Here is a 461,373-nt window from a genome sequence, read left to right as displayed (position 1 = left end):
GGGCCGAGGCGTTCGAGGCGCCCGAGCCCGGCACCCCGCACAACGAGGCGCGCGACGACGTCTGGGACGCGCTCCTCGGCATCCTCGTCGACCAGGTCGTCGAAGGGGTCGTCGAGGAGGCCGCAGACGGGCTCGGCGACGAGCTGGGAGACGATCTCGGCGACGAGGCGGCCGACGGCGGTGGTGTCGCCGCGGAGCAGGTCCGTCGTGCGCTCGCGCAGGACCGGGAGCTGGGCGCGGCCTTCAACCGGGCGTGGCCGCTGATCGAGGCGACCGACCTCGTGGCCGACCTGTGGTCGGTCCCCGCCTACCTGCGTCTGTCCGCCCCGTGGCTCACGTCCGACGAGGTGCGGGCGCTCCAGCGGGACGTGCCCCAAGCGTGGACCGTCTCCGACCTGCCCCTGCTCGACGCCGCCCGGCGGCGGCTCGGCGACCCGGAGGCGTCGAGACGTCGGCGCCGGCGGGAGGCGGCCGCCGCGGAGGAGCGCCGCCGCATGGCCGACGTCGTCGACGACCTCGTCGCCGCCGACGACTCGGAGCTGCTGGTCATGTCGATGCTGCGCGGCCAGGACCTCCAGGACGCGCTGGTCGACGGGTCGGCCCCGCCGCCGGAGCCCGGCCTGCTCGCCGGACCGTACGCGCACGTCGTCGTGGACGAGGCCCAGGAGCTCACCGACGCCGAGTGGCGGATGCTGCTGGACCGCTGCCCGTCGCGGAGCCTGACGGTCGTGGGCGACCGGGCCCAGGCCCGGCACGGGTTCACGGAGTCGTGGGAGGAGCGTCTCGGGCGCGTCGGGCTCGACCGGGTGGAGCTCGCGTCGCTCAGCATCAACTACCGGACGCCGGAGGAGGTCATGGCCGAGGCCGCGCCGGTCATCCGCGCCGCGCTCCCGGACGCCAACGTGCCGACGTCGGTCAGGAGCACCGGGGTGCCGGTGCTGCGCGCCACGGCGACCGAGCGCGACGCGATCCTCGACGGCTGGCTCGCCGAGCACGCGGAGGGCACCGCGTGCGTCATCGGCGACCCGACCTTCGTCGCGACGCCGCGCGTGCGCTCGCTCACGCCCGAGCTCGCGAAGGGGCTCGAGTTCGACCTCGTCGTCCTCGTCGACCCGGAGTCGTTCGGCGACGGGATCGAGGGCGCCGTCGACCGCTACGTCGCGATGACGCGCGCGACGCAGCGGCTCGTGGTGCTCACGAGCTGACACGACGTGACGGCATGACACGGGCACGACCTCGGCCGGCGTCCGCGCGAGACGCCGGCCGAGGTGCCCGTCAGACCGTGCGCCGCGTGCGCCGGATCCCGACCCACAGCCCGACCGCGCACGTCACCGCCGCGGCGACGAAGCCCCACAGCACGTCCGTGTCCGCGAACCGGCCGGCGAGCAGCGCGCGCTCGGCGTCCACGATGTACGTGAGCGGGTTGAACAGCGCGGCCGTGCGCATCCACGCCGGGCCGGCCTCGAGCGGCAGCATCATCCCGGAGAGGATGAGCAGCGGGAAGAGCAGCGACTGCTGCACGCCCCAGAACAGCCACTCGCGGTTCTTCGCCGCGAGCGCCAGCGCGATGGACAGCGCGCCGACGCCGATCCCGAAGAGCCCCAGCAGCGCGAGCCCGACGAGCAGGTGCAGCGGGTAGAGCGTGAAGCCGAACGGCACGCACACGAGCGCGATGAGCAGGCCCTGCACGACGAGCGGCGCGAACTCCTTGAGCGCCCGGCCCACGAGGATCGCGGACCGGTCGAGCGGCGTCGCGAGGACCCGTTCGTACGAGCCGGTCATCATCTCGTACAGAAGGTTCGACCCGCTCATGGACGTGCCGAACAGCGAGATCATGACGATCACGCCGGGCACGAACCACTGGAGCGTGTCGGCGGTGCTCGCGCCCTCCGCTCCCCCGAACGACCCGCCCACCGCGCCCGTGAGCAGCGGCCCGAACAGCCCGAGGAAGATCAGCGGTTGCAGGAGCGAGAAGATCAGCGTGAACGGGTCGCGCAGCACGAGCAGGATCTCGCGCGTGAACACCGCCCACGTGTCGGCGAAGAACTTCGCGGCCCCCGTCCGCAGGGCGGCGTCGGTGCCCGAGGTCACCCCGGTGGTCCGTGCTCCTGACACGTCGGTCCTGGTCGACATCACGCCGCCTCCTCTCGCAGGCTGCGTCCGGTGAGGTTGAGGAACACGTCGTCGAGGCTCGCCTGCCGCAGCTCGGCCGAGCGGACGGCGAACCCGGCGACACGCAGCGCCTCGATCGCCTCGGGCAGCCGGTCGGCGCCGTGCGTCGTGGAGATCCGGACGGCGAGCCCCCCGTCCGCGCCGGGCGTCACCTCTGCCTCGCCCGCGTCCTCGGCGAGGGCCGCGCGGACCCGGGCGGCGTCGTCGGCCAGCCCGCCGGTGCCCGACGGCGCGGTGGCCGCCTGCGCGGGCCCGTCGCCCGGGAACGGGGCGACGGCGAGCGTGATGACGTCGTCCGCGTGGTCGCGCTTGAGGTCGTCCGGGGTGGCGTCGGCGATGATGTCGCCGTGGTCGATGACGACGACGCGCTCGGCCATGTCGTCCGCCTCGTCGAGGTAGTGCGTCGTGAGGACGATCGTCATGCCGTACCGCTCCCGCATCGCCCGGATGTGCTCCCAGAGGTTGGCGCGCGCGTGCGGGTCGAGGCCCGTCGTCGGCTCGTCGAGGAACAGCAGCGGCGGGTGGTTCATGAGCCCGAGCGCGACGTCGAGACGCCGCCGCTGACCACCGGACAGCGACTGCACGGTCCGCTTCTCGAGCCCGCCGAGGTCGAGCGCCTCGAGGAGGTCGGTGGCCCGCCGCGAGTACTCGGCGGGAGGCAGGCCGTAGAAGCGGCCCTGGTTGTGGAGCTCGTCGAGCACGCGGTAGGAGTAGCCACCCCCGTTGCCCTGGCCGATGAAGCCGATGCGCGAGCGCACGTGCGCGGGGTGGCGCACGACGTCGAACCCGGCGACCTCGGCTGATCCCGCCGTCGGTTCGAGGAGGCTCGTGAGCATCCTCAGGGTCGTGGACTTGCCGGCCCCGTTGGGACCGAGGAAGGCGACGAGCTCGCCCTCGCGGACGTCGACGTCGATCCCCTTGACGGCTTCGACGACCTCTTTCTTGCGGTGGAAGGTCTTGGTCAGGCCACGGGCTCGGATCACCGGAGCCACCCTTTCGTACGCCGTACCGAAATTGACCCGACCACGCTAGCATACGGTGTACGGGAATAGGCAAGCCTTTCTGCCGCGACCGCGACGGGTGGTCCTTTCGAGCAGGGCCGGACAGCCCGATGAGGCACCGCGAGGGAAGTCCGGGAGGATACGCACGTGACGACCGACGACCGCACCGACGAGCACGCGGCCGAGCGCGCGCCGGCGGGCGCGCCCGAGCCCTCCAGCCCTGCCGCGCCCGAGGCGACGTCACGGGACCCCGAGGGCGACCGTCCGCGCGGGGTCGTCGCCGCCGCCGACGCCGGGGTCGCCTCGGCGGTGCAGGCGGCCGAGCACGTGCGGGCCCAGTTCACCGAGGTCGTCCGCACCCCGGAGATCACGCGCCGGCTCGCGCTCCTGTGGGACCCGCCGACCCCCGGCACACGCGGGCGCAAGCCGCGACTCACGCTCGACGACGTGGTGCGGGCGGGCATCGGCGTCGCCCAGGAAGGCGGGCTCGACGCGCTGTCGATGCGGCGCGTCGCGACGGAGCTGGGCGTCGGAGCGATGTCGCTGTACACCTACGTACCCGGCCGCACCGAGCTCGTCGACCTCATGATCGACCGCGCCTACGGCGAGCTCGACCTGCCCGTCGCGGGCGCCCCCTGGCGGTCCGCGCTGGCGCAGTACGCACACGAGACGTGGAGCCTCTACCTGCGCCATCCCTGGATCCTGCAGACCAACATGTACCGCGCACCCCTGGCACCGCACGTGCTCGACGCGCAGGAGGCCGGGCTCCGCACGATCGTCGACACGGGGCTGTCGGAGCTCCAGGTGGTCGACACGCTGGCGCTCGTCGACAACTACGTCCAGGGACTCGCGCGCTCGACCATCGCCGAGACCACGGAGCGCGACGCGACGGGCGTCGGCAACGACGAGTACTGGACGACCCTCGGCAGCTTCTGGGAGGACTGGTTCGACGTCGAGCGCTACCCCGTCATGACGCGCATCTACGTCGCGGGCGGCTTCGACGCCCCGCAGGGCCCGTTCGAGGCGAGCCTGGACCGGCTCCTCGACGCCGTCGAGATGGCGATCGACCGGGCGGCCGCCACGCGCTGAGACCGGTGGGCCGTCCCGGCTGACGTGCACGCGCCACCCCTGGCAGGATCGTCCCCATGGACCCCCGCGCCGGCACGCCCGCCCAGCCCAGCGACCTCATCGACGTCGACGCCGTGGTCGGCGCCTACTACGACCTGTCCCCCGACGTCGACGACCCGGCGCAGAAGGTCGTGTTCGGCACGTCGGGCCACCGCGGGTCCAGCCTCGACCACGCGTTCAACGAGGCGCACATCGTCGCGATCACGGCGGCGATCGTGGAGTACCGCCGGTCGCAGGGGACCGACGGTCCGCTGTACATCGGCCGCGACACGCACGCGCTCTCGCTCCCCGCCTGGCAGACCGCGCTCGAGGTGCTCGTCGCCGCGGAGGTGCAGACGTACGTCGACGCGCGGGACTCGTTCACGCCGACGCCCGCCGTCTCGCAGTCGATCCTCCTGCACAACGGCGCCGCGACCTCCGAGGGCGTGCGGTCCACCGGGCCCGGCGTCGCGGACGGCATCGTCGTCACGCCGTCGCACAACCCGCCGCGCGACGGCGGCTTCAAGTACAACCCGCCGCACGGCGGGCCGGCCGGCTCCGAGGCGACCGGCTGGATCGCGGACCGCGCGAACGAGATCCTGCGCACCGGCGTGGGCGCCGTCCCGCGCGTCGCGCTGACGCAGGCGCTGGAGTCGGAGCACGTCCACAAGCACGACTACCTCACGACGTACGTCGACGACCTCGCGAACGTCCTCGACCTCGACGCGATCCGCGCGGCGGGCGTGCGCATCGGCGCGGACCCGCTGGGCGGCGCGTCGGTCGAGTACTGGGGCGAGATCGGCGAGCGGTACGGGCTCGACCTCACGGTCGTGAACCCGCAGGTCGACCCGCGGTGGTCGTTCATGACGCTCGACTGGGACGGCAAGATCCGCATGGACTGCTCGTCGCCGTACGCGATGGCGTCGCTCGTCGCGGGCATGACCGGGGCGGGCGAGGAGGCGCCCTTCGACGTCGCGACGGGGAACGACGCCGACTCCGACCGCCACGGCATCGTCACGCCCGACGCCGGCCTCATGAACCCGAACCACTATCTCGCCGTCGCGATCGAGTACCTGTACGGCGGCGCTCGGGGCGGGTGGCGCGACGACGCGGCGATCGGCAAGACGCTCGTGTCGTCGGCGCTCATCGACCGCGTGGCGGGCGGGCTGGGACGCCGGCTCATCGAGGTGCCGGTCGGCTTCAAGTGGTTCGTGCCCGGGCTGCTCGACGGCTCGGTCGGGTTCGGCGGCGAGGAGTCGGCCGGGGCGTCGTTCCTGCGCAAGGACGGCCGCGTCTGGTCGACCGACAAGGACGGGCTCCTGCTCGCACTGCTCGCGTCGGAGATCATCGCGACGACGGGGAGGTCTCCGTCGGAGCATCACCGCGACCTCGTCGGTCGGTACGGCGAGTCCTGGTACGCGCGCGTCGACGCCCCCGCGACGCTCGAGGAGAAGGCGACGCTCGGCAAGCTCTCGCCCGAGCAGGTCACCGCGACCGAGCTCGCGGGCGAGGAGATCACCGCCAGGCTCACCAGCGCGCCGGGCAACGACGCCGCGATCGGAGGGCTCAAGGTGACGACCGAGAACGCCTGGTTCGCCGCGCGGCCGTCGGGCACGGAGAACGTGTACAAGATCTACGCCGAGTCGTTCGTGTCCTCCGAGCACCTGGCGCAGGTCCAGGCGGAGGCGAAGGACGTCGTCTCCGCGGCCCTCGGCAGCTGACCCCGGTCGCGAGGCAGAGGCTCCGGTCGCGAGGTAGAACCCCCGGTCGCGAGGTTGAAGCCCCGGCGTTCTACCTCGCGACCGCGGGCACTATCTCGGGGGGTCGGCGTCGAGAACCGGGTCCGTGCGCCACCACCCGCCGTCGACATCGCCCGACTGCGGCCAGTACTCGAGCAGGTCGCCCGGCGCCAGGCCGAGGGCGTGCTCGATCTCTGCCGGCGTGAGGTCGCGCAGCGACTCGGAGAGTGACGTCGTGATGTCGAGCCAGTAGCCGCGCAGCGTCGTCTCGCCGACGTACAGGCGACGCGCGATCTGGGCATAGCTCAGACCACGCGCGCGCCCGTTGAGCACCTGGCGCTGCCGCTCGCTCAGCACAGTCAGGCAGTTCCGCCGGACGAGGAGCTCGAACAGGCCGACGACCTGCTGCGGCACAACCATCCCCCCTGCCCCGACCTCGAGGAAGGACGCCTCGGCGCGCGCGGTCGAGAGCGCCTTCGAGACGACGCCGCTCGCCCCGGCGGCGAGGCACGCCGCGAGGACGAACCGCCGCTCCTCCTGGCTGTACACGCACACGCGGTAGCCGCGCGCGGTCAGCGCCCGGATCGCCGCGACACCCTGCCGCACGTCGGGCTGCGACTCGTTCGCGAGGTGCAGGTCGAGGACGACGACGTCGCACTCCGGCCGGCTCCGCAGAAGCTCCTCCACGGTGGGCACCGCGAGCACGACCTCAAGGCCCGGCATGAGAAGGCCGATGGAGTCGCGGATGACGGACGCGTCGTCGACCACCGCGGCGCGGCACGTCACGGCGACCCCCTCCGCCCGCGTGCGACCGCGGGCGCGGACGCGGACGCGGACGCGGACGCAGTGACCGTCACCGTCGTGCCCTCGGCGGGTGCGGACAGGACCTCGACCCCCAGACCGAGCCGCTCGAGCTCCCCCAGCACCACCTCGCGGAGCCCGACGCCGCGCGGCGTCGCACCCGGGTCGAACCCGATGCCGTCGTCGCTCACCGTGAGCGCCCACCGGCCGTCGTCGTCCGCGTCGAGGTGGACGACGACCAGGTCGGCCCGAGCGTGCTCGCGGACGTTGAGCAGCAGGCTGTCGAGCCCGCGACCCACGGCCTCGGCGACAGCCGTCGGCACCTCGACGCCGGCCCCCAGGTCAAGAGCCGGCTCGACGGGAAGGTCGGCGAAACGCTCGCACGTGCGGCGGACGGTGTCGACGAGCCGGACGCGCTCCGCGCCCTCGGCACCCGGCTCGTCGTGAGCGAGCGGTGCCCGCGCCTCCGGCGGCGAGGCCAGGTAGGCGCGCATGCCACGCAGCTCGACCTCCGCCTGGTCGATGAGGCGGGACCGCGCGGCGTCGTCGAGACCGGGCTCGGTGAGCAGGCGCATGACGGCGACACCGTTGTGCATGAGCACCTGTGCGCGGCGCTCCTCCTCGCGGCGGGCGAGCTCGGCCGCTCGGGCACGCGACGCGTCGGCGTCGCGGGCGATTCGGCGCGTGTAGCGGAAGAACGTGCGGGAGACGATCGCGTAGACGACGAAGGTGAGCACGTTGCCCAGCGCGTCCGGCTCGAGCACGCGCTGACCGGGACCGCCGAGGTACACGACGTAGGCGGCGACGACGGCACCCAGTCCACCGAGCCAGACGGCGACGCTGCGGACCCCGCTGGCGGTGATGATCACGGACAGCGCGTACCCGGGCTGGAAGGCGCTCCACGCGCCGAAGCGCACGTCGGGCGGCAGGACGAAGGGCCCGAGCGCGAGCAGGAGGCACGCGAGCGCGAAGTCGGCCACGGCCACCGCCGTGCCGAGCGGACGTCGTAGCACCAGCGAACCCACCGTGACGGCGACGGCCGCGACCGCCGCCGCCGCCCAGCAGGCGAGATAGAGGGCCGGTCGCTGCGACTCGAGCACCCCGGCGTGGAGCGCCGGCGCCATCTGCGCGACCGTCCCCAGCCGCACCCCGGCGACGAACAGCGAGAAGACGCGCTCGAGTCCCGCCTCGGTCGTCGGCAAGGGCGCCAACCAACGCACCCGTTCGTGGACGACCATGCTCCGCTTCCCTGTCGTTCCGGCTGTGCCGTGCGCGGAGCTCTCCGCGGATCCGTTGGGTCACAAGATATCCGTCGTCCGGAAGCATGACGCCGGCAGGTCGCGCGCCCGCGGCCGGCTCGACCCGTTCCCGGAGGCCTTCCCGCCATGCCCCGCCCCGCACTCACCTCCCCTCTCCGTGCCGTCCGTCCCCTTCTCGTCGTCGCCGCCGTGACTGCCGTCGCCGTGACCTCGGCGTGCTCGGGCAGTGACGCGCCGGACGGCGGCTCGACGCCGACCGAGTCGGCCTCGCAGACCTTCGTGCCGCAGTTCTCGAACGTCGACGAGGACCTCGGCCGCTCGTTCGAGGTGCTCGAGACCGCCCGCGACATCCCGCTCCCGGCAGACGCGGACAACGCCGGGAACGTCGGTGAGCTCGTCGCCGTCAAGCTCGACGTCGAGGCCGGCACGGTCTACGACAACGAGGTCTTCGACCCGTGGGTCACCTTCGGGCTCCTCGCCCCGGACGCCGAGTACCCGGACGTCGCGTACGACGGGTACGACGACATCGTCGAGGCCGCGGGGTACACCCCGATCCTCCCGGACGAGGTCGAGCCCGGGACGACCGCATCGGGATGGATCGTCATCCCCGTCCAGGAGCGAGCCGACACGTACGAGCTGCAGTACCAGCGCAGCGAGCAGGTCGAGCTCGGCACGGACACGACGCTGCCGGCGGTCGACCTGCGGGTCCCGCTGCCCTGAGGCCTCGCCCGTCGCCGTCTGCCGTCATCCCTGGGTCGTGCGACGGCGCTCCCGCTCGTCCCACGTCTCCGCCGCGACGCGCTGCGCGTCCCGCAGCGCGCGCGCCGGGTCCACGCCCTTCGGGCACACCTGCGTGCACGCTCCCACCTGGATGCAGGGCCACGCCCCGTTCTCGGTGTCGAGGACGTCGGCACGCGCGAGCTCGCCGCCGTCGCGCGAGTCCTCGTCCCAGCGGCGGGCGGTCGCGACGACCGCCGGGCCGAGGAAGTCCGGCGCGGGCTCGAGCTGCGGGCACGCCGCGTAGCAGAGCATGCAGTCGATGCACTGCGCGAAGTCCCGGAACGCGGCGAGCTCGCCCGGCGTCTGCACGCTGCCCGACGCCGGCCCGTGCGCCTGCGACGCGGCCTCGCCCGCGCCTGTGCTCGGGTCCGGCGCGCCCGGTTCCGCACCGAGGGCGACGGCCGCCCCGGCCGGGCCGGCGAGCGGGAGGCGGGTGGCGCCGTCGGGCACGAGCCACGGCTTCACCGCGGCGAGCTTGCCGAGGAACGTGTCGGTGTCCACGACGAGGTCGCGCAGCACCGCGGCGTGCGCGAGCGGCTCGACGACCAGGCCCGACGTGCGGTAGCCGCGCACGAACGTCTCGCACCCCAGCACCGGGCGGCCGTTGACCATGACCCCGCACGACCCGCAGACCGCCATCTTGCAGGACCACCGGAACGTCAGCGTCGGGTCGGCGTGGTCCTTGACCCACTGCAGCGCGTCGAGCACGGACGTGCGGTCGTCGAACGGGACGTCGAACACGTCGCGCCGAGAGCCTTCCGCGGCCACGTCGCCCGGTTCGGACCGCAGCACCTCGAGCCGCACCGTGCTTCCCGCCTCGGTCACGCGCCCTCCCCCGTCGTCGCCGAGAACGACCTGGCGGTCGTTCTCGAGCCCATTCCGTCCACCAGGTCGTGTTCGGCGCCGGACGGTGGCCGACCACCGACCGGAGCGTGCGTGATGCGCAGCCCGTCGGGGTCGAGCGTCGCGAGCGAGTGCTGCGCGACGTCACCGGTGTCCGGGAAGTCCAGCCGCTGGTGGGCCCCGCGCGACTCCTCCCGCGCGAGCGCCGCCGCGACCGCCGCGTGCGCGACGAGCAGCGTCGCGCCGAGCTCGACCGTCGTGGCCCAGTCCGTGTTCAGCACCGCGCCCGTGTCGGCGACGCGCACGTCGTCGTACCGCGCGCGCAGGTCCTCGACCGCCGCGAGCGCCCGGCGCAGACCGTCGGCGTCGCGGTAGATCCCGACGTCCGCGTCGAGGACGCGGCCCAGCTCCGCACGGATCGCCGCGGGTGGCTCGCTGCCACGGCCTCGCATCGCCAGGTAGCGGTCGGCGACCTCCGCGGCGCGGTCCACGACGTCGGCCTCGACGCTCTCGCGGTCGGCCCCCGCGCCCGCAGCACCATCGGCCATGCCCCGCCCCCCGGTCGAGCGCTCGCGCGACCACGCGAGCGCCTGCTCTCCCGCCGCGCGCCCGACGACGAGCGTCTCCACGAGCGAGTTCGACCCGAGCCGGTTGGCGCCGTGCAGCCCGGTCGATGCGCACTCGCCCGCGGCGAACAGCCCGCCGATCTCCGTGGCACCCCGCGCGTCGGTGCGGATGCCGCCCATCGTGTAGTGCGCCGTCGGGCGGACGGGGACCGGCTCGAGCGCCGGGTCCACGCCCGCGAACTGCTTCGCGAGGCTCGCCACGAGCGGCAGCCGCTCGGCGATGCGCTCGCGGCCGAGGTGGCGGAGGTCCAGCAGGACCACGCCGCCGTCGGGCGACGGGATCGTGCGCCCGTCCCGGTCGGCGTGCCAGAACGCCTGCGACAGCCGGTCGCGCGGTCCGAGCTCCATCGTGCGCGGCACGGGCGACCCGACGGGCGTCTCGGGGCCGAGCCCGTAGTCGGCGAGGTACCGCTCGCCGTCGGCGTCGAGCAGCACGCCGCCCTCGCCGCGCACGGCCTCGGTGAGCAGGATGCCGCTGCCCGGCAGGCCGGTGGGGTGGAACTGGAGGAGCTCGAGGTCGCGCAGCGGCACGCCCGCGCGCAGCGCCATCGCCATGCCGTCGCCCGTGACGATGCCGGCGTTGGTGCTCGTCCCCCACGCGCGCGCCGCGCCGCCGGTCGCGAGGACCACCGCGGGCGCGGCGAGGAGCAGCGGCTCGCCGCGGTGCTGGTCGTGCACGACGACGCCCCGCACGTGCCCGCCCGACCCGTCCCCGTCCCCGGGTCCGGGTCCGGGTCCGGGGGAGCCGTCCACGACGAGGTCGAGGACGTGGTGCTCGTCGTACCGGCGGATCGGTCCGGCGTCGGCCGAGTACCGCAGCGACGTCTGGAACAGCGTGTGCAGGAGGTGGAAGCCCGTGCGGTCGGCCGCGAACCAGGTGCGCGCGCGGCTCATCCCGCCGAACCGACGGATCGCGACGTGCCCGTCGTCGCTGCGGCTCCACGGCATGCCCCAGCGCTCGAGCCGCCACAGCTCACCGGCCGCGCGCTCGACGACGAACCGGACCGCGTCCTCCTCGCACAGCCCCGCGCCGCCGGCGAGGGTGTCGGCGACGTGCTGCTCCAACGAGTCGTCGTCCCCGACGACGCCCGCGGCGCCGCCCTCGGCCGCGACGGTGTGGGAGCGCATCGGGTACACCTTCGACACGAGCGCGACGACAGGTCGGGCGCTGCTGTCGGCGTCGGCCGCGCGGGCGGCCGCCTCCGCGACGGCGATCGCCGCGCTCAGCCCGGCGGCACCGCCGCCGACCACGACGACGTCGGCGTGCTCGACCCGCAGCGCGCTCACGGGCGGTCCTGCGGGGCCGCCGTCGTGCGGGGGCCGGGAGGGAGAGGACTCGGCGAGGGCGCGGGGCAGGGCATAGAGGAAGGTTCCTCGCGCCCGCGCAGGTGTGCAACAGGCGAAGGTCCCGCCCGTCCGCGCCCGAACGGGAGCCGCCGACGGGCAGTGGTCCCCATCGATCCCGGTACCGCCCTCCGGGTAGGGTCCCTGCGGCCCCACCCCCGAGCTCCCGGAGATCCCATGCGCCCCGTCCGTACCGTCACCCGTCTCACCGTCGGGGCAGCGCTCGCCGTCGGCCTGACGGCCTGCACCATCAACGTCGGCGGCGCGACACCGGAGTCATCGGCTCCCGAGGAGACGACGGCGGCGGAGCAGCCGGCCGAGGAGGACGCGGAGGAGATCGACACGGGGGCGGAGGAGACCGGCGCGAGCGACGGCGCGCTGCCCGACTGGGCCAACCCCGTGACGACGCCGGGCGAGCAGATCTCGACGTACACGATCGGTGACGTGCGGGTCGACGTGTACCAGGTGGGTGTCACCCAGGCGACCAGGGACGGCCTGTTCGCCGACCCCGACACGCACGAGCCGATCATCGCCGAGGGCGACGACATCGTCTTCATCAACTACGTCATCACCAACGAGGGCGAGCCGATCGACCTCGGCTCGAGCCTCGTGAGCATCGACGAGCGCTACGTCGACTGGGCGTACCTGGGCGGGATGGACACCATCGTCGACGACGACCTGTTCGCCGCGCAGGACGTGAACGACGGCGGGCTCGCACCGGACGCCTACCGGGAGCCGACGGTCTTCCCGTTCGGCACCGGGCAGTCGTACTCGTACGGCACCAACTTCCTGTACCAGCCCGGGACGGACATCACGTTCAGGACCGTGATCACCCCGGTCGACGCGCAGGGCAACCTCCTGCACGACGAGCGGCTCGACGCCGAGGGCACCGGCACGATCTCCTGACCTCCGCGCGCCGAGGAGGCCGGCGGCCTCGCGCCCCCTCGGCGGTCAGCGGGTCGTGAGCTCCTGGTCGTCGGGGTGGCGCGCGATGTACGCCTTGATGAACGGGCACAGCGGCACGACGCGCTCGCCCGACGCGCGGACCTGGTCGAGCGCACCGGCGGCGAGCGCCGACCCGACGCCCCGGCCCTCGAACGCCGGGTCGACCTCGGTGTGCGTGAAGACCACTCTTCCCGGCTCCCGCACGTACTCGGCGAACCCGGCGACGACGCCGTCGGGGGTGCGGGCCTCGAAGCGGTCGCCGACGTCGACGACCTCGATCGTCTGCGGATCTGTGTCCTGGCTCATGGCGCCCATCGTCCAGGATGCGGGCGCCCGGTGCGACACTGGGACGGTGGTGCAGGATTCCCCGCTCTCCCCGGCCGGGCCGGAGGACGACGACCCCAGTGACGAGCGCGGCGTCGCGGCCCCCGAGGCCCCGGCGTCGCGCAACCCGTACCGGGCCGTCCTGACGATCCCCGGGGCGTGGCAGTTCTCCGCCGCGGCCCTCGTCGCCCGGCTCCCCATGTCCATGGTCGGCATCGGCACGATCCTCATGATCCAGGGGATCTACGGCGAGTACGCCCTCGCCGGCCGGGTCGCGGCGGTGCTCATCGTGGTTCAGGCGATCTTCTCGCCGCAGATCGCGCGGCTCGTCGACCGCGTGGGCCAGCGCCGGATCATGCTGCCCCTCCTCGCGGCGACGACCCTCGGGCTCGGCGGGCTCATCCTGTGCGCGGTCCTCGGGACGCCCGAGTGGACGTTGTACGTCTTCGCCGCGATCGCCGGCGGGACGCAGGGCTCGTACGGGTCGATGGTCCGCGCGCGGTGGACCCACGTGCTCGACGACCCCCGGCGCCTGCACACCGCCTACTCCCTGGAGTCCGCGCTCGACGAGCTCGTGTTCGTCGTGGGGCCCGTGCTCGCCACGATCCTCGCCACGGCCGTGTTCCCGTCGGCCGGGCTGCTCGTGCCGCTCGTCGCCGCCGTCGTCGGGGGGCTGTGGTTCCTGTCGCAGCGCGGGACGGAGCCGGCCGTCGTCGTGCCGGAGCCGGGCGTCAAGCAGCGGTCGGCGATGCGGTCGACGGGCATGATCGTGCTGGCCGTCATCTTCGTCGCGATGGGCATCGTGTTCGGCGCGACCGACGTGTCCACCATCGCGTTCGCCGAGGAGCACGGTCAGCAGGGCGCCGCCGGGCTGATCCTCGCGGTGTTCGCGTCCGGCTCGCTGCTGTCCGGGCTCTTCTACGGCGCACGACACTGGGTGTCGCCGCTGTGGCGGCGCTTCGTGCTCGGGATCGTCGGGCTCGCCGTCGGCGTGAGCCTGTTCTTCTTCGTCACGTCGCTGCCCGTGCTCGCGGCGGTGATGTTCGTGACCGGCTTCGCCATCGCGCCGACGCTCATCAACGGCAACGGGCTCGTCCAGAACCTCGTCGCGCCGAACCAGCTCACCGAGGGTCTCGCGTGGGTCGGGACGTCGCTCGGCGTGGGCGTGTCCATCGGGTCGTCCGTCGCCGGGACGCGCATCGACGCGGCGGGCGCGCACGCCGGGTTCGAGGTCGTCGTCGCGGCGGCGCTGCTCGCGGTCGTGCTGGCGCTCGCGGCGCTGCGGTCGCTGCGGCGCAGCGCCGCGCGGGAGGTCGTCGCACCGGCACCCTGAGGCGCCTCGCGCCGTGGGCGACCGGTGCGCCGTCGGGCCACCGGTGCGCCGTCGGGCCACCGTTCCTGCCGAACCCCGGCTTGTGCGGCCATGAACGGCCCGAACGACACACAACCCGGGGTTCGGCACGCGACGGTGCCGCGCAACTCCGGGTTCGGCGGGTGCCCGACGGCGGCCCGTCAGCCCGCGGGCGGCGTCTCGCCGGGCCGGGCGTCCCGGAGGTGGGCGCGCTCACCGTCGTGGTCGAAGATCGTGAGGATCTCGACCGGGCCCTCGTGCGCGCCGAACGAGTGCGGGACCATCGTCGAGAACTCGGCCGCCTGCCCCGACTGGACGATGACGCGTCGCTCGGCGAGATAGAGGATCGCGGTGCCGGAGAGCACGGTGAACCACTCGTGGCCAGGGTGCACGCGCTGGTGCTCCGGGCCCACCAGCCGCTCCGGGGTGATGCGCATCTTCGCCACGGTGGCCCCGGCGCGCTCGCGCGACAGGAGCCACGTCGTGACGCCCTCCTGTCGGTCGGGCTCCGGTCGGATCACGACGTCCTCGTCGTCGACCGGCTCGACGAGCTGGTCGAGGGTCGTCCCGAGCGCCCGCGCGATGGGCACGAGCTGGTCGAGCGCGATGCGGCGGCCCCCGGTCTCGATGCGGCTCAGCGTCGACGGGCTGAGGTAGCACCGCGCCGCGAGCGCGTCGAGCGTCCAGCCGCGCGCGAGGCGCAGGCCGCGGATGCGCTGCCGGACGACGGCGTCGAGATCGACTTCTTGCGTCATGCGCAAGAGTCTATGCCTGCTACGCACTGCTGGCCTACCGTGGAGGCATGACGACGCACGCCCACCACGACCACCAGTCGCACCCCGGGCACGCCGGGGCCCACGCCGACGCGCACGGAGGCGCGCACGCGGGCGCCCACCCCGACGACGACGCGTGCGCCGAGATCCTCGAGCTCGACGCCCTGGTCTTCGCCGACCTCCTCACCGACGTCGTGGCACACGTCGCAGCCCTCGCACCGTCGCCCACCCGGACCGTCGTCGACCTCGGCGCGGGCACCGGGACGGGGACGCTCGCGCTGGCCAGAGCCTTCCCCGGCGCGCAGGTCGTCGCCGTCGACTCGTCGCCCGTGATGCTCGGCCGGCTGCGCGCCGCGGCCGACGCCGCGGGCGTCGGCGACCGCGTGCGCACCGTCGAGGCCGATCTCGACGCCGGGTGGCCGGCCACCGGCGAGGCCGACCTGGTGTGGGCGTCCGCGTCGATGCACCACGTCGCGGACCCCGACCGCGTCCTGCGCGACGCCTGCGCCGCGCTCGCCCCCGGCGGCGTCGTCGCGGTCGTCGAGATGACCGGGACGACGCCGGCCCTGCCGCCCTCCGTCGGGAGGCCCGGCCTGGAAGACCGCCTCGCCGCGGCGATGACGCACGCCGGCTGGAACCAGTACCCCGACTGGACGCCTCACCTCGAGCGTGCCGGGTTCGAGCGTGTCGACCGTGTCGAGATCGAGTCGTCGCCCGCGACCGGACCGGACGCGGACCGGTGGGTGCGCACGACCCTCACCCGCGTGCACGACCACCTCGTCGAGCACCTGGCACCCGAGGACGTCGCGGCCGTCGCCACCTTCCTCGACCGGCCCGGGCGCGCGACGTCGGGCACGGACACCACGCGCGATCAGAACCCCGACCACCGGAGCCCCGACCACGAGCCGTCCGCCCGCAGCGGCCGCATCCTGTGGACCGCCCGACGACCGCTCGACCCCACCCGCTGAGTGCTGGGTATTCGTCGTCCGCACCCCCTCGCGACGACATATAGCCAGCACTCACGGCCCCACAGCACCAGGAGGTACACCCATGACCACCACCACCCATGACGTCGTGATCGTCGGCGGCGGCCCCGCCGGTCTGTCCGCGGCGGTGACGCTCGGGCGCTCGCTGCGCTCCGTCGTCGTGATCGACGCCGGCGAACCGCGCAACGCGCCCGCCGAGGGAGCGCACAACCTGCTCGGGCGCGAGGGGATCGCGCCGCGCGAGCTGCTCGCCGCCGGGCGGCGCGAGGCGGCGTCGTACGGCGCGCAGGTCCGGCCGGGCCGGGCCGTCGCGGTCCGGCGCGAGGACGACGGCTTCGTCGTCGACGTCGAGCCCGTCCAGGGCTCGTCCGGCGAGCCGGGCCCGACGACGGTCCGCGCCCGCCGCATCCTCCTCGCGGCGGGCCTCGTCGACGAGCTGCCCGACGTCCCGGGCGTGCGCGAGCTCTGGGGCCGGGACGTCATCCACTGCCCGTACTGCCACGGCTACGAGGTGCGCGGTCGCCGCATCGGCGTGCTGGGCACCGGGCCGAACGCGGTGCACCAGGTGCTCCTGCTGCGCCAGCTGAGCGACTCCGTCACGCTGTTCCTCCACACCGCGCCGGTGCCCGACGACGCGGCGCGGGAGAAGCTCGCGGCGCTCGGCGTGCCCGTGGTCGAGGGGCGCGTCGCGCGCCTCGACGTCGGCGACGGCCCGGACGGCGGCTCGCTGCGCGGCGTGGTGCTCGGCGACGGCACGACGTTCCCCGTGGACGCGGTCGCCGTAGCGCCCCGGTTCGTCGCGCGCGGCGAGCTGTTCGAGCAGCTCGGCGGCGAGCTCGAGGACCACCCGATGGGCGGGAGGTTCGTCCCCGTCGACGCGCGTGGTGCGACGACGCTGCCCGGCGTGTGGGCCGCGGGCAACACGAGCGACCTCTCGGCGATGGTCGGGGCCTCGGCCGCGGCCGGCGTGATGGCCGGCGCGCAGCTCAACGCCGAGCTCGTGACCGAGGACGTCGAGCGGGCCGTCGAGGCGGAGCACGCGCGCCGGCGCGCCTGAACCTGCCACCACTCGGGTCACCCGGCGCGCTCGCCGAACCCCGGGTTGTGTGTCACCGGTCTCGCCGAACCCCGGGTTGTGCGTCCTTCAGGGCGTCCACCGCCGCACAACCCGGGGTTCGGCAGTCGAGGCGATGCACGACCCGGGGTTCGGCCGTCGACGTGACGCACGAGACGCCTTCCCCTGCGGGCTCGCGCTGCGTCCGAGCGCGGCCCGACGCACGATGGATGACGACCCGTCCCCACCCGTGGAGGTACGTCATGCCGTTCGGAATCGGCCGCTCCCCCCAGGACAAGCGCGACCGTACGGTCGCGGACCTGCTCGTCGCACAGCTGATCGAGGCGGGGGTGCGCCGGATCTACGGCATCGTCGGCGACAGCCTCAACCCCGTCGTGGACGCCGTGCACCGGTCCAACACCGGGGACAACGCGGGCAAGGGCATCGAGTGGGTGCACGTGCGCCACGAGGAGGCCGCGGCGTTCGCCGCGGCCGCCGAGGCGGAGGTCACCGGCGACCTCGCGGTGTGCGCGGGCTCGTGCGGCCCCGGCAACCTGCACCTCATCAACGGCCTCTACGACGCCAACCGGTCGCGCGTGCCCGTCCTCGCCATCGCGAGCCACATCCCGAGCAAGCAGATCGGCACCGGCTTCTTCCAGGAGACGCACCCGGACCGGCTCTTCACCGAGTGCTCCGTGTACTCGGAGATGATCTCGAGCGCCGAACAGGCGCCGCGCGTCATCAACTCCGCGATCCACCACGCGTTCGGCGCGCCGGGCGTCGCGGTCCTCACGCTCCCGGGCGACGTCGCCGACCTCGACGCACCGGCAGCGGTGCCCGACGTCGCCTGCCGGCCGCCGCGCCCCCGCATCGTCCCGGACGTGCGCTCGGTCCAGCAGCTCGCCGACGCCATCGACGCCGCCAAGAAGGTGACGATCTTCGCCGGCGCAGGCGTGCGGGACGCGCGCGAGGACGTCATCGCGCTCGCCGACAAGATCGCCGCGCCCGTCGGCCACTCGCTGCGCGGCAAGGAGTTCATCCAGTACGACAACCCGTTCGACGTGGGCATGTCGGGCCTGCTCGGCTACGGCGCAGCGTTCGACGCCATGCACGACTGCGACCTCCTGCTCCTGCTCGGCACGGACTTCCCGTACGACCAGTTCCTGCCGGCCGAGGTCCGCACCGCACAGATCGACGTCGAGCCGACGCGGCTCGGACGACGCACCCGGCTCGACCTCGCGGTCGTCGGCGACGTCGGCGAGACCGTGCGGCTGCTGCTCCCGCTCGTGAAGAAGGCGCGGTCGCGCACGTTCCTCGACCGGATGGTGGCCAAGCACGAGAAGGCGATGAACGGCGTCGTCGGCGCGTACACGAAGAAGGTCGAGCGCACGACGCCCATCCACCCGGAGTACGTCGCCGACGTCCTCGACCAGGTCGCGGCGGACGACGCGGTCTTCACCGTCGACACCGGCATGTGCAACGTGTGGGCCGCCCGGTACATCACGCCGAACGGCCGACGCCGCATCGTCGGCTCGTTCCTGCACGGCTCGATGGCCAACGCGCTCCCCCACGCGATCGGCGCCGCGGCCGCCACGCGCGAGGCCGGCCACGACCGCCAGGTCGTCGCGATGGCGGGGGACGGTGGTCTCTCGATGCTCCTCGGCGAGCTCGTCACGCTCCGCCAGTACGACCTGCCCGTCAAGGTCGTGCTCTTCGACAACGCGAGCCTCGGCATGGTGCGGCTCGAGATGCTCGTCGACGGCCTGCCGATGTTCGGCACCGAGTCGCCGCAGGTCGACTACGCGGCCGTGGCGAACGCGATCGGGATCCCCGCGGTCCGCGTGGAGAAGCCCCGGGACCTGCGGCGCGCCCTGGAGGACGCGCTGCACCGCCCCGGCCCGGCGCTCGTCGACGTCGTGACCGATCCTCGTGCGCTCTCGATCCCGCCGAACATCACGGCCGGCCAGGTGCGCGGGTTCGCCGTCGCGATGAGCAAGGAGGTCCTCGGCGGGGGCATGGGCGAGGTCGTCTCGATGGCGCGGGCCAACCTGCGGAACGTACCCCGCCCGTGACGGACGGCACCACGACGCCGGGCCCGCCGACCCTCGCCGAGGTACGGACCACGGCACGGGAGGTGTTCGGCTGGGAGCGGCTGCGGCCCGGACAGGCCGAGGCGATCTCCGCGCTCCTCGACGGCCACGACGTCCTCCTCGTGCTGCCCACGGGCGCCGGGAAGTCCGCGGTCTACCAGCTGCCAGGACTCGAGCTGCCCGGACCCACGCTCGTCGTCTCGCCGCTCATCGCGCTGCAGCAGGACCAGGTGCGCTCGCTGCTCGAGATCGGCGAGGGCGACGCCGCCGCGGCCGCGGTGAGCTCGGCGGTGCCCGCGGCGGAGCGGCGAGCCGCGCTGGAGGCCGCCGCGGCCGGGGAGCTCGAGTTCCTCTTCCTCTCCCCGGAGCAGCTCGCGAACGAGGAGGTCCTCGACGCCGTCCGCGCCGCCCGGCCGAGCCTCGTGGCCGTGGACGAGGCGCACTGCGTCTCCGTGTGGGGCCACGACTTCCGGCCGGAGTACCTGCGGCTCGGCGAGCGCATCGACACGCTCGACCCGCGCCCGCGCGTCCTCGCGCTCACGGCGACCGCGGCGCCTCCCGTCCGCGAGGACGTCGCCGCCCGCCTGCACCTGCGCGACGCCGCGGTGATCGTCCGCGGGTTCGCCCGCCCGGGCATCGCGCTCGAGGTCGTGCGGGCGGTCGAGGACGCCGACAAGCGGCGCGCCGTCGTGGAGCGCGTACGGGCGGAGGCGGAGAACGGCGTCGGCATCGTGTACGTCGCGACGCGGCGGCACACCACCGAGCTCGCCGACGCGCTGGCCGACCCGAGCACCGGGACGGCGCTGCGGACCGCCACCTACCACGGCGGCATGCGGCGGGCCGAGCGCGAGGAGGCCCAGCGCCGGTTCACCGAGGACGAGGTCGACGTCGTCGTCGCGACGTCGGCGTTCGGCATGGGCATCGACAAGCCGGACGTGCGGTTCGTCGTCCACGCCGACGTGCCCGGCTCGCCGGACGGCTACTACCAGGAGGTGGGTCGCGCGGGCCGCGACGGCGAACCGGCCGTCGCCGTCCTGTTCTACCGGCCGGAGGACCTCGGCCTCCAGCGCTACTTCCGGGTCGGGGTGCCCGACCGCGAGGACGTGCTGGAGGTGGCGCGCGCGCTGGACCGGGCGCAGGCGGGACCTGGACGCGGCACGATCAGCGCGCCGGAGCGGGACGGCGCTCGTGGTCACGACGTCGCCGCCTCCTCCCGCGGGCGGCTGCCCCGCCGCCTCGCGCGCCTGCGCACGCTCGTGACCGACGCCCGCACGCTGCGAGGACCGGACGCCGGGCCGGCCGCCGTCGCCGACGCGGCCGTCGAGCTGGCCGAGGACCGGCGCCGCACGGACGACTCGCGCCTGGAGATGATGCGCGCGTACGCCGAGACGGCGCAGTGCCGCCGCCAGTTCCTCCTCGCCTACCTCGGCGAGGAGCTCGCCGAGCCGTGCGGTCGCTGCGACACGTGCTGGGCCGGGACGGCGACCGAACGGGTCGTCGACGACGCGGTGCCGTTCGCGACCGGATCCTCGGTGCGGCACGCGGAGTTCGGCGAGGGCACCGTCATGGGGTACGAGTCCGGCGAGGAGAACGGCGAGGGCGACCGTGTGACCGTGCTCTTCACCTCGCACGGCTACCGCACCCTCAGCCTCGACGCGGTCCTCGAGCACGACCTGCTGGCGCCCGCCTGACCGGCGCGCCTCGGTAGCATCGCCGCGTGCTCACCAAGACGTCGGTCACCGACGACCAGGTCGCCGCCGTGGTCCGGCCGCTCGGCACGGCGGTGCGCGTCGAACCGCTGAGCGGCGGCATGTTCGCGAGCGTCGTCGCTGTGGACCTCGCGCGCGCCGACGGCGTGACGGACGCGGGCCCGCGCCGCGTCGTCGTCAAGGTGACCGGTGCCGACACCTCGCGCCTCCTCGGCTACGAGCACGGGATCCTCGCGACCGAGGCGACGGTGTACCGCGCAGCGCACGCCGCCGGGTTGCCCGTGCCGCGCGTGCTGCACGCGGACTTCTCACGCGAGCACCTCGACGGCGACGCGCTCGTCGTGACGTTCGTCGACGGCACGGCGTGGAGCACGCTCGACCTCGCGCCCGACGCGGCCGCCGGCGTGCGGCACGAGCTCGGCGCGTTCATGGCCCGGCTCCACCGGCTCGCTGGCGACCGGTTCGGCTACCCGGCACCGGAGTCCGGGCTCGCCGCCGCCACGTGGCCCGAGGCATACGACCGCATGCTCGGCGCGGTCCTCGCCGACGCCGCGCGCTGGGGCGTCGAGCTCCCGGTCGACCGGGTGCACGACGCCGTCGCGCGCCGCCGCGGCTCTCTCGCCCTGGTCACCGTGCCCCACCTCGTCCACGGCGATCTGTGGCCCGGCAACGTGCTCCTCGACGCCGACCACCGCATCGTCGGCGTCCTCGACGCCGAGCGCGCGCTCTGGGGCGACCCGCTCTTCGAGCTCGTGGGCGCCGACCAGCTCGGCGTGGGCGCCGTCGACCCCGACCTCCTCGCCGGCTACCGCGCGGCGGGCGGGGAGCCGGGCATCGGCGACGGCACGCCCGACGACGGCGACCCGGCCGCGTGGGCGCGGCTGCGGCTCTACCGCCTGTACCTCGCGTGCGTCCTGGCGGTCGAGGTCGTGCCGCGCGCGTACGAGGGCGACTGGGTCGCGGGCTACCAGGCGACCGCCCGGGCGAACCTCGACCACCTGCTCGACGAGCTCGGCGCGTAGCCGGCCGACCTCTGGCCTGGTTCCCGGACAGACGTCCGGTCAGACGTCCCGGCGGCGCACGACGACGCACGCGGCCGCGACCACGACCGCCGTCCAGACCACGATCGCGACGACGCTCCAGGTGAGCGTCGCGCCGTCGGCTCCGCTCGGGAGCTCCAGGACCGTGCCCTCCGGCCCCGGGAGCGAGCGGGCGAAGCGTCCGACGGCCTCGACCGGGACCGCCTGCAGCAGCGCCGGCACGACGTAGAGGAAGCCGAGGGTCGCGGCGATGCCGCCGGCACTGGACCGGACGACGAGCCCGAACGCGAGCGCGATCACCGCCGCGGCGGCCTGGTAGAACGCCGTGCCCGCGAGCACGCGCAGCACGACCGGGTCGGCGATCCCCCCGGGCGCCCCGTGACCGAGCACGAGCGCCGCGACGAAGAACGACACCACGCCGGAGGCCACCGAGACCACGAGAGCGACCACGGCGACGACCACGACCTTGGCGAGGACGACGGGCACGCGGCGCGGCACGACGGCGAACGTGGTGAGGACGGCACCGCGCTCGTACTCCGTGGTGCCCACGATCGTCCCGAGGACGACGAGGAGCAGGAGCCCGAGGTAGTTCGTGTCCGTGAACGCGCCGACCGCCCCGGCGAGCGCGGTGTCGGCGTCGGTGACGTCCGACCGCTCGGTGAGCGCCGTGATCACCGCGACGAGGACCGGCACGAGCAGGGCGAGGGACAGGAGCCACCACGTCGAGCGCAGGCCCCGCGCCTTGAGCGACTCGGACGCGACGAGGCCCCCGAACCCCAGTCGCGGCGTGTCCGCCGGTGATCGGGTGGACGACGTGGCCGGCGACGTCGTCGGGGGCGCGGGCCGTGCGGGCTGTGCGGTCATCGGGGTCCTCCGTCGGTCGTGTACTCGACGGCGTCCTTCGTCAGCTCGAAGAAGGCGTCCTCCAACGAGACGTGCTGCGGGACGAGCTCCGCGAGCACCGTCCCGGTGCGCATCGCGAGGGCGCCGACCTGGTCGCTCGACAGCCCGGCCACCGTCAGCACCCGCTCCTCGGTCGACGTGACCGTGCCGCCGGACGCACGGACCTCGGCGGCCAGCGCGTCGGCGGTCTCCGCGGTCCGGACCCGGACGCTGCCCCCGGACGCGGCGCCGACGATCTCCTCGACCGTCCCGCTGGCGACGAGCCGTCCGCGGCCCAGGACGACGACGTCGTCCGCGGTGAGCGCCATCTCGCTCATGAGATGGCTCGAGACGAGGACGGTCGTGCCCTGCGCCGCGAGCGCGCGCACCAGCTCGCGGACCCAGTGCACGCCGTCGGGGTCGAGGCCGTTCACGGGCTCGTCGAGGATCAGCGTGCGCGGGCGCCCCAGGAGGGCGGCGGCGATCCCCAGGCGCTGCCCCATCCCGAGCGAGAACGTGCCGATGCGGCGACCGGCCACCGCGGCCAGTCCCGTCGTCTCCAGCACCTCGTCCACGCGGGAGGCGGGCAGCCGGTGCGTCAGCGCGATGGACCGCAGGTGGGTGCGCGCGGTCCGGCCGGGATGCACCGCGTGGGCGTCGAGCATGGCGCCGACGGCCGTCAGCGGCGCCGGGTCGTCGACGAACGGCTTCCCGTCGATCCGGACGACCCCGCTCGTCGGCCGGTGCAGGCCGAGGATCATGCGCATCGTCGTCGACTTGCCGGCACCGTTCGGCCCGAGCAGCCCGGTCACCCGGCCGGTGCGCACCACGAAGCTCAGGTCGTCGACGGCGACCGTCGCGCCGTAGGTCTTGGTGAGGTGCTCGACCTCGATCACAGGAGCATCTCGGGTCGCGCAGGGTTCGTCCGCATGGGTGGAACCCAAACACCCCTGGTCGCCGCACGCGAGGCGAACCGGCGCGGGGAGAGGTCCCCATGCCTGGGTGACTGTGGACGGCCGATCTCGCGCGCGCGTCACGGTATGGTGTGCGCACGTTCACGACAACTCCACGCGTCGCTCAAGGGACCACGAATGATCGTCTTCCTCGTCATCGGCATCGCCGCGCTCGCGCTGCTCCTCCTCTCGCTGCTCGTCGGCGAGATCGTGGACCTGGGTGACGGGTCGCTCTCGGGCACCTCGCTGGGCGTCGGCGGCGTGGTCTTCGGGTCCGTGGGCGTCATCGTGACGGCGAACGACCTGCCCACGTGGGTCGCGTACGTCGGCTCGCTCGTCGTGGCCGTCGTCGTCGTCCTCGTCGTCCAGCGCCTCGTCACGCACCTGCGCGACTCGGAGGACGGGACCCCGGTGTCGCTCGTCGGCGTCCAGGGCACCGCGACGACGGCGATCGACCCGTCTCGTGGCGAGGTGTCGCTCGACGCGGCCCACGAGCTCGAGCGCCGGCTCGCCTGGTCGGAGGAGCCCATCCCCGAGGGCGCGCGCGTCGTCGTCCTGGAGCAGTCCGGGAGCAAGGTGCGCGTGCGCCGGCACTTCGCGAACGACTGACGTCGTCCCGCACCCGCTGCACCGCCGCCCGGCCCGCCCGCACTGCCGCACGGGCCACCCAAACCTTTGCACGCACCGCACGCCCACCGCCCGAACGGAAGGAGACGCGCCCCGGCGCTGACCATGCTGGACGACACGAACAACCTCATCACGACCCTGGCGATCGTCGCCCTGGTCATCGCCTTCTTCGCGGTGATCATCTTCATCAGCAAGCGCATCCGTCGCGTCCCGCCGAACGAGGCGCTCGTCATCGTCGGCCGCGGCGCCGGACGCAAGGAGGCCACCGGCAGCGGCCAGAAGGTCATCGTCGGCGGCCGCACGTTCGTCTGGCCGATCCTCCAGCAGGGCTTCCCCATCTCGCTCGAGCAGCGTCAGATCGGGATCACCGTCGAGGGCGTGGACAAGCACCGCATCAAGATCGCCATCAAGGCGTCGATCAACTTCAAGGTCCGCGGCGACGAGGAGGGCGTGCGGCGTGCCGCCCAGCGCTTCCTGTCCCAGCAGGGCACGCTCACCGAGATCATCAAGGAGTCCCTCGAGGGCTCGCTGCGCTCCATCGTCGGCGACATGACGATCGAGCAGATCATCTCGGACCGCAAGGGCCTGTCCGACCGCGTGGTCGAGTCGACGAAGGCCGACCTGTCGGAGCAGGGTCTGCAGGTCGACCTGCTCAACATCTCCGACATCTCGACGCCGGGGTCGGACTACCTCGCCAACCTCGGTCGCGCCGAGAACGCGCGCGCCCGCCAGGTCGCCGAGGTCTCCGAGGCCGAGGCGCAGCGCGCGTCCGAGTTCGCGGTCATCGAGGCCGCCGAGCAGATCGCGGAGCGCCAGAAGGCGCTCGACCTCAAGCGTGCCGTCATCAAGGCCGACACGGACCGCGCGAACGCCGAGGCCGACGCGGCCGGTCAGCTGGCCCGCGCCGAGCAGGATCGCCTCGTCGCGCAGCAGGAGCGCGAGGCGCTCGCCGAGCAGGCCCGCGTGACGCAGGAGCGGCTCGACATCGAGATCCGCAAGCCGGCCGAGGCCAAGGCGTACGCCGAGGTCCAGGAGGCGAACGCGCGTCGTGACGCCGCGAACGCTTCCACGGAGGCCGAGGCCTACAAGCGCACCGTCATCGCCGAGGCGAACAAGACGGCGGCGATCCAGGACGCCGAGGCGTCCGCCGCCGCGGTGCGCCGCGCCGGTGAGGCCGAGCGCGACCGTCAGGTCGCCCTGGCGGCCGGCATCAAGGCCGAGGGTGAGGCGCGCGCGTCGGCGATCGAGGCCGAGGGTCGCGCCGAGGCGGTCGCGACCGACGCCAAGGCCGAGGCGCTCAAGAAGTACGGCGAGGCGGCTCTCGTCCAGGAGCTCATCGAGCGCCTGCCCGAGATCGTGCGCGCGGCCGCCGAGCCGATCGGCAAGATCCAGGGCATGACGGTCATCTCGACCGACGGTGCCTCGGCGATCACGAAGAACGTCGCCTCCGTCCTGGGCGAGGGTCAGGGCGTCATCAAGCAGCTCACGGGCGTCGACATCAACCAGCTCATCGCCGGCCTCGCGGGCAGCACGCTGTCCGGCCCCGACCGGGCGTCGGAGTCGAACGGCACGCGCGTCTGAACTGCGCCCCGCACAGCGTCGTGGCCCGTCCGGTCCTCCGGGCGGGCCACGTTCGTGTCCGGCGTCGCGTCTGTCGGTCAGCATGTCAGGGTCACAGGTCACTCCGGTGACCCGTCGCCCTGACATGCGAGTCGCAACCCGTCAGCCCGTCCAGCCGAGGCGACCCATCGCGTTCAGCGCGAGCAGCACGCCGAGGATCCCGAGGACCCAGCCGGTCATCTCGGCGGCGTTCTTGGTGAGCCAACGGTCGAGCCGGTGCAGGAGCGGGTCCACCGCCCGCGCGGCGACGAGCCGGCCCAGGAGGAGCAGGAGCGCGGGAGCGATCATCACGACGCAGTACGCGGCGAGCACGCCCGCGGACGTCGGCCACCCGACGTCGGACGTGGTGATGATCCCGATCGCGGCGAGGTACGGCAGCATCGTGCCGACCTCGATCGCGACGGCGCCGAGCGCGAGGCCGACGAGCGGCAGGACGGAGGGCCGCGCCCGGACGGTCACCGCACCCTGCACCCCGCCGTCGACGGCCGACTCGATCCCGAGCGCACGCTCGCGCCACCGCGACAGCCGGCCCGGTGCCGGGGGACGGCCCTCAGCCGCCGCGCGCTCGGCGCGCCGCGCGGCGCGCTTGCCGTCGAACCGGAAGCTCAGCGCCAGGAGCCCGATGCCGAGCAGGAGCTGCACGATGGCCGCGGCGCGCGTGTCGAGCGCGTCGCCGAACCGGTCGAGGAACGCACCCGCGCCGAGCATCACGACGATGCCGACGGCGAGGTAGAACCCCGCCACCGTCGCCAGGTACGTGATCACGCGGCCGGCGCGGAGGCGCCCGGGCGCGAGCAGGAGCCACACCGGGATGAGCAGCGTGCCGAAGCTCGTCGAGTCGACGAGCGCGAGGACGACGAGGATGCCGGCCATCGCGGCGAGGCCGAGCCCGGTGCCGTCGGCACCGGCGAGGTCGAGGGGGAGGTCCATGACCCGACCTTCCCCCGCGGCAGGGGTCTCGGTCGTCGGCCGGACGGACGATCCTCGCCCCCGCCGCGGGGGTCTCGCCGCGAGCCGTCTACACCGTTCGACCGATCCCCGACGACGGCGCGTGTGCTGGGATGGGCACGTGAGCTCAGTCCGCTGGTGGTCCCGCGACGGCGCGCTGCGCCAGGTGTGGCGCCTCGAGGACGCGCGCAACGACGTGGTCACGGCCGTCATGACGTTCGTCCTCGGGTGGGTGCTCATCGAGGTGGGCCTCGTCGACCTGGTCCACGTCGACGGCGCGATCGGGATCGTGACCCCGGAACCGTGGTGGCGGTACGCGCTGCTCGCGGTCGGGTGCGCGCTCATCCTCGTCAAACGACGGCACCCGATGCTCGCGCTGGCGGGCGGCGTCGCCGTCATGCTCGTGGACCTCGCATGGGGTGGCTCCCTCGCCATCACCATCGTCCTGTGGGACCTGCTGTACGCGGCCGCGACGTGGGGCAGCCCGCGGGCGCGCGCCTGGCTGTGGGGCGTCACGGTCACCGTCTCGGTGCTCGGCGCGGTCGCCGCCGGCGAGGCCGCGCGCGACGTGCGGGTCTTCGTCTACACGGGTCTCCAGCTCGGCGCGGTGCTGCTCATGCCGCTGTGGTGGGCCACGAACGTGCGCCAGAAGACCGAGCTCGCGGAGCTCGAACGGGCGCGTGCGGACCTCGCCGCCCGCGACGCCGCGAGCGCCGCCCGCGCGGCGCAGCTCGAGCGCGAGCGTGCGAGCGACCTCGAGCGCATCTCCGAGCTCGACCGGCACGAGGCGGTCCGGGCCGAGCGCGCCGCGATGGCACGCGACCTGCACGACGTCATCGCGTCCCATCTCTCGGCGATCGCCATCCACTCGGGTGCCGCGCTCCAGCTTCCTCCGGACGCAGGGCGCGACCGGGCCGCCCTGGAGCAGGTGCGCACGAGCGCGGTCACGTCGTTGGAGGAGATGCGGTCGATGATCCTGCTCCTGCGCAGCGAGCGGCGCGGGTCCGAACCGGTGGTCGCGCCCGGCCGGCTCGCCGAGATCGGCACGCTGCTCGACGCGGCGCGCGCGACCGGGACGGAGGTGACCTTCACGGACGACCCGGGTGCCGCCGAGCTGCCCGCCGCCGTGGACCAGGCGCTCTACCGGGTCGCGCAGGAGGCCCTGACGAACGCGCTCAAGCACGCGCCCGGCGCGCCGGTCGCGGTGCGGCTCGAGCGCTCGGGCGACGACGTCGTGCTCACGGTTCACGACGACGGCACAACTATGCGCTCGCCGCTCGGGGACCCGGCGCTCAGCGCGGGAACGGGTCTGCTGACGATGCGCGAGCGCGCCGAGGGGGTCGGCGGCACGCTCGACGCCGGGCCTGCGGACGGGTCGGCGGGCGGTGGCGGGTGGACCGTCCGCGCGACGGTCCCGACGGCCGTTCCCCACGACGACCCGGCTCCCGCCCGCGAGGCCGCCGGATGACGCGCCCGACGGTCCGCGTGCTCCTCGCTGACGACCACGCCGCGATCCGCGCCGGGCTGCGGCTCCTGCTCGAGGCGGCGGACGACGTCGAGGTGGTCGGCGAGGCCGCCGACGGCACGGCTGCGATCGCCAACGCGCGGGCGCTGCGCCCGGACGTCGTGCTCATGGACCTGCGCATGCCCGGTGTCGACGGGATCGAGGCGACGCGCGCCATCACGACGGAGGGCCTCGCGGACGTCCTCGTCCTCACGACCTTCGACCTCGACGAGTACGTCGACGGTGCGCTGCGGGCCGGTGCGGCGGGCTTCCTCCTCAAGACCGCGGAGCCCGCAGCGCTGCTCGACGCGGTCCGGCGCGTCGCCGACGGCGACGGCGTGCTCGCCCCGGAGGTCACCCGGCGCCTGCTCGCCGCGTTCGCGCGCGGGCCCAGGCCCGGGTCCGACGGCGGCCGCGGGACCGGGCCCGACGGCGGACGTGACGCCGGCGACCCGGCCCGCCCGGGCGCTGCCGAGGCGGGCGGCCGGACGACCGGCGGGGACGGCGCGGCGTCGGGCACCGACCGGACCGCCGCCCGGCCCGACGCGCGGCTCGACGACCTCACGCCGCGCGAGCTGGACGTGCTCGTGGCGCTGGGCCGCGGGCTGTCGAACCAGGGCATCGCGACGGAGCTGTTCATCTCGGAGGCGACAGCCAAGACCCACGTCTCGCGCGTGCTCACCAAGCTCGGGGTCGCGTCGCGCATGCAGGCGGCGATCGTCGCGCGGGACGCGGGCCTGGCGTAGCCACCCTGGTCGGGCACCGCCGGTCCCCCTCGGCGGGTGAGCGTGCCCGGGCCGTGATGAGGTGTCACGGGTGACGAACGATCTCAGCGCCTGGTCCGTCCGGGAGTCCGACCTCGACCTCGACGGCGCGCGCACCGCGGCCTCCGTCCTGTCCCTGGCCAACGGGCACGTCGGTGTGCGCGGTGTCCTCGACGAGACTCCCGCGGACGCGGACCCGGCGACGCTCGTCGCCGGCGTCGTCGAGGAGTACGACCAGACGTACGCCGAGCGCGGCTACGCCTACCCCGAGATCGAGGAACGCCTCGTCCCGGTGGTCGACGCGTGGCGCGTCGGCTGGTCCGTGGACGGGGCTCCGGTCGACGTCGCGTCCGGCACCGTCGAGGCGCACGACCGCGTCCTCGACCTGCGCCGCGGGGTCCTGGACCGGGAGCTGCGCTGGACCGCGCCGTCGGGCGGGACGGTGAGCCTCGCCAACCGGCGCCTGGTGTCCCTCGCGCGGCCCGAGATCGTCGCGTCGCGGTGGCGCGTGCGCGCGCACGACGACGTCACGGTGACCGCGCGTCCCGCCCCCGACTGCCCCCACGGCGACGCCGGGCAGAACCCGGAGCGCGCGGAGCCCGGGCTCGTCACGGCGTCGTGCCGGCACGACGCCGAGGGCTCGTCCGTGCACCAGCGCACCGTCCGCTCGGGCCGGGGTGTCGCCGTCGAGACCGCGCACGTCGTGGAGGCGGCCGACGGCGTGACGCCGGTGTCGGCACCACCGCGCGGGCGCCGCCACCCTCACCGTGGACCTGCGTGCCGGCCAGTGGGTCACCGTGCTCGTGGTCTCGGCGCACGTGGGCGGGCCGGACGCCGACGCCCTGCCCGCGCACGCGCACGACGTGCTCACCGACGCCCTCGGCGCCGGGTGGGACGCGCTGCAGCGCGAGCAGGCCGAGCTCCTCGCCGAGGTCTGGGAGCGCGGCGACGTCGAGGTCGAGGGCGACGACGAGATGCAGCAGGCCGCGCGGTTCGCCCTGTTCCAGACGGTGCAGGCGTCGGCGTGCGTCGAGGGGGTGGGCGTCCGCGCCAAGGGACTCACGGGCACCGGGTACGGGGGGCACGCCTTCTGGGACTCGGAGACGTTCGTGCTCCCGGTCCTGGACCACGTGCTGCCGGGCGCGGCGGCCGCGCACCTGCGCTGGCGGCACGCCAGCCTGCCGCACGCGCTCGAGCGTGCGGCCGAGCTGGGTCTTCCGGGCGCCGCGTTCCCGTGGAGGACGGTCAGCGGGCGGGAGTCGTCGGGCTACTGGCCCGCCGGGACGGCCGCGTTCCACGTCAGCGCCGCCGTCGCGCTCGCCGCGATGCGGCACGTTGCCGCCACGGGGGACGAGGCGTTCGCGCGCGACGTCGCCGTCGACCTGGTCGTCGAGACGGCGCGCCTGTGGGCGGGACGCGGCCACCACACCGACGCGGGCTTTCGCATCGACGGCGTGACCGGCCCGGACGAGTACACCGCGATCGTGGACAACAACACCTACACCAACCTCGTGGCGCGCCAGAACCTCCGGGCCGCCGCGGACCTGTGCGACCGGTACCCGGAGCGGGCGGGCGGGCTGGGCGTCACCGCGGACGAGAGCGCGGCGTGGCTGCTCGCCGCCGACCGGATGATCGTGCCCTACAGCGACGAGCTGCAGGTCACCGAGCAGTCGCAGGACTTCACGCGGCACGCGCACTGGGACTTCGAGGGGCGCGGCACCGCCCGGTTCCCGCTCGACGACCACGTCCACTACTCCGAGCTCTACCGTCGGCAGGTGGTCAAGCAGTCCGATCTCGTGCTTGCGCTGCACGTCGCGCGGGAGGAGTTCACGCCCGAGCAGAGGCGCCGCGACTTCGACTACTACGAGCCCCTGACGGTGCGCGACTCGTCGCTGTCCGCTCCCGTGCAGGCCGTGGTCGCCGCGGAGATCGGCTACCTGGACCTCGCCTACGCGTACGCGCGCGAGTGCGCGCTCCTCGACCTGTGCGACCTGCGCGGGTCGACCGACGGCGGGCTGCACGTCGCGTCGCTCGCCGGGACGTGGACCGCTCTGGTCGCCGGGCTCGGCGGTCTGCGCCACGAGGACGGCGTCCCGCACCTCGCGCCGTCCCTGCCGTCCCGGCTCACCGGGCTCGCCTTCCCGGTGCACGCGGACGGTGCGAGCGCTCGCGTCGAGGTGCGGCGCGACGGCGTGACGTACCGGCTGGTGTCCGGCGAGAAGCTGCGGCTCGTGCACGACGGCGACGAGCTCCACCTCACGCAGGGGGAGCCGACGCAGGTACGGCCGGTCCGCCCGGGAGAGCAGGGTCCGCCGCCCGCCCAGCCGCCCGGTCGCGCGCCGCTCTTCGCCGCGCCGTAGCCCGTCAGCGCGGGAGGTACCGGTCGAGCTGGTCGAGATAGCCGTCGCGGTCGAAGTCCTCGAACAGCCCCGACTGGATGATGCAGCCCTGGCACGCGCTGACGAACAGCGGCGCCTGCTCGACGGCGAGCGCGGCGGCCGCGTCCTCGTCCAGCCCGTTGGTGCGGCGGTGCCACTCCGCGAGGTAGTGCTCGAACGTCCCGCGGATGCGAGCGACGACGCCCGCCGCGAGGCCGAGCAGCGCCGGGTCGGTCATGGCCTCGCCCCAGAGCTGGACGAGGATGCGGGGGTCCCCGAGCTCGCGCTGGACCCCCGTCATGAGGACGCGCACGACCTGGGCCGGTGCGGGCAGCGGCTCCTGCGTGGCGAGCCGCTCGACGTCGAGGACCCGCGCCCCCACGATCCGGGTCGCCGTCGCCCGGACGATCTCCGACTTGCTGGGGAAGTAGCCGTAGATCGCCCCCGCGGACAGCCCCGACTCGGCGATGATGTCGGCCATCGAGGCCGCCTGGAAACCCTTGCGCCGGAACACGCGCAACGCCGCCTCGGCGATCTCGTCGCGGCGCGCGGTGCGGTACTCCTCGGTCACCCTGGGCATCGCCCCAGCCTAAACCGAACGATCGTTCTTGACAGACTCGCCGGACGCGTGGAGTCTTTAAAGAACGAACATTCGTTTTGAGGAGTGGTCATGAGCACCCGGTCACCGCAGACGTCCCATCCCTCCGGCACCGTCCCCGGCCGAACGGCCGGCGTCACCGCCGGGCAGACCCCCGACGGCACCCCCGGCGTCACCCCCTGGCACCGTGTCCTCGGGCTCGCCGTCGGTCTCGTCACCGTGGTGAGCGTCGTCGTCCTGGCGTTCCTGTGGCCGTCCGTCACGGCCGAGCCGCGAGACCTCCCGGTCGCCGTCGCGGGCTCCGCCGAGCAAGTGGCGCAGGTCGAGGCCGGCCTCGCGCAGGGCGCTCCGGGCGTGCTCGACGTCACCGCGGTCGACGACCGCGACGCCGCCGTCGCGCTCGTGGAGTCCCGCGACGTCTACGGGGCGATCGTGCTGGGCGCCGAGCCCGAGGTCCTCACGGCCTCGGCGGCGAGCCCGGTCGTCGCGCAGCTCCTCGGCCAGCAGGCGACCGCGCTCCAGGCCCAGGTCGACGCCGCTGCCGCGGCCCAGGGTGTGCCCGCCGCCAGCGTGCCGACCGTCGTCGTGACCGACGTCGTGCCGCTCTCCCCCGACGACGCGCGCGGCACGACGCTCGGCGCCGCCACGTTCCCGCTCGTCCTGGGGGGGATCGCCGGAGGGGTCGCGATAGCGCTCGTCGTGCTCGGCACCGGACGGCGGCTCGCGGCGCTCGGCACGTACGCGATCGTCGGCGGCCTCGCGATCGCGGGGATCCTCCACGGCCTCGGCGGGCTGCACGGCGCGTTCCTCGCCGACTCCGCCGCCGTCGGGCTCACCCTGCTCGGGATCTCGGGCACGATCGTCGGCGCTGCCGCGGTGCTCGGGCGCCCTGGGATCGCCGTCGGGCCGGTCCTCTTCCTCCTCGTCGCGAACCCGCTCTCGGCCGCCGCGATGCCGGTCGAGATGCTGCTCGCGCCGTGGGGCGCCGTCGGGCAGTGGTTCCCGCCGGGGGCGTCCGCGACGCTCCTGCGCGACCTCTCGTACTTCCCCGCCGCGGACACGACCCTGCCGTGGCTCGTCCTGGCGGGCTGGGCGGTGCTGGGGGTCGTGCTCGTGCTCGTCGGGCACCGGCGCACGTGGTCGGCCCCGGTGCCGTCCGCCGACGACCCGCTGGCCGCGTCCGGACGCGCCTGACCGGGGTCCGTCCGTCGCCCGGGCAGAGGCGGCGTCAGTCCCGGGCCGCGGCGTCGAGCGGGGCGAGGCCCGGGCTGCGCACGACGCGGGCGGCGTGCACGGCCCCCGCCCGCATCGCCGCCTCGACGGGCTCGCCCCGCAGGTGCGCGTCGAGGAAGCCCGCGACGAAGGCGTCCCCGGCGCCGTTCGTGTCGACGACGTCCTCGACCGCCTGCGCGGGCACGTCGACGAACCCGTCGGCCGTGAGCGCCGTCGCCCCGCGAGTGCCGTGCGTGCACACGACGAGCCGCGCGCCCGCGTCGAGACGTGCACCCATGAACGCGCGGTGGTCCGGCAGGCGGTCCGAGCTGAGGAACACGTGCGTGCCCGCCTCGACCCACGGGCGGTGGAAGTCCGCGGCGCCGTCGTAGTCGTGCAGGTCGACCCAGACGTCGCGACCGCGCCTGACGGCGAGGTCCAGCACGGGCAGGGCCGCGACGGCGAGGTCGACGACGACCGCCGCGGCGGCGTCGAGCGCGGCGACGGCCGCGTCCCAGCCCGCGCCCGCCGCCGGGACCTCGCCCGGCGCCCGCAGGTACACCGACACGCGACCACCGTCGTGGTCCATGAGGTTGAGGTGGCTCTCCGTGCGCCCGTCGGGCGACGCCTCGGCGAGCACCCGCACGCCCCCGGACTCGAGCACCGAGCGCACGCGCGTGCCGTCGTCGTCCGTGCCGAGCACCGTGCGCAGCGTGACCGACCGGCCGAGCGCCGCGAGGTTGAGCGCCTTGCCGGCGGACGTGCCGCCCACGGTGTCGTAGGAGTCACGCGCGAATACCGTGTGCGGGCTCGGCTCGGGGAGCGCGTCGAGCCGGACGATCCGGTTCCACGACGCGGGACCGGCGACGAAGACCTCGTCCCGGTCCCGCGGCGGGGTCTCGGCAAGGGCTTCGCGGGGTGCGGCGGCGGTCACGCGCGCCACCCTACCGACGCATCTGTCGAGCCGGCGCGCGACCCTGGGAGCGCTCGTCGGCGTCCGCCTTGATCACCTCGAAGATCGCCGTCCAGTTGTCCCGACCGTGCCCCGCGGCGAGCGCGCGCTCGTAGTGCGACAGGACCGCACCCGGCAGCGCGGTGTCGACGCCCAGCTCCTCGCTCGCCCCGAGGACGTGCGCGGCGGTCGCGCCCATCATGGTCGCGGTGCTCAGGTGGCCCGGGTGGACGCCGGTCTCGAACTCGACGCCCGCCGCGCCGTCGCCCCCGATCATCGCCGGCGTGGTGACGAGCGTCTGCAGCGCCTCCGGGACGAACTGCGTGGGCGGGACGCCGGCGGCCTGTGCGAGCGCCGCCGCGTGCGCGACGCCGGACAGCGCCGTGAGGAAGACGTCGAGCTGCGCCTGGTACATGAGCTGCGCGAGCCCCGGGTCCTCGCCGATGTAGCGGGGCGCGCCGAGCAGGGCGAGGATCGGCTCGAGCGCCCGGAACGCGGCCTCCGGTCCGGAGTAGTAGACGTAGGCCTCCGCGGTCCCGACCATCGGCGCCGGTGCCATGACGCCGCCGGTCACGAGCGTCGCGCCGTGGTCGCGGGCCCACCGGGCGGCGTCGCGCGTCGCGCCGGGGGTGTCGGAGCTGAGGTTGACGACCGTCCGTCCGCGCAGCGCGTCCGACGCCGCGCCGAGGACGTCGTACATCGCCGCGTAGTCCGTCAGGCTCAGCACGACGACGTCGCTCGCCGCCACGGCCTCGGCAGGCGACCCGGCGAGGGTCGCACCCTCGGCCACGAGCGCGTCCGCGCGCGACGGCGTGCGGTTCCACACGGTGACGGGGTGGCCTGCGGCGAGCAGCGTGCGGACCATGGCCTGGCCCATCGGGCCGAGACCGATCAGGGTGACGGGGGCGGGCGTGCTCATCGGGTTCCTCCTGCGGTGACGGTGGGGGTGGTGACGGTGGGCGTGCTGTCGGTGGGGGTGGTGCCGCCGCGGATGCTCTCGACGGTGCGTGCGAAGCCGTCGGCACCGTGCCCGGCGTCGACCTGGCGCCGGATCAGCCCCTGCACGGCCGCGACGACGTCGGTCGCGAGCCCGGCCTCCTCGCTCGCGCCGATGATGTCCGAGAGGTCCGAGAACTCGAGGCTCTGCTGCCCGGGGCCCGCGTAGTCGCGGCGGTCGATCACGTCCGCGTACTCCGCGAGCCCCGACGTCATCGCGACGAGCCAGGGCGCCGCGCGGCGCGCGAAGTCGGCTGCGCTCACGCCCGCCGTCCCGACCATCGCGGCACCGTGGAAGAAGCCCGCGAACATCGCGTACATCCCCGCGAGGAGCGCGAGGTCGTAGAGCGGCGCGAGGCCGGGGTCCTCGCCGAACCACGTGCTCTCGCCCCACGTGTCCAGCACGGGACGGGCGGCGTCGAACGCGGCGCGCGACCCGCTGTAAAGGACCTCGGAGCCCGGCCCGCCGATCATCGCGGGGACGGCCATGATGCCGCCGTCGAGGTAGTCGATGCCGTGGGACGTCGCCCACGCGGCGAGCTCCCGCGACTCCTCGGGCGTCGTCGTGACGAGGTTGACGAGCGTCCGGCCCGCGAGCGCGTCCACGACGGGATCGAGGGTCTCGTGCACCGACGCGCGGTCGAGCAGGACCGCCACGACGAGCGGCGACGCGGCGACGGCGTCGCGCACCGACGGCGCCTCGCTCGCCCCGGCGGCGACGAGCGCGTCGGCGCGTCCCGGTGTGCGGTTCCAGACGGTGGTGGCGTGCCCGGCGGCGACGGTCGCGGCGGCGAGCGCGCCGCCCATCGCGCCGAGCCCGAGCACGGTGACGGGTGGGGACTGGTGGTCGGGCATCGTTCCTCCGGTTCGGGTGGTGGAGCCGGGCGGCGCCGACGGTGCGGCGTGCCCTCGCCGTCCACCCTCGCCGTCGTACGGTCGGCCGGGAAGAACGCACTTCGAGGTGGGGTTCTCACCCACAGGTGAGCGTGCAGGTCAGCGCTCCGCCCAGGTCGAGGCGCGCGCAGGACAGCGACGAAGGAGCGAGCGATGACGACGACGACGATCCGCCCCGGTCTCGACGACCGGCCGGGCGAGGCCCGGCACGACGGAACCCGGCCGGGCGAGACCCGGCAGAGCGCGACCCGGCCGGACGGATCCCGGGCGGCGACGGGTGCGCCGTCGGGCTCACCGCGCCGCGGTCCCTACGTGTGCGGCCTCGACGCGGCGATGGACGTCGTGAGCGGCAAGTGGAAGTCGTTGATCCTCTGGGAGCTGGAGGACCACGGCGTGCGCCGGTACGCCGAGCTCAAGCGCGGCCTGCCGGGCGTGAGCGACAAGGTGCTCGCGCAGCAGCTGCGGGAGATGGAGGCCGACGGCCTGCTCGTGCGCGAGGTGTTCCCCGAGGTGCCGCCGCGCGTCGAGTACTCGCTCACCGAGCACGGCAGCACGCTCAACGCGGCGCTCGAGTCGCTCGGCGACTGGGGGCGCGGTCGGATCGAACGGCTCGGCGCGCCGGTCCTGGTCACCGTCGCCGCCGAGACGTGAGCTCCCGCCCCCGAATCGGCTGACTCCAGGCGGAAGCCCACGTCTCGGCGACAGCGGTCCGTCAGGGCTCGGGGTGCAGGGCGTCGTAGCGCCAGAACCGGCGCTGCGCGCGCACGACGAGCCACAGCGCGACGACGCACGCGATCCCGCCGACGACGGCGGCCCACGCCTCACCGGTCCACGTCGACTGCGCGCCGAGCACCAGCTCGCCGAGCCGCGGACCGCCCGCGACGACCACGATGAACACTCCCTGCAGGCGACCGCGCATCTCGTCGGGCGCCGCCGTCTGGAGGATGGTCTGGCGGAACACCGAGCTCACGGCGTCCGACGCCCCGGCGAGCGCGAGCGCGACGCACGCGGCGACGACCCACCCGACGAGGACGGTCGTCGGGGACGTCGCGCCGACGCCGAGCAGCACGAGCCCGAACAGCACGATCGACGCGCCGTACGCGGTGATCGCCCAGACGATCACGCGGCCCTGCCACCGCACGCGCGACAGCCCGCCGGAGAACGCGCTCGCGAGCACCGCCCCGACCGCGAACGCCGCGGTGAGGACCCCGGTCGTGGCCTCTCCCCCGCCGAGCCAGACGACGCCCGCCGCGGGCAGCAGGACGCGCGGCGACGCGAGCACCATCGCCGCGAGGTCCACGAGGAACGTCGTGCGGATGTTGGGCTGCGTCCCGAGGTAGCGCAGCCCGTCCACCACGGACCGCCACCCGACCACCCGGCCGCGGGGACGCCGTCGGGCACGCGCGGCCTCCACCGCCGCGTCAGGGCGAGGCACCGGAGCGACCTGTGCCCCGGACACGTCGTCACCGCCGAGCGACGTCTCCGGGCCAGGGGTCACCTCGCCGGCCTGCGGCCCGGACACGGGCGGGATGTCCGGCAGCCGCCACACCGCCCACAGCGCCGCGGAGAACAGCACCGCATCGATCGTGTACGCAACCTGGTAGCCCCACAGCGCCACGAGGAACGCGCCCCCGAGCGGCCCCACGGTCAGCGCGACGTTCCACGCGAGCGTCTGGAGGGCGTTCGCCGCGGGCAGGAGCCGTGGCTCGACGAGGCGCGGGATGATCGCCGACCGCGCGGGGTTGTTGATCGCGAACGCGGCCGACTGCGCCGCGACCAGCGCGTAGAGCACCCCGACCGAGTCCAGGTGGAGCCACGCCTGGAGCGCGACGAGACTCGTGATCACCCACAGCGCCGCCGACGCCGCGAGCGCGACCTTGCGGCGGTCGTAGGCGTCGACGAGCGCGCCGCCGTACAGCCCGAGCACGACGAGCGGCACGAGCGCGCAGACGCCGAGCACGCCGACGGCGAGCGACGACCCCGTGAGCGCGTACACCTGCAGGCCCACGGCGACGACCGTGAGCTGCGACCCGAGGTTGGAGATCCCGAGCCCCCACCACAGGCGTCGGAACGGCGCGGAGGCACGCAGGGGCGTCGTGTCGGCGAGAAGACCGTTGACCCGGGCCACGATCGACGAGCCTACGCGGCCCGGCCGCGGCGACCGACCAGGACACCCGCCCGTCTCACCCGCCCCGCCCGAGCGGTGCCGGGCGAGGATGGGGGCATGGACGACGTCGACGACTGGTCATCCGTCGCCGGCGACTGGGCGCGGTACTGGGCCCCGGTCGCCGAGCCGGCGCAGCGGGCGATGCTCGCGGCCGCGGGTCTGGCCCCGGGGTGGCGGGTGCTCGATGTCGGCTGCGGCTCGGGCGAGCTCCTCGCGCTGCTCGACGACGCGGGCGCGGTCACGGCGGGTTGCGACCCGTCCGCGGCGATGGTCGCGCTCGCCCTGGCCCGCAGCCCGCACAGCGACGTGCGGGTCGCGAGCGGCGAGGCGCTGCCGTGGGCCGACGACGCGTTCGACCTCGTCACCGCGATCAACGTGCTGGCGTTCACGGACGTCGGGCAGACCGTGCGCGAGTGCGCGCGGGTCGGGCGCCGGGTCGCCGTCGCGACGTGGGCCGAGGACGACCGCAACGACCTCACGGTGCTCGAGCGGGCGCTCGCTGGCGACGACCACGAGCCGAGCGACGAGACCCGCGAGCCGGGCTACCTGGGCGACCTGCTCGCCTCGCACGGCCTCAGGGTGGACGCCGAACAGCTCACCGCCACACCGATGGTCCTGCGTGACGCGACCTCGCTCGTCCACGCCCTCACCGCCGGGGCGGACGCGCAGGACCGGGCCGAGGTCGCGCCCGTGCTGCTCACCGCCGCGGCCCCGTTCCGCCAGGACGACGGGCGCTACGTGCTGCGCAACGCGTTCCGCTGGGCGGTCGCCTCGCGCTGACGACGACCACGCGATCCGCCACCGCCGAGCACGGGGTTGTCCACCGGATCCGCCGGAGAACGGTGGACAACCCCGTGCTCGGCAGCGAGAGCGGCCTCGATCGGCGCCGCGGCTCCTCGGCACATCTCGCGCAGAAGTGCTGCTCAGTTTCCTTGACTTTTGAATGTCTGTCGCTAAAAGTAGGCGGGTACCGACACCGCACCGCCGCGGCGCGGCAGCACGGCTCTCACTGCTCACCGGCGAGACGAGGAGAAGCACGCATGCATTTGTTCAACGGAAAGACCATCCATCGGGCGGCGGCGGGACTCGTCGCCGTGCCCCTGGCCGTGACGGGGGTCGCGCTCGCTGCGCCGGCGTCGTCGAGCACCCCGGCCGCGTCCGTCGCACCCGCGGTCGCCGCCGCCGACGACCCGTACAAGATCCTCGTGGTCGGCGAGACGCTCGGGTTCCGGCACTCCCACATCGACGACACGACGCGCACCCTCATCGAGCTGGGTGCGGAGAACGGCTTCACGGTCGACGTGTGGGACCCGCCGAACACCTCGGGCGGCTGGTGGGGCACCGGCTCGCCGGGCCAGCCCGACCTGACGATGGACAGCACGCCCTTCACGAGCACCGAGGACCTCCAGCAGTACGCGACGATCGTGTTCGCCTCGCCGGTCGACAACACCAACTCGCTCAACCCGGCGACGCCGCGCCTCCTCGACGACGCCGAGCTCGCTGCGTTCCAGGGCTACATCCGGTCTGGCGGCGGGTTCGTCGGCCTCCACGCCGCGACCGACACGATGCACACCGTGCCCTGGTACAGCGAGCTCACCGGTGGCGGCGCGCGCTTCGCGAGCCACCCGGCACAGCAGACCGCGACCATGCGCGTCGAGAGCCCGGCGCACCCGTCGACGGCGCACCTGCCCGCCGTCTGGGAGCGGTTCGACGAGTGGTACAACTACACGACCAACCCCCGCGAGGACGTGCACGTCCTCATCACGCTCGACGAGTCGACGTACTCGCCGGGCAACAACGCGATGGGCGAGGACCACCCGCTCGCGTGGTGCCACAACTTCGAGGGCGGCCGCTCCTGGTACGAGGGCGCGGGCCACACCGACCAGTCGTGGACCGACCCGCTGTTCCGCGAGCACGTCCTCAAGGGCGTCGAGTGGACCGCGGGCGTCGTCGAGGGCGGCGGCAACTGCGTGACGTTCGGCGAGGTCGACGGCATCGTCGAGGAGCTCGACACCACGAGCCACGGTGACGCCGAGGCCGTCGCGGGGATCACCGCCCACCTCGACGACGCGGAGGCTGCGGCCGACGCCGGCGACCACGCGGCGGCGCTGACGGCGATCGCGGCGGCCCAGGAGCTCGTCGACAGCCTCTCCGACGAGGCCGGCGACACGGCGCTGCTCGCTACGAAGCTCGCGGACCTCACGGACTGGCAGTCCGCGCTGGTCGGCGGCGACGTCGACCTCGCCTTCTCGGCGGAGGCGGAGCTGCGCACTCTCGGCAGCAGGGACTTCGTCGCGGTGCGGGTCGTCAACGACGAGCAGACGGCGGTCGACGTCACCGTCAGCACGCCGTACGGCACGAGGACGTTCGAGGACGTCGCACCCGGGAAGTCCGCCTACCAGTCGTTCGCGACGCGCGTCGCCGACGCTCCCGCCGGCGAGGCGACCGTGACGGTCACCGCGGAGCGCGACGGTGAGCAGGTCTCCGAGGAGGCCGTGGTCGCCTACGGCTCGGACTGACCCGGACGCTCAGGGCCGGGCTCGCCTCGTCCGACGGGCGAGCCCGGCAGCACCGGGCAGGGTCACCAGGCGTCGAGGTGGCGGTGCGCGTGGCCCGGCGGGGGCTCGTAGGCCGGGTGCGGGTCAGGCGTGAGGTAGGTCCGCGCGAAGAAGAGCGACGCCGCGAGGTCCTCCCTCCGCTCGGCCGCCGTCCGCGCGCGGCGCGTCGCGATCTCCACGACGACGTCGCCCGACCACCCGCGCCGCACGAGCTCGGCGAGCACCTTGTCGCACGGCTGGTCGCCACGCCCCGGGACGAGGTGCTCGTCCTTGATCGACGACGAGCCGTCGGCCAGGTGGACGTGCGCGAGCCGGCCGTCGAACACGTCGAGGAGCATCAGGGCGTCCTGCTGGGCGACGGCCGCGTGCGACAGGTCGAGCGTGACGTGGTCGTAGCCGTGCTCGGACGGGTCCCAACCCGGCAGGTACGCCTGCATCTCGCGCTTGCGCCCGCGCCAGGGGTACATGTTCTCGACGGCGATCGTCACGCCCGCGGTCTCGTCCAGCTCGCGGACCAGCTCCTCGAACTCGCGCGCGTACTTGTACTGCCAGCGGAACGGCGGGTGCACGACGACGGTGCTCGCCCCGACCTCCTGGGCCAGCTCGACGCTGCGCCGCAGCTTGGGCCCCGGCGGGCGCCCCCACACGCGCTGGCTCACGAGGAGCGTCGGCGCGTGGATGCTGCGGATCGGCATGCCGTGCTCGGCGGAGAGCCGGTTGAGCGCCGCGGCGTCCTGGGTGGTCTCGTCGGACCACACCATGACCTCCATGCCGTCGTAGCCCAGGTCGGCGGCGGCCTCGAAGGCGTAGGCCGCCCGACGCGGGTAGACGCTGGCGGTGGAGAGCGTGACGTGGATACGCGGCTCTCCCGGCTCGGCGGGAGGCCGCGGCGTCGTCGCGTCTGACATGCGGGCCACCCTAGACCCGACCTCGGCGACCCACACCAGCGAGCCGTCCTCGTGCGGGCCGGGGTGCGTTCCGTACGATGGCGAGGTCCAGCCACCCGACGAGGAGGTCCCGTGGAGCGCACCGCCGTCGTGGCGTTCGCGGAAGGGCTGCACGCCCGTCCCGCGGCGCTCTTCGTCAAGGAGGCCGCGGCACGGCCGGTCACCGTCGGGATCGCGCGACCCGGGGGCGAGCCTGTCGCTGCGGCGAGCATCCTGGCGGTCCTGACGCTCGGCGTCGGTCCGGGCGAGGAGGTCGTCCTGAGCACGGCCGAGGACGGTGCGGACGCTGCGGCGTCCCTCGACGCGCTGGTCTCGTTCCTGGGGCAGGGGGCGGTCGCGTGACGGCGACAGCGAGCCTGCTGACCGTCCTCGCGCCCGTGACCGGCACCGTCGTCGACGTGAGCGAGGTCGACGACCCCGTGTTCTCCGCCGGTCTCGTCGGGCCGGGACTCGCCGTCGAGCCGGACGACGCCCAGGGGAGCGTCGCCGTCGCCCCGATCACCGGGACGGTCGTCAAGCTGCACCCCCACGCGTTCGTCGTCCAGCACGACGACGGCCGTGCCGTCCTCGTGCACCTCGGCATCGACACGGTGCAGCTCGGCGGCGAGGGCTTCACGACGCACGTCGCGCAGGGCGACCACGTCGAGCGCGGGACCGTGCTCGTCTCGTGGGACCCCGCCGCCGTCCGGGCTGGCGGCCGGTCCGCGGTGTGCCCCGTCGTCGCGCTGGAGGCGGCGCCCGACGACGTGACGCCCCTCGCCGCGACCGGCGCGTGGGCCTCCCACGGCGAGGAGCTGCTCACCTGGGGGTGACGGGCTCACGAACCCCGGGTCGCCCAGCGTGCCGAACCCCGGGTTGTGCGTCGCTCAGGCCGATCTCTGGCGCACAACCCGGGGTTCGGCAGCGAGGGGTGCCGCGTAGACCGGGGTTCGTCGTCAGCCGCGCAGCGGGAGCGTGAGCTCCGGGACGGTTCCCGGCGCGTCGTCCCCGGCGACGACGCGCACCGGGACGCCCCAGTCCTGCTGCGCGAGGTGGCACGCGGGGAAGACGTCCGGGTCCGGCTGGCCGTCGGGTCCGAGCGGCACGACGTCGCACGACGCCGCCCGTGCGGTCACGTGCAGGACGCCCTCGGCCACGGCGGGGTTGACCGCGAGGTCGCGGTGGAGGTCGGTGCCCGTGCCCCCGCCGGAGAGCAGCAGCTCGGGCGGCGTCGCGCTCACGCGGAGCTCGGTCGACGGCCCGAACCGGTCGTCGAGCTTCTGGCCGGGCGCAGGCACGAACGGCACGTCGAGCCGCAGGGCCCCGGCCGCGATCTCGGTGACGGGCCGCTGGGTCCGGTGCGCACCGCCGTCGAGCACCTCGCCCGCCAGACCCGCAGGCAGCGCCACGCGCGTGATCCGGTGCGCCGCCGACTCGACGACGAGCAGGTGCACCTGCGCCGGCCCGTCGACGTCCTCGACCACCTGCACGACGACGTCGCTCGGCTCGGCGAGTCCCGTCGCCAGCGTCGTGACCTCGCCCGCGAGCCGCGTGCCCGCGGCGTCGTCCCCGACGTCGGCGCCCGGCCCCGAGTCGTCGAGCACGACCCGGCGGATCGCGCCGTCGTACGTGTCGGCGACGACCACGCTCCCGTCGGGCAGCACCGCGACCCCCAGCGGGTGCTGGAACAGCGCCTGATCGGTCGGCCCGTCCCGGTGCCCGAAGTCGAACAGCCCCTGCCCGACGGCGGTCCGTACCGTCACGCCGTCCGGCACGACGGCGGCCCCGCCACGCAGCCCGTCGACACGGCGCAGCGCCGACGTCTCGGCGTCGGCGACCCAGACGGCCCCGTCAGCAGCAACGGCCAACCCGGACGGCTGCGCGAACCACGCAATCTCACCGGGCCCGTCCTCGAGCCCCTCGTTCATCGTCCCGGCGAGCAGCCCGATCTTCCCCAACCCGTCGAAGGCCCACAGGGTGTGGTTCCCGGCCATCGCGACGACGAAACCGCCCAGCTCGCCGGACCACGCCACGTCCCACGGCGACGACAGCTTCACGTCGAGCGGCTCGTACGTGACACCTGCGTCGAAGGGACCGAGGCGACGGTCCGGCGAGAGGTGGGAGTCGGGGGCGGCCACATCCCCACGAGCCAGCACGACGTTCTCGACCCCACCGACCATGAACTGCTCACCGGTCCCCGCGACGGTCGTCACGACGCCGTCCGACAACCGCACGCCCCGCAGCGCGTGGTTCACCGTGTCGGCGACGAGCACGTCGTACTCGAGCGACGATCGCAGCTCCTCCGGAACGAGGCACAGCCCGTTCGGCTCGCTGAACCGCGCGACGTCGGGCGCGTCGTCGACGAGCCCGCGCTCGCCGGTCCCGATGCGCCGGACGAGCGTCTCGGCGTCGGGCGCGAGCTCGACGAGCGAGTGGTGGCCGGCGTCGGCGACGAGCAGGTTCCCGCCCGGGAGCGTGATCGCCTTGGCAGGGAACCGCAGCGTTCCCGAGGTCGGGGCGGGAGGGACGTAGGGGCCTGAGCCACGATGGAGGGTGCCGCGGGAGTCGTGCTCCGCGACGAGCTCGTCGACGAGCGCCGCGATCGCCGAGGCGTGGCCCTCCCCTGCCATCTGCGCGACGACGTACCCCTCGGGGTCGATGACGACGAGCGTCGGCCAGGCGCGCGCGGTGTACGCGGACCAGGTGACGAGCTCGGGGTCGTCGAGCACGGGGTGGTGCACCTCGTACCGCTCGACGGCAGCAGCCAGCGCCTCGGGGTCGGCCTCGTGCTCGAACTTCGGCGAGTGCACGCCGATGATCACGAGCTCGTCGCGGTGCGCCTCCTCGAGCTCGCGCAGCTCGTCGAGCACGTGGAGGCAGTTGATGCAGCAGAACGTCCAGAAGTCGAGGATCACGACCTTGCCGCGCAGGTCGGCGAGGGCCACGTCCTTGCCGCCGGTGTTGAGCCAGCCGCGACCGCGCAGCTCGGAGGCCCGGACACGGGGCAGACGGGTGGTGGTCGACCGGGGAGCGCGAGATGTCACGCCTCATTGTCCCCGCTGGTCGGATCTCCCGGGGAGGAGCACCCTGGGAGACGTCCGACCCGTCGGCGAGGGGGCATCATGTCCGGTCACGACCCGTTCACGGCCGGGTTCTCCGGCAGCCACGACCTCGACTACGAGATCCGCACGGTCCTGGGCCATGCGTTCTCCGGTGCGTCCGACGTCGGAGAGGTGCTCGCCGCCGTTGGGGGCGTCAAGGAGAAGGACCACGACGCGTGGTTTGCCGCGTGGTCCGACCTGGGCGACCGCGTCGCGGGCCAGGCCGACGACGCAGCACAGGCCGGCCACCGCACGAGCGCCGCCGCGACGTCGCTGCGCGCGGCCACGTACTACGCCGTCGCCGTGAACGCGGTGGCGGCGCTGGAGTCCGAGGACGCGCTGCTCACAACGTTCCGCAAGCACCGCGCACAGTGGGATCGGTGGGTCGACACGTCCGGCCTCGACGTCGAGCGCGTCGCGATCCCCTACGAGGGCAGGACCCTGCCGGGCTACCTGTTCCGCGCGGCAGCGAGGTCCGAGGCCGACGGCCCGAGGCCGGTGGTCGTCGCCGTCAACGGCTCGGACGGTTCGCTGCCGTCGCTGTGGAGCGCGTGCGTGCACGGCGCGCTGGCCCGCGGCTACCACGCGCTGGTGTTCGACGGCCCCGGGCAGCAGTCGATGCTGTTCGAGCACGGCGTCTCGTTCCGCCCCGACTTCGAGGCCGTCCTCACGCCGGTGGTCGACGCGCTCGCCGCCCACCCCGACGTCGACGCGGACCGGATCGCGGTCTACGGCATCAGCCAGGCGGGCTACTGGGTGGCGCGCGCCCTCGCGTTCGAGCACCGACCCGTGGCGGCGGTCCTCGACCCGGGCGTCGTCGACGTCGCCGCCTCGTGGGAGAAGCAGGTGCCCAAGAGCCTGCTCAAGCTCCTCGACAAGGGTGACGACCACGCGTTCGACCGCGACATGGAGCTCGGCATGCGGCTGTCGAAGGCGACGGCCCGGACGTGGCGGTTCCGTGCACGCCCGTACGGCGTCGAGGGCTACGCCGCGACGATGCGCGAGGTGCGGCGGTACGACGCGCGGGACGTCGCCGCGCGCATCACGACGCCACTGCTCCTCACCGACCCCGAGGACGAGCAGTTCTGGCCGGGGCAGTCGGAGGAGCTCGCGCGGCTCGCACCCGACGTCGCGACGGTCGTGCGGTTCACGGCGGCGGAAGGGGCGAACTACCACTGCCAGCCCCTCGCCCGCGCGCTCACGGAGCAGCGGGTCTTCGACTGGCTCGACGACCGCCTCGGCGGCTGAGGCTCGGCCTCCCCGTACGCTCAGCTCCCCGACGTGCTCGGCGTCACGGCACCGACGACGCGGACCTCGACGTCCACGCCGTCCACGGACTGCGGGACGACGACGTCGTGCGACGTCACGTTGACCCGTAGCGCCCAGTCGTCGCCGACCTGCTGCACGCGGCCGTCGGGTCGCGGAGCCTCCGCTCTCCCGACGCGGGTCAGGCCCACGCCGGTCACACCGTCCGTGCCGGCGATCTCGTCGCGGAGCATCGTCTTGGCGTCGCGGGCTCGTTCGAGGGTCGCCACGAGGCACCACCTCCTCGACCCATTGTGGACCCTGCGGCCCGCGAGGTCACGGGACGGAGGTCGCTGCGGCCCGGGCCGTCACCCCAGCAGCGTCACGCCCAGCCGCTCGAGCACCGTGTCGATCGCGTTGCAGTACGTGAGGCCGGACCCGTTCGTCCCGCCGGTCTCGGACCCGGCGAACAGCAGCCCGAGCGCCACGCCGTCCTCCCGGTACACGAGCGATCCCGAGTCGCCGCCGCGCGAGAACGGGCCGGTGCCCGTGGACTCGACCTCGATCTGGTCGTCGAAGCGCAGCGCGCCGAGCTCGTCGCCGTAGCCGACCACCACGTCGTCGAGCTCGATCGCCGTGACCCGCCCCGCCGTGACCGACGTGGTGCGGCCGATCTTGCCGACCGCCTCCCCGCCCTCGGCCCGCGCCGTCGTCGTGATGCGTCCCACGGGGTACTCGGGGTCCACCTCGGCGTCGTCGAGCAGCGCGATCGCCGCGTCGACCGTCTGCGTCTCGCCCGCCGTGAGCGGCACGAGGCGCGCGAGCGTGCCGACCCGGTCCCGCGGGCCGCCGCCGTCGGCGGGCCCCGGCTGCACGACGACGTCCCCGACCTCCGCGGCCGTCGAGCCCGCCAGCACGTGCCAGTTCGACAGCGCGTAGACGGCGTCCGCAGCAGCGCCCTCGACGGGCGTCGTCGCCCGGACGAACGCACCCAGCGTCCCGGCGGTCACGTCGACGTTCGCGATCGACACGCCGGGTCGCAGCGGCCGCGCACGACCGGTCTCGCCCGAGGCCTGCGCCGTCACGACGGGCGGGCGCAGGCCCGGTGCCGACGGGTCCGCCGCGTCCGGCGCCGCGAGCGGACGGATGCGCCCCGTGCGACGCACGTCGACCGTGTCCCCGGCCTCCGACGCGACCTTGCGCGCGATGCTGCGTGCCGCCGACACGCCGAGCCGGTACCGGACCGCGATCGCGTACCCGCCGCCGTCGCGCGGGGCGAGCCCGAGCGCGAGCGTCGGGGCGCGGACCGCGTCCACCGCGCCGTCGGGCGCCCCGCTCGCCTCGATGACCGCGCCGCTGCGCTCCGCGAGCTCGCGCGCGTAGTCCACGAGCTGCGTCTTGATCTCCCGTGCCTTCTGCTGGTCCATGTCGCACCGTCCCCTCTCGCCGCCTGCCCGAGAGAGTCTCGCGTCCGCCGCCCACACGGGCGCCGCGACGCGCCGGTGTCAGGCGCGCAGGAGCTGCTCCACGCGCACGGTCCGGCGCCGGGCGACCACGAGGGTCGTCACCGCGACCGACACGAGCCCCCAGATCACCAGCGACACCACGTCACCCGCTCCTCCGGTCGCGCCGGGTTCGACGACCGCGGTGAACGCGCCGAGCGCGGACCCGACGGGCAGCAGGTCGCGCAGGCCGGTGAGCGCCGCAGGGACCGTCGCGACGATCCCCGTCGCGACGAGCAGCACCGCGACGAGCAGGCTCAGCGCGCGCCCGACGTTGCCCAGCAGCGCCGCGAGCGCCTGGTTGAGCGCGACGAAGACGACCGACGAGAGCGCCCCGAGGGCGAGCAGCCCGAGCCACCCGCCGAGGCTCGCGTCCTCGACGGCGGCCAGCACGCCGCCCACGACGAGACCCGTGGCGACACCGATGCCGGCGGGCAGGGCGAGGGCCCGGAGCGCGAGGCGACCGGCGCCGCGCGTCGACCCGAGGAGCTGCGCCGGCACGGGCGGGAAGGCGACGAACACGGCGAGCGCCCCGAGCCACAGCGCGAGCACCGCGAACAGCGGACCCGTGGAGCCGGTGCCGAGACCTTCCGTCCCGGGCGCCTCGACCGGGTTCGCCACGACCGACGCGAGGTGCGTGGCCTCGTCGTCGGTGTACGAGGGCACCTGGTCGACCGCCTCGCCCAAGCCGTCCGCGAGGTCGGAGGACCCGTCGGCGAGCTGCCCGACGCCGCCGGCCAGGTCGGTCGCGCCTGTCGCGAGCCCCTGGGTACCGGTGGCGAGCTGGTCCGCCCCCGTCGAGAGCTCGCCGACGCCCGCCGCGAGCCCGGACGCGCCCGCGTCGAGCTGGTCGAGCCCGGCGGCGAGGTCGTCGGCGCCGGTCGCGAGACCGGACGCCCCGGCCGCAGCCTGGGCCGCGCCGTCGGCGAGCTGCTGGGACGCACCCGTGAGCTGCTGGACGCCCGCCGCGAGGCCGTACAGACCGGTCGACGACGCCGGGTCGCCCGCGAGCGCGGCGTTCCCGTCGGCGACCTGCTGCGCCGCGCCGGCGAGCTGCCGGAGCTCGGCGATCTGGGCGTCGAGCCGCTGGCACACGTCGGAGGTCGGGTCGTCGGCGCAGCCCGCCGCCCGCTTCGCCGCCTCGAGGCCCGTGACGTTCTCCTGCACGAGCCGCCCGACGCCGTCGGACACCTGCTGCGCGCCGTCGGCGAGCTCCGTCGCCTGCGCGGGCAGCGGCGCGACCCCCGTCCCGAGCGCGGCCACGCCCGAGGAGAGCTGCGCGGCGCCGTCGGCCACGCCCTGGACCCCGCCGGACAGCGCGCCGGCGCCCTCGGCGAGCGCCGCCGCGCCGCCGGCGCCCTGCGACGTCCCGGCCGCGAGCTCGTCCGCCCCGGCGGCGAGCTCGCCGACCCCCGAGGCGAGCTGGTCCGCCCCCGTCGCGACCTGGCCGGCGCCGTCGGCGAGCTGGACAGCGCCGTCGTTCGCGTCGGACGCGCCGTCGGCGAGCTGGGTCGCGCCGTCGGCGGCCTCGCCGAGCTGCTCGTTCAGGGTCGTGAAGCCGACGAGGACGCCGTCGACGTAGTTCTCCGTGAGGGTCTGGCCGAGGACCGTCGTCGCCGTCGTCGTGACGATGCGCGCGAGCGCCTCGTCGACGGCGCGTCCGCCGGGCGCGGTCTCGACCGAGAGCGTGGCCTGCGTCGCCGCCGACGGGTCGTCGCCGCCGAACGACGTGGCCGCCGCGGAGAAGTTCTCGGGGATCGTCACGACGGCGGCGTACGTGCCGTCGGCGAGGCCCGTCGACGCGTCCGCCGAGTCGGTGACGACCCAGTCGTAGTTGGTCGTGCCGGCCGCCGGCTGGACCGCGACCGGTCCCGTGTCGGACGACGCGGCCCCGCCGCTCACGAGTCCGGCCGTGAGCTGTCGCCCGAGCGGCACGGTCTGCCCGTCGATCTCGACGGGCTCGTCGTGGTTGACGATCGCCGCCTGGACGGTGTCGAGCCGCTCCTGCGGGTCCCACAGCGCCCACAGGAGCAGGCCGAGGACGACGAGGGGCAGCGCGACGGCGGCGGCGACGGTCCAGGCCCTGCGGCCGCGGGCGGCGCGCGGGCCGGGGCCCGGGACGGCGGCGCTCATGCGCGGACCTCCTCGAGGTCGGTCGGTGCCTCCGCGGCGAGGGCGGGCGCAGGCGGTTGCAGGTCGAGCACCTGCGACCCCGGTGGGGCCAGGTCGGACGGGAAGGCGCCGACCGACCCGAGGACGACCGCGGACCCCGCGGCGCTCCCCCGCTCGAGCGCCGCCGCGAGCTTTGCGCGCTCCTCGGGCGCGGACACCGCGTCCGTCCCGAGCACCACGACGACGCGCGGGCGCTCGGCGAGCACGGCGCCGACGGCGGCAGCGGCGTGCGTGCGGTGCGCCGCAGGTGCCGGGGCGTCGCCGGGCAGCGCCGCGGCGTCCGCGGCGAGGTCGACGACGGCGACCCGACGCCGCACGGCCGACGCGCGCTCGGGGAGCACGAGGCCCGTGACCTTGAGCGCTCCGGCCGACGGCCTGAGGCGCCCGGCGAGCGCGAGCGCCACGCCGGTCACCGCGGCGGGCGACGCCCCGTGCACGACCAGCGTGCCGCCGTCGGGCACGCGGACCGTGACGGGCGCGGCGAGCGGCCCCCGCGGACCCGCGACCTCGAGCGCGTGCGCGACGACGGGGTCCGTCGCGCCGGGCTCGGGCCAGTCGCGCAGCTCGAGCTCGCGCGCGAGCCCCTCGCCCTCGACGTCGAACGACGGCAGGACGCGGTCGAGCCGGCGCGGCATCCACCACGCGCGGTCGCCGAGCAGGGCGAGCACCGCCGGCACGAGGGTCATGCGCACGAGGAACGCGTCGACCAGAACGCCGACCGCGAGCCCGAGCGCGATGGGCTTGAGGCTCATGTCCCCCTCGGGCACGAACGCCACGAAGACGGCGAACATGATGATCGCCGCCGCGGTGACGACCTTGGCGGACGCCTGGAAGCCCGTCGAGATCGACCGTCGCGCCTGGCCGGAGTGGACGTAGTCCTCCCGGATGCGCGAGACGAGGAACACCTCGTAGTCCATGGCGAGGCCGAACAGGACGCCCATGAGGACGATCGGCATGAAGCTGATCACCGGGCCCAGCCGCGTGACGTTCAGCGCGTCCGCCAGCACCCCGTGCTCGAACACGAGCGTCACGACGCCGAACGCCGCGCCGACCGAGAACAGGTAGCCGACCGTCGCCTTGATCGGGACCGCGATCGAGCGGAACACCATCGTCAGCAGCACGAGCGACAGCCCCACGACGACGAGCGCGAACGGCAGGAGCGCCGCACCCAGCTTGTCCGACACGTCGATCCCGACGGCCGTGAACCCCGTGACCGACAGGTCGACGCCGTACTCGTCCAGGAAGTGGTCGTGCTGCGAGCGGATCTGCGTGACGAGGTCCTTCGTCTCCTCGGAGTCCGGCGCTCCCGTGGGGATCACCTGGACGATCCCCGTGTCCGCGCTCGGGTTCGGCGTGGCGAGCGGGACGTCGGCGACGCCGGGCAGGTCGCCGATCTCGTCGGCCAGGTCGTCCATCAGGCCCACCGGGTCCGTCGACGTGACGATCGTGCCCGTCACGATGAGCGGGCCGTTGAAGCCCGGCCCGAAGTGCTCCGAGACGAGGTCGTACGTGACGCGCGCCTGGTTGTCCTCGGGAAGCGTCCCCGCGTCGGGCAGCGCGAGCCGCAGGTCCTTCGCGGGGAGCGTCAGCAGCACGAGGCCTGCCAGCACGATCAGGACCGTCAGCAGCGGCACCCGCGTCACGGTCCGCACCCAGCCCGCGAAGAACCGGTTGTGGTGCTGGACCCCGGTCGTCGCGGTCGGCTTCGTGCCGGTGGTCGTGTCTGACGCAGACGATCCCTCGGGAGGCGACCCGGCCCTCCGCGCGGCCGCCGCGCTACGACGGCCCCGTCGACGCGCTCGGGGCGCCTTCGGCCGGAGGCGCTCGCCCGCGAAGCCGAGCATCGCGGGCAGGAGCGTGACCGAGACGAGGACGGCGAGGCCGACGCCGACGGCAGCGGCGACACCCATGACGGTGAGGAACGGGATGCCCGCGACGCCGAGGCCGACGAGCGCGATCATCACGGTGAGGCCGGCGAAGATGACGGCGGAGCCGCCCGTCGCGACGGACCGTGCGGCCGCCTCGTCGACCGGGAGGCCGGTGGCCAGCTCGTCGCGGTGGCGCGAGACGATGAACAGCGCGTAGTCGATGCCGACGGCGAGCCCGAGCATCACGGCGAGCATCGGGGTGGTCGAGTTGATCTGGGCGACCGCGGTCGCGGCGAACAGCAGGCCCATGGTCACGCCGACGCCCATCGCGGCGTTGAGCAGCGGCAGGCCGGCGGCGACGAACGAGCCGAACGTGATGACGAGCACCACGAGCGCGACGAGCAGCCCGAGCGCCTCGGTGACGGTGAGCGTCGGGAACTCGGTGCTGAAGAGCTGACCGCCGAGGGACGCATGCGCGCCGTCGGGGAGCGCAGTCCCGAGGTCGTCGACCGCGCTGCCGAGCGCGTCCTTCGTCGCGTCCGCGACCTCGCTCTCGCCCTGGTCGAGCTGGACCGTCAGGAGCGCGGCGGTCCCGTCGTCGCTGACGGACGCGGGCACCGTGTCGTCATAGGGCGACGTGACCCCGGCGACGTGGTCGACGGCACCCAGCGCGTCGACGGCGTCCTCGACGGGTCCGCGCACGGCGTCGTCCTCGATGGTCGAGCCGTCGGGCGCGACCACGATGACCTGGGCGCTCGCGCCGCTGACCTGGGGGAAGGTCGCGGCGAGCCGGTCGAGCGCCGCCTGCGACTCGGTGCCGGGGATGGTGACCGCGTCGTCGAGGCCCTGCTGGACGAGACCGGCGAGGCCACCGACGACCACGAGGATCCCGACCCACGCCAGCAGCACGAGACGGCGTGCGTGGACGGCCCAGCGGCCGAGGGAGTAGAGCGCTGAGGACACCGCGGCCTCCGGACCGTGTCGACGGGAGTGCTCTGACGATACGCCGCTGCACTCGGGACAGGCCTGGCGTCGTCGAGCCCGTTCCGCTGCCTCGCCCGGCACCGGGTGCCGCTGCGAGCCGTCCTGGACGTCGACATGTCCACCATGCGAACAGATGTGGCAGCGCTCCCACCACCACCCCTAGCGTGACGAACCTCTGGGGGAGGACAGATGAAGGCGTCTGCCACGATGCGGGCCGCGGGCATGTCGCGGCGACTGACCGAAGCACGCGACGTGACGATCGACCCGGGCACGTTCCTGCAACCGCTCGACGTGGACCTGCGGCTCGACGCGCGGTCCGCGCTGCCCAGTCGGAGCATCCCCGGCTACGAGCGGCTCGGCACGGCGGCCGCCGCGGCGCGCCTCGCGGAGGTCGCCACGCTCGGGCTGCGAGGGGTCGTGGTCCGTCTCCTCGACGACACCGTCCCGGACCTCGGTGCCTGGGCGAGGCGGCGCGAGTCGTGGGTGGGAGCGGTGGCAGGCCTCGCCGTCGCGGCCCGGGACAGAGGGCTCGAGCTCGTCGTCGACCCGTTCAGCATCGCGCTCGACCGCACGGGCCAGTGGGGTCTGAGCGTCGACGGACAGCCCGACGGCGTCGCGACGCTGGACCTGCTGCACGACCTCGCGGCCGTCGTGCACCGCTCGGGCGGGACCGGCATCGTCACGCTCGGCAGGGTCGCGCGCGAGGTCGAGGTGACGCGCGCCGTCGCGCAGGACGGGCTGCGCGTGTACTCGTTCTCCACCAACAGCGAGACGAGCGCCGCCTACGCCGGGTCCGGCACGCACCCGACGACAAACCAGAAGATCTGGCCCGGCAACCTGCGTGACATGCTCCTGTGGACCGTCCTCGACATCGACGCGGGCACCGACGTCCCCGTGACCAAGCCTGTGGAGAACTTCCACGTCGTCGTGGAGTCGCGCCGCCTGCTGGACTCGACAGACGCGCTCGCGCGCTTCCTCGACGACCCCGCGACCCTCGGCCTCGTCGAGCAGCACCCCGACCTCCTCGCAGCGGTCCGCCGCGTCCGCGCCGACGTGCCCGGCTTCCTCGCGCGGGCCGCGCGCGTCGAGCTCGGCGCCTACACCGTCTCCGGCACCACGAAGCTCCTCGCGCTCCTCGCCCGCGACGAGGGCGTCGCCGCGGCCCGCGCGCGGCTCGAAGAGCTGTGGGTCAACGCGATCACCGCCGCCGGGCCCCGCGGGACGGTCCTCATCGACCGGGGCGCGACCGCCTGGTTCCGGGGCGGCGTGCTCGCCTGACCGTCCGTCCACCGCACCCGGCCGAGCGGAGCCACCGCCGGCCGGACCGAGCCGCGAAGGAGCGTCCGTGCGCGTCGTGATCCTGCCCTTCTACCACGGCCTCGGGCACGTGGTGCGCTCCACGCGCCTCGCGACCGAGCTCATGGCCCGCGGTGCCGAGGTCGTCGTCGGGGTGGCCGCCGACGCGCGGCGCTGGCCCGAGGCGCGCGGCGTCCCGACCGCGACGCTCACCGAGCTGCCGCCGCTGCCCCCCGTGCCCGACGGCGCAGCGTCGCCCGGGAGCGGGGCGTCGCCCGGGAGCGGGGCGTCGCCCGACGGAGCCGGATCGGGCGGCGCGGCGTCGGGGGGCGCGGGGCCGGCCCCCCGCCTGCGGCTCGCGGACGAGGACTACCTGCGCGTGGCGCTCGCCGAGGAACGGGCGCTGGTCCGCGAGGTCGGGGCCGACGTGGTGCTCGCCGACTTCCGCGTGACGGGGCCTGTCTCGGCGCGGCTCGAGGGGGTGCGGTCGGCCACGATCGTCAACACGGGCTTCTTCTCCTTCCCGTTCCCGGACGTGGTGCGGGACGTGACGCCGGCGCTGCACCGCCTCGGCGTCCCGCACGAGGTCGCGGGCCGGCTGCTCGGCGACGTCGTCTACGTGCCGGACCGGTCGGTGTTCGAGCCGCTCGCCGACGTCCGGGACCCGCTGTCGGTCGCGGCGCTGCGGACGGTCGACGAGATCCGGCACGTCGGGCCGGTGCTGGCGTCGGACCCGCTCACGGTCCCCGACCGCGCACGGGCCCGCACGCTCCTGGGCCTGGACCCGCACGCTCCTGTCGTCCTCGTGTCGCTCGGCGGCACCGCGCAGGGCTACGCGACGCTGCGCACCGTGGCCGGGCTGCTCGGCGACGTGGCCGCGCACACGGTCCTGGTCACCGGCCCGAACGTCGACCCGGCGCTGCTCGCCGACCACCGGGCGGACCGCCTCCTGCGGGTCACCGACGAGTCGATGCTGTGGACGAGCGCCGCCGACCTCGTCGTCACCCACGGCGGGCACACGAGCGTCATGGAGACGCTCGCGCTCGGCCGCCCGCTGCTCGCGCTGCCGGGTCAGGACGAGCAACGGTGGAACGCCGGGCGCGCCGTCGGGCTCGGTGCGGGCGAGATCCTGGACCCGGCGGACGTCGCCTGGCGCTTCGTCCCGACGGCCAATCGCCTCCTCGCCGACGACGCGCTGCGGCGTCGGGCCGAGGCGGTCGGCGCGGTCCTCGCCGCGCACGACGGCGCGCGCGACCTCGCCGAGCACGTCCTCTCCTCGGCCCGGCTCGCGGCGCTCGGGGCCCGCGCATGAGCCCGGCGTCGGTGTCGGTCGTGACGATCTGCCGCGACGGGATCCGCGACGCGCGGCGGCTCGTGCGCTCCGTCCAGGAGCAGGTCGTCGACGTGCCGGTCGAGATCGTCGTCGTCGACGACGGCTCGGAGGAGCCCGTCGCCGACGTGCTGCGCGACCTCGGCGGCCCCGCGGAGGTCCAGGTCGTGCGCCGGGAGGGCGGCGGGAACCGGGCGGCTGCGCGCAACGCCGGGGCCGCCGTCGCGGGCGGTGACCTCCTCGTCCTCGTCGACGCCGACCAGGAGGCACCGCCCGGCTGGCTCCAGGACCACGTGCGCTGGCACCGGGCCGTCCCCGGGATCCTGCTCAACGGGCACCGGCGCCACCGCTCGCCGGCGGACGGCACCGCGTGGCGCCCCGAGGTCCGCGAACGGGTCACGGCCGTCTACTCGCACAACTACGCCCGCATCGCCGCCGCGTGGTACCTGCAGTTCAGCTGCAACCTCTCGCTGTCGGCAGACGCGTACCGGGCGCTCGGAGGCTTCGACGACGACTACCGCGGGTGGGGGCTGGAGGACACCGACCTCGGCTACCGCGCCCACCGAGCGGGCCTCGCGATCGCGCACAGCACGCGCGCCTGGACGTGGGACCACCACCACGTGGTCCGCTTCGACCCCGACCGGGTGCGCGAGTGGCAGCGCAACCGTGCCGTCTTCCTCGTCAAGCACCCGGAGCCGGAGGCGCAGGCGGTCCGGCTCGTCGAGAACTACCCGCAGCGCACCGACGTCCCGCGCGGCCACGCCTGGCTCGACTCGTTCCTCGCGATGGACCGGCACGTCCGTGCGCTCCGCGACACCGCACCGCTCGCCTCCCCCCGGACCACGCTCACGGTGCTCGACGCCGCCGACGCCGCGCACGCGCGCGCCGAGATCGCGCGAGGGGCCGAGGTGCGGGTCGTGGACGCGGTCGCCGGCTCGGGGCTCGACGTCGACGCGTTCCGCGCGGGGCCGTCGGTCGAGTACGTGCCGCTCGGACCTCAGGGCGACGCATGGCGCTCCTGATCCGGTCCCGCCTGGGCCTGGCGTGGCTGCTCGTCGCGGTGATGACCGGCGTCATCACCCCCGGGTACCCGCTCGCGCTGCACGCCGCCGGACTGTCCAAGGCGCAGATCGCGCTCTTCTTCGCGGTGAACTCGCTCGCGGCGTTCGCCTTCTCCGTCCTGGCGGTCCGGCACCTCCGGCGGACCGGTCGTCGCGGCGTCCTCCCGGCGCTCCTCCTCGGGTCGGCCGGCGGGCTCGTGCTCGCGGCGACCGGTTCGTCCCTCGTGGCGATCCACGCCGGGGGCGTCCTGTCCATGCTCTTCGTCGCGGCCATGCCGGTGACGGTCCGCGCGATCCAGGCGGACGGTCTCGCGGCGTCGACCGACGACGCCGCGCTCTCCGCCCAGGTCCGCTCGCTCTCCGTCCTGGGGTACGTGCTCGGGGTCGCGCTCTACGGCGTCGCGGTCGCGCTGCCCGGACCGCTCGACCCGGTGCTCCTCGGTGCAGCGGCCACGGTGACCGCCGCGGTCCTCACCTGGTCGGTCCGCGTGCCGTCCGGTGCCACCGCACCCGGCACCGCTCCCGGCACCGCACCCGGCACCGCACCCGCGGACGGCGCCCGGGACGTCACCGCGGACCGCCCCGACCTGAGCGGTCGCCACGGGACCGGGCCGGCCGGTCACGGCGGGGCCGGAGGGGCCGGTCGCGGCGGGACCGGGCACCGCGTCGTCGTGCTCGGGCTGGCCGCGGCGACGCTGGCGCTGGTGCTGCTCAAGAGCGCCGACAGCCTGCGGCTCGTCTACCTCCCGCTGCACGTCGTGGCCGGAGGCCACCCGGAGTCCTGGGTCAGCGCGCTCTTCGTCGTCACGGCGGTGACCGAGCTCCTCGTCCTGCGGCGCGTCGCGACCTCGGTGCCGGGTGGCCGCGCACGGCACGTGCTGGTCGTCGCCGCACTCCTCGGAGCCGTCTCGTTCGCGGCGTCCGCCACCTGGGGCGGGGTCGCCACGCTCGTCCTGTCCCAGGTGGTGTACGCCGGGTTCGCGGCGCTCTTCCAGGCGCTCGGCCCGGTGCTGCTCGGGCGCTGGTTGCCGAGCGGGCTCGCCGGCGGCGTCGGCGTGTTCAGCGCCGTCCTCCAGGTCGGTGCCCTCGTGGGCGTGCTCGCCCCGCTCCTCGTCCCCGGCTACGGCGCCGCGGTGTTCTGGCTCGCGACCGTCCCGTGCGTCGCAGCCGCCGTCCTGCTCGTCGCGCTGCGTCAGCTCGACGACCCCGCGCGGGAGACCGCGACGGCGTCGGCGGGCGGCTCACCGACCTCCGCGACCGGTCGCGGCACGTAGGTCTCGGCGGTCACGTCGGCGCGCACGACGCGCGACAGGCGGAACCAGCGGATCCCCTCGCGCAGACGGCACCACGCCACGAGGTACCACCGGTCGTCGGTGTGGGCGAGGATCACCGGCTCGACCCGGCGCGACGTCTCCGCCCCGTGCCCGTCGCGGTAGCGGATCGCGAGGACGCGCGACGAGCCGAGCGACTGCTCGACGGCACGCAGCACCCCGAGGTGCGTCCGCGCCCGCCCGACGACCCCCCCGCCCGCCCGTGGGTCGGGTGCCGAGGGCACGGCCGGTGCGACGTCAGGTGCGGCCGCGGCGTCGGCAGGCGGCCGACGCACCCAGACGCGCGCCGCGAGCGCCTCTGCCCGCTCGCGGTCGCCCGACCCGAGGGCGTCCCACACCTTGCCGCGCGCGGAGGCGGCGTCGACGGCGAACGGGCTGGCCGGCGGGAGCGTCGCGAGCGCGACGGCGACGGCGACCGCCTGCCCGGGCGTGAAGTTCACCGGCGGCAGCGTCGCGCTCGGGTCGAGCACGTAGCCCCCGCCCGGACCGGCCTGAGCCCAGATGGTCAGTCCCGCCTGCTGCAGCGCCGCGACGTCGCGCTTGATCGTCCGCTCGCTGACCTCGAGCGCCGCGGCGAGACGCCGCCCGGTGGTACCCGTCGGCCCGGCGCGCCGCAGCTCCTCGGCGATCGCGTAGAGCCGCTCGGTCTTGTTCACCGCACCTCCTGCCGTCCCGTCGGAACCCTGGACATCAGACCTCCCAACAATGGTGACAGACAGGTGTCACCGTGGCGGTGCGAGAGTCGTGGCATGACCGAGACACAGCACGACACGACATCGACCGAGACGACCGGCGAGCAGGCCCACGTCGTCCTCGTGCCCGGGTTCTGGCTGGGCGCCTGGGCGTGGGACGACGTCGTCCCCCACCTCGAGGCCGCCGGCCTCGTCCCGCACGCCGTGACGCTGCCGGGACTGGACCCGGCGTCGACCTCGCAGGACCGCGCCGAGATCACGCGCGACGACCACGTCGACGCGGTCGCGGCCCTCGTCGCCGAGCTCGACGGGCCGGTGGTCCTCGTCGGGCACAGCGGGGGCGGTCCGGTGGTCCAGCAGGTGGCTGACCGCGGCCCGGACCGGATCCGGCGCGTCGTGTACGTGGACACGGGGCCGCTCGTCGACGGCGCCGCGCTGAACCAGGAGCTGCCGGACGACGCCGCGGAGGTTCCGCTGCCGTCCTGGGACGAGCTCGCGGAGCAGGGGTCGAGCGTCGACGGCCTCGACGACGCCGCACTGTCCCGGTTCCGCGAGCGCGCGGTGCCGACGCCGGGTCCGGTCGCCCGGGGTCCGGTCCGGGTGTCGAACCCCGACCGGCTCGACGTGCCCGCGACCGTGATCTGCTCGTCCATCCCGTCGGAGGTGCTCGCCCAGCTCGCGAACCCCGGCCCGCCCCTGCACACCGAGCTCGGCGAGATCCACGACCTCACCTACGTCGACGTGCCCACGGGCCACTGGCCGATGTTCTCGCGCCCGCGCGAGCTCGCCGAGGCCGTCGTCGCCGCCGTCGGACAGAGCTCCTGAAGAAAAGTCGCAGAACTCACGTCACGGACGGCGCACTTGTCCGTCTTGTTCGGTGGAAGCGGTCGCCAGACCGCGCGACGAACCACCGACGACGAGAAGGACCATGCACGACACCCTGCCTTCCGCCCCCGCCCGCCGCGACGTCCGGGCCGCCCTCCTGTGGGCGCTCGAGAACGACCGCGTCGCGCTGCTCGAGCACCGTGAGTCCACCCAGCACTGCGCCTGGGAGGCGGCCCGCGGCGCCGCCGACCGGCGACTCGTCCGACGGTGGCGCGTCGCGACGGACCACGCGCCGGTGCCCGTCGCCTGACGACTTCCACCCCGGACGCCGAGCACGGGGTCAGCCACCGTTTCCCGAGGAATCCGGTGGCTGACCCCGTGCTCGACGGCGGCTGACCCCGTGCTCGACGGTGGCTGACCCCGTGCTCGACGGCGGCCGCGTCAGCCGAGCGTCGTCGGCAGGACGGCGCCCCTTTCGCCCGACGTCTCACCGAGCACGTGCTCGGCGAGGAACGCGAGGACCACCTGGTACCAGACCTTCGCGTGCTGCGGCGAGAGGATCCAGTGGTTCTCGTCCGGGAAGTAGAGGAACCGGTGGACCGTGTCGCCGTCCGGGCTCGCCGGCAACCCCGATGCCGAGAGCAGCTCGTACCAGAGGCGCAGGCCCTCGCCGATCGGCACGCGGTAGTCCTTGTCGCCGTGGATGACGAGCATCGGCGTGACGATGTCGCCGACGAACCGGTGCGGGCTGTTCTCGAGCGCCATCTCCGGCGTCATCTCGCGCTGCCAGTAGTAGGAGTGGTCGGTCGTCGGGCCGAACTGGTCGAGCGCCCACAGGCTCGCGTGCGTGACGACGGCCCGGAACCGGTCGGTGTGCCCCGCGACCCAGTTCGCCATGTACCCGCCGAACGACCCGCCCATCGCGGCGGTCCGGGTCGCGTCGACCTCGGGCAGAGTCTCGACGTGGTCGGTGACCGCCATGAGGTCCGTGTACGGCGCCTGACCCCAGCGACCCCAGCCGCGCTGGACGAAGTCCTGGCCGTACCCCGTCGACAGCGCCGGGTCCGGGAGCAGCACCGCGTAGCCCTGCGCGACCATCAGCCACGGGTTCCAGCGCCAGCTCCACGCGTTCCAGGACCCGAGCGGCCCGCCGTGGATCCACAGCAGGAGCGGCGCCGGGTTCTCGGCGCTCGCGCCGTGCGGCAGGGCGAGCCAGGCGCGCACGCGCACGTCGTCCGACGCCGCGGTCTCGACCTCCACGAGCGTCCCCGGCAGGTCCGGGGTCGCGACGGGTCCCCGGAGCGGTGTGGCCGGGACCGGCGTCCGGGCGCCCGGCGCACCGCTGTCGAGGAACGCGCCGAGGTCCAGGCGCACCGGGTGCGAGGGCTCGAGGTAGCTGGTCCGCAGCGCGTACGCGGAACGGCCGTCGGGCGCGACCTGCACGTCCGTGAAGACGGCGTCGTCGCTCGTGATGCGCTCCGCGGTGCCGTGCTCGCCCGCGCCGTCCGGGGAGAAGTCGACGAGGAAGACCGGCCCGCGGCCGTCGTCGTCGGCCGTGACCAGCAGGCCGGAGCCGTCGGGGAGCCAGCGCGCCGACGTCGGCCAGCGGTCCCAGTGCGGCGCGAGGGTCCGCGGCGTCGCGTGGTTCTCGGCGCGCGTCGTGGGCGCGTCGTCGCGGTCCGCCGAGCCGGCGCGGCCGTCGGGCGCGTGCAGCGGCACGACGGCGAGCGTCTCCTCCGGGGCCTGCTGCGGCGTCGTGAGGGTCTCGCGGACGAACGCGACGTACGCGCCGTCGGGCGAGATGCGCGGACCGTGCACCTGCGCACCGGGCTCGTCGACGAGCGTGCGGCGCTCCCCCGTGGCCGTGTCGATCGCGACGAGCGTGCTGCGCGTCGACGCGCCCGGTCCCGGGACCTGCCACGTCGTGACGAGCGTCGTGCCGTCGGCGGATAGGTCGGCCGAGTGCTCCCACAGCGCGCGCCCGGGCGCGGTGCTGCCGTGCCCGACGCCGCGGCTCACGTCGCGCAGGTCGAGGAGCCGCGGGTCGTGGGGCACGTCGGCGGCCGACGCGGCGTCGTTCGAGGCGTCGCCGGTCGAGGCATCGTTGGCCGAGGCGCCGGGGGCGTCCGGTGCCGGGAGCGGGCGGGCGGGCTCGTCCGCGAGCGTGGTGAGGTCGGCGACGAACCGGTGCGACTGGCTCGGGCCGAGGTCGTGGTCCCAGTGCCGGACGGGGTACCCGGTGTGCAGGATCGCCGCGACCTTGGTCTCCTTGCGCGCCGTCCGGAGCTCGGCGTCGTGCGCGAGGTCGCGCGCGCTCGGCAGGACGTCGGCCGCGACCGAGACCACGGGCGCGTCGGCCGCGGCGAGCGGGCCGCCCACGCCTGCTGGCGCCGTCGCGACCACGCGGGCCTCGCCACCGCCGGCCGGGAGCAGCCAGAGGGCGGCCTTCGGGTCGTCCTCCGACGTCGCGTCGGGGTCCGGGCGGGCCGACGTGAACAGCACGTCGCCCGCGGCGGTGAACGTCGCGCTCGACTCGCCCTTGGTGGAGCGCGTGAGCCGGCGGGCGGGGTTCTGGCCGGTCGGGTCGACCTCCCACAGCGCCGTGCGGTAGGCGGTGCGCTTCGCGTCGAGCGTCTGGACGGTCGTGACGAGACGGCGACCGTCGCGCGAGAGCGCGAGCCCGCTCGTGCGCGGTATGGCGATGTACTGGTCGAGATCGTGGAACGGTGTCGACGCGGTGGCGTCGGCGGTCGTGGGACGGTCGGGCTCGGGCGCGGCGGCGTCGTTACTCACGAGTACGTCCTATCACGCCCCCACCCCGGCCCGTCGACCACCCCGACCTCCCGCCGAACACGACCTGAGGGTCGCGATAGGACTCTTCTCGACCTTCAGGTCGTGCTCGACGGCGAGTAGTGGCGTTCTCGACGAAGCGGGCTTTCGACCGGTGGTGTTTCCTCGGCGACGGGGCCCCTTCGAGTGGTGTCGAGTCGGCTCAGCTCAGTCTGATCCGGCCGATTCCGTCGGCACTCCGTCCGAGAAGGCAGTGCCGGACGCGCCCCTGAGCGTCCACAGGCCCTCGATGGGAGGGCCTGTCCACATGTGGACGCCGAGCCTTGGCGGCGGCGCCACGTCGTCTGCTCCGATCTGTCCGTGCGCACACTGACCGCTGTTCCCGCGCAGCTGCTCGCCGTCGCCCGAGCGCAGGAAGGACTCCTCTCTGCGAGCCAGTGCGACGAGCACGGAGTGGGCTCGCACCGTCGCGCCCGTCTCGTCGAGCAGAGACGATGGCGCAGGGCTACCCACGCGGTGTACGACACCGTGGCGGCACCCGTCCGGCAGAGAACCGGCACAGGTTCGCACGACCACCGACGCCGCCGCGCTGCATGGCTCGGCCTGCTTGCCTACGGTCCCGAGGCGATCGCCGTCGGGGCGTGCGCTCTGGTGCTGCTCGGGGTCGAGGGCGTGCGCGTGGATCCGGTACCCGAGGTGACGCTCCCCGGTGCACGCGCGGCGCGGTCGCGCGACGGGATGCACCTTCGTCAGTTCGACGACGGCATGACCGTCACGAACGTCGAGGGCCGGTGGGTCGCGACGCCGGACTGGGCGCTGGCCCAGGCCGTGCCGCAGATGGGGAGGTGGCGCGCCGTCGCGGCGATGGACAGCTCGCACCGGCTCGGACTGGTGTCGGCGACAGGTCTCGAACGGGCCCACGACCTGGCGCGAGGACGGCGCGGTGTGGCCCGCACCCACTCGTGGTGGGCGCAGTCGGACCCGCGTGCCGAGTCCCCGCTCGAGACGTTCGCCCGGCTCGACTGCGCGGATGCGGGAATCGCCCCGGACGATCTCCAGGTCGAGGTATTCGAGGACGGCCGGCTGCTGGGGCGGGGAGACCTCGGGTGGCGGCTCCCGAACGGCCGATGGCTGATCGCGGAGCTCGACGGGCGAGACGTGCACTCGGAGCCGGCGGCGCTGCTCCGTGACCGCGCACGGCAGAACGACCTCGTCGGGAGCGGCGCCGTCGACCTGCTGCGGTTCACCGGAAGGGACGTGACGCCGCCGGGCGCGTCGCGGCCGGGTCGGCTCGTCGTCGACGTCCACCGCCACCTGCGCCGAACACGCCGCCACTCGCCGTCGAGCACGACTTGGAGGACGGAATGAGCCCCAGAACGACCTTCAGGTCGTGTTCGTCAGGGATCGGCGGGTCAACGCGGGGTGCGCTCGTCCCGCTCCGCCATCTTCGCGAGCCTCGCGTTGTACTCGGCGAGCTCGGCGTCGCCGTCGCGGTCGGCCTGGCGGTCGCGACGCCTCGCCTCGCGCTCGTCGGACTTCGTCCACATGACGGCGACGACGATCGCGAGGATCAGCGTCGGCAGCTCGCCGATCCCCCACGCCACGCCGCCGCCACGCTGCTGGTCCTCGATGGCGCTCGGCCCCCACTCGCGGCCGAGCAGCCCGAACCACTCCGGCACGAAGAGGATCTCGCCCGACGTCAGCGCGACGCCGAAGAACGCGTGGAACGCCATCGTCGCGAAGAGCAGGAGCAGCCGCTGCGGGTAGGGCGGCCGGTGCGGACCCGGGTCGATGCCGACGAGCGCGTTGGCGAACAGGTACCCCGCGAGCGTGAAGTGCAGCAGCATCGCGAGGTGCCCGGCGTACGTCGTGAGCGCGTACTCGAAGGCGGGCGTGTAGTAGAAGACGATCATCGAGCCGGCGAAGTTCACCGCGGCGACGATCGGGTTCGCGAAGAACTGCCCGACCCGCGACGTCACGATCGCGAGCACCCACTCGCGCGGGCCGCGCGACCCGTCCTTGCGCGGCGGCACCGCGCGGAGGAGCAGCGTCACGGGGGCCGCGAGCACGAGGAAGATCGGCACGACCATCGCGAGGATCATGTGCTGGACCATGTGGGCGCTGAACAGCACGTGCCCGTACATGGCCGGCCCGCCCGACGTCACCCAGAACAGGATGACGATGCCGGTGCACCACGAGACCGTGCGCCCCACGGACCAGCGGTCGCCGCGCCGCGCGAGCCGGCGCACCCAGCCGAGGTAGACGACGAGCGCCGCGCCGCACGCGAACGCGGGCAGCAGGTCCCAGCGCCACTGGGTGAACCACAGCGCGAGCGTCGGCTCCGGGGGGAGCGGGTGGCCGGTGACGATCTCGGCGGCCGTCGGGTCGGCGAACTCCGTCTGCGGCACGGGTGGCGCCGTCGAGCCGAGCGCCACCGCGACGCCGGAGACCGCGCCCATGATCGCGAGCTCGACCGCGACGAGCCGCCAGAAGAGCCACCGCGTCGCGTCCGCGCCCGTGGCCTTCACGCCGTTGCTCGCCGCGCCCGCGGCCTTCGTGCCGTCGGTCGCCGCGCCCGCCACGCCGCGACCGGCCTGGCGACCGGGCGTCGTCGGGCCGGCGAGGCGGCGCACGACGAGCTCGCGGTGCGCGAACCCGACGACGCCGAGCACGACGATGAGCGCGACCTTGGTGAGCAGGAGGATGCCGTAGTCGGTGGTCAGCCCGGCGAGCGTGTCGACGCGGATGGTCGCGTTCGCGACGCCCGAGACGGCGACGGCGACGTAGCACCACAGGGCGATCGCGGAGTACCGCGAGACCGCGGCGGCGAAGTCCTCGCGGCCGAGCCCGCCACGCACGCGCACGACGGCGAGCGTGCCCAGCCCGCCCACCCACAGCGCGGCGCCCGCGAGGTGCAGGAACATCGACGACACCGCGAGCTCGTGCGACGCGGCGCCCGCGGCGTGCCCGGTGTTGGCCTGCAGCGCGATGGCCAGCAGCGCGACGAGCGCCGTCCAGAGCGCGCCCGTGGCGCTGCGCACGGCGAGCGCGAGCGCCGACGTGACCGCCGCGACGACGACCACCGCGAGGTAGTTGCGGCCCAGGCTCACCTGCGAGACGAACAGGCCGAGCTGGTCACCGAAGGTCTCGGCCGTGATGGGGGTGCCGGAGATCGACGAGTACCGCAGGACCACCTGCAGAACGGCGAGCACGGCCCAGGTCGCCGCGGCGGCGCCGGAGAGGCCGAGCGCGCGCCGCACGGACTCGCCCGCGGGCAGCGCGACCGCCGCGAGGACGAGCGAGCCGAGCGTCAGGGCGACGGACAGCTCGGTGAGCACGGTGACGACGGGCGTCCCGTAGCGCACGAGCGCGCCCGGGTCGCTGAACCCGGGGATCGCGGCGAACGCGCCCGAGAACGCACCGGCGGCGAGCACCGCGAGGACCGCGACGATGACGGCGAACGGCCCCGCGAGGACGAGCCACCACGGGTTCGCGGGGCGCGCGTCGGTCGGCGCACGGCGCACGGCGGTCGAGGTCACGCGACCAGGGTAGGCGCGCCACGGCGTCGGGAGGGAACCGCGGCGCCTCGCGCGACCGACGTCACTCCGCGGGAACGACGTCGCGCCGTCTCACGGGCGGGGCAGTCGCGCCATCCCGTAGACGCGCGACGCGCGCACGCGCAGGACCTGGCGCCGGTCGGCGACCATTGCGCGCCGGAACGCGTCCCAGTCGTCGTGCTCGCCTCCCGCGCCGCGGAAGGTGTCGACGAGCTCGTCGACCGCGGCGTCGTGGGGGTCGGAGGCGACCGGGCTCAGCTCCACGTCGCCCTCCACGACGGCGTAGCTCCAGAAGTCCTCGGCGCTCACGTGGAGCGAGACGCGCGGGTCCCGGGCCGCGTTGCGGGTCTTCGCCCGGTCAGCGGTCACGGACACGCGCGCGACGCGCTCGTCCGGGTCCCACGCGTACAGCACGTTGGACAGCTGCGGGCGTCCGTCGCGCTTGATCGTCGTGAGGACGCCCTGGTGGCGCGCGGCGAGCAGGGCGAGGAGGGCGGGGTCGGCGTCGAGGGCCGCCCGGGTTCCGGTGCTCATGCCCGTCCAACCGCTCGGCTCCGTGCGCGCATTCCCGGGCGCGGACCGGTGAGGCAGCGCCACGGGCGCGACGACGCGCTCGTCCCGACGGGGAGTCCTCCCCACCCGCGCCTGTGGACGGAGCCGGTCGCTCGTCAGGTCCCGCTGGCATACTGGGCCGGGTTCGCCGGGGGTCGCGACGCCCCGGACGGACGTACCCGTGCGGCCCCCGTGCCGCGCCGACGCACCGATCCTCACCCCGAAGGGCGACCCATGGCCGCAGGGCACGGCAGCATCTCGACGGCGGACCTCGACCGCGCGAGCCACCTCCTCAAGCGCATGGGCCAGGTGTTCGACCAGCGCGTCGTCGGGCAGGATGCGCTGCGCACCGCGCTCGTGAGCTCGCTCCTCGCGGGCGGCCACATCCTCCTGGAGTCGGTGCCGGGTCTCGCCAAGACGACCGCCGCGCAGACGCTGGCCGCGTCGATCGACGGCCGCTTCCACCGGATCCAGTGCACGCCGGACCTCATGCCGAACGACATCGTCGGCACGCAGATCTACAACTACGCGACCGGCGAGTTCACGACCCAGCTCGGCCCGGTGCACGCGAACGTCGTGCTGCTCGACGAGATCAACCGCTCGTCCGCGAAGACGCAGTCGGCGATGCTCGAGGCGATGCAGGAGAAGCAGACGTCGATCGGCGGCGAGAACTACCCGCTCCCCGACCCGTTCATGGTCCTCGCGACGCAGAACCCCATCGAGGAGGAGGGCACGTACGTGCTGCCCGAGGCCCAGATGGACCGCTTCCTCATGAAGGAGGTGCTGACGTACCCGACGCCGCAGCAGGAGCTCGAGATCCTGCAGCGCGTCGCGACGGGCCAGATGAGCGAGCCGATCACCGCCCCGTCGGTCTCGCTCGACGACGTCCGCTTCCTGCGCGGGCTCGTCGACGACGTCTACGTGGACGACTCGGTGAAGCGCTACGTCGTGGACCTCATCAACACGACGCGCTTCTCGGGCCCGCGCCCGATACCCGGCTTCGACCGGCACGTTCGCGTCGGCGCCTCGCCGCGTGGCGGGATCGCGCTCATGCGCGTGGGTCAGGCCCTGGCCATCCTCGCGGGGCGCGCGTTCGTCGTGCCCGACGACATCAAGGCCGTGCGGTACTCGGTGCTGCGCCACCGCCTCGTGCGCACGTTCGACGCGCTCGCGAACAACGTGCCGCCGGAGCAGCTCGTGGACGCCGTGTTCGACGCCGTCCCCACCCCCTGACCGTCCCCGCACCACCCGAGAGATCCCCCGTGCCCGACGTCTCCCGCCTCGCCCAGGTGCGTGCCCGGCTCGACCTTCCGGTCGCCCGCCGGGCCTCCGGCCTGCTCGAAGGACGGCACCGGTCGGTCTTCAAGGGGCACGGGCAGGACTTCGACGACCTGCACCTGTACGCGCCGGGCGAGGACGTCGGCGACATCGACTGGAAGTCGTCGGCGCGCGCGGGGATCCCGGTCGTCCGCCGGTTCGTGCGCGAGTCGAACCTCAACCTCGTGCTCGTGGTCGACACCGGGCGCCCCATGGGCGCGACCGCGCCGAGCGGGGAGACGAAGGCCGAGGTCGCGAGCTTCTGCTGCGCGCTCGTCGCGTACCTGGCGCGGGACCGCGGCGACCGGGTCGCGCTCGTGGCGGGCGACGCCGAGCGGCTCGTCCAGCTCCCGCCGCGCGCGAGCACGCAGGACCTCGAGGTGCTGCTCAGCACGGTCGAGGGCCTCTGGCGACCCGACGCCCCGCCGAGCGACCTCGCCCGCCCGCTCGATCGCGTGCTCTCGGCGTTCCGGCGCCGATCGCTCGTGGTCGTCGTGACGGACGAGGCGCGTCCCGCCGCGGAGCACGACCAGCTCCTGCGGTCGCTGCGCGTGCGCCACGAGGTCATGGTCGTGCAGGTCGCCGACCTGTCCCCCGTCGCGGTCGGCGGCCCGGCCGCGAGCCACCGCGAGGTCGAGGACGTCGACGGCGCGCTCCGGCTGCCCGCGTTCCTGCGCGGCCGGGCGGGGCTCGCCGAGGCCGCGGCCGGGGAACGGGCGCGGCGTCGCGCGGAGGTGGCCGACCGGCTGCGCCAGGTCCAGGTCGAGGGCGTGCTCGTGGACGGCACGGGCGACGTCGTGCAGCGTTTCGTCGAGCTGTTGGGGAGGCAGAAGCGTGCCCGCCGATGAGCTCGTGGACCCTGTGGGCTACCCGGGGTGGTGGACGGCCGTGGGGATCGCCGTGCTGCTCGTCGCGGCCGCGATCGTGTTCCTCGTCTTCTGGCTCACGCGTGCGCGCGCCGCGGAGAAGGCCGCGTCGGTGCCACCGCCGCCGTCGCCCGCCGGACCGCTCGACCCGTACGGTGCCCTGCGCACCGAGTACGAGCGCCGGCTCGACGCCGTCGCGCAGCGGTTCCACGCGGGCGAGCTCGACGAACGGTCGCTGCACCTCGCGCTCTCGGCCGAGGTGCGAGGCTTCGCGACGGGCCGGCTCGGTCAGGACGCGTCCTCCATGACGCTGTCGGAGATCCAGCAGCTCTCGGGCGCGGACGAGCTCACGCGGCTCATCACGCGCTACTACCGGCCGTCGTTCGCGGACCACGAGAACGACCCGAAGGCCCGCACGACCGACGCCGAGGACTCGATCGCGCGCGCCCGCACCGTGGTGAGGTCCTGGTGACGCCGGGTCCGCAGGGGACGTCGATCCTCTGGCCGTGGCTGTGGGCGCTCGCGGTCGTCCTCGTCGTGGCCGTCGGCGCGGCGGCGTGGTGGCTCGCGCGGCGTCGCCGCGCGCGCGACCGCGACCGGGACGTGCTGTGGGTCGCGAACACCGAGTACCTGGCCCGCGTCCCGCAGTTCGCCTCCTGGGTGCGCCGGTACCGGCTGCTCCAGGGCGCGACGGCGCTCGGGCTCCTCGTCGCGGTCGTCGGCGCGGGCGCGGTCGCGGCCCGCCCGGTCGAGACCGACGTCGTCGTCGACCGCCTCGGGACGCGCGACATCGTGCTGTGCCTCGACGTGTCCGGCTCGATGATCGAGTACGACGGCGCGGTGCTCAAGGTCTTCCAGGAGCTCGTCGACAGCTTCGAGGGCGAGCGCATCGCGCTGTCGATCTTCAACTCGTCGTCGCGCACGGTCTTCCCCCTGACGAACGACTACACGCTCGTCCAGGAGGAGCTCCAGCGCGGCATCGACGCGCTCGACAAGGACCCCGCCGACTTCGACTACACGGGCGGCTCCGACGACGCCGAGATCCTCGAGTTCGCGGAGTTCACCGCCGGCACGACGGCGAACCTCGCGGGCGCGAGCCTCATCGGCGACGGGCTCGCGACGTGCGCCCTGCAGTTCGACGCCGAGGACACGGAGCGCTCCCGCTCGATCATCCTCGCGACGGACAACTACGTGTCGGGAGAACCCATCTACACGCTGCCGCAGGCCGCCGACCTCGTCGCGTCGCGCGACATCACGCTGCACGGCATCTTCGGCGGGTCCGAGCGCTACGAGGGCACGCCGGAGGAGACGGAGTACCGGGAGACGGTCGAGGCCGACGGCGGGCTGTACTTCCTCGCCGACGACCCCGCCGCGGTGCAGGGCATGGTCGACGACGTCGTCGCGCAGCAGGCGGTCGAGCTCGACGCGTCGCCCGAGGTCGTCGTCACGGACCGCCCGACGGGCTGGTTCCTCGTGGCCGTCGCAGGGGTCGGACTCCTGCTCGTCGTGGCCTGGCGGGTGCGCCAGTGAGCGCGCGGCCGAGGGAGGTGAGGGACCGGTGAGCCTCCAGCCGCTCGTCCCCGTGTGGGCGCTCGCGCTCGTGGTCGTGCCGCTGCTCGCGCTCACGGTGTGGCAGGCCGTGGTCGCCGGCCGGCGCGGGCCCGACGGCGCCGCCCGCCCGGGTGCGCCGCGCGCAGCCTGGGTACGCCGCACCGGCGCGGTCGTGCTGCTCGCGCTCATCGGGCTCGGCCCGTCCGTCGCGTCGACGGACCGCGACACGTCGGTGACGAACGTCGACATGTTCTTCGTCGTCGACCGCACGGGCTCGATGGCCGCCGAGGACTACGGGCCGACGCAGGACCAGGAGCGGCTCGACGGCGTGCGGCACGACGTCGTGAGCCTCACCGAGGCGATCCCCGGCGCGCGCTACTCCGTCATCTCGTTCGACTCCCAGGCCTCGCGCCAGCTCCCGCTCACCACGGACGCACGGGCCATCACGTCGTGGGCCGAGACGTTCCGCCGCGAGATCACGCGGTACTCGCAGGGGTCCCTCACCGACCGACCGCTCGACGAGCTGAGGACCGCGCTCGAAGGGTCCGCGGAGCTGCACCCGGCGAACACGCGGCTCGTGTTCTTCCTGTCCGACGGCGAGCAGACCGCCGACGGCGAGCCGCGGTCGTTCGCGGACCTCGCGCCGTTGATCGACGGCGGTGCCGTGCTCGGCTACGGCACCGCGGAAGGGGGCCGCATGAAGGAGTACGACCCGGACGTCGACCCCGCCGACGCGGAGTACATCGTCGACTGGTCGCAGCCCAGCGAGGACGGCGAACCCGTGGCGGCGCTCTCGACGATCGACGAGGAGACGCTCGGCACGCTCGCCGAGCAGCTCGGCGTCCCGTACGTCCACCGCACCGAGCCGACGGAGACGGCGTCGCTCGTCGCGGGGATCGACCCCGAGCAGGTCGCCGCGGACGGCCGTCGGGACGTCACGTCGTACCGCCCCGTCGTCTGGCCGCTCGCGCTCGCTCTCGTCGTGCTGCTCGGCGTCGAGGCCTGGTTCTGGGCGCGGTCGGCGTCCCGGTCGCTCGTGCGACCGGGTGAGCGCGCGCCGTCGGGCACGGGGGTGCGCCGATGAGCTGGACCCCGCCCCCGGCACCGCCCCGGCAGCCCGGCCGCGGTCGACCCGCCGGGCACCCGGCCGCGGCGATGCGGCGTGCGCGGCTGCGGCGTCGTACGTGGTGGCTGCTGGGCACGCTGCCCGTCGTGGTCGCGCTGCTCGTGCTCGGGTTCAAGCTGACGTTCCTCGCGCCGATCGCGTCGTTCGCGAAGGGCGACTACGACGACGGCGCGCACCTCGACGCGGCCGGGACCTACGGGTCGCAGCGGACCATGAACCTCGTCGAGCCGTGGAAGGCGCACTTCAACACGGGCACGGCGAACGCCCGCGCCGGCGACGCGTGGGCGACGTACGACGCGATCACGTCGCTGCAGGAGGCCTACGACCTCGCCGAGGGCGAGACGCCCGAGGAACGCTGCATGATCCAGACCAACCTCTCGCTCGCGTACGAGATCTCGGGCGACGAGGACATGGCGTACGGCGACGGCAAGGCGGCCGAGCTCGCCGCGGTCGAGGAGGCGATCGCCGCACGCGACGCCGGCCTCCCGTACGAGGAAGCCGTCCTCGACCCGTACGGCGACGGCACCGAGCCGGACCCGGACGTGCTGCGGCAGGACGTCCAGGACTGGTACGAGTACGCCGAGCAGTCCTACGCGACGGCCGAGCAGGTCCGCGGCTGGCCCGACTGCGGGGAGTCCGAGCAGACGCCCGAGCAGCAGGAGCAGGCCGAGGCGGCGCAGCAGCGGCTCCAGGACAAGCAGCAGCAGGCCCAGGACTCGCAGCCCGAGAACCAGGACGGCGGCGACCCGCAGGAGGGCGAGGGCTCCGAGGGTGACGAGCAGAGCGAGGCGTCCGGGGGCGAGGGGTCGGAGGGCGAGGGCTCCGGGGACCAGCAGAGCGAGGCCGAGCGCGAGGAGCAGCAGCGGCAGGAGCGCCTCGAGGAGCAGAACTCCGAGGCGCGAGACGAGGCGGACCGCGAGGAGCAGGAGTACCGCGACCTGTACGGCGACGAGCCGGGCGGGTCCGACGGCGGCGACGACGGGAGCGGCAGCACCAAGAACTGGTGAGCCGTCGGTCCGGGCCCACCCTGGTGCCGTCACAGGGTCCGTGCCGAGCGTCGCCGTGGACCCTGCCCTCGGCCGCGAGCGCCGACGACCCTGCGGCGCCGCTACCGAGTGTTGACCGGGAACATCACGTCCTGCACAGTGAATCGGTGTACCGGGCGCTGGCCGTTCTCACCGTCGTCGCGTACCTGACGCTGCCTCTGGAGGCTGCGAGCGCGGAACAGCTCGTGCCGACGCTGCTGACAGGGCTCGCCTACTCCGCGCTCGCCATCCTCGGGTTCCGCTTCGTCGAAGGACGTTCCCTCGGGTGGGCGGTGGCGTACGTCGGCGTGCAGCTCGCGCTCGGGTTCGCGGTGTTCTCGCTGTCGGACGCCGCGGTGGGGGCCGTCCTGCTCCTGGTCGTCCTGGTCTCGCAGTCCGTCCTGCTCCTGCCGCTGCCGATCGCCGCGTGCGTGGCCGCCGTCGTCCCGCTCGTCCACCTCGGCATGCGCTGGCCGCACGTGCTCGGCCAGGGCTTGGCCACGCTCGCGGTCACGACGTTCACGGTCGTCGTGACCGAGCTGCTGGTGCGTGAACGGAAGGCGAGGGCCGAGCTCGCCGCCGCGCACGAGCGGTTGCGCGGATACGCCGCGCAGGCCGAGCAGCTCGCCACCACCCAGGAGCGCAACCGCCTCGCGCGGGACATCCACGACGGCGTCGGGCACCACCTCACCGTCGTGCAGATGATGCTCGAGGCTGCTCGCGCCGTCGTCCGCACGGCCGACCCGGAGCGTCTCGACACCATGCTGGCCGCAGCGCAGGACCAGTCGGGCCAGGCCCTCGCGGAGGTGCGTCGATCGGTGGCCGCGCTGCACGAGCACCGTCCGGCGCTGGCGGACGCGTTGGGGACGCTCGCCGCCGAGGCGACGGAGGCAGGCGTCCCGACCGCCGTGGAGATCCGGGGCCAGGCCCGGCCGCTCCGCGGCGAGGTGGACGAGTCGCTGTTTCGCGCGGCTCAGGAAGGCCTGACGAACGTCAGGAAGCACGCCGCGGCGACCCGCACCGCCGTCGTGCTCGACTACCGCGACGGCGAACGCGTCAGGCTCGAGATACGTGACGACGGCAGGGGCGTTCCGGAGCGACGAGGGGACGGCTTCGGGCTCGCCGGCCTGCGTGAGCGTATGGCCATCGTCGGTGGTCGGATGTCCCTGGAGTCCGCGGAGGGCGCCGGAGCCACCACCCTCGTCGTCGAGGTGCCGGGATGACGATCCGCGTTCTCGTGGCCGACGACCAGGCGCTCTTCCGTGAGGCCCTCACGACCTTGCTCGAGGTGCAGCCGGGCATCGAGGTGGTCGGCGACGCGGCCGACGGCGCGGAGGCCGTGCGGGCGAGCGCCACGCTGCACCCCGATGTGGTCCTCATGGACCTGCGGATGCCGGTGCTCGACGGCATCGCGGCGACGGCTCGCCTCCGCGCCGAGCAGCCTGCCGTCCGCGTGATCGCGCTGACGACGTTCGACGACGACGAGGACGTCTTCGCCGCGCTGCGGGCCGGGGCCGTCGGCTACCTCCTCAAGGACGTGACCTCGTCGAGGCTCCTCGAGGCGCTCGTCGCAGCCGCTCGCGGGGAGACCGTGCTGCAGCCGTCGGTGGTCGCGAAGGTCGTGGCACGGGTGGCGGAACTGCCCCAGGACGCGCCGCCGCCGGGGCACCCGCTCACCGAGCGGGAGGTCGAGCTGGTGCGCCTGCTGGCCGAGGGGCGGAGCAACCGCGAGATCGCCGGCGTGCTGTACCTCGCCGAAGGGACGGTGAAGAACCTCGTCAGCAGCGTGCTGTCGAAGCTCGGGGTGCGCGATCGCACGCAAGCGGCCCTGCGCGCTCGTGATCTCGGCATCGTCTGACGGCGAGGTCGCGGCGAGTCACTCCCGGGACGTGACTCGCGGCATGACGTTCGGCACCTGACGGCGCCGCCACGCTCCCCGAGGCTTTCGTGTGTCCCAACGTCGGAGCACGAGGAGTCGAGATGAGCCACCACGAGCAGAGCGTCCGCCGCCACCCGTCTCGACGGTTCGCGCGGCACGCCGTGGAGATGGTGATCGCCATGGTTGCGGGCATGGTCCTGCTGGAGCCGGTCTGGTCGTTCGCCTGGCCCGGGCTCACGGAGAACACCACCGCGCACGTCCTGGTGATGGCGACGAACATGTCGCTCGGCATGGCGGTGTGGATGCGGATCCGCGGGCACGGGCCAGGTCCCGTCGCCGAGATGGTCCTGGCGATGTACGTGCCGTTCCTGGCGCTGCTCCCCCTCCACTGGGTCGGGGCTCTCTCCGCCACGCAGCTCATGACGGCCGCGCACGTCCTCATGGTGCCGGCGATGCTGGCCGCGATGCTGCGCCGGCGCGGCGAGTACGGGTGGTGAGCCGCATGCGCACCGTCGCCAGGCTCGTCGTGCTCCTGCTCGCCGCGGTGGCGCTCCCGGCGGCCCTCGGCGCCCCGACGGCCCTCGGCACGCTCTCCGCGCTCAACGCCCCGCGGACCGACGGCGCCTCCCCGAGCCCGCGACCGGTGCGGTACGACCCGGCCAGGCCGACCGCGGTCGTCGTGGTCGGCGACCAGGGGGCCGTCGTGTCCGACACCCTCGCGCCCTTCGAGATCCTCGCCAGCACCGGAGCGTTCAACGTCTTCACCGTCGCGCCCGAGGGGCACCCGGTGCCGCTCACCGGCGGGCTCGATCTCGTCCCTGAGCTCACCTTCGCCGGCCTCGAGAACCTCCTGGACGGGCCTGCGGACGTCGTCGTGGTGCCCGCGATGCCGGACGTCGGCCGACCGACGACGAAGCCGGTCACCGAGTGGCTCACCACCCAGGTGAACGGTGGCGCGCTGCTCCTCAGCGTCTGCAACGGGGCCGCCGTGGTCGCCTCGGCCGGGCTCCTCGACGGCCACGAGGCCACCGCCCACTGGTTACGGATCGACGCGTGGGCGAAGACCTACCCCGCCGTCGACTGGGTCAGCGGGACGCGGTTCGTCGACGACGGGCAGGTGATCAGCACCGCCGGCGTCCTGTCCGGCATCGACGGCACCCTGCACGTCGTCCGACGACTGGTCGGAGCGAAGGCCGCGGCGGACGCCGCACGGGCGATCGGGTGGTCGTACGACGGCTCCGGCAGCCCGGCGCGGACGGAGCAGAAGCGGCTCGTGCCGTCCGATGCCGTCGTGGCGTTCAACACGGCCTTCCGCTGGGACCGTCCGCGGATCGGTGTCCGGCTCGACGACGGGGTCGGAGAGATCGAGCTCGCCTCCGTGTTCGACACGTACGGCCAGTCGCTGGCCGTGAGCACGATCGCCGTCGGTCACGGGCCGGTGCGGTCCCGACATGGACTCACCTTCGTGCCGCGCAGCGAGACGGGTGCCGGGCTCGACCGGCTCGTCGTCCCCGGCACGACCGGGCCCGACGTCGTCCCCGGGGCGGAGGTGGTGCACCTCCACCGACAGCCGGGATTCCCGTACGACGCCGTGCTCCGCGACCTCGCGCGGACGACGGACGTGGCGACCGCTCGCTGGACGGCACGGGTCCTCGAGCATCCCGTCGACGGCCTGACGCTCGACGGCCCGGCGTGGCCCTGGGCGGAGACGATCCGGCCGCTCGCCCTGGCTGCCCTCGGCGTGCTCGTGACGCTCGGCGTGCGTGCGCTCTGGCGTCGCAGGAGGTCTGTCGGCGCCGAGGCCGCGCCCACGACCGGCATCCGGTCGGCGCGCTGACGACCGAGCGGGACCGTGCCACGCGGTCCCGTCGACGTCGATCCGCCTGGCGGGCTCGGCCTGAGGCGGGCGAGCAGCCGCCGCCGCCGACGGTGGCCGACCGCGGGACGGCGGACCGACGAGCCGAAGAATCCGCACGAAGCAGAGGAGCGCATCATGGACACGAGGCAGAAGGTCGGGCTGATCCGGTTCGACCGGGCCGAACGGCCCTCCGCGACACCGAGCGGGCGTCTCGACGCCGACCGCGCGACGGACGAGGGCCTGGTGGTGCACGCGACGCGTCGCACCGAGCCGGCCGGTCCGGGGGCACGACGACGCCCGAGACCGGCAGCAGATCGAGGTGCGCGGCGATCCGCTGGACGCCGCGCACGGTCTCGCGGACCGGCTCATGAGCATCGACCTCGGGCACGGGACCCCCATCGCGTCCGCCGGCTCGGCGACCCACCGGGCGCCGCACCAGGACGACACGGTCGGGGACGTGCGGGGCGAGCCGCAGCACCTCCGGTCCTCGAAGGTCCCGCCCTGCGTCGCCCTGAACCGGGCGATCCGCCCCGCAGGCCCGCTCGACGCCGTCGTCCCGGCGTCCGCACGGAGGACGACGAGGCAGCCGACCCGGCGCACCGTGGATCTCAGTCGTCCAGACCCTCGACGAGCAGGGTCCGGGGGCCCGGTCCCTCCTCGCCCAGCTCGTCGTGCGGGTTCACGAGCACGCAGCGACGCAGCGACAGGCACCCGCAGCCGATGCAGTCGGTGAGGTGGTCGCGCAGCCTCGTGAGCTGCTCGATCCGGGCGTCCAGGTCGGCGTGCCACCCGACGGAGAGCCGGTGCCAGTCCTTCGCGGTCGGTGTGCGGTCGTCGGGGAGGGTCGCGAGCGCGTCGCGGATGCGCGCGAGCGGGATCCCCACGCGCTGGGACGCGCGGACGAACGCCACCCGGCGCAGCGTCTCTCGCGGGTAGCGCCTCTGGTTGCCGGGCGTCCGTCGGCTCGTGAGCAGGCCTTCGCGCTCGTAGAAGTGCAGCGCCGAGACGGCGACCCCGCTGCGCGCGGCGAGCTGACCGACGGTGAGCTCGTCTCCCGGCGACGGCGTGTCGTCGGCGGGCGCGGCGGCGCGGGGTGCGTCGTTGCGCGGCAGGTCGGTGCCGGGCAGATCGGTGCCGGGTAGATCAGTGCCGGGCGCGCCAGCTTCGGGCGGGCTGACAGCGACGGACGAGACGACGGCATCGGGCACGGTCGTCCCTCCTCTCGAGCCGCTCACGAAGAGCGTCACCTCGGCGCTTGACCTCAACAAATGTTGAGGTTCGAGACTAGCAGGGCGCGACCGGCCCAGGCCGCGCGGTCCGGCGCCGCCCGCCGACCAGCACCCGATCGACCACACCCAGGGAGCATCCGTGGACGCCATCCGCCTGCACGCGTTCGGTCCGCCCGAGAACCTCGTCCTCGACCAGGTGCCCGATCCGGTCCCCGGACCCGGAGAGGTCCGCGTCGCCGTGCGCGCGCACGGCGTCCACCTGCTCGACACGACACTTCGTCGGGGCGAGAGCGGCGGCCCGCTCCCGCTTCCCGAGCTGCCGACGGTCCCGGGCCGCGAGGTCGCGGGGGTCGTGGACGCCGTCGGACCGGGGGTCGACGCCGCGTGGCGCGGTCGGCGCGTCGCCGCCCACCTCGGCGCGCGGCCAGACGGCGGCGGGTATGCGCGGCTCGCCGTCGTGCCCGTCGAGGCGCTGCACCGCATCCCCGACCACGTCACCGCGCCGGACGCGCTCGCGATGATCGGGACAGGCCGCACGGCCGTCGGGATCCTCGACCTCGCGGAGCTCACGGAGCAGGACGTCGTCGTCGTCACCGCCGCAGCGGGCGGCCTGGGCACGCTGCTCGTGCAGGCCGCGCTCGCTGCCGGCGCGCGCGTCGTCGGGCTCGCCGGGGGACCTGCGAAGGTCGCGCTCGTCCGCTCCCTCGCCACGGTGCCAGGGCGAGAGGCCACCCCGGTGATCTCTCGCCCGGACACCAGCCCGGGTGGACAGCGCGTGTCAGGACCGCACGACACCCCGATGACCCCTCACCCTGACACCCGGCGCGGGACGCTCACCGCGATCGACTACCGCGCGGACGGGTGGCTCGACGAGGCGCGCACCGCCGTCGGGCCGGACGGCGCCACGGTGCTGCTCGACGGCGTCGGCGGCGATGCCGGGACGGACGCGGCGTCGCTCGTGCGCGACGGTGGTCGTCTGGTCCTCTTCGGCTGGTCCTCCGGCGCGGCGAACCGCGCGGCCGACGGGTCGGAGCGCTCGGACAGCTCTGGGGAGGGCGGTGACGTCGGCCACGACGACCGGAATTCCGGCGGACCGGCGCCGTCCCGCGACGTACGGTGGGCCGTGGGACCCCAGGCCCGACCCTGGGGAGACCTGTTCGCGCTGCAGGAGCGCGCCCTCGCGCTCGCGGCGGACGGGACGTGGCGCGTCGTCACCCACCAGGTACCCCTCGCGGAGGCGGCGCGCGCCCACCGCGAGCTCGAGGAGCGCGCCACGACCGGAAAGGTAGTTCTCGTATGACCGCGGAACCGCGCACGCGACCCGACGCACAGCCCGGCACGACCGCGAGCGAGACGGCTCGCCCGGCCGTTCCGGCGACCGGGTCGCTGACGCCCGCGACCCAGCGCACCGTCCTGTTCGGGATGGTCGCGTTCGTGTTCCTCGGGGCGTTCGAGGCGCTCGCCGTCGCGACCGCGATGCCGACCGTCGCCGTCGAGCTGGACGGCCTCACGCTCTACACGCTCGCCTTCGCGGCGTCCCTCGCGTCGAGCGTCGTCGGCATGGTCGCGTCGGGTCGCTGGAGCGACCGCGCCGGCCCGGTGACCCCCCTGTGGACGGGCATCGGCCTGTTCCTCGCCGGCCTGCTCGTCGCCGGGTTCGCGCAGGACATGCTCGTGCTCGTCGCGGGCCGCGTGCTGCAGGGCGTGGGCACGGGGCTGTACATCGTCGCGCTCTACGTGCTCGTGGCACGGGTGTTCCCCGCCGAGAGCCGCCCCAAGGTCTTCGCGGCGTTCGCCGCGGCGTGGGTGATCCCGTCGATCGTCGGGCCGGCCATCGCGGGGCTGGTCGTCGAGCACGTCGGGTGGCGCTGGGTGTTCCTCGCCGTCCCCGTGCTCGCGGTCCCGGCGCTGTTCCTCATGCGGCCCGGGATGCGGGTCGCGCGGGGCTCGTCGCCTGCGGGCACCGCACCGGACGGCCTGCCCGACGGCGCGACCGCGCCCTCGGAGGACGGCTCGCCCTCGGGCGCGGTCGTCGACGCCGAGTCGCCGCTGGACCGCACCGCCCGCCAGGCGTCGCTCGCGTGGGCGGTCGTCGCGGCCGTCGGGATCGGGGCGCTCAACTACGCGGGCCAGCTCCGCGGCGTCGGGCTCGTCCTGCTGCTCGTCCTGTCGCTCGCGGCCGTCGCCGTGGCCGTGCCGCGCCTCCTGCCCCCGGGGACGACGCGCGCCGCACGCGGGCTGCCGAGCGTCGTCGCGATCCGCGGTCTCGTCGCGGCGGCCTTCACGGGCGCCGAGGTGCTCCTGCCGCTCCTGCTGTCGCACGAGCGCGGGCTGTCGCCGTCGCTCGCGGGCGCGGTCCTGACGTTCGGCGCGGTCGGCTGGTCGACGGGGTCGTGGCTGCGCGGCCGTGCGACGTGGGGGCTCGCCCACGCGGGGTACGTGCGGCTCGGGGGGACGCTCGTCGCGCTCGGCGTCGCGGGTGCGGCGCTGCTCGCCTGGACGGCCGTGCCGCCCGTCGTCGGGATGGTCGCGTGGACCTTCGCCGGCCTGGGGATGGGCATGACGCACCCGACGCTCTCGGTGCTCACGCTCGAGCTGTCGCCCGTCGCGGAGCAGGGCGCGAACAGCTCGGCGCTGCAGGTGTCCGACGCCGTCGCCGCCGCCACCGCGCTCGCCGTCACCGGGTCGTTGCTGTGGGCGCTCCACCCGACGCTCGGTCTCGCGGCGTACGTCGTGTGCTTCGGCGTGACGGTGCTGCTCGCGGTCGGCGTCGCGCTGCTCGCCCCGCGGACCCGCCCGCTCGTCACCGCGAGATAGAACCCCCGGTCGCGAGGTAGAGCTCCGCGCGTTCTACCTCGCGACCGCGGGTTCTATCTCGCGGCGGGGGTGAGGGTCGCGGCGGCCTCGGCGTAGCGGTCGAGGACGATCGCGGTCAGCCGGGCGTCCGGGGCCAGCGGCGCCGTCACGACGTCCGCGCCCGCCTCGAGCACGCGGTCGTAGAAGAAGCCCGGCGCGAGCAGGTACGCCGCGACCACCACGCGCGGCACCGTGCCCGACGACGGCGCCTCGCCGCGCGTCGTCGGCGCACCTGGCCCCGGGGCCGGGGCGAAGGACGCGCGCGCGGCGGCGACGGCGTCGGGCACGGACGGCTTCGCCATCGCCCCGTAGCCGACGGTCACCGGCCCCGCGTGCCGTGCGCGGAGCCCCGCGGCGAGCCGTTCGACGTCGCGCGCGGCGCCCGGCCGGCTCGACCCCGCCGCGGCGATCACCACGGCGTCGTGCGGTCGCACCCCCGCCTCGGCGAGGCGGTCCGCCAGGAGGTCGACCAGGCGCTCGTCCGGGCCGAGCGGCGTCGCCGCCGCGGCCCGACCGGTCCCGGGGCCGCGGTCCGCGACCGACTCGGCGACGTCCACACCCACGTGGAACCCGCCCGAGAGGAGCAGCGGCACCACGACGGCGTCGCCCGGCAGGTCGTGCTCCGGCGCGACGACCGACGTCACGACGTCCGCGACCTCCGGCTGCTGCACGTCGACGAACGCCTCGCGCACGTCGAGGTCGGGCCGGGCGGCGCGGACGTCGTCGAGCAGCGCCCGGATCACGTCGCGCCCGGTGAGGTCGTTCGTCCCGTGCGAGCACCCGACGAGCACAGGCCCACCACCCGGCCTCGGGCCCGCTCCTCCCGCGCCCGCGGGCGCGGACCGCTGCGACGACGCACCGGACGGGAAGGCCAGGATCTCCGTGCTCATGCGAGCTCCAATCGGTATCCGCGCTTGACGACGGTCTTCACGAGGTCGCGGCGGCCCGTGGCCTCGCGCAGCCGCGCGACGGCGACCTCGGCGGCGTGGGGGTCGCGCGAGTCGCCCGGCAGCACGTCGAGCACGTCGTCGCGCGTCACGACCTCGCCGCGGCGCGAGGCGAGGAGCCGCAGCACCTCGAGGGAGCTGGGCGACAGCGGCAGCACCTCGCCGTCGAGGACCGCGACGCGCGACCGGATCTGCAGGACGCCGGCGACGGTCGCGAGGGCGACCGTCTCGGCGTGCTCGTAGTGCGCGACGAGCGTGCGCACGAGCGCGCCCAGACGACCCCGCTCGGGCTGGAGCGGCGTGACGCCGCGGTGCTCGAGCGGCTTGGCCGTGACGGGCCCGACGGCGGCCGCGACCATCGACCCGTCGCGGAACCGGGACACGACGAGCCGGCCGACCCCGTGCTCCTCGGCCGCGCTGAGCCAGGCCTCGGCGCCCGGCGCCGACGTGAAGACGACGGCGTCGATCTCGCCGACGGCCGCCGCCTCGACGGACGCGCGCACGGCCTCCGGGTCGGGCGACGGTCCCCACCGGTAGACGACGAGGCTCGCGACGTCGGCGCCCGCCTCGGCGAACACGACGTCCAGGCCGTCGGCGCCCGCCCCGTGGTGCTGGACGGCGATGCGGAGCCCGGCGACGCCCTCGCCGAGGAGCACGTCGGCGATCTCCGCGGACGTCTCGGACTCCGCGACCCAGTCGGCGGTCAGCCCGGCGGCCTGGATGGCGCCCCGGGCCTTGGGGCCGCGCGCGACGAGCCGCGCGTCGGCGAGCACCTCGAGCAGACGGTCGGCAAGACCGTGCGCGTCGGCGGCCTCGACCCACGAGCGGAAGCCGATGCCCGTGGTCACGACGACGACGTCCGGCGGCTGCTCGATGAGCGACCTCGTCCCGGCGAGGAGCTGCTCGTCGTCGACGTGCGGGATCATGCTCAGCGCGGGTGCGTGCCGCACCTCGGCGCCGCGGCGCTGGAGCGCGGCCGCGAGCTCGCTCTTGCGGCGGTCGGCCGTGACCAGCACGGTGCAACCCGCCATGACCTGCCCGAGGGCACGCTCGGCCGGGACGACCTCGCCGCTCACGCGACCGTCGCCGGGTCGAGCCGTCCCTCCGCGGCGACGTCTCCGACCACGATGATCGCCGGGGCCCGGACCCCGACCTGGGCGGCGCGCTCCACGACCTCGCCCAGCGCCGCGCGCGTGACGCGCTGGCGCGGCGTCGAGCCGTTCTCGACGATCGCGACGGGCAGGCTCGGGTCGGCCCCGGCGTCGAGCGCCTGGGCCGTGATGCGGGAGAGCTGCGAGACACCCATGAGGACCACCAGCGTAGCCGCGCGATCGCGCACGCAGGCGAGCGAGGCGTCGTCGAGCCCGTCGTGACCGCTGACCACGTGGAACGCGGCGACGGTCCCGCGGTGCGTCACGGGGATGCCGGCGAGCGCCGGGACGCTCAGCGCGCTCGAGATCCCCGGCACGACGTCGACGGGCACGCCGGCCTCCCGGCACGCCACGACCTCCTCGCCGCCCCGCCCGTACACGAACGGGTCACCGCCCTTGAGGCGGACGACGACGCGCCCGCGCTGCGCCTGCTCGACGAGGATCGCGTTGATCTCGTGCTGCGGGACGGGGTGGTTCCCGGGGGTCTTGCCCACGTCGATCACCTCGACGCCGGGCGCGAGCTCCTCGAGCACGTCGACCGGGCCGAGCCGGTCCGCGACCACCACGTCCGCCTCGGCGAGCGCGCGGCGCCCGCGCACGGTCAGCAGGTCGACGGCGCCCGGCCCGCCGCCCACGAGCGTCACCCGGCCGAGCCCGCCCGGGGCAGGCCGGCGCCGGCGCTGGTCCGCGCCGCCGGCGCGCAGGTGCTCGGCGATCGCGTCGCGGACGGCGCGGACACGCCGCGGGTCGGCACCCACCATCGCGGCGAGGGCTGCGGCGGTGTTCATACCGGTGGTCGAGACGGCAGCCCGTGCCGGTTGCGGCGTGGTCACGTCGCTCACGACCCCGACGAGCACGTCCCCGCTGCGGGTCGTCGCGGGCGTCCGCGCGCTCCCCTCGTGCGCCGCGCCCGCGTTGACGCACCACGTGCGACGCCGCGACGCCCACTCCGCGACCGTGCGGTTGACCGCGGAGTCGTCCGTGGCCGTGAGCACGAGCCACGCGTCGTCGAGGTCGCTCTCGCGCACCTCGCGTGGCACCCAGGTGACCCCCCCTCCGCTGAGTGCGGGATATCTGTCGTCCGGAGGACGGATGGAGGACAAATAGCCCGCACTCACGGAGGCGGCGACGAGGTCGCGCAGGTCCTCGCAGAGCTGCGGGGCGACGACGCGGACGTGCGCGCCGTCGTCGGCCAGGGCGCGGGCACGCCGGGCGGCGACCGGGCCGCCACCGGCCACGAGCACGGTGCGCCCCGTGACGTCGAGCCCGAGAAGCGTGGTCACGGCCGGCTCCCCACGTGCACGACGCCGTCGCGCACCTCGACCGGCCAGGTCGCCAGGTCTGCGGCCAGGCCGTCCACGGGCTCGAAGCCGACCTTGTCGAGGCAGCGGCCGGTCGCGAGGTCGAACACCTGCTTGTACATCGGTCCGGCCACCGTCGGTACGCCGCCGCGTGTTCCGACGATCCCGCGCGACATCACGTTGGCGCCGGAGAACGGGTCCCGCTGCTGGACCGCGCGGACCGTGTCGTCGGGGAGCCGGAACAGGGCGACCTGCACCCCGCCGACCAGCGCGGCCGCACCGCGCTCGACGAGCAGGTCGCGCACCAGGCACACGCGCTCCCAGGTCACGGGCTCCGAGCTGTCAGCGGCTGCCCGGTCCAGGGGCAGGCCCTGTGCTGACAACGGCTCGGGGACGACGGTCGGCGTGCTCATCGACGCACCTCCAGGGTTGAGCCCGCGATGACGACGGGGCCGGTGAGGACTGCGGGGTCGGTGTCGCCCGCGGTGCGGGCGGCGTCGAGGGCGGCGGCACGCTCGGCGGCCGTCGCGGGGCGGATCTGGCCGCGCTCGGTGACGTAGGCGAGGTCCGGGTCGGGCTCGGCCGGTGCGTTGACGAACGAGCCGAAGCGGCGCAGCTTCTCCGGGTCCTCGAGGACCGCGCGCCACTCGTCCTCGTAGTCGCCGACGTGCCGGACCATCGCCGCGTCGAGGTCTGCCCCGATGCCCAGCGAGTCCTCGATGATCACCTCGCGGATCGCCTCGAGACCGCCCTCGTAGTCCTCGACCCACGCGGCCGTGCGCTGCAGCCGGTCGGCCGTGCGGATGTAGTACATGAGGAACCGGTCGATCGTGCGGATGAGCTCGTCCGAGGTCAGGTCCTCGGCGAGGAGCTGCGCGTGCCGCGGCGTGAAGCCGCCGTTGCCGCCCACGTACACGTTCCAGCCCTTGTCCGTCGCGATGACGCCGACGTCCTTGCCCCGCGCCTCGGCGCACTCCCGCGCGCAGCCCGAGACGCCGAGCTTGATCTTGTGCGGCGAGCGCAGGCCGCGGTACCGCAGCTCGAGCTCGACGGCCATGCCCACGGAGTCCTGGACGCCGAACCGGCACCACGTCGACCCGACGCACGACTTCACGGTGCGCAGCGACTTGCCGTACGCGTGGCCCGACTCGAAGCCGTGCTCGACGAGGCGGCGCCAGATGTGCGGGAGCTGCTCGATGCGTGCGCCGAACATGTCGATGCGCTGGCCGCCCGTGATCTTCGTGTAGAGGCCGAAGTCCTTCGCGACCTGGCCGATGACGAGCAGCCCGTCGGGCGTGATCTCCCCGCCGGGGATGCGCGGGACGACCGAGTACGTGCCGTCCTTCTGCATGTTGGCCATGACGTGGTCGTTCGTGTCCTGGAGCGTCGCCTGCTCGCCCTCGAGGATGTGCCCGTTGCCGAGCGACGCGAGGATCGACGCGATCGTGGGCTTGCAGATGTCGCAACCCCGGCCGGCACCCACGTGCTCGTCGCCCGACGCCGCGTGCTCGCCCGTCAGGGTCCCGTCACCGTCGGCGCCGGCGGCCTCCGGCACGCGGCCGAACCGCCCGATGATCTCGCTGAACGTGTGCAGGTCCGCGACACGCACCGCGTCGAAGAGCTGCGCCCGCGAGAGCTCGAAGTGCTCGCACAGGGCGTTGGAGACCTCGACGCCGGCGCGGGTGAGCTCGGTCGTCGTGATCTTCTTGACGAGCGGGAGGCACGAGCCGCACGACGTCCCGGCCTTCGTGCACGCCTTGACGCTCGCGAGGTCGGTGCACTCGTGCTCCGTGACCGCGCTGCGGATGGTCCCGGCCGAGACGTTGTTGCACGAGCAGACCGTCGCGTCGTCGGGCAGCTCCAGCGCCGGGGCGCCACCGCCCGATCCCTCCGGTAGCAGGAACGCACCCGGGTCGCCCGGCAGCTCGGCCCCGACCATGGGCCGCAGCGACGCGTACGGCGTCGCGTCGCCGACGAACACGCCGCCGAGGAGCGTGCGCGCGTCGTCGGACAGGACGAGCTTCTTGTACACCCCCGCGACCGGGTCCGCGTAGACGAGCTCCATCGCGCCCTCGGTGCGGCCGAACGCGTCGCCGAAGCTCGCGACGTCGACGCCCTGGAGCTTGAGCTTGGTCGCGGTGTCCGCGCCCGGGAAGGTCGCCTCGCCGCCGAGCAGGCGGTCCGCGACGACCTCCGCCATCGCGTAGCCCGGCGCGACGAGCCCGATGCACCGGCCCTCGATGCACGCGACCTCGCCGACGGCCCACACGTGCTCGTCCTCGGTGCGGCACGCGAGGTCGACGACGGCGCCTCCCCGCTCCCCGATCTCGAGCCCTGCCGCCCGCGCGAGCTCGTCGCGCGGCCGCACACCGGTCGCGACGACGACGACGTCGACGTCGAGCCGCCCGCCGTCGGCGAAGTCGAGCCGACCCACGTGGCCGGTCTTGCGCGAGACCTTCATCTCCTTGGTCCCGGTGTTGCAGCGGACCGCGATGCCCATGCCGTTGATGAGGCGCTTGAGGGCCTCGCCGCCACCGAGGTCGATCTGCGCGTCCATCATGTGCGTGCCGAACTGGATGACCGTGGCCTGCGCGCCGAGCGCCTTGAGCGCGCCCGCGGCCTCGAGGCCCAGGAGGCCACCGCCGATGACGGCGCCGCGCACCGGGCGCTCCCAGCCCCCCTCGGTCGTCGTGCTGCGCCGCTTCTCCTCGACCCAGCCGCGCAGCGCCGCGACGTCGTCGATCGTGCGGTAGACGAACACGCCGGGCAGGTCGTTGCCCGGGATGGGCGGCATCGCGGCGTTGGAGCCGGTCGCGAGGACGAGCTCGTCGTAGGCGTGGACACGGCCGAGCCGGTCGGTCACGGTCCGCGCCTCGCGGTCGATCGCGGTGACGGCGCAGTCGCGGTGCAGCGTGACGAGCTCGTCGTCCCACAGCGCCGGGTCGCCGAGCGTCAGCTCCTCGGCGTCGCGCGCCGAGAAGTAGCTCGTCAGGGCGACGCGGTCGTAGGGCTTGCGCGGCTCCTCGGCGAACACCGAGATGCGCCAGGCGCCCGCGCCGTCACGGGCGCGCAGCGCCTCGACGAGCCGCTGGGCGACCATGCCGCCACCGACGACGACGAGGTGTCGCGGCGCGGTCGACGCAGCGCCCGGGGCGGGGGCGGGATCGGTCTGAGGTCCGGTCACGGCGGGCTCCTGAGGGTGAGCGGGGGCGGGCGAGCCACCTCCCCGGCCGCCGCAGGCCTCGCGCGCCGGCCGGGAAGGTACGGACGACGCTACGGAGCAGCGGTTTCACGACCGTGCCCCGGTCGTTGCCCGGCCGTAACGGTCTTCTCACACGGTGCGGGGGGCACGGGTGAGAAGACGGTGCCCTCAGTGCGCGACCGTCACCCGGGCCTGCCCGGCGTCCGCCGGCTGGTCCGGGTCCGCCTTCGCGAGCCAGTCGACGAGACCGCACACGACGTCCTTGCAGCCGCCGCAGCCGGTCGTCGCCCGCGTGGCGCGCGCGACGTCGTCGACACTGCGGGCGCCGTCGTGCCAGCACCCGACGATGTCGCCCTTCGTCACGCCGTTGCACGTGCACACGGTCGTGCGGTCGGGCATGTGCGTCGGGGTCGACGCCGGCGCCGCCACCTGCGCGACCGGCCGCAGCAGGAGGTGCGCCGGGTCGGCTGGGACGGGCACGCGCCGGGTGTACGTGGCGGTGAGGTCCGCACCGACGTCGGGTGCACCGACGCACGTCGCGCCGACGAGCAGGCCGTCCGCGACGACCACCTCGACGTGACGACCGGACGCCGGGTCGCTCAGCGTGACGGAGCGGTGGCCCGGTTCGGCCGGCCGGCGCACCCCGCACACGCCCATCGTGACGATCTCGAGCCCCGCCGCCTTGACCCGGACGACGTCGGTCCCGACGGCCGCGACCCGTGCGACGTCGAGGCGGGGGGAGACGGCGGGGACCGGGAGCGATGAGACGGCAGGCCGGACCACGACGCTCATGGCGAGGCGGAGCGCCATGCTGGGGCGGTCCTGGTCGCCCCCGAGCCGCACGTGCGGCGACACCGGGACGGGCGGACCGGCGTCGACGCCGGAGGCGGTGGTCGTCACGGTAGCGCTCGCCGTCGCCATGATGGCGAGCGCCTCGGCGAGGCGACGTGACTGGTCCCACCCCTGGGCGATGAGCCCCGACCCGCCCTCGGGCGGCTGCGCGCAGTCGCCGATCGCGAACACCGCGGGGTCGTCGGGGCTCGCGAGGTCGTCGCCGACGACGACGCCCCGGTCGACCGTGAGCCCGGCAGCGCGCGCGAGGCCGGTCTCCGGCACGGTGCCGCACGCGAGCACGACGAGGTCGGCCTCGATCTCGACGACGCGCGTCGCGCCGGGCGCCCCGGCCGGTCCCGTCGACGAGTCGAGGCCGGTCGACGAGGCCGCGCGGCCGTCGTCGGGCACGCGCAGGGCGACCCCGCGCACGTGCCCGGAGTCGACGCGCACACGCTCGGTGCTCGCGTGCGTCCACGTGCGGACCCCGAGCGCCGCGAGGCTGCGCGCGACGACGCCCCCGGCGGCGGCGTCGAGCTGGCGGTCCATGAGGCTGTCGCCGCCGTGCACGAGGCTCACGGCGACGCCCCGCCGGGCGAGGCCGCACGCGACCTCGAGGCCGAGCACCCCGGCCCCCACGACGACGGCGTGCCGCGCGTTGACCGACGCGGCGACGATCTCCCGCGCGTCGTCGAGCGTGCGCAGCGCATGCGCGCCGCGGGGCAGGTCGGGGCCGCTCAGCCCGGCGACGTCGGGCACGCGGGCGGCCGCTCCGGTCGCGAGGACGACCGCGTCGTACGGGTAGGCGCCGTCCGCCGTCACGACCCGCCGCGCCGCGCGGTCGATCGCGATCGCCTCCGTGCCGCGGCGCACCGTCACGCGGGCGTCGTCCGTCGCGGGCAGGCCGATCGCGGCGAGGTCGACCTTCCCGGCGACGACCTCGCTGAGCAGCACCCGGTTGTACGGCGCGTACTCCTCGGCGCCGAGCACCGTCACCGCGACCGGCGCGACGTCCGCGCCGGTGCCGACGCGCGCCACGAGGTCCTGCGCGAACCGCGCGCCGACCATGCCGTTGCCGACGACCACGACGCGTGTCGCCCGCCCGCTCGTCCCGCTCATGCGAGCACCTCCTGCCGGTCGCGGACGGACGTCGTGCGGCCGCCCGCCGGGTCGTCGGGGTCGGGTGCGCGGCGCACGTCCACCGCGCACACCTTGAACTCCGGCATCCCGGAGATCGGGTCGGTCGCGTCCGTCGTCACGCGGTTGACGCTCCCGGCGCCGCTCCAGTGGAACGGCATGAAGACCGTGTCGGGCCGGATGCGATCGGTCCAGCGCGCCGCCGCCTCGACGTGGCCACGGCTCGACGTGAGACGCACGCGGTCGCCGTCGCCGACGCCGAGCCGGACGCCCAGGAGCGGGTGCATCTCGACGAACGGGTCGGGGACGACGCGGTCGAGCTCGGGCACGCGGTGCGTCTGCGCGCCCGACTGGTAGTGCTGCAGCACCCGGCCCGTGACGAGGTAGACGGGCGCGTCGGGGCGGACGTCGTCGCTCGGCCCGACGTGGTCGACGGGCACCGCGCGGGCGCGGCCGTCGGGGGTGGCGAAGCGGTCGAGGAAGGGGCGCGGCGTCCCGGGGTGGGGCTCGGCCGACGCCGCGGGGACCGGCCAGAACAGGCCGGGCCCGACGTCGGCCTCGTCCGCGTCGAGCCGCGCGTGGCTCAGCCCCGAGTAGTCCGCGACCCCGCCCGCCGACGCGCGCGCGAGCTCGTCGAACACCACGGCCGGGTCGGTCGGGAACGCGACGGAGGACCCGAGGCGCCGCGCGAGCTCCGCGAGGATCCACAGCTCCGACCGCGCCTCGCCCGGGGCGTCAACCGCCCGACGGCGCCGGATCACCCGGCCCTCGAGCGACGTCATCGTGCCCTCCTCCTCCGCCCACTGCGTCACGGGCAGCACGACGTCGGCGAGCAGCGCGGTCTCGGAGGGCACGACGTCGCACACCACGAGCAGGTCGAGCGCGCGCAGGCCGTCGACCACCCTGTCGGCGTTCGGAGCGCTCACGACGACGTTCGACCCGTGCACGAGCAGGGCCCGCGGCCGCTCCTCCTCGCCGGAGCCCAGCGAGCGCAGGAGCCGGACCGCGGGCATGCCGGGCCCGGGGATCGTCGCGGGGTCCACGCCCCACACCGCCGCGACGTGCGCGCGCGCCGCGGGGTCGTCGATCTTGCGGTAGCCGGGGAGCTGGTCGGCCTTCTGCCCGTGCTCGCGCCCGCCCTGCCCGTTGCCCTGGCCCGTGATCGCGCCGTACCCGGACCCGACGCGTCCTGGCAGGCCGAGCGCGAGCGCGAGGTTGATGGTCGCCGTCACGGTCGCCGTCCCCTGGGAGGACTGCTCGACGCCGCGCCCCGTGAGCAGGTACGCACCGGCCCCGCCACGCGACGGCGACGCCGCGGCGAGCAGCCGTGCGACCTGCCGCAGCCGCTCGGCCGGGACGCCGCACACCGTCTCGGCCCGCTCGGGCCACCACGCCATGACGGAGCGCCGCACGTCGTCGAACCCCGTGGTGCGCGCCGCGACGTACTCCTCGTCGACGAGACCCTCCACGACCACGACGTGCAGCAGCGCGAGGAGCACGACGAGGTCGGTGCCCGGCACGGGCTGCAGGTGCAGGCCCTGGTCCCCCACCGGCCCGACGCCCGACGCCACCCCCGCCCGCGGCTCCGGCTCGCCGGTCAGCGCCACCGTCGCACTGCGCCGCGGGTCCACGACGACGAGACCGCCGCGCGACCGCACGCCCGCGAGATGCTGCACCGACGGCGGCATGGTCTCGGCGAGGTTCGAGCCCAGGAGCAGCACGGCGTCGGCGCCCGCGAGGTCGGCGAGCGGGAACGGCAGCCCACGGTCCATGCCGAACGCGCGGTTCGAGCCGGCCGCTGCCGACGCCATGCAGAACCGGCCGTTGTAGTCGATGTTGGCCGTCCGCAGCACGGTGCGCGCGAACTTGCCGAGCGCGTAGGCCTTCTCGTTCGTCAGCCCGCCGCCGCCGAAGATCGCGACCGCGTCCCGCCCGTGCGCCGCCTGGATCCGCGTGATCCCGTCGGTGACGACGTCCAGCGCGTCGTCCCACGTCGCGGGGTGCAGCTCGCCGTCCGCCCCACGCAGGAACGGCGTCGTGAGCCGGTCGGTCGCGCGCAGCACCGTCGCGCTCGTCCACCCCTTCTGGCACAGGCCGCCCTTGTTCGTGGGGAAGTCGCGAGGCGCGACCGTCACGGGCAGAAGCCTCGCCGGGGTGCCCGACGCCGCGGCGTCGCCTCCCGCGCCCGGCGCGCCCCCGGCGTCGGGCACGGGGTGGGGCGTGGGGGCGAGCGTCATGGCGCACTGGAGCGCGCAGTAGGGGCAGTGCGTGCGGGCCGGCGCCGCGCCGGGGGCCTCAGCTCTCCCCGGCGCGGCGGTCGTGGGGGCGGTCGTCATGCGCGTGCCTCGGCCGTCCGTCAGATCCGGGCCGCGGCGAGCGCCGCGCCCTTGCGCAGGTACACGGCCCACGCGACGACCGCCATGACGGCGTACACCCCGATGAATGTCCACAGGGCGGGCACGAGCGACCCGGCGAGGCTCGTGGACGCCGCGAACCCGCGCGGGATGAGGAACCCGCCGAACGCGCCGATCGCGCCGGCGATGCCGATGCAGCCGGCGGCGGCCTTGCGGGCCCGTGCCCGGGCGGCGTCGACGTCGACGAGCGCGGCGTCGTCCGCGTCGCCCGGCACGGCGCTCGCCTGGAACACCGCGGGGATCATGCGGTACGTCGAGCCGTTGCCGATGCCGGTCGCGACGAACAGGAGCAGGAACGAGCCGAAGAACAGGCCGAAGCTGTGCGACTGGAGGGCCTGGATCGCACCGAACGCGCCGAGCGCCATGACCCCGTAGGAGGCGATGGTGACGCGCGTGCCGCCGACGCGGTCGGCGATGATGCCGCCGAGCGGTCGCGTGACCGAGCCGACGAGCGCGCCGAGGAACGCGATGGACAGCGTGACCTCGGGGAACTGGCCCTTGAGCAGCATCGGGAACGCCCCGGCGTAGCCGATGAACGACCCGAAGGTGCCGATGTAGAGGAACGAGATGATCCACGTGTGCCTGTTCTTCGTCGCCGCGGCGAACGAGCGCGGGTCGGCCTTCGCGGTGGACAGGTTGTCCATGAAGCGCCACGCGAGGAACGCCGCCAGCACGATGAACGGGATCATCATGAGCCCGGCGCGCTCGAGCGCGATGCCCGCACCGGCCACGATGACCAGCGGGACGGCGAGCTGGACCGCGGCGGTGCCGAGGTTGCCGCCCGCGGCGTTGAGGCCGAGCGCCTTGCCCTTCTCCCGCTCGGGGTAGAAGAAGGAGATGTTCGCCATCGACGACGCGAAGTTGCCGCCGCCGAAGCCCGCGAGCGCCGCGGCACCGAGCATCAGGCCGAACGACGTCTCGGGGTTCTGCACGACGACGGCCAGGGCGACGGTCGGCAGGAGCAGCAGGAGCGCGGACACGACCGTCCAGTTCCGGCCGCCGAAGATCGGCACCGCGAACGTGTACGGGATGCGCAGCGTGGCGCCGACGAGGCTCGGCACGGCGATGAGCCAGAACTGCTGGTCGACCGTCAGGGCGAATCCCGCGGCCGGCAGCTGCGGCACGACGATCGACCACAGCGCCCACACGGCGAACCCGAGGAACTCGGCGAACACCGAGATCCAGAGGTTCCGCGAGGCGACCTTGCGGCCGCCGTCGCGCCAGAACGTCGGGTCCTCCGGGTCCCAGCGGTCGATCCACCGCCCGGAGCGGTGTCGTGCGGCGGCCTGCCCGACGGCGGCCGTCGCCTCGGGCGCGAGCGTCGCGGTGGTGCTCTCGGCCGGCTCGGCGCCGGCGGGTCGGTCTGCGGACTGCTCACCCTCGTGGGTGGTGGGGCTCGTGGGCGCGGACATGGCGGCTCCTTCAGCAGGTCCCGGTCAGTACCCAGGACGCTAGGAACCCCGTGTTTCGCCGGTCGGCGCGGGTCGTTAAGCGTGTGTGAGGTCTTCCGCACACCGCGTCGGACGGTCGTGAGAGGTGGCGCGAGCCGCCGTCAGCCCTCGACGCCGGTCGCCTCGTGCGAGGACCCCACGGGCTTGGACTCGGGGGACCCGCGCTCGCGGAGGTAGATCGAGAGGACGACCATGCTGAGGACCGCGAGCATCTCGGACTGCCAGTTCTGCAGCGTCCGACTCCAGAAGTCGGGGAGCGTGAGGTACTCCGTCCACGGCGCGGGGTCCTGGAGCTCGCGCATCTGCTCCTCGCTGAAGGCGACGGCTCCGGCGGCGGACTGCGCGAGCCACGATCCCAGGAAGATCAGTCCCATGACGAGCGAGAGCGACCGCGAGTAGACGGCGAGGCGCCAGCCGCGCACCTTCGCCCAGGCGGGCGAGCCCTCGTCCGCGTGCTCGCCGACCTTCTGGTCCTCGTCCGACTCGCGCCCCGCCTCGTCGACCTTCTTCGACTCGGGTGACCCGCGCTGGACGAACCAGACCGTCGCGGTGATGAAGAGCAGGAACTGGAGGAACTCCGACTGCCAGTTCTCGGTGACGTCGACCCAGAACGCCGACGACGCGACGTACTGCCCGAGCGTCACCGGCTCGAGGCCGGCGGCCTTCTGGTCGAGGTTGAACACCGCGACGCCGCTCACGGCCTGGCCCACGAGCGTCGCGAGGAACACGACCCCGAAGAAGATGCTCAGCGAGCTCGCGCGCAGGCCCCCGAGGAGACCGCCGGAGGAACCGGTCGACCCGCCGCTCACTGGTGCACCGCCGCGAGCACGACGGCCGTCACGAGCCCCGCGGCCACGAGGACGAGCGTGGTCCAGAACATGAACCGGGGAACCCTCATGCCTCCACCTCGCAGTCGTAGGGCCGGTCGGGGCGCGCCGTGCACCCGGCCGCGGTCACGACCCAGCCGTCGCCCGAGTGGGCGAGGAACAGGGTGTCGGAGGCGGTCACGACCTGCGCCTGCCGGCCGGCGACGTGGACGTCCTCGACGACGAGGTCTCCGGCGGCGGCGACCACGTCGGCGAGCGGTCCGGACGGATCGACGACCGCGTCCTCGCACGGCTGGCCCGTGTCCTCGGCGAGCGCCTCGGCGGCGTCGGGCAGGAGCAGGCCGCACGCCGCGTCACCGTCACCCGCGGCGATCGCGGCGGAGAAGCTCTCGACGACGTCCTGCGCGTCGGACGCGTCCGGTCCCGCGCAGGCAGAGAGTCCCAGGACGGTCACGGCGAGGACGGGGACCGCGAGGCGCCCCGCCGAGCCTCGCCCCGGACGAGCACTCCGTCGCACGTGCCGCCTCCTCGAATGTCAGAGATGTGGTTTTCGGTGCTCGCCCCATCGTCGCCGTTCTCCGGTCGCCTGCAAGCGGAGGATCGGCCGTGAGGATCAGACGACCAGCACGACGACGAGCAGGAGCATGACCGCAGCGGACACCAGGCCGGTCGCCAGACGGCCGCGCGGCCCGGACAGCCGACGGCCCAGCACCGTGCCCCCGCCGGCGAGCAGGAGCTGCCAGCTCGCGGACGCCGCGAACGCGCCGACCACGAACAGCGCGCCCGACACGACAGCCGCGTCCCCTGCCGCGGCGCGCGCGCCCACGACGACCGTCGCGAAGTACGCGACGGTGGCCGGGTTCACGACGGTGAGGGCGAGGAGCTGGACGTACGCGCGGCCAGGGCCGGGCGACGGCCCGGCGAGGCGGGTGCGGCGACGGCCGGAGACCACTGCGGGTACGTCGACGGGCGAGCCGACGGGCGGGCGGACGGGCAGGTCGACGGGCAGGTCGACAGGCACGGCGTGCGCGCGGTACTCGTGCACCGCGACCCACGCCGTCCGCAGCGCCAGGGCGACGAGCACGACACCGGACGCGACCCGCAGCCAGGGCGCGACCGGCGCGATGACGCCGGCGAGCGCCACGCCGCCGAGCGTGGCCACGAGCGCGTACAGACCGTCCGCCGTCGCGATGCCCAGCCCCGCCGCCGCGCCGACGCGCCACGACGTGCGCGCGGTGAGCGCGACGAGGTACGTGGCGATCGCGCCCACGGGCACGGCGATCGCGTACCCCGCGAGCACGCCGGCCCACAACGAGGGCAGGGCGTCGGTCATGGGCGCGATGGTCGCACGCGTCCGGCAGCCCGGTCAGCCGGTTTCCCGCTCGTCGCGTCACGACGGCAGGTGCGCCCGCGCCCCCTCCGCCCAGTCGGCGAGCTCGTCGAGCCGCCGCTGCGAGGCGGACCCGTGGGCCGCGGCGTGGATCACGACGTGCTGCCCCGGCGCGTCCGGGACGGTGAGCGAGTGCACCTCGAGCGTGAGGTGGCCGACGACCGGGTGACGGATCTCGCGGGTCCCGGACGCGTCGCCGGCGACCTCGTGGGCTGCCCACCGGGTGCGGAACTCGGCGCTGCGCGCACCGAGCTCGCGCACGAGCGCCGCGAGGTCGGCGTCGAGCGGGTCGCGGCCCGAGCCGGTGCGCAGGAGCGACGCCACGAGGTCGGCGACGACGGACCAGTCGGTCCAGAAGTCGCGCGCGGCGCGGTCGAGGAAGACGAACCGCGCGAGGTTCGCCGGCGCCCCGGGGCCGGCGTAGAGCGGGAGGTACAGCGCCCGCGCGAGGTCGTTGGCGGCGAGCAGGTCGAGCCGGTCGTCGAGCACGCAGCAGGGCAGCGCCGTCGCGTCGAGGAGCCTGCGCACGAACGGCCGCACCGCCGTCGGCGCGTGTCCCGGGTGCTCGGCGACCGCTCGGCTCCGCGGCCACCGGAGCAGGTCCGCGAGATGGTCCCGCTCCGCGCCGTCGAGCTGCAGGGCCCGGCCGACGCCCGCCATGACCGACGTGGACACGGACGCGACGGCGCCCCGCTCCAGGCGCCGGTAGTACCCGGCGCTGATCCCGGCGAGGTCCGCGACCTCGGCGCGGCGCAGACCGGCCACCCGGCGCGCGCCGCCCGTGTCGGGCAGCCCTGCGCGAGCCGGGGTGATGCGGGCCCGACGGGTGGTCAGGAACTCGCGCAGCTCCTCGTTGCGCACCTTCCCGATGCTAACGGCGCGTCGCGTGCTCGCCCCCGCCCAGGGGTCGGGGGGCCCAACTTGGTCCCCCGTGGGGGGCTTGTCGCCCGGACCGCGGGCGAGTGTCGTGGGCGTGTCCGGACCGTGGAGGACCTGCGGAGGTCATCGACGACCCTCGCGGCCACGGATCGGTCCTCGAAGGGGAGGGCTCGTCATGGGAGTGGTCGAGAAGCATCGTGCGCGCAGGAGCGGGGTGGGCGCCGTCGCGGCGTTCGCCGCCGCCGCGCTGGTCGTGACGCTCGCGCCGTCGGCGCACGCGGCGACGGCGGACCCGCCGTGGATGAACACCGCGCTGTCACCGGACCAACGGGCGGTCCTGCTGCTGCAGGCGATGACGCTCGAGGAGAAGGTCGAGCTGATGTCCGGCGACCAGGGCGCGGCGCCCGCAGCGTTCTACAACGCCCCGATCGAACGGCTCGGCATCCCCGAGCTGAGCATGGCGGACGCCACCGCCGGCATCGCCTCGCGCGGCTGGGTGCTCCCCGAGACGGGCGACCGCGCGACGGCCATGCCGGCCACCCTGGCGCTCGCCGCGACGTGGGACCCGGAGCGGGTCCGGGACTACGCGGGCGTCGTCGGCGACGAGTCGCGGCAGACGGGTCACGAGGTGCTGCTCGGCCCCAACGCCGACCCGACCCGCAACCCCTTCTGGGGCCGCCAGGCCGAGTCGACCGGCGAGGACCCCGAGCTGAGCTCGTCGATCGTCGTGCCGTTCGTCCAGGAGGTGCAGGAGCGCGGCGTCATCGCGAACCTCAAGCACTACACCGCCTACACGCAGGAGACGTACCGCGGTGGGCTGCAGAACGTGATCGTCGACGAGCGCACGCTGCGCGAGGTCCACACGGCCCCCTACGAGGCCGCGATCCGCGACGCCGACCTGGGCTCCGTCATGTGCTCGTTCAACAAGATCAACGGGGTCTACGCGTGCGAGAGCGAGCTGGCCCTGAACGAGATCCTGCGCGAGCAGCTCGACTTCACCGGGTTCGTCCTCACCGACTTCGGGGCGATCCACTCGACGCTGCCCTCGATCGTCGCGGGCACCGACATGGAGACCGGGACGCGGTCCTTCTACGGAGACACGCTCCTCGCCGCCGTCAACGACGGCACGGTCCCCGAGGTGCTCGTCGACCGGGCCGTGCTGCGGATCCTGCGCACGATGTTCGCGATCGGCATCTTCGACGGCGACTACACGCCGACGGCGATCCCCGTCGAGGAGCACGGCGCCGTCGCGCGCGAGGTGCAGGAGGACGCGATCACGCTGCTGAAGAACGACGACGCGCTCCCGCTCGACGCCGCGACGTCCGTCGCCGTCGTCGGGGCGGACGCCACCATCCCGTCGGCCCTCGGCGGCTCCGCGTTCGTCCAGCCCACCTACGAGGTCTCGCTGCTCGACGCGATGCGGGACCGGGCGGAGGAGAGCGGCGCCCAGGTCCGCTACGCGCAGGGCAACGACCCCGTGAGCGCGGCGAACATGATCGAGACCCGCGACATGACCGCCGTGCCGTCCTCGGTGCTGCGGCCCGAGCGCGGGATCGGCGACGGGCTCACCGCCCGCTACTTCGCGAACGCGACGTGGACGGGGGCCGTGGGCCTGACGCGCACCGAGGCGCAGGCGTCCTACGACGTCGGGTTCACCGGCGGCGGACCGGCGTTCGCGAGCCTCTACGGCTCCCAGGTCCCGCCGACGCCGACCCTCGCGGGGCTCGAGCCGGCGCAGAACGGCGAGCAGTCGGTCCGCTGGACGGGCGAGCTCGTCGCACCCTCCACCGGGGAGTACGTGCTCGGCGCCACCGGCTGGGGCGACGCGCGCGTCTGGCTGGACGGTGACCTGGTCGTCGACATGACGGGCCAGGACGGCCGGCGGGACGTCCGCTCCGCCGGGCTGGCGCTCGAGGCGGGGCGGGCCTACGACCTGCGCGTCGAGTACTCCCAGACCCGTCCCCTGGTCGGGCTGCAGCCGGGCACGTTCCTGCTGCAGTGGTCCACGCCGGACGACGCCCTGCCGCCGTCCGTCGTCGAGGCGGCGGAGGCGGCCGCGGCGTCCGACGTCGCCGTCGTCTACGTGCGTACCTACGAGACCGAGGAGCGGGACATGGTCTCGCTCAAGCTCCCGCAGAACGCCGAGCAGCTCATCCGCCAGGTCGCGGCCGCGAACCCGCGGACCGTCGTCGTCGTGGCGACCGGCTCCGGCGTCGTCATGCCGTGGGCGGACGCCGTCCCGGCGGTGCTGCAGAACTTCTACGGCGGCCAGGAGGAGGGCAACGCGCTCGCGTCGGTCCTGTTCGGCGACGAGGACCCCTCCGGTCACCTCCCGGTGTCGTACCCGCGCAGCGAGGAGGCGCTGCCGCTCGGCGTCCAGAACCCCTGGCTCGACGACCCGGACGTGGAGTTCTCCGAAGGGCTGAACATCGGCTACCGCGGCTACCTCGCGGCGAACGTCGAGCCCATGTGGGCCTTCGGCCACGGGCTGTCCTACACGGAGTTCAGCCTCGACCGGCTGCGGGCCGGCAACACCATCCGGGCGACCGGCGGGAACGACACCGTCGACGTGCGGGCTCGCCTGCGCAACGTCGGTGACCGGACCGGCACCGAGGTCGTCCAGGTGTACCTCGGCCCGCTGCCCGGGGTCCCGTCCCCGGAGCTCAAGCTGGCGGGCTACGCCAAGGTCGAGCTGGAGGCGGGCCGCCGCCAGCAGGTCCGGATCGAGCTGGACCGGCGCGACTTCTCGTATTGGGACGCCGAGGCGGACGAGTGGGTCACCCCCACCGGCCAGGTGGCCGTGTACGTCGGTCGCTCGGCCGTGGACGTCGACCTCGCCGGAGCGGTGCGCGTACGCCGCTGACACCACCCCGCCCGTGCTGCCCCGCCCCCGAGCGCGGGGCAGCACGGGCGGCGGTCCGTCCGAAGGAGGGCTCGTGGACCGGGTCGACGCCGCGCGCCGCCGGTTCCTCGTCGGCGCCGCGGTCGGGGCGGCCGCCGGTCTCGTCGTCGGCGTCGTGGGCACGGCGCTGGTCGTGGACCGGGCACCGGACGGGCGGCCCGCCGCCGACGACGCCACCGCGCCGCTCGGCGTGGTGAGCGCCACCGCCCCGGACCTGGGACCCGGCGTGGTCGTGCTCTCGCCCTCCATGTCCGTGGCGGAGATCCACGCCCTGGTCGACGGCATCACCGCCCGGCAGACCGACGACGAGATGGGCACCGGGCGGTACGCCGTGCTCCTCGAGCCGGGCACGTACGGCACCGAGGCCGAGCCGCTGCAGCTCACCGTCGGCTACTACACCGAGGTCGCCGGGCTCGGGGCGTCCCCGGGCGACGTCGTGGTGGACGGGAAGATCGAGGTGTACAACCGCTGTCTCGCGGACGACGGCACGTCGAACTGCCTCGCGCTCGTGAACTTCTGGCGCACGCTCGGCAACCTCACGATCGACGCCGACGCCGACGGCCAGGACGAGTGCCGGCGGTCGGCCACCACCTGGGCCGTCTCCCAGGCGGTGTCCGTGCGTCGGGTCGACGTCCTCGGCGGCGACGGCCGGCCACCGCTCTCCCTGACCGACACGTGCTCGGCGGGGCCGCAGTACGGGAGCGGCGGGTTCATCGCCGACTCGCGGGCGGGGGACGTCGTGAACGGCTCTCAGCAGCAGTGGTTCACGCGGAACAGCGTGATCGGGAGCTGGAGCAACGCCGTCTGGAACCAGGTGTTCGCGGGCGTCGAGGGAGCTCCTGACGACTCCTCCTACCCCGACCCCGCCTACACGACGCTCGAGCGGACCCCGCTCAGCCGCGAGAAGCCGTTCCTGTTCGTCGACGACGACGGCGCGTACCAGGTGCGCGTCCCGGCCGCGCAGCGCGACTCGTCCGGCGTCTCCTGGGCCGACGGCCCCACGCCCGGCCGCACCGTCCCGCTCACCGACTTCTTCGTCGCGCGCCCGACGGACCCGGTCGCGGCGATCAACGACGCGCTCGACCGGGGCCGGCACCTCCTGCTCACGCCCGGCGTGTACGACGTCGCGGAGAGCATCGCGGTCGAGCGGCCCGACACGGTCGTCCTCGGGATCGGGCACCCCACGCTCACGGCGGTCGACGGCGCCACGCCCCTCACCGTGGCGGACGTCCCGGGCGTCGTCGTGGCCGGCGTCACGGTCGACGCGGGCGAGGTCCGGTCCCCCGTCCTGGTCCGGGTCGGCTCCGGCTCCGAGGACGCCGAGCGGGCCGGCGACCCGGCGAACCCGACGACGCTGAGCGACGTCTACCTGCGCGTCGGGGGCCCGCACCCCGGCAGCGCCGACGTCGCGCTGGAGATCAACGGTGACCACGTCCTCGTCGACCACGCCTGGGTGTGGCGCGCGGACCACGGCGCGGAGGGCTTCGACGACGGCGAGCGGTGGGTCACCAACACGGGTCGCCGGGGCGTCGTGGTCCACGGCGACCACGTCACGGCGACCGGCCTGTTCGTCGAGCACTTCCAGGAGCACAACACGTCCTGGGACGGCGAGGACGGCACGACGGTCTTCTACCAGAGCGAGCTCGCGTACGACCCGCCGGACCAGGCGGCCTGGATGAAGGGCGACGTCGAGGGCTGGGCGGGCTACGCCGTCGGCGAGGACGTCCGCCGCCACGTCCTCCACGGGGGCGGCGTCTACGCCGCGAACCTCGAGGACCCCTCGATCCGCACGGCGGACGGGTTCGAGGTGCCGCAGACCCCGGACGTCCGGCTCCACCACGTCGCGACCGTGAGCCTCGGCGCGGGCACGATCGAGCACGTGGTGAACGGCGTCGGCGAGGCGGTGGACCCGTCGAGGACCGGCCAGCCGTCCTTCGTCGAGAGCTACCCCGACCCCGGCTAGGCCCCGTGACGCCGGCGGACGGACCGGGCGCGCGGCCCGGTCGGGGCGCGCGGCGTCAGCCCCAGACCAGGCCTCGCGCCGGGTCCTCGAGCACGCGTGCGACGTCGGACAGGAACCGCGCGCCGAGCGCCCCGTCGACCAGCCGGTGGTCGAAGCTCAGCGCGAGCTGCGTGACCCAGCGCTTGCGGATCTTGCCCTTGTGCACCCACGGCTGCTCGCGGATCGCCCCGAACGCGAGGATCGCGGCCTCGCCCGGGTTGAGGATCGGCGTCCCCGTGTCGATGCCGAACACGCCGACGTTCGTGATGGTGATCGTGCCGTCGGACATGTCGGTCGGGCTCGTGCGTCCCGCGCGGGCGGTCGCCGTGAGGTCCGCGATCTCCGTCGCGAGCCCGTGCAGGTCGAGCCGGTGCGCGTCCTTGATGTTCGGCACGACGAGCCCGCGCGGCGTCGAGGCCGCGATGCCCAGGTTCACGTAGTGCTTGTAGACGATCTCCTGCGCGGCGTCGTCCCAGCTCGCGTTGATCTCGGGGTGGCGGCGCACCGCGAGGAGCATCGCCTTCGCCGTCACGAGGAGCGGCGTGACGCGCACGTCCGCGAACTCGCGGTCCTCGCGGAGCGTGCTCACGAGCCGCATCGTGCGCGTCACGTCGACGGTCTGGAACACCGTCACGTGCGGCGCGGTGAACGCGCTCGCGACCATCGCCTCGGCCGTACGCTTGCGCACCGACTTCACGGGCACGCGCGTCTGGCGGCCGTCGGACGTGACGGCGCCGGTGGCGAGCCACGGCTGGTCGTCGTCCGCGTACGTCGCGAGCGGCTGCGCCTTCGCCTGCTCGTGATGGGCGACGACGTCCTCGCGCGTGACGATCCCGCCCGGGCCGGTGCCGGCGACGCTCGCGAGGTCCAGCCCCAGGTCCTTGGCGAGCTTGCGCACGGGCGGCTTGGCGAGCACGGGCAGGTGCACGTGCCCGACGGCGGGGCTCGCCGGCGCGGGGACGCTCGCCGGTGCCGGTGCCGGTGCCGGTGCCGGTGCCGGTGAAGGTGCGGGCGCAGGTGCCGCGGGCGCGGGGGGCGCGGCCGGGGCGGCCGCCGCCGGCGCGGCGCGCCGCGGTCGGCGCGCGCTGCCGGGTTCGACCGTGCCGTACCCCACGAGCACCGAGCCGGAGCCGCCGGCCGTCGACCCGGGCGCGTCCGCGCCGTCGGGCACGGTGGCTGCCGGGGCCGTGGGCTCCGGCGACGCGCCGTCCGGGTCGGTGTCGACGACGACGATCGGCACGCCGACCTCGACCGTCACGCCCTCGGGCACCAGGATCTCGCTCACCACGCCCGTGAAGGGCGACGGCAGCTCGACGAGGGACTTCGCGGTCTCGATCTCGACGATCGTCTGGTTGACCGTGACCCGGTCGCCCGCGGCCACGTGCCAGTGCACGATCTCGGCCTCGGTGAGCCCTTCGCCCGCGTCGGGGAGCTTGAACTGCTCGTACGTCGGCACTGCTGGTCCTCCTGGGTCTCGGTCCTGAGCGGCGCGCGTCAGTACGCGAACGCGCGGTCGACGGCGTCGAGCACGCGGTCGAGGCTCGGCAGGTAGTCGTGCTCGATCTTCGCGACCGGGTACGGCGTGTGGAACCCGCCGACGCGCAGCACGGGCGCCTCGAGCGAGTAGAAGCACTCCTCGGTCACGCGGGCCGCGATCTCGGCGCCGGAGCCGAGGTACGTCGGCGCCTCGTGCACGACGACGCAGCGTCCCGTGCGCCGGACCGACTCGACGACCGTCGCGGTGTCGAGCGGGGAGATCGAGCGCAGGTCGACGACCTCGACGCTGCGGCCCTCCTGCTCGGCCGCGGCGGCGACTCGCAGCGCCGTGGCGACCGTCGGGCCGTAGGCGACCAGCGTGAGATCCGTCCCGGCGCGCAGGACGCGCGCCCGGTCGAGCACGCGCGAGCCCTCGCCCGCGCCGCCGAGGTCGACCTCGCCCTTCTCCCAGTAGCGGCCCTTCGGCTCGAAGAACAGCACGGGGTCCGGGGAGGCGACGGCCTCCTGGATCATCGTGAACGCGTCCTGGGGCGTGGAGGGCGAGACGACGCGGAGCCCGGCCGTGTGCGCGAACAGCGCCTCGGGGCTCTCGCTGTGGTGCTCGACCGCGCCGATCCCGCCGCCGTAGGGCACGCGCACGACGACCGGGACCTGGAGCTTCCCGCCCGAGCGGTAGCGCATCTTGGCGAGCTGCGTCGTGATCTGGTCGTACGCGGGGAAGATGAACCCGTCGAACTGGATCTCGCACACCGGGCGGTAGCCGCGCAGCGCGAGGCCGATCGCGGTGCCGAGGATGCCGGACTCCGCGAGCGGCGTGTCGACCACGCGGTCCTCGCCGAAGTCCTTCTGCAGCCCGTCGGTCACGCGGAACACGCCGCCGAGCGGACCGATGTCCTCGCCCATGAGCAGGACCTTCGGGTCCGTCTCGAGCGAGCGGCGCAGGCCCTCGTTGATCGCCTTCGCGAGGGTGAGCGTCTTCGTGGTGCCCGTGCTCATCGTGCGACCTCCTGCCCGGCGGCGGGCGTGCCGTCCGCCGCGAACGACTCCTCGTAGTCGGCGAACCACGCCTTCTCGGCCTCGACGACCGCGTGCGGCGTGCCGTAGACGTTCTCGAACATGCTCGACGACGCGGGCGCGGCGAGCGCCCGGGTCTCGGTGCGCAGGCGCTCGCCGAGCGCGTCCGCCTCGGCGGCGAGGTCGGCGGCGAACGCCTCGTCCCACGCGTCCTCGGCGCGCAGCAGCGCCTCGAGCCGGTCGATCGGGTCGCGCCGGCGCCAGTACTCCTCCTGCGCGCGCGAGCGGTACTTCGTCGGGTCGTCCGACGTCGTGTGCGCGCCCATGCGGTAGGTGAACGCCTCGACGAACGTCGGGCCGCCGCCGGACCGCGCGCGCTCGAGCGCCTCGGCCGTCACGGCGTAGCACGCGAGCACGTCGTTGCCGTCGACGCGCACGCTCGGCACGCCGAACCCGCCGCCGCGACGGTAGAGCGGGACGCGTGTCTGCTTCGTCGTGGGCTCCGAGATCGCCCACTGGTTGTTCTGGCAGAACAGGACTATCGGCGCGTTGTTCACGGCCGCGAAGACGAGCGCCTCGCTGACGTCGCCCTGCGACGTCGCGCCGTCGCCGAAGTACGCGACGACCGCCGTGTCGCGCTCCGGGTCACCCGTGCCGACGAGGCCGTCGCGCTGGACGCCCATCGCGTAGCCCGTCGCGTGCAGCGCGTGGGAGCCGATGACGAGCGTGTACAGGTGCACGTTGTGCACGGCCGGGTCCCAGCCGCCGTGGTCGACGCCGCGGAACAGCCGCAGGCGGTCGACCGTGTCGATGCCCCGCACGTGCGAGACGCCGTGCTCGCGGTACGACGGGAAGACGTAGTCCTGCGGCGCGAGCGCACGACCGGAGCCGATCTGCGCGGCCTCCTGGCCCTTCGACTGCGCGAAGAGGCCGAGCTCGCCCTGCCGCTGGAGCGCGGTCGCCTCGTCGTCGAAGCGGCGCGTGAGGACCATGTCGCGGTACAGACCGCGCAGCGCGGCGGCGTCGAGGTGCGCGACGCGCTCGCGGTACGGGTCGGTCTCGGGGGTCGTCACCCGGGTGCCGGCGGGCGTGACGAGCTGGATCAGCGGCGCGTCGTCGGGGCCGCCCGCCAGGTCGGGAAGGTCGGGGACCGTGCTCGCCGCGTCCCGGGCAGGTTCTCTCGCCTCGTGGTCCGTCACGCGCTTCTCCTTCGGTGCGGGCCGCCGGACGGCCGCCCGCTCGGGGGCAGGTGACGCCCGCGAGGGGCGTCGTCGTAACCTACGTCTCCGTAGCCTACGCAAGCGTAGGCTACGACCGCGTAGGTTCCGCTGCCGACGTGTCGCCCAACGTCCGCGGCAGCCTCTTGGAGGGAACCTCCAAACCGCACCGGCGCTCCCCCGCGCGGCGTCGGGACATCCCTACCGGGGGTAGACGCCGCCCGCGCGCAGGGCGTCGCGCTCGCGCAGGACCGGCCAGCGCGAGAACGCGAACACCAGGAACATCACGACGTTGAGGATCGGCACCAGGCCGACGAGGACCCACCAGCCCGAGTAGCCGGCCTTCTGGATGATCCGGACGTAGGCGATGAGGAAGATCACGGCCACGGCGACGTAGATCACGACCGCGGCCCCGCCGAACAGCCAGCCGTAGTCGTCGACGAGCTGGTCGTAGTCCACGTTGTCCATGGTCGCGAGTGTTCTCGCGGCGCCGGAGGTCGGCAACCGGAGCGGCGCGACTGTAGACCAACGTCAACACGAGGGGCTAGCCTGCGAGCATGGAGACCGTCGGGACGCGCGAGCTCAAGCAGAACCCTCAGGCCGTGATCCGCCGCGTGCTCACGTCCGGTCAGGAGGTCGAGGTCACCGCCTACGGGAAGCCGACCGGCGTCCGTCTGGTCCCCGACCACGGCTCTCGTCGTTCTCGGTGGATCCGAGGGGACGACCTCCACGGGATGGAGACCATGAGTCGCGAGAACGCTGCGGACCTGAAGACGGAGATCGAGCGGGAGCGCGACGGCGACGTCGTCGAGGACCCGTGGGGCGACCCGGCGTGATCGTCCTGCTGGACACGGACGTCCTGGTGGATCTCGGTACCTACCGGCTCGACCCGCAGGCGTCCTACGGGGCGAGCATCCTGTCCCGCGCCGAGCTCGAGCTCGGCATCCGCGCCGCGAGGTCTTCCGTCCAGGCCGCCGAGCGCCGTCGGCACCTCAACGCGCTCGACGACCGGTTCGACTGGATCGAGTTCGACCTCGACTGCACCCGCTCCTACGGGTTGCTCGCCGCTCAGGCGAAGGGTCGCGTCGCGGGCTCTCGCGTTCGCGGCAAGGACGCTCTTATCGCGGCGCAGGCGCATCGGCACGGCGCCGCGGTGATGACGGAGAACGTCGACGACTTCCGCCCGTTCAGCGAGCTCGTGCCGGTCCTCTCGCCGCGGCCGACCACGACCTGACGCGCTACCGCCAGGTCGCGCTCACACGCAGGAACAGATCGGTCGCCTCCGGCTCCCCGACGCTCACGCGCAGCCCCTCGCCCGCGAACGGGCGGACGATCGCACCGGCGGCGCGCGCCTCCTCGGCCCGCTGGACCGTGCGGTCGCCGAGGTCGAACCACACGAAGTTCGCCTGGGTCTCCGGCAGCTCCCACCCCTGGCCGCGCAGCCCCTCGACCAGGCGTGTGCGGTCCTCGACGAGGTGCTCGACGCGTGCGAGGAGCTCGTCCTGGGCCGAGAGCGACCTCAGTGCCGCGCGCTGCGCGACGTGGGAGACGCCGAACGGGGTCGACACGGACCGGATCCCCACCGCGAGCCGCGGGCGGGCGACCGCGTACCCGACGCGCAGCCCCGCGAGCCCGTACGCCTTGGAGAACGTGCGGAGCAGCACGACGTTCGGGTGCTTCGCGTAGAGGGCGAGGCCGTCGGGAGCCTGGGGGTCGCGCACGAACTCGAGGTAGGCCTCGTCCAGCACGACGAGCACGTCCGACGGCACCGCCGCGAGGAAGGCGTCGAGCTCGTCGCGGTGCACGACGGGCCCGGTCGGGTTGTTGGGCGTGCACACCAGGACGACCCGCGTGCGCTCGGTGACCGCCGCGGCCATCGCCCGCAGGTCGAGCCGCCCGCGGTCCTCCCCCGTCAGCAGCGGCACCTGGACGGACGTGCCGCCCGCGACCGCGACCGCGATCGGGTACGCCTCGAACGAGCGCCACGGGTAGACGACCTCGTCGCCCGGCTCCACGACCGTCTGCAGCACGTGCGCGAGGACGGCGACCGACCCGTTGCCCACGACGACCTCCGCCGCCGTCACGCCCAGGCGGTCCGCGAGCGCCTCGACGAGCTCGGTCGCGTACATGTCGGGGTACCGGTTGACGTCGGCCGCCGCGTCGACGATCGCGGCGACCACCGACGGCAGGGGCGGGTACGGGTTCTCGTTCGACGAGAGCTTGAACGCGGCGGCACCCGGGGCGACGCGGCCCCCGGGGACGTAGGCCGGCAGCGCGGCGACGGCGGGACGCAGGGGGACGCGGGGTTCGTGGGCCACGGTCATCGATCATGCCACCCGCGCACCCGGCGAGGGTGATATCTGCCGATCGCCCTGCGGACCCTGCGCGGCTCTCCCTATGATCGACTCCCGGCGACCGTCCGAGGACGAGGGGGCACACGACTCGATGAGCGCCGCCCGCGGAGAGGATCACGGAGCGCACCAGGTCCCGGTGCCCGGTGTCGTGGGTCTTCTGCGCCCGCGCCTCCTCGACCAGCTCGACGGAGCACGCCTCGCGCTCGTGGTCGCGCCCCAGGGTTCCGGCAAGACGACGCTGCTCGCCCAGGCCGCCCGGCGCGCCGCGACGGACGTGGTCTGGGTCCGTTGCGAGGCCGGGGAGACGGGTGGCACGGACGCGCCGCGCGTGACGGTGCGCACGCCTGCGCACCTCGCCGGACGGCTCGCGGAGGGCGACGCGCCGGGGCGGCTGGCGCACCTCGGCCGCGCGGCGCAGGACCCGTTGCTCGTGGTGGTCGACGACGCGCACCACCTCCTCGGCAGCCCGCTCGAGGACGAGCTCACGGCAATGCTCGCGCACGCGCCGCCGCACGTCTCGGTCCTGCTCGGCTCGCTGCGCGCACCGCCCCTCAACCTGGCGAGGGTCGAGCTCTCGGCGCCCGTCACCCTGACCGACGTCGCGCTGCGGTTCAGGTCGTGGGAGGTCGAGCGGCTGTACCGCGAGCTGTACGACGTCCCCCTCGACCCCGAGGACGTCGCCGCGCTCACGTGGCACACGGACGGCTGGGCCGCCGCCCTCCACCTGTTCCACCTCTCGGTCGCCGACGACCTGCCCGGGGAGCAGCGGCGGGCGATCCGCCGCCTCGACCACCGGCAGCGCTTCGCGTGGGACTACCTGCAGACGCAGGTGCTCCGCCCGCTGCCCGTGGACCTGCAGCGGTTCCTGCACAGCACGGCGACGCTCGACCTGCTCACGCCGCGCCGGTGCGACACCCTGCTCGGCGTCGCGACGTCCCGCGACACGCTGCGGCGGCTCGACCGGTCGACGACGCTGGTGCGGCCGGTCGGCGAGGACGGGTACCGCGTGCACCGCGTGCTGCGGCGCCACCTGGTCGCCGCGGTCGCGGACGAGGTGTCGGTCGCGCAGGCGCGATCGATCCACGCCCGCGCCGCCGAGGTCCTCGAGGCCGAGGGCGCGCTGCACGAGGCGCTGCGGTCCCGCGGTCGCGCCCACGACCTCGACGGCGTCAAGCGCCTGCTGACCCGGGTCGACCCCGGTACGCACGACCGGGGCGAGCGCGAGTGGGGCTCGGCGTTCCCGCCCGACCTCGTCGAGGCCGACCCGGGCGTCCTGCTCGGCCGGGCACGCGAGCTCGTCGCCGACGGACGGGTCGTGGAGGCCGGTGTCGTCGTCGGTCGCGCCACGACGCGCGACGGTGCGGACCCGGAGCACCTGGCCGCCACCCGTCGGGTCGTCGACGCGCTGAACGGGACGGCCGACCGCGTGCACACGCTCATGGACCCGCAGGGCCCGCGTCGTCCCGACTGGGTCCACCTCGTCATCGCCGCGACGGTGCGCGACCCGGGCGCGGTCGTGGCGCTCGCCCCCGCGTCGGTGCGGGGACGAGCGCTCGTCGAGGGGGTCGCGCGGCTCCTCGCGGGCGACCAGGCGCGTGCGCGCGACGCGCTGCGGAGCGCCGCGAACGACGTCGAGGCCGACGCCAACATGATGCTCCTGGCCCAGCTCTTCCGGGTCGTGTTCACGCGCGACCAGGACGACGGCGCGATCGCCGCGGCGCTGGACAGGATCCACTCCGAGGCCGAGCGTCGTGGACTCGTCTGGCTCGCGCGCATCACGCACGGGGTGGTCCTCGCGTACGACGACGATCCCGCCGCGCGGCACCAGGTGGCCCGGTGCGTCGCGTGGTGCGAGAGCGACGGCGACCGGTGGAGCGCGCTGCTGGTGGCCGGCGCCGAGGTCGTCGCGCGGTCGCAGCGCGGGTCGTGGGAGCCGGAGCACTGGGAGAGGCTCGCGCTCCGGTGCCAGGCGCTCGGCGCGGGGACGCTCGTGGCGTGGGCGCGGGGGGCGCTCGCCGTCGCGGCGGTGGACGCCGGGCTGCCCGACGCCGCGGACCTGGCCGCGCAGGCGGAGAGCCTGGCCCGGTCGGCGGACGTGCCGGGCGCGCTCGCGCTCGCCTACCTCGCGCTCGCCGGGTGCAAGCCGGCGCAGCGCGACGACCTGCTCCGCCTCGCGTCGTCGACGGCGCGGTCGATCGGTCTGGACGACCCGACCCGTCACGCCGGGCAGGCCCAGCCGGCCCAGCCGGCCCAGCCGGCCCAGCCGGCCGTGCCGATCGTGCCCACCGCGAGCACCGGTCCAGCCAGCTCGGCCCGGCCGGTCGCGACCGCCCTCGCGGCGCAGGACGACGCGGAGGAGACCAGGCCCACGGTGCTGCAGGTCGGCGACCGGGACCGCGTGGTCGTCGTGCGGTGCTTCGGGGCCTTCGACATCTCCGTGGACGGGCACCCGGTCGACCTCTCCGGTCTGCGGCCGCGGGCACGGCGGACGCTGCGCTACCTGTCGATGCGTGCCGGGCGCCCGGTCCACCGGGAACAGCTCGCCCAGGCCCTGTGGGGCGAGCTGGACCTCGGGTCCGCGATGCACAACCTGCACGTCAACATCTCCGCCGTGCGTCGCGCGCTCGAGCCCCGCGGCGCCCGGCGCGAGGAGGGTCTGGTCCGCCGCGACGGGGAGACGTACATGCTGCCGCTGCCGCCCGGGTCGGACTGCGACGTCGCGCGGTTCGAGCAGCGGCTGGCGCGAGCACGACGGCTCGAGCACGAGAGCCCGTCCGCGGCCGTGCGGGGGTGGCGGGCCGCCGTCGACGCGTACGGCGGGGAGCTCCTCCCGGAGGAGGGCGCCGCCGAGTGGGTGCAGCCGGAGCGGGAACGGTACGTCCTGCTCGCGGCCGGCGCCGCCGAGTCCCTCGCGGGCGCGTACCTGCGGAGGGACGAGCCGGACCGGGCCGTCTCCGCGGCACGGCACAGCATCGAGCTCAACCGGTGGGTCGACGCCCCGTGGCGGCTGCTCGTCGAGGCGCTCACCGTGCTCGGCGACCACGCGGCCGCGCTCCACGCGCGACGCGAGTACGACGCCGTGCTCCAGGAGCTCGGCGTGCGCCGCCCCGTCAGCCACGCCCCCGGAACTCGACCTCGGCGATCGCCACCGACGTCTCTGGGGTCGCGCGGAACGACGACACGATCGTGAGCCGGACCGCCGCGACGTCGTCCTCGACGACCTCGACGCTCTGCGGCCCGGGGACGTCGTCGAGCTCGACGCGCTGCTGCGCCGTGGAACCGTCCGCGCGGGTGACGGTGACGTCGAGCGTGCGCGGGCTCGAGCCCTGGAGGAACTCCTCCTGCACCGTCGAGGACCCTCCGGTGACGACCAGGTGGACGAGCCGGAAGGGCTGGTCGAACGTCAGGTCGACGGTCTGCCCGGCCCCGTCGCCCGGCTGCGCGGGAGACCACGCGAGGTCGTTCGTCCCGTCGACGAGGTGCGACGCCGGTCGGTCCGGGGCCTCGCTCGACGCGACGACCGTGACGGGGTTGTAGACCTCGTCGCCCTGGAGCCGGTCCTGCACGGTGGTGGCACCGCCCCCGATGGTGTCGCGCAGCTGGTAGCCCGCGAACCCGAGCCCGGCCAGGACGAGGAGCGCGACGACCGTCTTCGTGGGGAAGCGGCGCCGTCGCCGCGGGCGGGTGCCCGCCGTCGGCGCCGGGCGGGGGTCGGGGCGCCACAGCCGGCTCCACCACGACCGCCTGCCCTGGGTACGGGCGTCGGCGAGGCTCGCGCCGCACCGACGGCAGAAGTGCCGCGTCGCGACGTTCCCCGCGCCGCACGCGCCGCAGACGAGGTCGCCCGCCTCGGGCGGCGGCTCGGCCGGCTCGGCCGCGCGCGGCGCGGGCCGCGCGAGGGGCACGCCGGGGAGCACCGCGGCGGGCTCGCGGACGGGCGGTGGCTCGTGGGGCGCGGACGGCGCGGGGACCGCGGGCGGGGGCGGTCCGGCAGGGGCAGGTGCTCCCGCGAGGGCCGGCACGCCCTCGGAGGCCGGCACGCCCTCGGAGGCGGGCACGCCGTCCGGGACGGGTGCACCGTCGGGAGCCTGCCCGCCGCCCGCCCCGGCCGTCGTCGGAACCGACGCCGCCGTCGGCACCGACGCCGTCGGCACCGACACCGTCGACGGCGCGGCGACCGGGGGCGCCGTCTCCTCCCACTCCAGGTAGCCGCCGCAGGACCCGCAGAACGAGACACCCTGCTCGTTGGCCTGACCACAGGCCGGGCACGTCATCATCGGTTCTCCACCACCTCGAGCGTGTAGGGGACATGGACCGGACGGCACTGCGCGATCACGTCGTGCACGTGCCGCTCGTCGACCTCCGCGGGATCGTCGACCACGACGCGCACGTGGAACGACGGCCCGGCGGTACCGGGAAGGTCTCCGCCGGGGACGAGGGACGACGCGACGCCGCCCGTGTCGCCGACCTGGACCTCGCCGCCGGTCACGGTCCGCACCGCGTCGGCGACGCCGCGGGCCGTGCCGCGCAGCCGCTGGGTCCGCGCCGCGTCCGCGACGGCCGCACGGAGCCGGTCGGTGGCCCATCCCGGGTCGGCCTCCACGCCGACCCACCGCCCCACCCACTCGAGGTGGTCGCGCGGCGCGAGCCACGGGTCCACGTAGCACTCGAGGGTGTCGAGCGTGAGGAAGACGGGCGCGAGGGCGTCGTCGAACGCGCTGACGAACCGCCCGAGGAGGTCGTCGTCGAGGTAGACGCCCGGGAGCATCGACGTCACCGGGGCCGGGCTCGCGAGCCCGGCCACCGCGCCCCGCCGCGCCGGCCCGCCGGTCACGACGCCTCCACGACGCGGACCTGGTGCTGGTAGGAGAACGCCAGGGCGTCCCCCGCCACGTCGACGCGCTGCACGGGTTCGCCCCGGTCGCCGGTGATCGGGTCGGCCGCGAACAGCTTGACGTCCTCGACCGTCTCGACGCCCGGCACCCCCTGGAGCACCGCGAAGACCTCGCCCGCCCGGACGGCCCGGCCGAACGGCCAGCCCCGCCCGTCGCGACCGCCCCCGAGCGGGTCGACGTACGCGTTGAGCGCGCGCAGGGCGTCGCTCTCGAGCCGGGCCTGCCGGGTCCGCCGTCGTGCCGCGATCCGCGCGACCACGGTCACGCCCTGGTAGAACGGCGGCTCGACGAGCACCTGCGTGCCGAGCATCCGGCGCGGCTCGAGGTGCTCGACGATGCGGTCGAGGACGTCCGGGTCGGGGACGAGGTCCTCGAAGCGGCGCGTGCCGTCGTCGGCGGCGGGGACGGCGGGGACGACGAGGACCCGCACCGCCTGCGGCGCACCCTCCACGGGGACGCACCGCACCCGGGCCAGGTGGGGAGCGGCGTCGCGCGTCAGGTGCTCGTAGTCCTCGGCGGTGACCGCGCGGTCCCGCGTCCGCAGCGCGAGCGGCCCGCGCTCGCGCGCCTCGTCGACCGACTCGGCGTCCACGCCGCCGAGGGCCGGCCGGCGGTTCTCCACGCGGTCGACGAACCCGATGGTGCCGCGCAGGACGCGGACGGCCCCGGTCGCGACGTTGCCCGCAGGCCCGCCGCCGACCTGGTACTCCGGCACCCGCAGGAGCGCGCCCGACGGCGGCACCCGCCCGTGCAGCGTCAGCGTCCCGTCCACGTCGCGGACGGCGGGCGGGAGGTGGACCTCCCCCGCCGCCCGGTCGAGCGTGAAGACCGTGTCGTCGGGACCGGCCGCGGCGAACGAGCCGGTCTCGGTCCACGTCTCCCACCCCTCCCCGGTCGCCACCTCGAGCGTCGCCGGCACGGCACCCGCCACGACCGGGCGGCGCTCGAGCGCGAACGTCTGCCCGGGGATGCCCTCGGAGGTCCCCAGGACCTCGCCCGTGACCGTCTCGGCGTGCACCGCGCCGACCGTGCCGCCGATCGTGAACGCCTCGACGTCCTTCACGACCGGGGGCGAGCTGTACGCGCGGGCGCCCTCCTCGGGCTCGACGACGCGGCACCGGACCCAGCCTGCGCGCAACCCGTCCTGGACCGACGCGGAGTGGGCTGCGGGCACGTGCAGCACGACGTCGCCCGCGCGGTTGAGGCCGCCGGTGCCGTCGGAGTCGACGTCGCAGCGCACCCAGCGCTCGCCGGCCCACGCCTCCCAGACGATCGGGGGTCGGCGCGGGTCGACCCCCACGCCCTGGACGTCGCAGTCGAACCGCAGCACGACGGCGCACCCGGGCGCCGCGTCGTCGAGCCCGACGAGCAGCACGTCGCCCGGCGTGGGCGGCTCCCCGAAGCACGGGAACCGCTCGCCGGTCGTCACCGTCTCGGTGCGCCGGACGGGCGGCGCGAGGTCCGCCCGCTGCGTGAGGAGGTGCACCCGGCGGCGCGGCGGCACGACGAGCGGGCCGGTGGTGCGGAACACGACAGCGTCGTCCTGCTCGGTTCTGGGCGTCGACACCTCGGTGCCCGCCGGGACGACGACGGGCTCCTCCTGCGGCGCCGACAGCCAGAAGGAGACGTCGACCGTGGCGGCCGTCGCCGGGTGCAGGGACACGCCGAGGAGCTCGAGGAACGCGACGTACAGGCGGTCGGGCACCCGGTTCAGCCGGTACAGCATCTGGTCCGTCATGAACGCGAACGTCTCGATGAGGGTCACGCCCGGGTCGGACACGTTGTGGTCCGTCCACTCGGGGCAGCGCGCCTGCACCATCCGCTTCGCGTCGTCCACGAGGTCCTGGAAGCGGCGGTCGTCGAGGTTCGGGGAGGGCAGCACGTCACTCGCCCCCCTCGACCGCGGGCACGGTGTCCCGGGGGATCACGTAGAACGGGAAGACGAGGTTGCGCGGGTCGTTCGTGCCGCGAATCGCGTACCGGACGTCGATGTACAGCACGCCCTGGTCGACGTGGTCGAACCGCACGAGCACGTCGTGCAGCTCGATGCGCGGCTCCCAGCGGTCGAGCGCGACGCGCACGGCGTACGCGATGTCGCCGGCGGTCCCGGCGTCGGCAGGGGCGAACACGTAGTCGTGGACGGCGCAGCCGAACTCCGGGCGCATGGGCCGTTCGCCGGGCGCGGTGGCGAGGATCAGCCGGATGCTCTCCTCGATCTCCTGTGTCCGGCGCACGAGCGCGATGCGGCCCGTGCGGTCGGTCCGCAGCGGGAACGCCAGCCCGGCCCCGATGAACTCCTGCCCCACGGCTCCTCCTCGACCTCAGTTGATCTTCACGAGCGAGCCCTTGACGGTCGTCACGCCCGCGGACGTGACCTCCGCGGTCGCGGTGCCGTCGAGCGTCGCGGCCGAGCCCTTGAGCACGAGCTGCAGGTCCGCGCTGATCGAGATCTTGGGCGCCTTGAGCTCGATCGCGCTCGTGCCCTCGAGCGCGACCTGCACGCCTTTCACGGTGACCTTCCCGGTCTGCGACGTGCACGTCACGTCCTGCTGGGCGGTCACCTCCACCGCCTTCTGCGCGGTGACCGAGACCGGGCCGGACGACGTGATCTCGATCGCGGCCTGGGGCTTCTGCACGAGCACGACCTTCTCCTTGCCGTCCTTGTCGGAGACGACGAGACGCTCCTCTCCCGGCTTCTCGACGAACTCGACGTGCATCCCGGTGCGCGACGTGATGGTCCGGCGCGTCACGGCTCCGCTGTTCTTGTCGACGTAGGGGGCCTCGGACGGCGCCGGCGGGGTGTCCTTCGTGCTGAACAGGCCGCCGAGGACGTACGGCTGGTCGAGCTCGCCCTCGGCGAGCGCGACGAGGACCTCGTCGCCCACCTCGGGCAGCACGAACGTGCCGCGCTGCGGCCCCGCGCCCGGCTGGACGACGCGCGCCCACCAGCTCTCCAGCGAGTCGTGCAGCACGGGCAGCTTGACCTTGACCCGGCCGACCTTCAGAGGGTCGTCGACCGAGGTGACGACCGCGGGCAGGACCGCCGCGCCCCGTGCGCCCGCGCCGGAGCGCGCCCCGGCGACGGTGCCGTGCGTCGAGCGGTCGGACGCGTCCGCGACGACGAGGTGCGTCAGGTACCCGCGCTCGCCCGACAGCTCGTGGCGGACCCCGCTCACGACGTACTTGCCGTCGAACGGGTCCCCGCACCCGACGAGCGCGACCGGGCGCCCGACGGCGATCGCCGGGTTGCCGAGCACGGTCGCCTCGACCTCGGCGAACCCGCCGCCGACCCGGTCGGCCACGGACCGGGCGCTCACCGTCGCCTGGGCCTGCGAGGTGAGGGCCGTGCTCGGCACGACGAGAGGCGGCGGCGCGAAGGCCGCGCCGAGCGTCGCCGGGTCCGTGGTGGCGAGCTGCGCGCCCGGGGTCGCGGCCTTCGCCGTGCCGACGAACGTCCGCTTGCCGAGCTGGTCCCAGCCGCGCGCCTCGACCTCCCGCACCTGCGACGCGCTCGTCACGGTCGCGCGCAGCGAGACGAGGTTCACGCCGTGCTCGACGACGGCCGGGTCCTGGCGCGCACCGGACGTGCCGGAGGGCGCTCCCCGGGCCTCCACGGGCCGGCGGAGGTCGAGGCGGCCGTCCGTGACGCCGACCACCCGCCCGCTCCGTGCCGCGAGGCGCTGGAGCAGCTCCCAGTCGCTGATGTTCGGCTGCCACACGTGCTCGAAGACCTCGCTCGTCGCGTCGATCGTGCCGACGGGCAGGCCGTTGGCCCCGGCGACCTTGCGGACGACGTCGGACGCGGTCACGTTGACGTACGTCGCGACGCGGCGCGCGCCGACGAGCCGGTGCGCCATGTCGTACCCCCGGACCGTCGTCTGCCGGCCACCCGGCCCGATCTCGGTCTCGAGCGACGTCACCTCGCCGGTGACCAGCGGCGTCGGACCGCCCGACCCGCTGAGTTGGACGGCGAGCCCGACCCTCGCGCCCACCCGGATCCCCGCCTTCTCCAGCGCGGCGCCGTGCTCGTCGGAGAGCCGCAGCACGAACAGCGCCGGCTGGTCGCGCCGGGCGTCGACGAGCACGGACGTGAGCGAGGGCTCGACGTCGGCCGCGAGCTCCCGGCCGTCGACCCGCACGACGACGCGGGCGCTGTGCTCCTCACCGTGCACCGGAGACCACCCCCTGACGCCGCCCGACCGCCGGGTCCCGCAGGTCCTCCACGGCGGGAAGCAGCACGCGGTCGCCCGCGCGCAGCCGGAACGGGTCGTCGAGCCGGTTGGCCTCCGCGACGTCCCGCCACAGCCCCGGGTCGCCGTACTCGCGGTACGCGATCCCGGCGAGCGTCTCCCCGTGCACGACGACGTGCTCGCGGTGGGGCACGAGGCCGCCCGAGGTCGGGTTCTGGCGCGGCGACTCGCCGGCGATCTCCTCGAGCGTCACGGAGCACACCGCCCGGATCGGCAGGCCGCCGGAGGTGAACAGCGTGTACCGGACCTGGACGCTGCTGACGTAGGCGAGGAAGCCCGTCAGGCTGCCCCACCGGAACAGGACCCAGGGCGGGGAGTCCTTGCGCTGGTCGTGCGACGCCGCCGTCGGGACACAGCTCGTGAAGAGCTTCTCCACGGCCTTGACCACCGCGTCGTCGTGCGCCTGCGACGCGTCGAAGAACATCTCGAGAGACAGCCTCGACGGCTCCGGACCCTGGAACTGCGGCGGGCTCGAGCGGCGGTTGCCCGGGTTGGTCGGGCGCGTCCAGGTCGCGGCCTTCTGGAGGGCCAGCTCGGTGGGGTTGAACTGGAACGCGATCCGCCCGATCTCCGGGCCCGCCTTCGCGAGCGACCCGTCCTTCGACGGCTCGAACAGCAGGAGGTAGGCGTGCTCGAGCTTGGAGCCCGACCCGCTCCCGGCCGCGGCGGCGTCGAGGCCGACTGGAGAGGCCATGTCAGCTCACCCCGCAGCCTTCGGGGGGACGAACCCGTGGTGCGCGATCTCCACCGACTCGACCACGACGGACGAGTCCGCCGTCGACAGCGTCGGGCCCGACCAGCGCACCGGGACGATCCCCATCAGCCCGAACCGGGCCACCTCCGTGCCCTGGGCGGTCATCGCGTCGATCGTCGCCGTCCCGAACTTGTAGCCGCTCGTCACCATCGAGGTGAACCACTCGCCGATCTTGGCGCTGTCCCGGTTCAGGGGGCGCGTGAGCGTCACGTTGGGGAACCGCAGCCGGGTGGGGAACTGCCACACGGACCCGTTGTTCCCGCCCTCCTCGCGCGTCTCCACGGTCACCTCCGCCCCGAGCCCGGAGCACGAGCTGAAGAGCCCGAGGTTCCAGTCGTCGAGGAAGATGCGGTACCGGATCCCGACGGCGAGCGTCGTCTCCTCGTAGATCGTCATCCCTGCCACCCCCGGTCGACGCGCAGCCCCAGCCGTTCACGGTCGACGAGGACCTCCTGCCGCAGCCGGCGGAGCAACGGGTCGGTCAGCCGCCGCGCCAGGTCGTCGAGCTCCGCCTCGGTCACGGGGAACCGGCCTGGCGACGACGCCCGCGCGTGAGGGTCGGAGGGGTCGGCCGCGGTGGTCGACGACGTCCGCGCCGCCGTCGACGACGCGGCGGCGGGCAGGGAGGCCGGGTGCGCGACGGGGGGCAGAGGGGCCGACGGCGCGGCGGCGGTCGGGTGGATGGCCGACGCCACGGTCGGCAGCACGGCCGAGGAGGCGGCCGGCGCGAGTGCCGACGGCGCGAGCGGTGCCGGCGCGGGTGGTGCGAGCGTCGGGGCGACCCTTGGCGCGAGCGCCTTCTGCGGGGGTGAGACCGCGGCCGAGGCGGACCCCGGCAGCAGCGCACCCGCCGGTCCCGCTCCGCCGGGCGCGCGATGACCGCCGATCGTCCCACGCGTCCGGCGCGGCGCCGCTCCCCGCGTCCCCGTCTCGTCGAGGAGCCGCGACACCACCGGTCCGGGCGCCGGACCGCCGAGAAGCGGCCGCGGTGCGGCGACGAGCGGGCGCGTTCGCGCGCCGTCGGCGATCGCTCCGCCGACGAGCCGCGCGACGACGGGGGTCGTGGCGACCCCGGTCCGGTCGGCGACCTGACGCGACGTGACGGGCCCGGAGGACACGGCACGGGCGGCGTCGCGTGGCGCCGCAGGAGGGGATGCGACGGTGGGTGCGGTCGCGGCCTGCGCTGTCGGGGTCGGCCTTGTGGTGGCGGTCGGCGTCGTGGTGGCGGTCGGCCTCGTGATGGGGTTCAGCGTCGTGGCGGTCGGCGTCGCGGTGGCGTCCAGCGTCGTGGCGGTCGGCGTCGCGGTGGCGTCCCGCGTCGTGGCGGTCGGCGTCGTGGCGGTCGGCGTGGTCGCGGTCCGCTGGACAGCGGAGCGTCGTACGGGGGGCGTCGCGACGGCCGGTGCGCCCGCCGACGGGGACGACACGGTCACCGACGTGTGCGCGAGCGCCGTGCGGTCGACCTGCGACGCCGCGGTCGCGAGCGGTGCCGCGGTCGCGAGCGACGCCGCGGTCGCGAGCGACGCCGCGGTCGCGAGCGGTTCCGCGGTCGCGAGCGGTGCCGCGGTGACGACGGGTGCGACCGTGGTGAACGGTGCGGTGGTGGTGACGGGCGCGGCGGTGCTGAACGGCGCAGCCGGTGACGGTGCGGGCGACGACGTCGCCGCGGGCCGCAGCCGGGACGTGACGACCGGCGGCGACGCGCTCGGAGCGGGTGCGCTCGACGCCGCCTGCACGACCGCCGGCGGCGGGGGCGGCGGGGGCGGCGGGGGCGGCGACGCGACCGACGGGCCGTCGGGCCACGACTCGTCCCTCGCACGCTGAACGCTCGGCGTGCCGGGCGCCACCCCGTCGGTACGCCACGGCGGGGTGGTCGATGCGTGACTGGCTGCGGACGGCGACGCGTCTTCATCCACCGGATGCCGTGGGTCCGTGCTGCGGGAGCCCGGCGCCGACGCCGTGTGCGCAGCCTCAGCACCCCGCAGGAGCTCAGGACTGGGCGCGACGCCGAGCGTCGGCGCACCGGTGACGTGGCGGGACACGACCGGTCCCGGCACACGGGCCCCGCGCGACGGCGCCGGGTCTGCGAGCTGTCCGGTCACCGCCGCGGGTCCCGGTGCGGCCGAAGGTCCCGGTGCGGCCGAAGGTACGACCGAGGATACGGAGGCGGCCGAGGGCCCGGTCACGGCCGAGGGTGCCTGCGCGAGCGCGGCCGAGGGTGCCGGTCCGGGTGTGCGTCCAGGTGCGGTCACGACCGCGGGTGCGGGTGCGCTCACCACCTCGGGCGCGCTCACGACGGCAGGTGCCGGTCCGGGGCGACCAGACGCGCGTCGTTCGGTGTGCCCCGTCGCGGACCGCTGGACCAGGGCTGGTCCGCGGGCGACGCGGTCGACCTGCGATGTCCCGGCAAGGACCTCCGGAGACGCAGCAGGTCCCCGCGACGCGGACGGCGCCTGAGGCACGGACGGAGGCCGCGGCGCGGGCAGCACCGACAGCGATGGCGACGACGACAGCGATGACTGCGACGGCGACGACGACGGCGACGACGGCGGCGACGACGGCGACGGGGGTGCGTCCGGGCCCGCCTCGGCGGACCGCTGCACCGGCAGGAGGGACGTCGCCCCGGTCGGCGCACCCTGTGGGCCGAGCACGAGTGGCGCCTCCGACGCGGTGCGGGCCGCGGTGACGGAGGGCCGTACCAGCGCGCTTCCCGCCGGGGGCACGGCATCGTCCAGAGACGTGGCGGACCGTCGGGCCGGGACGTCCGGCCCCGCCGCAGGTCCTCCGCTCGACGTGGCCCGGGCGCCGCGCTCCGGGAGCGTCAGAGCGGACGGTTCCGGCCTCGGACCGTGAACGACCGTCGGCGAGAGGTCCGCAGCAGGCACGGAGACCCGGCTCGCCGTCACCGGGAGGGCCGGTTCCTCACGGACGGCGGGTACCTCCGGGACGACCGCGCCGTCGCGGGCCCGCTGGGCCACCTGTGGCGGGGGCGAGCTCGCCCCTCCCTCGGACGGCACCGCAGCGCCAGACGCGAGACCACCCTCGCCCACCGCGGCGGCGCTCGGTCCCACCGTACGTACCGGCATCGAGGCGGCGCCCAGCCGCGTGGCGTCGGCACGCGGTGTGACGTCGGCACGCGGTGTGACGTCGGCACGCGGTGTGACGTCGGCGTCGGCCCGCGGTGTGGCGTCGGTCCGCGGCGCGACGGCGGCCTGCACCGCGAGCGCCGCGTCTGCGCCCGACGGCGGCGTGGGCAGAGGCGCACCGAGACCGAGCCGCTGTGCGGGTCGGGCACCTCCCCCGGCACGCGATCCGGGCGGCGTCGGCGGCCCTGCCGTCCCGGGCGCCGTCGCAGGCGTCGTCGCAGGCCTCGTCGCAGGCGTCGTCGCAGGCCTCGTCGCAGGCGTCGTCGGCAGTGCGTCGGTGAGAGCAGCGACCGGCGCCGTGCCGGCGGTGAGGGGCACGACGGTGCCGGTGCCGTCGGAGAACCCGGCCGTCGCCGCGCGCCCGCTCCCGTCCCAGGGCGTGGCCGACGGCGGGAGGCGAGGGACGTCGTCGGGCACGGCCGCGGCCCGCTGGAGCGTCCCCGGTCCCGCGACCGCGGGGCCGAGCTCCTGCGCCGGCGGCGCCGGGGTGGCCGCGGTGCGCGAGACGACGACCACGGGTCGGCTGACCGGCAGACGGCTGGACGCTGCCGCGGCGCTCGTGAACCGGCCGGTCGGCGCGGCCGGCGACCAGGCGGTCGCCGGCACGACAGGGGGAGGGGCGTCGTCGGGCGCGAGGAGGGTGAGGTCGACGTCGGACGACACCGTGCGCTGCAACCGGCGCGCCCCGTCGCCGTCGACGACGCCCGACGGCGCCCGGGGGTCGACGGCGTGGCCCATGGTCCCGAGGAACCGCGGGCTCGACCACGCGGCGAGCCCGGCGGGGAACTGTGCCGGCGACGTCGTCAGCCGGAGGTCGCCCAGGATGCGCTGCACGGGCGGGAGGAACGCCCAGCCCACGGGCGGCGTCGAACCCGCGTCACCGGAGCCCGGGGCCGAGCCCGGGGCGGGGGCGGCGACCGCGGGCCGAGGACCGGCCGCGGTCGCCGCCCGCTCGCGACGCTGCCACGGCCACCTCATGGTCAGCGCCCCTCGGACAGGCGCGTGTTGATCTTCGAGATCTCGCGAGCGAACCGCTGCCGCACGCCGTGCTCGAGGTCGAGGATGTCGTCCGGCGACCAGTGGAAGTGGTAGGCCACGTACGCGATCTCCTCGTACAGCCGGTCGGTCGCGTACGTCACGATTCCCCCAGGCGGCCGCCCGCGAGGTCGATCGTGAAACGGTGCGAGCACTCGGGGCACGTGACGGCGGCCTGGGTGTGGCCCTCCGCGTTGACCCGGCGGTAGAAGTCCTGGAGGAACGCGACGTCGGACGCGAACATGTTCTCCACGACGTTCGTCGAGATGCTCGACATCGAGCCCAGCGACGTGATGACGCGGCTCAGCAGGACGACCGTCGTGAACGCGGCGTTCTCCTGGACGCGCGAGTCGTAGAGCGGCAGCAGCTCGTCGCGGGCCGTCGCCAGTCGCATGGTCCCGCGCGTGTGCCGCACGCCGTCGGCGTCGACGTACCCGCGCGGGAGCTCGAAGTCGAACTCCGTGCGCAACGGTGCCGGTGTGCCCGACGGCCGCCCGGCGCCGGGCGTCTCCTGCTCGCCCGGCGCGTCGCGGTCCAGGGCCTCCAGGGCTGGACCGCGCTGCATCAGCCGACCGTCATCTCGTCGTAGGCGACCGTGAACTTCTCGGTCGCGGGCTCCGTCGCGCCGGCCTTCATCGCGGAGACCTCGACGCTCGACACCCAGCAGTTCGTGAAGTTGTACGACTGGAGGGTCGCGCCGGTGTAGTCGAGGAAGGCCACCGCCGCGGTCTTGCGCGACCCCTTGACGTCGCCCTGCGCGACGATCTTGAGCCAGTCGGAGATCGTCTTGCTGTCGGTGAGCCCGCGGGTCACGGTGAACTCGCCGGGCTTGGCCCGGCCCATGAGCTGACGGACCACGTACTTGCCGTCCTTGGTCTGCTGCTTGTGCTCGATCTTCTCGACCTCGGACTTGATGCCGCTGACCTCGATGACCTTGGGGACCTGGATCCCGTCGATCGTCACGATGAACCCGTTCGCGGCGGACGAGTCGAGGGGGTCGGCGAGAGGCATGGTGCGCTCCTTCGTGTGCGTGCGGTGTCAGGGGGTCAGGGGTTGTCAGGTGTGCCGGTCGCGCTACTCGGCGACGAGGCTCGTCCCGCCCGAGAACTGGGACAGCTGGAAGATCACGAACTCGGCCGGCTTCACCGGGGCGATCCCGACCTGGCACACCACCTGGCCCGCGTCGATCCCCTCGGCCGGGTTGGTCTCGGCGTCGCACTTGACGAAGAACGCCTCCTCGGGCGTCAGCCCGAACAGCGCGCCCTTGCGCCACTCGTTGACGAGGAAGCTCGCGATCGTCCGGCGGATCCGCGCCCACAGGGCGGGGTCGTTGGGCTCGAACACGACCCACTGCGTGCCGACGAGGATCGACTCCTCGAGGTAGTTGAACAGGCGTCGCACGTTGACGTACCGCCACGCCGGGTCGGACGACAGGGTGCGCGCACCCCACACGCGGACGCCGCGCCCCGGGAAGGCCCGGATGCAGTTGACCCCGACCGGGTTGAGCAGGTCGTTCTCGGCGCGCGTGATGTTGGTCTGGAGCGTGATCGCGCCCCGGACGACCTCGTTGGCGGGGGCCTTGTGGACGCCGCGCTCGCCGTCGTTGCGGGCCCACAGCCCGGCCAGGTGGCCCGACGGCGGGACGAACACGTTCGTCCCCGACAGGGGGTCGAAGATCTTCACGTACGGCCAGTACAGCGTCGCGTACTTCGAGTCGTAGCCCGCGCCGGAGACCCGCCACTCCTTGACCTGCTGCGCGTTGAGCCCGGGCGGCGGGTCGAGGATCGCCATGCGGTCGCCCATGAGCTCGCAGTGCGCGATCATCGCGAGCTGGACCGCCTGGAACGTCTCGAGGTCGATCGCGCCCTGCTCGAGCGCGGCCACGAGGTCGGGGACGGCGACGATCGTGACGTCGTCGACCGCCTCGAGCCCGCTGAACCCGGTACGGTCGGCCGCGTCGCCGATGTAGTCCTCGGCGCCCAGGTCCTCGGTGGACGGCGGTTCCGGCTCCGGCTCGGGGGCCACGAGCTCGACGGCGCCCTTGTCCGGCTTCATGAGCGCGCTGCCCTGCGCGACCTCCTCGATCGTGATGATCTTCGAGTCGGCCTTCACCTTGGTCGCGACGTTGTCCGCGCCGCGCTTGGTGGTGACGTTGTCGAACGACTCGGCCTCCTTGCCGTCGACCTTGATCACGAGCTTGAACTGGTCGTCCGGTGCGGACTCGCCGCCGGCGTCGGCCACCTCGACGGTGATCTTCTTCGGCTTGCCCGTCGTCTGGCCGTCGAGCGCGGAGACCCGGTAGCCACCGAGAGCCGCCACGGGCGGTCCGGCGATCGCCTTCGGGGCGCTCTTCCCGCGGCCCGACGACGCGGGCGCGGCCCCGCCGATGCGCACCACGTAGCAGTTGCCGCCGCCGTTGAGGAAGTAGCCGTACACCGCGTGCGCGAGGTACGAGCCGGGTACGAAGTCACCGAACGTCTGCGAGAACTGGGACCAGTTGGACACGAGCGTCGGCTCGTCCACCGGACCCTTGGCCGCGAGACCGACGAACGCCGCGACCGACGTGCCGACCCCCTCGATGGGCCGTGAGCCGGCCTCGACCTCTTCCACGTACACGCCGGGCGAGAGATACGTCGTCATGTCGTCGTCGCCTCCTTGGGAACACGCTGGTGAGGACCAGAGTGATCCAGCGGCGGCCGCTATCTCAGGTCCGCTCGGCTACCTGACGGGGCAGACGTCGCTGCCCGATCGGGCGATCCGGGCGCCCGGAGGCGGAGCGAGACCGAGAAGCGGCAACCGTCGTCTCCCGCCGACCGCAGGTTGGCCGGACAACCCCCGGGGGTCGTCGTCCGCATTCCCCCGTCCGTTCACCTCGCGATCGGCTGCCGGACATCCGGAGCCGGTCGGATCAGGGCCGTGCGTCCTCACGCACACCCGCCCCCGGATTCGGAGAAGAACCCCGTGAAGAAGCGCACGCCCGAGCAGGGCAGCCCGACAACCTCCGGCACGAGCCGACGAGTGTTCCTCGGCGGGGCCGCCACGGCCGCCGCCACCGCGTGGCTGGCGTCGAACAGCACCGCTGCCGTCGCGGCGGACGACGCGCCGCTGCGCGCGGCCGTCCTGGAGCTCCGCGACCCGTGGACCAGCGCGACCGGACTCGAGAAGCTGCTGACCAAGGCCGGCTTCACGGTCGTCCCGCTCGACCCCGCGAAGCCCGCCACCGAGCAGGACGTCGACGTCATCGCGTTCGGCACGTTCACGAACAACGCCGCGACGTACGGCCGGTACATCGAGGCCGAGGCGCAGTCGTTGCAGGCCTTCGTCGCCGAGGGCGGCGTCGTCCTCGACATGGCCCAATCGGACCAGTTCCACTCGACGGCGTCCTACCTGCCGGCGCCGATGTCGGCGAGCCGCAACGACGCCGACTACGACTCGATCTTCCCGGTCGTCACCGACCATCCGCTCGTCTCGCACCTGCGGGTGGTCGACGGTCGCGTGTTCACGGGGCGGTCGACGCAGATCCGCGTGAGCTGGGAGTCGCTGCTCGACTGGCGTCAGATGCGCGTCCTGCTCGCGTGCAGCGCCGGCGGTCGCCCGCCGGCCCTGCTCGAGGGGGCGCACGGTCGCGGCCGCTTCGTGCTGTCGAGCCTCACGATCGACAAGATCTACAACGCCGCCGGCCAGACGGTCCAGCCGGCCGAGGCCGTCGCCGACAGCGAGATGTTCTTCACGGCCTTCGCCGCCTACGTCCGGATGGTCGTCGCCGGGACGGCGCCGGTCGTGACACCGACGATGCAGGCCATCGCGGGTCCCCTCGTCGGTGACACGGGGACCGACCGCTCCCGGGTCCTCGTCCGCCCCGGCAGCGACCTGCACGACCGCGCGTCGTGGACGCTCGAGTACTGGTCCGAGGGCGGACCCCGCCAGAGCGTCGGCGCCGTCCTCTCCCCGGACAACGACTCGACGGTGCTGTTCGACATCGCCGGCCTCACCGCCGCGACGGCCTACTCCTACGCCATCGCGCCGGAGGGCGATCCGATCCCCGGGCTCGACATCTCGGGGTCGTTCACGACCGCGCCGCCCGACGACGCCCCGACGAAGCTGGTCGTGGGCCTCGGCTCGTGCGTGTGGACCGAGCAGAACCACATCTGGGACACGATCCGCGCGGAGGGGTGCGAGGCCTTCGTCTTCATGGGCGACACCCCGTACATCGACAGCACGAACCTGCAGACCGCCCGGGACAAGCACCGGGCCTTCCTCCAGGTCCCGCAGGTGCGCGAGGTCACGCGGACGATGCCGGTCTGGGGGACGTGGGACGACCACGACTTCGGCGGCAACGACGTGCACGGCGACCTGCCGGGCAAGCGCAACAACCGCACCGCGTTCGTCGACTACCGCGCGAACGCCACGTTCGGGCACACGGCGGCGGGCGAGCCGCTGCGCGAGCGCACGGTCGACGGCGAGGGCATCTACACGTCGTTCCGTCGCGGCCCGCTCGAGGTGTTCCTGCTCGACCCGCGGTGGTTCAGCCGCACGGAGCAGAGCTGGGCGGACGCGACGAGGACCACGGGCATCGGCCAGGTGCAGTGGGAGTGGCTGCGGGAGAGGCTGCTCGCGAGCACGGCACCGTTCAAGCTCCTCGCGAGCGGGATGATCTGGGACGACAAGCAGAACGGCGAGGCGGACGACTGGGGCACCTACTCGTACGAGCGCGACGCGATCTTCGACCTCGTGCAGGAGCACCGCATCCCCGGCGTCTTCCTGCTCGGCGGCGACATCCACGTCTCGCGCGCGCTGAACTACGGCCCGCGGGTGGGCTACGACCTGTGGCAGTTCATCGTGAGCCCGATGCACAGCTCCGTCATCCCGAGCCTCAACGTCCCGAACCCCGCCCTGGTCCACAGCGCGGTCGAGCCGCACGTCTTCCTCAAGCTCGCGCTCGACTCGACGGTGGAGCCCGCGACGATGACCGCGACGTGGATCAACCGCGACGGCGAGCGCATCTTCGAGGTCGCGACCGACGCCGCGCAGCTCACGCCGCTGCCGGTCCTCGTGGGCTTCCCGTCGGCCGCGACCGAGCTGCTCGCCGGGCGGTCGTCGACGATCACGACGAGCGTCACCAACCAGTCGGGCGACCCGCTCGACGAGGTGACGGCGGTGCTGGAGGCGCCCCTCGGCTGGCAGGTCACCGCGGCGACCGAGACGACGTTCCGTGACCTCGCCGACGGCGAGACGCGCACGACGAACTGGACGGTCGAGCCGCCCGTCGGTACCGAGCCGGGCGATGTCGTGCTCGTCGCCCGGTCGACGTACTCCCCGGCCGGTGCCCACGGCACGGCGACACGACAGGCGACGGTCTCGGTCGTCGCGGACGGGACGGTGCCGCGCTCGCGCCTGTCGATCGCGGGGTTCAGCAGCGAGGAGCCCACGAGCGACCTCGCGGTGAACGTCATCGACGGTGCGCCCTCGTCGATCTGGCACTCGCGGTGGGCCGCGGCCCCCGTGCCGGGCTACCCGCACTGGATCGCCCTGGACCTCGGGTCCGAGCACCTCCTCGACGGGCTCGGCTACCTGCCCCGGCAGTCCGGGACGAACGGGCTGATCAAGGACTACGAGGTCTACCTCTCGCACGACAGCACCACGTGGGGCAGCGCCGTGGCGACGGGCTCGTTCCCGGCCGGCACCGCGCTCGCCCGCGTCGACTTCGCCGAGACGGCGGCGCGCTACGTCAAGCTCGTCGCCCTGAGCTCCCAGAACGGCCTCCAGTTCGCCGCGGCCGCCGAGCTCACGCCCTACGGCCGGGCCGTGGAGCGTGAGCGTCCCGAGGCCGTCGTCACGGCGGAGTCCCGCACGATCGCGGACAAGGTCGTGGTCGCCGTCCGGGTCGAGAACACCGAGCCGGTCCCGGTCGACGTCAAGATCACGACCGACTACGGCACGAAGTCGTTCCTCGGCGTCCAGCCGGGCAAGACCGCCTACCAGTCGTTCGCCACGCGCAGGTCCGCGGTCCCGGCGGGAGCGGTGACCGTCGAGCTCAGCGGCCGGATCGACCAGCTCGCGGTGCGCAACACCGTCACCGCGCTGTACGACGCCCGCGGCTGAGCGGGGGCGGCGGACCACGGCGCCGCCGTCGAGGAACCGGCCAGGTCGGCCGGGCCTCGACGGCGCCGCCCGTGCGAGAAGCGCGCGCGTGACGGCGCGAGGCGCCGCGAGTCGTCAACCGCAGGCGATCGCGTCGTACGCGACGTCGGCACCGAACGACCGCCCGTCGCCCGACGCCGAGACCCGCGCGTCGCCCGGCGCCACCGACGTCGACCGCACCGGGAAGGCCTGGTACGCGGACCGGCCCGGCTCGACGCCCGTCACGGTCCTGGTCCCGAACGGCGTGGACAGCGTGACGTCGACCGGCACGGACTCGTCGTTCGTCGCCCGGACCGCGACGTACGCCCTGCCCGCGAGGCAGCGCGCCTGGGCCTGCGTCGAGACGGCGAGGTCGTCGTGCGCCGCGGTGAGGCCGATGACGCCCCGCACGGCCAGCGTGGCGCGCACGATGCTCGCCGACGCCCCGGCGTCGGCCACCTGTGTCTCCGCGAGCTCCTGAGCTCGCCCGACGAGGGTGTCGGCCGCGCCCCAGTCGCCCGCGTCCGCGGCGTCGAGCGCCTGGCGCACGAGGTCCTGGACCTGCCCGCCGACCGCCGCGTCGACCGTCCCGGCGTCGACGCGGTCGCCCACGAGCTCGACGACGTCGGTGTACCAGGCGGGGTCCGCCGCGACCTCCGTGGGCACGTAGCCGGCCTCGACCGCGGCGCGCGTCGACGCGACGACGGCGTCCGCGTACTCCTGCGGGTCCGGGTACCAGTCGGCGAGCGTGGCGTCGTCGACGGGGGTGGACCCGCCGTCGAGGAAGCAGAAGCCCGGGCCGGCGTTGGAGCCCGAGTTGATCCTCGTCGGCACGTCCTGCTGGGCGAGGCGGATGCCGCCGAGGCCCAGGCCGAGCTCGTCGCGCACGACCGTCCGCGGGTCGTCGGTCAGCTCGATCGGCGTCCCGGTCGGCGGCGCCGTGCCGTCGGCCACCCACGCGGCGACGTGGTCGTACACCGTGCCCTGGACCATGTGCTGCGGCACGCGCGACCCCGACGGCTGCTCGCACGTCTGCGGCGTGCCGGGGTAGCCGCCCGGCGCGGAGCCGACGTCGCGGAGGCGCAGGCGCCCGTAGTCCGTGATGAGCTTCCAGTCGCCGTGCGACGCCCCCGCGACCTCCCACGTGCGCAGCGCGTCGCTGTCGGGCTGGCGCTGTGCGGCGCCGAGGAGGTCGATCGCGACGTCGGTCTCGCTGTTGATCTTGAACACGGGCGTCTCGAGGTCGTCCCGCACCACGCCACCGCCGCCGTGGAGGACGACCGCGTCCACCACGCCGGCGAGCGGGTCGACCGAGTTGACGTAGGACCACAGGCGGCCCGCCGACTGCGAGTGGCCGGTCGCGACGACGCGTTCGGCGTCGAGGGGGCCGAGCGGCGCGGTGCCGGCGGGGTCGCGCACCGCCTGGACGGCCTGGCTGAAGACGTCCCACGAGAGGGTGTCGTCCGTGACCGCGCCGCCGTCGGTGAGGTCGAGCGTGCCGTACCGCTCGGGGCTCCAGGTCCGGAGGCCGGTCGCGGAGTGGACGCCGGCCCGCTGTGCCGAGACGCCGACCCACGCGTAGCCCTCGCGGACGAGGTGCTCGTGCGTCTGGAACCAGTCGACCTCCTGGTCCCACTGGTTCGAGACGTTGTACCACTCGGCGATCACCGTGCCGTTGAACGCGTCCGGGTCGACGGGGCGGCGGACCACGATGCGGGTCCGGTAGTCGTGGCCCGTGCTGAGCACCGTCGCGTCGGTGAGGCCGTCGGCCTGGTACCGCGTCGCCTCCCCCTGGACGAAGAACTCCTCCTCGACGTAGCCGTGCCCGGCGAGGTCGTCGTCGGTGGCGAGGAACGGGTAGCCGTGGGCCGGGTCGCCGGGAGCCGACGTCGCGGGGATCGGGCCGACCACTCCGGGATCGGGCACGGCGTCCGCGGCACCGGCGGGCAGCGCCAGACCGGTCAGCAGGAGCGCTCCGGTGGCGGCGACGGCGAACGGACGTCGGACGAGGCGTGCAGGCATGGACGACTCCTTCGTCGGGGACCCGACCGCGCCGTCGGGTGGTCAGCAGGGTAGACAGATGCGAAACCTCTGTCGACCGGTCGGCAGGTTTTGGCCGATCTCCACCAGAAGTGACCGTAGAGCACCCGACAGACTCCGGCGACCTGGTGAGGGACCCTGCAACCACCGTCGACCCATGTCGTCTCGATGCTCGAACCAGTGCACGCCACCTACTTCCCCTGCTCGATGTACGTGAACTCGATGATCCGCTCCTTCAGGCGCAGCGTCACAGTCGCCAGACCGTTGATCTTCAGATCATTCCTGTGGTCGAGAAGAAGACCCATCGCCGCAATCCCGTTCTCAGTCCCCAGCAGCGCGAAGAACAAGTCCGCAGGAGGCTTCCCCGCACCCTCTCCCGGCTCGATGCCCTCTGGGCTCGCCGTGATCACCGCACTGTCGAGCACACCGCACGACCACATGAGGTGGTTGAACACCTCGAGCCCGGACGCTGATGCAACATTCACTCGGAGGAGCTTTTTCAATGCAGCCGTCGGAAAATTCCTGCGATACTGGAGGAAGAGGATCTCAGAGTTCCCCAAGGCGGACATGAGCGCCGGGTCGTTCCCCTTGGCGTGCGAGTTCGACATCGCGAAGATCTGCCCCTCGGAGAACTCGTTCTCGTAGACCCCCCCTGCGGTGCCGCCAAGATTCGTCTTCATCGACTTCCGGCCGATCAACTCCTCGTGCGTCGATGCGGCATCCAGCATGTTCGCCGCGCCATGAGCCACCTCGGCATCTGCATGGCCTGAGACGCGCAGCGACGTCTGGATCCTGCCGTAGCGCTCCCTCCCCTTGTCGGCCGCCTTCTTGAACTGCGCCTCCGCCTTCATGCGTTCGCCCTCCGACACGGAGGCAAGACCGGGGGTCGGCGCTGGAGCTGGCGTCGGCGGTGGAGGTGGCGGAGGTCCCGCCGGCGGCCCTGCCGCGGCGTGGGGAGGTGGGGTTGACGCTGACGCGATCCTCCGCCCCGCTTCCAGTGTTGCCTCCTTGACCAGCGCCTCCTTCCCGACGAAGACGAACACCCCCGTCGAGTTGACCCAGCCTTCGATCACCTCCTTCACCGTCGGCGCGAGGCCGTCAGGCACCTCCTTGAGGACCGTGAACTCACCGCGAGCCTCGGACCGCAGGTAGACGCTGCGTTGGACCGTGGCGGTCGCGACGTCCATCGAGGACCATGACGGGCGGTGAAGCGGCAACCGCCGCGCGCTCCCGAGATCGGCTCCAGGCGTCCGCATGACGCGGACCGCTGTGGCCGCTGCTTCGCGCTCGAACCGGTCGTCCGGGTCGGAGATGCTGACGCCGTCGCCCGTCGGCGTGCCCGACACGGGGCCGCTGCGCTGCTGCACGACGTGCGTGAGCTCGTGCGCGAGCATCGTCCTGCCCGCCGTCGAGGCCGTGTCGAACTTCCCCGCACCGAACACGACGTCTCGCCCCACGGTGTAGGCGTGCGCCCCGACCGCCGCGGCGGACGATGACGCCGTCCCTCCGGTGTGGACCCGCACGTCCGAGAAGTCGGCACCGAGGCGTGCTTCCATGTCCGCGCGCACGTCGGGCACGAGCGGTGACCCGCCGCCGCGCCCGACGACGTCGAGCACGGGTGACCGACCGTCCTCGAGCGCTCGTTGCAGCACGGCGTTCCCGACGTGACGCTGCAGCGCTACGAGATCGTCGGCACCGAGCGCGGCGACGTCTCCCCCGGCGACCGCGGCAGCGCCGACCGCAGGCCCGACAGACCGGGTCGCCGAGGGCCTGTCCGCCCCCGACGCACCGGCCCGGTCTGCGGGACGCTCATGCGGACGTGCCCGCACGTCGTGGTGGCCGGTCGGCTCGTTGTCCCGTGTCATTGCGTCGTCTCCTTCGGGCTGGCGCCCACCTTCTTCTTCCGGCTCCCGCCGGTGTAGCCGAGGACGGCGGTGGAGATGAAGCCGCCGCCCTCCAGCACGTCCTCCTTGATCTTCAGCACACCGCGGAAGACGGACGCGTCCTGGAAGTAGTAGTCGACGAGCTCCAGCCCCGAGACTCCGGCCTGCCGGATCAACGCGAGGGTCTCCTGCTTGTTCGCCGTGTAGTAGTCGCCCTCGCTGGGCTTCTGCAGCGCCTTGAGCACGAGCAGGGTCGTGATCTCCGTGGCCCCCTCGACGAGCGCGGGCCAGCCCGTCGCGTCACCGTCCCCCACGTGCTTGTCCCACCCGGCGCCGGACAGGATGTGCAGCGCCTCGTGGATCGCGTGGTGCGGCTTGACGACGTGCTGCCGCAGGTTGAGGTGTCGTGGGTTGCGGTTCCGCTCGGCGAAGCCGAGCGCGCGCCAGCTCCCCATGACCGTGCGCAGGACGGCGTCCATGCTTTGCGGGCCACCCGGTCCGGACCCCCACTCCAGCACGCGTCTGCGGGCGAAGTCGACCTCGTCGAGCACGCGCACCCGCCCGGCGAGGTCGGTGGCGATACGGTCCTGCGCGCTCTGCGGGAGCCACGGGACCGCCCGGAGGTCGCGGAGGAGGTCGTCCTCGACGGCCTGACGGATCGCGTCGGGTTCCGTCGCCTGCTGCATCCCCGCGAGCGCAGCCTCGACCTGCCGGTGGTGCTGGAGGTAGAACCGTGCGTCGGTGTCCAGGGTCGCGAGGTCCTTCGCCGCGTCGAGCACGTCCTTCAGCGAGATCGTGCGGGAGAGCACCGCGGACAGCACCCGCGGGAAGTCGACGACCACCGCGCGCTTGACCTCCTCCGGCAGCGTCTTCACCTCCGCGGCCGTGACGGCGCGCTGGACGACGACGCCCGCCGCAGGTGCGAGCATCCGGGACACCTGCGCGTTGCCGACGTCGCGCTGGAGCCCTGACAGCACCAGCGGCCGTTCGCCACGGAGCGGCGCGGCTGCTGCGGTGCTCGTCCGCCCCGGACGGCCGGCGGTGTGGCGCGGCACGACCGGGCGCGGGTGTTCCTCGTGCTCCGACATCACTCCACCAGCTCCCAGTACGGTCCGAACTCGCTCGGCTGCGTGAGCCGGCCGAGCTTGCGGTGCTCCCGGTGCACCGCGGTGACGAGGTGCCGCATCTCGACCACGCCGTCGTCGGCCGCGGCGAGGTACGCGGCGGTGACGGCCGCGGAACGGATGCCGCCGCCCGCGAGCTCGAACGCCTTGGCGCAGAAGTCGAGGTCGAGGTCGTCCGCGCGGGGGACCACGCGCCCGAGGCACCGGTCCCACAGGAGGCGGCGCGCGGCGTCGTCGGGCACGGGGAAGTCCACGACGACGTCGAGCCGGCGCGTGAACGCCTCGTCGATGTTGGCGCGCAGGTTGGTGGACAGCACGACGAGCCCGTCGAAGGTCTCCATGCGCTGCAGCAGGTACGCGCTCTCGATGTTGGCGTAGCGGTCGTGGGCGTCCTTGACCTCCGAGCGGCGGCCGAACACGGCGTCGGCCTCGTCGAACAGCAGCACGGCGTTCACCCCGGCCGCGCCGGTGAAGATCCGCTCGAGGTTCTTCTCCGTCTCGCCCACGTACTTGTCCACGACGGCGGCGAGGTCGACGACGTAGAGCTCCAGCCCGAGGTCGTGCGCGACGACCTCGGCGGACATCGTCTTGCCCGTCCCGGAGCCGCCCGCGAACAGCGCCGCCACGCCGCGTCCGCGACCGCCGCCGGGGCGCATCCCCCAGTCGCCCAGCACCCGGTCGCGGTGGCGCGCGCGCTGCGACACCTCGCGCAGCGCGCGCAGCGCGGGGCCTGCGAGCACGAGGTCGTCCCAGCCCACGGCGGGCGTGACGCGCCGCGCGAGGCGGTCCAGCGCCGTGCCGTTCTCGGCGCGCGCCCCGCGGCGCACGTCCTCGGCGGACACCCGACCGCCGGGCCGCAGCACGGCCTGCGCCCCGGCCGAGCCGGCCGCCCGGACCACCTGCTCCGGCCGCAGCCGGAAGGGCGCGATCACGTCCGCGACGTCGAGGTCGCCCGCCACGTCCCCCAGCGCCACCGCCCACAGCGCGGCACGCTGCGCCGTCGTCACCTCGTCCGCGTCGAGGAGCAGCGGCGTGGCGCGCGACCACTCCGGGTCCCACGCGGCCTCCCCGACGAGCACCGTCAGCCCGGCCCCCTCCGTCAGCGCCGCGATCACCTCCGGGGACCCGCGGACCGCGTCCACGGGATCGGCGACCAGCCCCGCGTCGCGCAGCGACGCCTCCCGCACGGCGGCCCGCGCCACGCCCACCGGGTCTGCCCCGAGGCGGCGCAGGTCGAGCCCGACGACGGCGCGCCCGGTCCCCGTGAGCGCCGCGGCGGCCGCGGACGCGGCCGACCCCGTCACCGGCTGCCGCACGTACAGCAGGCCCACGCCTGCGGCGAGCGCGAGGCGGACGCGGTCGGCGTCGCCGGAGCCGATCGGGACGAGGTCGACGAGGGCGTCGGCGAGCGCCGGGTCGGGCGCGTCGTCGCCCAGCAGGTGCCCGACAACGCGGTCCGGGACCCGCAGGGCCCGTCCCGGCAGCGGCCGGTCGAGATCCTCGACGACGACGAGCCCGCCGCGCACGAGCGGCCCGTGCGTGAGGCGGTGGCGGGCGGGCGCCGACGCGAGCGGGACCGCGCACAGCGCGAACGCCGTCGCGAGGGACGGGCGGTGGCGCGACACGTCGTCGTTGAGATAGCCGAAGAGCTGCTCGAACCGGAGGTCGACCTCTCCCGCGAGCGCCACGATTAGCAGCTCGACGTCGAGGTCCGTGAGGTCGGACGCGCGGGCGAGCGCGCGCAGCCGCACCCGCTCCCCGGAACGCTCGGCGGCGTCCGCGGCCTGCTCCACCACCGCGAGGCGGTCCGCCGCGACCCGCAGGTCCGCGCCGGGCGCGGGTCCGGTGAGGAGGTGGTCGACCGCGTCGTCCGTGAGGTAGAGGCCCCGGAACGGGTCGTCCGCGGTGGGGTCGCCCACGCGCCGTCGGGCCACGACGTCGCGCACGCGCTCCTCCAGGACACCGAGGCGCCCGACGAGGTGGACGAGGCTCGCGTCGGTCATGACCGCCTCCGTGCGCGCGGCGCGCGCGTGCCCGGGGCGGAGACCGGATCGGGCGCACGGTGGCGGCGCCGCTGCGGGTCCGCGCCGTCGCCGGTCGTGTCGCGCGCGGCGAGCAGGAGCTCCTCGCGCACGGGCGGGCCGACCTCGCCGCGCTCCGGACGCAGGAGAGGTGCGGTCACGGCGACCTCGACCGAGGGCTTGAGCTCGCCTCCCAGCGAGGACCACACGTCGGTGACGCTGCGGTCCTCGGCCGGCGGCATCCCCACCGTCACCGGCACCGGTCCGCCGGCCTCCGCGAGCGACCCCACGACGTGCTCGGGCGGCAACGCGTCGAGGCCGATGAGCGCCGCGAGGACACGGTCGAGCAGCCGGTGCTCGTCCTCGGGACGCTGCGTCCAGGCCGTCACGAGGTAGGACAACCGGAAGTGGCGCGGCGGGTCCGCGCGTCCGGTCACCGTGCCGTCGGGACCGCGGCGGTCGATCAGCCCGTGCGACCGGCGCTTGACGTCCTCGCGGACGTCGTACAGGTACACGTCGACCGTGGGCGCGTTGCGACGCGCGGCCCAGTCCGTCGTCGGGGCGTCGAACGCGACCTCGACGTCCCCGACCGCCTCGCGCACGAGCGCGCGGAGCGCATCGTCGACCTCGGTGATCATCGGGTCATCTCCGTTCCTGGGTGTCCGGCACGGCGACGGTCGGGGTGACGACGAGCACGGTGCCGTCGACCTCGCACCACGCCGGGCCCCCCGTGGACGTCTCGGGCACGGGCACGGGCTCGGACGAGGGCGAGGCGTCCGGCGGCCCGGGGCACGGCGGCACGGGCTCGGCGGCCGGGTCGGACGCGGACGGGTCGGACGCGGACGGGTCGGACGCGGACGGGTCGGACGCGGACGGGTCGGACGCGGACGCGTCCACGACCCGGGGCGTCGTCAGGGGCAGCGGGTCCCCGCTCGTGACGCGCAGCCACCGCTCGCCCCGCACGTCGTTGCGCACGACGAGGACGGGGACGCTCAGCCGACCGTCCGGACCGACGCGGTACGGGCCCGACGCGGACGTGATGCCCGTGGACCACGTGAGCACCGCGTCCTCGCCGGGCGGGAAGTCCTCGCCGTAGGCGAGCACGACGTCACCCGGTGCGGCCACGGCGGGCAGGACCCGCAGCCACGGCTGGACCACCTCGAGACCCGCGGACGTCGTCGCCGACGTCGGCGCCGGTGACGGCACGGGCGACGTCAGCGGCGCGAACGGGTCCGGTGTGCCGGTACGGCCCGTGACCGTCACGGCCACCGTGCCCTGCTCGGCCGGGCCGACGGGCTCGAGGGCGGACACGACCGTGACCTCCGCCCCCGGTGCCAGGTCGGCGACCGGACAGGTCCCCCACGCGCCCAGGCACTCCGCGCCGCCCGGCAGGCCGGTCGGCCCGGTGTCCGCCGGCGCCTCCGACGGCGCGTCCGTCCGCCCCGTGCCCGACGGCGACATCCCCACGGGGTGCTCCGCCACGAGCACGACGTCCGTCGCCGTCGCCGTGCCCGTGTTGCGCACCGTGACGGTGACGTCCACGGCGTGACCGCCCACCCACGCGCGCGGTGCCGAGACGGCGAGCTCGACGGAGAGGTCGACGTCGCCGCCGGGCACCGGATCGGGGTCGGTGACGGAGAGCAAGACGGTCCGGACGTTGTCCTCGACGTCGATCTCGGGGCCCGGGTTCACCACCGCGCCCACGACGTCGAGCACGCCCGACCTCTCGGCGACCACCGGGACCACGACCCGGGTCTCGGCGCCGGGCCCGAGGCTCCGTGCCGTGCACGTCACGACCGTCGAGCCGGCCCCGGTCCCGGGCTCCGCCACGCAGCCGGGCGGCAGGTCCCCGGGCCGGAGCCCGGGAGGCAGCACCAGCACGACCGTCGGCGCCGCTGCCGTCCCACCGGTGTTCGTGACCGTCGCGGTCACCGTCGTCGCCGTGCCGAGGTCCAGCCGGACCGGGTCGGCCGTCAACCGCAGAGACAGGTCCCCGACGGGCTGCACGTCCGGCTCCGTGAGGGTGGCCGGCAGGTCGAGGACGGCGCGCAGCCCGGACCCGTCCGGCGCGACCGCGTACAGGTCGCGGTCGTCGGGCCGCCCGGCCGGCTGACCGCTGAACACGACCTCCGTGCCGTCGGTCGACCACGCGGGCCCGTCGGACAGGGCGACGCGGGCGCGGCTGGCCGTCGGGGCGAGCGTCGGCCCGGGCTCGGGCTCGGCGGAGCCCTCCCGGACGGGCGGCTGCGTCGTGCGGACCAGCGCCGAGTGGTCGAAGCCGGTCAGCGCGCTCAGACCCACGACCACGGGGACGTCGTCCGCGGGGTCCCCGTCGGTCAGGTCGGCGGGCTCGACGTCCAGCACGGAGATGCCGCCCGGCGCGACCTCGACCCCACCGATCCGCAGGTCGACCACCGCCAGGCGTGTCCCGTCCGGCGACCACGCCGGCTCGCGGCCCTGCACCTGCTCCGCGGCGACCTCGCACACGTCGTCCTCGCTGTAGCGCCAGCAGTCGTCGACCACGTCGACGGTCAACGGGGTCCACGTGCGCGACGCGGTCCGGAGCACGCCGAGGTACGGCGTGACGTCGTCCTCGTCGTCGACCCGTCCGGCCTCGGCGACGAGCCACTCGCCGTCCGGCGACCACGAGGGGTGCAGCGGGGCCCACCTTCCGCTCCCGTCGTCGCGGGTCCAGTCCTCGGTGCCGGTCCCGACGTCCACCCACCCGACGCCGACGCTCTCCTCCGACCCGCTGATGCCCGAGTACGCCACCCGGGACCCGTCGGGCGACCAGTCCGGGTTCGCGAGCCCGTACAGGCCCCGCGGCACGAGGGTGGAGACGACGCGCGTCGCGGGGTCGACCACCGCGATCTCGCGGGGCGCGGTCTCCCAGCCGTCCGGCGGCGTCCCGGGAAGGAGGGCGCCGAACGCCAGCCGCGACCCGTCGGGCGCGTACGCCGGCCCGGCGTCGTCGAGCCGCGCTGCGGACCCAGGACCTCCGGTCAGCTGCCGCACCCGGGCGTCACCGGTCCCGGAGGACGCGACCGCGGGCGCGTCCGCGACGACCCGCGACGCGGACCGCTCCGTGAACCGGAGCCGCGCGCTGCCGAGCACCATCTCCTCCTCGGAGAAGAACCCGCCCTGCAGGGGCCGGACCGACACCCAGTCGGGGTGCGACGCACCCGCCCCGGGGTCCGGGACGGGCCACGCCCCGTCGACCGCCGGCGCGCCGCCCAGCCCCCGCAGGAGCGCGACCCAGACCGACGTCCGTCCCGAGCCCTCGTCGGTCGCGGTGTAGGCGAGGAGCACCGCGGGACCCGTGTCGTCCAGCCGCACGATCCGCGCCCTGGGCTCGCGCCCGACGGCCGGACCGTCGGCGACCCCGTCGGCGTCGGCCCAGGGGTCGGACACGGCACCCGGCCCCACGGAGCCTCCCGGGCTCCAGAAGTACGGCAGCGAGAACGACGCGACGGATCCGCCGGGACGGAACCGGGTGGTCGTGAACAGGACGAGCGTGCTGCCCTGCGCGTCCACGACGACGTCCGGCATGGTGTCCGCACCGGGGTCGTCCGTGAGCCGGACCGGTGGTCCCGTCGCCCGGGCGAGGGTCGTCACGGCGTCGGCCGAGCGTGCGGAGGTCCCGCCCTGCTCGACACCGACCGCGTACAGGTCGCCCAGCGGGTCGTCGCGCGTGCTCGAGAAGAACAGGCTCGCGTCGCCCGGGCCCCAGGCCGGCCACAGGTCCTCCGCGTCGGCGTCCGGCACCAGGGCGGTCGCGGCGTCGCCGGCGCACTCCGAGTCGGCGTCCGCGACGACGATCTCGGCGTCGCCGGACGCGTCGGTCGAGTAGGCGACGCGGGTCAGGTCCGACGACAGCACGGGGTGGGTCTCCTGCGCGGCGTCGCACGTCACCCGGATGATGTCCCACCCGGCCTCGGGGAGGTCCTCGGGAGCACCGGCCGGCGGGACGCGGACGTAGACGTCGGGGTCCTGCGTCTCGGCCCGTGTGCTGACGAACGCGTACGCCCGCGGGGCTGCCCCTCCCCCGTCGCCCTGGCCGGAGGACGACGACTCACCCTCGTGGCGGTGACCCGCCTCGACCTCCACCGAGTCGTCCAGCTCGGCCGCGTCGACGACGTACCCGGCGCTGCCGTTGAGCTCCAGCCCGAACGTCATGTCGGCCGTGGCGAGGCCGTCCGAGCCGAGGGAGAAGGCGACCCGCGGCTCCGCGGCGAGCGCGTCGGGGAGGTCCTCGGCCGCTGCGCGAAGGGCCGTGGGGTCCGCGGCGGCGGCACGCGGCGAGGAGCCGGCCGCGTCGTCGGGCACGAGCACGCCGGCACCGACGACGACTCCCACGACGGCGAGCAGCGCGACGCCCGTGGCGATCTTCCCCACCGCTCACCTCCCCGGCCCGGCGACGTCGACCGTGCGGTCCCGCCCACCGTGGACCGCGACCGGGCGTCGAGGGCACCCGCGCACGTCCCGCGGAACGTGCAGCGCGGTGTGCCCGATCGGGCACCGGGTGCGTCAGATCAGTCCCTCGCGCAGCGCGTACGCGACGGCGTGCACCCGGTTGCGGAGCTGGAGCCGGGAGGTGATGTCGTGCAGCACGTTCTTCACCGTCCGCTCCGAGTAGGCGAGGTGCCGCGCGACCTCGGCCGTGTCGAACCCGTCGGCGATGAGCCGCAGCACCTCGACCTCCCGGGTCGCGAGGCCCGCGAACGTGATGCCCCGCGGTTGCAGCACCTGGCGCTGGAGCGAGCCGACCTGGCCGAGCAGCTTGCCCAGCAGGTCCGGCGGCATGCTGCCCTCACCGCTCGCCGCGCCACGGATCACGGTGACCAGCCGCTCCGGGGTCGCCTCGCCGCGTCGCACCATGCCGACGACACCGGCCTCGACCGCCGCGACGACGTCCTTCTCGTCCAGGCGGCCCGCGACGAGCACCGCCCGTCCGCTCCCGCCGCGCTGGACGGTCCGCACGAGGCGCACGGCCTCGTCGTCGAGCTGGTCCGCGACGACCAGCGCGACCTCCGCGTCCAGCGGGTCCTCGTCGTGGCCCAGGACCCGCACCTCGGGTCGCGGGCGCAACGCGCTCACCACGCCCCCCTCGGAGATCGGGTCCTGCGCGCTCACCGACACCGTGATCCGTCCCATCGTCCCGCTCCCTGCCCGTCGTCACGCCGCCCTCCGGGCCGGCCCCGGCCCGGACGACCCAGTGTCCTCAGGTCGCTCTCCGGGCACTCATCAAGGACTCAACGGGCAGCCCGGGTGCCTCATCGGCCGCCCCTGCGGCGCTGCGTACCAGCTCTCCCGCGTCCTACGGTCGGGAGCATGGCAACGCTGGCCACCCTCGACGCGACGAGGATCGCGCTGACCCCCGGCGAGGAGGTCACGGTCCCCGTGACGGTGCGCAACACCGGCGCGATCGTCGAGGCGTACCAGATCGAGGTGCTCGGGGTCCCGGGAGACTGGACCGTCGTCGAGCCCGCGGTCATCGAGGGCCTCTACCCGGACACGGCCACGACGGCGACACTGACGTTCCGCGCACCGCGCAGCGCCGAGGTGCCCGCCGGAGACCTCCAGTTCGGGGTGCGCGTCATCCCGCTCGAGCACCCCGACGACGCGGTCGTGCCCGAGGGCGTCGTCGAGGTGCTGCCCTTCCTCGACACGACGGCCGAGCTCGTCCCCCGCACGACGCACGGCCGACGTGGAGCAAAGCACCAGGTGGCGGTGGACAACCGGGGGAACGCGCCGGTCTCGGTGCTCCTGGCCTGCGCCGACGGCACCGACGAGCTCACGTTCCGGGTCAAGGACCCTCTGCTCGTGGTGGCCGCGGGCACCGCCGCGTTCACCGACGTCCGGGTCCGGCCGCGCTCGACGAGCTGGCGCGGTCCCGACACGACGCTGCCGTTCGTCGTCCAGGTCGAGGCGGACAGCACCGTACCCGTCACGCTCGACGGATCCCACGTCCGGACCGCGATCCTCCCGAAGTGGTTCCTCAAGGCGCTGCTCGCGCTCCTCGCCCTCCTCGCGCTCCTCGTCGTGCTGTGGTTCACCCTGCTCAAGCCCGCGATCACGTCCGCCGCGCAGGCCGCGGTCGGCGACGACCTCACGCAGGCGCAGGAGGCGGCCGCCGCGGCGCAGGAGGCAGCGCAGGAGGCCGCCGGCGCGGCGCAGCAGGCGACGGGCGCGGCGTCGCAGGCCCAGGTGGCCGCGACCGAGGCCGGGACGACGCTCGCCGACACCGAGGAGGCCGTCGCCGAGTTCGTGCCCCCGTCCGGCACGTCGGTCCCCGTCCGGCAGCGTCTCGAGGTCGAGCCGGCCGGCGGGCAGACGGACGCCGTCCCCTTCGAGGTGCCCGAGGGCTCGACGCTCACGATCGACGACATCATCCTCTCGAACCCGCAGGGCGACTTCGGGCGGCTCACCGTCTCCCAGGACGACGAGGTGTTCCTCGACTTCGCCCTCGAGAACTTCCGCGACCTGGACTACCACTTCCAGTCGCCCCTCACCTTCGAGGCCGGTTCCGTCCTGACGATGGAGGTGACGTGCCGCCAGCCGGGCGCGCCGCTCGGGATGGACCCTCCGCCCACCGCGTGCGACACCTCGATGTACGTCGGCGGGACGATGTTCACCCCGGACGCAGCGGCCACCGAGAGCCCCGCCGGCGAGAGCCCGGCCACCGGCACGCAGCCCTGAGATGCCGACCGGACCCGCGGCGTGCGCCGGCGACCAGGTCGTGTGCCCGCTGTCCGACGGCCCCAAGCCGCACGTCGGCGGTCCCGTCACGCCGGCCGCGTGCGTGCCGACGGTGCTCGTCGGCGGGCGACCCGCCGCCGTCGCGAACGGCGCCGGCGTCGTGTGCGTGTCGCCCGCCCCGAACGGGATCGCGGTCGGCAGCCTGACGGTGCTGGTCGGCAACCTCCCCGCGGCGCGCGTGGGCGACACGACCGTCCACGGAGGGAAGGTCGTCGGTCCGGGTTGTCCCACGGTGATCGTCGGCGGCTGAGCCGGACGCCGCAGCGCGAGACGACGGCGGCAAGCCGCCGTGTGGCCGGGACGACCGGGTGGCAGGATGCCGGGTATGAGCTTCGTCGTCCGCGTCCTCGTCACCGCTCTCGCCATCTGGCTCACGAGCCTGTTCATCGACGACCACTTCCAGATCGTCGGCTCCGACACCGCCGGCGGGAAGCTCGTCATCATCCTCGTCGTCGCGCTGCTGTACTCCCTCGTCAACGCGGTCATCAAGCCGATCGTGCAGATCCTGTCGATCCCGCTGTACATCCTCACGCTCGGCCTGTTCTCGCTCGTCGTCAACGCGCTCATGCTCATGCTCACCGCGTGGATCACCGAGCAGACCGACTGGGGCATCCGCATCATCGGCGGGTTCTGGTGGGCGCTGCTCGCAGCCCTGATCATCGGCCTCATCAACTTCGCGGTCTCGGCCGTCGTGCCGAAGTCGAAGGACCGCTGACCGTCGCTGCTCACCGCACCTCCGACGACGGCTCCGCCGGCCCCGGCGCGACGACCGTGGCAGCACCAGACCCGCCGAGACCCAGAACGTCCGACGGGTCCGGCAGGAGGGGCCCGAACGGCGTCATCCGGTCCAGCACGGCCTCGGGATCGAGCTCCAGCGTGCCGCGGTAGTACACGACCTCCTCCCGCTGCCCGTCCAACGACGCCTCGAGCGCATCGAGGTGAGCCGTGAGCCCGGGGTGCCCGATGCCCTCCGCGTCGGTCAGCGTGTCCACGTGGTGCTCGACGCCGTGCGGGATCTCCTGCGTCTCGTTCCCCCTCAGCCAGTCGAGGTCGCGCGACACGGTCACCTGGTTCGCTGTCGCCGGGTTCGGCGTCCCGTCGAGGCCCGACACGCCCTCCTGACGGTTCTCGACGTGCGTCCCCAGCACGCCGGGCGGCAGCGGCGGCCCGCCGATCGGCGACCCTGCCGTCACCACGTGTGTCACGCGGTACCGCGGCGAGGCACCGGCAGAGCCCGCGGTCAGCGCGGCCACCGACGCGGCCACCATGCCACCCTGGCTGTGCCCCACGAGCACCACCTCGTCGTCGGCACCGACCTCGGCGCCCTCCAGCGCCGCGAGGACGAGGGCTGTGCTGTCGGCAACGCCGGTGCCGACCGTGCCGTCCGAGAGCTCGTCACCCTCCATGAGGTCGTAGTTGGACGTCATCGAGAACGCCGTGCCGATGCTGGACAACCCGAGCTGCGTGCCGGGGATCGTCACGACCCAGGTCGCGCGGCCGTCGTCGTGGACGATCTTCTCCAGCGCGATCGCCGAGTGGGGCAGCGGGTTGTCCTCGCCCACGCCGTAGACGGTGTCGACGCGGCGCAGCAGGTCCTGCGCCGTCCGCGGTGGCGGCATGAGCCCGGGCCCCGGGGACTGCTCCGGCCCGAGCCGCTCCACCCGGACGCGGTCGTGGAACAGTCCGCGCCAGCCCTCGGAGAGCAGCCGCAGCACGGAGGCGCCGTTCGCCACCGTCGGACGTTCGAAGAGGCCCCGGTCAGGGTCCAGCAGGCCGAGGAGCGCACCCGTCGAGGCGATGGCTCGCTCGTGCAGCGGCCCGCCCCCGGTGACGAGACGACCCCACGGCAGACCGTCCCCTGTGAGGACGCCCTCGAGGAACGCGACGTGGCCCGCCACGAGTGCGGCCTCCAGACCCACGAGCGGAATGTCTGCCACCCACCCGAGCGCCCGCCAGGCCTCGGCCTCCGCCCTGACGTAGGTCCCCGACGCCTTGAGCATGCGCACCTCGATGCTGTCCAGCAGTCGCTCCAGCTCGCCCAGCGCCACGTCCAGCACCTCGACGGCCCCGAGCGCCGCGTCGCGCTCGTGGGCGCTCGTGCTGCCGGGCGCCGCGACCGGGTGCGCGCTGAGCACCGGCCCCGTCCCGAACTCGCCGACGGTCGCGGCCCACCGCCACGGTGCCGACCGCAGGCTCTCGCACGCGTCGCGGCACCGTGCCCGCGCCGAGCGGACCAGGTCCGCCGCCGACCGGACGACTGCCGCCTGGCCGAGGATCTGCTCCGTGTCGACGGCGGTCACCGGCCCGCCCGTCACGACGATCGTCGCCGTGGGGTCGCCGGAGCCGCTCATCCGAGGCTCCGTGCGGCGGCGAGGGCCTGCTCGTGCTCCAGGTCGAGCGCGCGGACGTACCGGTCGGCAGCAGCGACCGCGTCGTCGACCAGCGGCCCCGCAGCGACGGCGAGCGCGACCGCGTCCTCGAGGGCCTGCCGGTAGCCGTCGGCGGCAGGCCCCGCCCAGTCCGAGGCCGGCGCGGCTCCCACGCGCCAGCGGGTGAACCCGACGTCCTCCCCGGCGGCGCGCAGCGCCGGGGTCGGGTCGACGAGCGGCCCGTACGGGGACACCTGGCAGGTCGGGGGCGCGTGGTCCGTGCTTCGCATGCACCGGAGACTAGGAAGGTCCCGGGCGCCGCTCCCGGAGTCCTGCCGAGGCTGTGGACGGGACCGTCGTTCCCGAGGCCTGTGCACGGCCAGGCGTCGCCCGTGGGGTCGATCGCCCGCTCCTGGCCATGTCCCGGCTCACGTCGCGGGCGACCGCCCCTCGGGAGGCGCGGACCGCCGTCGGGCACGCGTGGGAGAATCAGGGGCGTGCCCGAGAACCCTGCCGCAGCTGCCCCTGCCCGCACGTCCCTCGCCGACGTCACGCCGCCGATCGCGCTGGGACCGCTCGACGGCCGCTACCGCCGCACCGTCGCCCCGCTCGTGGACCACCTCAGCGAGGCCGCGCTCAACCGCGAGCGGGTCCACGTCGAGGTCGAGTGGCTGATCACTCTGTGCAACGGCGTCCCGGGCGTGACCGACGGTCCCGTGGTGCCGGGTGCCCCGCGTCTCTCGGACGCCGAGGTCGCGTACCTGCGCCAGGTCCCCGCGACGTTCGGTGCGGACGAGATCGCCGAGCTCGGCGCGATCGAGCGCGAGACGGTGCACGACGTCAAGGCCGTCGAGTATTTCGTCAAGCGCCGTCTCGCCGCCGCACCGGAGGCGCTCGGCGCGGACACCGTGCTCCCGGGCGCCGGTGAGCTCGTCCACTTCGCGTGCACGAGCGAGGACGTCAACAACCTGTCGTACGCGCTCATGGTGCGCGGCGCGGTCACGGACGTGTGGCTGCCCGCCGCGACCGCGCTCGTCGACCAGCTCGCGGACATGGCGCGCGAGCTCGCGGCCGTGCCCCTGCTCTCTCGCACCCACGGCCAGCCCGCCACGCCGACGACGCTCGGCAAGGAGGTCGCCGTCCTCGCGCACCGGCTGCGCCGTCAGCTCCGGCGGATCGAGAGCGCCGAGTACCTCGGCAAGCTCAACGGCGCGACGGGCACGTACGGCGCGCACACGGTCGCCGTCCCCGGCGTCGACTGGCCCGCGGTCTCGCGCGCGTTCGTCGAGGGTCTTGGCCTGACCTGGAACCCGCTCACCACGCAGATCGAGTCGCACGACTGGCAGGCCGAGCTGTACGCCGACGTCGCGCGCTTCAACCGCGTCCTCCACAACCTGTCGACGGACGTGTGGACGTACATCTCGCTCGGGTTCTTCACGCAGATCCCCGTGCCCGGCGCGACCGGCTCGTCGACCATGCCGCACAAGGTGAACCCCATCCGGTTCGAGAACGCCGAGGCGAACCTCGAGATCTCGTGCGCGCTGCTCGACACGCTCGGCGCGACGCTCGTCACCTCGCGCCTCCAGCGCGACCTCACGGACTCGACCACGCAGCGCAACATCGGCCCCGCGTTCGGCCACTCGCTCCTCGCGATCGACAACGTGCGCCGCGGCCTCACGGCCCTCGCCGCGAACGCCGACCTCATGGCGGCCGACCTCGACGAGAACTGGGAGGTGCTCGGCGAGCCGATCCAGTCCGCGATGCGCGCCGCGTCGGTCGCGGGCGTGCCCGGCATGGAGAACCCCTACGAGCGCCTCAAGGACCTCACGCGCGGCCAGCGGGTCGACGCGGCCCGTCTCCGCGAGTTCGTCGCCGGCCTCGGCCTGCCCGACGACGTCGCGCACCGCCTCTCCGACCTCACCCCCGCGACGTACACAGGCCTGGCGGAGCGCCTCGTGGCCGACTACCTGGCCTGACCGCCGCGCGCCGAACACGGGATCAGCCACCGGATCGTCCTGGATCCGGTGGCTGATCCCGTTCTCGACGGTGGCCGACCGCGTGCTCGTCGGTGGGCGGCCCGGCTGGGCCGCGGGTGCCCGACGGCGCGGCGTCAGACGGCGGTCGGCTCGCCGGGGCGTCGCTTGCGCGGGTCCGCGACCCCGCCCGTCGCGGCGAGCAGGGCGCGGTGCGAGGCCCGGGCGTCCTGCAGCTCGTCGAGCCGGTTGACGACCCACCGGGTGGCCGCCGTCGCGCCGAGCGAGACCCCGAGCAGCGCAAGGACGTTCCCGAGGTCGACGCTCTCTATCTGGAAGCTCCCCGACCAGAAGAACGGCTCGCGGCCGAGGAGCAGAGCGGTGGCGACTCCGGTGAGCACGGGGACCGACTGGCGTGTGCGATCCCACAGGAGCAAGGCACCGAGCACGACGAACGTTGGGCGGAGCAGGTCCTGGAGCATCCAGGAGACGTTCCCCACGGTGATCCAGTTCGCCCAGAGACTCGCACCGGTCGGCGCGGTGAGAGCGTGGAGGCTGACCGCGACGGCGGCCGAACACATCGTCACGGCGACGGTGCGAAGCGTCATCACGCGCACATCCAGGCGCGCGCGGTCAGCGACGACGAGCGCGAAGGCGGCGAGAGCGACGACCCAGCCTGCGCTCACGTACGCCAGGTACACCCGCTCGGCAGAGACGAGGCCCCCGACCGCGACGGCTCCGGCGATCGTCGCGGCGACGGCGAGCGCCGCCCCCGTCCTCGAGAGTCCGACGGCGAGCGCGCCGACGCAGAGCCCCCACGCAAGCCACGCGGGGGCGAGCGGGACCGAGATCAGGGCGTTCACCCCGACCCAGAACGGTTCGTCCGCGATCCGCAGGGCCTCGTGACGACTCTCGCTGCCGAGGAACAGCATCGCGGCGGACAGCTCACGCGCGGCCTGGACCGCGAGCAGAAGCATGAGCACGACGAGCAGCAGCGCGCTCCCGTCGCGGCGCTGCCGCGCCGTCGAGCCGAGCGGGGCGAACAGCCATTCGCGGACCGCGGCACGGAGCAGGTCCCACCGCTCGGCCCGTGACGGGCGTGTCTGGCCGGGCGCCGCGCCGTCGAGCAGGTGACCGAGCATCTCCGCCTCGTGCGCGCGGCGGTACGTGTACGGGAAGAGCCGCACCAGGCGCCGGTAGTCCCGGACGAGGACCGGGGCGGCGGGCAGTGGCTCGGCGTGCGACGCCGTCGGACCCGGACTGCCCGGGCCCGGAGCGGCCGACACCTGAGCGGCCGGGCCCGGAGCGGTGCCTCGGGGATCGACGCCGCTCATGCCGGCACCACCCCGCCGTCGGCGCGCCCGGAGACGCCACCGGCCCCGGGACGCGCCGAGGCGCGGGGACCGGCGGGGCCGGCCGCGCGCCGTCGGGCACCGAGACGTTCGAGCGCCCGGCGCGCCTGCGCCTCGGCGCGCCTGGCCTCGGCGTCGAGGCGTTCGCCACCCTCGGTGGTGAGGCGGTAGTACCGGCGCAGCCGCGAGTCGACGACCTCCTCGTGGTCGACCTCGACGAGACCGGCGGCGACGAGCCGGTCGATCGCGCCGTAGAGCGTCCCGGCGCGCAGCGTGATGCGACCGTCTGAGCTGGACGCGACGTCCTGCGCGATGCCGTAGCCGTGCAGGGGCTCGCGCGCGAGCGCGGACAGGATGAGGAACGCGGGTTCCTGGAGGGGCTTCGATGCCATGTCGGCAAACATACCTTCGTGACAAGACTATGGATCCTCGACACACCGCAGCGGCCCGCGGCCGAGAACGGGGTTGTCCACCGGATCCCGCCGCATTCGGTGGCCGACCCCGTGGTCGGCGGTGGCTTACCCCGTGCTCGGCGACGCGACACGACGGGGCACGACGGGGCACGCCGATCCGAAACGTTTCGGCTCTAGGGGGTCGCTCCGCGCCCGCCTACGGTGGCGACGTCCTGACCCCGAGGCGACGGAGCCTTGATCATGAGACCCACCCTTCACGCGACCCGGCGCGGCTCGCGGACGACGACGCTCGCGACCGTGGCCGCGACCGTCACCGCGCTCGCTGCCACGGCGGTGATCGGCACGACCCTCGCGAGCAGCGCCGCTGCCGCGCCCGGCGCGTGCGCCGTGGACTACCGCGTCACGAGCTCGTGGAACGGCGGCTTCCAGGCCGACGTGACGGTCACCAACCTCGGTTCCGCGCGCTCCGGCTGGGATCTCGCGTGGGACGTCCCCGCCGGCGAGGGGATCAGTCAGCTCTGGAACGGCGCTCTCACCCGCGACGGCGGCCACGTCACGGTCGGCGACGTGGGCTGGAACGGGCAGCTCGCCACCGGCGGCAGCGCGTCCTTCGGCTTCGTGGGCACGGCCGTGTCGGCCCCGGTCGTGCCCACGAACTTCACGCTCGACGGCGTCGCGTGCGGCGACGACGGCCCGCCCGACCCCACCGACGAGCCCACGGAGGAACCGACCGAGGAGCCCACGGAGCAGCCGGGCGACGTCACGTTCCACGTCGACGAGACGTCCCAGGCCTGGGAGGCGTGGCAGTCCGCGTCGGGCGCCGACAAGGACCTGCTCGCAAAGATCGCGCTCACGCCGCAGTCGACGTGGGTCACGGACCCGGACGCCCAGGTGTCGCGCGCCAAGGTCGCGGCGTACACCGGCGCGGCCGCCGCCGAGGGCGCGACGCCGCTGCTGACGATCTACGCGATCCCGGGCCGCGACTGCGGCTCGCACTCGGGCGGCGGCACCGCCGAGGCGGCGTACCGGAGCTGGGTGCAGACCGTGGCGTCGGGGATCGTCGGCGAGCCGTGGGTGGTCCTCGAGCCGGACGCTCTCGCCCAGCTCGGCGACTGCTCCGGACAGGGCGACCGCGTCGGGATGCTGCGCGACGCGGCCCGCATCCTCACGGACGCCGGCGCCCGGGTCTACCTCGACGCCGGCCACTCGGCCTGGCTCAGCCCGTCCGTGGCCGCGGCGCGGATCCAGCAGATCGGCCTCGACGACGCGGTCGGGTTCGCGCTCAACACGTCGAACTACCGCACGACGGCCGAGTCCCGCGCCTACGGCGAGCAGGTCTCGGCGATCCTCGGGGGTGCACCGTTCGTCGTGGACACGTCGCGCAACGGCAACGGCTCCAACGGCGAGTGGTGCAACCCGCGCGGCCGGGCGCTCGGCGAGCGGCCGACCTCGGTCGACGACTCGACGCACCTCGACGCCCTCCTGTGGGTCAAGCTCCCCGGCGAGAGCGACGGGTCGTGCAACGGCGGCCCGCCGGCCGGGCAGTGGTGGCAGGACGTCGCGCTCGAGCTGGCGCGCAACGCGGCCTGGTAGCGCGCACCGGTCGGCTGTCTGGCGACTCACAGGTCCCTGCGCGACGCTCGGAGGATGCACCGCCGGAACCGCCACCTCGTCACCCTGACCGCCACCGCCGCCGCGACGGCGCTCGTCGCGAGCGCCTGCACCGGCCCTGAGGAGGGCCGCGACCCGTCTCCTTCGCCGTCCGCCCCGACGGCGGAGGAGACGGCCGGCCAGGACGCGCCGCCCGCGGTGCACCGGTTCCGATCGACGGATCTCGTCGCGCCCGTCCTGCCCGTGACGCGCGGCCCGGCGGCGCCGGCCGAGGACGACGACGCGCTGTACGTCCTCGCCCCGAAGCGGACCGAGGCGCCGAAGAAGGGGCCGCTGTTCGTCGACGCCGACGGCGAGCCGGTGTGGATCGCCCCCGAGGACACCGCGGCGTACGACGTCCGGGTCCAGGAGCTCGACGGCGAGCCGGTCATCACGTACTACGTCGGACAGTCGGACTTCGTCGGGCACGGGTTCGGCGACATCGTGGTGCTGGACGCGTCGTACACGGAGATCGCGCGCGTGACGACGGGCGGCGACGTCGGTCCGGGCAACGCCGACATGCACGACGCGACGATCACCCCCGAGGGGACGATGCTCCTGCTCGCCTACGTCGCGGAGCCCACGGACCTCACGGACGTGGGGGGCGACGAGGACGGCTGGGCGTGGGAGAACGTGGTGCAGGAGGTCGACGTCGAGACGGGCGAGGTCCTGTTCGAGTGGCGCGCGTCGGACCACGTCGAGCTGACCGACACGAAGGCCGCCCCCGACGCCGACCCGGACGCCCCGAAGGGCTCCGAGGACGACCCGTTCGACTGGTTCCACGTCAACAGCGCCACCCTCACGCCGGACGGCGACCTCCTCCTGTCGGCGCGCAACACGCACGCCGTCTACCGGGTCGACCGCGAGACGGGCGAGGTCGAGTGGGTGCTCGGCGGCACGTCGAGCGACTTCGCCATGGACGGCGACGACGACGGCACGGGCGCGCAGTTCGCGTGGCAGCACGACGCGCAGCTGCACGACGACGGCACGCTCACGCTGTTCGACAACCAGGCGGACCCGCCCGTGGGCGAGCGCTCGCGCGGCCTGCGGCTCGACCTCGACACGGACGCGATGACCGCGACCGTCGCGCAGGAGTGGCTGCCCTCCGACCCCACGCTGCTCGCCGGGAGCCAGGGCAACCTCCAGGTGCTCGAGGACGGGAACGTGGTGATCGGCTGGGGCGATGCCCGGCTCACGAGCGAGTACACCGCGGACGGGACGCTCGTCCGGGAGATGCCGATCGAGGCGGGCGAGTCGTACCGCGCCTACCGGTTCGACGGCTGGGTGGGCGCGCCCGCGGACCCGCCGGCCGTGGTCGTCGACGGCGGGACGGCGTACGCGAGCTGGAACGGCGCGACGGAGGTCGCGTCGTGGCGCCTCGTCGCCGGGCCGTCCGCGCAGGACGTCGAGACGGTCGCCGAGGCGCCGCGCGACGGCTTCGAGACGGCGCTGGCCCCCGTGCCCGACGGCGCGGCGTACGTGGCGGTGGAGGCGCTCGGCGCGGACGGGGCGGTGCTGGGCACGGGGGTGGCGTCGACCGGCGAGGCCGGTTGACAGAAACCTTCACAGAGTGTCGTCACTGTGAAAGTATCTTCCACACAGGCTCGTCCGACCGGAGGATCACAGCAATGACGCTCAACGCCCCCACTCCTGCACCGCCGACCTCGGAACGCGCCGGCGTCGGCCGTCGCCAGTTCCTCACGCTCGCGACCGCCGGCGTCGCGGCGAGCACCCTCACCGTGACGGTCGGCTCCCTCGCGCCGGCCGCCGCGCTCACCGCACCCGCCGGCACCACCCGCGCCGCGACGTCGGGCACGACGCTCCGCAAGCGCGAGCTGCGCGCCATGTGGATCTCGAGCGTCGTCAACATCGACTGGCCCTCCGCCGCGGGCCTCCCCGCCGACCAGCAGCAGGCCGAGCTCCTGCACTGGCTCGACGTCGCGCGGGACTTCCGCCTCAACGCCGTGTTCGTCCAGGTGCGCCCCACCGCGGACGCGTTCTGGCCGAGCCCCCACGAGCCGTGGTCGCAGTACCTCACCGGCACGCAGGGCCAGGACCCCGGCTACGACCCGCTCGCGTTCGTCGTCGAGAAGGCGCACGAGCGCAACCTCGAGATCCATGCCTGGTACAACCCGTACCGCGTCTCCATGCAGGCCGACCTGTCCCGGCTCGTGCCCGAGCACCCGGCGCGGCAGCACCCGGAATGGGTCTGGGCGTACGGCGGCAAACTGTACTTCGACCCGGGCGTCCCCGCGGCGCAGGAGCACATCCAGACCGCGATCCTGCACAGCGTCGAGCACTACGACCTCGACGGCGTGCACTTCGACGACTACTTCTACCCGTACGCCGTCGCGGGCCAGACGATCCCCGACGCGCACACGTTCGCGACGTACGGCGAGGGGTTCACGACGGTCGAGGACTGGCGCCGGCACAACGTCGACGAGTTCGTGCGCAGCATCTCCGAGCGCATCAAGGCGACGAAGCCGTGGGTCAAGTTCGGCATCAGCCCCTTCGGCATCTGGCGCAACAGGGCCACGGACCCGCGGGGCTCCGAGACGGGCGGCTCGCAGTCCTACGACATGCAGTTCGCCGACACGCGCCGGTGGGTCCTCGAGGGCTGGCTCGACTACGTCAACCCGCAGATCTACTGGCAGTTCGGGCTCACCGTCGCCGACTACGCGAAGCTCGTCCCATGGTGGGCCGACGTCGCGGCGCAGTCCGGCACGCACCTGTACATCGGCGAGGCGCTGTACAAGGTGACGTCGGGCGTCTTCACGGACCCGGCGGAGCTCTCGAACCACGTCACGTTCTGCCACGAGCAGGACGACCCGGTCCACGGGAACGTCTACTTCTCGGCGAAGCACGTCCCCGCGGACCCGCAGGGATCCATGTCGCGCGTGCGCGCCGACCACTACCGCCACCCCGCGATCGTCCCCGCGATGCCCCACCTGCCCGCGACCCGCGTCCGCGTCCCGGTGCTGGCGAGCGCCCGGCGGACCGACGGCGGCGTCGCGCTGCACTGGAACGACACGGGCTCGCGCCGGACGGCGGCGACGTCGTTCGCCGTCTATCGTGTCGACGGCGACGCGCGGACGATCGACGTGGAGGACCCCACGCACCTCCTCGCGACCGTCCGCAGCAGCGGGCACGTGGTCCAGCACTGGACCGACGCGACCGCCGTCGCGGGCACGACGTACACGTACGCGGTCACCGCCCTCGATCGCGTGTGGAACGAGTCCCGGCCGAGCCACGTCCGCTCGGTCTGACGATCTCCGCCCCCGGCCTCGTCGGCGGGGGCGGCTCCTCCTCGCCGGAACTGGGGCCGCGCGAGGAGGGCCTCCGACGGCGCGTGGTCGCGCTGGGTGCACCACGCGCCGTCGGGCAGGGTCCCGCGGACCCGACGCCGAACCCCGTCCGCGGGGATGGCACGATCGCCCGTGACGCTCGACGACCTCGCCCCGGCCCCCGACTCCCCGAGACCCGCACCTCTGCGCACCGTGGGGTGGGTGCACGTCCGCGACGGCCGGCTGCTCGCGGTGCGGACGACGGGCAAGGACCGGTTCTTCATGCCGGGCGGCAAGGTCGAGCCCGGCGAGCTCGCCTGGATCACCCCCGCCGACGCGCACCGCGTCCCGCCCGCGGGCCGCATCGTCCTCGACCGCCTCGCCGACCTCCTCGCCGGCTGAACGCTGGCCGGCTCGCACCGCTCGTCGTACCGTCGCGCTGTGGACGCCGCGACAGCTCCCGACGGGTACCTCGCCGCGACGCTGCCCGTGCTGGACCTCGCCCTCGCGTCCGTGCGCGCGGTGCAGGAGGTGGCAGCGCGGGCGGGCGGGCGCGAGCCGGGACCTGCGCCCGATCCCGAGCGCGTCGCCGCGGCGTTCACGAGCGACCGGCTGCTGCGGCTCGACGGCGCGCCGGTGGACGGGTTCGCCCCGCTGTCCGGCTTCTTCCGCACCGCCGACGGCTGGGTGCGCACGCACGCCAACTACCCGCACCACCGCGCGCGCCTGCTCCACCTCCTGGCACTGCCCGACGACACCACGCGGGACGCCCTCGTCGGACGCCTCGCCGACCGGTCGGCCCAGGACGTCGAGGACGGCGCGGCAGACGTCGGCGCGATCGCGGTGCGCGTACGCACGGAGGCCGAGTGGCGGACGTCGGACGGCCGCGGGGCGGGCTCCGCGGACCCGGTCCGCTCGCGCGTGCGCGACGACGCCAGGCCTGGCCGGCCGCTCGCGCCCGGTCCCCGGCCGCTCGCCGACGTCCGGGTGCTCGACCTCACGCGCGTCATCGCCGGTCCGGTCGCGACGCGCACGCTCGCGCTGCTCGGGGCGGACGTGCTGCGCGTCGACCCGCCGCGCCCGCCGGAGATCGGCTGGCAGCACCTGGACACGGGGCAGGGCAAGCGGTCGGCGCTGCTCGACCTGCGCGAGCGCGTCGACCTGGCGCGCGCGCAGGACCTGCTCGACCGCGCGGACGTGCTCGTCACCGGGTACCGGCCCGGCGCCGTCGAGCGGCTGGGCCTGCGTCCGCCGGCGGGCGCGGTCGTCGCGCGCGTCGCCGCGTGGGACGACGGACCGTGGGCACGGCGGCGAGGGTTCGACTCGATCGTCCAGGCCGCGAGCGGGATCGCGCTCGTCGAGGGCTCGCGCGACGGCACGACGGGTCCGCCGGGCGAGGCGACGCCGGGCGCTCTCCCGGCCCAGGCCCTCGACCACGCGACCGGGTACCTCGTCGCGGCGGCCGTCGTGGCGGCGCTCGCCGACCGCGCGGCGGACGGGCGCGGCCGCGACGTCGACGGCGCGCTGGCCCGCACCGCGACCGCGCTGCTCGGCGCGCCCGGGCGCGACCCCGCGCACGACGTGCCGCGCGCGCCCGGGGCGCGGTGCGTCGTCGGGCACGAGGTACGGGTGGACGGGCGACCGACGGCCCTCGAGACCACCCGCCCGGCGCTCGACCACCTCGGGCCCGACGCCGTGGACGACTACCCGGCCCCGGCGCGCGCCTGGGGGACGGACGAGGCGAGGTGGCGGTCGTGAGCACCCCCGTCCCGGCCGAGGTCGCGGTGCACCTGCGCCGGGCGCGCGACCACATGGACGCCCGCTTCACCGAGCGGCTGACGCTCGCCGACGTCGCGGCCGTCGCGGGGTACTCGTCGTACCACTTCGCGCGGGAGTTCTCGCGCGCCTTCGGCGCCAGCCCGATCGCCTACCTCGCGGCGCGGCGCGTCGAGCGCGCCAAGGACCTGCTGCGCTCCGCGAACCTCACGGTGACGGAGGTGTGCCACGCCGTCGGCTTCACGAGCCTCGGGACGTTCTCGGCACGGTTCACGGAGATCGTCGGGGCGTCCCCCACCGCGTACCGCGCAGAGCACGTGCGGCGTGGCGGGCCGCCACCGGTCCCGGGGTGCTTCGCCCTCGCGTGGGGTCTGCCGCGGTCGGGCGGGACCGGGACCGGGGCCGGGACCGCACGATCGGAGAAGCCTCGGGACGTGGTCGCGCCGTAGCGTCGAGGGACAGGCGGCCGCCCGGCCGCGACCGACGTGCGGCGGACCGCCGCGAGAGGAGCGACCCGTGCTCACGCTGTCCCACACGACCGTCTACGTGCTCGACCAGGACTCGGCGAAGGAGTTCTACACGAACGTGCTCGGGCTCGAGCTCCGCGACGACATCTCCATGGGCGCCGAGTTCGAAGGTGCGGGTGCCGGTTTCCGGTGGCTCACCGTCGGGCCCACGGGCGACCCGACGCGCACGATCATCCTCTCCGACTGCGCGATGGGTCGGGACCCGGCGTCCGCCGAGCAGCTCCGCTCCCTCGTGGCCCAGGGCACGATGGGCGTCGGAGTCCTGGAGACCGACGACTGCGAGAGGGCCTACCGGGAGCTGAGCGCACGCGGGGTGACCTTCCGCCAGCCGCCCGCCCGCCGCCCGTACGGCGTCGAGGCGGTGCTCGTCGACGACTCGGGCAACTGGTTCAGCCTGACCGAACGGGTCGCCGTCGACGCCTGAGGTGGTCGCGACGACTCACGGGTACATCTCCCCTGCTCTGTGCCTCCCGGGCCGGACCGTCGGGCGGTAGTCTCCCGGAGCGCTCGACCTGACACGCGGGTCGGGCCCGGGGTCCAGGGGGATGTCCATGGGGATGTACGGTGCCGACGTCGCAGGGCTGCGGTCGCTCGCCGAGAGCTTCGAGCGCGGCTACACGGATCTCGAGACGACCCGTGGGCTCCTGTCCGAGGCGATCGAGGGCTCGCGGTGGCAGGGCGCCGACGCCGCGGAGATGCGCGGCGGATGGACGTCGATGGCGGACCGCGCGCTCGCGCAGGCGTGCCGCGTCCTCGCCGACTACGCGACCGTGCTCCGACGCAACGCCGACGAGCAGGAGAGCGCGAGCGGCGGCGCGGCCGGTGCGACCGGTGGCGGGGCGACCGGGGGGACGACCGCCCCCTCGACCGCGGACGGCGGACCGGACGGGCGGGGGCCGGACGCCGGTGCGCAGGCCGCCGCGCGCGCCGTCGACCACCTGATCCCCGGGGAGGGCGACGCGCTCGACGCGGTCGGCGACACCACGCACGCGTTCGAGAACGGTGGCGGCAGCGTGACGATCGACGAGGGCGGCATCGAGGGGGAGATCAAGCTCCCCGGCGACGCCCACGTCGGACTGAGCCAGGACGGGGTGGAGGTCGGCGGGAAGATCTCCGGCCCCGGCGTGGAGTCGCCCGTGGAGGGCGTCCTCGCCCTGGAGTCCGGGGTCGAGGTGGTGGGCTCGGTGAAGAACGACGACGGGTTCGACGTGTACAAGCTGTCGGCGGACGCGTCGTCGACCCTGAAGACCGACGTGTCGCTCTGGCGCGTCGACGCCGAGGCGTCCGCGACGGGCGGAGGGCGTTTCGACTTCGAGGTCCGGGTGCCGGAAGGCACCGCGTTCGACCCGAGCACGATCGACCCGTTCGCGCCGGAGACGTACCCGCCGGGCACCCGGATCACGCTGAACGGCGAGGCGTACCGGTCCGACGAGCTCTCGTTCGGCTACGACCTGCTGCGGTCGGAGTCGTCCGGCGAGGAGGCGACCGGCGTCACGACGACCGTCGAGTGGCTCGAGGGCGACACGGTGCGGATCACCACCGGCGACACGGAGAGCATGTCGCTCACCGAGAAGTTCGGCATCGGCACGGGTGACGACTGGTCGGCGATGGTCGGGCGGTCGAACGAGCTGAGCAGCGCGGAGCTCGGCGAGGCCACGCTGGACCTGTCGAGCGACGCGGGACGCGCGGCCTACGACCGCTTCCTCGTCACCGGCGAGCTGCCCGCCGACCCGGCCGACGGCGTCTCCGGCACCACGACGTACAGCACGTACGACTTCTCGTCCGGGAGCTCGGTCGAGCTGAAGACGCCGCTCCTCGAGTACGTCCACGACAAGGTCAGCTCGAGCGGCTCGGGGGTGACGATCCTCAACCCCGACGGGACGAGCGACCACCACGGGCAGGTCGCCCTCTCCGGCGGCGTCGAGCGCAGCTACTCGCACCATCTCGGCACCGACGGCGAGATCGTCCCGTCCCGCAGCACGGACGCGTACGTGTTCCGCGCGACCGAGTCGACGGACTCGTGGGTCAACAACCCGAACCTGGCCCTCGGCGACGGTACGAGCGCTTCACCCGGCAGCACCGTGCGGATCACGTTCACGCCGACGCAGATGGCCGAGCTCCGGGACCTCGCCGCGAGCCAGGCGACTCCGGGCAGCGGGCCGATCTCACAGCTCGTCTACGAGGGCGACGCGTTCACACCCGGCGGGCCCACCGTGCGCACCCCGACCGAGTTCGCGGACGCGCTCTACGGCACGACCGGTGGCGGCACCGGCACGGGCGCTGGAGGCGACGTGATGCTCGAACGCGTCTCGACGATCATGAGCCGCGCGGGGACGGACGAGTTCCCCGGCACCGTCGAGATCGTGAAGAAGTAGCCGCAGCGGCCGGCGTCAGCTGTGGTCGAGGCGCCGCAGGATCGCGCCCTCGCGCAGCGCCCACGGGCACACCTCGACCTCGTCGACGCCGAGGGCGCGCATCGTCTCGACCGCGACGACGCCGCCCGCGACGATCTGGAACGTCCGCTCGGGCGTCACGCCCGGCAGCGCGGTCCGGCCCTCCGCCGTGAGGCGCGCGAGCCGCGGCACCCAGTCGGCGAGCTGCGAGCGCCGCATGCGCCAGCGCTCGTCGGGCCCGACGACGTCGACCTGCATGCCCGCGAGCCGCGCGAGGGACCGGAACGTCTTCGACGTCGCGACGACGTGGTCGGGAGCGGGCAGCGCCTTGAACGCGGCGGCCGTGGGGGCGAGCGTCGCGCGCACGTGCTGACGCAGCGCGTCGACGTCGTCCGGGGCCGGCGGGTCGCCCGGCAGGAACGCCATGGTCATGCGACCGGCGCCGAGCGGGAGCGAGGCCGCGAGATCCGGCTCCTCGTCCACTCCCGACGCGATCTCGAGCGAGCCGCCGCCGATGTCGAGGACCAGGAGCCGCCCTGCGCCCCAGCCCGCCCAGCGACGCGCGGCGAGGAACGTGAGGCGGGACTCGTCCTCGCCCGACAGGACGCGCACGGGCTGCCCGACACGCTCGCCGATCGCGGCGAGGATCTCCCCGCCGTTCGTCGCGTCGCGCAGCGCGGAGGTCGCCATGGGCAGCATCTCGTCGACCGCGGACTCGCGGGCGAGCACCATCGCGTCGTCGACCGCGGCGAGCATCGCGGCGACGCCCTCGTCCGAGAGCGACCCGTCCGGCTGGAGGTACCGCATGATCCGCACGACCGTCCGCGCTCCCGCGGCCTGGACGGGACGCGCGGCGTAGGCCGCGTCGACCACGGCGAGGTGCACGGTGTTGGAGCCGATGTCGAGGACGCCGAGGCGCGTCGCCGGGCGGCCGGTCGAGCCTGTGGTCGTCACGAGCACCGAGGCTACTCGCGCCGGACCGCCCGTGGGGGGAGGGCTCGGCGCGCGAGGTCCGCCGCCCTGCGGGACGGTGGGGGGACGAGGATCCCTGCTCACCGAGGGAAGACGACCATGGACCACCGCCGCTCCGTCCGTCCCGGCTCCCCTAGCTCCGGCCACCGCAGTACCGGTCGGGCTCGTCCCGGCGCCCGAGCCCTCGCCGCGGTCGCCGCCGCGACGCTCGCCGCGACGACCGCCGTCGCCGGGAGCGCCTCCGCGACCACCGACGACGCCGGCCCCGGCACCGACAGCCGATCGCACGGGGGGTGGCACGGGGGGTGGCATGACCGGTGGGAGAAGGTCCCGACCGCCGTCGGGTACGGGGGTGCCGTCAGCACCGTCGACCCGGAGGCCAGCCGGGTGGGTCTCGAGGTGCTGCGTCGCGGCGGAAACGCCGTCGACGCCGCCGTGGCGACCGCGGCCGCCCTCGGCGTCACCGAGCCGTACAGCGCCGGGATCGGGGGCGGCGGCTTCTTCCTGCACTACGACGCGGGGACGGGCGCGGTGTCCACGATCGACGGGCGTGAGACTGCGCCGGCGGACATGCCGCGCGACGCGTTCATCGACCCGGAGACGAACGCGCCCTACCCGTTCACCCCGGAGCTCGTCACCAGCGGCGTCTCCGTCGGCACGCCCGGCACGCCGGCCACCTGGGAGACCGCGCTCGACGAGTGGGGGACCTACTCGCTGGGCAAGGCGCTGCAGCCCGCCACCGCGCTCGCCCTGCGCGGCTTCATCGTCGACGAGACGTTCCGTCAGCAGACGCTCGACAACGCCGAGCGCTTCGCCGCCTTCCCCGCGTCGGCCGAGCTGTTCCTGCCGCGCGGCGACGCCCCGCGCGTCGGGACCCGGTTCCGCAACGTCGACCTCGCGAAGACGTACACCCTGCTCGCGCTGCGCGGCACCGACGCCTTCTACGAGGGACGCCTCGCCCGCGAGATGGTCCGCGCCGTGCAGACCCCGCAGACCAGCCCGGACACCGACCTGCCCGTGCCGCCCGGCTACCTCGACCTCGACGACCTCGACGACTACGAGGCCCTGGTGCAGGACCCGACCGTCTCCGACTACCGCGGGTACGACGTCTACGGGATGGCGCCACCGTCGAGCGGCGGCTCCACCGTGGGCGAGGCGCTGAACATCCTGGAGACGTTCGACCTCGCCGGCATGTCGGACAGCGCGTACCTGCACCACTACCTCGAGGCCAGCGCCCTCGCGTTCGCCGACCGCGGCGCGTACCTGGGCGACGCGGCGTTCGTCGACGTCCCGCTCGACACCCTGCTCTCCGACGAGTTCGCGGCCTCTCGCGCGTGCCTCGTCGACCCGGAGGCCGCCGCGCCCAAGCCCGTCGCGGCCGGCGACGTCGACGCGTTCGACGCCGCGTGCGGCGAGGCGGCCGCTCCGCAGCGCGACGACACGGAGAACGTCTCGACGACGAACCTCACCGTCGTGGACCGGTGGGGAGACGTCGTCGAGTACACGCTGACGATCGAGCAGACCGGCGGGTCCGGGATGGTCGTGCCCGGCCGCGGGTTCCTGCTCAACAACGAGCTCACCGACTTCTCGACCGTGTGGGACGCCGACGACCCGAACCGCATCGAGCCGGGCAAGCGACCGCGCTCGTCGATGGCACCGACGCTCGTCCTGCGCGACGGCGAGCCCGTGCTGGCGCTCGGCTCCCCCGGCGGGTCGACCATCATCACCACGGTGCTGCAGACGCTGACCAACCACCTCGACCGGGGCATGCCGATCGACGAGGCGCTCGCCGCGCCGCGCGCCACCCAGCGCAACACCGCGGGCGTCATCGCCGAGCCGGAGTTCATCCAGGCATACGGCCCGGGGCTCGAGGCGTACGGCCACACGCTCGTGCCGTCCGGCGACTCGTTCACGTCCGCCGCGGAGATCGGTGCGGCGACGGCGGTGCAGATCGGCCCGGACGGGCTGCTGACCGCCGTCGCCGAGCCGCAGCGCCGCGGTGGAGGCTCGGCGCTGGTGCTGAAGCCGGTGAGGAACTGACTCGGGTCGCACGACGGCTGTCAGCCGACCTCGGCGTCGGCCTCCGCGATGAGGGCCTCGGCGTCGGCGACGACCCCGCGGACGGCGGCGCGCGACGCCTCGACCGCCTCCGCGCGCACGGCGACGATCTTGCGGTGCAGGTCCGCGTGCACGCGCCGGCGCACGCCGCGCGCGATCTCCTCGACCTCGTCCTCGCCCGGCCCGTCGCCCTCGGCACGGCGCAGCGCGACGACGTCGTCGACCTCCGCGCGGATGCGGCGCTCGGCGTCCTGGAGGAGCGCGACGACCGCGGTGTCGGCCGCGCGGCCGAGGCGCGTCTCCTCGAACGTGCGCGCGGCGTCGTCGACGATCGACCGCGCGTGCGCGACGAGGTCGGACGCGACGGCGGGCGACCGCGCGGCGAGCGTCGCGAGGTCGTACAGCAGGACGCCCTCGACGTCGGCGACGTGCGGGTCGACGTCGCGGTGCAGGGCGAGGTCGAGCACGACCGTGGGCCGCGCGCCGGGCTCGTCGCCCGCCGCGACCGCCGCGCGCTCGCGCGCCCGGACCACGGACGCGGCGTCGAGCACGTGCTCGATGGCCTGCTCGCGGCGGGAGCCGTCGGCCAGGGCGCGGCCGCGCGCGCCGCTGCACGAGACCACGAGGTCGGCGTCCTCGAGGGCGGTGACGAGGTCGTGCACGGGCTCGACGCCGCGCGCCGCGGCGAACTCCTCGGCACGACCGGACTGGGAGTAGACGCGCACGTCGTCGCACCCGAGGGCGCGCAGCGCGGCGAGGCTCGCCCCGGCGTAGGAGCCGGTGCCGATGAGGACGGCGCGGACCTGGTGCCAGGGCGGGAGGTCGGAACCTGCGAGCTCCAGCCCGAGCGCCACGACGGAGCGACCGGCGCCGCCGAGCGCCGTCTCGGTGCTCACGCGCTTCGAGGTGCGCGACGCGGTCTGGAACAGCAGCTCGAGGGTGGACGACGTCACGCCGTCGGCGTGCGCGGCCTCGAGCGCGCGCTTGACCTGCCCGGCGATCTCGCGCTCCCCGACGACCATCGAGTCGAGGCCGGCGGCGACGGCGAACAGGTGCTCGACCACCTCGTTGCCGGCGCGGGCACGGAACGACGTCGCGGCCTCGACGGCGTCCACGCCGGAGGCCTCGGCGACGAGCCGGGCGACGTGCTCGGTGGCGTGCCGCACGCCGGGGCCGTCGAGCGGGGCGTCGACGTCGAGGTACAGCTCGAACCGGTTGCACGTCGCGAGCACGACCGCACCGGTGATGACGTCGCAGGCCGAGACCGCGGAGCCGCCGATCGACTGGGCCCCGGTGGACAGGCGTTCCAGGGCGTCGAGGTCGAGCTCGTGGTGGCTGGCCGTGAGGGAGAGAAGAGCCACAGTGCCTCCGATTTAATCATTTCCCCAGGAGAGAGGCAGAATCGGTAGCTGTGATTCCTGTCGCGCTTTCTCCCGCCCACCCGCTCCACGACGGCCGCACGGCGCAATCCCCGCTCGTGCGGGCGCTGCGCGCGGGCACCACCGGGGAAAGGCCGGAAATCACACCTGTGTGGTTCATGCGCCAGGCCGGACGGTCGCTCCCCGAGTACCGCGCGGCCCGCGAGGGCGTGAGCATGCTCGACTCGTGCCTGCGGCCCGACCTGGCGTCGGAGATCACGCTCCAGCCGGTCCGCCGCCACGGGGTCGACGCCGCGATCTTCTTCTCCGACATCGTCGTGCCGCTGCGCCTCGCGGGCGTGGAGGTGGACATCGCCCCGGGCGTCGGCCCGGTCATGGGGCAGGCGTACCGCACGCCCGACGACGTCGCGCGCCTCGTCGAGGCCGAGCTCACGACCGAGGCCCTCGCGCCGATCACGGAGGCGGTCGGGCTCACGGTCGACGCGCTCGGCTGCACTCCCCTCATCGGCTTCGCCGGCGCGCCGTTCACGCTCGCGGCCTACCTCGTCGAGGGTCGCCCCTCGCGCGACCACCTCGCCGCACGCGCCCTGCTGCGGTCCGACCCGGAGACGTGGCAGCGCCTCGTCGACTGGGCGGCCGACCTCGCGGGCACCTTCCTGCGCGCCCAGGTCCTCGCGGGAGCGAGCGCCGCCCAGCTCTTCGACTCGTGGGCCGGCTCGCTCTCCCACGCGGACTACGCCGACGGCGCCGCCGGGGCCTCGACCCGGGCGCTGACCCACGTCGCCGACCTCGACGTGCCCGTCGTCCACTTCGGCACCGGGACCGAGCACCTGCTCCCCGCGATGCGCGACGCCGTCGTCGCGGCCGGGGTGCGCGACGTCGTCGTGGGCGTCGACTACCGCACGCCGCTCGACGAGGCCGTGCAACTGCTCGGTGGCACCGTCCCCGTCCAGGGCAACATCGATCCCGCGCTGCTCGCCGCGCCGTGGGACGTGCTCGAAGCGCACGTGCGCGACGTCCTGCGGCGGGGCGGGGTGGCTCCCGGCCACGTCGCCAACCTCGGTCACGGCGTCCCGCCGGACACCGACCCGGCGGTCCTGACGCGCGTCGTGGAGCTCGTCCACTCCGTGAGCGCCGAGTCCGCCGCCGCCTCAGGGGTCGAGGTCCGGTGAGCGCCGCGCCGACGACGCCCGGCGGCGCCTCCCCGGCCGGTCCCTCCCGGCCGGAGGAGACGGACGCGATCGTCGTCGGCGCCGGGGTCGCCGGCCTCACGGCGGCCCGCACGCTGCGCGAGCGCGGGCTGCGGGTCGTGGTGCTCGAGGCCGCCGCGACCGCGGGCGGCCCCGTGAGGGGCGAGTCCCTGCCGGGCCTCGACGGGCTGCGCGTCGACGTCGGCGCGGAGTCGTTCGCGGCTCGCGGCACGGCCGTCGGCGACCTGGCCCGCGCGCTCGGGCTGAGCGTCGTCGAGCCTTCTGGTGCGTCCGCGTGGGGCTATGCCGCGGGCCGCACCTTCCCGCTCCCGCGTGCCGGGGTCCTCGGCATCCCGGCGCACCCGTGGGCCGCCGACGTGCGGCGCGCCGTGGGCGTCGCGGGGTCGCTGCGCGCGAGCCTCGACCGCGTGCTGCCGCGCCGGTTCACCGAGACCGCGACGCTCGAGTCGTTCGCGCGCTCGCGCATGGGGACGCGCGTCACGGAGCGGCTCGTCGCGCCCGTCGCGGGCGGCGTCCACTCCGCGCCGCTCGACCGGCTCGACGTCGACGCCGTCGCGCCCGGGCTGCTCGCCGCGTTCGAGCGCGAGGGGTCGCTCGCGCGCGCGGTCGCGTCCCTGCGGGCGCTCGCGCCGGCCGGCTCGGCGGTGCGCGGGATCGACGGCGGGATGCACCGGCTCGCGGAGGCGCTCGCGACGGACGTCGACGTGCGCGTGCGCCACGAGGTCGTGGACCTCGCCCGCCGCGGCGACTGGGTCGTGCGCGCGGTGAGCCCCGACGGGCCGGTGGAGCTCGTCGCGCCGCGGCTCGTGGTCACCACGCCTGCCGTCGTCGACGCGCTGGGCCCCCTGGTCGGCGGAGCGGCGGACCTCCTGCCCGACCCCGAACCCGGCGCCGACATCCGTCTCGTCACGCTCCTCCTCCGGGCACCGGAGCTCGACGACGCCCCGCGGGGCACCGGGATGCTCGTCGCCCCGCCGCACCGCGACGCGGGCCGCGCGACCCGACGACCCGACGTCGAGGCCAAGGCCATGACGCACTCCACCGCGAAGTGGCCGTGGCTGCGCGCCCGGGTGCGGGACGCCGTCGGGCCCGGTCACCACGTGGTGCGGCTCAGCTACGGACGGATGGGAGCGACGACGGAGCCCGACCTGGGCCAGGTCGTCGCCGACGCGTCGCGGCTGTTCGGCGTCGACCTGCACGGGCGCGTGCTCGGCCACGTCGTGACACGGTGGAACGGTGCGCTCCCGCCGCCGACACCCGCCTACCGGCGCGAGGTCGCGGCATTCACCGCGCGCGTCGCCGACGTGCCGGGGCTGGGGGTCACCGGAGGGTGGATCGCCGGGACGGGGCTCGCGGCGGTCGTGGCGCACGCCCAGGAATGCGCCGGAAAAGTGTGAAGCATTCCGGACCGGCCATTTCGCGCGGATTCCGAGGTGACACATTGTCTGCAACGTCGTGACTGGCCGTCAGGACCATCTCACACCGTCGGCGCGACCTGCCGAGAATTGCCGTCGCGGGCCGGTGCGCATTTCGAGATCGTCACCGTACGGAGGAGACTGGACGCGTGAGCAGCACCTCGACGAACCCTGAGACGGCCCCCGCCGTGATCCGCGTCGGCACCCGCGGGAGCGCCCTCGCCACCACCCAGACCGGCCACGTCGCACGACGCCTCGAGGAGCTGACCGGACGGACGGTCGAGACCGTCCGGATCCGCACCGACGGCGACGTGCTCACCGGCTCCCTCGCCCAGATGGGCGGCACGGGCGTCTTCGTCACCGCGCTCCGCGAGGCGCTCCTCGACGGCCGCTGCGACGTCGCGGTGCACTCGCTCAAGGACCTCCCCACGGCCCCGGCCCCCGGCCTGACCGTCGTCACGCCCGAGCGCGAGGACCCGCGAGACGCGCTGTGCGCGCGCGACGGCCTGACGATCGCGACCCTCCCGCGCGGCGCGCACGTGGGCACCGGCTCGCCGCGCCGCGCCGCGCAGCTGCGGTCTGTCCGGCCCGACCTCGACGTCGTCGACATCCGCGGCAACGTGGACACGCGGCTGCGCCGTGTCCACGGGGAGGACGCCGACCTCGACGCCGTGGTGCTCGCCTACGCCGGGCTGTCCCGCCTCGGCCGGCTCGACGCCGTGACGGAGGTGATCGACACGACCGTCATGGCGCCCGCTGCCGGGCAGGGCGCGCTCGCCGTCGAGGTGCGCACGTCCGAGCTCGACGACCCGGTCGTCGCCGCGGCGCTCGACGCCCTCGACCACGAGCCGACGCGTCTCGCCGTCCTCGCCGAGCGCGCTCTGCTCGCGCGGCTCGAGGCGGGCTGCGCCGCGCCCGTCGGCGCGCACGCGCTCGTCGACGGGGGCGAGGTCGCGCTCACGGCGGTCGTCGCGCGGGTCGACGGCGTCGAGCAGCTCACGCACTCCGCGCGGGCCCTCCTCCCGGCGACCGGCGACGACCTGCGCACGGCGCGGGACGACGTCGCGCTGCGGCTCGGCGAGCGCGTCGCCGACGCGCTCCTCGCCGACGGTGCCGCTCGCCTCGCACCGCTCGGGCCGCCCGCGGGCAGGGACGACGTCGCGGCGGCGGCCCTCCCCGACGCCGGCGGCTCCGACCGCGGCACGGCGACGGGCACCTCAGACCCGGCGGTCGAGACGGCGCGCGAGCAGCTGCGCGACGGCGGCTACCGCGGGGAGCCCGCGTGAGCCCCGGTCGCCTGCGCGACCCGTCGCGCGGCCCGGCACCCGTCGTCCCGGCCCCTCCCGGTGCCGAACCCGGGGTTGCGCGCCTCTCAGCCTCCGGATCGCCGCACAACCCGGGGTTCGGCGATGCGGTGCACCCCCTCGAGAACCGGACCGTCCTCGTGCCGCGCAGCCCCGAGCGCGCCGCCGGCCTCGCGACGACCCTGCGCGCCGCCGGTGCCCGGGTGCTCGTGAGCCCGGCGATCGAGCGCGCCCGCGTCGAGGACACCGCACCCGTGGACGACGCCGTCGCCCGCCTCGCCGCCGGCGGCTACGGCTGGGTCGTGGTCACGAGCGTCAACGCGATCGACGAGCTCGTCTCCGCCGCCGCCCGGCGGGGCACCGCCCTCGGCGACGTCGCGCGCACGGCCCGCTGGGCCGCCGTCGGGCCGGCCACGCGCCGCGCGCTCGAGGCCGTCGGCATCACGGTCGACCTCGAACCGACCGAGAACTCCGCCCGCGGCCTCGTCGCCGCCTTCATCGAACTGTCTACCCAGGGCGAGACGGCAGCGGAGGCGGGGACGGGGGCGGCGTCGGAGGCGAAGGGCGTGGCGGGTCTGGCGGGAGGAGCCCGAGGAACGAGGGCTCCGGATGGTAGCCCGAGCCCCGACGCCGCCCCCGTCGCCGCCGCCCCGTCCACCCGGACCCAGACCCAGACGGTCCTCCTCCCCCAGGGGGACCTCGCCGCCCCGACGATGGCGGACGGCCTGCGAGACCTGGGCCTCACGCCGCACGTCGTCACCGTCTACCGCACGGTCGCGCACGACCTCGACCCCGACGTCGTCGCCGCCTGGCACGCGGGCGAGGTCGACGCCGTCGTGCTGACGTCGGGGAGCGTCGCGCGCGAGGTCGCGCGGCAGCTCGGACCGCGCGACGACGTCGCGGCCGTCGCGATCGGTGAGCCGACGGCCCGGGCGGCGCGCGCCGTCGGGCTGCGGCTCGACGCGGTGGCCGACCGCCCGACCGACGACGCGCTCGCCACCGCGCTGACCACCGTCCTGGCGGGGTCGCACGCCGCCGCGGCCCCCGCACCCGGTACGACCGGACGCCCCCTCGACACAGGAGACCCCTCGTGACCCTCTCCCCCGGACACCACCGGCCGCGCCGCCTGCGCACGACGCCGCGACTGCGCCGGCTCGTCGGCGAGACGCGCCTGCACCCGGCCGACCTCGTCCTGCCGCTCTTCGTCAAGGAGGGCCTCGACGCACCGCGTCCGATCTCGTCCATGCCGGGCGTCGTGCAGCACACCGAGGCGACGCTCGCCGACGCCGTGCGCGACGCCGCCCGCGCGGGGATCGGCGGCGTGATGCTGTTCGGCATCCCGGCACACCGCGACGCGACCGGGAGCCAGGCGGACGCCGAGGACGGGATCCTGCAGCGCGCGATCCGCCTCGCCCGCGACGTCGTGCGCGAGGTGGAGACCGCCGGCACCCGGGGTGGCGCGGCTCCCGTCGTCATGGCCGACACGTGCCTCGACGAGTTCACGGACCACGGCCACTGCGGCGTCCTCGTGCCCGGGCGCGACCAGGACGGCACGGTGGTGGTCGACAACGACGCGACGCTCGAGCGGTACGCGTCGATGGCCGTCGCGCAGGCGCGCGCGGGCGCGGACGTCGTGGCGCCGTCGGGCATGATGGACGGCCAGGTCGGCGTGATCCGCGAGGCGCTCGACGCCGCGGGGTACTCCGACGTCGGGATCCTCGCCTACTCGGCGAAGTACGCGAGCGCGTTCTACGGCCCGTTCCGTGAGGCCGTCGACTCGGCGCTCCAGGGCGACCGCCGGACGTACCAGATGGACGCGGGCAACGCGCGCGAGGGTCTGCGCGAGGCCGACCTCGACCTCGCCGAGGGTGCGGACCTGGTCATGGTCAAGCCCGCGGGGTCGTACCTCGACGTGCTGGCCGCGGTCGCGGAGATGTCTCCGGTGCCGGTCGCGGCGTACCAGGTGTCGGGCGAGTACGCGATGATCGAGGCCGCCGCGGCGAACGGCTGGATCGACCGCCGCGGCGCGGTCACGGAGTCGGTGCTCGGCATCAAGCGGGCCGGCGCGGACGTGATCCTCACCTACTGGGCCACCGAGATCGCCGGGTGGCTGCGCGACGAGACGTTCGGAGGGACGCGCTGATGACGGAGTCGACCGGGTTCGGGGTGGCCGCGGCCGCTCAGGCGGAGACGGTGTCACCGTCCACCACCGCGACGGACAACCACGCGGCGTTCGTCCGCGCGCAGGCCGTGCTGCCGGGCGGCGTGAGCTCGCCCGTGCGGGCGTACGGGTCGGTGGGCGGCGACCCGCGGTTCCTCGCGTCGGCGCGCGGCCCGTACGTGACCGACGTCGCGGGGCGCGAGTACGTGGACCTCGTGTGCTCGTGGGGTCCGGCGCTGCTGGGCCACGCGCACCCCGACGTCGTCGCGGCCGTGCAGGACGCCGCGGCCCGCGGCCTGTCGTTCGGCGCACCGACGCTCGGCGAGGTCGAGCTCGGCGAGGAGATCCGCCGCCGCGTGCCCGCCGCGGAGCGCGTGCGCCTCGTGTCGACGGGCACCGAGGCGACGATGACCGCGATCCGGCTCGCACGCGGTGTGACCGGGCGCGACGTGATCGTGAAGTTCGCGGGCTGCTACCACGGGCACGTCGACGCGCTGCTCGCGGAGGCGGGCTCCGGCGTCGCGACGCTCGCGCTCCCCGGCTCCGCGGGCGTGACCGAGGCGAGCGCGGCCGAGACGCTCGTCCTCCCGTACAACGACCTCGCGGCGGTCGAGGCGGCGTTCGCCGAGCGCGGCTCGGAGATCGCGGCCGTCATCACGGAGGCCGCGCCCGCGAACATGGGCGTCGTGCCGCCCGCCGAGGGGTTCAACGAAGGCCTGCGGCGCATCACGGCCGCGCACGGCGCGCTCCTCGTCCTCGACGAGGTGCTCACGGGGTTCCGCGTCGGGCCGAGCGGCTGGTGGGGTCTCGAGAACGCCGTGCTGCGCGGCCAGGGCGCGGAGGGGTACACGCCCGACCTGTTCACGTTCGGCAAGGTCGTCGGGGGCGGGATGCCCGTCGCCGCGGTCGGCGGACCGGCCGCGGTCATGGACCAGCTGGCGCCGCTCGGGCCCGTGTACCAGGCGGGCACGCTGTCCGGGAACCCGGTCGCCGTCGCGGCGGGCCTCGCGACGCTGCGCCTGGCCGACGACGCGGTGTACGCGCACGTGGACGGCGTCGCCTCGGTCCTGTCGAAGGCCGTCGGCGACGCGCTCGCCGCCGCGGGCGTCGCGCACCGCGTCCAGCACGCCGGCTCGCTGTTCTCGGTGTTCTTCGGCGACCTCGCCGCGAGCGCCGGCGTGCACGACTACGCGCAGGCCCAGGCGCAGGAGTCGTTCCGCTACCGCGCGTTCTTCCACGCGATGCTCGAGCAGGGCGTGAACCTGCCGCCGTCGGTGTTCGAGGCGTGGTTCGTCTCGGCCGCGCACGACGACGCGGCGGTCCAGCGGATCGTCGACGCCTTCCCGGCGGCGGCGCGCGCGGCCGCCGAGGCCTCACCGGCCTGACGAGCACGGGGATGTCCACCGCCGAACACGAGGTTGCCCACCAGAATCCGCAGGATTCGGTGGGCAACCCCGTGTTCGGCTGCGTGCCAGGGCGTGCCCGACGGCGCGTGCGTCAGTAGCCGCGCTGCGCTGCGGTGCCCGCCTGCTTGCCGAGCGAGCGGATCTGGAAGCCGAACGCGATGAGCATGATGCCCCAGAGGATCGCGAAGATCGCGAGGATCCACACGATCGAGACGAGCCCGGCGGTCACGTTGAACAGCACCAGGAGGCCGAAGACGATGCCGAGGAGGCCGGCGACGACGCCCCACACCCAGCCGCTGCCGACCACCTTGCGCAGGTCGATGCTCGCGACGACCTGGAACAGCCCGTAGACCACGGCCCAGAAGCCGATGATCCAGACGAGCACCTCGGCGGTCTTGCCCGGCCAGACGAGCAGCACGATGCCGACCGCCAGGCTCAGGACGCCCATCGTCACGAGGAACGCGGTGCCGTTCCCGGTTCCGCGGCGACGGATGCCCTCGACGATCTCGACGATGCCGTCGACGACCGCGAAGATGCCGATCACCCAGATGATCGCGGCCGCGGTGATCTCCGGCCACGCGATGGCGACGATGCCCAGCACGATGGCGAGCACGCCGCGCAGCACCGGCCAGTACCAGACCTGCTTGGCCGTCGAGGAGAACGCGGTGAGGATGGGGTCCTGCGTCGTCATGGTGCACCTCTCACGTGGGTGGCAGCGCGGATGCGTTCGCGTCCCGCCTCGACCTCATGAAACACCCGGGATTCGCCCGTGTCGCGCCGAACCGCGCGTTTCGCCCACAGCCCTCGGACCGGTCAGGGAGGCGGTCTCCTCCGGAGTGCCCAGCTCCGGTGACCAGGCACGGCCGACGGGAGCACCGACCTCAGGCGCGCACGGGTCGCGGCGCGGCCACCCGGGCCGGCGCGTGCCGGCGTCGGGCCGCCCAGACGACGAGGACGGACAGCGCGAGGACGCCGCCGAACGCGAGCACCGGACCGGCGAAGAAGGGGCCGATCCGCTTGTCCGCGACGACCGTGTACGTGGGCGAGTAGGCGACGTCGGACGCCGCCGGGACGAACGCGAAGTCGGAGACGATCTCCTCGGACGGCTCGGTGAACGTCTGCTCGTGCGCCGTCACGTAACCGCCCGCCCCGAGGAGCGCGGCCAGCTCGTCGCTCGCCACGGTCGCCGGGTCGACGCGGCCGGCGAAGCGGACCTGCGGCGCGGCGAGATCGGCCGTCGCGTCGGCGCGGTCGACGCGCCCGTCGGCGAGGACGTACGTGCGGGTGCGCTGGGTGTCCTGCGCGGCGGCCGACATCCGCATCGGGTAGACGAGCGCGTCGCTCGGGAACGTCACACGCAGCGGCTGGAGCGTGCCGTCGAACGTGGCGGCCGCCTCCGGGGCGAGGCGCGCGGCGACGAACGTCCAGCCCTCGGCGACGTACGGGGCGACCGCCCCGCGGATCGACGGCGTGAGCTGGAAACCGCGCTCGGTGAGCCAGGCGTCGAGCGCGGCGCCGTCGGTCGCCGCGAGCGTCGTGACGTCGAGCGGTCCGAGCCGCACCTCGTCGAGCACGTCGACGCCCGACGTCGCACCCGCACCGTCGGCGGGGGACCCGAACCCGAGCTCGGGCCACCAGCGGTGGTCGGCGACGACCGGTCGGGGCGCGGTGATCGTGTCGAGCTCGCGGAACACCGCCGGGTCGGCGAGCGCGACCTCGGCGGGGGCCGGCGTCGGGAGGATGAGGCCGACCTCCGGGGCCTGGGACAGCGTCTCGAGCTCGAGGAGGAGGGTCTCGGTGGTCCCGTCCCACTGGAGGACCGCCGACTCGGAGCTCACCGCCGTGTCGTACGCGGGGGTGTCGACGAGGCCGCCGCACGCGCACGCGGACGCGGGCGGCGCCGCCGCGAGGAGCCCACCGGCGAGCGCGACCGAGGCGAGGGCGGCACGTGCCCCCCGCCGCGTCGTCGCGGATCGCGTCCCCATGCTGGGAGGCTAGGCCGCGTCGCGGGGGCGCGCCCGGCGGGGCGACGGATCGTGATCCGGCCGTGACCCGACGGGCCGGGCGGGTCAGGCGGGTCAGGCGGCCGCCTGGACTCCGAGGTAGACGACCGCCCCGAGCGCCACCGCCCAGAGCGCGACGGCGACGACACCCCACACGAAGACCCGCACGCGCGGCGCGCCGAACCCGACCATCGCCGCGGCGGTGACGTGGCTGGGCAGCAGGAGGGGCCCGAGCAGGCTGACGCCCGGGACGCCGTAGCGGTCGAAGACGCGACGCATGCGCTGCCGCTTGGGGCTCGTCTCGGCCGTCCGGCCACGGGTCAGACCGGAGCGCGCCGTGCCGATCACCCACACGACGACAGCGAGCGCGATCGCGTTGCCGAGCACCGCGGCCGGGATCGCGACGAGAGGGCTGACGCCCGCCACGACGCCCAGGACCGCGGCGCCCTCCGCCTCGACGAACGGCACCATCGCGGCGACGAGTACGCCGACCCAGCGGAGCAGGGGCGGCAGCCCGAGCGTGAAGTCCTGCAGGGCGGTGACGATGTCGGTCATGTCGAGCCTCTCGTGTCGTGGTCCCACCACCGTCGCGCGAGGACGGGCCCCGCGGCAGTGCGCCCTGTCACCGGCCCGGGTGCGGTCCTCACGGGCTCGGGGTGACACGTGTCATGCCGTACGTTGCGCAGATACCCTCAGGGGGTATGATGGGGTGAGCCCGGCGACGAGGAGAGACCATGACCGACACCGCGACGGACCACGACGTCCAGCACCACGAGCACGTGAGCCACGACGGCCCGCACGGCTACGCCTCCGACAAGGAGGCGTACCTCCGGCGCATGCGCCGCATCGAGGGCCAGGTCCGCGGGATCGCCCGGATGATCGACGAGGACGTCTACTGCATCGACATCCTCACGCAGGTCTCCGCCGTGACCAAGGCCCTGCAGGCGGTGAGCATCGGGCTCGTCGAGGACCACCTCGGCCACTGCGTCGTGGACGCAGCACGGCAGTCCGAGGAGGAGGGCGCCGCGAAGGTCAAGGAGGCCGCCGACGCGATCGCCCGCCTCGTCCGCAGCTGATCCCTCCACCGAGCGCACCACCCGCGAACCAGCACCGCACCACCAGCACGCACGAGCACCGAGGAGCACCATGAGCACCGTCACCACCCTGGGCGTCACCGGCATGACCTGCGCCAACTGCGTCTCGCACGTCACGAAGGACCTCGAGGCCGTGGACGGCGTCGAGAACGTCAGCGTCGAGCTGCGCGTCGGCGAGGCGTCCGAGGTCACCGTCTTCTCCGACGACCCGCTCGACGAGGCGGCCCTCCGTGACGCCGTCGACGAGGCCGGCTACGCGGTCGAGTCCGTCGCCGTCCAGCAGGACGCGCTCGCCGCGCAGTACGCCGAGCAGGCTTCCGAGAAGCAGGCCGCGCACGACTGCGCGTGCGGCTGCGGCTCGGCCGACGCGGCGCCGGCGACGAAGACCTACGACCTCCAGGTCCCGCCGACCGCCTGACCGCCGACCGCCCCGCCCGCCGACACCCGGCGGGCGGGCCACCGGTACCGGAGCCGCGCACTCACCGCGCGGCCGGCACGCCGGGCACACAGGTTCCGAGGTACAGGGTTTCCGAGGTACAGAAGTACCGAGGGACCGACGAGCCCGGCACCACGACCGACCCGCGGACCGCCTGCCGACACGTCGCCCGTGCGCGACCCAGGCCCTCCGCGCCGCGCCACCACCCCACCCCGGGGGCGGCGCCCGCCGCGGAGTCCGCCACCCCGGACCCCGCCGGTGACACCGCAACGATCCTGTCGAGGAGTCACCCTCATGTCCCCGCAGTCCCCGGCCGCACCGGCCGCGACGGTCGGAGCCTCCGCCGTCCCACCCGTACCCCTCGCCGAGGTCGACCTCGCGATCGAGGGCATGACGTGCGCGTCGTGCGTCGCCCGGGTCGAGAAGCGCCTCAACCGCGTCGACGGCGTCACCGCCACGGTCAACCTGCCCCTCGAGAGCGCCCACGTCACCCTCGCGGCCGACGTCCCCGACGCCGACCTCGTCGCCGCCGTCGAGAAGGCCGGCTACACCGCCCGCGTCACGACCCGCCGCCCCCTCACGCTCCAGGACCGTGGCACCACCTCGGCGGCAGAGCCGGGCGAGCCGACGGCGGGAGCCGGGCCCGCGCCGTCGGGCACGACGGCCCAGGCCACCACCCGCGGCGAGACGGCCACCGAAGCCACCACCCCGCCGTCTGGCCCGAAGGCCCCGACCACCACCCGCGGCGAGACGGCCACCGAAGCCACCACCCCGCCGTCGGGCCCGAAGGCCCCCACCACGGCTCGCGGTGAGACGGCAGCGGAGGCGGGGACGGGGGCGGCGTCGGAGGCGAAGGGCGTGGTGGGCCTGGCGGGAGCGACGCGAGGGACGAGCGGCGCGGAGGGTAGCCCGAGCCCCGACGCCGCCCCCGTCCCCGCCGACCCGACCACGACCACGACCTCCGCACCGGCGACCGACCGCGGCACCGACCTCCTGCGCCGGCTGCGCGTCGCGACGGTCCTCACCGTCCCGGTGCTGGCCCTGTCGATGATCCCCGCGCTGCAGTTCCCGGCGTGGCAGTGGGTCGTCGCGGTGCTCGCGCTCCCGGTCGTCACGTGGGCGGCGTGGCCGTTCCACCGGGCGGCGTTCCGGGCGGCGCGCCACGGCGCGTCGACGATGGACACGCTCGTGTCGCTGGGCGTCATCGCGGCGACGCTGTGGTCCCTGTGGGCGCTGCTGCTGGGTGGTGCGGGCGAGATCGGGATGCGCATGCAGCCGTCGCTGATCCCGTCGCGCGACGAGATGGGCCCGCCCGAGCTGTACCTCGAGGTCGCGGCGGTCGTCACGACGTTCCTCCTCGCCGGGCGGTACGCCGAGCACCGGTCGCGCCGCCGCGCGGGCGACGCGCTGCGGTCGCTGCTCGAGCTGGGCGCCAAGGACGCCGAGCGGGTCCTCCTCGACGCGGACGGCACTCCCCGCACGGGCGCCGACGGCGCACGCCTCACCGAGCGGGTGCCCGTCGCGGCGCTCGGGGTCGGGGACGTGTTCGTCGTGCGGCCGGGCGACAAGGTCGCGACGGACGGCGTGGTGCTCGAGGGGTCGAGCGCGGTCGACACGTCGCTCCTCACGGGCGAGCCGGTGCCGGTCGACGTGACGCCGGGCGACGACGTGACGGGTGCGACGGTGAACACGTCGGGCAGCCTGCTCGTGCGCGCGACGCGCGTGGGCGAGGAGACGACGCTCGCGCAGATCGGTCGGCTCGTGTCGCAGGCGCAGACGGGCAAGGCCCCGGTGCAGCGCCTCGCGGACCGCATCTCGGCGGTGTTCGTGCCGATCGTGCTGGTGCTCGCCGTGGCGACGCTCGTCGGGTGGCTGCTCGCGGGCGCCGGGACGCAGTTCGCGTTCACGGCGGCCGTCGCGGTGCTCATCATCGCGTGCCCGTGCGCGCTGGGCCTCGCGACCCCGACGGCGCTGCTCGTCGGGACGGGCCGCGGTGCGCAGCTCGGCGTGCTCATCAAGGGCCCGGAGATCCTCGAGTCGACGCGGCGCGTGGACACGGTCGTGCTCGACAAGACGGGCACCGTCACCCAGGGCGCGATGGCGCTGGAGGCCGTGGTCGCGCCGTCGGGCACGCTGACGCTGCGCGACGTGTCAGCAGGGGGCCGGTCCACGGACCGGCCGGGCGCTGACAGGTCGCACGACACCGGGCTTTTCGACGCCGAGGCGCTCGATGCCCTGCGTCACGCCGGCGCGGTCGAGGCGCTGAGCGAGCACCCGATCGCGCGGGCGATCGCCGCTGCCGCCCACGACGTGTCAGCGCTCGGCGGGGCCGGGGGGCGGCCGGATGCTGACAGCTCGAACGTCCCGGTCGGGGCCGACGGCGTCCGCATCGGTTCCCTGCAGGCGTTCGACTTCCGCAGCACAGCGGGCGGCGGCGTCGAGGCGGTCGTGCGGACGGCGCACTCCGGCCTCTCCCTCGGGTCCGGCCTCGCCGGCGGGCCGGACGGTACCGCCCCGAGCGATACCGGTTCGCTCAACGCGCGGCGCGTGCTCGTCGGCCAGCCGGCGTGGCTCACGGGCCTGGGCGTCACGACGTCGCCCGACCTCGCCGACGCCTTCGCGGACGCCGAGCGCACCGGGGCGAGCGCCGTCGTCGTCGCGTGGGGCGGCGCGGCGCGCGCCGTCCTCGTGCTGCGCGACCCGGTGAAGCCGACGTCCGCCCAAGCGGTCGCCGAGCTGAAGGCGCTCGGCCTGCGCCCCTACCTGCTCACCGGCGACGGCGAGGGCGCGGCACGCGAGGCCGCGCGCGCCGTCGGGATCGCGGAGACCGACGTGATCGCGCGCGTCCTGCCGGACCAGAAGGTCGATGTCGTCGCGCGCCTCCAGCGCGAGGGCCGCGTCGTGGCGATGGTCGGGGACGGCGTGAACGACGCCGCCGCGCTCGCCACCGCGAACCTCGGGCTCGCGATGGGCACCGGGACGGACGTCGCGATCGAGGCGAGCGATCTCACGCTCGTCCGCGGCGACCTGCGCAGCGCCGCCACCGCGATCCGGCTGTCGCGCCGGACCCTGCGGATCATCCAGCAGAACCTGTTCTGGGCGTTCGCGTACAACGTCGCGGCGATCCCGCTCGCGGCTGCCGGCCTGCTCAACCCGATGATCGCCGGCGCCGCGATGGCGGCGAGCTCCGTGCTCGTCGTCGGCAACTCGCTGCGCCTGCGGTCGGCGGGCTGACGAGGCGCCGGAGCGGGGTGCGGGAGGGCGCGCGCGATCGTGGCGGGCCTGGCGGGAGCGCCGCGAGGGACGAGCGGCGCGGATGGTAGATCGCGCGCGCCCTCCCGTACCCCGCGACGCCGCTCGCGCACCCTCCCGGGCGGGGTCAGCGGAAGCGACGACCCTCGTCGCGGCGGTACGCCCCGACCGCGAGCGCCGCGAAGAGCACGGTCCACCCGATGAGCACGGGCCACGCGAGCCCGTACGCCGGCTCGCCCGTGACGGCCTGGACGAGCAGGTCACGGCCGGCGCGCGTCGGTGTCGCCATGGAGATCGCGTCGAGCCACGGCGGGAAGAGGAACGGCGGGAGGAACAGCCCGCCGGCGAACGCGAGCGGGAAGAGGATCACCTGCACCACGGGCAGTGCCGCCTTCGCGGACAGCGAGTACCCGATCGCCATGCCGAGCAGCACGAAGGGCACCGAGACGAGCAGCGCGGTCCCGACCCCGGCGAGGAGCTGCGTCGCCGTCACGCTCGCGTCGGTGAAGAACCACGCGATGAGGATGAGCGGCACGACCCCGAACAGCGAGAAGATCCCGCCGTTGAGGATGCGCGCCACCATGCGCGGGGCGGGTCCCGCGGGCAGCGACCGCACGAACGGGTCGAAGGGGAGCTGTCGGTCCTCCGCGACGCCGAGCCCGTAGGTGAACAGGCTCGCGGAGCAGATCGCGAACAGCCCGAGCGACGCGACGGCCGTCGTCGCAGCGAGCGGGTCCTCCGCGACCGCTTCCTGCGGCACGACGAAGAAGAACATCGCGAGCGCCGGGAACAGCAGGTTGCCGAGCACCGCGATGGGCACGCGGACCGTCTCGAGGAACTGGTAGCGCAGGTGCAGCCAGGTCAGACGCAGCGGTCCGGGCAGGGCCGCGCGGCCGCCCGTGGTGCCCGACGCCGGGCCCTCGCCCGGGCGGGTCGTGCTCGCCGTCGTGCTCATCGTGATCCCTCCACCGAGTTGTCAGCCGCTGCTCGCACCGCAGGTCGGCCTGGTGCTGACACGTCGCGCGCCACCATCTGCTCGAACGCCTCCTCGAGGCTCGCCCCCCGGATCTCGAGGTCGTGGAAGTCGACGCCCGAGGTGACGAGCTCGCGGACGAGCGCGTCGCCGTCGGGCGTGTACAGCTCCTGCCTGCCGTCACTCGCTCGCTCCGCCCGGACCACGCCGGGCTGTCCCGAGAGGTCGGTCGTCGACCCCACGACGACGCGGCGCAGCGCCACGCGGCGCAGGATCGCGTCGAGCGAGTCGTCGGCCCGCACCACGCCCTGGTCGATGACGACTACGCGCTCCGCGAGCGCCTGCACCTCCTCGAGGTAGTGGCTCGTGAGGAGGACGGTCCCGCCGTCGGCGTGGTAGGCGCGGATCGCGTCCCACAGCGCCTGGCGCGCCCCGACGTCGAGGCCGGTCGTCGGCTCGTCGAGCAGGACGACGCGCGGGCGGCCGACGAGCGACAGCGCGACCGCGAGACGACGCTTCTGCCCGCCGGACATCGCGCCCGTCTGACGGCCGGCGAGGTCCGTGAGGCCGAACTGGTCGAGCAGCTCGCCGGTCGGGACCGGGTCGGGGTAGTGCCCGCCCACGAAGTCCACGACCTCGCGGACCTTGAGCGTCGCGGGCAGGCCCGTCTCCTGCGGCGTGATGCCGAGCGAGACGCGGTTCCGCGCGTTGCGCGGGTCGCCGTCGAACAGGCGCACGGTCCCGGTGTCGGGCCTGCGCTGCCCGCTGATCAGGGACAGGAGCGTCGACTTCCCGGCACCGTTCGGGCCGAGCAGCCCGACGAGCTCGCCGGCGCCGACGGTGAGGGACACGTCGTCGAGCGCGACGACCTGCCCGAAGCGGCGCGTCACGTGGTCGGCGACCACGACGGGTCGCCGGTCGTCGGTGCCCGACGACGCGGGGGCGGTCCGGGCGGTGGTGCCCGACGACGTCCCACCGGTCTCGACGGACGAGGACCGGGTGGGTGCGTCCGGCCCGGTGCGCGGGGTGCTCATGCTCCGGCTCCTCTCAGGAGGGTGTTCAGGGCGGTGGTGTAGTCCTCGAACGCGTCGCGCCCGCGCCGCGTGAGGGCGAGGTAGGTGACCGGCGTGCGACCTTCGTGGGTCTTGGTGACACGGACGTAGCCCGCGTCCTCGAGCTTGCGCAGGTGGGTCGACAGGTTGCCGGCCGTCATGTCGAGCAGCTTCTGCAGCTTGGGGAAGGACAGCTCGTCGCCGGTGCCGAGCGCGGCGAGCGTCGCGACGACGCGCAGCCGGGCAGGGGCGTGGATGACCGCGTCGAGCTCGGTGTCAGGCATCGACCGCCTCCCCCGCCCCGGACGCGCTGCCCACGCAGCGCGCGGCGATGCCGCGCCGTCGGGCACGCAGACCGTGCTCGATCCCGGCCATGACGAGGAACCCGCCACCCCCGAGCGCCGCCATGACGAGGTAGGTGAGCGGGAGCCCGGCGAAGGTCGCGACCGCGGCGACGAGCAGGATCCACACCCCCAGCGCGAAGAGCCGCACGTCCTGGAACGCCGCCGCTCCCCCGAGGTACAGGAGACCGACGACGACGCACGCGAACGCGTTGCTCGCGAGCGCCATGACCTCCTCGGAGGCCCCGGCGCGCCCGAGGCCGCCGAGGACGAGCCCGAACGCGAGGAACCCGAGCATCCACGACCAGCCGTACATCGCGCTCGTGCGGGCGCTGACGCCGCGGGTCCCGGCCGTGCGCGCGACCGAGTGGACGATGGTGAACGCGACGGCCGAGACGATCGCGCCGGAGAACACGAGGTACGCCCACGGCGCGGGCTGCCCGGCGGCGTCGGCGCTCAGGTAGAGGCAGAGGTAGCCGACGAGCCACGCGACGCCCCAGGCGAGGAACAGGAGGCGGCCGTCGGGCTCCGTCGCGGCGCGGGCACGGTCCTGCTGCTCCTGGATCATCCGCAGCATCTGCGCGGGGTCGAGCGTGGAGCCCGCCTCGCCGCTCGGTTCGTCCTGCTCGCTCACCGTGTCGCCATCCTCGCAGAGTAGTTTGTGTTGCAAACCTGTTTGTAGATTCGCACAGATGCGGCGAGAAGACAACCCCCGCCGCCGAGCACGACAGGGGCGTCGCTACGGGCCAGGACGACTCCCAGGTCGCGCTCGGCACCACGGGCTCCTGCGCGGGGGGCGCTCCGCTGGTCACACGGCGCAATAATGTGATATCATTTTGCTATACATCGGCTAGACATCGAGGAGCGGCTCGTCGGCCGCGAGAGAGGCGGAGACCGTGACCGAGAGCGCAGCACCCCCGCAGGACTCCGTGGGCGGCGAGCCCGTGGGCCGCCCGGTGGGCCACGCCGGGACCCGGGTCGACGTCACCGAGCGCCCCGCCTGGTCCCTCGGCGCCGGAGGCGCCGCCGGCGTGATCGCGCTCAGCGCCCTGCTCGTCCTCGGCGGCGTCGGCCTCGTCGTCGCAGCGGCCGCCGAGCTCGGCAGCCCCGGCGTCCTCATCACCGCCGGCATCGTCCTCTTCCTCGTGGGGATCTTCCTCCCCACGGGCGTCGCCGTGGTCAACCCCGGCGAGACCCTCGTGGTCCAGTTCTTCGGGCGCTACCTCGGCACGGTGCGCCGCACCGGTCTCGTCGCGACGGTCCCCTTCAGCACGCGCCGTCGCGTCTCCGTGCGCGTGCGCAACTTCGAGACGAGCGAGCTCAAGGTCAACGACGCCGACGGCAACCCCATCAACATCGCCGCCATCGTCGTGTGGCAGGTCGCCGACACCGCGAAGGCGAGCTTCGCCGTCGAGGACTACGACGACTTCGTCGTGGTCCAGTCCGAGTCCGCGCTGCGGCACGTCGCGATGTCGCACCCCTACGACGACGCCGACGCCGGCGAGGAGTCGCTGCGCGGCGCCACCGAGCTCGTCTCGGCGGAGATCGCCGCGGAGGTCGCCGAGCGCGTCGTCGTCGCGGGCGTCGAGGTCATCGAGGCCCGCATCTCCAACCTCGCGTACGCCCCCGAGATCGCTCAGGCCATGCTGCAGCGCCAGCAGGCCGGCGCGATCATCGCGGCCCGCTCGCGCATCGTCGAGGGCGCGGTCTCGATGGTCGAGGACGCGCTCTCCCGCCTCGAGGCCGACGACATCGTCACGCTCGACGACGAGCGCCGCGCCACGATGGTGTCCAACCTGCTCGTCGTGCTCTGCGGCGACAGCCGCGTGACCCCGGTCGTCAACACGGGGTCGCTGTACCGGTGACGCCCGCTCCGCCCGAGCGGCGGCCGGACGTGCCCGGCGACGGTGACGCTCCGTCGTCGGGCAGCGGCGTGCCCGCGGACGACGCCCCCGCGGGCCCGCCGCGCAAGCCGTCGCGCAAGTCGGTGCTCCTGCGGCTCGACCCGGCCGTGCACGACGCGCTCGCCCGCTGGGCCGCCGACGACCTGCGCAGCGTCAACGCACAGATCGAGATGCTGCTGCGCCGCGCGCTGGCCGACGCCGACCGCCTCCCCCGCGACGTCCGGCCCGTCCGCCGCCCCGGACGCCCGCCGCGCGACGCCTGACGTCTCCGCCGAGCACGGGATCAGCCACCGGATTCTCCCCGAACCGGTGGCCGGTCCCGTGCTCGACGGTGGGCAGACCCGTGCTCGACGGACAGCCAGCATCCAGCGGACGTCGAGGCCGCACCCGGGCAGCGGTGCTATAACCGGACGGTGCCCACCCCTGACCCGACCGCGGCGCCGGTCGCGACGGCGACCGCCGTCCCGACGGCCGTCGCTCCGGCGCGCCCGGACCGCGCGACGCGCCGCCGCATCGGCGCGGAGATCTGGATCGTCCTCGGCCTGAGCCTCGGCAAGTCCGCCGTCTACGCGATGATCAACATCGTCGCGCGGCTCACCGCCGACACCCCGCTGCGCGACCAGTCGACGAGCCTCAACGTCAGCCAGTCGGCGCGACCGTACCTCGACCTCACGTACCAGCTCGTCGGGATCTTCTTCGCGGTCCTGCCCGTCGCGCTCGCGCTCTACCTGCTCAGCGCGCGCGGCCGGTCCGCGGTCCGGGCGATCGGGCTCGACGGCGCCCGCCCCCTGCGCGACGTCGGCTGGGGGTTCGCGCTCGCCGCCGCCATCGGGATCCCGGGCCTCGCGTTCTACCTCGCCGGACGGGCCATGGGCATCACCGTCGAGGTCCAGGCCGCGGCGCTCAACGCGGCGTGGTGGACCGTCCCCGTCCTGATCCTCGCGGCGCTCCAGAACGGGCTGCTCGAGGAGGTCATCGCCGTCGGCTACCTGTACGAGCGGACGCGCGACCTCGGATGGGGGCGCGTGAAGTTCGTCGTCGCGAGCTCGCTCCTGCGCGGCTCGTACCACCTGTACCAGGGCATCGGGCCGTTCGTCGGCAACGTCGTCATGGGCGTCGTGTTCTCGTGGTTCTACACGAGCAGGTGGGGACGGCACCGCGTCATGCCGCTCGTGATCGCGCACACGCTGCTCGACGTCGTCGCGTTCGTCGGGTACGCCGTGCTGCCTCTCGAGTGGAAGCAGTCGCTCGGACTGGCGTAGGACCAGGGCTCTACGTCGGCGACCAGGGCTCTACATCGGCGACCGGGGCTCTACGTCGGCGACCCGGCAGAGCTCTCGACCGGGTCAGTGGCCGGGCATCTCCAGGCACCCGCCGTCCGCGATGGGGCCGCCCGCCTCGAGCGTGACGCCGTCGGGGCCGACCGCGCCGTAGACGCACCCGCCCGGCACACCGACCCCCACCCCGACGTGCGTCGAGGTGTCGGCCGTGAGCACCGACCCGCCGTGCACCTGGACGTGCTCGAAGCCCGCCGCGACCAGCGCCGAGACCACGTCGTCCTGGTCGACGGCGCCCCCGGAGACGAGCGGTTCGAGCGCCGCCTGCACGTCCGGCAACGAGAGGGCCGCCTGCGCGTGGCCCTCGGACGAGCCGACGCGCTCGCGGTACGCCTCGTTCGAGAGGTCGAGCCCCTCCGCGGAGACGCCCGAACCGTCGGCCGACGCGCGGCCAGAGGGCGTCGGGGCCGGAGTCGACGCCTCGGCCGACGTGCCGACCTGGGTCGACGTGTCGTACTGCTCCGCCCAGCCGCTGACGAGCACCTGGTACCCCACGAGCACGACGACGAGGACCACGAGCCCGAGCCCGACCACCCCCACGACCACCCCCGTGACGGCGCGCCCGATGCGCTCGGAACGATCGGTCCCGCCGTCCTGAGGTGTCGTCACGCGGCGAGTCTTGCGCGCGCCGGACCGGACCGCGCGCCACGTCGCAGGACCTCACCGAGATCTCCACACGGCAGCGACCGCAGGCTGGTCAGCCCCGGTCGGCGTAGGCCCCGAGCACGGTCCGTGCGACGTCGGCGAGCAGCGCGTCGTCCGGCTCGGCGTCCGGGGCGGCGCGGTCGGTGAGCACGGCGAGGACGATCGGGGCGCCGTCGGGCGGCCAGACCACCGCGACGTCGTTGCGCGACCCGTAGCGGCCGGCGGTGCCGGTCTTGCTCCCGACCACCCAGCCCTCGGGCGCACCGGCCCGGACCGTGCCGTCCCCCGTGGTGCTGCCCGTGAGCCAGCCGACGTACTCCTCCCGGACGCCCGGCTCCAGCTCGTCCCCGAGCGCGAAGGCGGCGACGCCGTCCGCGAGCGCACGCGGCGTGCTCGTCCGCGCCGGCTCGCCGGGCGTGAACCGGTTGAGCTCGGGCTCCCAGGCGTCCACGAGCGTCGTCGTGTCCCCGAGGTCGACGAGCGCGGCCTGGAGCGCCTCCGGTCCGCCGAGGCGGCGCAGGAGCGCGTTGAACGCGCCGTTGTCGCTCTCGGACACGGCGGCCGCGCCCAGCTCGCGCACCGTCGCGTCCGCGCCCACGAGCGACTCGGTGACGGGTGACCACCCCGCGCCCGACACGTCCTCGGGCGTGACCGGCACGGGCTCGTCCAGGACCTCGACCGACCCGCCCCGCAGCACGAACCCTGCGGCGAGCGCCTTGATCGTCGAGGCGTACGCGAAGCGCTCGTCGGCCCGGTGCTCGACCAGGTCCCCCGTCGCGGTGTCGACCGCGTAGACGCCGACCCGCGCGTCGTAGGCGTCCTCGAGCGCCGCCAGGTCGGCCGCGACCACAGCACCGAGGTCCACCGGTTCCGGGCTCGGCGCGGGCTCGGCCGTCGTCGACGCCGACGCGCTCGGGGAGGTGGCCGACGACGCGGCGTCCGGCACGGCCGGGGTCGCACCGCATGCCGCGAGGAGCAGCACCCCGACCGCGACGGCGAGCGCCCCGACGCGGCGGGGCGCCGTCGGGCGGGGCGCCGTCGGGCGGGGGTCGACGGACGTCACCGCGGTTCCGAGCACGGGTCGAGCATGTCAGACGTCTGCCGCCGACCCCGTCAGCGCGTGCCGCTCCCGGTGTCCGCCTCCGGCGTCCTCTCACCACCGGTGGCCGTCGGGACCGACGGGTCGATGGCCGGCGCGGAGGTCCGCTCGGGAGTCGACCCGACGCTGGCCGAGGGTGCCGCGCTCGCGGTGGGGGGCGCGACGTCGGGCCGTGCGGCGGCCGCGCCGAGCACGGACCCGCCGGTCACGACGACGCCCGCGGCGACCGCCTGGGCGCGCAGGTCCGCGAGCTCGCGCGCCACGGCACGCACGGCGAACCCGGACACGACGTGGATCGACCCGGCGACGAACGCGTAGAGCGCGAAGACGACCGTCACGAGGCGCAGCACGTCGAACGCGTCCAGGGGTCGCGTCACGAGCAGGATCCCGAACAGCACCGACACGATCCCGAAGGCGAGCATCCACGCCCACCCGAGGTCGCGGTTGCGGGCCAGGGCCGCGGCGCCGGCGATCGTCGTGATGCCGAGCACGAGCACCCACACCGCGAGGACGTAGTAGAGGGCAGTCGGCGTGAGGTCCGGCCAGAACGCCACGAGCACCCCGAACACGACGTTGACCCCCGCCTGTGCGAGCCACCACGCCGACCCGACCTGCTGCCGGTGCACCAGACCCTGGACGGCGACCAGCACGCCGTCGGCCACGAGGAACGCCCCGAGGACGAGGCGCAGCGTCCCGAGCTGCTCGAGCGGCTCGATCATGAGGAGCAGGCCGAGGACGACGAGGAGGATGCCGCGCACCACGGGCAGCCACCACACCTTGCGGAACGGGTTGCGCTCCTGCGGCGACGGCTCCCCCGCGGCGACCTCACCACCGCGCGTCGCGTCTCCTGCGTCGTCGCGTGCTGCCCCGTCGCGCGACACCCCGTCGCGTGCGGACCTGTCACGTGCCATGCCGACCTCCCGGTCCGAGTCCGCCCGGTCGCCGCCGCAGAGACCGGCGATCCCTCCATGCTAGGGAGGGCTTGCTCACACTCGCGCGCCCACGCCCGCCGCGCAGCGGCCACCCGTCGGACGAAAGGGTCGAATCACCCGGAGGAATCGGCCAAATACCGCGCCTGCGGTGGCGCACCGCCCTAGACTCGCAGCCATGCCCGTGACTTCCCACGAGACGCCTGAGGGCCGCCCGGCCACGGGGTCGGTCGTGGAGGTCGGCAGCCTCGCCGAGAGTCCGCGGCCCGAGGCCCGGCCGCAGACCGGCGCGTTCGAGGCTCTGCTCGCGCGCCCCGCCCCCGTGGACGAGGGGACGGTCCGAGTCGTCGACACGGCGGAGCAGCGTGTCCGCCACCCGAGCGACCTCGTCAACCTGGTCCTGTGCGCGGTGGGCGTGGCGCTCGTCATGCTCATGTCGGTCTTCGCGCACGGGACGACGGAGGGCGTCGCGGAGGACGTGCAGAACTTCTCCGACATCCTCGCCCGCGTGCTCTTCGTCCCCGTGGCCGTGCTCGAGGGGCTCGTCACCCTGTTCGTCCCGACGGCCGTCCTCATCGAGCTGGGGGTCCGCCGGCTCGGGCGGCAGGTCGTGGAGTCCATCGTGGCTGCCGCGCTCGGGCTCCTGCTCGGCATCCTCGTGACGCTCGCCGTGACGGCGTGGGGTACCGACGATCTCGTGCGCGGGCTGTCGATCTTCACGCAGGGCGAGTGGAGGCTCACGATCCCGGGCTACGTCGCCGCGCTCGGCGGCCTGCTCACCGCCGCCGGCACCCGCACGAGGCGCCGGACCGTCGCGTGGTCGTGGAACCTCATCTTCGTCGCCATCGGCGTCGTGCTCGTCACGGGCCAGGTCTCGCTGCCCGGCATCCTCATCGCGCTCCTGCTCGGGCGCGTCGCCGGTCTCGCCGTCCGGTACGTGTCCGGCGTGCGCAGCGAGCGCGCTTACGGCCCCGAGCTCGTCGCGGGCGTGCGCCGCGCCGGGTTCGCCCCCGTCGCGCTCGTGCGCGTGCGGGACGTCACCGACGACGACGAGCTCGCCGAGGCGGCCGACGACCCGATCACCGAGGTCGACGCCGAGGGCCACATCACCTCCGAGGTCCACGTCGGCGTGCTGCGCGCGCCGGGTGCGGGGCACGACGCCGGGACGGTCCTCACGGCCGACGCCGCCCTCGCGCGGCACCACCTCGCGGGCGCGCCGCACGCCGACGAGGACACGGCGCCCGACCCGCAGGACCCGGCCGGACCTCCCGAGGGCACGGGCGAGGCCGCGCCGTCCGACCCCGCCGCGATCGCCCTGACCCGCGCCGGCGACAACCGCGTCTACGCCATGCTCGACGAGGACGGCGGGCGTCGCGACGTCGTCGTGCTCGACGGCGACCGGCAGGTCGTCGGCTTCCTCACCCGGTTCTGGCGCTCGCTCCGGCTGCGCGGCCTGGAGGGCCGCACCGCGATCTCGCTGCGCGCCGCGGCCGAGCGGACCGCGCTCCTCAACTACGCCGCCCGCGCGGCGGGCATCCGCACCCCACGCCTCCTGGGCGTCGCCGAGGCGGCCGACTCGATGGTGCTCGTCCAGGAGCACGCCGTGGGCGCCGTCTCCCTGCGGGACCTCCCTGCCGAGCGCGTCACCGACTCCGTGCTCAACGAGGCGTGGCGCCAGCTCACGCTCGCGCACTCCGCCGGCATCGCGCACCGGGCGCTCACGTCCGACGTCGTGCTCGTCTCGCGGGAGCCTGCCACCGGCGCCCCGGAGGTCTGGCTCACGGGGTGGGACCAGGGCGACATCGCGTCGTCGCAGCTCGCGCGGCGCATGGACCTCGCGCAGATGGTCGCGCTGCTCGCGCTGCGCGTCGGCGCGCGCCGGGCCGTCGAGTCCGCGGTGAGCGTGCTGCCCGACGACGACATCGCCGCGATCGGGCCGTTGCTGCAGTCCATCGCGCTGCCCCCGAGCACGCGCGAGGAGATGCGGCAGGACAAGGAGCTGCTCAAGGAGCTGCGCGCCGCGCTCGTAGAACGGCTGCCCGAGGCGGACGTGGAGCCGCAGCGCATCACCCGCTTCGGCGCCCGCACGGTCATCACGCTCGCGCTCGCCGTGGTCGCGGTGACCGTCATCGTCACGAGCATCAACTTCGCGGAGATCACCGAGGCCGTCTCCGAGGCCAACCCGTGGTGGGCGGTCGTCTCGTTCGCGCTCGGCGTCCTCACGTGGGTCGGCGCGGCCCTGACCTTCGTCGCGTTCTCACCCGTGCACCTGCCGATGATCCGGGCCACGCTCACGCAGGCCGCCGGGTCGTTCGTCGCCCTGGCGGCACCGGCCGGCATCGGCCCGGCGGCGCTCAACCTGCGCATGCTCCAGAAGCGGGGAGTCTCGACGCCGGTCGCCGTCGCGACCGTCGGCCTGGTCCAGGTGTCGCAGTTCGTCGTGACGATCCTGCTGCTCGTCGTCCTGTCGATCTTCACGGGCGACGGCGGCCTGGTGCAGCTCCCGTCGACGACGGTCCTGCTCGCGATCGGCGGCGTCGCCCTCGCGGTCCTCGCGACGCTGCTCGTCCCGGCCGTCCGCAACTGGGTGCTCGCGAAGCTCCGGCCCACGCTGCAGCAGGTGTGGCCGCGCCTGTCGGAGCTGCTCGGTCAGCCGGGCCGGCTCGCGCTCGGGTTCGGCGGGAACGTCGTCATGACGCTCGGGTACGTGCTCGCGTTCGACGCGGCGCTCGCGGCGTTCGGCCAGGAGCTGTCGCTGGTCGACGTCGCGGTGATCTACCTCGTCGGCAACGCGGCGGGCGCGGCCGTGCCCACCCCGGGCGGCCTCGGCACGATCGAGCTCGCGCTCACCGCGGGCCTCACGGCCGCGGGGGTTCCCGTGGCGCTCGCGACGTCGGCCACCGTGCTGTTCCGCGTCGCGACGTACTGGGGGCGCATCCCGTTCGGCTGGGCCGCGATGCGCTACCTCCAGAAGAAGGGCGACCTGTAGCCCGCGGTCAGGCCTTGGGCTCGTCGGCGACCTGGACGTCGACGTGGTAGTCCGTGCCGTCGACCTCGGACAGCGTGACGGTCAGGTCGTAGAGCGTGCCGGTCGCGGGGTCCGTGAGCTCGCACTCGACGACCTCGTCGTTCACGAGGTCGACGCTCTCGTCGCCGCAGTCGACGTCCGCCTCACCGATGTCCGCCAGCGCGCGCTCCGCGTCCGCCGCGATCGTCGACGCGGGCACCGTGAGGTTGGCGTTGAACGAGCAGGCGGTGAGGACCCCGGCGCAGAGGGCGGCGGCCGGGACGAGCGTGAGCGTGCGGGCGAGACGGACGGACGTGCTGCGGCGCATGGATCCCCCAGAGATCGGTTGATGTCGGGGCCGATCATGGCGGACGAGGACGACCTGCCGCCACCCCCCACGATGGGGAGCGCTCCCCGTCCGGACAGTCCGGCGCCAGGTCCGGGACGTCGGACCCGGTCGGCTCCGCACGCCGACTCGGTAGGCTCGCGGCGCACCCGTCGGCAGCGAGGCCGACGAGCTCGGTGATGCTCGGCCATGTTCGACGATGTTCGACGACTGCGAGGAGCCCGCACGTGAGGATCGGTGTCCCCCGCGAGGTGAGGGACGGGGAGCGGCTCGTCGCCGCGACCCCGAGGACGGTGGAGCGCCTGCGCGCGCTCGGGTACGAGGTCGTCGTCGAGCACGACGCCGGGGCGCGCGCCACGTTCGCCGACAGGGCGTACGCGGACGCCGGGGCGTCGGTCGTCGACGCCGCGACGGCGTGGGGCGCCGACGTCGTCGTCGCGGTCAGCGCCCCGACGGACGACCAGGTCGCTCTGCTGCGCCCGGGCGCGACGCTCGTCGCGATGCTCTACCCGGGCAGCCGGCCGGAGCTCGTCGAGCGCCTCGCCCGTGCCGGGGTGACGGCCCTCGCGCTCGACGCCGTCCCGCGCATCTCGCGCGCCCAGGCGCTCGACGTGCTCAGCACGCTGTCGAACGTCGCGGGCTACCGCGCGGTCGTCGAGGCGGCACAGGAGTACGGCGGGATGTTCGCCGGGCAGGTCACCGCCGCGGGCAAGACGCCGCCCGCGAAGGTCTTCGTCATCGGCGGCGGCGTCGCCGGGCTCGCGGCGGTGGGAACGGCGTCGAGCCTCGGCGCGCAGGTGCGTGCGTTCGACGTGCGCACCGAGGCCGCGGAGCAGATCGAGTCGCTCGGGGGCGTCGCCGTGCGCGCGCCCGAGGCGCAGCAGCACATGAACGCCGACGGGTACGCGCGTCCGCTCACGCCCGAGCAGGAGCAGCACGCGCTCGAGGTCTACGCGCGCGAGGCGGCCGACGCGGACGTCGTCGTCACGACGGCGCTCGTGCGGGGCGTCGCGCCGCGCACCCTCACCGCGGCGGCGGTCGCGGGCATGCGCCCGGGGAGCGTCGTCGTCGACCTCGCCGCGTCCGGCGGGGGGAACTGCGAGGTCACCGTCCCGGGCGAGCGCGTCGTGACCGACGGCGGGGTCGTCGTCCTCGGCTGGACGGACCTGCCCGGACGTCTCCCGCAGCACACGTCGCAGCTCCTCGGGACGAACGTCGTGCACCTGCTCGAGCTGCTCACGCCCGGGAAGGACGGCGTGCCCGTCCTCGACCTCGACGACCCGGTGCAGCGCGGCATGACCGTCGCGCGCGACGGCGAGGTCCTGTGGCCGCCGCCGCCCGTGGCGGTGAGCGCGGCGCCACCACCGCCCGGTGAGCCCGCACCCCCGGAGGACCCTGCCGTCGCCGCGGAGCGGGCTGCCTCCGCGGCGGCCGAGGCGGAGCAGCGCCGCGCGCTCCGTGGGCGCCGTCGCCTCGTCGGGGCCGCGCTCGCCGCGGTGCTCGTGACGCTCGCGCTGTCGTTCTCGCCGCCGTCGCTCGTCGGGCACGTGACGGTCTTCCTGCTCGCCGTCGTGGTCGGGTACTACGTCATCTCGCACGTGACGCACTCGCTGCACACGCCGCTCATGGCCCAGACGAACGCGATCTCCGGCATCATCCTCGTCGGGGCGCTCCTGCAGATCGGCTCGGACGACTGGCTCGTCACGACCCTCGCGTGCGTCGCGGCGGCCGTCGCGAGCATCAACATCTTCGGCGGGTTCCTCGTGGCGAACCGCATGATCCGCATGTTCCGGCGGGACACGTCGGCGGTGACCCGATGACACCCACGTCCGTCGCCCAGGCCGTCTACGTCCTCGCGGCCCTGCTGTTCGTCCTCAGCCTCGCGGGCCTGTCCCGGCAGGAGACCGCGCGGCGCGGCAACGTCGCGGGCGCCGTCGGCATGGCGCTCGCGCTCGGCGCGACGATCGTCCTCGCGCTCGACACGAGCCGTCGCCCGGCTCTCGTCACCGCGCTGCTCATCGCGTGCGTGCTCCTCGTCGGGGCGGTCGTCGGGACGTGGCGCGCGCGACGCGTCGAGATGACGCAGATGCCCGAGCTCATCGCGATCCTCCACAGCTTCGTCGGCCTGGCCGCCGTGCTGGTCGGTTACAACTCCTACCTCACGGAGGGACACGACCCGGCGCACCTCGTCGAGGTGTACCTCGGCGTCCTCGTCGGCTCCGTGACGTTCACGGGGTCCGTCGTCGCGTACCTCAAGCTCTCGGGACGGGCCCGGTCCGCGCCGCTGCAGCTCCCCGGCCGCAACCTGCTCAACCTCGCGGCGCTCGTCGCGAGCGTCGGTCTCCTGGTGTGGTTCGTCGGGGCGCCGTCGGTCTGGCCGCTGCTGCTCTTGACCGCCGTCGCGCTGGCGCTCGGCTGGCACCTCGTCGCGTCGATCGGCGGCGGCGACATGCCCGTCGTCGTCTCCATGCTCAACTCGTACTCCGGCTGGGCCGCCGCCGCGGCGGGCTTCATGCTGAGCAACGACCTGCTCATCGTCACCGGCGCACTCGTGGGGTCTTCCGGCGCGATCCTGTCGTACATCATGTGCCGGGCCATGAACCGGTCGTTCGTCTCCGTCATCCTCGGCGGCTTCGGCGCGGAGGAGGGCACGGTCTCGTCGTCCGGCGACGAGCAGGGCGAGCACCGCGAGACCCACGCCGAGGACGTCGCGCGCCTCCTCGCCGACGCGCGCAGCGTCGTCATCACCCCGGGCTACGGCATGGCCGTCGCGAAGGCGCAGTACCCCGTCGCGGAGCTCGTCGAGCTGCTGCGGTCACGCGGCGTCGATGTGCGGTTCGGCGTGCACCCGGTGGCCGGCCGCCTGCCGGGACACATGAACGTGCTGCTCGCCGAGGCCCGCGTGCCGTACGACGTCGTGTTCGAGATGGACGAGGTCAACGACCGCTTCCCCGACACCGACGTCGTCCTCGTCATCGGCGCCAACGACACCGTCAACCCCGCCGCGCTCGACGACCCGGGTTCGCCCATCGCGGGCATGCCGGTGCTGCACGTGTGGGAGGCGCGCGACGTCGTCGTCTTCAAGCGGTCGATGGCCACCGGCTACGCGGGCGTGCAGAACCCGCTGTTCTTCCGCGACAACACCTCGATGCTCTTCGGTGACGCGAAGGACGGGGTCGAGGGCATCGTGGCCCACCTGCGGGTCGGCTGAGGGGCCCCCGGTCAGGCACCGCCGAGGGCCGCCACCACCTGGCGTTCGAGGACCTCGGGGAGCTGCGCCGCGGCACCGGCGACGTCGAAGCCCAGGTCCTGCGCCTCCTGGAGCAGCGTCGCGGCGCGCGCCGGGTCGGGGAGCGTGCCGTCGCCGGTCAGCGTCATGATGCCCGCCGTGAACAGCGCGCGACCGTTGCCCTGCTCACCCGCCTGCACGTACAGCGCGAGCGCGCGCTGCGGGTCGCGGGGCCGCCCGTCGCCCGTGGCGTGCTGCGCGGCGACGTTGTAGAGGGCACGGGGGTGACCGGCCGCGGCCGCGCGCTCGAGGTAGTCGCGCGACCTCGCCGGGTCCGCCGCCACCCCCTGTCCCGTCGCGGTGAGCACGGAGAGCTCGAACAGCGCGTCGGCGTTGCCGCGCTCGGCGGCCACCTCGTGGTCGCGGACCGACGCCGCGGCGTCCTTCGCGTAGCCGTAGCCGTTGTACCGCATCCAGCCGCGCAGCACGTGGGCGGCTCCGTCGGGGTCGTCGGCGACGAGGCGGTCGACCCGCGCCGCGACGTCGTCCGCCGGGTAGAGCTCACGGAAGTACCGCTCGCGCGCCCATGCCAGCGCGGCCTCGCGCGCGACGTCGGGCCGCCCGGTGCTCGAACCGACCTCGTCGGCCTTCTGGTACGCCATGAGCATGAGCTGCGCCGCGTGCGGCGGCAGGAGACCGATCAGGTGCTCGTTGCGGGTGAAGGCGTCGCGCAGTCCCTGGGCCGCGGCCAGCAGCCGCTCGGCGTCCGGCGCCGGATCCCGGACGGCCGCCGCCGCCACCTCGAACGCCGTCCCTCCGGCAGGTCGCTCCGCGCCGCGCGACGACGCGGCCTCGGGCTGGGCGGGCGCCACAGGCTGGGCTGCCGGCTGGGCCGGCGCCACGGGCTGGGCCGCCGGCTGGGCCGGCGCCACGGGCTGCGCGGGCTGCGCAGGGCGGTCGGTGGCGGCGTCCTGGTCGCGGGCGTCCGCGTCCCAGACGAGCTCCCCGGCAGGGTTCCAGAGCCGGCTCGTGCGCCCGTCCGACCAGACGGCACGGAAGCCGTCCGGGAGCGAGAGGTAGCGCGCGAGGTGGGGTGCCCTGCGGTACAGCTCGTGCGCGGGCACGGGGACGAGCCCGCCGCGCGGCTGCTCGGCGATGGGCTTGACGACCCAGCCCGAGGCGCCGTCCCCCCGGGGGGACGTCCGCTCGACATGCATCTCCGGGGCGTCGTACACCCCGTTGTAGACGAGCACGGTCTCCGTGAACCGCGTGGGCTGCCACCCGGTCCGGCAGAAGCGCTCGAGCTGACGCTGCTGGCGGTGGACGTCGAGCATCGGGTCGACGTCCCACGTGAGGGTCGCGATGCCGTCCTTCGTGAGGTCCGTGGCCGCGACCCGCAGGTCGTCGCCGTCCGGCGAGAGCGCGGCCCACCAGAACCCGTACCAGGTTCCGCGGCCTGCGGCGACGTTCACGGGATCGGTGGACGCGTACCAGTCGAGCAGGGCCTTCGTCCACGGCAGCAGGGCGGGCGTGGTGCGGACCCACACGCGACGACCGTGACGGGAGCGGGTCTCCGCGGTGACCGTCTCCGGTGCCCGCGTCGGTGCGCCGTTGGCCCACCAGCGGACCGCGTCGGCCGCGGGCGGCGGCCACTCGGTGCGGCCGTTGGCGATCGGGTCGAGCGCGTGGACGTGCTCGCCGTCGAACAGGGCGACGTACCAGTGCCCCGGACCGTGCGCGCGGTCGACGCCGACGATCGCGAAGGCCCCCTCACCGCCCCCGCGCAGGCGCTCGGCGATCTCGTCGGGGGTCGTCTGCTCGAACGCGCCGCCCATGAGCTCGGCGAGCTCGGCCTCGCTCGGACCCGTCGGCGTCGCCGTCCGTGCCTCACCGCCCTTGAGGAGCCCCACCATCGAGGCCACGGCGGACGCCGCGTGGTTGATCGGGCGCTCGGCGAGCGTCGCGTCGTTGCGCTGTCCGGCGGAGAACGCCTGCACCATCTGGCTCTGGGGGAAGCACGACTCGCGCACGTACGCCGCGCCGTCGAACCCGACGACGGCCTGCGCACCGCCGCGACCCGGCGTCCACACGTGGAAGCCGCCAGGGACCACCTTGCTGTGCCGCGCGGCGGTCGCGACGTCGATGCCGAGGAGGGTCGCCGCACGCTCCGCCAGGTGGGGGAACCCTTCGGTCCAGTGCTGGGACTGCTGGGGCTGCGGGTTCGCGTCGGTCACGCGGACGAGGCTACGGTCTGTCGGCGCGATCTCGCGCCGACGTTCATGGGGAGCGCTCCCCATGCGGTGCCGGCCGTCGGGGCAGCAGGCGTCGGGCGACGACCTGCGGACCCGTGCGACGAGCGCGTGCGCTGGTTCCGAGCGCGCCGTCACGTCCGCGGGGCGCGCCGCAGCACGGCCTCCGCGTGCCGGAACACGGGCCCGTCGACCATGCGGCCCTCGTGCGTGAACACCGCGTCCGGCCCGGAAGGGTTCGTCGCGGCCGCCTCGAGCAGCGACCGGGCGGCCGCGAGCTGGTCCGGGGTCGGCGCGTAGGCCGTGCGGATCACCGGGACGTGGCTCGGGTGGATGCACGCCGTCGCCGCGAAGCCGCTCGCGACGGCGTCCTCGGCCTCGGCGCGCAGCCCGTCCAGGTCCGCGATGTCCACGTGCACGGCGTCGATCGCCGCCGTGCCCGCCGCCCCCGCCGCGAGCAGCACGGCCGCGCGGGCGTGCCGCGCGACGTCGCGGTAGGAGCCGTCCGCGCGCCGGCTCGACGTGCCCCCGAGCGACGCGACGAGGTCCTCCGCCCCCCACATGAGCGCGACGACCTCGTCCCGGCCCGCCAGCTCGGGCGCCGCGAGGACCCCCGCCGCGGTCTCGCACAACGCCACGACGCGCACGCCGGGGAGCGTGCTCGCGAGAGCGGGCAGCGACGAGAGGAGCTCCGGCCCGGCCTTCGCGACCATGACCGTGCGCAGCCGCGTGTCCGCGAGCGCCGCGACGTCGAGCGCGTGCTCGCGCGTGCCGACGGCGTTGACCCGCACGATCGTGCGGGCCGGGTCCAGGGTCGCCGACGCCTCGACGACGGCACGGCGCGCGACGTCCTTCAGGGCCGGCGCGACCGCGTCCTCGAGGTCGAGGATCACCGCGTCCGCCCGGTCCGCGGCCTTGCCGAACCGGTCGGGCCGGTCCCCCGGGCAGAACAGCAGCGCCGGCCCCAGGCCGAACGGGTCCCGCACGCCCGGCACGCGCCGCGCGCCGTCCGCCCCGTGCCCGACGCCGTCGCTCACCACGCGCCCTCCTCGTCGCCGACGGCGAGGCGCGGGTCGGCGCCGGTGCCGGTACCGGTGCTGGTGCCGGTGCCGGTACCGGTGCCGGTGCCGGTACCGGTGCCGGTGCCGGTGCCGAACCCTGGGTTGTGCGGCGCTGAAGGCTCCGATGGCCGCACAACCCGGGGTTCGGCGGGCCCCGCCGGCTCTGCAGCCGCGGGCACGACGGCGGCCGTGTGGGCTGCGCGCGTCCAGAACAGCGCCGTGCGGACCGCCCGGGCGACGAGCTCGCCGCGCTGGTTGAGGCCGCGGTGCTCGAGCGTGACGACGCCCTGCCCGGGGCGCGACGCGGACAGGCGCTTCTCGACGACCTCGGTCTCGGCGTAGAGCGTGTCGCCGTGGAACACGGGCTTCGGGAACTCGACGTCGCGGAACCCGAGGTTCGCGACGATCGTGCCCTGCGTGAGCTGCCCGACCGACAGCCCGACGAGCGTCGACAGCGTCATCATCGAGTTCACGAGCCGCTGCCCGAACGGCTGCGTCGCGGCCCACGCCGCGTCGAGGTGGAGCGCCTGGTGGTTCATCGTGAGCGTGGAGAACAGGACGTCGTCGGCCTCGGTCAGAGTGCGGCCGGGACGGTGGCGGTACACCACGCCCGGCTCGAGCTCGTCGTAGTACAGGCCCCGCTGGACCACCTCGCGCATGCTGCTCCTCCCGCTCCTCCGGCCCCGGCGACGTCCGCCGAGAACGACCCCGCTCGCCGTCGATCACGACCTGAAGGTCGTGAAACCGTCGATGACGTCCTTCAGGTCGTGTTCGGCGGCGGACTGTGGTCAGCCCTCCAGGCCCAGGCTCCTCGCGATGACCATGAGCTGCACCTCGGTGGTGCCCTCGCCGACCTCGAGCACTTTCGCGTCACGGTAGTGCCGCGCGACCGGGTTCTCGTTGAGGAAGCCGTAGCCGCCGAAGATCTGCGACGCGTCGCGCGCGTTCGCCATCGCGGCCTCACCGCCCACGAGCTTCGCGACCGACGCCTCGGCCTTGAACGGCTTGCCGTGCACGAGCTTCTGCGCGGCGTCGAGCCAGGCCAGCCGCGCGGTGTGGACGCGGGCCTGCATGCGCGCGAGCGTGAACGCGACGTGCTGGTTCTCCCCGATCGACCGCCCGAACACCACGCGCTCCGTCGCGTACCGCAGCGCCTCCTCGAGGCAGCCCTGCGCGGCGCCGGTCGCGAGCGCGGCGAACGCGATGCGACCCTCGTCGAGCGCACGCAGGAAGTTCGCGTACCCACGTCCGCGCTCGCCGAGCAGGTTCTCCGCCGGGACCCGCACGTCGGTGAGCGTGAGCGGGTGCGTGTCGGAGGTGTGCCAGCCGACCTTGTCGTACGCCGGCCCCACCTCGAACCCCGGCGTCCCCGCGGGGACGATGATGCTCGACAGCTCCTTGCGCACCTCGCCGCCCGGACCGCGCGTCTCGCCCGTGACGGCCGTGATCGTCACGAGGCTCGTGATCGGCGTGCCGGAGTTGGTGATGAACTGCTTGGAGCCGTCGACCACCCACTCGTCGCCGTCGAGCCGCGCGGTCGTGCGCGTCCCGCCGGCGTCCGAGCCGGCCTGCGCCTCGGTCAGGCCGAAGGCCGCGAGGGCCCTGCCCGCGAGCAGGTCCGGCAACCAGCGCTCCTGCTGCTCGCGCGTCCCGTGCCGGTAGATCGGCACGATACCGAGCCCGACCCCCGCCTCCAGCGTCACCGCGATCGACTGGTCGGCGCGCGCGAGCGCCTCCACCGCGAGGCAGAGCGACACGTAGTCCTTGCCCTGACCGCCGACGTCGCGCGAGAACGGCAGCCCGAACAGCCCGAGCTCGCCCATCTGCGCGATGATCTCCATCGGCAGCCGACGCTCGGTGTCGTACCGGTAGGCGGCGGGCGCGACGACGTGGTCGGCGAAGTCCCGCACGACCTGGTACAGCTTCGCCTGCTCGTCGGTGAGCAGGGTGTCGACCTCGATCATGGTGCTCCCTGGGTGTCGGAGGAGGTCGCCGGCGCAGCGGGGTGTGCCGCGACGGCGTCGGGTGGGGTGGCTGTCGTGCTGATGGCCGGGGCGCCGGGGTCGCTCGCGGCAGGTCCGCCCGCGGCGGGTGGTGGTGCCGGTTCGACGACGGCGACCACCTGGTCCCGGCGCACGAGGTCGCCGGGGCGCACGGTGACGTGCGCGACGCCGTCGTGCGGCGCGAGGACGGGGTGCTCCATCTTCATGGCCTCGACCGTGACGAGCACGGCACCGGCCGTGACGGCGTCCCCGTCGGTCACGGTGGCCACCACGGTCCCGGGCATCGCGGCCCGGACCTCCGGGTCCGTCGCCGCGGCCGTCCCCCCGCGTGCCCGACGGCGCTCGTCCCGGCTCCGCGCGGAGCGCTCCGCCCGGTCGGGGGCGGCGAACGCGACGGTGCGGCCGTCACGGTGGAGCCACACGACCGCGGGCTCGCCGTCCGCGGCGGGCTGCCACGCGAGCCGGACCCGCTCCCGGGTGCCGTCGACGCTGAGCCACCACGCGTCGTCGTGCAGGGTGTCGGGTACGAGCGACGCCCGGGCCTCGCCCGGCTCCTCCGCGGCACGGACCGTCGCGTCGCCGTCCGGCGCACCGCCGTCAGCCGCCACGAGGTGCACGACGGCGTCCCTCGCCGTCCCCGTGACCCGCACCTCGTGGTCGGGCCCACCGGAGAGGCCAGTCACGTCGCGCAGCACGACGACGCGCGCCGCCGCGGGCGCGTTGAGGCGCCACCCGTCCCCGGCCCGCCACGGGTCGACCTCACCGCCGCCACCGAGCACGTGGTTACCCACCGGATCCGCCCCGATCCGGTGGCCAACCCCGTGCTCACGAGGAACAGACGCGTGCTCGGCCACGAACAACGCCGCTGCGACGCGGTCGACCGCTGACACGCCGGACGAGGCGAGGGGGTCGGGGGTGTGCGCGCCGTCGTGGTCGGGTCTGGCGGGAGCGGGCGAGGAACGAGCCCGCGGATGGTAGACGGCGCGCACACCCCCGACCCCCTCGCCGGACCCGACACCGGACGCCGCACCGAGGAGACGACCGATCAGACCGGTGTCGAGCCGCCCCGCCCGGACGTCCTCGTCCGCGAGCAACGACCGCAGGAACCCGACGTTCGTCTCGACCCCGAGCACGACGGTCTCCGCCAACAGCCCGTCGAGCCGCAAGATCGCCTCCGCGCGCGTCGGAGCCCACGCGACGGCCTTCGCGAGCATCGGGTCGTAGTCCCCGCCGACGACGGTCCCGCGATCGATCCCGGAGTCGAGCCGCAGCGGCGCGGTTCCCACGTCGGACATCGGGCCGGACGGCGCGCCCGCGTCGTCGTACGCGAGCACCGTCCCCGTCGCGGGCAGGAACCCGCGCGCCGGCGACTCGGCGTAGATCCGCGCCTCGACGGCGTGGCCGCGGAGCTCGACGTCGTCCTGCGCGAGCGGCAAGGGCTCCCCCGCCGCGACGCGCAGCTGGAGCTCGACGAGGTCCAGCCCTGTGACCAACTCGGTGACCGGGTGCTCGACCTGCAGGCGGGTGTTCATCTCGATGAAGAAGAACTCGTCGGGCGACGCGGCGGGGACGAGGAACTCGACGGTCCCCGCGCCGACGTAGCCGACGGACCGCGCGACCTCGCACGCGGCCTCGCCCATCCGCGCGCGCTCGGAGTCCGACAGCAGCGGCGACGGCGCCTCCTCGACGACCTTCTGGTGGCGCCGCTGGAGCGAGCACTCGCGCTCGCCGAGGTGGATCACGGTCCCGTGCGTGTCCGCGAGCACCTGGAGCTCGATGTGCCGGGGCGCCTCGACGAGCCGCTCGAGCAGGAGCGTGTCGTCGCCGAACGACGACGCCGCGACGCGCCGAGCGGACGCGAGCGCCGCCGGCAGGTCGTCCGCGGACCGCACGACGACCATCCCCTTGCCCCCGCCGCCGGCGGACGGCTTGACGAGGAGGGGGAACCCGACGTCGGGCGCGGCGGCGAGCACTGCGTCGTCGGGCATCCCGGGCTCGCCCGCGCCGGGGACGACGGGCACGCCGCGCGCGGCGACGATCCGCTTGGCGGCGAGCTTGTCGGCCATGGCGTCGAGCGCCTCGACGCCCGGTCCGACGAACGCGATCCCGGCGCGCGCGCACGCCGTCGCGAGCGCGGGGTTCTCCGACAGGAAGCCGTAGCCGGGGTGGATCGCCTCGGCGCCGGTCGCGACGGCGGCGGCGACGACGGCCTCGACGTCGAGGTACGAGCGCGCGGCAGGGGCGGGGCCGAGCCGCACCGCGACGTCGGCCTCGCGCACGTGGCGTGCCCCGGCGTCGGCGTCGGAGAACACCGCGACCGACCGGATGCCGAGCCGGCGCAGCGTGCCGATCACGCGGCACGCGATCTCGCCGCGGTTGGCGACGAGGACGGTGCCGAACGGCCGCGCCGCGGGCGGGGTCGGGTGAACGGGCTGGACGGTCACGGGCCTCACATCCGGAAGAGCCCGAACCGCGGGCCGGCGTCGAGCGGGGCGAGGGGTGTGCGTGCGCACACGCCGAGGGCGAGGCCGAGCACGCGACGCGTGTCGGCGGGGTCGATGACGCCGTCGTCCCACAGGCGGGCCGTCGCGTAGTAGGGGTTGCCGTGCTCGTCGTAGTCCGCGCGGATGCCGGCCGAGAAGGCGGCCTCCTCGTCCGGGTCCCACGTCTCGCCGCGGGCGGCGAGCTGGTCGCGCTTGACCGTGGAGAGCACCGACGCGGCCTGCGGGCCGCCCATGACGGAGATGCGGCTCGCGGGCCACGACCACAGGAACCGCGGCGAGTACGCGCGCCCGCACATCGAGTAGTTCCCGGCGCCGAACGACCCGCCGACGATCACCGTGAGCTTCGGGACGCGCGTCGTCGCGACGGCTGTGACCATCTTCGCGCCGTCCTTCGCGATGCCACCCGCCTCGGCGTCCGTGCCCACCATGAAGCCGGAGATGTTCTGCAGGAACAGCAGCGGGATGCCGCGCTGGTCGCACAGCTCGACGAAGTGCGCGCCCTTGAGCGCCGACGCGCCGAACAGCACGCCGCGGTTCGCCAGGATCCCGACGGGGTGGCCGTGGATGCGCGCGAACCCCGTGACGAGCGTGTCGCCGTACTCGCGCTTGAACTCCTGGAACCGGCTGCCGTCGACGATCCGCGCGACGATCTCGCGCGGGTCGTACGGGGCTTGTACATCGGTGGGGACGGCGCTGTACAGGTCTTCGCCGGGGCCCGCGCGGCCCGGCGCGCCGGGTTCGGCGATGGCGCGCGCGCCGTCTGGCTGCCTCCCGTGAGGCTGCCCGACGGTGCCGATCGTGGGAGGCTCGCTCGGCTCGACGTCCCACGCGGGCCCGGGGTCGGGCGGGAGCGTCGCGACGATGCGGCGGACGGTGTCGAGCGCGTCGTCGTCGTCCTCGGCGAGGTGGTCGACGACGCCGCTGCGCCGCGCGTGCAGCTCGCCGCCGCCGAGCTCCTCCGCCGTGACGACCTCGCCGATCGCGGCCTTCACGAGCGGCGGCCCGCCCAGGAAGATCGTGCCCTGGTCGCGCACGATGACGGTCTCGTCGCTCATCGCCGGCACGTAGGCGCCGCCCGCGGTGCACGACCCGAGCACGGCGGAGATCTGCGCGATCCCCGCAGCGGACAGCTGGGCCTGGTGGAAGAAGATGCGCCCGAAGTGGTCCCGGTCGGGGAACACCTCGGCCTGGCGCGGCAGGAACGCGCCGCCCGAGTCGACGAGGTAGACGCACGGAAGCCGGTTCTCGAGCGCGATCTCCTGCGCGCGCAGGTGCTTCTTCACCGTGAGCGGGTGGTACGTGCCGCCCTTCACCGTCGCGTCGTTGCACACGACCATGACCTGACGGCCGCTCACCACGCCGATCCCGGCGACGACGCCCGCGGCCGGCCATGCGCCGTCGTCCACGCCGTGACCGGCGAGCGGCGCGATCTCCAGGAACGGGCTGCCCTCGTCCAGCAGTCGGTCGACGCGGTCGCGCGGGAGCAGCTTGCCCCGAGAGACGTGGCGGTCGCGCGCCGACGCCGGTCCGCCGAGCGCGGCGGCGGCCGTGCGCTCGCGGAGGTCGGCCGCGAGCGCGCGCTGCGCGGCGTCGTTCGCCCGGGCGGTCTCCGAGCCCGGGTCGACGGCGGTCGTCAGGACGGTCACGCGGTCGCCCCCTCTCCCCGCCGAACCCCGGGTTGCGCGGCAGGATCGCCGTTCAAGGCCGTCGAACCCGGGGTTCGGCGGGTCGGCGTGCCCAGGAGCGCGAGGCCCGGGTCCTCGAGGAGCGCGCCGAGGTCGGCGAGGAAGCGGGCGCCCTGCTCGCCGTCGACCACGCGGTGGTCGAACGACAGGCTGAGGGTGACGACGTCGCGGAGGGCGACGTCGCTGTCGTGCTCCCACGGCCGCCGTCGGACCGCGCCGAGGCCGAGGATCGCCGCCTCGCCCGGGACGAGGATCGGCGTCCCGGCGTCGACGCCGAACACTCCGACGTTCGTGATCGAGATCGTCCCGCCCGTGAGGCGCTCGGGCGGCGTACGCCCGGCGCGGGCCGTCGTGACGAGCTCCGCGAGCGCGTCCGCGAGCGCCGGGAGGTCCAGCGCGTCGGCGTCCGCGACGTGCGGGACCACGAGCCCGCGGTCGGTCGCGACGGCGATCCCCAGGTTCACGCGGTGGTGGCGCCAGATCTCGGCGGAACCGTCGGGCAGGTCGTGCCACGCGCTGTTGAGGTCGGGGTGGCGCGGCAGCGTGGCGCACAGCGCGCGGGCCACGAGCGCGAGCACCGTGACGCGGCTGTCCCGCGCGAGCCGGTGCGTGCGCAGGCGATCGAGCAGCTCGACGCTGCGCGTGACGTCGACCGTGAGGAACACGGTCGCGTGCGGTGCGGTGAACGCGCTCGACACCATCGCGGCCGCCGTGTGCTTCCGCACGCCGCGCACCGGGACGCGCTCCGGCCCGGCGTCAGCACCCGTCACCGAGATGCGAGACGTGGTCCCGGGCGCGGCGCCGCGAGGGGCCGTCTCCCGCATCTCGACAGCCAGGTGCCCGGGCTGCGACGGAGCGGTCCGCCGCGCACCCGGGTCGTGCGGCGCACCGGGGACCATGCCGGCCGGGCGTCCGGCATCCCGCGTCGGATGCGCGACGTCGCGGTGGCAGCTCACCGCCGCGAGGACGTCCGCGCGGGTGATGAGACCGTCCGGCCCCGTGCCCTCGACGCGCTCGATGTGGACGCCGAGCTTCTTGGCGAGCGCGCGCACCGGCGGCGTGGAGCGCGGCCGGTCGCCGAACCCGGGGTCGCGCGGCACATCGGCGCCGGACTGCCGCGCAACCCGGGGTTCGGCACCCTCGGCGGCACGACGGCGACGGCGCACCGGGCGGCCCGTGCTGTCCGGCCGCGCGCCGTAGCCGACGAGGTTCGGTTCCACGACGTCCCGGACGTCGGAGTCAGCCCCGGCGGGCGCGCCCCCAGACCCGCTGCCGGGCTCGCCCCCAGACCCGCCGCCGAACCCCGGGTTGTGCGGCGTTCCGGCCTCCGATGGCCGTACAACCCCGGGTTCGGCGGCGGGAGGTGACGCCGCACCAGCCGTCGCCCCGGCACCCGGTGCCCCGTCGTCCGGCGCCCTGTCACCCGGCGTCGCGGGGTCCTCGACCTCGAACGTGACGATCGGGTCGCCGACGTTCACCGTCTGGCCCTCGACGGCGTGCAGCGTCGCGACGACGCCGGCGTAGGGCGAGGGCAGGTCGACCAGCGCCTTGGCCGTCTCGACCTCGGCGATCACCTGGTTGAGCTCGACGTGGTCACCCGCGTGGACGTGCCAGGCCACGATGTCGGACTCGGTGAGCCCCTCCCCGAGGTCGGGGAGTCGGAACTCGCGCGTCGTCATCACCGCGACACCCCCTCGAGCGTGGGCGCCTGGGCCCGGCCGAGCACCCGGTCGACTCCGTCGAGGATGCGGTCGAGGTCCGGCAGGTAGTGGCTCTCGAGCCGCGCCGGCGGGTACGGCATGCCGTACCCGGTGACGCGCACGGGCGCGGCCTCGAGGTACTCGAAGCAGCGGTCGGTCATGGTCGCGACGACCTCCGCCCCGAGCCCGGCGTGGCGCGGCGCCTCGTGCGCGACGACGAGGTGGCCGGTCCGGCGCACCGACGCCGCCACGGTGTCGTGGTCCATCGGCGCCAGGGACCGCAGGTCGATCACCTCGACCGACACCCCGTCGTCGGACGCGGCGACGGCGGCGTCGAGCGCCGTCCCGACGAGCCCGCCCCACGTGACGAGCGTGACGTCGCGCCCCTCGCGCAGCACGTGCGCGCGGTCCATCGGCGGCGCGAGCGCGAGCGGGATCTCCTCGACCTCGCCCTTGAGGTGGTAGCGCCGCTTGGGCTCGAAGAAGATCACGGGGTCGTCGCACGCGACCGCCTGCCGCAGCACGGTGCACGCGTCCTGCGGGTTCGCGACGGACACGACGCGCAGGCCCGCGACGTGCGCGAACATCGCCTCGGGAGACTCCGAGTGGTGCTCTGCCGCGCCGATGCCGCCGCCCACGGGGATGCGGATCGTGATCGGCAGGCGCACCCTTCCGCCCGTCCGGGCGTGCATCTTCGCGAGCTGCGACACGATCTGGTCGAACGCGACGAACACGAAGCCGTCGAACTGGATCTCGCACACCGGGCGGTACCCGCGCATCGCGAGCCCCACCGCCGTGCCGATGATCCCCGACTCCGCGAGCGGCGTGTCGAGCACGCGCCGTGGCCCGAACTCGGCCTGCAGCCCGTCGGTCACGCGGTAGACGCCGCCGAGCCGGCCGACGTCCTCGCCCATCACGACGACGCGGTCGTCGTCGGTCATCGCACGGTGCAGCCCGGCCCCGAGTGCCTTCGCGAGCGTGAGCGTCGTGGTCATCGCGCCACCCCCTCCTGCGGCTCCGCGTCGTCGAACGACGCGAGGTAGCGCGCGTGCTCGGCGCGCTCGCGCGCGAGGGGCGCGTGCGGTTCGGCGTACACGTGGTCGAAGAGCGACGACGGCGGCGGGTCCTCGAGCGCGACGCACCCGGCGCGCAGCTCGGCGGCGGCCGCGTCCGCGACTCCCTGGACGCGGTCGGTCTCCGCGTCGTCGAGCACCCAGACGCCGCGCAGGTAGGCCGCGTAGCGCGCGACCGGGTCGCGCCCCGCCCACAGCTCGAGCTCGGCGGCGTCCCGGTAGCGCTTCGGGTCGTCGGCGGTCGTGTGGGGACCCATGCGGTAGGTGACGGCCTCGACCAGGGTGGGGCCGCCGTCGCGCCGGGCGCGGTCCAGCGCGGCGCGGGTCACGGCGAGGACGGCGAGCACGTCGTTGCCGTCGACGCGCACGCCCGGCATGCCGAACCCCCGGGCCCGCTCGACGAGCGGGACGCGCGACTGGAGCTCGACCGGCTCGGAGATGGCCCACTGGTTGTTCTGGCACACGAACACCACCGGCGAGCGGTAGGTCGCGGAGAAGACGAACGCCTCGTTGACGTCGCCCTGGCTCATCGCGCCGTCGCCGAAGTACGCGACGCCCACGGGCAGGCCGTCCGCCGGGTCGACGCGGCCGGCGTCGACGTCGAGCTGGACGCCCATCGCCCAGCCCGTCGCGTGCAGGGCCTGCGCGCCGATGATGACCTGCGGCGACGCCATGCCGATCGCGTACGGGTCCCAGCCGCAGACCGTGACGCCGCGCCACACGCGCACGAGGTCGACGGGGGAGGCGCCGCGCACCGACGCCACGGCGTGCTCGCGGTACGACGAGAAGACGAAGTCGTCGGCGCGCAACGCCCGGGCGGACCCGACCTGGGCCGCCTCCTGGCCGAGCAGCGGCGGCCACAGGGCCAGCTCGCCCTGGCGCTGGAGCGCCGTGGCCTCGGCGTCGAGCCGACGCGCGACCACCATGTCCTCGTAGAGCCGCAGGAGCGTCTGCCGGGCGGCGGCGCGCGCGGCGTCGTCGCCGGTGTCCACGTCGAGGTCCGCGAGCCACCGGTCGTGCTCGGGGTCGGGGCGGCGGGTGCCGTCCTCGTCCAGGAGCCGGACCGTGCGCGTCTCCTCGCCCGTCGGCGTCGTCTCGTCGTTCCGGTCTGCTCGTGCGTCGTGCGGGATCTCCGCCCGGTGACCGTCGTGCTCTGTCGGCAGGGTCTCCACCGTCGAGCCGGTCCGCACCGCAGGTTCGCTGGCCACCATGCCACCTCGCCTTCGAGTACTGCTGGGAGCCGGGCCTCACCGTCGAGGACCGGGTTAGGGCGAACGTAACCCCCGTCACGCACATGGCTCCACCGATGCGCCGCGCACCGTGCACTGTGACCGCCGTCACCTTGTTAGGGTGAGCACCATGCACAGCGCCGACGCTGTCGACCTCGACCTCCTGCTCGCCCTCCGCGACGACCCGCGGGCCACGATCGTCGCGCTCGCCGAACGTCTGCGGCTCTCGCGCAACACCGTCGCCGCGCGCCTCGCCCGGCTCGAGGCGGAGGGCGCGTTCCTCGACCTCGACCGGCGCATCGACCCGCACGTCCTCGGCCACCCGCTCACCGCGTTCGTCGAGGTGCAGCTCCGGCAGAAGGAGCTCGCGCGCATCGTCGAGGACGTCGCGCGCATCCCCGAGGTCGTGCAGGCGCACGGCCGCAGCGGCACCGCCGACCTGCGCGTGACCGTGGCCTGCCGCGACACCGACCACCTGTTCCGCATCGACGCCGCGATCCTCGCGATCGACGGCGTCGAGCGGACCGAGACCTCACTGTCGATGGGCGAGCTCATCCCCTATCGGCTGCGCCCGCTCATCGAGAAGCAGCGCCGCGCACGCTGAGCGGCCGAGCGCCCGAGATCGGTCGTCCGACGCGAGACCGGCCCTTCAGAGGGCCGATCTCGGACCGTGCTGTCGATCTCGGTGTCCCGCGGCGTCGGCGGAGTCAGGCCGAGGCCTCCCACGGGCCGAGGTCGCGCATCGGCGACCCGCGGAACGCCGGAACGACGCGACGGTCTGCGCCGTCGACCCGCACGCGCACGGGGTGGTCGCCGGGCGCACGGTCCGCGACGACGTCGTACGACACGACCTCGCCGTCGCGCCACCGCACGCTCACCTCGTAGCCCCCGCGCGCGCGGAGGCCGCTGAACGACCCGTCGGCCGACCACGCCGCGGGCAGGGCAGGGAGCAGGTGGACGAACCCGTCGTGGCTCTGGAGCAGCATCTCCGCGACCGCGCCGGTGATGCCGAGGTTGCCGTCGAGCTGCATCGGCGGGTGCGTCGCGAGCAGGTTCGGCAGCGTGCTGAACCGCAGGAGCCCGCGCACCATGGACCGGGCGCGCTCCGCGTCGCCCAGCCGCGCGAAGAGCGCGGCGCGCCACGGCCACGTCCACGAGCGCCGGCTGTCCCCCGACACCGTCGCCTCGTCGAACGGCACCCCGTCGCGCTCCCCGCAGCGGGCCTTGAGGGAGACGAGCGCGGCGGCCCGCAGCTCGGGCGTCGCGGCCGTGATCTGCCGCCCGGGGAACACCGCGAACAGGTGCGACGTGTGCCGGTGGAGGTCTTCGGGGTCGTCCCGGTCCTCCTGCCACTCCTGGAGCTGCCCCCACCGCCCCACACGGTTCGGCGCGAGCCGCGCCAGCAGCCCGGCGACGACGGCGCGGTGCTCCGGGTCGGCGTCGAGCGCCGCCGCGCAGTCGAGGTAGTTCTCGAACAGGTCGCGCACGATCTGCTGGTCGTGCATCACGCCGTCCTCGCGGGGACCGTGCTCGGGCGACCAGCCGTCGGGAGCGACGAGCGCGCCGTCGGGCCGCTCGACGAGCCGGTCCTCCCAGAACTCGCAGACCTCGCGCAGCACGGGGTAGGCGGTGGTCTCGAGGAACGCGCGGTCCTGCGTGAAGGCCCAGTGCTCGTAGAGGTGCTGCGCGTACCAGGCGCTCGCGACGGTGTTCCACTCCCACGCGTTGCCGCCGAAGATGCTCTGGGACGTGCGTGCCGTCCAGCCGCGCGTCGTCTCCCCGAACGCGTTCCGCGTGGCGGTGCGGCTGGGTACCGCGACCTGCTCGACGAACGCCGCGAGCGCCTCGTGCGTCTCGGGGAGGTTCGTGCTCTCCGCGCCCCAGTAGTTCATCTGGACGTTGATGTTCGTGTGGTAGTCGCACGCCCAGGGCGGCTGGTTGTCGTCGTTCCACAGCCCCTGCAGGTTCGCCGGCAGACCGTCGGGGCGCGACGACGCGTGCAGCAGGTACCGCCCGTACGCGAACAGCGTCTGCTCGAGCGACGGGTCCTCGCCGCCGTCTGCGTAGCGCGCGAGACGCCGGTCGGTGGGCAGCGCGAGGACGTCCCCGGCGGACGTCCCCCAGTCCACGTGCACGCGCGACATCGCCTCCCGGACGTGCGCGACGTGCTCGGCCCGCAGCGCCTCGTACGGCCGGCCGGCCGCCGCGGCGAGCGCGGCATCGAGCACCGGCACGGGATCTTCCCCCCGCCAGCCGTCGGCCGCGCTCAGGCGGTAGTCGGTCCGGGCGTCGACGAGGAGCGTCAGGGTCGTCGCGCCGACGACGCGCAGCCCCGTGCCGTCGGCGGCCACCTCCGTCGTCGGCTCCGGAGCGGCCGTGCCGTCGCTGCCGCCTGTCGGACCCGTCGCGACGACCTGCACGGCGGCCGCGTGGCGGAGCCCGTTGGCGAGGACGCCGCGGAACGCGAGCCGGCGGGCCGTCGAGTCGACGGTGGTCGGGGCGTCCTCCTGGGCCGAGTCGAGGGTGATCGTGGCGGTCAGGCCCGACGGCGCGTCGGTCGTGCAGCGCAGGACGAGGACGTCCGCGACGTGGCTCGCGAAGGCTTCGCGCCGCATGGTCCCCGCCGGCGCCGCGACCGTCGTGGTGTGGATCCCGAGGGTCGGGTCGAGCGCGCGCCGGTAGCCGGTGGACGCCCCGACGTCCGAACCCTCGAACGCGACGCGCAGCACGCCGAACGCGCGGTACGAGCCGAAGCCCGTGACACCGGTGTCGAAGGCGTCGTCGGGCACACCCGCGAGGGCGTTGTCGTAGCCGTTCGTCCCGCCCCACAGGCTGTGCTCGTTGAGCTGGACGCGTTCCTCGGAGATCCCGCCGAACAGCGTCGCCCCGAGGCGGCCGTTGCCGATCGGGAGCGACTCGGAGGACCAGTCCGTCGCGGGAGCGTCGTACCAGAGCGCGACCGGCGAGAGGGCTACGGGCGCGTCGACCCGCGAGGGCTCACGGTCGAGAGTCACAGATCCTCCGAGACGTCATTGGTCAGGTGACTCCCTGGCCTCACGGGCGTGGGGAGCTGTCAGCATGCTGCCGAACCCCGGGTTGTTGTCCTCTCGACATCCTGAGAGGGCGGCAACCCGGGGTTCGGCTTCGTGCGGCCTCCATCCTCACCCATGAATGATCGATGTATACGCTGTGTCCAGGGTTTCCTCGCGCCGGATCCTCGGGCCCCGTGGTGGCAGCGACCCCGCCCCCGGCGACGCTCAGCGCAGGTCGCGGACGTAGGCGGCGGCGCCGTCGTACGCGGCGATCCTCCGCTCGTAGTACGTGGCGATGATGAGGAGCAGTCCGCCCGCCGCGGCGAGCGTGAGCATCCACGGCCCGGCCGAGATGCGCGTCCCGAGCTGGGACACGAACACCACGAGGATCTCCACCGGGAGGACCGCGACGCCCAGGAGGAACGGCGCCGCGAGGTGCTTGCGGGTCCCGACCAGCACCGCCGCGAGGGCGAGCACCACGACGAGCATCGCGCGCCACGTCCGCGCGTCCGTGTACGTCGCGAGGACCGACGGGCCGAGCGTCGCGAGGATCCCTGGTGCGAGCAGCGCCCACGACCCGACGCGGCCGAGAGGCCACGCACCTCGCGCGACCCCGGCCGTGCCGACGCGAGGCGCGCCGCCGGGCGGGGTACCACCGGACGGGGTCCCGCCGGACGGAGCACCGACCGCCGACGTCGCCACGAACGCGAGATAGCCGCCGACGAGCAGCCCCGCACCGAGCGGCAGCGAGAACACCTCGACGCGCAGCTCGCGCGGCGACCACGCGCCGATCGCCGCCGCGAGCGCGAGCAGCCAGGTGAACCAGGCGGGCGGCAGGTCGTCGAGACCCCGCAGGGTACGCCGCACACCGACGACGACGAGCGCGACGAGCAGGATCTCGAGAGCCCAGACCGCGGCGATCGCCCCCCACACGGGCCGCACGTTCGCCACGACACCGACCACGACGAGCACGAGCGCCGGAGCCGCTGCCCACCTCCGCACGCGGTCACGCCACGCCCCCCGGGCGACGCGTGCCGCGAGGAGCCCCGCCCCCGCCGCGCACGCTCCGCCAGCGAACGCCCACGCCGACCCGAGCACGAACAGGGCACCACCGCCGGGCACGTGCGCCACGTGGAGCGACTCGACGGTCCCGGCGCTCGCCGCGAGGACCGCGATCCCGCTGAGCCGGGGCACCGCGGGACGCGTCCAGGCAGGGGCGGGGCGGCGGCGCGAGGCCAGCGCTGCTGCCCCGACCACGAGCAGGCCCGCGGCCACGACCAGGCAGGTCGCCCGCACGTCCCCCGGCTCGGGCCGCGCGACGAGCACGACGAGCGACGGCACGACGAGCAGCGCGCCGCCCGCCGTCGCGAGGTCCCACCCTCGACGCCCGCGCCGCGCGAGGAGCACCCCCACGACGACGGCCGCGACACCCGGCGGTGCCGTGTACGCCTCGACGAGGCCGACGCCCGCGTCCGCGAGCGCCGTCCAGACCGCGACGGTGGTCAGCGCCGCGGCGAGCCACCACGCCGCGAGACGGTCGGGCGTGCGCGCGACCAGGGCCGCGCCGACGGCGAGGAGCAGCAGGACGGCGACGGCGACGTCGGGCCCGGCGGCGGGGCGCGCGTACGCGAGCCCGACGGCGATGGTCCCCGTGAGCGCGGCGCTCACCTCGAGCACCTCCCGGATGCCGTGCGCGTCGCCCACCCTCGCGCCGATCGCGTCCCCTGCCGCGCGCGCACCGGCCGCGACCGCGGCGACGAGCGCCGCGACGACGGGAAGCACCACGGGAGACCCGCTCCCGGGGACGAGCATCGCGCCCGCGCTCACGACCGCGACGGACGCCGTCGGCAGGGCGAGCCCCGCACCGGCGAGCCGCAGCGCCGTGGCCGTCCCGGGCCGGCGCGTGACGACGAGCACGACCTCGAGCGCGAGCATCGCGAGGCACGCGACGACGGACCACCAGCTGCGGGCGGTCGCGACGGTCGCGACCCCGACGAGGAACGGCAGCGCGGTCACCGCGAGCACGGCCCACCAGGTGTCCCGTCCCACGCGCGGGACGAGCGTCGTCGCGAGCGCCACGACGGACGCCACCGCGGACACCGTGCACAGGGCTGCGACGCCGTCGAGGCCCGACCAGCCGAGCGTCACGCCGAGGACGACGAGCCCGTACGCGTAGGCGGCCGCGACGAGCGGCGCGTGGGCCGGCCGCGGGACGGCGCCGCGCACCGCGAGGAGTAGCGCCACGACCGCGACCGCCCCGGCCGTCGCCGTCGGCCGCGACGTCCACGACCCGACGAGGAGGAGACCGGTCGCGGCGAAGACGCCCACGACCCCGACGACCCGCCAGCGCGCGACCTCGCCGCCTGCCGCCGCCACGCGTCGCCGGGTGCACGCCACGAGCAGCAGGGCCGCGAGCGCCGTGAGCAGCACGAGCGACGACACGCCCGCGAGCCGCGGGTCGAGCACGAGGCCGAGCACGAGCACGAGGGCGAACCACGGCGCGGTCGCACGGCCACCGGTGGTGACGGGACTGCCGGTCGTGACGGTCCTCCGGGGCGCGACGGGCCATCCGGGCGCGGAGAGGCTCCCGGGCGCGGCGGGGCTCCCGGTCGTCGCGGGGCGCTGCGTGCCGAGCGTCAACCTGCCCGCGACGACCGCCACGACGAGCAGCGCGAGCACCCCGAGGTGCACACCCGTGACGAGCGGCCCGGCCCAGAACACGGTCCCGGGCCCTTCCACCGAGTCGGTCCACCACTCGTCGCCGCCGAGCGGCGTCGTCCCGAGCCGCGCGTCGGGTCCGGTGGCCGCGCCCGCCACGACGTCGAGAGCGCGCGCGGGCAGCCCGAGCAGCGCGCCCGTGCCGAGCAGCAGGACGGTCAGCCCCCCGCCGAGCAGGAGGTCCGAGCGGGACCGGGGCGCCAGCGGCGTGCCGCCACGGATCGGGGTCGTGACGCGCGGGTCGCTCCACGCGACGAGCACGAGCCAACCGAGGGTGGCGCAGACCGGGAGGAGGCCGAGCCGGAGCAGGTCGTCGGTCGCGCCGAGCAGCCCGGTGGCGAGCACGGCCGTCACGCCCGTCGCCGCGAGCCAGGCGCGCTCGTGCGTGACGAGCCGCAGGACGACGGCGACGACGGCGCACGCCAGCACGAGCCCCGAGGCCGCGAGACGCCCCGGCGTCCCCGGCGTGTCGAGGGCCGTCAGCGAGACCAGCACCGCCAGCGGGAACAGGACCCCGCGCACGATCTGCGCCAGGCGCCGTTCGGGCGCGAGCGCGGAGCCGAGCCGCGGTCCCGTGCGGCGCGCGACGACGCCCACCGCCGCGGACACGAGGCTCGCCGCGAGCAGCCCGAGCACCCAGGCCCACGAGCGCAGTCCGCCCGCTGCGACGAGGAGCGGCACCAGGGGGGCCAGCACGACGGCGCTCGTCACCCAGGCGCGCACGCGCACCCGGTCGCCCACGACGCCGAGCACGACGACGACGCCTCCGAGGACGAGGGCCCTCGCGAGCGCGGGATCGACGCCGGCGAGCAGCCCGGCCTGGAGCGCGAGCTCCGCGTCGACGAGCGCGAGCACGACGGCGAGCGCCGCGACCGCCTCCGCCGACGACCGCAGGCCGGTGCGGCGCAGCAGGACCGCCGCGCCGAGCGTCAGGACGGTGACCACGCCCGTCGCGACGGCCCGCAGCGCGAGGGCGTCGCCGAACGTGAAGAACACGAAGACCACCACGGACACGGCGAGCAGTCCCGCGCCCGCCGCGGCGAGGACCGGCTGGAGACCGATGCTCCGCGCGGGCGCAGGCCGGGCGGTGGGCCGGGGCATGGGCGAGTACCCGGGTGCCGGCACGTACCCCCCGGGCGGCGCGGTCCTGGGCGCCGGTCTCGTCGGCGCAGGACGCGGCGCGACGGGGCGACCGGGACCGGACGCAGGAGCAGGTGCGGCGCCCGCCGTCGGGGCGACCCCGGCGCGCGGCACGACGGCGCGCGGGTCGGGCGACCCGGCATACCCCGCGGGGCGCGTGCGCTCGCGCGCCCACGCCGCGGCGTCGGGCTGGGCGGCCCGCAGCGCGTCGAGAGCGTCCTGGCGCCGTCCGAGCGCGTCGGCGGCCTCGCGCGACGCGCCGTCGACCGCGAACGCGAGGGGCCCGACGAGGTCGAGGCGGCAGTGGTCGCAGCGGGTGGAGCGCAGGGGCGCGGCGCACGCGGGGCACGAACGGGTGTCGGGCAGCCGCGCCAGCGCGACGTCGACCCACGGCTCTCTCATGCGCACATCTTGGCGAACCGGGGGGCTCGCCGGGGCGCTGTCCACAGCGGGAACCGTGGCAGTCTCGTGAAGACCGAGGCGGCGCCGCCTCCTGAGGCCGATCGGAGCCTGCCGAACCCGGGGTTGTGCGGCGCTCGGAGTCCGATGCGCCGCACAACCCGGGGTTCGGCAAACTCACCGGCCGCGGGGTTCGGCAACCTCGCCGGTCGCCGTCTCGGCAGCCTGTTCCGGCTGAGGACCAGGGGCCGACGACGCGGCGCCGGGTACCGCGACCGCCGCGATCGCGGTGGTGATCGGGATCGCGAGGACGAGCCCGATCGACCCGACGAGCGTGCGCACGACCTCCTCCGCGATCTCCCCGGAGGTGAGGCTCGTCGCGAGCGACTGGTCCGACAGGTACACGGCCATGAGCAGCGGCAGCGCTGCCCCGACGTACGCGAAGGCGATCGTGTACACGGTCGAGGCGATGTGGTCGCGGCCGATGCGCATCGCGCGGGTGAAGAGCTCGGCCCGCGTGGCGAGCGGCGCGACCGCGCGCAGCTCCCACACGGCCGACGCCTGGGTGATGGTCACGTCGTTGAGCACGCCCATGCCCGCGAGGACGAGGCCGCACAGGACGACGCCCTGGATGTCGATCGCCGGCGCGTACTGCGGGATCCACAGCGACTCCTCGGACGTCAGCCCCGTGATGTTCGACGCGCCCGACCCCCACGACCCGAGCAGCGCCGTGAGGGCGAGCCCGACGAGGGTGCCGAGCAGCGCCGTCGACGTCCTGGCCGTGAACCCGTGCGCGACGTACAGCACGACGAACATCACGAGCGACGACGTCACGAGCGCGACACCGAGCGCGTCCTGGCCGGTGAGCAGCGCAGGGAGGGTGAACCAGCCGATGACGGCGAACGCGCCCGCGAGGCCCGCGAGCGCCGCGAGCCCGCGCCACCGCGCGACGGCGAGCACGACGAGCGCGTACGCCGCCGCGAGGATCCCGATCGGCAGGCCGCGCTCGAAGTCGAGGAACACGAAGGGTGTCCCGCCGCCCGCCTCCGCACCGGCGATGAACAGCACGCGCAGGCGGTCGCCCTCGTCGAACCCGTAGGCGAGGTACTCGGGCGGCGCCTGCACGGTGATCTCGTCGCCGCCGACGTCCTGCCCTCCGGCGCGCGACCCGTCGTCGAGCCGTGCGAGCACCGACGACGTCTCCTCGTCCACCGGCCCCGTGACCGTCGCGCGCAGGACCGTGCTGCCCTCCGCGGCGACGGGGATCCGGGCGGGGACGTCGGACGCCGCGGGCCACAGCGCGACGAGCCCCGCCAGCGTGGCGAGCAGGAGCGGCACGAGCAGCGCGGTCAGCGTCAGGCGCACGCGCCGGGTCGCGGGGGCGGCGGGGCCGTGCGCGTGCCCGTGGACCGCCTCGGGCTCGTCGAGGCGTCTGACGCCGCGGGCCGCGCGCCGGGTGGTCGGTTCGGTCACCGGACGATGCTGCCACGGGGACGCTCCGGCCCCGGCGATCCCGCGCCGTCGGGCACGGGGACGTGCGGGCCCGTCACGGACGCGACGTCACTCCGGGAGGGTGACGAGGCCGCGGCGGACGCCCGCGACGAGGCGCCGGGGCACGGCCACCTCTCGCCCGTCGACGACGACGGTCACGAGCTGCGGGACCTGTGCCTTCCACTGCGAGCGGCGGGCGCGGGTGTTGGAGCGGGACAGCTTGCGCTTGGGCACGGCCATGAGGGGTCCTTCCGGAGCGGGGGAGCCCAGCCTAGACAGATATGATAACGGTTATCAAGTGCCAGGCACGTGCGCGGCCCGGTAGCATCCGACGCGCCGCGCGGTCGCGCGGACCCGACCGGGCGCCGCGCGCGCCCCGCACCCGCCAGGAGCACGCCCATGGCCACCGTCGACTACTTCCTCACCGGCGACCACGACGCCGCACGCCACCAGCTCGCGTCGGCGCTCCACGAGCAGGGCTTCACCGTCGCCACCCAGCCCAGCGGTCAGTGGTCGGTCGAGCGCGGGAGCAAGACCCGGACGTTCTGGCTCGGCGCGTTCGCCGGGAAGCACCAGCACCTCGTGTTCACGGTGGACTTCATGCAGCACGACGGCGCCCTCGTCGCCCGGGTGCAGCGCCCCACCGGCCAGGGTGCGATGGCGGGCGCGGTCGGAGTCGCGCGATCGAACAAGGCATTCTCCGAGGCGGACCAGGCCATCGGGACCCGGCTCACGCAGGCGGGGATCCTGGCGAACGTGGTCCACGCCTGAGCGCCGACCCGCGCGCCTCGACCCGAGCGCCCGCACGGCGGAGCACGCCCGGCGCGAGCACGACGAAGGCCCGGTTCCCTCGCGGGAACCGGGCCTTCGACACGCTGACCGACCGACGACGGCTCGGTCAGCGGGACGTCACTTGGCGACGGCCTTCTTGAGCAGGCTGCCGGCGCTGATCTTCACGCCGAAGCCGGCGGGGATCGAGATCTCCTCGCCCGTGCGGGGGTTGCGGCCCGTGCGGGCGGCACGCTCGACGCGCTCGACGGACAGGAGGCCCGTGACCTTGACGGCCTCGCCCTTGCCCAGCGACTCGATGAGCACCTCCTGGAAGGCGTTGAGAGCCTTCTCCGCGTCCGCCTTCGACAGGTCGGCCTTGCTGGCGATGGCCGAGACGAGCTCGGACTTGTTGAGCGACATGCGAATCCCTTCTTCGGTTCACGACGCGCGGTGGACACCACGCGTCGTCACGGTCTCAGTGTGCCAGCCGAGAGGCCGCGCACCGGGCACAACACTAGGGAACACGCGGAGTTTCGCGCGACTTGTGGCCCCCGGAGCGTGCCGGGGGCCGGCCAGCCGTCAGTCGGCGACAGCGTCGGTGACCGACGCGCGGCACGCCGCGCACGTGCCGAAGAGCTCCACGACGTGCTCGATGTCGACGAAGCCGTGGGAGGCGCCGACGGTACGCGCCCACCGCTCGACGCTCGGTCCGTCGATCTCCTCCGTCCGGCCGCACGAGCGGCAGACGAGGTGGTGGTGGTGCTCGGTCCTTGCGCATCGGCGGTACAGGTTCTCGCCCTCCGCGGTGCGCAGGGTGTCGACGACGCCGGCCTCCGACAGGGCCTGGAGCCCGCGGTACACGGTCGCGAGACCGACCGTGTCACCTCGCGCGCGCAGGTCCTGGTGGATGTCCTGCGCACTGCGAAAACCGTCCTGACCGTCGATCGCCTCCAGGAGCACCGCGCGCTGCCGCGTCATCCTCTGCACGACGACCACCTCCTCCGTCCGTGGAACGCCCGAGCATCCCACGGGATTCCGGAGGAGCGCGGCGTCAGCCCGCAGCCTCGCACACCAGACCTTGCCGGAGGGCGTCGAGGTTCGCGCGCATGGTCTCCAGGTAGTCGGCCTCCTCGTCAGTGTGCCCCTCGAGCGGGTCGAGCATGTCGGTGCCCACCCCGAGGTCGTCCGCCAGGGTCTGGGTGACCTTGGGGCTCACGAGCACCTCGAAGAACAGGGTCTTCACCCCCGCGTCCTCGACGACGCCGCGCACCTCGCGCAGCCGGGCGGGTGACGGCTCCGCCTCCGGGTCGATCCCCGAGATGCCGACCTGGACCAGGTCGTACCGCTCGGCGAGGTAGCCGAAGGCCGCGTGCGAGACGACGAGCGTCGCGCCCGCGCACGCCGCGAGCCCCGTCGCGTACTCCTCGTCGAGAACGACGAGGTCGTCCTCGAGCGCCTGCGCGTTGGCGGCGTAGTCGTCGGCATGGTCGGGGTCGATCGCGGAGAGCTCCTCGGCGACCTGGTGGCCGACGGTCGCGAGACGCGTCGGGTCGAGCCAGAAGTGCGGATCGAGGGCGGAGCCTTCCGGAGCCGGGGCCGCCGAGCCGTTGGGCCCGGCCTCCAGGCCCGCGGCCTCGGCGGTGTCGAGCACGTTCTCGGGGTCGCGGGCGGCGATCGCCTCGTCGGTCGAGGGCTGCATCCCCGACAGGTAGACGACGAGGTCGGAGCTCCCGATCTGACGCACCTGCGCCGGTGAGAGCTCGAGGTCGTGCGGCTCGGCCGCGGGCGGCGTGAGGTTGGCGACGGCGACGTGGTCGCCGCCGACGCGCTCCGCGACGTACTCCAGCGGGTAGAACGACGCGAGGACCTCGACGCCGTCGTCGTCGGTGTCCGTGGGCGTGCAGGCGGCGGTGAGCGTGAGGGCGAGGAGCGCGCCGCCAGCGAGGGCAGCGCCGCGGGCGCGCGGGAGGGGGCGGGTCATGGGGTGCTCCGTGGGTCGGTGGTTCGGGTGGTGCGGGCGACGGGTCCGCCGAGGGCGACGCACGACGGCCGCGGTACCCGGTCGACGGACGGGGTACCGCGGCCGCGCGGTGCTGGACGGGACAGGGCGAGGCTCAGCCCGCGGGGGTGGTCTCCTCGTCCGCGTGCTCGTGGTCGTGGCCCTCCTCGGAGTGGTCGTGCCCCTCCCCCTCCGAGTGCTCGTGGCCCTCCTCGGCGTGCTCCTCCTCCGAGTGCCCGGCCTCGTCGTGCTCGGCCGAGCCGGCCTCGACGTCGCCGGAGATGCCGTTGATCTCGTTGGGCTCGACGTCGAGCTCGACCGTGTTCCAGACCTCACCGGTCTCGACGTCGACCGCGTGGATCGCCCGGTTCGCCGGGTCGGTGACGTAGGCAGAGCCGTCCAGCATGAAGATCGCCGGACGCGGCGACTGCCACTCCTCGGGCTCCTCCCACGCGTCGATCACCGGGATCGAGCGCACGAGCTGCTTCGTCGCGGGGTCGATGACGTGGATCTGTCCGTCCGTGCCGAGCACGAGCGCCTCGCCCGCGTCGCCGCGCGCCAGTGACCGGAACGTGTAGCTCGCCGGGAGGTCGACGAGCGTGAGCTCGCCCGTCGCGGTGTCGGTCAGGGAGACGCGCGTGGGGCGCTCCAGCTCGGCGTCGGGATCGGACTTGTAGTCGCCGAGGACGACCGTGTGCTCCTCGCTGCCGGCCTGGTTGCCGATGCGGCCGTAGGCGTCGGGGCTCGCGACCTTGGTGATCTCGCCGTCCTTGTAGACCAGGACACCGTCCTCGCAGCCGATGAGCACGGCCTCGTCGGCGGCCACGGCCTCGCCGTGGACGCCGGGGCACTCGTCGGACGCAGCGATCTCGGCGCCCTCGGCGTCGAGCACGCGGATGCCGGTGCGCGCGTCCTCGGTGCCCTCGGAGACGACGAGCGTGCCGTCGGACAGCTCGACGGCGACGCCGTGGTGCGCCTCCGGTGTCGCAAGCTCGCGCACCTCGCGCGACTCGTCCGCGACGTCGCCGGAGTCGAAGACCGTGATCTCCCCGGTGCCGTCGTCGAAGAGCGCCGTGCGCCCGGCGTGCACGACGGCGTGGCCCGGCTTCTCGGCGTCGAACATCACGTCCGTGAGCTCGGGGTCCGCCGTGTAGTAGTGCGAGTGGTCGCCGTGCGGCTCGGCCCAGGCCCCGCCGTCGAGCACCTGGAAGCCTCCCGTCGTCGAGACGAGGAGATGGCGGCCGTCGCCGGCGCCGTTGAGGCGGTTGAAGCCGTCGAGCTCGAAGTCCTCCAGGACCTCGAGCGTCTGGGCGTCGAGGACCTGGATCCCGCCGTCGTAGGTGACGGCGAGGCGCGGGGTGCGGGACGAGGCCTCGCTGGGCTCGTTCGCGGTCTCCTCCGCGGCGGGCGCGCTCGACGACGCCTCGGCGGCAGGCTCGCCAGACGAGCAGGCGGCGATCAGCGCGAGCGGGAGCAGCATCCCGAGCGCGGCGAGCGGTCGGGTGCGGTGGCGTGCGGTGAGGGTCATGCGTGGTCGGGTTCCGACGGTCGGCGTGCGGAACCCACTCCTTTCCGGTGGGGACGAGCGCTGCTGGGCGGCTCAGGTCGGACGCTAACAGAAGTTGGAATCATTCTCATTATCGTATCGCATCACGGCCCGCACGCTGCGCAGAGCCCGCGGAGATCGGCGACCATGCCGACATCGACGAAGCCGTGGCAGGCCGCGGTCGCCCGCGCCCACTCCTCGACGACATCGCGCGACACCGGCTCCACGTCACCGCACCGGACGCAGCGCAGCGACAGGCGTGAGCCCCCCGTGGACGCGATGCGGTACGCCGTACTGCCCCGGTCGCCGTGGACCGCCTCAACCGCACCGGACGCGACGAGCAGCCGGACGGTGCGGTACACCGTCGCCAGGCTCACCGAGGACCCGTCGTGCACGAGCTCGAGGTAGAGGTCGTGCACGGTGGCGAAGCCGCGGGCGCCGTGCAGCACGCGCAGCACCGCACGCTGCTGGGTCGACCACCTGCCGGGGGGAGGCGTCGCCTCGTCGTCGCGCTGCGCCACCGACGCTCCGTCCTCTCGCCTCCGGCCGCCGTGCGGCACACCGCCCGAGTTTACGCGAACGATTCTCATTCTTGGTGGCGCCTTCGATACCAGAGGGTCGTCGTGCCGTCGTCCTCCGGAACCGAGCGTTCGCGCACGAAGCCGAAGCGCTCGTAGAACGACCGCGCGCGCTCGTTGCCCTCGACGAGCTCGACCAGGACGTCCTCATGCTCCGGGACCGCCTCGAGCACCGCCCGCATGAGCGCCGCTCCGGTGCCGGTCCGGTGCTGCTCGGGCACCACGTAGATCCTCCAGATCACGTGCTCGCCCCTGATCCGGCCGAGCGTCGCCATGCCGGTCACCCGGCCCTCGACCTCGGAGACGACCGTCAGGTCGTGGACCACCGCGGCGCGCACGGCGTCCGCCGTCCACCAGGTGGCGAGGCTCGCCACGACGTGGTCGGGCGCCGTGAACGGCAAATAGGTCCGCGGCCACGTGAGGAGCCCGACCGCCTGGATCGCCGGCACGTCGTCCACCCCCGCCCGGCGGACGACCAGGTCACGGGCAGGGGCGTCGACCTGGGTCATGGCAGCAGCCCTCCGTCGTCGCGCGTCATCGCCTCGTGGCCACCCTGCGCGGGAGCCATCCGACGGCGTCGCCGGCGACGGGTGCGTCGCCGGGGATCGCGCGCAGCCGACGCCGCGCCACGACGAGCGCGGCTCCCAGGACCAGGGCCAGCAGTGCCGCGGCGGCCATCGAGATCGTCGCCGCGCCCGTGCTGGCGAGGCCGGACGGACGGGGGTCCGGGACCCCAGTCCCGCCGGCCACCCCGTCACTACCGGCGGCAGCGGAGCCGTTCGCGCCCAGGCCCGGCGCCGCCGGGCCGACCGCCACGACCGTCAACGGCGTCCAGCCGACGAGCCCGCCGTCTTCGCTCGTCACGGCCAGACGGTGCTCCCCGGCCTCGACGTCGTCCGGGAGGACCACCGTGTACCGCCCGTCGCTCCCCACCTGCGCCCTGCCGAGCAGCACCGGCTCCGAGAACAGCCACGTCGCGACCGTCACCCCCGCGCTGTTCGGGCCGACGAAGACCGGCACCGTGTCGCCGGGCGAGAACTCACCGTCCACGCGCACGCCGCCCCGGTTCGACTCCGTGAGCTCCGCCTCGCTCGGAGGACCGACGTCGGTCGGGTCCGTCGGGTCCGTCGGGTCCGTCGGGTCCGTCGGGCCGGCGGCGAACTCGGCCGCGGTCATGCCGCAGTGCTGCTCGTCGGCGCGCTGGGCGTCGATGCCGACGGCGACCAGCAGCGTGCCACCGTCGGACGCCCCGGCGATCTCGGCGCCCGAGGGGTCGAGCGCCGTCTGCGTCATGTCGAGGCAGTAGACGCCCGCGGCGGCGAACGCCCACGAGCCGTGCGCGTGCGCGGCGTACGTGAGGGTCGTCCGCTGGGCGTCGAGCAGCACGCGCGGGGCACCCCAGTCGTCCCCGGCCGAGTCGTACAGCGTGAACGCCCCCGGCCCGCGCACGTCGTCGAGGTCCCACCGGACCGACGCCGCGCCCGTGCCGTCCGCGACCTCCAGGTTCCATCCGGGCCACACGAGGTCGACCTGCGGGCTCTCCGGCAGGAGCCACACGGGGTCGCCCCCCTCACCGAGGAACCCGTAGGACGGGTCGGAGGGCACCTGCTGCCGCGCGCCGTCCGCCACCTCCAGCGTGACGTCGCCGAGAGCACGCTCCACGGCGGGAACCGTCGAGCCGTCGTGGACGACGGTCTCGAGGGTCGTCCCGGCCGCGGCCTGCGCTGCCACGCGGGCCAGCAGGTCGACGTGACCGCTGCGCAGCACGGCCCGGTCGGTGACCGGCCACTGACCCTCGGGGTCGGTCGGGTCCGTCGGGTCCGTCGGGTCCGTCGGGTCCGTCGGGTCGGTCGGGTCCGTCGGGTCCGTCGGGTCGCACGGCTCGACGCCCGCAGGGTCGACCCCGGCGGCGACGGTGAGCGTGGTCGTCGCGCTCACGGGCTCCCCACCTGCGGCGGTACCGGCGAGCGTCGTGGTGAGGCAGTAGCGGCCCGCGTCGGAAAAGCTCCAGCGCAGCAGGTTCGCCGCACCCGGGACGACGGTCGCCGACGTCGCGGGGTAGTCGACGTTCGTCGACAGCAACGCTCCCCGGTGCCCGGGGACGAGGGACTGCCACTCGTCGACGACGAGGAACGTGCCCGGTCCGTCCACCTCGTCGAGCGTCCAGGTGAGGTCGCCGTCGAAGGCCGCCGGGTCGAGGTCGGCGAGGTCGAGGCTCAGGTCGTTCGACTGCGGCGACTGCGCGCGCAGCTCGAAGCCGCGCACGTACTCCTCCTCGGCGTCGCGCCAGTCCTCACGCAGCGCCTCGACGTGCAGGCCGGCCACCGTGTCGCCGGTCGCGACGACGACGTCCGCCAGGTCGTGGCGCACGCCCGACGACGCGCGGTCACCCTCGACGAGCGACAGGTCCAGGCCCGCGTCGGTCAGGCGTGGCGCGAGGTGCGCGAAGTGCACGCGCTCGAGGTAGCGGGGCTCCTCGATCACCGCTTTCTCGTCGCTGGGTGCCTCGGCCGGAGCGACGGCGTGGCTGACGGCGCGCTCGGCGCCCGCCTGCACGCATGTCGGCGCCGAGGTCGGGTCGTACGTCCCGCCGCCGACCACGAACGTGAGCACCGTGTCGTCACCGACGTGCGAGCCGTCGGTCTCCGTCGCGTCGGCGGTCATGCGGATGCAGTAGGTCCCCGGTGCCGTGAAGTCCCAGCTCAGGTGCTTGTGCGCGAGGCTCGGCGGCAGCGCCTGGTGCGCCTGGGGCAGACCTTGCCTCGTCGAGAAGTACGGGGACGCGCCCGAGCGGACGTATCCCTCGTCCGCTCCGAAGAAGAAGTCGCCCGGTGCGGCCCCGCCGTCCAGGCCGGTCACCGACTCGACCCGCAGGTTCGGCAGTCGCTCGTAACCGGTCGCGTCGAAGTGCTCGGACGCCAGACCGAGCCAGGCGATCCCCGGCTTGGGCTGCTTCGGCAGCCGGTAGACCGTCTGGCCTGCGGGCGCGAGGAACGTCGAGTCCGCGGACGCCGTGGGCTGGGGCACGGTGATCCGCGCAGCGTCGGGGACGTGCACGACCGTCGTCGCCGGCTCGTGCCAGGTCTCCCACGTCGTGGTCGACTCGCGCAGCAGCAGGCGCAGCGCGTCGTCGCCCGGCCGCAACGAGAGGTCCGTGTGCGTCGGGGGCAGCACGGTGTTGTTGCGGGGGTCCGTCAGGTCCCCGGGCACCGGTCCGTCAGGATCGACAGGGTCCACCGGGTCGACGGGCTCCTCGCCCTCGGGCGGGAGCACCGGCTGGTCGGGGTCGACGGCCGCCCCGCAGCCGGCCGTGGCAGCGTCCGGGACGTTGCCGACCGCGACGCGCAGCATCACCGGCTCCGAGGAGACGACGTCGCCGCCGGCCGTGGTGATCTCGGCCCGCAGGTGCACGCAGTGGAGCCCGAGCTCGGTGAAGTACACCGAGTCGGACGTCGAGTGCTGGCCAGGGTTCATCGCCAACGGCTCGTACGGGGCCGCCATGCCGTGGCCGGCGTACCAGCCTCGCGCCGGCGTGCCCTCGATGAAGACGCCGGGCCTGCCGAACGCGACCAGGCCACCTCCCTCGACGTCGTCGATCACCCAGCGGACCCCGCCGGCCACGACGTCGGTCCGCGACATGCCGTAGGTGCTCAGGACGATCGTCGCGGCCGTGCCCTCGAAGCCGCTCGCCGGGACAGAGCGCTGCGTCCCGTAGACGGTGGTCCCCTCCGGTCCGAGCGGTGCCCACGTCGCGTCGGTGCTGACGGTCCCCTGCTTGGGACGGGGCACCGAGACGACGACGTCCTCCACGCCGTACCGGGACTGCGCGTCCTTGGGGGCGGTGGTCGTCGTCGGCCCGTGGCCCAGGTCGATCGCCGCCAGGCCGTCCACGTACGCGGCGGTGAGGAACGACACCCCCTCGTCGATCACGGCGGGAGCCGTGGCGGGGACCGCGCCGAGCGCGCCCGCCTCGTCCTGACCGTGGGCGGGCGGGGCGAGGGGCAGGGCGATCCCCACCGCCAGCGCCCCCGCCACCGCGGCGCGGCGCACTGCGCGCCCGGCTGGATACCGGCTCCCTGTCGTCTGTCGTCTCACTGCCGTCGTCCGTCCTGGGTCGTCGAGGCGCGCCGAGTGTCGACGCGTCGTCCTGCTCGTCACGTCCGTCGCCCTCCGGGTCGGTGATAGAGACCCCGTCGCGCGCGGACCGCTTCGTCCGGCGAAGCGCTGCACACGTGCGTGCGGGCGGAGCCCCGCACCCCACCCGCACGCACGCTCGCCCGTCAGGAGCTCTTCAGCGGGAGCTCCTCGGACGTCGCCCACGGCACGCCGTCGACGCTCACGTCGAACGTGATCACGTAGGTACCGGTCGCGGCGAAGGTCCACGCCACGTCCTCGTGCCCACCCGGGCTGAGGGCCACGGCACCGCTCGCGGCCGTCGCGCTCGCCGAGAAGGACCCCGCGAGACCGCTCGCCGACAGTGACGAACCCGTGCTCGACGACTCCAGCGCGTTCGCGCTGAACTCGACCTCCGAGAGGTCGCACGTCGCGCCCTCCTCGACGGCGAACCCGACCGCCGGCCCGACCGACCCACCGCTCGTGAACGCCAGCCAGTCACCCGCCGGCAGCTCCAGATGGGCACCCCCGACGTGCTCGTGGACGTGCGCGTGCACGTCCGTCACGTCGCCGTTCGCGTCGCACTCGATCTCCGCCGCCACGTCGAAGTGGCCCGTCGACCGGTCCGCCGCGGCTGCCGGCCCGGCGAGCGCCGCCGACAGACCCACCGTGAGCACCGCCGCCCCGAGCAACGCCGCGCCCGCTCGGGCGCCCCCTGCCGTCCGCATCGAACGCATCGTCGTCTCCTGTCCAGCCGCCCACCCTGAGCGGCTAGACGATAATGGTTCTCATTTAACTGTGGCGCAAGGGGGCACTGCGGACGTCTCATCATCTGGACCGCATCCCGGCTCTTGGCGGAGTGCCACGGCCCGCGGCACGGCCCTCGCGCACCCGAACGCTCGCTCGGACACCCGGACGACGGAACGCACGATTTGGGCATGAGAACAATTCTCAGTATCTTCTCGCCTGTGCTTCACGAGCTTCGGCGCCCTCCTGCGGGCACCTCACCGTCAACGAGACGTCAGGAGTCTCGACGCCCCCTCGCCCGACGAGCCGTCCTTCTCAGCACCGTCCTGGCGGTCGCTGCGGTGCTGCTGATCGTCGTCTCGTGCGCCGTGGGGGCGGTCGCGGTCGCTCCTGCGCAGGCCGCACAGATCGTCGTCGGGCACCTGGTCCCGGGGATGCCGTGGATGAGCGACGGTTCTCTGACGACGCTGCAGGACCAGGCCGTGTGGCAGTTCCGCCTGCCCCGCGTGCTCCTGGCCGGGCTGGCAGGTGCCGGTCTCGCGCTGGCCGGGGCGCTCATGCAGGTCACCGTCCGCAACCCCTTGGCGGAGCCCTACATCCTCGGGGTCTCGTCGGGTGCGAGCGTGGGGGCGGTTCTCGTCATCGTGCTCGGGTCGGCCGCCGTCGGTGGGCTCTCGCTGAACGTCGCGGCGTTCGTCGGGGCACTGGTGGCCTGCGGGTGCGTCGCTGCGCTGGCCCGCAAGGACGGGACGCTGTCGCCGACCCGCATGATCCTGTCGGGTGTCGCGCTGGGCAGCCTGTTCAGCGCGATCACCAGCTACCTGACGATCTCCACCGACGCGCAGAACGTCGTGAGCGTCCTGTTCTTCCTCCTCGGCAGCGTCTCGGCGGCGACGATGACGAGTCTCGTCGGCCCGGCCGTCGCGCTCGTCGTGGGGTGCGTCGTGGCGGTGGCCTTCTCGAGGTCGCTCAACGCCCTGCTCACCGGCGACGAGTCGGCGGCCTCCCTCGGCGTGGACCCCACGAGGCTGCGGGGCGGCCTACTCGTCGTCGCGTCGCTGCTCACGGGGACCGTCGTGTCCGTCGCGGGCGGCATCGGCTTCGTCGGGCTCGTCGTGCCGCACGTCGCGCGCATCGTCGTCGGCTCCGACCACCGCCGCATGCTGCCCGTGACCGTGCTCGGGGGTGCGGTGTTCCTCATGGCAGCGGACCTGCTCGCACGCACCGTCGCGGCACCGACCGAGATCCCCCTCGGCATCCTCACGGCGTTCGTCGGCGCCCCCTTCTTCCTGTGGCTCATGCGCCGCGACGGCGCCGCGCGGGCGGGGTTCGGCCGATGAGGGTGGAGATCGACGGGGTCTGCGTCACGCTCGGCGGACGCGAGGTCGTGAGCGGTGCGTCGCTCGTCGTCGAGCCCGGCGAGGTCGTCGGCCTCGTCGGGCCGAACGGCAGCGGCAAGTCCTCGCTGCTGCGCACCCTGTACCGGGCGGTGCGTCCGAGCAGCGGCACGGTGCGCGTCGACGGCGACGACGTGCTCGCGCTCGGTCCGCGCGAGGCCGCCCGCCGCGTCGCGGTCATGCTGCAGGACCCGCGCACGGAGTTCGACCTCGACGTGCACGAGACCGTGCTGCTCGGCCGCGGCCCGCACCACGCGTCGTTCGGGCGCGACACCGCGGAGGACCTCGCGATCGTCGACGAGGCCATGCGCCGCACGGAGGTCGACGACCTGGCCGACCGCATGGTCGCGACGCTCTCCGGGGGGCAGCGGCAGCGCGTCATGCTCGCGCGCGCCCTCGCCCAGCGCAGCCCTGTGCTCGTGCTCGACGAGCCCAGCAACCACCTCGACGTCAGCCACCAGCACGACCTGATGAGCACCGTGCGCGGTCTCGGCCGCACCGTGATCGCCGCGCTGCACGACCTCAACCTCGCCGCCCAGTACTGCGACCGCGTCGTCGTGCTCGCCGACGGCCGCGTCGTCGCCGACGGCCCGCCCGGGGTCGTCCTGACCCCCGACCTCGTGCGCGCGACGTTCGCCGTCGACGTGCGCGTGCTCGGCGACCCTCCCGTCTTCGCGTTCCGACCCCTGCCCCGCGCCACCGCGCGCACCTCCGACCGCACCACCGCGCCCCGAGCAGAGAGCACGCACCCATGACGACGCCCCACACCCCCCGTCCCCGGACCACCGCACGCCGCGCCGCGGGGGCCGTCCTCGTCGCCGCGCTCCTGGCCGGCTGCGGACAGTCGGTGACGACGGACCCACCGGCAGAGGCGGGTGCCGGCGACGAGACAGCACCGGCTCCCGTGACCCTGGAGAACTGCGGCCGCGAGGTCGTGGTGGAGGAGGTGCCGACGGCCGCGGTCGGGATGCACCCCGCCCAGACCGAGCTGCTGCTGCGGCTCGGACTGGCCGACCGCCTGGCCGGTCAGGCGCAGGCGGGGGCGCAGGCGCTGCCCGACGACGTCGCAGACCTGGCGCAGGACGTGCTCGTCGTCGGCGACGTGATGCCGCCTCCGCGGGAGGACCTCCTCGCCGTCGGACCGGACTTCGTGTACTCGCCCACGACGTACGAGTTCACCGCCGAGCAGGGCTTCGCGAGCATCGAGCAGCTCGAGCAGGCCGGGGCAGCGGTGTACGTCGCGACGGGAGGGTGCGCGGAGCGACGGATGTCGGCCGAGGTGACAGACCTGTTCACCGACCTCGAGAACCTCGGGGAGATGTTCGACGTGCAGGACGCCGCCGCGGAGCTCGTCGAGCAGAGCCAGGCGGAGCTGGACGAGGTCGAGGCAGCTGTCGCCGACGTCGAGAAGCTCCGGGTCGCGCAGGTGTACGTCGAGGGCACGACGCTCTCCGCGATCGGGGCCGGTGTGGAGCACGACATCCTGCGTCGCGCCGGTGCGGACACCGTGCACGCACCCGACCAGCCCGCCTTCGCCGACTTCTTCGCCGCGACGATCACGCCCGAGTCGCTCGCGGCGGAACAGCCGGACGCGCTCGTGTTCTCCGTCTACGACGACGGGCACGAGGCCGCGACGCGCGAGTACCTGACCACGACCTTCCCGGACATGCCGGCCGTCCGGGAGGGCCGCCTCATCGCCGTGTCCAGCGCCGACGTCTTCCCGGGCACGCTCGGCAACGTCTCGATCGTGCGCCAGATCGCCGAGCAGCTCTACCCCGTCGCGTTCTGAGCGGTGCTCCACCGGCGGCTCCTCCACCTCGCGGGCGCGGCCCCGGGCGCCATCTGCGCCCTGGCCGCGCTCGGTGTCGCGCTGTGCGGAGTGCACGTCACGTTCGCCGTCCTCGCGGGCGAGGCCGTGGCGGCGGTCGTGCACGGCCGCGGGCAGGTGCTTGCGCTGCTCCTTCTCCTCGGCGTCGTCGCGGCGGTGCGCGCGGTCCTCGTCTGGGCGCAGGAACCGCTCGCCGCACGCACGGGGGTGGCTGTGCGGGTGCGGCTGCGCGCCCGGCTGCTGCGCCAGCTGCAGGCCGTTCCCGCCGGCGAGCGCGACTCCGGGCGGGCAGCGGCGACCGTGCTCGACGGCGTGAACGGGGTCGACGCGTACTGCACCCGTTACCTGCCCCAGCTCGTCGTCACGGCGGTCGTCCCCCTCGGCGTCGTCCTCCTCGTGGGGACGTACTCGCCCGCGGCCGCGGGGGTCCTCGCGGGCTCGGCCGCCGTGGCCGTCCTCCTGCCCCGCCTGGGCGACGCGCGCCTCGTGCGCCACGGACGCCTCCGCTGGCAGCGGTTCGAGGAGCTCGCGGGCGACTACGTCGAGGCGCTGCAGTCGATCCCGCTGCTCCGGTCCTTCGGCGCGTCCGAACGTGCCGGCGACCGCCTCGCAGGACGCGCCGAGGCGCTGCGTACGTCGACCATGCACCAGCTGCGCTGGTCCATGGTCGACACGGGGGTCGGAGTCCTCGCGATGCAGCTCGGGGTCGTCCTCGCCGTCGTGGTCACGCTCGTCGACGCCGCCCGCGGCATCCTGCCAGTCGCCGGTGCGATCACCGTTTTGCTGCTCGCCCGGGAGTGCTTCCGGCCCGTCACGGACCTCGCCCGGCACTGGCACGCCGGCTACCTCGGGCTCACGGCCGTCGACGGGTTCGACCGGCTGCTGTCGGCCCGGTCGGCGGTGACCGACGACGGCACCCGGTCACGGCCCGCCTCCTCGCCCGCAGCCGTCGCGCTCGAGCAGGTGACGTACCGCTACCCCGGCACCGACGTCGGCGTCACCGACGTCACCCTCCACATCGCACCCGGCGAGACCCTCGCGGTCGTCGGGCCGTCCGGCTCCGGCAAGAGCACGCTCGCCCGGCTGCTCGAGCGCGACGTCGACCCCGACCTTGGCACCGTCCGCGTCGACGGCGCGGACCTGCGCACCTTCGACCGTGCGGCCCGCGTGCGCAGCGTCGTCGTGGTGCCCCAGGACCCGGCACTCTTCGCGTGGACGGTCCGGGACAACCTGCGCCTGTACCGCCCGGGGGCGACCGACGCGGAGCTCGAGGACGCCGCGCGCGCCGCCGAGGTGCACGACGTCCTGCTCGCCCTGCCGCAGGGGTACTCCACCGTCCTCGCCGAGGACGGTGCACAGCTGTCGGGCGGGCAGCGCCAACGCCTCGCGGTGGCGCGCGCCCTCGTCTCCCGAGCACCCGTGCTGGTGCTCGACGAGGTGACGTCCGCCCTCGACCCCGAGACCGAGCGACGCCTCGTGCGCACCGTCGCTGGACGGGCCGGCCACCGCACGACGATCGTCGTCGCGCACCGAGCGGGCGCGTGCGCCCACGCCGACCGGTGGATCGCTCTCGAGGGCGGACGGGTGGTGGGCTCGGGGGACGGCCCGCCGACGGAGCGCGTCCTCGCCGGAGCGGACCGATGAGGCCCGTGCTGCGGATGCTCCCGGTCGTGCTCACCCACCGACGGCTCTTCGTCGAGACCGTCGTGTGGAACGTCGTCGCCCAGGTCACCGTCCTCGTGATCGCGCTCTGGCTCGCCGCGACGGTAGGACGGGCGGTCGCGGGCGAGCCGCCGGCGCTCGGACCGACCACGGCCGGGCTCGCCGCCCTCTGCCTGGTCGCCGCGGGTGCGGCTTGGCGCGAGGCGTGGGTGTCGCACGACCTTGCCTACCGGCTCATTGGCGTCCTGCGCGGTCGGGTCTTCGACACGCTGCGCCGGGCGCTCCCGACGCGTATCCGCCATCGGCACTCCGGTGATCTCACCACGACGGTCGTCACGGACATCGAGACTCTCGAGTGGCTCTACGCCCACACGGTCTCCCAGACGCTCGGCGCAGGGCTCGTCCTCGGGATCAGCGCCGCGGCATCGGCGGCGATCAGCCCTCTGCTGCTGCTTGTGTGGGTACCGCTGCTCGTCGTCGGCGTCACCGTCCCCCTCACCACGGCGCGGCGCGCCCGAGGCGATGGCGACGCGCTCGCGGCGGGCACCGCGCAGCTGCGCGCCCAGGTGCTCGACACCGTCCGGGGCCTGCGGGAGCTCGCCGGCGCCGACGCGCTCGACACCCAGCTCGCGAACGTGTCCGAGCGCACGCGGGCACTGGGCCGCCTCCAGGTCCGCGAGGCGTCCCGCCTCGGGGCCGAGCGCGGCATCGGCGACCTGCTGCTCGCGGCCACCGCGCTCGGCGCGCTCGGCGTCGCACTGCTGGACCGTGGCGCGGTCGCACCGGGCGACGTCCCGCTCGCCCTGACCGTGGCGGTCGCCGGGCTCGGTCCCGCGGCGCAGATCGCCGACCTGCTGCGCAACGCCGGCACGCTGCGCGCGGCGGCCGCGAGGATCACCGAGGTGCTCGACCTCCAGCCCGCCGTCGGGACGGACACCAGGGCGGAGGAGCACCGACCGGACCGGCCACCCGCCGCGACGGAGAGCGGCCTCGTGCTCGACGCCGTGTCCTTCTCCTACGACGACGCTCGGCCCGTCCTCGACCGGCTCTCGCTGCACGTGCGGCCCGGGGAGGTGGTCGCGCTCACGGGACCGTCCGGGGCGGGAAAGACGACGGCGGCTCGGCTCGTGCTGCGCCTGTGGGACCCCGACTCCGGTGCCGTCCGCGTCGACGGGACCGACGTCCGGGACCTGTCCGACCAGGCGCTGCGCGCACTCGTCGCCGTCGTCCCGCAGTCGTCCCCGCTGCTGCGCGGCACCGTGGGGACGAACATCGTGCTCGGCGATCCCGACGCCTCCGCGGAGGCGGTCGGACGGGCGGCGCGGGACGCGGGCCTCCTCCGCCCGGACGTCGGGCTGCCCCGGGGACTGGACACCCCCGTCGGCGAGCACGGCCACGGGCTCTCCGGAGGGCAACGGGCCCGTGTCGCCATCGCGCGCGCTCTGCTGCGCGACCCACGGGTCCTCGTGCTCGACGAGGCGACCGCGTCGCTCGACCACGAGGCCGACGCCGCCCTCATGGAGCTGCTCGCCACCTCGCCGAGCCGCGCCACGCTCGTCGTCGCCCACCGACGAGCGACCGTCGAGGCCGCCCATCGCGTGGTTCGCCTCGACCGTGTCAACGATGCAGCGGGTCGGTTCTCCTAGCCCTCGGCGCGACGACGATGTCCACCGCTCCGACCGCGCCCAGCTCACGGCGAACGGCCTGGGCCGCCGGTCTCGTGAGCTGCTCCGCCATGGCGACGCTCAGGTCCGGCGAGATCTCCACGCGCGCCTGGACGGCGAGGCGGTGCCCCGTCCACCGCAGGCGGACGTCGGTGACATTCTCGATGCCCTCGACGTGCTCGAGGGCGTGCCAGGCCCTGCGGGTCAGGTCCGGGTCGACGCCGTCGAGCAGGCGGCGGCCGACGTCTCGTGCGGTGCCCCACAGCAGGACCAGGATGGCGGCCGTGATGAGCAGACCCACCACGGGGTCAGCGAGCGGGAACCCGGCCCAGACTCCGACCACGCCGAGGATCACGGCGAGCGAGGTGAAGCCGTCGGTGCGGGCGTGCACGCCGTCGGCGACGAGCGCGGCTGATCCGATCCGGCGACCGACGCGGATCCGATAGACGGCGACCGCCTCGTTCCCGGCGAACCCGACGATGCCTGCGGCGAGCACCCATCCGAGGTTCTCCAGAGGTTGCGGATCAGCCAGGCGGCGCACGGACTCGACGCCGGCGACGACGGCTGACAGGGCGATCATCGCGACGATGAACAACCCGGCGAGGTCCTCCGCCCGGCCGTACCCGTAGGTGTAGCGGGTGGTGGCGGCGCGCCGGCCGAGGACGAACGCGATCCACAGCGGGACGGCGGTCAGCGCGTCAGAGAAGTTGTGGACGGTGTCCGCCAGCAGGGCGACCGACCCGCTGATCGCGACGATCGCGAGCTGGGCGGTCGCGGTGAGTCCGAGCACGAGCAGGCCGACCTTGACCGCCCGGATGCCCTGCTCGCTGGCCTCGAGCGCGTCGTCGATCGAGTCGGCGGCGTCGTGGGAGTGGGGTACGAACACCTCGTGGAGCCAGCCCTTGAACCCCCGTGGGTGCGGGTGGTCGTGCCCGTGCGCCTCGTGCGCCGGGTGATGAGGGTCCGGATGGTCGGCATGCGGATGACGGTGCGTCGCGGTCACGACGCGTCCAGCGGGTGATCCGGGTGCGCGCGGTGGTGGGCGGGGTCCTCGTCGAGCGCGTGCTGCGCCTGGAACACCGCCTGCGTCACGAGGTTGCGCGCGTGCTCGTCGACCAAGGAGTAGAACACCCGCGTCCCGTCCTGCCTCGTGCGCACGACCCGGCCCCAGCGCAGCTTCGCCAGGTGCTGCGACACCGCGGTCGGGGACTTCCCGATGTGCTCCGCCAGGTCGTTGACCGAGGACTCGCCGTCCCGCAGCGCGAGGATGATCCGCACCCGCGTCGCGTCCGCGAGCAGCGAGAAGACCTCCGCAGCGAGCTCTACGTACTGGCTCTCCACGCCGAAGGAACATCTCTGCTTATCTGCATGCATGCGCAGACACCAACGCACGCGCGGGTCGCGTGCCCGAGCCGCCTGCGGGGCATCGGCGCCGGGCATGGCAGAGGCACGGGTCTGCGCCCTGCCTCGACGCGTGCTCCGTCGCTAGGCGTGCGACGAAACGGAAGCGGTCGGGGCCCGGTCGTCGACCGCTCCTGAGGGGTCGACATCATGGCGGACCTTGCCGCCGGCCTCGTCCTCGGACGTCCGCGCGGAGGTGTGCATGCGCCGTCGCGCGACCAGGCCGTGGCGCGGGGCGAGGAACCAGGCGAGCAGGAACACCGCCGTCGCGACGAGCACGATGGTGCCGCCCGCGGGCAGGTCGAGGCTCCAGGACAGGTAGAGGCCGACGAGCGCCGACGAGCCACCGATGACGGGGGCGAGCAGCATCATCACGCCGAGCCGGTCCGTGAGCAGGCGCGCTGCCGCAGCGGGCGTGATGAGGAGGGCCAGGACGAGGATGTTGCCGATCGTCTGCACCGAGATGACGATCGCGATCGTCACGAGCACGTAGAGCACGAGGTCGAGCCGGAACACGGGCAGCCCGGCCGACCGGGCCATCTCCCGGTCGAGGCTGACCGCGACGAGCTCCTTGTGCAGCAGGAACGCGAGCAGCAGGAGGACCGTGCCGGCGACCGCGACGACGACGACGTCCTCGTCGGGGATGCCGGTGATCGAGCCGAACAGGAACTGCTGCAGCGAGCCGGCGTACCCCGGCGCGGTCGAGATGACGACGATGCCGAGCGCGAACGCCGCGACGAAGAACACGCCGATGATCGAGTCCTCCTTGAGACGGCGGTTCTGCGAGAAGACCGCCACGAGGACCGCCGTGACGATCCCGGCCACCGCCCCGCCGACCACGAGCGACCCCTGGAGCACGAACGCCACCGCGAGGCCCGGGAAGACGGCGTGCGCGACGGCGTCCCCGATGAAGGCCATCCCGCGCAGGACGACGTGGCAGCCGATCACGCCGCACACGACGCTCGACATCACCGCCACGAGGAGCGCCTTGGGGAGGAACGCGAGGTCCGGGTTGAGCAGGTCCTGGACGAAGTCGCCGATCGAGATCACGCGTCCCCCTTCGGGTCGGTGGCCGGAGAGAGCCCGAGGGCCGCGAGCAGCGGCGAGGACGGGGAGATGCCGAAGGCGCGCATCCACAGGGCGGGGTCGTCGAGCTCTGCCGGGGTGCCCGTCGCGACGACGGTGCGGTTCAGCAGGCAGATGCGCGTGCACGCGTGCATCGCGGCGACGAGGTCGTGGGTAGTCATGAGCACGGCCTTGCCGTCGTCGCGCGCGAGCTCGGCGAAGAGGTCGGTGAGGAGCTCCTGGGTCGGCACGTCGAGGCCCGTGAACGGCTCGTCGAGCAGCAGCGCGCGCGGCCCGAGCGCGAGGGCGCGCGCGACGAGGACGCGCTGGCGCTGCCCGCCGGACAGCTCGCCGACGGGCCGGCCGCGCAGGTGCGTCATGCGGACGCGGTCGAGCGCCTCGCGCACGGCGCGATAGTCGGGCACGCCCGGACGGCGCAGCCAGCCGATGCGGCGCACCCGCCCTGACATCACCGCGTCCTCGACCGAGATCGGGAAGTCCCACGCGAACTCGTGGCGCTGCGGCACGTAGCCGATCGCCGCCGACGCGGGACGACCCCCGGCACCGTCCACGAGAATCTCGCCGGACCGACGTCGCACGAGGCCGAGCACGGCGCGGAGCAGGGTCGTCTTGCCCGCTCCGTTGGGCCCGATGAGACCGACGAGCTCGCCGGCGTGGACGTCGAGGTAGGCGTCGTGGAGCACGAGCCGGCCGCCGAGCTCGACGGCCACGTCACGCACGCTCAGCACCGGCGTCACGCCGTGGGACGCCGGGACCGGCTCCGCCGGCCGGCTCGACGCCGCGCTCCGAGCGGCGCCCGTGCTCGTGCTCGTGGACGCGCTCACGACGCGTCCCCGTGGGGGGCGGAGTCCGCCTCCCGCTCGGCGGCCGCACGGGCGCGCCGGCCGTGCAGGACCGTCACGACGACCGCGGCGAGGAGGACGACGACCGCGAGGCCGACCCAGAGCGCGACCGTCGAGGTCGGTGTCCCGGCCCCCGCCGCGTCGGAGGTGTCCGCGGTCGACGCGTCGTCGGGCGCCGCGGGCTCGGACGGCTCGACGTCCGTCGGGTCGTCGACAGGCTCCGCCGCCTCCGGCTGCGTCTCGTCCGCGGCGGCGAAGGCCGTCTGCGGGTCGGTCGCGGTCCCCACGGCGAACCGGAGCACACCCGCGTCCTCGACCGACGACCCGTCCGCCAGGTCGGCGAGCACGGTGACGTCGAACGTGTAGACGCCGGGCTCGGTGAACACCCAGTTGGCGTGCACGTGAGTGTTCACCTCCATCCACAGGTCCTGGGGAGCGTCCACGTCGGAGCTCCACAGCACGTTGGGCGGACCGGTGACGCCCTCCTGCAGGAAGAGGTGGAACGCGCCCGGTCCCTCGACGCCGTCGAGGCGCAGGGTCGCGCCGCGGTCGATGCGCTGCGTGACCTCGGGGTCCTGGGTGTTCCAGCCGATCCAGACGACGTCCTGGTTCTGCACCTGCGGCACCACGTAGAGCGGCGCACCCGGGTCGACGCCCAGGAAGGCGAAGTCCGGGCTGTCCGGCGCAGGGAGGATCGCGTCGTCGAGGACGTGCAGCACCGTCTGCTCAGGGGCGCGCCACACGGCCGGGACCACCCTGTCGTCGCGCGCCTGGAGGGTCCACGTGCCGTCGAGGAACCGCGGACCGATGTCCAGGTGCCCCTGCGTCACGACCTCGCGGCCCTCGACGCTCATCTCGTCGGCGCCGACGCGCTGCTGCAGACCCGGCTCGTCCTGCGTGTCGGCGGGCAGGGAGTGCGTGGCGGGGACGGCGGCGGCCGGACCGGCCACGAGCGTCCCGGCCAGGAGCGCGCACGAGAGCGCGACCGCGGTAAGGAGGGGGCGGGGAGTCATGGTCGTCCTTCGTGTCAGGAGGGGGCGCTCACGCGAGGCAGCGGCGCAGGGAGTCGGCGTTCGCTCGCATCATGGCGACGTAGGTCGTGACGTCGTCGTCGAACGCGTCGGAGTAGATAGGGCACACCTGGACGCCGTTCTCCCTCGCGACCTCGGTGAGCACGGAGGACCGAGCGGCGAGGTTCGGCTCGAGGAACACGGCGGGGACGCGCAGCGTCCGGACCGTCTGCGTGAGCTTCGCGCGCTCGGCGACGCTCGGCTCGGTCGCGGGGTTGGGGGTGACGAAGCCTGCGATCTCGACGTCGTAGGCCTTGCCGAGGTACGCGAACGCGTCGTGCGTCGTGACGAGGTACCGCTGCGAGCGAGGGATGGCCGCGAGGGTGCGCTCGACGTACGCGTCGGTCTCGTCGAGCGTCCGCAGGTAGGCCTCGGCGTTGGCGCGGTACTCCGCCGCGCCCGCCGGGTCCACCTCGACGAGCGTGTCCCGGATGATCTCCACGTAGGCCTGCGCGTTGCGCACGTCCTGCCACAGGTGCGGGTCGATCTCACCGTGCACGTGCTTGCCGAGGACCGCCTGGGGCAGCTGGTAGACCTGCTCCCCCGCCCGGCCGAGGAAGCGGAAGTCCGGGCCTGCCGGGACCGGCGCGAGCGCCTTGTTCGGCACCGCGATCACGGTGTCGTGCGGGTCGTGCACGTGGTGGTGGCCACCCACGTCCTCGGCGGAGTCCGAGGAGATGACGATCTCCCCCGTGTCGAGCTGCACCGCCAGGTCGGCGTGCCCGCCGTCGAGCACTTCGGCGCCCTCCATGCCTGGTACCGAGTAGGGGTCGACGCCGACCGCGAAGGTCACCGTCGACGCGCCGGCCGGCACGGGGTCCGCCTCCGGCGTCGTCAGCAGCTCCGCCTCCAGGTCGAGGCGGTACACGCCCGGTTCGGAGAAGGTCCAGCTCATGTGGGTGTGCGCGTCCGTGGGCAGGGTCACCGTGTCGCCCCCTCCCCCGCCTCCGTCGGCACCGGTGGCTCCGTCGAACCCGTCGGCCGAGTCGAAGTACACCCGGGGGTTCCCGAACGTCTCCGTGAGGTAGCCGGTGAGCTGCCCGGGCCCGTCCAGGCCGGTGGCGCCGAGCCGCACGTCCGACGAGCGCGTCGCGCCGTGCTCCGCGCCCGTGCCGCTCACGGCGAGCCCGAGCCAGATGGTGTCGAGGTTGACGTTCTCGACGAGCGGGATGATCTCGGCCGCGTACTTCACGGCCGACTCGGCGAGCGAGACGTTCGGGACGTCCGGCGGCAGGTTGGCGTCGAGCATCTTGATGATGTCGTGCTCCTCCAGCAGCATGTAGTTGCTGAAGGCGACGTCCGCGTACACGACGTCGCGCACGTCGCGCAGCGACGGCTCGTACGAGTGCGGGTCGCCGCCCTCGGGGACGAGCGACGTGACGGTGGCACGGTCGCCGACGACGTTCCGGGCCAGGTCGGCGAGGACCCCGGTCGTCGCGACGACGCTCAGCCCGTCGGCGGGGTCCGCCGACCCTGGTGCCGGGGCGCACCCGGCGGCGACGACCAGCACGCCTGCCAGGACGCCCGCGAGCGTGCCGGCGGCACGTGGGCCCGGCGTGGCGCCGTGGCGCGCACGGCGCGTGCGGTCGGCGAGGGTCATGCTCCTGCTCTCTGTGCGGTCGGTCTCCGTACGCCCGCTGCCCGCGAGCGCTGAGGACCCCGCCTGCGACACCACCCGGGGAGGAGGTGGTGGTGCCACAGGCGGGAGCGGTCGACGTCGGACGTCGTCAGGCGGTCGGCGACGTCCCGCGGCGCCGGCGCGCGACGCCAAGGAGCACGCCGCCCGCGCCGAGCAGCAGCACGCCGAGGGCCAGCGCGGAAGCCGGGTCGGCCCCCGTGGAGGCCAGGGCGGCCTTCTGGTCGGCGCTCAGCTCGCAGCTCTCACCCGACGCCGTCTTCCCGACGTACGTCGTCTTCGTGGTGATCCCCGAGCTGTCGCCCACGGAGAAGGTGAGGGTCGCCGTGTCCGAGACCGTCCCGCCGCTCGTGAGCGGCACGGACAGGGTGAAGGTCACCTTGTACACGCCCTGCTCGGTAAACGCCCAGTTGCCGTGGACGTGCTGGTTGAGCGGCACCGCGGTGCTCCTCGGGAAGCCGTCGAGCGTCCCGAAGTACTTGGTGCCCACGCCCCCGAAGTTCCCGGTGGCGTACACGCCGAGCTCTCCCGGCCCGTCGACGGACTCGAGGGTGTAGGTGACCGGTCCGGCCGCCGCCTCGACGAGCGTCGGGTGCTGGGTGTTCCACCCGAGCCACGGCACGCCCGACTCCTGGACCTGGCCGATCGACCAGATCGGGGAACCAGGCTCGCCGAGGAACGAGAACTCGCCGCCGGCAGGCACCTCGTCCTTCGCCGCGTCACCGAGACGGAACGTCACGGCACCCGGCTCGATCCACGTCGGCGGCTGCTTGCGGGCGTCCTTCACCGTGGCGACGAGGTCGTTGTCCTCGACCCGGGAGCCGAAGTCGAAGTGACCGTCGGTCACCCCGGCGAGCGCCTGGGTCTTCACCTCGTTCGTGACGGGGGTAGGGAGGCACGGCTCAGGCGTCGTCGACCCGGCGCCCCCTGTGCCGGACCCGCCACCACCGCCCGCGCCACCCGCGCCACCCGCGCCGTCGCCGTCCGCGTCGCCGCCGGACCCGTCGCCCGACCCGTCGTCAGGCCCAGGGACGACGGCCGCGGTCGCGGCGAACGGCGCCCAGCCGACGAGGTCGCCCGACGCCGCGTCGTACACGGCGAGCTTGTGCGCGCCGGAGTCGAGCGACGTGGGGATCGCGACGCGCACCGCGCCGCCCTGCGCCGTCGCCGTGCCGGCGCTCGTGGGCTCGGAGTACGCGTACGCCACGACCTCCTGCCCGTCCGCGAAGGACGGCGAGGACGCGACGGCCGGGTCGCCGGCCGCGTAGGACGCCTTGTCGAGCGTCAGCCCGCCACGGTTGGCGTCGGTCAGCTGGTCGTCCGTCATCGGTGTCCACGACGGCGCGTACGGCCCGACGCGGACGTGGTAGTCCGCGGCCTCGCCCGCGATCGTCCGGCCGTCGGCACTCCTCAGGCTCGGCGTCACGGTGAGGTGGTAGTCGCCGGGTGCCGTGAACACCCAGTTCGTGTGGACGTGCGCGTTCGCCGTGACAGGGATGGTGCCGCCGGACGACGCCGTGGTGTCCACGTACCGGTTGACGGGGTTGCCGAACGAGTCGTTCTGGAAGGTGAAGACGTCACCCGGACCCTCGATCGACACGTCGAGCTCCACCGGCGAACCGGTGGCGAGGGTGATCCCGGAGCCCTCGAGGGACGGGAGCAGACGCTCGGTGCTCCAGCCCACCCACGGCAGGAGCTCCTGCTCGGCGCCGGTCTGCGAGCCGATCCACGCGTCCTGGCCGCCGTGCTCGCCGAGGAACGACCACGCGCCCTCGGCTGCGGGCAGGCGCTGCAGCGCGCGCTCGTCCTCGTACGCGATCGTCACGTCGGCCGGGGAGCGGTACTCGGACCCCGGGCCGTAGATCCGGGTGTCGTCCTTGACGGACAGGACCGGGGCGCCGGACGCGTCGTCGTACGTCACCTCGAACCCGTCGACGTGGCCGCGGGAGAGGACGAACTCGCGGTTCGGCTCCGACGCCCCAGGATCGGGCTCGGGCTCCGGCTCGGGGGCCGGCTGCTCCTCGCCGACCTCGAAGGTGTAGGTCTCCGTGTCGCTGACCAGCTCGGTGCCGTCGGAGAGCGAGCCCTTCGCCGTGACGCGCAGCGTGTAGGTGCCCTGCTCGGTGAAGCCCCAGCTTGTGTGGACGTGCGCACCGACGCGGACCGGCACCACGTCCGGCTCGTCGTCGCCGCTGTCGAAGTGGATCCGAGGCGACCCGTCGAGGCCGCCCGCCCACGCGGAGACGCTGCCCGGGCCGTCGGCCTCGATCTCGTAACGCAGGTCGGACGCCGTCACGCCCTCGGGCAGGCTCTTCTCCAAGCGCTCGGTGGTCCAGCCCGGCCACGGGAGGCCGTCGGTCTGGGAGGACGGCAGGACGTAGACCTCGTCCCCCGGCTCGCCGAGGAAGTCGTACCCCGTGTCGGGCACCGGCAGGGCGCTCAGCACCGGGTCCACCGCGACCGTCACCGCGCTCGGCGCGCGATCGACCGCCCGCGGCGAGTACTCGCCGGAGCCGTCGACGACGGCGAGCGTGAGCCGGCCGGCGTCGAGGTAGAGGTTGAACAGGTCGATGTGCCCCCGGCTGAGCACCACGGGCGTCTCGTCGCGGACGGGCGCCTCCCACGGCATCTCCCGGACCTCGGGCACGACGACCGGCTCGGACGTCGCGAGCTCGGCGCCGGACGGGTCGAGCGCGACGACGCGCCACGCGTGGCCCTCGACCTCCTCGGTCGCCAGCAGCGACAGCGTCGCCTCGGTGAACACCGTCGGGAGGACCGGGGAGAACGTGGTCGCGCCGGGCTGGTGGCTCTCCCAGCGGTACGTCGCCCCCTCGACGGCCGGCTCCAGGGTCGCCTCGAGGTAGATCGTGCTGCCGGTCGCGTACTCCGCCTCGAGCGGCGCGAGGGTCACGGTGTGCGTCGGCGGCGCGGCGACGACGGCGAGCGCCACCGGCTCCGACGTGCCCGCGGCGCGGTCGCCGTCGAGCAGGACGGCGCGCACGCGCGCGCCGTCGTCGGCCAGGGCGACCTGGCGCTCGTACGTGGGGCCCGTGGCACCGTCGACCGCGACGAACTCCTCCGAGCCCGCGACCGCGACCTCCCAGCGGTACGTCGACAGCTCGGTGGCCGGTTCCTGCGTCGCGGTGAACGTCGCCGTCGAGCCCTCGACGTGCTCGGCCGCGTCCGCTGCGACGGACACCGACGTCGTCACGGGCTCGGGAGCGCGCTCGCCGATGCGGACGTGGTACGTCGCGGCGCCACCGGTGATCGTGCCGTGCGCGGTGGTCGCGAGGGACGGCGTGACGACGAACGTGTAGTCGCCCTCGGCGGTGTAGATCCAGTTGGTGTGGACGTGCGCGTTCGCGCTGACCGGGATCGTGCCGCCGGCCGACGTCGTCGTGTCCACGTACCGGTTGATCGGCGCGCCGAACGACCCGTTCTGGAATGCGAAGACGTCACCCGGTCCGTCGACGCGGACGTCGAGCGAGACCGGCTGCCCGGACGCGGGCGTGATGCCCGTGCCGGCCAGGCTGCCCAGCAGCCGCTCGGTGCTCCAGCCGACCCAGGGGGCGTAGGTCTGGTCGCTGCCGGTCTGGCTCGCAATCCACGCGTCGGTGCCGCCGTACGCGCCGAGGAAGGCCCAGCCGCCCGTCGCGGGCGGGAGGGTCTGGACGAGGCGCGCGTCCTCGTAGGCGAAGGTCGTGGTCTCGGGCGCCCGGTAGGCGGAACCCGGCTCGTAGATGCGGGTGTCGTCCTTGACGCTCAGGACGACCGTGCCGGTCGCCGCGTCGTAGGTCGTCTCGAAGCCGTCGACGTGGCCGTGCGTGAGCACGTGCTCGCGGTCGGCCGGCGCGGCGGACGCCGTCGCCAGGGTGCCGCCGAGGACGGGGACCACGAACGACGCGAGCAGGGCGAGCACGCCCAGGGCTGCCACGAGCGGTCTGCTGCGGGTGGTGAGTGACACGGGGTCTTCCTCTCTAGGCCGCCGTCGGCGGCGGGACCGGGGGCGCGCTCCGACGACGGGCGCAACCGCGAGCGACTATACATAGCGATAATCGTTCTCACAAAGACAGGACCGGAGCCGCCCGTCGGCAGCTCCGGTCCTGGGTCCCGCGTGGCGGCGCGCACAGCACCACCCGGTGCGCCTCAGCCCTGACGGGCCTTCCAGCGCGGGTTCTTCTTGTTGATGACGAACGTCCTGCCGCGGCGGCGCACGACGATCGCGCCCGGCTTGTTCTTCAGCGAGCGCAGCGAGGCGCGGACCTTCATCGCGTACCGCCGCCCTGCGCGCGTGCGCCGTAGCGCTGACGGAACCGCTCGACGCGGCCCGCGGTGTCCACGACGCGCTGCGTGCCCGTGTAGAAGGGGTGGCTCGCGCTCGAGATCTCGACGTCGACGACCGGGTAGGTGTTGCCGTCCTCCCAGAGGATCGTCTCGCGCGGCACGCCCGGCCCGCCCGGGTGGTCGCCCGCGAGCGTCGAGCGCGTGAGGAACGCGAGGTCGGCCGACTTGTCGCGGTAGACGACGGGCCCGTACTCGGGGTGGATGTCCTTCTTCATGCTCTCCTCCGTACTGCTGTCGTGACGGCCGGAGCCGTCACCAGCTCGACTTCGTGACTCCGGGCAGCTCGCCGCGGTGCGCCATCTGACGCATCCGCACGCGCGAGAGCCCGAACTTCCTCAGGTAGCCGCGCGGGCGACCGTCGCCCGCGTCGCGGTTCCGCAGGCGCGTCGCGCTCGCGTCGCGCGGCTGGCGCTGCAGCTCCGCGACGGCCGCAGCCTTCTCGTCGGACGTGGCCGTGGGCGAGGCGACGACGCGCTTCAGCTCGGCGCGCCGCTCGGCGTACCGGGCGACGACCGTCGCGCGCTGCTCGTTGCGTGCGATCTTCGACGTCTTCGCCATCAGCGCTCCTCGCGGAAGTCGACGTGGCGCCGCGCGACGGGGTCGAACTTGCGCAGCACGAGCCGGTCGGGATCGTTGCGGCGGTTCTTGCGGGTCACGTAGGTGAACCCGGTGCCGGCGGTGGAACGCAGCTTGATCACGGGACGCAGGTCCTGTCGGGTGGCCATCAGAGCTTCTCCCCTCTCGCGAGGATCTCCGCCGCGACGACGTCGATCCCCTTGCGGTCGATGGTCTTGATGCCGCGCGTGCTCACGCGCAGCGTGACGTGGCGCCCGAGCGAGGGCACCCAGTAGCGCTTCTTCTGGACGTTGGGGTCGAAGCGTCGCTTGGTCCGCACGTGGGAGTGCGAGATCGAGTGGCCGAACCCGGGCGAGGTGCCGAGCACCTGGCAGACGGCGGACATGGTGTTCCTTCCTGGACGATGACGAGACGATAGGTACTGAGAATCATTCTCGTCAAGGTGTACAGTCCAACACGACCACCCGCCAGGTTGTTCCCGCGGCCAGAACTGGAGCCCTTGCATGACCCTCGACCACCCGGACCCGCTCGACCCCCGCCTCCCGCTGAGCGTCGTCGCGACCGTCGACGCCGTCCTGCGCGACGCGGCCGTCTTCGGCCTCGCCGTCGGAGGGGAGGGCGCCGTGGTGCTGCGCCACGACATCCTCGCGACCGACGGCGAGCTGCGGCGCGTCGTCGTCGACGCCACCGGCGTGGTGGAGGACGTCCGCGTCCCGCTCGAGCACGCGTGCCTGTCGTGCGCGGTGCGCGAGGACGCCGTCCCCACGCTGCGCCGCCTCGCGGAGGACGGTCGCTGGGGCCACGTGGCGCTCGCGCTGCCGGTCGGCGCAGAGTCCCTCCCCGTCGCGCGGGCGCTCGCCGGCGCGAGCGCCCCCGGCGGCGAGCTCGAGCGCCTGCGCCTCGCAACGGTGCTGGCGGTCGTGGACGTCGAGCAGGCGGAGCACGACCTGCTCGACGACGACCTCGTCGACGAGCGCGGTATAGCCCTCACGCCGGACGACGAGCGCGCGGTCGGCGAGGCGCTCGCCGCCCAGCTCGAGCACGCGGACCTCGTCGTCACCACGGGCTCGATCGAGGCGTCGCCCACCGGTTCCGGCCTCGTCGACCGCCTGCGCGGCGCCGGCACCCGCCGGATCGACGGGCTGCACGCGCTCGACGTCGCCGATCTCGCCGCCGGCGTGCACGACCCCGCTGCGGCCGAGCGCCGCGCGCACCCGCTCGGCGCACGCGGTGCGCACGGCGAGCGCGGCGGACCCGGCGAGCGCGGCGGACCGGGCGGGCACGGCGAACGACGCCTCGGGGACGGCGCGCGCCACCCGGACGACCGCAGCTGGACCCTCGAGCTGCGCTCGGCGCGCCCGTTCGACCCGGAGCGGCTGCTACGCCGCATCGAGGACCTCGGGACCGGCCGGCTGCGCTCGCGCGGCGTCTTCCACGTCGCCAACCGGCCGGACTCGCTGTGCGCCTGGGAGGGAGCGGGAGGCCAGCTCAGCATCGGCGGGCTCGGCACGTGGGACGACGCGAGCACCGCCGAGGGCGTGCCGGTCCGCCCGCACACGCGCCTCGTCGTCGTGGGCGCCACGCGCCAGGGCGCGGACGGTGACGAGCGCGCCCGGCTGCTCGACGCGTTCGGCGAGGCCCTCGCGACGCCCGACGAGCTCGCCGACGGCGGGCTGCGCTGGCTCGGCCGCGAGGACGTCCTCGCGCCGTGGCTCGGCGCGCGCAGCGAGGTCTGACCCCGGCGCCCGGCCGGGTCGCCGAGGTCCGTGAGGCGGCCGACCACGGCAGCCGGGCCCGGGAAGGACGAACCGGTGGCGGTCCGCCACGTGAGCTCCCCCCAGCGGAGCTCTCGTCGCGGACCGCCACCGGTCCGGGTGTCGTCGCGTGACCCGTCGCGACGACGTCCCCCACCTGCGAACGAGGGCTGGCGCGCGGGTTCGGGACATGATGCGAGAGTGACCTGTGTCACATCGCTGCGCCGGACGTGCCGCCGAGCACGTCTTCTTGACCACCGAGGGGCGACGGTCCCCCTCGCGGCCCCCTCAGACCACTCGGTCGCGACGGGCACGCACCGCCCACGCGCCGCACGCGCCCGCCAGCACGGACGCGCCGACCACGCCCGCGACCAGAGGTCCGAGGGGCGTCGGCGGCTCGCTCGCCGGCAACGGCGACGCCGTCGGGGTGCTGAGGGTGGCGGCCGTCGCGACGAAGGTCGGCGCCGGGTGGGCGCCGGACGGGTCGGTGTCGCTCCAGTCGTGAGAGGCCCCCGACGGGCACTCCTGGACGGCGGGGAAGGCGAACGACTGACCGATCTCGCCCGTGACGCGGACGTCGACGGTGAAGGCCGCGCGCTCGCCGTCGGGGACCGGGGCCTCCTCCCCGGACCACGTGACGCCGTCGCCGCCGACCGCGGACGTCCAGCCGTCGGGCTGGGTCGCCGCGAGCAGCTCGACGCCCTCGGGCATGGTGACCCGGAGCGTGTCGGTCGGCTCGCCGTCGCACCCGTGGTCGAACGTGAACGTGATCGTCGAGATGCCGTCGCCGTGCGGCTCGACGGTCTCGATGAGCACGTGGGCGCCTGCCGGTCCGGCGGCCACCCCGACGCCGACCGCGGCGAGCGCGAGCACGGTGCTCACCCGGGCGAGCGTCCGACGGGCCGCGCCCTGCGCGGACGGGGTGCTCGCGGTCATGACGACACCTCCACGGGGATCTCGACGATGGGACTCTCGTACTTCGACGTCCGCACGTTCACGGTGATGGTCCACGACCCGGCGAGGGGCAGGTCGAGCGGGGCCTCGTACGTCCCCGGCCCGGTGCGCACGAGGGTGTGCGCGAACGGCCCGAGCGCGGGTTCGGCGAGCGTCGTCGTGACCACCGGGTCTGCGACGGGCTCCAGCGGGGCCCCGTCGGCGTCGAGCAGGACGAGCTCGAGCGCGTTGACCCCGACGGCGCCCGGCGTGACCCGGGCCTCGAGCGTCCCGTCGCCGAGCGGCCGCGTCTCCTCGACGGCGGCCGGCCCCGCGTCCTCGGCCACCGGGGCCGTCGCGACCCCGTCGACCGGGCTGCGCGAGACGAGCACGCCGGTCACGGCGAGGACGACGACGAGCAGCCCCGCCTCGAGCGCGACGGTCCGCCCGAGCCGGCGCGAGAGGGCACCGACCGCCGACCCGCCGCTGCTCGTCGTGCGACGCGCCGAGCCGCGCTCCGCCGGTGCGGCGAACGACGGGAGGAGTCGGTAGCGGTTCCATGCCGCGACGGCGACGATGCACAGCGCGACGCCGACCTTGACGAGGAGCGCCTGCCCGTACGCCGTGGACACGAGCGCCTCGACGGTGCCGACGATCCGCCAGCCCAGCACGACGCCCGTGAGCGCGAGGGCGAGCACGACCCACGCGCCGAGCGCCGAGAAGCGCGTCACGGTCACCGCTGCACGACGCGCGTCGACCTGGGACGACGGCGTCAGCACGAGCGCCAGCCCGACGACGCCCCCGAGCCACACCGCGCCGGCGACGACGTGCAGCACGTCGGCCGCCACGACGAGCGCCGCGGGACCGAACGTGCGCGTGTGCCCGACGAGCACGAGCGCACCCAGGGCGAGGGCGGAACCTCCGAGCGCGAGGCCCGCCGGCCAGAGCGCTCGGGTCTCGCGCGCCGCCCGCGGCGCGAGCAGCGCCGCGCCCACGAGGCCGAGGACGCCGAGCCCGGCGGCGAGAGCAGTGTCGGACGTCAGACCCGTGCGCCAGGTCAAGGCGTCGAGCAGGGCGTCGAGCCCGCCCCCCGCCTGCCACGCCGTCGTGAGCGGCACGCTCAGCACGAGCCCCACGGCGGCGACCGCGAGCCCCGCGAGCCGGGCCCGCTGCAGCCGCGACCGCACCCGCGGCATGGCCCCGGGCGTGGCGTGCAGGACGAGGAGCTCGAAGACGACGAGGCCGGCCACGAGGAACGTGCCGAGGTAGACCGCGGCCTGGTCGGCCGCGCGCGCGGCGACGAGCGCGCCGCTCGGCTCGGCGACGCTCGCCTCGACCGTCGTCACGCTCGGCGCCCCGACGGAGAAGCTGAACGCCCCGGCGACCGGGTGCGAGTCGAGCGAGATCACGCGCCAGCTCACGACGTAGGTCCCGTCGTCGAGCGGGTCTGCGGGGGTGATCACGAGCGCGTGGTCGACGGCAGAGGCGTCGACCGCCACGTCCGACCCGTCGGCGGAGAGCAGGGTCGTCCCGCCGTCGACGGCGCGCACGGGTTCGTTGAAGGTGACGGTCAGGGCGTCGGGCGGTGCGTCGAGCACGGTGCCGTCCTGCGGGTCGGTGCCCACGAGGACGGCGTGCGCCGCGGCCGGGCCGCTCGCGAGGATCGCGAGCAGGACCGCGGCCGCGGCGACGACCGCCAGCGCCACCGCCCGGTGCAGGACCGAGAGGCGTGCCGTGGTGGTCATGGAGAGGTCAGCCCTGGGCGCGGCGCGAGCGCACGAGCGCGAGCGCCCCGAGCACGAGGCCCGCCGCGCCGAGCGCGAGGGCGACCCAGGAGACGACGGGCGTGCCCGCGTCGTCCGGCGCCACCGACGACGCCGTGGCGCTCCCGTCCTCCGACGCCGCCTCCGCGGCGGCGTCCTCGGTCTCGGCCTCGGCGGCCCCCGGGTCGGACGCCTCCGCCGCGGTCACCACGAACGACGGCGCGGGCGACTCGAGGTCGTCGCTGCTCTGGCCCTGAGCGGGGATCTCGACCCACGCGGTCTCGCCCTCCTCGCACGTCTGCACGGTGGGGAAGTCGAGGGTCTCGTCCGCGGCGTCGGGCAGCTTGAGGGACAGCTCGAACGAGTCCCGGTACCCGTTCGGGACCGGGGTCTTCGCGGTGTACACGATCTCGGCGACGCGCTCCGTGTACTGGCCGCCGTGCCCGTCGTCGACGGGCGTCTCGAGCTCCTCCATGACCTTCTCGACGTCCCAGCCCGGGTGGATCTCGGGGGCGACGGAGAGGATCTGCTCGGGCATCTGGATGGCGATCCCGGTGGTCGCCGACTCGCCGCAGCCGTGCCCGAAGGCGAACGTCAGGACGGTGTAGGAGTCGGCGGTCGTGGTGCTCGGGGTCACGGTCACGTGGGCGGACGCGACGCTCGCGCCCGCGACGACGAGACCGGTGGCGAGGGTGGCGGCGCCGACGGCGCGCAGGGGCTTTCGCATGATGGTGTGCCTTTCGGGAAGATGAGGGTGCGCGCGCGGGCACGACGTCGTGACCCGCCAGGGGCGCGCGGGAACGGGACGCCGCGACGGGCGTCCGGGGTCAGGCGGACGCCGGCGGTGCGCGGCCGCCGACCGCCCCGGGGACGGGGGCGCGCCGCACGGACGGCAGCACGCGGCGCGGCAGGGGCCGCACCGGTACGACGACGGCGCGCGGCGCCTCTGGCACGCGGCGGCGGGTGAGCCACGTCCACAGCCGCCACAGCACCGCGTCGCCGTGCCGGAGCACGAGCGCGACGACGACGGTCGCGACGGCGTGGGCCGCGAGCATCGTCATCGTCGCGGCCGGGCCGTCGTGGGCGTGGGCGGACGCGGTCGCCGTCGGCGAGAGCTCCGCGGAGCGCTCGAGCACGACGTGCAGGACGACCTGCCCCGCGCCCAGCAGCGCGAGGAGGCGCGGCAGCCCGACCTCGCGGCGCGTCAGCGGACGCACCGCGACCGCGCTGAGCGCCGCGAGGACGACCAGGGGGACGACGTCCGGGCGCGACCCGCCCGCGAGCTCGTGCGAGAGGAGCGAGAGGCCCACGACGACGGCGGCGAGCACGAGCCCGCGCGCGGCGCGCAGACGCCCGGACCCCGGGGACGTCATGACCGCACCCCGACGACGCGCGGCACGGTCGACCGGTCGCGCTCCGTCCTCGTCGGGGTCGTCATCGACCGGTTCCCTCCGCTGGGCCGTGGGTCGCCTCGTCGCGCCCGTCGTCCTGCTTTCGCCGAAAGTACCGGCGCTTCTGTTGCGGGTCAATCAAAAGTAGAGCCGCATCGCGACCACCGCAGGACGCGCTCCGCGTCCGCCGCGGGATCAGCCGCGCCGGCCCTCGGCCCCGTCGTCACCGCTGGCACCGTCGGCACCGCTCGCTCCGTCGTCGCCGCTGCCGCGGCGGCGCAGCACGAGGGCCGTCGCGACGCCGGCGACGCCGAGCACCGCGACGGCCCCGACCACGATCGGCAGCGCGCTGCCGCCGTCGTCGGTCGTGGCGGCGTCCTCGGTGGCGTCGCTGCCGTCGCTGGCGTCGGCATCCTGGGTGGCGTCCGTGCTGTCGACGGCGTCGGCGTCCGAGGACGACGCGCTCTCGTCGGGCGTGCCCTCCTCCCCGGGCGAGCTCTCCGACGGTGCGGGCTGGGCCGCAGGCTGCTCCGCCACCCCGAAGGAGAGCGTGCCCTCGATGGGGTGCCCGTCCGACGAGACGACGCGCCACGCGACGGAGTACGTGCCACCGGTGAGGGCTGCCGCGTCGAGCGGCAGCGTCGCGCTCGTGCCGTCGATCGTCGGCGCGCCCTGCGCGACGACGGTCCCGGCGGCGTCGGTCACGACGACCTGAGGCTCGACCGCGAGCGGCTCGGTGTTGAAGCTCAGCGTGATCGCGGCGGGCGGGGCGTCGAGCTGGGCGCCGTCGGCGGGGTCGGAGCCCACGAGACGGTCGTGGGCCTGCGCCGGGAGGGCGGAGGCCGTCGCGAGCGCCACGGTGAGGGCGAGCGCACCGAGCAGCGCGAGGATCACGGTGACGAGCTTCGAGGCCGGTCGGCGAGCGGTGAGGGTTCGTGCAGGGAGCATGGGGAGGTCTTTCCGTCCGAGGCGCGGCGGTGCCGCTGGCTGTACCCGGGTTCCGGCGTGCGCCGGAGAGGCCTCGTCGGGGTCGCGCGGTGGCGCGAGGGGTGGGTCTAGGCGGAGGTCCCGACGAGCCGGACCACGGCCGGGGGCCCGCGCGTCGGCGCGGTCCCCGGGTGGCGCGCCGACGGGCGGCGCGCGAACCCGGCGGGGACGCCGGCCTCGCGGCGCGACGGCGCCACGACGGCGGGGGCGAGCAGGGACGCGCGCGGCGTCAGCCACGCGACGAACCGCTCCAGGGCTCGCTCGCCGTGCGCGAGCACGACCGCCAGGACGAGGGTCGCGACGGCGTGGGCGACGAGCATCCACACGCCGGGAACCCCGGATCCTGCCGACGACGCGAGGTGGGCCGACGACGCGACGCCCGCTGCGGCGTCGGGCACGACGGCACCCGGGGAGCACACGAGGCCCCCGCCGTGACCGGTGTGGCCCCCGGGGACGCACGCCACGGCGCCGTGACCGAGCGCGTCGAGCGCGACGTGGAGCCCGAGCTGACCGGCACCGAGGAGGCCCACGAGGCGCGGGACGGTGAACCGGGCTCGCGCGGCGGCCATGGTGCCTGCGAGCGTGAACGCGGCGAGCGCGGCGAGGACCAGCGGGTCCGGGAGCTGACCTCCCCCGACGGCGTGCGCCGCGGCGCCGAGCGCCAGCACGAGGGTCGCCACGAGCGCTGCACGCGTCACGCGCAGCGGACCGGCGACCGGGGAGAGCACGGGCCCACCCTAGCCGCTCGGGTCAGGCGGGGGCACCGTCCCCGCGGCCCGTCGCGCGGGCGTCGGAGGCGTCCGTGGCGCCGTCTGCGCCACCCCGCGCCGCAACCGCGTCGTCGGCGCCCTCGACGTCGCGGGCGACCTCGTCGGTCGGCGCCACCGCGCCCGGGTACGACCCGATCAACGCGCGCGCGGGGAGCAGCCGGTCGAGCCCGACGAGCACGAGCCCGAGCACGAGGAACCCGGCACCGTAGAGGACGACGTTGACGAGCAGGCCCGTCCAGCCGAGCGCGTCGAGGTCGACGAAGCCGTACGGGTACTCGCTGCCCGGGCTCACGAAGCCGCGGATCGTCGTGAACGCGAAGTAGGCGAGGGGGTACAGGAGCCACTGGGCCGCCGTGAGCCCGCGCAGGCGCCGGTGCGGCGTGAGCAGGAGGAAGTCGGCGACGACGGCCAGCGGCAGGACCTCGTGCTCGATCTGCCCGTCCGTCAGCCCGAGGAAGACCGCCGGGGCGTCGGGGTCCTCGGGCGCGAGGACGAACCAGGACACGAGCCCCGTGATCGCCGCGAACAGCGTCACCGCGCCGGTGACCCACGCCGGGGGCTGCGGTCGCCGCAGGAGGGACGCGAACCCGGCCCACGTGAACGCGATCGCGACGAGGAAGCCGGTCTGGTTCGTGAAGTAGATCAGACCCTCGATGTCGCCGTCCCGCCAGATCGCGCGCGTGCCCACGAGCGCGAGGACGACGAGGAAGAGCCGGAAGAGTCCGACGACGACGTGCATGCGAGCTCCTTCGCGCGCGGTCCGATCACGAGGCGGTCCGGCCGCGCGGGGCGACCGTGACGCACTGCGAGCCTAGTCCCGCGGCGGGCCGTCCCGGCGCACCGGCGCGGACCGGACGCGGTGACGCTTGCCCGGGGCGACGGGGCCATGATGGACCCATGACGACCTCATCGCCCGCTTCGTCCGCCCGCCCCGCCCGGACCACCCCCCGCACCGTGCGCGGCACCGTCGCCGTGACCAACGGCTACGTCGTGCCCGTCGCGTCCCCGCCGATCGAGGGCGGGACCGTCCTCGTCGAGGACGGCGTCATCACGGCCGTCGGCACGGACGTCGCGGTGCCCGACGGCGCCCGCGTCCTCGACGCGCGCGGCCGGTGGGTGCTCCCCGGCTTCGTCGAGGCCCACGCGCACATGGGCGTCATGGAGGAGGCCGAGGGCTGGGCGGGCAACGACACCAACGAGATGACCGACCCGAACGGCGCGGCGCTGCGTGCGATCGACGGCATCAACGTCGAGGACGAGGGCTTCCGTGACGCGCTCGTCGGCGGCGTGACGTCCGCCGTCGTCAAGCCCGGCTCGGGGAACCCGATCGGCGGGCAGACGGTCGCGATCAAGACCTGGGGCGGGCGCACGGTCGACGAGCAGGTGATCCGCGAGGCCGTCTCCGTGAAGTCGGCCCTCGGCGAGAACCCCAAGCGGGTCTACGGGGACCAGAAGAAGACGCCGTCGACACGCCTGGGCGTCGCGAAGGTCATCCGTTCCGCGTTCGTGGACGCCCAGAGCTACGTCGCGAAGCGCGACGCGGCCGCGGCGAAGGGCGAGCCGTTCGACCGCGACCTCGGCAAGGAGACCCTCGCGCGCGTGCTCGCGGGCGAGCTGTACTGGGACCAGCACACGCACCGCGCGGACGACATCGCCACGGCCCTGCGCCTCGCCGACGAGTTCGGCTACCGGCTCGTCCTCAACCACGGGACCGACGGCGCGGCCATCGCCGACGTGCTCGCCGAGCGCGACGTCCCGGTGATCTTCGGGCCGATGCTCACGTCGCGGTCGAAGGTGGAGCTCCGCGACCGCGCCATCGCGAACCTCGGCGTGCTCGCCCGCGCGGGCGTGCGCGTCGCGATCACGACCGACCACCCCGTCGTGCCGATCAACTTCCTCGTGCACCAGGCGTCGCTCGCGGTGAAGGAGGGGCTCGACCGCGAGGTCGCGCTCCAGGCGCTCACGGTGAACCCGGCGCAGTTCCTCGGCCTCGACGACCGCGTGGGCGCGCTCGCGCCGGGGCTCGACGGCGACGTCGTCGTGTGGTCGGGCGACCCGCTCGACGTGACCGCGCGCGCCGAGCACGTCCTCGTGACCGGTACCGAGGTCTACACGTGGGACGCCGCGGCGAACGGCGGCCGCGGGGCGGGCCGCGTCGTCGAGCGCGCGGAGCGCTTCACGCGCTGACGGCGGGCGGCCGGCCCACGAGCAGCCGGGGAGCAGGCTGGCGGGCGGTGCGGCGGGCGTTCCTCTCGCGCCGAACCGCCCGCGGGGGGACCATCGCACCATGCGCACCGCACGCCGTGCCGCCCTCCCGCTCGCGCTGGCGAGCCTGACCGCTGCTGCTCTCGTGAGCGCGTGCAGCGGCCCGGGACCGGGCGAGAAGGACACCACCTACGACTCCGTCGCGGACCTCCAGAGCTCCGCGAAGACGGCAGGGCTCACGTGCCTGTCGTTCACGGAGACGGACTCCGGCTCGCCCGACGTCGAGACCGGCACGTGCGACGACACGGCTCTGCTCGCCGTCTTCGCGGACGGTGTCGCGGAAGAGGACTTCGTGTCGATGCTCCCGCCGACGCCCGAGATCGAGGGCGAGGCGGTGCTGGTCGGCCCCAACTGGGCGATCCAGGGCGACGTCGACGACCTCGAGGAGACGCAGGCCGGCATCGGCGGGGAGATGATCTCCGACCGGTGACCCGGCGAGACGTGCGGCGGCGCTCGCTCCCCGCGTGCGCCGCAGCGAGCTCAGGCCGTCGCCGCGCACCTGACGCACGTGCGCGCCGTCGGACGGGCCTCGAGGCGCGCGCCGGGGATCTCCTGCCCGCACGACGCGCACGTGCCGTAGGTCCCGTCGTCCACCCGGGCGAGCGCGGCGTCGACCTCCTCGACCCGGGCCGCGGCGGACCGCGCGAGAGCGTCGACCTGTGCCCGCTCGAACGCGATCGTCGCGCCGTCCGGGTCGTGCTCGTCGTCCGCGTTGGAGTCCCGTGACGCCTCGACGATCTCGGCGACCTCGCCGCGCAGGGCACGCCCGCGGGCCAGCGCGTCGGCGCGCTCGGCGAGGAGGCGCTCGCGCAGGGTCACGAGGTCGAGGTCGGTCACGTCCTCGTCAACACCACGGCCCGCCGAGACCGTCCCGCCGCTAGGGTGGGTGACCGGGGTGCTGCCCGCAGGAGGTGACCGGATGGTGCGCGAGGGACCCGTCCCGCAGCCCGGCGTCGAACGGCTGACCCCCTTCGCGCGACATCCGGCGGTCGTCGGCGTCGTCCCGGGCCAGCACCCGCTCGTCGTGCGCACCGCGGTGAGCTGGGCTCGTGCCGTGGCCGCCCCCCTCCTGTACCTCGCCTACGCGGACCCCTCGCGCTACGTCGTGGAGGAGCACCCGGACGGCACCGTGACCCACGCGGCCGTGGACCCGGACGCCGACGACGGGTCGTGGGAGGAGACCGACGCCGCGCTGCGCAAGCAGGTCGCGGTGCTGCTGCGCGACGAGCCCGTGCCGTGGGAGCTGCGCTACCTCGCGGGCCGCCCGGACCGGGCGCTCACGCACCTCGCGCGCGCGGTCGACGCCGCGGTCCTCGTCGTCGGGACGCGGACGCCCGGTGCCGGCGGACGCCTGCGCGAGCTCGTCGAGGGTTCCGTCGCTGCGCACCTCGCGCACCACCAGCACCGCCCGGTCCTCACCGTGCCGCTGCGCGTCGTCGACTGGTCGGAGGGCTCGGCGCCGTGGGGGCGCTGAGACTGCGGCTCGCGGGCCTGGTCGCCGTCGGCGGCGCGGTGGGCACCTCCGCCCGGGCCGGCCTGGAGACGGCGTTCGCGCCGGGGACCGGGTCCTGGCCGTGGACGACGTTCGCCATCAACCTCGTCGGCTCGTTCCTCCTCGGCGCGCTGCTGGAGCGGCTCGCGCGCTCCGGGCCCGACGACGGGTGGCGGCGCCGCGTCCGCGTGCTCGTCGGGACGGGGGTCCTGGGCGGCTTCACCACGTACAGCACGTTCGCGCTCGAGGTCGACCGGCTGGTCGACGCCGGGCACGCGGGGCTCGGCGTCGCGTACGCGCTCGGCAGCGTCGTGCTGGGCGTCGTCGCGGCGGGCGGCGGGATCCGCCTGGCCGCGGCGCTCGGGCGACGCCGCGCGGCGGGCCGCGCATGACCGGCCTCGTCGTCGTGCTCCTCGTCGCCGTGTGCGGGGGTCTCGGGGCGGCGGCGCGGTTCCTCGTCGACGGCGCCGTCGGGCGCCGCGCGCGCTCCGCGGTCCCGCTGGGGACCGTGGTCGTCAACGTCTCCGCGTGCCTCCTGCTCGGCCTCGTGACGGGGTGGGTCGTGACGCACGCGGGACCCGACGCGCTCGCGAGCGTCGTGGGGGTCGGGTTCCTCGGCGGCTACTCGACGTTCTCCACGGCGAGCGTCGAGGGCGCCCGGCTGCTGCTGGCCGGTCGCCCCGCGGCGGCCGTCGTGCACGCGCTCGGGATGCTCGGGGCGTGCCTCGGCGCGACGGCGGTCGGGCTCGTCGTCGGAGGACTGCTCTGACCGCCTGGCGGGACCGCTCGGCGTCTCCCCGACCTGCGGTCCCGCGCCCAGATGCGCATGACAGCGGCTCTCCGTGATGGAAGAGTGGCACCGCCCGGTCCGGCCCGCGGCATCAGGGGAGGACCCATGAGCACGACGACGACCGTCGTCCGCTTCGACGCCTTCGGCGGTCCCGAGGTGCTGCGCGTCGCCGACGAGGACGTCGCGGCGCCCGGCCCCGACCAGGTCCGCGTCGCCAACCGCGTGATCGGGGTCAACCCGGCCGACCTCAAGCGGCTCGCCGGTGCGTTCGGCGGGAGGGTCCCGGGCGTCCTCGGCTTCGAGGCGGCGGGCGTGGTGGACGCCGTCGGGGCCGACGTCGAGGGGTTCGCTCCCGGTGACGAGGTCGTGTGGCACGGGACGGGGGCGCAGCGCGCGCTCTCCGTCGTGCGGGCCGACCACGTGCGGCAGCGACCGTCGTCGGTCCCGGTGGAGCAGGCCGCCGTCCTGCCGGTCGCGGCGGCGACGGCGTTCTCTGCGCTCGTGCAGGCCGACGTCGGCGAGGGGGACGTCCTGCTGCTCCACGGCGCGAGCGGCGGCGTCGGGTCCGCCGCGGTGCAGGTCGCGCACGCCCTGGGGGCGCGCGTCGTCGGGACCGCCTCGCCCGCGAACCACGACTACCTGCGCGGGCTCGGCGCGACACCCGTGGCCTACGGGCCCGGCCTCGTCGACGCGGTCCGCGCGCTCCCCGACGGGCTGGCCGAGGTGAGCGTCGTCGTCGACCTCGTCGGCACCCCGGAGACCGTCGCCGCCACGGTCGAGCTGCTGGGCGAGGACCTCGCGCCCGCCGACCCCGACGAGCCTCCGCGGGCCGTCACCGTCGTCGGGTCGGACCTGTCCCGGGCCGCGGGGATCGTCGACAAGGTCGACGCCCGAGGTGCGCTCGACGAGGTGCTCGCGCTGGCCGAGGACGGGCGGTTGCGCCTGGAGATCTCCCGCCGGTTCCCGCTGGCCGAGGCGGCCGAGGCGCTGCGCGTCGTCGCGGGCGGCCACGTGCGGGGAAAGGTCGTGCTCGAGGTCCGGACCGGCGCCGAGTAAGACCGAGACGGGCGTCCAGGTCCTGTGACGCTGCGCACAAGTGCGCGACGACAGCCGCAGGATCCCGCCGATCTGCCGGCACAGGCCGCGTCAATCTTCTTGCACCTCGGCCTCCCGCCGGTGTCCAATCCTTAGCATGCGTAAGTACCTGGCCGCTACCGCGGCGCTCTCCTGTGCCCTTCTCCTGGCGTCCTGCGCGTCGACGACCGACCCGTCGAGCGACGACGCCACCGCCCCCACCGACGAGACCACGACGGCCCAGTCCGAGGTCCCCGAGCCCACGGTCATCGAGATCGCCCAGTCCTGCGCCGGTTTCTACGACGGCGCCGAGAACTCGCTCGCCACGCGCGTCGACGCGACCCTCCCGCTGACGGCCGAGGCCCTGACCGACGAGAGCGCGGTCGAGATCACGACCACGCGCGACAAGATCGCGTCCGTCCAGCGCTTCGCCGACGTGGAGCTCCAGGAGAACCTCAACGGCATCAAGGCCCCCTTCGAGGCGTCGCTCACCGGTGCCACGGTCGAGACCGACGGCGTCCAGCCCGCGCTCGACGGTCTGCGCGAGCAGTGCACCGAGGCCGGGTACGCGTTCGCGTCCTGATCCCCTGCGCCGCGGTCGAGCGCCCCGTCCCCCTCGGGGGCGGGGCGCTCTCGCGTCGCCGCCCGTCGCCTCCCGTCACCGCCCGGGGAGATGCGACCATCCGCGCCGCTGCCCACCATGAAGGAGCACGGGCCCGTCCGGGCCCACCGACGGAGGTGGCTCACCATGGGGATCGACGACCTGAAGAACAAGGCGTCCGGCGCGCTGGACAGCGACAAGGGCGAGAAGGCGTCCGACGCCGCGCTCGACAAGGGTGGCGACGCCGCCTCGAAGGCCACGGGCGGCAAGCACGACGAGCAGATCGACCAGGGCGCCGACCGCGCCGACAAGGCCGTCGGTCAGGAATGACGCCGTAGCGCCCGTCGCGCGCGCTCGACGGACGACCCGTGCCACGATCGGCCCATGCCCGTCGTGGAGTCCTCGCTCGTCGTCCCCGTCGACCCCGCGACGGCGTTCGCCGTCTCGCAGACCACCGGGGACGTCCGGCTGCGCTGGGACCCGTTCATCCGCGACCAGCGCTTCCTCGACGGCGCGACCGCACCCGCCAAGGGGGTCCGGACCCTCACGCGCCACCGCACCGGCCTGACGATGGTCAGCGAGTACGTGTCCTACAACCCGCCGACGAACGTCGGCATGCGCATGGTCCGCGGGTCGTGGTTCTTCGAGAACCTCGCGGGGGGCTGGCGGTTCGCGCCCGACCCGTCGGGCGGCACGCGTGCGACGTGGCGCTACAGCTTCCGCTGCCGCCCGCGCTGGCTCGCGCCGCTCGCGGAGCGGGTCGGGTCGTGGGTGCTCGGCCGCGACATCGACCACCGCATCGCCGGGTTCGCGCGCGGCTGCGCCGACCCGGTCGTGCTCGCCGCCGTCGGCGAGAGGACCTGAGCGCGCGCGGAGAGCAGCGTCCGCACCGGCCGGCGGCACCCTGGGGCCACGGACCCGGCACCCCGGGACCACGGGCACCGGCACCCCAGGACGACGCGCACGCGGTCCTCGCGGCGTAGCGTGCGATCCATGGGACCGCTCGACCGCCGACGCCCGCGAGCGTTCCTCGCCCTGGCGGTCCTCGCGGTCTCCGTCGTCGGCACCCTCGGTGCCGCGCACGGGCAGCCGGCGGCCCGCCCGCTCGACGCCGGCGGCGTCGCGCTGCTCGCGGTCTCGCCGCTGGTCCTCCTGCTGCTCCTGCCGCGCCCCGTCGCCGCGGTGCCCGTCGCGGTCGGCGGGGTCGCGGTCTTCCTGCTGGCCGGCTACCCGTGGGGCCCGGCGATCGCCGGGCCGGTCGCGGTGCTCGCCGGCGTGGTCCTCAGCGGTCCGGTGGCGCGGGGACGCCGGCTCGCCTGGGCGGGTGCGGCGCTGCTGGCCGGCGTCGTGGTCGCGGCGTCCGCCGTCCGTCCTGACGCACCGCCGCCGGCCTCGCTCGTCGGCGGCACGGCGTGGACCGCCGTCGTGCTGCTCGCCGCCGGCGCCGTCAGGGACCGTGCCGCGCGGATCGCCGAGACGCGCGCGGCCGACCGGGCCGCGCGCGTCGAGCGCGAGCGGGCGGCGGTCGCCGACGAGCGGCTGCGCATCGCGCGCGAGGTCCACGACGTCCTCGCGCACTCCCTCTCCGCGATCACCGTGCAGGCGGGCGTCGGCCTGCACCTGCTCGACCGCGACCCCGAGCAGGCCCGGAGCGCCCTGACGTCCATCCGGGCGACGAGCACGGACGCGCTCGACGAGGTGCGCGCGGTGCTCGGCGTGGTCCGTGCGGAGCCCGGCGACCCGGACGGTCGTGCGACGGCGCCGCCCCTCGCGCCGACCTGGGACCTCGGCGCGCTGGGGCACCTGGTGCGGCAGGCCGAGGCGGCGGGCCCCGACGTCGACCTCCACGTCGACCGGGCTGCCCACGACCTCCCCGACCACCTCGTAGGAGTCGTCTACCGCGTCGTCCAGGAGTCGCTGACGAACGTCCGCCGGCACGCGCCGGCCGCGACGCGCGTCGAGGTCCGGGTCGCCACGACCGCGAGGGAGGTGACCGTGGACGTCACCGACGACGGTGGCCCGCCGCCCGCCACGGTCGGACCCGGACACGGCCTGCGCGGCATGCGCGAGCGGCTCGAGACGGTCGGCGGCTCCCTCGACGCCGGGCCGTCGCCCTCTGGACAGGGCTTCCGCGTCCGGGCAGTCTTCCCCTGGGCCGGGCGACCGGCCCGGGAGTGCGCCACGTGCGAGGAGGCACCGTGATCGACGTCGTGCTGGCCGACGACCAGGCTCTCGTGCGCGGCGGCTTCCGCGCGCTCATCGACTCCGAGGACGACATGCGGGTGGTCGGCGAGGCAGCGACAGGCGACGACGCGGTGCGCCTCGCGCTCGAGCACCTGCCCGACGTCGTGCTCATGGACATCCGCATGCCCGGTCTCGACGGGCTGGAGGCGACGCGGCGCATCGTCGCGGACCGTGCGGCGACGCACGTGCACGTCGTGGTGGTCACGACGTTCGAGCTGGACGAGTACGTGACGGACGCGATCCGCGGCGGCGCGAGCGGGTTCCTCGTCAAGGACACCGAGCCCGCCGAGCTCGTCCGGGCCGTGCGCGTCACGGCGCGTGGCGACGCGCTGCTCTCCCCCACGGTGACCCGACGCCTCCTGGCCCGGGTGGCCGACGCGACGCGCGCCGTCCGGCCCACCGCCGGCGTCGACGACCTCACGCCGCGCGAGCGCGAGGTGCTCGTCGAGGTCGCGGGCGGGCTCTCGAACGAGGAGATCGCGAGCTCCCTCCACCTGTCGGAGTCGACGGTCAAGACCCACGTCTCGCGCACCATGGCGAAGCTGCGGGCGCGCGACCGCGCGCAGCTCGTCGTCGCGGCCTACGAGTCGGGAATCGTCCGCCCCGGCTGGGCGGGCTGACGCGGGCGCGTGGCGGGGACCGGCGACCGGTACAGCGGGGGTACCCGGCGCGGTACGGACGGGGGACGACACGGCGCCGGGCCGGCGCGAGCCTGGGAGCGCGGCCCGCAGCAGGCGGCCGTGCTCGCCGGACCGGCGGGCCTCACGCACCGGAGGTCGTCATGCTCACCGCACTCACCACCACCGCCGCGGCCGCCGCGCCGGGCACCCACTGGGGTCCGGGCCCGTGGTGGTTCGTCTTCCCCCTGCTGTGGTTCCTGCTCTTCGCCTCCGTGGTCTTCCTCGTCGCACGGCGCGCGCGCCGCGGCTGGGGTCCGGGCGGCTCCTGGCGGCAGTCCGGACCCGACCCGGTCACGGTCCTCGGTGAGCGCTTCGCCCGCGGCGAGATCGACGAGCAGGAGTACCGCACGCGGCTGACCGTCCTGCGCGAGCCGCGGCCGCCGCAGGGCTGACACCGGCCGAGCCCGTGCGTCCTGCGCACGAGAACGGGGTCGGCCACCGCATCCCGGAGGAGACGGTGGCCGACCCCGTGCTCGGAGGTGGGCGGAGGCGTGCTCGGCGTCAGCGCGCGCCGGCCGCCGCGGTCTCCTTCACGGTCTCGGCACCGGGCTCGTCCGTCGTGCCCGACGGCGTCGCCCCCACCGCGGTCGCGTCGCCCTCGACCGGGGCGTCGTCGTCCGCGAAGAGGTCCTCCGCCGACGCGGACTCGTACTGCTCGACGTCGAGGATGCCCTCGCGCTTGGCGACGATCGTCGGCACGAGCGCCTGGCCCGCGACGTTGACGGCCGTGCGGCCCATGTCGAGGATCGGGTCGATCGCGAGCAGCAGGCCCACGCCCGCGAGCGGCAGGCCGAGCGTCGAGAGCGTCAGCGTGAGCATGACGACCGCGCCGGTGAGCCCCGCGGTCGCGGCGGACCCGACGACGGACACGAACGCGATGAGCAGGTAGTCGGTGATCGACAGGTCGACGTTGAAGATCTCTGCGACGAAGATCGCCGAGATCGCGGGGTAGATCGAGGCGCAGCCGTCCATCTTGGTCGTCGCGGCGAGCGGCACGGCGAACGACGCGTACTCGCTCGGCACGCCGAGGTTGCGCTCGGTGACGCGCTGCGTCACGGGGAGCGTGCCGATGGAGGAGCGCGACACGAACGCGAGCTGGATCGCGGGCCACGCGCCCTTGAAGTAGCTCGTGATCTTCAGGCCGTTGGTGCGCAGCAGCACCGGGTACACGACGAACAGCACGAGGGCGAGGCCGACGTAGATCGCCGCGGCGAACCACGCGAGGGAGCTGAGCGAGCTCCAGCCGTAGGTCGCGATCGCGTTCCCGATGAGGCCCAGCGTGCCGATCGGCGCGAGGCGGATGATCCACCACAGCACCTTCTGGATGATCGCGAGCGCGGAGCGGTTGAACGCGAGGAACGGGTCCGCCTTGGAGCCGGACTTGAGCGCCGCGATGCCGATGACGAGCGCGACGACGAGGATCTGCAGCACGTTGAAGTTGACGGACGTCGTCGCGGTCACCGCGCCGTCCGCGGCGGTCTCCACCTGCGTGCCCGCACCGAGGCCCAGGACGTTGCCCGGGATGAGCCCGGTGAGGAAGTCGATCCACGTGCCGGTCTTACCCGGCTCGGCGGCGTCGTCGAGCGACACGGACGCGTGGTTGCCCGGCTGGAAGATCAGCCCGAGCCCGATGCCGACGGCCACGGAGATCGCGGCGGTGATCGCGAACCACAGGAGCGTCTGGCCCGCGAGGCGCGCGGCGTTCGTGACGGTCCGCAGGTTCGCGATCGACGCGACGATCGCGGTGAAGATGAGCGGCGGGACGATCGCCTTGAGCAGCGTGACGAACGAGCTGCCGATCGTCGCGAGGGTCGTGGTGAGGCCGTTGGGGACCTCGCCGTCGGCGTCCTGCGGGCCCATCGCGAGGGCGATGCCGCCGAGCACGACGCCCAGCGCGAGGCCGATGAGGATCTGGGCGCTGAACGACGGGAAGCGGCGCTTGCGCGCCGAGGGTGCCGGGGTCGTGGTCCTGGCCGACGCGGCGACGTCGTCGCGGCCGGGGGAAGCCTGCGCGGCGGGCTTCGAGGGGGTCGATGACACGGAGGGGCCTTTCGGTGCTCGGGTGGCACGGGCGCACGACGCGACCGCACCCGGGAGAGGGGGGCGGGGTCGTGGTCGCAGGACGTCCCGGTGTCGGGGCGAGGAATCACCCGGGTGACGTGCACCCCTGGCGCGGGAGCACGCGCGCGGACCTGTCAGGGGCGCAGGTCAGCGGGGTGACCTGCGATCCTGACGACCGGGGGCGCGGCGCAGCGGGGCGCGGGGGCCGGGAGCGTCAGCGACGACGACGGGTCAGCGACACAGAGCGCTGGCGACTCGACGGAGGTCGACGTCGCGGCGCTCGGTGAGGTACCAGGTCGGCACGCTGACGGACACGGAGGTGTCTCCCGAGGTTCGGCGGTTCGCGGAGTTCCACTGCGGGCCCGATCGTCGCCCGCGGCACCCGATCCTACCCGTCGGATGCCAACGCACGTCCACGCCGTCTCATTCCCCGCGCGCTGCGGACCGTCGCGGGGGTACGGCTGCGGACCTTCGCCGGGGTGCGAACGACGGCGTCGCGGCTAGGTTCGTGCCCATGCGCAAGCGGGTGACCGGGGCGGCCGTGGCGGCCACCGGGACGTGGACCGACCCCGACGGCGTGCGGATGCCGGCGGGGGAGGTCCACGCCTGGGAGCGCGGCACCAACTCCACCGTCTGCGGCCTCCAGCTCAGCCGTCAGGGCCTGGTCCGCTTCCCGCACGTCACCTGGGCGGACGCGCAGCCGGCCACCGGCCGGGACGCCGACGCCGTCTCGTCGGTGTGCCGCCGGTGCTCGGCCGGCACGGGGGCGCGCCGCGACGAGCGGCCGTGGCGCCGGGTCGACCCGCGGCCCTGACCCGGCTCCGCGATCAGCCCTGGTTCGGCGCGTCGAGGAACGCGCGCATGAGCGGCCCGGCGGTCGCGGAGCCGCCCTCCCCCGTCTCGACGAAGACGGCCACGGCCAGGTCGCCCTGGGTCGCGATCATCCACGCGTGCGACTGGTTGCCGTCGCCGTACTGCGCCGTCCCGGTCTTCGCCCCGACCTCCTCCGGCAGGTCGGCGAGCATGTCCGCGGAGCCGTCCGTGACGACGGCGCGCATGAGGCTGCGCAGCGTCGCGGCCTCGTCCTCGGTGAGGTCGCCCGACGGCTGCTCCGCCGAGGCGGGCTGCACGTCGGGGCGCACGAGGACCGGCGCGACCCGGTGCCCGGCGGCGACGCTCGCCGCGACCGTCGCCATGCCGAGCGGCGAGGCGAGGATCCGGCCCTGGCCGATCATCGAGGCCGCGTGGTCGGTGCCCTCGGCGTCCGCGGGCACGTCGCCCCAGAACGCCGGGGCTCCGAGGTCCGCCTCGACGCCGAGCCCGAGCGACGCCGCGGCGTCGTGCAGCGCCTGCTGCGTCACGGTGTCGCGCTGGCCGATCATCGCGGTGTTGCACGAGTTCGCGAAGGCGGTGCGCAGCGGCACTTCGCCGAGCGCGTCGGTCGGGTAGCCGGGGACGTTCTGGAACGTGCGGCCGTCGACGGTGATCTCGGGCGGGCACGACACCACCGAGTCCGGCGTGAGGCCCGCGCGGAGCATCGCGAGCGTCGTCGCGACCTTGAAGGTCGAGCCCGGGGCGTACTGACCCGCCGTGGCCGTCGACAACCCCTCCCCGGCGGTCCCGCTCGCCGCGGCGAGCACCTCGCCCGTGGACGGCCGGATCGCGACGATCGCGCTGGGCGACGTCTGCCCCGCGAGCACCTGTTCGGCGGCGACCTGCATCTCGGGGCGCAGGGTCGTGCTCAGCGGGACGCCCGCGACCGGCTCGACCGAGAACACCTCGGTCGTCGCCTCGTCGGGCGTGCTGCCGTCGGGGACGACCGAGATCGAGACGCCGGGCGTGCCGCGCAGCTGCTCGTCGTACTGGCGCTGCAGGCCCGAGAGCCCGACCGTGTCCCCGGCGACGACCGCGCCGTCGGACTCCTCGACGATCTCGGCCGTCGCCTCGCCGACGCGCCCGAGGATCGGCCGGGCGAACTCGCGCGTGGGCGCGAGCGGCATCTCGTCGTCCAGCACCGAGACGCCGTCGATCTGGCGGGCCGCGTCGACGTCGATCCCGGCCGTGTCCTCCGTCCGCACCGTGATCGCCTCGACGAACGCCTTCTCCCCCGCACCCGCGACGCGCTGCGCGAACTCCTCCGGGTCGATCCCGACGACGCCCGCGAGCGCGCGCGCCGTGCCGTCCCACGCGCCCGCGTCGACGCGGGTCTTGTCCACGCCGATCCGGTACACGGGGCGGTCGGCGACGATCGGGACGTCGTCGAGCCCGAGGATCTGTGCGCGCTCCGCCCGGACCCGGTCGACGGCGAGCCGGTCGCCCTGCGCGAGGTCCGGGACGAGCACGTCGGGCTCCCAGGCCGCCTCCCAGCGGCCCGGACCGTCCTCGCCCTCGGCCGGCTCGGCGAACGTCAGGTCGACGTCGGTCGTGTACTCCCACGCGGCGTCGTCGGTGACGGTCCACCGGTACGCGAGGGTCGCCGTCGCGCGCTCGTCGGCGTCCGCACCCTCCTCGTCCACGACCACGCCGTCGACCTCGACCGTGTGCTCGAACGCGGAGACGGGCTCGAAGACGGCCTCGAGGTGGCCCTGCACGTTCTCCGCCGTACCGTTCGAGAAGGCGAGAGCGGTCACGTCGCCCGCCGCGATGCCCTCGGCGAGGTCCGCCGCCGCGTCCTCGGCGGTCGGCCGGTCCTCGGTGCACGCCGCGAGCGGGAGCGCGAGGGCCGGGACGAGCAGCACGGCGGCCACCCTCCGGCGGACCGACCTGGGACGAACGTGTGCGACGGTGCTCACCGGGGCTCCCTGCTGCGACCTGACGGGACGCGAGGGACGCTACCGCACGGCACCCTCGCCGTGGACATCCCGGTCAGACCGGCCCGGATCGTCCGCGCCCTCTCCACACGCCGTCCGCGGTGCGGCGTCGCCACCCGGACGTCGGCCCCGCGCCCGACGACGCGGCCTGGCGCAGGCGTCAGTCCTCGCCCTCCGCGGGCGTCACCGGGCTGATCGCGTACCAGAGCCGGATCGCCTCGTCCCCGCCCGGACCGGGATCGTGGCTGATCTGGACCGACGTCACCACGTCGCCGTTGGAGCCGTTGATGCCCGTGCGCGCCCGCACCCCGCCCGACCGCGACTCCGTGAGCGACGCCGGGAGCTCGTCGAGCCAGCGGTCGACCTGCTCGCGCGGGAAACCCAGCACCTCCGCGTCCGCCAGGAGCTGGTGGTGCACGGCCTCGCCGCCGGACAGCGAACGGAACACGTTGATGGCGTTGACGTACCCGCGCCGCGGCTGGATCGTCAGCTCCTCGGCCGTCGTCGACCACGTCCCGTCCGGCAGGACGAGCTCGACCTCGGCGCCTCCGCCGGGGACGTCCACGATCGCCATCTGGTCCCCCAGCCCCACCGACTCGGCGGTGATCGGGCTGCTCACGTCCCAGCGCATCGGTGCGCCCTCCTCGATGTCGTCGATCGTCGTCCCTCTCTCCGTGCCGGCGCTGCCCGTGCTGCCCGACGACGTCGCCGCCCCCTGGTCGTCCGGGTCGCCGAAGGTCACCGAGCAGGCGGCGGTGCCGAGCCCCAGCGCCAGGGCGAGGGCAGCCGCGGCGGTCGCGCGGGCGGCCGTCACTTGTCCACGTCCACGTCCCACTCGGTCAGTCTGTCAAGGATCCGCCCGATCCGTCCGGGATCGGTGAGCCGGTAGTCGTCGATGCGCTGCGACACGTCCGTCCCGACGATCTGCGCGGCGTGCGCCGGGTCTTGGGTGACGAGCTCCTGGTACGCGGGCAGGGTGTCGTTCGCGATGTAGTCCCAGCGCGTCGCCTGGTCCGCGATGTTGCCGCCGGGCAGCGGCGTCTCGACCGAGATGCTCCCCTGCACGGGGTTGTCGAGCGAGATGCCGGTGAACGGGATGCCGATGCTCTCCGGCCCCGGGGTCTCGACGTTCACGGTCAACGGGTCGTGCTGCGCGTACGTGCCGGCGCCCGGGATGGACGGCTCCCCGACGAGCGTCATGAGGTACGTGAACGCCTCGCCCGTGCCCGCGTGGTCGCGCATCGTCTGCCAGTCGTCCGCGATGATCTGGTTCTGCTCGCGCCACAGCAGGGCCGTGTTGCCGTCGGCGAGCGCCTCCGCGTCCCCGGCGCGGCCGGCCTCGATGTCCGCCCAGGCCTGGTACGCGGCGTCGTCGACGACGCCCGCCTCGACGAGCCGCTCCATCTCCGGCAGCCCGCCGTGCAGGTACGCCTCGTGCATGACGGCCTGGTCGACGAAGATCTCGCGCTGCATCGACAGGAACTGGTTTTCGTAGAACGCGAGCTCGGCGTCCGTCATGCCGGCGACCGCGGCGAGCGCCGCGGGGGTGACGCCGGGCGGCAGGTGCGCGGCGCCGTCCTGCACCCCCTGCGCGAGCTGGCGCATCATGTCGAGGTCGAAGAACCCGGCGGCGAAGGACGGCCCGATCATCGCCGCCATGCCGGCCCACTGCATCCACGGCTGGTCGAGGTACAGCTCGGCGTAGTAGCTGTACACGGACTCGATGATCTCCCGGTTGGCCGACGCCCCCGCCGACGGGTCCCAGTCGCCGAACGCGAACCCGGCCTCCGCGGCCGCGGTGCGCGTCCAGTGCGCGACGGCGAGGTCGCCGAACCCCGCGGAGTCCGGGTCGACGCCCTGCGCGACGAGCCGCCCGTACAGCGCCGCCACCTGCGCGTCCGTCGCCGACGCCAGCCAGTCGGCGCGCTCGGCCGCGTCCATCGCGAGGTACTCGGACGGCGTCGGGGTGGGGACGCTCCCGGGTCCCGCGCCCGGCGCCCCCGGCGACGTCGGCCCGCCCGGTCCACCGGGCCCGCCGGCACCACCGGGCCCGCCCGCTGCGCTCGCGGACTCCTGCTGGTCGGCGTCGCGGCGCAGCGTCTCGGCAGTCCGGTCGAGGAGAGCGGCGGCGGCGAGCACCGCGGGAGCGAGCGTCGAGGACCAGTCCGTGCGGAAGGTCGAGGCGTCGGGGCCGTCCCACCGGGTCGAGGACTCGACGAGGGACACCACCTGGCCGCGGGCGCCGCGCAGCGTGTCGGCCCCCGAGACCATGACGTCCGCGAGGGCGCGCAGGGCCGCGACGTCGGCGCCCCAGGATCCACTCACGACGTGCTCCTCGATCGTGCGCGGCGCGGGCACGACGACGAGGACGACGACCCGGGACGTCCGCAGGCACGGACGGTCGACGGCGAGGCTACGGCGCACCGGCCCCGCTCGCGATGGGGAGGTCTGCCCATGCGTTCGGCGTGCGAGCGCACGTCGAGGTGCGGCCGGCCCGGGCACGCGGTCGGCGCGGGCACGCGGTCAGGACGCGAGCGACGCGCCCATCCTCCGGACGGCCTCGGCGAGCACGTCGACGTTCGTCGCGAGGTTGAGGCGCACGTGCCCCTCTCCGCCGGGCCCGAACCGTCGCCCGTCCTCGAGCGCGACGCGGGCCCGGTCGAGGAACCAGCCGCGCGGGTCCGCCGCGGGCGACCGCGCGCCGTCGGGCACGGTGCTGCCCGGGGACGCCGCCGGACCGGCGAGCCCTCGGCAGTCCAGCCACGCCAGGTAGGTCGCCTCGCCCGGCCGGCACCGCACGCCGGGCAGGTGCTCCGCGAGGAGGTCGGCGAGCAGCCACGCGTTGCGCTCGACGCCGGCGAGGACCGCGTCGAGCCACGCGTCCCCGTGGTCGAGCGCCGCGACGTGCGCGAGGACCGCGACGTGGTGCACGCCGTGGCTCGCCTCCTCGGGGATGCGCCGCAGGTCCGCGACCGCGCCCGGACCGCCCACGGCCGCGGCGGCCTTGATGCCCGGCAGGTTGAACGCCTTGGACGCGGACACGACCGCCACCGCGTCGTCGGACCCGGCGACGGTGAGCAGCGGCGTGTGCGCGCTGGCCGGGCGGCCGTCGAGCCCCGGCCGCGTGATCGGGGCGTGGATCTCGTCCGCGACGACGCGCACCCCGTAGCGCGCGGCGAGCGCGAGGCCCGCGGCGAGCTCGTCGCGCGTGTGCGCGGTGCCGGTGGGGTTGTGCGGGTTGCACACGAGCCAGACGGCGCGGCGCCCCGACCCGGGACCGCTGCCGTGGGCCGCGGCGCCCGTCGCCTCCGCGAACGCGCGCTCGAGCGCGTCGAGGTCGAGACGCAGGTCCGCGCCGAGGGGCGCGGCGACGACCCGCCGGCCCTCGTTCCGCACGAACCCGAAGAACGGCGGGTAGACGGGCGGGTTCACGACGACGGCGTCGCCGGGCGCGGTGAGCACGCGCAGCACCTCGACGACCGCGACCATGACGTCGGGCAGCGTGCGCGTCGTCGTCGGGTCGAACGACCAGCCCCAGCGGCGCTCGGCGAAGCGCGCGTACGCCTCGCCGTACACCGTGCCGTGGTCGTAGCCCGTGTCTCCGGAGCGCATCGCCGCCGCCACGGCCTCCACGACGGGCTCGCACGGCGCGGCGTCCATCTCGGCGACGAACAGCGGCAGGACGTCCGGGTCGAACGTGCGCCACTTCACCGACGTCCGACGGCGCAGCTCGTCGAGCGTGAGGACGTCCAGCGGGGTGCGCAGCGAGGTTCCGGTCATGGGTCCCAGGCTAGGAGGCCTCGCCGCCCTGCGACGGTCCGGCGGCGAGCGGCGCAGTGGTCGGCTCCTCGGCCGCGGCGTTCGCCGGGCTCGTCGCGAGCACGACGCACCCGGCGACGGCGAGCACCGTCGCGACGACCGCCGGCACGCCCCAGCCGTCGCGCACGACGTCGTCGAGCACGAGCAGCCCCACGGCGCCGGGCACGAGGACCTCCACCACGGAGACCGTCGCGGCGACGGACCCGACGCTGCCCTTCTCGAGCGCCCGCAGGTAGCCCAGGACACCGGCCGCCCCCGCGGCGACGATCGCGACGGCGAGCGGCTGGAGGACGGTGTCGAGGAGGTCGCCCGACGCGTGCGCCCCGCGGGCGGCGACCGCGGCGACGGAGTAGCCCAGACCGCCGAGCAGGGCGAGGAGGATCGGGTGGCCACGGCGGTAGGCCAGCGCGACGGCGGCGACCAGCGCGACCGAGACCACGACCGTCCACGTCGTGAAGGCGGCCGGGGGCTCGGAGGCCGGCTGCTCCCCCGCCGCGAGCGCCAGCACGACGAGCGCGCCGACGACCACCCCGATCCAGAGGAGGTCGGTGCGCCGCAGCGCCGCGTGCAGGACCACGCGGGCCAGGATCACGACGCCCACGAGCGACGACGCGACGACCGCCTGGACGACGAAGAGCGGCAGGTGGTCCAGGGCGAGCAGCGACAGGAGGAACGCGACGCCGTCGAGCGCGAGACCGCCGAGGACGAGCGGGTGCCGCACCGCGGCGAGCCCGTGGGCACGCCGCGTCGCGACGGCCTGCATGATCGTGCTCACCGCGTAGGCGACGGCGGCACCCACCGCCGCGGCGACGGACCAGATCACGGCGCCGTCCCGACGCCGCGCAGGAAGCGCCCGACGACCGGGATCTCCGTGACGCCCTCCGCACCTGCGAGCACGAGCGCCTGCGCGGCGGTGTACTCCGCCGAGTCGAGCACCACGTACCGCGGCGTCCAGACCGGGTCGAACTTCTCGTTGAACGCGCCGAGCGTCTCCATCTGCGTCCCCTTCGCCAGGCGGCGCAGGACCGGTCGCGCGAGCTGGTCCACGCGGCCGTCGCGCTCCCCCTCGAGCACCTCGCGCATGACCGCGAAGTTCAGCCCGAGACCGCGCATCCCCCGTGCCGCGACCTCGGCGATCGTCGCGACGATCGTGGCGTCGATGAGACCGTTCGGCACGTCCTGCGCGTCGGTGCGCCGGCGCATGACGTCGAGCGACCAGCCGTCGATCGCCGCCGCCGGGACCCACTGGCAGAACGCGTCGACGCGTCCGTCAGCGTTCCGGGTCACCGAGAGCACGAGCCCGGTGTCGGCGGGGTCGAACAGGCGCGAGAGCGTCATGGAGAACCCGCGCTCGTCCTCGCCCTGGCGCGACTCGTCGCTCATCGCGAGGATCTGCTCGCGCAGCGCGGGGTCGAGCGTCGCCGGGTCGTGGAACGTCGTCGCGTACCCGCTGCGCGCGACCCGGTTGACCGCCTGCCGCAGCGACTTGTGGTCGTGGCCCGCGAGCGTGAACGTCGTGCAGTCGACCGTCGCCTCGTCGCCGAGGTAGACGCGGCGCAGGCCGCTGCGCTCGTAGACCGGCAGCCAGTCCTCCGCGGCCGCGACCACCGCGATGGACCAGCCCGACGCCGCCGCGTGGTCGAGGAGCTCGGCCCACGTCGCCTCGCGCTCGTCGACCGGCCCGATCGGGTCCGGGGACACGAGGCACACCCCGCCGCGCACCGAGTGCGCGACGACGCTGCGGCCGACGAAGAACCAGTCCTTGTCGTCGCGCAGCGCGAAGTAGTCGAGCGTCCCGCCCCCGTACCGCTGCACGACGGCGCGTGCCCGCTCGCGCTCCTCGCGGTGCTCCGCGGGGCCGAGCCGGCGCGCCTCGCGCGGCGATCCGAGCCACCACATGACGAGCACGAGCACGACGAGGTCGACCCCGGTCGACACCCCGGCCACCGCCGTCACGAGCCCGCTGTCGAGCGCACCCTCCGGGTCGTCGGCGCGCAGGACCACGACGACGAGCGCCGCGATCGCGAGGAGCCACGCGCCCACGAGGAGCAGGAGCAGGAGTCCGGCCCGGCGGACCGCTCGGCGGGTCGGGAGCACGGGGAACGAGCGCCAGCGCGTCGCGAGCCACACCGCGGCGGCGACGACCACGACGGACGGGATCACGTCGACCCCCCGCGCCGTGTGCGTCCCGGCCGTGAGCACGAGCACCACGACCGTGACGATCCACGCGAGGCGGTGCCCGCGGCGGAGGCCGCGCGCCATGAGCAGCAGCACGACGGAGTCGACGAGGAGCGTCGTCGACGCGGTACCGGGCAGCAGGCCCGGCACGACGTCGCGGTAGAGGGCCAGGTGCGTCCACAGGCCGCGGACCAGCACGGCGAGGACGCCGAGGATCCCCAGGGCGAGGACGACGCGCGACGCGACGACGCGCACGCGCACGCGGCGTCGTTGCTCGTCGAGCGGCGACCGGACGACGGGGGACGCGGCCGGGGCCGGGGCGGGTTCCACGCACCTGATCATCCGGGACCGGGTCCCGGAGCGCACGCCTGCGCGACGCCGACGTCCGCTCCGTCGGGCGCCTGCGCCGCGTCTGCGCACCGTGGCACACTGAGCCGTCCTCAGTGCCCGCGTCGCGCGGGACGACTCCGACCGACTGGTGGTGGCAGTGCTCGTCGCGGAACGCAGGGCCCGCATCCTGGCAGAGGTGCGTCGACGCGGCGCCGTGAGCATCGCCGAGCTGTCCGACCTCCTCGGCGTGAGCGGCATGACGGTGCGCCGGGACATCGAGGCGCTCGACGACGAGGGCAGGCTCGACAAGGTGCGCGGCGGCGCGACGGCCCGGCGCTCGGCGAGCGCGGAGGAGCTGGGGTTCGCGTCACGGACCGAGCGGCAGCTCGCGGAGAAGCGTGCGATCGCGCGGCGGGCGGCGACCCTCGTCGCGCCCGGCATGTCCGTCGGGCTGTCCGGCGGGACCACCACCTGGGCGCTCGCACAGGAGCTGCACGGCGTCCCGAACCTCACCGTGGTCACGAACTCGCTGCCGATCGCCGACCTGTTCCAGCGTCCGGGCCGCGCGGACGAGCCCTACACCCAGACCGTCGTGCTCACGGGTGGCGTGCGCACGCCCTCCGACGCGCTCGTGGGTCCCGTCGCCGTGCGCTCGCTCGAGCACCTGCACTGCGACGTCGTGTTCCTCGGGGTGCACGGCGTCGACCTGCACGCCGGCCTGACGACGCCCAACCTCCTCGAGGCCGAGACGGACCGGGCGCTCGTCGCGGCGGGACGCGAGTCCGTCGTGCTCGCCGACCACACGAAGTGGGGCGCCGTCGGTCTGACGACGATCGTCGACCTCGACGACGTCGACCGCCTCGTCACCGACGACGGCCTCGAGCAGGAGGCGCGCGAGGTGCTCGCGGAGCACGTGGGCGAGCTGTGGGTCGTCCCGGTCGCCGACGGCTCCTGACGGACTGCGCCGGTCGGGTCGGCCCGTCAGCGCGCGGTGCTGGCCCGCGCGACGACCCGTGCGTCGACGACGAGGTGCTGGACCGGCAGGTCCGCGCCGGGGGGCGACACGATCTGCCGCTCGAGCTCGGTGAGCGCCGCCTGCACGATGCCCTCCTTGTCGGCGGCGACGCTCGTCAGGGCCGGAGTCGCGAACCGGGCGGCGCGCACGTCGTCGATACCGGTCACGGCGACGTCCTGCGGCACGCGCAGGCCGGCCTCGTGGATCGCGGCGAGGACGCCGAAGGCGACCGAGTCGTTCGAGCACACGACGCCGTCGAAGGGGGTACCGCTCGCGACGAGCAGCCGCGCGACGCGCAGACCCTCCTCGGACGTGAACGACTCGACCTGGGCGACGAGGCCTGGCTCGTCGGCGAGACCGAGCTGCGACACCGCCTCGCGGTACCCGGCGTACCGGCGGTCGGCCGCGTCCGACGGACGCGCGTCGCGCGGACCGACGAACGCGACGCGCTCGCAGCCCACGCTCTGCAGGTGCTCGGTCGCGGCGAACGCCGCGGCGCGGTTGTCGATCGTCACGTGCGTGAAGGGGCTGACCAGGATGTGCTCGCCGAGCAGCACGAGCGGACCCGGCGCCGTCCGGCGGGTCAGGTCGGCGACCGTGAGCGAGCGCGGGATGTGGATCAGCCCGTCGGTCGGGGGCAGGCCGACGCCGTTCGCGACGTCCACCTCCCGGTCGTGGTCGCCCTCGGTCTGCTGGATGAGGATCGACAGGCCCCGCTCGCCGGCGCGCCGCACGAGCAGCGCGGTGAGCTCGGCGAAATAGGGCTCCTCGAGGTCCGGCACCGCGAGCGCGACGATGCCGGTGCGGTCCAAGTGCGGCAGGGGCGCGGAGCGTGCGGGCGCGGGGCGGGAGTCGGCCACGGTGCTGCTCCTCGGTGCTCGGGCGGGTCTCGGGGACATCATGGCGCGCGACCGCGTCATGCCTGCACCCGCAGCGCGACGACACGCGCCTGCGGCGCCCCGTTGGTCGAGGACACGACGAGGCGCACCGCCCGCAGGGGCCCGACGTCGACGGGCAGCGGGTGGACGCGGTGGCGCCACCGGTTGTCGGTCTCGTCGACGACGGCGACCCACGCGTCGTCGGCCGCGTCGGCGGAGAGGACCTCGACCCGGTAGTCCTTGACGAGCTCGGGCAGGATCTCGTGCGGGCTGCGGTGGTGGTGCAGCGTGTTGAGCTCCAGGTCGACGTCGTCGTCGAAGACGACGCGCACCTCGCGCGCGACGACCGGGCCGTCCCAGTCGAGGCGGAGCCACTCGTCGCGGCCCGGGGACATCGGCGCCGACGCCCACAGCTGGGGCCCGCCGAACGGGCGGTTGTAGCCCGACGTCGCCCGCTCCGGGGCGAGAGCCTGCGTGTCGGGACCGGCACGGAAGACGACCGACCGGCCGCGCAACGGCTTCGTGGGCCACTGGACGAGCAGCTCGTCCTGCGAGACCTCGACGTTCTGGTCGTCGTTGTCGGTGCGGTGGACGAGCGTCAGGACGCCGGGGGGCAGCGGCGACGTCGTGCGGACCGTGACGTCGGGGTTGGCGCGCAGCACGACGACCGCGTTCTGCGGCACGTCGGGCGCGAACGGGACGCGGGCGGTCACCCAGGCGGGCTCGTCGCCCGCGGTCAGCTCGACGTCGGTCTTCGTCTCGAGCCGGACGGGCACGACGTTCTGCGGCTTGCCCGTCGACCACACCTCGACGCCGAGCGTCGTGTCCCGACGTGCCGAGACGAGCAGGTCGACCGTCTCCAGGGCAGGGTGGACGGGCACGACGATCCCGAGGTCGTCCACGAGGTCGTGGGGACGCACGTCCGCACCGCCGTCGGGCGTGCCGAGCGCACGCGGGTCCGCGGCGACCGTCGTCGTCGTGCTCGACGCCGTGACGCGGGCCGAGCGCGCGAGGTCGTGCGGGTCCTCGTTCGCCACGCCGACGACCGGGGCGTCCCAGCGCAGGAGCGTCTGGCGCAGGTCGGCGAGGTGGTCGGTGTACAGGCCCCGCGGCGTCGTGCCGTGCTCGACGCACAGCGCTGCGGCCGTGCCCGCGGCCTGCCCCATCGCACCGCACGTCGCCATGACCCGGCTCGCTCCGAACGCGATGTGCGTCGCCGACATGTCCCGGCCCGCCATGAGCATGTTCTCGACGTTCACGGAGTACAGAGACCGGAACGGGATCTCGAAGACGCCGTCGGAGAAGCGCTGGACCGCACCCGACCCCTCGGCGTACATGCCCTGGGCGGGGTGCAGGTCGATGGACCATCCTCCGAACGCGACGCCGTCCTCGAAGACGGTCTGCCCGACGATGTCGCCCTGGTGCAGCGTGTAGTCGCCCACGAACCGGCGGTACTCGCGCTTGCCGGGCACGTTGCCGATCCACTCGAGCGTGAGGTTGTCGGCGTCGAACTCGCCCGAGTTCTTGATGTGGTCCCAGATGCCGAGGATGACGGAGCGCAGCTCGTCGCGGATGCGCTCGTTGTCGTCGACGATGTCGAGCTCGCCACCCCACTCGATCCACCAGTAGTGCGCACCGCTGTCGCCGCTGCGGATCACGCGGTTCATGGGGATCGGGGTGGTCGTGATGTCCTTCGCCGTCTCAGGCGCCACGTACTTCACGGGGAACCCCAGGTCGCGCGTGTAGAACAGCAGCGTCGACCCGAGGAACTCGCGGACCGGCTCCTCGGGCGCCCAGTCCTCCCCGAACTCGTCACGCCCCTCCTTGCCGAGGCGGTAGCGAGCGCCCGCGAGGTGTCCGACGAGCCCGTCCCCCGTGCAGTCCAGGAAGACCGGCGCGGTGAAGGTCGTGAGGATCTCCGAGCCCATGGTCCAGCCGGTCACGGACTCGATGCGGCGCGCGTCGTCCGGCCCGGAGGCGACGACCTCGCGCACGTCCGTGTTGAGGAACAGCCGCAGGTTCTCCTCGCGGCGCACGGTGTCCAGCACGACGTCGTCCCAGTAGACCGGGTTCCCCTCCGGGTTGCGGTACTGGTTCTCGACGTACATCTCGCCGACGATCCCGGTCTCGCGGGCCCAGCGCTGGTTCCCGTGCGCCGTCGCGCCGCACACCCAGACGCGCACCTCGGACGACGAGTTGCCCCCCAGGACCGGGCGGTTGTTCACGAGGACCACCTGCCGTCCCATGCGCGCCGCCGCGACGGCGGCGCTCACCCCGGCGAGTCCCCCTCCGACCACGACGATGTCGGCTTCGACGGTCTGCGTTCGCATGTGTCCTTCAGTCCTTCGTTCGGTGCGTGCCGGCCGGTGGCCGGTCGTGCGGTGCTGGTCCTGGTCCTCAGCCGCAGCTCGCGGCGTCGTGCTCGTGGGTCGTCGTCACCCCCGCCGCCGTGACGCGGACCGTGCCCGCGGCGACCTGGGCGGAGCGCGTCGAGAACGCCTGGTAGAGGTTCGCGCCGGGCGCGACGGTGCCGGAGCGCGAGCCGTGGTCGGTCGCGAGGGTGACGTCGACCGGGGCGCCTGCGCCGGTGTCGGCCGGGACGCTCGCACGGACCGCGACGTAGGCCCGCCCCGCGAGGCAGCGCGCGTCGACCTCGACGACGACCGGCGACGCCGGGGTCGCGGACGTGCGGGCGAGCCACGCGACCGACTCGGCGAACGCCGTGTTGACGTTGACCCAGCCCTCGGTGTGCCCGATGTTCCCGAGCGTCGGCTCGTAGGGGTAGTGCCCGTTCTTGGGGGACCCGTCGAGAACGCCGGGCAGACCCTGCAGGATGCCGTATCCGCCCTGGTACTCGGAGAACCAGCCCTTGTCGAGGCCCTCGAACGCGAGGTCGGGGTCGGTCACGCGGTACTGCGCGGCGCGTCCGGTCGGGTTGCGGCCGAAGACGTTGTCGACGTGCGCCGCGGCGATCTCCCGCAGGCGGCCCGCGCGCGGGTCGTCGTCGCCGAGCAGGCTCGCCGCAGCGAGAGCGGGCGCCGCGAAGCCCCCGACGTTGCCTGCCTCGTTCGGGTCCTCGCCCTGGCCGCCGCCCGTGAACGGCGGGATGGTCCAGCGGTCCGTCGCCGTGCCGGAGTCGTCGTACTTGCGGAAGTCCCAGAGGTTGTCGCTGCGGTCCACGACGACGTCGGTCCACCGGGACACGAAGTCGGCCACGGCATCAGGGGTCGCTTCGGGGTGGTCCTGCGCGAGCCGGACGAGCGAGGTCACGAGGACCCACTCGGACTGGCGCTGGCCCTTGGTGACCCGCACGTCCGCGGGGTCGAGGTTCTCGGCGATCCATGCGGCCTGCGCGACGGCCGCATCGAGGTAGACGCCGGCGTCGTCGCGGCCCTCGCGGACGGCCACGTCGTGCAGGCGCAGGTTCGGCAGGATCGAGTGGCCTGGCACCAGCTCACCCTTCCCGGTCCCGACCTGCGTGTAGACGCCGAGCAGGTTCCCGTCGTAGTCCGGGGTGTACGCCTGCCACACGAACCGGTCCCGCGGCGTCTCGGACCAGTGCGCGAACGTGTAGTCGCGGACGCGGTCGTACGTGTCGCGCGGGACCCACCTCGCGACGGCCGGGTACGCGGCGAGGAACGACGCGAGCTGGCCCTTGAGCTGCGGCTCCGTCACCTCCTCGCGGACGTACACCTCGGCACCCCAGTAGAGGAGCTGCGCGACGAGCGGCGCGTCGTCGGGCAGGTCGTGCGGTGCGTTCGTGAACAACGCCGGGTCGCCGGGGACCGCGAGCACGCGCTCGGGGTCTGCCTCGAGCAGGTCCGCCAGCGTCGTCAGCTCGAACCCGTACTGCGACGCGTCGCGCCACGCGACGGCCTTGCGGCAGTCGACCGGTCCGGTCGCCTCGGACGCGAGCGCGCCCGTGCCGACCTTCGCGAAGTCGCCCCACCAGCACAGCGACCCCGCGAGGAAGCGCAGCGACTTCTCGGTCGCGACCCGTGCCGTCCAGTCCGGCCCGATGCCGAACTCGAACGACGTGCCCACGCCGGCCTCCCCGTCGACCTCGACGCGGAACGGGCCGGTCGACCCCGGTCGCAGGTCGGAGAAGTCCCCCACCTTCCCCGTGACCGTCCCGGAGCGGACCGTCGTCCCTGCGGCGTCGAGGACGCGGAACGTCGCGCCGTCCTCGGCGAGGGGTGCCGTGAAGCGCTTGGGCAGGTCGAGGTCGTAGCCCGACTGGTTGACCAGGACGGGCTGGGGGTCCGTGGGCGCTGTCCAGGCGCAGCCGACGGCGGACGTCGGGAAGCCGTCGGGCTCGGCGTCGAGCGCCGCGACCCGGACCGAGGTGACGGTGGCGTCCGCACGGTACGCGCCCAGCGCGATCGTGCCGCCCGAACCCTTCGCGGAGTGGACGGCGACCTGCTGGCCGTCGACGAGGAAGCGGATCAGACCGCCCCAGCGCTGCGCCGTCACCGTGTGCTGCGCGCCGAGCTCGACCGGCCCCCGGCCGGAGCACAGGGTGTTCGTCACCGGTTGCGCCGTACGGATCGCGTCCGTGCCGGAGATCTGCAGGGCGGTCCCGCCGTCCTGGATGCGCGTCGCGGTCTCGGGGACGTTCGCGACGAACGAGACGTTGCCGCCCGCCCCGAGCGCGTCCACCCGCACCTGCACGGAGGCCTCGAACCCGTCCGGCAGCGACACCGCGGACCCGGGCGTCACGTAGCTGCCGGCCGCGGCGGCACGGTTGTCGACCTCGGCCCAGTGGTTGTCCGTGTCCGATCCCGCGACCCACGCGGTGACGGGCGCGCCACCGACCGCCGTCCAGCCGGTCAGCCCGTCGGCGAAGTCCTCGTCGTACAGCACGTCGTCCGCGGCCGTCGCGGCACCGCCGGTCGACGTCGTGCCGAGCACGACGAGCAGGGCGGTGGCGACGAGAGCGGCGGTGCGTCGTTGCACGGTCCTCACGATGGCTCCTTCAGGCGGGGTCGGATGGGTCGGGCGTCGGGGGCGAGGGTGCGGGCGGGAGGCAGGTGGTGCCGGGCGGAGACCGGCCACGGAGGTGGACCGGCCTCGCCCGGGGTTCGGTCAGCCGATGAGCTTCTGCGCGGCCTCGCCGGCGTCCTTCATCGCGGTCGCGGGGTCCTTCTGCCCGACGAGCGCGGCCTGGACCTGCTCGGCGATCGCCGTCTCGACCTGCGCGTACTGCGGGTAGACCCAGAACGGGTTGGGCGTCGCGGTCGCCGTGATGCGCTCGCCGAACACGCGCGTGAACTCGTCGTCCTGGACCGGTGCCGACGCGAGGCCCGCCTCGGTCGTGGGCGGCAGCCCCAGCGCGGAGAAGTAGTCGACGGTCACCTTCTCGTCCGACGTCAGCCACTGCGCGAACTCGGCGGCGGTCCCGGCGCCGTCACCCTCGGCGACGACGACGGCATGGCCCCACACGAGGGCGCGCGGGTCGTCCCCGGCGTTCACGACGGGGCGCGAGAAGGGCACGAGCTTCGACCCGAGGTCGGGGTCGGGCGAGTCGGCGACGACGGCGCCCCGACCGACGATCGCGTCGTCGTACAGCGCGGCCTTGCCCTGGGAGAAGAGGGAGCGCGCATCGAACCGGTCGACGTCGGCGGCGATGAGCTTCTGGTCGTAGAGCTTCTTGTACCAGGTCACGGCCTCGATGCTCGCGTCGTCGCCGATGGTCACCTTGCCGTCCTCGAGGAGCGGGCTGCCGAACGTCTCCATCCAGATGAGGACGTCCTTGAGCTGCGCGACCTTCGTCGAGGCGGCGTAGGGGATGACCCCGCCGCCGATGCCCTGGAGCTCGACCAGCGCGGCCTCGAAGTCCTCGACCGACGACGGCAGCTCCGAGATGCCCACCTGGCCGAGCAGGTCGGAGTTGCCGATGAGGCCGATCGCACCGACGGTCCAGGGCAGTCCGTACTGGGTGCCGTCGTACTGGGCGGCCCGGAGCGCGGAGTCCGTGTAGCCGCGGCCCTCGGCGAGCCCGGACAGGTCCTGGAGCTTGCCGAGCGCGGCGAGGGAGCCGAGCCACGCGACGTCGACCTGCGCCGCGCCGGCGAACTGGCCGCCGCGGATCTGCAGGGTGAGCTGGTTGAGGTACTCGTTGTACGGGTAGGTGACCGGGGAGACCGTGATGCCGTCCTGCGCAGCGAACTGGTCGATGAGCCCCTGGATGACGGGCTTCGGGTTCTCCTCGCTGAGCGACCACGACGCGAAGGAGAAGTTCTCCGCCGCGGCGCCGGTCGTCGCAGCACCGGCCGACGTCGGGCTCGTGGCGGCTCCGCCGGACGGAGCGCACGCAGCGAGGGCGGCGACGCCTGCGCCGACGCCGAGGATCTGGAGCAGGCTCCGGCGGCTCAGCATGGTGGTGGTGGGGACGGACATCGGGGACCTCCACATCGAGGGTTCTTCTGGACGGTTCGGGGACGTGCGGGTGGTGCCGGTGGCGATCAGGTGGTGCTCAGCCCTTGACCGCGCCGGCGGTGAGCCCGCCGACGAGGAAGCGCTGCAGGGCGATGAAGGCGATCGCGACGGGGAGGGAGACGACGAGGGACGCCGCCATGAGCTCGGGCCACGCGGTCGCCGCTTCGCCGACGAACGTGTTGACGAGCCCCGGGGGGAGCGTCTGCTTGTCCGGACCGGCGAGCGTCAGGGCGAAGATGAAGTCGTTCCAGCCGCGCACGAAGGCGAAGAGTCCTGCGGCCACGAGCCCTGGTGCGGCGAGCGGGAGCACGATGGAGTGGATGATCCGCAGCCGGGACGCGCCGTCGACCCGGGCGGCCTCGACGAGCTCGTCCGGGATCGTGTCGAAGAACCCCTTGAGCATCCAGACGCACAGCGGCAGCGTGAACGTCGTGAACGACAGGATCAGAGCCGCGTAGGTGTTGAGGAGCCCGTAGGCGCTGAAGACCGTGTAGAGCGTGACGAGCAGGAGCGCCTGCGGGAACATCTGCGACGCGAGGACGAGATACATGAGCGAGCGGCGCCCGCGGTAGCGGAACTTGGAGAACGAGTAGCCCATGTACGCGGAGACGATCACGCTGAGCACCGCGGTGATCACCGAGACGATGACGCTGTTGCGCAGGTAGCCGAAGAGCGCCTCGTTCGACGCGAGGGACGTGTACGCCTCGAAGGAGATCTCGGCCGGGAAGATCCGCGGCGGGTAGGTGAAGACCTGGGTGCGCGGCGTGAGCGACGTCGCGAGCAGCCAGTACACGGGGAGCAGCGCGAAGCCGCCGAACACGACGACGGTGAGCCACGCGCTGATGCGCACGGCCGGGCGCTCGGAACGGAGCGCGCTCGCCCGACGGCGGCCGGACCGACCGGAGGGGGCCGGCGGCGCGGCGGGCGGGACGGCGTCGGGCATGGCCGTGGGCGGGAGCTGCGTCGCGGCGCTCATCGCTCCTCTCCCTTCTCCGAGAAGCGGACGTAGACGACGACGAGCGCCATGAGGATGACCATCCACAGGAGTCCGAGCGCCCCGGCCATGCCGAGGTCGAAGCCCTTGAACGCTGTCTCGTAGACGGCGGTCGCGAAGGTCTGGGTCGAGCCGGCCGGCCCGCCGCCCGTGAGGACGTAGATGATGTCGAAGTGCTGGAAGTTCCAGATGAACTCGAGCAGCAGGACGAGACCGATGATCCCCTTGAGGTGGGGCACCGTGATGGAGAAGAAGCGCCGGACCGTGCCGGCGCCGTCCATCTCGGCGGCCTCGTGCAGCTCGCGCGGCACGGTCTGCAGCCCTGCCAGGAGCATGACCATCATCCAGGGGAAGCTCTGCCAGGTCTTCGCCACGATCACCGCGGCCATGGCGGTGCCGGGCTGGGCGAGCCAGGCCTGCGGCTCGTCGATGAGGCCGAGCGACTGGAGGAGCGCGTTCATCACGCCGTAGTTGGCGTTGAAGATCCACATCCACAGGAACGACACGACCACGCCCGGCACGAGCCAGGGGATGAGCATGAGCCCGCGCAGCGCCTTGGCGCCGCGGATGCGGGTGTTCAGCGCGAGCGCGAGGCCGAACCCGATGACGAACGGCACGATCGTGGTCCCGAGCGTGAAGACCATCGTCTGCCACAGCAGCCGCCAGAAGTCGCCCGCCAGCACCTCCTGGATGTTGGCGAGGCCGACGAACGTGCGGCCCGGCAGCACCAGGCTCTGCTCGAAGAACGCGGCGACGAGCGCCGCGACCAGCGGGTAGAGCACCACGGCGGCGAGCAGCGCGAGCCCCGGCAGCACGAGGAGGACGGCGAACGCCCCGTCGCCGAGGCGTCGCGGCGCGCGCGGTGGTGCAGGGGACTCCTGCGGTGCGTCGATCTGTGAAGTCGTCATGCTCACATCCCTGTGAGAGTCCCTCACCAGCGAGGGATGTTCGAACGTGTGGAAGTCTGAAATTCTCTGTGACACGTAGGGTGCCGGACAGGGTCGCCCTTCGTCAACCCGTCCGACCTCGCCCCGGCGGCCCGCTCCCCGCAGCGGCGCCCATGGGGCCGCTAACTGCTCCCGTTCCGCAGGTTACGCACCCGTCGCGCCGTACATGCCGCACCGGGGTGCTTGACCCAGAGGCCTTCACACTGGACGATGCATAGCGTTCAATAGTGTGGTGTTGTGATCGAACTTGTGACGAGTTGGATCATGACCGTCGGCGCAACGCTGCGCATCCGTCGAGACAACGAGGTTCGAATGGACACCAACGACGCCCCCGCGCGTCCCCACCCCCGACGATGGACGGCGACGGCCCTCGCCCTCGCCCTCTGCACCCCAGCCGTCGGCGGCACCCTGGCCACCGCTGTCGCGGCAGAGCCGCCGGTGGCGGCGTCCGTCGTCGTGACGACGCAGACCGAGGGTGCCTACTCCGAGACCGGGACGTGGCAGACGGCACGCGATCCCGGGTACGAGGGCGGCACCACCCGCTTCTCGCGTGAGCCCGGCGCGAGCGCGACGTGGACGCTCACCGCTCCCGTCGCGGGCGAGTACGACCTCGACGTCTACCACGCGGCGTCCCAGGACAACGCGAAGGCGCAGTACACGTGGGACCCGGGCCAGGTCGAGCCCGTCGTGGTGGACCAGCGCTCCCCCGGGAGCACGTGGCGCACGATCGGCGACGTGCACCTCGACGCCGGCCAGACGGTCTCCGTCACCGTGACCGCGACGGCCGGCGCGGCCCCCAGCGCGCCGACGCTCAACGTCATCACCCGGGCCGACGCCGTGCGGCTCCAGCAGGACGTGTGCAGCGCCGTCGCCCCTGCTCCGACGGAGCCCGTCGACGCGGCACCGGTCGAGCGCGACGGCTTCACCGTCACGCAGCAAGGGACCGTCGTGGACATCGGCACCGACACCTGGAGCATGTCCGTGGACCGCGACGGCTTCCGCTACGCGCTCGCCCACGACGGCGAGACCGTCGCCGCGGCGCACCCCACGTCGGGCCTGCAGCTGAGCCCGGCCGACGGCCGGTTCTGCGACGCCCAGCAGGCGACGCTCGTCGACGTCACCGACGACGCCGCGGTCTTCGAGGTCGCGTTCGGGTCCGGCGCGACCGCGACCGTCGAAGCCGTGGCATCCGCCGACGCCGTGAACCTGCGGGTCCGCGCCGACGACGGCACCGAGAAGATCAGGGCCCGCACGGCCGGCGGCCTGCGCCCCGCCTACGGTCTCGGCGAGCTCGGCGGCCTGGGCGACAGCCTGGACGTCTACGGCACGAAGGACGTCGAGTACTACGCCCAGCGCGCGCCCGACGGAGCGAAGCTCCGGTTCGTCTCGAGCTTCACCGTCTTCCCCGGCCGCGACCTCGCCCAGGTGGTCCTCGACGACGGGCGCATGGCCGTCCAGGTCGACGACGAGGCGACGCTCCTCGGCGTCGACGGCGCCACGATGGACGGGCTGCACTACTTCTTCGGCGACATGGAGACGATCTACTCGACGTACAAGGACGTCCGGAACGCCGCCGGGTACGTCGACACGGAGCCCGACGAGACGTTCTTCGGCGTGGGCTACGAGTCGTACGGCGCGCTCGGCTACAACACCAACCAGGCGACGATCACGGCGTCGGTCGCGGACTACCTCGCGAAGGGGTACCCGCTGCGCTGGTCCGTCACGGGCTCGGGCTTCTGGCCGTACCGCGTCGACGGGGCGGGGACCGTCCTCGCCCAGGGCACGACGTCGAGCTTCGGCATGTGGGGCCACAAGTACCCCGACCCGGACGCCTACAAGTCGTTCTTCGCCGACAACGACCTCGCGCTCATCCTCGGCCTGCGTCAGTCCTTCCGCGCGCTGCCCGAGGACGGCGGGAAGTGGGAAGAGGCGATGGACGGCCCGTGGAGCCGCATCGGCAAGGAGAAGGGCTACTTCATCGAGGATGCGGACGGCGAGGCGATCGCCTTCCCGACGCCCAACTTCCCCGCCGACAAGATCTACCTCGTGGACCCGGACGACCCCGAGGCGGTCGCGTGGTTCGTCGACCTCAACCGCACGTGGGGGGCGGACGGTTTCAAGGAGGACCACATGTTCGACGCGACCGCGGCCGGCCTCGTCGACAGCTCGCTCGTCAACCCGATCAACGAGGCGCTCGACGCCGACGGCTCGCTCGTCATGGTCAAGGACTCGGCGTTCTCGGTCGCCGGCTCGATCCTGCGCTTCAACGACACCGACTACAACCACGGCGCGAAGGACCAGGACCGCACGGCCATCGCGGGACTCGCGTTCGCCGCGAGCGGCCAGCCGAACTTCTACCCCGACATCGTCGGCGGCCGGATCATCCCCGACCTGGAGACCAACGGCGCCAAGCAGGTGTTCCTGACCCGCAACGCGATGCTGGCGGCCGTCTCGCCGTCGATGTCGTTCGGCAACGAGCCCTGGCGCATGGGCGACGAGGAGCTCGCCGCCGCGACCCTGAAGGCGGCGCAGTGGCACGAGGAGTACCTGCCGTACATCTACTCCGCGGCGCTCGACTCCTTCGGGTCGGGCTACCCGTACACGGCGACGCCCCTGCCCGTCGCGTTCCCGGACGACCCTGCGACGTACGACCTCGTCTCGCGCGACGCCAAGCAGTACCAGTGGATGCTCGGCCGCTCGCTGCTCGTCGCCCCGCTCTACGGCAGCGACGTCCACGGCAAGGACCGCAGCACCGCGCCGACGTCGCGCGACGTCTACCTGCCCGAGGGCCGCTGGCAGGACATCGAGTCCGGCGAGGTCTTCGAGGGCCCGACGACGCTCGAGGACTACGAGCAGCCGTACGGCAAGGTGCCGGCCTTCGTCGGTGGGGCGGGGATCCTCGTCCACGCCTCGGGGCCGGACGCCGGCACCGCCGCCGGCCGCGACGACGACACCGTCGGCGCGCAGGTCTTCCCCGTGGCCGAGCCCGGGTCGTCGTTCACGTGGACCGACGGCGAGGCCTCGGGCACGGTGACCGCGGACGTGACCGACTGGTCCGCCGTGCGCGTGCGCCGCGAGGACACCTCGGCAGAGGTCGACTTCACCGTCGACGAGGTCACGGGCGCGGTCGAGTTCGACGTCGAGAGCGGCGTGGACTACCGGGTCGAGGACGCGGCGACGCCGTCGGTCTCGGTCCAGGCGGAGGCCCGCTGCCTCGCCGGGAAGGTGTACGTCGCGCTCCGGGCGACCAACGACGGCACCGTCCCCGTCGACGTCACGCTGAAGACGTCGTACGGGTCCCGCGTCGTCGAGGACGTCGCGCCCGGCGCGAGCGCGTACCAGTCGTTCGCGACCCGCGCCGCGGCGGTCGAGGCCGGCACGGCCACGGTCACGGCGACCCCGGTCGACGGCGGGCCCACCGTCCGGCGGGAGGTCGCCGTCCCGGCCCGCACCTGCTGAGACGCACGAGGCCGGGGCGGGCCGTGCGGCCCGCCCCGGTCAGCTCGCGGCGTCGTCCTCGCTGCCCGACGCGGTACCGCGCCGGCGTGCGTGGGCCGGGCGCTCGTCGTCGTGCACCCAGCGCCACAGGCGCGTCGCGACGAACCACACCACGGCGAGCGCGACGACGGCGATGACGATCTTCTGGAAGACGCCCGCGTACTGCTCGACGACGTGCCAGTTCTCACCGAGCGTGTAGCCCGCGACCACGAACAGCGTGTTCCAGATCGCGCTGCCCGCGGTCGACAGACCGACGAACTTCCACAGGGGCATGCGCTCGACGCCCGCCGGGATGGAGATGAGGCTGCGGAAGATCGGGATGAAGCGGCCGAAGAACACGGTCGCGCCGCCGTGCCGCAGGAAGAACTGCTCGGTGCGGTCGACGTCCTCGACCTTGACCAGGGGCAGCCGCTCCGCGATCCACCGGGTGCGCTCCCGCCCGACGAGCGCACCGACCGCGTAGAGCGCGAGCGCCCCGACGACGGACCCCGCCGTCGTCCACAGGATGGCCTCGACCAGCCCGAAGCTGCCCTGGCTCGCGGTGAACCCGGCGAGCGGCAGGATGATCTCGCTCGGCAGCGGCGGGAAGAGGTTCTCGAGCGCGATGGCGATCGCCGCGCCGACCGGCCCGAGCGTCTCCATGAGGTTCACGGCCCAGCCGGCGACGCCGTCGAGAGCGGGCTCCTGGGCCGCGGTCGCGGCGCTCGGCAGGGAGGTGAGGAGTCCGGGGCGCATGGTCTCCCAGCCTAGGCGAGCCTCCGCAGGACGCCGCACCGATGAGTGCGAGAGGGTGTGGAGGTCTCGTGGGCAGGTGGAAGGTTGACGACGGAGAGGATCGGGCATGCGCATCACGACGACGGTGGAGGCGAGCGGCGGCACGACGACGGGACTGCCGGTCCCGGAGGACGTTGCCCTGTCGTTCGGGCGGGGCAGGAAGTTCCCCGTGCGGGTCACGATCGGCGGGCACACCTATCGCAGCTCGCTGACGTTCTACCGCGGCCAGTTCGTCATCTCGCTCAGCGCGGCGAACCGTGAGGCGGCGGGCGTCGCCGCAGGGGACGACGTGGAGATCGACGTCGAGGTCGACGACGCTCCGCGGACCGTCGCGGTCCCGGACGACCTCGCGAGCGCCCTGAGCGCCGCGGGGGCGCGCGGTGCGTTCGACGCCCTGTCGTACTCGCGGCAGCGCGCGCTCGTCGAGCCCCTCGACGCGGCGAAGACCCCCGAGACGCGGCAGCGGCGCATCGAGAAGGCGGTCGGGTCGCTCGCGTGATCTCCTGGCGCGAGCGGGTCAGCCCCGGACGAGCGCGTCGACGAACCGGACGGGTTCCCACGCGTCGGACTCGGCGTTGGAGACGACGGCGACCGTCACGCCCGGGGCTCCGGCCGGCGGGAGGTCGGCCGACGCCGTCTGCGCGACGGGGTCGGGGTAGTGGCGCAGCATCGCGCTCGACCCGGTGTTGATGCCCTCCTTGTACGCCGAACGCACGCTCCCGTCGGCGAGGAGCTCGAACTCGAGGCCGAACCCGTAGTGCACCTCGGCCGTGCGGTCCGCAGGCGGGAGGTCCGGCCCGGTCTTCCCCTCGGTCTCCTCGGTGTCGCCGTCGTCGTGCTTGACCTGCGGCGTGAGGAACGCGCGCGTGAGGTCGGGCGGCAGGAGCTCGCCCCCGCGGACCGCCGCGAGGAACCGGGTGAGGTCGCGAGCGGTGACGTGAGCGCCGCCGTCGGGCGAGCCCACGGGCGGGTACGAGTAGATGTTCTGCCGCCACCCGGTGACGGGGCCGCTCGTGCCGTCGTCGCCGCGGGTGCGCACGGGTTCCCAGCCCTCCGCGACGTCAGGAACGGCCTCGTCCATGCGGAAGAAGCCCGAGGCCGTCATGCCGGCGCGGGCGAACACGTGCTCGCGGACGTGGTCGCGGTACGTGGTCCCCGTGACGTTCTCGAGGGCGAGGCCCGCGAGCACGAACCCGACGTTGCAGTAGCGGCAGCCCTCGCCGGGCGCGAAGTTCGGCTCCTTGTGGACGAACCCCGGGAGGAAGTCGGCCGTGCGCGTCACCGAGTAGCTGGGACGCTCCACCCACAGGTCCTCGTAGGACTCGCCGGCCTCCTCGTCGGCGTCGTCCGCGATGCCGGACGAGTGCGTGAGCAGGTGCCGCAGGGTCACCTCGCGCGGGATCTTCGTGCCCGCGAGGTCGACGTGGTCGTGGATCCGGTCGTCGAGGCGGAGGCGGCCGTCACCGACCAGCTGGAGCACCGCGACCGCCGTGAAGAGCTTGGTCACCGACGCGACGTCGAACCGCGTGGTCGGACGGACCGGGACGCCCCAGCGCCGCGACGCGATCCCGTACGCGCGCTCGAAGACCTCCTCCCCGTGGCGCTCGATCCGCACCACGCCGGAGAACGCGTCGGACGCGGCCCGGGCGCGCAGGTGCGTGTCAAGGGCAGCGAGGGCGGCGTCGTCGTCGAGCGAGGTCATGGCCCGACGGTAGGCGCGTCGGGCCGCGCGCCACCAGGGGATTCCGACGGTTCCGCGCCGTCGCCGCTGGTGGGAGCGCTGTCAGGGTACGGTCGCGGCATGGCGACCCCGACGACGTTCCCTGCCCTCGGCGTGATCCTCCCCCGCGAGCTGCCCGCCGACCAGATCGTGGCGTTCGCGCGGCGGGCGGAGGAGGTGGGTCTCGACGAGGTGTGGGTCGTCGAGGACCTCACGTTCCACGGTGGGATCGCGCAGGCCGCGACGGTCCTGGCCGCGACGCGCGAGATCACCGTGGGCATCGGGATCCTGCCCGCGGCGACGCGCACGCCGTCGACCGCCGCGATGGAGGCGGCGACGCTCGCGGCCCTGCACCCCGGGCGCCTGCACCTCGGGCTCGGGCACGGCATGCCGGACTGGATGCGCCAGGTGGGGGTGTGGCCGGCCAGCCCGCTGACGATGCTCGAGGAGACGGCGGCGACGGTGCGCGCGCTGCTGCACGGCGAGCGCGTCACCGTCTCGGGCCGCTACGTGCACGTGGACGACGTCGCGCTCCACGCGCCGCCCGCCGTCGCGCCGCCCGTGCTCGCCGGGGTGCGCGGGCCCCGCTCGCTCGAGGTCTCGGGGCGCGTCGCCGACGGCACGATCCTCGACATGCCCGTGACGCCCGAGTACCTCGCGGTCGCGCGGTCGGCGATCGACACCGGACGGGCGTCGGCCGGTGACGCCGCGCCGCCGGAGCACCGGATCGTCGCGTTCGCGGTCGGCGCCGTGCACGACGACGTCGCCGCGGCCCGCGCGATCGTGCGCCCCTCGCTCGCGGTGCTGGGCATGGCGGACTGGTCGGCGCAGGTCGACCCGCTGCCGTTCGCCGACGACCTCCGGGCCCTGCGTGACGCGAGCGACTCCCCCGAGGCGTTCGCCGCCGCGATGCCCGACGCGTGGGTCGACGCGCTCGCGATCGTCGGACCGCCGGACGCGTTCCGGGCCCGCCTGGAAGAGCTCGGCGCGCACGGCGTGTCGAGCGTCGTCCTGGCCGCGACGAGCCCCGACCCCGCGCGCCCGGACGACCCGTTCGCCGCCCTCGACGCGCTGGAGGCCGTGACGGTGAGCCGCTGACTTCTGATCGAGAACTCAGGCGCTGCGGGGGTACGTCTCGTCGAACACCATGCCCGCGAGCCACCGCTTGAACGAGTCGTTGTCGCTGAACTGCTTGAAGAGCTGCGTGTTGTCCCGCATGAGGGAGAGCATCACCCGCCCGAGCGCCTTGTCGGACTCGATGCGCGCGTTCGCCTCGTCCCCGGCCGCCTGGGCGTTGCGGTAGGCAGGGTCCTCCGCGACGCGGCGCGGGACCTCCCCGAAGAGGATCTCTCGCACCCGGTCCTCGTCGTCCCACGCGATGTTCCCGAACTGAGCGTTGAACGAGTCGAGGATCGAGGAGAGCCGTTCGAGCTCCGGGTCGACGTGCATGCCACCGCCTCCGAGCGGCACCGGGGCGAGCTCAGCATCGTCGTCCGCGAGCACGATCGCCATCGTGTCGCGCTTCTCCGCGCGGTAGGAGTCGAGGTCGATGTTCTCGAGGATGCCGGCCGAGAGGTCGTCCTCCTTCGGCGCCGGCAGCTTGGGCAGAAGGTTGTCGAGGAAGATGGAGAGCTTCTCCCAGGCCGGGCTCCCGTACGGCAGGATCCCCGCGAGGAAATCGTACGTGCGGGTGAACGCCTTGCCCTTCGACTTGAAGGCGATCTGGTCGTCGGTATCGAGGTTCTCGATGTACTCCGCCGCGCACGCGTCGAGGACGGGGTCCAGCGTGTGGCGCGGCGCACCGGCAAGGAAACCCGTGACGAAACGGTCGACGTGCTCGGACGTGAAGACCCCCATGACCGAAAGGTCGTTGGCGAGATCGTGCAGCTTGTTCGGGTCCGTCGCCTCGGCAAGGACAGTCGTCCGGTAGTAGTCCTGGAAGGCGCGTTCGATGACGTCGGAGTCGTTCGCGAAGTCCAGCACCGCCACGTCATGCTTCTGCGGGTGCGCACGGTTCAGACGCGAGAGCGTCTGCACCGCTTTGACCCCTGACAGCGGCTTGTCGACGTACATGCTGTGCAGGAGGGGCTCGTCGTAGCCGGTCTGGAATTTGTCCGCACACACGAGGAACCGGTACGGGTCGGTCTGGATGCGGTCCGCGATCTCTGCGCTCGGGAACCCGTTGAACTGGGACTCGGTGACGTCCTTCCCGTCCCGCTTCACGTCCGAGAACGCGACGATCGCGCGGTAGGGGCTCTTACGTTCGACGAGGTACGCAGAGATCGCCTCGTAATACTCGATCGCACGATCGATGCTGCTTGCGACGACCATCGCACGCGCGCTGCCGCCGATCTTGTGCTTGGCGATCACCTGCTCGTGGAAGTGGTCGACGATGATCTCGGCCTTCTGGCGGATCGCATGAGCGTTGCCCTCGACGTAGGCGCGCAGCTTCTTCGAAGCGCGCTTGAGGTCGAACTCGGGGTCATCCTGGACGGTCTTCACGAGCTTGTAGTAGCTCGCGACCTCCACGTAGTTCGCGAGAACGTCGAGAATGAAGCGTTCCTGGATGGCCTGCTTCATGGTGTAGCTGTGAAACGGGCGGTACTTGACCTCGCCGCCGTCCTGGTACGGCTCCCCGAAGGTCTCGAGTGTCTTGTTCTTGGGCGTCGCGGTGAAGGCGAAGTAGCTCGCGTTGGTCGCAAGCTTGCGGGCGTCGATGAGCCGGTTGATCGCGTCCTCGAGGGCTTCGTCGTCGCCCGCGAGGTCCTTGCTCTCGCTAACCGGAGCGCCCTTGCCGGTGATCGTGGCCGCGAGCTTGCCGGCGGTCTTCCCGCCTTGACTGGAGTGCGCCTCGTCGATGATGACGGCGAAGCACCGGTCGGCCTGGGCCGCGCTGATGCCGTCGACGACGTAGGGGAACTTCTGGATCGTCGTGACGATGATCGGGGCGCCGGCCTCGATCGCGTGCCGCAGGTCCGCGGAGCGCTGGGCGTGCACGACGGTTGAGCCGACCTGCGTGAACGACTTGACCGTGTCCCGGATCTGCGAGTCAAGGATCCGCCGGTCGGTCACGATGATGACGGAGTCGAACACCTTGCGGCCGGAATGGCGCACCCCTGTCAGCTGGTGCGCGAGCCACGCGATGGAGTTGGACTTGCCGCTCCCGGCCGAGTGCTGGATCAGGTAGGTCTTCCCCGCGCCGTGAGCCTCGGCGTCGGCGAGGAGCCTGCGGACGACGTCGAGCTGGTGGTAGCGCGGAAAGATCTGCGCGTCGGACTTCTTTCCGGTCTTGGGGTTCTTGGTCGTGACGCGCTGAGCGAACGACTCGATGATGTTCGCGAGGCTCGCAGGGGTGAGGATCCGCCGCCACAGGTAGTCGGTCATGAGCCCGTCGGGGTTGGGCGGGTTGCCGGCGCCGTCGTCCCAGCCCTGGTCGAACGGGAGAAACCAGGACTTCGTCCCTGCCAGGCGCGTGCAGAAGCGCACGAGCTTGTCGTCGACGGCGAAGTGCGCGATGGTCCGGCCGAAGCCGAAGATCAGTTCCCGCGGGTCGCGGTCGACGCGGTACTGCGCGATCGCGTCGTCGACGGTCTGCTTGGTGATCTGGTTCTTCAGCTCGAACGTGGCGACGGGGATGCCGTTGACGAACGTGACGAGGTCCAGCGAGTTCTCGTTCGCCGTGCTGTAGTGCACCTGCCGGGTGACGGTGAACCGGTTCTGTGCATGGAGTCCGGCAGCAGCGGCGTTCTCCGCAGAAGGCAGCGGAAAGTAGAGGTCGACCTGGTGCGCTCGGTGCTGGACCCCGTCACGCAGGACGGCGACCACCCCTCGTCGCGTAATCTCACCCTGCAGGCGAGAGAGGAACTCGTGCCGCGGAGCGGACGACGACGGCCCGAAGAGGTCCAGGGCATCCCGTACGTGGGGCTGGGTGTCGGCGAGGAACGCGTCGAGCTGCGCGACATCGAGCGCGTAGGCCCGGTCGAGATCGTGCGGGTCGCCCTGCGTCCATCCCCCGTATGACTCGCCGGAGGTCATGTCCGCGACGATTGCGTCTTCCAGCGACTCCTCGTCGAGCCTGGTCATGCTCTTCTCCCTGTCGGCGGCGTTCTGGCTCCATCCTTGCAGGTGGGTGCGCCAAGAGCGGCCGAAGTCAGCTCTGAGACTCAGATCCGGCGTCGACCGTGGGCTGCTCCAGGGCCGACGCGTCCAGCTCCGTCGGAAGGTTGAGCCCTCGCCCGCCCACTGGTGGAACCTGCGCGAGGAGGTCTGCTCGCGCGTGGGGCCAGAGAACGCGGACCAGGTCCGCCTCGGACTCGAGATCGACGCCGGAGGCGAGCGCAACGGCATACGTGGCTTGTACGCCGAACACGTCGCGATCCTCCTCCGGTGGCAGGCCTTGGTCGTGCACGTCGACCCGGAACCCGACGCGCCAGAGGACGGTCCCCTCGATCCGCGACGTCTCCAGGCCCAGCGACACCCCGATCGACTCTGGATCGGGCCCGATGCGGCGACGCTCGGCGCTGAGGGAGAGCGTGAAGATGGCCTCGAATCCTCCGAACCCGCGGTCAGACAGCTGCATGGGTGGACCCCGCGTAGCTACTCATGTCGACCCGCTGGACGTCCCCGATCGACACTCGCACAGTGCGCGTGACGCCGGTCTTGTGGTCGTGCGTCTCAGCCTGGAGGACCTCGGAGTCGAGCGGGGCGTCCTCGGTGTAGAACCGCGAGTTGCCGACACCAGTGTCGCCGGCGATGACGAGGCGGACCTCGTGACGACCCGTCGACCAGCAACCAGGGTCGGCGACGTTCGCCACTGAATGGCGGACCACTTTCCCGACGGCGACGGCGTATCGCCGCAGCGTCGAGATCCGCGGATCCCGGTTCCCTGCCTCGATCCGAGCGACCGCGGCCTGGCTGATCCCCATCAGGTCGGCGATCTGCTGCTGCGTCGCCGTCTGCCTCCGGTGGGCGACGAGCGTGTCGAGCATCGCCTGATCCTCCGCCACCTGCGCGGCAGCGCGTTCCTGCAGCGGGTCTGTCGTGTCGATGCCCAGCATCGTTGCGAGATCCATCGCACCTCCCATTACCTTGAGGTAATAGTGTCACGGTCTCGGCGCCACGCCTAGATCTCGGAGGCTGTGATCTCCCACGCTTCGGCACGGCTGCGCGCCTCCACGGCATGCCCGGTCTGCTCGCCGAGCCCGATCCGTCCCGGCGACTTCGAAGCCACCTTCAGGCCGAGCAGCAGGTTCTCGCGCCGGGCCGGCTCCACGAAGTAGAACCGCACGTGTCGCTTTCCGTCCGGAGCACCTGTGCGCGTGGTGAGCCGGAGCTCGAGGACGCAGCCGGTCGTCTCCATCAGGTCGACGTCGCCCGCACGGTCACGGCCGGTTCCCCGGACGAATTCCAGCTCGCCACGACCAGCCCGGTCGAGCATGCTCTGCACCTCTGCGAAGAGGACCGCCTTGTCGACCGGTGCGCACGCGTCGAGCACCGCACGCAGCTCTGCGACGGGCAGCGGCAACGCCGGGTTGCCGACATGCTCCCACGTACCGCCCAAGCCCGGATGGTCCCCGGACCGGCACGAGCGAGCACCCGGAGGCTGAGCGATGTGCATGACGGGAACGTAGCGGACCCGACCCACACGGCCCTGACATCCGTGCCTAGATACCGCAGATCGCGCAACGCCACCGACGTCCACTGTGGCTCAGTCCTCGACCGGCAGTTCCTCATCGTCGACCGCTGTGTCGGGCGCATTCGACGGCGCGGCGAACGCCTCCGCGGGGTCGATCGGCGGGAGGGCGACCGCTACGCCGCGCACGTCGACCTGCCCCGTGACCACGTCTGACGTGAGCCGCGTGCGGAACTCCTCGAGCAGCGCGATCTCCCGCAATGCGAGGTCGATCTGCCGGTCGATCCGCGCAGACTCTGCCTCGATCCGCGCCACGACCTCTCGCTGCTCCTTGATGGGCGGCAGGGGGATCAGAAGTTCACGGATCGTGTCCTGGCCCACGTTCTGCATGGAATGGCTTGCGCCGGTGGCTCCCGACTCGATCTGCGCGCGGGAGGAGCGTGTGCGGAACACTGCAGCGACGTACTCCGGGACTGCTTTCGTCTCGTCGACTCTGGTGCGGAAGATCTTGTCCGACAGCATCAGTCGGCCCCGTGGCGACCTCACGAGGGCTGCCGATCCGACGAGCGGCAGTGTGTTTGCCCTGCTCACCAAGAAGTCGCCGTCACGAATCTCGAGGTCGTACCTGGGCTCGAGCTCGGGAGGGAGCCTCTTGTTCTGGTCGGGTCGGAACGCCCCGCCGTTGACACATCCTGCCTTGACGACTCCCCACTCGTCCGGGCCTGCTTGCTGTGCATGTGCTTGAGGGGACCATCCCTGAGTGATCGGCGCGACGATCCACTTCAGGCGAATCGCTTTCCAGTGGGCGGGGAGGTCACCCAGCCACGCGTGCGACCACCGCTCGCCCGAGAGCTCGCTCCCCATGACAGCGGTCTCGAGCACCATCGATCGCTGCGAGGAGAACGCCTCGATCAACCGCTGCTTCGACGCGATCGCGCGGTTGATGCGCTGGTGGGCGTGGGCGAGGTAGGTGACGATCGCCGCCTGCTCGTCCAGCGGCGGCACTGGCACCGAGGAGCCGAGAATGTCTCCGTGCGAGAGGCCGAACCGCGTCACTCCACCCGCCGCTGCATGGAGCTGAGCCGCGACTGACGGGACTGTCAGAGAGAGGTAGAGGTACATCCCGTCAAGTTGCTCAGCCCGTGGGCGCAGCACTCCCAGGTGGTAGCCGTAGACGAGATCGTCCGACGCGTAGTCGACGTATGCCGGGACGCCGATGTCGGTCCAGCTCTCTGAGTCCTTGGTGATCGCGACATCGCCGACGCGGGTCCGGAATCGTTCAACCTCAGCGCTCGATGCGGTCGCCGGCATGAAGTCGAGGTCAGCGGTGACCACAGCGTTCTTGTACACGTCGACGTAGTTGCACAACCGAACCGGCTGCTCGCCCTCATGGTTCAACTTGTCGACGTTGCTGACGAGCAGGGAGGCGACCGTCCTGAGCCGGCGCCGTCGCCATCCAACGGGCGCGCCGTCGTCGTACTCCGGGTAGGGCTTGAGGTCGTTGAACATCACCGCGTCTCCGCCGTGCCCGCGATCTCCGCGATGAGGTTCTCGCTCTCCGCCTCGAGCGCGCGGATGTCCGCGCGGATCTCGTCGAGCGTGCGCAGGGGCGCGGGCTTGTAGAAGTGCTTGGTGAAGCTGATCTCGTAGCCGATCTTTATCTTCGACTCGTCCACCCACGCGTCGACGGCGTACGGCAGCACCTCGCGGCGCACGAACGCCTCGATCCCGTCGCGCCAGTCGCCCGCCGGCTCGAGCAGCGGGACCTGCTCGTGGTCGCGCAGCTCGGCATCGGGGTGGTACTCGACTACCCGCTGCTCCCCGCGGAAGGCGACCTCGAACCGCCCGAGGTACGGGTCCGGCGTCGTGCCTACCGGCAGGACCGCTCGCACGAGGGGCTTCGCCTCCGGGTCACGCGTCGCGCCGTTCTTGATCGCCCTTGAGACCTGCGCGGCTGTCCAGATCTTGTCTGCCTCGACACCCGCGAGCCGCAGCGGCCGCTCGACCTGCACCTTGGAGTAGCCGAACTCGCGGCCGTCGAAGGTCTTCGACTGCTCGGACTCCTCGAAGTCGAGGAACGTCGCGACGGCCCGGTCGATATCCGCCGGGGAGAGCTCGCAGTTCTTCTTGCCGAGATTCTTGCGCAGGGGCGTCGACCACCCGGACGCGTCGACGAGCTGGACCTTGCCCTTGCGGTGCTCGGGCTTGCGGTTGGTCAGCACCCACACGTACGTCGCAATGCCCGTGTTGTAGAACATGTTGAGCGGCAGCGCGACGATCGCCTCGAGCCAGTCGTTCTCGATCACCCATCGACGGATATTGCTCTCACCCTGTCCCGCGTCTCCGGTGAACAGTGACGACCCGTTGTGGACCTCTGCCATGCGGCTGCCCAGCGGTGTCCCGTGCTTCATCTTCGACACGAGGTTCGCGAGGAACAGCATCTGGCCGTCGGACGTACGCGTCACGAGGGAGAGCGTCTCGCCGCGGTGCTCGACGACGAACCGTGGGTCCTGCATGTCCGCCTTGCCGCCCATGCGCTCCAGGTCGGTCTTCCAGCTCTTTCCGTACGGCGGGTTGGACAGCATGAAGTCGAACTCCATGTGCGCGAACCCGTCGTTCGCGAGGGTCGACCACTCGGGGCCGCCCTTGATCTCGTCCGCGTTCTCACCCTCACCCTTGAGGATCAGGTCCGCCTTCGCGATGGCATACGTCTCCGCGTTGATCTCCTGCCCGTACAGGTGCGTCTCGATCGCCTTGCCGCGTTCGGCACCGAGCTGCTTGAGCGTCTCCTCCGCGACCGTGAGCATCCCACCCGTGCCCATCGCGCCGTCGTACAGCAGGTACGTCCCGGAACCGACCTGGTCCGCGACCGGGTCGAAGATGAGGCGGCTCATGAGTCGCACGGCGTCACGGGGCGTCCAGTGCTCACCGGCCTCCTCGTTGTTCTCCTCGTTGAACTTGCGCACGAGCTCCTCGAACACCGACCCCATACCGTGGTTGTCCAGACCCTTCGGGTTGTCCGGCGTGCGCGGTGACAGGTCCAGGCGCGGGTCTAGGTACTTGGCGATGAGCGCACCCAGCGCATCGCCCTTCGTCAACCGCGGGATCTGGTTGCGGAACTCGAAGTTCTCCAGAATCTCCTGCACGTTCGGCGAGAACCCGTCGAGGTACGCCTCGAAGTTCTGGCGCAGGCGAGTGCGGTTGCTCTCCGCGCGCAGCGAGCGCAGGGTGAAGGGCGACGTGTTGTAGAACGCCTGGCCAGCAGCAACGCGAAGCGCGCCCTCCTTCTCGACGATGCCCTCCGCCTTCAGGAACGCCTCCGTGTCGAGGACCTGCTCCTTGGTCCCCTCGAGCACGCCGTCCAGCCGGCGCAGCACGGTGAACGGCAAGATCACGTCCCGGTACTTGCCGCGCACGTAGAGGTCCCGCAGGACGTCGTCGGCGATCCCCCAGATGAAGCTGACGATCTGGGCGTGCTGCGTGCTGTTCACGTGGCGCTGCTCCCGGCGACGAGGGTGTGCGGACGAAAGGATGCAGGGAGGTCCCCGGCCACCAGATCGTAGTCTCCCAGCGCGCAACGGCGGTGCCCCGCACTCTGCCAACCAGTCGTGCCCGTGTGCGCAAACCCACTGGTCACAGCGCCTACTAGTCCAGACGCACACCGTCTACCAGTCGGGACGCACACGTCAGTAGCGCCAGTCGCGCATGTCCTGCTGGTACGTGCGCTGCACCGTCGGGGACAGCAGGGTCGACGGCGGCAGGTCGCGCGGCGGGTTGTCCGCGGGCAGGCGCGTGGTCGCGGCGAGCGACGTGGCGTCGTGGAACTGCAGCCCCTCCGGCAGGGACGTGCGCGCGAAGAGGCCGGGGACGTCGTCGGGCAGCGTGCCGCCCGCCGCAGCCCCTGGCAGGGACAGCACGAAGCCCCACTCCCCGAACGACGGCACGTTGACGGTGAGCGGCACGACGGCGCGCTCCGGTGCGGCGGCGCGGACCGTGGAGACGATCTGCCAGTACGCGTTCGGTGTGAAGTACGTCGACGTCGCCTGCGTCGCGAACGCGCCGCCCGGGCGCAGGTGCGCGGCGACCATCGCGTAGAACTCCTGCGAGTAGAGCTTGGCGACGCGCTCGCCCGACGGGTCGACGAGGTCGACGAGCACGACGTCGAACGACGCGTCGGTCTCGTCGAGCCAGCGGAACGCGTCGGCGTTCACGACGGTCACGCGGTCGTCGTCGAGCGCGTGCTCGTTGAGGTCGGCGAGCAGGCGGTTCTCGCGCGCGAGGTCGGTCACGGCGGGGTCGAGGTCGACGAGCGTGACGTCCCGCACGGACCCGTACCGCAAGACCTCGCGCGCGAGCAGGCCGTCTCCGCCGCCGAGGATCGCGACCGACGCGGGCGCCGTCACCGACGTCATCGCCGCGTGCGCGAGGGTCTCGTGGTACCGCGCCTCGTCGACGGACGAGAACTGGAGCTGGTCGTTCAGGTAGAAGCGGACGTCGCCCCGGTAGTCGGTGACGACGAGCCGCTGGTACGCGCTCGACTCCTGCACGACGACGGGGTCGGTGTACATCCGGGCGCTGATCGACGTCTCGAGCCACGTCGAGGCGGCGACCCCGCCGAGCAGCGCCACGAGGGTCACCCAGGTGAGCGCCGTCCACCGCGGCCGGTGGCCCAGGCGCCCGAGCATGAACAGCGCGACCACGACGTTGAGCACCGCGACCGTGAACGCCGTGCGGACGAGACCGAGGTACGGCAGGAGCAGGAACGGGAACAGCAGCGACGCGGCGAGCGCGCCGAAGTAGTCGAGCGCGAGCACCCTGGACAGCAGCGACACCGACTCGTCCCGCCCGTGCTGCTTGAGCAGCGCGACGAGCAGCGGGATCTCGACGCCGATCGCCGTCCCGATCGCGAGGGACAGCAGCACGAAGACCGGCCAGTACAGCTCGGTCTGCGCGTACGCCCAGAACAGCACGAGCACCGACGCGCCGCCGAGCAGGCTCAGCACGAGCTCGTTCCGCACGAAGCTCAGCCCTGCCTCGCGCTGCAGCCGCGGTGCGAGCAGGGAGCCGAGACCCATGCCGAACAGCGTCAGTCCCGTCGCGACCGAGAACGCGACGACGGAGTCCCCGAACAGGTACGACGCCGCCGTGCCGAGGATCAGCTCGTAGACGATGCCCCCGACGGCCACGAGCAGCGCGGCCGCGAACACCGTCGGGCGGTCCATGCGGCGCGCGCGCCCGGTGCGCGGGAGGACGGCGGAACCGCCGTCGTCGGCCGGGGCGGGGTCGACGACGACAGCCGGTGCGTGCTGGTCGACCATGCTCAGGAGCTGATGGTCCCCGCGATGATCAGGCCGATCGCGATGGCCAGGCCCGCAATCATCACGCCGAACGCGACGTTGTGCTCGTCGACGAGCTCGCGGTGCAGGTTGAGGCGGAAGAGCTTGTTCGCCACGACGATCGTGACGAGGAGCAGGACGATGCCGAGCACCGAGTAGAGGATCGTGGACAGGAAGGCCCACAGGAACGCGAGCGAGGCGACGGACACGGAATCTCCTGGGTGATGGGTGGACGGTCAGGACCAGCAGGACGGCTCGGGCACGACGCCGGTGCGGCGCGTCACTTCCCCACGCCCCCGCCGCCGTAGAGCGTGCGGCGGTAGCACGACGTCGTGGAGTCGGTCGCGCCCGGTGTCGGGGTCCCGCTCGCGGGCGCGGTCGTCACGACGGTCCGTGGCGTGCAGGACGCGCCGTCGTCCCGGACCGCCTGGCACGCGCTGAACGAGAGGAGGAGCACGAACACCCCCGCCACGGCGGCCGCGACCGCTCCCGACCGCGAGCGCGGCGTGAGACGACGGCCGAAGAGCCGCTTCTGCTCCGCGACGTCCAGACGCCGGCCCGAGTACACGCTCGTCACGGGACCGAGCGGCCCCGTGGTGCGCTCGACAGAGACGACGACACCGTGCCCCGTCAGGTCGGCGTACTCGACCTGCTGGCCCGGCACGAAGGGCTCCGCGAACGTCCCCTCGACGGAGCGCACGGTGCCGGTGCCGCGCTCGCGCACCGTGAGCCGGTGCGGGCGGCCGTCGAGCCGCAGGTCGAGCTGCCTCCCGCGGTGCAGGCCCGACAGGTCGACGACCGGCGGGTGCGACTCCGTGGGCCGGTACTGCGTGAGCTCGCGCTCGTCGTGGTCGTACTCGAGCCACACGTCCGCGCCGTCGTGACCGAGGAGCTGCCACTCCTCCCACGTGAACGTCGTCCCGGCCTCGCGCATCTCGAGCACGGCCGAGGCGCGCACCGTCGTGCGCACGGCGTCCCGTCCCGTGCCCGTCGCGACCAGCTCCTCCCCCACCCGGAGCGCGAGGCGCCGCCCCCTGCTCACACGAGGCTCCGCACGGCGACGTCGCCCGCGGCGAACGCGTCGGCGAGGAGGGTGCGCACGTCGTCGGCGAACGTGGGGGACGACGGCGCTCGGCACGTCGTCAGGGTCACGTACGCGGCGCCGTGCTCGGGCCACGTGTGGACCGCGAGGTGCGACTCGGCGAGGAGGATGGCGACGCTCGTCCCCTGCGGCTCGAACCGGTGCGCCACCTCGCCGAGCGGGGTCATGCCCGCGAGGCGCACGACCGCGTCGAGCGACGCGCGCACCGTCACCTCGTCGTCGAGCAGGCGCGGGTCGGCTCCCGTCACGTCGAAGACGTGGACGAGGTTGCGGTGCACGGCTGGGCTCCCGGTGACGGCGCGACCGACCCGGGACGAACCGCCCGGACCGGGCCCGCGACGTCGGGCCGCGCACACCCTAGCGGACCGGGACACCGCGCCCACCGGCCCGTCCACAGGCCCTGCCGTGCCGGTCTGTCGCGAGGTAGAACCCCAGGTCGCGAGGTAGAGCCCCGCGGCTTCTACCTCGCGACCGGAGGTTCTACCTCGCGGCGGCCTCCAGGAGACTCCGGAGGCCCGCGCGCTGCGGAACGGCGCGGAGGTCGTTGGCGCTGCGGAGCACGGGCGCCGTGGCGAGCGCCGCGGGGTCGAGCTCGGCCGTCGTGGTCACCGTGATCGTCGCGGTGCTGCCCGCGGGGAGGCTCAGCAGCGCGTCGTCGGCGACGGCGTCCGGCGCGAGCCGGTCCGCGAGCACCGCGACGTCGCGCACGAGCGAGCGGGCCCGCACGTGCACGCGGTAGCCACCGGCGCAGCGCTCGACCCGGACCTCGGCGGCGCGCGGGTCGAGCCGCAGGTGCACGTCCTCGACGAACGTGTGCACGACCCGCTCCGGTCCGAGGTCCACGACGAGCACCGCGTCCGTCGGGTCCGCGGGCCGCGCGAGCGTGGCCGGGACCTCGACGAGCAGCACCGAGCGCGGCGGCACCGACACCGCGACCGTCCCGCGCGCCGGGCCCATCCCGTCGAGCCGCTCGAGCCGCATCGACAGCGCGCCGCGCCACGGCTCGTCGTGGTCGTTGACGACGGCGACGTGCGGCGACCCGTCCCGCTCGACCACCGCGAGCGCCCGCGGCGCGAACGCCCGCCGCATCGCGTACCAGAGCGGCTTCGGCCGCTCCTGCGAGTCGATCGCGGACCAGCTCGTCACGGGCCAGCAGTCGTTGAGCTGCCAGACGATCGCGCCCGCCGTCCGCGGCCACCACGACCGGTAGTGGTCGAGCGCGTGCGCGACGGCGCGCGCCTGGTTGAGCTGCGCGGCCCAGTGCCAGTCCTCGAAGCGCGCAGGCACGCCGAGGTGCGGCGCCATGCCGCGGTCGAGCTTGCCGTTGCCGTCGTCGGCCTTCTGGTGCACGAGCCACACCGGGTCCGCGGTGGGGTCGGGGGCGTCGGCGAGCGGGCCGCCGTCGGCGGCGTGCACCGCGTCGGTGAGCGTGCGCCACGTCGGCGGTCCCTGGAACCCGAACTCGGAGCAGAAGCGCGGCACCTCGTCGCGGTACGCGCGGTAGTCGACGCGGTTCCACACCTCCCACTGGTGGTGCGTGCCGTGGTCGGGGTCGTTGGGGTGCAGGTCGGGGCGGCCGGGGCTGTACGGGCTGTTGTCCGTGTACGGGCGCGTCGGGTCGACCTCCGCGACGACGCGCGGCAGCAGGTCGCGCGCGTACCCCTCGCCCCAGGTCAGCCCGCCGAGGCGCTCCTTCCAGCCCCAGTCCTCGTGGCCCCACACGTTCTCGTTGCCGCCGTTCCAGATCACGAGCGACGGGTGCGGGACGAGCCGCGCGACGTTCTCGCGCGCCTCGGCCTCGATCTCGGACCACAGCTCGTCGTCCTCCGCATAGGCCGCGCACGCGAGGAGGAAGTCCTGCCACACGAGGAGCCCGCGCTCGTCGGCGAGGTCGTAGAAGTCCTCGGACTCGTACATCCCCCCGCCCCACACGCGCAGCAGGTTGAGGTTGCCCTCGACGGCCTGGTCGAGCCGACGGGCCAGCCGGTCGCGCGTGAGGCGCGTGACGAGGTGGTCGTCGGGGATCCAGTTCGCGCCGCGCACGAACACGGGGCGCTCGTTGACGTGCAGGACGAACGGGGTGCCGTGCTCGTCGGGCGTCGTGTCGATCCGCACCGTGCGGAACCCGACCCGCCGCTCCCACGCGTCGAGCACCGCGCCGTCGGGCGCCACCAGCGTCACCTCGACGCCGACGAGCGGCTGCGCGCCGTACCCGACGGGCCACCACACGGGCGCGTCCGGGACGTCGAGCGTCACGACGGCCGACGTCGCACCGGCCGCCACCTCGACGCGCGCCCGCGTGCGCCCGTCGGCGGGACCCGACCCGGGGAGGTCGAGCGCGACGTCGAGCACGAGCGGCCCGGCGGGCACGAGCACCGACCGCTGCACGTCCACGTGGACCTCCAGCCGGCCAGTTCCCGTGGTGCCGTCCGGCGCGAGGTCGGCGACGTGCACGAGCGGGCGCACGCGCTCCAGCCGCGCGACGCGCCACCGCTCGACGCGCACCGGCTTCCAGATGCCCGCCGTCCGCAGGTCCGGGCCCCAGTCCCACCCGTACGAGCACGCCATCTTCCGGATCGCGTTGAACGTGTTCGGGTACGCGGACGGCCGCGGCCCGAGGCGCTCGCTCGCCGCGTCCGACCACGCGGTCGCCGACCCGAGCGCGACGACGAGGTCGCGCTCGGCGCCGTCCGCGAACCGCCGCACGTCCACGCGGTACGAGCGGTGCATGTTCCGGCTCGTGAGGACCGTCTCGTCGCCGAGGCGCACGTCGGCGACGGTGTCGAGGCCGTCGAGCACGAGGTCGACGTGCTCGTCGTCCGCGGCGGGCTCGAGGCGCAGCGCGCGCCGGTACTCCCAGTCCGCCCCGTGCACCCACGCCAGCTCGGCCTCGTGGGCGTCGACGTACGGGTCGGGGATCAGCCCGGCCGCGAGGAGCGCGGTGTGTGCGTCCCCGGGGACCGGCGCAGGCACGACGGCGGTGCGCACCGGGGCGGGCAGGTCGCCTGCCGTGGCGCGCAGGGTCCAGCCGGCGGTCAGGTCGTCGGTCGTCATGCGGGTTCTCCCTCGGGGTGCAGGGTTCGGGGGGTCAGGGTGGAGCACGCGTCCCACCAGGCGCGCGCGATCGCCGTGTGACCGGCGTGCGACGGGTGGACACCGTCAGGGGCGACGGCGCGCGGGCCGAGCTCGTCGGCGAGGTCGGCCATGACGGTGGCGAGCGGGACGAACGCCGCCCCCACGTCGTGCGCCACCCGGGCCACGGCGTCCTGCTTCGGGCCGAGGTCGTCGGCCCACGCCTGCGCGTCGGCGAGCGGCAGCGCGAACGGCTCGACGAGCACGAGGCGGGTGCCGTGCTCGTGCCACGGCGCGACGAGCGCTCGCAGCGTCGCCTCGAACGCGTCGGCCGGCGTGCGCTCGCCCGCGTCGAGGGCACGCCACGTGTCGTTGACCCCGACGTAGAGCGACAGCACGTCGGCGTCGAACGGCAGGACGTCGCGCTCCCAGCGCGCGAGCAGGTCGCTGGCCCGGTCGCCGCCGACCCCGGTGTTGTGGACGGTCGAGCCGGCGAGCGGGCCGCGCGCGAGCAGGCCCACGTAGCCGGTGCCGACGTCGTCGGGGTCCGAGCGGTCGCGCCCCCACTCCGTGATCGAGTCGCCCGCGAACACGACGCGCCGGGGCGCGTCGGCGACGCCGGTCACGACCTCAGCTCCGCGATCCGGCGCTCGGGGTCGGGGGCGGCCGCCGCGAGCGTGCGCGTGTACTCGTGCTGCGGCCGCAGGATGACGTCGTCGGCCGGGCCCGCCTCCACCACGACGCCGTGGTGCAGCACCATGACCTCGTCGGAGAAGTGCCGCGCCGTCGCGAGGTCGTGCGTGATGTACAGGACGCCGAGGTTCTCCTCGCGCTGCAACCGCGCGAGGAGGTTGAGGACCCCGAGCCGGATGGACACGTCGAGCATCGACACCGGCTCGTCCGCGACGAGGATGCCCGGCTCGGGCGCGAGCGCCCGCGCGATCGCGATGCGCTGGCGCTGCCCTCCGGAGAGCTCGTGCGGCTTGCGCTGCGCGTACTCCTCGGCCGGGTCGAGCCGCACGCGGCGCAGGAGCTGGAGCACGCGATCGTGCACCTGCCGACGGTCGAGGTCCGGGTGGTGCAGCGCGACGGCGCGCGCGAGGTGGTGCCCCGCCGAGTGGTACGGGTTGAGCGACGCGAACGGGTCCTGGAACACCATCTGCACGGCCTTGCGGTACGCGGACCGCGCCTGCCGGCCCCTGCCCACGGGGGCGCCGTCGACCAGGATCTGGCCCGACGAGGGGCGTTCGAGCTGCATGAGCAGCTTCGCGATCGTCGACTTGCCCGACCCGGACTGCCCGACGAGCGCCACCGTGCTGCCGGGCTGGAGCGTGAAGCTCACGTGGTCGACGGCGCGCAGCCGGGTCGAGCGCAGGCCGCTGCGCAGGCGGTAGTCCTTGACCAGGTCACGGGCCTCCAGCGTGGTCATGCGCCCTCCTCCTCGTCCGTGGCGGTACCGGCCGTACCGGTGCCGGCCGTACCGGTGCCAGCCGTGCCGGTGCCAGCCGTGCCGATCTCGTCCGTGCCGGCGTCCTGCGGCGTCTCCTCGAGCTGCTCCTCGCCCAGGTCGGCGTCCCCCGCGCGGACGAAGTCCCCGCGCTCGCCCGTCAGCGACGGGAACGACGCGAGCAGCCGCCGCGTGTACGGGTGCTGCGGGTCCGTGTAGAGCGTCACGGCGTCCGCCTGCTCGACGATCCGGCCCGCGCGCATGACGGCGATCCGGTCGCTGATCTCCAGCAGGAGCGGCAGGTCGTGCGTGATGAACACGACGGCGAACCCCAGCTCCGCGCGCAGCCGCGCGATCTCGCGCAGGATCTCGCGCTGGACCACGACGTCGAGCGCGGTCGTCGGCTCGTCCATGACGAGCACCTGCGGCTCGAGCGCGAGCGCCATGGCGATCATGACGCGCTGGCGCATGCCGCCGGACAGCTCGTGCGGGTACGCGCGGAGCCGGCCGGCGTCGACCCCGACGCGTTCGAGGAGCTCGCCGCACCGCGCGCGCCGCTCGCGGCGCGACAGCCCGGGTCGGTGCGTCGTGAAGACGTCCTCGAGCTGCGACCGGATCGTGAGCACCGGGTTGAGCGAGTTCATCGCGCCCTGGAACACCATGGCGACCTTGTCCCAGCGGAACGCGCGCAGGTCCTCGCCGTGCAGCGACGACAGGTCGACGGTGTACCCCTCGCGGGAGTGGAACACCGCCCGCCCCGACGTGATCGCCGCCGGCGGCTTGAGCAGGCGCGTCACGCCGTACGCGAGCGTCGACTTGCCGCACCCGCTCTCCCCGGCGAGCCCGAGGATCTCGCCGCGGCGCAGCACGAGGTCGACGTGCTGCACCGCCGGGACGGGCGGGTCGACGAGGTACGTCACGGAGAAGTCCTCGATCTCGAGGACGGGGTGCGAGCCGACGACGGCCGCCGGCTGGTCCTGGAGGGTGTCCTCGGTCATGCCGTCACCTCGTCGGCCTCGCGGAGCTGCTCGCGCGACATGCGCCACCGCTTGCGCTGGGAGCGGGTCTGGGCGCGCAGCTTCGGGTTGATGATCTCGTCGATGGAGAAGTTGATGAGCGACAGCGCGGCGCCGAACAGCGCGAGCATCAGGCCCGGCGGCACGAACCACCACCACGCGCCGAGGCGCAGCGCGAGGCCGTTCTGCGCGTAGAACAGCATCGTGCCCCACGTGAACGAGTTCGAGGCCCCGAGCCCGAGGAACGACAGGCCCGCCTCCCCGAGGATCGCGAAGATCACCGCGAACACGACCTGCGACGCGAGGATGGGCACGAGGTTGGGGAGGATCTCGACGGCGAGGATCCGCCAGCTGCGCTCGTCGGCCACGCGGGACGCGAGCACGTAGTCGCGCTCGCGCAGCGAGAGCGTGTAGCCGCGCAGCACGCGCGCCGAGCCGGCCCAGCTCGTGATGGCCAGGACGAGCGCGACGAGCCACACGGACTTCTGCGGCACGTAGCTCGAGATGACGATGACGAGCGGCAGGCCGGGGAGCACGAGCATGACGTTCGAGAACAGCGAGAACGTCTCGTCGACCCAACCGCCGACGAACGTGCCGACGACGCCGAAGAACGCCGAGAGCAGGAGCGTGAGGACACCGACGACGAACCCGATCGTCAGCGACCCGCGCGTCGCGTACGCGAGCTGGGCGAGGACGTCCTGACCCGTCTGCGTCGTGCCGAGCGGGTGCCCGGGGCCGGGCGGGGACAGGCCGATGTCCGAGACGGTCGACGGGTCGCCCACGAACAGCGGCCCGAGGAGGCCGAAGAGGACGATCGCCCCGGCGACGGTCAGCCCGACGCCGAGCTTGAGCGTCATCGGCGGCAGGACGCGGCGCCGGCGGCGACCGCTGGAGGCCTCGACGGCCTCCTCGGCGGCGAGCGCCGGGTCTTGGGTGGTGATGGCCATGCGGACCTCCTAGGACCGGGCCCGCGTGCGCGGGTCGATCACGCCGTACAGGAGGTCGACCAGGAGGTTCGCCCCGAGCACGGACAGGGTGATGACGAGGAACACGCCCTGCATGAGCGCGTAGTCGTTGCTGTTGACCGCCTGGAGCAGCGCGGACCCGATGCCGGGGTACGAGAACACCGCCTCGGTGACGATCGACCCGGCGACGACGAAGCCGAGCGAGATGGCGAACCCGGACAGCGACGGCAGGACGGCGTTGCGCGCCGCATAGGCGAAGCGGATGCGGCGCGGGCGCAGGCCCTTGGCCTCGGCGGTGACGAGGTAGTCCTCGGCGAGGGTCGAGACCATCATGTTGCGCATCCCGAGCATCCAGCCGCCGACGGACGAGATGACGATCGTCAGCGCGGGCAGCGTGCCGTGGTAGATCACGGACGACACGAACGCCCACGTGGGTTCCGGGCCGGCGAACGTGTAGACGTCGTAGCCGTGGCTCAGCGGGAAGACGGGCCAGATGCTGCCGAGCAGGAAGAGCAGGAGCAGCGCGAGCCAGAAGTAGGGGACGGACTGGAGCATCGTCGCGGCGGGGACGAGGTTGTCGACGAACGACCCGCGCTTCCAGCCGGCCACCATGCCGAGACCGACGCCGATCGCGAACGACACGACGGTCGACAGGCCGATGAGCCCGATCGTCCACGGCAGCGTCTGGCCGATGACCTGGCCCACGCCCGCCGGGAAGTACGCGACCGACGTCCCGAGGTCGCCCTGCGCGAGCGCCTGGAGGTACGTGACGTACTGGCTCCACAGCGACGCGTCGGTGTCGGTGCCGAGCATGGCCTCGATCGCGTCGCGCGTGGCCGGCGTGACCGGGCCCTTCGTCGCGAGCTTGGAGAGCATGATGTCGACGGGGTTGCCCGGCATGAGCCGGGGGATGAGGAAGTTGAGCGTCAGCGCGGCCCACAGGGCCACGACGTAGAAGCCTGCCTTCCGGAGTACGAAGCGCACCGGTCGAACCTCCCTGTTCGTCCTGCTGCCCGGCTGGGGGTCCCGGCGCCGCCGCGGTCGGCGGGGGCGCGCCGCGCGGCGACGCCGGGACCTGTCCAGGGAACGGGTCAGTTCTCCACAGGGGTGATGGACTTGAGGACGATCCCGTTGTCCCAGGCCTTCCAGGACGCGGGCATCGCGTACTTGTCGTCGTCGGTCGGCCAGCCGGTCGCCCGCGACGTGTTGAACTCGGTGAGCATCGAGTTCACGTAGATCGGGATGTACGGCAGCTCGTCGGCGATGATCTCCTGGACCTTCGCGTACTCCTGCGTCTGCACGGCCTCGTCGTCGGTCGCGCGCGCGGTCGCGAGCGCCGCGTCCACGTCGGGGTTCGAGAAGCGCGCGAAGTTCCCGGCCGACGCCGTCTCGCCCACCTTCACCGTGTTCGCCGAGTCGTACTTGCCGAAGTAGGTGAAGTACGGGTTCGACGACGCCCCGAGACCGATCGAGTCGAGGCTGAGCTGGAACGTGCCCGACGTCTGCGCCTGGTTCCACTCGTTCCACGCGACCTGGCTCGGCACGAGCTCGATCCCGGCCTCGGCGGCCTGCTGCTTCATCGCGTCGTTGAGCGAGATGAAGTCGCTCCACCCGGTGACGGTCTGGATCGTCATGGACAGGCGCTGGCCGTCCTTGGTGCGCACGCCGTCGTCACCCATGACCCAGCCGGCGTCGTCGAGGATCTGGTTCGCCGTGTCGACGTCGGCCGTCTCGGGCACCGTGAGCAGGTCCTTGTCGGTGATCCACCGCTCGTCGCGCTCGGGCAGGAGCAGCGTCGGCGACGCGGTCTCGGCGAAGCCGCCGCCCGCGAGGTTGTTGAGCTGCGTCCGGTCGATCGCGTGGTACAGCGCCTGGCGCACCGCCTTGTCGGTCTGCGGACCCTCGCACCCGAGCTCGGCGTTCGAGCACGTGAAGATCGACGCGGTGAGCGCGGGCGTGTTGACGTACGACAGGTCCGGGTTGCTCTCGATGAGGTCCTCGAGACCGGGCAGGAACGACGACATCCAGTCGACGTCGCCCGCGGTGAGCGCGGCGCTCGCGGCGTCCGCGGTGTCGAGGGCGATGTAGCGCACCTCGTCGACCTTGGGCAGGCCCTCCTCCCAGTACTCGGGGTTCTTCTCGAGCACGTAGGACTGCGCGGAGAACGACTTGACCGTGTACGGCCCGGTGCCGACGGGGTCGCTGTTGATCTCCGTGACCGGGTCCGCGACCTCCTTCCACACGTGCTCGGGCACGATCGCCTGGTTCCCCAGGACGGCGGGCTCCTGCATGAACGACGTCTCGGGGAACGTGAGCGTCACCGTGGTGTCGTCGGTCGCCTCGGCCGTCGCGGCGAGCCCGCTCGTGTTGAGTGCGGGGGTGTCCTTGATGAGGTTGAACGTGAAGGCGACGTCGGCCGCGGTGAACGGCTCGCCGTCGCTCCACGACACGCCCTCGCGCGTCGTGATGGTGAGGACCGTGCCGTCCTCGTTCCACTCGAAGCCGGTGGCGAGCAGCGGTGTCGGCTCGGCGTCGCTCGCGAGGTTGTACCAGTAGAGCGGCTGGAAGATCACGCCGAGGGTCGGCTGGAGCGCCGTCGTGCTCAGCGGGTTGAAGTTCTCGGTGATCGTGCCCGTCGAGCCGTTGAACACGGTGATCGACGTGCCGTCGCCGGCGGACGTGGTGCCGTCGCCGGCGCCGCCGCTGCAGCCGGCGAGCAGGGCGACCGACGCGACGGCGGCGGCCGCGACGGTGAACGTTCGGGTGCGGTGCAGGAACATCAGTGGTCCTCCTCGGGTGGCGACCGGCCGACGGTGGCCGGTTCTGGGCGATGACCGCAGGAGGATTCTTGCCCTACTAAATTTACCGTGTCAATATATCGCCGCGGCTCGGCACCGGCGTCGGGCACCTCGCACCCAGCCAGGAGGTCGACGACGATGTCCCGCAGCGCCCCCGGCCGGAGCGCGACCCGCGCGGCCGTGCTCGACCTCGTGCGCTCGACCGGCACCCTCAGCCGCGTCGAGATCGCCGAGCGCACCGGCCTGACCCCCGCGACCATCACGCACGTCGTGCGCGAGCTCGTGGCCGACGGCCTCGTCCGCGAGGTCGGCCGCCAGAAGTCCGGCGGCACCCCGCGCCGTCTGCTCGCCGTCGACCCGGAGGCCTGGTACGCCGTCGGCGTCCAGCTCGACCGCTGCTCGGCGAGCGTCGTGCTGCTCGACTTCGCGGGCCGCACGGTCGCCCGGTCCGCGCTGCGCGGCACCGGCCGCGGGGCTCCCGGCGACTACCTCGCGGTCGTCGCCGCCCACGTCCGGAACGTGCTCGACGGCGCGGGCGTGGGCGCCGAGCGCGTGCTCGGCGTGGGCCTCGCGACGCACGGGCCGCAGGACGAGGAGCGGGGCGTGATCCTCACCCCGCAGCCCACCCCGGCGTGGCGCGGGTATCCCCTCGTCACCGACCTCGCCGAGCGCCTGGGCCTGCCCGTCCGGCTCGAGAACGACGCGACCGCCGCCGCGGTGGGTGAGCAGTGGGCCGGCGAGCAGGTCACGGGCGGCTCGCCCGCGACGTTCGGGCTCGTCTACTGCAGCAGCGGACTGGGCGGGGGCGTCGTCGTCGACGGTCTCGCGTACCGCGGGCTGTCGGGCAACGCCGTCGAGCTCGGCCACATCAGCCTCGACCGCGTGGGTCCGCGCTGCCGCTGCGGCAACCGCGGGTGCGTCGAGGTGCTCGCCGGGCCGGAGGCCGTCGTCGCGCGCGCCCTCGCCGACCCCGGGCTCGGCCACCTCGGGCTCACCGGCCTGCCCGACGAGACGCTCGTCGAGCTCGAGCTCGTCGCACGTGCCGCGCGGGCCGGGAGCGTCGCGGCAGCGCGCCTGCTGGGCGACGCGGGGGACGCCCTCGGGCTCGCCGCGGTCACGCTCGCGAACCTCTTCGACCTCGACGTCGTGGTCTTCGCCGGGCCCGCGCTGGGCACGGTGGGCGACGTCGTCGTGCCGCGCGTCCAGCGCTCTCTCGACCGCGCCGCGTACAACCGGGACCTGCGGCCGGTGCGTGCGACGCTGTCCACGCACGGCACCACGGCGGCCGCCGTCGGGGTCGCGGTCTCGGTCCTGCGCGGTCCCCCTGAGCCGCGACCGGCGTCCGACGCCGCGGGTCCCGGCCCGCGCGCGGCCTGACACCGACCGGCGCTCCGCCGACCGGCTGACGACCCGCCGACCACCCACCGCGACCGCACGACCCGAACGACGAACCACCCGAGAGGACGAGGATGGACCTCGAACGCACGATCCTGCGCCGCGACGGCGTCGCCCTGGTCGTCGAGACCCCTGCCGCGGGGCTGCCCGCGGTGCTGCACTGGGGCGCCGACCCCGGCGACCTCGACGACGCGCTCCTCGACGGGCTCGCGCTCGCCACGACGCGCCAGACGCCGCCCGGGACGCTCGACGCGGCCTGGCGCCTCAGCCTGCTCCCCCAGGACTCGGAGGGCTGGGCCGGGCGGCCCGGGCTCCTCCTGGAGCGTGCCGGGCGCCCGGTGTTCCCGCGCTGGACGACGCACGTCCGGCACGAGCGCGAGGGCGACGCCGCCGGTGCCGCGCTCGTCGTCGTCGAGGCGGAGGACGCCGCCGCCGGGCTGCGCCTGACGACGCGCCTCGCGATCGGCGCGGGCGGCGTGGTGACCGTGGACCACGCGCTGGCGAACGCCGGCGACGAGCCGCTCACGGTGCACCAGCTCGAGGCGACGCTCCCCGTGCCGACGCGCGCCGACCACCTCACGTCGTTCACAGGACGCTGGACGCGCGAGAAGTCCCCGCGCACGACCGAGATGCCGCGCGGCTCGACCACGCGCCAGACCCGGCGGGGGCGGGTCGGGCACGACTCCCCGCACGTCGTGCTCGCCTCGGCGGGCGCGCCGCGCGACCGGCGCGGCGACGTCTGGGCGGTGCACCTCGGCTGGAGCGCCGACGTCACGTACCGCGTCGACCGCACGCCCGAGCACCCGACGCTCCTCGGCGCGGGCGAGCTGCTGCGCCCGGGCGAGGTCGTCCTCGCGCCGGGCGAGGAGCACTCCGCGCCCACGACGTACTTCGCCTGGTCGGGCGACGGGCTCGACGGCGTCGCGGCGCGCTTCCACACGTTCCTGCGGGCGCGTCCGCAGCACCCGCGCTCGCCGCGGCCGCTCGTGCTCAACACGTGGGAGGCGGTCTACTTCGACCACGACCCGGCGCGCGTGGAGGCGCTCGCGCGGCGCGCGGCCGAGGTGGGCGTGGAACGGTTCGTGCTCGACGACGGGTGGTTCCACGACCGCCGCGACGACACCCGCGGCCTCGGTGACTGGTGGGTCGACCGGGCCGTGTGGCCGGACGGGCTCGGCCCGCTCGCCGACCTCGTGCACGGCCTGGGGATGGAGCTCGGGCTGTGGTTCGAGCCCGAGATGGTCAACCTCGACTCCGACCTCGCGCGGGCCCACCCGGACTGGTTGCTCCACAGCCCGGCGCACCTCGACGCGCCCGCCGGGCTGTCCTGGCGGAGCCAGCACGTCCTCGACCTCGCGAACCCGGACGCCTACGCCCACGTGCGCGACGCGATGAGCGCCGTGATCGGCGAGCTGGGCGTGGACTTCGTCAAGTGGGACCACAACCGCGACCTCGTCGAGACGGTCCACGCCGGCCGCCCCGGCACGCACGTCCAGACGCGCGCCGCGTACGCGCTCATGGCCGAGCTCAAGCAGCGGCACCCCGGCCTCGAGATCGAGTCGTGCTCGTCGGGCGGCGCGCGCACCGACCTCGGCGTCATGGCCGTCGCCGACCGCGTCTGGGCGTCGGACTCGAACGACCCCGTCGAGCGCCAGGACATCCAGCGCTGGACGCAGCTCCTCCTACCGCCCGAGCTCGTCGGCGGGCACGTGGGCCCCGGCGAGGCGCACTCGTCCGGTCGCACGACCGACCTCTCGTACCGCCTCGCGACGAGCCTCATGGGGTCGGCCGGCTTCGAGTGGGACCTCCTCGGCTGCACGCCCGACGAGGTCGCGGCCATCACGGCGTGGGCCGCGCTGTACAAGGAGCTGCGGCACGTTCTCCACACCGGGACGGCCGTGCACGCCGACGTCGTCGACCCGGCGCTGCGCGTCGTCGGCGCCGTGCTCCCGGACCGCACGGAGGGCGTCTGGACGATCGCCACCGTGGCGACCCTCGAGGACGCGCTGCCCGAGCGCGTCCTCCTGCACGGGCTCGACCCGGACCGCCGCTATACCGTCCGCGTGCGCGACGAGATCGGCCTCGCGCGCCACGGGTGGGTCACGCCGCCGTGGCTGACGACGCCGGTCGTCGTCAGCGGGCGCGTGCTGGCCGACGTCGGTCTCCAGATCCCCGCTCTGTGGCCCGCGCAGGCGCTCGTCGTGCACGTCACCGCTGCGGTCTGACACCGGTCGGGGTGCCGACCGGCGTGCGCTCTGGGACCATCGCGCCATGAACGGCGACATCGTCTGGGAGGAGCGCGAGGTCGACGTCGGGGGCCGACCCGTGTTCGTCCGCGTCGGACCCGAGGTGCCCGGGAGCGTGCCGATCGTCCACGTCCACGGCTTCGCGGTGTCCGGCACCTACCTGCTCCCGACGGCGTCGCGCCTCGCCCACCGCGCGACGACGTTCGTCCCCGACCTGCCGGGCTACGGGCGCACGCCGGACTGGGGGTCGGCGCTCGGCATCCCGGCCCTCGCGCTGGCGCTCCTCGAGCTGCTCGACGCCCTGGAGCTCGACCAGGTCGTGCTGCTCGGGAACTCGATGGGCGGGCCCGTCAGCCTGGAGGTCGCGCACCAGGCGCCCGACCGCGTCGCCGGCGTCGTCCTCGCGTCCCCCGCGGGCGGCGTCCACAACCAGCCCTTCGTGCGCGCCCTCGGCCAGCTCGCGCGCGACGCGACGCGCGAGAGCCCCGCGATGGCGCGGGTCGCCGTCCCCGACTACGTGCGCTTCGGCCCGGTCTCGACCTTGCACCTCTTCAGCGAGCTCGCCCGCTTCCCGTCCCTCGAACGCATGCTGCGGACACCGGTCCCGACGCTCGCCGTCGTCGGCTCGCGCGACCCGCTCATGCCGCCGCCGTCGCGCGTGCGCGAGCTGGGGCGGCTCGCCCCGGAGGACCTCACGGTCGTCCTCATCGAGGGCGCCGCGCACGCGATGAACTTCAGCCACCCGGGAGAGCTCGCGCACGTCGTGTCGTGCTGGCTCGACGGCCGGGAGATCGTCGACGACCCGGATTCCCCCGGCACCGCGCGGGTGCTGCACATCCGTCGCGACCCCACGATCACCCCTGACGGGTGAGGTCGGGTCGTCGCCGTCACGCCACGGTAGAGGCGGTCACGGGACCCCGTGACCCCGAGACGAGGGGTGCACCGTGGACGACTTCTGGAGCTGGTTCTGGCTCATGGTGTGGTGGTTCTTCTTCATCGCCTACCTGATCATCCTCTTTCAGATCCTGGGGGACCTGTTCCGCGACAAGGCCCTCAGCGGCTGGTGGAAGGCGGTGTGGGTCGTGGCCCTCATCCTCGTGCCGTACCTCAGCGCCCTGATCTACCTCATCGCGCGCGGACGGGGCATGGCCGAACGCCACGCCGAGGAGGACCGTGCGCGCAAGCAGATCATGGACGACTACGTCCGGGCCACGGCCGGGAGCGGGAAGTCGGCCGCCGGCGAGATCGCGGACGCCAAGGCGCTCTACGACGCGGGCGCCATCGACGCGGCCGAGTTCACCACACTCAAGGCCAAGGCGCTCGCGTAGCGGGGTCGGTGCCCGCGTAGTCCCGGCGACCGGTGGCTACGCGGGCTCCTGCGCCTCCGCGTACCGCTGGAGGAACCGCACCTGGGCCACGACCATCCGCTCGATCTCGCGAGGGTCCACGCTCTCGTCGGACGCATGGATCCGCGCCCCTGCGACGTCCTCGGGCCCCCAGAGGACGAACTCGGCGCCGGGCGCCACGCCCGCGAGGGTGCGTAGGAGCGGGATGGAACCGCCGCTCCCCACGACCCCGGGCTCGACGCCGTAGGCGTCCGCGAGCGCCGCCCGCGCCGCGGCGTACGCCGGCCCGTCGGTGCGGCAGTCGAACGGCGGGGCGGCCTTGGTGCGCTGAACCTCGACGCGGGCGCCCCAGGGGGCGTGGGACTCGAGGTGGGCGACGAGCGCGTCGAGCTCGTGGTCGGGGTCGGCACCCGGGACGATGCGCATCGAGATCTTCGCGGACGCCCGCGGGATGAGCACGTTCGACGACCCGGCGATGCCGGTGGTGTCGACGCCGATCGCGTTGATCGACGGCTTCGTCCAGAGCCGGTCACCGACGGGGCCGGTCCCCACGAGCCCGACGCCGTCGAGCAGGTCGGCGCTCGCGAGGAACTCCTCGGCGGTGATGCCCTCCCCGTCCCACGCCCGCGACGTCACCCCGGCGACGGCGACGTCCCCGTCGTCGTCCTGGAGCGTCGCGAGGAGCCGTGCCAGGGCCATCATGGCGTCGGGGGCGGGCCCGCCGAAGATCCCGGAGTGCAGCGGGTGCTGCAGCGTGCTCACGGTCACGACGCACGCGACGTCGCCCCGCAGCGCCGTCGTGAGGACGGGTTCCCCGACCCGGAGGTTGCCCATGTCGCACACGACGAACGCGTCGCACTCGAACAGGTCGGGGTGGGCCACGACGAAGGCCTCGAGGTTGCTCTCGGTCTCCTCCATGCCCTCCAGGACGATCCGGAGCGTGCACGGGGGCCGGTCGGCGAGGAGCCGCAGGGTGCCGAGGTGACAGACGATGCCGCCCTTGTCGTCGGCGGAACCACGTCCGCTCACGCGGCCGTCGGGACGCGTCGCGGGACGCCACGGGTCCGTCGTCCAGCCCTGCTCGGGGGGCGCGGGCTGGACGTCGTAGTGGGCGTACAGGACGACGACGGGTGAGCCCGGCGGTCCCGGGATCTCGCCGTAGATCGGCGGGTACCCGGACGGCACGTCCATCAGCCGCGCGTCGGTCGCACCGGCCTCGTGGAGCATCCGGAGCGTGGTGCGCGCCATCTCCTCGACCGGCTCCGCCGGGTAGCCGGGGAACGCGACCGAGGGGATCGCCACGAGCTCCGTGAGGGACTCCAGCAGGGACGGCATGAGGGCGGCGGCGCGCGCCGCGACGTCGTCGTTCTCCATGGGATGCTCCCGTCACCGGGGCCGGCCGTCGTCGGCCGGCCGTCAGAAGAAGATCGCGCCGATGAGCGCGCCCACGACGATCGTCGTCACCGACAGGACGAGCATCGGGACGAAGAAGCTGTGGTCGAGCAGCTTGGTGCCGAGCTTCGTGGTCCCCGAGAGGTCGAAGTTGGCGGCGGCGATCTGGGTGCCGTTGGCCGGGAGCGTGTACACGCCGCCGAGCGCACCGGCCCACATGCCGGTCACCAGCCCCGGCGACAGCCCGGCGGCGAGGCCGATCGGGACGATCGTGCGGGTCGCCGTCGACTGGCTCGTGGTCAGGGCGGCGACGAGGAAGACGGCCAGCGCGAAGATGAACCGCCAGTCGGTCACCCAGGCTCCGATGGTGCTGACGATCAGCTCTTCGTGCGCGGTGATGAACGTCGCCGTGAGCCAGGCGATCCCGAACAGCGCGATCGCCGAGATCATCCCTGCCTTGAAGACCGACTGGTCCGGCACCTCGTCGACCTTCGGCCTCCCCAGGAACAGGATCGCGACGCCGACGACGAACATCACGAGGACGATGGTGGTCGTCATGTCGATCGGGACCATCCCCTCCTCGGGCACCTCGAACGCGGGACGCAGCCCGGGGAAGAGGCCGAGCAGGACGATGGCGAGCACCCCGGCGAGGAAGGCGAGCGCCGAGTTCCGCCCGCGGCTCGTGTACGTCAGGGTCGAGGCGATCGACACGGGCGCGGCCGGCCCGTCGAGGGCGTCCGCCGTCCCACCGGAAGGACCCGGCACGGTCGGCACGGTGGGCGCGTCACCGCCCGCCCCCACGGCGGCGCGCGCGGGGGGCGTGGCCGGCACCCCGACCGCGGAGGGGGCCTCCAGCTCGCCGGCGGCGATCTTCGCGAGCACCTCGGGGTCCTCGTCGAGCTCCTTGCCGGTCCGGTTCACGACGAGCGCCGTCACCACGATGCCGACGACGCACGCAGGCACGGTAATGGCGAGGATCTGGGTGAGCCCGAGGTCGTACGGTGCGACGTCCGTGAGCGTGAGCATCGCCGCCATCGCGGCCGAGACCGGCGACGCGGCGAGCGCTATGCCCGACTGGACGACCGTGACGGTCAGGGGACGGGACGGGCGGATGTTGTTCCGGTAGGACACGTCGTAGATGACGGGCAGCAGGGGGTAGATGATGTTGCCGGTGCCGGCCCCGACGCAGAACGCGAAGGCCGTGAGCGGTGCGATGACGGTGATCTGGCGGGGATGGCGCTCGATGATCCGCGCGGCCATGGCGACCATCCAGTCGATGCCGCCGGCCGCCTGCATGAGGGCGGCCGCCGTGACCACCGCGAGGATGATCGCCAGGGCGGCGGCCGGCGGCTCACCGGGCGCCTCCCCGAAGACGAAGACGAGGACGGCGGTACCCAGTCCGCCCCACAGCCCGACCCCGACGCCGCCCGACCGGGTACCCATCACGATCGCCCCGAGCACCACCAGGGCCTCGAGCACGAAGAGAACGTCCACGACCCGACCTCCTTGTCGGCCACGCCTGGGTGTCCGGGACGGACGTCAGGCGCTGAGGATGCGTGCCTTCTGGGCGTCGAACTCCGCCGGGGTGAGGACGCCCTGGTCGCGCAGTCCGGCGAGCTCGCGCAGCTGCGCCAGCTTCGCGTCCATGTCGTCGCCGGCCGGGGCCGCGGGCGGGGGCGCCGCGTACTGCGGCGGTGGCGGTGCGTACTGCGGCTCGGCGTACGCCGGCTGCGCGTTCTGGGCGTCCTGCGCGGCCCAGCGACCCTGCTGACGGCGCTGCACGCGCCCGGAGACGGCGCTCGCCGTCCCCGCGACGACGGCCGTCCGGGCGACACCTCGGATCAGTCCCACGGCGTGCTCCTCTCTCGACTCTCTCGGTACGGGCGATGCCCGCGGTGGTCAGCGGCTCTCGACGGCGTCGAGCGCGGCGACGATCGACTGCACGGGGATCCTCCCACCGGCGACGACCGACCCTCCTCCGCGGCGCAGTGCCGAGGCGAAGGGTGCGGCCCACAGGTTCTCGTACACGAGCACGCCCGCGGCGCTGCCCGGCTCCAGGGCGGCCCCGGCCTGCTCGAGGTCGTCGTCGCCGAGCAGGCCCGACGACGCGCCCTCGAACACCGAGACGTCGAAGTCCCCGGTCGCGTCGAGGTCGTGCAGCTCGATGCCCGACACCTCGCCGGCGCTGTTCTTCTCGACGAACGCCAGGTCGAGGACGCGGATGATCCCGCGGTCCACGAGCTCGACGAGGAGCGGCAGGGCCTCGCCGTCGAGCCGGTTCTCGGGAAACTCCACGACGAGGAAGTCGATCGGCCCCATCTCGTCCACGTCTCGCTCCATCGGTTCCACTCCCGTCGTCACGACGCTCTGCGGACCCGGACGGGCCCTCCTGGCACCACCGTCGATGCTGCGGCCCGGCGTGTCCTCACCCTCCGTGGGTGAGGGGGCGCCGTCGACCGCGGCGAGCAGGCCGGCGAGGTCCGTGTCGCGGACGCGGTAGGACGTGACCGTGGCGGGCATCGACCGGCTGACGCCGCGCAGCATCTCCTGCACCAGCGGGCCCACCGGTCCGCGCACGACGACCTCGACCTCGGCGGGTGCGCCCGCCGCCGCGGTGCGCAGCTCCAGCAGGTCGAGACCGAGCGAGGCGAGCCGCTGGAGCAGCCCGTACAGCGCCGCCTGGTCGCGCACCGTCGCCTCGAGGAGCGTGCAGGCCGTCGCCCGACGAACACCGAGCTCCGCGAGGTCCGCGTCGGGCACGTCGACAGACCCCACCACGGTCAGCTCTACCCGCGTCGTTCCCGTCACGTCGCTCTCCCGACCTCGCGCGTGGTGCCAGGATCCGTGCGCCACCGGCCCGGCGGATCACCCGACGGGGGTGCCTCGTCCCGACTACCCTCGACGGGTGAGGAGCGCGCACGCGTCCCTGCCGCACAGTGGAGGGCGCGGCCGCCGAGCGCCGCCACCCGGGAGGAACGCGCATGGACGGCTCGCACGACGACGGGTCCGTCGAGGAACGGCTCGCCGCGCTCGAGCGCGAGAACGCCGCCCTGCGGCGCCGGCTCGCGACCGCGGAGGTCGGGGCCCCGGCAGGACGACCACCGCTCCGCCCCGAGGGTGCCCGGCCGCACCGCCTGCGCGCCGTGGCGTGCGTCGTCCTCATCACGCTCGGCGCCCTCCTCGCCCCCGCGGGCGCCGTGGCTGCGTGGGCCCAGCGCGAGCTCACCGACACCGAGCGCTACGTGGAGACGGTCGGCCCGCTGGCGAGCGACCCGGTCGTGCAGTCCGCGGTCGCGGGCCGGCTCACCGAGGCGGTCATGTCACGGATCGACGTGAGCGCCCTGCTCGACGACGTCGTCGGCGGGCTCGAGGAGAACGACATCGCTCCTCGTGCCACACGCGCCCTCAGCGCGCTCGAGGCGCCCCTGACGAGCGGCGTCGAGTCGTTCGTGCGCAGCGCCGCCGACCGGGTCGTCCAGAGCGACGCGTTCGAGGAGGCGTGGGTGCAGGCGAACCGCGTCGCGCACCAGCAGCTCGTCGCCGTCATGCGGGGCGAGGACGGCCAGGTGCTGCAGGTCGGGGCGGACGGGCAGCTGTCGATCCAGCTCTCGGGGATGATCGAGATCCTCAAGCAACGGCTCGTCGACCGTGGGCTCGACGTCGCCGCGAACATCCCCGAGATCAACGCGAGCTTCACGATCGTCCAGACGACCCAGCTCGTGCAGCTCCAGAACCGCTACGCGCAGCTCGTGGTGCTCACGACCTGGCTCCCGTGGGTCGCACTGGGCCTGCTCGCGGCGGGGGTCCTCGTCGCGACGCACCGCCTGCGCGCCCTCGTCGTCGCGGGACTCGCGCTCGCGGCGGCGATGGTCGTGCTCGGCATCGGGCTCGCGGTCGCCCGCGGCCTCTACCTGAACGCGCTGAGCGGGCAGGTGGCGAGGCTGGACGCCGCCGAGATCGTGTTCGACCAGGTGGTCTCGTTCCTGCGCCTCACGCTGCGCACGGTCGGCGTGCTGGGCCTCGTCGTCGCGCTCGCCGCCTACCTGGGCGGGTCGAGCGCCTCCGCGCGGAGCCTGCGGACGGGACTCGCGCGCATCGGGGACTCGGGCCGGGCCTGGGCGGCGAACCGCGGCGTCACGTCGGGTCCGGTGGGCGACTGGCTCGCCCGGCACAAGACCTTCGTCCGCGTCGTCGTCGTCGCGCTCGGCGCGCTGGTCCTCCTCCTCGCCGGTCAGCCGACGCCCGCCCTCGTCGTGGGGACGGCCGTGGTCGCCGGCGTGGTCCTCCTCCTCGTCGAGCTCCTCGCCCGTCCCGCACCCGTCCCACCCCTCCCGCCGGCCTGACCGGCGAGCGAGGACGCCCCGGGCGCGAAGCGTGCCACGGGCGTAGCCTCCTGTCATGGCCTCGGTCAAGCCACGTGCCGAGCCGGAGGTGGTGCCACGCGTCCCGGTCGCCTCCGGGTCGCTGCGCGCCCGGACGACGATCCCCGCACCGCCACCGTCCACGGTCCGCCGACCCGGCATCGAGGCCCGGCTCGACGACGCGGGCTCCCGCCGCCTGACGCTCGTCTCCGCCGGTCCCGGCTGGGGCAAGACGACGACGGTCGCGGCCTGGGCCCGGTCGCGACCCGGTCCGCGCGTCGCCTGGCTGACGCTCGAGCCGTTCGACGACACGCCGACCGCGTTCTGGTCCGACGTCCTGGCGGCGCTCCGAGAAGCCGGCGCCGTGCCGGCGGGCCACCCGCTCGCGGCGATCACCGTGCCCTCCCGGATGTCGGCGGCACTGCTCCGGCGCATCCTGCGCGGCATCGAGGAGCTGCCCGAACCTGTCGTCCTCGTGCTGGACGACGTCCACCACCTCGCCACCGCGGACGTGTCCAGCACGGTCGACGACCTGCTGCGCTACCCGCTGCCCCTGCACGTCGTCGTGCTCACCCGTATCGACCCTCTCTTCCACCTGGAGCGCCTCCGCGGGCAGGGCGAGGTCGTCGAGCTCGCCGCCTCGGACCTCGCCTTCGACGCGACCGCGGTCGCCGCGCTCGGCGCCCTGCACGGTCGCGCGCTCCCAGCCCACGAGGTGGAGCACCTCCTCACGGAGACGGGCGGGTGGGCCGTCGGCGTCCGGCTCCGGGTCGAGGCCGCCCCCGACGCGACGGGCCGTGCCCGCGCGGAACGTTCGGCGGCCGAGTTCCTGCTGACCGAGGTGCTCGGGCGGCGGGACCCGGTGGTGCGGCAGTTCCTGCTGCGCACCAGCGTCGCCACGACGGTGTGCGTGGAGCTCGCGGAGACCCTGGATCCCGGGGCACCTGCCGGACGCCTCCTGCCCGAGCTGGCCGAGTCGGACGGGTTCGTCACCGCACTGGGCGACCAGCGCCGGTGGTATCGCTACCACCCTCTCCTCCGCGAGATGCTGCAGAGCGAGCTGCGCCTCGAGGACCCCGGCGCGGTGCCGGCCGCCCACCGGGCCGCCGCCCGCTGGCTCGTCCGCCACGGCGACCCGCTGCGCGCCCTCGAGCACGCCGTCGCGGCCGAGGACTGGGAGCTCGCGGGCACGGTCTTCGTCGAGGGCGCCGCGGTCCATCTCGTCGGGCCGCACCGCCAGGCGGTGGCCGAGGTGCTGCGCAGCGTGCCGTTCGCGGACCTCCCGCCGGACGTCGCGCTGCACCTGTGCGCGGGCTCGCTCGCGCTCGTCGACGACCGGTTCGAGGCGGCGGACCACCACGTCGCGCGCGCGCGCCGTCTGGTCGGCGACGGGACCGTCGACCCCGTCGCCCCCGCCGTGGTCCTGCTCGGGCTCCTGGAGGCGTCCGTGGCCCGCTCCCTGGGGGACGTGCGACGCCAGGCGACCAGCGCGGGAGCGGCCCTGGCCGCCGCCGCCGCCGTCCCCTTCCCGTTCCCCGCGCTCGAGACGTACCGTCGCCTGGCGCTCGCACAGCGCACGGCCGCGCTCGCGTGGTGCGCCGTCCCGTCGGACCTCGACCCCGTCCGGGCTCCCACGACACGCTCCCCGGACACCGCGGGAGTCGTCGACGGCGCGCGACGGCTCGTCGACCTCGAGGCGCAGGGGGCCGTCGCCCTGCTGGAGGTCGCCCGCGGTCGGCTGGCCGACGGCGAGACGCTCGCCCGCGCGGCGGTGGACGCGGCCCGGACGAGCGGCTGGGAGACGCACGTCCAGGCCCGGGCCGCACACGTGGCGCTGGTCTGGGCGCAGTACCTTCGTGCTCACGACGACGGGCTCGACAGCGCGCTCGTGCACGCACTCTCCGTCGACGGCGGTGGACGCGAACCGGCGTCGGAGGCGGCCGCGCACCTGGTCCAGTCGCTGCTCGCCGCGTCCCGCGGGCACGGCCGTTCGGCCCGGCAGGCGCTCGTGGCCGCCGATCGCGCTCTCGGCGGCGCGCCCGTCCCCGCCGTGCTGGCGGACCTCTGGGTGCGCGCCACGACGGAGGTGCGGCTGCTCGAGACGCCGGGCGCCGTCGGACCGAGCGGGCCGCTCCCGCCGTCGCGCGCTGACGGCGAGAGCCTCGGGTCGGCAGCGCTCGCGGCGGTCTGCCGCGCGCGTCTGCACCTCGCCGCCGGAAGGACCGGTGCGGCACTCCAGGAGCTCGGCAGCGGCACGGACGAGCAGGCCGTCCAGGACGACCTCGTGCGGGTCGAGGCCGCGCTCGTCGAGGCCTCCGCCCTCGCGCACGCGGGGACCCGCCGAGCCGACGACGCACTGGACCGCGCGCTCGGTCTCGCCGCCGGCGAGGGGCTCGTCCGACCGTTCCTCACGGTCGGCTCGCCGGAGCTGCTCCCTGCCCTGGCCCGCGCGGTCGCCCACCGGGGCGACGCGCTCTCCGAGCGTCTGCGCGCACACCTGCCGCACGACGACCGCCCCGAGCCCGCACCTCTGGCCGAGCCCCTCACCGAGCGCGAGCTCTCGATCCTCGCGGTCCTGCCGACGATGGAGAGCAACGTCGAGATCGCCGAGGACTTCTTCGTCTCCGTCAACACCGTCAAGGCGCACCTCAAGGCTCTCTACCGCAAGCTCGGCGTCGGGTCCCGCCGCGAGGCCGTCCGCCGCGGCCGCGAGCTCGGCATCCTGCCCTGACCGGGTCGCCCCGCCGCGCTCGACCGACCGGTCCCGCCGCCCACCGCGGCACGGGCGCGCGTCAGCCCAGCGTGACCGCGGTCGTCCCCGGTACCGGGTCGGGCAGCCGCCGCATCCGGAACGACTGCGCCACGCCGAGGAGCCCGGCAGCGAGCGGCACGAGGAGGGCCACCTGCAGCGCCCGGGCCCGCACGTCGTCGTTGATCCGCAGGATCTCCTCGCGCACGGCCGCCGGCTCGTCGGCCAGCAGCTCGACGAGCTGGGCGTCGCTCATCACCTCGGCGTCCTCCTCGAGGACCTGGCTCACCTGCGCCTTGTCCTCGGGCGGCAGCACGAGGCTGTCCTGCGCCTGCGCCGTGAACCCGCTCGCGAGCGACGCGAGCATGACGGCTCCCGCGAGCGCCAGGCCGAGCGACAGCCCGAACGAGCCCGCGGCCGAGTTCACGCCCGCGGCCTCCCCTACGCGCTCCTCGGGGATCGGCGAGAGCGTGAAGGCGTTGAGCTGGGAGACGAGGAGCCCGAGCCCGCAGCCCGCGACGACGAGCGGGACCGCGAGGTACCACCCGGAGGTCGCGCGCGGGACCACCGGCAGGAGCGCGGCGACCCCGACCACGAGGAGCGAGAAGCCCGCCAGGACGATCGTGGCCGGGCGCCGTCGTCCCGCCCGGCGGCCCGCGACGATCGCCGCGGCGAACATGCTGAGCGAGAGCGGAGCGAGCGACAGCCCGGCGAGCATCGCGTCGTACCCCAGCGCCATCTGGAGGAACACGGGCAGCGCGATCATCGCGCCGCCGAGCGCGACCTGCTGCAGCGTCTGCTGCGACACGCCGAGCCGGAACGGGGGCGAGCGGAACAGGCCGGGGTCGACCAGCGGGGCCACGCCCCGGCGCTCGCGGCGCAGCACCCAGCGTGCGAGACCGACGAGCGCCAGGACGCCGACCGCGACGAGGATGCCCACCGCCTCGCCGCCCTCCTGCCACACGAGGACGCCGAGCACGACGCCTCCCATGCCCAGCACGGAGAGCACGGCCCCGACGACGTCGACCGACCGGTCCCCCGTGAACGGCACGTCGTGCACGAGCCGGATGCCTGCGAGCACGACGACGATCACCACGGCCTCGAGCCCGAACGCGACCCGCCACGACAGGTAGGTCGTGATGAACCCCCCGAGGAGCGGCCCGACCGCGGCCGCCACCGACGCGGACGCCCCGACGAGCGCGTAGACCTTGGTCCGCGCGGTGCCCTCGAAGCTCCCGTGCACGAGCGCCTGCATCGACGGCAGGAGGAGCGCGGCACCGAGACCGCCGACCACGGACCAGAAGATGACGACCGCGACCAGGCTCTGCGCGAGCATCATCGCGACCGCACCGATGCCGTACCCGACGAGGCCGACCACGTACGCGCGCCGCCGGCCCACGAGGTCGCCGACCTTGCTCCCGAGGAGGATGAACGCCGCGGAGACGAGCGCCTCGAGCGCGATGGCCGTCTGGACGCCGCTCACCGTCGTCCCCAGGTCGCGGACCACGGCCGAGATCGACACGTTCATGAACGACGTGTCGACGACGAGCACGAACATCGCCATCGCGAGCAGCACCGCGAGGCGCCGGTCGACCCCCTGCGACGACTCCGGTCCGGCCGGTGCGCCGCCCCCCGCCCCCTGGTCCGCCACGGTCAGGCCCCCGGCAGACCGGCCGCCGCGACGTGCGCGTCGGCCGACGGCTGCGGCGACACGTGCCGCAGGACGAGCTTGCCGAGCTCGACCAGCACGAGGAACGCGAGCGCGACGAGCGCGCACACCCCCCACTGCTCGCCGTCGAGGCTCACCGTCCCGAAGATCCGCTCGAGCCCGTCGAGGGTCGTGACGAGGAACGTCAGCCCGAGCGAGGAGAGCAGGAGCACGACGAACCGGCCGTTGGCGAGCGTGTCGAACGAGAGGATGCTCGCGCGCGGGTCCCGCCACTCGAGCGCCGCGACGACGTGCAGGAGCGACATGGCGGTGAGACCCATCGTCGTCGCGACCGGCAGGTCGTACCGGTCCTCGCCCCACGCCACGGCGACGAGCGTCCCGACGGCGATCAGCACCCCGCCCACCGCGAGCCGCACGCCGAGCGCCCGGCCGATGACCGGTTGGGAGGGCGGTCGCGGGCGGCGGCGCATGAGCCCCGGCGACGCCGCGTCGAAGCCGAGCCCGATCGCGAGCAGCACGTCGATCGCGAAGTTGATCCACAGGATCTGGAGCGGGGTGAGCGGCGTCCCCGCGGCGATCGTGAAGATCCCGGCACCCACGAAGGTGAGGATGAACCCGATGAGCACCACCATCTGGAACCGGATGTACTTCATGAGGTTGTCGTAGAGCCCGCGACCCCCCTCGACGGCCTTGACGATCGTCGCGAAGTTGTCGTCGGTGAGGATCATCTCCGCGGCGTCCTTGGTGACCTCCGTGCCGGTGATGCCCATCGCCACGCCGATGTCGGCGCGGGCCAGAGCGGGCGCGTCGTTCACGCCGTCGCCCGTCATCGCGACGACCTCGCCCTGCCGCTTGAGCACGTCGACGAGCCGCACCTTGTCCTCGGGCGCCACGCGCGCCACGACACCGATGCTCCCGACCTCCGCCTCGAGCTGGGCGTCGCTCATGGCGGCGAACTCCGCGCCGGTCAGCGAGCGTCCCTCGATGCCGAGCTGCCCGGCGATCGCGGCTGCCGTCGTGACGTGGTCGCCGGTGATCATCCGCACGCGGATTCCCGCGTCCTTGCACTCGGCGATCGCGTCGCGCGCCTCGCGTCGCGGCGGGTCGACGATGCCGACGAGCGCGAGCAGCTCGAGGTCCTGGGCCAGCCCCAGCAGGTCGCCCTGGAGGTCGGCGTGCGACACGTCGCGCCGCGCGACGGCGAGGACGCGCATGCCCTCCCCGGCGAGCGCGTCGTTCTCGCGCACGACGAGCGCCCGGGCGTCGTCGTCGAGCGGCGCCGTGCCGCCGTCCGCGGTGAGGTACCGCGTCGAGCGCGCGAGCAGGACGTCCGGTGCGCCCTTGACGTAGGAGCGCACGGCGCCGTCGATCTCGTGGAACGTCGCCATGAGCTTGTACTCGGTGTCGAACGGCACCTCGGCGACGCGCGGGTGCTCGCGGCGCGTCTCCTCGACGTCCAGCCCCGCCTTCGCGGCGAGCACCACGAGCGCGCCCTCGGTCGGGTCGCCGAGGCACTCGCCGTCGCGCACGACCGCGTCGCTGGCAAGCGCCATGGGCAGCGCGACGGGCTCGAGCGGCACCTCCGACGAGCCCGCGGCCGCGAGGATGCGTCCCGTCGTCGAGTAGCCCTCGCCGTCGACCGAGAACCGTCGCCCGGCGAGCACGAGCCGGCGCGCGGTCATCTGGTTGAGCGTGAGCGTGCCGGTCTTGTCCGAGCAGATCGCGGACGTCGAGCCCAGGGTCTCCACGGACTTCAGGCGCTTGACGATCGCGCCCTCGTCGGCGAGCTGCCGCGTGCCGAGCGACAGGAGCATCGTCACGACGGCGGGCAGGCCGGTCGGGATCGCGGCGATCGCGAGGCTGATCCCGACGACGAACAGGCTGTCGAAGTCCTCGCCCCGCGCGAGGCCGAGCACGACGACGACCACGAGGGCGATCGCCGCCATGATCGTGATGATCACGGTGATGCGGTCGAGCTGTCGCGTCAGGGGGGACTTGTCCTGCTCGACGCCGCTGAGCATCCCGGAGATGCGTCCCACCTCGGTCGTCATGCCCGTGGCCGTCACGACCATCTCGCCACGACCGCGCGTGACCTGCGAGTTCATGTAGGCCATGTCGACGCGGTCGCCGAGCGGCGCGTCGTCGGCCGCGACAGGCTCCACGCCCTTGGCGACCGGCGTGCTCTCCCCCGTCAGCCCCGCCTCCTCGATCTCGAGGGACGCGGCGACGAGCAGACGGCCGTCGGCGGGGATCTTGCTCCCCGCCTCGAACCCCACGACGTCGCCCGGCACGAGCTCCTCCGCGGGCACCTGCTCCTGGCGGCCGTCGCGACGCACCGTGGCGGTCATGACGAGCATCTCGCGCAGCGCGGCCACGCTCTGCGCCGCCTTGCCCTCCTGGTGCAGGCCCATGAGGGCGTTGAGCACGGTGAGGGCGAGCACGACGACGCCCGTCGTCACGTCGCCGAGCGCGATGATGCTCACGACCGCGGCGCCGACGAGGACGAGCTGCATGAGGTCGCGGTACTGGCGCAGGAACGCCTGCCACGGTCGTTCCGTGCGCTCCTCAGCCAGGGCGTTCGGCCCGTACCGGGCACGCCGCTCCGCGACCTCGGCCGCCGTCAGCCCCACCGCCGGGTCGACGCCCAGCTCGGCGCACACCGCGTCGGCGGGCACGGTGTGCCACGTGCGGGCCTCGGTCGGGGCCTGCTGTCCGGAGACCTGCTGTCCGGAGACGTGCTGTCCGGGGACCTGCTGTCGGGGGGTCTGCGCGGCCGTCATCGCGGGCTCCTCTCAGGGGCTCCGCTCCACGGTCACAGGCGGCGGGCGCCCGGGCCTCACCCGCCGCGGGTGACCGTGGCCCGGGTCATCCGGCGGCGACGGCGGGGGCGTCGACGGCGTGCTCCGCGGCCCGGCTGACCTCCTCCCACGCCGCCCAGTCGTCCGCGCGCCGGCGCGAGACGTCGTGGGCCAGGTCGTAGACCATGCTGCCGAGCAGGAGTCGCAGCGGCGGGTCGTCGCTGTCGACCAGGGTGAGCATCGCGTCGGCGGCCAGGCGCGGGTCGCTGTCCACCGACCCCTCCGCCCACTGGCGCTCCAGCTCGGCGCGCAGCGGGCCGTAGGCGTCGAGGGGCGTCGTCGACGTCATGCTCGAGTACAGGTCGGTCCAGTAGCCACCGGGCTGGACGATCGTGACCTTGACGCCGAACGACGCCGCCTCCGAGGCCACGGCCTCGCTCAGGCCCTCGAGCGCGAACTTGCTCGCGCTGTACAGGCCCGTGCTCGCGAAGCCGGCGAGGGCGGCGATGCTCGACACCTGCAGGAGGTGGCCCGACCCCTGACGACGCAGGTGCGGCAGGACGGCCTGGGTGACCCAGAGCGCTCCGAAGAAGTTGGCCTCGAGCTGGGCCCTCGCCTCGCCCTCGGTGAACTCCTCGACCATGCCCATGGACAGGGTGCCCGCGTTGTTGACCACGACGTCGAACCCGCCGAGGCGCTCGACGGCGGCCTCGACGCCGGCGCAGACCGCGTCGCGGTCGGTCACGTCGAGCGGCAGGGCCAGGACGCGTTCACGGAGGGCCGGGTCGAAGGCGTCGACCGTGGCGGTCCGTGAGGCAGCCACCACTCGGTCGCCGCGCTCGAGCGCCGCGACGGCGAGCGCACGGCCGAGGCCCCGGCTCGCACCGGTGATGAACCAGGTACGGGGTGCAGGGGAAGACGGTCGCACGGAGGCTCCTTCGTCAAGTGAGACGAGACGGTCCGTCTCGTTCAACCAGACGCTATCCCGGGTCGCACCGATCGTCAAGACGAGACGTTCCGTCTCGTTCGCGTAGGGTGGCGCCATGACGAAGCCGGACCCCGCCCGCCGGAGCGAGACGTCGCGTCGCGCGGTGCTCACCGCCGCGTTCGACCTCCTGCAGGAGATGCCGTACCCCCAGCTCAGCATCGAGCGCATCGCCGCACGGGCGGGTGTGGGGAAGCAGACCATCTACCGGTGGTGGCCCTCGAAGGCCGCGGTCCTCCTCGACGCGTTCCTCCTGCTCAGCGAGAGTGCCGAGGGCGCGCCGCCCGAGCTGCCCGACACCGGCGACCTCGACGCCGACCTGCGCCTCGTCCTGCGCGCCACGGTCGCCGAGCTGAACGACCCCCGCCTCGAGCAGCCGATGCGTGCCCTGGCGACCGAGGTCGCGCACGACGCCGCGCTCGCCGACGCGTACCACGAGCGGCTCGACGGGCCGCTGAAGGAGGCCAAGCGGCAACGCCTGCGCAGCGCCCAGGACGCCGGCCAGCTCGCTGAGCACCTCGACCTCGACCTCGCCGTCGACCTGATCTGGGGTCCGGTGCTCAACCGCTGGCTCCAGCGCAGCGGACCTCTGACGGACGAGTACGTCGACCGGCTCGTCGCGACCGCGCTCGGCGGGATGCGCCCCTGAGCAGGGCGTCGGGTCGAGACGCCGCGCTCGGGACCGGGCCACGTCGTCGGGAACGACCGCACCGCACGACGCCGTGGGCGCGTGCGGTGGGGTGGTCGGTGCAGGTGCCGGGGTCAGCTGATCCTGCGGCGGTAGATGGTGTTGGCGCCGATGTAGGCGGCGGCGAGGATGCCCACGAGCCAGGCGAGGGCGATCCAGATGTCGTTGCCGACGGGCTGCCCGCCGAACAGGGCGCGCAGGGTGTCGACGATGGCGGTGACGGGCTGGTTCTCGGCGAACCAGGCGACGGGGGCGGGCATGGTGTCGGTGGGGACGAACGCGGAGCTGATGAAGGGCAGGAAGATCAGCGGGTAGGAGAACGCGGAGGCGCCGTCGACGGTCTTGGCCGAGAGCCCGGCGATGACGGCGAGCCAGGTCAGCGCGAGGGTGAACAGGACGAGGATGCCGATCACGGCGGCCCAGGCGCCGACGGAGGCGCTGGTGCGGAAGCCCATGAGGAGTGCGACGGCGACGACGATCGCCACTGAGATCATGTTCGAGACGAGTGAGGTCAGGACGTGGGCCCACAGGACGCTGGAGCGGGCGATGGGCATGGACTGGAAGCGTTCGAAGATGCCGCCCTGCATGTCGAGGAACAGCCGGTAGGCGGTGTACGCGATGCCGGAGGCGATGGTGATGAGCAGGATGCCCGGCAGCATGTAGTTGATGTAGGACTCGTCGGTGCCGGTGTTGATCGCGCCGCCCAGGACGTAGACGAACAGCAGCATGAGCGCGATCGGCGTGACGGCGGTCGTGATGATGGTGTCGGGGCTGCGCGAGATGTGGCGCAGGGACCGGCCGGTCAGGACGCCGGTGTCGGTCAGGACGTGGGTGGTGGTCATCGGACTTCCTTGTCTGCGTCGGCCGTGGTGGCGGCGGTGGGCTGGGTGGCGCCGGTGGCGCCGACGAGGGAGAGGAAGACGTCCTCGAGGGAGGGCTGCTTCTCGACGTACTCGACCTGCGCCGGGGGCAGCAGGGCCTTGAGCTCGGCCAGGGTGCCGTTCTGGATGATGGTGCCCTCGTGCAAGATCGCGATCCGGTCGGCGAGCTGTTCAGCCTCGTCGAGGTACTGCGTGGTGAGCAGGACGGTCGTGCCGTTCTTCGCGAGGGTCCTGACGGTGTCCCAGACCTCGATCCGGGCCTGCGGGTCCAGACCGGTGGTGGGCTCGTCGAGCACGATGACCGGCGGGTCACCGATCAGGCTCATCGCGATGTCCAGGCGGCGGCGCATCCCGCCGGAGTAGGTCCCGGCGCGGCGCGCCCCGGCGTCGGTCAGGGAGAAGCGCGCGAGCAGGTCGTCCGCGACCTGTCCCGGGTTCTTCAGGTGCCGCAGCTTCGCGACCAGCACGAGGTTCTCCCGGCCGGTGAGGATCTCGTCGACCGCCGCGAACTGCCCGGTCAGGCTGATCGACTCCCGGACCTGACCGGCCTGCGTGGCGACGTCGAACCCCTGCACCGTCGCGGTCCCCGCGTCGGCCTTGAGCAGCGTCGACACGATCCGCACCAACGTCGTCTTGCCCGCACCGTTGGACCCCAGCAGCGCGAAGATGCTCCCCGCCGCCACGTCCAGGTCCACCCCGCGCAGCACGCGCAGGTCCTTGAACGACTTCTCCACACCCCGCACCTGGATGGCGGGGACGACACTCTGTTCGGTACTCATCGGAGGTTCTCCTTCGGTGTCGGTAGGGCTCAGGGGCGGCGGACGACGACGTCGCCGTAGCCCGTGCTGGCGTGGATCTCTGCGGTGGCCTCGTCGTCGACCGGCCCCTCGGTGGGAGTGAGCAGGTTGCGGACGCTGCCGTTCTCCGACGAGACGTCGAGGTAGGCGGCGGTGCCCGCGGGCACGCCCACCTCGATCGAGCCGAAGGAGGACGTGAGGGTGACGGCCCCGGACTCGAGGCTGGTGACGCGGATGCCGGCGTGGGCGGACTTGGCGGTGAGCGTGCCGTGCACGCGGCTCACGGCGATGTCGGCGTGGGCACCCTGAACCTCCAGGGAGCCCGTGACGGCGCCGACCGTGGTGGTCCCGTTGCTGGCCCGGATCGTCCCGGTGCCGGCGACCTCGTCGACGAGCACCGAGCCGGCGCTGACCCGCACGTCCAGGGCACCCGTGACGCGACGGGCGGCGACCGAGCCGGCGGAGACCTTGAGGGTGAGGCGGTCGACGTCGTCCACGCGGACGTTGCCGGCGGAGAGCGTCATGTCCACGGCCGCGAGGGTCCCCTCGGCGTAGAGCGAGCCGGTCTTGCCCCGCAGCTCGGACCCGACGGGGACCTCGACGGTGATGTCCGCCGTGCCGGACGCGAAGGGGAGCACGAACTGCTTCCAGGACCCGGGGTAGGTGATGGTGACGGCGTCGCCGTCGCGGCCGACCCGGACGTCCTCGGCGGCGCGCACGCTGCCCGACTTGTCGTTGGTCGGCGAGACGGTGACGACGACGTCGTCACGCTCCGCGGCGACGACGTGGAGGTTGGCGAACGGGACGTCCACGACGACCGGGACGGGGCGAGAGGTGGGGAAAGTGGGCATGACGGGGCTCCAGGAGTGGTGTCAGGTGGTGTCAGACGGGACAGGAGGCGACGGCGTGGCGGACGGCGGCGGGAGGCCGCCGGGAGGTCAGCGCACCCAGCCGGTGACGCGGCCGGTGGCGCGCTGCTGGGGGCTCGGGGCCGAGGGGCGGCCGGACGGCTGCTCGAGCGCGGCGGCGACCGCGCGGACCAGCCACGTGTTGACCGAGACGCCGTCGCGCGCGGCGGCCTCCTCGGCCTGCGTCTTGAGGTGGTCGGGCAGGCGCAGCGTGGTCCGCGTGGTCGCGGCCCCCTCGACGTCCGCGGCCGCCGACGGGGCCGACGCGGCCTCGGCCGGCGGGGCGAAGGTGGCGACGGGCGCGGCGGGGACGGCGGGTGCGCTGACGACGAACTCGGGGGCGCCGCCGCGCAGGCGGACGTCCACCGACCCGGGAGCCAGCTCCGCGGAGATCTCCCCCGCGGCGTCCGAGAGCGCCTCGAGGAGGACGAGGCGGGCGGCGGCGTCGAGCGGTGCGCTCAGCCGGGCGGCGAGCTCACGCGCCTCGTCCCCGCCCGCCGCAGCGGCGGTGCCGAGCTGGTGCTGGAGCTCGTCGACATATCTGGTCAGGTCCATGACTCCACTATGACACCATCGTGACACCATGGCAAGGGCTTCTGACGTCAGATTTCTGCACATGGTGTCAGGCATGACGTCACCGCCCGGCTCGCACCGCCCTCGCGGGTGCCGAGCAGCCCTCCGAGGACCCGTCGTCCCGCGGAGCTAGGCCGCAGTGCGCGCGTCGAAGCGGCGCCGATACTCCGACGGCGACGTGCCGAAGGCCGTGGCGAAGCTCTGCCGCAATGTCACGGTGCTGCCGAACCCGCACGCGTCGGCGACCTGGTCGACCGACAGGTCCGTCGACTCGAGCAGCCGGCGCGCCTCGTCCAGCCGGCGCGACCGGACCCAGGCGGCCGGCGTCGCGCCCGTGGAGGCACGGAACGCGCGGACGAAGGTACGCCGGCTCATGTGCGCCACGGCGGCGAGGCGTTCGACCGTCAGCGTCTCGCCGAGGTGCTCGAGCGCCCAGGCGACGACGCGAGAGACCGGGTCGTCGGACGCGTGCGCGGGCACGGGCCGCTCGATGTACTGCGCCTGCCCGCCCTCGCGGTGCGGCGCCACGACGAGGTGGCGCGCCACCTGGTTGGCCGCCGCCGCGCCGAGCCGGCTGCGCACGAGGTGCAGGCACGCGTCGATCGCCGAGGCCGTCCCCGCCGAGGTGAGCACGTCGCCGTGGTCGACGTAGAGGACCGACGCGTCCAGGGTGACGTCAGGGTGGCGGCTCGCCAGCATGTCCATCGACTGCCAGTGCGTCACCGCGCCGCGGCCGGAGAGCAGTCCCGCGTCCGCGACGGCGACCGCCCCGAGGCACAGCCCGGCCACCGTGGCGCCGCGGTCGTGGGCCCCCGTGAGCACGCGTCGCAGCGTCGTACCCACGGTGCGGCCGTCCTCGAACCAGGACGGGACGACGACGACGTCGGCCTCCGCGGCCGCCGCAGGGCCCTGCACCCCGCCGATCCGGTACCCCTCCGCGGTGCGGACCGACCCGGCGCGGTCGGAGAAGAGCACCGTCTCCCAGGCGCCGAGGCCCTGCCGGGACACCTCGTCGAAGACGACCTGCGGGACGGAGAGGTGGAACATCGTGACGCCGTCGAAGGCGTAGACGGCGATGCGCAGCGGCGGTCCAGAGGTTGGCACGGATCCATCGTAACGATGCACGTGTGCCAATGGCCGAGACCGCTCGGGGTCGGGAGACTCGAGGAGTCGCTCTCGAAGGCGGCGTCCCCCGAGCCAAGGAGCACCTCGACATGACCACCCCGCGCCGCGCCCTCGTCCTCGTCGACGTCCAGCAGGTCTACTTCGACGGCCCCCTCGAGATCCAGTACCCGCCGCACACGGAGTCGTTGCCCTGGATCGCCGCGGCCATCGATGCCGCCCACGCGGCCGGGATCCCGGTCGCCGCGGTGCAGCACACGGCGGGAGAGGGCGCTCCGGTGTTTGACCCGACGACGCACGGCTTCGAGCTGCACCCTGAGGTCGAGAGCCGCAGGACGGACGCGTGGAAGTCGGTCGTCAAGGAGTACGGCACGGTCTTCGCCGGCACGGACCTGCTCGCGTGGCTGCGTGAACACCAGGTCGACACCGTCACCTTCGTCGGCTACATGACCAACAACTGCATCCTCGCCTCCGCCGCCGAGGCCGAGACGCACGGCCTGGCGGCCGAGGTCCTGTCCGACGCGACCGGGGCGATCAACATCGCCAACGACGCGGGGTTCGCGGACGCCAAGACGGTGCACACGACCCTGCTGACGTTGCTCCACTCCAACTTCGCCGCGGTCGCCGACACCATGACCTGGTCCGACGCCGTCACCGCCGGCGAGCCGCTGCCCACGAGCGACCTGGGAACCTCCGCCGTCACGGGCGCGCAGCGCGCCGCCCAGGGCTGAGCCTGGGGCTGCAGCAAGGTGTCGAGCCGCCGGTGCTGCGTTCGCCGTCTCGCACGATGCGGGTGTCGACGAGGACGGCCCGGCCGATGGGCTTCGCGCGGGTCGGACGCGTCGCACGTCCCGTCGCGGGAGGACGTCGTCGCGGTCAGGACGAAGAGGTGCGGCGTTCGCCGAAGCGAGATGGTCTTCGCGGTCCGGCACCGTGGTCCCGTTCTAGCCTGACGGCTGCGCGGCTCCCAGGGTGCGCGCGATGTATCGGCCGGTGACGCTCGCCTCGTCCTGGGCGACCTGCTCGGGGGTGCCCGTGGCGACGACGCGACCGCCCGCGGCGCCGCCTCCGGGCCCGAGGTCTATCACGTGGTCGGCGTTGACGATCATGTCGAGGTCGTGCTCGATGACGACGACGGTGGCGCCACGGCGGCGCAGCCGCTCGAGGACGTCGAGCAGCACGCGGACATCGAGGGGGTGCAGGCCGACGCTGGGCTCGTCGAGCACGAACAGCGTCTCGGAGTGGTCGCGGCCCAGCTCGGTGGCGAGCTTGAGGCGTTGGGCCTCGCCGCCCGACAGGGCAGGGGTGTCCTCGCCGAGCGTGAGGTATCCCAGGCCGAGGTCGACGAGGGTCTGCAGCTTGCGACGCACACGCGGCAGGTCCGCGACGGTGTCGATGGCCTGCCGGACGGTCAGGGCGAGAAGGCCGGGCAGGGAGGTCGCGCCGCCGTCGGGAGCCGGGCGGGCGATCTCGTGCCCGAGGTCGGAGTATCGGGTGCCACGGCAGTCGGGGCACGGGATGTCGACGTCGGGCAGGAACTGCACGTCGAGGACGACCTGCCCCGTGCCCTCGCACCGAGGGCAGCGCAGCGTGCCGGTGTTGTACGAGAAGTCGCCGGCGCCCAGGCCGAGCCGGACGGCGCCGTCGGTGGCGGCGAACGCGCGTCGCAGGTCGTCGAGCACGCCGCTGTAGGTCGCCACCGTGGAGCGGACGTTCGTGCCGATGGGGGTGGCGTCGACGACGTCGACCCGGGAGATGCCCGCCGCGGTCAGGGCGGTCACGTGCGCGGGAGCGCGTGTGCCCGCCCCGTGCGCCCGGAGGGCAGGGACGAGGCTCTCGAGGACGAGCGTCGTCTTGCCGGACCCTGACATCCCCGTCACGGCGGTGAGCCGTCCCTTCGGGATGCGGACGTCCAGGGCGTGGACCGTGTGGATCGGCACCGTGGTGAGGCGGATGGAGCCGTGGTCGAACATCTCCGCGCCGGTGGCGCGCGGGCGCACGACTGCGCCCTCGCGCCCGACCAGGAAGCCGCCGATCAGGGAGTCGGGACGGGCGCCGACCTCCGGGACGGTACCGGTGGTCACGATCGCGCCGCCGTCGGCTCCGGAGCCTGGGCCGATCTCGATGAGCCAGTCGGCCTCACGGAGCACCTGGGTGTCGTGGTCGACCAGGACCACGGAGTTCCCGTCGGACAGAAGGTCTCTCATGACACCGACGAGGCCCTCGACGTTGGCGGGATGCAGACCGATGGAGGGCTCGTCGAGGACGTACAGCACACCGGTGGTCTGGTTGCGGACCGCGCGGGCCAGGTGGACGCGCTGCCGTTCTCCGGTGGACAGCGTCGAGCTGGCCCGGTCCAGGGTGAGGTAACCGAGGCCGAGCTGGACGAGTCGTCCCGCCATCTCGGTGAGCTGGTCGGTGATCATGTGAGCCATCGCGTGCATGGGCGCGGGCAGGGCAGGGACCACCGACGACGCCCAGGAGACCGCGTCGTCGAGCGTCTTCGCCGTGGCCTGCGCCAGGTCGATGCCGGCGACCTCGGTGCCGCGCGCCCTGGCGCTCAGCCGCGTCCCGCCGCACTCGGGGCACGTCCGGCTCGTGATGAACCTGTTCACCCGAGCGAGGCCCTTCTCGCTGGTCGCGTTGTCCAGGGCCTCCTGCACGGCGAGGTGCGCGTTGCGGTAGGTGAAGTTCAGCTCGAAGAGCTTGCCGTTCTTCGACGGCACGGAGATGTGGCGCTTCTCCTCCGGGCCGTGGAGCACGATCTCCCGCTCGTGATCGGTGAGGTCGGCGTACGGCACGTCGGTGCGGACACCGAGCTCGGCCACGACCTGGGGCATCACCGTCAGGCCGAACATCCTCCACGGCGCGACCGCCCCGTCGCCGATCGTCTTCGACGGATCGGGGACGAGGGCGTCGTCATCGATCTCGCGGACGGTGCCGGTCCCCGAGCACGTCGGGCATGCCCCGTCGGAGTTGAAGGCCAGCGCTTCGGCACCGGGCGGGGAGAACACCGCTCCGCACTCAGGGCACACGAGGTCCAGGTCCGCGGCGACGTCGATCGTCGGCGCCAGGCGGTGGCCGTTCGGGCACAGGTGCGACCCGAGCCGGGAGAACATCAGACGCAGCACGTTGAGCAGCTCCGTCGAGGTGCCGAACGTCGATCGCACCCCGGGCACCCCCGGCCGCTGCCGCAGGGCCAGAGCGGCTGGTACGTGCTTGACGCTGTCCACCGAGGCGCGCGAGGCATGGGCCATCCTGCGTCGGGTGTAGGTCGACAGGGCCTCGACGTAGCGGCGCGACCCCTCGGCGTAGAGCACCCCGATCGCCAGCGAGGACTTTCCCGACCCGGACACCCCGGCGATCGCCACCAGCTGACGCAGGGGCACGTCGATGTCGAGATCCTTGAGGTTGTGGACCCGGGCCCCGCGCACCTGGATCGCCAGGGGGGCAGGCTCCACCACGGTGGTTCGCTCGGTCTTCACTCGACCCTCCAGGCTGTCGTCGTTCTCGCATGATGCGACCTGCCGGTGCTCAGGTCGAGCGCATCCACGGCCGTGTCACACGCCAAAGGTCCGCGTGCTCGCCCTCGCGATCGCCACGATCCTGCTTCCCGAGACGTTCCCGGTCTCATGGAGCATCAGCGAGGACGACAGCGCACAGCGACTTCTCGGACTCACACCCGGGCCGTCACGGAATGGCTCGCCGACCTTCGGGCCTGACCGACCCACGCCGCTTCCGCCGAGCACGGCGACGTGGGCTTCTTCTCGGCTGTCGTGGCGGCGCGTCCCGCCCTGACCGATCCGCGGTGCCAGCTCGTGCTCGCGCGCGGCGTGCGGCGCTGTTCAGGGCGTCGGCGCCGGTCCGGTGCTCCCCCGCTCGACGACGCGTGCGGCCGGTGCCCGCAGCACGTCCGCGACGTCGGCCGTGGTCGTCCGCAGCAGCAGCGCGCCGAGCTCGGCGCCCAGGCCGCGCACGTCGCGGCTCACCGCGGAGAGCGGCGGGTCCGCGAGGCGGCAGTGCGCCGAGTCGTCCCACGCGAGGAGGGACACGTCGTCGGGCACCGACAGCCCGAGACCCCGCGCGACCCGCAGCCCACCCACCGCCATGAGGTCGTTGTCGTAGACGATCGCCGTCGGTCGCTCGGCGGCCCCGAGCAGCGCGCGCGTGGCGTCGGCGCCGGACGCCGACCCGTAGTCCCCGACGACCGTGGTCCCCCGCAACGCTCGGGCGGCGACCACCTCGTCGAACGCCACGGCACGCGCCCGCGTGTGCAGCAGGTCGGACGGGCCGCTGACGCGCGCGACGTGCCGGTGGCCCAGGCCGGCGAGGTACCCGATGGCGCGACGCATCGCGTCGGCGTCGTCGACCACGACCGCGGGCACGTCGGCGGGCGGGGCCGGGCACAAGGCGTACGCGGGCAGCCCCGCGCGCCGGCACGCGGCGACCCGTGCGTCGCCGTCGACCAGGTCGGTGAGCACCACCGCATCCACGAGCGACTCGTGCGCCCAGCGCCGGTACACCTCGAGCTCCGCGTCGGGCGACTCCTCGAACAGCACGAACACGCTCGCGCCGTGCGCGTCGAGCGTCTCCTCGAGCCCCGCGAGCACGTGGTCGTAGAACGGGTCGAGGTCGTGCGAGTCGGAGGACGGGTGCTGGACGATCCCGGCGCGCAACGTCGAGCGACCGGGAGCTGCAGGCTGCTCCATGGCGCAAGTATGCCGCCCGTCGGCCCGCCGGGTACCGTCGTCCCGTGGAGGTCCCTGGGCGTGCGCCCCGAACGGGTGCGCGGACGAGCCGGTCCACGGTGCTCGACACCATCCGGCGGCTGGGCCCCATCAGCCGCGTCGAGGTCGCGGAGACCACGGGCTTCACGCAGGCGACCGTGACGCACGCCGTGCGGGCGCTGCTCGACGAGGGCCTCGTCGTCGAGACCGGCGAGCGGGCATGGACGGGCGGGAAGCCGCGCGTGATGCTCGCCGTGGCCCCGCGGTCGCGCTGCGCCGTCGGGGTCCAGGTCGGCGCCGACTGGGCGGTGGCCGTCGTGGTCGACGCCGCGGGCGCCCTCGTCGCGCGCCAGCGGGTGCGCGGTGCGCGCGCGGACGACCCGGACGCCGTCGTCCAGCGCCTGTCGGCGCAGGTCCTCGCGCTGCTGCGCGCGGGCGAGGTCGCGCCGTCGTCGGTCGTGGGCGTGGGGCTCGTGCTGCCCGGGACGCTCGACCTCGACCAAGGGTCCCTGCTGCACTCGCGCAGCCTGCCCGGCTGGGTGGGCCACGGGGTGCGGGCCGCGTTCGAGCGCGCGACGGGGCTCGCCGTCGTCCTCGGCAACGACGCGACGGCCGCCGCCGTGGGCGAGCTGTGGCGCGGGACCCTGGGGGACGCGCGCGCGCACTGCACGGTCTACATGGGCGCGTCGATCGGCGCCGGGCTGGTGCTCGACGGTCAGGTCTACCGCGGCGCGAGCGGCAACGTCGGGCCGCTCGGGCGCCTGCACGTGCACCGCGCCGACGGGTCGGCCGGGCCCACGGTCGAGGAGCTCGCGGCACCTGCCGCGGTCGCCGCCGCGGCGCGCGCCGCCGTCGAGGCCGGGCGCGAGACCACCGTCGAGCTGAGCGACGACGGCGACCCGTTCACCGACTTCGCCGCCGTCGCGTCGGCGGCCGTGCGCGGCGACGCGCTCGCGACCGCGCTCGTCGAGGAGTCGGCGCACCACCTCGCGGACGCCGTGCTCACGCTCGTGGACCTGCTCGACCTGGACTCGATCGTCCTGGCCGGGCCGTCGTTCACCGTCGCGGGCAGCATCTACCTGTCGGTCCTGCGCGAACGGCTCGACGCGGAGGCGCTCCCCCGCGCCCGCCACCAGGTCGAGGTCGCGCTCTCGATGCGTGTCGCCGACGCCGCGGCCGTGGGTGCGGCCTCGATGGTGCTGCGCGCGGAGCTGCCGGCCGTCGCCGACGACGCCTCGCGCCGTCGGACCTGACGCCACCGACGGAGCGCGACACAGCCAGCGCCGGTTCCCCTCGGACGAACCCGCGAGGTAGAACCCGCGGTCGCGAGGTAGAGCTCCCCGAGCTCTACCTCGCGACCTGCGGTTCTACCTCGCGAGCGGGGGTCAGCCGCAGGACGACGCCGCGTACGGCGCCGCGACCTCGGTCGTCACCTCCTCGCCGTCGACCGTCGCCGTCGCCGTGACGGTCGCCTCGCCGGCCTCGACCGACGCCGCGCGCACCGCGAACGACTGGTACGCGTTCTTCCCCGGCTGGACGTCGGAGAATGCCTTCGACCCGAACGGCGTGCCGAGCGTGACGGCCATCGGGACGTCCTCGCCGTTCGTCGCCCGGACGGCGACGTACGCCGTCCCGGCGAGGCAGCGCGGCTCCGCGGTCACCGTGACGTCGAGCGCCGGCTCTTCGTCGTCGCCGGCGTACACGGACGCGACCTCGTCGTCGGACAGCGCGCGGTCGAAGACGCGGACGTCGTCGATCGTGCCCGGCCAGAAGTCGACCGGGTTGCCGCCCCACTGGCCGCGGCCGATGGTCAGCGGGCCGGACGGCGTCGTGCCGCCGCACACGTCGGACTGGCCGACGAGCTCCCCGTTGACGTACAGCCTGAGCTTCTGGTCGGCCGCGTCGCGGACGCCCACGAGGTGGTACCAGTCGCCGAGCACCGGCTGGACGACGTGCTCGGCCCGCGGCTCGCCGTCGTAGGAGAGGGCGAACCGGCCGCCGCCGCCGTACTGGAGGTAGAACGCGCTCGAGCCGGTCGACGAGTCCTGACCGACGACCGTCGCCCACGCGCCGCCCGGCAGGCGGTCGAGCTGGGCCCACGCCGAGACGGTGTAGGAGCCGGTGGTGTCGAGCACGGGACCCTCGGTCGCGAAGTGGTCGTCCACCCCGTCGAGGTGGACCGCGGTGCCCGTGTCACCGTGACCGGTGACCCACTCTCCCGTGCCCGACGCCGGGTGGTCGCCCACGGAGTCGGCCGCGGTCGTGCCGGTGCCCTCGTCGAACGACCACCGGCCCGTCCCGGTGAGACCCGGGGTGCCCGGGTCGACCGGCGCGGAGCCCTGCCTGGCCGCCGCGACGACGCGCTCGTTGACGTCCTTCACGCGCGCGGCGTCCATCTTGAGGACCCGGCGGTCGTAGGTGTAGAAGCCGTTGAGCTCGTTCTCCACGTCGGAGATCTCCGTGTACACGGATCCCGAGAGGTAGCACTGGGCGGGGCGCACGAGCTTCTCGGTGTTCGCCACGTACGCGTCCGTCAGCGCCTCGCTGTTCGCGACGCCGCCGTACGGGTTCGCGGAGACGCCCGGCCACATGTGGCCCGGCGTGCTCATCGAGAAGCCGCCGTGCTCGCCGTCGATCGACGCGCGGGTCGCGTCCGGCTTGGGCGTCGCCGGGCCCGTGTACAGGTGGTGGTCGATGATGTCGCCGGTCTTCGAGTCGCCCTTCGACGCGCAGCAGTTGTAGCCGGAGTGCGTGTTGAGGATGCGGCTCGGGTCGTAGGCGTCGATCTCGTTGCCGATGCGCGCCGTCTGGGCGAGGTCCCACTCGCCCCAGCCCTCGTTGAAGGTCACCCAGCCGACGATGGACGGCACCGACCGCAGCTGGTCGATGATCTCCTTCATCTCGGACTCCCAGAACGTGCGCGACGCCGGGTCGGTGTCACCGTCGTTGAACCAGCCGCTCGGGATGTCCTGCCAGACCATGAGGCCGAGCGTGTCGGCGTGGTGGTAGAACCGGGCGGGCTCGACCTTGATGTGCTTGCGCAGCGTGTTGAACCCGAGGTCCTTGTGCGCCTGGATGTCGAACACGTACGCCTCGTCGGAGGCCGGCGTGTAGATGCCGTCCGGCCAGTAGCCCTGGTCGAGCGTCGACAGCAGGAAGGTGTTCTCGCCGTTGAGGAGGATGCGGTTGACGCCGTCCACCTCGGCGACCTCGATCGAGCGCATGCCCGCGTAGGACTCGACGGTGTCCGTCGTCGCGCCGTCACCGGTGCCGTCGGTCAGGGTGACGTCGACGTCGTACAGGTACGGGTCGTCCGGCGTCCACAGGTGGGCGCCAGGGACCTCGACCGTGAGCTGCTCGTCCACCGCGCCCGTCGCGGTGCCGACCTCGGCGCCCTCGGCGTCGCGGACGACCGCGGTGACGGTCGCGCCGTCGGACGCGGACGCGGAGCGCACGGTGACGGCGAGGACGCCGGCCTCGATGTCGGGCGTCGTGACGACGTCGTCGATCGCGGCGGTCGGCACGGGCTCCATCCACACCGTCTGCCAGATGCCCGACGTCGGCGTGTAGAAGATGCCGCCCGGGTTGAGCGTCTGCTTGCCGACGGCCTGGTTGCTGCCGTCCGTCGTGTCGACGGCGCGGACCACGATCTCCTGCTCGGTGCCCTCGACGAGCGCGTCGGTGACGTCGAACGAGAACGCGTCGTACCCGCCGCGGTGCGTGCCGACCTCGGTGCCGTTGACCCACACGGTGGCGGTGTTGTCGACCGCGCCGAAGTTCAGGCGCAGCCGGTTGTCGCTGCCCACGCCCCAGTCCTCGGGGACGGTCACCGTGCGGCGGTAGAACATGTCGTCCTCGCGCCGCTCGATGCCCGACAGCGCGGACTCGACGGCGTAGGGCACGACGATCTCCTCGTCGAGGTCGCGGCCGGTGGGGACGTCGGTCGCACCACCGGGCGTCGCGGCCGCGGACGGCTCGAACTGCCAGATCCCGTTGAGGTTCTGCCAGTCGTCGCGCGTGAGCTGCGGGCGCGGGTACTCGGGCAACGGGTTCTCGGGGTCGAACTCGTCGGCCCACGGCGTCTGGATGCGGAACGTGGACGTGTTCTCGACCGGGAGGTTGAGCGAGCCCGCGGGCTCGCCGCCCACGGTGAGGTCGCCCTCGCCGTCGTACACGAGGCGGACGGCCGACGCGCGGTCCACCTGCGCGCCCAGGTCGATGCCGAGCACGTCGCCCTGCGCCTCGACGCCGGCGACGGGCCAGGCGAGCTGGTCCACCTGCACCCGCAGGTGCTCGACGAGGCTCTCGTCGACGCCGCCCGCTGCGCCCTCGAACGCCACGTTGAGGCTCGTCCCGTCGGGCTCGAGCGTGGCCTGCGCCGGGAAGACGACGAAGTCGTCCGGGTACGCGAAGGCGTCCGTCGGGACGATCTCGCGCTCCTGGGACGGGCTCTGCCACCGCAGGCGCAGGTGCGAGCCACCCGTGTTCTGGAACATCTCCATGCGGAACGCGTACGCCTGGCCGGCCTCGAGCTCGATCGGCGCGCCCGTCTGCTCGACGTCCCAGTCGTCGACCCAGTGGTCGATGACGAGCTCGTCGTCGATCCACAGCCGGAACCCGTTGTCGCCGATCGCGGAGAACGTGTACGCCTCGCTGAACTCGGGCGTGATCGTGCCGGTCCAGCGCGCGGACGTGCGCTCGCCGCGGCCGGTGAGCTCGGCGAACGTCGGCACGAGGTTCGGGAACTCGATCCGCGGGTCGGGGATGGTGGCCTTGAGGTCCGTGAGCGGCCAGGCCGGGCCACCGGAGAGGAAGTACTCGCCCTTGAGGCCGTTGCGCGAGGACTCCGCCTGCGCGGCGGGCTCGTCACCCGTGGGCTCGGCGGGCAGGGTCCCCGCGGTCGCCGACACGGCGGCGAGCGGGATCGTGAGGGCTGCGGCGAGCGCCGCGGCGAGCAGCCGTGACCGCCGTCTCCCCCTGGGCGGTGATACCGCTGTCAGACGATGCATCCGTGGTCCTCCTCGTCGAGAATTCACTGTGGGTGCTGCTGCGGCGGCGTCGAGCCGGACGATCGTCGTCCGGCGGTGAGCGACCGTCGTCGGCCGCGAGCTGAACACCGCTCCTCAGAATCAAACAGCTTCCACCACGGAATGCCAACAGATACGCGCGAGACCGACCGATCGGTACCTCGCAGCGCCGAACCCCAGGTCCGGCGGTGCGAAGGGCCGACCGACCGTCAGGCGTGGATCAGCTCGCGCCAGTTCGGCGGGACGCGGTCCGCGGGACCGGGCGCCGCCTGCTCGGGCGGGTGCGACAGCGGCGCCGCGAGGTGCGGGCCCTCGAGGACCTGCTCCGTGCCGAAGTCCCAGTACCAGTCCTCGCCCGGCTCGAACGAGCGCATCACGCGGTGACCGGTCTCGCGGTAGTGCGCGGTCGCGTGCTGGGCGGGCGACGAGTCGCAGCAGCCGACGTGACCGCACGTGGCGCACCGGCGCAGGTGCACCCACCACCCGCCGGCGGAGTCGCACTCCGCGCACCCGTCGCCGCTCGGCGGGACGTCCGGCTTCACGGCGGCCTTGAGCTCCGCCGCGAGCGCCGCGTCGTCGAGACCGTCCCCGTTGACGCTCGGGGCGCGGTCGGTGGTCATCTCGCTCCTGCGCCGGCCGCCCGGACGACAGGAGCCCACGACTCGGGGTCGAGCGTGGCGGCGGGTTCGGCGGCGGCCCAGGTGCGGCAGTCGTCGATCGTCGCGGAGAGCAGGTCGCGCAGGCGCTCGTCGGGGTTCGGGATGCACGCCTCGGCGATGCCCTGGACCGCCGCGGAGATGATGCTCGGCGCGGCGTCGCGCACGAACCGGCTCGGGCGCAGGCGTGCACCCTCGCAGAACTTCTGCGCCCACCGGGCCGTGCGCGGGCACGTCGCGAGCGCGTCGGCGGACTCGGCGCTCATCGTCCCGGCGGGGCGGTGGTCGAGCACGTCGAGCATCTTCTCGGCGCCGATGATCGCGACGGCGAGCGTCTGCTGGCGCTCGGCGGGGGCGATCGGCAGCGCCGCCACGGCGGCACGCAGCGCGATGCGCACGTCCCAGTGCGGGTCGTCGCTCGTCAGCCCGATGACGGACGGGATGAGCGGTGCCAGCTTCGGACGCTCGGGATCGACCGTGAGGTCGTTCACCGCGCGGGCCAGCATCGCGAGGAGCGGGTGCGTGCACCGTGGATGGTCGCTCCAGCGTTCGCCCGCGAGATAGGACGCGAGCTCCATGAAGCACGCCCCCTTCTTCGGGTTGCGGTGCTTGCCACGGCCCAGCATCGGCAGCATGTCGTAGGTGTCGGTCACGAGGTCACCCCCACACGGTGGGTCCGGTCACCGTCCAGTCTGCGACGCGCCCGGGTCGTTGGCAACGGGAAGCGTGATCGGCATCACAGGTTGCTGCCCTCTGAGGTACCTCAGACCCCTCAGGTGCACCCGGCCCGCTCGTCTGAGGCTCTGCCCGACACGATCCTGCCCGGACGACCGATCCCGGACCGGTGGACTCAGGACGACTGTTGAGGTCAGGCAGGCAGGGTGCCCGCCGGAACGGGGACGATCATGAGCGGCACGCAGTTCGGCCCGGCCTTCGAGGCCGAGCTCACCTACCACCAGCAGAAGCTCCGCGAGGACTACCAGCGGGGCGAGCCCGTGCTGCTGCACTGGCTCCGGGAGCGTCGGCACCGGCGCACCCGGTGAGCGCCGCGACCGGCGCGCGCCGGCAGCACGACGACCCCGACGCCGTCGGCGGTGGGACCCCCGGTGGGACACCCGCTGCCGGCGGCGTCGTCGTGCCCGACGGCGCCATGTCCCCGGTCGCTCTCGACGCTCACCATTCCCCTGGCCGCACGTGGGTGCCCGCTGGGAGGATGGGTCTCGTGCCCCGCCCCTCCACCCGCGCGCCCTTCGTGGCCCGCGCCGACGAGCTCGAACGCCTCGCCGCCGCGGTCGACAGGGCGCGCCGCGGCGAGCCGGGCGTCGTGCTCGTCGGCGCGGACGCCGGCGTCGGCAAGACGCGCCTGCTGACGCGCGCCACGGAGCTCGCCGCCGAGCAGGGCGCGACGGTGGTCTGGAGCCACTGCGTGGACCTCGGCGAGGTCGGCCTCCCCTACCTTCCCTTCACCGAGGCGCTGACGACCCTCCGTTCGGTGCACGACGCGGTCGACGCGACCGTCGCCCAGCGGCCGGCGCTCGCGCGCCTGCTCGACGCCGCCCTGCCTGCCGACGGCGAGCAGAGCCAGGGCGAGCGCCTGCAGCTCTTCGAGAGCGTCGCCGCCGCCCTCGCCGCCTCCGGCACCGCCGACGCGCCCCTCGTCCTCGTCGTCGAGGACCTGCACTGGGCGGACCCGTCGAGCCGCGACGTCCTGCGCTTCGTCGTCGCGCGCCTGCGCACCGAGCACGTGGTCGTCGTCGCGAGCTACCGCAGCGACGACCTGCACCGCCGGCACCCGCTGCGCCCGGTGCTCGCCGAGCTGCGCCGCCACCCGCGCGTCGAGCACGTGGACCTGCGGCCGTTCACGGCCGGGGAGCTGCGCGACTTCACGACGGCGGTCGCGGGCGGCCCGCTGCGCGAGGACGCGTTCGAGTCGGTCCGCACCCGCTCGGAGGGCAACGCCTACTTCGCCGAGGAGCTGGTCGAGGCGGGGCCCGGCGAGGAGCTGCCGTGGTCGCTCGCGGACGTCCTGCGTGCCCGGCTCGAGACCCTGGACCCGCCGGTGCAGCACCTCGTGCGCGCCGCGTCCGTGTCGGGACGCCAGGTGTCCGAGCGGCTCCTGCGGGCGGTCCTCGAGCAGGACCCCGCGTTCGCGACGGACCCGGGCGCGTACGACCGCGCGCTGCGCGAGGCGATCGCGCACCACGTCCTCGGCATCGAGGGCGACCCCGGTGGCGACGGCCGGGACACCGTCGTGTTCCGCCACGCCCTCCTCGCCGAGGCCGTCTCGTCCGACCTGCTGCCGGGCGAGCGCGTCACGGTGCACCGCACCTATCTGCACGCCCTCGACGCGGACCCGACGCTCGGGTCGCCCGCGCTGCGCGCCCACCACGCGCTCGCCGCGCACGACCTCCCGGCGGCGCTCACCGCGTCGCGCGGCGCGGCCCGCAAGGCGGCGCGCGTCCTCGCACCCGCCGAGGAGCTGCGCCACCTCGAGCAGGTCCTGTCCCTGTGGGCGGCCGTGCCCGACGCCGCGGAGCGCCTCGGGGAGGACAAGGTCGCGGTGGGCCTCGCGGCCGCGGGGGCGGCGAGCCGTGCCGGGAGCCCCGAGCGCGCGGTGGCCCTCGCGCGCAAGGTCGTCGAGGCGACCGCCGACGACCCGCTGCGCCAGGCCTCGTTGCGCCACGTGCTGTCGCGCTACCTCCTCGGGACCGAGCAGGTCGAGGAGGTGCTCACCCACACCGAGGCGGCGCTCGCGGTGCTGCCGACGGAGCCGCCGTCGCTCGACCGCGCGTGGACGCTCGCCATGCGCGCCCGCGCAGCGATGAACGCCGACCAGGACGAGCTCGCGGCGGAGGTCGCGGCCGAGGCGCTCGCGGAGGCGCACCGCATCGACGCCCCGGACGTCGAGGCCGACGTGCTCACGACGATGGCGGTGCTCGAGGTCGAGGACGAGGATCGCGCGGCGACGCTCCTCGAGCAGGCTCGCGAGCGCGCCGTCGAGGCCGGCGACATCCTCACCGAGCTCCGCTGCTGGTACAACATCGCGGCGAACCGCTACTACGCGGGCCGTCTGACCGAGGCGCTCGACGTCGTGCGCGACGGGCTGGACCGCGCGCGGGCGACCGGTCTCGGCTGGAGCGTGTACGGCGTCGAGCTGCGCCTGTTCGACGACATCGTCCGCTACGCCGTCGGCGACCTGACGCCGACGGACACCGCGGGCGAGGCGGTGCCGGAGAACTGGGTGCCCGCCCTCGCCGGGGTGCAGCTCTACGCCGCCGTCGCGCGAGGCGACGCGGACGTCGTCGAGCGCGGCACGGCCCTGCGCCGCGATTGGTACCGCGACGGCATGCTCGCGCTCATCTCGGGCGGGTGCTCGATCGACGCCCTCACCTGGGCGGGTCGGTACGAGGAGGCGGTCGAGCTCGCCGTCGAGCTCGTGGAGCACCTCGGCCGTACCTGGAGCGACTACTTCCTCGGGCGGATCTGGATCTCGGCGCTCGCGCTCGCGGCGCTCGCCGACGCCGCGGACGCCGCACGCGTGACGGGTGACGCCTCCGACACGGTCGCGGGCCTCGTCGCGCGCGGGCGGCCCCTGCTCGACGCGGCCGTCACGACGGCGGAGCGTGGCCGGCCGCGCGGCGGGACGCTCGGCCCCGAGGGGCGAGCCTGGCTCGCGCGTGCCGCCGCCGAGCACGCAAGGCTCACCGGCGAGGCCGACGCCGCGCTGTGGGAGGAGACGACGCGCGCGTTCGGCTACGGCTACCGCTACGAGGCCGCGCGCTCGCGGTTCCGCTGGGCGGAGGCGCTGTGCGCGACGGGCGACCGCAACGCCGCGGAGATCGAGGCGGCGCAGGCGCTCGAGGAGGCGGAGGCGATGGGCGCCGCCCCGCTCGCCGAGGCCGTGCGCGCGCTCGCCCGCCGCGCCCGCCTGGACCTGCCGGGCCTGCGGCGCTCGACGACGACCGTCCTCACCGACCGGGAGGAGGAGGTGCTGATCCTCGTCGCGCAGGGGCTGACGAACCGACAGATCGGCGAGCGCCTCTACATCTCCGCCAAGACGGTGAGCGTGCACATCTCCAACGTCCTCGCGAAGCTCGGCGCGTCGGGACGCGCGGAGGCCGTGTCGCTCGCGCACCAGCGGGGGCTGCTCGAGGTCTGACCGGGCCGACCGGTCCAGCCCCGGCGCACGCGCGGTTCCTGCCGTCGTTACGCTGACCGCGTGCCTCCAGCGCCTGCCGGTCCCGCGTCGTCGGTCACCCCTCGCACCACCCCGAGCACCGGGCCTCGCCCCGCACCCGGCGTGCTGGTCCTGCTCCGGCACGGCCAGAGCACCTACAACGCGGACGACCGGTTCACGGGTCTGCTCGACGTCCCGCTCTCGGACCGGGGCGTCGCGGAGGCGCGGCACGCCGCCGACCTGCTCGCGCACGCCGCGGAGCAGCACCCGGAGCTCGCACCCCGGCGGGTCGTGACGTCGCCGCTCGTCCGCGCGTCCGGGACGGCGGCGATCGTCGCCGCGGCGCTGCCCGGTCCGCCACCGCTCGAGGTCGAGTGGCGGCTCGTCGAGCGCCACTACGGCGCCTTCACGGACACGCCCCGTGAGGTCGTCCGGCGGGAGTTCGGCGAGGAGGCGTACTGGCGCTACCGCCGCTCGTACGCGCACCGGCCGCCCGCGCTCGGACCCGACCACCCGGCCCGCGCGGCCGTCGACGACGTCCTGCTCCGCCTGCCCGACGCCGCCCGCACCGGCCTGCGCGCGGACACCGAGTCGCTCGCCGACGTCGTGGACCGGCTCCGGCCCTTCTGGGCCACGACCGCCACCGCGCTGGCGCGCGGGGAGACGCTGCTCGTCGTCGGGCACGGGAACTCGTTGCGCGCGCTCTCGGTGCTCGTGGACGGTCTCGCGCCCGAGGACGTCGTGGACCTGAACGTCCCGACCGGTCAGCCGCTCGTGCGCCGGTTCGTCCACCGGGCCGGAGCGGAGCCGCCGTGCGACCAGGCGATCGCCGGCAGCACCGACACCGCCGGGATCGTTCCGCTCGTGCGCGGCGGGACCTACCTCGACGCCGACGGCGCCGAGCACGCGCTCGCCGACCTCCAGGCCCGCGGCGGCACCTGAGGCCGGTCTCGACGCATCCCTGTCCCCCGTGCGAGCTACCCGATCTGCCCACTCCGGGGCGATGTGTGCCGCACCCCGTCGTCGTTAGCTTTTCGGCAGAAGCACGGGCCACCGCGAACGCGGTGCGCCGAGCCGATCCGAAGGACGAGGGCGATGAGCACGACACGTAGCGCCGAGATGTCCGGCCGGCCACGGGGCCGCCGGTTCGCCATGGCACTGATGGCCGCGACGCTGGCGGTGACCGTCACGTCCGGCTGCAGCGACGCCGCGCACGAGGAAGACCTCCCGGCGCCCGCGGACCAGGCCGAGGCCGCCGCGATCGAGTGGGGAGCCTGCCCGGCGGCGGCGAGCCCTGTGACCCGGGATCCCCGGCTGACCTGCGCGACGGTCGAGGTCCCGCTGGACTACGACGAGGCGGACGGCACGTCGATCGAGGTGGCGATCTCCCGGCTCGCCGCCGCCGACCCCGAGAAGCGGCACGGCGTCCTGCTGCTGAACCCCGGCGGACCCGCCCTGTCAGGTCTCGACATGCCCGGCACGATGGCTCCGACGCTGCCGCAGTCCGTCCTGGACGGCTACGACCTCATCGGCTTCGACCCGCGCGGCGTCGGGCACAGCACGCCGCAGAGCTGCGGCCTCGAGGTCGCCGGCGTGCCAGGGCACTTCCCCTATCCCGCCGCGGACGGCTCGATCGACGCGAACGTCGAGCTGGCCCGCACCGAGGCCCAGAGGTGCGCCGCCACGGCCGGAGGGGACCTGCGGTACTTCACCACCGCCAACACCGCTCGTGACCTGGACCGCGTCCGCGAGGCGCTCGGCGAGCAGAAGATCTCCTACTGGGGCCAGTCCTACGGCACCTACCTGGGCGCCGTCTACAGCTCGCTGTACCCGGAGCGGACCGACCGCATGGTCCTCGAGGGCAACATCGACCCCACCGAGGTCTGGTCCGGCGTGGTGGCGGGCTGGGGCAAGGGCATGGCCGAACGGTTCCCCGACGCGGCCGCCGTCGCCGCAGGACAGGACGACACCCTCGGGCTCGGTGGCACCGTCGACGAGGTCACCCGGACCTATCTCGCGCTCGCGGACCGGCTCGACCGTGAACCAGCGCCGGTCCCGGGCACGCAGCAGTCGATGGACGGAGCGATGCTGCGCACTATCACCTACGCGCTGCTCCTCGACGACGAGACCCTCCCGATCCTCGCGCAGGTCTGGAAGGCCGTCGCGAACCTCGCGGACGGCCGGCTCACCGCGGCCGACGGCGAGGTGCTCCAGCAGGTGTTCGCCGAGGCTCCGTCCACCCCCGGTGTCCCCGCGGACAACCAGGCGACCATGTTCCTGGCACTCACGTGCGGTGACGCGGAGTGGTCCCACGACGTCGCCGACTACGCCGCCGACAGCGCCGCGCACCGCGAGGCCTGGCCGCTCACGGCGGGCATGCCGGCCAACATCTGGCCGTGCGCCTTCTGGGAGGCCCCGATCGAGGAGCCGGTCACCGTGACCGACGAGGGCCCCGGTGACATCCTGATCCTGCAGAACCGCCGGGACCACGCCACGTCCTGGGACGCCGGACAAGGGCTGCGCGAGGTCCTCGGCGACCGTGCCGCCCTCGTCGGTGTCGACAACGGCGGGCACTCCGTCTACGACGCGGGCTCGCCTGCGCCGACGGGGCGACCGTCGACTTCCTGACCACCGGCCACCTGCCGGACGAGGACCTCTTCTGCACCGACGTCGGGCGCGGCTGACACGACCGGCGCGCGGACGGGTCAGTCCCAGCCGCTCGTGAGCTCCTTGCCCTGCACCTCGTCGGCGTGCGTCGTGTACCACTCCAGGACGACGGTCGGCACGTCGAGCTGGCACTGCCGCCATGCCTGCCCCTGGGCGCCGTCGGGCATGGTCCAGAGCACGGCGTCGTCGCCCCGGGGGACGTCGAAGCCTCGCTGAGCAAGGCACGCGACGAGGAGCGCCGGGTCGTGCGGCGCTCGGTCGGGCGTCGGTGGCAGAAGGCCCCGGAGAGCGTCCATCACCGCGTTGTCGAGCACGCCGGGAGGGGCGTCGACCTCGGTCACGGTGCGTCGCTCGGCGTCGTAGGCCACGCGGCATCCCCGGATCCTCTCCTCCCCCTCGGGCAACTCCTCGGGTGCGTCGGCACAGTCTGCGGAGGACTGCAGGCCCGGACCGACGGAGACGTGACCGCGAAGCTCGGGTACGTCGACGCCGTCGGCACCGAGGCGGGCGGCGACCATCACCAGGTCGCCGAAGCGGGCCGTGGGGACCTCGACCGACGTGACCCGTTCGCCCGTCGCGTCCGTCGTCTCGCCCGCGAGGACCAGCCACGTCGACCGTCCGTCGGATCCGGACCGCTCGGACGACGTGCCGTCGAGGCCGACGTAGACGCTCTCCCCCGTCCCGGTCCCCGCGCCCAGGACGAGCGAGCCGTTGGTGAAGTCGTCGAGCACGACGGTCCCCGCGTCCTCGCCCCGCCGGAGCGCCGCGAGGTCGTCGTCGTCGCCCGCGACGACGCGCAGGGTCGACAGAGACCGCCCGTCAGGCCCGCCCTCGTCCACCTCCGCGAGGAACCGCTCGCCGTCGGCCCACGCGCCGAGTCCGAGGTCGAGGACGTACGTGCCGTCGTCGCGCAGGTACGTGGCCGGCTCGCTCACCGCGACGATGCCGGGCGCGACGTCGACCGTCGTCGCCTCGGGCACGACGACCTCGTACGGCGCGTCCGCGACGAGCAGGTCGGAGAGCCCGGACAGCGCCGGAGCACCCACGGCCGCCGCCGTCCCGACACCCGCGACGGCGAGCACCGACGCCGTCGCGGTGAGGGCGCGGCGCGCGCGGGCCTTGCGGCGGCTCGTCCGCAGGGAGACGTCGAGGTCGAGACGGGACTCGGGGACGGCGGCGTCGGCGGCGCGTCGCAGACGGACGACGAAGTCGTCGTCTGTCCCGGCCGCGGCAGGGGCAGGTCCGTCGGCGTTCATGGCGTGGGGCCTCCGATGGCGGGGTCGGCGGACAGCTCGGCGCGCAGCCGGGCGAGCGCGCGGGACGCGGTGGACTTCACGGTGCCGACGGGCATGCCCAGCTCCTCGGCGACCTCGCGCTCGGACAGGTCGAGCAGGTGGCGCAGCACGACGACGCGGCGCTGACGCAGCGGCAGCACGAGCAGCGCCCGGACGACGGCGTCACGGTCGTCGACGGTGCCGGTCCCGTCGGTCGCGCGGCGACTCGCGTCGGTCGAGCCGTGGACGAGCTCGTCGGGCCCGGACAGCACCTCGCGCCGCGTGCGACGCCACGTGTCGACGCGCAGGTTCGCGAGGACGCGGCGGGCGTACGCGAGCGGCTCCCCGGCGCGGGCCCGTGGCCACGCCCGGTACGTCCGCTCGAAGGCCTGCTGCGTGAGCTCCTCGGCGCGGTGCCGGTCGCCGCACAGCAGGTAGGCCATGCGGTGCAGCGGGTCGCGCGCCTCGCGCATGAACGCCGAGAACTCCTCGTCGCGCGTGCGCCGGGTGTGGAGCACGACGTCGACCTCGTCGTCCGTCGGCAGACCCGCTCGTCCCGCGTCGAGGTCGAGAAGGATCTCCACGCGTTCGGCGCTCATCGCCGGGTCCCTGGTGATGCTGTCACGAGCAGAACACGCAGCGGGAGCCTCGGAGGTTCCGTCGGGAGGTGCGCGGTTCGCTGCTCTTGCCCGAATTCACCCACCCGTCCCCGTCCGGTTCGCGCCGTTCGCCCTGCCGCGCGGGCCCTGTCCTGGCCATACTGAGTCATGACCGAGGCGCAGGCGATCCGCGAGCTGGTCGAGGCGGGGCTCGCCGGACCGACGGCGGACGAGTCGTTCGACCGGTTCGCGCGCCTCGTGCAGCGCCAGCTCGGCGTCCCCACGGCGCTCGTGTCCCTGGTCCTGGAGGACGAGCAGGTCTTCCCCGGCGCCCTGGGTCTCCCGGAGCCGTACCAGAGCAGGCGGCGCACCCCGCTGACCCACTCGTTCTGCCAGTACGTCGTGGACGACACGCAGCCGCTCGTCGTCGCGGACGCCCGGGACGTGCCCCACCTCGCCGACAACGGCGCCGTCCACGACCTGGGTGTCGTCGCGTACGCAGGGTTCCCCATCTTCGACCCGCGGGGACGCGCCGTCGGCTCGCTCTGCGCGATCGACGCCCGACCACGCCCCTGGACGGACGGCGACCTCGCGACGCTCGCGGACCTGGCGGCCGCGTGCACGTCGGAGCTGCGGCTGCGGGTGGCGCGCGAGCGCGCTCGGCGGATGCAGCGGGTCGCCCTCACGGCGAACCGGCGGTCGCGGCTCCTGCTCGACCTCTCGGAGACGTTCGCCGCGGCCCAGTCGGTGGGCGACGTCGCGGAGCGGCTCGCGGCGGTCGGGGCCGGGATCGGTGCGCGGTACGCGGGCCTCGCGACGCTCGACCATGCCGGGGTCCGGCTCACCTACACGACGCTCGACCACCTGGAGCCGGGCGTGCCACGCGCCTTCCGCCGGATGCGGCTCGACGAGGCGCGCGGTGCGAGCGTCGCTGCCCGCACACGCGAGCCGCTGTTCTTCCGGGACCACGCCACGTACTCCGAGGCCTTCCCCGAGGCGGCCGCGATGATCGAGGCCGACGGCGTCGAGGCGCGCTGCTTCCTCCCGGTCTTCTCGGCCACGACGCTGCTCGGCGTGGTCGCCCTGGCGTGGGACTCGGTGCAGGAGTTCGACGACGACGCCGTGAAGACCCAGACCACCATCGCCACGTACGTCGGCCACGCGCTCGACCGGGTCCGCCTGCTCGAGGAGCGCCACCGCGTCGCGACGACGCTGCAGGCCGCGATGCTCACGGCGCTGCCCGAGATGCGCAGCGTCGAGCTGGCCGCGACGTACGCGTCCGCGACGCGGACCGACCAGGTCGGCGGCGACTGGTACGACACGGTGGTCCTCGACGACGACGCGTGCGTCCTCATGATCGGCGACGTCACCGGGCACGACATGCGTGCCGCCGCCCAGATGGGCCAGCTCCGGTCGATGCTGCGCACGTTCGCGTGGTGCCAGGACGAGCCGCCCGCGACCCTGCTCCGGCTGCTCGACCGGGCGAACCGCGGCCTGTCGCTGCACGCGAGCGGCACGGCCGTCGTCGTGCGGCTGGACCGCACCCCGCGCGGGTTCGACGTCGTGTGGTCCAACGCGGGCCACCCCGCTCCCCTCGTCCTGCGCGCCGACGGCGCGGTCGAGACGCTCGACGGGGCACCCGACCTGATGCTCGGCGTCCTGCCGGGTGCGGCCCGCCACGACCACCGCACGCGCCTCCACCCGGGCGACACGCTGCTGCTGTACACCGACGGGCTGGTCGAGCGGCGCGGCACGTCGTACGGGGACCGGCTCGAGAGCCTGCGCGAGGCGCTGGCCGAGCAGGCCGGCATCGCGACGTCGGCCCTTCCGGACGCGCTCGTGCGCCGGCTCGTCGCGGGCTCGCAGCGCGACGACGTCGCGGTGCTGGCGCTGCGGGTCCGGCACACGATGCCGCACCCGCCGCGGCCAGGCCGGCCGGGCATCGTGCGTCGCGACGTGCCGCACACGTCGACCGCGATCGGGCAGTCGCGGCGCTGGGTCGACGACGTGCTGGAGAGCTGCGACGTCACGCCGTCGGTCCGTCGTGTCGCGATGCTCCTGACGAGCGAGCTCCTCACGAACGCCGTCCAGCACGCCCGGCCCCCGGTGTCGGCGTCCGTCGAGGTGGGGCACCGGGTCGTGCGGATCGGCGTGCGGGACGGTTCGACGGAACCTCCTCGGCTGCGGTCGCCCGAGCCGCACGAGACGGGGGGCCGTGGCGTGCAGTTCCTCGAGCGGTGCGCCGTGCGCTGGGGGGTCGACGCCGACGACGACGGGAAGACCGTCTGGTTCGAGCTCGGGACGACCGACTGACCACCCTGTGCCGTGTCGGAAGCGCCGGGTAGCGTGTGGTGTGGACCACATCCGGCCCGGACGCTCCCACCCGCACTCGGAGAGGCAGCTCGCCATGACCGACCTCGTCACCCCCGTCGACACGGTAGAGGGATCCCTCGCGCCACGTCCCGCGAATCCCGTGCCCGCGCGCGAGGACCTCGACGTCGCGCTGGCGGGCTACCGCCGCGAGCTGACCGGTTACTGCTACCGGATGCTCGGGTCGGCCTTCGAGGCCGACGACGCGGTGCAGGAGACGCTGCTGCGCGCCTGGCGCTCCTACGACCGGTTCGAGGGCCGCTCGAGCCTGCGCTCGTGGCTCTACCGGATCGCGACGAACGTCTGCTTCGACGCCCTCGGGGCCCGCAAGCGCCGCGAGCGCCCCATGGGCCTCGGCGGTCCGCAGCCCGCCGAGGTGGAGAACCTCGGGCAGGTGCTGCCCGAGGAGACCTGGGTCGAGCCGGTGCCCGACGACCGTGTGCTCCCCCACGACGGCGACCCGGCCCAGGTGGCCGTAGGTCGCGAGAGCATCCGCCTCGCGTTCGTCGCCGCGCTGCAGTACCTGCCCCCGAAGCAGCGTGCCGTGCTGCTGCTGCGCGAGGTCCTGCGCTGGCAGGCCAGCGAGGTGGCCGAGCTGCTCGACACGTCCGTCGCGTCCGTCAACAGCGCGCTGCAGCGTGCCCGCGCCACGATGGCGGCCCGGGCGCACTGGAGCAGCACGGGGGTGGACGACGCGGAGCACGCGGACGGCGACGGTCCTGCCGCCGGGCCGGGCGGCGCCGTCGGGGGTATGCCCGGCGACGAGCAGAGCCTGGGCGACGAGGAGAAGCGGCTGCTGGAGCGCTACCTGGACGCGTTCGAGCGGTACGACATGGACGCGCTCGTCGCGATCCTCCACGCCGACGCCACGCTCTCCATGCCGCCGTACCCGCTGTGGATGCGCGGCACGGACGACATCGTCCGCTGGATGGTGGGTCCGGGCTGGGAGTGCGAGGGCTCGCGACTGCTCCCCGTGGCGGTGAACGGGACGTTCGGGTTCGGCCAGTACCGCCGCGCCGAGGGCGGCGGGTACGAACCGTGGGCGCTGCAGGTGATCGAGACCCGGGGCGGCCGCGTCGTGGAGATCAACGCGTTCCTCGACACGGCCGCCTGGTTCCCGCTCTTCGGGCTGCCTCCGCGCCTCGACTCCTGACCCGGCGCGGCGCGATCAGTCGAACGTCTCGAGGAGCGTCTGCCGCTCCCCCTCCGTGAGGTTCGTGGCGACGAGCTTCCCGTGCACGCCGTGGAAGCGCTCGCCGACGGCGTCGAGGTCGCCGTCCTCCGTGACGACGAACAGCGCGGAGGTCCCCGGCCTGACCCCCTCGCGGATCCGCTCGAGCTGGTCCTTGTCGATGCCGACGGCCGCCATCGCCTTGGACGTCGCGCCGATCGCGGCGCCGGCGGCCGCACCGACGAGGGGGATGAAGAAGAGCGTCCCGAGGAGCAGCCCCCAGAACGCGCCCCAGCCGCCGCCGCGCCACGTGTCCTGGTGGCCGTGCCGCGTCGTGGGCTTGGCCGCGCCCTCGGGCCAGGTCACGACCGCGGAGTCGACGAGGCGGATGTGCCCCTCCGACGCGGCCGAGTGCAGGATGCCCGACGCGGTGTCGGCCCCTGTGGGTGTGTCGAAGCTCCAGACGGTAAAGCTCGCCATGGTCGTCCTCCGGTCTTCTCGTGCTCGGTGCAGCCTGGGCGGTGCGGTCCTGGGGTGCGGGCTCAGCCGAGGAGCTTGGCCTTCGCGGCGGCGAACTCGGCGTCGCTGAGCACGCCGGACGCGTGCAGCTGGCCGAGACGCTCGATCTGCGCCAGGAGGTCGTCACCGGCCGACGCCGGGGCGGCGGGCGGAGCGGCGGCGGCCGGCTGCGCGTACTGGGCTGCCGCCTGCTGCGCGGCCGCCTCGATCCGGGCCTGCTCCTGCTGGGCCGCGGCCTGCTGCGCCTCCCACGACTGCTGCTGGCGGTTCGCCTGACGGCGCGAGACGGCGCCCGCGGTGGCCTGGGCGGTGCCGGCGATGACGGCGGTGCGGGCGGCGGTCCCGATGAGGCCGGGACGGCCCATGCGACGGATGGGCATGGTGGTTCTCCTTCGGGTGTGGCGTGCGTGGCGTGGTGGTCGGGGGTGCGGGTCAGTCCTCGGCGAGCGCGAGGTCCGCGACCTCGTTGACGACCTCCGCAGGGATGCGCTCGCTGAACAGCACGACGCCGCCCGCGTCGGCGGCCGCGCCGACGACCCCGCGGGCCCACGTGTGCTCCACGACGAGGACGAGCGCCGAGGTGCCCGGAGCGAGCCCGGCCGCCACCTCGTCGAGGTCCTCCTCGCCGGCGAGCCCGGCGCTCGAGAGCTGGAGATCGGTGATCTCGATCTCGTCGCCGAGGTCCGTGAGCTCGAGGAACTCGACGTCGCCGTTCTCGGACCTGCGTACGACGGCGAGGTCGAGCAGCGTGACGGTGCCTTCCGCGAGGACCTCGGCGACGGCGGTCTGGACGCCGGACGGGATCCGGTCGGCAGGGAAGGCGATGGCGACGATCTCGACGGGACCGAAGCTGGAGGTGGCCATGAAGTGTCTCCCGGTGTCTGGGTGGCGTACGGGGTCGGGTTCGGACGGGCCGCGCGGTCCGGATCGCCGCGCGGTCGAGGGAGGCTGCGCCGGCTCAGCGAGCGGCGCGCTCGGCCTCGTCACCGTGGACGACGAGCGCCCAGAGGACGAAGACGTCGAGCAGGATCGTGACGATCGACCACCAGGGCGTGACCTGGAGGGTCGTGAACTGGGCGACGGCGTTGAGGACCACCAGGACGATCGCCACGAACCGCGCCCAGCCCTTGCCCGCGAGGAGCGCGAAGCCGGTGAGGACGAGCAGCAGCCCGATCACGAGGTGGATCCATCCCCACGTGGAGACGTCCAGCACGACGACGCCCTGGTCCGTGACGCCGACGAGGCTGTTCGGGGAGAACACGGCGACGAGACCGCTGATGGCGTTGAACAGACCGAGGGTGACGAGCACGATGCCGGCGAACCAGATCCAGCCGACCCATGCGGACACCTGTGACGAGCGAGCCATACCTTCACCTCGAGGATTCTCGGACCTCTCGACGGGCACCGGCCGGCGGCCATCGACGTGCGCGGGACGATCGTGGCACCGATGGGACGGTTCGGCATCCGGTGCGTCGTGCGCGCTCGTCCCGGTGCCCGCCACTACGTTCGTGGCATGACGACTCCCGCTGCGCCGTCGGTCGACCCGTCGCCGGACGACCCCTCGTCGGAGGCGACCGAGGCCGGCACCCGGCCCGTCCAGCACGACTCCCGGCGGCCGCCGCGCTGGGTGCCGCGCGCGCTCGTCATGGGCGTGGTCGCCGTGTTCGTGGCGATCTTCGCCTGGTACGCGCTGGGTCAGCTCCAGGGCCTCGGGGTGAACGTCCTCATCGCGTTCTTCATCGCCCTCGCGCTCGAGCCCATCGTCGTGTGGCTCGTCCGGCACGGGTGGCGCCGCGGGGTCGCCGCAGGCGTGTCGCTCATCGGCTCGATCGTCGTCGTCCTCGTCGTGCTCGCACTGTTCGGGAACCTGTTCGTCCAGCAGCTCGTGCAGCTCGTGCAGACGATCCCGGCGCTCTACGAGGACGCCCGGACCTTCCTGGAGGAGCGGTTCGACGTCGTCGTCCCCGAGTCCGACGAGCTGTTGCGCGAGGCCTTCGACCAGTTCGGTCAGGACGTCGCCTCGGGCGCGCTGCTGGTGGGGACGACGATCATCGGAGGCATCTTCGCGTCGCTGACGATCCTCCTCGTCACCTACTACCTGCTGGCCGCCGGGCCGAGGTTCCGGGCCGGCGTCTGCCGGTGGCTCACGCCGGACCGTCAGGAGGAGGTGCTGCGCCTGTGGGAGATCACCCAGGTCAAGGTCTCCGACTTCATCAACTCGCGCATCGTGCTCGCGGCGCTGTCGAGCGTCTTCACGCTCGTGTTCCTGCTGATCGTGGGCACGCCGTACGCACTGCCCCTCGCGGTGTTCACGGGCGTCGTGTCGCAGTTCGTCCCGACGATCGGCACGTACATCGGCGGTGCCCTGCCCGTCGCCGTCGCGCTCACGTCCCAGGGCATGCCGCAGGCTCTGGCCGTGCTGGCGTTCATCATCGGCTACCAGCAGCTCGAGAACCTGTACTTCTCGCCCAAGGTGTCCGCGCGGGCGCTCGAGATGAACCCGGCGGTGAGCTTCGTCGTCGTGCTCGCGTTCGGCGCCGTGTTCGGGGCGCTCGGCGCGTTCCTCGCGCTCCCCATCGCCGCCACCATCCAGGCCGTGGCGAACACGTACCTGCAGCGGCACGAGCTCATCGACTCCCACCTCCTGCACGACCCCGGGGAGGAGGGCGGTGACGACGCACCGCGCAAGCGGCGTCGCGATGGCGACGGCGGGGTCGCCCAGCGTCGCCGCGCGAACCGCCGCGCTGCCGAGGAGGCCGCACGGACGGTCGACGAGCGCCGGGCGGACGGCGTCGAGTAGTCGCTCGGTGCCGCCGCCCGTCCGGCGGCGCGTCAGAGCGTCGCGATCCCGTCGCCGATCATCTTCGCGCCGATGACGAGCAGCAGGACCGCCATGACCACGGCGTTGTTGTGGATCAGCCAGGCCTTGAGGCCGTCGAGGAGGGCGGCGGCCCGGGTGCCCATCGACGCGTAGATCACGACGGGCGTCGCGACACCGAGGCTCGCCACGACGGCGAACACGACGGCCGCGACGATGCTCACCGTCGTGTCGCCGCCCGCGGCCGAACCGATCGCCGCACCGCCCGAGACCGCGAGCAGCAGGTTCTTCGGGTTGACCGCGCCGAGCAGGACGGCGAGCCCGAGCGCCTTGACGGGCGTGAACGAGTCGATCGCTGCCATCCACTTCGGAGCGGGCGGCTCGACGTCGCCGCGTGGGCGCCCCCGCCACTGCCGCGCCGCGACGAACAGCAGGAGCAGCCCGAGGACGATCTTGAGCCACGCGGTCCACGCGGCCGGACCACCGGCGTCGGGCACCGACGACCCTGCCACGAGCGCGACGACGAGCGCCACGCCCCCGACGGCGACGAACCATCCCAGCAGGAACGCGACGGCGTTCGCCTTCGCCTTCCCGCTGGTGAGCATGAGCACGACCGCGACGATCGGCAGCGGGCTGATCATCACGCCGACGGCCACCGGCAACGACTGGCCGATCGCGGCTCCCACGGTGAGCTCCCCGGTCCCGGTCGGCTCAGGCGTTCTCGTCGAAGGCGGCGCGGAGCTTCGCCTCCTCGTCGGCGGACAGGTTGGTCTGGATCAGCTCGCCGTGGATGCCCTGCGCCTGCAGCGCGTCGTGGACCCGGTCGAGGACCGCGCCGGTCGTGAGGACGAACAGCGCCGACGTCCCGGGCGTCACCTTGCTGCGCACCGAGTCGATGAAGTCGTCGTCGATGCCGACGTCGGTCAGCGCCCCGGCGATCGCGCCGGACGCGGCACCGATCGCCGCGCCGATCAGCGGGATGAAGAAGATCAGCCCGAAGAGCATGCCCCAGAACGTCCCGCCGAGCGCTCCGGCCGCGGTCGTGCTGTTGCCCTGGCGGGTCTTCGGCTTCTTCTTCCCCTCCTCCCACGAGACGGTCGCCGCGTCCTGCACCTGGATGAGCTCCTGCTTCTGCAGCGCGAGGAGAGCCTCCTCCAGCCGCTCCGCGCCGTCCGGGGTGTCGAACTTCCACACGGTCAGGGTTGCCACGTCGTGCCTTCTTCCGTCGATGTCGTCCGGCTGTCGTCGTGCGTCCGCGCGCGGCCCGGGACGGGTCGGCGCACGGCGAGTCGACGCTATGGCGGGGGTCGGTGCACCGCCACCCGAACGGCGGCGTCCGACGAGGTTCCGGATGCACCCCCTCCGGTGGCGTGGTTCCCTTCCCGTGTGCCGACGGATGCGCCGACGGGCGGGCCGACTGAGAGGCCGACGGACAAGCCAGGGGACGTGCCGGCGGAAGCGCCGGGCGAGCCGCCCTCGCGCCCCCTCTCGACGCGGCACCTCCTGCGCCTCGTCGTCCCGTCGCTCGTCGTCGGCGCGCTGAGCGCCGTCGCCCTCGTCGCGCTGTCGGCGCTCGCCACGTGGATCCAGCACCTCGTGTGGGACAGGCTGCCCGACGTATGGGGAGTCACGACGACGGAGACGTGGTGGACGGTCCTCGTGCTCACGGTCACCGGTCTCCTCGTCGGGGCGACCATCCGGTGGGCGCCGGGGCACGCGGGGGTGGACCCCGCCACGGCGGACCTCGTCGCCGCCCCCCTGCCGCTGCGGACGCTGCCGGGTCTCGCCGTCGCGCTCGTGCTCGGCCTCGCCGGTGGCGTGAGCCTCGGCCCCGAGAACCCGATCATCGCCATCAACGTGGCGATCGCCGTCTGGCTGCTGTGCCGGCCGCGGCTCGGGGTCCCGGTGAACGGCGCCGTCGGGCTCGCCATGGCCGGGACCATCGGGGCGATGTTCGCGACGCCGCTCGCCGCCGCGCTCGTGCTCACCGAGACGTTCGCCGAGCGCGGGGACCGGTCAGGGCCGCTGTTCGACCGGCTGTTCGCCCCGCTCGTCGCCGCGGGCGCGGGCGCCATGGCCATGGTCGTCTTCGAGACCCCGACCTTCGAGATCGACCTCCCCGCATACCCCGGGGTCCAGCCCGGGGACCTGGTCGGGGCGACCGTCGTCGGGATCGTCGCCGCCGGGCTCACCCTGCTCGCCGTGCTGGCGTTCCCGGTGGTCCACCGCACGTTCCACCGGATGCGGAGCCCCGTGCTGGCCCTCGGCGCCGGCGGCCTCGTGCTCGGCCTGCTCGGCGTGCTCGGCGGTCCGCTCACGCTGTTCAAGGGCCTCGAGGAGATGAAGGAGCTGTCCGCCGAGGCCGACGACCTCGCGTGGTACGCCATCCTGCTCATGGCGCTGGTCAAGATCGTCGCGCTCGTCGTCGCCGCCGGGGCCGGGTTCCGCGGCGGGCGCATCTTCCCCACGGTCTTCATCGGGGTCGCCATCGGGCTCGCCGCGACGTCGCTGGTCCCCGCCGTGCCTGCGGCCGTCGCGGTCTCGTCCGCGGTCCTCGGCTCGGTGATCGTCGTGAGCCGCGACGGCTGGCTCGCCCTCTTCATGGCGGCCGTCGTCGTCGGCGACGCACGCCTCCTCCCGGTCCTGTGCCTCGCGATCGTGCCGCTGTGGCTCGCCGCGCGGTCGATGCCCCCGCTCCGCGTCGGCCCTCCCGCCGACGGCGCCGGCGAGTTCCCCGCGCTCGCGCCCCGTCCGTAGCACCGACCGTCGACGGAGGACCGCGTGACCGACCCCGCTCCCGTGCCCACCGGCGAGCCCACGCCCGCCCCCGAGCCGGCGCCCGACACCGACCGCTCACCGCTGCGCCGGCTGGGTCGACGCGTCGGGCGCCCGAAGCGCTCGGACGTCGTGTCGGGGATGGTCACCGGCCTCTTCTCGATCCCCGAGGGCATGGCGTACGCGTCGATCGCGGGCTTCAACCCGGTCGCCGGGCTCTACGCGGGGGTCGTGCCCGCGATCGTCGGCTCGCTCACCGCTCGCACGGTGCTCATGATCACGACGCTCACGAGCGCGATCGCGCTCACGTCGCAGAGCGTGCTGGCCGGCGTGGGGCTCGACCCGACCGACCCGGCGAACGTCGCGACGTTGACGATCATGGTGGGCCTCGCGATGCTGCTCCTCGGCGTCCTGCGACTCGGCGCCGTCATGAGCTTCGTCTCGAACGCGGTCATGGTGGGCTTCTCGACGGGGATCGCGCTGCAGATCATCACCGGTGTGCTCGAGGACGCGACGGGCTACGACCCGCAGGGCCACAACCGGCTCGTCCAGCTCGGTGACTGGGTCGTGCACGTCGGCTCGTGGGACCTCCCGTCGACGCTGGTCGCCGCCGCGACGGTCGCGGTCTGGGTGCTCGCGCGCTCCGTGCGCCGGCTGGTCCCCGTGGCGCTGCTCGTCGCGATGGTCGTGGTGAGCGTCGTCGTGGTGGTCGCCGGGGTCGAGGTCGAGCAGGTCGCGGACATCGCGGCGATCCCGGCGGCCCTGCCCGGCCTCTCCCTGCCCGACCTGTCCGTGGCCCCGTCGCTCGTCGGCGGAGCGTTCGCCGTCGCGCTCGTCGGCCTCGCGCAGGCCGCGAGCATCGCGCCCTCGATGCCGAACCCCGACGGCTCGCGCTCCGACGCGAACGCCGACTTCCGCTCGCAGGGCTGGGCCAACGTCGCCGGCGGACTCTTCCAGGCGCTGCCGAGCGGCGGGTCGATGTCGCGCACGGGCGTCGCGGCGGAGGCGGGCGCTCGGACGCGGTGGGCGGGCGTCGTCAGCGGGGTGTTCCTCGCGCTCGTCGTGGTGCTCCTCGGTGGCGTCGCCGAGCTCATCCCCATGCCGGTGATCGGCGGGCTGATCCTCGTGGTCGGCGGCGAGCTCGTGTGGGGCAAGCGCCGCGAGATCCTCCTCGTGCTCCGCACGTCGCCGCTGTCCTCTGCCGCGATGATCCTCACGTTCCTCGCCACGACGCAGCTCCCCCTGCAGCAGGCCATCGTGCTCGGCGCGGTGCTGTCGCTGCTCCTGTACTGCGTGCAGGCGGCGCGCCAGTCGCGGCTCCTGCTCCTCCGGCGCGGCGCCGACGGCCGCTGGTCCACGTCGACCGAGATCCCCACGGCCCTGCGGTCCGGCGAGGTCACCGTGCTCGACTTCTCCGGGACGTCGTTCTTCGCGGCGCTGCCACGGATCGAGAACGACCTTCCCCGCGGCGACGACGCCCGCGGGGCCGTGCTCGTCCTGGTCCTGCGGACGCTGCCCGACATCCCGTCGTCGGCCGTGATGGACCTCCTGCACCGCACGGCCGCGCGGCTGCGCGAGCAGGGCAACCGACTCGTCCTCGTGGGCGTCTCCCCCGCGATGCGCGCCCTGCTCGAGCGGACGGGGACGGTCGCAGCGCTCGGCCAGGACGCGATCGTCGACGCGACGCCGGAGGTCCTCGGCGGTCTCGAGAGCGCCGTCGCCGACGCCGAGCGCTGGGCCGCCGCGCACTCCTGACGCGCGCCCCGGCTGGATCTCAGCCGGATCGCCCGGCCAGATCGCCCGGAAGGTCGGGACGCGGGTCCCTGGGACGCGGGACGCGCCCCGGAGCAGTCTTCCCCGGTCAGCACCGTGGCACGACGAAGGTCGTGCCGGACCAGGGAGGAACTTCCATGCAGGACGGATCGCTCACCGCACCGTCGCCCCTCGCCGGGGCGAGCCGGACCGGCCGACCACGCACGACGCCGCGCGCGTGGGCCTGGACGGGCGTCGCCGCCGGCGTCCTCGGCCTCGTCTCGATCCAGGCGTCGTTGGCGTTCGGCGCCAACTGGGAGGAGACCGCGGGCGACGCCGACGCCATCGTCGCGGACCTCGCCGGGAAGACGGGCACGCTGCTCGTCTTCCACACCGCGACGATCGCGTGCGCGCTGCTCGTGCTCGTGTTCGCCGCAGGTCTGCGTCGCCGGCTCGACGCGCAGGCCCCCGCCGGATCGCTCCTGCCGACGGTGGCGGGCTGGGGCCTCGTCCTCGTCTCCGTCGCCGGGCTGCTCGGCTCCGGCCTGGACACACAGTTCATGTTCGGCCTCGCCGAGGCCGACCGGCTCGTGGCAGAGTCCGGCGCGTTCTACAGCGACTGGGTCGCCACCATCCCGTGGCTGTGGGTCGGTGCGGGCGTGACCGGCGTCGCCCTCGGCGCCGCGGCGCTGCGTCACGCCGCGGCACCCCGGTGGATCGGCGTCGTCGGGGTCGTGCTCGGCGGGCTCACCCTTCTCACGGGCATCTCGCCCCTGCAGTACATGGCGGGGTTCGTCGGGCCGGTGTGGCTCATCGTCACGGCGCTCGGCTTCGCGCTCGGGGACCGGCGCTGAGCCCGAGCCGCCCCGCCGAGCTCGGCACGTCGCCCCGAGTTCGGCACGTCGGCCCGAGATCGGCACCTGGAGCCGCCGATCTCGGGCCGGAGCGCAGAGCTCGGCGCCGTCCGACGGCGGGTGATCTCCCTGCGGAGGTCTGGTCGCGGCACGTGCCCCGGCCCTACCGTGGGCCCGTGGCCGAGCCCGGGCCCGGCCGCGCCGGGACGCCCCGCACGGCGTGGACCGTGGGTGTCCTCGCCTGGCTCCTCGGCGCGTCCGCGCTCCTGCTCCAGCTGACCTCGGGCGTGCCGCTGCTCCTCGGTGACCTCCTGTTCGTCGTCGTCGACGCGACGGTCGCGATCGTCTACGGCACGGTCGCCGCGGTGGTCCTCGCGCGCCGGCCGCACGTCGTCGGGTGGCTCACCGCGCTCGCCGCGATCGGCGCAGGCGTCGCCGCGTTCGGCGGCGGCTGGCGCAGCTACGCGTCGACCCATCCAGCGCTCCCTCCGCTCACCCCGCTCGCCGACGCCTACGGCTGGGCGTGGGTGCCGGGCACGGTCGGCCTGTTCGTCCTCGTGCCGTGGTTCGTGCGATCGGGGCGCCTCGGGATCGGCAGCTGGTGCGGCGTCGTCGCCGGGGCCGCGTCGATCGGGTACTTCCTCCTCGCACCGACGGACGACCCGCGACCCGCGATCCTGGGCGTCGTGGTCGTGGGGCTCGTCACCGCCGCAGCGACGGCGTGGCGGTGGCGCCGCGGTCCGGTCGAGGACCGGCGCGGCCTCGGCCTGCTCGCGCTCGGGACCGCCCTCATGGCGTCGTCGTTCGTGCCGCTGCTGGGCACGTGGGCGAACCCCGACGTGATCCTCGCGCTGCCGCTCACGCACCTCGCGTGCCAGGCGCTGTTCCCCGCCGCGATCCTCGTGTGCGTGCTGCGGAACCGGCTCTGGGGCATCGACCTCGTGCTGTCGCGCGCGACGGTCGCCGCGATGCTCGCCGTCGGGCTCGCGGTCGTCTACGCCGTCGTGGTCGTCGTCGCGGCGACGGTGGTCGACGGTCCCGCGGCACAGGTCGTCGCCGCGGTGGGCGTCGCGCTCGTGGTCCAGCCCTTGCACGCGTGGCTGCGTCGTCGCGTGCACGTGCTGGTCTACGGCGACGGCGGCGACCCGGGCCGCGCCGCGCTGAGCGTGGGCCGCCACCTGTCGACGGCGTCGACCGCGGACGAGCTGGTCGCCGGCCTCGCGGTGGGCGTGCGCGAGGCGCTGCGGCTCGAGTCCGTGACGGTCGAGTGGCCCGTCGACGCGGGCGGCGGGCAGGACGACGGCCGGGAGGCCCGATCCTGGCCGGTGGCCGGGGACGGTCCACGCACCGGGACCGGAACCTGGACCGGCACATCTTCCCGGCGCGCCACCGTTCGGACGGTCGAGCACGGCGGGCGCGTGCTCGGGCGCGTGCACGTCGTCCCCCGCGCCGGCGAGCGCCTCGACGCCCGCACGGGCGACGCGCTCGACCAGCTCCTGCCCGTCCTCGGCGCGGGCCTCGCGCTCGCGCAGGGCACCCGCGACCTCGAGGCCGCGCGCGACGCGACGACGCGCGCGCGGCTCGCGGAGCGGCGCGTCATCCGGCGCGAGCTGCACGACGGGATCGGCCCGTGGCTCACGGGCCTGCGCCTCGGGCTCCAGGGCGCGCGCAACGTGCTGCGGACCGACCCGGGCGCGGCGGCGGCGATCCTCGACGCGCTCGGCGCCGAGGCCGGTCAGCGCGTCGAGGACGTCCGCGCCCTGTCGCGGAGCCTCCTCCCGCCGTCGCTCGAGGAGCTCGGGCTCGAGGCCGCGCTCGGCGAGCTCGCCGGCCGGCAGGCGGTCGCCGGGTTCGTCGTCGACGTGCGGTGCGACCCGTGCGCCGGCCTCGACCCCCGCGTCGCGGCCGCCGCCTACGCGATCGCGAGCGAGTCCGTCGTCAACGCGGCGCGGTACGCGGGCGTCGACGAGTGCCGGCTCGAGGTCCGGGTGCGCGACGGGGACCTCGTCGTCACGGTCGAGGACCACGGGGTCGGCGTCGCGCCCGGTGCGCGGCCGGGCGTCGGGTCGCGGTCGCTCCGCGAGCGCGCGGACGAGCTCGGCGGCAGCGTCGTGGTCACGACGGCGAGCGTCGACCGGGACGCGACGTGGCCGGCGGGACCGACGGTACCGACGGGGCCGACGGACGGCGCGGACAGGCCGGGGACGCGCGTGCTCGCCGTGCTGCCGCTCGACCCGGGACGGGCGTCCGACGGGACGCACCTCGTGGTCGGCGCGGGCTCGCGGGAGGTCGCCCGGTGACGCTCGACGTGGTCGTGGTCGACGACCACCCCGTCTTCCGGCTGGGCCTCGTCGCGCTGCTCGACTCGCTCGACGGCGTGCGCGTCGTCGGGCAGGCGGCCGGCGCGGCCGAGGCGCGCGCGGTGCTGGGGCTCACCACACCGCTCGGCGCCCCACGGCACGACGCCCCACGGCACGGCGGCGCGCGGCGCGACGACGGACCTCGGCACGACGGGCGGGCGGGCGACACGCCCGCGGTGACGGCTGCGCCCGGAGCGAGCGCCGCCGTCGTGCTCATGGACGTGGACCTCGGCGACGGGTCGGGCGTCGAGGTCACGCGCGAGCTCGTCCGCGCCCGGCCGGACGTACGGGTGCTGGTCGTGACGATGCACGAGGACGCGGACGTCGTCGTCTCGGCCGTGCGGGCGGGGGCGCGCGGGTACCTCGTGAAGTCCGCGAGCCCGGTCGAGATCGAGCGCGCCGTCCGCGCGGTCGCCGACGGCGCGATGATCCTCGCCCCGGCGGTGGCCGACCGCGCGATGGCGTACGTCGTCGGCGGACGGTCGGCCGCGCGCGTGCCGTTCCCGCAGCTCACCGACCGCGAGCGCGAGGTGCTCGACCTCGTCGCGGCCGGGCTCGACAACACCGCGATCTCGCGACGGCTCGTGCTGAGCCCGAAGACCGTCCGCAACCACGTGACGAACGTCCTGACCAAGCTCGGGGCGCGCGACCGCTCCGCGGCGATCGTCGTCGCGCGCGAGGAGGGCCTCGGCAGGGCCTGACCACCGCGGCGGCCTCCGCCGAACCGCGGGTTGAACGTCAACGCCCCCGCCGAACCCCGGGTTGTGCGTCAGATCGGCCTCGCTGTGGCGCACGACCCGGGGTTCGGCAGGCCGACCGTCACGCGTCGTCGTCCTGGATCACCGACAGGACGTTGCCCGCCGGGTCGCGGAACCACGCGATGAGCGGGCCGCCACCGCGGAACACGAAGTCGTCGTCCGTCTCGACGGGCGTGCCCTCGTACCGCTCGAACGCGACGCCGCGCTCGCGGAGGCTCGCGACGGTGCCCGGCACGTCGCGCACCGGGAAGTTGAGGACCGTGTACGACGCCGGCTCGTGCGCGTCGCCCTTCGGGTACACGAGCACGCCGGTCGTGCCGGGCACGTCGAGCCACAGCAGGTCGTCGCCCCGTACGGGCAGCCCCAGCACGTCACCGTAGAACCGCCGGGCCGCGTCGACGTCGTCGACCGAGAACCCGCTGAACGCCTTGTCGAGCATGGTGCCTCCTTGGACGGGCCGGGCTCGGGCGCCTCGGCCTCCTCAGGGTCGACCGTCGGGACGCCGTGCGCTCATCGGCCGTCTGTCGGTGCGGTGCGGCAGGATGACCGCATGACGGAGAGCGCGAGCACCGACGCACCGGTGACGGCCGGCGGAGACCTGCTGCTGCTGGACACGGCGAGCCTGTACTTCCGGGCCTTCTTCGGCGTGCCGGACTCGATCAAGGCCCCGGACGGCACGCCGGTCAACGCGGTGCGCGGGCTCCTCGACATGATCGCGACGCTCGTCACCGACCGGCGCCCCACGCGGCTCGTCGCGTGCTGGGACGACGACTGGCGACCGGCGTTCCGCGTCGCGGCGATCCCGTCGTACAAGGCGCACCGGGTCGCGCGCGAGGAGCCGGGCACGACGGGCGTCGAGGAGGTCCCCGAGAAGCTGCTCGCCCAGGTGCCCGTGATCGTCGAGGTCCTGGCCGCGCTCGGGATCGCGCGCGTCGGCTCCCCCGGGTACGAGGCCGACGACGTCATCGGCACGCTCACCGCGCGCGAGGTCGCGCGCGCCGCGGCGGCGGGCGACGGCCCCACGGCCGCCGTCGGCCGGGCGGACCGCGCCCGCGTCGAGGTCGTCACGGGTGACCGCGACCTGTTCCAGCTCGTCGACGACGCGGCCGGCGTACGGATCCTCTACCCGACGAAGGGCGTGCGGAACCTCGACGTCGTCGACCAGGCGCGGCTCGCGGAGCGCTACGGGCTGCCGTCGGGTACCGCGTACGCGGACATGGCCGTCCTGCGCGGCGACCCGAGCGACGGTCTCCCGGGCGTCCCGGGCATCGGTGAGAAGACGGCCGTCGCGCTCCTCGACCGCTTCGGCGACCTCGCCGGGGTGCTCGCCGCACGTGACGCGGGCGACGTCGGGCTCACCGCGACTCAGCGACGGCGGCTCACCGAGGCCGCCGACTACCTGGCCGTCGCCCCGCTGGTCGTGCAGGTGGCACGCGACGCGCCCGTGGGTGACCTCGACGACGCGCTCCCCGCCGCGCCGGCGGACCCTGAGGCTCTGGAGGTGCTCACCGAGCGCTGGGGCCTGAGGTCGTCGGTGCAGCGCCTGCTCGAGGCCCTCGGCACCACCGCCTGACGCGCCACCCCGAGGTCGCGCCGCCGCCCTTCACCCGTGCGCCGTGGCACGACCAGGTCCCGACTCCCTCTCTCTCTTCGGTGCGGCCCGCCGGTGTCACGTCCTGCGCGTCCCGCACGTCAGAGGGGGGTGACGCCCGCGCGGCGCCACGAGATCCGTCCAGGAACCGAGGGGAACACCATGCGCGAGAGCACGACGGCCCAGACCTCAGTCACCACGAACGACCTCACGCCCGACGCCGTCGCCGGCCTCCGCGAGCGCGTCGCCGGCAGCGTCCTCGTCCGGGGGGACGCGCCCGACGGCGGCCCGACGGCCGCCGAGGCGGTCGCCCCGCACAGCACGCTCGTCGCCCACGACCCGGCGCTCGTCGTCGTCGCCGTGACGGAGGACGACGTCGCCGAGGCCGTCCGGTTCGCCTCCGCCCACGACCTCCCGGTCCGTCTGCACGCGACGGGCCACGGTGCCGCGTGGCCCGTCACCGACGGCGTCGTCGTCGCGACGGAGGGCCTCGCGGGTGTCGAGATCGACCCGGCGAGCCGGATCGCCCGCATCAGCGCCGGGACGCGCTGGCAGGCCGTGGTCGACGCCGCGGGCGAGCACGGCCTCGCCCCGGTCACGGGCTCGTCGACGTCCGTCGGCGTCGTCGGCTACACGCTCGGCGGAGGGTTCGGGCCGCTCGTGCGCAGCCACGGCCTCACCACCGACTGGGTGCGCGGCTTCCGCGTCGTCCTCGCCGACGGGTCCGTCGTCGAGGCGGACGCGGGCTCCGAGCCCGACCTCTACTGGGCGCTGCGCGGCGGCAAGGGCGGCCTCGGGGTCGTCACGCGCCTCGATCTCGAGCTCGCCCCGCTGGCGTCGCTCTATGCAGGCTCGCTGATGTTCGGCACGGAGCACGTCGAGGACGTCTTCCGCGGCTGGGCCGCCTGGACGGCGACGGCTCCCGACGACGTCTCGACGTCGGTGGTCCTGCTCGCCCTGCCGGACCTCCCGTTCATCCCGGAGCCGCTGCGCGGGAAGAACGTCGCCACGCTCCGCTTCGCCTACCCGGGGGACGCCGCCGACGGCGAGCGGCTCGCCGCGCCGCTGCGCGCGCTCGCGCCCGCGCTGACCGACACGATCGACACGATCCCGACGACGGCCGTCGCGACGATCCACGCCGACCCGGAGGACGCCGGTCCGTCGTGGGTGTCGGGCGCGGCCCTGCAGACGATCGACGACGCGTTCGCGGAGCGCTTCCTCGCCGAGTACGGCCCGGCGAGCTCGTCGCCGTTCGTCGCCGCGGAGCTCCGCCACCTGGGAGGCGCCGCGGCGCACGACGTCGACGGCGGGACGGCCGCCGGCGGACGGACCGCGGGCTATCTCGTGAGCTTCGTCGGCGTGAACCCCCCGCGCGTGCCGGACATGGTGGAGAGCGCTGCAGCGTTCGCGCAGTGGTCCGCGCCGTGGGCCGCGAGCGAGACGAACGTCAACTTCCTGCCCGGCCCGTGGACGGACGAGACGCTCGCCCGTGCGTGGTCGCCCGAGACGGCCGCGCGCCTGCGGTCGGTGCGCGCGGCGTACGACCCGGCGGGCAGGTTCCCGTTCGGCTCCTGACGCCCGGCGCTCAGGACTGGAAGAGCGCGGTGAGCCGGGGCAGGCGACGGGCGTTCTCGCCGTCATCGTCGAAGTCCCAGCTCTCGCCCCACGGCTCGGCACCGGATCCCGCGTGCGACGAGGAGTCGCGCGCGGCGTAGTACGCCTCGTCGTCCTCGCCCGTCACCCGGGACCACGCGTCGCCGACCAGCGCGTCGAGCGACTCGAAGCCGAACCACGCCGAGCCCTCGCCGGCCATCGCGGCGACCGCCGGGTGGTCGGCGAGGGAGTCCGGGTCGGCGACCGCCCGCTCGAACGTCGCCCGGCCGGCGAGGATCAACCCGTCGCGGAAGTCCATGAAGCCGTCGTCGCTGCACCCGCCCTCGACGACGTACGCGGCGCCCCAGACCGTCCACCCGTAGGCCGCGTCCGCCACGTCGTCGGCGGCGGCGGCGAACGCGAGCACCTGGTCGGCGTCGAGCTTCTCGACGAGGAGGTCGGTCAGGGCGTCGGGCAGCGGGTCGTCGTCGGCGCCGCGGTCGTCCGCGCCCGCGCCGGTACGGCCGCGGGCCTCCTCGACGAGCGCCCAGAACGTGTCGTGGTCCATGGCGGGGAAGGTAGCGGGGGGCACCCACACCGCGCGACGGTCACGGGCGCGCGTGCTCGAAGATCACGGTCGTGCTCGTCCCGGCGACCTCGGGCCGGACGCTCAGCGTCCGGGAGACGAGGTCGCGCAGCGCGTCCGAGTCGGCGACCGCGACGTGCAGGAGGAAGTCGCGGTCGCCCGTGACGAAGAAGACGCCCTCGACGTCGGGCAGCGTCAGGAGGTAGTCGCGGAACGCCTCGAGACCCTGGCGCGCGCCCGCCTGGAGCCGGATCGCGATGAGCGCCTGGAGACCGCGGCCCGCGGCCGCGGGGTCGACGTCCGCGCGGAACCCCCGCACGACGCCCCGGTCGACGAGCGAGCGCACGCGCGCGTGGCACGTCGACGGCGCGATGCCGACCTGGGCGGCGATCGCCGCGTTCGTCGCGCGCGCGTCCGTCGTGAGGACGTCGAGGATGCGGCGGTCCGTCTCGTCCAGCTCGGCCGCCCCGCGAACGGGTCGAAGATCCTTCGGTGCCACCGTGCCCTCCATCGCGCTCTCCCGAATGTGGTCGGCATTCTCGCCGACTCTACCGAACGTCCTTCGACCGATCTTGTCCTGCGCCGAACGATCGACCATTCTCAGTCTGTGCGACACCACCCCGTCGCGCACCAGCCACACGCCCGCCTCGCGACCCGCGAGGCGGGCGTCGGTCGAAGGAGCCCGACGTGAGCGTGTCGTCCCGCCGTACCCTCAGCACCCGCGCACCTCGTCCCGCCCCGCGGACCGCCGTCGTCGTCGGCGCCGGCATGGTCGGCCTCGCGACGGCCTGGCACCTCCAGGAGCGGGGCGTCCAGGTGACCGTCCTCGACCGCGAGGGCGTCGCCGCGGGATCGTCGTGGGGCAACGCCGGCTGGCTCACGCCCGGCATGGCGATGCCGCTCGCCGACCCGTCCCTGTGGACGTACGGACCGCGCGCCCTGCTCGACCCGGCCGCACCGCTGCACGTGCCGCTGCGGTTCGACCCGCGCCTGTGGACGTTCCTCGCCCGGTTCATGTCGCACGCGACGCAGCGCCGCTGGGACCGGGCGATGGCGGCGCTCACGCCGATCGACCGCGTCGCGCTCGACGCGTTCGACGAGCTCGCCGCGGGCGGTGCCGCCGGCCACCCCGTCGACGCCCGGACGACTCCCGGACCGTTCACGATCGCGTTCGAGCACGAGCGCGAGGCGCGGCCCTTCCTGCGCGAGCTCGAGCACGTCGCCGCCGCGGGCCAGCAGGTGCCGGTCCGCCGTGTCGAGGCGGGCGAGCGCGCGCCGCAGCTCACCGACCGGGTGACGACCGTGCTCGCCCTGGAGGGCCAGCGCTTCCTCGAGCCGGGACCGTTCGTCCACGCGCTCGCCGACTCGGTGCGGGCGCGCGGCGGACGCGTCGTCCCCGGCGCCGAGGTGCGTGCGGTGCGCTCGGACCGGACCACCGGCGGAGGCGACCGCTCCGGGGTGTCGCTGCGCGTCGTCGGGCCCGAGGGCGAGTCCGTGGTCGACGCGGACGCCGTGGTCCTCGCGACGGGCGCGTGGCTGCCCCGGCTCGCGGCGCCGCTCGGCGTGCGGACGCGCGTCCAGGCCGGGCGCGGGTACTCGTTCACCGTGAAGACCGACTCGCCCGTGGAGACGCCGGTGTACCTGCCGGCGCGGCGCGTCGCGTGCACGCCCTACCAGGGGCGGCTCCGCATCGCCGGGACCATGGAGTTCCGCGGGCCCGACGAGCCGTTCCAGCCGCGGCGCGTCGAGGCGATCCTCGCGTCGGTCCGGCACCTGTTCCAGGGCGTCGACCTCGACGAGCGCCACGACGAGTGGGTCGGGTCGCGACCCGTGACGCCCGACGGCCTGCCGCTCGTGGGCGCGACGCGTGCGCCGGGGGTCTACGTCGCGGGCGGGCACGGCATGTGGGGGATCGTGCTCGGTCCGGCCACGGGCAGGGCGCTCGCCGAGCAGGTCGTCACCGGTCGCGTGCCCGACGAGATCCGCCCGTTCGACCCGCTCCGCTGACGAGCGAACCCGCCCGGGCTGTATCCGGGGGGCCGGAAGCCGCGGTCCGCGACCAGCTTGGCACCAAGGACGGCCTGAGGTGGACTGGCAGCATGACGAAGACCCCGCCGAACCGCCGCCTCGTCCCGCCCACGACCGATCTCTTCCCAGCGTGGCGCGACGCGCGCGACGACTGGGGTCCCGGCCTGCACGAGGACGGCTTCGGGCTCGGGCTCGACGACGACGTCGCCTCACCCGCAGGCTTCGCGGCTTGGGTGTCCGGTGTCGGCAGCGCGGTGGCTGCCACGCTCTGGTGGGTCGTCGTCGAGCGCGACGACGGCACCGACGACGTCGTCGGTGGGATCGCGCTGCGTCATCCGGACCACCCCGGGGTCGCGCAGCTCGGGCACGTCGGGTACGGCATACGTCCGGGTGCGCGTCGGCAGGGGCACGCGGCATGGGCCCTGACGCGGGTCCTCGGGGTGGCCGCGGACACGCACGGGATGGACCACGTCGACCTGGTCTGCGAAGAGGGCAACCACGCGTCCGCAGGCCTGGCCGAGAAGCTGGGCGGCGTTCGGCACGGCCACTCGCACCCGGGCGTCGTGCGCTACAGAGTGCCGGTGGCAGGTTCCGACCCTGCTTCGACGAGGGTCGGGCAGCTCTCGTCATCCGTCCGCTCGGCGACTGCGATGTAATGAGCGAGCGCGGCGCGAGACCTGTCCAGCCTGGCCGCCTGGTCCTCCAACCGCCGGAGCCGTGACTGCATCGCGGTCAGCAGCTCGGGACACCCCTGCAGCTCCGGCTCCTCGCCGACGGCGCAGGGCAGCACGTAGTTGATGTCCTCGGACGAGAGGCCAGCACCGAGGAGGTGCGACCGAGGTGGCCGGGTGGCAGCCCGGGTATGCGGAACAGATCGACCTCGGGTCGTTCCCTGCCGAGGTCTCGGCCCTGGAGACCGACGTCCGGGCGATGTCGCACCTGGTCGACGAGAGAGGCTGCCGGCCTGAACGACGAGCTGCCACGTCTGATCAAGGCCATCGCGGACCGCTCCGTCGCGGCAGGGCACGGCGCCGAGCAGTACCCCGTGCTGATCGAGCAGTTCTCCAAGCCGGCCCGGACCGTCCCGGCGGAGCGATCCGGGGTCCAGGAGCGCGGGACGCCGCGCCGAACACGACCTGGAGGTCGCTATCCGCCGGATTGCGACCTCCAGGTCGTGGTCGGCGGTGCGCGACGTCGTGCTCGGCGGGTCGGCGGGTCCCTACCCTGGCCCGCATGGACCTCACGCGCTCGATCCCGCTGTTCGTGCTCGCCGCGCTGCTGGAGATCGGCGGTGCGTGGCTCGTGTGGCAGGGCGTGCGGGAGCACCGCGGCTGGCTGTGGATCGGGGCCGGCGTGGTGGCGCTGGGGCTCTACGGCGTCGTCGCGACGCTCCAGCCGGACGCGCACTTCGGGCGCATCCTCGCGGCGTACGGCGGCGTGTTCGTCGCGGGGTCGCTCGCCTGGGGCATGGTCGTCGACGGGTTCCGCCCCGACCGCTGGGACGTCGCGGGCGCGCTCGTGTGCCTCGTCGGCGTCGCGATCATCATGTACGCGCCGAGGCCTGCGTGACCGTCGTCCAGGGCGCGTGACGCGGGCCGGAGGGTCTGCCAGGATCAGCCCGTGACCATCGACGTTCCCACCGGCAGGGGGCCGGCGCCCGACGCCGGGGCCGGGCAGCTCGAGCCGACGCTCCCGGGCCTCGGCCCGGACCCCGCGCAGCCGCCGTACGCGAGCTGGGGCCGACGGGTCTTCGCCTACCTGCTGGACGCCGCGATCGTGTCGGCGGTGACGTTCCTCGCCGTCGGGCCGGTCGGCACGCCGGCGCTGCTCCCGGGGTTCTCGATCTCGTCGAGCGGGGACCAGACCGCCACCGTCGTCACCGACAGCGGGTGGCTCGTGGCGACCGCGCTCGCTCTCGCGCTGCTCCAGGCGTACGCCGGCTGGACGCCCGGCAAGCGCACGGTCGGGATCGTCGTCGTCCGCGAGGAGACCGGCCGCCCGGCGGGGCTGCTCGCCACGGTGCTGCGATGGCTGGCACACATCCTCGACGCGATCCTGCTCATCGGCTTCCTCCGACCTCTGTGGCACGCGCAGCGCAAGACCTTCGCGGACTCGCTGCTGCACACGGTCGTCGTCATCTCGGCCGACGCGCCGGCACCGCACCCGTGGGTCGCGGCGCTCCGCGGACGGCTGCGCTCCCGCGGCCCCGGGCCCGACGGCGCCCCGCGCCCCGGTGGTCGGCGCGCCTCGACCGTCGTCACGGCGAGCGCGACGCTCGTGTGCGTCACGGCGTCGGCGTTCGCGCTCACGCCCGCCACCGTCGAGGGGGGTGACGTCTGGCAGGCCGACTGCACCCCCCTGGTGGAGCCGGGCGCCTCGACGGCACCCCTGAGGTTCGAGAGCGTCGGCATCGTGTCCTGGTCCGTCCCGGTGAGCGAGACCCGGTGGGGCGTGACGCGCACGGCGCCACCTGCTGTCGCACCGGCCTTCGCACCGGCCGATGCCGACGGTCTCGAGGCGACGTACGTCGTCACCCCGGCACCGGGCACCACGGCGGGCGTCCCCGTCGACGCCGAGCTCGTGCTCGCCCTGTCGACCTGGGACGGCGCCCTGGTCCTCGACCGGTCGTCGGCGGTGCGCGTGACGTCTGCGGCCGACGGCACGTTCACCGTCGAGCCGCTGTCCGGGTCGCCGGACGGTGGCGACCTCGAGACGGTGCGCGTCGACGCGTCGACCGTCACCGCGCTGCCGCCCGCGTGGCGCTGGGACGCGTCGCTCCGGATCGACGGGGCGACCGTCGCCTCGTGCGGCGGGCGTGGGTCGACCTGACGCGTCTCGTATCGCGGAGGTTGAACCGCAACACGCACGAAACGCAGTGGACGACCGGGGGAAATGTCGCGGTCGCACGATGGAGGGGCGCCGGACCTCGGGTCCGGCGCACCAGCCACGGCCGGGCGGCGCGCGAGCGCCGCCCGGCGGCGGTCCACCGTCCCGACGGCCCCGGGAGGCCCCGTGCCCGACCACAGCCCGCTCTTCTCCTCGCCCGGCGCGACCGACGCCCCCGTGACGACGCGTACGGCACGCCACGGCCGCGCGTCGGGCACGGTGCTCCCCGACCTCGGCCTCAACGTGCAGGGCGAGCCCCGACGGCAGGCGAACCCCGGCGACGAGCTGACCGTCGACCCGGCCGACCGTCGTCGTCGAGCCCGCGCCGCGCTGCTCGACCTGCGCCGCGACGTGATCCGCCGCGGGGCGCGCGGCTGAGGCGCGACCGCGTGGGCGCCGCCGCGTAGGTTGTCCCCATGCGGATCGGAGCCCACCTCGACCAGTCGGACGTCCTCGCGCAGGCCGCCGGGATCGGCGCGGACGTCGCGCAGATCTTCCTCGGTGACCCTCAGTCCTGGAAGGGACCGGAGTTCACGTATCCCGGTGGTGCCGTGGCCCTGAAGGCCGACGCCGCGGCCGCGGACCTGCAGCTCGTCGTCCACGCGCCGTACGTCATCAACGTCGCGAGCCCGAACAACCGGATCCGTATCCCCAGCCGCAAGCTGCTCCAGCAGATCGTCGACGGCGCCGCCGCGGTCGGGGCGACGGGGGTCGTCGTGCACGGCGGTCACGTCACGGCGGCCGAGGATCCCGCGAAGGGGTTCGACAACTGGCGCAAGGCGATCGACGCCCTGCAGACGGACGTCACCGTGTACATCGAGAACACCGCGGGCGGCGACTTCTCCATGGCGCGCCGGCTCGAGCGCATCGAGGGCCTGTGGGCCGCGGTGCAGCAGGCTGACGGCGCGGAGAACGTCGGCTTCTGCCTCGACACGTGCCACGCGTGGGCGGGCGGCATCGACCTCACGACGGCGGTCGAGCAGGTGCGCGCGATCACGGGGCGCCTCGACCTCGTCCACCTCAACAACAGCCGCGACACCGCGGGGTCGGGCGCGGACCGGCACGCGAGCCTGACCGCCGGGACGATCGACCCCGAGCTCCTGCTCGACGTCGCCCGGGCCGCGGGCACTCCCGTCGTGTGCGAGACGCACGCCGACGTCCCGGCGGACGTCGCCTGGCTGCGCGAGCAGCTGGGCTGAGCACGATGAACGTCCACGGCACGCCCGACGCACCGCCCGCGCCCATGGGGCTGCGCAACACGACCGTCGACGCCCGCGACCCTCGCGCGCTCGCCGACTTCTACCGCCGGCTCACGGGCTGGCAGTACACGCCCGGCCAGGAGGCGCCCGACCCCGACGGCGAGGATTGGCTGACCCTCCAGGTCCCGGGCACGGACGGGACGCGGCTCGCGTTCCAGCGCTCCGACGCCGAGGTCCGGCCGTGGCCCGGCGGCGCCCGCGTCCACGTCGACCTCGACGTCCCCGACCTCGAGGCCGCGCACGAGCACGCCCTCGCGTGCGGTGCGACGCCCCTCACGGGGACGCCCGCCGAGGAGGGCCACCCCGACGACCCGTTCCGGGTCTACGCCGACCCCGAGGGGCACCCGTTCTGCCTGTGCGGTCCGCTCGGCTGAGGATCTCCTCGCGCACGGATCGAACCGGACGGCCTCCCGCTCCGTCTACCGGGTGACAGCGCGTCGCGCTCCGCCGCGACGCACCCACGACGGAGGGAGACGCACGTGCGCACGAGGACGACGGTCCTGCTGGGGGTCGGTGCGGCGGTGGTCGTGCTGGGAGGAGCCGCGGTCGTGTTCGGTCCGGGCCTGTACGCCGACTGGTCGGAGGACCGCGCCGCCGCCGCTCCGACGCTCGACGCCCGGACAGGGTCCACGCTCGACGCCGCCGGTCTCGACGGGACCTGGGACGTGGGCGCCGGGTCGTTCGCCGGGTACCGGCTCGACGAGATCCTGCGGGGGGAGGACGTCACGGTGACGGGCCGCACGGAGGACGTCACGGGTTCCGTGACGCTCGCGGACGGTTCGCTCACGGACGCCGAGGTCGTCGTCGACATGACGACGGTCGCGACGGACGTCCCCAACCGCGACGCGTACTTCCGCGACACGGCCATCCAGGTCGCGGAGCACCCGACCGCGACGTTCGTGCTCACGGAGCCCGTCGAGGTGCCCGACGCGGCCGGTGCCGTCGAGCTCACGGGCGACCTCACGGTCCGCGGGGTCACCCAGCCCGTCACGGTCGACGCGCAGATCGGCGCGGAGGGCGACGACGTCCAGGTCGTCGGCGAGGTGCCGATCACGTTCGCGGACTTCGGCGTCGAGGCACCGAGCCTCGGGTTCGTGGAGGTCGAGGAGACGGGCAGCGTGGAGTTCAGCCTGGCCCTGGCCCGGGCGTCCTGAGCCGCGGTGGTCACCGACGACGCACCCGTCACCGCGACCGGGCCCACGGGTCCGGTCGCGGACGAGCTGCTGCGCGCCGTCCACGATGCGCACGGCACCGCGCTGCACCGGTACGTCGCGCGCATGACCGACGACGACGCGCGCGCCCAGGACGTCGTGCAGGAGACGCTGCTGCGCGCGTGGAGCCACCCGGAGGTGCTCGAACGGCCGGAGGGCTCGGTCCGGGCGTGGCTGTTCACCGTGGCCCGCAACCTCGTCGTCGACGACCTGCGGCGCGCGCACCATCGGCGCGAGCTGGCGAGCGCCCACCTGCCCGACCACGGCGAGGCGGACGCGACGCAGTCCGTGCTCGACGCGTGGCTCGTGGCGGACGCGCTCGTCGCGCTCTCGCCCGAGCACCGCGCCGTGGTCGTGGGCGCGTACTACCGCGGTCGGTCGGTCGCCGAGATGGCGGACGAGCAGGGGGTGCCGCCCGGGACGGTGAAGTCCCGCATGCACTACGCGCTGCGCGCGCTGCGGCTGACGCTGCAGGAGAAGGGAGTCACGCCATGAACGGCTCGTCCGGCACCTTCGGCCCGTTCGAGACGGACCCGTACCGCGAGTGGGACGCCGCCTACGTGCTGGGAGCCCTCGGCCCGAAGGACCGCCGCACGTTCGAGGACCACCTGACGACGTGCGGCACGTGCCGTGCGTCGGTCACCGACCTCGCCGGGATGCCAGGGCTCCTCGGGATGCTCACGCCCGAGCACGCGACGGCCCTGGTCGCAGCCGGGTCGGCGGATCCCTCCGGGGAGGCGGGGCCGCCGTCGGACGGGGTGGGCGAGGTCGTGCCGCTCACCGCCCTGGCGGCGGGCGCGCGCCACCGCCGTGCCCGACGCCGCGGGCTGCTCGTCGCCGCAGGCGTCGCCCTGGTGGTCGGGGGCGGGGCCGCGGGCGTCGCGCTGACCGGTCCCGCGCGCGAGGGCCCGTCCGCCGCGGTCGCGACGACGACCCCTCCGTCGGGCGCGCCGTCGGACCCCCCGCCGACGAGCCCGCAGACTCCGCCGCTGACGACGACGGTCGAGCTGCTCCCCGTCGACGGCACGGACGTGCGTGCGGAGCTCGTGCTCACGCCGGCGGCGTGGGGCACCCGGCTCGACTGGTCGTGCTCGTACCCCGCCGGCGCGGCGACGAAGGGGGCGAGGTACGAGCTCGTCCTCGTCGACGTGGGCGGGACGCGTGAGGTCGTGGCGACGTGGTCGGCGACCGACGCCGGTCGCTCGGACGGGCTGGGCGCGTCGTCGGCCGTCCCGGTCGACGGCATCTCGCGTCTCGAGCTCGGCGTCGTGGGCCTCGACCGGCCGCTCGCGGCGGCGGACGTCTCCCCCGTCACGTGAGGGCGCGCCGCCCCGCGAGGTAGAGCCTCCGGTCACGAGACAGTGCTCGCGGGGCTCGACCTCGCGACCGGAGGTTCTGTCTCGCGACGAGGGCTCCGACTCGCCGCTAGCCATCTTGGCGTGAGGCCACCTCACGTCTCGCGCTCGTGCCCGCCGCAGTCGGATCAGTCGTCGTCGACGACCGGCCCGCGGCGCAGCTCGAGGTCGATCTGCTCGGCGTCGAGCAGGTCGAGCGCGTGGCGCAGCGCCTGCGAGCTGTACGCGCCGGACGACCGCGCGGCGAGCAGCGCGGTGCGCTGCGCCGCGATCGCCCGCAGGCGCAGCTCCTTGTACTGCGTGAACACGTCGGCCGAGGTCGCGGCGTCCACGTCACGGGTCTCGAGCTCGCGGACGACGTCGCGGCGCACGCGGGCCACGACCCCCGGGTCGAACGGTCGCCCGTCGGCACGCCGCAGGTCCGGGGCGTCGATCGCCGCGGCCGCCGCGGCGTCGAGCTCGGCCCGGACCGCGCCGCGGTCGTTGTCCGCGGGCGACGGTCCCCCGGTGAGCCCGAGCCGCTTCACGACCCACGGGAGCGTGCTGCCCTGGAGGAGGAGGCTCCCGACGGCGACCCCGAACGCGACGAGGACGAGGAACGACCGGTGGGGCGTGTCGAGCGGGAGCGTCTGCGCCGCGGCCACGGTCACGACGCCGCGCATGCCGGCCCAGACGAGGAGCACCCCTTCGCGCGGACCGAGCGGCTGCGCACGCAGGTAGTCGATGTCCGCCGCCCGACGGCGCAGCGTGTTGCGCACGCGGCCCACGCGCTCGGGCGTCCCGGAGCCGGGTCCGCCCGACCGGCCGCGGCGGGCGCCGTCGTCCGGGCGACCCCGGTGTGCCGGTTCCTCGGAGCGGCCGGCGTCCGACCCGGGTGACCCGTGCAGGACGTGCGGGACGTGCGGTGCGGTCAGGTGCGGACCCCGGATCGCCTCGAACTGCGCGGTCACGCCGGTCGCCGGCTCGGTGGCCCCCGGGGCGTCGGGGTGGAGCGGTGTCCCGTCCGGCGCGAACTTGGCGTCGAGCGTCTCCTGCATCCCCGCGATGACGCCGCGCACGCTCTCCGCGCGCCGGGCCCGGCGACCGGCGCCGTGCACGAGCGGCAGGACGTAGACGGCGCGCACGACGAGGACCGCGACGATCGTCAGCGCGGCGATCCCGACGGCCTGCCAGAGGTTGCCGTGCGTGGCGGTGACGTCCTCGACGAGCCCGAACAGCTCGAGCCCCATGAGCAGGAACACGCCGCCCTCGAGCAGCAGCTCGATGGTGCGCCAGTTCGACTCCTCGGAGATCCGGTCCTGCGGGCGCAGGTACTTCGCGGCCCCGTTCCCCGTGACCAGCCCGGCCGTCACGACGGCGACGAGGCCCGACGCCCCCAGCAGCTCCGACGGCAGGTACGCGACGAACGGCACGACGAACGACACCGCGACGCTCAGCGCGGGCCGCCCCAGCCGGGCGCGCACGAACAGCCCGACGAGCCCGACGACGAAGCCCACCGCGACGGCCACGACGACCGCGAGCACGAAGTCCCCGGCGACGGACCACAACGACACGCTCGCCGCGGTGGCGGCGATGGCGGAGCGCAGCAGGACGAGCGCGGACGCGTCGTTGAGCAGGCTCTCACCCTCCAGGACGGTCACGACGCGCGGGGACGCCCCGAGTCGCTTGACGATCGACGTCGCGACGGCGTCCGTCGGGCTGACGACCGCGCCGAGCGCGATCCCGACGGACAGCGGGATGCCCGGCACGAGCGCGGTGAACAGGAAGCCGAGCGCGACGGAGCTCACGACGACGAGCGCGACCGACAGCCCGCCGATGGCCGTGAAGTCGCGCCGGAAGTCCATCGTCGGCAGGCTCACCGCCGACGAGTAGAGCAACGGCGGCAGCACGCCCGCGAGGATCCACTCCGGCTCGATCTCGATCGCCGGGACCGCGGGCACGAAGCTGATGCCGATCCCGACGAGCACCAGCGCGAGCGGCGCCGCGACCCCGGCCTTCGGCGCGAGCACGTTCACCGCGACGATCGCGACCACGACGGACGCCCCGATCGCGATGAGCCCGAGGATCTGGTCCTCGGTGAGCTGGAAGGGGAAGTCCATCCGTACCTCCGTGCAGGGTGTGCGGCGGTCGGGTCGGGCCGGCCACGCCGCGTCCAACCTACCGAGGACGCTGCCCGACGGCGCCCGGACGCCTCCCCCGCAGGGTGGTGGTCTCGGGCGCGGGGCGCACGGGAGGATCGGCCGCATGGACACGACGCACCGCCGCGACCTGCCGAACCCCGGGTTGTCGCCCCATCAGCCGCTCGATCGGGGGACAACCCGGGGTTCGGCGGGGCCTGCGGTGCCCGACGGCGCCGCTCGCCCCGACCTGTGGACGCGCCTCCGGCCGTGGGCGCTGCCCGGCTTCCTCGCGCTCGTCGTCGGGCTGTTCCTCGTCGCGACCCCGCAGTGGATGACGATCGACGTCGGGCGCGACGGGGGGTACAGCTGGTCGGACGACATGACCGGGCTGTGGGGCGGAAGGCCGACGGCACTCCCCCTGGTGGTCTCCTGGACGCTGTCCGCGCTCGTCGTCGCCGGTGTCGCCGTCTCGCGACGGTTCCCGCTCTGGGGGCTCGCGGCAACGGCTCTACCCTTCGCCACCGCGGCGCTGACGGGCAGCGTCGTGTGGGGGTGGTGGCTCGGTGTCCTCGCGGTCGCCGTCGTGGCGGCGTCCGACGGGTGGCGCCGCGCCGTCCTGCCGACGACGACCGCGGTCGGGCTGGCCGCCGTCTACGTCTGGACCGGGATCCCCGCGGTGCTGCCGGTCGGTCCGGTGTGGGCGGTCCCGTCGGACATCCCGCGCTATGCCGACTACGACGTCCCCGTCGACCCGGCGATCGGCGAACATCTTCTCGTCACGGCGCTCTACGCGTTCTGGACGCTCGCCGCGGTCACGGTCGCGGCCGCGCTGGGCGCCGTCGGACGCTCCCGGGACGCGTCGCGCGAGGCCGCCGCGGCGAGCCGACGTGCTGCCGACGCCCAGTCCGTCACGGCCGAGAGGGCGCGGGTCGCGCACGACCTGCACGACGTCGTCGCGCACCACGTGTCGCTCGTGGCGGTGCGCGCGGAGTCCGCGCCGTACGTGCACCCGGGCCTGGACGACACGGCACGGGGCGTGCTCGCGGACATCGCGGCCGACGCGCGCGCCGCGCTCGGCGAGCTGCGGCAGGTGCTGGCGGTGCTGCAGCGCAGCGAGGATGCCGCACCCGACCTGGCGCCGCAGCCGGGCGCGAGGGACGTCGTCGGGCTCGTGGACGCCGCGCGTGCGGCGGGGCAGGACGTCACCCTGACCACGGATCCGGACCTCCTCGCGCGCGTGCCGGCCACCGTCGGCTACGCGGTGTTCCGCGCGACGCAGGAGGCCCTGACGAACGCGCGCCGGCACGCGCCCGCGACGCCGGCCCGCGTGGACCTCGACGTCCTCGGGACGGAGGCGGACGGGACGCAGGCGGACGGGACGCAGGCCGACGCGACGGTCGTGCTGCGGGTCGCGAACCCGCTCGCGCTCGGGTCGGGACCCGGCGAGCCGGGCCGGGGTCTCACCGGGATGCGGGAACGTGTCGAGGCGCTCGGCGGCACGCTGTGCACGGGGACGAGCGGCGACGGCGTCACGTTCGTCGTCGAGGCCCGGCTCCCCTTCTCCGTACAGCGCGCGGGAGCGCCCTCGGGGAGCACCGCGGCGGTCCCCGGCGCGACCGTCGCGCACCCCGTCGCCCCGGGACACGGCCCCTCCCACCGCGCCGTCCCCCACCACGTCGCTGACGGTGACGCGTGAGCGCCGTGACGCGCCTGGTCGTCGCGGACGACCAGCCCGTGGTCCGGCACGGGTTCGCCGCGATCCTCGACGCCGCGGACGGGATCGAGGTCGTGGGGTCGGCGGGTGACGGGCGCGAGCTGCTCGACGTCGTCGCGGAGCGCTCCCCGGACGTCGCGGTGGTCGACGTGCGCATGCCGGTGCTCGACGGCATCGCGGCGACGCGCCGGATCGTCGCGCACCACCCCGGAACGCGGGTCCTCGTGCTCACGACGTTCGACCTCGACGAGTACGTCTACGACGCCCTGCGGGCCGGCGCGAGCGGCTTCCTGCTCAAGGACGTCCCCGCGCCGCGGCTCGTGGAGGGCGTGCGCCTGGTCGCGGACGGCTCGATGCTGCTCGGCCCGAACGTGACGCGACGGCTCGTCGGCGACTTCGCGGCCCGTGTCGCGGAGCCCCGCCCGCACCCGGGCCTCGACGACCTCACGCCCCGGGAGCACGAGGTGCTGCTCTGCGTGGCGCGCGGGCTCTCGAACGCAGAGATCGGCGCCGAGCTGTTCATCACGGAGCAGACCGTGAAGTCGCACGTGTCCGAGGCGCTGCGCAAGACGGGGTGCCGGGACCGCGTGCAGCTCGTCGTCGCGGCCTACGAGTCGCGTCTCGTGCGCTGACCGTCCGCGCGGACCGAGTGCGGCGAGGCGGTCGGACGCCGCCGCGAGTCGATGCGGTCAGGCACGCGTGCATGTCAAGAACTCTTGACACGGTGTCTGCACTCCTTTACGTTCGGGATGTCAGAGATGTTTGACATCGCCACGGAGCCAGGAGCCCAGACATGTCATACGAGGAGAAGGGCACGTGGGTCTACCTCGTCGTGAGCGTCGTGGTCTACGCGGCGTACGTCGGCGTGATCCTGACCCGGGCCGACGGCGGCCCGGTCGCCGACGTCGCGTACGTCGCCCCGCTGCTGTGGTCGATCGCGGCCGCGATCGTCGCGGGGATCGTCGTGCGCATCGTGGTCGAGATCGTGCGGCCGAGCGAGAGCTACCGCAGCGACGAGCGCGACCGAGAGCTCGCGCGTCGGGGCGTCGAGGTGGGGTGGTGGGGCGTGGTCGCCGGGTCGCTCGCGGCCCTCGCCCTGGCGCTCGTGGAGGCCGACCACTTCTGGATCGCGAACGCCGTCTACCTCGGCTTCGTGCTCTCGGCGGTCCTGTCGTCCGTGACGACGATCGTCGCCTACCGCCGGGGCGCGTGACGTGGGAGGCAAGCCGACGCGCGTCACGAACAGCATCCGGGCGCTGCGGTTCGCGCGCGGCGAGATGACGCAGGCCGAGCTCGCGGAGCGCGTCGGCGTCACGCGCCAGACCGTCATCGCCATCGAGCAGGGCCGTTACTCGCCGTCGCTCGAGACGGCATTCCTCATCGCCCGCGCGCTGCGGGCGCCCCTGGACGAGGTCTTCGGCTTCCCCGAGGACACCCCCGACGACGACGCCTGACGCCGCCGTCCCCCGAGAGGACAGCACCATGCGCGCAGCAGTCTCCACCGCCTACGGCCCGCCCGAGGTCCTGCAGGTCGGCGAGGTCCCCGACCCCGTGCCGGGACCGGGGCAGATCCTCGTCCGCAACCGGGCCAGCACCGTCGCGGCCGCGCTCGTCGCCGCGCGTTCTGGCACGCCGTGGTTCGCCCGGCTGGCGTTCGGCCTGCGCCGTCCGGGCTACCCGGTGCTGGGCGGCGAGGTCGCCGGGGACGTCGTGGCGACCGGGCCCGGGGTGAGCCGGTTCGTGGTCGGGGACCGCGTCGTCGGGCTCACGGCGATGGGAGCCGGAGCGCACGCCGAGCTCGTCCTCCTGCGCGAGGACGGCGCGGTGGAGCCGATCCCCGACGGCCTGACCGACGTCGACGCCGCCGTGCTCGCCGCCGGACCGCTGACCGCGCTGCCCTTCCTCACCGTGCACGCCCGGGTGCGGGCCGGGCAGTCGGTGCTGGTGCTCGGCGCCTCGGGGTGCGTCGGGACGGCGGCGGTCCAGATCGCGGTGCACGCCGGGGCCGACGTCACGGCGGTGTCCGGACCGCGCGGCCTCGACCTGGTCCGCGAGCTCGGCGCCGCCGAGGTGGTGGACCGCACGGTCGGGGACCTACCGTCGTCCGGCGAGCGGTACGACGTCGTCTTCGACGTCGCCGGCGCGAGCTCGTACCACCGCTGTCGGCAGCTCCTGACGTCCGACGGCGTGTACCTCACCACCGTCCCGTCCCTGCCGATCCTGTGGAGAAACCTGTGGACAGGACGGCGGACGCACGGGCGTCGCGGCGTCGTCGCGTTCACCGGCCTCCGGCCCGTCGAGCAGCAGCTCGACACCCTGCGCACGGCGCTCGAGCTCGGCAGGACCGGGGCGCTGCTGCCCGTCGTCGACGCGGCCTACCCGCTCGACAAGGTCGCCGACGCGCACCGGCACGTCGAGGACGCGCACAAGGCGGGAACCGTCGTCGTCCTGATCGACTGACCGGGCGGCAGAGCGGACCAGCCGGGGGCGCTCGGGTCGCGTGGACGCGCTGGGCCGGGGAGGCTGCGGGGACAGCCGAACCGACCGACGAGAGGCGGCCCCGTGGACGCGCGCGCACTCCTGGAAGACCTGTACGGACGCATCGGACCGACGGCGACGCGCGCCGTGGAAGGGCTCGGCGACGACGCCCTCACGGCACGCCTCGACCCCGAGGCCAACACGATCGCGTGGCTCGCGTGGCACCTCGCACGGAGTCAGGACGCACAGGTCGCGGCCGCGGTCGGGCGCGACGAGGTGTGGACGCGCGACGGCTGGGCCCGGCGGTTCGACCTCCCGTTCGACGACGACGCCTCCGGCTACGGGCAGTCCCCCGAGGAGGTCGGTCAGGTCCGCGCGAGCGACGACGTGCTGCTCGGGTACGTGCACGCCGTCCAGGTCGAGTCGCACGACGTCCTCGCGTCGCTCGCCGACGACGACCTCGACCGCGGCGTCGACGACGCGTGGGACCCCCCGGTGACGCTCGGCGTCCGGCTCGTGAGCGTCGCCGTAGACGCGCTGGAGCACGCCGGGCAGGCCGCGTACGTCCGTGGCGTCCTGGAGCGCACCGGCCGCGCCTGACGTCGGCCGGGGCGCCTGACGTCGGCCGGGCGCCCCTCCTGCCGAGTGACGCACTCTCGTCGAGAGATGCACTCAGAGGTGCATCACTCGGCCGGACGTGCATCCCTCGGCGGCGGCGCACCCACGGACCGGCGGGACAGCAGCGCCGCGACGAGGAAGCAGACCGCGCCGACGAGCGTGCCGGCGTCGTCCCACCAGCTGCTGACGTACGTCCCGGTCGTCGGCGAGACGTACGCCCCGACCGCCGACGCGCCGAACGCGACCGACCCGAGCAGGTTGAGCCACGTGCCGTGCCAGGTCCGGGCGTCGCGATCCCACAGGTGCCCGCGGTCGCGCGTCGCGACGACGGCGAAGGACGACGAGACGAGGAACGCCACCGAGCCGTAGGCGTCGGGCTTCCAGCCCGCGCCGAGCAGGGCCGGGTCCGCGACCGCGGCACCCAGTGCGACCGCGGTGCTCACGTTGAAGCACAGCGTGCCGACGAGCTGGACCGCCGCAGCCCACCAGTCCCACCGGTCGGCGGGGTGGGTTCCCGCACGCGGCGGCCGCCGGCCGCTGAGGCTGAGCTGGACGAACGCGGCCGCGGTGAAGAACACGGAGCCGACGAAGAACGTCACGCCGACGGCCACCGCTCCGACGGCGTCGGCGTAGGGCGGCAGGGCACCGACGAGGAAGCACAGCGACCCGACGGCGAACCCCCACGCCTCCCGGCGCAGGCGGCGGCTCGCGATCGTCCTGGTCGACGTCGCGCTCATCGTCAGTGGTGGAACCCGGAGCGCTGCCCCTCGGCGGGCATCGGGGACGTCAGGCCGTCGAGCCACGCGGTCTCGGTCCGGATGTCGGCGAGGAGGTCGTCGGCGAGGTCGCGGCTCACGCCGTTGCGCACGACGATCCGCTGCACGGTGACGTCCGCGAGGTCGTCGGGCATCGGGTACGCGGGGACGAGCCAGCCCTTCATCCGCAGCCGGTCGGAGAGGTGGTAGAGGTTCCAGTTCTCCGTGTGGCCGGCCTTGAGCCGCCACGCGAAGACGGGGATGTCGGACCCGTCGTTCCACAGGTCGAACGCGCCGATCTCGGAGATGCCCTGCGCGAGGTACTTCGCGACGTCCTGGCACTCCTGCTGGATCGCGGTGTACCCCTCCCGCCCCAGCCGCAGGAACTGGTAGTACTGCAGCAGCACCTGCGCGCCGGGGCGCGAGAAGTTCAGGGCGAGGGTCGGCATGTTCCCGCCGAGGTAGCTCACCCGGAAGATCAGCTCCTCGGGCAGCGCGTCCAGCGTGCGCCACACGACCCACCCGACGCCCGGGTAGACGAGGCCGTACTTGTGCCCCGACGTGCTGATCGAGTGCACGCGCTCGAGCCGGAAGTCCCACTCGATCTCCGCCTGGAGGAACGGTGCGATCATCGCGCCCGACGCGCCGTCGACGTGGATCGGCACGTCGTGCCCCGTGCGGGCCTGGAGCGCGTCGAGCGTCGCGGAGATCTCCTTCACCGGCTCGTACATGCCCGTGTACGTCACGCCCATGATCGCGACGACGCCGATCGTGTTCTCGTCGACGTACTGCTCGACGTTGCTCCCGTCGAGGCACGGGTGCTCCGCGGTGATGGGCACGTACCGCGCCTCGACCTCGAAGTAGTTGCAGAACTTCTCCCAGCACACCTGCACGGCCGAGCTCATGACGAGGTTCGGCCGCTCGGTCGACTTGCCCGCGGCGCGGCGCGCGAGCTGCCACCGTCGCTTCAGGGCGAGGCCGCCCAGCATGCACGCCTCCGACGACCCGACCGTCGACGTCCCGATGCAGTCGTCCACGTCGGGCACGTTCCACAGCGAGCCGAGGATCCGCCAGCAGTTCTCCTCGATCGCGGCCGTGCGCGGGTACTCGTCCTTGTCGACCATGTTCTTGTCGTAGACCTCGGCGTACAGGCGGTCCGCCTCGTCGCCCATCCACGTCGCCACGAAGGTCGCGAGGTTCAGCCGGGAGTTGCCGTCGAGCATCACCTCGTCGTGCACGAGCTGGTAGGCGGACGTGGGTTCCATCTCGCCGTCGGGCATCGTGGAGCGGGGGGCGACGTGCCGCACCCCGTCGCGCGTGTACGTGGGCCGCAGGACGTGCTGCTGATCGGTCAAGGCTCAGGTCCTTCCGTGGCGGGCCGGCGACGGCCCGGGCGCAAGACGGTCGGCGCACGTGGTGTGCGTGCGGCGGGTGACGACCCGGCGTCGGCGTCGGGCCGCGGTGGCGCGCGTGGGTCTGCGCGTGCGGAAGGTGCGAGTCCGACGATAGTGCGGCACCCCGAGCACCGCCACGGCTCTGGCGAACCTCACCCGGGCGCGCCCCACCCTTGCCCCCGCAGCGACGTCGGCGCAGGCTTCCGTACGTGCAGACCTACCGAACGCTGGACGCGCTCGGGACGCACGGCGCTGGCTCGACGACCTGTGGACGACGGCGCTCGGCGCGTACGCGCGCCACGTCGCCACCGCGCACCAGCCGGCCGCGACCCCACCGACCCCCGAGGAGGACACCATGAGCACCGCACCGCTCCCCGACCTCGTCAAGACCGTCATCGTCCCGGCCCGACCCGACCGCGCGTTCGCGGTCTTCGTCGAGGAAGTCGGCGCGTGGTGGCCGCTCGCCGGGTTCTCGGTCGGCGGCGCGTCGTCGTCGGTCGCGTTCGAGCGCGACCCCGACGGCCGCGCGACCCACCTCGTCGAGACCCTCGCCGACCGCGGGACGGCCGTCTGGGGCGCCGTGACGCGCTGGGACCCGCCGCACGCGCTCGCGTTCACGTGGCACCCGGGCGAGCGCGCCGACGCCGCGACGCGCGTCGAGGTGACGTTCACCCCCGACGGCGACGCGACCGCCGTCGTGCTCACGCACTCCGGCTGGGAGGCACGGGCGGACGGCGAGGGCGCCCGGACGCGCTACGACACGGGCTGGGAGCTGGTCCTGAAGCCCTTCGCCGAGCACGCGGGCTCCTCACGGTAGGACACCCGTCCGACCTCGGCGGCGGTCGGTCCGCCCGTGACGCGCAAGGATCCGGCCCACCACGACATCGACGGGTATGAGCCCCGACCAGCGGCCGGACGACACGCCGCGCACGAGCGGCGCGCCCTGCCCCGGAACACCGCGCGCCGGGACATCACGGGTCGGTGCCGCACGGCCCGGCGGCCCACGGTCGGGCGTCCGACGTGCCGCTCGCCTGCTCGCCGCGGCCCTGCTCGGTCCGATGCTCGTCGCGTGCCAGCCCCGGGCCGGCGAGACGTGCGTCTCCTGGGTCGACCTCGCGGACGAGCAGGACCGGGTCGAGGCGTCGGGCCTCGTCGTCGACGCGGACGTGCTCGGTCGCGAGGGGACGCGCGGGATGCTCGGAGTGGACGCGCACGTGTGGGAGGTCGAGGTCGTCGACGTCGTGCAGGACCTCGCAGGCACCGCGAGCGCCGGGGACCGGCTGGCGGTCGCGTCCACGCCGCAGACGTGCGGCGGCGGCGACCTCTATCCCGACGGCGACCCGCTCGACGCCGACGGCACCGTCCGCCTCTACCTCACCGACGACCACCAGCTCCCGGTCGAGGGCGAGGGCTGGTCGCTGATCACCCCGTTCGACGGCGTCGCGCCCGCGCCGTGACAGGCGGCGCCGCCGGGCCTACGCCGTCGCGCGCACGACGACGACGGAGGGGAACGTCCGTCCGTCCCGCCGCCGCCCGAGGAGGTCGGCCGTCGCCGCGGCGGCGATCTGCTCGACGGGGTGCGTCGCGGTCGTGAGCGCGACGCCGAGCTCGCGTGCGAGCGGGTGGTCGTCGAACCCGGTGACGGCGACGTCGTCGGGCACGCGGGCGCCGTCCTCCGTGAGAGCCCGCACGGCGCCGAACGCGAGCAGGTCGCTCATGGCGACGACGGCGTCCGTCGCGGGCCAGCGCAGCCGCGCCCGCCGTACCGCTCCCGCGCCGGCGGACGCGGTGAGGTCGGCCGCGACGACCCGGCGGGGCAGCCCGGCGGCGTCCATCGTCGCCGCGTAGGCCGCGACGGCCCGGCGGGTGCCGGGGAGCCAGCGCGGGCCGGACAGCATGAGGACGTCCCGGCGGCCGCTCGCGACGACGTGCTCGACGAGCGCGGCGATCCCGGCGGCCGCGTCGACGTCGTAGGACGGCACGCGGCCGTCCGCCGGACCGATCGCGGCGACGCGCGGCACGAGCGACGGGGGGACGACCGCGAGGACGTCGGCCGAGTAGTCGACGAGCAGCACCCCGCCGACGCCCGGGTCGCGCGCGAGGCGCTCGAGCTCGGCCCGGGGCTCGCGACCGAGCCAGCGCAGCGCGACACCGACGCCCTCGGTGTCCGCGGTACGGCTCGCGGCCGCGACGACGCGCGCGACGTACGGATCGGCGAGGAGGTCTGACGACGGCGACCCGACCGCCACGACGACACGCTCCCCCTGACCGCTCGCGAGCGAGCGCGCGCCCGGGTGCGGGACGTACCCGAGCCGCTCGACGGCGTCGAGCACGGCCTGGCGCGCCCGGCCGGAGACGGGACCGTTGCCTCGCAGCACGCGGGACGCCGTCGAGCGGGACACGCGCGCGGCGGCGGCGACGTCCTCGAGGGTCGTCGGCGACGGCAGCATGGGGACTCCTCGGCCCGGTCGGCAGTGACGGGCGGCACCCGCAGGACCCACGCTAACGCCTACCGACCGGTTCGTGGAAGCGTTTCCACGCGGGTCGCGGAGCGGCGGTCCGGAGAGCGCTGGTCAGCGCACGACGACGTCGCCCGGGTCGTGCAGCTCCGTCCACCGCTCCCGGTCGAGGGCCGAGGGTCCGGTCGGCGCGGGAGCGGACGGGGCGAGCACGTCGGCGGCGGCCAGCGGGCCGAGATCGAGCCCCGTGAGCGCCTCGACGTCGGCGACCGGCACCTGGAACGTCCGGAACGGGCCGAGGGGCGGGACGTCACCGGCCGCCCGTGCCCGCGCGTCGGCGGCGCGCAGGTCGATCTCGCCCAGCTGCGGCGTCTGGTCGAGCACGAAGGCCGCCGCCGCGAGGGTCGGCGCGTCGGCCGGCCCGTCGGCCCACGCCGCGACCTTCCAGAACAGGCGCGGGATCCCGACGCCGCGGTACACGGGGTCCTCCGGGGCGAGGACGGGCCCGGTGAGCACGACGAGGCGCTGCCGCAGCGCCTCCGCGTGGTCGAGCACGTGGTCCTCGAGCCCGTTCCACAGCTCCTTGGACTGGTTGAACTGCGCAGCCTGCGGTGCCGCGTTGGGGTAGGCGAACGTCTCGGCGTTCGCCTGCCGCGCCACGTCCTCGTCGCCCCACACCGGGTCGCGGCGCCGGACGAGGTGGCCGCGGTCGAGGTCGTTGTCCGCGTACAGCTCGGGCCCGGCCTGCTCCGACGCGGGCACGCGCGGGTCGAGGTGCCAGTCGTCGTCGCGCGGCAGGTCGAGCAGCCGGGCGCCGTCGACGTCGACCACCGTGGCGGCGGCGAGCCGCCGTGCCGGGTCGAGCTGCACGGTGAAGTGCGTGGAGGGCAGCTCGCGCAGCGGGCGGGCGGCCCGGGGCAGGGGCACGGGGACGACGAGGAAGTTCGGGTCGTGGCCGAGGGTCACGCGCCGAGCCAACCACACGGGCGCCCGGGTGGCAGCCTGTGGGTGCTCGGCGGTAGGAACGACCCATGCCGACGACGCCTGGTCAGAGCCACGCAGCTCCCCCGTCCGACGACACGACCGGTGGCGGGTGGTGGATCTGCCGCACGTGCGGGGTCGAGCACGCGGAGCGCCCCGACGTCTGCGCGATCTGCGCCGACGAGCGCCAGTGGGTGCCTGCGAGCGGACAGGCGTGGACCACGCTCGCCGAGCTCGCGGCGGGCGGCGAGCGGGTCACGGTGACGGAGCTCGAGCCCGGCCTCCTCGGGCTGTCGAGCGCTCCGCGCGTCGGGATCGGCCAGCAGTCCAAGCTCGTGCAGACCCCCGCGGGCAACCTCCTGTGGGACCCGCTCGGGTTCGTGGACGACGACGCGGCGGCCGCGGTCCTCGCGCTCGGCCCGGTGGTCGCGATCGCGGCGAGCCACCCGCACATGTTCGGCGTCCAGGTCGAGTGGAGCCGGCGGCTCGGGGGCGTCCCGGTGCTCGTCGCCGAGGCCGACGCCGGCTGGGTCGCCCGCCCGGATCCCGTGATCGAGACGTGGTCCGGCGAGCGGGAGGTGCTGCCGGGCGTCGTGCTGTCGCAGCCGGGCGGTCACTTCCCAGGGAGCGCCGTGGTCCACTGGGCCGACGGCGCCGACGGGCGCGGCGTCCTCCTGAGCGGCGACACGATCATGGCGAACCCCGACCGCGTCTCGGTGAGCTTCATGCGGTCGTACCCCAACCGCATCCCGCTGTCCGGCGCGGTCGCGCAGCGGGTCGCCGAGCGCGTCGCACGGCGACCCTTCGAGCGGCTCTACAACAACTTCGAGGAGGTCGTCCCGGCGGACGCACGCGAGGTCGTGCTGCGCTCGGCCGAGCGGCACGCCGCGTGGGTCCGCGGCGACTTCGACCACCTCACCTGACGTCGGGCGGTCAGCGGGACCACGCCCGCCTCCGTCTCCACGACCGGGACGTGGCGGTCAGTCCAGCACCGAGCAGCAGGAGCGCGGCGACGGTGGAGAGCGAGGCGTCGGCGCCTGTGGCCGCCAGCCCGCGGCCGGAGTCTCGGTCGTCCCCGTCCGTGCCGGGGTCAGGGCTGTCGGCGGTGCCGTCAGGGTCGTCGCCCGGGCCGGGGGGTCCGGGTACGGAGCCGCCCACGGTCGTCCAGACGCCCTGGGCGTCGTTGTCCGTGGGGGTGGCGTCGGCGTCGGTGGCGATCGTCGGCACGACGAGCGGGCTGAGCTGCTCGACGAGCACGTCGACCACCCCGTCACCGTCGAGGTCGGTGTCCGGCGCGGGCGCGACGTACGCGACGTCGCGCAGGACGAGCTCGCCGGGCGGGGGCGCGACCACGCGCGCGGTCACCGTCAGGAGAGGCCCGTCGCTGTCAGCGGGGAGGTCGACCGTCGACACAGCGCTGCTGCCGGTGATGGTGTACCCGTCGCCGGTCATCGAGACGAGCTCGAGCCCGTCGGGCAGGAGCTGGGTGATCGTCCAGCCGGCCGGAGCAGCGCGTGGGCCGGCGTTGTGCGGAGCGAGTGTCCACGTGACGAGGTCGCCCCCGCGCAGGACCCTGCCGGCACCGTCGGCGGGATCCTGCCTGAGCGACAGGTCGGTGCACGTCATCGGGTAGAGCACGGGGGCCACGGTGAGCTCGTGCACCTCGGCGCCGCCCCCGTCGTAGTACGGGGCGCCGTCGAGGAAGCCGGTGGCGCGGCACGGCGACCCCCAGTCGTTCGGGTCGTCGTGGTCGCGAGCGTCGACCGCGACCGGGCCGTCCACGGGCAGCGCACGCGTGACCGCCGACGCGGCGTCCTCCCCCACGACGGCGTTCGCGTGGGTGCGGATCGCCGCGCTGTCGGCAGGGAAGACGTTGCCGGTGACGAGCACGTCGTCGCGCAGCGCGCGGCGCGCGGCCGCCTCGTCGGCGGGGTCGGCCGTCCCGACCTGGAGCCAGGTGCCACCGCCCGAGAAGGAGTTGTCCCTGATCACGACGTCCGACGAGGAGTACGAGCCGGGGAGCGCGCCGTCGGACCACAGCGGGGCGACGGTGATCGCCGCGAGCCCGTCGGCCCCGGCCTGGTCGACGGTGTTGTCGGCGACGAGGAGGTCGTGGGCCGGGCCGGCGGTGACGACGTCGGGCTGGCCGCTCACCGTGTTGCGGACGATCCGCACGCCGGTCGTGCCCTGCAGGACGTGGATCCCGCCGTCGTTGCCGGTCATCGTGGTGTCGTGCACGACGATGTCGTGGCTGATGCCGTTGGCGGGTGTCGTCACGACGAACATCCCGACGGCAGAGCTGTCGGCGATCGTCGTCGCGCTGACGTCCAGGTTCGCGACGCTGCGCCCGTACACGCCGTACTCGGCGACGTCCGCGACGGTCGCGTTCGTCACCGTCGACCCGTCGGTCGCCGAGTAGAAGAACCCGTACGAGCCGCCGTCGATCGAGGCGCGGTCGACGTCGACGTCCTGCGAGCCGTACGCACGCAGGATCGCGCCGCCCGTGACGGAGGTCGGTCCGTCGCGGCCCGTGACGACGACGTCCTGCGCCCGGACGCCCACGGACTGATGGACGACGAGGGCTGCGCCGGTGAGCTCGGCGGTGACGCGCGAGACGGTGGCGTTCTCGGCGCCGAGGAGGTAGACGCCGCTCGACGCGGCCAGGGCCCCGACCACGTCGACGTCGGAGATCGAGATGTCCACGCGGTCGGACGTCGGGTCGGTCGTCGACTGCGCGCCGATCCCGTAGAGGAACCCGGTCGCGGACACGTCGGCGATCGTGACCCGCCCGGCGTTGACCGTGTTGATGCCGGTACCGGCGCCCCACCCGCCGCTGTCGAGCACGGCACCGGTGACGACGGCGCCCTGGGTCGACCCCAGCAGGATGCCGCCGAACGCGGTGATGGTCGGGTCCGTGATGGTCGGACCGGCGCCGGTGTTCGTGGCGGCGGTGGTGATGCCGTACATCGCTCCCGTGATCGTCGGCCGCTCGACCACGACGCCGGTCGCCATCAGGGTGAGGATCCCGGTGGACTGGGCGGCGCCGGCCAGCGTGATCTCGGCGTCCGTGATCCTCGCCCCGGTGGTCGCGCCGAGCGCGATCCCCTCGCGGGTGCTGCCGTCGACGACCGCGTCGGTGATCGACGCGCCGGCCCGCGGGTTCGTGGGCGCGGTGCCGATGCCACGGGCGAAGCCGCGCACGACGACCGCGTCGACCACGGGACCGGACGAGTTGGCCAGGTCGACGCCGGTCCCCGCGCCGGCCGGACCGCTCACCTCCACGCCCGTCACGCGAGGTGCCGTCGCCGTGCCGAGAGAGACACCGGAGGTCGTGGCCGCGATCGCGCCCCCGCTGACCGAGATGCCGCTCGCCGTGGACGCCGCGGTCACCGTGACGCCGGTGGCGACCCCGACGATCGACGGCTCGGTGATCGTCGCGGCGCCCGTCGTGAGGTTGACGCCGTACGACGCGAGCTGACCCGCCCCGTCCATGTCCAGCCCGTCGATGACGACACCGGTGACTCCCGCGCCGAGCTGGATGCCGGTGGGCCTCGCGACCGGGGTGGGGTTGCGGATGGTGATGTCGGTGAGCACGGCGCCCGCGGCACCGACAGTGACGACCGCACCGGTGTTGGCCGCGCCGATCACGACGTCGTCCGCGAGCGCCAGACCTCCGCCGTTGACCGTGAACCGGCTGTAGAGCATCGAGCGGCTGCTGCTGTCCAGCGTCACCGTGCGCGGGACCGAGAGGGCGCCGGTGAAGGCGTAGTCGGCCGGGTCGAACGAGACGGTGCTCCCGTCCGGGGCCGCGTCGACCGCCGCCTGCAGCGTCAGGAGCCCGGCGTCGTCAGGACGCTCGTCCGGTGTGCCGACCCAGGCCATCCGCACGGTGTTCGCGTTCGGGACGATCTCGGCGGACGGGGGCGGTGGGGTCTCGACGATGTCGACGTCCGGGACCGGGGCGGGCTCCTCGAGGCCGGCGGGAGTCGTCGGGTCCGCCGGGTGCGGGGGATCGCCCGTGTCGATCGTGTCAGCAGGGGAGGCAGCCGTCGCCGGCAGCACGGCGGGGAGCGCCATGGTCGCGGCGAGCACCGTGACGACACCGCACGCCGTGGCGACTGCCAGCCTCCCGCGCGCGCGTCGCAGCCCTTCCCGCACTCTGCGCATCCCGACCCCCGCTGGTCCTGCAGCCTGCTGCCGAAGAGCCTCGTCCCGCCATCGTGACCCCCACCCCGCGGATCAGCAAGAGCGGGCGAGCACGGGGGCGAGGCCGCACGATCCCGTGGCGGCACGCTCGCCGACGACATATACAGGGGTGGGCCGCCTCACCGGCAGCCCCGTAGAGCGACAGGAGCGCCTCGTGACCACCACGCCCTTGAACGGCCTCGACCTCACCGCGGACCAGATCACCCAGGCCTGGGTCTACGTCCTGGGTCGCTACCTCGTCGTGCGCCAGGAGCAGGTCGACCTGGCCGAGCCCGGCGTCGACTACAACGTCCTGAAGCACAACCCGCCCGTGGTCGCGGGGACCGGCGCGGGTGCTGCGCCGACGTTCGTCAACCCGAACCTCGACGTCGTCTACTCCGAGGCCTGGGTCGCGGTCGACGCCGACACCCCGGCGCTCCTCGAGGTGCCCGAGGTACCGCCTGGCACGTACTACACCGCGCAGATCGTCGACGAGTGGGCCGAGATCGTGCAGAACGTCAACGAGCGCACCCTGCCGCAGCAACCGCACGGCACGTACGCCTTGTGCCTGGCCGGCAGCTCCCCTCGGCTCCCGGACGGCGCCTACCGGATCGACCTGCCCTCGCCGAAGGCCAAGGTGCTCACCCGGGTCCAGATCGTCGACGACGTGGACGCCGCCGTCGCCCTGCAGCACCAGTTCGCCGTGTCCTCCACGGGCACCCCGCGCATCGAGCCGGCCGTGGACGTGCCGGCGTTCACCAACGCCGCGCCTCCCGCGGCAGCGCTGTTCGACCGGGCGCGGCTCGACCACGCGCTCGCGGCCCCCGACCGCAGCGGACGCGGACCCGAGATGGCTCCGCTGCTCGACGCCGTCTCGACCTGGGTAGCGGCGGACCCCGCGCACGCGGACGCGCTCGACGACTTCGTCCGCACGACGTCGTTCCCGCAGTTCCTGTACCTCGCGACGCACCTCAGCGAGGCCCGGAACGGCTGGACGTCGACCGGCGACCGTGACGGCTTCGGCGACGACGTGGGCTTCCGCACGACCGCGAACTACGCCGGCATCTGGTGGAACGCCGCCTCGGAGGCGATCTACCTCCCGCTCCAGACCGACTCCGACGGCGTCGAGCCCACCGGGGGCACGACCTACCGCCAGCGCTTCGCACCGGGGGACGCACCGGGCGACCACGTCGACGGGTACTGGTCCCTCACGGTGTACGCCTACCCGTCGATGATGCTCGTGCCGAACCCCGCCGCACGCTACGAGGTCAGCTACCGCAGCCGCCTGGAGCTCGACGACGACGGCGGCTTCACGCTCGTCTACGCCACCCGTCGCCCGGCCGAGGTGCCCGAGGAGAACTGGCTGCCCCTGCCCCCCGACGGCGAACGCTTCACCGCGATCCTGCGCACCTACCTCCCGCGCTCCGAGGTCCGCACCGGCGCCTGGTCACCCCCGCCGGTGGTGCCGGACGCCGCCCGCTGAGCGGGTGACGTCCGGTGGCGCGGAGGGCCGAGCGGGTTCACGACCCCACGAGGAGCGTCACTCCGATCGCCGCCATGACGACGGCGATCGCGCCGTCGAGCACGCGCCAGGCCGTCGGCCGCGCGAAGACCGGGGCGAGCAACCGCGCGCCGAACCCGAGCGCCGTGAACCAGGCGAGGCTCGCGACGGCGGCGCCCGCGCCGAAGAGCCAGCGGACGGCGTCGGGCCCGAGCGCCTCCGCGCCCCCGGAGTGCGCGGCGGCGTAGCCCGCCGCGAGCGTGCCGAGCAGGAGCACGGTGTCGAGGTAGACGTGCGGGTTGAGCCAGGTGAGCGCCAGCGCCGTCCCGACCGCGGACCGCGCCGACGGCGCCCCGCCCGCTGATGCCGGGTCGAGCCCGCCCGGACGCAGCGCGCGCCGGGCCGCGAGCGCCGCGAGCGCCAGGAGGAAGAGTCCGCCCGCCCAGCGCACGCCGGTGAGCAGCGCGGGAGCGCCGGTGACCAACGCTCCGAGGCCCGCCGTCCCGGCGGCGATGAGCACGAGGTCGGAGATCGCGCACACCGCGACGACCGGCAGGACGTGCTCGCGGCGCAGGCCCTGGCGCAGCACGAACGCGTTCTGAGCACCGATCGCGACGATGAGCGAGAGCCCGGCGCCGAGGCCGGCGACGAGCGGGGAGGCGAGGGCGAGGACGGTCACGGCATCGACGCTAGGCCCGCCGCCTCGTTCAGTACAGCGAAAGATTCTGGTGCTTCGTAAGATGTGCTCATGGTCGACCTGCAGCCGGACCAGCTCCGGGCGCTCGAGGCGATCGCCGCGACGGGCACGTTCGACGCCGCCGCGCGCGAGCTCGGCGTCACGCCCTCCGCGGTGAGCCAACGCATGCGGGCGCTCGAGTCGGCGGTCGGGCAGGTACTTGTCCGTCGGGGTCGCCCGGCGGAGCTCACGCCACCGGGGCAGGTGCTCGTGCGGCACGCGCGGCACCTCGCGCTCCAGCAGGCAGACGTCCTGGTCGAGCTGGGCATCGCCGGACCCGCAGGCGCCCGGGCCACCGCGCCCGACGCAGAGACCCCGGACCCGCTCCCGGAGATCACCCTCGTCGTCTCGGGAGACGCGCTCACCACCTGGGCCCTCCCGGCGCTCGTCGAGGCGTCCGGGTGGGCGCGGCTCGAGGTGCTCCGCGAGGACGAGGAGCACTCGATCGGGCTCCTGCGGGACGGTACGGCCGTCGCCGCGGTGTCGTCGGTCGCCGAGGCGGTGCCGGGCTGCCGCTCGACCCTCCTCGGCAGGATGCGCTACCGGCCCATGGCGAGCCCGCGGTTCGTCGAGCGCTGGTTCGCAGACGGCGCGACGCACGAGGCGCTCGCCGTCGCGCCCGTGCTCGCGTTCGACCGCAAGGACGACCTGCAGGAGCGCTACCTGCGCGCCCGGCTCGGCCCCGACCCGGCCGGCCCGCCGCGGCACTACGTCCCGGCGTCCCACGAGTTCCTGCGCGCGATCGAGCAGGGTATGGGCTGGGGCATGCTCCCGGACGTGCAGAGCGCGGCCGGCGAGCGCGCCGGGAGGCTCGTGGGGTTCGACGACGCGCGCGCCGTCGACGTGCCGCAGCACTGGCAGCAGTGGCGGCTGCACTCGTCCTCGCTCGACCGGGTGGCGGCGGCCGTCGCCCGGGCCGCGCGCGCAGCTCTCACCTGACCTCGGCGGCACCGGGCGCCGGGCCACGACCGGCGACGACGGTCGGCTCGGCGGAGACTGGCAGCGGCACCGACGACACGGGAGGGCCCCGATGACCACGACGACGCGGCACGTCGCCTGGCGCGGCTGGGACGACGACCCGGACCGCCTCGAGGCGGCGACCGTCACCCTGCACGAGAACCGGCTCGACGCGCTCGGCACGTCACGCGCCACGGACCACGTCACGGCGTGGGCGTTGACCACCGGCCCCGGCTGGGTCACCCAGCGGTTGGAGATCTCGTCGCGGGGCGTCGGGTGGTCGCGCCACCTCACCCTGACCCGGCTGCCCGACGGCGCGTGGCAGGCAGACGTGCAGGCGTCCGGTCGCGCCCCCGACGACCTCCCCGCACCGGGGATCACTGACCCGCGCGAGCTCGACGGCGCCGTCGACTGCGACATCGCGCTGTGCCCGGTGACGAACACGATGCCGATCCTGCGGCTCGGGCTCCTCGGGGCCGACGCCCCGCCGCGCGAGACCCCCTTCGTCATGGCGTGGGTGGACGTCCCGTCGCTCCAGGTGCTGCGCAGCGACCAGGTCTACGCGGCGCGCACCCCGGTGGACACCACGACCGGTCACGGGACCGTGACCTACACGAGCGCCACCCGGGACTTCACGGCTGACCTCACCGTCGACGCGGACGGCATCGTCGTCGACTACCCGCAGCTCGCGCGGAGGATCTGAGCCGCGGATCAGTCGGCCGGGGGCCGCCGCATCCGCTTGACCCCCGAGCGGCGCTTCTTCGCGTCGATGCGTCGTTCCACCGAGCCCCGGGTCGGTCGTGTCGCGCGTCGGCGTGGTCCCGGCGGGGCGAGCGCGTCGGCGACGAGCGCGGCCAGCCGTGTGCGCGCGGCGTCCCGGTTCCGCAGCTGGGCGCGGTGCTCCGACGCCGCGACGGTCAGCACTCCCCCGGCCATCCGGCGCGCGAGCCGTTCCTCGATCCGGGCGCGCTGGGTGGCGGAGAGCACGGCCGAACCCGCGACGTCCCACGACAGCTCGACGCGCGAGTCCGCCGTGTTTACCCCCTGCCCACCCGGGCCCGACGACCGCGAGAAGCGCCACGACAGCTCCGCCTCCGGGACGACCAGGGCGGGCGTCACGCGCAGACCGGGGCGGGCGTCGTCGGGCACGCGACCATCATGCCCGGCCGGGCTCCTGCGCCGCGCCGGATCCCCCGTCCGACAGGCGGATCCCGATCTGTCAGGCGAAGCCCAGCGACCCGAGGAACCCCCGCACGAGCTCCTCCCCGCGCGGGGAGTCCGGCACCCAGAACAGGAGGGTGTAGCCGGGTCCGTCCGACTCACGCAGCGCGACCTGGACCTGGACGGCGGACGCGCCGTCGGAGGAGAAGGGCTGGCGCTCGACGAGGACGTAGTCCGCACCGGTGACGTCGACCGTCTCGACGGTCGCATCCCACGTCCTCTTCGCCTCGGCCACGTAGGCGTCGTCGGGCACCTCCCACGTGGCGTACCCGGCGGCGAACGAGACCTCGAGCATCGCGGGCTCGGCCGCGCCGAGGGCGTCCTCCTCCCCGCCGACCCACCTCTGGTATCTCGGGCCGCTCCGCGCGGGATCCGGGTCCGGCGTCCACGACGGCGGCATCGCGTACGTCAGCCCGGCGATCTCCTGCGGCTCCCAGCCGTCGGGGACGCCGGGCACGACGCCCTCCACACGCGGCAGCGCGGCGGTGAGGACCTCGCCCGGAGGCTCCGGGCCGAGCGGCGTCGCGATCGGGGTGGCCGCCGGCCCCGGGAGCGGCGCACCGTCGAGCCGGTCGGCGACCGAGGGGAAGAGCACGACGACGGCGACGACCACTGCCGCGATCGCCCCACCGGCCGCCATGCGGCGTGCACGCACGGTCCGCACGGCACGGTCGGCCATCGCGTCCGGGTCGAGCTCCGGCACGTCGACCGTCTCGACGACGTCGTGCAGACGGTCGAGGAACGGGTCGGTGCGGGTCATGACGATCCCCTCTCGGTGGCGGGCACCCCTGCGGTCGGCGCGGTGGACGTGGGTGAGGCTGCGCGCGGGCCGCCCGAGCCGGCGTCCGGCTCCCCGAGCAGAACGCGTAGCCGGGCGAGCCCGCGCGACGCCTGGGACTTGACGGTCCCCACCGGAAGTCCGAGGGTCTTCGCGGTCTCGGCCTCCCCCAGGTCGAGGAGGAAGCGCAGCACCACGACGCGCCGCTGCTTCAGCGGGAGCTCTGCGAGCGCCCGGACGACCCGGTCCCGCTCCCCCACCTGCGTGTCCAGCGCGGGCGCGGTGCGGGCCGACGAACGGGCGGAGTGGCCGTCGTCGGTGAGGTCCATGAGGTCCTGCGGGTCGACCGCGCGCTCTCGGCGGGTCCGCCGCCATGTGTCGACCCGCAGGTTCATGAGGACGGTGCGCGAGTACGCGAGCGGCGAGCCGTCGCGCACCCTGCCCCACGAGCGATAGGTCCGCTCGAGCGTCTGCTGGACGAGGTCCTGGGCGCGGTGGGGGTTCCCGCAGAGCATGTAGGCGACGCGGTAGAGCGTGGCGGAGTGCTCGCGGACGAACGCCGTGAACTCGTCGCGGGACGTCGCGGGACCACCCCCCGCGACGACGACCACCTCTGGTTCGTCGCCACTCATCCGGTCGACCCGGCTCTGGCTCTCATGACGACGTAGACGCAGCGGAGGGCCGTGAGGTTCCGTCCGCCACGGATCAGCCCGACGGCGGCCCGAGCGCCTCGTCGATCTCGGCGACGCGCGCGGCGACGAGGTCGCGCACGACGTCGTCCGGGAGCGGGTGGTCGGCGCCGAACCGGATCGTGCCCTTGGCGTGCGAGAAGCCCTCGAGCCGCGGGACGACGGCGGTGACCGCGGCCGGGCTGAACGGGTACACGGCGAGGTGCTTCGCCGCACGCACGGCGCTGAGCAGCGGCCTGCCGCGGTAGGTCAGGGCGGGCATGCCGTATCCCGTGCCCTCCTGGGCGTCGGGCACGACCTCGCGGGCGACGGCGACGACGTGCGCGAGGGTCGCGCGCTCCGGTTCGGCGAGGTCGGCCAGGTAGTCGGTGACGGTCCCCATCCGCCCATGCTCGCGCGCCGTCGGCAGGTCCGCGCGTCGAGCCCCAGGAGTCACGTCGCCCGCCCGACCTGCGAGATCACACCGTGTCCCGCTTGACCTCAACCGTGGTCGAGGTCCTAGCGTGGCCGTACACCGACGGAAGGAACCTGAGGAACCATGCCTGTCTACACTCTCCCCGAGCTGTCGTACGACTACGGTGCGCTCGAGCCGCACATCTCCGGGCGGATCATGGAGCTGCACCACTCCAAGCACCACCAGGCCTACGTCACCGGCGCCAACACCGCCCTCGAGAAGCTCGCCGACGCCCGCGAGTCCGGCGACTTCGCCGCGATCAACCTCCACGAGAAGAACCTCGCGTTCAACCTCGGCGGCCACGTCAACCACTCCGCCTTCTGGACCAACCTCTCCCCCGAGGGCGGCGGCGAGCCCACCGGCGAGATCGGCGCCGCGATCGACGAGAACTTCGGCTCGTTCGACGCCTTCAAGAAGCAGTTCGCCGCCGTCGCCGCGGGCGTCCAGGGCTCCGGCTGGGCCATCCTGGCCTGGGACTCCATCGGACAGAAGCTCATCACCGTCCAGCTCTACGACCAGCAGGGCAACATCGCCCTCGGCCTGACCCCCATCGTCCTGCTCGACGTCTGGGAGCACGCCTACTACCTCGACTACCAGAACGTGCGCGCCGACTACGTCACCGCCTGGTGGAACCTCGTCAGCTGGTCCGACGCCGAGGCCCGCCTCCAGCGCGCCAAGACCCAGACCGCCGGACTCATCGTCCCCGCCTGAGAACAGGGCCTGACAGCACCGCAGCACCCGCAGCACCGACGCCGAACCCCGGGTCGTCCCTCGATCAGCGCTCTGATCGGGGGACGACCCGGGGTTCGGCACGTTCCGTCCCCGAGCCCAGGGCCCGGGCTCTGGGCCCGCGGGGTCAGTCGGCCGTCACGAAGAGGTGGCGCGCGACGTCGACGGGGAGGTCGAGGACGACCTCCGAGCCGTCGCCCGCGACCGTCACGCCGCCGTCGGCGGGCTCCACGAGGAGCGTGCGCCGCGGGAAGACCCCCGCCTCGGCGAACCGCGCGAGCAGCTCGACGTCGACCTGGATCGGCTCGGCGATGCGCTGCAGGACGACGCGCACCTGCTGGCCCGGCAGCACACCGTGCGCGAGGAGGTGCGCGGGCAGCGACGACACGCCGTCGAGGTACTCGACCTCCGGCAGGTCCTCGCCGAGCTCGCGCAGGCCGGGGATCGGGTTGCCGTAGGGGTCGTGCGCGGGGTGGTCGAGCAGGCCGATGAGGCGCTGCTCGACGAGGTCGCTCATCACGTGCTCCCAGCGGCAGGCCTCGGTGTGGACCTGCTCCCAGTCGAGCTTGATGACGTCGGTGAGCAGCCGCTCCGCGAGCCGGTGCTTGCGCATGACGCGCACGGCGGTCTGGTGGCCGAGCGGCGTGAGCTCGAGCTGGCGGTCGCCGCCGACGACGACGAGCCCGTCGCGCTCCATCCGGGCGACGGTCTGCGACACCGTGGGACCGGAGTGTCCCAGCCGCTCGGCGATCCGGGCCCGCAGCGGCGGGATGCCCTCCTCCTGCAGCTCGTAGATCGACTTCAGGTACATCTCGGTGGTGTCGATCAGGTCGGTCACGAGGCCTCCCGGGCGGCGCGCAGGGTCGGAGCAGGTCTTCTCTGGAACCATTCCAGTCTAGCGGGCCTGTGCAAACACGATGTTGTGTCTCTTGCGCATACTGTGTGTCGCACACTATGGTGTGACACATGATCGATCCAGAGATCTCCGCGGGACACAGCCAGGAGGTGCGGCGCGGCTCCGTCGTCGTCGCGAGCCTGCTGATGCTGCGCACGCCCGGCTACGGGTACGGGCTGCTCGAGTCGCTCGCCGCGGCCGACCTGCCCGTCGACGCCAACACGCTGTACCCCCTCCTGCGCCGGCTCGAGAAGCAGGGGCTGCTCGTCAGCGAGTGGAACACCGACGAGGCCCGGCCGCGCAAGTTCTACCGGACGTCCCCCGACGGCGAGCAGCTCGCGCGCACGCTGCTCGACGAGTGGACGACCGTCGCCCGACACCTCCAGACCATCGACACCGAGAAAGGCCGGTCATGACGCTCACCGACCGCTACGTCGCGGCGACCCTGCGCCGCATCCCCGCCGAGCAGCACGGCGACATCGAGGACGAGCTGCGCGCGTCCATCGCGGACGCCGTCGACGCCCAGGTGGAGGCCGGCGCGGACCCCGAGTCCGCCGAGACGACGGTGCTCACCGACCTCGGCGACCCCGACCGTCTCGCCGCGGGTCTCGCCGGCCGACCGCTCTACCTCATCGGCCCGACCCTCTACCTCGACTGGCTGCGCCTGCTCAAGCTGCTGCTCTGGGTCAGCATCATCCCCGGAGCGATCGTCCTCACGACCGATCTCGTCGACGGCGACCCCGTCGGGTCGGCGATCTGGAGCGGTCTGTGGACGACGGCCACCGTCGCGCTGCAGATCGCGTTCTGGACCACCCTCGTGTTCGTCGTTCTCGAGCGCTACGGCACGCCCCGCAAGCACGACGAGCTCACCGGGCCGTGGACGGTCGACAGGCTCCCGGCCGAGCGCGCACCCCGCGACGTCTCGCTCGTCGACACGGTCGTCTCGGTGGGCCTGCTCGTGCTGGTCGCCGCCGCGCTCCTGCTGCAGCGTTCCGTCTCGTGGTTCGAGGCACCCGACGGCGACGCCATCCCCGTGCTGGACCCCGGCATGTGGCCCGTCTGGACGCTCGTGCTGCTGGCGATCGTGGCCGCCGACATCGTGCTCACCATCGTCACGTACACCCGCGGCCGGTGGACCGTCGGCCTCGCCGTCGCCAACACCGTCACCGCCGCGCTGTTCGCCGGCGTCGTCGTGTGGCTCGCCGGTGCCGACCGCCTCGTCAACCCGGCGTTCCTCGAGGCGTCCGGGGGCGACTCCCTGACGTGGCTCTCGAACGGGATCATCGCGTTGACCGTCGTCATCGCCGTCTGGGACGTCGTCGACGTCTGGGTGAAGGCCCTGCGCGCGCGGCGCGCCTAGGCTTGTCCGCGTGACCTCCCGCCGCCTCGACCGCGTCCGCGACGCGGTCGAGGCGGCGTCCGCGCGCGAGGGCTTCACTCTCGACCGCGGCCAGCGCGACGTCCTCGAGCGGCTCCTCCAGGTCGCGGCGGGCCTCCCCGGCCTCGGTGCCCGACGGCGGCCCGCACCCCGCCCGGCGCCTCGCCCGACGTCCGGCCCGGCCTCCCACGTGGCTTCTCACGCGCCTTCTCGCCCCGCACCGCGGGGCCTGTACGTGTGGGGACCTGCGGGGCGCGGGAAGTCGTGGCTCGCGGGCGAGCTCTTCACGGCGGTCTCCCGCGAGCTCGCGCCCGGCGCGACGAAGCGCGTCCACGTGTACGACCTCTTCCGCGAGCTGCACGCCGCGATCCACGCGCGCCGGGTGGCGTCCCGCGGCGGCGCGCGGGCCGCCGTCGGGCAGCACGGCCCGACCCGCGGGTGGCGGACGCGTGCGCTGGCGCCGGAACCGGACTCGCCCGACGCGCGGCCCGAGCCGCGACCCGACACGCCGCCCAGCGCGGTCGACGCCGCGATCGACGACCTCCTGCGCGGCACGACGCTGCTCTACCTCGACGAGCTCCACCTGCACGACTCCGGCGACGCGACCCTCCTCACCCGGCTCCTGCGCCGGACGTTCGAGGCGGGCGTCGTGGTCCTCGCGACGTCGAACTACGCGCCCGATACGCTCCTGCCGAACCCGCTGTGGCACCACCTCGCGGAGCCGGGCATCGCGCTCCTGCGCGAGCACCTCGACGTCGTCGAGCTCGCCGGCCCGACCGACTACCGCTCGCTCGGAGGACGCGGACGTCCGGGGTTCGCCGCGGGCGCGTGGCTCGCCCCGGGGACGACGGCGCAGCTCGCCGCGCGCGGGCTGCGCGCCCCTGGTCCCGGCGAGGCGACGCGCCTGCGCTCCGGGCCGCGCACCTTCGCGGTGTCCGCCGCGCGCGAGGGGCACGACGCCGGGCCGGCAGAGCTCTGGGTGACGTTCGAGGACCTGGCGACCCGTGCGACGTCGACCCTCGAGTACCTCGACTGGGCCGCCCGGTTCCCCCGGTGGGTGGTCACCGGCGTCCCGCTCCTCACGGAGGTCGACCGGGAGGCCCAGCAGCGGTTCGTCGCGGTCGTGGACGTGCTGTGCGACGCGGACGTCGAGCTCGTGGTGACCTCGCCGCACGACCGGGCGACGTTCCTCGCGGCGCGCACCGACCGGCCGGACGCGTTCCGCACCGCGAGCCGGCTCCAGCTCCTCGACGCCCCGGTCGCCGCGCGACGATCCTGAGGCGCCCGAGGCGGCAGTGACCGGCCCGCACACCCCCGCTTGACCGGACTGAGGGCGGCGGACGCTACGATCGGCCCCGACGCGGCACCCACCCCGACCGGAGGTTCTCGTGGCACCCACTGACGGCAGCGGCACGGGCGACGACCGCTCGCGCCGCCCCCGCTCGGCCGACACCCTGACCTGCTCGTTCTGCGGGAAGTCGCAGAAGCAGGTCAAGCGCCTGATCGCCGGGCCGGCGGGGGTCTTCATCTGCGACGAGTGCGTCGCGCTGTGCCTGGAGATGGTCGACGAGGACCGCGAGCCCGAGAACCAGGACGTCGCCACCGGTGACGGACGCCTGCCCACGCCCCACGAGATCTTCGCGCACCTCAGCACCTACGTCGTCGGGCAGGACGGCGCCAAGCGCGCGCTCGCCGTCGCCGTCCACAACCACTACAAGCGTGTCCGGGCGGCCGCGGCCGCCGCCGAGGCGGCAGAGGCCGCCGGCGACGCGGCGTCCGGGCCGGGCGACGGCCTCGACGACGTGGAGCTGGCGAAGTCGAACATCTTGTTGATCGGTCCGACGGGGACGGGCAAGACGTATCTGGCGCAGACGTTGGCGCGGATGTTGAACGTGCCGTTCGCGATCGCTGACGCCACGGCGCTCACCGAGGCCGGGTATGTCGGGGAGGACGTGGAGAACATCCTGCTGAAGCTGGTGCAGGCGGCGGACTTCGACGTGAAGAAGGCCGAGCAGGGGATCATCTACATCGACGAGATCGACAAGGTGGCCCGCAAGGCGGAGAACCCGTCGATCACGCGTGACGTGTCGGGTGAGGGTGTGCAGCAGGCGTTGCTCAAGATCATCGAGGGCACGAGCGCGTCGGTGCCGCCGCAGGGTGGTCGTAAGCACCCGCACCAGGAGTTCATCCAGGTGGACACGTCGAACGTGCTGTTCATCGTGGCGGGGGCTTTTGCGGGGTTGGACGACATCGTGGCGGCGCGGGCTCGTAAGCGCGGGGTGGGTTTTGGTGCGCCGATCGACACGGGTGCGGGGGAGGACCTGTTCGCGCAGGTGCGTCCGGAGGATCTGCACCGGTACGGGTTGATCCCGGAGTTCATCGGGCGGTTGCCGGTGATCGCGTCGGTGGGGGCGTTGGACGCGGAGGCGTTGGTGCGGATCTTGACGCAGCCGAGGAACGCGTTGGTCAAGCAGTATCAGCGGATGTTCGCGATCGACGGGGTGGAGCTGGAGTTCACCGACGAGGCGGTCGAGGCGGTCGCGGAGCAGGCGTTGCTGCGCGGGACGGGGGCGCGGGGGCTGCGCGCGATCATGGAGGAGGTGCTGCAGCAGGTGATGTTCGACGTGCCGTCGCGTGACGACGTGGAGCGGGTCGTGATCACCCGCGAGGTCGTGCTCGACAACGTCAACCCGACCATCGTGCCGCGCACCACCACCCGCACCCGTACCCCCCGCGAGAAGTCCGCCTGACGGCGGCTCAGTCCAGCCACTCCCGCGCCGCCGCGACGAGCAGCTCGACGCCGAGGTCGAGGGTCGGCTCGGGCACGGGCGCGAAGTACGGCGAGTGGTTCGGCGCGACGCCGTCGGGCAGGCTGCCCATGCCGGTCGCGCGGGACAGGTCGACGTCGGCGTAGAGCGACGCCGGGAAGCCGCCGAGGTTCCAGTAGACGAGCGGGACGCCCGCGGCGGTCGCGAGCTCGCCGACGTCCTCCGAGCCGGGCAGCGGCGGCAGCGACACCACGACCGGTCGGCCGCCGGCCGTCTCGATCCGGGTCCGCTGCTCCTCGAGCGTCCGCGAGAGCACCGCGCGCGTGCGCTCGGACGCGACCGGGTCGTTGACCAGGAGGTCGAACGTCGAGATCTCCTCGAGCTCCGGCGACGACGGCGCGCCCGACGCCGCAGCCTCCGCGTCGACGATGCGCCGGATCGCCGTGAGCACGCGCCCCCGCACGTCCTCGGCGAAGGACCGCACGTTGACGAGCAGCTCGGCCGTCTCCGGGATGATGTTCGCCCGCGTGCCGGCGCGCACGGAGCCGACCGTGACGACGGCGGAGTCCGCTGCCGCCACCTCGCGCGACACGACGCCCTGGAGCCGCATGACCGTCGCCGCGGCCATGACGACGGGGTCGACCGTCGCCTCCGGGCTCGACCCGTGCCCGCCCTTGCCGTGGAGGGTGACGCGGAAGGCGTCGGACGCGGCCATCGCCGGGCCGGCCGTGAGGTTGACGACGCCCACGGGCAGCGGCACGACGTGCTGGCCGAGCACGACGTCGGGTCGGCCCGTCCGGTCGTACAGCCCGTCGGCGACCATGGCCCGGGCGCCACCGCCCAGCTCCTCGGCAGGCTGGAACACGACGACGAGCGCGCCCGACCAGGTGTCCCGGTGCGCCGCGAGCGCCGCTGCCGCGCCGAGCAGGCACGTCACGTGGACGTCGTGACCGCACGCGTGCATGGTCCCGGACACGTCGCCCTCGGGCGTCGTCGCGGTCTGGGTCGACGCGTACGGCAGGCCGGTGAGCTCGGTGACCGGCAGGCCGTCCATGTCGGCGCGCAGCAGCACGCGCGGTCCCGGCCCGTTCTCGAGCACCCCCACGACGCCGGTGACGCCGACGCCCTCGTGCACGGCGTAGCCCCACCCGCGCAGCCGCTCGGCGACGACGCCCGCGGTGCGGTGCTCCTCGAACGCGAGCTCAGGATGACGGTGCAGGTCGGTGTAGATGTCGGTGAGCTCGGCGGTCGTGAGCGGTGAGGTCATGCACGCATGATCGCGCGCCGGGGCACGACGTTCTAGTCGGTGGGTGAGGATGGGCGGGACGGACGCGTGGTCGACCGAGGAGGCACGGACGTGACGGACGTGGAGGAACGCCTCGCTCGGCGCGTCGCCGAGGCAGCGGACGCGTGGTTGCGGGACCCGCTCGACGCGGGCGTCTACCGTCGGCTCGTCGCGGCCACGCTCGCGTGGCGCTCGCGCACCGTGCCCGACGACGGCCCGGTCGCCGCCGGGGTCGACGCACCGCCGCGACCGGTCGGCGACGCGCGCGACGGGGACCGCGAGCGCCGAGAAGGCCGAGAGGGTCCTGGGGTGACTGCCCCGCTCGACGACGAGAGGTACCTCCGTCCCGACCGCGCACCGCGCCCGGTCGGCAGCGCGCTCGCCGACGTGGCGAGCCTCCTGCGTGCCCGGTCGGCCGCCGCCCAGGGGGAGACGGTCCGCCGGGACGCCGCGCCGGAGGACGCGGCCCGGGTGGACGCCGACCCGTCCGAGGACTGAACCGGCGCCGTCGGGCCGGCGGTCATCCCGCCCCGCACGTCGGCGTCGGCGCGGTGCCGGCGAGGCGGTCCTCGGTCCAGCGCAGCAGGTCCGGGACGAGCGGCGACCCCGCCGCGACGAGACCCACGTGGTCCGCACCCTCGTACCGGCGGTAGTCGACGGGCTGGCCCTGCGCGCACCGTGTGCCCACGTAGGCGTCCTGCAGGCTCGGCACGACGAGCGTGTCGTCCGCTCCCTGCGCGACCAGCACCGGTGCCGCGACGGGTCCGGTCGGGACGTTCTCCGCGAGGCGCTCCCCGAACGCACCGGTCGTCGGGTCCCCCGTCCACAAGGGCTGGTCCATGGCGAGCGACTCCGCGACGGAGACGAGCGCGCCCGGCTCCGCGAGGCACCGCGTCGCCATCTCGTGCACCACGATCCGCGCGCCCGGTCGCACGACGTCGTACGGGTCCGCGTCCGGGTAGGCGGCGGCGTAGGCCTGCACCACGTAGGACGCGAAGATGCTGCCGCCGGGCACCGCCTCGAGGTGCTCGACGAGCGCGAGCAGGTCGCTCGCGGGGGCGAGCGCGGCGACACCGGCCAGCGGCACGTCGGCCGCGTACCCCGGCGCGATCTGCCCGGTCCACAGGGCGGCGTGCCCGCCCTGCGAGTGCCCCCAGACGACCGTCTGCTCACCGAGGGACACGTCCTCGAGCTCGCGCGCCGCGCGGACGGCGTCCAGGACGGACCGCCCTTCTCCCTCGCCGACGAGGTACGGGTGGGCGGAGTCCGCGCCGAGCCCCGTGTAGTCGGGTGCGACGAGCGCCCAGCCGCGCGCGAGCACGTCGTCGAGCAGGTAGAACGCGCCGGACTCGAACGGCTCGTCCAGGATCGACGGCGCGCAGCCCCGCGCGAACCCGGTCGTGCCGTGGGCCCACGCGACCACGGGAGGCGGGGCCGCGTCGTCGGCCAGGTCCGGGAGCACGACGACGCCGCTCGCGACCGCCGGCTCGTCCTCGTCGCGCGTGGTCGTGTAGAGCACGCGCCACGCGGTGGCGCCGTCGGGGACGGCGCGCGAGAACGGTTCGGCGCGCAGGAGGCGGCCGGGCTCCGACGGCACGTCCGCCGGCGGGTCGTAGAACGCGTCCGGACGCGGGACGCCGCTCTGGACCGCGATGCTCGCACCGGCGAGCGCCGTCGCGAGCACGACCGCGGCGATCGCCCCGGCGAGGCCGGCTCGGTGGCGCGGTCCCGGTGCCGGGCCCACCTCACCCTCGCGCTCGACCTCCCCCTCCCGGGAGCGTCCGATGCCGCCGACGACGAGACGCACCCCGAGGAGGACGAGGCGGACGCCGAGGACGACCGCGACCACGAGGACCGTCACGTCCGGCCAGGCGAGGGCGAGCAGGCCGAGCACGACGCTCGCGACACCCAGCAGGACGAGCCTCCACCGCTCGGCGCCCCGGTCGAGGATGCCCTCGAGGACGTCGAGCGCGCCGGCGGCGACGAGCCCTGCCCCGACAAGGATGGTCACCACGAGGAGCGACGGACCAGGCCAGAGCACGACGGCGACCGCGAGCGCGACGAACGTCAGCGCGCGACCGACGCGCAGCACGGGCGACCATCGCGAGGCGGGCGCAGAGCCCTCCTCCGTCGACGAGGGACGGTCGCCGACGAGCTCCGCGACGCCCAGCAGCACCGACCCCACGACGACCGCGACGACGAGCAGGGCCAGCGACGCGAACGGGCGCAGCACCACGACCGCACCGACGACCACGCACAGGCTCCCGAGGACGACGGACACCCACCGGGGCACCCGTTCGCCGGTGTCGCGCAGGCGTGCGCGCAGCATCGCACCGAAGCGGGTCACGCCGTGAACGTACTGTCCGGTGCCGGGCCGCGCGCGGGGAACGGTCGCGTCAGCCGGCCGTCGACGGATGGCCCGCCCGTGCACGGTCCAGCTCGGCGCGGGTGAGGACCGCGCGCAGCGAGAGCCCGTCGTGCGCGAACGGGTCGACGCCGTCGGGGCTCCGGTCGATCGCGCAGACGACGGTACCGACGACGGCGCCTGCCGCCCGGAGCGCCGCGGCGGCGTCGCGCACCGCTCCCCCGGTGGTGACGACGTCCTCCACGAGGACGACGCGCCGACCGGCGACGTCCGGGCCCTCCGCGGCCTTGCGCGTGCCGTACTCCTTCGCGTGCTTGCGCACGAAGAGGGTCGGGAGTCCCGTCCTGGCGCTGAGGAGCGTCGCGATCGGCACGCCGCCGAGCTCCAGCCCGCCGAGGAGGTCCGCGTCGTCGGGCACGAGCGGCACCATGCGCTCGACGACGCGCGCGAGCAGTGCAGGCTGCGCCTCGAAGAGGTACTTGTCGAAGTACTCCGTGGCGCGCTGCCCCGAGCGGAGCGTGAAGTCGCCGGTCAGACGGCAGCACGCGTCGACGTCGCGGGCGAGCTCGGGGTCAGGGGCGGGTCCGGGAGCGAGAGGGGACGAGGGGGTCGGCTCTGTGGCGGTCATGGGCGCGATCTTCCTGCACGGGCCACGAGCACCGCTGATCGCGCCAGGCTCTCGTCCGGTCACGTCACATTCCTCGCTCATCGACGCAAGAAATGCACGCTACTGCTGAAATATCGGTACAGACCCTCTTGTGCGGGGCGTCCCGACCGGCCTAGGGTCTGGTCGACGACGGTGCGCGGTGGTGCGACCACGTGCCGACCGGCGGGCCAGCACGCCCGCGGGCAGCACGGAGGCGCACGCCTCCCGAGAGAGACGGATCGACGATGATTCGCAGCTTCTTCCACCCTGGCAACGCACCCTCTCGCCGCGCAGGACCCACCCCTCGCGCGGCACGCTGGGATCCCGCCGCACGCACGGCTCGTGCACGACGCGGCCACGTCGCGACGACGGCGACCGCGGCGGCCGTCGCGCTCACGCTCGTCGCCGGCACCGCGTCGTCGGCGTTCGCCCACGGGCGCCCCGCGCCGCCGACGCCGACCCCGGTGACGCGCGCCGCCGTCGACCCCGCGCTCGTCGAGGGTCGCGGCGCGGACGTGCCGTTCATCGAGCAGGAGGCGGAGAACGCCGTGACGACCGGCACGGTGATCGGCCCGGGCCGCGACGCCTACACGATCGAGGCGGAGGCGTCCGGGCGGTCGGCGGTCCGCCTCACCGCGGGGCAGCACGTCGACTTCACGCTCCCGGCCGCCGCGAACGGGATCACGGTGCGCTACGCGCTCCCGGACGCACCGGAGGGCGGGGGGATCCGTGCGCCGCTCGACGTCTCGGTGCTGCGCCAGGGGAAGAAGGTCGGGGTCGACCGGCGGATGACGCTCACGTCCGAGTACTCGTACCTGTACAACCAGTACCCCTTCACGAACGACCCGACGGCCGGGCTCCTCCAGCCCGACTGGTGGGTCACGGAGTGCGCGTGCGTGCCGTCGCAGACGACTCCCGTCCCGACGTTCGGCACGCCGTTCCGGCCCATGAAGTTCTACGACGAGCAGCGCCTGCTGCTCGGCCGAACGGCGAAGGCGGGCGACACGGTGCGCCTGACCATGCCCGCGGGCAGCGACGCCGCCTGGACCGTGATCGACCTGCTCGACTCGGAGAAGGTCGCTCCCCCGACGATCCGCCTCCGCGCCGCCAACGCGCTGCTCTTCGGCGCCGACCCCACGGGCCGCAAGGACTCCGCCGATGCCCTCGACCGTGCGATCGCGTACGCGCAGCGGAAGAACCTCGAGGTCTACGTGCCGCCGGGCGTCTACCAGGTGAACCGGCACGTGGTCGTGGACGACGTGACGATCCAGGGCGCCGGCAGCTGGTACACGATCTTCCGCGGCAGCGAGGTCGCGCTGGACGAGCCCGCGGAGGACGGGTCGGTGCACACGGGCGTCGGCTTCTACGGCAGGTACGCGCACGAGGGCGGCAGCCGCGACGTGCACCTGCGCGACTTCGCGATCGTCGGCGACGTGCGCGAGCGCATCGACACCGACCAGGTCAACGGCGTCGGGGGCGCGCTGAGCGACTCGTCGGTCTCGGGTCTGTACCTCCAGCACACGAAGGTCGGGCTGTGGTTCGACGGCCCGATGGAGAACCTCGTCGTCGAGGACAACGTGGTCGTTGACCAGATCGCCGACGCGCTGAACTTCCACGGCGGCGTGACCGACTCCGTCGTGCGGGGCAACTTCGTGCGGAACACCGGCGACGACGGGCTCGCGATGTGGTCGGAGAGGCTGTCGAACACGGGCAACGTGTTCGAGAACAACACGGTCCAGTCGAACACCCTCGCCAACGGGATCGCGGTCTACGGCGGCACGGACAACGTGGTGCGGGCGAACCTCGTCGCCGATCCGGTGCGCGAGGGCAGCGGGCTGCACGTCGGGTCGCGTTTCGGCGCAGAACCGTTCACGGGGACGCTCGAGATCACCGACAACACCGCCGTGCGCGCGGGGACGTACGAGCTCAACTGGAACATCGGGCTCGGCGCGATCTGGTTCTACGCGCTCGACGGCGACATCGACGCCGACGTCCGCGTGACCGGCGACCACTACCTCGACAGCACCTACAACGCGATCATGCTCGTGTCGGACTGGGGCGTGAAGGACCAGGTCTCGATCGAGGGCGTCGCGTTCCGGGACGTGCGCGTGGACGGGACGGGGACGTCCGTGGTCAGCGCGCGCGTCCGGGGCGGCGCGTCGTTCGAGAACGTCGACGCGCGCAACGTCGGCTGGGCCGGCGTGAACAACTGCGGGTCGTTCAACTTCCCGGCGGGCGACACCGAGTTCACGCTCACCGACCTCGGCGGCAACGACGGCACGTCGCTCAGCCCGTGGGAGCCCGGGACCGTGAACTGGCTCGGGCGCTTCGTGCCGAGCGCTCCGTCGTGCACCGACCGCCCCCCGGTCGTCGCTCCCCCGGCGCCGTCGCCCTGGGTCCAGCCGCTCGGCTGACCGGCCAGCCGTTGAGTGCTGGGTATTTGTCGTCCGGGACGCCCCGTGACGACAAAGATCCAGCACTCAGCGGGTGGGGTAGTTTCCCCGGGTGCTACTTCTCGGACCGGACGACGACGTCGTCGCGCACCTCGGCCACACGCCGCGCCGGATCACCGTGGCCGGGGTGTCCGGGTCGGGCAAGACGACGCTCGCGGGCCGGATCGCCCAGCGGCTCGGCGTGCCGCACACCGACATCGACGGCCTGCACCACGGACCGGGGTGGGTGCCCCGGCCGGAGTTCCTCGACGACGTCCGGGCGCTGCTCGCGCAGGACGCGTTCGTCGTCGAGTGGCAGTTCTCCGCCGCGCGCCCGCTGATCCTCGCCCGGGTCGAGCTCCTCGTCTGGCTGGACCTGCCGACGCGCGTGACCATGCGCCAGGTGGTCGGGCGGACGGTGCGGCGCTCGGTCCGGCGCGAGGTGCTGTGGAACGGCAACACGGAGCCGCCCGTCTGGCGGTCCGTCTTCCAGCCGCCGGAGGAGAACATCATCCGCTGGGCCTGGGTCACGCGGCACAAGTACCGCGACCTGTCGGACCGGCTCGCAGCAGAGGCGCCGGACGTCGCGCTCGTCAGGCTGCGGTCACGTCGAGAGGTCGACAGGTGGGTCAGACGGCTTCCGACGCGACCTGACGCGTGAGCTCCTCGACGATCGGCACGTCGCCGTCGAGCCAGTCCACGGCGTGCCACTCCCCCGGCTCGAGCCACGCGAGCTCGTCGTGCTCGACGAGCGGCTGAGGATCGCCGTCGACGACGCGCGCGAACCACAGCCGCATCACGTGGCGGTCGGTGATGACCCAGGTCCCGTGCTCCGGCCCGGCGACCTCGTCACCGAGCTCCACACGGACGCCGAGCTCCTCGCGGAGCTCACGGTGCAGCGCCTCCTCGGGCGTCTCCCCCGGGTCGACCTTGCCGCCGGGGAACTCCCACCGTCCCGCGAGATGCGTCGGGCGGGACCGGCGTGCGGCGAGCAGCAGGCGCGGCGCGGCGAGGTCGTCGACGATCGCCGCCGCCACGACGAGTCTGCGCAGTGTCATAGGCGGAGTGTCGCACGTCGGCGTGTCGTGCCGGTGGCACGCACGTGACGGACGACCTCGCTGTGACGGACGACCTTCGCCTCAGCGCAGGCCGGCGGCGCGGGCCCAGGCCACGGCCTCCGCACGCGTCGAGACGCCGAGCTTGCGGTAGAGGCTGCGCACCTGCGACTTGACCGTGTTGCGGGTCACGAAGAGCTTGGTGGCGATCTGCTCGAGGGTCACGTCCTCGGACAGGTTCGACAGGACGACGCGCTCACGGCGGGTCAACGGGGCGATCGGCTGCGGCGACGCGGCCAGCGGGAACGCCGACGGGCGGACCAGCTCGATGGTGCTCATGTTCTCCTCCAGATCTTTCCGGTCACGTCACACCCCTGACGGATCCGGTGTGGTGCTACTGGAAGAGATGGACCAAGGTCCCGTTCATGACGCGACTTTTCGCCCGGACTTCCAGGATCTTCGGAGAATGGGCCTCAGGGCGACTGGCGACGAGCGTCCTTGCACGTCACAGCACCTTTCGGTCGTGGACACGCCTGCCGACGGAGGACTTCGGCGGGGGCCCACCGCACCGGGCACGACTGTGATCTAGGTCACATTCACCGGAACGAACCGGTCATCCCGGACACCGGCCCCGCGCGCGCCGACACGCCGAGGCCGGCGCCCGTGGCCGCCTTCCGGTCGCGTCCGGGTCAGCCCGCGACGAGACCCGCGTAGTCCGCCGCCGACAGCAGGTCGCCCGTCGAGGTGACGTCGACCTTGAACAGCCAGCCCTCGGTGTACGGGTCGGAGTTGACGACGGCCGGGTCGTCGATCGCTGCCTGGTTCACCTCGACGACGGTCCCCGACACGGGCGAGAAGAGCTCCGACACGGACTTGGTGGACTCGACCTCACCCACGACGCTGCCCGCGGTGACCTCGGCGCCCACCTCGGGGAGCTCGAGGTAGACGATGTCCCCGAGCGCCTCGGCGGCCGTCGAGGTGATGCCCACGACCGCCGGGTCCGACCCGTCGATCCACTCGTGCTCGGCGGTGTACTGCAGGTGGGACGGGAACTGGGCGTCGGTCATGGTGGGCTCCTTCGGGCGGACGTGCGCACAGGGTGGCGCAGATCGAGGTCGGTCGGTGCGGCTGCCGCCGCGGACGTTCAGGACTGCTGAGGACGACGGTAGAACGGCAGGGGCACGACCACCACGGGCTCGCCGCGACCGCGGACGTCGACCGCGAGCTCGGTGCCCTCCGCCGCGAGCTCGGGGCTCACGTACGCCATGGCGATCGGGTGCCCGAGCGTGGGCGAGGGCCCCCCCGACGTGACGGTGCCGATCCGGCGCGGCTCTCCCCCGGCCTCAGGCAGCAGGACGGCGTACCCCGCGCGAGCAGGGCGACGGCCCAGCCCCTTGAGGCCGACGAGCACGCGGGCGGGCGGCGACACCTTGCGCGCGGCCAGGGCCTCGCGACCGACGAACGGGAGCGGCGAGCCGTCCGGGGCCGTCTTGTCCAGCTTCACGACCCGGCCGAGGCCCGCCTCGTACGGAGTGGTCGTCGTGTCGAGCTCGTGCCCGTACAGCGGCATCCCGGCCTCGAGCCGCAGCGAGTCGCGCGCGGACAGCCCCGCGGGCACGAGGCCGTGCGGCGCGCCGGCGGCGAGGAGCGTGCGCCAGAGGGCTGCGGCCCGGTCCGCCGGCACGAAGAGCTCGAAGCCGTCCTCACCGGTGTATCCGGTCCGTGCGACGAGCGCGTCGAGACGGCCGTCCTCCACCGCGAGCGCGACGGGCGCCGCGGCGTAGTACTTCATCGTGCGGACCGTCTGTACAGGATCGTCCTGACCTGCGGGGACAGCGTCGGCGTCCACGAGTCCGGCGACGATGTCCTCGGCCTGCGGACCCTGCACCGCGACGAGCGCCGTCTCGCTCCCCCGGTCCGTCACGACCGCGTCGAAGCCTGCGGCCCGCGCCACGAGCTCGCGCGCGACGAGCGGCGCGTTGCCGGCGTTCGCGACCACGAGGAAGCGCTCCGCGTCGAGCCGGTACACGACGAGGTCGTCGAGCACCGAGCCGTCCTCGGCGCAGATCATCGTGTACCTCGCCCGGCCGGTGGCGACCGCACTGAGGTCTCCGACGAGCGCGTGTTCGAGCGCCGCCGCGGCCTGCGGCCCGACGACCTCGATCTCGCCCATGTGCGACAGGTCGAACAGCCCGGCGGCCTCGCGCACCGCACGGTGCTCGGCGAGGTCGGACGTGTAGCGCAGCGGCATCTGCCACCCGCCGAAGCTCGTGAGGCTCGCCCCGAGAGCGACGTGCTCGTCGTGCAGGGGGCTGAACCGGTCCGGCTCCCCCGCGGCTACCTGCTCGGTCGACTGCTCCGTCATCGTGTGATCCTTCCTGGTCGCGTCAGTGCGCGTAGGCGTCGAGGGGCGGGCACGAGCACACGAGGTTGCGGTCGCCGCGCGGGCCGTCGATGCGGCGTACCGGCGGCCAGTACTTGCCGCCGCGCAGGCTCGCGACCGGGTACGCGGCGAGCTCGCGCGAGTACGGCTTGTCCCACGTGTCCGCGGTGAGGGCCGCGGCCGTGTGCGGCGCACCGCGCAGCGGCGACTCCTCGACCGACCAGCGACCCGAGGCCACGGCGTCGATCTCGCCGCGGATCGCGACGAGCGCGTCGACGAACCGGTCGAGCTCGGCGAGGTCCTCGCTCTCCGTCGGCTCGACCATGAGCGTCCCCGCCACGGGGAACGAGAGCGTCGGCGCGTGGAACCCGTAGTCCATGAGGCGCTTCGCCACGTCCTCGGCGGTCACGCCCGTCTCGGAGGTGATCCCCCGGACGTCCAGGATGCACTCGTGCGCGACGAGCCCGTTCGGTCCCGTGTAGAGGACCGGGAAGTGGTCGGTGAGCCGGCTCGCGACGTAGTTGGCGGTGAGGACGGCGGTCTTCGTCGCCTCGGTGAGCCCGTCCGGACCCATGAGGGCGATGTACGCGTAGGAGATCGGCAGGATTCCCGCCGAGCCGTAGCGCGTCGCGGACACCGGGGTGCCCGACGGCGCGGCCGCCTCGCGGTCGGCCCTCGCCGCCGCCAGCGGGTCGCCCGGGAGGAACGGCACGAGGTGCTCCGCGACCGCGACCGGCCCGACGCCCGGGCCTCCGCCGCCGTGCGGGATGCAGAACGTCTTGTGGAGGTTCAGGTGCGACACGTCGCCCCCGAACTCGCCCGGGCGCGCGAGCCCGACGAGCGCGTTGAGGTTCGCGCCGTCGATGTACACCTGGCCGCCAGCCTCGTGTACGAGATCGCAGACCTCGCGCACGTGCTCCTCGTACACCCCGTGCGTCGACGGGTACGTGATCATGATCGCCGCGACGCGCGGGCCGTGGTCCGCCAGCTTGGCACGCAGGTCGTCGAGCAGGATCTCGCCGTCGGCAGCCGTCGCGACGACCTCGACCGTCATCCCGGCGAGGGCCGCCGACGCCGCGTTCGTCCCGTGCGCCGAAGCGGGGATCAGGCACACGTCCCGCTCCGTGTCGCCCCGCGACACGTGGTACTCGCGGATCGCCAGGAGGCCGGCGAACTCGCCCTGCGACCCCGCGTTCGGCTGGACCGACACCCCCGCGTAGCCCGTGATCTCCGCCAGCGCCGCCTCGAGCCCGCCGATGAGCTCCTCGTAGCCCTTCGCCTGGTCAGCGGGTACGAACGGGTGCAGGTCCGCGAACCCCGGCCAGGAGATCGCCTCCATCTCCGCGGTCGCGTTGAGCTTCATCGTGCACGAGCCCAGCGGGATCATCGTGCGGTCCAGCGCCAGGTCCTTGTCCGCAAGACGCCGCAGGTAGCGCAGCATCGAGGTCTCGGAGCGGTGGAGGTGGAAGATGGGGTGCTGCAGGTACTCCGTCGTCCGCGCCGCCCACGCCGGGAGTGTGATCAGGCCGGCTCCGGCGGGGGATGCGGCCCCGACCCCGAACGCCGCCAGCACGGCCGCGATGACGGCGGGGGTGGTGGTCTCGTCGCAGGCGATCTGTACGTGATCGGCGTCGGGGTTGTACAGGTTGATGCCTGCGTCGCTCGCGGCCTGGACGATCTGGGCCGCGCGGCCCGGGACGACCGTGCGGACGGTGTCGAAGAAGACGTCGTGCTCGACCGTGACGCCGCCGGCGCGCAGGGAGTCCGCCAGCGAGGCGGCGTGGCCGTGGGTCCGCTCGGCGATCGCGCGCAGGCCGTCAGGCCCGTGGTAGACGGCGTACATCGACGCGACGATGGCGAGCAGCGCCTGCGCGGTGCAGATGTTGCTCGTCGCCTTCTCCCGGCGGATGTGCTGCTCGCGCGTCTGGAGGGCGAGACGGAAGGCCGTGTCGCCGTCGGCGTCGATCGAGACGCCCACCAGTCGGCCGGGCAGGGACCGCTCGAGGCCCTTGCGGACGGCCATGAAGGCGGCGTGCGGGCCGCCGTAGAAGAGCGGGACGCCGAAGCGCTGAGCCGAGCCCACGGACACGTCGGCACCGAGCTCGCCGGGGGAGACGAGCAGCGTCAGTGCGAGCAGGTCGGTCGCGACCGTGACGAGCGCGCCGCGCTCCTTCGCCTCCGCGACGACGGGCCTCCAGTCCACGACCCGCCCGGACGCACCGGACTGCTGCACGACCACGCCGACCAGCGCCGCGTCGTCGGGCAGGTCCGCGGGGAAGCCTCCGGCGGCGCGCGCTGCCGAGAGCCCCGCCTCGAGGCCGCCCGACAGGTCCGCGACCACGACCGGCAGGCCGATCGCCCCGGCACGGCCGAGGGTGACGGCGAGCGTCTGGGGGAAGAGGTCCGCGTCGACCACCACGTACCCGGTCTTCGCGCGCGACGCCCGCCACATGAGCGCCACGGCCTCCGCGACGGCGGTGGCCTCGTCGAGCAGCGACGCGTTGGCGACGTCCAGACCCGTGAGGTCCTCGACGACCTGCTGGAAGTTGAGGAGCGCCTCGAGGCGGCCCTGCGAGATCTCCGGCTGGTACGGCGTGTACGCCGTGTACCAGGCGGGGGACTCGAGCACGTTGCGGCGGATCACCGGGGGAGTGGTCGTGCCGTAGTAGCCGAGCCCGATCATCTGCGTCTTGACGACGTTCTTCCCCGCGAGCTCGCGCAGGTGGTCGAGCACCTCGGTCTCGGTGCGCGCCGCCGGGAGGTCGAGAGGCCGCTCGGCCCGGATGGAGGCGGGCACCGCGGCGTCGACGAGCGCGTCGAGCGACGCGTACCCGAGCTGGTCGAGCATCGTCTGCACCTCGCGGCCTCGGGGACCGAGGTGGCGGGGCGCGAACGCGCCGGTCGCAGCGTTGTGCCGCGAGCTGGGGTCGAACGACTGCTGGGTCACGAGGGACCTCCGGTGGCGGGGGACGACGAGGGGTCCCTCCCCGCTCTGTCATCGGACGCACGCGTCGACCTGAGAGTTTTGCCGGTCCGCCATGCCCTCACGAGGGCCGGGGCGCGCCGGCTTGCACCGTCGGTGGGCCGCGCGGCGCCGGGGTCCCGACGGCGTGCGGCCGCTTTCCAGAGTTGCCTCGCCGCGACGGTACGTGGGCCTGAGAGATTCCCGGGGAGGAACTTGCTCCTTCGGCGCCGGAGCCGTGGTCGCGTGGACCGTGGCGCCGGGCTCTCCCGTCGTGGTTCGGGCGGCACGGTGGCCCGCCCGTCGACGACGGGCACGGCCACCGCTGAAGCATGAAGTTGTGGGCCCATCGTACCGGCAGCGGCCCCTCGCCGACCGTCGCGGGTCTGGCAGGGTGGTCGCCATGTCCTCCGACACGATCCTCGACGTCGTCCTCCTGCTCGTCCTCGCCGGAGCAGGGATCCTGCTCGTCTGGTGCGCCCGCGCGACGGCGAGCGGACGCGTCGGGCGCAACCAGGTCGCCGGGATCCGCACGGCCACGACCCTCGCGAGCGACGAGGCGTGGCAGACGGCGCACCGTGCCGCCCGCCCGCTCAGCGAGGCGGCCGGCTGGGTGCTGGTCGCGGCAGCGCCGGTGCTCTTCCTCGTCGACGGTGACGAGATCGAGCTCGCCGTCACCCTCGTCGCGACCACGGTGACCCTCGGGCTCACGATCGCGGGGGCCGTCGTCGGGACCCGTGCGGTGCGGGCCACCACGGCCCCGACGCGGCGCGGCGGGACGCGGACCCGCTGACGCCCCGCTCCACCCGCGCGGCGTGACCGGTCCACCCGTGCGGCACGACGCCGCGCCCGGTCGATCCCGGACACGGCGTCCCGGCCCGTCAGGCGGGCTCGGAGACCAGCTCGCGCTGCGCCGTCGGCTCCGCGACCGGTGCGACCGGCGCGGCATCAGCGTCGGCGTCGCGACGCGCCTTCTGCCGGCCGTGGGTGAAGTAGAGGGGGAGTCCCGTCAGGAGGAGGCCGCCCACGAGGTTTCCCACGACCGTGGGGATCTCGTTCCAGACCAGGTAGTCCATGATCGTGAACTCGCCGCCGAGCAGCAGGCCGGACGGGAAGAGGAACATGTTGACGATCGAGTGCTCGAACGCCATGAAGAAGAAGAGCATGACGGGCATCCACATGGCGATCGCCTTGCCCGGGACGTCCTTGGCGATCATCGCGCCGATGACCCCCATCGAGACCATCCAGTTGCACAGCATGCCGCGCACGAACAGGGTGAGCATGCCGGACGCCCCGTGCTCCGCGTACCCGACCGTCCGCCCCTCGCCGATGTGCCCGATGGCCTGACCCACCTCGTTCGGCGGCGTGTCGAACCCGTACGTCACGACGATCGCCATCATCACCGCGACCGCGAACGCCCCGAGGAAGTTGCCGACGAAGACCAGTCCCCAGTTCCGCAGGACGCCGCGCAGCGTGACGCCCGGCCGCTTGTCGAGCCACGCGAGCGGGCCGAGCACGAACATGCCCGTGAGCAGGTCGTACCCGAGCAGGTACAGCATGATGAAGCCGACGGGGAAGAGGACCGCGCCGAGGATCGCATGACCCGTCGTCACGGTCACGGTCACGGCGAACGCGGCAGCGATCGCGAGGATCGCGCCCCCCATCGTGGAGCGGATCAGCGTGTCGCGCGTGGACAGGAGGACCTTGTTCGCGCCGGCATCGACGAGGATCGGAACGAGCTCGGCGGGCTTGACGTAGGACATGGGGCACGGCTCCGGGGGAGAGGTCGGCGGTGGCCTGCCGCGTCGTGCGGCGCTCCCGACGCTAGGCGCGGGGCGTTTCCCGGGCGTGTCTCCGTCCGCGCGGTCTCGTTACGGTCTTCGCTCACCGACGGTCGGCGTGCTGTGAGATCTCCGCACGACGACGGACCGCACCGTGGCCAGCCGGCCCACCGCCCGCTCGAGCGCGCGCGTGCGGCGCTCCGTCGCGCTGAAGGTGACGTCGATGCGGCCGACCCGGCCGCCGTCGTCGGCCGGACGCGTGGCGAGCGAGTCGAAGCTCACGCCGCGCGTCGAGAAGACGCCGGTCAGCGCGGTGAGCGTCCCGGGCCGGTCGTCACCGTGCACGGTCGCGACCCAGTCGACCTCCTCGCCCACGGCGTCCGCGGCGCCCGCGGGGCGCGGTGCGGCCTGCACGGGCTCGGCCCGCTCGCCCCGTCCTGCCGGGCCGGTGACCGCCGCGAGCATCTGCCCGACGCCGTCCGCCGCCTCCGCGAGGCGCCGCGCCTCGTCGTCGGGCAGGGGGTCGAGGAGGACGCGCGTCCAGCCCTCCGGCCCGAGCACGAGGGGGACGCCGAGGACGCCCCGGAACGGCTCGCCCGCGGCGCCGATCGAGACCTCGCGGTCGAGGGCCACCTGGCCGGCGACGACGATCTCGCGCCCGTCGAGGAGCGTCTCGACGAGGTCGACCGTCGCGCTCGCCGTCCCCGCGGGCGTCTTGGCGCCGGACTGGTGCGTCATCCACGGCCGGGTGACCGTCCGCAGGTCGGCCGGCCACGTGTCGATGAGGTCGAACGCCGCGCCGATGTCCTGGGCTGCGACCGCGGCGAGCTCGCGCTTCGCCGCGGCGATCTCGCCGGGCAGGACGTCGAGGGGGCGGCCCCGGCGCAGGGACGCGACGGCGCGACGGCGCTCGTCGAGGTCCAGACCGCTCACCCGGACCGTCGACCACAGCGGCACGGCGTCCTCGCCGTGCTGCCCGCCGACGAATCCGCCCACGCGGTGGCGTCGTACCCCGAGCTCGACCGCGATCTCGCGGCGGAACCGCAGCGTGTCGAGCCACGCGCCCATCCCGAGCACCCGGTGGCGACCGAGCCGAGCGGCCATCACGGCGACGCCGAGCTCGACGGGGTTCGTCACGACGAGCACGACCTCGTGACCCGACCCGTGCCGTGCGATCGCGTCGGCGTGCTCCGCGACGACGGCCAGGTTGGTCGCCGCGAGCAGGCGGCGGTCCGGGTCGGCGCCCGGACGCGCCGGCGCCGTGAGACCCGCCGCGACGACGATCACGTCGGCCGCGACGTCGGCGGGGGAGTGCGCGACGTCGAGCAGCGGCGCGTGCTCGTCGTAGGCGTCGACGAGATCGGCCCGCAGCCCGTGCACCGCCCGGGCCGAGGCGCCGTCGCGCCGTCCGACGAGCTGGAGCCGCGACGTCGACGGCAGGACGCGCCGCTCGACGAGCTGCGTGCACACCTGGCGCCCGACGTCCCCCGTCGCACCGATCACCGCTACGTCCACCCGGGCAGCGTACGTCCCGACGAAGAGCCGTGGTCCGCGAGATAGAGCCCTGGTCGGTGACCAGGGCTCTACCTCGGCCACCAGGGCTCTACCTCGGCCACCAGGGCTCTATCTCGGCGCGGTGGTCCGAGGTCACGCGAAGGAGATCTCTGCCGCGGCGTCGACCATCTCGTCGAGGACCGCGCTGACGACCGGACGCGGCTCGTGCCGCGTGGCGCGGTGCCGTGCGACGAGCCGGCGCGAACCGAGACCCGGCAGGCCGACGACCGTGACGCCGTCGGGCACCTCGTCGGACGCACCGCCCTCGACCGCCAGCGCCGGGAGCATCGCGACGCCGAGCCCGACGGCGACGAGCGAGAGCGCGACGTCGAAGTCGTAGTACAGGTGCTGCGTCCGCAGGGTGCCGCCGAGGCCTTGGGAGAGCCGGCGCAGCGCGCGCGCCGCGGCGGTGTCGGGCTGCGGCCCGAGCCAGACGGCGTCGCGCACGTCGTCGAGGCGGGCGGGGGTGGGCATCGAGGCGGGGACGACGAGCCGCCAGGGTTCCTCGAGCAGGACGACCTCGTGCGTGCCGCGGGGCGCGGGGGCTTCTGCGGCCTCGAAGTCGCGCTCGAGGAGCACGACGTCGAGCTCGCCGGCGCGCAGGAGGCGCAGCGCCTCGGCGGGCTCGCGCTCCTGCACGTCGAGGTCGATCCCGGGCGAGGTCTCGGCCAGCCGTGCCGCGACCGGGGCGACGACCGCGCGGATCGCGGACTGGAACGCCCCCACGGCGACACGACCCGCGACCTCGTCGCCCAGCGCGGCGAGCTCCTTGCGCGCCTCGACGAGCTCGGTCTCGATGCGCTCGGCGACGTCGGCGAGGACGCGTCCCGCCGGTGTGAGGGTGACGCCGCGCGGGCCGCGGTCGAGCACGAGGACGCCCTCCTCGGCCTCGAGCCGCTGGATCTGCTGCGAGACGGCAGAGGGGGTGACTCCTAACAGATCCGCGGCCGCGAGCACACCTCCGCCCCGGTGCACGGCAAGGAGGAAGGCAAGTCTGCGTGGGTCCGTCGCCATGTAGCAATACTAAACGGCGGGTCTAGCAGCGTTCGATTGTGCTGAACGAAAATCCCGCCCACACTGGTGCACGGCGCCGGTCGGTTTCCTCCTCCTTACGGGTCGGCGCCCGAGCTTCGCACCACCCGCGCCACCAGCCACGAGCCCGGAGCGCACAGCCACCGCAGCGTCGCGGAACCCCCTCCACCCACCTCCTCGTCGCCGGAGTCTGCTGTGCCTATCACCCTCGACACGTTCGTCATGTTCCTCGGCTGGATCGGCGCCGCCGCCGGCGTCGTCGCCTATGCGCAGGTCACCCGCGGCCGCTGGGCCGCGTCGTCCGCGCCGTTCCAGCTCACCAACCTCACGGCGGCCGGTCTCATGGGCCTCGTCGCGGCGGCGAACGGGGTGTGGCCGTCCGTCTTCGCGAACCTCGTGTGGATCGTCATCGGCATCCAGGCGGTCGTGCTCCTCGTCCGCGCGCGCCGGGCCCGACGCCGCCCTGCCGCCGAGCTGGTCGCCGTGCCCGACGAGGTCGAGCTCGCCGCGTGACGACCGTCCGGGCCCGGTGTTCAGACGCCGGCCGGCGGGATGAGCCCGATGAGCAGGCCCATCACCAGCAGCGTCACGAGCTCGTGCGCGGAGTTGAGGACGGTCAGCCCCACCGGCCGCCCCTCGAACGCGTCGTGCGTGATGAACCGCGCGGCCGTGAAGCCTGCCCAGAGCACGAGCGCCGTCAGCACCGCGTTGCCGAGGTAGCCGCCGCCGTAGAACGACCACGCCAGGTAGGTCGCGCCCGCGAGCACCCAGGCGGTCACGAAGCTCACGACGAGGGTCACCACGATCGGCACGACGGCGCCCCGGCCCTCCCCGGACGGGTCCACCTTCGCGACCCGCATCCAGTACGTGCCGAACACCTTCGGCGTGTACCAGACCGACCCCACGACCATGCTCGACACCGTGGCGGCCAGCACCGCCCAGTAGCTGATCTCCGGAACCATCGGACCGCTCCCTCGCCGTCGACGCCCTGGGTCGGAGCGTATCGACCCTGGCTGCGGGGTGCGCGGGATGCGTGACGGCCCGCGCAGTCAGCGGTCGGACCGTGCCGGCCTCCCGGCTACGGGTGCCACCGCTGGCACCGTGCGAGCGCGTCGCCGGGCGGTCGCTGCGAGCACGCCGCCGACCACGACCAGTCCGAGCGCCGCCGCGAGGGACGACGACGTCGTCGCTCCGGTCGCCGCGAGCGGGCCCCCGCTCTCGTCGCCGCCGGTGCCGGACGTGCCGCCGCCCGGTGTGCCGCCCGGTGTACCGCCCGGCCCGGGCTGCCCGGGCGGGTCCGTCGGCCCGGGCGGGAGCGCTCCGTCGACGGCGAGCACGAAGTCGAGCCCGGTGACGGCTGCGTCGACAACCTCGAACGGCAGCTCGCCCGCTCCCTCGACCGTGTAGCCGTCCGGCGGGACGATGCGCGCCGCGTAGGCCCCGGCGGGAAGCTCCGCGGTCCACGTTCCGTCGTCCGCGGTCGTCGCGGTCGCCACCACGACGCCGTCGGCGTCGAGCACGTCGACCTGCACACCGGGGACAGGGGCGCCGTCACCGTCGACGACCGTCCCGCCGGCCGACACCGGCGGGACCACCTGCGCGAGCGCGAAGTCCTGGTCCAGACGGTTCTCACCGGCCGCGCTGATCGTCACCTGCCGTTCCGTCGACGTCGCGGTGTAGCCGTCGGGCACCGTGAGGACGATCGCGTAGTCGCCCGGCGCGAGGTCGCCGAGGAAGTACGCGCCGTCGGCGTCGGTCACGAGCTCGACCGGACCAGCCGGCCCGTCGACCGTGACGGTGGCGCCAGGTACGGGGTCTCCTGCGTCGTCGGTGACCACGCCGCCGACGGCGCCCGGCCGCGCGAGCGCGAAGTCGACGTCCGTGACGTCCTCCGCCGCGACCGCCACCGTGCGCGTCGTGGGCCCGTCGGCCGTGAAGCCGAACGGGACCTCGACGCTCACCGTGTACTCGCCGGGCGGGAGGAGGTCGGCCACGTAGGTGCCGTCGGCGGCGGTCGGGACCGTCACCGTCCCGCCCGGTCCGGTGATCGTCACGACGGCGCCCGCGACCGGCGCGCCGCCTGCAGTGACCGTTCCCGAGAGCGACGGCGGCGGCTGCACGACGAAGTCGTTGCCCGTGCTGGGCGCCTCCTCGCCGACGTCGACGGTGAGGGCCGGCGGCGTCGTCGTCACCGTGGAGCCTGCGGGGAGGTCGGTCACCCCGAACGTGTACTCGAGCGGCTGACCGGCCTCGAGGTCCCACGCCACGTCGTCGATCACGTAGCCGCCCTGGGAGTTCGTGACCGCCGTCAGCGGCGGGCCCCCACCAGCAGGCGTCAGCGTGACGGTGGCACCCGGGACGGGCGTGCCGTCGTCGGACAGGACGGTGCCGCTCACCGCGATGGGCTGGATCACGCGCGCCGCGAGGTCGACGTCGGTCGCGTCGGTCACCGAGAGGTCGACGTCCGTGACCGTCGAGGACCCGGAGGGGACGAGTCCGAACGGGTGCTCGCCGCCGGCCTCGGGCAGGGCGGTCAGCTCGACCGCGTACCCGCCCGCTGCGGTGAACCCCGGGAACGAGTAGGTCCCGTCGGCCGCGGACGTCGTCGTCGCGAGCGCTGTGCCGTCAGGGCCGAAGAGCGTGAGGGTGGCCCCCGTGACCACGGAGCCCGTGGGGGCGCCGTCGGCGTCGACCAGGTCGACGACTCCCGAGATGTCGCGCGCGAGCGAGGCGAACCACGTCTGGTAGACGGGGAAGCCCGATCGCTGGAAGAAGAAGACCGTCAGGCTGGTGACGGGGACGCTGGGCCGGAACCAGCCCGCCGCACCCGACGTGTCCGTGCCGGCGAGGTTGCCGGCCACCTCGCCCGTGACCGGGTCCCACGTCGCGACGTCCGTCGCGGAGCCCGTGCACGACGGCCCCGGCGAGACCGCGCAGTAGTTGAACCCGCCCTGCCAGCCGAGCTCCGCGCCCGTGAGCAGCCGGCCGCCCTCGCCGCGCGCGACCACGACGGCGCGGTCCGCGTCGATGTCGCCGAGGACGAACGCCCATCCGCCGGCCGGCGTGGGCCGCTCGAACGTGTAGGTCGTGGTGGACGGCGAGGTCGCGTTGTCCGCGCGCGGCCGCAGGTTCAGGTACTCCTGCCCCTGGCTGGACCCGAACACGGCGCCCGGCGGGGTCGCGGTGCTGAGCCAGCTGCTCGCGCCCGACTGGACTCCGACCTGGCCGCCGCGGGAGTCCGACGTCACGGACGCTGCCGGGAAGCCGCCGGCCGGGAGCTGCATCGTCGTGGTCCACGCGCCCGCCGCGCCGGTGAGCGGCTGCCAGTCCGCCCAGCCCGCCGTGGTGACGGCGCTCGCCGACGTCGCGGGGACGAGCGCCGCGAGCAGCACGAGGAGGAGCGCGGCGCACCCGGCAAGAGGTCGTGTGACGTGATGCACACGAGACACGGTAGGAGACACCTGCCCGCTGTGCGCGGGAAGGGGCTACCGCGCCCCGCCGGGCGGGCGTCGCGCGGCACCTCGCGCGGGCGCGTCCCGGCCGTCGACGACGACGTCCACGACGAGCGCCCGGTGGTCCGACAGTCCCGTGTCCACGGCGACCGTGCGACCGACCGACCGCACCACCGGACCGCCGGGGGCGGCGTCGGCGAGGACGTGGTCGATCTGCCGCACCGGGCGGTCGGCGGGGTGCGTGAGGTGGTCCGCGAGGGCGGCCCAGCCGCTGATCTCTGCGGGTTCGGGCGCCCGCAGGTTGAGGTCGCCCAGGAGCACGAGCGGTCGCGGCAGCCCGGCGCACGCCTGCACGAAGGACCGGAACTGGTCCGCCGTGAACTCGGGCCGGGACGTCGTGTGGGTCGTGACGACGCTCAGCGTGCCCCACGGCGTCCGCACCGCTGCCGCGAGCGCCGCGCGCGGCTCGTCCGGGACGACCCGCACCGGGAGCAGTCGGCCGATCCCCGAGGAGGCCGAGGACGGGGCGCGGCGCCGGACCCGGGACCGCCACGGCATGCGGTCGAGCTCGAGCCGCAGCCACCGGTCGACGGGGTACCGACTGACGAGCCCGATCCCGAACGATGCGACGCCGGGGACCCGCCGGGCGCCGCGACCCGGACGGCCCGCCGGTGCCCAGGCGCCGGACACGCCACGCAGCGTGGGGGACAGGTGGTGGTGCTGAGCGCCCAGCGCCTCGGCGGCGACGGCGACCAGGTCGGTCCGGTGGGAGCGTGGCGAGTCGCGCTCGACCTCCTGGAGCGCGAGGACGTCGGCGTCCAGGGCCGCGACGGCGCGCGCGAAACGCTCGACGTCGACGGTCCCGTCGAGCGCGGCACCGTGCAGGGTGTTGAAGGTCGCGAGGCGGAGCATGCCCGGTGCGCGCGGGGGCACCGCGGTCGAGCTCGGCGGGGACGTCACCGATGCAGGGTGGCACGCCACGCGACGACTCGCTCGACGGCCTCGGCGACCGTCGTGGGCGCTGCCGCGAAGGAGAGGCGTACCCAGTCGCGGCCGTTCACACCGTCGAAGTCGGTGCCGGGCGTCAGCGCGACCCCCGCCTCGGCCAGGAGCCGCTCGCACCACGTCACGGAGTCCATGCCGTCGCCGGACACGTCGGCGTAGACGTAGAACGCGCCGTCCGCCGGGGCGACGCGCGACCAGCCGAGGTCGTCGAGCCGGGACAGGACGAGCTCGCGCGACGCCGCGTAGCGCGCGACGTTCTCCTCCGCGGCCGCGTACCCCTCGGGCGAGAAGGCCGCGACGCCCGCGTGCTGCGCGAGAGCGGGCGGCGAGAGCGCGACGTTGCCCGCGAGGGCGTCGACCGGCCCGACGAGCTCGTCGGGCAGCACGAGCCACCCGAGGCGCCAGCCCGTCATCGCCCAGTACTTGGAGAACGAGCTGACGACGACGGCGCCGTCGCGCGTGTACCGGGCCGCGGTGGGCGAGCCGCCCCCGACGGCCGTCTGCGGCCCGCCGAGGGTCCCGGGCGCCGATGTACGAGAGGAGGACCCGTCGTCGTACACGATGCCGTGGTAGATCTCGTCGCTGACCAGGCGCACGTCGTGGTCGGTGCACCACGCCGCCACCGCCGCGAGCTCGTCCGGCAGGATCATCGTCCCGGTCGGGTTGGCGGGGCTCGCGAGCACGAGCCCGTCGAGACCCCCGCCGTAGTACGCCTCCATGAGCTGCGACACCGTGGGCTGGTACCGGGTCTCCGGCCCGCAGTCGAGCTCGACGACCTCGCACCCGAGCGCCGCGAGGATGTTCTTGTACGCGGGATAGCCGGGGCGGGCGAGCGCGACGCGGTCGCCGACGTCGAACGCCGCGAGGAACGCGAGGAGGAAGCCGCCCGACGAGCCCGTCGTCACCGCGACGCGCGCCGGGTCCACCTCGACGTCGTACCAGCGGCCGTAGTGCTCGGCGATCGCGCGCCGCAGCGCCGGCACGCCGAGCGCCTCGGTGTACCCGAGGTCGCCGCTCTCGAGGAGCTCGATCGCGCGGCGCCGCACGACGTCCGACGCCCCGGTCGCCGGCTCGCCCGCGCACAGGTTCAGCACCGACGCCCCGGCGTCGCGCAGCCGGTTCGCCTCCGCGAGCACCTGCATGACGGCGAACGGCGGCACGTGCGAGCGGCGCGAGACCTTCATCGACCCGGACATGGACCCATCATGCCGCCGACGTCTGCCTAGGCTGGGTGACGACGTGCCACGAGCGATGCGACAGGAGGCGCACCGTGTTCCGCAGACGACAGCGAGTGCCCGACGACGACCCGGTCCGCCGCGCGGCGCAGTACCGCGTCGACCGCGAGATCGAGCGTGAGGACGCCGCCGACGACGCCGCCGCCGATGCCGACGATCCCGAGACCGTCCGCACGCCGCGGCGGGTGCGGCCCGAGGATCGCGCACAGTACGTCGACGTGGTGATCGACCAGGCGATCCGGCGCGGCGAGTTCGACGACCTGCCGCTCGCGGGCAAGCCGATCCCCGGCCTGACGGGCCGCCACGACCCGGACTGGTGGCTCAAGAGCGTCATCGAGCGCGAGCGGCTCACCGGGCTGGGTCCGCCCGCGATGCTGCTCAAGGCCGAGGACCATGGCCTCGACGACCGCCTCGACCAGGAGCTCGACGAGAAGGTCGTCCGCGAGCTCCTCGAGGACTTCAACGCGCGCGTCGTCGACGCCCGCCGCCAGCTCCTCGGCGGGCCGCCCGTCGTGACGCCGACGCGCGACGTCGAGGCCGAGGTCGTGCGCTGGCGGGCCCGGCGCGCGCCCGGGGGGCGCCGCTCCTAGGGTCGGGGCATGGCCGGCTGGCAGCCCGACGTCCTGGGCGACGACTACGAGCAGCTCACGCTGCCCCTCGCGCCCGACGACGAGGGCGACGTGGTCGCCACGCTCGTGCGGCGCCGTCGGGCCGGGGACGCCACCGGGGCGAGGCCCACGGGCGACCCCGAGCCGTACCTCGACGTGCTCTACGTGCACGGCTGGTCCGACTACTTCTTCCAGACCGAGCTCGCCGAGTTCTGGGAGGCGCACGGCGCGCGCTTCCACGCGCTCGACCTGCGCAAGTACGGCCGCTCCCTGCGCCCGGGCCAGACCCCCGGGTACGTCACGGACCTCGCCACGTACGACGAGGACGTCGAGGCGGCGCTCGACGCGATCGGTCACGGGGTCCGCCGCACGAGCCGACGCCGGCTCGTGCTCATGGGTCACTCCACGGGCGGGCTCACGCTCAGCCTGTGGGCGGCGCACCACCCGGGGCGGGCGTCCGCCGTCGTCCTCAACAGCCCGTGGCTCGAGTTCCAGACGCGCGAGGTGGGGCGGCTGCTGCTCGAGCCCGTGATCGGCGCGCGCGCCCGACTGACCCCGAACCGGCCGCTGCCCAACGTGGACCTCGGCTTCTACACGCGGACGGTGAGCAAGGACTTCGACGGCGAGTGGACGTACGACCTCGCGTGGCGCCCGCAGCACGGCTTCAGCACGACGCCTGCCTGGCTGACCGCGGTCTTCCACGGGCACCAGGAGGTCGCGCGCGGCCTCGGCATCGGGGTGCCCGTGCTCGTCCTGCTGTCGACGCGCAGCACGCTCGCACCGCGCTGGACTCCGGAGATGGCGCACACCGACACGGCGATCGACGTGGACGGCGTCGCGCTGCGGTCCGTCCGGCTCGGCGACCTCGTGACCGTCGCGCGCATCGACGGTGCGCTGCACGACGTCGTGCTCTCCGCTCGCCCGGTCCGCGCGCTCGCGTACGGGCGCCTCGCGCAGTGGCTCACGGCGTACCTCCCCGCGCCGGTCCCCGTGGCCGACGACGCGGCCTCCTCCCCGGGAGCCGAGCGGCCCGGCGCGGGGTCCCTGGACGACGACGGCGCGCCCACCGCCCACGGGGCGCGTCGCCTCGTGGGTGCGCTGCACGGCTGGGGCCGCCGGGTCGCGCGGGCGGCGGGGAGCGTCGTCGGGCAGGTCCGGGGACGCGTTCGCGGACGGGCAGAGCGTCACGGGACCCGTCACACCGCGGAAACGCGGCGGTGACCGTGCGGTGACGGTCCGGCCCTAGCGTGCGGTCGACGGCGGCCTCCGGCTGTCGACCGGACGAAGGAGGGCTGCCCATGACCCAGGCGACCGCGCGCGAGACGGAGCGCGCCACGGATCCCGTCGACGAGGTGCCGCGGTTCGCGCGGCTCTTCCCGCTCGGGCTGCAGCACGTCCTCGCGATGTACGCCGGCGCCGTCGCGGTGCCGCTCATCGTGGGCGGCGCGCTCGGCTACTCCGCGCAGGACCTCGCGTTCCTCATCAGCGCGGACCTGTTCGTCGCGGGCCTCGCATCCATCCTCCAGTCCGTCGGGTTCTGGCGGTTCGGCGTGCGGCTGCCGCTCATGCAGGGCGTGACGTTCGCGGCCGTGGGCCCGATGATCACGATCGGCACGACGTACGACATCACCGCCGTGTTCGGCGCGACGATCGCGTGCGGGCTCTTCATGATCCTCGTCGCGCCGTTCTTCTCCGCGCTGCTGAGGTTCTTCCCGCCGATCGTCACGGGGACGGTCATCCTCATCATCGGCGTGACCCTCATGGACGTCGCGGCGGGCTGGATCACGGCGCAGGGCGAGAGCGCGGCGCCGTCGGACCTCGCGCTCGCCGCGGGGACGCTGCTGCTCGTCGTGCTCGTCGAGCGGTTCGCGCCGCCCGCGCTCGCGCGCGTCTCGGTGCTGCTGGCACTCGCGCTCGGCACGCTCGTCGCCCTGCCGATGGGCAAGGTCGACTGGTCGGGCGTCGGCGAGGCGGGCTGGTTCGCGCTCGTCACGCCGTTCCACTTCGGCCTCCCGACGTTCCCCGTCGCGGCCGTGCTCTCGATGCTCGTCGTCGGGCTCGTCATCATGACCGAGACGACGGGCGACATGATCGCGGTCGGCGAGATCGTCGAGAAGCCGGTGACGACGAAGCGCCTCGCGGACGGCCTGCGGGCGGACGGCCTGTCGACCGTGCTCGGCGGCGCGTTCAACACGTTCCCGTACACGGCGTTCGCGCAGAACGTGGGTCTGGTGAGCCTGACGAACGTCAAGTCCCGGTACGTCGCGACGATGGCCGGTGCGATCCTCGTCGTGCTGGGCCTCGTCCCCAAGGTCGGGGCGGTCGTCGAGGGCGTGCCGAGCGCGGTGCTCGGCGGCGCGGGCGTCGCGCTGTTCGGCATGGTCGCGGCGTCGGGCATCCGGTCGCTGACCAAGGTGACGTTCACGAACAAGAACATCCTCGTCGTCGCGATCTCACTCGGCGTCGCGCTCCTGCCGACCGTGAAGCCGGAGATCTACGCCGAGTTCCCGCAGTGGTTCCAGCTCATCTTCGACTCGGGCATCAGCTCGGGCGCGATCTGCGCGATCCTGCTCAACCTGCTCCTGAACGGCGACCAGCTCCGCGCCTCGCGGGACGCCACGCGGCAGGACGAGCAGGAGCTCGCGCCGCACGACGCGCTGCGCGGCCCGGCCCCCGCGGTCACGACGTACGAGGAGGCGACCGCCGCGCCGTCGGGCGAGCCGGAGCCGGGCACCGGCGACCGCTGACCGTTGTGGGCGGGCAACGGGCTCGGTCTCGACCGGTGGACCAGGCCCATTGCCCGCCCACACGGTGGTCCCGGGTCAGCGGAGCGCGGCGCGCACGTGATCCACGACGCCGTCCGCGGCCGCCTCGACCTCGGCCAGGCAGTCCTCGAAGTCCTGCGCCCCGCCGTACCAGGGGTCGGCGACGTCGAGGACCGTCTCCGGCTCGCCGGGCGCGACGTGCGGCGCGGCCGGGTCGAACGAGCGGTACATCCGCAGGCGGTCCGCCAGCCCGTCCGTCCCAGGCTGCTGCGCCGGCCCGCGACGACCCTCGGCGAGCCGGCGGAGCGCCCGCGCGTGCTGCGTCGTCATCGCGAGCACGAGGTCGCGCGACGCGAGCTCGTCGGCCCGGACCTGGCGGGCGCGGTGCGTGCCGTCGACGGCGTACCCGTGCTCGAGGAGGACGGTCCGCGCACGACGGTCGATCGGGTTGCCGCGCTCCTCGTCGCTCACCCCGGTCGAGTCGACGACCACGCGGTCGCCCAGGCCGGCGGCCTCGAACCGGTCCCGGAGCACGACCTCGGCCATCGCGGATCGACAGATGTTCCCGGTACAGACGATCATCACGCGGTACGGCTCGCTCATGTCCGCCATTGTGCCCGGTGGCGCCTGCGCCGCGGAGGACGCAGGTTGGACCTGCGGAGCGAGGCCGTCGAGCACCCGAGGAGACCTGCATGACCGTCGTGAACCCCCCGAACGACCTGCGGGAGTACATCGAGTACCTGCGCGACCGTGGCTACACGGTGCGCGACGGGCACACGCCCGACCCGGACCTCATCGACCCCGAGGGCAACCCGGTCTACACGTGGCAGGAGGGGTACCCGTACGAGTCGCTCATGGACCGCGACGAGTACGAGCTCGAGAAGTACCGGCTGCAGGTCGAGCTGCTCAAGTTCCAGTACTGGCTCGAGGACAACGACCGGCGCGCGATCATCCTCTTCGAGGGCCGGGACGCGGCGGGCAAGGGCGGCACGATCAAGCGGTTCACGGAGCACCTCAACCCGCGCACCGCGCGCGTGGTCGCGCTGTCCAAGCCGAGCGACCGCGAGCGCGGGCAGTGGTACTTCCAGCGCTACGTCCAGCACCTGCCGACGGCGGGCGAGATCGTGATGTTCGACCGGTCCTGGTACAACCGGGCGGGCGTCGAGCGCGTGATGGGCTTCTGCTCCGACGAGGAGTACCGGACCTTCATGACGCAGGCGCCCGCGTTCGAGCGGATGCTCGTCGACTCCGGCATCCACGTGACGAAGCTCTGGTTCTCCGTGTCCCGCACCGAGCAGCGCACGCGGTTCGCGATCCGCCAGCTGGACCCGGTGCGGCGGTGGAAGCTCTCCCCGATGGACCTGGCCTCGCTGGACCGCTGGGAGGACTACACGGCGGCCAAGGAGGAGATGTTCCGGAGCACCGACAAGCGGTACGCGCCGTGGACGATCATCCGGTCCAACGACAAGAAGCGAGCCCGGATCAACGCGATGCGCCACTTCCTCACCCGGTTCGACTACGACGGCAAGGACCACGAGGTCGTCGGGACGCCCGACCCGCTCCTCGTCATCCGGAGGAAGAACGAGCCGGCCGACGAGTAGCGCCCGGCTCGTCGCGCACCGCCGCAGCGCCGCACCTACCGTGGACGCATGACGATCAGGGCGGGGTCGGGGCGCATCGCGGTGACCGGAGCGAGCGGGCTGCTGGGCTCGAAGCTCGCGTTCCGGCTCGCGGCCGAGGGTGCGCCGCAGCGCCTCGTCGTGCGCGACGCCGCCCGCGCACCGAGCCTCGGGGACGACCCGTTGCCCGAGTCCGACGTCGCGGTGGTCGGCGACTACACCGACACGCCCGCCATGGTCCGGGCGTTCAGGGGCTGCGACACGGTGTTCCTCGTGTCCGCGCGCGAGGACGCGGACCGGGTCGCGACGCACCGGGCCGCCGTCGACGCCGCGGTCGTCGCGGGCGTCGAGCGGCTCGTCTACGTGTCGTTCGTGGGAGCCGCCCCCGACGCCGTGTTCACGTTCGCGCGCGACCACTGGCACACCGAGCAGTACGTCCGCGGGACCGGCCTGCGCCACACGTTCCTGCGCGACAACCTCTACCACCGCGGGCTGGCGCTCATGGTCGGCGACGACGGCGTCATCCGCGGCCCGGCGGGGGACGGACGGGTCGCGTCGGTGTCGCACGACGACATCGCGGACGTCGCGACCGCCGTCCTCCTCGACGAGCGCCGGCACCGGCACGACGACGCCGTCTACGACCTCACCGGACCCGAGGCGCTGACGCTCGCCGAGGTCGCGGCGCTGCTCTCGGAGGCGACCGGCCGGGAGATCACGTACCACCCCGAGACCGTCGAGGAGGCCTACGCGTCGCGCGCGGTCTACGGCGCGCCGCCGTTCGAGGTCGACGGGTGGGTGTCGTCGTACACGGCCATCGCCGCGGGCGAGCTCGCGCACGTCAGCGACACCGTCCGGCGCTTCACCGAGCGCCCGCCGCGCTCGTTCGCGGGCTGGCTCGACGACTACCCCGACGAGTGGGCGCACCTGCGCCGCTGATCGCGAGATCGACCCGTGCGTCGCGAGGTCGACCTTCCGAGGGTCGATCTGGGGACGCACGGGTCGATCTCGCGGCGTTCTCCTCCGTGCGCGAAAACCCCTGGCGCGGTCCGCGCGGTCGGACGTACCGTCGTCGTACACGCGAAAGGAGGTGATCCGAGAAGTGAAGACTCTTCGGACTCGTGAGGTGGTTGCGCGCTAGTCGTCGCGCAACCGATTCGACTGACGGACCGGATGCGGTGAGCCCGTGAACCGGGCGGGACCTCCCGAGGGGAGGTTCCCGACGGCGAGCGAGTACCACGCGACCACCGGGGCCCGCGGGCGTCGTGCCCTCGTCCAGCACGACAGGGGAGGTCTCCTCTCCAGCCCGCGGGCCTTTCCGTGCCCTCCCGCCGCCGGACGGCGCTCAGTACGACGTGCGCGCGACGACGAGGAAGCGTGGCGCCTCGTCGACGAACTCGTGGCCGGCCGCGAAGTGCAGGTGCAGCGCGCGCAGCGGCGCCTCGAAGCGCGCGACCGCCGTGGGAGACAGGCTCGCGAGCTCGGGCACCTGCCACGCGACGACGCGCAGGTACCAGAGCAGCGACCCGAGGTCCCGGAAGCGGCGCAGCCCCTCGTGCTCGCGCGCGACGTCGACCACGAGGCCCGCGTCGCGCAGCACCGCGACCGCGCCGTCGAGCGTCACCGAGTCCGGGTCCCAGGGGGGCTCGACGCCGAGCGCCGCGCACAGGCGGACCCCGTCGCGCGTGTCGACCTGCTGCGTGAGGAACACGCCGCCGGGTTCCAGGACCCGACGCACCTCGTCCGGGTCGAACTCCTCGTGGCGGTCCAGGACGACGGCGAACTGGCGGTCGAAGAACGGCAGGACCTGGTCCTCGCCCGCCTCGACGGCACGGACCTCGACGCCCAGCGGCGTGAGCCGACGGCGCGCCACCGGCAGGTTGGGCGCCCAGCCCTCGGTCGCGGCGGACCCGGCGGGGAACGGCCCGAGCGTCGCGAGGACCTCGCCGCCCCCGGTGCCGAGGTCGAGGACGGGCCCGCGGCCGCCGGACACGAGCTCGCGCGCGAGCGCCGCGTAGTCCCAGGGGAGCGGGTCCTCGACGACGCGGCCGTCCACCGGGGACAGGTCGAAGCCGACCGCCGGCACGGAACGGGCCCACTCGACGTGGGCCTCGAAGGACGCGTCGCGGGCGGGTGGGGCAGGGCGCTCGGGGACCGCGTCGGACATGCAGCGATTGTGCCCCGCGCACCTGGGAGGTGCCCGGAGGCGGGGCGAGACGTACCCCACGCGACCCCGACGCGGGAGATGGGGACCTCTCCCCGTCGCCGAGGCCCGACGCCGCGGGGTAGCCTCCCGGAGCGCGTGCCGTCCGGCACGGCGGGCGGGGAAGGACGGACGACGTGAGCGGATTCTGGGGAGCCGACGTCAACCAGCTGCGCAGCCTCGCGCAGTCGTTGCGGTCGGCGTCGGACCAGCTGACCTCGACGACGGCCGAGGTGTCCTCGCTCGTCGAGTCCTCCACGCGCTGGCAGGGGGACGACGCCGCACAGTTCCGCAGCGAGTGGTCCGGCACCTCGATGGCGCTCCTGCGCGGCGTGAGCCAGACGCTCGCGGACGCGTCGGAGGCCGTGCTCCGCAACGCGCAGCAGCAGCACGACACGAGCACCGAGGGCGGGTCGATCGCGTCGCCGGGCGTCCCCGCTCCGGGCGTCCCCGCGGGTCCCGGTGGTGGCCCCCTCGGTGGCGGCGCGCCGGGCCTCCAGGGCTCGATCTGGGACGTGGGCCAGACGCTGTGGGGCGGTGCGTCTCTCGTGATGGCCGGCATGAAGGGCTGGAAGGTCGGCACCGCGCTCAACGGGTTCCTCCAGGCGAGCCGCCTCGCGGACGTGTCCGACGCCGCAGCCAGCGCCTCGGTCTTCGCGCGCGGCATGGTGCTCGACGACGCGATGGGCATGCTCGGCGGGCTCGGCACCGCCGGCCGGCTCATGGGCGGTGTCGGCGGCGCCTTCGGCGTGATCGGCGGCTTCCAGCAGATGTTCGCGTCCGAGTACGACGGCGTCCGCGGCGGCGTGGACCGCGTGATGGGTGGCGTGTCCGTGATCGGAGGCGCCGGGACCATGCTCATGATGGCCGGCCTGCTCACGAACCCGGTGGGCATCGGGATCGTCGTGGGGGCGGGCGTCGTCGCCGGGGCCTGGGCCCTCGGCAACCTCGTCGTCGACAACTGGGACGCGATCTCCGGGTTCGCCACCAACCCGGGTCCGTACCTCGCCGCCGGGTGGGACAACGTCACCGACTTCGCGGGCGACGCGGTCGATACCATCGGGGACGTCGCGTCCGACGTCGGGGACGCGGTCGGCGACGGTCTCTCCGCCGCCGGTGACTTCGTCGGAGGGCTCTTCTCGTGACCCAGCAGACCGAGCAGGCCGATCAGAGCATGCGCTGGTCCGTGAGCGACATCGCCGCGGCCGAGCAGACGCTCGCGCGGTCCGTCCCGGGCGAGGTGACGCACGTCGTCACGCTCACCGACGAGGAGGTGACGATCCTCGACGGGCTCCACCACGAGCAGCTCGTCGCCCTCCCGTGGCTCGACGCGCAGGAGGGCGCGGACCGCGCGCTCGTCGGGCGGGTCGCGCTGCGCTCGCTCCTCGCGCGCGGTCTCGTCGTCCCGTCGGACGGCGCAGCGGCCCCCGGTCCCGACGGCGACGCGCAGGTCGGCATCGAGGCCGCGCCCGAGGTCACGGGGCCGCTCGTGCTCCGGCGCACCGCCCACGCGATCCTCTCCGCGGAGCGCACGACGGCGCTCGGCAAGCACTGGGTGTACGTGTACCTCCACGAGGACGACCGCGTGCTCGAGGAGGAGGTCGCGCCGAGCGGGCACCACGCGTTCAGCGTCTACCCGCTCGCGGACCTCTCCGGGCGTCTCGCCGTCTTCCTCGACCCCGCGACGAAGGCTGTGCTCGACGGACGGTCGCAGACCTTCACGGTGGAGGAGTTCACGGCGCAGGCCGCGACCGTCCCGGAGATCTCCGACGCGGTCGCCGTGACGACGCTCGCCGGCGTCCGGGCGGGCTCGGACGTGCTCGTCCAGGTCAGCGTCTACGCGACGCCCGACGGCGTGTACGTCGTGCGCGGCGGGGAGCACGGGACCGACGGCGCCCCCGTGACGCTCACGTTGTCGGAGATCGGTGCCGCGACGGTCCGCCGCCTCCCGCTCGAGCTGCTGGGCCGATGACGGCCGGGCCCGGCCCCCGTCCGGGTGCCCCCCGCCCGACCGGCGACCGCGCGACGGCCAAGGTCCGGCACCTCGCCGCGGCGTCGGGCCTCGGCGTGGTCCGGCACGTGTCCGCCACGACCCTCAACGCTCCGGGATGGACGACCGTCGTGCTCACCGGCGCGGTGTTCTCCGTGGGGCCGTGGCTCGCCGGCGCCTCGAGCCCTGCCGCCGCCGCGGTCCTCGCGGCGTTCTGGGCGGTGCTGTTCGGCGTGATCCTGTGGTTCCTCGCGTCCGAGAAGCTCGTGGTGCTCGAGCGCGGCATCCTGGTCGGGTCGTTCGGCCCGTTCCAGCGGCCGTACGCCCTGCCGTTCTCGGCGGTGGACCCCCGGACCGTGCGCGCCGCCGTCGGGAACCAGCGCACGCTCGGCCTGCTGCTCGCGGACCGCGGCGTGAGCAGCGGGTCGCGCACCGTCCTGTGGTCGCGGCGCGCGGTGACGTTCGTCGGCGCCGCCCCCGTGCTCGCGAAGCGGGCCGCCGCGCGGCGCGAGCCGCTCGACCTCGCGACGGCGTCGAGCGTCGAGCTCTGGGTGTTCTCCGCGCGCGACCCGCGCCGGCAGGAGGCAGTCGTGCGTGCGCTCGGCGAGTCGATGCGGGCGGCCGGTGTGCCCGGGGCGAACGAGATCGAGCCGCTCGCCCTGCCACCCCGCCCGGTCGAGGTGTCGCCCGAGGGCGCGGACCGCCTCGCGATCCCCGAGTGGATGCGCGGCCCCCGCGCACGGCGCACGCCGGCGGCCCGCTAGTCCCAGCCCGTCGCGCCGCCGCCACGCGGGCGCCGGTCCGCCCGGCCCCGTCAGACCGTCGGCGACCCGAGCGCGGCGGCGAGCTGCGCCGTCGGGCCCTCACCCGTGGCGACAGCGGCACGCAGCGCCGCGATCTGGAGGACCATCCACGGGCTGAACGCCCAGGGCGTGGCGTCCACGGCACGCACGACGTCGCCGGGCGCGGCCCACGCGAGCTCCATGACCTCGTCGGGGTTCGGCTCGACGTCGCCCACGGCGCGCGCCGTGTAGACGGGGCAGATCTCGTTCTCGACGACGCCCGACGCGTCGACCGCGCGGTAGCGGAACCCGGGCACGGCGACCTCGAGGTCGACGACCCGCAGCCCGAGCTCGTGCTGTGCGTGCCGGGTGATCGACTCCTCGGTCGTCTCGGTCCAGCGCGGGTGACCGCAGAACGAGTTGGTCCACACCCCCGGCCACGTGCGCTTCGCGAGCGCGCGACGCGTGAGCAGGAGGCGGCCGGTGTCGTCGAGCACGTAGCAGGAGAAGGCCAGGTGCAGCGGGGTCTCCGTCGTGTGGACGGCGGAGCGCTCGAAGGTTCCGGTGCGGCGGCCCTCGTCGTCCACGGTGACGACGTGGTCGGCGGCGACGGGGACGTGACGGGTCATGCCGTCACTCTCGCACACCACGGCCGGAGGGCCGGAGGCCGCGAGCCCACCGTCAGGAGGTTTGCCGAGAGCACCGGTCGGTGAAATAAGGTGAGCCTGACCTTCGCCCGAGGGTGCGACCGGGCGGGCCCGCCGGCCCGGTTCCGCCGAGCAGATCCTGAGAGCCGCATGTCCTCGTCCGCCGACACCCGCCCGCAGCGCGTCCCCGCGCCGAGCGGCGCGGTCGGCACGGCCGACGCCGCACCGCACGTGACGTCGTACGCGCCCGACGACCGCCCGGCGCGAGGGCTCGCCCGGAGCGACGCCGCCCGGGGGGCCGGTCTGGTCCTCGCGCTCGTCGTCCTCGTCGGCGCCGTCGTGCTCAGCCTCGTCGTCGGGTCCAAGGCCGTCCCGGTCGCGACGGTGTGGGACGCGCTCACCGCGTACGACGGGTCGGCGGACCACGTGATCGTGCACGACCTGCGCCTGCCGCGCACCGTCGTCGGCCTGCTCGTGGGCGCCGCGCTCGGCGTCTCGGGGGCGCTCATCCAGGCGATGACGCGCAACCCGCTGGCCGACCCGGGGATCCTCGGCGTGAACGCCGGCGCGGCGTTCGTCGTCGTGCTCGCGGTCGCCCTGCTCGGGATCACGGACATCTCGTCGTTCATCTGGTTCGCGTTCCTCGGCGCGATCCTCGCGACGGTCGCCGTGTACGCGATCGGCTCGCAGGGGCGCGGGGGAGCGACGCCGGTGCGGCTCACGCTCGCCGGTGTCGCGCTCGCGGCCGTGCTCGGCGGGATCTCGCAGGGGATCATGCTGCTGGACCCCACGGTGTTCGACCGCATGCGGTTCTGGACCGCGGGCTCGCTCGCAGGCCGGACGATGGAGATGGCGGGGACGATCGCGCCGTTCGTCGTCGCCGGCCTGGTGCTCGCGCTCCTCGTCGCGCGACCGCTCAACGCCGTCGCGCTCGGCGACGACCTCGCGAGCTCGCTCGGCGCGCACGTCGGGCGCACGCGCGTGCTCGTCGGCATCTCCGTGACGCTCCTGTGCGGCGCGGCGACGGCCGTGGCGGGGCCGATCGCGTTCGTCGGGCTCATGGTCCCGCACGTCGCGCGCTGGACGGTCGGGCCCGACCAGCGGTGGATCATCCCGTACTCCGCGGTCCTCGCCCCGGTCCTCCTCCTCGTCTCCGACGTCATCGGGCGGGTCATCGCGATCCCGGGCGAGATCCAGGTCGGTGTCATCACCGCGTTCGTCGGCGCCCCCGTGCTCATCGCGCTCGTGCGCCGCACGAAGGCGAGCGGGCTGTGAGCGCCCCGGCACCGGCGCGGGACGGCGCGCCGGCAGTCCCGCCCGACGACGCCGCGCGCGTCGACTTCGGGCGCCCGACCCGCGTCGTGCGCGGGTTCGGCGGTCGCCTGAGCCAGCGGCTCGACCTGCGCACGATCGCCGTGTGCCTGGGTCTCCTGGTCGTGGGGCTCGCCATCGGGGTGGTCGCGCTCATGACGGGCGACTACCCGCTGACCGTCCCGCAGGTCCTCGGTGCGCTCGTCGGCGGCGCGGACGGCCCGGTCCAGATGGTCGTCGTCGAGTGGCGCCTCCCGCGGGCGCTCCTGGCGCTCGTCCTCGGCGCGTGCCTCGGCGCGAGCGGGGCGATCTTCCAGTCGCTCACGCGCAACCCGCTCGGCAGCCCCGACATCATCGGCTTCAACACGGGCGCGTACACGGGCGCGCTCGTCGTCATGACCGTGCTCGGGAGCGGGTACACGTCCGTCGCGGGCGGCGCCCTGCTCGGCGGGATCGCCACCGCAGCGGTGGTCTACGTGCTCGCGTACCGGCGGGGGGTGCAGGGCTTCCGGCTCATCATCGTCGGCATCGCGGTGTCCGCGATGCTCTCGTCGCTCAACACGTGGCTCATCCTCAAGGCGGACCTCGAGACCGCGATGGCGGCCGCCGTCTGGGGTGCGGGGTCTCTCAACGGGACCACCTGGGCGCAGGCCGCGCCCGCATGCGTCCTCGCGCTGGTCATCGCCCTCCCGCTGGTGGGGCTCGCGCCGCGCATGGCGATGCTCGAGCTGGGCGACGACGCCGCCACGGCGCTCGGCCTGCGCGGCGAGCGCGTACGCCTGGCCCTCGTCCTCCTGGGCGTCGCCCTCACCGCGCTCGCCACCGCCGCCGCCGGCCCCATCGCGTTCGTCGCGCTCGCCGCGCCCCAGCTCGCGCGCCGCCTCACGGGCAGCGCGGGCGTCCGCATCCTGCCCGCCGCGGCGATGGGCGCCGTCCTGCTCGCCGCGAGCGACCTCGTCGCGCAGCGCGCGTTCGCGCCCACCCAGCTCCCCGTCGGCGTGGTCACCGTGAGCGTCGGCGGCGCCTACCTCGTGTGGCTCCTCGTGCGGGAGGCCCGCCGATGAACCATCGAGCGCAGGGCAGCCCGCTCTCCCGACGGTCCCCCCGACAGATCCCCCCACGTGGAAGGACGCCCGTGAGCGCCACGACCTCCACCGACCTGCCCGGCACCCCGGGCGACGCCGTCCCCGCCGACGTCCCGGGCGCCGTCGGCCTGGGTGGCCGGGACGCGCCGTCGGGCACGGACGGCGCAGCGGACGTGCCGACGGCCGACCGCCTGCACGCCGACGGCGTCACGCTCGGCTACGACGATCGCGTCATCTCGACGGACCTCGACGTGACGATCCCCGACGGGTCCTTCACGGTGATCGTCGGCCCCAACGCGTGCGGCAAGTCGACGCTCCTGCGGGCGCTGTCGCGCCTGCTCAAGCCGTCCCGCGGGCAGGTCGTGCTCGACGGCCGGGCCATCTCCTCGATCCCGGCGAAGGAGGTCGCGCGCCGCCTCGGCCTGCTGCCGCAGACGTCGATCGCGCCCGAAGGCATCACCGTCGCGGACCTCGTCGCGCGCGGGCGCTACCCGCACCAGAAGCTCCTGCGGCAGTGGTCGCGGGAGGACGAGGCCGCGGTGGTCGAGGCGATGGCCGCGACGGGTGTCACCGAGCTGTCGGGCCGCCTCGTCGACGAGCTCTCGGGCGGGCAGCGCCAGCGCGTCTGGGTCGCGATGGTGCTCGCGCAGGACACCCCGATCCTGCTGCTCGACGAGCCGACGACGTTCCTCGACATCGCGCACCAGGTCGAGCTGCTCGAGCTGTGCGCCGACCTCAACCGCGACCGCGGCAACACGCTCGTCGCGGTGCTGCACGACCTCAACCACGCGTGCCGGTACGCGACGCACCTCATCGCGATGAAGGACGGCGCGGTCGTCGCCGAGGGCGCGCCGGGCGACGTCGTCACGGCGGCGCTCGTCGAGGAGGTCTTCGGCCTGCCGTGCCGCATCATCGACGACCCGGTCACCGGCACGCCGCTCGTCGTCCCGGAGGCGCGGCCGCGCCGGGCCTGACGACGGTCGCCGTCGGGCCCGGCGCGCACCGGTCGGGGGTCGCCGTCGTCAGCCGCAGCGGACGACCGGCCCCGTCACGTTCCGGATCGTCAGGTTGGTGGCGCACGGGTTCTCGACGATGCGCGCCCCCGAGCTCAGGGTGAGGTTCTGCAGCGTGATGTCGCGGTTGCCCGCGAACTCGGAGCGGGCCGCGAGACGCACGTCGCCGCCCACCACGGTGCCGCTCGTCGTCGCGAGGCTCACGTTGGTGCAGTTCTCCACGAGCACGGGGTTGTTGCCCGTGCGCGTCAGCTCGACGCGGTTGATCCGCAGGCCACCGGACTCGGACACGCAGAACACGCCGCGCCCGCCGCCGCTCGCGCGGACCGTCCCGACCTCGATGTTCGTGGGGTACGACGACCCGACCCGGCCGGCCCGGTTGGCGATGCGGAACGCCGCGTACCCCGTGCCCGTGCCGGCGCCGACCGCGTCGACCACGCTGACGCGCGCGTTGATCGTCTCGTTGAGCAGGAGGCCCGAGCCGCCGACGTCGCGCGCGGTGACCGTGCCCACCGTCAGCCCGTCGACGCCGTAGGTCTCGACGGCGTGCGACCCGGCCCCGGACACGTAGACCGTGTTGAGCTGGACGTTGCGCGCGAACCGGCTCCGGTCGCCGTGGTTGTCGATGCGGATGCCGATGCCGCCTCCGCTCAGGCGCATGTCGATGTCGCGCAGGCGCAGGTTGTCGACGTTGCGCGCGAAGATCCCGTACACGGGCGTCCCGGTCAGGTGCAGGCGAGCGACCTCGATGTCCGTCGCGCCGCGCATGTAGACGCCGGCGACGTTGCCCGACCCGGTGCCCGTGACGTGGATCGTGCCGCACGACTCGAGCGCGGTGAAGCTCGGGAGGGTGATGCGCGCGTTCGCGCTCATGGTCCCGGAACCGTTGACGACGACCCGCTGCTTGCTCGTGCGGCCGGCGTCGAGCCCACCGATCGCGGTATTGATGGCGGTGAGCATGTCGCCGCCGCTGTAGAGCTGGGTGGTGCCGCGGTAGGCGCGCCACGTGCTGCCGTCCTGGACGGCCGATCCGTGGACGGTGGAGCCCGTGCAGCTCGTTCCCGGCGCGGCGTGGCTCGGCGGCGCGAGCCAGGCGGCGGACGCGACGAGCGCGAACGACAGCGCGGCGGCGAGAAGGCCGCGCAGCGGTGCGCGTCGGGTGCCGAGGTCGAGCGCCGTGCCGCGCGGGGGCGTCCCCGGCTGCGACGGGCTGGAGGGGACGAGGTGCGAGGAGAGGTGCGAGGAGAGGTGCCGAGAGAGTGCCTGTTTCATCAGGTTGTCGCCCTTCGTTGGGTTTCGGCCGTTTACATCGTTGCATTCAACGATTCACGGCACAAGGGCGGCCCCCGTGGCGTGCCGAACCCCGGGTTGTGTCTCCATCGCGGCCTCGATCGGCGCACAACCCGGGGTTCGGCAGGGTGGGTTCCCGCTCAGACGAAGCCGAACACCGGCGGGACGACGATCACGACGGCCGCCGCCCAGACCGCGTAGACCGGTAGGAACCGGGTCTGCCAGCGCACGAGCGCGTCGAACGGCCGGTGCCTCAGGAACCGGACCGTGAGCACGGCCGACCCGACGAGGTGGACGAGCAGCAGCAAATTGAGCCCGAGCGCGACGGCCTTGTTCGGGCTGACGCCGAACTCGGCGATCCGCGTGAGCATGGCCGTGAGCGCGATGGCGTCGACCGCGAGCGCCCCCACGACGAGCGCGAGCTGCAGCCCGTCGAAGAGGGTCGGCGGCGCGAGCGGGTCGCGGGCCGAGACCGAGTACAGCAGCAGGCACACGACGAGCACGAGGATCGCGTCCATGAGGATGAGCAGCTCGCGGTCGACGTCGGCGAGGTTGCCCGACGTGGCGAGCACGGCGAACAGCGCGACGAGCATGACGACCGTCAGCGGCGTGAAGACGCGCGTGAGCACCGGCGCGATGTTCTCGACGACGTTCTGCTTCGCCTCGACGAGCCACGCCGCGACGACGAGCGCCCCCGGCACGCAGAAGGGCAGGATCCAGTCCTCGAGGTACGGCTCGAGGTCGACGTCGGCCAGCGAGAAGACCCCGGCCGTCAGTCCGACGAGCACGCCGCCACCGAGCGCGAGGAGCGTGAAGTAGACCGCGAGCTCGCCCGTGAACCGGGCGAAGTCCATGCGCCGCGCGTCGGAGCGCCACCGTCCGCCGATGTAGGCGACACCCACGAGCGCCCACAGCACCACGGGGGTGTGGATCGCCGCGATGACCTCCGTGGACCCACCTGCGACGAAGGGGTACGCGTTGAGCACGACGGCCAGCACGACGAACGGCACGAGCAGCGTGACGCCGACCTGCCACGTGAGGCGGCGCTTCCACGCGAAGTAGCCCGCGAGGAACGGGAACACGAGCAGGCCGACGTTGCGCAGCAGCACCCACTCGTCGTCGACGAGCGACGTCGCCGTCTTGACCGCGATCCCCGCACCCACGGCGAGCGCGAGCACGACGGCGAGCTCGCGCCACGACCGCGTGCCGTCCGCGGGAGCCTCGCGCACGAGGACGAGCTGCTTCCACAGGCGGTCGGAGTGCTCGCGCGCGAACTCGCGCGAGACGGCGTCGAGGTCGCCCATGCGCTTCACGGCGACGAGGAACGCCTCCTCGTCGTCGAGCCCGGTGGCGCGCAGGTCCTCGACGCGCTCGCGCAGGTGGTCCTCCATCTCGTCGACGTCCGCCGACGAGATGGCCTCGCGCCGCTGCACGTAGCCGCGCCACTGGTCGATCTGGGCCTCCAGCTCGGCGTGCGGCCCGGCGGCCGCCGACCCCGCCGTGCCCGTCGTGCCCGTCGTCCCGGACGCCATCAGGCCCACCCCTCCGCGAGGCGCGGCGGTCGGGCGGGGTCCGGCTGAGCGGAATGCCACACGCGCTGCAGCGCCTCGGCGACGACGACCCACTGGTCCTGACGTTCGGCGAGCGCCGCCCGACCCGAGGCGGTGATCGCGTAGTGCTTGCGGCGGCGTCCGACGTCCGACACACCCCAGGACGCCTCCACGTGACCGAGGCGCTCGAGCCGGTGCAGGAGGGGGTACAGCATCCCGTCGGTCCACTGCAGGCGGCCGTCGGACAGCTCCCCGACGCGCTTGAGGATCGCGTACCCGTAGGACTCGCCCTCCGCGAGGATGCCGAGCACGAGCGGGGTGGCCGACGCCGCGACCAGGTCCTTGTCGATGCGCACGGGGCGCCTCCTTCATCCCGAGGACTGCTAGGCGTTGAAGCATAGCACCTCTAGGGATAGGAGACCGAGGTGTGCCGCGGATCGCGTCGACGGCCCTCAGCGGCCGTCCCACCACCGGAGGACGAGCGACGCGTAGAGGGTCAGCCACCGCGACGGCTCACCGGCGGGGACGTCGACCTCGAACCAGACCCGGCCGGGGTGGCGGCGCTCCTGGAGCCAGGTGCCGTCGGGGCGGCGCGCCGCGCGCACGACCTCGACCGCCTCGGCCAGGCGCGGGTCGGGCGGCGTGCCGTCGTGCACCGCGGCACGACGGAAGTAGTCGGTCGCGTGGAGCACGCTGTAGTACCAGCGGAACGGGTAGGCGAACCGCGCCGCCCAGGATCCGACGGGTTCGCCCGTGGAGAGGCGCCGGAGCAGGTGGCGTCGCAGCAGGTACTCCTCGCCCGTGGCGCGCGCGGCGCGGACCTCGTCGTCGGGACCCGTGAGCTCCTCGTACGCGAGCAGCCCGCGCAGCGTGTTGAGCGTCGAGTGGAACGACGACACCGTGGCCCCCTCGACCCACGCGCAGTTCCAGCCGCCGTCGGCCTGGCGGCCGTCGAGGATCCGGCGTCGCAGCCCCGAGACGTCGACGCCGAGCCAGGCGCGTTCGCGAGCGTGCACGCGTTGATGCACCAGTCGACCTCGCCGCCCCAGTAGGGCAGGTCGTCGTACTCCCAGCGGCAGCTCTCGGCCAGGAGCTCGGGGGTGCGGCGGGCACGCAGGACCGCAGGGTCGAGCCCCCACTCCCGCAGGGCGTTGAGCGACCACGTCGTCGCGGTCCACGGCTGCCCCTCCTCGGCCTGGCCGTCGGCGTCGGTCGCGGCCGAGGCCCCCGGGAAGTACGCGCCGCCTGCCCACCGGCCGTCGGGATCCTGGTGCGCGAGCAGCCGCGCGCCGAACCCCTCGGTCGCCACGCGGGCGCGCGTGGCCTGCCACACGTCCGACGGCGCGTGCAGCAGGTCGCGCTCGACCTGCCACCGCAGCACCGGGTCGGCGTCGAGCAGCCACCCGACCAGGTCGTCTTCGCCCACGCGCCGATCCTAGGGAGCGGGCGCGCTCGTCGCCTCCGACCCGTAGAGGTCGAAGAACTCGAACTCGCCGTAGTCGGTGGGGAGACGAGCGCACCGGCCATCGTCCGGTGACGGCGGGACGAACCCCTCCGGCCATGACGTGGCCTCGTCGAAGTGCGGGGTTCTCGCATCGTCGGCCACGCTCCAGCACGTAGACGTCAGGTCGGCGCCGTCGAGCACGGCACCGACGAACACCGCGCCACGAAGGTCGGCTCCCCGGAGATCGGACTCACGAAGGTCAGCACCGGAGAAGTCGACGCCGTGCAGGTCGCGGCCCTCCGTCGCCTCAGCTCTCGGGTCCTCAGGGCGGAAAGACTGCCGAAGGTCCGCTGCAAAGAGAGTGGCGTCGACGAGTCGCGCACCGCTGAGGTCGACGTCTCGAAGATCCGCGCCGAAGAGGTCGGTGGAGGTGAGATCCGCAGCAGTGAGGTCCGCCCCGGACAGGTTCGCCGAGGAGAGGTCTGCGCCTGCTGCGGACACGAGCAGCAGCACCGCGCCATCCAGTGATGCCTCGTAGAGGTCGGCGCTCTCGAGGTTCGCCGCGGTGAGGTCCGCACCATCGAGATCGGCCCTCGCGAAGTCGGCGTCCGACAGGTCGAGGGCTGAGAGATGGGTGCCCACGAGGTCGAGCTTGGCAAAGGGCTTCTCACCGACGTCCGCCGCGACGACGGACTGCTCGCGCACGTAGCGCAGGTTCTCCAGCCGGAGCGCCTGGGTCGCCCGCTCGGCCTCCAGCCGTTCGGCCCGCTCAGCCCGCGCGTCGTCGAGCGCCTGCTCGTGCGTGGACCGGCGGTCGTCGAGGAACGCCGCCACGGCGATCGCGAGCACAGCGAGCATCAGGGCCATGAGGACCTCGCGGACCAGCCACGGCGGCTCGCGGTCGTACCAGGGTCGGCGCGCTCCCGCACCCGCCTCGTGCTGCACGGTGTCGACGTCCATGGTGACCCTCGTTCCGACGATGTGCCCCCGTCATGGAGGGAGCCGTCCGGACGGTGCTCGTGACACCGACGTCAGGAGCGCTTGCGTGCGGCGCGGCGGCGGCCAGAGTGGACGCGGGCGACCCCCGCCCGCCGACGACAAGGAGCAGCGATGAGCGTGCCGACGAGCAACCCCGGGCCGATCGCCGACGTCTACCCGGGTCTGCGGGTGGTGGACAGCGCCGGCGAGGACGTCGGTACCGTGGCGGACGTCCGCACGGGCGACGCCGTCCTCGACGACAACGGTCCGGAGGACAGGGGCGGTCTCGACGACCTCCTCGGCTCGGTGATGGACGCCGTGACGACCGGTGAAGGCCTCGCCGAGTCTGACCGCGAGCGCCTGCAGCGCCTCGGCTACGTGCGGATCGACGGCGTGGGGTTCCTCAGCGGCAGCCGGTACGCGGCCGCGGACGACATCGCGGTCGTCGAGGACGACGTCGTGCATCTGTCGGTCAAGGGCTCGCACCTCGTCGGCTGATCCCACCACCGCTCGGCTCGACATACCGAGCGGTATGCTCCTTCCTCCGCCGTCGGACGAAGGAGTCCCATGACCGAGAGCCGCGAGACCACGCTGCTGGCCACCGTGCCCGACCGCCTGTTCGTCGGGGGTCGCTGGCGCCCCGCCCAGGACGGTGCTGTGCTGGGCGTCGACGACCCCTCGACCGGTGAGCGGATCAAGGACGTCGCCGACGCCACCGTGGCCGACGGCGTCGCCGCGCTCGATTCCGCGTGCGACGCGTTCCCGACCTGGGCCGCGACCCCCGCACGGCAGCGCGCCGAGATCCTGCGGCGCGCGTTCGAGCTGGTCCGGGAGCGCGCGGACGACCTGGCGCTCCTCATGACGCTCGAGATGGGCAAGCCGCTCGCCGAGGCGCGCGGCGAGGTCGCGTACGGGGCCGAGTTCCTGCGCTGGTTCAGCGAGGAGGCGCCGCGGGTCCAGGGCCGCTACGACCCGAACCCGCAGGGGACGGGACGCATGATCGTGACCCAGCATCCCGTCGGGCCGTGCTTCCTCGTCACGCCGTGGAACTTCCCGCTCGCGATGGCCACGCGCAAGATCGCGCCGGCGCTCGCGGCCGGGTGCACGGTCGTCGTGAAGCCTGCGGGTCTCACGCCGCTGACGACGCTGTTCCTCGCCCGGATCCTCGAGGACGCGGGCCTGCCGGCGGGCGTCGTCAACGTCGTCACGACGTCGCGGACCGCCCCGGTCTCGGAGGCGATCCTCCGCGACCCGCGCCTGCGCAAGCTCTCGTTCACGGGCTCGACGCCCGTCGGCCGGACGCTGCTCGGGCAGGCGGCCGGCGGCGTGCTCCGCACCTCGATGGAGCTCGGGGGCAACGCGCCGTTCGTCGTCTTCGACGACGCCGACCTGGACCGGGCCGTCGACGGCGCGATCGCGGCGAAGTTCCGCAACATCGGCCAGGCGTGCACCGCGGCCAACCGGTTCGTCGTGCACCGGTCCGTCGCCGAGGAGTTCGCGCGGCGCGTCACCGAGCGGGTGCGGGCGTTCCGCACCGGGCGGGGGACCGAGGAGGGCGTGACGATCGGCCCGCTGATCGACGACCGTGCCGTGGCGAAGGCCGGAGCGCTCGTGGACGACGCCGTCGCGCGCGGGGCGACGCTGCGCACCGGTGGGGCGGCGATCGACCGTCCCGGGTCCTTCTTCGCCGCGACCGTGCTGAGCGACGTCGCGCCCGGGAGCGAGATCCTGCGGGAGGAGATCTTCGGCCCGGTCCTGGCGATCGTCCCGTTCGACGACGAGGACGAGGCCGTCCGCATCGCCAACGACACGGAGTACGGACTCGTGTCGTACGTGTACACGCGTGACCTGTCGCGCGGACAGCGCCTGATCGAGCGCCTGGACACCGGGATGATGGGGCTCAACGTCGGTGTCGTGTCCGACGCCGCCGCGCCGTTCGGCGGGTGGAAGCAGTCCGGGCTCGGCCGCGAAGGAGGCGCCGAGGGCATCCACGAGTACCTCCAGACGAAGTACACGCTCACCCCCGACCCGTTCGCGGCGTCGTGAGGCCGACGCACGAGGACGACGTGCCGACGACGACCGGGGTGCGCTTATACCTCGCTCCCGCCGTCCATGCACGTCGGACCGGCCCCGACGTGTAGATGTCCACCCGGATTCGACGTAGTGTCTGCGACGTGAACGTCTACCTCGTGCTGTCGCGGAGCCGCACCGTCCTGTCCCGGACGATCGCCCTGGCGACGCGCGACGAGTTCACGCACGCCTCCCTCGCCCTCGACCCGGGGCTCGACCTCATGTTCAGCTTCGCGCGACGGCGCGCGAACAACCCCTTCGTGGGGTGCTTCAAGCGCGAACGGCTCGACGACGGGCTCTACCGCGGCATGGACGTCGTGCCCGGGCTCGTGCTCGAGATCCCGGTCACCCCCGAGCAGCACGCCGTGATCTGCGCCCGCATCAGCGAGTTCCTCCTGGACTCGCACGCCTACTCGTACAAGAAGACGGGGCTCGTCAGCGTGCTGACCGGGCGCGGCTCGGAGGACGACACGCGGTTCGTCTGCTCCGAGTTCGTCTACCACGTGCTGCACGGCGCGAGCGTGTGCGACCTCGGGGTCGCCCGCTGGCAGGTGCGCCCGCAGATGCTGCTGGACCTCCCGGGCGAGGTCGTCTTCCGCGGCGACCTCAAGGAGTACGCCGCGCGGCACCGTCCCGGCATCCACGGGGTCTCGTCGGTACCCGCCCTCACGTTCGCACCGACCGGGACGCGCGCGCTCGCCTGACCCGCACGGGCGGCGTCGGGCACCGGGGTTCCCTACGCGCACCCGGCACCCCGGGCCCCCGGCACCGGACGCGCGGAGGGCGGGGCCGGGGGACCGGAACGGCCCCCGACCCCGCCCTCCGCGGGACGGACCGGTTACCCGGCGTAGGTCTCGAGCTCGGCGATGCGCGGCGTGCCCGACGCGCTCGTGATCACGAGGTTGATCTTCTGGGTCGACGTCGCGGGGAACGTGACGGTCCCCGCGCCCGAGCCGGTCTTGAGGACCGCGCCCGTGTCGTTGTTCACGAGGCGCCAGGCACCGAGCGTCCCGCTGCCCGAGGCCGTGCGGATGACCACCGAGGAGACCGTCTTCGCGGAGCTCCACTTGACCGAGATCGTGCCCGTCGAGCCGCTCGGCGACCAGTAGGTGCTGGTGTCACCGTCGATCGCGTACCCGAAGCTCGTCCCGCTGGCCTTGCTCGAGCCGTCCGCGCCCGCACCGATGCTCAGGTTCGTGCCCGACGGCGGGTCCGTGGGCTCGGTCGGGTCCGTGGGGTCCGTGGGGTCGGTCGGGTCGGTCGGGTTCGTCGGCTCGCCGCCGAACGTGACCCGGAGCGCCCCGTCGGCCGCGAACGACCAACCGAGCGCACCGTCGTACGCGGAGCACGCGGAGCCGTTCGACCCGTTGTAGAACGAGTTGCCACCGGCGTCCGTGCCGACCGTCTTGTCGTTCGACCCGGAGTCGCACGACACGTTGCCGCTGTAGCGGTGCGTGCCGGCGTCGAAGCTGAAGTTGCGCTCCGCGTTGCCGACGGCCACGTTCCCGCTCATGGTGATCGAGCCGGGGTTGGAGTTGTAGGTGAAGCCGTGCTTGCCGTTGTCCACGGCGAACGAGTTGCGCACGACGTGGTTCACCTTGATGCCCTCGCCACCGAGCTTGAAGCCGTTGCGGTCGCCGTTGCCGGCCTGCCCGCCGTTGGAGAGCGTGCCGTTCTCGAAGGCGAGCGAGCTCTCGATCGTCACCGCGCCGATGGGGCCGGTGTCGGTCTTGGTGTACAGGTCCCAGCCGTCGTCGATGTTGTGGTGCGCGACGGTGTTGCGGAACACGTTGCCCGGACCGGACGTCAGCTTGGCCGCGAAGCCGTCCGCGTCCTCGCCGTCGGAGTCGACGTTGTCGTGCGACTCGCTGGAGACGATGAGGTTGTTCGACGGCCACTCGCTCGCCGGCGCGCCGGCCACGAGGCGCGACAGCTGGAGGCCGGTGTCCCGGTTGTGGCGCGTCACGACGCGCTCGATGACGTTGTTGTTGCCGCCGAGGAGGATGCCGTTGTCACCAGCGCGCTCCACGACGATCCCGTAGACGTGCCACCAGTCGCCGCCGATCGCGAGACCGCGGTTGGCGGGGTCCTCGGCCTGGGCCGAGAAGTTCAGCACCGGCTTCTCACCGGGGTACGCGGACAGGAGCGTGCGGTTGCCCGACGTGCCGTCGTTGCCCGGGTCGATCGTCACGGTCTGCGAGAGGTTGTAGGTGCCACCGCGCAGGAAGATCTCGCCGCCCGAGGCGACGCGGTCGATCGCGGCGGGGAGCGTCGTCGGCGCGGCGAGCGTGCCGGCAGCCGTCGCGCTGCCGTTCGGCGCGACGTAGATCGTCTCGGCGCTGGGCTCCGGCGGGTCCGTCGGGTCCGTGGGCTCGGTCGGGTCCGTCGGGTCCGTGGGGTCCGTGGGGTCCGTCGGGTCGGGGTTCTGCGGCGTGCACGAGCCGTCGGAGACCTTCAGGCCCTTGTTCGCGCCCGCGGTCTGGTTCACGAGGGCCGGGACGCAGCTCGCGCCGTCCATCGTGTACGAGTAGGGGATCGAGACGCTCGTCGTCGACGTCACGTTCGGACCGGCGGGCTGGATGTCGCCGCTCGGGCTCGACCACGTGATGTTGTCGAAGACGTTGCCCGCGACCTGCCACGTGCCCTTCTGGTCCGTGTAGAACGTGCCGAGGACGTCCTTCGAGTCCTCGAAGTAGTTGTTCTCCACCTTCGCCTTCGCCCCGGCGCGCGAGTTGATGCCCGACTCGTTGAGCTTGACGTAGTGGTTGTTGTAGATGTGCGCGATCCCGCCACGCAGCAGCGGGGTGCGCGAGTCGAGGTTCTCGTACTTGTTGTGGTGGAAGGTCACGAAGCCGTTCGAGGTGTCGGTCTCGCTCGAGCCGATGAGGCCACCACGGCCCGAGTTGCGCAGGATGCTGTAGGACAGCGTCACGTACTGGACGCCGGCCTTCATGTCGAACAGGCCGTCGAAGCCCTCGGACTCGCCGCCCGACGCCTCGAGCGTGACGTGGTCGACCCACACGTTGCGGACGCCGGACTCCATGCCGATCGCGTCGCCGCCGTTCGACGTCGGGGAGCCCGACTTCTTGACGTTCTTGACCGTCACGTTCTGGATGATGATGTTGCTGGCCTCACGGATGTGGATGCCCAGCTGGTCGAACGTGGCACCGCTGCCGACGCCGACGATCGTCACGTTGCTGATCTGCTTGAGCTCGATGACGCCGGCTGCGGTGTTGCAGCTCTCGCCCGAGACCTTCGCCGTGTTGCCGTGGTTGATCGTGCCCTCGACCTCGATCGTGATCGGGGTGTCGTCGCTGGCCCGGTTGCACAGGGCCGCGTGGATCTGCGTCCCCGTCGTGGCCCGCACGGTCTGCCCGCCGGCGCCGCCGGTGGTCCCTCCGTTCTGGGTCGCGTAGCCCGTCGGGCTGCCGGTCACGGCCGCCGTGGCCGTCGTCGCGAGGGCTGTCACGCCCATGGCCGTTGCCAGGGAGATCGCGGCCCCTGCCGCGACGAGTCGTCGTGCGACTGGTCGTCTCATCGTTGCCTCACCTTTCGTCATCGAAATTCGGGGCAGTGCTGTTGGTGCTGTTCACGCTGTGGTGCTCCGCCGACAGGTCTGGCTGACCCGCGCGTACCGGCGCCGACGTCGTCCGCTCCTGCGCAGACGGCCGTCGTGCTCGCTCTCACGCCTCCTCGATGAGCACGTGGTCCCCGGGCCGTGCCCGCTCCGCCGTCGGAGCGGGCACACCCATGGAGACCCGGAGGAGGACGGGTAACCGGTTTCTCGATACTAAGAGACCGGTTTCTCAAGCGCAAGCCCCGGACCTTTTGCCCCATCCGGGAGGATCCGAGAACTTTGCGGCAGGCGGGCTCCCGAGCGCGGCGGCAGCCCTCAGCGGGTGCGGACCGACGACGACGTCCCGCCGCCTCCCACCGTCCGGGCGGCCTCGTCCAGCAGCGGGAGCAGCGTGTCCCGGAACGCCGTGTTCACCCCGGTGGTCGACGTCACGTCGAGTCCTTCGAGAGCGCGCTCGATGTCCGTCCGAGCACGCTGCCCGTCGCCTTTCGCGAGGTGGGCGATCGCCCGAGCCCGCAAGGACATCCGGACGAGCGTCAGCCCCCGCACCTCCTCCGCGATGGCGATCGCGCGGTCGGCCGCGTCGATCGCCTCGGCGGGACGGTCGAGCGCGACGAGCGCCTCCGACATCCGGTAGTGCAGCGTGCTGACCAGGAGCGTCATGGCCCGGGTGAAGACCGGCGCCCCGGCGTGCACCTGGTCGTAGGCGGCGCGGTACTCGTCGAGCGCGAGCTGGTGGTGACCCGTCGCTCGCGCCAGGTCGCCGAGGAGGGAAGCGGCGCTGGTCGTGCCCTCGCTGTCGCCGGCGAGACCGAACTGCAGCAGCGCGGTACGACAGGCCGCGAGGCTCCCGTCGAGCCCGTTCTCCTTGAGCATCCAGCTGAGGTAGAAGTTCGCCCAGCCGAGCTGCTGGTGGTCCCCCGACGCCTCGGCGGCGGTGACCGCGAGCCGCGCGAGCCGGAGTCCTTCCACGCGGTCAGACGACTCGACGACGGTGGCCCACACGAGGTAGCCCAGGTGCATGGCCTCGAGGCGCTCGTCCCCGAGGGCGCGTGACGAGTCCACGGCGAGGCCGAAGAACTCCGTCCAGTGACCCCATTCCGCCCAGAGCTCCGAGAACCAGTGCATCGCGTCTGCCACGTCGACCACCAGGGCGTGCTCGCCGGCCTTCGCCGCCGCCTGCATCGCCGGCCACCAGTGGTGCTCCTCGAGGCGGATCCAGGCGTCGGCCGCCTCTGCGTCGGCGAACGTCACACCAGCAGGTCCGGCACCCGTCGGCGACCGCTCCGGTTCGAACCAGGCGCCGGCACGCTCCAGGCTCCCGAGCAGCCAGTGCCGCAGGCGGTCGCGGCGCGCCCGCGTCGCCCCAGGAGCACCGTCGGCGTCGTCCGCAGCGACCCGTCGTGAGCCGGCGAACAGGCGCACGAGGTCGTGGAGGTGATACCGGTTGCCACCTCGGGCCTCCAGCAGGCCGAGGTCGGTCAGCTCGTCCAGCCAGTCCTCGACCGCGCCGGTGCTCACGGGGGACGCGAGGGTCGCGGCGGCGATCCGGGCGTCGAAGGTGCCGGCGTCGAGCACGGAGATCGCGCGGAACAGGGTCGCGACCGCCGGCTCGAGGTCTTCGTAGGACAGCGTGAAGGCCGCCTCGACCGCCAGGTCACCGGCCACCAGCATCCGGAAGCGGTTCTCCGCGGACCTGATGCGTGCCGAGAAGTCGCCCGCATGGACCGCCGGTGTGCTGGCGATCCGGTTCCCGGCGATCCGCATCGCCAGCGGGACGTGGCTGGAGAGCTCCGCGAGCTCGCGCAGGTCACCGGCTTCGCGCTGGTCCGCGGGGATGATCTTCGCCAGGAGCTCGACGCTCTCCTCCGGCCTGAGGGGACCGAGCGTGATCCGCCGCACGCCCTCCAACCCGGCGAGGGCACGCCGCGACGTGATGACGACCGCGCTGTCGGTGCCCAGCGTGAGGACGGGTCGAACCTGACGTTCCGAGTCGGCGTTGTCCAGCAGGACGGTCACCGCCTGCTCCGCGGTCACCGCTCGCCATCGGAGGACGGCGTCGTCGAGCGTTCTCGGCACCGCTTCGCCGAGACCGGGGACCTGGCGAAGCAGGGCACCGACGACCTGGATCGGCGTCAGCGGCGACGAGCTCAGGCCGTCGAGGTCGAGGAACAGGACCGGACGGTGCGGGTGCTCGAGGCGATGGATCGCCTCGAGCGCGGTCGTCGTCTTGCCGATCCCCGCCAGCCCGGAGATCACGACCGGTGCGACGCGGCCCTCTCCGGACGGAGACAGGAACGACGTGATCTCGGCGATCTCACGCTCTCGACCGCTGAAGTCCCAGACCCGGTGGGGCGCGACCGCCGAGGCGCGTGGCCCTTGCGCCGGGACGGCTCGTCGGGCGCGCGACTCACGCAGCAGGCTCTCGCGGTCCGAGGGGCCGAGGCGGAGCCCTCTCGCGAGCGCGTCGATGGTCCGGCGGTGCGGGGCGACGCTGACGCCTCGCTCGACGTCGCCGATCGTCCGGACGCTCACCCCCGAGCGTTCGGCGAGGGCTTCCAGGGTGAGGTCGGCCGACAGACGCAGCCGACGAAGCTGCTCGCCGAGGGTGCGGGACCGGTTCACCGGAGGAGACTTCGCACTTCTGCCTGCTTTCTGCCTGGTGGCGCACCCGGGTCGGGCGGTGAGGTGAGGGGGAGCGTTCGCCGACGGTCGCACCCGACCGGGCGACACCCGATCTCCGGCGCATCAGCCGGGTCGACACCACCAGAAGCAGAGGATAGTTCCATGCCCTACATCACGACCTCCGACGGTACGGAGATCTACTTCACGACGCAGGGCTCGGGCCAGCCGGTCCTGTTCAGCCACGGCTGGCCGCTCAGCTCGGACGCGTGGCAGGTCGAGCTGAAGCTGCTCGCGGACGCCGGCTACCAGGCCATCGCGCACGACCGGCGCGGTCATGGCCGTTCCTCGAAGACCTCCACGGGCAACGACATGGACACCTACGCCCGCGACCTCGCGGAGCTGGTGGAGGCCCTCGACCTGCGCGACCTCGTCGTGATCGGTCACTCGACCGGTGGCGGAGAGGTCGTGCGGTACGCCGCGCAGCACGGCGCCGGCCGTGTCTCCCGTGTGGTGACCGTGGGTGCCGTCCCTCCTCTCATGGTCCAGACCGACGAGAACCCGGGCGGCCTGCCGATCAGCGTGTTCGACGGCATCCGTGCGGGCGTGCTGGACGACGCATCGCAGTTCTACCAGGACCTCGCCGAGCCGTTCTTCGGCGCGAACCGTGAGGGCGCGAACGTGTCCCAGGGCGCGAAGGACGACTTCTGGCGGCAGGGCATGCTGGTGAACCTGGCTGCCGCGTACGACTGCGTGAAGGCCTTCTCCGAGACGGACTTCACCGAAGACCTCAAGGCCCTCGACGTGCCGATCCTCATCGCGCACGGTGACGACGACCAGATCGTCCCGATCGGGGCTGCGGCTCTCCGCTCCGCCGAGCTCGTGAAGCACGGCACCCTGAAGGTCTACCCCGGAGCGCCGCACGGCATCTACGGCGACTTCCGGAAGGCGCTCGGCGCCGACATCCTCGAGTTCCTGGCCCGTTGATGACGACCGTGAGCGCCCGCCTCGCGGACCTGGGCATCACGATCCCGCACCGGTCGCCGGCACCGGCCGGCGTCTACGTCCCCGCGGTCGTCAGCGGCGGCCTCGTCCTCACCGCCGGTCAGCTCCCTCTCGTCGACGGGAGGCTTCCCGTCACGGGGAAGGTCGGCGCCGAGGTCACCCCGGAGGAGGCCTACGGCTGCGCGCGCACCAGCGCGCTCAACGCCCTGTCCGCCGTCCTCGAGGTGCTGGGCAGTCTCGACCGTGTCACGCGCGTCGTGAAGGTCGTCGGGTTCGTCGCGTCCGACCCCGCCTTCACCGGCCAGCCCGGCGTCCTCGACGGGGCGTCCGAGGTGCTCGGCGCGATCTTCGGCGACGCCGGGGTGCACGCGCGGAGCGCGGTCGGCGTCGCAGTCCTGCCGCTGGACGCGCCCGTCGAGGTCGAGCTGACCGTCGAGTTCGCATGACTCATACCCACGAAGGAGCACCACGCATGTCTGAAGAGATCACCGTCGTCCTGGTCCACGGCGCGTTCGCCGAGTCCGCCAGCTGGTCCGGTGTGATCCCGCGGCTCACCGAGGCCGGGGTGGCCGCCGTCGCCACGCCGAACCCTCTGCGCAGCGTCACCGCGGACGCGGAGAACGTACGGCGGGCCGTCGAGGGTATCGGCGGGCCCGTCCTGCTCGTCGGCCACTCCTACGGCGGCGCAGTCATCACCGAGGCGGCCGTGGACAACCCGGCCGTCGTCGGCCTGGTCTACGTCGCCGCGTTCGCCCCCGACCACGGCGAGAACGCCCTCGGGCTGACCGGTCAGTTTCCCGGGAGCACCCTCGGCGAGACGGTGCGGGCGTACCCGCTGGGTGACGGGACCAACGACCTCGTCGTGGACCGGGATCTGTTCCCCGGCCAGTTCGCCGCCGACGTCCCGGCCGCCGACGCCGCGATCCAGGCCCGGACGCAGCGCCCGATCAGGGACTTCGCCCTCGGCGAGCCGCAGCCGGCGCAGACTCCCGCCTGGAAGTCGCTCCCGTCTTGGTTCGTCTTCGGCGACGCCGACAAGAACATCCCCGTCGAAGGTCTGCGGTTCATGGCCGAGCGTGCCGGAGCCGTCTCGACCACGGAGATCCCCGGCGCGTCCCACTCGGTCATGGTGTCGCAGCCCGGAGCAGTCGCCGACGTGATCACCGCGGCGATCGACCACCTCTCCCGGAAGTAGCTCTCCCTGAAGGACGGGAGGGTCCGCACCGCACACGACCCGGTGCGGACCCTCCCGTCCTGCAGCGTCGCGGGGTGCGTGCACGAGCCCTGCAGCACCGCTGAACGCAGAAAGTCCCGGCCAGGATCACCTGACCGGGACTTTCCGAAGGTCTTCCGACTCGGAAGTCGAAACCCTCGTCACGTGCGCGAGGGGGGACTTGAACCCCCACGCCCTTTCGGACACTGGCACCTGAAGCCAGCGCGTCTGCCATTCCGCCACTCGCGCGTGCCGCAGAAGACTAGCAGCACCAGACCTTCCCCCGGAAATCGCACCGCCCGTCCGGGAGCCACCGCAACCCCCGCGCGTCGACCATGTCATCACGCGCTGTCGACCACGGCCTCCAGGCCGTTCTGACCCGTTCGGCGACCTTCAGGTCGTGCTCGGCGCCGAGCGAGGGCTGGGGTCGCGGCGACCGCGACCGGACCGCGCACACGCGGTGACCCTCGCCGTCCGCCCGACGTTCACATCGTCCACCACGAACGCGCCACATCCGTCCCGGATTCTCCCGGCGAAACGGGCCGACGCCGCAGACGTGGTCGATACGATCTAGGTAGTCTGCCTGGACGCGGGTCCGCGTCCACGGTGATCGGCGAGCAGGGGCATGAGCGAGCGACGAACGGGAGGAGGTGGCATGGGAGTCCTGGACCGTTTCGAGAAGGGCGTGGAGCGCGTCGTGAACAACGCGTTCTCCAAGGTCGGGCGCAGCGAGGTCAAGCCTGTCGAGCTGGCGAGCGCGCTGCGCCGGGAGGTCGACGACCGCGCCGCCGTCGTGGACCGTGACCGCACGGTCGTGCCCAACGAGTTCACCATCGAGCTGTCGGTGGACGACTTCGGCCAGGTCGAGGGCTGGGGCGCGGAGACGCTCGCCGACGAGCTGGCGTCGAACGTCACGCAGTACGCGGCGTCGCAGCACTACGCGTTCGTGGGCCCGGTGAGCGTGAGCTTCGAGCAGAACGACGTGCTCGAGACCGGCCGCTTCCAGCTCCGGTCGGCGAGCGTGCGCGGCAACGTGGCTCCCGCGACGTCGGCGTCGCCGAGCACGCGGCACCCGCTCGTCGACATCGACGGCCAGCGCTACCTCCTGACCGGTCCCGTGACGGTGATCGGGCGCGGGTCGGAGGCCGACATCGTCGTGGACGACCCGGGCGTCTCGCGCCGGCACCTCGAGATCCGCGTGACGCCGGAGGGCGTCATCGCGTCCGACCTCGGCTCGACGAACGGGCTGTTCGTCGAGGGCCACCAGGTCCCGGCGGCGACGCTGCTCGACGGCAACTCCCTCACCATCGGCCGTACCCGCATCATGTTCTGGACCGGCGCGTCCGACAACGAGGAGTGGTGATCCGGCCCGCATGACCGACCTCACGTTCACCCTGCTCCGGCTGGGCTACCTGGTGCTGCTCTGGGTGTTCGTGCTCTCCGCGATCGGGGTGCTGCGTCGCGACCTGTACGGCACCAAGATCACGCCGCGCCGCGGGAAGAAGCCCGACGCCGGTGCTCGCCCCGCACCGTCGGCCTCCGCCGGCGCGCCGGCAGCCCCGGAGCCCGCCCGGCCCTCGGCGCCGGCCGGCCCGTCGCGGCTCGTCGTCACGGCCGGCCCGCTGCGCGGGACGACGGTCCCGCTGACGACGTCGTCGATCCTCATCGGCCGAGCCCCGAGCTGCACGCTCGTCCTCGACGACGACTACTCGTCGTCGCGGCACGCCCGGATCTTCCCGCAGCACGGCTCCTGGTTCGTGGAGGATCTGGGGTCCACGAACGGCACCTACGTCGACGACCAGCGCATCACGCAGGTGATGCCGCTCGGTCCGGGGACGCGCGTGCGGATCGGTCAGTCCGTCGTCGAGCTGCAGAGGTAGCCCGCAGTGAACATCGCCCTGCGCTACGCCGCGCGCTCCGACGTCGGGCTCGTGCGCTCGAACAACCAGGACTCGGGGTACGCGGGGCCGCACCTCCTCGTCGTCGCCGACGGGATGGGCGGGCACGCCGGGGGCGACGTCGCGTCGTCCATCGCGATCGCCGCGCTCGCGCACCTCGACGGCGAGTCGCACGGGTCCGACGACGCGCTGACCGAGCTCGAGCAGTCGATCGACCACGCGCGCCAGGATCTCGTCGAGCGCAGCGAGTCCGACCCCGAGCTCGTCGGCATGGGGACCACGGTCACGGCGATCCTGCGCACGGGCAACAAGCTCGCGATGGCCCACCTCGGCGACTCGCGCGCGTACCTGCTCCGCGAGGGGGAGCTGGCGCAGGTCACGACGGACCACACGTTCGTGCAGCACCTCGTCGACACGGGCCGCATCTCGGCGGACGAGGCGGAGACCCACCCGCAGCGCAACGTCGTCATGCGCGTGCTCGGCGACTTCGACATCGACCTCACGCCCGACATGTCGGTGCGTGAGGCGAAGGCGGGGGACCGCTGGCTGCTGTGCTCCGACGGCCTGTCCGGCTTCGTGAGCACCGAGACCCTCGCCCAGACGATGACGGACACCCCCGACGTCGACGAGTGCGCGGACCGGCTGCTGCAGCTCGCGCTGCGCGCCGGCTCGACGGACAACGTCACGGTGGTCGTCGCGGACGTCGTCGACGTCGACGCCCTGCCCGACGGCGGTGCGCCCTCGACGCGCGCACAGATCGTCGGCTCGGCCGCGATCGACCGCGACCGCCCGACCTCCGCGGCGGACGGTCCGGCCGCGCGCGCCGCCTCGCTGGTCGCGAGCGCGAAGGCGTCCACCGCGACAGAGGGCGAGACCGCCACCGGCGAGGGCGACGAGCCCGGCGAGGACGACGCCGACGGCACGGACGACGTCCGGCCCGGCCGGGCGCCGCGCCGCTGGATCACGTTCGTCGCGATCGCGCTCGTCGTCGTGGGCCTGGGCGTGGCCGGCTGGGCGGGCTACCGCTGGACCCAGACGCAGTACTACGTGGGCGTCGCCGACGGGCAGGTCGCGGTGTTCCGCGGCATCCCGGAGAGCGCGGGCCCGGTGACGCTCTCGACCCCCGTCGAGCTCACGGGGACGCGTGTCGACGATCTGCCGGGGTACGTCGTCGACCGCCTCGAGACCACGATCCCCGCGTCGTCGCTCGACGATGCGCGCGCCCGCGCGGACCGCCTCGTCGCGGAGGCGGCCGCGGACGAGGAGACGGACCAGGGAGCCGGCGAGGACGCGACGTCGGGCGACGAGCCCGGGACGACCACGCCGACACCGACGGACGAGCCCACGAGCACGCCCGAGGTCACCACCAGCAGCGACGCGGGGGCGTGATGGCGACGGTGGAGACCACCGACGTGCGCCCCGGCCGGGGCGCGGAGCTCGGTCTGCTGTTCCTGGCCCTCGCGCTGGGCATCGGCGCGTACGCGATCGTGGGGCTCCAGCTCACGGGCGAGCTCCCGGGCCGGTTCTACGTGTACAGCGGCGGCATGATCGTCCTCGCCGGTGCCGCGCACGTGCTGCTCCGGATCAAGGCCCCGTTCGCGGACCCCGTGATCCTCCCCGTCGCGGTCGCGCTCAACGGCATCGGCCTCGCGATGATCTTCCGGCTCGACCTCGGCTCGCAGATCACCGGCGGCAGCCAGGACCTCGCGCCGCGCCAGCTCCAGTGGACGGCGCTCGGCATCCTCTGCGCGTTCCTCGTCATCTGGTTCCTGCGCGACCACCGCACGCTGCGCCGGTACACGTACACCGCGATGATCGCGGGCATCGTGCTCGTCGCGCTGCCGCTGGTGCCGGGGCTCGGCACGCGCATCAACGGCGCGCAGATCTGGATCGAGGTCG

General features: G+C 74.1%; 395 protein-coding genes, 1 tRNA gene, 4 pseudogenes and 1 riboswitch (2 of these 401 only partly in view). Of the genes and pseudogenes, 180 read left to right on the top strand and 220 right to left on the bottom strand.

The genetic code is table 11. The annotated features are described in order from the left end of the window. Positions 1-1,205 carry the 3' portion of an RNA polymerase recycling motor ATPase HelR gene (gene helR, locus V5D56_RS06115; RefSeq protein ID WP_435738165.1) on the top strand. Its footprint begins 1,015 nt before the window's first position, so 1,205 of the gene's 2,220 nt are visible here — the last part of the coding sequence; its start codon lies beyond the left edge, outside the window; its stop codon occupies positions 1,203-1,205. 70 nt (positions 1,206-1,275) lie between these two features. Here the strand turns inward: helR and V5D56_RS06110 are convergent, their stop codons facing one another. Both V5D56_RS06110 and V5D56_RS06105 read right to left on the bottom strand, forming a co-directional pair. Next, complete coding sequence (locus V5D56_RS06110) at positions 1,276-2,133, bottom strand: ABC transporter permease (RefSeq protein ID WP_435738164.1); 858 nt, start codon at positions 2,131-2,133, stop codon at positions 1,276-1,278. Next, a complete protein-coding gene (locus V5D56_RS06105; RefSeq protein ID WP_435738163.1) occupies positions 2,133-3,155 on the bottom strand; it encodes an ABC transporter ATP-binding protein in 1,023 nt (340 codons plus the stop codon). The genes V5D56_RS06110 and V5D56_RS06105 overlap by 1 nt, the downstream gene beginning before the upstream one ends. Before the next feature lie 165 nt (positions 3,156-3,320). On the opposite strand from V5D56_RS06105, the gene V5D56_RS06100 reads away from it, so the two are divergent. After that, entirely contained in the window at positions 3,321-4,262 is a 942-nt protein-coding gene (locus V5D56_RS06100) for a TetR/AcrR family transcriptional regulator (protein WP_435738162.1), read from the top strand. Between the two features lie 56 nt (positions 4,263-4,318). Continuing rightward, complete coding sequence (gene pgm / locus V5D56_RS06095; RefSeq protein ID WP_435738161.1) at positions 4,319-6,001, top strand: phosphoglucomutase (alpha-D-glucose-1,6-bisphosphate-dependent); 1,683 nt, start codon at positions 4,319-4,321, stop codon at positions 5,999-6,001. 90 nt (positions 6,002-6,091) lie between these two features. On the opposite strand, the gene V5D56_RS06090 is transcribed toward pgm, so the two are convergent. Further along, positions 6,092-6,805, bottom strand: a complete 714-nt coding sequence (locus tag V5D56_RS06090) for a DNA-binding response regulator (protein WP_435738160.1) — start codon at positions 6,803-6,805, stop codon at positions 6,092-6,094. Further along, complete coding sequence (locus V5D56_RS06085; RefSeq protein ID WP_435738159.1) at positions 6,802-8,022, bottom strand: ATP-binding protein; 1,221 nt, start codon at positions 8,020-8,022, stop codon at positions 6,802-6,804. Before V5D56_RS06085 ends, V5D56_RS06090 begins: the two co-directional genes overlap by 4 nt. A gap of 183 nt (positions 8,023-8,205) precedes the next feature. Here V5D56_RS06085 and V5D56_RS06080 point away from each other — a divergent pair, with 183 nt between their 5' ends. Then, entirely contained in the window at positions 8,206-8,799 is a 594-nt protein-coding gene (locus V5D56_RS06080; RefSeq protein ID WP_435738158.1) for a hypothetical protein, read from the top strand. A gap of 24 nt (positions 8,800-8,823) precedes the next feature. Here V5D56_RS06080 and V5D56_RS06075 read toward each other — a convergent pair whose 3' ends face one another. Both V5D56_RS06075 and V5D56_RS06070 read right to left on the bottom strand, forming a co-directional pair. Further along, positions 8,824-9,684 carry a 2Fe-2S iron-sulfur cluster-binding protein gene (locus tag V5D56_RS06075; RefSeq protein WP_435738157.1) on the bottom strand — a complete coding sequence of 287 codons (861 nt, stop codon included), beginning with the start codon at positions 9,682-9,684 and terminating at the stop codon, positions 8,824-8,826. After that, positions 9,681-11,615, bottom strand: a complete 1,935-nt coding sequence (locus V5D56_RS06070; RefSeq protein WP_435738156.1) for an FAD-binding protein — start codon at positions 11,613-11,615, stop codon at positions 9,681-9,683. Before V5D56_RS06070 ends, V5D56_RS06075 begins: the two co-directional genes overlap by 4 nt. Before the next feature lie 234 nt (positions 11,616-11,849). Here V5D56_RS06070 and V5D56_RS06065 point away from each other — a divergent pair, with 234 nt between their 5' ends. Next, positions 11,850-12,578 (top strand): hypothetical protein, encoded by a 729-nt coding sequence (locus V5D56_RS06065; RefSeq protein WP_435738155.1) that lies wholly within the window; start codon positions 11,850-11,852, stop codon positions 12,576-12,578. A gap of 45 nt (positions 12,579-12,623) precedes the next feature. On the opposite strand, the gene V5D56_RS06060 is transcribed toward V5D56_RS06065, so the two are convergent. Next, positions 12,624-12,923: a GNAT family N-acetyltransferase gene (locus V5D56_RS06060; protein WP_435738154.1), complete on the bottom strand. Its 300-nt coding sequence runs from the start codon at positions 12,921-12,923 to the stop codon at positions 12,624-12,626. A gap of 46 nt (positions 12,924-12,969) precedes the next feature. Between V5D56_RS06060 and V5D56_RS06055 the strand changes: the two genes are divergently transcribed. Beyond that, positions 12,970-14,274 carry an MFS transporter gene (locus V5D56_RS06055; protein WP_435738153.1) on the top strand — a complete coding sequence of 435 codons (1,305 nt, stop codon included), beginning with the start codon at positions 12,970-12,972 and terminating at the stop codon, positions 14,272-14,274. 179 nt (positions 14,275-14,453) lie between these two features. On the opposite strand, the gene V5D56_RS06050 is transcribed toward V5D56_RS06055, so the two are convergent. Beyond that, positions 14,454-15,047 (bottom strand): helix-turn-helix domain-containing protein, encoded by a 594-nt coding sequence (locus tag V5D56_RS06050; RefSeq protein ID WP_435738152.1) that lies wholly within the window; start codon positions 15,045-15,047, stop codon positions 14,454-14,456. A gap of 47 nt (positions 15,048-15,094) precedes the next feature. On the opposite strand from V5D56_RS06050, the gene V5D56_RS06045 reads away from it, so the two are divergent. The 5 genes from V5D56_RS06045 to V5D56_RS06025 all read left to right on the top strand — a co-directional run bounded on the left by V5D56_RS06045 (position 15,095) and on the right by V5D56_RS06025 (position 21,926). Next, positions 15,095-16,033: a class I SAM-dependent methyltransferase gene (locus V5D56_RS06045; protein ID WP_435738151.1), complete on the top strand. Its 939-nt coding sequence runs from the start codon at positions 15,095-15,097 to the stop codon at positions 16,031-16,033. 82 nt (positions 16,034-16,115) lie between these two features. Beyond that, positions 16,116-17,108 carry an NAD(P)/FAD-dependent oxidoreductase gene (locus V5D56_RS06040; RefSeq protein WP_435738150.1) on the top strand — a complete coding sequence of 331 codons (993 nt, stop codon included), beginning with the start codon at positions 16,116-16,118 and terminating at the stop codon, positions 17,106-17,108. A 260-nt stretch (positions 17,109-17,368) separates the two neighbouring features. After that, positions 17,369-19,177 (top strand): pyruvate dehydrogenase, encoded by a 1,809-nt coding sequence (locus V5D56_RS06035; RefSeq protein ID WP_435738149.1) that lies wholly within the window; start codon positions 17,369-17,371, stop codon positions 19,175-19,177. Then, positions 19,174-20,886, top strand: a complete 1,713-nt coding sequence (locus V5D56_RS06030; RefSeq protein ID WP_435738148.1) for a RecQ family ATP-dependent DNA helicase — start codon at positions 19,174-19,176, stop codon at positions 20,884-20,886. The genes V5D56_RS06035 and V5D56_RS06030 overlap by 4 nt, the downstream gene beginning before the upstream one ends. A 26-nt stretch (positions 20,887-20,912) precedes the next feature. Next, entirely contained in the window at positions 20,913-21,926 is a 1,014-nt protein-coding gene (locus tag V5D56_RS06025; protein ID WP_435738147.1) for a phosphotransferase family protein, read from the top strand. 39 nt (positions 21,927-21,965) lie between these two features. Here V5D56_RS06025 and V5D56_RS06020 read toward each other — a convergent pair whose 3' ends face one another. Beyond that, positions 21,966-22,808: an ABC transporter permease gene (locus V5D56_RS06020; protein WP_435738146.1), complete on the bottom strand. Its 843-nt coding sequence runs from the start codon at positions 22,806-22,808 to the stop codon at positions 21,966-21,968. Then, entirely contained in the window at positions 22,805-23,722 is a 918-nt protein-coding gene (locus tag V5D56_RS06015) for an ABC transporter ATP-binding protein (RefSeq protein WP_435738145.1), read from the bottom strand. Before V5D56_RS06015 ends, V5D56_RS06020 begins: the two co-directional genes overlap by 4 nt. A gap of 195 nt (positions 23,723-23,917) precedes the next feature. On the opposite strand from V5D56_RS06015, the gene V5D56_RS06010 reads away from it, so the two are divergent. Then, complete coding sequence (locus V5D56_RS06010; RefSeq protein WP_435738144.1) at positions 23,918-24,388, top strand: NfeD family protein; 471 nt, start codon at positions 23,918-23,920, stop codon at positions 24,386-24,388. A gap of 123 nt (positions 24,389-24,511) precedes the next feature. Beyond that, positions 24,512-25,987, top strand: coding sequence for a flotillin family protein (locus V5D56_RS06005; protein WP_435738143.1), 1,476 nt, complete (start codon positions 24,512-24,514; stop codon positions 25,985-25,987). A 141-nt stretch (positions 25,988-26,128) separates the two neighbouring features. On the opposite strand, the gene V5D56_RS06000 is transcribed toward V5D56_RS06005, so the two are convergent. Further along, complete coding sequence (locus V5D56_RS06000) at positions 26,129-26,956, bottom strand: GAP family protein (protein WP_435738142.1); 828 nt, start codon at positions 26,954-26,956, stop codon at positions 26,129-26,131. 139 nt (positions 26,957-27,095) lie between these two features. Here V5D56_RS06000 and V5D56_RS05995 point away from each other — a divergent pair, with 139 nt between their 5' ends. The 4 genes and pseudogenes from V5D56_RS05995 to V5D56_RS05980 all read left to right on the top strand — a co-directional run bounded on the left by V5D56_RS05995 (position 27,096) and on the right by V5D56_RS05980 (position 31,602). Next, a complete protein-coding gene (locus V5D56_RS05995) occupies positions 27,096-28,442 on the top strand; it encodes a sensor histidine kinase (protein ID WP_435738141.1) in 1,347 nt (448 codons plus the stop codon). Further along, positions 28,439-29,224, top strand: coding sequence for a response regulator (locus V5D56_RS05990; RefSeq protein ID WP_435738140.1), 786 nt, complete (start codon positions 28,439-28,441; stop codon positions 29,222-29,224). Before V5D56_RS05995 ends, V5D56_RS05990 begins: the two co-directional genes overlap by 4 nt. 61 nt (positions 29,225-29,285) lie before the next feature. Further along, a pseudogene (locus tag V5D56_RS05985) lies at positions 29,286-29,951 on the top strand (hypothetical protein); the annotation flags it as partial. A gap of 58 nt (positions 29,952-30,009) precedes the next feature. Then, positions 30,010-31,602: a glycosyl hydrolase family 65 protein gene (locus tag V5D56_RS05980; protein WP_435738139.1), complete on the top strand. Its 1,593-nt coding sequence runs from the start codon at positions 30,010-30,012 to the stop codon at positions 31,600-31,602. A gap of 4 nt (positions 31,603-31,606) precedes the next feature. On the opposite strand, the gene V5D56_RS05975 is transcribed toward V5D56_RS05980, so the two are convergent. Beyond that, complete coding sequence (locus V5D56_RS05975) at positions 31,607-32,200, bottom strand: TetR/AcrR family transcriptional regulator (protein WP_435738138.1); 594 nt, start codon at positions 32,198-32,200, stop codon at positions 31,607-31,609. 90 nt (positions 32,201-32,290) lie between these two features. Between V5D56_RS05975 and V5D56_RS05970 the strand changes: the two genes are divergently transcribed. Next, positions 32,291-33,412 carry an ABC transporter permease gene (locus tag V5D56_RS05970; protein ID WP_435738137.1) on the top strand — a complete coding sequence of 374 codons (1,122 nt, stop codon included), beginning with the start codon at positions 32,291-32,293 and terminating at the stop codon, positions 33,410-33,412. Positions 33,413-33,446: 34 nt separating this feature from the next. On the opposite strand, the gene V5D56_RS05965 is transcribed toward V5D56_RS05970, so the two are convergent. Genes V5D56_RS05965 through V5D56_RS05955 form a run of 3 tightly spaced genes read right to left on the bottom strand, consistent with a single transcriptional unit; the run spans position 33,447 to position 36,233 of the window. Continuing rightward, positions 33,447-34,364 (bottom strand): carbohydrate kinase family protein, encoded by a 918-nt coding sequence (locus V5D56_RS05965; RefSeq protein ID WP_435738136.1) that lies wholly within the window; start codon positions 34,362-34,364, stop codon positions 33,447-33,449. A gap of 10 nt (positions 34,365-34,374) precedes the next feature. Continuing rightward, on the bottom strand, positions 34,375-35,301 hold the full coding sequence (locus V5D56_RS05960; RefSeq protein WP_435738135.1) for an NAD(P)-dependent oxidoreductase: 927 nt from the start codon (positions 35,299-35,301) through the stop codon (positions 34,375-34,377). Beyond that, positions 35,298-36,233, bottom strand: a complete 936-nt coding sequence (locus V5D56_RS05955) for an NAD(P)-dependent oxidoreductase (RefSeq protein WP_435738134.1) — start codon at positions 36,231-36,233, stop codon at positions 35,298-35,300. The genes V5D56_RS05960 and V5D56_RS05955 overlap by 4 nt, the downstream gene beginning before the upstream one ends. A gap of 192 nt (positions 36,234-36,425) precedes the next feature. Between V5D56_RS05955 and V5D56_RS05950 the strand changes: the two genes are divergently transcribed. Beyond that, positions 36,426-36,923, top strand: coding sequence for a winged helix-turn-helix transcriptional regulator (locus V5D56_RS05950; RefSeq protein WP_435738133.1), 498 nt, complete (start codon positions 36,426-36,428; stop codon positions 36,921-36,923). Between the two features lie 61 nt (positions 36,924-36,984). Here the strand turns inward: V5D56_RS05950 and V5D56_RS05945 are convergent, their stop codons facing one another. Further along, positions 36,985-38,400, bottom strand: coding sequence for an MFS transporter (locus V5D56_RS05945; RefSeq protein ID WP_435738132.1), 1,416 nt, complete (start codon positions 38,398-38,400; stop codon positions 36,985-36,987). 96 nt (positions 38,401-38,496) lie between these two features. Between V5D56_RS05945 and V5D56_RS05940 the strand changes: the two genes are divergently transcribed. Further along, positions 38,497-39,219 (top strand): class I SAM-dependent methyltransferase, encoded by a 723-nt coding sequence (locus V5D56_RS05940; RefSeq protein WP_435738131.1) that lies wholly within the window; start codon positions 38,497-38,499, stop codon positions 39,217-39,219. Positions 39,220-39,479: 260 nt separating this feature from the next. After that, the gene (locus tag V5D56_RS05935) at positions 39,480-40,958 is read left to right on the top strand and encodes a ThuA domain-containing protein (protein ID WP_435738130.1); all 1,479 of its coding nucleotides are present in this window, start codon (positions 39,480-39,482) and stop codon (positions 40,956-40,958) included. Positions 40,959-41,020: 62 nt separating this feature from the next. Here V5D56_RS05935 and V5D56_RS05930 read toward each other — a convergent pair whose 3' ends face one another. Beyond that, positions 41,021-41,905 (bottom strand): sugar phosphate isomerase/epimerase family protein, encoded by an 885-nt coding sequence (locus tag V5D56_RS05930; RefSeq protein ID WP_435738129.1) that lies wholly within the window; start codon positions 41,903-41,905, stop codon positions 41,021-41,023. A 111-nt stretch (positions 41,906-42,016) separates the two neighbouring features. Here V5D56_RS05930 and V5D56_RS05925 point away from each other — a divergent pair, with 111 nt between their 5' ends. Continuing rightward, positions 42,017-42,286, top strand: coding sequence for an HPr family phosphocarrier protein (locus V5D56_RS05925; protein ID WP_435738128.1), 270 nt, complete (start codon positions 42,017-42,019; stop codon positions 42,284-42,286). After that, positions 42,283-42,756 (top strand): PTS sugar transporter subunit IIA, encoded by a 474-nt coding sequence (locus V5D56_RS05920; RefSeq protein ID WP_435738127.1) that lies wholly within the window; start codon positions 42,283-42,285, stop codon positions 42,754-42,756. The genes V5D56_RS05925 and V5D56_RS05920 overlap by 4 nt, the downstream gene beginning before the upstream one ends. 123 nt (positions 42,757-42,879) lie before the next feature. Here the strand turns inward: V5D56_RS05920 and V5D56_RS05915 are convergent, their stop codons facing one another. Next, a complete protein-coding gene (locus V5D56_RS05915) occupies positions 42,880-44,967 on the bottom strand; it encodes an NHL domain-containing thioredoxin family protein (protein ID WP_435738126.1) in 2,088 nt (695 codons plus the stop codon). 78 nt (positions 44,968-45,045) lie between these two features. Between V5D56_RS05915 and V5D56_RS05910 the strand changes: the two genes are divergently transcribed. Next, positions 45,046-46,272 carry an alpha/beta hydrolase family protein gene (locus tag V5D56_RS05910; protein ID WP_435738125.1) on the top strand — a complete coding sequence of 409 codons (1,227 nt, stop codon included), beginning with the start codon at positions 45,046-45,048 and terminating at the stop codon, positions 46,270-46,272. A 20-nt stretch (positions 46,273-46,292) separates the two neighbouring features. On the opposite strand, the gene V5D56_RS05905 is transcribed toward V5D56_RS05910, so the two are convergent. From V5D56_RS05905 to V5D56_RS05890, 4 genes are all read right to left on the bottom strand, one after another. Further along, positions 46,293-46,559, bottom strand: a complete 267-nt coding sequence (locus V5D56_RS05905; protein ID WP_435738124.1) for a hypothetical protein — start codon at positions 46,557-46,559, stop codon at positions 46,293-46,295. Between the two features lie 78 nt (positions 46,560-46,637). Next, positions 46,638-47,696, bottom strand: coding sequence for a hypothetical protein (locus tag V5D56_RS05900; RefSeq protein WP_435738123.1), 1,059 nt, complete (start codon positions 47,694-47,696; stop codon positions 46,638-46,640). Between the two features lie 78 nt (positions 47,697-47,774). Continuing rightward, complete coding sequence (locus tag V5D56_RS05895) at positions 47,775-49,904, bottom strand: YhgE/Pip domain-containing protein (protein ID WP_435738122.1); 2,130 nt, start codon at positions 49,902-49,904, stop codon at positions 47,775-47,777. After that, positions 49,901-52,774, bottom strand: coding sequence for an MMPL family transporter (locus tag V5D56_RS05890; protein ID WP_435738121.1), 2,874 nt, complete (start codon positions 52,772-52,774; stop codon positions 49,901-49,903). The genes V5D56_RS05895 and V5D56_RS05890 overlap by 4 nt, the downstream gene beginning before the upstream one ends. A 210-nt stretch (positions 52,775-52,984) precedes the next feature. Between V5D56_RS05890 and V5D56_RS05885 the strand changes: the two genes are divergently transcribed. From V5D56_RS05885 to V5D56_RS05870, 4 genes are all read left to right on the top strand, one after another. Then, the gene (locus V5D56_RS05885) at positions 52,985-54,073 is read left to right on the top strand and encodes a hypothetical protein (RefSeq protein WP_435738120.1); all 1,089 of its coding nucleotides are present in this window, start codon (positions 52,985-52,987) and stop codon (positions 54,071-54,073) included. 67 nt (positions 54,074-54,140) lie between these two features. Beyond that, entirely contained in the window at positions 54,141-55,403 is a 1,263-nt protein-coding gene (locus V5D56_RS05880; protein WP_435738119.1) for a glycosyltransferase, read from the top strand. Next, on the top strand, positions 55,400-56,443 hold the full coding sequence (locus tag V5D56_RS05875; protein WP_435738118.1) for a glycosyltransferase family 2 protein: 1,044 nt from the start codon (positions 55,400-55,402) through the stop codon (positions 56,441-56,443). The genes V5D56_RS05880 and V5D56_RS05875 overlap by 4 nt, the downstream gene beginning before the upstream one ends. Then, positions 56,431-57,756 (top strand): hypothetical protein, encoded by a 1,326-nt coding sequence (locus V5D56_RS05870; protein ID WP_435738117.1) that lies wholly within the window; start codon positions 56,431-56,433, stop codon positions 57,754-57,756. Before V5D56_RS05875 ends, V5D56_RS05870 begins: the two co-directional genes overlap by 13 nt. Here V5D56_RS05870 and V5D56_RS05865 read toward each other — a convergent pair. Continuing rightward, the gene (locus tag V5D56_RS05865) at positions 57,675-58,469 is read right to left on the bottom strand and encodes a helix-turn-helix transcriptional regulator (RefSeq protein WP_435738116.1); all 795 of its coding nucleotides are present in this window, start codon (positions 58,467-58,469) and stop codon (positions 57,675-57,677) included. The genes V5D56_RS05870 and V5D56_RS05865 overlap by 82 nt on opposite strands. Positions 58,470-58,562: 93 nt before the next feature. Between V5D56_RS05865 and V5D56_RS05860 the strand changes: the two genes are divergently transcribed. Together V5D56_RS05860 and V5D56_RS05855 are read left to right on the top strand one after the other, a co-directional pair. Then, positions 58,563-59,330: an alpha/beta fold hydrolase gene (locus tag V5D56_RS05860; protein WP_435738115.1), complete on the top strand. Its 768-nt coding sequence runs from the start codon at positions 58,563-58,565 to the stop codon at positions 59,328-59,330. Positions 59,331-59,433: 103 nt separating this feature from the next. Continuing rightward, on the top strand, positions 59,434-59,640 hold the full coding sequence (locus V5D56_RS05855) for a hypothetical protein (RefSeq protein WP_435738114.1): 207 nt from the start codon (positions 59,434-59,436) through the stop codon (positions 59,638-59,640). A 131-nt stretch (positions 59,641-59,771) separates the two neighbouring features. On the opposite strand, the gene V5D56_RS05850 is transcribed toward V5D56_RS05855, so the two are convergent. Then, positions 59,772-62,123 carry a S9 family peptidase gene (locus V5D56_RS05850; protein ID WP_435738113.1) on the bottom strand — a complete coding sequence of 784 codons (2,352 nt, stop codon included), beginning with the start codon at positions 62,121-62,123 and terminating at the stop codon, positions 59,772-59,774. Positions 62,124-62,798: 675 nt separating this feature from the next. On the opposite strand from V5D56_RS05850, the gene V5D56_RS05845 reads away from it, so the two are divergent. Continuing rightward, positions 62,799-63,488 carry a hypothetical protein gene (locus V5D56_RS05845; RefSeq protein ID WP_435738112.1) on the top strand — a complete coding sequence of 230 codons (690 nt, stop codon included), beginning with the start codon at positions 62,799-62,801 and terminating at the stop codon, positions 63,486-63,488. 44 nt (positions 63,489-63,532) lie between these two features. Here V5D56_RS05845 and V5D56_RS05840 read toward each other — a convergent pair whose 3' ends face one another. Further along, on the bottom strand, positions 63,533-65,659 hold the full coding sequence (locus V5D56_RS05840) for a cytochrome c oxidase assembly protein (protein ID WP_435738111.1): 2,127 nt from the start codon (positions 65,657-65,659) through the stop codon (positions 63,533-63,535). A gap of 90 nt (positions 65,660-65,749) precedes the next feature. After that, on the bottom strand, positions 65,750-66,211 hold the full coding sequence (locus V5D56_RS05835) for a PPOX class F420-dependent oxidoreductase (protein WP_435738110.1): 462 nt from the start codon (positions 66,209-66,211) through the stop codon (positions 65,750-65,752). Positions 66,212-66,463: 252 nt separating this feature from the next. On the opposite strand from V5D56_RS05835, the gene V5D56_RS05830 reads away from it, so the two are divergent. The 10 genes from V5D56_RS05830 (at position 66,464) to V5D56_RS05785 (ending at position 75,830) form a co-directional block, all read left to right on the top strand. Next, positions 66,464-67,462 (top strand): AAA family ATPase, encoded by a 999-nt coding sequence (locus V5D56_RS05830; RefSeq protein ID WP_435738109.1) that lies wholly within the window; start codon positions 66,464-66,466, stop codon positions 67,460-67,462. Positions 67,463-67,491: 29 nt separating this feature from the next. Then, the gene (locus tag V5D56_RS05825; protein ID WP_435738108.1) at positions 67,492-68,394 is read left to right on the top strand and encodes a DUF58 domain-containing protein; all 903 of its coding nucleotides are present in this window, start codon (positions 67,492-67,494) and stop codon (positions 68,392-68,394) included. Next, the gene (locus V5D56_RS05820) at positions 68,381-68,884 is read left to right on the top strand and encodes a hypothetical protein (protein ID WP_435738107.1); all 504 of its coding nucleotides are present in this window, start codon (positions 68,381-68,383) and stop codon (positions 68,882-68,884) included. The genes V5D56_RS05825 and V5D56_RS05820 overlap by 14 nt, the downstream gene beginning before the upstream one ends. Further along, positions 68,881-69,942 carry a vWA domain-containing protein gene (locus V5D56_RS05815; RefSeq protein ID WP_435738106.1) on the top strand — a complete coding sequence of 354 codons (1,062 nt, stop codon included), beginning with the start codon at positions 68,881-68,883 and terminating at the stop codon, positions 69,940-69,942. Before V5D56_RS05820 ends, V5D56_RS05815 begins: the two co-directional genes overlap by 4 nt. Positions 69,943-69,970: 28 nt before the next feature. Then, the gene (locus V5D56_RS05810; RefSeq protein ID WP_435738105.1) at positions 69,971-71,047 is read left to right on the top strand and encodes a vWA domain-containing protein; all 1,077 of its coding nucleotides are present in this window, start codon (positions 69,971-69,973) and stop codon (positions 71,045-71,047) included. Continuing rightward, complete coding sequence (locus V5D56_RS05805; protein WP_435738104.1) at positions 71,044-72,096, top strand: hypothetical protein; 1,053 nt, start codon at positions 71,044-71,046, stop codon at positions 72,094-72,096. The genes V5D56_RS05810 and V5D56_RS05805 overlap by 4 nt, the downstream gene beginning before the upstream one ends. A gap of 146 nt (positions 72,097-72,242) precedes the next feature. Next, a complete protein-coding gene (locus V5D56_RS05800; protein ID WP_435738103.1) occupies positions 72,243-73,337 on the top strand; it encodes a sensor histidine kinase in 1,095 nt (364 codons plus the stop codon). After that, on the top strand, positions 73,334-73,972 hold the full coding sequence (locus tag V5D56_RS05795; protein ID WP_435738102.1) for a response regulator: 639 nt from the start codon (positions 73,334-73,336) through the stop codon (positions 73,970-73,972). The genes V5D56_RS05800 and V5D56_RS05795 overlap by 4 nt, the downstream gene beginning before the upstream one ends. 122 nt (positions 73,973-74,094) lie before the next feature. After that, positions 74,095-74,490, top strand: a complete 396-nt coding sequence (locus V5D56_RS05790) for a hypothetical protein (protein ID WP_435738101.1) — start codon at positions 74,095-74,097, stop codon at positions 74,488-74,490. 5 nt (positions 74,491-74,495) lie between these two features. Then, positions 74,496-75,830, top strand: a complete 1,335-nt coding sequence (locus V5D56_RS05785; RefSeq protein WP_435738100.1) for a DJ-1/PfpI family protein — start codon at positions 74,496-74,498, stop codon at positions 75,828-75,830. A 629-nt stretch (positions 75,831-76,459) separates the two neighbouring features. On the opposite strand, the gene soxR is transcribed toward V5D56_RS05785, so the two are convergent. Beyond that, positions 76,460-76,963, bottom strand: coding sequence for a redox-sensitive transcriptional activator SoxR (soxR, locus tag V5D56_RS05780; RefSeq protein ID WP_435738962.1), 504 nt, complete (start codon positions 76,961-76,963; stop codon positions 76,460-76,462). Between the two features lie 256 nt (positions 76,964-77,219). Between soxR and V5D56_RS05775 the strand changes: the two genes are divergently transcribed. Both V5D56_RS05775 and V5D56_RS05770 read left to right on the top strand, forming a co-directional pair. Continuing rightward, the gene (locus tag V5D56_RS05775; RefSeq protein ID WP_435738099.1) at positions 77,220-78,380 is read left to right on the top strand and encodes an alcohol dehydrogenase catalytic domain-containing protein; all 1,161 of its coding nucleotides are present in this window, start codon (positions 77,220-77,222) and stop codon (positions 78,378-78,380) included. Then, positions 78,377-79,897: an MFS transporter gene (locus V5D56_RS05770; RefSeq protein ID WP_435738098.1), complete on the top strand. Its 1,521-nt coding sequence runs from the start codon at positions 78,377-78,379 to the stop codon at positions 79,895-79,897. The genes V5D56_RS05775 and V5D56_RS05770 overlap by 4 nt, the downstream gene beginning before the upstream one ends. Positions 79,898-79,950: 53 nt before the next feature. On the opposite strand, the gene V5D56_RS05765 is transcribed toward V5D56_RS05770, so the two are convergent. The 12 genes from V5D56_RS05765 to V5D56_RS05710 form a co-directional block, all read right to left on the bottom strand. After that, the gene (locus V5D56_RS05765) at positions 79,951-80,826 is read right to left on the bottom strand and encodes a sirohydrochlorin chelatase (RefSeq protein WP_435738097.1); all 876 of its coding nucleotides are present in this window, start codon (positions 80,824-80,826) and stop codon (positions 79,951-79,953) included. Further along, on the bottom strand, positions 80,823-81,914 hold the full coding sequence (locus tag V5D56_RS05760) for a uroporphyrinogen-III synthase (protein ID WP_435738961.1): 1,092 nt from the start codon (positions 81,912-81,914) through the stop codon (positions 80,823-80,825). Before V5D56_RS05760 ends, V5D56_RS05765 begins: the two co-directional genes overlap by 4 nt. A 41-nt stretch (positions 81,915-81,955) precedes the next feature. After that, positions 81,956-83,317 carry a uroporphyrinogen-III C-methyltransferase gene (cobA, locus tag V5D56_RS05755; RefSeq protein ID WP_435738096.1) on the bottom strand — a complete coding sequence of 454 codons (1,362 nt, stop codon included), beginning with the start codon at positions 83,315-83,317 and terminating at the stop codon, positions 81,956-81,958. Further along, on the bottom strand, positions 83,314-83,748 hold the full coding sequence (nirD, locus tag V5D56_RS05750; protein WP_435738095.1) for a nitrite reductase small subunit NirD: 435 nt from the start codon (positions 83,746-83,748) through the stop codon (positions 83,314-83,316). The genes cobA and nirD overlap by 4 nt, the downstream gene beginning before the upstream one ends. Continuing rightward, on the bottom strand, positions 83,745-86,435 hold the full coding sequence (locus tag V5D56_RS05745) for an FAD-dependent oxidoreductase (RefSeq protein ID WP_435738960.1): 2,691 nt from the start codon (positions 86,433-86,435) through the stop codon (positions 83,745-83,747). Before V5D56_RS05745 ends, nirD begins: the two co-directional genes overlap by 4 nt. Positions 86,436-86,705: 270 nt before the next feature. Further along, positions 86,706-88,487, bottom strand: a complete 1,782-nt coding sequence (locus tag V5D56_RS05740; RefSeq protein WP_435738094.1) for an FAD-dependent oxidoreductase — start codon at positions 88,485-88,487, stop codon at positions 86,706-86,708. Continuing rightward, the gene (locus V5D56_RS05735) at positions 88,484-90,841 is read right to left on the bottom strand and encodes a molybdopterin oxidoreductase family protein (RefSeq protein ID WP_435738093.1); all 2,358 of its coding nucleotides are present in this window, start codon (positions 90,839-90,841) and stop codon (positions 88,484-88,486) included. Before V5D56_RS05735 ends, V5D56_RS05740 begins: the two co-directional genes overlap by 4 nt. A gap of 20 nt (positions 90,842-90,861) precedes the next feature. After that, complete coding sequence (locus V5D56_RS05730; protein ID WP_435738092.1) at positions 90,862-92,331, bottom strand: MFS transporter; 1,470 nt, start codon at positions 92,329-92,331, stop codon at positions 90,862-90,864. Positions 92,332-92,471: 140 nt separating this feature from the next. Then, positions 92,472-93,179, bottom strand: a complete 708-nt coding sequence (locus V5D56_RS05725; protein WP_435738091.1) for a DUF6766 family protein — start codon at positions 93,177-93,179, stop codon at positions 92,472-92,474. Between the two features lie 85 nt (positions 93,180-93,264). Further along, a complete protein-coding gene (locus V5D56_RS05720; RefSeq protein ID WP_435738090.1) occupies positions 93,265-93,651 on the bottom strand; it encodes a hypothetical protein in 387 nt (128 codons plus the stop codon). Between the two features lie 159 nt (positions 93,652-93,810). Continuing rightward, positions 93,811-94,530 (bottom strand): LysE family transporter, encoded by a 720-nt coding sequence (locus V5D56_RS05715; RefSeq protein ID WP_435738089.1) that lies wholly within the window; start codon positions 94,528-94,530, stop codon positions 93,811-93,813. Between the two features lie 57 nt (positions 94,531-94,587). Continuing rightward, positions 94,588-95,448: a helix-turn-helix transcriptional regulator gene (locus V5D56_RS05710; RefSeq protein ID WP_435738088.1), complete on the bottom strand. Its 861-nt coding sequence runs from the start codon at positions 95,446-95,448 to the stop codon at positions 94,588-94,590. Between the two features lie 193 nt (positions 95,449-95,641). On the opposite strand from V5D56_RS05710, the gene V5D56_RS05705 reads away from it, so the two are divergent. Both V5D56_RS05705 and V5D56_RS05700 read left to right on the top strand, forming a co-directional pair. After that, positions 95,642-98,329 (top strand): glycoside hydrolase family 3 C-terminal domain-containing protein, encoded by a 2,688-nt coding sequence (locus V5D56_RS05705; RefSeq protein WP_435738087.1) that lies wholly within the window; start codon positions 95,642-95,644, stop codon positions 98,327-98,329. Positions 98,330-98,402: 73 nt separating this feature from the next. Then, positions 98,403-100,331, top strand: a complete 1,929-nt coding sequence (locus tag V5D56_RS05700; RefSeq protein ID WP_435738086.1) for an adenylyl cyclase — start codon at positions 98,403-98,405, stop codon at positions 100,329-100,331. A 55-nt stretch (positions 100,332-100,386) separates the two neighbouring features. On the opposite strand, the gene V5D56_RS05695 is transcribed toward V5D56_RS05700, so the two are convergent. From V5D56_RS05695 to V5D56_RS05680, 4 genes are all read right to left on the bottom strand, one after another. Next, on the bottom strand, positions 100,387-101,826 hold the full coding sequence (locus V5D56_RS05695) for a dihydrolipoamide acetyltransferase family protein (RefSeq protein ID WP_435738085.1): 1,440 nt from the start codon (positions 101,824-101,826) through the stop codon (positions 100,387-100,389). Between the two features lie 38 nt (positions 101,827-101,864). Further along, on the bottom strand, positions 101,865-102,863 hold the full coding sequence (locus V5D56_RS05690) for an alpha-ketoacid dehydrogenase subunit beta (RefSeq protein WP_435738084.1): 999 nt from the start codon (positions 102,861-102,863) through the stop codon (positions 101,865-101,867). Next, positions 102,860-104,080, bottom strand: a complete 1,221-nt coding sequence (gene pdhA / locus V5D56_RS05685) for a pyruvate dehydrogenase (acetyl-transferring) E1 component subunit alpha (protein ID WP_435738083.1) — start codon at positions 104,078-104,080, stop codon at positions 102,860-102,862. The genes V5D56_RS05690 and pdhA overlap by 4 nt, the downstream gene beginning before the upstream one ends. Positions 104,081-104,299: 219 nt before the next feature. Next, positions 104,300-104,566 (bottom strand): DUF805 domain-containing protein, encoded by a 267-nt coding sequence (locus tag V5D56_RS05680; RefSeq protein WP_435738082.1) that lies wholly within the window; start codon positions 104,564-104,566, stop codon positions 104,300-104,302. Between the two features lie 89 nt (positions 104,567-104,655). On the opposite strand from V5D56_RS05680, the gene V5D56_RS05675 reads away from it, so the two are divergent. Both V5D56_RS05675 and V5D56_RS05670 read left to right on the top strand, forming a co-directional pair. Further along, positions 104,656-104,934: a type II toxin-antitoxin system Phd/YefM family antitoxin gene (locus V5D56_RS05675; protein WP_435738081.1), complete on the top strand. Its 279-nt coding sequence runs from the start codon at positions 104,656-104,658 to the stop codon at positions 104,932-104,934. Next, positions 104,931-105,332, top strand: coding sequence for a PIN domain-containing protein (locus V5D56_RS05670; protein ID WP_435738080.1), 402 nt, complete (start codon positions 104,931-104,933; stop codon positions 105,330-105,332). The genes V5D56_RS05675 and V5D56_RS05670 overlap by 4 nt, the downstream gene beginning before the upstream one ends. 4 nt (positions 105,333-105,336) lie before the next feature. Here V5D56_RS05670 and hisC read toward each other — a convergent pair whose 3' ends face one another. After that, a complete protein-coding gene (hisC, locus tag V5D56_RS05665) occupies positions 105,337-106,416 on the bottom strand; it encodes a histidinol-phosphate transaminase (protein WP_435738079.1) in 1,080 nt (359 codons plus the stop codon). Between the two features lie 184 nt (positions 106,417-106,600). Here hisC and V5D56_RS05660 point away from each other — a divergent pair, with 184 nt between their 5' ends. Then, positions 106,601-109,642 (top strand): BTAD domain-containing putative transcriptional regulator, encoded by a 3,042-nt coding sequence (locus V5D56_RS05660; RefSeq protein WP_435738078.1) that lies wholly within the window; start codon positions 106,601-106,603, stop codon positions 109,640-109,642. Here V5D56_RS05660 and V5D56_RS05655 read toward each other — a convergent pair. From V5D56_RS05655 to V5D56_RS05620, 8 genes are read right to left on the bottom strand one after another with little or no spacing between them, the layout of a single operon-like run. Beyond that, positions 109,563-110,726 (bottom strand): NADase-type glycan-binding domain-containing protein, encoded by a 1,164-nt coding sequence (locus V5D56_RS05655; RefSeq protein ID WP_435738077.1) that lies wholly within the window; start codon positions 110,724-110,726, stop codon positions 109,563-109,565. The two genes, V5D56_RS05660 and V5D56_RS05655, sit on opposite strands and share 80 nt — an antisense overlap. After that, entirely contained in the window at positions 110,726-111,286 is a 561-nt protein-coding gene (locus V5D56_RS05650) for a phage tail protein (protein ID WP_435738076.1), read from the bottom strand. Before V5D56_RS05650 ends, V5D56_RS05655 begins: the two co-directional genes overlap by 1 nt. Then, the gene (locus tag V5D56_RS05645; protein ID WP_435738075.1) at positions 111,283-113,229 is read right to left on the bottom strand and encodes a putative baseplate assembly protein; all 1,947 of its coding nucleotides are present in this window, start codon (positions 113,227-113,229) and stop codon (positions 111,283-111,285) included. The genes V5D56_RS05650 and V5D56_RS05645 overlap by 4 nt, the downstream gene beginning before the upstream one ends. Before the next feature lies 1 nt (position 113,230). After that, positions 113,231-113,653 carry a GPW/gp25 family protein gene (locus V5D56_RS05640; protein ID WP_435738074.1) on the bottom strand — a complete coding sequence of 141 codons (423 nt, stop codon included), beginning with the start codon at positions 113,651-113,653 and terminating at the stop codon, positions 113,231-113,233. 15 nt (positions 113,654-113,668) lie between these two features. Further along, positions 113,669-115,519, bottom strand: coding sequence for a VgrG-related protein (locus V5D56_RS05635; protein ID WP_435738073.1), 1,851 nt, complete (start codon positions 115,517-115,519; stop codon positions 113,669-113,671). Beyond that, on the bottom strand, positions 115,509-116,291 hold the full coding sequence (locus V5D56_RS05630) for a peptidase M23 (RefSeq protein WP_435738072.1): 783 nt from the start codon (positions 116,289-116,291) through the stop codon (positions 115,509-115,511). Before V5D56_RS05630 ends, V5D56_RS05635 begins: the two co-directional genes overlap by 11 nt. A gap of 6 nt (positions 116,292-116,297) precedes the next feature. Continuing rightward, on the bottom strand, positions 116,298-116,747 hold the full coding sequence (locus V5D56_RS05625; protein WP_435738071.1) for a phage tail protein: 450 nt from the start codon (positions 116,745-116,747) through the stop codon (positions 116,298-116,300). Then, complete coding sequence (locus V5D56_RS05620) at positions 116,744-117,469, bottom strand: hypothetical protein (RefSeq protein ID WP_435738070.1); 726 nt, start codon at positions 117,467-117,469, stop codon at positions 116,744-116,746. Before V5D56_RS05620 ends, V5D56_RS05625 begins: the two co-directional genes overlap by 4 nt. A 118-nt stretch (positions 117,470-117,587) precedes the next feature. On the opposite strand from V5D56_RS05620, the gene V5D56_RS05615 reads away from it, so the two are divergent. Next, positions 117,588-118,175 carry a hypothetical protein gene (locus tag V5D56_RS05615; protein WP_435738069.1) on the top strand — a complete coding sequence of 196 codons (588 nt, stop codon included), beginning with the start codon at positions 117,588-117,590 and terminating at the stop codon, positions 118,173-118,175. A 2,302-nt stretch (positions 118,176-120,477) separates the two neighbouring features. Here V5D56_RS05615 and V5D56_RS05610 read toward each other — a convergent pair. The 4 genes from V5D56_RS05610 to V5D56_RS05595 form a co-directional block, all read right to left on the bottom strand. Next, on the bottom strand, positions 120,478-120,636 hold the full coding sequence (locus V5D56_RS05610; protein ID WP_251152103.1) for a DUF6760 family protein: 159 nt from the start codon (positions 120,634-120,636) through the stop codon (positions 120,478-120,480). Next, positions 120,633-121,097, bottom strand: a complete 465-nt coding sequence (locus tag V5D56_RS05605; RefSeq protein WP_435738068.1) for a hypothetical protein — start codon at positions 121,095-121,097, stop codon at positions 120,633-120,635. The genes V5D56_RS05610 and V5D56_RS05605 overlap by 4 nt, the downstream gene beginning before the upstream one ends. Then, positions 121,097-121,543, bottom strand: a complete 447-nt coding sequence (locus tag V5D56_RS05600) for a phage tail protein (protein WP_435738067.1) — start codon at positions 121,541-121,543, stop codon at positions 121,097-121,099. The genes V5D56_RS05605 and V5D56_RS05600 overlap by 1 nt, the downstream gene beginning before the upstream one ends. A gap of 63 nt (positions 121,544-121,606) precedes the next feature. After that, positions 121,607-123,172, bottom strand: coding sequence for a phage tail sheath family protein (locus tag V5D56_RS05595; RefSeq protein ID WP_435738066.1), 1,566 nt, complete (start codon positions 123,170-123,172; stop codon positions 121,607-121,609). 321 nt (positions 123,173-123,493) lie between these two features. Between V5D56_RS05595 and V5D56_RS05590 the strand changes: the two genes are divergently transcribed. Next, positions 123,494-126,634, top strand: coding sequence for an alkaline phosphatase D family protein (locus tag V5D56_RS05590; protein ID WP_435738065.1), 3,141 nt, complete (start codon positions 123,494-123,496; stop codon positions 126,632-126,634). A gap of 114 nt (positions 126,635-126,748) precedes the next feature. Here V5D56_RS05590 and V5D56_RS05585 read toward each other — a convergent pair whose 3' ends face one another. The 7 genes from V5D56_RS05585 to V5D56_RS05555 form a co-directional block, all read right to left on the bottom strand. After that, positions 126,749-128,674 (bottom strand): alpha/beta hydrolase domain-containing protein, encoded by a 1,926-nt coding sequence (locus V5D56_RS05585; RefSeq protein ID WP_435738064.1) that lies wholly within the window; start codon positions 128,672-128,674, stop codon positions 126,749-126,751. 209 nt (positions 128,675-128,883) lie between these two features. After that, on the bottom strand, positions 128,884-130,557 hold the full coding sequence (locus V5D56_RS05580; protein WP_435738063.1) for an eCIS core domain-containing protein: 1,674 nt from the start codon (positions 130,555-130,557) through the stop codon (positions 128,884-128,886). After that, positions 130,554-131,663 (bottom strand): hypothetical protein, encoded by a 1,110-nt coding sequence (locus V5D56_RS05575; protein ID WP_435738062.1) that lies wholly within the window; start codon positions 131,661-131,663, stop codon positions 130,554-130,556. The genes V5D56_RS05580 and V5D56_RS05575 overlap by 4 nt, the downstream gene beginning before the upstream one ends. Next, on the bottom strand, positions 131,663-133,702 hold the full coding sequence (locus tag V5D56_RS05570) for an ATP-binding protein (protein WP_435738061.1): 2,040 nt from the start codon (positions 133,700-133,702) through the stop codon (positions 131,663-131,665). Before V5D56_RS05570 ends, V5D56_RS05575 begins: the two co-directional genes overlap by 1 nt. Next, the gene (locus tag V5D56_RS05565) at positions 133,699-134,358 is read right to left on the bottom strand and encodes a DUF4255 domain-containing protein (RefSeq protein ID WP_435738060.1); all 660 of its coding nucleotides are present in this window, start codon (positions 134,356-134,358) and stop codon (positions 133,699-133,701) included. The genes V5D56_RS05570 and V5D56_RS05565 overlap by 4 nt, the downstream gene beginning before the upstream one ends. A 4-nt stretch (positions 134,359-134,362) precedes the next feature. Beyond that, positions 134,363-138,115 (bottom strand): hypothetical protein, encoded by a 3,753-nt coding sequence (locus tag V5D56_RS05560; RefSeq protein ID WP_435738059.1) that lies wholly within the window; start codon positions 138,113-138,115, stop codon positions 134,363-134,365. 132 nt (positions 138,116-138,247) lie between these two features. Then, the gene (locus tag V5D56_RS05555; RefSeq protein WP_435738058.1) at positions 138,248-138,874 is read right to left on the bottom strand and encodes a LuxR C-terminal-related transcriptional regulator; all 627 of its coding nucleotides are present in this window, start codon (positions 138,872-138,874) and stop codon (positions 138,248-138,250) included. A 177-nt stretch (positions 138,875-139,051) separates the two neighbouring features. Between V5D56_RS05555 and V5D56_RS05550 the strand changes: the two genes are divergently transcribed. The 3 genes from V5D56_RS05550 to V5D56_RS05540 all read left to right on the top strand — a co-directional run bounded on the left by V5D56_RS05550 (position 139,052) and on the right by V5D56_RS05540 (position 141,194). Further along, the gene (locus tag V5D56_RS05550; protein ID WP_435738057.1) at positions 139,052-140,419 is read left to right on the top strand and encodes a COG1470 family protein; all 1,368 of its coding nucleotides are present in this window, start codon (positions 139,052-139,054) and stop codon (positions 140,417-140,419) included. A 1-nt stretch (position 140,420) separates the two neighbouring features. Next, on the top strand, positions 140,421-140,729 hold the full coding sequence (locus V5D56_RS05545) for a PAAR domain-containing protein (RefSeq protein WP_435738056.1): 309 nt from the start codon (positions 140,421-140,423) through the stop codon (positions 140,727-140,729). A gap of 75 nt (positions 140,730-140,804) precedes the next feature. Next, positions 140,805-141,194: a phage holin family protein gene (locus tag V5D56_RS05540; protein ID WP_435738055.1), complete on the top strand. Its 390-nt coding sequence runs from the start codon at positions 140,805-140,807 to the stop codon at positions 141,192-141,194. Positions 141,195-141,204: 10 nt separating this feature from the next. On the opposite strand, the gene V5D56_RS05535 is transcribed toward V5D56_RS05540, so the two are convergent. Both V5D56_RS05535 and V5D56_RS05530 read right to left on the bottom strand, forming a co-directional pair. Next, positions 141,205-142,830 (bottom strand): hypothetical protein, encoded by a 1,626-nt coding sequence (locus V5D56_RS05535; protein ID WP_435738054.1) that lies wholly within the window; start codon positions 142,828-142,830, stop codon positions 141,205-141,207. After that, positions 142,827-143,138: a hypothetical protein gene (locus tag V5D56_RS05530; protein WP_435738053.1), complete on the bottom strand. Its 312-nt coding sequence runs from the start codon at positions 143,136-143,138 to the stop codon at positions 142,827-142,829. Before V5D56_RS05530 ends, V5D56_RS05535 begins: the two co-directional genes overlap by 4 nt. Before the next feature lie 207 nt (positions 143,139-143,345). Here V5D56_RS05530 and purB point away from each other — a divergent pair, with 207 nt between their 5' ends. Further along, positions 143,346-144,824, top strand: coding sequence for an adenylosuccinate lyase (gene purB / locus V5D56_RS05525; RefSeq protein ID WP_435738052.1), 1,479 nt, complete (start codon positions 143,346-143,348; stop codon positions 144,822-144,824). Between the two features lie 134 nt (positions 144,825-144,958). On the opposite strand, the gene V5D56_RS05520 is transcribed toward purB, so the two are convergent. Both V5D56_RS05520 and V5D56_RS05515 read right to left on the bottom strand, forming a co-directional pair. After that, positions 144,959-146,155 carry a hypothetical protein gene (locus V5D56_RS05520; protein WP_435738051.1) on the bottom strand — a complete coding sequence of 399 codons (1,197 nt, stop codon included), beginning with the start codon at positions 146,153-146,155 and terminating at the stop codon, positions 144,959-144,961. After that, positions 146,152-146,565, bottom strand: coding sequence for a PadR family transcriptional regulator (locus tag V5D56_RS05515; RefSeq protein WP_435738050.1), 414 nt, complete (start codon positions 146,563-146,565; stop codon positions 146,152-146,154). Before V5D56_RS05515 ends, V5D56_RS05520 begins: the two co-directional genes overlap by 4 nt. Positions 146,566-146,826: 261 nt before the next feature. Between V5D56_RS05515 and V5D56_RS05510 the strand changes: the two genes are divergently transcribed. The 8 genes from V5D56_RS05510 to V5D56_RS05475 all read left to right on the top strand — a co-directional run bounded on the left by V5D56_RS05510 (position 146,827) and on the right by V5D56_RS05475 (position 156,198). Next, a complete protein-coding gene (locus V5D56_RS05510; protein ID WP_435738049.1) occupies positions 146,827-148,179 on the top strand; it encodes a glycoside hydrolase family 6 protein in 1,353 nt (450 codons plus the stop codon). A gap of 54 nt (positions 148,180-148,233) precedes the next feature. Next, a complete protein-coding gene (locus V5D56_RS05505; RefSeq protein WP_435738048.1) occupies positions 148,234-149,790 on the top strand; it encodes an arylsulfotransferase family protein in 1,557 nt (518 codons plus the stop codon). A gap of 74 nt (positions 149,791-149,864) precedes the next feature. Next, positions 149,865-151,502, top strand: coding sequence for a family 10 glycosylhydrolase (locus V5D56_RS05500; RefSeq protein WP_435738047.1), 1,638 nt, complete (start codon positions 149,865-149,867; stop codon positions 151,500-151,502). Between the two features lie 171 nt (positions 151,503-151,673). Beyond that, positions 151,674-151,922 carry a hypothetical protein gene (locus V5D56_RS05495; protein WP_435738046.1) on the top strand — a complete coding sequence of 83 codons (249 nt, stop codon included), beginning with the start codon at positions 151,674-151,676 and terminating at the stop codon, positions 151,920-151,922. Between the two features lie 39 nt (positions 151,923-151,961). Next, complete coding sequence (locus V5D56_RS05490; RefSeq protein ID WP_435738045.1) at positions 151,962-153,278, top strand: CoA transferase; 1,317 nt, start codon at positions 151,962-151,964, stop codon at positions 153,276-153,278. Further along, on the top strand, positions 153,275-153,745 hold the full coding sequence (locus V5D56_RS05485) for a helix-turn-helix transcriptional regulator (RefSeq protein ID WP_435738044.1): 471 nt from the start codon (positions 153,275-153,277) through the stop codon (positions 153,743-153,745). Before V5D56_RS05490 ends, V5D56_RS05485 begins: the two co-directional genes overlap by 4 nt. A gap of 67 nt (positions 153,746-153,812) precedes the next feature. Continuing rightward, positions 153,813-154,247, top strand: a complete 435-nt coding sequence (locus V5D56_RS05480) for a VOC family protein (RefSeq protein WP_435738043.1) — start codon at positions 153,813-153,815, stop codon at positions 154,245-154,247. 127 nt (positions 154,248-154,374) lie between these two features. Further along, positions 154,375-156,198 carry a hypothetical protein gene (locus V5D56_RS05475; protein WP_435738042.1) on the top strand — a complete coding sequence of 608 codons (1,824 nt, stop codon included), beginning with the start codon at positions 154,375-154,377 and terminating at the stop codon, positions 156,196-156,198. Positions 156,199-156,213: 15 nt separating this feature from the next. Here V5D56_RS05475 and V5D56_RS05470 read toward each other — a convergent pair whose 3' ends face one another. Next, positions 156,214-157,170 carry a Ppx/GppA phosphatase family protein gene (locus tag V5D56_RS05470; RefSeq protein ID WP_435738041.1) on the bottom strand — a complete coding sequence of 319 codons (957 nt, stop codon included), beginning with the start codon at positions 157,168-157,170 and terminating at the stop codon, positions 156,214-156,216. Positions 157,171-157,287: 117 nt separating this feature from the next. On the opposite strand from V5D56_RS05470, the gene ggt reads away from it, so the two are divergent. Next, positions 157,288-159,228 (top strand): gamma-glutamyltransferase, encoded by a 1,941-nt coding sequence (gene ggt / locus V5D56_RS05465; protein ID WP_435738040.1) that lies wholly within the window; start codon positions 157,288-157,290, stop codon positions 159,226-159,228. A 20-nt stretch (positions 159,229-159,248) separates the two neighbouring features. On the opposite strand, the gene V5D56_RS05460 is transcribed toward ggt, so the two are convergent. Next, positions 159,249-160,607 carry a glutamyl-tRNA reductase gene (locus tag V5D56_RS05460; protein WP_435738039.1) on the bottom strand — a complete coding sequence of 453 codons (1,359 nt, stop codon included), beginning with the start codon at positions 160,605-160,607 and terminating at the stop codon, positions 159,249-159,251. A 50-nt stretch (positions 160,608-160,657) separates the two neighbouring features. Here V5D56_RS05460 and hemE point away from each other — a divergent pair, with 50 nt between their 5' ends. The 6 genes from hemE (at position 160,658) to hemL (ending at position 168,101) form a co-directional block, all read left to right on the top strand. After that, positions 160,658-161,797 carry a uroporphyrinogen decarboxylase gene (hemE, locus tag V5D56_RS05455; RefSeq protein ID WP_435738038.1) on the top strand — a complete coding sequence of 380 codons (1,140 nt, stop codon included), beginning with the start codon at positions 160,658-160,660 and terminating at the stop codon, positions 161,795-161,797. Beyond that, positions 161,794-163,233 carry a protoporphyrinogen/coproporphyrinogen oxidase gene (locus V5D56_RS05450; protein ID WP_435738037.1) on the top strand — a complete coding sequence of 480 codons (1,440 nt, stop codon included), beginning with the start codon at positions 161,794-161,796 and terminating at the stop codon, positions 163,231-163,233. The genes hemE and V5D56_RS05450 overlap by 4 nt, the downstream gene beginning before the upstream one ends. A gap of 167 nt (positions 163,234-163,400) precedes the next feature. Continuing rightward, positions 163,401-164,537 carry a hydroxymethylbilane synthase gene (gene hemC / locus V5D56_RS05445; RefSeq protein ID WP_435738036.1) on the top strand — a complete coding sequence of 379 codons (1,137 nt, stop codon included), beginning with the start codon at positions 163,401-163,403 and terminating at the stop codon, positions 164,535-164,537. After that, positions 164,534-165,649, top strand: coding sequence for a uroporphyrinogen-III synthase (locus tag V5D56_RS05440; RefSeq protein WP_435738035.1), 1,116 nt, complete (start codon positions 164,534-164,536; stop codon positions 165,647-165,649). Before hemC ends, V5D56_RS05440 begins: the two co-directional genes overlap by 4 nt. Then, a complete protein-coding gene (gene hemB, locus V5D56_RS05435) occupies positions 165,646-166,698 on the top strand; it encodes a porphobilinogen synthase (RefSeq protein WP_435738034.1) in 1,053 nt (350 codons plus the stop codon). Before V5D56_RS05440 ends, hemB begins: the two co-directional genes overlap by 4 nt. Next, a complete protein-coding gene (gene hemL / locus V5D56_RS05430; RefSeq protein WP_435738033.1) occupies positions 166,698-168,101 on the top strand; it encodes a glutamate-1-semialdehyde 2,1-aminomutase in 1,404 nt (467 codons plus the stop codon). Before hemB ends, hemL begins: the two co-directional genes overlap by 1 nt. 112 nt (positions 168,102-168,213) lie before the next feature. Here the strand turns inward: hemL and V5D56_RS05425 are convergent, their stop codons facing one another. From V5D56_RS05425 to V5D56_RS05415, 3 genes are all read right to left on the bottom strand, one after another. Then, positions 168,214-168,813, bottom strand: coding sequence for an HdeD family acid-resistance protein (locus V5D56_RS05425; protein ID WP_435738032.1), 600 nt, complete (start codon positions 168,811-168,813; stop codon positions 168,214-168,216). Positions 168,814-169,003: 190 nt separating this feature from the next. Continuing rightward, positions 169,004-170,107, bottom strand: coding sequence for a DUF2330 domain-containing protein (locus V5D56_RS05420; RefSeq protein WP_435738031.1), 1,104 nt, complete (start codon positions 170,105-170,107; stop codon positions 169,004-169,006). 93 nt (positions 170,108-170,200) lie between these two features. Further along, complete coding sequence (locus V5D56_RS05415; RefSeq protein WP_435738030.1) at positions 170,201-170,680, bottom strand: hypothetical protein; 480 nt, start codon at positions 170,678-170,680, stop codon at positions 170,201-170,203. Between the two features lie 179 nt (positions 170,681-170,859). Between V5D56_RS05415 and V5D56_RS05410 the strand changes: the two genes are divergently transcribed. The 3 genes from V5D56_RS05410 to V5D56_RS05400 all read left to right on the top strand — a co-directional run bounded on the left by V5D56_RS05410 (position 170,860) and on the right by V5D56_RS05400 (position 174,889). After that, on the top strand, positions 170,860-171,201 hold the full coding sequence (locus tag V5D56_RS05410; protein ID WP_435738029.1) for a metal-sensitive transcriptional regulator: 342 nt from the start codon (positions 170,860-170,862) through the stop codon (positions 171,199-171,201). A 70-nt stretch (positions 171,202-171,271) separates the two neighbouring features. After that, positions 171,272-171,637 carry a heavy-metal-associated domain-containing protein gene (locus tag V5D56_RS05405; RefSeq protein ID WP_435738028.1) on the top strand — a complete coding sequence of 122 codons (366 nt, stop codon included), beginning with the start codon at positions 171,272-171,274 and terminating at the stop codon, positions 171,635-171,637. A gap of 312 nt (positions 171,638-171,949) precedes the next feature. Continuing rightward, positions 171,950-174,889, top strand: a complete 2,940-nt coding sequence (locus tag V5D56_RS05400) for a heavy metal translocating P-type ATPase (protein WP_435738027.1) — start codon at positions 171,950-171,952, stop codon at positions 174,887-174,889. A gap of 145 nt (positions 174,890-175,034) precedes the next feature. Here V5D56_RS05400 and V5D56_RS05395 read toward each other — a convergent pair whose 3' ends face one another. From V5D56_RS05395 to V5D56_RS05380, 4 genes are read right to left on the bottom strand one after another with little or no spacing between them, the layout of a single operon-like run. After that, positions 175,035-175,862, bottom strand: a complete 828-nt coding sequence (locus V5D56_RS05395) for an ABC transporter permease (RefSeq protein WP_435738026.1) — start codon at positions 175,860-175,862, stop codon at positions 175,035-175,037. Continuing rightward, complete coding sequence (locus V5D56_RS05390) at positions 175,859-176,914, bottom strand: ABC transporter ATP-binding protein (RefSeq protein ID WP_435738025.1); 1,056 nt, start codon at positions 176,912-176,914, stop codon at positions 175,859-175,861. The genes V5D56_RS05395 and V5D56_RS05390 overlap by 4 nt, the downstream gene beginning before the upstream one ends. Further along, positions 176,911-177,216, bottom strand: coding sequence for a transcriptional regulator (locus V5D56_RS05385; protein WP_435738024.1), 306 nt, complete (start codon positions 177,214-177,216; stop codon positions 176,911-176,913). The genes V5D56_RS05390 and V5D56_RS05385 overlap by 4 nt, the downstream gene beginning before the upstream one ends. Beyond that, positions 177,209-177,907, bottom strand: coding sequence for a hypothetical protein (locus V5D56_RS05380; RefSeq protein ID WP_435738023.1), 699 nt, complete (start codon positions 177,905-177,907; stop codon positions 177,209-177,211). The genes V5D56_RS05385 and V5D56_RS05380 overlap by 8 nt, the downstream gene beginning before the upstream one ends. A gap of 262 nt (positions 177,908-178,169) precedes the next feature. On the opposite strand from V5D56_RS05380, the gene V5D56_RS05375 reads away from it, so the two are divergent. The 3 genes from V5D56_RS05375 to V5D56_RS05365 all read left to right on the top strand — a co-directional run bounded on the left by V5D56_RS05375 (position 178,170) and on the right by V5D56_RS05365 (position 180,439). Beyond that, entirely contained in the window at positions 178,170-179,138 is a 969-nt protein-coding gene (locus V5D56_RS05375) for an SPFH domain-containing protein (RefSeq protein WP_435738022.1), read from the top strand. After that, positions 179,135-179,440: a hypothetical protein gene (locus V5D56_RS05370; RefSeq protein ID WP_435738021.1), complete on the top strand. Its 306-nt coding sequence runs from the start codon at positions 179,135-179,137 to the stop codon at positions 179,438-179,440. The genes V5D56_RS05375 and V5D56_RS05370 overlap by 4 nt, the downstream gene beginning before the upstream one ends. Before the next feature lie 150 nt (positions 179,441-179,590). Beyond that, on the top strand, positions 179,591-180,439 hold the full coding sequence (locus V5D56_RS05365) for a CPBP family intramembrane glutamic endopeptidase (RefSeq protein ID WP_435738020.1): 849 nt from the start codon (positions 179,591-179,593) through the stop codon (positions 180,437-180,439). Between the two features lie 84 nt (positions 180,440-180,523). Here V5D56_RS05365 and V5D56_RS05360 read toward each other — a convergent pair whose 3' ends face one another. The 3 genes from V5D56_RS05360 to V5D56_RS05350 form a co-directional block, all read right to left on the bottom strand. Then, the gene (locus V5D56_RS05360) at positions 180,524-181,123 is read right to left on the bottom strand and encodes a DUF6993 domain-containing protein (protein ID WP_435738019.1); all 600 of its coding nucleotides are present in this window, start codon (positions 181,121-181,123) and stop codon (positions 180,524-180,526) included. 88 nt (positions 181,124-181,211) lie between these two features. Beyond that, on the bottom strand, positions 181,212-182,237 hold the full coding sequence (gene bla, locus V5D56_RS05355) for a class A beta-lactamase (RefSeq protein ID WP_435738018.1): 1,026 nt from the start codon (positions 182,235-182,237) through the stop codon (positions 181,212-181,214). A gap of 35 nt (positions 182,238-182,272) precedes the next feature. Next, complete coding sequence (locus V5D56_RS05350) at positions 182,273-183,169, bottom strand: HdeD family acid-resistance protein (RefSeq protein ID WP_435738017.1); 897 nt, start codon at positions 183,167-183,169, stop codon at positions 182,273-182,275. Between the two features lie 196 nt (positions 183,170-183,365). On the opposite strand from V5D56_RS05350, the gene V5D56_RS05345 reads away from it, so the two are divergent. Further along, the gene (locus tag V5D56_RS05345; protein ID WP_435738016.1) at positions 183,366-186,176 is read left to right on the top strand and encodes a flippase-like domain-containing protein; all 2,811 of its coding nucleotides are present in this window, start codon (positions 183,366-183,368) and stop codon (positions 186,174-186,176) included. Positions 186,177-186,183: 7 nt separating this feature from the next. Here V5D56_RS05345 and V5D56_RS05340 read toward each other — a convergent pair whose 3' ends face one another. Then, positions 186,184-186,522 (bottom strand): hypothetical protein, encoded by a 339-nt coding sequence (locus tag V5D56_RS05340; protein ID WP_435738015.1) that lies wholly within the window; start codon positions 186,520-186,522, stop codon positions 186,184-186,186. A 245-nt stretch (positions 186,523-186,767) separates the two neighbouring features. Between V5D56_RS05340 and V5D56_RS05335 the strand changes: the two genes are divergently transcribed. Next, entirely contained in the window at positions 186,768-188,360 is a 1,593-nt protein-coding gene (locus V5D56_RS05335; protein WP_435738014.1) for a Re/Si-specific NAD(P)(+) transhydrogenase subunit alpha, read from the top strand. Continuing rightward, a complete protein-coding gene (gene pntB / locus V5D56_RS05330; RefSeq protein WP_435738013.1) occupies positions 188,357-189,751 on the top strand; it encodes a Re/Si-specific NAD(P)(+) transhydrogenase subunit beta in 1,395 nt (464 codons plus the stop codon). The genes V5D56_RS05335 and pntB overlap by 4 nt, the downstream gene beginning before the upstream one ends. Positions 189,752-189,762: 11 nt before the next feature. Here pntB and V5D56_RS05325 read toward each other — a convergent pair whose 3' ends face one another. The 9 genes and pseudogenes from V5D56_RS05325 to V5D56_RS05285 form a co-directional block, all read right to left on the bottom strand. Beyond that, entirely contained in the window at positions 189,763-192,003 is a 2,241-nt protein-coding gene (locus tag V5D56_RS05325) for an immunity protein Imm33 domain-containing protein (RefSeq protein WP_435738012.1), read from the bottom strand. A gap of 149 nt (positions 192,004-192,152) precedes the next feature. Then, positions 192,153-193,055 (bottom strand): HpcH/HpaI aldolase/citrate lyase family protein, encoded by a 903-nt coding sequence (locus V5D56_RS05320; protein ID WP_435738011.1) that lies wholly within the window; start codon positions 193,053-193,055, stop codon positions 192,153-192,155. 209 nt (positions 193,056-193,264) lie between these two features. Next, positions 193,265-193,738, bottom strand: a pseudogene (locus V5D56_RS05315) (MaoC family dehydratase); the annotation flags it as partial. A gap of 129 nt (positions 193,739-193,867) precedes the next feature. Then, positions 193,868-195,043 (bottom strand): acyl-CoA dehydrogenase family protein, encoded by a 1,176-nt coding sequence (locus tag V5D56_RS05310; protein ID WP_435738010.1) that lies wholly within the window; start codon positions 195,041-195,043, stop codon positions 193,868-193,870. Next, complete coding sequence (locus V5D56_RS05305; protein ID WP_435738009.1) at positions 195,040-197,526, bottom strand: biotin carboxylase N-terminal domain-containing protein; 2,487 nt, start codon at positions 197,524-197,526, stop codon at positions 195,040-195,042. The genes V5D56_RS05310 and V5D56_RS05305 overlap by 4 nt, the downstream gene beginning before the upstream one ends. A 5-nt stretch (positions 197,527-197,531) precedes the next feature. Continuing rightward, complete coding sequence (locus V5D56_RS05300; protein WP_435738008.1) at positions 197,532-199,232, bottom strand: carboxyl transferase domain-containing protein; 1,701 nt, start codon at positions 199,230-199,232, stop codon at positions 197,532-197,534. Then, on the bottom strand, positions 199,229-200,950 hold the full coding sequence (locus V5D56_RS05295; RefSeq protein ID WP_435738007.1) for a dihydrolipoamide acetyltransferase family protein: 1,722 nt from the start codon (positions 200,948-200,950) through the stop codon (positions 199,229-199,231). The genes V5D56_RS05300 and V5D56_RS05295 overlap by 4 nt, the downstream gene beginning before the upstream one ends. Further along, on the bottom strand, positions 200,950-201,966 hold the full coding sequence (locus tag V5D56_RS05290) for an alpha-ketoacid dehydrogenase subunit beta (protein ID WP_435738006.1): 1,017 nt from the start codon (positions 201,964-201,966) through the stop codon (positions 200,950-200,952). Before V5D56_RS05290 ends, V5D56_RS05295 begins: the two co-directional genes overlap by 1 nt. Then, complete coding sequence (locus V5D56_RS05285) at positions 201,963-203,174, bottom strand: thiamine pyrophosphate-dependent dehydrogenase E1 component subunit alpha (RefSeq protein WP_435738959.1); 1,212 nt, start codon at positions 203,172-203,174, stop codon at positions 201,963-201,965. Before V5D56_RS05285 ends, V5D56_RS05290 begins: the two co-directional genes overlap by 4 nt. 229 nt (positions 203,175-203,403) lie before the next feature. Between V5D56_RS05285 and V5D56_RS05280 the strand changes: the two genes are divergently transcribed. Then, a complete protein-coding gene (locus tag V5D56_RS05280; protein ID WP_435738958.1) occupies positions 203,404-203,877 on the top strand; it encodes an Lrp/AsnC family transcriptional regulator in 474 nt (157 codons plus the stop codon). Positions 203,878-203,980: 103 nt separating this feature from the next. Here V5D56_RS05280 and V5D56_RS05275 read toward each other — a convergent pair whose 3' ends face one another. The 4 genes from V5D56_RS05275 to rpmF form a co-directional block, all read right to left on the bottom strand. Continuing rightward, positions 203,981-206,287, bottom strand: coding sequence for a glycosyl hydrolase family 95 catalytic domain-containing protein (locus tag V5D56_RS05275; RefSeq protein ID WP_435738005.1), 2,307 nt, complete (start codon positions 206,285-206,287; stop codon positions 203,981-203,983). Positions 206,288-206,530: 243 nt separating this feature from the next. Next, positions 206,531-210,565, bottom strand: coding sequence for an SCO7613 C-terminal domain-containing membrane protein (locus tag V5D56_RS05270; protein ID WP_435738004.1), 4,035 nt, complete (start codon positions 210,563-210,565; stop codon positions 206,531-206,533). Between the two features lie 174 nt (positions 210,566-210,739). Then, positions 210,740-212,035, bottom strand: a complete 1,296-nt coding sequence (locus V5D56_RS05265) for a YibE/F family protein (protein WP_435738003.1) — start codon at positions 212,033-212,035, stop codon at positions 210,740-210,742. An 87-nt stretch (positions 212,036-212,122) separates the two neighbouring features. Next, the gene (gene rpmF / locus V5D56_RS05260) at positions 212,123-212,293 is read right to left on the bottom strand and encodes a 50S ribosomal protein L32 (protein ID WP_251152039.1); all 171 of its coding nucleotides are present in this window, start codon (positions 212,291-212,293) and stop codon (positions 212,123-212,125) included. A gap of 159 nt (positions 212,294-212,452) precedes the next feature. Between rpmF and V5D56_RS05255 the strand changes: the two genes are divergently transcribed. Beyond that, complete coding sequence (locus V5D56_RS05255) at positions 212,453-212,824, top strand: hypothetical protein (RefSeq protein WP_435738002.1); 372 nt, start codon at positions 212,453-212,455, stop codon at positions 212,822-212,824. A 138-nt stretch (positions 212,825-212,962) separates the two neighbouring features. Here V5D56_RS05255 and V5D56_RS05250 read toward each other — a convergent pair whose 3' ends face one another. The 8 genes from V5D56_RS05250 to V5D56_RS05215 form a co-directional block, all read right to left on the bottom strand. Beyond that, the gene (locus tag V5D56_RS05250) at positions 212,963-213,244 is read right to left on the bottom strand and encodes an HU family DNA-binding protein (protein ID WP_087470693.1); all 282 of its coding nucleotides are present in this window, start codon (positions 213,242-213,244) and stop codon (positions 212,963-212,965) included. A gap of 159 nt (positions 213,245-213,403) precedes the next feature. Further along, positions 213,404-213,802 (bottom strand): Fur family transcriptional regulator, encoded by a 399-nt coding sequence (locus tag V5D56_RS05245; protein ID WP_435738957.1) that lies wholly within the window; start codon positions 213,800-213,802, stop codon positions 213,404-213,406. A gap of 73 nt (positions 213,803-213,875) precedes the next feature. After that, positions 213,876-214,805, bottom strand: a complete 930-nt coding sequence (locus tag V5D56_RS05240) for a metal ABC transporter substrate-binding protein (RefSeq protein ID WP_435738001.1) — start codon at positions 214,803-214,805, stop codon at positions 213,876-213,878. Positions 214,806-214,938: 133 nt separating this feature from the next. Next, on the bottom strand, positions 214,939-216,351 hold the full coding sequence (gene aztD / locus V5D56_RS05235) for a zinc metallochaperone AztD (protein ID WP_435738000.1): 1,413 nt from the start codon (positions 216,349-216,351) through the stop codon (positions 214,939-214,941). 122 nt (positions 216,352-216,473) lie between these two features. Continuing rightward, entirely contained in the window at positions 216,474-216,890 is a 417-nt protein-coding gene (locus tag V5D56_RS05230; RefSeq protein ID WP_435737999.1) for a Fur family transcriptional regulator, read from the bottom strand. 65 nt (positions 216,891-216,955) lie between these two features. After that, the gene (locus V5D56_RS05225) at positions 216,956-217,456 is read right to left on the bottom strand and encodes an N-acetyltransferase family protein (RefSeq protein WP_435737998.1); all 501 of its coding nucleotides are present in this window, start codon (positions 217,454-217,456) and stop codon (positions 216,956-216,958) included. 25 nt (positions 217,457-217,481) lie between these two features. Beyond that, positions 217,482-221,042 (bottom strand): choice-of-anchor M domain-containing protein, encoded by a 3,561-nt coding sequence (locus V5D56_RS05220; protein WP_435737997.1) that lies wholly within the window; start codon positions 221,040-221,042, stop codon positions 217,482-217,484. A gap of 185 nt (positions 221,043-221,227) precedes the next feature. After that, positions 221,228-221,788: a hypothetical protein gene (locus V5D56_RS05215; protein WP_435737996.1), complete on the bottom strand. Its 561-nt coding sequence runs from the start codon at positions 221,786-221,788 to the stop codon at positions 221,228-221,230. Positions 221,789-222,148: 360 nt separating this feature from the next. On the opposite strand from V5D56_RS05215, the gene V5D56_RS05210 reads away from it, so the two are divergent. From V5D56_RS05210 to V5D56_RS05190, 5 genes are read left to right on the top strand one after another with little or no spacing between them, the layout of a single operon-like run. Next, a complete protein-coding gene (locus V5D56_RS05210; RefSeq protein WP_435737995.1) occupies positions 222,149-223,147 on the top strand; it encodes a FecCD family ABC transporter permease in 999 nt (332 codons plus the stop codon). Then, positions 223,144-223,959: an ABC transporter ATP-binding protein gene (locus tag V5D56_RS05205; protein ID WP_435737994.1), complete on the top strand. Its 816-nt coding sequence runs from the start codon at positions 223,144-223,146 to the stop codon at positions 223,957-223,959. The genes V5D56_RS05210 and V5D56_RS05205 overlap by 4 nt, the downstream gene beginning before the upstream one ends. Beyond that, a complete protein-coding gene (locus tag V5D56_RS05200; protein WP_435737993.1) occupies positions 223,956-224,993 on the top strand; it encodes an ABC transporter substrate-binding protein in 1,038 nt (345 codons plus the stop codon). Before V5D56_RS05205 ends, V5D56_RS05200 begins: the two co-directional genes overlap by 4 nt. Before the next feature lie 3 nt (positions 224,994-224,996). After that, the gene (locus tag V5D56_RS05195) at positions 224,997-226,676 is read left to right on the top strand and encodes an ABC transporter ATP-binding protein/permease (RefSeq protein ID WP_435737992.1); all 1,680 of its coding nucleotides are present in this window, start codon (positions 224,997-224,999) and stop codon (positions 226,674-226,676) included. Beyond that, a complete protein-coding gene (locus V5D56_RS05190; RefSeq protein ID WP_435737991.1) occupies positions 226,673-228,340 on the top strand; it encodes an ABC transporter ATP-binding protein in 1,668 nt (555 codons plus the stop codon). The genes V5D56_RS05195 and V5D56_RS05190 overlap by 4 nt, the downstream gene beginning before the upstream one ends. On the opposite strand, the gene V5D56_RS05185 is transcribed toward V5D56_RS05190, so the two are convergent. From V5D56_RS05185 to rpmB, 12 genes are all read right to left on the bottom strand, one after another. Next, positions 228,312-229,244: a cation diffusion facilitator family transporter gene (locus V5D56_RS05185; RefSeq protein WP_435737990.1), complete on the bottom strand. Its 933-nt coding sequence runs from the start codon at positions 229,242-229,244 to the stop codon at positions 228,312-228,314. The genes V5D56_RS05190 and V5D56_RS05185 overlap by 29 nt on opposite strands. Before the next feature lie 113 nt (positions 229,245-229,357). Continuing rightward, a complete protein-coding gene (locus V5D56_RS05180) occupies positions 229,358-229,732 on the bottom strand; it encodes an ArsR/SmtB family transcription factor (protein ID WP_435737989.1) in 375 nt (124 codons plus the stop codon). A gap of 111 nt (positions 229,733-229,843) precedes the next feature. After that, positions 229,844-230,809: an anchored repeat-type ABC transporter permease subunit gene (locus V5D56_RS05175; RefSeq protein WP_435737988.1), complete on the bottom strand. Its 966-nt coding sequence runs from the start codon at positions 230,807-230,809 to the stop codon at positions 229,844-229,846. Then, on the bottom strand, positions 230,806-231,669 hold the full coding sequence (locus tag V5D56_RS05170; protein ID WP_435737987.1) for an anchored repeat-type ABC transporter ATP-binding subunit: 864 nt from the start codon (positions 231,667-231,669) through the stop codon (positions 230,806-230,808). Before V5D56_RS05170 ends, V5D56_RS05175 begins: the two co-directional genes overlap by 4 nt. After that, positions 231,666-232,700 carry a choice-of-anchor M domain-containing protein gene (locus tag V5D56_RS05165; RefSeq protein ID WP_435737986.1) on the bottom strand — a complete coding sequence of 345 codons (1,035 nt, stop codon included), beginning with the start codon at positions 232,698-232,700 and terminating at the stop codon, positions 231,666-231,668. Before V5D56_RS05165 ends, V5D56_RS05170 begins: the two co-directional genes overlap by 4 nt. 28 nt (positions 232,701-232,728) lie before the next feature. Beyond that, positions 232,729-234,357: an anchored repeat ABC transporter, substrate-binding protein gene (locus V5D56_RS05160; RefSeq protein ID WP_435737985.1), complete on the bottom strand. Its 1,629-nt coding sequence runs from the start codon at positions 234,355-234,357 to the stop codon at positions 232,729-232,731. A gap of 127 nt (positions 234,358-234,484) precedes the next feature. Beyond that, a complete protein-coding gene (locus V5D56_RS05155; RefSeq protein WP_435737984.1) occupies positions 234,485-238,357 on the bottom strand; it encodes a TIGR03773 family transporter-associated surface protein in 3,873 nt (1,290 codons plus the stop codon). 182 nt (positions 238,358-238,539) lie between these two features. Further along, entirely contained in the window at positions 238,540-238,662 is a 123-nt protein-coding gene (ykgO, locus tag V5D56_RS05150; protein WP_435737983.1) for a type B 50S ribosomal protein L36, read from the bottom strand. Next, positions 238,659-238,952 (bottom strand): type B 50S ribosomal protein L31, encoded by a 294-nt coding sequence (locus V5D56_RS05145; RefSeq protein ID WP_435737982.1) that lies wholly within the window; start codon positions 238,950-238,952, stop codon positions 238,659-238,661. Before V5D56_RS05145 ends, ykgO begins: the two co-directional genes overlap by 4 nt. 37 nt (positions 238,953-238,989) lie before the next feature. Continuing rightward, positions 238,990-239,295 (bottom strand): 30S ribosomal protein S14, encoded by a 306-nt coding sequence (gene rpsN / locus V5D56_RS05140; protein WP_435737981.1) that lies wholly within the window; start codon positions 239,293-239,295, stop codon positions 238,990-238,992. Beyond that, entirely contained in the window at positions 239,295-239,462 is a 168-nt protein-coding gene (gene rpmG, locus V5D56_RS05135) for a 50S ribosomal protein L33 (protein ID WP_251152020.1), read from the bottom strand. Before rpmG ends, rpsN begins: the two co-directional genes overlap by 1 nt. Further along, positions 239,462-239,698 (bottom strand): 50S ribosomal protein L28, encoded by a 237-nt coding sequence (gene rpmB, locus V5D56_RS05130; protein WP_435737980.1) that lies wholly within the window; start codon positions 239,696-239,698, stop codon positions 239,462-239,464. Before rpmB ends, rpmG begins: the two co-directional genes overlap by 1 nt. 118 nt (positions 239,699-239,816) lie before the next feature. On the opposite strand from rpmB, the gene V5D56_RS05125 reads away from it, so the two are divergent. Continuing rightward, entirely contained in the window at positions 239,817-241,049 is a 1,233-nt protein-coding gene (locus V5D56_RS05125; protein WP_435737979.1) for a GTP-binding protein, read from the top strand. Positions 241,050-241,355: 306 nt separating this feature from the next. Here V5D56_RS05125 and V5D56_RS05120 read toward each other — a convergent pair whose 3' ends face one another. From V5D56_RS05120 to V5D56_RS05090, 7 genes are all read right to left on the bottom strand, one after another. Beyond that, positions 241,356-242,003, bottom strand: a complete 648-nt coding sequence (locus V5D56_RS05120) for a DUF1775 domain-containing protein (RefSeq protein ID WP_435737978.1) — start codon at positions 242,001-242,003, stop codon at positions 241,356-241,358. Next, a complete protein-coding gene (locus V5D56_RS05115; protein WP_435737977.1) occupies positions 242,000-243,745 on the bottom strand; it encodes a copper resistance CopC/CopD family protein in 1,746 nt (581 codons plus the stop codon). Before V5D56_RS05115 ends, V5D56_RS05120 begins: the two co-directional genes overlap by 4 nt. A gap of 7 nt (positions 243,746-243,752) precedes the next feature. After that, positions 243,753-244,490 (bottom strand): DUF1775 domain-containing protein, encoded by a 738-nt coding sequence (locus V5D56_RS05110; protein WP_435737976.1) that lies wholly within the window; start codon positions 244,488-244,490, stop codon positions 243,753-243,755. Positions 244,491-244,590: 100 nt separating this feature from the next. After that, positions 244,591-245,136, bottom strand: a complete 546-nt coding sequence (locus tag V5D56_RS05105) for a hypothetical protein (protein WP_435737975.1) — start codon at positions 245,134-245,136, stop codon at positions 244,591-244,593. A gap of 213 nt (positions 245,137-245,349) precedes the next feature. Continuing rightward, complete coding sequence (locus V5D56_RS05100; RefSeq protein ID WP_435737974.1) at positions 245,350-246,102, bottom strand: copper resistance CopC family protein; 753 nt, start codon at positions 246,100-246,102, stop codon at positions 245,350-245,352. A 107-nt stretch (positions 246,103-246,209) separates the two neighbouring features. Further along, complete coding sequence (locus tag V5D56_RS05095) at positions 246,210-246,869, bottom strand: hypothetical protein (RefSeq protein WP_435737973.1); 660 nt, start codon at positions 246,867-246,869, stop codon at positions 246,210-246,212. Between the two features lie 22 nt (positions 246,870-246,891). Further along, entirely contained in the window at positions 246,892-247,650 is a 759-nt protein-coding gene (locus tag V5D56_RS05090) for a Pr6Pr family membrane protein (protein WP_435737972.1), read from the bottom strand. Between the two features lie 158 nt (positions 247,651-247,808). Between V5D56_RS05090 and V5D56_RS05085 the strand changes: the two genes are divergently transcribed. Together V5D56_RS05085 and V5D56_RS05080 are read left to right on the top strand one after the other, a co-directional pair. Next, entirely contained in the window at positions 247,809-249,098 is a 1,290-nt protein-coding gene (locus V5D56_RS05085; protein WP_435737971.1) for an amidohydrolase family protein, read from the top strand. Between the two features lie 100 nt (positions 249,099-249,198). Next, the gene (locus V5D56_RS05080; protein ID WP_435737970.1) at positions 249,199-249,606 is read left to right on the top strand and encodes a hypothetical protein; all 408 of its coding nucleotides are present in this window, start codon (positions 249,199-249,201) and stop codon (positions 249,604-249,606) included. A gap of 50 nt (positions 249,607-249,656) precedes the next feature. Here the strand turns inward: V5D56_RS05080 and V5D56_RS05075 are convergent, their stop codons facing one another. Continuing rightward, positions 249,657-250,013, bottom strand: a complete 357-nt coding sequence (locus tag V5D56_RS05075; protein WP_435737969.1) for a TraR/DksA family transcriptional regulator — start codon at positions 250,011-250,013, stop codon at positions 249,657-249,659. An 82-nt stretch (positions 250,014-250,095) separates the two neighbouring features. Here V5D56_RS05075 and V5D56_RS05070 point away from each other — a divergent pair, with 82 nt between their 5' ends. The 10 genes from V5D56_RS05070 (at position 250,096) to V5D56_RS05025 (ending at position 256,449) form a co-directional block, all read left to right on the top strand. Further along, positions 250,096-250,650, top strand: coding sequence for a universal stress protein (locus V5D56_RS05070; protein WP_435737968.1), 555 nt, complete (start codon positions 250,096-250,098; stop codon positions 250,648-250,650). After that, positions 250,638-251,060: a CrcB family protein gene (locus V5D56_RS05065; protein ID WP_435737967.1), complete on the top strand. Its 423-nt coding sequence runs from the start codon at positions 250,638-250,640 to the stop codon at positions 251,058-251,060. Before V5D56_RS05070 ends, V5D56_RS05065 begins: the two co-directional genes overlap by 13 nt. After that, positions 251,057-251,437, top strand: a complete 381-nt coding sequence (locus tag V5D56_RS05060; protein WP_435737966.1) for a fluoride efflux transporter FluC — start codon at positions 251,057-251,059, stop codon at positions 251,435-251,437. Before V5D56_RS05065 ends, V5D56_RS05060 begins: the two co-directional genes overlap by 4 nt. 126 nt (positions 251,438-251,563) lie before the next feature. Next, positions 251,564-252,514 (top strand): quinone oxidoreductase family protein, encoded by a 951-nt coding sequence (locus V5D56_RS05055; protein ID WP_435737965.1) that lies wholly within the window; start codon positions 251,564-251,566, stop codon positions 252,512-252,514. Between the two features lie 136 nt (positions 252,515-252,650). Continuing rightward, positions 252,651-253,115, top strand: coding sequence for a hypothetical protein (locus V5D56_RS05050; protein ID WP_435737964.1), 465 nt, complete (start codon positions 252,651-252,653; stop codon positions 253,113-253,115). Between the two features lie 165 nt (positions 253,116-253,280). After that, on the top strand, positions 253,281-253,463 hold the full coding sequence (locus V5D56_RS05045; RefSeq protein ID WP_435737963.1) for an antitoxin: 183 nt from the start codon (positions 253,281-253,283) through the stop codon (positions 253,461-253,463). Between the two features lie 54 nt (positions 253,464-253,517). Continuing rightward, positions 253,518-253,997 carry an SRPBCC family protein gene (locus V5D56_RS05040; RefSeq protein WP_435737962.1) on the top strand — a complete coding sequence of 160 codons (480 nt, stop codon included), beginning with the start codon at positions 253,518-253,520 and terminating at the stop codon, positions 253,995-253,997. A 129-nt stretch (positions 253,998-254,126) separates the two neighbouring features. Then, a complete protein-coding gene (locus V5D56_RS05035) occupies positions 254,127-255,335 on the top strand; it encodes a sensor histidine kinase (RefSeq protein ID WP_435737961.1) in 1,209 nt (402 codons plus the stop codon). Beyond that, on the top strand, positions 255,332-255,997 hold the full coding sequence (locus V5D56_RS05030; protein ID WP_435737960.1) for a response regulator: 666 nt from the start codon (positions 255,332-255,334) through the stop codon (positions 255,995-255,997). Before V5D56_RS05035 ends, V5D56_RS05030 begins: the two co-directional genes overlap by 4 nt. A gap of 161 nt (positions 255,998-256,158) precedes the next feature. Further along, a complete protein-coding gene (locus V5D56_RS05025; protein ID WP_435737959.1) occupies positions 256,159-256,449 on the top strand; it encodes an SHOCT domain-containing protein in 291 nt (96 codons plus the stop codon). Positions 256,450-256,558: 109 nt separating this feature from the next. Here the strand turns inward: V5D56_RS05025 and V5D56_RS05020 are convergent, their stop codons facing one another. Together V5D56_RS05020 and V5D56_RS05015 are read right to left on the bottom strand one after the other, a co-directional pair. Then, complete coding sequence (locus V5D56_RS05020; RefSeq protein ID WP_435738956.1) at positions 256,559-257,917, bottom strand: dicarboxylate/amino acid:cation symporter; 1,359 nt, start codon at positions 257,915-257,917, stop codon at positions 256,559-256,561. Positions 257,918-258,349: 432 nt separating this feature from the next. After that, complete coding sequence (locus V5D56_RS05015; RefSeq protein ID WP_366246654.1) at positions 258,350-258,421, bottom strand: putative leader peptide; 72 nt, start codon at positions 258,419-258,421, stop codon at positions 258,350-258,352. A 211-nt stretch (positions 258,422-258,632) separates the two neighbouring features. Between V5D56_RS05015 and V5D56_RS05010 the strand changes: the two genes are divergently transcribed. Next, positions 258,633-258,932 carry a hypothetical protein gene (locus tag V5D56_RS05010; RefSeq protein WP_435737958.1) on the top strand — a complete coding sequence of 100 codons (300 nt, stop codon included), beginning with the start codon at positions 258,633-258,635 and terminating at the stop codon, positions 258,930-258,932. Between the two features lie 13 nt (positions 258,933-258,945). Here V5D56_RS05010 and V5D56_RS05005 read toward each other — a convergent pair whose 3' ends face one another. The 6 genes from V5D56_RS05005 to V5D56_RS04980 all read right to left on the bottom strand — a co-directional run bounded on the left by V5D56_RS05005 (position 258,946) and on the right by V5D56_RS04980 (position 267,255). Continuing rightward, the gene (locus V5D56_RS05005; protein WP_435737957.1) at positions 258,946-260,910 is read right to left on the bottom strand and encodes a penicillin-binding transpeptidase domain-containing protein; all 1,965 of its coding nucleotides are present in this window, start codon (positions 260,908-260,910) and stop codon (positions 258,946-258,948) included. Between the two features lie 178 nt (positions 260,911-261,088). After that, complete coding sequence (locus V5D56_RS05000) at positions 261,089-261,742, bottom strand: hypothetical protein (protein ID WP_435737956.1); 654 nt, start codon at positions 261,740-261,742, stop codon at positions 261,089-261,091. Next, entirely contained in the window at positions 261,739-263,253 is a 1,515-nt protein-coding gene (locus tag V5D56_RS04995; RefSeq protein WP_435737955.1) for a WXG100 family type VII secretion target, read from the bottom strand. The genes V5D56_RS05000 and V5D56_RS04995 overlap by 4 nt, the downstream gene beginning before the upstream one ends. Positions 263,254-263,451: 198 nt before the next feature. After that, complete coding sequence (locus tag V5D56_RS04990) at positions 263,452-264,708, bottom strand: MalY/PatB family protein (RefSeq protein WP_435737954.1); 1,257 nt, start codon at positions 264,706-264,708, stop codon at positions 263,452-263,454. Between the two features lie 10 nt (positions 264,709-264,718). Then, positions 264,719-265,570: a hypothetical protein gene (locus V5D56_RS04985; RefSeq protein ID WP_435737953.1), complete on the bottom strand. Its 852-nt coding sequence runs from the start codon at positions 265,568-265,570 to the stop codon at positions 264,719-264,721. Continuing rightward, positions 265,567-267,255, bottom strand: a complete 1,689-nt coding sequence (locus V5D56_RS04980) for a bifunctional lysylphosphatidylglycerol flippase/synthetase MprF (RefSeq protein ID WP_435737952.1) — start codon at positions 267,253-267,255, stop codon at positions 265,567-265,569. The genes V5D56_RS04985 and V5D56_RS04980 overlap by 4 nt, the downstream gene beginning before the upstream one ends. Before the next feature lie 157 nt (positions 267,256-267,412). Here V5D56_RS04980 and V5D56_RS04975 point away from each other — a divergent pair, with 157 nt between their 5' ends. Next, positions 267,413-268,210 carry a DeoR/GlpR family DNA-binding transcription regulator gene (locus V5D56_RS04975; protein ID WP_435738955.1) on the top strand — a complete coding sequence of 266 codons (798 nt, stop codon included), beginning with the start codon at positions 267,413-267,415 and terminating at the stop codon, positions 268,208-268,210. A 26-nt stretch (positions 268,211-268,236) separates the two neighbouring features. Here the strand turns inward: V5D56_RS04975 and V5D56_RS04970 are convergent, their stop codons facing one another. The 6 genes from V5D56_RS04970 to V5D56_RS04945 form a co-directional block, all read right to left on the bottom strand. Then, positions 268,237-269,130: a LacI family DNA-binding transcriptional regulator gene (locus V5D56_RS04970; RefSeq protein WP_435737951.1), complete on the bottom strand. Its 894-nt coding sequence runs from the start codon at positions 269,128-269,130 to the stop codon at positions 268,237-268,239. Between the two features lie 56 nt (positions 269,131-269,186). Beyond that, positions 269,187-271,478, bottom strand: coding sequence for an FAD-dependent oxidoreductase (locus tag V5D56_RS04965; protein WP_435737950.1), 2,292 nt, complete (start codon positions 271,476-271,478; stop codon positions 269,187-269,189). 67 nt (positions 271,479-271,545) lie between these two features. After that, positions 271,546-274,113: a hypothetical protein gene (locus tag V5D56_RS04960; protein WP_435737949.1), complete on the bottom strand. Its 2,568-nt coding sequence runs from the start codon at positions 274,111-274,113 to the stop codon at positions 271,546-271,548. A 120-nt stretch (positions 274,114-274,233) separates the two neighbouring features. After that, positions 274,234-275,547 (bottom strand): extracellular solute-binding protein, encoded by a 1,314-nt coding sequence (locus tag V5D56_RS04955; protein ID WP_435737948.1) that lies wholly within the window; start codon positions 275,545-275,547, stop codon positions 274,234-274,236. Positions 275,548-275,623: 76 nt separating this feature from the next. After that, entirely contained in the window at positions 275,624-276,562 is a 939-nt protein-coding gene (locus V5D56_RS04950; protein WP_435737947.1) for a carbohydrate ABC transporter permease, read from the bottom strand. Next, positions 276,559-277,488 (bottom strand): carbohydrate ABC transporter permease, encoded by a 930-nt coding sequence (locus V5D56_RS04945; RefSeq protein ID WP_435737946.1) that lies wholly within the window; start codon positions 277,486-277,488, stop codon positions 276,559-276,561. Before V5D56_RS04945 ends, V5D56_RS04950 begins: the two co-directional genes overlap by 4 nt. A 351-nt stretch (positions 277,489-277,839) precedes the next feature. Here V5D56_RS04945 and V5D56_RS04940 point away from each other — a divergent pair, with 351 nt between their 5' ends. Then, the gene (locus tag V5D56_RS04940) at positions 277,840-280,986 is read left to right on the top strand and encodes a hypothetical protein (RefSeq protein WP_435737945.1); all 3,147 of its coding nucleotides are present in this window, start codon (positions 277,840-277,842) and stop codon (positions 280,984-280,986) included. Between the two features lie 39 nt (positions 280,987-281,025). On the opposite strand, the gene V5D56_RS04935 is transcribed toward V5D56_RS04940, so the two are convergent. Further along, positions 281,026-281,760, bottom strand: coding sequence for a DedA family protein (locus V5D56_RS04935; protein ID WP_435737944.1), 735 nt, complete (start codon positions 281,758-281,760; stop codon positions 281,026-281,028). Between the two features lie 106 nt (positions 281,761-281,866). Between V5D56_RS04935 and V5D56_RS04930 the strand changes: the two genes are divergently transcribed. Then, entirely contained in the window at positions 281,867-282,298 is a 432-nt protein-coding gene (locus V5D56_RS04930) for a DUF1905 domain-containing protein (RefSeq protein ID WP_435737943.1), read from the top strand. Between the two features lie 18 nt (positions 282,299-282,316). Here V5D56_RS04930 and V5D56_RS04925 read toward each other — a convergent pair whose 3' ends face one another. After that, positions 282,317-283,501 carry a serine hydrolase domain-containing protein gene (locus V5D56_RS04925; protein WP_435737942.1) on the bottom strand — a complete coding sequence of 395 codons (1,185 nt, stop codon included), beginning with the start codon at positions 283,499-283,501 and terminating at the stop codon, positions 282,317-282,319. A gap of 99 nt (positions 283,502-283,600) precedes the next feature. Between V5D56_RS04925 and V5D56_RS04920 the strand changes: the two genes are divergently transcribed. Then, complete coding sequence (locus V5D56_RS04920) at positions 283,601-284,617, top strand: LLM class flavin-dependent oxidoreductase (RefSeq protein WP_435737941.1); 1,017 nt, start codon at positions 283,601-283,603, stop codon at positions 284,615-284,617. A gap of 15 nt (positions 284,618-284,632) precedes the next feature. On the opposite strand, the gene V5D56_RS04915 is transcribed toward V5D56_RS04920, so the two are convergent. The 17 genes from V5D56_RS04915 to V5D56_RS04835 form a co-directional block, all read right to left on the bottom strand. Continuing rightward, complete coding sequence (locus V5D56_RS04915) at positions 284,633-287,602, bottom strand: type I restriction endonuclease subunit R (protein WP_435737940.1); 2,970 nt, start codon at positions 287,600-287,602, stop codon at positions 284,633-284,635. A 67-nt stretch (positions 287,603-287,669) separates the two neighbouring features. After that, entirely contained in the window at positions 287,670-288,098 is a 429-nt protein-coding gene (locus V5D56_RS04910) for a hypothetical protein (RefSeq protein WP_435737939.1), read from the bottom strand. Continuing rightward, the gene (locus V5D56_RS04905; RefSeq protein ID WP_435737938.1) at positions 288,085-288,591 is read right to left on the bottom strand and encodes a helix-turn-helix domain-containing protein; all 507 of its coding nucleotides are present in this window, start codon (positions 288,589-288,591) and stop codon (positions 288,085-288,087) included. Before V5D56_RS04905 ends, V5D56_RS04910 begins: the two co-directional genes overlap by 14 nt. 50 nt (positions 288,592-288,641) lie before the next feature. After that, positions 288,642-289,079, bottom strand: a complete 438-nt coding sequence (locus tag V5D56_RS04900; RefSeq protein WP_435737937.1) for a hypothetical protein — start codon at positions 289,077-289,079, stop codon at positions 288,642-288,644. A 147-nt stretch (positions 289,080-289,226) separates the two neighbouring features. After that, positions 289,227-290,660 carry a restriction endonuclease subunit S gene (locus tag V5D56_RS04895; protein WP_435738954.1) on the bottom strand — a complete coding sequence of 478 codons (1,434 nt, stop codon included), beginning with the start codon at positions 290,658-290,660 and terminating at the stop codon, positions 289,227-289,229. After that, positions 290,660-292,642 (bottom strand): type I restriction-modification system subunit M, encoded by a 1,983-nt coding sequence (locus V5D56_RS04890; RefSeq protein ID WP_435737936.1) that lies wholly within the window; start codon positions 292,640-292,642, stop codon positions 290,660-290,662. Before V5D56_RS04890 ends, V5D56_RS04895 begins: the two co-directional genes overlap by 1 nt. Positions 292,643-292,837: 195 nt before the next feature. Continuing rightward, positions 292,838-294,469, bottom strand: coding sequence for a polyamine aminopropyltransferase (locus V5D56_RS04885; protein WP_435737935.1), 1,632 nt, complete (start codon positions 294,467-294,469; stop codon positions 292,838-292,840). Between the two features lie 2 nt (positions 294,470-294,471). Further along, positions 294,472-294,696: a DUF350 domain-containing protein gene (locus V5D56_RS04880; RefSeq protein ID WP_251151985.1), complete on the bottom strand. Its 225-nt coding sequence runs from the start codon at positions 294,694-294,696 to the stop codon at positions 294,472-294,474. A 71-nt stretch (positions 294,697-294,767) separates the two neighbouring features. Further along, the gene (locus tag V5D56_RS04875; protein WP_435737934.1) at positions 294,768-295,529 is read right to left on the bottom strand and encodes a DUF4178 domain-containing protein; all 762 of its coding nucleotides are present in this window, start codon (positions 295,527-295,529) and stop codon (positions 294,768-294,770) included. Next, on the bottom strand, positions 295,526-295,867 hold the full coding sequence (locus tag V5D56_RS04870; RefSeq protein WP_435737933.1) for an S-adenosylmethionine decarboxylase family protein: 342 nt from the start codon (positions 295,865-295,867) through the stop codon (positions 295,526-295,528). The genes V5D56_RS04875 and V5D56_RS04870 overlap by 4 nt, the downstream gene beginning before the upstream one ends. A 202-nt stretch (positions 295,868-296,069) precedes the next feature. Further along, positions 296,070-298,643 (bottom strand): glycosyl hydrolase 2 galactose-binding domain-containing protein, encoded by a 2,574-nt coding sequence (locus V5D56_RS04865; RefSeq protein WP_435737932.1) that lies wholly within the window; start codon positions 298,641-298,643, stop codon positions 296,070-296,072. After that, on the bottom strand, positions 298,640-299,287 hold the full coding sequence (locus V5D56_RS04860; RefSeq protein ID WP_435737931.1) for an SGNH/GDSL hydrolase family protein: 648 nt from the start codon (positions 299,285-299,287) through the stop codon (positions 298,640-298,642). Before V5D56_RS04860 ends, V5D56_RS04865 begins: the two co-directional genes overlap by 4 nt. Further along, a complete protein-coding gene (locus V5D56_RS04855) occupies positions 299,284-300,090 on the bottom strand; it encodes an ABC transporter ATP-binding protein (protein WP_435737930.1) in 807 nt (268 codons plus the stop codon). Before V5D56_RS04855 ends, V5D56_RS04860 begins: the two co-directional genes overlap by 4 nt. Continuing rightward, positions 300,087-301,106, bottom strand: a complete 1,020-nt coding sequence (locus V5D56_RS04850) for an ABC transporter ATP-binding protein (RefSeq protein WP_435737929.1) — start codon at positions 301,104-301,106, stop codon at positions 300,087-300,089. Before V5D56_RS04850 ends, V5D56_RS04855 begins: the two co-directional genes overlap by 4 nt. Next, entirely contained in the window at positions 301,103-302,071 is a 969-nt protein-coding gene (locus V5D56_RS04845; protein WP_435737928.1) for an ABC transporter permease, read from the bottom strand. The genes V5D56_RS04850 and V5D56_RS04845 overlap by 4 nt, the downstream gene beginning before the upstream one ends. A gap of 9 nt (positions 302,072-302,080) precedes the next feature. Beyond that, a complete protein-coding gene (locus V5D56_RS04840; protein ID WP_435737927.1) occupies positions 302,081-303,073 on the bottom strand; it encodes an ABC transporter permease in 993 nt (330 codons plus the stop codon). Between the two features lie 107 nt (positions 303,074-303,180). Further along, the gene (locus tag V5D56_RS04835) at positions 303,181-304,869 is read right to left on the bottom strand and encodes an ABC transporter substrate-binding protein (protein ID WP_435737926.1); all 1,689 of its coding nucleotides are present in this window, start codon (positions 304,867-304,869) and stop codon (positions 303,181-303,183) included. A 156-nt stretch (positions 304,870-305,025) separates the two neighbouring features. Between V5D56_RS04835 and V5D56_RS04830 the strand changes: the two genes are divergently transcribed. The 4 genes from V5D56_RS04830 (at position 305,026) to V5D56_RS04815 (ending at position 309,856) form a co-directional block, all read left to right on the top strand. Then, positions 305,026-306,264: an ROK family protein gene (locus V5D56_RS04830; protein WP_435737925.1), complete on the top strand. Its 1,239-nt coding sequence runs from the start codon at positions 305,026-305,028 to the stop codon at positions 306,262-306,264. A 92-nt stretch (positions 306,265-306,356) separates the two neighbouring features. Next, on the top strand, positions 306,357-308,507 hold the full coding sequence (locus V5D56_RS04825) for an alpha-galactosidase (RefSeq protein ID WP_435737924.1): 2,151 nt from the start codon (positions 306,357-306,359) through the stop codon (positions 308,505-308,507). 46 nt (positions 308,508-308,553) lie between these two features. After that, positions 308,554-309,399, top strand: coding sequence for an alpha/beta fold hydrolase (locus V5D56_RS04820; protein ID WP_435737923.1), 846 nt, complete (start codon positions 308,554-308,556; stop codon positions 309,397-309,399). Positions 309,400-309,472: 73 nt separating this feature from the next. Next, on the top strand, positions 309,473-309,856 hold the full coding sequence (locus V5D56_RS04815; RefSeq protein WP_435737922.1) for an SHOCT domain-containing protein: 384 nt from the start codon (positions 309,473-309,475) through the stop codon (positions 309,854-309,856). Positions 309,857-309,892: 36 nt separating this feature from the next. On the opposite strand, the gene V5D56_RS04810 is transcribed toward V5D56_RS04815, so the two are convergent. The 4 genes from V5D56_RS04810 to V5D56_RS04795 are packed head-to-tail and all read right to left on the bottom strand — an operon-like array spanning position 309,893 to position 314,074. Beyond that, the gene (locus tag V5D56_RS04810; protein ID WP_435737921.1) at positions 309,893-311,248 is read right to left on the bottom strand and encodes a M20/M25/M40 family metallo-hydrolase; all 1,356 of its coding nucleotides are present in this window, start codon (positions 311,246-311,248) and stop codon (positions 309,893-309,895) included. A 42-nt stretch (positions 311,249-311,290) separates the two neighbouring features. Further along, entirely contained in the window at positions 311,291-312,760 is a 1,470-nt protein-coding gene (locus V5D56_RS04805; RefSeq protein WP_435737920.1) for an anaerobic C4-dicarboxylate transporter family protein, read from the bottom strand. 45 nt (positions 312,761-312,805) lie between these two features. Then, positions 312,806-313,117, bottom strand: a complete 312-nt coding sequence (locus V5D56_RS04800; protein ID WP_435737919.1) for an SHOCT domain-containing protein — start codon at positions 313,115-313,117, stop codon at positions 312,806-312,808. Between the two features lie 48 nt (positions 313,118-313,165). Beyond that, a complete protein-coding gene (locus tag V5D56_RS04795; RefSeq protein WP_435737918.1) occupies positions 313,166-314,074 on the bottom strand; it encodes a DUF6325 family protein in 909 nt (302 codons plus the stop codon). Positions 314,075-314,247: 173 nt separating this feature from the next. Here V5D56_RS04795 and V5D56_RS04790 point away from each other — a divergent pair, with 173 nt between their 5' ends. After that, positions 314,248-315,609: a hypothetical protein gene (locus tag V5D56_RS04790; RefSeq protein WP_435737917.1), complete on the top strand. Its 1,362-nt coding sequence runs from the start codon at positions 314,248-314,250 to the stop codon at positions 315,607-315,609. Between the two features lie 55 nt (positions 315,610-315,664). Beyond that, a complete protein-coding gene (locus V5D56_RS04785; protein ID WP_435737916.1) occupies positions 315,665-318,358 on the top strand; it encodes a LuxR C-terminal-related transcriptional regulator in 2,694 nt (897 codons plus the stop codon). Positions 318,359-318,419: 61 nt separating this feature from the next. Here the strand turns inward: V5D56_RS04785 and V5D56_RS04780 are convergent, their stop codons facing one another. The 3 genes from V5D56_RS04780 to V5D56_RS04770 form a co-directional block, all read right to left on the bottom strand. Continuing rightward, complete coding sequence (locus V5D56_RS04780) at positions 318,420-319,940, bottom strand: MFS transporter (protein WP_435738953.1); 1,521 nt, start codon at positions 319,938-319,940, stop codon at positions 318,420-318,422. Positions 319,941-320,029: 89 nt separating this feature from the next. Next, positions 320,030-322,825 carry a cation-translocating P-type ATPase gene (locus V5D56_RS04775; RefSeq protein WP_435737915.1) on the bottom strand — a complete coding sequence of 932 codons (2,796 nt, stop codon included), beginning with the start codon at positions 322,823-322,825 and terminating at the stop codon, positions 320,030-320,032. A gap of 85 nt (positions 322,826-322,910) precedes the next feature. Continuing rightward, entirely contained in the window at positions 322,911-323,771 is an 861-nt protein-coding gene (locus tag V5D56_RS04770) for an SDR family NAD(P)-dependent oxidoreductase (protein WP_435737914.1), read from the bottom strand. A 115-nt stretch (positions 323,772-323,886) separates the two neighbouring features. Here V5D56_RS04770 and V5D56_RS04765 point away from each other — a divergent pair, with 115 nt between their 5' ends. After that, complete coding sequence (locus V5D56_RS04765; RefSeq protein ID WP_435737913.1) at positions 323,887-324,477, top strand: TetR/AcrR family transcriptional regulator; 591 nt, start codon at positions 323,887-323,889, stop codon at positions 324,475-324,477. 113 nt (positions 324,478-324,590) lie between these two features. Here the strand turns inward: V5D56_RS04765 and V5D56_RS04760 are convergent, their stop codons facing one another. The 5 genes from V5D56_RS04760 to V5D56_RS04740 form a co-directional block, all read right to left on the bottom strand. Then, positions 324,591-325,358, bottom strand: coding sequence for an ABC transporter permease (locus tag V5D56_RS04760; protein WP_435737912.1), 768 nt, complete (start codon positions 325,356-325,358; stop codon positions 324,591-324,593). Beyond that, complete coding sequence (locus tag V5D56_RS04755; protein ID WP_435737911.1) at positions 325,355-326,176, bottom strand: ABC transporter ATP-binding protein; 822 nt, start codon at positions 326,174-326,176, stop codon at positions 325,355-325,357. Before V5D56_RS04755 ends, V5D56_RS04760 begins: the two co-directional genes overlap by 4 nt. A 29-nt stretch (positions 326,177-326,205) precedes the next feature. After that, the gene (locus tag V5D56_RS04750) at positions 326,206-327,045 is read right to left on the bottom strand and encodes a DUF4097 family beta strand repeat-containing protein (RefSeq protein WP_435737910.1); all 840 of its coding nucleotides are present in this window, start codon (positions 327,043-327,045) and stop codon (positions 326,206-326,208) included. 87 nt (positions 327,046-327,132) lie between these two features. Beyond that, the gene (locus V5D56_RS04745; protein WP_435737909.1) at positions 327,133-327,657 is read right to left on the bottom strand and encodes a YlcI/YnfO family protein; all 525 of its coding nucleotides are present in this window, start codon (positions 327,655-327,657) and stop codon (positions 327,133-327,135) included. A 147-nt stretch (positions 327,658-327,804) separates the two neighbouring features. Further along, the gene (locus V5D56_RS04740; RefSeq protein ID WP_435737908.1) at positions 327,805-328,779 is read right to left on the bottom strand and encodes a GlxA family transcriptional regulator; all 975 of its coding nucleotides are present in this window, start codon (positions 328,777-328,779) and stop codon (positions 327,805-327,807) included. Positions 328,780-328,889: 110 nt separating this feature from the next. Between V5D56_RS04740 and V5D56_RS04735 the strand changes: the two genes are divergently transcribed. Continuing rightward, complete coding sequence (locus tag V5D56_RS04735; RefSeq protein ID WP_435737907.1) at positions 328,890-329,528, top strand: isochorismatase family protein; 639 nt, start codon at positions 328,890-328,892, stop codon at positions 329,526-329,528. 213 nt (positions 329,529-329,741) lie between these two features. On the opposite strand, the gene V5D56_RS04730 is transcribed toward V5D56_RS04735, so the two are convergent. Continuing rightward, a complete protein-coding gene (locus V5D56_RS04730; protein WP_435737906.1) occupies positions 329,742-332,282 on the bottom strand; it encodes an excinuclease ABC subunit UvrA in 2,541 nt (846 codons plus the stop codon). Between the two features lie 360 nt (positions 332,283-332,642). Continuing rightward, the gene (locus V5D56_RS04725) at positions 332,643-333,506 is read right to left on the bottom strand and encodes a LacI family DNA-binding transcriptional regulator (RefSeq protein WP_435737905.1); all 864 of its coding nucleotides are present in this window, start codon (positions 333,504-333,506) and stop codon (positions 332,643-332,645) included. 44 nt (positions 333,507-333,550) lie between these two features. Between V5D56_RS04725 and V5D56_RS04720 the strand changes: the two genes are divergently transcribed. Then, on the top strand, positions 333,551-334,777 hold the full coding sequence (locus V5D56_RS04720; protein WP_435737904.1) for an ROK family transcriptional regulator: 1,227 nt from the start codon (positions 333,551-333,553) through the stop codon (positions 334,775-334,777). Between the two features lie 132 nt (positions 334,778-334,909). Here the strand turns inward: V5D56_RS04720 and V5D56_RS04715 are convergent, their stop codons facing one another. The 3 genes from V5D56_RS04715 to V5D56_RS04705 all read right to left on the bottom strand — a co-directional run bounded on the left by V5D56_RS04715 (position 334,910) and on the right by V5D56_RS04705 (position 339,860). Beyond that, complete coding sequence (locus V5D56_RS04715; RefSeq protein WP_435737903.1) at positions 334,910-338,533, bottom strand: LamG-like jellyroll fold domain-containing protein; 3,624 nt, start codon at positions 338,531-338,533, stop codon at positions 334,910-334,912. A gap of 227 nt (positions 338,534-338,760) precedes the next feature. Continuing rightward, a complete protein-coding gene (locus V5D56_RS04710) occupies positions 338,761-339,171 on the bottom strand; it encodes a UBP-type zinc finger domain-containing protein (protein WP_435737902.1) in 411 nt (136 codons plus the stop codon). Then, the gene (locus V5D56_RS04705) at positions 339,168-339,860 is read right to left on the bottom strand and encodes a hypothetical protein (RefSeq protein WP_435737901.1); all 693 of its coding nucleotides are present in this window, start codon (positions 339,858-339,860) and stop codon (positions 339,168-339,170) included. The genes V5D56_RS04710 and V5D56_RS04705 overlap by 4 nt, the downstream gene beginning before the upstream one ends. Before the next feature lie 228 nt (positions 339,861-340,088). On the opposite strand from V5D56_RS04705, the gene V5D56_RS04700 reads away from it, so the two are divergent. From V5D56_RS04700 to V5D56_RS04685, 4 genes are all read left to right on the top strand, one after another. After that, a complete protein-coding gene (locus tag V5D56_RS04700) occupies positions 340,089-340,250 on the top strand; it encodes a hypothetical protein (protein WP_435737900.1) in 162 nt (53 codons plus the stop codon). A gap of 170 nt (positions 340,251-340,420) precedes the next feature. Next, positions 340,421-343,366, top strand: a complete 2,946-nt coding sequence (locus V5D56_RS04695; protein WP_435737899.1) for a helix-turn-helix transcriptional regulator — start codon at positions 340,421-340,423, stop codon at positions 343,364-343,366. A 60-nt stretch (positions 343,367-343,426) separates the two neighbouring features. After that, entirely contained in the window at positions 343,427-344,326 is a 900-nt protein-coding gene (locus tag V5D56_RS04690) for a 2,3-bisphosphoglycerate-dependent phosphoglycerate mutase (RefSeq protein WP_435737898.1), read from the top strand. 153 nt (positions 344,327-344,479) lie between these two features. Further along, entirely contained in the window at positions 344,480-346,012 is a 1,533-nt protein-coding gene (locus V5D56_RS04685) for an alpha/beta fold hydrolase (RefSeq protein WP_435737897.1), read from the top strand. Between the two features lie 77 nt (positions 346,013-346,089). On the opposite strand, the gene V5D56_RS04680 is transcribed toward V5D56_RS04685, so the two are convergent. Beyond that, positions 346,090-347,307 (bottom strand): hypothetical protein, encoded by a 1,218-nt coding sequence (locus V5D56_RS04680; RefSeq protein WP_435737896.1) that lies wholly within the window; start codon positions 347,305-347,307, stop codon positions 346,090-346,092. Next, entirely contained in the window at positions 347,304-347,924 is a 621-nt protein-coding gene (locus V5D56_RS04675) for a SigE family RNA polymerase sigma factor (protein WP_435737895.1), read from the bottom strand. The genes V5D56_RS04680 and V5D56_RS04675 overlap by 4 nt, the downstream gene beginning before the upstream one ends. 168 nt (positions 347,925-348,092) lie before the next feature. Here V5D56_RS04675 and V5D56_RS04670 point away from each other — a divergent pair, with 168 nt between their 5' ends. Together V5D56_RS04670 and V5D56_RS04665 are read left to right on the top strand one after the other, a co-directional pair. Next, complete coding sequence (locus V5D56_RS04670; protein WP_435737894.1) at positions 348,093-350,237, top strand: SpoIIE family protein phosphatase; 2,145 nt, start codon at positions 348,093-348,095, stop codon at positions 350,235-350,237. A 94-nt stretch (positions 350,238-350,331) separates the two neighbouring features. Beyond that, complete coding sequence (locus V5D56_RS04665; protein WP_435737893.1) at positions 350,332-351,447, top strand: sigma-70 family RNA polymerase sigma factor; 1,116 nt, start codon at positions 350,332-350,334, stop codon at positions 351,445-351,447. Positions 351,448-351,462: 15 nt separating this feature from the next. Here V5D56_RS04665 and V5D56_RS04660 read toward each other — a convergent pair whose 3' ends face one another. The 4 genes from V5D56_RS04660 to V5D56_RS04645 form a co-directional block, all read right to left on the bottom strand. After that, a complete protein-coding gene (locus V5D56_RS04660) occupies positions 351,463-351,945 on the bottom strand; it encodes a DUF1269 domain-containing protein (protein ID WP_435737892.1) in 483 nt (160 codons plus the stop codon). 62 nt (positions 351,946-352,007) lie between these two features. Beyond that, a complete protein-coding gene (locus V5D56_RS04655; protein ID WP_435737891.1) occupies positions 352,008-352,364 on the bottom strand; it encodes an SHOCT domain-containing protein in 357 nt (118 codons plus the stop codon). Between the two features lie 52 nt (positions 352,365-352,416). After that, on the bottom strand, positions 352,417-352,848 hold the full coding sequence (locus V5D56_RS04650; RefSeq protein WP_435737890.1) for a DUF6325 family protein: 432 nt from the start codon (positions 352,846-352,848) through the stop codon (positions 352,417-352,419). Positions 352,849-352,942: 94 nt separating this feature from the next. Continuing rightward, a complete protein-coding gene (locus V5D56_RS04645; protein ID WP_251151946.1) occupies positions 352,943-353,350 on the bottom strand; it encodes a DUF7144 family membrane protein in 408 nt (135 codons plus the stop codon). Positions 353,351-353,497: 147 nt separating this feature from the next. Between V5D56_RS04645 and V5D56_RS04640 the strand changes: the two genes are divergently transcribed. Beyond that, positions 353,498-354,784, top strand: coding sequence for an AI-2E family transporter (locus V5D56_RS04640; protein ID WP_435737889.1), 1,287 nt, complete (start codon positions 353,498-353,500; stop codon positions 354,782-354,784). Between the two features lie 32 nt (positions 354,785-354,816). On the opposite strand, the gene V5D56_RS04635 is transcribed toward V5D56_RS04640, so the two are convergent. Next, on the bottom strand, positions 354,817-355,488 hold the full coding sequence (locus V5D56_RS04635; RefSeq protein WP_435737888.1) for a GAP family protein: 672 nt from the start codon (positions 355,486-355,488) through the stop codon (positions 354,817-354,819). A gap of 25 nt (positions 355,489-355,513) precedes the next feature. Further along, positions 355,514-356,011 carry a DUF1269 domain-containing protein gene (locus V5D56_RS04630; protein WP_435737887.1) on the bottom strand — a complete coding sequence of 166 codons (498 nt, stop codon included), beginning with the start codon at positions 356,009-356,011 and terminating at the stop codon, positions 355,514-355,516. 237 nt (positions 356,012-356,248) lie between these two features. On the opposite strand from V5D56_RS04630, the gene V5D56_RS04625 reads away from it, so the two are divergent. The 5 genes from V5D56_RS04625 (at position 356,249) to V5D56_RS04605 (ending at position 363,244) form a co-directional block, all read left to right on the top strand. Continuing rightward, positions 356,249-357,559 (top strand): ion channel protein, encoded by a 1,311-nt coding sequence (locus V5D56_RS04625; protein ID WP_435737886.1) that lies wholly within the window; start codon positions 356,249-356,251, stop codon positions 357,557-357,559. 24 nt (positions 357,560-357,583) lie between these two features. Continuing rightward, positions 357,584-359,332 (top strand): SulP family inorganic anion transporter, encoded by a 1,749-nt coding sequence (locus V5D56_RS04620; RefSeq protein ID WP_435737885.1) that lies wholly within the window; start codon positions 357,584-357,586, stop codon positions 359,330-359,332. A gap of 155 nt (positions 359,333-359,487) precedes the next feature. Beyond that, positions 359,488-360,183 (top strand): hypothetical protein, encoded by a 696-nt coding sequence (locus V5D56_RS04615; protein WP_435737884.1) that lies wholly within the window; start codon positions 359,488-359,490, stop codon positions 360,181-360,183. A 176-nt stretch (positions 360,184-360,359) separates the two neighbouring features. Further along, entirely contained in the window at positions 360,360-362,483 is a 2,124-nt protein-coding gene (locus V5D56_RS04610; protein WP_435737883.1) for a sensor histidine kinase, read from the top strand. Then, positions 362,480-363,244, top strand: a complete 765-nt coding sequence (locus V5D56_RS04605; RefSeq protein WP_435737882.1) for a response regulator — start codon at positions 362,480-362,482, stop codon at positions 363,242-363,244. The genes V5D56_RS04610 and V5D56_RS04605 overlap by 4 nt, the downstream gene beginning before the upstream one ends. Positions 363,245-363,362: 118 nt before the next feature. Here the strand turns inward: V5D56_RS04605 and V5D56_RS04600 are convergent, their stop codons facing one another. Continuing rightward, positions 363,363-363,740: a VOC family protein gene (locus tag V5D56_RS04600; RefSeq protein ID WP_435737881.1), complete on the bottom strand. Its 378-nt coding sequence runs from the start codon at positions 363,738-363,740 to the stop codon at positions 363,363-363,365. Positions 363,741-363,851: 111 nt separating this feature from the next. Here V5D56_RS04600 and V5D56_RS04595 point away from each other — a divergent pair, with 111 nt between their 5' ends. Further along, complete coding sequence (locus V5D56_RS04595; RefSeq protein WP_435737880.1) at positions 363,852-364,874, top strand: 5'-3' exonuclease; 1,023 nt, start codon at positions 363,852-363,854, stop codon at positions 364,872-364,874. A gap of 180 nt (positions 364,875-365,054) precedes the next feature. Then, entirely contained in the window at positions 365,055-366,467 is a 1,413-nt protein-coding gene (locus V5D56_RS04590) for an FAD-binding oxidoreductase (protein WP_435737879.1), read from the top strand. Positions 366,468-366,477: 10 nt separating this feature from the next. Here V5D56_RS04590 and V5D56_RS04585 read toward each other — a convergent pair whose 3' ends face one another. Both V5D56_RS04585 and V5D56_RS04580 read right to left on the bottom strand, forming a co-directional pair. Further along, entirely contained in the window at positions 366,478-367,053 is a 576-nt protein-coding gene (locus V5D56_RS04585; protein ID WP_435737878.1) for a DUF4240 domain-containing protein, read from the bottom strand. Positions 367,054-367,093: 40 nt separating this feature from the next. Then, positions 367,094-367,570, bottom strand: coding sequence for an Lrp/AsnC family transcriptional regulator (locus V5D56_RS04580; RefSeq protein WP_435737877.1), 477 nt, complete (start codon positions 367,568-367,570; stop codon positions 367,094-367,096). 188 nt (positions 367,571-367,758) lie between these two features. On the opposite strand from V5D56_RS04580, the gene V5D56_RS04575 reads away from it, so the two are divergent. The 11 genes and pseudogenes from V5D56_RS04575 to V5D56_RS04525 all read left to right on the top strand — a co-directional run bounded on the left by V5D56_RS04575 (position 367,759) and on the right by V5D56_RS04525 (position 375,774). Continuing rightward, positions 367,759-369,078, top strand: a complete 1,320-nt coding sequence (locus V5D56_RS04575; RefSeq protein ID WP_435737876.1) for an NAD(P)/FAD-dependent oxidoreductase — start codon at positions 367,759-367,761, stop codon at positions 369,076-369,078. A 92-nt stretch (positions 369,079-369,170) separates the two neighbouring features. Further along, on the top strand, positions 369,171-369,755 hold the full coding sequence (locus V5D56_RS04570) for a GNAT family N-acetyltransferase (RefSeq protein ID WP_435737875.1): 585 nt from the start codon (positions 369,171-369,173) through the stop codon (positions 369,753-369,755). Positions 369,756-369,961: 206 nt separating this feature from the next. Beyond that, a pseudogene (locus V5D56_RS04565) lies at positions 369,962-370,153 on the top strand (hypothetical protein); the annotation flags it as partial. Between the two features lie 179 nt (positions 370,154-370,332). Further along, entirely contained in the window at positions 370,333-370,668 is a 336-nt protein-coding gene (locus tag V5D56_RS04560; RefSeq protein WP_435737874.1) for a YnfA family protein, read from the top strand. A 51-nt stretch (positions 370,669-370,719) separates the two neighbouring features. Beyond that, complete coding sequence (locus V5D56_RS04555) at positions 370,720-371,928, top strand: RDD family protein (protein ID WP_435737873.1); 1,209 nt, start codon at positions 370,720-370,722, stop codon at positions 371,926-371,928. A 183-nt stretch (positions 371,929-372,111) separates the two neighbouring features. Further along, positions 372,112-372,363 carry a hypothetical protein gene (locus V5D56_RS04550; RefSeq protein WP_435737872.1) on the top strand — a complete coding sequence of 84 codons (252 nt, stop codon included), beginning with the start codon at positions 372,112-372,114 and terminating at the stop codon, positions 372,361-372,363. 38 nt (positions 372,364-372,401) lie between these two features. Further along, complete coding sequence (locus V5D56_RS04545) at positions 372,402-373,184, top strand: deoxyribonuclease IV (RefSeq protein WP_435737871.1); 783 nt, start codon at positions 372,402-372,404, stop codon at positions 373,182-373,184. A gap of 5 nt (positions 373,185-373,189) precedes the next feature. Continuing rightward, on the top strand, positions 373,190-373,618 hold the full coding sequence (locus tag V5D56_RS04540) for a VOC family protein (protein ID WP_435737870.1): 429 nt from the start codon (positions 373,190-373,192) through the stop codon (positions 373,616-373,618). Between the two features lie 105 nt (positions 373,619-373,723). After that, positions 373,724-374,398: a YceI family protein gene (locus V5D56_RS04535; RefSeq protein ID WP_435737869.1), complete on the top strand. Its 675-nt coding sequence runs from the start codon at positions 373,724-373,726 to the stop codon at positions 374,396-374,398. Positions 374,399-374,404: 6 nt separating this feature from the next. Beyond that, positions 374,405-374,950, top strand: a complete 546-nt coding sequence (locus V5D56_RS04530; RefSeq protein ID WP_435737868.1) for a sigma-70 family RNA polymerase sigma factor — start codon at positions 374,405-374,407, stop codon at positions 374,948-374,950. Further along, positions 374,947-375,774 carry a zf-HC2 domain-containing protein gene (locus V5D56_RS04525; protein WP_435737867.1) on the top strand — a complete coding sequence of 276 codons (828 nt, stop codon included), beginning with the start codon at positions 374,947-374,949 and terminating at the stop codon, positions 375,772-375,774. The genes V5D56_RS04530 and V5D56_RS04525 overlap by 4 nt, the downstream gene beginning before the upstream one ends. 164 nt (positions 375,775-375,938) lie before the next feature. Here the strand turns inward: V5D56_RS04525 and V5D56_RS04520 are convergent, their stop codons facing one another. Further along, positions 375,939-377,909, bottom strand: a complete 1,971-nt coding sequence (locus V5D56_RS04520) for a cation:proton antiporter (RefSeq protein WP_435737866.1) — start codon at positions 377,907-377,909, stop codon at positions 375,939-375,941. Positions 377,910-378,054: 145 nt separating this feature from the next. On the opposite strand from V5D56_RS04520, the gene V5D56_RS04515 reads away from it, so the two are divergent. From V5D56_RS04515 to V5D56_RS04490, 6 genes are all read left to right on the top strand, one after another. Next, on the top strand, positions 378,055-379,626 hold the full coding sequence (locus V5D56_RS04515) for a sensor histidine kinase (RefSeq protein ID WP_435737865.1): 1,572 nt from the start codon (positions 378,055-378,057) through the stop codon (positions 379,624-379,626). A gap of 5 nt (positions 379,627-379,631) precedes the next feature. Continuing rightward, positions 379,632-380,276, top strand: a complete 645-nt coding sequence (locus V5D56_RS04510; protein ID WP_435738952.1) for a response regulator transcription factor — start codon at positions 379,632-379,634, stop codon at positions 380,274-380,276. A 161-nt stretch (positions 380,277-380,437) separates the two neighbouring features. Next, entirely contained in the window at positions 380,438-380,857 is a 420-nt protein-coding gene (locus V5D56_RS04505; protein ID WP_435737864.1) for a hypothetical protein, read from the top strand. Between the two features lies 1 nt (position 380,858). Beyond that, positions 380,859-381,098, top strand: coding sequence for a helix-turn-helix transcriptional regulator (locus V5D56_RS04500; protein WP_435737863.1), 240 nt, complete (start codon positions 380,859-380,861; stop codon positions 381,096-381,098). Positions 381,099-381,126: 28 nt separating this feature from the next. Next, positions 381,127-382,104: an NAD(P)-dependent alcohol dehydrogenase gene (locus V5D56_RS04495; protein ID WP_435737862.1), complete on the top strand. Its 978-nt coding sequence runs from the start codon at positions 381,127-381,129 to the stop codon at positions 382,102-382,104. 102 nt (positions 382,105-382,206) lie between these two features. Then, positions 382,207-382,722 (top strand): mycothiol transferase, encoded by a 516-nt coding sequence (locus V5D56_RS04490; protein ID WP_435737861.1) that lies wholly within the window; start codon positions 382,207-382,209, stop codon positions 382,720-382,722. Between the two features lie 83 nt (positions 382,723-382,805). Here V5D56_RS04490 and V5D56_RS04485 read toward each other — a convergent pair whose 3' ends face one another. Both V5D56_RS04485 and V5D56_RS04480 read right to left on the bottom strand, forming a co-directional pair. Next, a complete protein-coding gene (locus tag V5D56_RS04485; RefSeq protein ID WP_435737860.1) occupies positions 382,806-383,477 on the bottom strand; it encodes a hypothetical protein in 672 nt (223 codons plus the stop codon). A 2-nt stretch (positions 383,478-383,479) separates the two neighbouring features. Continuing rightward, complete coding sequence (locus V5D56_RS04480) at positions 383,480-384,850, bottom strand: glutamate decarboxylase (protein ID WP_435737859.1); 1,371 nt, start codon at positions 384,848-384,850, stop codon at positions 383,480-383,482. A gap of 394 nt (positions 384,851-385,244) precedes the next feature. Here V5D56_RS04480 and V5D56_RS04475 point away from each other — a divergent pair, with 394 nt between their 5' ends. Next, positions 385,245-385,706 (top strand): SRPBCC domain-containing protein, encoded by a 462-nt coding sequence (locus V5D56_RS04475; RefSeq protein WP_435737858.1) that lies wholly within the window; start codon positions 385,245-385,247, stop codon positions 385,704-385,706. 76 nt (positions 385,707-385,782) lie between these two features. Next, positions 385,783-386,346 carry a hypothetical protein gene (locus V5D56_RS04470; protein ID WP_435737857.1) on the top strand — a complete coding sequence of 188 codons (564 nt, stop codon included), beginning with the start codon at positions 385,783-385,785 and terminating at the stop codon, positions 386,344-386,346. A gap of 18 nt (positions 386,347-386,364) precedes the next feature. Here the strand turns inward: V5D56_RS04470 and V5D56_RS04465 are convergent, their stop codons facing one another. Together V5D56_RS04465 and V5D56_RS04460 are read right to left on the bottom strand one after the other, a co-directional pair. Beyond that, positions 386,365-387,339 carry a LacI family DNA-binding transcriptional regulator gene (locus V5D56_RS04465; protein WP_435737856.1) on the bottom strand — a complete coding sequence of 325 codons (975 nt, stop codon included), beginning with the start codon at positions 387,337-387,339 and terminating at the stop codon, positions 386,365-386,367. 123 nt (positions 387,340-387,462) lie between these two features. Next, positions 387,463-388,314 carry a DNA/RNA non-specific endonuclease gene (locus V5D56_RS04460; RefSeq protein WP_435737855.1) on the bottom strand — a complete coding sequence of 284 codons (852 nt, stop codon included), beginning with the start codon at positions 388,312-388,314 and terminating at the stop codon, positions 387,463-387,465. Positions 388,315-388,379: 65 nt separating this feature from the next. On the opposite strand from V5D56_RS04460, the gene V5D56_RS04455 reads away from it, so the two are divergent. Next, positions 388,380-389,252 carry a hydrolase gene (locus tag V5D56_RS04455; RefSeq protein WP_435737854.1) on the top strand — a complete coding sequence of 291 codons (873 nt, stop codon included), beginning with the start codon at positions 388,380-388,382 and terminating at the stop codon, positions 389,250-389,252. Between the two features lie 10 nt (positions 389,253-389,262). Here the strand turns inward: V5D56_RS04455 and V5D56_RS04450 are convergent, their stop codons facing one another. Next, positions 389,263-392,421 (bottom strand): right-handed parallel beta-helix repeat-containing protein, encoded by a 3,159-nt coding sequence (locus V5D56_RS04450; RefSeq protein WP_435737853.1) that lies wholly within the window; start codon positions 392,419-392,421, stop codon positions 389,263-389,265. Between the two features lie 268 nt (positions 392,422-392,689). On the opposite strand from V5D56_RS04450, the gene V5D56_RS04445 reads away from it, so the two are divergent. Further along, positions 392,690-393,997 carry a DUF1214 domain-containing protein gene (locus V5D56_RS04445; protein WP_435737852.1) on the top strand — a complete coding sequence of 436 codons (1,308 nt, stop codon included), beginning with the start codon at positions 392,690-392,692 and terminating at the stop codon, positions 393,995-393,997. Between the two features lie 37 nt (positions 393,998-394,034). On the opposite strand, the gene V5D56_RS04440 is transcribed toward V5D56_RS04445, so the two are convergent. Further along, a complete protein-coding gene (locus V5D56_RS04440; RefSeq protein ID WP_435737851.1) occupies positions 394,035-394,694 on the bottom strand; it encodes a LysE/ArgO family amino acid transporter in 660 nt (219 codons plus the stop codon). A 69-nt stretch (positions 394,695-394,763) separates the two neighbouring features. Between V5D56_RS04440 and V5D56_RS04435 the strand changes: the two genes are divergently transcribed. Both V5D56_RS04435 and V5D56_RS04430 read left to right on the top strand, forming a co-directional pair. After that, positions 394,764-395,690: a LysR family transcriptional regulator ArgP gene (locus V5D56_RS04435; protein ID WP_435737850.1), complete on the top strand. Its 927-nt coding sequence runs from the start codon at positions 394,764-394,766 to the stop codon at positions 395,688-395,690. A gap of 91 nt (positions 395,691-395,781) precedes the next feature. Then, positions 395,782-396,411 carry a putative glycolipid-binding domain-containing protein gene (locus V5D56_RS04430; protein ID WP_435737849.1) on the top strand — a complete coding sequence of 210 codons (630 nt, stop codon included), beginning with the start codon at positions 395,782-395,784 and terminating at the stop codon, positions 396,409-396,411. An 8-nt stretch (positions 396,412-396,419) separates the two neighbouring features. On the opposite strand, the gene arfB is transcribed toward V5D56_RS04430, so the two are convergent. The 4 genes from arfB to V5D56_RS04410 form a co-directional block, all read right to left on the bottom strand. After that, positions 396,420-396,857 (bottom strand): alternative ribosome rescue aminoacyl-tRNA hydrolase ArfB, encoded by a 438-nt coding sequence (arfB, locus tag V5D56_RS04425; protein WP_435737848.1) that lies wholly within the window; start codon positions 396,855-396,857, stop codon positions 396,420-396,422. A 70-nt stretch (positions 396,858-396,927) separates the two neighbouring features. Next, entirely contained in the window at positions 396,928-397,689 is a 762-nt protein-coding gene (locus V5D56_RS04420; RefSeq protein ID WP_435737847.1) for a hypothetical protein, read from the bottom strand. Further along, the gene (locus V5D56_RS04415) at positions 397,686-398,339 is read right to left on the bottom strand and encodes a SigE family RNA polymerase sigma factor (RefSeq protein WP_435737846.1); all 654 of its coding nucleotides are present in this window, start codon (positions 398,337-398,339) and stop codon (positions 397,686-397,688) included. Before V5D56_RS04415 ends, V5D56_RS04420 begins: the two co-directional genes overlap by 4 nt. A gap of 73 nt (positions 398,340-398,412) precedes the next feature. Beyond that, positions 398,413-398,778, bottom strand: coding sequence for an iron chaperone (locus V5D56_RS04410; protein ID WP_435737845.1), 366 nt, complete (start codon positions 398,776-398,778; stop codon positions 398,413-398,415). 156 nt (positions 398,779-398,934) lie between these two features. On the opposite strand from V5D56_RS04410, the gene V5D56_RS04405 reads away from it, so the two are divergent. Continuing rightward, positions 398,935-399,561, top strand: coding sequence for a superoxide dismutase (locus V5D56_RS04405; protein ID WP_435737844.1), 627 nt, complete (start codon positions 398,935-398,937; stop codon positions 399,559-399,561). Positions 399,562-399,706: 145 nt separating this feature from the next. Here V5D56_RS04405 and V5D56_RS04400 read toward each other — a convergent pair whose 3' ends face one another. After that, positions 399,707-400,417 (bottom strand): metal-dependent transcriptional regulator, encoded by a 711-nt coding sequence (locus V5D56_RS04400; RefSeq protein WP_435737843.1) that lies wholly within the window; start codon positions 400,415-400,417, stop codon positions 399,707-399,709. A 128-nt stretch (positions 400,418-400,545) separates the two neighbouring features. On the opposite strand from V5D56_RS04400, the gene V5D56_RS04395 reads away from it, so the two are divergent. The 4 genes from V5D56_RS04395 (at position 400,546) to clpX (ending at position 404,602) form a co-directional block, all read left to right on the top strand. Next, positions 400,546-400,890, top strand: a complete 345-nt coding sequence (locus V5D56_RS04395) for a PadR family transcriptional regulator (protein WP_435737842.1) — start codon at positions 400,546-400,548, stop codon at positions 400,888-400,890. Beyond that, a complete protein-coding gene (locus V5D56_RS04390) occupies positions 400,887-401,834 on the top strand; it encodes a permease prefix domain 1-containing protein (RefSeq protein WP_435737841.1) in 948 nt (315 codons plus the stop codon). Before V5D56_RS04395 ends, V5D56_RS04390 begins: the two co-directional genes overlap by 4 nt. Positions 401,835-401,844: 10 nt before the next feature. After that, positions 401,845-403,131 (top strand): cell division protein ZapE, encoded by a 1,287-nt coding sequence (gene zapE / locus V5D56_RS04385; protein ID WP_435737840.1) that lies wholly within the window; start codon positions 401,845-401,847, stop codon positions 403,129-403,131. A 109-nt stretch (positions 403,132-403,240) separates the two neighbouring features. Then, the gene (gene clpX / locus V5D56_RS04380) at positions 403,241-404,602 is read left to right on the top strand and encodes an ATP-dependent Clp protease ATP-binding subunit ClpX (protein WP_435737839.1); all 1,362 of its coding nucleotides are present in this window, start codon (positions 403,241-403,243) and stop codon (positions 404,600-404,602) included. A gap of 7 nt (positions 404,603-404,609) precedes the next feature. Here the strand turns inward: clpX and V5D56_RS04375 are convergent, their stop codons facing one another. After that, positions 404,610-405,887 carry an amidohydrolase gene (locus V5D56_RS04375; RefSeq protein WP_435737838.1) on the bottom strand — a complete coding sequence of 426 codons (1,278 nt, stop codon included), beginning with the start codon at positions 405,885-405,887 and terminating at the stop codon, positions 404,610-404,612. 90 nt (positions 405,888-405,977) lie between these two features. Here V5D56_RS04375 and V5D56_RS04370 point away from each other — a divergent pair, with 90 nt between their 5' ends. Further along, entirely contained in the window at positions 405,978-406,403 is a 426-nt protein-coding gene (locus V5D56_RS04370) for a hypothetical protein (RefSeq protein ID WP_435737837.1), read from the top strand. A gap of 22 nt (positions 406,404-406,425) precedes the next feature. Here V5D56_RS04370 and V5D56_RS04365 read toward each other — a convergent pair whose 3' ends face one another. Both V5D56_RS04365 and pyrE read right to left on the bottom strand, forming a co-directional pair. Then, positions 406,426-408,252 (bottom strand): lipase family protein, encoded by a 1,827-nt coding sequence (locus tag V5D56_RS04365; RefSeq protein ID WP_435737836.1) that lies wholly within the window; start codon positions 408,250-408,252, stop codon positions 406,426-406,428. A gap of 49 nt (positions 408,253-408,301) precedes the next feature. After that, a complete protein-coding gene (gene pyrE / locus V5D56_RS04360) occupies positions 408,302-408,898 on the bottom strand; it encodes an orotate phosphoribosyltransferase (protein ID WP_435737835.1) in 597 nt (198 codons plus the stop codon). Positions 408,899-409,161: 263 nt separating this feature from the next. On the opposite strand from pyrE, the gene V5D56_RS04355 reads away from it, so the two are divergent. Both V5D56_RS04355 and V5D56_RS04350 read left to right on the top strand, forming a co-directional pair. After that, entirely contained in the window at positions 409,162-411,330 is a 2,169-nt protein-coding gene (locus V5D56_RS04355; protein ID WP_435737834.1) for a glycosyl hydrolase family 28-related protein, read from the top strand. A 91-nt stretch (positions 411,331-411,421) separates the two neighbouring features. Further along, positions 411,422-412,009, top strand: a complete 588-nt coding sequence (locus V5D56_RS04350) for an AAA family ATPase (RefSeq protein WP_435737833.1) — start codon at positions 411,422-411,424, stop codon at positions 412,007-412,009. Here V5D56_RS04350 and V5D56_RS04345 read toward each other — a convergent pair. From V5D56_RS04345 to gcvP, 5 genes are all read right to left on the bottom strand, one after another. After that, on the bottom strand, positions 411,978-412,406 hold the full coding sequence (locus tag V5D56_RS04345; protein WP_435737832.1) for a (deoxy)nucleoside triphosphate pyrophosphohydrolase: 429 nt from the start codon (positions 412,404-412,406) through the stop codon (positions 411,978-411,980). The two genes, V5D56_RS04350 and V5D56_RS04345, sit on opposite strands and share 32 nt — an antisense overlap. Positions 412,407-412,487: 81 nt before the next feature. Beyond that, positions 412,488-412,742 carry a helix-turn-helix domain-containing protein gene (locus tag V5D56_RS04340; RefSeq protein WP_251153023.1) on the bottom strand — a complete coding sequence of 85 codons (255 nt, stop codon included), beginning with the start codon at positions 412,740-412,742 and terminating at the stop codon, positions 412,488-412,490. A gap of 350 nt (positions 412,743-413,092) precedes the next feature. Continuing rightward, positions 413,093-413,470 (bottom strand): glycine cleavage system protein GcvH, encoded by a 378-nt coding sequence (gene gcvH / locus V5D56_RS04335; RefSeq protein ID WP_435737831.1) that lies wholly within the window; start codon positions 413,468-413,470, stop codon positions 413,093-413,095. Positions 413,471-413,547: 77 nt separating this feature from the next. Then, a complete protein-coding gene (gene gcvT / locus V5D56_RS04330) occupies positions 413,548-414,768 on the bottom strand; it encodes a glycine cleavage system aminomethyltransferase GcvT (protein ID WP_435737830.1) in 1,221 nt (406 codons plus the stop codon). Between the two features lie 22 nt (positions 414,769-414,790). Then, on the bottom strand, positions 414,791-417,733 hold the full coding sequence (gene gcvP, locus V5D56_RS04325; RefSeq protein WP_435737829.1) for an aminomethyl-transferring glycine dehydrogenase: 2,943 nt from the start codon (positions 417,731-417,733) through the stop codon (positions 414,791-414,793). A 186-nt stretch (positions 417,734-417,919) separates the two neighbouring features. Further along, positions 417,920-418,030, bottom strand: a riboswitch (glycine riboswitch). A 121-nt stretch (positions 418,031-418,151) separates the two neighbouring features. Here gcvP and V5D56_RS04320 point away from each other — a divergent pair. Continuing rightward, positions 418,152-418,541 carry an SdpI family protein gene (locus V5D56_RS04320; RefSeq protein WP_435737828.1) on the top strand — a complete coding sequence of 130 codons (390 nt, stop codon included), beginning with the start codon at positions 418,152-418,154 and terminating at the stop codon, positions 418,539-418,541. A gap of 88 nt (positions 418,542-418,629) precedes the next feature. Here the strand turns inward: V5D56_RS04320 and V5D56_RS04315 are convergent, their stop codons facing one another. The 3 genes from V5D56_RS04315 to V5D56_RS04305 form a co-directional block, all read right to left on the bottom strand. Next, positions 418,630-419,511 carry a formate/nitrite transporter family protein gene (locus tag V5D56_RS04315; RefSeq protein ID WP_435737827.1) on the bottom strand — a complete coding sequence of 294 codons (882 nt, stop codon included), beginning with the start codon at positions 419,509-419,511 and terminating at the stop codon, positions 418,630-418,632. A 108-nt stretch (positions 419,512-419,619) separates the two neighbouring features. Then, a complete protein-coding gene (locus tag V5D56_RS04310; RefSeq protein WP_435737826.1) occupies positions 419,620-421,044 on the bottom strand; it encodes a lactate/malate family dehydrogenase in 1,425 nt (474 codons plus the stop codon). A gap of 132 nt (positions 421,045-421,176) precedes the next feature. Beyond that, a complete protein-coding gene (locus V5D56_RS04305; RefSeq protein ID WP_435737825.1) occupies positions 421,177-422,097 on the bottom strand; it encodes a LysR family transcriptional regulator in 921 nt (306 codons plus the stop codon). A 213-nt stretch (positions 422,098-422,310) separates the two neighbouring features. On the opposite strand from V5D56_RS04305, the gene V5D56_RS04300 reads away from it, so the two are divergent. After that, positions 422,311-422,628 (top strand): CBU_0592 family membrane protein, encoded by a 318-nt coding sequence (locus V5D56_RS04300; protein WP_435737824.1) that lies wholly within the window; start codon positions 422,311-422,313, stop codon positions 422,626-422,628. A 20-nt stretch (positions 422,629-422,648) separates the two neighbouring features. On the opposite strand, the gene V5D56_RS04295 is transcribed toward V5D56_RS04300, so the two are convergent. The 4 genes from V5D56_RS04295 to V5D56_RS04280 all read right to left on the bottom strand — a co-directional run bounded on the left by V5D56_RS04295 (position 422,649) and on the right by V5D56_RS04280 (position 427,756). Further along, positions 422,649-423,077, bottom strand: coding sequence for a DUF1761 domain-containing protein (locus V5D56_RS04295; RefSeq protein WP_435737823.1), 429 nt, complete (start codon positions 423,075-423,077; stop codon positions 422,649-422,651). A gap of 87 nt (positions 423,078-423,164) precedes the next feature. Then, on the bottom strand, positions 423,165-425,555 hold the full coding sequence (locus tag V5D56_RS04290) for an MSCRAMM family protein (protein ID WP_435737822.1): 2,391 nt from the start codon (positions 425,553-425,555) through the stop codon (positions 423,165-423,167). A 45-nt stretch (positions 425,556-425,600) separates the two neighbouring features. Continuing rightward, positions 425,601-426,527 carry an endonuclease/exonuclease/phosphatase family protein gene (locus V5D56_RS04285; RefSeq protein WP_435737821.1) on the bottom strand — a complete coding sequence of 309 codons (927 nt, stop codon included), beginning with the start codon at positions 426,525-426,527 and terminating at the stop codon, positions 425,601-425,603. Continuing rightward, positions 426,524-427,756 carry a pyridoxal phosphate-dependent aminotransferase gene (locus V5D56_RS04280; protein WP_435738951.1) on the bottom strand — a complete coding sequence of 411 codons (1,233 nt, stop codon included), beginning with the start codon at positions 427,754-427,756 and terminating at the stop codon, positions 426,524-426,526. The genes V5D56_RS04285 and V5D56_RS04280 overlap by 4 nt, the downstream gene beginning before the upstream one ends. Before the next feature lie 86 nt (positions 427,757-427,842). Here V5D56_RS04280 and V5D56_RS04275 point away from each other — a divergent pair, with 86 nt between their 5' ends. From V5D56_RS04275 to V5D56_RS04265, 3 genes are all read left to right on the top strand, one after another. Then, the gene (locus V5D56_RS04275) at positions 427,843-428,397 is read left to right on the top strand and encodes a DUF1992 domain-containing protein (RefSeq protein WP_435737820.1); all 555 of its coding nucleotides are present in this window, start codon (positions 427,843-427,845) and stop codon (positions 428,395-428,397) included. Between the two features lie 9 nt (positions 428,398-428,406). Beyond that, positions 428,407-429,636, top strand: coding sequence for an alpha/beta hydrolase (locus V5D56_RS04270; protein WP_435737819.1), 1,230 nt, complete (start codon positions 428,407-428,409; stop codon positions 429,634-429,636). Between the two features lie 77 nt (positions 429,637-429,713). Continuing rightward, positions 429,714-431,162 carry a nucleobase:cation symporter-2 family protein gene (locus tag V5D56_RS04265; RefSeq protein WP_435737818.1) on the top strand — a complete coding sequence of 483 codons (1,449 nt, stop codon included), beginning with the start codon at positions 429,714-429,716 and terminating at the stop codon, positions 431,160-431,162. Between the two features lie 75 nt (positions 431,163-431,237). Here V5D56_RS04265 and V5D56_RS04260 read toward each other — a convergent pair whose 3' ends face one another. Beyond that, on the bottom strand, positions 431,238-431,783 hold the full coding sequence (locus V5D56_RS04260) for a low molecular weight protein-tyrosine-phosphatase (protein ID WP_435737817.1): 546 nt from the start codon (positions 431,781-431,783) through the stop codon (positions 431,238-431,240). 89 nt (positions 431,784-431,872) lie between these two features. Here V5D56_RS04260 and ppk2 point away from each other — a divergent pair, with 89 nt between their 5' ends. Together ppk2 and V5D56_RS04250 are read left to right on the top strand one after the other, a co-directional pair. After that, complete coding sequence (gene ppk2 / locus V5D56_RS04255) at positions 431,873-432,781, top strand: polyphosphate kinase 2 (protein WP_435737816.1); 909 nt, start codon at positions 431,873-431,875, stop codon at positions 432,779-432,781. A 48-nt stretch (positions 432,782-432,829) separates the two neighbouring features. After that, positions 432,830-433,735 (top strand): SDR family oxidoreductase, encoded by a 906-nt coding sequence (locus tag V5D56_RS04250; RefSeq protein WP_435737815.1) that lies wholly within the window; start codon positions 432,830-432,832, stop codon positions 433,733-433,735. Positions 433,736-434,141: 406 nt separating this feature from the next. On the opposite strand, the gene V5D56_RS04245 is transcribed toward V5D56_RS04250, so the two are convergent. Next, positions 434,142-434,963 carry a class I SAM-dependent methyltransferase gene (locus V5D56_RS04245; protein ID WP_435737814.1) on the bottom strand — a complete coding sequence of 274 codons (822 nt, stop codon included), beginning with the start codon at positions 434,961-434,963 and terminating at the stop codon, positions 434,142-434,144. Positions 434,964-435,136: 173 nt separating this feature from the next. Between V5D56_RS04245 and V5D56_RS04240 the strand changes: the two genes are divergently transcribed. From V5D56_RS04240 to V5D56_RS04230, 3 genes are read left to right on the top strand one after another with little or no spacing between them, the layout of a single operon-like run. Further along, the gene (locus V5D56_RS04240) at positions 435,137-436,144 is read left to right on the top strand and encodes a WXG100 family type VII secretion target (protein WP_435737813.1); all 1,008 of its coding nucleotides are present in this window, start codon (positions 435,137-435,139) and stop codon (positions 436,142-436,144) included. After that, positions 436,141-436,971: a hypothetical protein gene (locus tag V5D56_RS04235; RefSeq protein ID WP_435737812.1), complete on the top strand. Its 831-nt coding sequence runs from the start codon at positions 436,141-436,143 to the stop codon at positions 436,969-436,971. The genes V5D56_RS04240 and V5D56_RS04235 overlap by 4 nt, the downstream gene beginning before the upstream one ends. Then, positions 436,968-437,753, top strand: a complete 786-nt coding sequence (locus V5D56_RS04230; RefSeq protein WP_435737811.1) for a hypothetical protein — start codon at positions 436,968-436,970, stop codon at positions 437,751-437,753. The genes V5D56_RS04235 and V5D56_RS04230 overlap by 4 nt, the downstream gene beginning before the upstream one ends. Before the next feature lie 50 nt (positions 437,754-437,803). Here V5D56_RS04230 and idi read toward each other — a convergent pair whose 3' ends face one another. Continuing rightward, positions 437,804-438,400 carry an isopentenyl-diphosphate Delta-isomerase gene (gene idi, locus V5D56_RS04225; protein ID WP_435737810.1) on the bottom strand — a complete coding sequence of 199 codons (597 nt, stop codon included), beginning with the start codon at positions 438,398-438,400 and terminating at the stop codon, positions 437,804-437,806. 168 nt (positions 438,401-438,568) lie between these two features. Here idi and V5D56_RS04220 point away from each other — a divergent pair, with 168 nt between their 5' ends. The 3 genes from V5D56_RS04220 to V5D56_RS04210 all read left to right on the top strand — a co-directional run bounded on the left by V5D56_RS04220 (position 438,569) and on the right by V5D56_RS04210 (position 441,788). After that, complete coding sequence (locus V5D56_RS04220; protein ID WP_435737809.1) at positions 438,569-439,693, top strand: iron chelate uptake ABC transporter family permease subunit; 1,125 nt, start codon at positions 438,569-438,571, stop codon at positions 439,691-439,693. Further along, complete coding sequence (fepG, locus tag V5D56_RS04215) at positions 439,690-440,793, top strand: iron-enterobactin ABC transporter permease (RefSeq protein ID WP_435737808.1); 1,104 nt, start codon at positions 439,690-439,692, stop codon at positions 440,791-440,793. The genes V5D56_RS04220 and fepG overlap by 4 nt, the downstream gene beginning before the upstream one ends. A gap of 149 nt (positions 440,794-440,942) precedes the next feature. Further along, on the top strand, positions 440,943-441,788 hold the full coding sequence (locus V5D56_RS04210) for an ABC transporter ATP-binding protein (protein WP_435738950.1): 846 nt from the start codon (positions 440,943-440,945) through the stop codon (positions 441,786-441,788). A gap of 48 nt (positions 441,789-441,836) precedes the next feature. Here V5D56_RS04210 and V5D56_RS04205 read toward each other — a convergent pair whose 3' ends face one another. The 5 genes and pseudogenes from V5D56_RS04205 to V5D56_RS04185 form a co-directional block, all read right to left on the bottom strand. Continuing rightward, positions 441,837-443,099 carry a hypothetical protein gene (locus V5D56_RS04205; RefSeq protein WP_435737807.1) on the bottom strand — a complete coding sequence of 421 codons (1,263 nt, stop codon included), beginning with the start codon at positions 443,097-443,099 and terminating at the stop codon, positions 441,837-441,839. Positions 443,100-443,257: 158 nt separating this feature from the next. Further along, positions 443,258-444,649, bottom strand: a complete 1,392-nt coding sequence (locus V5D56_RS04200) for a permease prefix domain 1-containing protein (RefSeq protein WP_435737806.1) — start codon at positions 444,647-444,649, stop codon at positions 443,258-443,260. After that, on the bottom strand, positions 444,649-445,023 hold the full coding sequence (locus V5D56_RS04195) for a PadR family transcriptional regulator (RefSeq protein WP_435737805.1): 375 nt from the start codon (positions 445,021-445,023) through the stop codon (positions 444,649-444,651). Before V5D56_RS04195 ends, V5D56_RS04200 begins: the two co-directional genes overlap by 1 nt. A 96-nt stretch (positions 445,024-445,119) precedes the next feature. Then, positions 445,120-446,093 (bottom strand): annotated as a pseudogene (locus V5D56_RS04190) (squalene cyclase). 9 nt (positions 446,094-446,102) lie between these two features. Then, positions 446,103-447,071, bottom strand: coding sequence for a pentapeptide repeat-containing protein (locus tag V5D56_RS04185; RefSeq protein ID WP_435737804.1), 969 nt, complete (start codon positions 447,069-447,071; stop codon positions 446,103-446,105). 150 nt (positions 447,072-447,221) lie between these two features. Between V5D56_RS04185 and V5D56_RS04180 the strand changes: the two genes are divergently transcribed. The 3 genes from V5D56_RS04180 to V5D56_RS04170 all read left to right on the top strand — a co-directional run bounded on the left by V5D56_RS04180 (position 447,222) and on the right by V5D56_RS04170 (position 449,863). After that, positions 447,222-447,587: a hypothetical protein gene (locus V5D56_RS04180; RefSeq protein ID WP_435737803.1), complete on the top strand. Its 366-nt coding sequence runs from the start codon at positions 447,222-447,224 to the stop codon at positions 447,585-447,587. Between the two features lie 69 nt (positions 447,588-447,656). Next, complete coding sequence (locus V5D56_RS04175) at positions 447,657-449,135, top strand: NAD-dependent succinate-semialdehyde dehydrogenase (RefSeq protein ID WP_435737802.1); 1,479 nt, start codon at positions 447,657-447,659, stop codon at positions 449,133-449,135. A gap of 128 nt (positions 449,136-449,263) precedes the next feature. Continuing rightward, complete coding sequence (locus tag V5D56_RS04170) at positions 449,264-449,863, top strand: hypothetical protein (RefSeq protein WP_435737801.1); 600 nt, start codon at positions 449,264-449,266, stop codon at positions 449,861-449,863. Between the two features lie 134 nt (positions 449,864-449,997). On the opposite strand, the gene V5D56_RS04165 is transcribed toward V5D56_RS04170, so the two are convergent. Both V5D56_RS04165 and V5D56_RS04160 read right to left on the bottom strand, forming a co-directional pair. After that, a complete protein-coding gene (locus V5D56_RS04165; RefSeq protein ID WP_435737800.1) occupies positions 449,998-452,697 on the bottom strand; it encodes a right-handed parallel beta-helix repeat-containing protein in 2,700 nt (899 codons plus the stop codon). 354 nt (positions 452,698-453,051) lie between these two features. Next, positions 453,052-455,361, bottom strand: a complete 2,310-nt coding sequence (locus tag V5D56_RS04160) for a helix-turn-helix domain-containing protein (protein ID WP_435737799.1) — start codon at positions 455,359-455,361, stop codon at positions 453,052-453,054. A gap of 162 nt (positions 455,362-455,523) precedes the next feature. On the opposite strand from V5D56_RS04160, the gene V5D56_RS04155 reads away from it, so the two are divergent. Genes V5D56_RS04155 through V5D56_RS04145 form a run of 3 tightly spaced genes read left to right on the top strand, consistent with a single transcriptional unit; the run spans position 455,524 to position 457,558 of the window. Then, positions 455,524-456,345: an alpha/beta fold hydrolase gene (locus tag V5D56_RS04155; protein ID WP_435737798.1), complete on the top strand. Its 822-nt coding sequence runs from the start codon at positions 455,524-455,526 to the stop codon at positions 456,343-456,345. Further along, a complete protein-coding gene (locus V5D56_RS04150) occupies positions 456,345-456,809 on the top strand; it encodes a RidA family protein (protein WP_435737797.1) in 465 nt (154 codons plus the stop codon). The genes V5D56_RS04155 and V5D56_RS04150 overlap by 1 nt, the downstream gene beginning before the upstream one ends. Before the next feature lie 26 nt (positions 456,810-456,835). Next, positions 456,836-457,558, top strand: a complete 723-nt coding sequence (locus V5D56_RS04145) for an alpha/beta fold hydrolase (RefSeq protein ID WP_435737796.1) — start codon at positions 456,836-456,838, stop codon at positions 457,556-457,558. A gap of 184 nt (positions 457,559-457,742) precedes the next feature. Here the strand turns inward: V5D56_RS04145 and V5D56_RS04140 are convergent. Further along, positions 457,743-457,825, bottom strand: a tRNA-Leu gene (locus V5D56_RS04140). A gap of 406 nt (positions 457,826-458,231) precedes the next feature. Between V5D56_RS04140 and V5D56_RS04135 the strand changes: the two genes are divergently transcribed. The 4 genes in view from V5D56_RS04135 to V5D56_RS04120 are tightly spaced (at most 10 nt apart) and all read left to right on the top strand, a layout consistent with a single transcriptional unit that may run on beyond the window. After that, the gene (locus V5D56_RS04135; RefSeq protein ID WP_435737795.1) at positions 458,232-458,939 is read left to right on the top strand and encodes an FhaA domain-containing protein; all 708 of its coding nucleotides are present in this window, start codon (positions 458,232-458,234) and stop codon (positions 458,937-458,939) included. A 10-nt stretch (positions 458,940-458,949) separates the two neighbouring features. Beyond that, the gene (locus V5D56_RS04130) at positions 458,950-459,456 is read left to right on the top strand and encodes an FHA domain-containing protein FhaB/FipA (RefSeq protein WP_435737794.1); all 507 of its coding nucleotides are present in this window, start codon (positions 458,950-458,952) and stop codon (positions 459,454-459,456) included. Positions 459,457-459,462: 6 nt separating this feature from the next. Beyond that, entirely contained in the window at positions 459,463-460,863 is a 1,401-nt protein-coding gene (locus tag V5D56_RS04125; RefSeq protein WP_435737793.1) for a Stp1/IreP family PP2C-type Ser/Thr phosphatase, read from the top strand. Beyond that, a protein-coding gene (locus V5D56_RS04120) for an FtsW/RodA/SpoVE family cell cycle protein (protein ID WP_435738949.1) crosses the window boundary here: on the top strand, positions 460,863-461,373 show its 5' portion. 1,163 nt of this gene lie beyond the right edge of the window; only the first 511 of its 1,674 coding nucleotides appear in the window; the start codon lies at positions 460,863-460,865; its stop codon lies beyond the right edge, outside the window. Before V5D56_RS04125 ends, V5D56_RS04120 begins: the two co-directional genes overlap by 1 nt.

Origin of the sequence: Cellulosimicrobium sp. PMB13, from assembly GCF_051294865.1 — a bacterium.
In the GTDB taxonomy this organism is placed as follows: Bacteria; Actinomycetota; Actinomycetes; order Actinomycetales; family Cellulomonadaceae; genus Cellulosimicrobium.
The sequence above is the reverse complement of the archived record's forward strand: the minus strand, read 5'-3'. Positions and strand labels throughout refer to the sequence as shown.

Bases quoted from the DNA above. Each gene is read 5' to 3' on its own strand.
- V5D56_RS06110 (WP_435738164.1), bottom strand. From the start codon at position 2,133: ATGTCGACCAGGACCGACGTGTCAGGAGCACGGACCACCGGGGTGACC.
- pgm (WP_435738161.1), top strand. From the start codon at position 4,319: ATGGACCCCCGCGCCGGCACGCCCGCCCAGCCCAGCGACCTCATCGAC.
- V5D56_RS06080 (WP_435738158.1), top strand. From the start codon at position 8,206: ATGCCCCGCCCCGCACTCACCTCCCCTCTCCGTGCCGTCCGTCCCCTT.
- V5D56_RS06065 (WP_435738155.1), top strand. From the start codon at position 11,850: ATGCGCCCCGTCCGTACCGTCACCCGTCTCACCGTCGGGGCAGCGCTC.
- V5D56_RS06060 (WP_435738154.1), bottom strand. From the start codon at position 12,923: ATGAGCCAGGACACAGATCCGCAGACGATCGAGGTCGTCGACGTCGGC.
- V5D56_RS06050 (WP_435738152.1), bottom strand. From the start codon at position 15,047: ATGACGCAAGAAGTCGATCTCGACGCCGTCGTCCGGCAGCGCATCCGC.
- V5D56_RS06045 (WP_435738151.1), top strand. From the start codon at position 15,095: ATGACGACGCACGCCCACCACGACCACCAGTCGCACCCCGGGCACGCC.
- V5D56_RS06040 (WP_435738150.1), top strand. From the start codon at position 16,116: ATGACCACCACCACCCATGACGTCGTGATCGTCGGCGGCGGCCCCGCC.
- V5D56_RS06035 (WP_435738149.1), top strand. From the start codon at position 17,369: ATGCCGTTCGGAATCGGCCGCTCCCCCCAGGACAAGCGCGACCGTACG.
- V5D56_RS06020 (WP_435738146.1), bottom strand. From the start codon at position 22,808: ATGACCGCACAGCCCGCACGGCCCGCGCCCCCGACGACGTCGCCGGCC.
- V5D56_RS06010 (WP_435738144.1), top strand. From the start codon at position 23,918: ATGATCGTCTTCCTCGTCATCGGCATCGCCGCGCTCGCGCTGCTCCTC.
- V5D56_RS06005 (WP_435738143.1), top strand. From the start codon at position 24,512: ATGCTGGACGACACGAACAACCTCATCACGACCCTGGCGATCGTCGCC.
- V5D56_RS06000 (WP_435738142.1), bottom strand. From the start codon at position 26,956: ATGGACCTCCCCCTCGACCTCGCCGGTGCCGACGGCACCGGGCTCGGC.
- V5D56_RS05990 (WP_435738140.1), top strand. From the start codon at position 28,439: ATGACGCGCCCGACGGTCCGCGTGCTCCTCGCTGACGACCACGCCGCG.
- V5D56_RS05975 (WP_435738138.1), bottom strand. From the start codon at position 32,200: ATGCCCAGGGTGACCGAGGAGTACCGCACCGCGCGCCGCGACGAGATC.
- V5D56_RS05970 (WP_435738137.1), top strand. From the start codon at position 32,291: ATGAGCACCCGGTCACCGCAGACGTCCCATCCCTCCGGCACCGTCCCC.
- V5D56_RS05960 (WP_435738135.1), bottom strand. From the start codon at position 35,301: ATGAGCACGCCCGCCCCCGTCACCCTGATCGGTCTCGGCCCGATGGGC.
- V5D56_RS05955 (WP_435738134.1), bottom strand. From the start codon at position 36,233: ATGCCCGACCACCAGTCCCCACCCGTCACCGTGCTCGGGCTCGGCGCG.
- V5D56_RS05950 (WP_435738133.1), top strand. From the start codon at position 36,426: ATGACGACGACGACGATCCGCCCCGGTCTCGACGACCGGCCGGGCGAG.
- V5D56_RS05940 (WP_435738131.1), top strand. From the start codon at position 38,497: ATGGACGACGTCGACGACTGGTCATCCGTCGCCGGCGACTGGGCGCGG.
- V5D56_RS05935 (WP_435738130.1), top strand. From the start codon at position 39,480: ATGCATTTGTTCAACGGAAAGACCATCCATCGGGCGGCGGCGGGACTC.
- V5D56_RS05930 (WP_435738129.1), bottom strand. From the start codon at position 41,905: ATGTCAGACGCGACGACGCCGCGGCCTCCCGCCGAGCCGGGAGAGCCG.
- V5D56_RS05910 (WP_435738125.1), top strand. From the start codon at position 45,046: ATGTCCGGTCACGACCCGTTCACGGCCGGGTTCTCCGGCAGCCACGAC.
- V5D56_RS05900 (WP_435738123.1), bottom strand. From the start codon at position 47,696: ATGGACCAGCAGAAGGCACGGGAGATCAAGACGCAGCTCGTGGACTAC.
- V5D56_RS05895 (WP_435738122.1), bottom strand. From the start codon at position 49,904: ATGAGCGCCGCCGTCCCGGGCCCCGGCCCGCGCGCCGCCCGCGGCCGC.
- V5D56_RS05885 (WP_435738120.1), top strand. From the start codon at position 52,985: ATGAAGGCGTCTGCCACGATGCGGGCCGCGGGCATGTCGCGGCGACTG.
- V5D56_RS05875 (WP_435738118.1), top strand. From the start codon at position 55,400: ATGAGCCCGGCGTCGGTGTCGGTCGTGACGATCTGCCGCGACGGGATC.
- V5D56_RS05870 (WP_435738117.1), top strand. From the start codon at position 56,431: ATGGCGCTCCTGATCCGGTCCCGCCTGGGCCTGGCGTGGCTGCTCGTC.
- V5D56_RS05860 (WP_435738115.1), top strand. From the start codon at position 58,563: ATGACCGAGACACAGCACGACACGACATCGACCGAGACGACCGGCGAG.
- V5D56_RS05855 (WP_435738114.1), top strand. From the start codon at position 59,434: ATGCACGACACCCTGCCTTCCGCCCCCGCCCGCCGCGACGTCCGGGCC.
- V5D56_RS05835 (WP_435738110.1), bottom strand. From the start codon at position 66,211: ATGAGCACCGGAACCCGGGCGGCCCTCGACGCCGACCCCGCCCTCCTC.
- V5D56_RS05830 (WP_435738109.1), top strand. From the start codon at position 66,464: ATGGCCGCAGGGCACGGCAGCATCTCGACGGCGGACCTCGACCGCGCG.
- V5D56_RS05805 (WP_435738104.1), top strand. From the start codon at position 71,044: ATGAGCTGGACCCCGCCCCCGGCACCGCCCCGGCAGCCCGGCCGCGGT.
- V5D56_RS05795 (WP_435738102.1), top strand. From the start codon at position 73,334: ATGACGATCCGCGTTCTCGTGGCCGACGACCAGGCGCTCTTCCGTGAG.
- V5D56_RS05790 (WP_435738101.1), top strand. From the start codon at position 74,095: ATGAGCCACCACGAGCAGAGCGTCCGCCGCCACCCGTCTCGACGGTTC.
- V5D56_RS05785 (WP_435738100.1), top strand. From the start codon at position 74,496: ATGCGCACCGTCGCCAGGCTCGTCGTGCTCCTGCTCGCCGCGGTGGCG.
- V5D56_RS05770 (WP_435738098.1), top strand. From the start codon at position 78,377: ATGACCGCGGAACCGCGCACGCGACCCGACGCACAGCCCGGCACGACC.
- V5D56_RS05765 (WP_435738097.1), bottom strand. From the start codon at position 80,826: ATGAGCACGGAGATCCTGGCCTTCCCGTCCGGTGCGTCGTCGCAGCGG.
- V5D56_RS05760 (WP_435738961.1), bottom strand. From the start codon at position 81,914: ATGGCGGGTTGCACCGTGCTGGTCACGGCCGACCGCCGCAAGAGCGAG.
- nirD (WP_435738095.1), bottom strand. From the start codon at position 83,748: ATGAGCACGCCGACCGTCGTCCCCGAGCCGTTGTCAGCACAGGGCCTG.
- V5D56_RS05745 (WP_435738960.1), bottom strand. From the start codon at position 86,435: ATGGTCGCCCAGCGGCTCGTCGAGGCGCTGCGCGCCCGTGACGGCGCG.
- V5D56_RS05740 (WP_435738094.1), bottom strand. From the start codon at position 88,487: ATGAGCGGGACGAGCGGGCGGGCGACACGCGTCGTGGTCGTCGGCAAC.
- V5D56_RS05735 (WP_435738093.1), bottom strand. From the start codon at position 90,841: ATGACGACCGCCCCCACGACCGCCGCGCCGGGGAGAGCTGAGGCCCCC.
- V5D56_RS05730 (WP_435738092.1), bottom strand. From the start codon at position 92,331: ATGTCCGCGCCCACGAGCCCCACCACCCACGAGGGTGAGCAGTCCGCA.
- V5D56_RS05715 (WP_435738089.1), bottom strand. From the start codon at position 94,530: ATGACCGACGCCCTGCCCTCGTTGTGGGCCGGCGTGCTCGCGGGGTAC.
- V5D56_RS05705 (WP_435738087.1), top strand. From the start codon at position 95,642: ATGGGAGTGGTCGAGAAGCATCGTGCGCGCAGGAGCGGGGTGGGCGCC.
- V5D56_RS05690 (WP_435738084.1), bottom strand. From the start codon at position 102,863: ATGAGCACGGGCACCACGAAGACGCTCACCCTCGCGAAGGCGATCAAC.
- V5D56_RS05680 (WP_435738082.1), bottom strand. From the start codon at position 104,566: ATGGACAACGTGGACTACGACCAGCTCGTCGACGACTACGGCTGGCTG.
- V5D56_RS05675 (WP_435738081.1), top strand. From the start codon at position 104,656: ATGGAGACCGTCGGGACGCGCGAGCTCAAGCAGAACCCTCAGGCCGTG.
- V5D56_RS05655 (WP_435738077.1), bottom strand. From the start codon at position 110,726: ATGACGTGCCCGGCCTGTGGTCAGGCCAACGAGCAGGGTGTCTCGTTC.
- V5D56_RS05630 (WP_435738072.1), bottom strand. From the start codon at position 116,291: ATGGCCTCTCCAGTCGGCCTCGACGCCGCCGCGGCCGGGAGCGGGTCG.
- V5D56_RS05625 (WP_435738071.1), bottom strand. From the start codon at position 116,747: ATGACGATCTACGAGGAGACGACGCTCGCCGTCGGGATCCGGTACCGC.
- V5D56_RS05605 (WP_435738068.1), bottom strand. From the start codon at position 121,097: ATGCAGCGCGGTCCAGCCCTGGAGGCCCTGGACCGCGACGCGCCGGGC.
- V5D56_RS05600 (WP_435738067.1), bottom strand. From the start codon at position 121,543: ATGCCTCTCGCCGACCCCCTCGACTCGTCCGCCGCGAACGGGTTCATC.
- V5D56_RS05595 (WP_435738066.1), bottom strand. From the start codon at position 123,172: ATGACGACGTATCTCTCGCCCGGCGTGTACGTGGAAGAGGTCGAGGCC.
- V5D56_RS05585 (WP_435738064.1), bottom strand. From the start codon at position 128,674: ATGCCTGCACGCCTCGTCCGACGTCCGTTCGCCGTCGCCGCCACCGGA.
- V5D56_RS05580 (WP_435738063.1), bottom strand. From the start codon at position 130,557: ATGACACGGGACAACGAGCCGACCGGCCACCACGACGTGCGGGCACGT.
- V5D56_RS05575 (WP_435738062.1), bottom strand. From the start codon at position 131,663: ATGTCGGAGCACGAGGAACACCCGCGCCCGGTCGTGCCGCGCCACACC.
- V5D56_RS05570 (WP_435738061.1), bottom strand. From the start codon at position 133,702: ATGACCGACGCGAGCCTCGTCCACCTCGTCGGGCGCCTCGGTGTCCTG.
- V5D56_RS05565 (WP_435738060.1), bottom strand. From the start codon at position 134,358: ATGATCACCGAGGTCGACGATGCGCTCCGCGCGCTCGTGCGCGAGGCG.
- V5D56_RS05555 (WP_435738058.1), bottom strand. From the start codon at position 138,874: ATGGGACGGATCACGGTGTCGGTGAGCGCGCAGGACCCGATCTCCGAG.
- V5D56_RS05550 (WP_435738057.1), top strand. From the start codon at position 139,052: ATGGCAACGCTGGCCACCCTCGACGCGACGAGGATCGCGCTGACCCCC.
- V5D56_RS05545 (WP_435738056.1), top strand. From the start codon at position 140,421: ATGCCGACCGGACCCGCGGCGTGCGCCGGCGACCAGGTCGTGTGCCCG.
- V5D56_RS05540 (WP_435738055.1), top strand. From the start codon at position 140,805: ATGAGCTTCGTCGTCCGCGTCCTCGTCACCGCTCTCGCCATCTGGCTC.
- V5D56_RS05535 (WP_435738054.1), bottom strand. From the start codon at position 142,830: ATGAGCGGCTCCGGCGACCCCACGGCGACGATCGTCGTGACGGGCGGG.
- V5D56_RS05530 (WP_435738053.1), bottom strand. From the start codon at position 143,138: ATGCGAAGCACGGACCACGCGCCCCCGACCTGCCAGGTGTCCCCGTAC.
- V5D56_RS05520 (WP_435738051.1), bottom strand. From the start codon at position 146,155: ATGAGCGGCGTCGATCCCCGAGGCACCGCTCCGGGCCCGGCCGCTCAG.
- V5D56_RS05515 (WP_435738050.1), bottom strand. From the start codon at position 146,565: ATGGCATCGAAGCCCCTCCAGGAACCCGCGTTCCTCATCCTGTCCGCG.
- V5D56_RS05510 (WP_435738049.1), top strand. From the start codon at position 146,827: ATGAGACCCACCCTTCACGCGACCCGGCGCGGCTCGCGGACGACGACG.
- V5D56_RS05505 (WP_435738048.1), top strand. From the start codon at position 148,234: ATGCACCGCCGGAACCGCCACCTCGTCACCCTGACCGCCACCGCCGCC.
- V5D56_RS05500 (WP_435738047.1), top strand. From the start codon at position 149,865: ATGACGCTCAACGCCCCCACTCCTGCACCGCCGACCTCGGAACGCGCC.
- V5D56_RS05475 (WP_435738042.1), top strand. From the start codon at position 154,375: ATGGGGATGTACGGTGCCGACGTCGCAGGGCTGCGGTCGCTCGCCGAG.
- ggt (WP_435738040.1), top strand. From the start codon at position 157,288: ATGGACCACCGCCGCTCCGTCCGTCCCGGCTCCCCTAGCTCCGGCCAC.
- hemL (WP_435738033.1), top strand. From the start codon at position 166,698: ATGACGGAGTCGACCGGGTTCGGGGTGGCCGCGGCCGCTCAGGCGGAG.
- V5D56_RS05425 (WP_435738032.1), bottom strand. From the start codon at position 168,813: ATGACGACGCAGGACCCCATCCTCACCGCGTTCTCCTCGACGGCCAAG.
- V5D56_RS05420 (WP_435738031.1), bottom strand. From the start codon at position 170,107: ATGGGGACGCGATCCGCGACGACGCGGCGGGGGGCACGTGCCGCCCTC.
- V5D56_RS05415 (WP_435738030.1), bottom strand. From the start codon at position 170,680: ATGACCGACATCGTCACCGCCCTGCAGGACTTCACGCTCGGGCTGCCG.
- V5D56_RS05410 (WP_435738029.1), top strand. From the start codon at position 170,860: ATGACCGACACCGCGACGGACCACGACGTCCAGCACCACGAGCACGTG.
- V5D56_RS05405 (WP_435738028.1), top strand. From the start codon at position 171,272: ATGAGCACCGTCACCACCCTGGGCGTCACCGGCATGACCTGCGCCAAC.
- V5D56_RS05400 (WP_435738027.1), top strand. From the start codon at position 171,950: ATGTCCCCGCAGTCCCCGGCCGCACCGGCCGCGACGGTCGGAGCCTCC.
- V5D56_RS05395 (WP_435738026.1), bottom strand. From the start codon at position 175,862: ATGAGCACGACGGCGAGCACGACCCGCCCGGGCGAGGGCCCGGCGTCG.
- V5D56_RS05390 (WP_435738025.1), bottom strand. From the start codon at position 176,914: ATGAGCACCCCGCGCACCGGGCCGGACGCACCCACCCGGTCCTCGTCC.
- V5D56_RS05385 (WP_435738024.1), bottom strand. From the start codon at position 177,216: ATGCCTGACACCGAGCTCGACGCGGTCATCCACGCCCCTGCCCGGCTG.
- V5D56_RS05350 (WP_435738017.1), bottom strand. From the start codon at position 183,169: ATGGCACGTGACAGGTCCGCACGCGACGGGGTGTCGCGCGACGGGGCA.
- V5D56_RS05345 (WP_435738016.1), top strand. From the start codon at position 183,366: ATGCCCGTGACTTCCCACGAGACGCCTGAGGGCCGCCCGGCCACGGGG.
- V5D56_RS05340 (WP_435738015.1), bottom strand. From the start codon at position 186,522: ATGCGCCGCAGCACGTCCGTCCGTCTCGCCCGCACGCTCACGCTCGTC.
- pntB (WP_435738013.1), top strand. From the start codon at position 188,357: ATGACACCCACGTCCGTCGCCCAGGCCGTCTACGTCCTCGCGGCCCTG.
- V5D56_RS05310 (WP_435738010.1), bottom strand. From the start codon at position 195,043: ATGATCGAGGTCGACACCCTGCTCACCGACGAGCAGGCGAAGCTGTAC.
- V5D56_RS05295 (WP_435738007.1), bottom strand. From the start codon at position 200,950: ATGACGACGCGCGAGTTCCGACTCCCCGACCTCGGGGAGGGGCTCACC.
- V5D56_RS05290 (WP_435738006.1), bottom strand. From the start codon at position 201,966: ATGACCACGACGCTCACGCTCGCGAAGGCACTCGGGGCCGGGCTGCAC.
- V5D56_RS05280 (WP_435738958.1), top strand. From the start codon at position 203,404: ATGCACAGCGCCGACGCTGTCGACCTCGACCTCCTGCTCGCCCTCCGC.
- V5D56_RS05270 (WP_435738004.1), bottom strand. From the start codon at position 210,565: ATGAGAGAGCCGTGGGTCGACGTCGCGCTGGCGCGGCTGCCCGACACC.
- rpmF (WP_251152039.1), bottom strand. From the start codon at position 212,293: ATGGCCGTGCCCAAGCGCAAGCTGTCCCGCTCCAACACCCGCGCCCGC.
- V5D56_RS05255 (WP_435738002.1), top strand. From the start codon at position 212,453: ATGGCCACCGTCGACTACTTCCTCACCGGCGACCACGACGCCGCACGC.
- V5D56_RS05250 (WP_087470693.1), bottom strand. From the start codon at position 213,244: ATGTCGCTCAACAAGTCCGAGCTCGTCTCGGCCATCGCCAGCAAGGCC.
- V5D56_RS05245 (WP_435738957.1), bottom strand. From the start codon at position 213,802: ATGACGCGGCAGCGCGCGGTGCTCCTGGAGGCGATCGACGGTCAGGAC.
- V5D56_RS05240 (WP_435738001.1), bottom strand. From the start codon at position 214,805: ATGACCCGCCCCCTCCCGCGCGCCCGCGGCGCTGCCCTCGCTGGCGGC.
- aztD (WP_435738000.1), bottom strand. From the start codon at position 216,351: ATGACCCTCACCGCACGCCACCGCACCCGACCGCTCGCCGCGCTCGGG.
- V5D56_RS05225 (WP_435737998.1), bottom strand. From the start codon at position 217,456: ATGACCCAGGTCGACGCCCCTGCCCGTGACCTGGTCGTCCGCCGGGCG.
- V5D56_RS05215 (WP_435737996.1), bottom strand. From the start codon at position 221,788: ATGCGGACGGCAGGGGGCGCCCGAGCGGGCGCGGCGTTGCTCGGGGCG.
- V5D56_RS05205 (WP_435737994.1), top strand. From the start codon at position 223,144: ATGAGGGTGGAGATCGACGGGGTCTGCGTCACGCTCGGCGGACGCGAG.
- V5D56_RS05200 (WP_435737993.1), top strand. From the start codon at position 223,956: ATGACGACGCCCCACACCCCCCGTCCCCGGACCACCGCACGCCGCGCC.
- V5D56_RS05190 (WP_435737991.1), top strand. From the start codon at position 226,673: ATGAGGCCCGTGCTGCGGATGCTCCCGGTCGTGCTCACCCACCGACGG.
- V5D56_RS05180 (WP_435737989.1), bottom strand. From the start codon at position 229,732: ATGCATGCAGATAAGCAGAGATGTTCCTTCGGCGTGGAGAGCCAGTAC.
- V5D56_RS05165 (WP_435737986.1), bottom strand. From the start codon at position 232,700: ATGACTCCCCGCCCCCTCCTTACCGCGGTCGCGCTCTCGTGCGCGCTC.
- V5D56_RS05160 (WP_435737985.1), bottom strand. From the start codon at position 234,357: ATGACCCTCGCCGACCGCACGCGCCGTGCGCGCCACGGCGCCACGCCG.
- ykgO (WP_435737983.1), bottom strand. From the start codon at position 238,662: ATGAAGGTCCGCGCCTCGCTGCGCTCGCTGAAGAACAAGCCGGGCGCG.
- V5D56_RS05145 (WP_435737982.1), bottom strand. From the start codon at position 238,952: ATGAAGAAGGACATCCACCCCGAGTACGGGCCCGTCGTCTACCGCGAC.
- rpsN (WP_435737981.1), bottom strand. From the start codon at position 239,295: ATGGCGAAGACGTCGAAGATCGCACGCAACGAGCAGCGCGCGACGGTC.
- rpmG (WP_251152020.1), bottom strand. From the start codon at position 239,462: ATGGCCACCCGACAGGACCTGCGTCCCGTGATCAAGCTGCGTTCCACC.
- rpmB (WP_435737980.1), bottom strand. From the start codon at position 239,698: ATGTCCGCCGTCTGCCAGGTGCTCGGCACCTCGCCCGGGTTCGGCCAC.
- V5D56_RS05125 (WP_435737979.1), top strand. From the start codon at position 239,817: ATGACCCTCGACCACCCGGACCCGCTCGACCCCCGCCTCCCGCTGAGC.
- V5D56_RS05120 (WP_435737978.1), bottom strand. From the start codon at position 242,003: ATGACCGCGAGCACCCCGTCCGCGCAGGGCGCGGCCCGTCGGACGCTC.
- V5D56_RS05115 (WP_435737977.1), bottom strand. From the start codon at position 243,745: ATGACCACCACGGCACGCCTCTCGGTCCTGCACCGGGCGGTGGCGCTG.
- V5D56_RS05110 (WP_435737976.1), bottom strand. From the start codon at position 244,490: ATGCGAAAGCCCCTGCGCGCCGTCGGCGCCGCCACCCTCGCCACCGGT.
- V5D56_RS05105 (WP_435737975.1), bottom strand. From the start codon at position 245,136: ATGACGTCCCCGGGGTCCGGGCGTCTGCGCGCCGCGCGCGGGCTCGTG.
- V5D56_RS05100 (WP_435737974.1), bottom strand. From the start codon at position 246,102: ATGCTCCCTGCACGAACCCTCACCGCTCGCCGACCGGCCTCGAAGCTC.
- V5D56_RS05090 (WP_435737972.1), bottom strand. From the start codon at position 247,650: ATGCACGTCGTCGTCGGACTCTTCCGGCTCTTCCTCGTCGTCCTCGCG.
- V5D56_RS05085 (WP_435737971.1), top strand. From the start codon at position 247,809: ATGACGACCTCATCGCCCGCTTCGTCCGCCCGCCCCGCCCGGACCACC.
- V5D56_RS05080 (WP_435737970.1), top strand. From the start codon at position 249,199: ATGCGCACCGCACGCCGTGCCGCCCTCCCGCTCGCGCTGGCGAGCCTG.
- V5D56_RS05070 (WP_435737968.1), top strand. From the start codon at position 250,096: ATGGTGCGCGAGGGACCCGTCCCGCAGCCCGGCGTCGAACGGCTGACC.
- V5D56_RS05060 (WP_435737966.1), top strand. From the start codon at position 251,057: ATGACCGGCCTCGTCGTCGTGCTCCTCGTCGCCGTGTGCGGGGGTCTC.
- V5D56_RS05055 (WP_435737965.1), top strand. From the start codon at position 251,564: ATGAGCACGACGACGACCGTCGTCCGCTTCGACGCCTTCGGCGGTCCC.
- V5D56_RS05050 (WP_435737964.1), top strand. From the start codon at position 252,651: ATGCGTAAGTACCTGGCCGCTACCGCGGCGCTCTCCTGTGCCCTTCTC.
- V5D56_RS05045 (WP_435737963.1), top strand. From the start codon at position 253,281: ATGGGGATCGACGACCTGAAGAACAAGGCGTCCGGCGCGCTGGACAGC.
- V5D56_RS05040 (WP_435737962.1), top strand. From the start codon at position 253,518: ATGCCCGTCGTGGAGTCCTCGCTCGTCGTCCCCGTCGACCCCGCGACG.
- V5D56_RS05035 (WP_435737961.1), top strand. From the start codon at position 254,127: ATGGGACCGCTCGACCGCCGACGCCCGCGAGCGTTCCTCGCCCTGGCG.
- V5D56_RS05025 (WP_435737959.1), top strand. From the start codon at position 256,159: ATGCTCACCGCACTCACCACCACCGCCGCGGCCGCCGCGCCGGGCACC.
- V5D56_RS05020 (WP_435738956.1), bottom strand. From the start codon at position 257,917: ATGGGCCCGCAGGACGCCGACGGCGAGGTCCCCAACGGCCTCACCACG.
- V5D56_RS05010 (WP_435737958.1), top strand. From the start codon at position 258,633: ATGCGCAAGCGGGTGACCGGGGCGGCCGTGGCGGCCACCGGGACGTGG.
- V5D56_RS04990 (WP_435737954.1), bottom strand. From the start codon at position 264,708: ATGACCGGAACCTCGCTGCGCACCCCGCTGGACGTCCTCACGCTCGAC.
- V5D56_RS04965 (WP_435737950.1), bottom strand. From the start codon at position 271,478: ATGCGAACGCAGACCGTCGAAGCCGACATCGTCGTGGTCGGAGGGGGA.
- V5D56_RS04955 (WP_435737948.1), bottom strand. From the start codon at position 275,547: ATGTCCGTCCCCACCACCACCATGCTGAGCCGCCGGAGCCTGCTCCAG.
- V5D56_RS04950 (WP_435737947.1), bottom strand. From the start codon at position 276,562: ATGAGCGCCGCGACGCAGCTCCCGCCCACGGCCATGCCCGACGCCGTC.
- V5D56_RS04945 (WP_435737946.1), bottom strand. From the start codon at position 277,488: ATGACGACTTCACAGATCGACGCACCGCAGGAGTCCCCTGCACCACCG.
- V5D56_RS04940 (WP_435737945.1), top strand. From the start codon at position 277,840: ATGGACACCAACGACGCCCCCGCGCGTCCCCACCCCCGACGATGGACG.
- V5D56_RS04935 (WP_435737944.1), bottom strand. From the start codon at position 281,760: ATGCGCCCCGGACTCCTCACCTCCCTGCCGAGCGCCGCGACCGCGGCC.
- V5D56_RS04930 (WP_435737943.1), top strand. From the start codon at position 281,867: ATGCGCATCACGACGACGGTGGAGGCGAGCGGCGGCACGACGACGGGA.
- V5D56_RS04925 (WP_435737942.1), bottom strand. From the start codon at position 283,501: ATGACCTCGCTCGACGACGACGCCGCCCTCGCTGCCCTTGACACGCAC.
- V5D56_RS04920 (WP_435737941.1), top strand. From the start codon at position 283,601: ATGGCGACCCCGACGACGTTCCCTGCCCTCGGCGTGATCCTCCCCCGC.
- V5D56_RS04915 (WP_435737940.1), bottom strand. From the start codon at position 287,602: ATGACCAGGCTCGACGAGGAGTCGCTGGAAGACGCAATCGTCGCGGAC.
- V5D56_RS04910 (WP_435737939.1), bottom strand. From the start codon at position 288,098: ATGCAGCTGTCTGACCGCGGGTTCGGAGGATTCGAGGCCATCTTCACG.
- V5D56_RS04905 (WP_435737938.1), bottom strand. From the start codon at position 288,591: ATGGATCTCGCAACGATGCTGGGCATCGACACGACAGACCCGCTGCAG.
- V5D56_RS04895 (WP_435738954.1), bottom strand. From the start codon at position 290,660: ATGTTCAACGACCTCAAGCCCTACCCGGAGTACGACGACGGCGCGCCC.
- V5D56_RS04885 (WP_435737935.1), bottom strand. From the start codon at position 294,469: ATGGTCGACCAGCACGCACCGGCTGTCGTCGTCGACCCCGCCCCGGCC.
- V5D56_RS04865 (WP_435737932.1), bottom strand. From the start codon at position 298,643: ATGACGACCGACGACCTGACCGCCGGCTGGACCCTGCGCGCCACGGCA.
- V5D56_RS04855 (WP_435737930.1), bottom strand. From the start codon at position 300,090: ATGACCACGCTGGAGGCCCGTGACCTGGTCAAGGACTACCGCCTGCGC.
- V5D56_RS04850 (WP_435737929.1), bottom strand. From the start codon at position 301,106: ATGACCGAGGACACCCTCCAGGACCAGCCGGCGGCCGTCGTCGGCTCG.
- V5D56_RS04845 (WP_435737928.1), bottom strand. From the start codon at position 302,071: ATGGCCATCACCACCCAAGACCCGGCGCTCGCCGCCGAGGAGGCCGTC.
- V5D56_RS04835 (WP_435737926.1), bottom strand. From the start codon at position 304,869: ATGTTCCTGCACCGCACCCGAACGTTCACCGTCGCGGCCGCCGCCGTC.
- V5D56_RS04830 (WP_435737925.1), top strand. From the start codon at position 305,026: ATGTCCCGCAGCGCCCCCGGCCGGAGCGCGACCCGCGCGGCCGTGCTC.
- V5D56_RS04825 (WP_435737924.1), top strand. From the start codon at position 306,357: ATGGACCTCGAACGCACGATCCTGCGCCGCGACGGCGTCGCCCTGGTC.
- V5D56_RS04820 (WP_435737923.1), top strand. From the start codon at position 308,554: ATGAACGGCGACATCGTCTGGGAGGAGCGCGAGGTCGACGTCGGGGGC.
- V5D56_RS04810 (WP_435737921.1), bottom strand. From the start codon at position 311,248: ATGGAGAACGACGACGTCGCGGCGCGCGCCGCCGCCCTCATGCCGTCC.
- V5D56_RS04790 (WP_435737917.1), top strand. From the start codon at position 314,248: ATGGACGGCTCGCACGACGACGGGTCCGTCGAGGAACGGCTCGCCGCG.
- V5D56_RS04785 (WP_435737916.1), top strand. From the start codon at position 315,665: ATGGCCTCGGTCAAGCCACGTGCCGAGCCGGAGGTGGTGCCACGCGTC.
- V5D56_RS04780 (WP_435738953.1), bottom strand. From the start codon at position 319,940: ATGGCGATGTTCGTGCTCGTCGTCGACACGTCGTTCATGAACGTGTCG.
- V5D56_RS04775 (WP_435737915.1), bottom strand. From the start codon at position 322,825: ATGACGGCCGCGCAGACCCCCCGACAGCAGGTCCCCGGACAGCACGTC.
- V5D56_RS04765 (WP_435737913.1), top strand. From the start codon at position 323,887: ATGACGAAGCCGGACCCCGCCCGCCGGAGCGAGACGTCGCGTCGCGCG.
- V5D56_RS04760 (WP_435737912.1), bottom strand. From the start codon at position 325,358: ATGACCACCACCCACGTCCTGACCGACACCGGCGTCCTGACCGGCCGG.
- V5D56_RS04755 (WP_435737911.1), bottom strand. From the start codon at position 326,176: ATGAGTACCGAACAGAGTGTCGTCCCCGCCATCCAGGTGCGGGGTGTG.
- V5D56_RS04750 (WP_435737910.1), bottom strand. From the start codon at position 327,045: ATGCCCACTTTCCCCACCTCTCGCCCCGTCCCGGTCGTCGTGGACGTC.
- V5D56_RS04745 (WP_435737909.1), bottom strand. From the start codon at position 327,657: ATGGACCTGACCAGATATGTCGACGAGCTCCAGCACCAGCTCGGCACC.
- V5D56_RS04735 (WP_435737907.1), top strand. From the start codon at position 328,890: ATGACCACCCCGCGCCGCGCCCTCGTCCTCGTCGACGTCCAGCAGGTC.
- V5D56_RS04725 (WP_435737905.1), bottom strand. From the start codon at position 333,506: ATGGAGCAGCCTGCAGCTCCCGGTCGCTCGACGTTGCGCGCCGGGATC.
- V5D56_RS04715 (WP_435737903.1), bottom strand. From the start codon at position 338,533: ATGCATCGTCTGACAGCGGTATCACCGCCCAGGGGGAGACGGCGGTCA.
- V5D56_RS04710 (WP_435737902.1), bottom strand. From the start codon at position 339,171: ATGACCACCGACCGCGCCCCGAGCGTCAACGGGGACGGTCTCGACGAC.
- V5D56_RS04695 (WP_435737899.1), top strand. From the start codon at position 340,421: ATGGGTCTCGTGCCCCGCCCCTCCACCCGCGCGCCCTTCGTGGCCCGC.
- V5D56_RS04685 (WP_435737897.1), top strand. From the start codon at position 344,480: ATGAGCACGACACGTAGCGCCGAGATGTCCGGCCGGCCACGGGGCCGC.
- V5D56_RS04680 (WP_435737896.1), bottom strand. From the start codon at position 347,307: ATGAACGCCGACGGACCTGCCCCTGCCGCGGCCGGGACAGACGACGAC.
- V5D56_RS04675 (WP_435737895.1), bottom strand. From the start codon at position 347,924: ATGAGCGCCGAACGCGTGGAGATCCTTCTCGACCTCGACGCGGGACGA.
- V5D56_RS04670 (WP_435737894.1), top strand. From the start codon at position 348,093: ATGACCGAGGCGCAGGCGATCCGCGAGCTGGTCGAGGCGGGGCTCGCC.
- V5D56_RS04665 (WP_435737893.1), top strand. From the start codon at position 350,332: ATGACCGACCTCGTCACCCCCGTCGACACGGTAGAGGGATCCCTCGCG.
- V5D56_RS04660 (WP_435737892.1), bottom strand. From the start codon at position 351,945: ATGGCGAGCTTTACCGTCTGGAGCTTCGACACACCCACAGGGGCCGAC.
- V5D56_RS04655 (WP_435737891.1), bottom strand. From the start codon at position 352,364: ATGCCCATCCGTCGCATGGGCCGTCCCGGCCTCATCGGGACCGCCGCC.
- V5D56_RS04650 (WP_435737890.1), bottom strand. From the start codon at position 352,848: ATGGCCACCTCCAGCTTCGGTCCCGTCGAGATCGTCGCCATCGCCTTC.
- V5D56_RS04645 (WP_251151946.1), bottom strand. From the start codon at position 353,350: ATGGCTCGCTCGTCACAGGTGTCCGCATGGGTCGGCTGGATCTGGTTC.
- V5D56_RS04640 (WP_435737889.1), top strand. From the start codon at position 353,498: ATGACGACTCCCGCTGCGCCGTCGGTCGACCCGTCGCCGGACGACCCC.
- V5D56_RS04615 (WP_435737884.1), top strand. From the start codon at position 359,488: ATGCAGGACGGATCGCTCACCGCACCGTCGCCCCTCGCCGGGGCGAGC.
- V5D56_RS04600 (WP_435737881.1), bottom strand. From the start codon at position 363,740: ATGCTCGACAAGGCGTTCAGCGGGTTCTCGGTCGACGACGTCGACGCG.
- V5D56_RS04595 (WP_435737880.1), top strand. From the start codon at position 363,852: ATGACGGAGAGCGCGAGCACCGACGCACCGGTGACGGCCGGCGGAGAC.
- V5D56_RS04590 (WP_435737879.1), top strand. From the start codon at position 365,055: ATGCGCGAGAGCACGACGGCCCAGACCTCAGTCACCACGAACGACCTC.
- V5D56_RS04585 (WP_435737878.1), bottom strand. From the start codon at position 367,053: ATGGACCACGACACGTTCTGGGCGCTCGTCGAGGAGGCCCGCGGCCGT.
- V5D56_RS04570 (WP_435737875.1), top strand. From the start codon at position 369,171: ATGACGAAGACCCCGCCGAACCGCCGCCTCGTCCCGCCCACGACCGAT.
- V5D56_RS04560 (WP_435737874.1), top strand. From the start codon at position 370,333: ATGGACCTCACGCGCTCGATCCCGCTGTTCGTGCTCGCCGCGCTGCTG.
- V5D56_RS04545 (WP_435737871.1), top strand. From the start codon at position 372,402: ATGCGGATCGGAGCCCACCTCGACCAGTCGGACGTCCTCGCGCAGGCC.
- V5D56_RS04540 (WP_435737870.1), top strand. From the start codon at position 373,190: ATGAACGTCCACGGCACGCCCGACGCACCGCCCGCGCCCATGGGGCTG.
- V5D56_RS04525 (WP_435737867.1), top strand. From the start codon at position 374,947: ATGAACGGCTCGTCCGGCACCTTCGGCCCGTTCGAGACGGACCCGTAC.
- V5D56_RS04520 (WP_435737866.1), bottom strand. From the start codon at position 377,909: ATGGACTTCCCCTTCCAGCTCACCGAGGACCAGATCCTCGGGCTCATC.
- V5D56_RS04515 (WP_435737865.1), top strand. From the start codon at position 378,055: ATGGACACGACGCACCGCCGCGACCTGCCGAACCCCGGGTTGTCGCCC.
- V5D56_RS04505 (WP_435737864.1), top strand. From the start codon at position 380,438: ATGTCATACGAGGAGAAGGGCACGTGGGTCTACCTCGTCGTGAGCGTC.
- V5D56_RS04495 (WP_435737862.1), top strand. From the start codon at position 381,127: ATGCGCGCAGCAGTCTCCACCGCCTACGGCCCGCCCGAGGTCCTGCAG.
- V5D56_RS04485 (WP_435737860.1), bottom strand. From the start codon at position 383,477: ATGAGCGCGACGTCGACCAGGACGATCGCGAGCCGCCGCCTGCGCCGG.
- V5D56_RS04475 (WP_435737858.1), top strand. From the start codon at position 385,245: ATGAGCACCGCACCGCTCCCCGACCTCGTCAAGACCGTCATCGTCCCG.
- V5D56_RS04470 (WP_435737857.1), top strand. From the start codon at position 385,783: ATGAGCCCCGACCAGCGGCCGGACGACACGCCGCGCACGAGCGGCGCG.
- V5D56_RS04465 (WP_435737856.1), bottom strand. From the start codon at position 387,339: ATGCTGCCGTCGCCGACGACCCTCGAGGACGTCGCCGCCGCCGCGCGC.
- V5D56_RS04455 (WP_435737854.1), top strand. From the start codon at position 388,380: ATGCCGACGACGCCTGGTCAGAGCCACGCAGCTCCCCCGTCCGACGAC.
- V5D56_RS04435 (WP_435737850.1), top strand. From the start codon at position 394,764: ATGGTCGACCTGCAGCCGGACCAGCTCCGGGCGCTCGAGGCGATCGCC.
- V5D56_RS04430 (WP_435737849.1), top strand. From the start codon at position 395,782: ATGACCACGACGACGCGGCACGTCGCCTGGCGCGGCTGGGACGACGAC.
- V5D56_RS04420 (WP_435737847.1), bottom strand. From the start codon at position 397,689: ATGACCCGCACCGACCCGTTCCTCGACCGTCTGCACGACGTCGTCGAG.
- V5D56_RS04415 (WP_435737846.1), bottom strand. From the start codon at position 398,339: ATGAGTGGCGACGAACCAGAGGTGGTCGTCGTCGCGGGGGGTGGTCCC.
- V5D56_RS04410 (WP_435737845.1), bottom strand. From the start codon at position 398,778: ATGGGGACCGTCACCGACTACCTGGCCGACCTCGCCGAACCGGAGCGC.
- V5D56_RS04405 (WP_435737844.1), top strand. From the start codon at position 398,935: ATGCCTGTCTACACTCTCCCCGAGCTGTCGTACGACTACGGTGCGCTC.
- V5D56_RS04395 (WP_435737842.1), top strand. From the start codon at position 400,546: ATGATCGATCCAGAGATCTCCGCGGGACACAGCCAGGAGGTGCGGCGC.
- V5D56_RS04390 (WP_435737841.1), top strand. From the start codon at position 400,887: ATGACGCTCACCGACCGCTACGTCGCGGCGACCCTGCGCCGCATCCCC.
- V5D56_RS04375 (WP_435737838.1), bottom strand. From the start codon at position 405,887: ATGACCTCACCGCTCACGACCGCCGAGCTCACCGACATCTACACCGAC.
- pyrE (WP_435737835.1), bottom strand. From the start codon at position 408,898: ATGACCGCCACAGAGCCGACCCCCTCGTCCCCTCTCGCTCCCGGACCC.
- V5D56_RS04355 (WP_435737834.1), top strand. From the start codon at position 409,162: ATGATTCGCAGCTTCTTCCACCCTGGCAACGCACCCTCTCGCCGCGCA.
- V5D56_RS04345 (WP_435737832.1), bottom strand. From the start codon at position 412,406: ATGACACTGCGCAGACTCGTCGTGGCGGCGGCGATCGTCGACGACCTC.
- V5D56_RS04340 (WP_251153023.1), bottom strand. From the start codon at position 412,742: ATGAGCACCATCGAGCTGGTCCGCCCGTCGGCGTTCCCGCTGGCCGCG.
- gcvH (WP_435737831.1), bottom strand. From the start codon at position 413,470: ATGACCGACGCCCAGTTCCCGTCCCACCTGCAGTACACCGCCGAGCAC.
- gcvT (WP_435737830.1), bottom strand. From the start codon at position 414,768: ATGACGGAGCAGTCGACCGAGCAGGTAGCCGCGGGGGAGCCGGACCGG.
- V5D56_RS04320 (WP_435737828.1), top strand. From the start codon at position 418,152: ATGTCCTCCGACACGATCCTCGACGTCGTCCTCCTGCTCGTCCTCGCC.
- V5D56_RS04315 (WP_435737827.1), bottom strand. From the start codon at position 419,511: ATGTCCTACGTCAAGCCCGCCGAGCTCGTTCCGATCCTCGTCGATGCC.
- V5D56_RS04305 (WP_435737825.1), bottom strand. From the start codon at position 422,097: ATGGCGACGGACCCACGCAGACTTGCCTTCCTCCTTGCCGTGCACCGG.
- V5D56_RS04295 (WP_435737823.1), bottom strand. From the start codon at position 423,077: ATGGTTCCGGAGATCAGCTACTGGGCGGTGCTGGCCGCCACGGTGTCG.
- V5D56_RS04280 (WP_435738951.1), bottom strand. From the start codon at position 427,756: ATGAAGGTCTCGCGCCGCTCGCACGTGCCGCCGTTCGCCGTCATGCAG.
- V5D56_RS04270 (WP_435737819.1), top strand. From the start codon at position 428,407: ATGGCCGGCTGGCAGCCCGACGTCCTGGGCGACGACTACGAGCAGCTC.
- V5D56_RS04265 (WP_435737818.1), top strand. From the start codon at position 429,714: ATGACCCAGGCGACCGCGCGCGAGACGGAGCGCGCCACGGATCCCGTC.
- V5D56_RS04260 (WP_435737817.1), bottom strand. From the start codon at position 431,783: ATGAGCGAGCCGTACCGCGTGATGATCGTCTGTACCGGGAACATCTGT.
- ppk2 (WP_435737816.1), top strand. From the start codon at position 431,873: ATGACCGTCGTGAACCCCCCGAACGACCTGCGGGAGTACATCGAGTAC.
- V5D56_RS04250 (WP_435737815.1), top strand. From the start codon at position 432,830: ATGACGATCAGGGCGGGGTCGGGGCGCATCGCGGTGACCGGAGCGAGC.
- V5D56_RS04245 (WP_435737814.1), bottom strand. From the start codon at position 434,963: ATGTCCGACGCGGTCCCCGAGCGCCCTGCCCCACCCGCCCGCGACGCG.
- V5D56_RS04230 (WP_435737811.1), top strand. From the start codon at position 436,968: ATGACGGCCGGGCCCGGCCCCCGTCCGGGTGCCCCCCGCCCGACCGGC.
- idi (WP_435737810.1), bottom strand. From the start codon at position 438,400: ATGACCCGTCACGTCCCCGTCGCCGCCGACCACGTCGTCACCGTGGAC.
- V5D56_RS04220 (WP_435737809.1), top strand. From the start codon at position 438,569: ATGTCCTCGTCCGCCGACACCCGCCCGCAGCGCGTCCCCGCGCCGAGC.
- V5D56_RS04205 (WP_435737807.1), bottom strand. From the start codon at position 443,099: ATGAAACAGGCACTCTCTCGGCACCTCTCCTCGCACCTCTCCTCGCAC.
- V5D56_RS04200 (WP_435737806.1), bottom strand. From the start codon at position 444,649: ATGGCGTCCGGGACGACGGGCACGACGGGCACGGCGGGGTCGGCGGCC.
- V5D56_RS04185 (WP_435737804.1), bottom strand. From the start codon at position 447,071: ATGGACGTCGACACCGTGCAGCACGAGGCGGGTGCGGGAGCGCGCCGA.
- V5D56_RS04180 (WP_435737803.1), top strand. From the start codon at position 447,222: ATGAGCGTGCCGACGAGCAACCCCGGGCCGATCGCCGACGTCTACCCG.
- V5D56_RS04175 (WP_435737802.1), top strand. From the start codon at position 447,657: ATGACCGAGAGCCGCGAGACCACGCTGCTGGCCACCGTGCCCGACCGC.
- V5D56_RS04165 (WP_435737800.1), bottom strand. From the start codon at position 452,697: ATGAGACGACCAGTCGCACGACGACTCGTCGCGGCAGGGGCCGCGATC.
- V5D56_RS04155 (WP_435737798.1), top strand. From the start codon at position 455,524: ATGCCCTACATCACGACCTCCGACGGTACGGAGATCTACTTCACGACG.
- V5D56_RS04150 (WP_435737797.1), top strand. From the start codon at position 456,345: ATGACGACCGTGAGCGCCCGCCTCGCGGACCTGGGCATCACGATCCCG.
- V5D56_RS04145 (WP_435737796.1), top strand. From the start codon at position 456,836: ATGTCTGAAGAGATCACCGTCGTCCTGGTCCACGGCGCGTTCGCCGAG.
- V5D56_RS04135 (WP_435737795.1), top strand. From the start codon at position 458,232: ATGGGAGTCCTGGACCGTTTCGAGAAGGGCGTGGAGCGCGTCGTGAAC.
- V5D56_RS04130 (WP_435737794.1), top strand. From the start codon at position 458,950: ATGACCGACCTCACGTTCACCCTGCTCCGGCTGGGCTACCTGGTGCTG.